This window comes from Halomonas sp. HAL1 (genome assembly GCF_030544485.1).
Taxonomy (GTDB): Bacteria; Pseudomonadota; Gammaproteobacteria; order Pseudomonadales; family Halomonadaceae; genus Vreelandella; species Vreelandella arctica.
Map to the genome: position 1 here is coordinate 1,832,195 of NZ_CP130610.1, position 461,373 is coordinate 2,293,567.

Genomic DNA, 461,373 nt, shown 5'->3' on the forward strand with positions numbered 1-461,373 from the left:
ATCCCGTTGTGCGGTAATCTCCATGCCAAAAATTCCGTGGGCTTTATTTAACCCTTCGCCTCGGGCGTTATTGATCACGGTGGCGCCCGTAGCACCTGCATGGCGTGCGGCTTCAATAATGGCATCGGTTAGTTCGTCTTCCACCATGGCGACAATGAGTTTAAAACGCATCGTGATCTCCTTTTCCTACTAGTTTGCTTTTTAATGGCGTTGAGGTATTGGCTGTGCTTCGTCGTGTGGCCCGCCATTGAGCAATTTGGGCATAACCCATTACGGTAATAATAGGAAATAAACAGGCAAGAGCGATCATGCCAAAGCCGTCCATTACCGGGCTACGTCCAGGAATTTCTGTTGCAAGTCCTAATCCTAACGCGGCAATAATCGGCACCGTTATGGTAGAAGTAGTGACGCCACCTGAGTCGAATGCCAACGGAATAATGGATCGCGGCGAACGCAAAGTTTGAACAATGACCAGCAAGTAAGCGGCGAATACGAACCACTGCAACGGCCAGCCCATTACAATACGCCAAGTACCCAGCGTGATCCCAAAAGCCATACCAAGTGCAACCGCAATGCGCAGCATCAATGGGTCAATCGTGCCGCCTGAAATCTCACCTGCCTTCAACGAAACCGCAATGAGCGATGGTTCGGCAATTGTCGTACTGGCGCCAATAGCAAAGGCGAAAATATATACCCAGTAATAGTCACTCCAATGACGCTGGGCCCCTTCGGCTAAGCTTGGCAAAAATTCATGGTTAGTGAGCTGGGTGGCCATTAACTCACCCATTGGAAACAGTGCTTGCTCTAAGCCGACTAAAAAAAACGACAGCCCCACCCAAACCATAAGAAAACCGACCAAAACCTGCGGCAGGCGCTTTACAGGCTTACGAATGACCAAGAATTGGAAGCCGAAAACGATTGCAGCGATAGGCAGGATATCCAGCAGTGTTCCCCAAAAAGTGACGATAAGCGTCATGGAGCGACTCCTGGTATCAGATGGATGCCGACAATGCCAAATACCAGCACAAAAATAATCGGCATCACTGATGCCAATGCAATCAGGCCAAAACCGTCGAGCATCGGGCTGCGGCCTTTTATCGAAGACGCGAGTCCTACGCCCAGTGCTGTCACCAGCGGCACCGTAATGGTCGAGGTTGTCACACCGCCAGAATCATAAGCGATGCCAATCATCTCGGCGGGGGCAAGCAGGGTTAACAACAGCACCAGCACGTAACCGGCAATAATCATTAAATGCAGCGACCAGCCCTTAAAAATACGTACTACACCTATTACAACCGCTACGCCAACAGAAACAGCCACCACCATCCGCAGCGCAAAGGCAAAGCTGTCTTGAGCGCTAATGCTGTTATTGATTAGACCGCCTTGGGCAACCACTTCAGCCGCTCGGGCGGCGATCGCGATCAAGGCAGGCTCGGCCACGGTAGAGCCAAGCCCCAGTGCAAAAGCAAACATCAGTAGCCATATGACCGAGCCCTTTTTTACAAAGGCATGCGCTAAGTTTTCACCCAATGGAAACAGTCCCAGCTCAAGTCCTTTGATAAAGAGTGTGAGGCCTACGACAACAAACACTAGGCCTAAGGCCAGATCCATCAAAGCGAGGGAGTCGGGCAGTGGCTGACGAATAACCACGAGTTGGAAAAACGCCATCACCAACACCACCGGCGCAAGGTCGCGCAGGCTATCTTTAAACTGTCGGGCAAGTGATGCCACAAGTTCCATTCAATCTTCCGCGTGTCAGGGAGGGTTAGCAGTAGCGCTCAAGCACTATCTCATTGATGCCAGAGTGTAGAATGAAAGAGTATCCAAAAAGTTGATCCTGCGCATGAAGATCAGCTTGAGTAGCGGTAGTAGCCTTTTAACACAGCCGACTGCCAAATAGCAGCAGTGAAGGGTCGAGGTTTTGCCAGCCCCACCAGGCGAATGCCAAGCCACCCAGCAGAGCGGCCGCTAAAAGTAGAGAGCTTACTGTTTTGGCAGGGTTCATGACGTCACCTTGGTTAGCGTGCCACGCTCAAGCGGCTTCTCACTAATAAACCAGTGTAGCGCAGCTGCCAACACAGAGAGCACGATAGCGATTTGCCATACCGTATTGTAGTGACCGGTTAAATCATAAAAATAGCCGCCCAACCAAACGCCCATAAAAGAGCCTAACTGATGAAATAGAAACACGATGCCGCCCAGCATGGAGAGGTGGCGTACACCAAACACGGAAGCCACGATGCCATTAGTCAGTGGCACCGTAGAAAGCCAAAGCAGCCCCATCGCAATACCAAATACATAAGCACTCACAGGGCTTAATGGCAAATAAACAAACGCCGTAATTACCACGCCGCGAATCAAGTAGAGCCAGGTCAGCAGCTTGGGTTTTGACCAAATGCCACCCATCCAGCCAGCGGTATAGGTGCCGACAATATTAAATAAACCCACTAACGCCAGCACCGTAGTTCCTACCTGAACGGCAAGGCCGTTATCAAACAGGTAGCCGGGTAGGTGTACGGCAATAAACACCACCTGAAAACCACAGACAAAAAAGCCTAAGCAGAGTAGCCAAAAGCCCTTTTGGCCCGCTGCCTCATTAAGCGCATCTTTCAGGCTTAAGTCGGTTGCCGTTTTAGCGGAAGGCTTATCGCGCAGCATGGCGCCCAAAGGAATGATGATGGTAGCGATGGCTGCCATCGCCATGAGTGCTGCTGCCCAGCCAAGCCACTCAAGCAGGCCCAGCGTGCCGGGCAGCATGGCGAATTGCCCAAATGAGCCTGCGGCGCTCACAATGCCCATAGCCATGCTGCGTTTTTCAGGCGCCACTGCGCGACCAACGGCACCCAGGATCACCGAGAACGTGGTACCCGAAAGACCAAGGCCAATCAGCAGCCCGGCGCTGACTGTCATGCCTAACACCGAAGTGGAAAGGCTCATAAACAGCAGCCCTAAGGCATACAACAAGCCGCCAACGACGATAATCTTAGCCGCACCGAAACGGTCAGCCAGCGCGCCGGTAAAGGGTTGTGACAAACCCCAAACCAAGTTTTGTAACGCGAGGGCGAAGGCAAACACCCCGCGACCCCAGCCTAGCTCGCTGCTGAGTGGCTCCATAAAGAGCCCAAATCCGTGGCGTAAGCCCATGGCCGTGGAAATAACCAAACTTCCCAGGATAATCAACAGCAGTGAGTGGTGACGAATGAGCGCCATGATGTTCTCTTTATTTGCAGGCTTACCGTTTGTTCACTATCGCATGGGTGGTAGGCGTTTAGAAACTGCCAAATAGTGTACCTAGCGTAATAACGCTGATCAGTGCCGTAATTGGCAGCACAATGGTCACCATGGCGACGTTGGCGTAAGACTGTCGATGTGTCAGTCCACAGATAGCCAGCAGCGTAATAACAGCACCTGAGTGAGGTAGGGTATCCATACCGCCCGCCGCCAGCGTTGCTACCCGGTGCATCAACTCGGGATCAATGCCCGCTTCCTGAGCCATGGCGAGGTATTCACTGCCTAATGTTTCCAGTGCAATCGAGAGCCCACCGGAGGAGGAGCCCGTGATTCCCGCCAGGACGCTCATCGCCATGGCTTCAGAAATTAAAGGATTGCCGGGTGAGGCAGAGAGGACAGCATCGCGGATAATCGCAAAGCCTGCCAAGCTAGCGATGACCGCACCGTAGCCAACTTCGGAGGCGGTATTGAAAATAGGTAGTAGTGAACCCAGACAGCCTTTATTAACACTCTCTTTAAGATCCAGCCAATGCTTCCAGCGGGTAATGATTAACCATGCAGAGGCGCTGAGCAGGGCAATCAAAATGGCCCAAAGACCGCTCTGGCCGGACGGTGAGACATTTTCAAACTCGTCGCTGATAAAGCTTAAATCAATCGCTGGAAACACCCCGTAAGTAAACAGTGCATTTAATCCAATCACCATGATTAATGGGATGAGCGCTAACGCCAGCGGCATGTGAGTGGTTGGCGCCGCTGCTTCATTGGTAGCCGCTTCTCGCTCGGTATGTTGACCGTAGCCCTCGTCTTTGGAGGCTGCATTTTTCACCCGTGATTGTAAATAGTAGGTGCCCAAGCCAAGCATGATCAGCCCAGCAATAATGCCCAGGCCCGGTGCTGCAAAACTGTTGGTTTCAAAGTAAGGAATAGGAATCGCATTCTGAATGGCAGGCGTGCCCGGCAGCGCGGTCATGGTAAAGGTAAAGGAGCCAAGAGCAATCGAAGCGGGAATAAGCCGCTTGGGCACATTCGCACTACGAAACAGTTCACGGCTGATGGGGTAAATGGCAAAGGCGACAACAAACAGCGATACACCGCCATAGGTTAATACCGCACAGGCCATGACCACGGTGAGGACTACGTGATGGGTACCCAGCTTATTAACAATGCCGTTAGCAATTGATTGGGCTGCGCCTGAATCGGCCATTAGCTGTCCAAAGAGTGCGCCTAATAAAAATAGTGGAAAGAATTGAATGACGTAGTTGCCCAACGCACTCATAAAAGTATCGGTATAGATCGGCAGAAGAAACGCAGCATCCCCCGAGAGTAGTACCGCCAAGCAGGCCATTAATGGAGCCAGCAGCAGTACTGAAATGCCTCGGTAAGCTAGGAGCATCAATAAAAGCAGCGAAATGATAATGGCAAGTATGCTCATGGGAGCTCCTAAGCAATTGTTAAAGTAGTGAGCGCTGAAGTTAAGCAAAAGAGAGAATGGTAGGCAGCATGGTGCGACGCAGCAATGGCGTCACGACTAAAGTAGCAACACGTTAACGGTAAACCTTAGTCTTAGGTTTGACGTTGTAATCTGCTAAAATCCGCTCCCTTCGCCATTAATGACCTCTTAATAGCTCTAGGGATTTCCATGAATGCAGTAATTCTTGCGGTGCTGGTGATGGTGGCTCTATCACTGGCGCGTGTTTCGGTGGTGTTTGCGTTAGTGGTAGGTGCCTTGGTGGGTGGTCTGGTGGGCGGGTTGTCACTTGAACAAACCCTGGATGCCTTTAATGAAGGTGTTGGCGGAGGAGCTCAGGTGGCACTGGCTTATGCCACATTAGGGGCGTTTGCGGTCGCTATTTCCCGTTCAGGGCTGCCGGATATGCTGGCGAACCGCTTGATAACCTTATTGGGTAAAGAAACCACTGCCTCGCAACAGGCCCGCGTCAAAATGTTGCTGCTCACGGCGGTACTACTGGTGGCGATCTCTTCGCAAAATGCTATCCCGGTACATATCGCCTTTATACCGGTGTTGATCCCACCGCTGTTAACCGTGATGAACCGCTTGAAGCTTGATCGACGTGCGGTGGCGTGCGCACTCACCTTTGGTTTGACAGCGCCTTATATGCTGCTGCCGGTAGGGTTCGGGGCGATCTTTCTAAACGACATTCTGCTGGCAAACTTAAATAGCGCTGGCGAACCGTTAGGTTTGGAGATCACCCGGGGCATGGTGCCGATGGCCATGGCCATACCGGTCGGGGGAATGGCGCTGGGGCTAATTGTGGCACTGCTATGGAGTTACCGCCGTCCGCGGGAATACCAAGTGCAAGACATCGCTAGCCGCCATGTGACTGAAGGGCATAAGCCTGCTGAACCACATATGTTGGGGCTGGTGATGTCAGGGGTGGCTATTGTTGCCGCGCTCGGCCTGCAGCTGTATAGCGGCTCAATGATCCTAGGTGGCCTGGTGGGTATTGGCCTGCTGTCGATGGGCGGCATCTTTAAGTGGCGCGAGGCAGACGATCTGTTCACCAGCGGTATGCGCATGATGGCGCTGATCGGTTTTATCATGATTTCTGCGGCGGGCTTTGCGGAAGTGATGAAAACCACAGGAGAAATTGATGCGCTTGTATCGGGCGCTTTCGCGCTATTTGGTGATAATCGCGGTTTAGCCGCCCTGGTGATGTTGTTGGTAGGGCTATTTATTACTTTGGGGATTGGCTCTTCGTTTTCTACCATTCCCATTATCGCGGCGATTTTTGTGCCTTTAGCGGTACAGTTTGGTTTTTCGCCCATGGCAACGGTGGTATTGGTAGGTACGGCAGCTGCGTTGGGTGATGCGGGCTCACCAGCGTCGGATTCAACCTTGGGGCCAACGTCTGGCCTGAACGTTGATCGCCAGCATGATCATATGTGGGACAGCGTGGTGCCAACGTTTCTACACTACAACATTCCGTTAGTAGGCTTTGGCTGGCTAGCGGCGATGATGCTCTAAAGATTCTGCTTTAAAACCACTATTTTAGATCCATAAAGGGACAACACTGGTTGTCCCTTTTTTAATTTAGCCCGTTATTGTTTAGGTAGGTGGGATTCAAACGCGCTTAATAGTCCTCGTAACAGTGAAAGCTCTTTGCGGCTGGGTTGGGCTCGGGCGAAGAGGGCTTGAAGCTGCTCTTCAGTGCGGGCGTGGGGCTGCGTTAAAAAGCCGCTCTCCTGCATTAAGCGGCCCAGATGCGCCTGAAAGTGTAAAAACTGTTCGCGGCTCGGCGGTGTTGCCTCCAGCGGGCGCTGGTAACTAAAGCCACTATCCTCTCCTTTACGCCAAGCGCGATGCACTTCATACGCCAGAATCTGCACCGCCTGGGATAAATTCAGAATGCCGTAATCAGGGTTGGCGGGAATGCTCACTTGATGCGTGCAGCAGCGGATCTCATCGTTAGTCAGCCCGGAACGTTCACGTCCAAACACCAGTGCCACCGGCGCCGTTTGTGCGTTCTGAATAACGTCTGCCGCCATATCGTCGGGTTCGTCATAGTGTGGCAAAGGTAGGTTGCGCAAGCGCGCGCTGGCACCGACGACCTGAACGCAGTCGTTAACCGCTTCCTCCAATGTTGTCACTACCCGTGCATTATCCAAAACATCGGTGGCCCCTGCGGAAAGGCGAGTGGCTTCTTCGTCAGGAAACATGCGTGGATTAACCAGCACTAGCTCGGTTAAGCCCATGGTTTTCATGGCCCGCGCCGCAGCACCAATATTGCCTGGGTGGAAGGTCTGAACGAGTACGATACGAATATGCTGCAACATGCGCTGATTTCGCCCTATAGCCTTATAAAAAATCGCGCTGATAGTACCACGTTAGCTCAATGCAATGGGGCGGAGGCGTATTGGGTTGCTACTGATTGTTGGCACCACATGTTGGCGACTCATAAAACGCAACAACCCCGCACAAGGCGGGGTTGTTGGTGACTACTTTAATAGCTAGTAGCCTTGAGCATAGGGCTCAGGGGTGCATTACATCATGCCGCCCATGCCACCCATTCCGCCCATGCCACCCATATCAGGGGCAGAGTCTTTCTCTTCCGGGTCTTCAGCGATCATGCACTCGGTGGTGATCATCAGACCAGCCACAGAACCAGCGGACTGCAGTGCAGTACGGGTTACTTTGGCCGGATCCAGAACGCCCATTTCGAACAGATCGCCGTACTCTCCGGTCTGTGCGTTGTAGCCGAAGTTGCCGGTTTCATCTTTCACACGGTTGATAACAACGGCGGGCTCTTCACCAGCGTTAGCCACGATTTGACGTAGCGGTGCCTGCATAGCGCGTAGCGCCATGTTGATACCGTGGTTCTGGTCTTCGTTGTCGCCAGTCAAGCCTTGTACTTTCGCCATAACGCGAACCAGTGCAGTACCGCCACCAGGTACCACGCCTTCTTCAACGGCTGCACGAGTAGAGTGCAGTGCGTCTTCAACGCGGGCTTTCTTCTCTTTCATTTCCACTTCGGTGGCAGCACCGACACGGATAACGGCAACACCGCCTGCCAGTTTGGCAACGCGCTCTTGCAGCTTCTCTTTGTCGTAGTCAGAAGAGGTGTCTTCGATTTGCGCGCGGATCTGGTTAACGCGTGCTTCGATATCGCCTTCTGCACCAGCGCCATCGATGATGGTGGTATTCTCTTTAGACATGGTCATGCGCTTAGCGGTACCCAGGTGATCCAGGTTCGCTTGCTCAAGCGTCAGGCCGACTTCTTCAGAGATGACCGTGCCGTTGGTCAGGATAGCGATATCCTGCAGCATGGACTTACGACGGTCGCCGAAACCAGGTGCTTTGGCAGCGGCTACTTTAACGATGCCGCGCATGTTGTTAACAACCAGCGTTGCCAGTGCTTCGCCTTCGATATCTTCAGCGATGATGGCTAGCGGCTTGCCTTGCTTAGCAACAGCTTCGAGAACCGGCAGCAGCTCACGGATGTTGGAGATCTTTTTATCCACTAACAGGATGTAAGGATCTTCAAGTTCAACCGTCATGGTGTCCTGGTTGGTAACGAAGTAAGGAGACAGGTAGCCGCGATCAAACTGCATACCTTCCACGACTTCCAGCTCGTCTTCAAAGCCACGGCCTTCATCAACGGTGATGACGCCTTCTTTGCCGACTTTTTCCATCGCTTCGGCGATAATTTCACCGATGCGCTTGTCACCGTTAGCAGAGATGGTGCCAACCTGTGCAATCGACTTGGTGTCGGTGCAAGGGACAGACATCGCCTTGATTTCTTTAACGGCAGCATTAACGGCTTGGTCGATGCCGCGCTTAAGATCCATCGGGTTCATGCCGGCAGTAACGCCTTTCAAACCCTCAGCGATAATGGCCTGGGCCAGAACGGTAGCGGTGGTAGTACCGTCACCAGCGGCGTCAGAAGTCTGTGAAGCGACTTCTTTAACCATCTGCGCGCCCATGTTTTCGAACTTGTCTTTCAGTTCGATCTCTTTGGCGACAGAAACACCGTCTTTAGTAACAGTCGGGGAACCGAAAGATTTTTCCAGTACCACGTTACGGCCTTTAGGACCGAGGGTTACTTTTACCGCGTTGGCAAGAACGTCAACACCGCGCGCCATACGCTTACGGGCATCATCTGAAAACTTAACTTGTTTAGCTGACATATCTGCTACTTCCTAAATTGAATGCAAAAACGTGAAAGTAAATAATCGAGGCGCTCATCAATCAAATGTGAGCCGCAACGACTGTTAGCCTTCAACAACCGCAAGAATATCGGCTTCGCTCATGATCAAGACTTCTTCGCCGTCGACTTTTTGTTTCTCAACGCCGTAGCCATCTTTAAAGATCACGTTATCGCCAACTTTAACGTCGAGAGGGCGGACATCGCCATTTTCCAGAATGCGGCCATTACCGACAGCAAGAATTTCGCCACGCGTCGGCTTTTCTGCTGCATTGCCCGGAAGCACGATGCCGCCAGCGGTTTTCTGCTCTTCTTCAACGCGACGGACGATGACACGATCGTGCAAAGGACGGATATTCATTCACGTTCTCCTGAGTAGGGTTGAAGCCCTGATGAGGGCGGTTAGTCTAAAAGTGTTCTCGAGGGAGTAACCCGCGAGAAGTGAAGACCTGACGGTCTTCCTTGTTAATGGCAGCTACCGTCTAGATCGCTGCCGAATTTGTGTGCTGGGTGAAAAATGGGGGCTGCGGTTGGCCTTTCAAGGGGGCGAGTAAGAAAAAATTGATTTTTTAGCGATTTTCTTCCAATCCGCGCCTTAGTCGCGGCGTGGAGGCTCATCTCGGCTAATAAAGTCACCCTCGATCGGGCCCTCCTGTTGGGAGGTATTGGGGTTGTGGTGCTCATGTGCTCGGGCCGAGGAAGCGTTAGGATCTTGCTGCTGACTAGCAATCTTTTTCAGACCTAGCCAAGTAAGTGCTTTAAACATCAATTGGCGTGCGCTAGGTATCAGGCACGCAAGGCCCAGTGCATCAGATAAAAAGCCTGGCGCCATTAATAAGGCACCACCAAAAATAAGCGCGGCGCCAGTCAATAGCTCACTAGAAGGGATTTCGCCGACCTGCATACGCTGACGCGCACGAGCAAAGGTTGATATGCCTTCTTTACGAATAAGATGTAACCCGGCAAAGCCTGTGCCAAGCACTAGGAGTAGGGTAGTGAATAGCCCTATTTGGCTACCAATCGAAAAAAGCACTACAAAATCAAGTAGGGTAAACAGTGATATAAAAACAAGAATGGGCATGACTAACTCCAGAAAGCGCTAGAAATAGCGACTCGATAACCGTCGTAATTGCGTAATATGGTGACATAAATATAAATAGCAAGCAGCTAACATTGCGCACTCCAGCGGCGATGTAGCTCGATTAATGCCCGTAATTCTTCTATGCTGCAATGCACAATTAAGCTGGTTGTATTTCTCGTAAGGAGTCAATAATGGTACTTGCCGATAAAGTAATCGCCGTCACCGGTGGGGCGCGTGGGTTGGGTTATGCCATGGCATTGCGCCTGGGGAAGCAGGGCGCACGCATGGCGCTGTTGGATATGAGCGCTGAAGCGCTTGATCAAGCGGTATCAGCACTTGCTACAGAAGGTGTCGATGCTCAAGCCTTTGTGGTGAATGTTGCAGAAGAGGCTTCTGTGACTCAAGCATTTGCCGATATTGCTCAGCGTATGGGGCCGATCAGCGGTTGCGTTAATAACGCGGGGATTACTCAGGATGCACTCCTGGTAAAGGCCAAAGAGGGGCAAGTGGAAAAACGCATGTCGTTGGAGGCATGGCAAAATGTCATTAACGTCAATTTAACTGGCGTTTTTCTGTGTGGTCGCGAGGCTGCCACGCAGATGATTGAAGCAGGGCATGAAGGTGTGATTGTTAATATCTCCAGCATTTCCCGTGCAGGAAATATGGGCCAAAGCAACTATGCCGCTGCCAAAGCAGGCGTGCATGCGCTGACGGTTACCTGGAGCAAAGAGTTAGCGCGCTATGGTATTCGGACAGGCACCGTGGCGCCAGGGTTTGTGGCTACCGAAATGACCGCCTCGATGCGTCCCGATATGCTGGAACGTATCTCATCAAGCGTGCCGCTAAAACGCCTGGGTGAGCCGGATAACATTGCTCAAAGCGTTGCGTTTATCCTTGAAAACGACTACTTTACCGGGCGTATGATTGAGTGCGATGGTGGGTTGCGGCTGTAGCATTTACTTGCTGTAACCAGAATGGGCGGCCAAGCATGGCCGCCCATTAGTCGCTCTTAAAAGATCGTGATTAAAAGGTCGTACCTAAAAATAATCGCGACTAATCTCTCGCTGAAAATACATCTCCAAGCGCAGTGTCATGGCCCAGCGTGGGTCATAGCTAACATCGCGTTGAAAATGCAGTTCCGGAATCACATCGGCAAATAAAATCCCTTTATGGATGTCCCGGCGATAGCGTGTTTGCAGGTAGTAGTTAGTCATGCGAGGATTTGAAGCGCTTTCGCCGATGGCAATCGCCGAGTAGCGCAGTGCGCTGCGGCGGTTAATGCGGTGATTGATTTCGGCAATTTCACTGTATTCCAGCTTATCTTCCTCTTCACGCCACTGAACCGTAGAAATAAACCGCAAATGGCGGCGTTCGCTCAATTGGCGGCCGATATCCCAGCGCGTTCGTGCCGAATAGCCTTCATTGTTAAACCAGGAAACACGGTTGTTCGACTCAAGCTGCCAAGGCCCTTCACCAAGCTGCCATAGCCGTTCGCTGGTAAAGCGAACATAAGGATCCAGAGGGAGACGCAGACGAATACCAGCGCCAACGCGGTTGCTCCAATTTTCGCGCTTGTCACGACTTTCTAGCCAATCCAGGCCTAACGTAGAGCTACGACGGTCGCGCTGGTCATTGGCAAGACGCCCTGATCCTTGCTCTTCAAGAGTACCTTGCGACTCTTCAGGATCACTCTCGATCACCAGGCGTAAGCGTTCTTCCGAGGTAGGTAGATCGATACGGTAACGAAGTGAAGTATCGCCGCGCGTACCATCCCCCTCCATCCAATCGATTTCTTGGCCAAAACGAAGATAAGACTCGTTTTTGGTCTGCATATGGTCGTCGGTGCCAAAGAAACCATCAATTCGGCGCGATGTGTTATCTACCCAATTGCCTACGCTTTCACGAAACGGTTCAACGTGCTCTTCCGCCCAGACAGGTAGGTCACTGTCATCCTCTTCGGCATAAGCGCTAGCCGCAACCGTGGTCATTATGCCGAGCCAGCAGAAGGTTAGGATTTTATGCATCGAATGGTCTCAATCAAAAGTGCTCGCTGTTCAATATCAGCTTTGCAAAGGTAAGGGGTTAACGTGCTTTATGAGTCTCGATCTCTTTTGCCCATTCAAGTACGCGCTTACGTTGGCCACGGCTATTGAGTCGGTCTGTATCAACGCTAGCTGGAATAAGCTGACGATTGGGCGATGCGTCTAGATCAAGATTAAAAGACCTCGAGGCGCCAGTGGGCATATCTTCAGAGCCATAAATGGCAATAACACGAATTTCGAGTTGTATATTCTGCTCATGAAGCAGGCTGTCATCAATTTCCCAATATTGCTTAACCTGATTGACAATGTCGCCAAACGACTGAATATTAAGGTAATCCCCCGATGCTAACGGGCCTTGATGGGTGCGATAGCTGGCTTCCTGTTTTTCGCTGCCGTGTTGCTGGTACTCCACCACATCTAGAGAGTAACTCTTTTTTTGCGTATGCAGCACCGCTACAAGGTGTTGAACATAGATTGCTTCGCTGCTCATATTGCTGATTAAGCAAATAGCATCCACACCAATCCCCTTGCCACGGTTAATGATTACACGAGGGCGACGTTGGCGGACATAGCCGTTATAAAGCAATTGGGCATAGAAAACCCAGACGAAGAGGGTGCAAATACTGGCTATTGCCGAGATGGCTTGGGCATTATCGTTGAGCCATTCCATTATTAGAGATCCTTCTCATGGTTATTGGAGGTAGTCATTGGCGATAGTATTGGTGTCAATTACTCGCAGTAAGCCATTTCACATTGAGGCATAAACGAGTATCCGGTTAGTCGTTTTAACAGAGCCTAGCGGAAAAGTGGAGCTAAGTCAGCCTGTTAAAAGTATGTAATTCGGCAAATGCTAAGCACGAAAAAAATGGCATTGAGCCATTAATGATTTAAAGCGAGGGATAAAATGCAAAAAAAGCCTTAATATTACCTAAGCTAGGCAGGTATTAAGACATTTTGAAAGGGGGGTAACGTTAACTGCTTCAAAACTAACAAGTAATTGGTGCGGATGGGGAGACTCGAACTCCCACACCTTACGGCACTAGAACCTAAATCTAGCGTGTCTACCAATTCCACCACATCCGCTAAGACGAGGCGTATATTATCAACTTCGTGATAGAAGTCAACCATGAGTTTAATATTAATATCTCTATTGGGGAGAAGGCATGAATGTAAAACAATGGCTACAGCGTGGCGGCCATTGGCTAAAGCAGGCCATGCCTGGCTATTGCGCCTTTTGTTTGGCACCCGCCTTGGCGGGGCGGGGGTGGTGCACCGCCTGTTTGGTCGGGCTGCCGTGGAACCTGCATGCCTGTCGCCAGTGCGGTGACCCTGTTTACCACGGAGCGCAGCTGTGTGGTCACTGCTTAATTGACCCACCGGCATTCTCGACCACCCAAGCGGGGCTTTTGTATCAGGGGCCGATTAAAGAGCTGGTACATGATTTTAAATTTCACGCCTCTCCGCGGGCGGGCACGTTGTTAGCGGAGTTAATGGTATTAACGCCGCCGCCTACCCAAGCAGACGCACTGTTGTCGGTACCTATGCACCCAGCGCATGCTCGCACGCGAGGATTTAATCAATCGCAGTGGTTAGCCGAGAGGCTCAGCCCCCAGTTTGATGTGCCATTGGTGTCTGCCAAGCGAGTGAAGGATTCCCCCTCCCAGCGCACGTTAAACCGTCGTCAACGGGCTGCTAATTTGGTGGGCGCCTTTGTGTTTGAGACGCCGCCACCAGCGCATGTATTGATCATTGATGATGTTGTAACGACGGGCTCGACGGGGCATGCACTGGCGCGCGCGGCGCTAGAGGCGGGCGCAGAACGTGTGGATATTTGGGCGACCGCGCGGACACCCCTGGGCAAGGATTGATAGAATAGCGCTTTAGCGTATTCAAAAGCCTTTTTGCCAACCCAGGAGTGACCGATGTCACACCCGTTTAGCTCACTTTCGCCCGACCTAGTGATGTCTGCAGTAGAGTCGCTGGATGTTTGGCCCGCCGGTGAGCCCTTTGCGCTGAATAGCTATGAAAACCGTGTGCTGTTGTTTCGCGATGACGACGGCAAAAACTGGATTGTTAAATTTTATCGGCCTGATCGCTGGTCAGACGCGGCGATTCAGGAAGAGCACGATTTTTTACAAGAGCTCGCTAGTCAGCAGGTGCAGGTAGTTGCGCCTTGGCGTGATAGGGCGGGTGTCTCGTTACACTATTTTAAAGCGTATCGATTTGCACTGTTTCCCCACTGCCCAGGCCAGGCACCAGAGTTAGATAATCCATCGCACTTATTTGCCATGGGGCAGGTGTTAGGGCGGTTGCATAAAGAGTCGGCCAAAAAAACGTTTCAGCACCGTCCTCGGCTAGAAATGGCGAGTGGTATTTTAGATGCCCAGCAGCGAGTGCTGGCCAGTAATTGGCTGAACCGTCATCAGCGCCGGGCCTACGATAATGTAATTGAAAAGGTGCATCAGCAGCTTGTAAAACATACGGTGCCCGCCAGCAGCATGATTCGCTGCCATGGAGATTGCCATTTGGGCAATGTGCTGGGGCGTGATGAGGACTTTACGCTGGTCGATTTTGACGACTGCATCATGGCGCCTGCTATGCAGGATATCTGGATGCTACTGCCCACGGATGACCCCCAGGGGTGGCGATCATATCTAAGTGAAATTACCGAAGGGTATGAGGAAACCTGTTCGTTTCCTACTGATCAGTTGGCGTTGATAGAACCACTGAGAAGTTATCGTTTAATTAGGCACTCAGCGTGGCTGGTCTCTCGCTGGGATGATCCTGCTTTTCCCCGTGCTTTTCCCTGGCTGGCGGATAGTGGCTATTGGGATCAGCATATCCGCCAATTAGAGCAGCAGTGCCTGCAGTTAGACAATCCCCGCTGGCTGGCGTAAATAGGGACGATTTAATCTGGTACGGCCTCTTCGCGGGGTACGGGGTTAGCGACGCCTTCGCCGTCAACTTGGCGGCGTTGCTCGTTCAATTCTTCAGAGGGGTTGTCCTGCTCTTTAATCTCTAGGGACTCATTTAGCGTGAGAACGAACGTTTGCCCAGGAGAAAGCGTGCACGGAGTGCCTTCGCATGCGATGCCGTATTGACCATCTTCGGCATACGCGCTGGCGCTGAATTCACCTGTAAAAATATCACTGTCCGCATCGTGTGTTTCAATGCAGGTGGCATCTTTTGTGGTAACACGAATGCGCTCATCGACTAATTGGGCATTGCCCACGATGACACAATATTCAGGCAGCGAGTGCGAAGCTTTCTCAGCTTGAGTGGGGTGAAGCAATATGTCGTTAAGACGAGCTTGGTTTGACTCAAAGGTAAGCTCTTCAACAACCTCAACGCCAACAGTCGCTTCATTGGGCAGTGAAAGTGTCGCTTCTGCGGCGAAAGAAGGTAGCGGCGTGGAGAAATAAAAGGGGGCCGCAATGGCGGCTAACCAAAAGGGCGTTGGCTTAAATGACATGGCGAACTCTCAATGGTGGTGCCTGAAATAAAGGCAATCAATAATAATGATTTATCATAGCACAGGCCCCTAGGTTGCAAAGTGAGCACCGCGGCGCTCTGCCGCAGTTAGAGAAGCCAACAGCAGGCGAGATGCGGTAAAATAATGGAATTAATTAATATTTGTTGTGCGTTTTTTATGAAAAGTATACTTTTTGTACAACTTGGGTAGAGAAAGGCGGTGGTTAACGTCCCTCTAGTGGTAGTTTTACTTTTTCATGCGCAAAGGGTTAGAGACCTAGGTGACCGTTTGGACGCGATTGCGCACGGTTTTGATACAGTTTTTGAAGAGGCTTAATATGTCCGATGATATCGCCGAGCACTATCGCCAGATAATTTCAGCACTTGGCGAAGACCCAAACCGTGAAGGGCTACGAGATACGCCGAAACGTGCAGCCAAAGCTATGCAGTTTTTGAATGCAGGCTACTCTCAGTCGTTGGACGAGATCGTTAATGGTGCGGTGTTTGAATCGCAAACGGATGAAATGGTGTTGGTGAAAGACATTGAACTCTACTCAATGTGTGAACACCACTTGCTGCCATTTATCGGTAAATGCCACATTGCCTATCTGCCAAACGGTAAAGTATTAGGACTGTCTAAGTTTGCCCGTATTGTCGATATGTTTGCGCGCCGTATGCAGATCCAAGAGAATTTAACCCGTGAGATTGCAGATGCCGTTCAGGAAGTGACTCAGGCAACGGGCGTTGCTGTGGTCATTGAGGCGCGTCACCTCTGTATGATGATGCGTGGCGTAGAGAAGCAAAACTCCAGCATGACATCTTCGGTAATGCTGGGTGGTTTTCGTAGCAACCAGGCGACCCGGCAAGAGTTTTTAATGCTGATTAACTGATTCAACTGTTGTTAATTAGCGAGTCAAGCACGCGGTAAACTTGGTCTAAAGGGGTGTTTCGTCTTAGCATGAAGAGGTTAATGAGCCTATAAGGCCATCATTTTGGTCAGGAGTCTGTCATGGAAGCGCTTAAAGAAACACAGCTGTATTGCCCCTTTGCTTATATAGACGGCAGTTGGGTCGCGGCGGATAGCGGCGAACAGATCACCGTATTGAACCCGGCAACCGGCGAAGCGATTGGCGATATTCCCCGCTTGGGAAAAGTTGAGACCGAGCGGGCGATAGACGCGGCGGATGCTGCACTACCGGCATGGCGTGCCCTTACCGCTCAGGAGCGAGCGGATTTGTTGTTGAAATGGCACGATCTGATGATGGAGCATCAGCAGGATCTTGCCATGCTGATGACCTACGAACAGGGTAAGCCGCTCAAAGAAGCGGCGGGTGAAATTGCCTATGCGGCCAGTTTTCTGCGCTGGTTTGCCGAAGAAGCGCGACGCGTTTACGGCGAAACCATTCCTGCCGCTAAAGCTAACCAGCGCATTGTGGTAACTAAGCAGCCCGTCGGTGTTGTGGGGGCCATTACGCCCTGGAATTTCCCTGCGGCGATGATTACTCGCAAGGCAGGGGCTGCACTGGCAGCAGGCTGCACGATCGTGGTTAAACCTGCTAGCCAGACGCCTTTTTCAGCCACTGCGCTCGCGCTATTGGCCGAGCGTGCCGGCATTCCCCGCGGTGTGTTCAATGTGGTGCCCGGCAGTGCCAGCGATATTGCCCAAGCCATGACCCAGTCGCCCAAAGTGCGCAAGATTACCTTCACTGGCTCGACCGAAGTAGGCCGCAAGCTGATGGCGCAAGCGGCGGAACACGTACAGAAAATCTCGCTAGAGTTGGGCGGTAATGCGCCGTTTATCGTGTTTGAAGATGCCGATTTAGACGCCGCCGTAGAAGGCGCCATGGCCGCTAAATTCCGTAACGCCGGGCAAACCTGTGTTTGCACTAATCGCTTCCTGGTTCAGTCCAGCGTGATTAATGCCTTTTGCGAAAAGTTAGCGGTTGCCATGAACAGCGAGCTGCATGTCGGCGATGGCACCAAGCCGAATATTAATATCGGTCCGCTCATTGATAGCAATGCGGTTAAAAAAGTCAGTGAACATGTGCAGGACGCCATCGATAATGGTGCAGAGCTGTTGTTGGGCGGGCATCCGCACCCGTTGGGCGGTAACTTCTTTACGCCGACGCTGATCAGTTTTGCGACCGACAAGATGAAAGTGGCTCATGAAGAGACCTTCGGTCCGCTCGCGGCTGTCTTCCCGTTTGACGATGAAGAGACCGCGATTGAAATGGCCAACGATACCCAGTATGGCTTGGCTTCTTACTTCTATTCGCGTGATCTCTCCCGCGTATGGCGCGTGGCCGAAGCACTTGAGTACGGTATGGTCGGGATTAATACCGGCGCCATTTCTAACGCTGCTGCGCCGTTTGGGGGTGTCAAAGCCTCAGGCTTAGGCCGTGAAGGCGGCCATCAGGGCTTGGAAGAGTACCTTGAAACCAAGTATCTATGTATTGATCTTGGCTGAGCCCTAAGTGTTCTTTTTTAAGTAAGACTGGGTAAAAAAGCCCCCATCAGCGCGCTGCTGATGGGGGCTAGTTTTTTACGGTATCAGTTTGATGCCGATAGTGTGGCTAAGCGTCGTGGCTACTCTTAGTGGCGGAAGTGGCGCATGCCGGTAAACACCATGGCAATGCCTGCTTCGTTGGCGGCGTCGATCACTTCCTGGTCGCGCATGGAACCCCCCGGTTGAATCACGGCGGTAATGCCTGCGGCTGCCGCGGCATCAATGCCATCGCGGAACGGGAAGAAGGCGTCAGACGCCATCACTGATCCGGGCACCGAAAGACCTTCGTCGGCGGCCTTAATGCCGGCAATTTTAGCCGAGTAAACGCGGCTCATTTGGCCCGCGCCAACGCCCACGGTTTGGCCCTCTTTGGCATACACAATGGCGTTGGATTTGACGAACTTGGCCACTCGCCAGGCAAAGGCCAGATCACGCAGCTCCTGTTCGCTAGGGGCGCGCTGGCTGACCACTGTCAGGTTGTCACGGGTGACCATTCCGTCGTCACGTTCCTGCACCAGTAACCCGCCGTTGACACGCTTAAAGTCCAGCGCAGGCTGCTGCTCGCCGGGCCAGTGAGCGCTGACGTCCAGCAAGCGTACGTTTTGCTTATTCGCCACGATGGCAGCGGCTTCATCGCTGACCCCTGGGGCAATAATTACCTCGACAAACTGGCGATCAATGATCGCCTGGGCTGTTTCGGCGTCTAGCGGTGTATTGAAAGCGATAATGCCGCCAAACGCACTGGTAGGATCGGTGGCAAAGGCTTTGTCGTAAGCGGCTAAGGCGGTTGCGCCAATGGCGACGCCGCAGGGGTTGGCGTGTTTAACAATCACGCAGGCTGTCTCGTTAAAGGCTTTTACACACTCAAACGCAGCGTCAGTATCGGCGACATTGTTATATGAAAGCGGCTTGCCTTGGAGCATTTTGGCCGTAGCGACACTGGGCTCGCTCGCCTGGGGGTCAACGTAAAAGGCTGCCTGCTGATGCGGGTTTTCGCCGTAGCGCATGTCCTGCTTTTTATCGAGCTGCAGGTTAAAAGTGCGTGGGAAGGTCTTATCGCTAGCATTCACTTGGCGACCCAGGTAGTCAGCAATCGCGCCGTCGTAGCCAGCGGTGTGTTCAAACGCTTTTACCGCTAAATCAAAACGCGTGACGCGACTCACCTGGCCATCCTGTGCGGCCAGCTCACCAAGTACCCGCGCATAGTCACTGCTATTGACCACGATAGTGGTGTAGGCGTGGTTTTTGGCGCAGGCGCGTACCATGGTTGGGCCGCCGATATCGATATTTTCAATCGCATCTTCCAGCGTGCAATCAGGCTTGGCTACCGTCGCGGCAAATGGGTAGAGGTTGACGACCACCATGTCGATCGGGGTAATGTCGTTCTCAGCCATGACCGCATCATCCTGACCACGGCGCGCCAGGATGCCGCCGTGGATTTTCGGATGCAGCGTTTTTACCCGGCCATCCATAATTTCGGGGAAACCGGTGTGTTCAGACACTTCTTTCACTGCGATAGCATTTTCCTGCAGTAGGCGGAAGGTGCCACCCGTGGAGAGCAGTTCAACACCATGTTGAGTCAGGCCACGGGCAAATTCTACAATGCCGGTTTTATCAGAAACGCTCAAAAGAGCGCGGCGGACGGGGGTGGCGCTACTGTCAGTCAAGGAAGAACTATCAGCCATGAGAGGATTATCAGCCATAAGAATGCTCGTATGCAGAGTCGAGAATAGAAAATAACAACGCCCCAGGGTTATGGGGCGTCACCTTCGATAAGTCCGTATTGCTTGAGTTTTTTACGCAGGGTGCCGCGGTTCAAGCCGAGCACATCCGCGGCACGGGTCTGGTTGCCGTCGGTGTGCTCCAAAACGCAGGCGAGTAATGGTGCCTCTACTTCGGCCATCACCATGGCATAAAGGTCGCTGGCTTGGCTGCCATCTAAATGCTCAAAGTAGCGGCGCATTGCCGTTTCAACAGCCTCTCTAAGCGGCTGTGGCGGTGAGCTAGCAGCCGCCGGATCCGCAAGCGTGCCCGTTAAATGGGAGTAGCCTTCGCTGGCACGGGTGTCGCTAGAAGAGTAGGTGTCGCTAGAGAGAAGATCGCGTTCGGTCATGCAGCATGGCTTCCTTTGGCTAGCAAACGTATGGCAGCACCGGGGGCCATCACGTCGTTGATCCAATCAAATTGCGTTTCAGGTGACGCTAACGCATTGAACTGCTGCTTAAGCGCGCGCTGCTGAGGCTGCGTAAAGCGTGGGTCGTCGCTGAGGTACCAGCCGACATGCTTGCGCGCAATACGCACACCCATAGTCGTGCCATAAAACTCATGCAACGCCTCGACATGCCCGTGTAGCACGTGGCGGCGCTCCACAAGGGTGGGTAGCGCCAACCGTTCCCCATGCTGAAGATAGTGGTTAATCTGTTGAAATATCCACGGGTTGCCCTGAGCACCACGGCCTACCATTACTGCATCAGCGCCGGTATAAGCGAGTACCTCGGCGGCTTTTTCCGGACTTGTTATGTCGCCGTTGGCTATCACCGGTATTGAAAGGTGAGATTTGATTTCAGCAATCGTGTCGTACTCTGCCTGTCCAGTATAGCGCTGCTGGCGGTGACGGCCATGTACGGCGAGTGCTTGAATGCCTGCGGACTCAGCTAAGCGGGCAATTCGCAGGGCGTTGTTTGATTCGGCGCACCAGCCGGTGCGAATTTTCAGCGTTACTGGAATATCGACCGCTGAAACTACTGCGTCAAGAATCTCGGCAACCAGGGCTTCATCGCGAAGGAGCGCCGACCCAGCGGCTTTGTTGCAGACTTTTTTCGCGGGGCAGCCCATGTTGATATCGATGATCTGAGCGCCAAGTTCGGCATTCAACCGCGCCGCCTGGGCGAGCATCTCGGCATCGCCACCGGCGATTTGTACCACGCGCGGGTCGGGCTCTCCGCGATGGTCCATCCGTAGCTGCGATTTACGCGTGTGCCATAAGCTGGGGTCTGACGTCACCATTTCACCCACCACCCAGCCAGCCCCCAGCCGCCGACATAACTGGCGGAAAGGCCGGTCGGTGACGCCGGCCATGGGCGCGAGAATTACCCGGTTGGGTAATGCATACGTCCCAATGGTGACGGGCTCATTGGTGGCTAGTGCATTGGCTACAGTCATGGCGTTAGGCTTTAAGTGTGCTGGGCTAGCGGCGAGTAGGCGATTCAAGGGGGCGTATGATACGCCTACTCGGTGATGGGGTGAAGGCCGTTTGCCGCTTTAACGCGGACGCTGGCCGTTAAGTCGCACCCAGCCTTCGCGAATCACTGGCTCCTCCATGGCGATTCCCTGTGCGGCATAGGCTTCATAAACCTCATTTGCCTGGTTCGCCAAGATGCCGGATAGCGCAATGCGGCCGCTAGGGGTCACGTGCCCGGCAATCATTGGAGCAAGCTCGACTAGCGGGCCCGCTAAAATATTGGCGGTCACAACAGGGTAGTCGCCGCCATCACTTAACTGCTCAGGGTAGTAGAGCGTTAAATCCGGCTCGGCAATCCCGTTACGCTCGGCGTTGTCACGGCTGGCTTGGAGTGCCTGCGGGTCAATATCGGTGGCATCAGCATGGCTAGCGCCGAGTTTGAGTGCGGCGATAGCAAGAATGCCGGAGCCACAGCCCACATCCAGCACGGTCTGCTGGGCTAAGTGCCCAGCCACGGCCAGTTCATCCAACCACTCCAAACACAGCGCTGTGGTCGGGTGCGTGCCCGTTCCAAAGGCCAGGCCGGGGTCGAGAATCAAGTTAACGGCGTCGGCATGGGGAGGTTCGTGCCAGCTTGGTACGATCCACAGCCGCTGGCCCATCTGCAGCGGTGTGAAGTCATCCATCCATTCCCGCTCCCAGTCCCTGTCAGCCAGTAGCTCATATACGATGGTGGGGCAGGGCTCCTCAGGCATCTGTTCGGACCATGCCGCCTCAATACGTTCCAACATGCTTTCGACGCCCTCTAGGTCATCGTAAAGGCCGGTCAGAATGGTGTCTTCCCAGAGCGGTGTGGTGCCACGTTCTGGCTCAAATACCGGATCATCGTGGGCATCCTGAAGGCCAATCGCTGTCGCGCCTTCATCAAGCAGCAGTTCTTCGAGAAACTCTGCTTGTTCAGGGGCGACATGGGCTTTGAGTTGGAGCCAGGGCATGGAGAGTCTCCGCAGGGCGAATTAAAGACAAATACAGTAAAGACAGATTCAGTAAAAACAAAGAAGGTAAAGACAAAGACGTTAAAGACAGAGACGGGGTGGACATGGCCACCCCGCTGGGCATCACTCTTAGCGCTGGAAAGCGTTTGAAGTGCTATTAGCTGCTGAGTTTCTTTTCCAGGTAGTGAATGTTGACACCACCTTGACGGAAGTAGCTATCGCGAACCAAATCTTTTTGTAGATCGATATTGGTTTTAATACCTTCCACCAATAGCTCGTCGAGAGCATTGCGCATGCGCGTCAGCGCTATTTCACGGTCGGCGCCCCAGGTGATCAGTTTGCCGATCAGTGAGTCATAGTGCGGAGGCACGGTGTAGCCGGTGTAGAGGTGGGAGTCCATACGGACACCCAGGCCACCCGGCGCGTGAAACAGCGTTACCTTGCCAGGGGAGGGCATAAAGGTACGTGAATCTTCAGCGTTAATCCGGCACTCGAAGGAATGACCGTTGAGCTTTACATCTTCCTGGCGAATCGACAGCGGCAGACCCGAGGCAATACGCAGCTGCTCTTTAACGATATCGACGCCGGTGACCATCTCGGTAACAGGGTGCTCTACCTGAACGCGGGTATTCATCTCAATGAAGAAATACTCGCCGTCTTCGTACAAGAATTCAAAGGTGCCTGCGCCACGGTAGTTGATCTTAATACACGCTTGGCGACACGCTTCTAGCACTTGGGCGCGGGCTTCCGGATCAAGACCTGGTGCAGGCGCTTCTTCAAGCACTTTCTGGTGACGGCGTTGGAGCGAGCAGTCGCGGTCATAAAGATGAATCGCGTTGCCCTGTCCATCAGCAAGTACCTGAACTTCGACGTGGCGCGGTTTTTCGAGGAATTTCTCCATATAAACCGTGCCGTCACCAAAGGCGGCGTGGGCTTCAGTGCGAGTAACGGTGATTGCCGAAAGCAGGTGGCCTTCGGTGTGTACCACACGCATACCGCGACCACCGCCGCCGGAAGCTGCCTTAATGATCACGGGATAGCCAATGCGACGCGCAGTGGCTAAATTGGTCGCATCATCGTCACCCAAGGGGCCGTCTGAGCCTGGCACCGTGGGAACGCCCGCTTCCTTCATCGACTGGATAGCACTGACTTTATCGCCCATCAGGCGAATCGTCTCTGCGCGGGGGCCAATAAAGGTAAATCCCGAGCGCTCAACCTGTTCGGCAAAGTTGGCGTTTTCAGACAAAAAGCCGTAACCGGGGTGAATAGCGGTCGAGTCAGTGACTTCGGCCGCACTGATCAGGGCCGGAATATTTAAGTAAGACTGCGCTGACGATGCCGGTCCAATACACACGGCTTCATCCGCCAGGCGAACATGCATGAGTTCACGATCAGCTTTGGAGTGTACCGCTACGGTTTTAATGCCTAGTTCTTTACAGGCCCGTAGGATACGGAGGGCAATCTCGCCGCGGTTGGCGATAAGTACCTTGTCCAGCATGGGAGAGTCCACCCGTGTTGAAAATGAAGGATTAAGCGATGACGATCATGGGTTGATCGAATTCGACCGGCTCACCATCTTCTACCAGGATGGCTTCCACCACGCCGTCGCGGTCAGCTTCAATCTGGTTCATCATTTTCATGGCTTCAATAATACAAATGGTATCGCCTTGCTTGACGCTATCACCGACTTCTACAAACGACTTGGCGCCCGGCGCGGGGCTACGATAGAAGGTGCCTACCATCGGGGAGTTAACGGCTTCACCACGGTAGCTTGTGCCTTGAGGCTCAGCTTCAGCAGCCGGTGCTGATGTAGGAGCGGGAGCTGCTGCATAGCCAGGCTGCTGTTGTGCGTATTGCGGCATGGGCTGTGGCTGCCACGAGGCGCCATTAGGGTGGCGGCTGATACGAACGGACTCTTCGCCTTCCTGAATTTCAATCTCGCTAATATTGGACTCTTCGAGCAGCTCGATCAGTTTCTTAACTTTGCGGATATCCATGGCATAGCCCCATCAATGTCATAAAAGAAGATTATGAGAAATAATCACACAGTAACCGTGGCCTATAGGCGAGTTGCTGCGCGGCGCTGCGCGGCTCATCTATAGGCGCAGTAAACCAAATTTAAAAATGAAGAGAACGCTGCATGTTAGCGAACGTTACCCCGTTCTCACCCCTAAAAAAGGAAGTTTTTAGCTAATATGGGAGCGGAGTTTGCCGAAAAAGTGCCAGGATGTCCAGCGACAGCCTAAGCCAGTGCTTAAACTGACGCTGAATGTAGATTTAAACAACTGTTTGACGATATTCGCGTCAAAACGCTGCTTAAGTGCCTTAGTGGGCAAGGCTCGTAGGGCGGTGGCTCAACTATTGGCAAGCCACTGGCTAACGGATTCAAGATGTTCATGCAGTTGGTCGGCGGTGACTTCGCCTTGAATGCGCGCATCACGAATTTCTTCGCCTTGACTGAAAAACAGCAGGCTTGGCGGGCCGAAAAGATTGAACTGTTCCAGCAGCTCACGACTTTGTGGATCGGTCTGCGTCACGTCTGCGGCAATTAATGTGTAACCCTCCAATGCCGCTGAAACACGTGGGTCAGGATAAACATCGCGTTCCAGTAGCTTGCATGAAATGCACCAGTCAGCGGTAAAGTGAACAAACGCCGGCTGATTAGTACTTTTCGCTTGAGCGATGGCCGCCTCAAGCGCGGTAAGGTTATCGACCTCAACAAACTCAAGCTGTTCCACTTGAGACTCGCCGGGCCCAATCGAGGTGGCCGCAAGAGGGCGCAGTGGGTTGCTGCCACCTTGCGCGGCACCAATCACCAGCAGGACGCCCCACGCCAGCAGCAAAACCCCCAGCGTTTGACGTGCCCGTGGCCACCCTTGCGGTTGATTGAAGTTCAGAGCCCCAAGCGCCAGCGCCGTGCCGATCGCGAGTGTTGCCCATAGAAGTAGCGCTATGGGTGCAGCAACTAAACGCTCGATCATCCAAATTGCCACACCCAGTAGCAACAGGCCAAAGGCAATCTTTACGCCATTCATCCAGGCGCCCGAACGGGGAAACAGCGTGGCGCCAAAAGTGCCGACTAAAAGAAGCGGTACGCCCATGCCAAGACCCAGCGCAAAGAGCACCGCACCCCCCATGACTGCATCGCCGGTTGAGGATATAAACACCAGGGCTCCGGCTAATGGCGCGGTAACGCAGGGTGATACCACCAATACTGAGAGCGCACCTGCTAACGCTAATCCCGCTGGGCCACTGCGCTGAGCGCGAGTCTGCCAAGCATCAATACGGGTGGCTAAGCGGGGCGAGAGATTCAGCGTGAATGCCCCGAACATCGCCAGTGCAAAGAGCGTGAAGAGTACGGCGAAAGTGATAAGCACGGGCGCTGACTGTAAGCGCGCCTGAAGGTTTAGGCCGGCGCCAAATAGCCCCATTAAGACCCCGACCAGGGCGTAGGTCAGCGCCATGCCCAGCACGTAGCTTAACGAGAGAGCAAAGGCGCGTGGGCGGGTGGGGTTCTGGCCGACGACGATTGAGGAGAGAATCGGGATCATCGGGAGTACGCAGGGGGTAAAGGTAAGTCCAAGGCCGGCAATAAAAAACAGCCCTAGCGCTAACGGTAAGCTCGCATCGCTGATTAGCGCGCTAAAGCGGCTATCTTCGCTTTGGGGCCCTGCGAAGTCACTCTGTGAAGTAGAGGTAGCGGTAGCGATTTCACTAGCGGCGCTATCTCCTTCTTGCCAGTTCGCAAATTGACTGGGCGGCTCAGTCTCACTCGCTTGTAGGCTCAAGCGTTCCGGTGGATAGCATAGTCCTGCATCCGCGCAGCCTTGAAAGGTTAACTCAACGTTTAGCGGGCCTGCGTAGGGGGCGCTCAGCGGTACTTCAAGCACCACCTGGTCGCGGAAGATGTAAACATCGCCCATGAATTCATCGTTGGTGAACGTGCCTTCGGGGATGTTGGGTTCCCCAAGCGTTATACCCTCGGTCTGACTGGACACAGCAAACTGATGCCGGTAAAGATAGTACTCATCGGTGATATCGGTACCGATAAAAAGCGTTTCTCCATCGTGCCAAGCGGTAGGCTGGAAGGCTTCCATTACCGGTAAAAATTCATCTTGGTTGCTAGACGATGAAAACCATTGGGCGTCTGCGCTCAGCGGTAACCAGCCGAGGAAAAAAAACAGTAAGGGAAATAGGCTCAGGCGTTTAAGAGATAACACGGTGCGTCCTTAATTAATGGCATCGCAAGCTAGGACAAATAGCATACCGCAACCTTGAATCTCTCGCGTATACGCTGCGGTGACGTGACGCGGTCGCTAATGGTGCGTTAATCCTAACAACCTAAAAGGTCGCCCGAAGGCGACCTTTTCACATACACAGAAGCAACTTTACAAAACGATTACGCTTTCTGGTAAGCGATAACGGATTTTTCAATCGCTTTGCGCGCAGCGTCAGCGCCTTCCCAGGACTCAACTTTTACCCATTTGCCTTTTTCGAGATCTTTGTAGTTCTCGAAGAAGTGGGCGATTTGCTGGCGCAGCAGCTCAGGTAGGTCAGTGACTTCCTGAATGTCATCGTAGAGCGAACTAAGCTTGGCGTGGGGCACACAAATCAGCTTGGCATCTTCGCCGGCTTCGTCGGTCATGTTTAAAATGCCTACCGGACGAGCACGAATAATGCTGCCGGGTTGAACCGGGTGCGGGGTCACGACCAGCGCATCCAGGGCGTCGCCGTCATCGGCTAGGGTGTGGGGAATAAAGCCATAGTTGGCAGGGTAGAACATGGGGGTGGCCATAAAGCGGTCAACGAGTAGTGCGCCCATGTCCTTATCAATTTCGTATTTGATTGGATCGTGGTTGGCTGGAATTTCGATCACCACATAAACGTCGTTGGGGAGATCCTTTCCAGCAGGGATATTATCGAAGTTCATCGTTGATTCCTTGGTAGTACTGTGGCTTGAGTCGTGCAGAGGTTAGGTAATCGTTACAGAGTCGTTGATGGCGAAGAATTATACGAACATGACTACGCGATTACCAATGCGACATAGGTGGGCCGCTGTGGTTTAGCCGTTGCCCTATTATGAGGGAAATCAAAAAGCAGCGCATATAAAAGCGCACTAATACGATAGAGACGTTTGTTGGGCATCGTTTCTGCTCCGCTGCGTGTATCATAGGCAGAGTTTATTGACAGTGAAGTCCCTCGATCGAGTCGGCAGCCTAGGAGGATGACTTGTCGCACGCCCAGTTGCTCATCAGTTATGGTCAAGCATTTGTCGCGCCGGACCGGCGCCTGCACCGCAGTTCAATGTCGGTTCGCTTTCCTGAAGCGCCGCTGCTGCGCGCCAAAGGTGGCTGTGCCGTTATTAGTGACTCCATCTCACGCAATACCATGGCCAAGCAGGCCGGTGATTTAAGCGTGCGCGGCTTTCTGGCCGATTACTTCTCCACCCCTGATCATTGGGATGTCAAAACCTCGGCCACCCGCGTGCTGCGTGCCCTTAATAGCTGGTGCTACAGCCAAAGCCAGCATGTGAAAGAGGGCAGCTTTGTTTCCTCCATGTCGGCGATGGTCTTCCGTGGGCGCGAAGCACATCTGTTTCATATGGGCGACACGCTGGTGTTCCGTTTGCGCGGGGCCGAGTTTGAGCAGTTGAGCCGAGACCATGTCACCGACTTAGGAGGGTACCGTTATCCTTCCCGGGCGCTGGGTATGGATGGCAGTGTTGATATCGATTACACCCATATAGCGCTCAAACAGGGCGATCTGTTCTTGTTCACCACCCAGGGTGTGCGCGGTACGCTGCTACCTTCCGACTATGTACGCTTGATCCGCCAAGATGCCAGTGATCTGGATGCCGCCTGCGAACGGCTTGCCGATGAGGCGAAGCAGCGCGCCCAGGATCGTGGCTACGGTGGCGATCAGTTCTGCTTCCAGTTGGTGCGAATCGATGAGTTGCCTGACGAAGTAACGGAGCATCCAGGACAGCTCTACGGCGACTTGCCGATTCCGCCAGAACTGGCGCCGGGTGAGCGTTTAGATGGCCTTGAAGTTCTCGCTGTGCTGTCACGCACAGCGCAGTCGCGGGTTTATCGTGTTCGTGATGTGCATAGCGAGCGTGAAATGGTCATGAAAGCACCCAGCCCGGAGCTTTCGTTGCGCAACGCCTATCTGGAGCACTTCCTGCTTCAGCAGTGGGTGGTCGAGCGCGTCAATTCGCCGTTTGTGGTCAAGGTGATGGAGCCGTCGCGGCCGCGCCGTTATCTCTATTACCTGATGCAGCATATTGAAGGTGAAACGCTGCGACAGTGGGCCGAACGCCATCCTCAAGCCAGCTTAACGCAGCGCTTAGATATTGCTAATCAGCTGGGTAAGGCGGTGCAGGCGCTGCATCACCGGGAAATTATTCATCAGCAGATCAACCCCGATAATATCCTGATCGACCCGCACGGCAAGCTGGTGCTGACTGATTTTAGTGCCTGCCATATGCGCGACGGCGAAGGGCACCGCCACTCGGGTGAGTTGCTCCGCCAAATTGGCTTCAACGAGCACACCGCCCCTGAGTATGCGTTGGCCGACAGCATTGGACGGCGCAGTGATCAGTACTCGCTGGCATCCACGACCTACTGGTTATTGACCGGTGCTTTGCCCTATACCTTGACGCCCAATCGCCTGCGCAGCCATACCGATCTTGAAGAATTAACCTACCGCAGCGCGCGCACAACCAATCCTGAGATATCCCAAGACTTAGACGATGCGCTACGCCGCGCTTTGGATCCGCAGCGGGCTCTGCGCTTTAGGCGTCTATCGGAGTTCTTGCATGCCCTTAGGGTGCCGCTGGGGCGATTGCCGAACCGGGAAGAGAGCCGCCAGGAGCCGCGGCGTTTCTGGCAGGGGGTAGCAGGTATATTGCTATTGCTGCTCGTGCTTTCCTGGCTGTTACGCTAAACCTACACAGCGAGTTGCGAATAAAACGGGGTTATGTCATTGCGTATAGGGACTCCTCCCCGGTTGCAAGCGACGATGATGGAAAAACATAAGCCGATGCGTGCGTATAGTCGGTCTCTTGATGGGGACGCTATCCCCTGACCCTGATGAACGTCGCGCACCTTCTCTCCTCAACGAGGCGTAGGCTTTTTCAGCCATCGCAATGATCAGGTTGCGAGAAGGTCGGTCTGACCTGTTTTTCATCGATCGTTGCCCGGCAACAAGGTAGCCGCCTCTCGGCGCTTAGCCGCTGATGGTGCTACCGCTTAGCTCACCATCAGCGCTGAACCGTCGTTAAACTCTCTACAATAGGACTGTCCGCTGTGCAGAACCGCCCAGGCGGTTCGTACTGTCTTGTTCGCTAACGCGACAGCCGCTTTGTTCTTGCCCACGCGTGCGACCAGCGCGCGTAGCCAACGGCTTTTGGCATCCTGCTTGTCACCCACGGTGTTGATGGCCGAGTGTGCGCCGCGTATCAGGGCGGCTTTCAGCGAGATTTGCCCCGTTCGGCCAATGCCCTTGATCTTCGCGATGCCACCACTGCTGTGTTGTGTCGGCGTCAACCCCAGATAGGCTGACGCTTGGCGACCTTTCTTGAAGGCGTTGCCGTTACCGAGGGCGCTATAGAGCTGGGTGGCGACCACCGGTCCCACTCCCTCAATCGCCAACAGTTGGCGACAAGGCATCACCGCACGGCTCATCTGCTCCACGCGCTTATCCAGTGACTGAATACGCTCGTTGAGTCGATCCAGCTCCGCCATTTGCTCGGCAATCAAGTCACGCATCAGCATCGAAAGCTCGTTATCGGCATCTTCCAGGGCGAGCCAGACACGTTGCTTTAACGCTTTCTGTCCCCGACCGCTGATCACTCCATATTCCTGCAATAACCCATGAACCTGATTGATCAACTGGGTGCGCTGATGGATGTACCTCTCCCGAATGCGGTGCAGGCTCTGAATATCCTGCTGCTCTACGCTTTTGAGTGGTACAAAGCGCATGTCCGGACGACATCCGGCTTCTACAATAGCGAGGGCGTCATTGGCATCTGTCTTGTGCCCTTTGCGAAAAGGCGTCACAAACTGGGGCGAAATGAGGGCAACGGTATGGCCGAGGGCCTGCAGTTGTCGCGCCCAATAATGCGATCCACCGCACGCTTCCATAAATACCCGACAGGCCGGTTGGCGGCGCATAAAATCCAAGACCTGATGCCGTTTAAGCTCTTTGTTGACCTGAACACGCGAGGAGCGGGTGTCGACAACACACACTTGAAAAACACGCTTTGCCAGATCAATACCTATCGTCGTATGCTTGTTCATGGCTCTTCCCCTCCGCATTGATGTGGTTCAACTATCAATGTAGCTCGCTGAAGCTTCGAGAGGGGAGGAGTCCCTTTCATTGAGGAGTGAAGCGACGCGGCAATCTCAACGCCGCGGCGGTACCTAACCCCGAGATTGCTTCACTGCGTTCGCAATGACATTGCTACAGCAAATATTTATAGCGTAAAAGTAGGCAGTTTACGTTCTGCTTTTGCCAGTTTCAGCTTGGCCACTTTCGGCAAGCCATTCTCAAACGGGGGGAAATCCTCGCCCTGGATCAATGGTGAGAGGTAATCCCGGCACGTCTGGGTAATCGCAAAGCCGTTGTCGCTGATAAAGTCGCGGGGCATAAATTTCTCTTTATTGGCCACCTGTGACAGCGGGGCAGAGATGACATCCCACTGGTAAGGTGACTGAGAAATACGACGAATAGCGGGCATCATGGCATTTTTGCCTGCTAGCGCCAGCGTCACCGCTTCGCGACCCACCGCATAGGCCTGTTCAACGTCGGTTTTAGACGCTAGGTGGCGCGCTGCGCGCTGTAGATAATCGGCCACTGCCCAGTGATACTTGTAGCCCAAATCCTGCTTGATCATACCGGCAAGTGTTGGCGCTACGCCGCCCAACTGGCGATGGCCAAAGGCATCGGTATTGCCTGCGTCAGCCAGGAAAGTGCCATCTTCGTAGCGGGCGCCTTCAGAAACCACGATCACGCAGTAGCCATATTGTTTAACGCTTTCTTCAACCCGCGCCATGGCCGCTTTACGGTTAAACGGGATTTCCGGGAAGATAATCATGTGCGGCGGCTCGCCTTCGGCTTCGCCCGCTAAACCACCGGCTGCGGCGATCCAGCCCGCGTGGCGGCCCATGACTTCAAGTACAAATACCTTGGTGGAGGTGGCGCACATGGAAGCAATATCCAGCGACGCTTCCAGCGTAGAGGTCGCAATGTACTTAGCGACACTGCCAAAGCCTGGGCTGTTATCGGTAATCGGCAGGTCGTTATCCACGGTTTTAGGCACGTGAATCGCGGTAAGCGGATAGCCCAGCTTCTCGGAAAGCTGAGAGACCTTTAAGCAGGTATCGGCACTATCACCGCCACCGTTATAGAAGAAGTAGCGAATATCGTGAGCTTTAAAGACTTCGATCAAGCGCTCGTACTGGGCGCGGTGAGTATCAATATCTTTTAGCTTATAGCGGCAAGAGCCGAAAGCACCACCTGGCGTGTGGCGCAGGGCTGCAATCGCTTCGTCACTCTCTTGGGTAACGTCGATTAGGTCTTCTGTTAACGCCCCGATAATGCCGTTATGACCGGCATACACCTTGCCAATCTGATCGGGTGCTTGACGACAGGCTTCGATAACGCCACAGGCACTGGCGTTGATCACGGCGGTGACGCCACCGGATTGGGCGTAAAAGGCATTATGCTGGGCCATGGAAACGTCTCATCTCCTGAAAATGGGGAAAAATTAATCGATATCGTTTTATCACCGCCAAACACGCGCTAACCGGCATTGTCGGTGGTAAATCACATTGCAGTAATGCGGCAAAGTTTAGCGTAAAGCCTGATTTTCTGCATTAGCGGCGCTCTGCATTGCTGCCTCTATGCATCAACGGCTAGGCGGCGGATGCCAAGTTCTAATCTGTGCTATCCATCTCTTGCTCTCGCTGGGCAAGCTGCCAGCCGCCCAAATCTTTATAGCGATTCACCATGGAGCAAAATAGCTCAGCAGTTCGCTCAGTATCGTAACGGGCGGAGTGGGCAGCTTTATTATCAAACTCAATGCCAGCAGCACGGCAGGCGCGGGCAAGCACGGTTTGCCCATATATCAAGCCAGCCAGAGTGGCGGTATCAAAGCTAGAAAACGGGTGAAATGGATTGCGTTTAATGCCGCAGCGATTCACCGCCGCGTTCAAGAAGCCTTGATCGAACGCCGCATTATGACCGACTAAAATAGCGCGAGTGCAATCGTGAGCTTTGATTGACTTCCGTATAGGACGAAAAATTTCATTGAGTGCTTCAGCTTCGCTAAGCGCGACTTGGCTGCGCAACGGGTCATCCAGGTTAATGCCGGTAAAATCGAGTGCCGACTGCTCAACATTCGCCCCTTCAAAGGGGTGAATGTGGTAAGCATAGGTGGCATCAGGCAGCAGGTTGCCTTCCGGATCCATGGTCAGCGTAACGGCAGCAATCTCAAGTACGGCATCACCTTGGGCATTAAATCCCCCGGTTTCTAAATCAACGACCACCGGCAGGTAACTGCGAAAACGTTGGGCCATTAATTCGCGGGCAATTGCCTCGCTCATGCAGCTCTCCTTATGTTCAAGCGAGTAATAGTCTTCAAGCGAGTAATCATTCGACATTAGCGGCAAGCCGCCGCTTTGAATGGAGTGATTCTAGCAGCTTTAGCCCCCAGGCGTCGTTGACGGTATTCGCTGAGCATTGAGAACGCTATACTTAACGTCTGTCTCAAAGATCTATCTCAACGGTCGGTCGCAAAGAGCTCTCGCATCAGCCAAGTGTTAATGGCTAGCGTGGTTTTGTTTTTATCAATTTCTTATGGTCAATGAGGAGCAAAGAATGTCCGATGTCAAAAAGGTTGTGCTGGCATATTCAGGCGGCCTGGACACATCCGTCATCGTTAAGTGGTTGCAAGAAACTTACAACTGCGAGGTAGTGACCTTTACTGCCGACATCGGTCAGGGCGAAGAGGTCGAGCCAGCACGTACCAAGGCGCAAGCCCTTGGTGTAAAAGAAATTTACATCGAAGACCTGCGCGAAGAGTTTGTGCGTGACTACGTTTATCCCATGTTCCGCGCTAACACGGTTTATGAAGGTGAGTACCTGCTGGGTACCTCTATCGCTCGGCCCCTGATCGCCAAGCGCTTGATCGAAATTGCCAATGAAACCGGCGCCGACGCTATTTCTCACGGTGCTACGGGTAAAGGTAACGACCAGGTGCGTTTCGAACTTGGCGGCTACGCCCTTAAGCCCGGCGTGAAAGTCATTGCCCCGTGGCGTGAGTGGGACTTAACCTCCCGCGAAAAGCTAATGGCGTACTGCGAAGAGCACAACATTCCGGTCGATTTTGCCAATAAAAAGAAAAAATCGCCGTACTCAATGGATGCCAACTTACTGCATATCTCTTATGAGGGCGGTATTTTGGAAGATCCTTGGGCCGAAGCCGAAGACGACATGTGGCGTTGGAGCGTGTCTCCTGAAGCCGCACCCGATACCCCTACCTACGTTGAACTGACGTATGAAAAGGGTGACATCGTGGCCATCGACGGCGAGCCGTTAAAAGCCCACGAAGTGCTTGAAAAGCTCAATAAACTAGGAGGCGACAACGGTATCGGCCGCTTGGATATCGTTGAAAACCGCTACGTGGGCATGAAATCACGTGGCTGCTATGAAACACCTGGCGGCACTATTATGCTGCGCGCTCACCGCGCGATTGAGTCGCTAACCCTAGACCGCGAAGAAGCCCACCTGAAAGATCAGCTGATGCCGAAATACGCGGAAGTGATCTACAACGGTTACTGGTGGAGCCCAGAGCGACGCATGCTGCAAGCGGCCATTGACGAGACCCAAAAGAATGTATCGGGTGTCGTACGTATGAAGCTCTATAAAGGCAATGCTACCGTGGTTGGCCGCAAGTCTGATGAATCGCTATTTGATGAGTCAATTGCGACATTTGAAGATGATGCGGGCGCTTACAACCAGAAAGATGCCGAAGGCTTTATTAAGCTGAATGCTCTTCGCCTGCGTATTGCCGCTGGCAAAGGCCGTAAGCAAAGCTAGTAAAACCTAGTTAATTATAAAAGCGTATATCTTGTCAGGGCGGCAGCTAATAGCTGCCGCCCGGCATGTTAAGGAGCCACTATGTTAAAAAAATTATTATCTGGCCTCTTTGGTAGTGATCGTCAGTCTGCGCCAGGCGCTACCACCAAAGCGGCTGATGCCGTGGAGTACAAAGGTTATGAGATCGTATCTCAGCCGGACGATCAAAGCGGCCAATACCGTGTAAGTGGTTGGATTCGTAAGGCCGATGCCAGCGGTGAAACCCTTGAACACCGTTTTGAGCGTTCCGATATGCTGCCTGGACGCGAAGCGTGTGATGCCATGATGGTCACTAAAGCGCAGCGCTATATTGATGAAGTAGGGGAGGCAATGTTCGAGCCTGACCCACGTCGTGCTGGCGACAGCGCCTAATAAAACCGAGATAAAAGTAACGCCGACACAAACGTTCGTAAAGGAGAGGCGTATGCGAGTAGTACACCAAGCCTCGCCCTGGCGCTCCTTATTCAACGAGCATGGACATTTAAACACCATGGCGCTCGACGCGCCGCTCCAGCATCTTTTCTCAAAAACCTCTTCACCTCAGTCTTCCATTGCCGACGCTTATGCTTGGCAACCCTCCTTGGTTGAAACGCTAGCACATTACGATTTACCCGCTTGGCGTATCAGCCAGATCATTAGTGATCATAATGCTTGGCTATACCGGCGCGCTATTGCCCAGTCGCTTGAAGAGATGCAGGCGCAAGGGTGGGGCACGCCACCGGTCGATTACTGCGTGTTGATGCTAGGTTCGGCGGCCCGCTATGAAAGCCTGCTAGGCCCTGATCAAGATAATGCACTGATTATCGATGATTATCCCGATCATCGGCACGTTGAGATTGACGGCTACTTTCAAGCCCTAGGCGAGCGGTTTACTCAACATCTGGATGAAGCCGGCATTCCCCTTTGCCGAGGCCATGTGATGGCCCGCTGGCCAATGTGGCGCAAGCGGATAAGTGAATGGCAAGCACAGCTGGAAATCTGGAGCGCTGACCGCCGGGTGAAGCGTGTTCAGCAGACCAATATCTTGCTCGATTTTTCCCCCATCGCTGGCAATTCAGGACTTGCCGCGCAACTGGGAGATAGCATCGCTGCGATACTCCCTAACGCAGCGCTTTATATGGATGAAATGGCGGCGCTGCTGAATGAGCTGCCGGTAGCTTTGAACCGCTTTGGGCAGCTCGCCTCGAGCCCGCACCTTGAGGCTCCTCATGAGCAAGCCATTAATCTGAAGCTTCAGGGCTTATTGCCTTTGATTAGCGCTGCGCGTTTGTTCTGCCTGCGTTACGGGCTGCGCCACATAGCCACCCGAGAGCGATTGATCGCGCTCAGTCATACGGAAGATGGTCATAAGGTGGATGCGCTAACGTCGGCTGAATCGGCGTTGCTTATAGCCGCTTTTGAGCGTCTACAGCATCGCCTCTTGGATCAGCAGCGTTACAACAGAACTCGTGGCCAAGCCGCAGACGGCTGGGTGGATCTTCGCCGCCTGCGTGAAGACCAGCGCCTGCTGTTAAAATTTGATCTGCAGCAGATTAGATCGTTTGTTCAGCGCGCCAAAAGTGGTTAGCGATAAGTTCTTGGCGGAAAGTTCTTGGCGGAATAGTATCAAGCGTGGGTGCCATTCGGCGCCGCAGGTAGCTCCAGTGTTAAACAGGCACCGCCAAGCGTTTTGGCATCCTCAACCCAGAGTCGTCCACCCAGATGAGCGATAATTCCACGGCTAATGGGAAGTCCCAAGCCACTCCCTCTGGGGCGTCCTCTTGGAGTATCGTCGTCCTGCTGTATCTGATGGAATTTTTCAAACACCCGTTCACGTTCATCCGCGCTAATACCGGTCCCGTTATCTTCCACGCTTAAACGGAAATGGCGGCGATGGCGATAGAGCGACAGGCGTACTTTAGGCTGGTGTCGATCGGCAAACTTACTAGCGTTATCAAGCAGGTTAATAATCACCTGTTCTAAACGATCATGGTCGCCAACCACCATCGCTGGTTCTGCTTCTACATGAACCTCTAGCTGGATACCACGCTCTTGGTGCAAATGCGCAATGGCGTCAATGCTGTGCCGGATAAGAGCGGCAAGATCCAGTGGCACCGGGTTAAGCGTTAAACGGCCACTTTCCAGGCGGGCAAGGTCTAGTATTTCTTCGATTAAGCGTGAGAGCCGTTGACTTTCGAGAACGATGACACCCAGAAAATGCTGGCGTTTTTCATCGGGCAGTTGGCCACTATCGCGCAAAATTTCAGCAAAGGCGCGGATGGAGGTAAGCGGCGTGCGGAGTTCATGACTGACCATGGCGACAAACTCATCTTTTAAACGATCCAGCTCCCGCAGTCGTTCATTAGCGCTGCGTAACTCTTCGCCGATTTGGACGAGCTCTTGGGATTTCTGCTCTAAGCGGCGGTTGTACTCAAGGGTTTGCGAGGTGGTATCCAGAATACTAAGGATCGACTCAATATCCAGCGCCTCGCCGCGAACCACTGAGTTGATCAACACCCGCGCTGAAGAGCTGCCCAGAGCCCCCGCCAATGCCTGCTCTGCACGTGTAATCAACTCAGCGGCAGCGGGCTCGTCTGCTACAAATGCGTCTTTGGTACTGCCATGACTGAACACCCGTCGAGTAGTGTGAGCCCCCAGATAGCGAACCAAAAGCTCTTTAAGCGCCCCTTGGGTGGTTTGCCCGCGCCATAATGACGTCGAGAGCGATGTTGTTTGCAAATTAGGGTGCATGGCTTCGGTGAATAGCGCCGCCTGGGTTTGCTCCAGGGGCGTTGGGCGGGTAAACAGCGAAACACCGATCAGCAACCCGACGTTGACCAGCATGCTCCAGAGCAGCGAGTGAGTGTAAATATCCCAATTTTCGAGTCCAAACAGCGCATAGGGTTTCAACCAGCCGATTCCCCATGGCCCGTTTGTAAGTAGTGCGGTATCCAACCAGCCCGACTGGGCAAAGCCCGGCAACAGTAGCGTATAGCACCACACCAAGAAGCCGGCGATTAAGCCTGCCGTGGCGCCCTGGCGAGTCGCACCACGCCAGTAAAGGCCTATCAATAACGCCGGTGCAAACTGTGCCGCACCTGCAAAAGAGACCAGTCCGATGGTGACCAGACTGTATGAGTCGCCAATGAGCGCATGGTAGAGATAACCCAGCAGTAGAATAAGCACGATAGCGACCCGGCGAATTCCCAGTAGCCAACCGGCAAGCTCGCCTTTGGTACTTAAGTGCAAGCGCCGTGAGCGCAGCAGCAGTGGCATCACCAACTGGTTGCTGACCATTGTGGAGAGGGCGATTGTCTCGACAATCACCATACCGGTTGCTGCTGAAAGCCCCCCGATAAAGACCAGTAGCGGCAGTCCTTCTAGACCTGCTGAAAGCGGGAGCGTCAGAACAAAGCTATCCGGGTCACCTGCGCTCGCACCCAGCAGCAGGCCTGCCAAGGCGATAGGGATCACGAACAGGTTGATCAACAGCATATAGAGGGGAAATAACCAGCTTGCTCTCGCTAAATGCTGTTCATCGACGTTCTCAACTACCAGCACCTGAAACTGGCGGGGAAGCGTTAAAAAGGCCAGGAAGGCGAGCACCAGCATGCCCACCCAACCCGTGACGCCGCCAGGAACGCTGTCTAACCGCATGCTATCGACCAGCGCTGGCGTGGCTGCTACCTGCGCAAACAGCGCCGCGGGGCCTTCAAACATCACAAAGACCACGAACACACCGACGGCCATAAAGGCGATCAGCTTCACCAGGGATTCCAACGCGATGGCGGCCACCATGCCCTCGTGGCGTTCGCTGGCATCCAAGTGGCGGGTGCCAAAGAGAATAATAAACACTGCCAGCACCAGCGCGACCCACAGAGACTTATCCATCCAAAAGTGTTCATCCACCAGCGTCGTGTCGGCCGCTTGTGGGTAGTTAATGAGTACCGCATGGCTAACGGTAATGGCCTTTAACTGCAGGGCAATATAAGGCGTGATACTGATCAGGGCCATTAAGGCCACCAGTGCCCCCAAGCTGGTACTTTTGCCGTAGCGGGCACTGATAAAATCGGCAATTGAAGTAATGCGCTGGCGGGCTGCGATGCGAACCATCTTGCGGACCACGAAAGGTGCCAGCAGCATGGCGAGGGTAGGGCCAAGATAGATGAGTAAAAAGCTGGGGCCATACTCCGCGGCACGTCCCACGCTGCCGTAGAAGGTCCAGGCAGTGCAGTAAACGGCAATGGAGAGGGCATATACCGTTGGTGAGCCGATCAGCGATCGCCCTTGCTCGGCCCGCCGGTCGCCCCAGGCCGCGACCACAAACAGCAGTGCTAAATAGCCAAAGGCAGTGCCCAGGATGACGGCGTCAGTGCGCATCATCAGCGATCCGCACGGTGTTCCATTAGCCAGGCCGTCAAACCGATAACGACTGCCCAAGCGCAAAACAGATAGAGCGGTAACCAGCCGACGTTAAAGGAGGGAAGGCGGTCTACCACGATAATCAGTGGTGGGCAGAACAGCAGTAAGGCGACCGCTACCAGGGCCATTAAGCGTTCGGTTTGTCGCGATTTAGTACCTGTCTTTTTCATGAGGCGAAATTTTTCATAAGACTAAGCTTTTCATAAGGCACTCGCATCCTGTCGGTCAAAAGCATTGGCTTGTAGTGTTAACAACTGTTCCAGGGTATCGACGCCGCGGGCCTCTAAGCGTGGCAGCAGGGCTAGCCAGAGTTCTGCGGTCACTCGAGCATCGCCTAATGCAGTGTGGCGGGTGCCGGGAGGGAATGCCAGATCGTAGCGCTGGGCAAGGCTATCCAGGTCATGCCCGTCCAAGGCTTCGTCCAGCGCCCGTGAAATCAGCAATGTATCGATGACAGGGATATCAAAAGCGACCCCTTTGTGACTGATGGCGAGCAGATCAAATGCGGCGTTATGGGCCAGCAAGACGGCTTCTCCTACAAAGTCACGAAAGCGGGTAAGCACGATATCCAGTGGTGGTGCGCCAATGACATCGGCATCGGTGAGGCCGTGAATGGCCGTGCTGGCAGCAGGAATAGGTCGCTGAGGATCGACTTTTTGATCGAAAGCCTCGCTTGCCAATAGCCGCGCGTTGACCACGCGACAGGCACCAAGACTGATCACCGTATCGCCTCGGCGCAGCTCAAGGCCGGTGGTTTCGGTATCAAACGCCACGACCTCCAAGCTGCGTAAGGAACGACTAGCAAGCGCTTCATCCGGCGGCGGGAGGTCGGCAATGCCAAAATCATGAAACTCGGGGCGCGGTGGTGCCGTTTCACGCGGGGCTCCAACGCGTTCAACGGCAGGGAGTGGAAGGCGCAGGCGGGCATGCACACCATCATCGTCGGCCAGGCACCAGATGTCGCTGGCGTGTTGGCGCAGTACATCGGCAACGCTGGGCGTTAGAGGCAGCGAGTTGAGCGGTTGCTGGCGCCACTCGGCCAATTCATGTTCGGGAATCGATTTTCCGCGCCAAATAAGATCTAAATAGACACGCTTATTACCTAGGCATATCTCGCCTTCAAAGCCGCTCTCGGGAAGGTGGATGTTCAGGTGCTTCACTAATGAGTCGAACAGCGCAATCAGGGCGGGGGCATCGCCTTTAAACCAAGCGGGCATGCCGACTGGGACAATCAAACGATGTTCTGGATCTAGGCGTTCATCCAGGGCTTGCCAGAAATCGTTCGACCACATCGGCGTTAAGCGCTCGCCCTGATGCTGCATGTCGTCGAGCAGTTGGCCGATTTTAGCCACGTTGTCGCCTAACGTGACGCCTTCCTCATGAATGACGCGCTCAAACCGTTGACGCAGCAATGACGTGCTGGCGTCGTTTTGATGGCGCAGTTGTATCAGCGCATCGGCGGCACTGGTCAGGCTGGCGGTATGCTGGCGCAGCGGTGTCAGCATATCGGCCAATTCGGCTCTTACGCCCATTTCACTCGACCACGACGCCGTTGCATCACCAAACGTCAGCAATGTTTCACCATCGCTGCCCGGCACGCGACGCAGAATAACTTTTAGCCACCGGTTATCGCAGGGGGCGAGTAACTCTCGCGGGGAACCGTCGTTAGGCAGTTGGCTGAGTGCTTGCTGTAAGCTAGCAACCGGAAGCAGCGCTTCAAGACGTTTACCTAAGCCTAATCCGGTATTGCCGACAAAAAAGTCTTCTGCGGCTTGGTTAAATAGCATCACACGTCGGTGGTGGTCACATAGCAGCAACGGTGTTTCGAGTACTTGCAGCAGTGTTTCCAGCTCCTGGCGAATGCGTGCCGCGCTGCGGGCGCCGTCGGCGTGGGCGGTAGCGAGGCGGCTGCGATCTTCGCGCCAGCTTTCGCGCACACGGCGTAAATCTGGCCCCAACCCTTTTAGCCAACCCTCGGGTGGGTGTTCGTCTCGGGCGTCGGGATTGGCAACCAGGCGCGCTAACTGCACCTGTAAATGGCGTAGGGGTGTAAACAGCATGCGTTCAAGCACTAAACCCACCAAAAATAGGGTCGTGCCGCCGGAAAAACTGCCTAGCCATAGCGCCATTCGTGTTACGCCCGTGGGTGCGAGCTGAGCATCCAACCAGGCGGCAAAGATAGCCCCACCCAATAGGCTGATGCCGCTTAGCGAGAGCCATAGGCCAATCAGGCGCTGGCGTTTGGGCAGCCCACCACGGGTCATGGCTGCTCCTTAATGAGTAGCGCTTTGACTTTTTCCACCAAGGATTGGGTGGAAAAAGGCTTGGTAATGTAGTCATCAGCGCCCAGCGCCATGCCTTTTTCACGCTCAACATCGCGGCCGTGAGCGGTGAGCATAATAATTGGTAGTTGGGCGGTGGCTTCTTCGTTGCGCAGACGCTCTAAAACGTCAAAACCGCTAATCCCAGGCAGGCTGATATCGAGCAAGAGTAAATCGGGCTGGCTATCGTTAACACGTGCTAACGCCTGTTCACCATCTTCGGCAGTCACTACCTCAAACCCTGCTTGCTCCATCAAGAACTCAAGCGATAGAACAATGTTGGGTTCGTCATCGACGACGAGCACTTTGGCCATGGTGTTCTCCAGCTTTTATTTGTTTTAACGATGCATGCTTGCAGTCTAGATAGATCGAGACAGTCAGCCAAGACGACCTTGGCCGAATGCACCGGCAATCAAACCGCTAGCAGCGAGCAAATGCGCTTGGTTTGGTACACTGTTTAGCTCTGTGCCATGGCTTAACGGGCTATGTCTTAAAGTGTTATGGCTTACTACTGATCTGCTGCTAAGGCTGTCGATGCGCGTACTACTGTTATCCGCCTACGAAGCGGTGAGTCATCGCTATTGGGCGCAAAGTTTAATGGCGCAGCTTGAGGAAGTATCGTGGACGTTGCTGAGCCTGCCGCCACGTCATTTTGCCTGGCGCATTCGCGGCAACCCACTGAGCTGGATGTTGAAAGAGCACGATACTCTTAGCCAGTCGTATGAGGTGGTGCTTGTTACTTCAATGGTGGATCTTGCGACGCTAATAGGCCTGTTTCCGCATCTTGGCCGAGCCAAAAAGATCGTCTATTTTCACGAAAACCAGTTTGCCTATCCCGAGTCTAGCGATCAGATACCCCAAGTAGAGGCCAAAATGGTTAATCTATACACGGCGTTAGCGGCGGATAGCGTGGTATTTAACAGTGCCTATAATCGGGACTCCTTTATTGATGGTGCACGAGCGTTTTTGAAAAAAATGCCGGAAAACCTGCCTGCGGCAAAGCCACTGGAAGCGCTGCGCGAGCGGTCTCAGGTTTTACCAGTACCCATTGCTGAGAGTTCAACACCCCGTCAGCAAACGGCTGTTCAAAAAACAGTGCCACAGCGCATTGTTTGGAACCACCGCTGGGAGTATGACAAAAATCCTGATGACTTCTTTGCCGTGCTGTGCGCGTTAAGCGATGCTGGAGTGGCGTTTGAGCTGGCAGTGCTGGGCCAGCGTTTTCGCCAGGCCCCGGCCATTTTTGACGAGGCCGAGCAGCGATTAGCCAGGCATATTGTGGCTTGGGGCCCTCAGCCCGAGGAGTTGTATCGCGAATTGTTGGATAGCGCGGGCATTGTGGTTTCGACTACCTGGCATGAGTTCCAGGGCTTGGCGATTATGGAAGCGGCTCAGCGCGGGGCGCTGCCCCTGGTGCCGGATCGGCTTTGCTTCCCTGATTTATATCTACCTGACTACCGCTACGACGGCACCCGAGAAGGGCTGTATGAGCGACTCAATGCCTGGCTGACAAATTCAGTCGCGCGTCCCGTACCCCTTGATACTTCGGTTTGGGAGTGGCCTGCTTGGCGCGAGGCCTACCGCCAGCTTCTATCAGTCGAGCCGGTCTAATCGCCGCGTCGGCCAGTGCACCACGGCGGTGTGGCGACGCATCTTTTGCGCAAGCGTCGGGTGCTCACGGCGAATCACCTGCTCGGCAAAATCTGATAGAAAGTGTGATTTAAGCTCCGCGCGGGCGCGGTCGACGCCGCTGTGCTGGTAGGGGGTTGAAGCCAGCAGCATAAAGCCATCATCTGGGATGCGTCCGGCACGCATATTGGTGTCAATGATGGTGGCTGCCGTGCCAATAGGCACCGCTAAGTCCGGCCCGTAAGGGCCAATAATCAGGGCGGTGTTGGGTAGGTGCAGAAAATCGAAGCCCCGGCCGATGCAGATCACCCATTCGCGGTGCTCGATATCGAGCTCCCGCTCGACGCCATGCAATTCGCTAACGTGTGCAAGGTTACCTTCCAGCAGAGGCAACAAATCGCGCTGCATGTCACGTGGCATATTGGGGCAAAGGGCATTCAGTTGACTGCTTAGTCCTTCAGGGGCCCGGCCAATCCACTCGCTGACATCAAGGGCGGTGTCGTCTTGGCCATGAATCACCAGCGCATCGCTGTCGGTTTCAAAGCCGCACACCAACGGGTAAACCTGTTGGTGGTCGTGGCCAAATAGCTTGCCCGCCTGTTCGGCAATGGCATAGGCGTGCGCTTTCGCCGCTTGGGTATCGCAATTAAACCCGGCGCAGCCGCGGGCTTGGTTGCCACGGGAAAAGTGGTAGGTGATCAGCATTAGCGTGCTGCGCCCCGCCTGAGCGGCGTCGACTACCGTCTCGGTCAGCAGTTCCCCCAGGTAGGGCCAGCCGAGATCAAAAATGCCGCCCAGGTTACGAAATGGAGTAATGATCCCTAACGGCGTGCGCGTGGCGTGGGGAATATGAATGCGCCCATCCATGCACTTCATGACGACGATAGATGTCGGGTGCTGTGCCATATAACGTTGCCGCGCCAGCCATGCCCCTGGACTACAGAAATGCTCGGCGTGTTGCCGAGACAGATCCAGTAGCGCATCAATACGCTGCTCGATGGGCTGATCATGCAGAAGCGTGGCGGGGGTAGGCATGGAGGACTCCGTCTAGGCGATTTCGGTTTTGTCTTTATAGTCGCACAGATCCTCAATAATGCAGCTACCACAGCGCGGTTTGCGGGCAATGCAAGTGTAGCGACCGTGCAGAATCAGCCAGTGATGAGCATCTTGCAGAAATGCTTTGGGCACATGGCGCAGCAGTTTTTGCTCCACCTCCACAACATCTTTGCCTTTGGCGATGCCGGTGCGATTAGATACCCTGAAAATATGGGTATCCACTGCCATGGTGGGCTGACCAAACGCCGTATTGAGAATCACATTGGCAGTTTTGCGGCCCACGCCTGGCAGGGCTTCTAACGCTTGGCGAGTGTTAGGCACTTCGCCGCCGTGAAGATTGACCAGCATATGGCAGGTTTTCATCAGGTTTTCGGCTTTGGTGTTGTATAAGCCGATGGTTTTGATGTGCGTTTTAAGATCGTCGATACCCAAATCAATGATCGCTTGGGGAGTATTCGCTACCGGGTAGAGCCGTGCCGTGGCCTTATTGACGCCCACATCGGTGGCTTGAGCGGAGAGCAGCACGGCGGCTAGCAGCTCAAACGGTGAACTCCAGTTAAGCTCGGTAGTCGGGTGCGGGTTCTCTGCCTGAAGGCGAGCAAAAATTTCATGACGCTTTAGGGCATTCATGGCGGGTCTCTTAATCAATACGAACGATGAATACGAACAGCTGTTTACATATCTATCTTGGGGCAACTTGCAAGCTATTTAATTGTACCGGTGACGCGCACACGCCGCTCGGGCCGTGGCGTAGCGGTGACCGGCTTGGTACGTGCCTCGCTGCGCTGATCAATGACATTTTTCAGTGCGATTAACATGCCTGCTACAAAAAAAGCGCCAGGTGGCAGCACAAAAAATAGGAATTGATAATCGTCGGCTATCGTCAGTTGCCAGTTAGCGGCTTGAGGTCCAAACAGCAGCGCCATATCGCTAAATAGCGTGCCTTGGCCGAGTAGCTCGCGCAAGGCGCCCAGCAGCACCAGTACGGCGCCAAATCCTAGCCCCATCATAAAGCCATCGATGGCCGCTGGAATGACCGGCTGGCGGGAGGCAAAGGCATCCGCGCGGCCTAAAATGGCACAGTTGGTGACAATCAGCGGAATAAAAATCCCCAGCACCTGGTAGAGCGGGTAGGCGTAGGCAGCCATCAGCAGCTCAGCGCAGGTCACAAAGGCGGCAATCACCATCACGAACGCGGGCAAGCGCACCGCGCTGGGTACCTGGTGTCGAATCATTGAAATGGCGGTGCTCGCGCTCACCATTACCAGCAGTGTGGCAAGCGCCAAGCCCAGCGCATTCACCACACTGCCACTAACGGCTAGCAGCGGGCAGAGACCCAGCAGTTGAACCAGTGCTGGGTTGTTCGACCACAGCCCATCCCGGGCCAGTTGGCGCCATTGGCTTATTGGATGGAGACTCATGCGCCTGGCTCCTTGAAAGTAATGGGTAGCGGAGTGTCAGCGGCATATTGCAGCGCCTCATGTACGGCATTCACCACGGCGCGAGGCGTTATCGTTGCACCGGTAAAAGCATCAAAGTGACCGCCATCTTTAGCTACCGCCCAGTCCTCCGTTGACAAACTCGCTAACCCTAAGCCATTAAAACGCGTAATCCAGTCGCTGCGGCTCCGCTCAATATCGTCGCCTAGCCCAGGGGTTTCCTGGTGTTGAGTGACGCGCACACCGCTAATGCGCTGCTGTTCGTCAATGCCGATCAGTAGGCGAATTTCGCCGTTATAGCCTTGTCTTGTGACCACCGGCAAAATGACGGCACTGTCTCCGTTACTATGCTCGCTGTCACGTACCCACCAGCCTTGGCTATCGCTTTTCAATCCTAGTGCTTCGGGATTAGGAAGTGTAAAGGTGCCTTCTATCACCTGGGCAACGGGTATATTCCCCAGCGTTTGGGGAAGTACTTCTTGAAGCTGACGGTGCTGGTAAGACAGCTGATGGGTCGCTATTCGCTCGGCGGTAAGTGCACGAGTGAGGGCAACGCTACCTGCGGTCACCAGAGCAAAAGTGCCCAAGGCGAGAGCGCCCCGCTGCATGGCTTGAAAGAGCGTCATGGCTGCTCTCCCTGGGGGCTTTTTGGCTGTCCCGGCGGGCGTGGCATGCTGTACAGGTCTAGCAGCGGTACGCATAGATTCATCAGCAACACCGCAAACGCCACTGCATCCGGGTAACCGCCAAAGGTGCGAATAATGATAACCAAGGTGCCGATACCGGCTCCATAAAGTAGTTTGCCGCGACGGCTTGTGGCGGCGGAGACCGGGTCCGTGGCGATAAAGAATGCCCCAAACAACGTCGCTCCGGTTAGCAGGTGAAAAAGCGGTGAGGCAAAGTGGCTTGGATCGCTGAGATAAAACAGCGTGGCAAGTAGCAATACGCTGCCAAGCATCGCCACCGGGATGTGCCAGCTAATAATTCGCTTTACGAGTAAAAGGATGCCACCCGCTAACCAAGCAAGGGCTACCCATCGCCAGGCATTAAGTGTTCCATCGGGCAGTGGGTTAGTTGCCCAGAATTCGCTGGCAAGCACTGCCTCGCCTTTGTGTTTAAAGGCATCGAGCGGTGTGGCACCACTTAGGCCATCTAGCTGAGCCGTAGGCAGCGTTCCAGTGATTTGTGCCCACAAACCCTCAGGTAGCAGTTCTTGGGGTGGCGCCCAAAGCGTCATGTAGGTAGGAAACGACACCAATAGCAGCGCATAACCGATCATGGCGGGATTAAAAGGATTGTGTCCTAAGCCACCGTATAGCTGCTTGCCCACCACTATGGCGGCGATCATTCCGACGCTGATCAACCACCAGGGACTAGCGGGAGGCAGCGAAACACCGAGTAAAATAGCAGTGAGCAGGGCGCTGGCGTCGTTCAATGTAACGCGAATGGGCCGTTTGCGGAGCCTCAGCACCACGGCTTCAAGCGCAACACCCAACGTCGCCGCTATTAATACATTACTGAGTACGCCCAGACCAAAGAAGTAGCTCATGGTGGCGAGGCCTGGCAGCGTCGCCACGATCACCCAGCGCATTAAGCTTGCTGTGGGCGGCACGAAAGTCGTCACGGGGGCGTCGTTAACGTCTGACGCGTGCATCATGCTCATGATGACTCCTCGCTTGGGGAGGGAGCATTAGCTGCTTGCTGTTCCTTCGCCTGGGCAAGCTGAGATTCGGCTGCTTTCAGGTTCTCCTGAGCAGTGTCAAGCTGCATTTCTAAATCGTCTAACGGGTGTTTGGGATCTTCCTGGGCAACGCGTGCCAGGGTTCTTTCAGCTTTTTTAACCGATGCCTTGGCAGCGGCTTGGGCAATTCTTAAACCCCGTAAATCGACCTTTTCACTGCTGGCAGCTGCGCTGGTTGGCGTGCGCCGCTGTTGCGATTTGCGCGCCTCTTTGCGTGCCTGTTTTTCAGCCTCTTCCCGAGCGAGCCGCGCTTGGCGAAACTCAAAGCGGTGTTTAGCGTACTCCGCTTTTGCTGCCTCAATTCGCTGCAGGCGTATCCGGCTTTTAGCCTCGCGGTAATCCACGACGAGCGGAATATGGCTGGGGCAGACGTAGCTGCAAGCGCCGCACTCTATGCAGTCGAACAGATGATAGTGCGCCATCTTGGCATCGTCTTTGGCGCGGGCGTACCAGTGCAGCTGTTGGGGTAGCAGCGACACCGGGCAAACGCTTTCGCACTCACCGCAGCGTATGCAGGGCGATTCCGCCGGCCCAGGGGGCAGTTCAGCGATAGTCGCGGCGATTAAACAGTTGGTAAGTTTGGTAACCGGCGTCTCGAGTGTCAGCAGTGGCGCTCCCATCATGGGGCCGCCCTGAATCACTTGATTGAGCATGGGCTGATTGAGGCCCGCCTGTTCCAGTAGTTCTTTGATGGAGGTGCCTAGTCGCACCCAGCGATTGCCAGGTTGGCTGATTGCTTCGCCCGTTAGCGTGATAACCCTGGACACGAGCGGCTGACCATCACGCACCGCATGAAGTACTGCCAGCAAGGTGCCGGGATTATGGCACAGCACGCCCACATCGGCGGGTAAGCCGCCGCTGGGGACATCAAGGTCTAGCAGTCGCTTAATGAGCTGACGCTCGCCGCCGCTGGGGTAGCGGGTGGAAATCACCTTTATCTCAACGGTGATCGGCTGACTATTCTGTATCGCCTGCCGCAGCGCTTCAATGGCCTCGGGTTTGTTATCTTCAATGCCAATAATGATATGCTGCGCACCGCATAGTTTGGCGATTATCTGGGCGCCTTCGAGTACGTCGTTAGCGTAGTGGCGTAGCGTGATATCGTCGGCGGTGATATAAGGCTCACATTCGGCGGCGTTGATCACCAAGGTATGAATGTCATGCTGTTCCACTACCCGCGCTTTAATATGGGTAGGGAAACCAGCACCGCCGAGTCCGACGATTCCGCTTTCATTCAAGCGCTCAAGTAGCGCATTGGGTTCGACGCGTTGCCAGTCGAGACGGGGTAGCCGGAGCCACTCATCCTGTCCATCGCTATCAATGATGATTTGGGTAGCGCTTACCTCGCTCACCGTGCCGCTAATACTGGCGTGCAGATTGCTGGAGATCATGCCTTCGCGTTGGGCAATGACGCTACCTACTTTGACTGTATCGCCCGGCGCGACACAGGGCGTGGCGGGCTGGCCGCTGTGCTGTTGCAGCGGCAGCGTCACTCGGCCAGGTAATGGTGCGTCGATCAGAGCGGCCTGATTCGATCGCTGTTTGCGCTCGGGCGGGTGAATCCCACCGGGGAAATCAAAGGCGTTCGACATGAACACCCCCAACGGTAGGCTGGCGGTCACTGGCAATTAACCCTGGGGAGTGCGCTATAACCGGTTGCCACTGGTGGAGCGGTGCCGTGCGCGGCAGCATATCGATACAATCCACGGGGCAGGGGTCAAGGCACAGATCACAGCCGGTACACTCATCTTCAATCACCGTATGCATTAACTTAGCCGCACCAATAATCGCATCGACCGGGCAGGCTTGAATGCACTTGGTACAGCCGATGCACTCCTCTTCACGAATAAACGCCACTTTTGCTTCGCTTTGGGCTTCGCCGTCCAGGGGCTCAGGCTCCCGGCCTAATAGATCAGCGAGGGCGTGGATCGTCGTTTCGCCACCTGGCGGGCATTTATTCAGTGCATCGCCCTGGTTAATCGCCTCGGCATAAGGGCGGCAGCCTGGGTAGCCGCACTGGCCGCACTGAGTTTGCGGCAGCAGGGCATCAATTTGTTCCACTAGCGGGTTATCTTCCCGCTTGAAGCGTTCGCTCACCACGCCCAGCAGGGCACCAAAACCCAGGCCTAAGCCGGTTAATACCGCAACGGCGCTAAGCATGCTGATAGCATCGAATGTGTCACTCATTATGCGCTACCTTCACCCTTGTACTAATCCGGAAAAGCCGAGAAACGCTAGCGACATAAGGCTAGCGGTCACCATGGCAATCGCCGCACCTTGAAATGGTTTAGGAATATCCGCTCCTGCCAAACGCTCACGCATGGCAGCAAATAGTACCAAAATAAGCGAAAAACCCAGCGCCGCGCCCAAACCATAGAGAGTGGTATGAAAAAAACTCAGTTCGCGGTTGAGCGACAGTAGCGCTACGCCCAATACGGCGCAGTTGGTGGTAATTAGCGGTAGAAAAATACCCAGCACCTGATGCAGCAACGGGCTCAACTGACGCACCATGATTTCCGTGAACTGCACGACAGCGGCAATCACCACAATAAAGCTGATGGTGCGCAGATACGTGACATCCAGCGGCACCAGCAGCCCATGATAGACAACGAAACTGGCCGCCGACGCCAGGGTGAGTACAAAGGTGGTGGCCAGGGACATGCCCATGGCAGACTCCAGCTTATTGGAGACGCCCATAAACGGGCATAGACCCAGAAACTGTACCAATACGAAGTTGTTGACCAGCGCTGTGCTGATCAAAATGATAAATAGCTCACTCATAGCGGCGTATTGTGCGAATAAAAGCGGGCGTTGGCTAGCGAGTGTGCATACACCTTGGTGCAATGTCGCCCTGCCGCTTTGGCTGCGTAAAGCGCCTGGTCGGCGGCCGTCATTAATCCGCTGGGCGTCATTACACCTTCTATTTCCAACTGGCTAATACCAATGCTGACGGTGACATATGAAGCCACTGGCGACATCTGGTGAGGATGCTTTAATTGGTCAATAGCATGACTCAGCGCTTGGCTTTTTTCCATGGCTTGGGTGGTGGTAGTCGCAGGCAACATCGCACTGAACTCTTCCCCACCTGTTCGCGCGATAAAAAAGCCATGGGCAGTGGCAATGTCATGCATTGTCTGCGCAACGCGTTGCAAACATATATCGCCTTCGGGGTGTCCGTAATGGTCGTTAAAGAGTTTGAAATGATCAATGTCGATCATCATGACCGACAAGGGCTGGCCTGTGTTCAAGGCAATATTAACGACTTCTCGCAGGCGCTGATCGAATAATCGGCGATTGGGCAGACCGGTCAATGGGTCATGGGTAGAGAGCTCGATGAGTTCAGCATTCAGCTGCTGTTGATGCTTGAACTGGTCTTGAAAGGCCCGCGCTAAGATGCCAATTTCATCGCCGCGTCCTAATAGATGGCTTGATCCCTTTAAATCCACGCTGGCTTGCTGCGTAAACTGGGTCAGAGTTCTGAGTGGCTTCAGAATAATACGCTCCAGTAGCAGCAGAACAAGGCCAATCACTAATAGCATCAAGCAAGCTGTCCATAAAAGTACGTAGCGAAACGTTTCTAGGCTGGCCAAATAACTGGTGCGATCAAGCTGGGTTCCCAATGCTAACTGCTCGTTATGCGGGTAGGTAGTCAAATAGCGCTGCGCCTGGATCGTATTGCCTGAGATGGTGACGGCTGTGTCATTATTGATACCGCCTTCCACCATCGAAAGCGTCGTTGGTAGTCCCGTATAGTCTTCTATGATCGTCAACCATTCATCGTCCATTGGCCTCACTTTGAATAGCCATCCTTGGGGCGGACCGCTCTCATCGGTTCTCACAATGGGGTTGGATGCTACCATTAGCGGCGTTGTTCCCGCATATAGGCTGCTTTTACCCTGTTCTGGATCTTCTTTAATGGAAGCCTGCATCGTGCGAATAAGCCCCGACATCCAGCGGCACTCACGCTCTGCGGTATAGCAAGTGTGGTATTGGCCGGTAGCAGGATTGAGACCTGCCAAAAAATGTACATCGCCCTCCGCGTTGAAAAAGGCCATTAGCTGGTAGCGCATTTCTTCAAACATCTGTTGGCTAAAATTGGTATCTGTATAGCCAGGGTAGTTACCCTGAATAAATTCATAGGTATCGTCCCAGATCGCCCAGTCTCGGGCTTGGGCTAGTAGCTCCTGTTGGCTGATATTGAGGCTGCGTTCAATTTGCGCTAGTTCCTGGATTACTACCGCACGCTCTTCCTTATGAAGTGCGGGAAATATTACCCACTTGCTCAAGGCAGCTAAGGAAATAAGGGCTAGTAATAACACCCCGCCCAAGGCGGCCAGAAAACGAAAGCGCAAAGATCGAGAGAAGCGATGAACCATAGGGGGTGCCTAAGCGAAACGGTGAAGATGTACGACAGCTGCAAAAAATAAAAGGGGCAAAGGCGTTTAGCCTCTGCCCCTTTGACATGGCTTTTTAGTGATTAAGTGACCCGCTGGCCCGGTTCAGCACCGGTGTCTGGGGAGAGCAAATAGATGCCGTCTTCATTTGCTGAGGCTAGCACCATGCCTTCCGATACGCCAAAACGCATTTTGCGCGGCGCCAGGTTGGCGACCATGACCGTCAAGCGACCTTCCAGTGCTTCAGGTGCGTAAGCAGAGCGAATGCCAGAGAACACATTGCGTGTTTCGCCGCCCAGGTCGAGGGTCAATTGCAGCAGCTTGTCGGCGCCTTCCACGTATTGGGCTTTCGCAATGCGCGCAATGCGAAGGTCGACCTTGGCAAAGGCTGCAAAGTCGATTTCATCGGCAATGGGGTCTTCCGCCAGCGGGCCTTTGGGCGCTTCTTTCAGTTTTTGCTCTTCCACAAGATCTTCCTTCGACGCTTCAATCATCGCATCGATTTTATCTCGGTCAACGCGGGTCATTAGGGGCTTGAATTTATTGATCGAGTGATCGGTCAGAACCGTTTGGCGAGTGTGCCAGTCAAGAGACACGACATTCAAGAACTCACGCGCTTCTTCGGCCATCGTGGGAACGACGGGGGCTAGATACACCATCAACTGCCGGAACAGGTTAATACCGACCGAACATATCTCAAGCACTTCAGCGTCGCGGCCATCTTGCTTGGCCAATGCCCAGGGTTCTTTATCTGCAATATAGGTGTTGGCCTCGTCTGCCAATTCCATAATTTTACGCATTGCCCGGCTAAACTCACGAGCTTCAAAGTCTTCGGCAATATCATCACCCGCGGCAATAAAGCGGGCGACCATTTGCGGTTCTGCGCAGTGAGCCGAGAGAGTGCCACCGCCAATTTTTTTAACAAAACCAGCGCAGCGGCTCGCAATGTTGACTACTTTGCCGACTAAATCTGAGTTTACCCGTGCGGCAAAGTCTTCCAGGTTTAAATCCAAATCATCAACTTTGGAGGTAAGCTTTGCGGCAAAATAGTAGCGCAAGTATTCCGGGTTGAGGTGATCGGCGTAGGTGGCGGCTTTAATAAACGTGCCGCGGGATTTCGACATCTTGGCGCCGTCTACCGTGAGGAAACCGTGGCAGTTAACGGCGGTAGGTGTGCGCAGGTCAGCGCCATGCAGCATGGCAGGCCAGAACAACGCGTGAAAATAGACGATATCTTTGCCGATAAAGTGGTACACCTCGGCATCAGAGCCTTTCTTCCAATAGCTGTCGAAGTCGATACCTTCACGGTCACACAGATTTTTGAAGCTGGCTAAATAGCCTATCGGCGCATCCAGCCAGACATAGAAATATTTGCCAGGTGCATCAGGAATTTCAAAGCCGAAATAGGGCGCGTCACGGGAAATATCCCACTCATTAAAGCCGGACTCAAACCACTCCATCAACTTATTACGGATTTGCGGCTGAACGTGGCCGTCGTCAATCCAGCGCTGTAGGAAGTCGGCAAAGTCGGGCAGCTTAAAGAAGTAGTGGGTTGAGGTGCGTACTTCGGGCGTTGCGCCTGAAATTGCTGAGACGGGATTAATCAAGTCAGCGGGAGTGTAGGTAGCACCGCACTTTTCACAGTTGTCGCCGTACTGGTCCTCTGAACCGCATTTAGGGCAGGTACCTTTAATAAAGCGGTCGGCTAAAAACAAGCCTTTCTGGGGATCAAACATCTGCTCAATATCACGCGTGGCAATATGGCCTTTATCGCGCAAGCGCTTATAAATCATTTCGCTGAAGTGGCGATTCTCAGTGGAATGAGTCGAGTGATAATTATCGAACCCAACACCAAAACGGGAAAAATCGGTTTGGTGATCCTGGGAAACCCGCTCAATAAGCGCTTCGGGGGTTATGCCTTCTTGCTCGGCGCGCAGCATAATGGCGGTGCCATGGGCATCATCAGCACATACGTAGTAGCACTGTTGGCCACGGCTTTTCTGGAAACGAACCCAGATATCCGTCTGAATATATTCAAGCAGGTGGCCGAGGTGAATAGCTCCGTTGGCGTAAGGGAGCGCGCTAGTCACCAAAATATTGCGCGTGGCGGTAGTAGACATGGTGAAGGTTAATTCCGAGTGAATAAGGGTGCCGATCAGGCGGTAACTAAAAACACGGCGAAGTCACTGTAGGCTTCGCCGGTGGCTTTCCTTAGCAACGATTAATACGATGCTTTATACAACATTTAATACAGGGCTTGCTCTTCTTGAACCACTTCGCGCAGCAGTTCTAAAAAGAGCTTATCAGCCTCAGAGTGCTCAGCCGGATCTTCCGGAATATGCACGCTGGTAGTATCGGAAATTTCGTTAGCAATGCGTGCCATCGCCGCTGGGCTGTTGCCTTCGGTTAGCTGCTGCCGAGCAATCGCTAGGGATTGTTCAAGGATTTTTGGGTCTTGTAGCAATTTGCGAATAAAATCTCGTAGCTCATTGATGACACGTGTTTTCTGAATTTCTGAACCGGACATGGAAGTCTCCTTAGGATCGCGGTCGACGGCAGCGCCAAGCGGAACCAGTCAATGCTTTGACCATAGCATTTTTTACGCTAATGGGCATGAGTTGCCCGGTTAAAGCATTAGATTAAAGTGTCAATCGACCGGCCTTGTGTTTAACGGGATTTGCGTACTGGGCGAGCCAGTAGGGGCGCAATGCCTCAGGCACTTCAGCAAGCCGTGCATTGAAGCGCTCTCTGTCCTGTCGCGTAATGGCTTTGCGTGCGACTAATTCAGGTGCTTCACCCAGTGCCTCAAGGGCCAAATAGTGGCTGGGGAAAAGGCGATAACCGCCGATCACTTGGCGATCAATTTCAGCGGCCACTTCATCGGGCGTTGCCATATCAGCACCAACTGGCGTGCCAAAATGCAGCCGCACGCGTCCCTTAGAGCCGGTAATGCCCGCCACAATGGAGCGAATATCTTCAAACTCACCTTTGGCGTAACTGCCTTGGGTGTCAATATCGTACAGCTCCTGGGCTTTTTGCACGTCGCAGGGGTCATATTCATAGCTAATCGACACCGGCACCAGTTTTAGCTCAGCGATGGCCTCACCAAACACCATGTCGCGCTCTGAAGCACGTCTCGCCATGATTAGCATTTTGATGATCGCGGGCTCGGTATGGTCGATGCCATTCTTTGCCCGGCCTTCGCGCTGGGCCATCCAGATGGAGTGCTGGTCTTCGGTAATCGTGTGGCGAATATAGGCTGAAAGCTGTTGATACGCTGCCAGCATTGCCCGCTTGCCCCGTGCACTCCGTGGGACAATAAAGCTTTTATTGAGTCGCATTAGGTCGGTGACGTAGGGCTTTTTGAGCAGATTGTCACCGATGGCGATACGCACAGTATCGCGGTTCGCTTGATAGAGCGCATAGTTGACGAACGCTGGGTCAAGCGAAATATCGCGATGGTTGCCTATGAATAGGTAAGCGCCTTTGGGGTCGAGCTTATCAAGCCCCGTGACTTCAAACTCATCGGTGGTGGTACGAATCATGCGCTCCATATAATGAGCAATGCGCATTTGAAATTCGTAGATCGATGTAACACCTTTCACTTCACGCCGGACCGCGCGGCTGGCAAAGCCACGCGCCAGCGACGGCGCCCAGCGCGCCAAGCGGGGAAGCCGAAAGCGGGTGAGGGCATCGAGCAATTCGTTGTCCCGTGAGAGCCTAGCAAGAACATTGGCTACTTCATGATCCATAAAGGGCCGAATGTCGGCCCACGGGTCTGTCGCGGTAGAGACGTTGGTAGCGTTATTGTGATGAGTCATGCGAACCGTTGGATAATAAAAAATAAGTATCGATTAATAGCATCGAGGTCGAAGGTCTATAGAGTCCTTACTGCGCCGCGGGTTCCCGCTGCGTTTCGCCCCCAAGCCACTCTATTAAGCGTGGAATATCTGTAGATAGCGCCTGCGCCATTAAAATAAAGTCTGTTTCCAGGCGGGCGAGCGCATCGTCACCATCGTCCGCGTGGTCGGCCTCTTCAATGAGGGCATCGCCAAAGCGCAACGATTTCAGCGCCAAATCATCGTGCAGCATGAAGCTTAACCGGCCTTCTAAGCTCACAGCGAGTTTGCTGGCCTGGCGGCCGCTTTCGAGTAACTGCTGAATTTCATCACTGTCTAAATCGACTTGGCGCGCGCGAAGTACACCGTCATCGCCTTTCGCTTTGAGCTCGACTTGATCACCCAGCTGCAGATCGGCAGGGCGGCTAGCCACATCGCCCAGCCAAGTGGTCATGGCGCGAATAGGCAGCGTTTGCGAACTCAGCGGGGTGACTTTCAAGCTGCCCAGCGTCTCGCGCAGCAAGTCCAGGATATCCTCGGCACGGGTGCGCGAACTGGCATTGATGCCAATCATTTGGCCTTTTGTGTCCCACCAAAGGTCGATTTTCTGGCTACGTACAAAGGCGCGAGGCAGCAAATTTTCAGTGACCTGCTCTTTAAACGCGGTTTTCTCTTTGCGGGTAACTTTACGGCTTTCGCTGGCTTCGATGTCGGCGACGAGCTCGTCGACCTCTTCTTTTACAACCGAGGCAGGCAGTAGCCTCTCTTGGCGAAGGGCGGAAAGAAGGCGGTGCGATTGAATTTCGTGCACTAACTGCCCGCCGCCCATACGTCCAGCCGGGGCTGTCCAGCCCAGGCGGCGTGCATCAGCGTTACCGAGTGGTTTGGCGGCATGCTCTTGTAAAGCGCTAGCGAGCGCATCGCTGGATAACTCGGGCGCGTCGTGCAGGCGGTATAAATGCAAGTGCTTAAACCACATGAGGCCAATCCTGTTCAAAAGGTGGCACATTATGGCGAAAGAGGGGCATTCCTACCAGCGGCTGCCACCAATCGTCTCTGTTGCACGTGTTTCAAACTTGTGTTTGATTGAGGGTTTGCCAGCTAAATACTATCCGCCAATTAATTGCATTGTTTGACTGAACAGTAGGAGTGGTTATGAGTACATCGCTATCGCGGGTTCAATTGCGTGTTCGTGGCTATCACTTGGATGGCTATGGTCATGTGAATAACGCTCGCTACCTGGAGTTTATGGAAGAGGGACGTTGGGATTACTTCGATCAACACCCAGCGATGATCAAAGAGCTCCATCAGGCTGGCCGGGCGTTTGTGGTGGTTAACTTGAATATTGATTATTTGGCTGCGGCGCGTCATGGCGATGATTTAGAAATTATGACGGGTATCGTCGACGTCGGTGAACGCAGCGGCCTCTGCCATCACCGTATCGTCCGCAAAGACGGCACCGTCATCGCCCAGGCAGATTTGACCTTCGTCCTTTTGGATATGCGGGCTAATAAGGCCGCTGCCATTGAGGGTGAGGTGCGTGACGCGTTGGCCGCATTAACGTTGGCGAAAGAGGCATTTACCCCCTAAACGGCTTTGGTGAGCTCCCTGGCTGCCCTTGCTGCTTTTGCAGTGGTATGATGGCGAAGTATTTGCGCGCCGTTCCACTAAGTTTTTCGGGGCGGTGTTTTTAAGCGCTTTCAACTCTCGCAGTGCCAATGCAGTGCAAAGGATCTGACTTTCATGGGTGACATCGCCAGAGAAATCTTGCCCGTCAATATTGAAGACGAGCTTAAACAGTCGTATCTCGACTATGCGATGAGCGTCATTATCGGCCGCGCGCTTCCAGATGTGCGGGATGGCCTTAAACCGGTTCACCGGCGTGTGCTGTTTGCCATGCATGAACTGGGTAATGACTGGAATAAACCGTACAAGAAGTCGGCGCGTGTCGTCGGCGATGTCATCGGTAAATACCATCCGCACGGCGATAGCGCGGTTTACGACACCATCGTACGTATGGCTCAGCACTTTTCGATGCGTCATGTGCTGGTCGACGGCCAGGGTAACTTCGGTTCTATCGATGGGGATAACGCGGCTGCCATGCGTTATACCGAGGTGCGTATGTCGCGCCTTGCCCACGAACTGCTCGCTGACCTGGAAAAAGATACCGTCGACTGGGTCGATAACTACGACGGTACCGAACGTATTCCCGCGGTATTGCCTACCAAAACGCCCAATTTGCTGATCAACGGCTCCTCGGGCATTGCGGTAGGTATGGCAACCAATATTCCACCGCATAATATGCGTGAAGTGATTGATGGCTGCTTAGCCTTAATCGACGACTACACGCTGACCGTTGATGACCTGATGGAGTATATCCCCGGGCCTGATTTCCCCACCGGGGCGATTATCAATGGTCGCGCGGGCATCTTGTCGGCATACCGTACCGGCCGTGGGCGTATTTATGTTCGCGCCTGCCACACCATTGAGCACCATGACAAAACCGGTCGCGATCACATTATTATTAGTGAGCTGCCGTATCAGGTGAACAAAGCGCGGTTGATCGAGAAGATTGCCGAGCTGGTGAAAGAGAAGAAAATCGAAGGCATCGCTGAGCTGCGCGATGAGTCGGATAAAGATGGTCTGCGCGTGGTCATTGAAGTTAAGCGTGGCGAGTCCGGCGAAGTGGTGGTCAATAACCTGTTTGCTCAGACACAGCTGCAGAATGTGTTCGGGATTAACATGGTGGCGCTGGAGAATGGCCAGCCCCGTACGCTGAATCTTAAAGAGATGCTGGAAGCCTTTATTCGCCACCGGCGCGAAGTGGTGACCCGGCGTACGCTGTACGAACTGAAAAAAGCCCGTGAGCGTGGGCATTTGTTGGAAGGTTTGGCCGTCGCTATTTCGAATATCGACGAAGTGATTGAGCTGATTAAAGCCTCGCCCAATGCGGCAGAAGCGCGTGAAAAGCTGCTTGCCAAGACGTGGCAACCCGGCCAAGTAACCGCCATGTTGGAGCGGGCGGGTGCTACTTCTTGCAAGCCAGAAGAGCTGGAAGAGGGCTTTGGTCTAAACACCGCGGCCACGTCGTATCGGCTATCGCCTGCCCAGGCACAAGCGATTCTTGAGTTACGTCTGCACCGTTTGACGGGCCTTGAGACCGAGAAGCTGCTCGATGAATACCTGACGATTCTTGAGAAAATTGCTGAGCTTACTGAGATTCTGGCATCGCCTGATCGGTTGATGGAAGTGATCCGGGAAGAGCTGCACGCCGTGCGTGATCAGTTTGGCGATGATCGCCGCACTGAAATCCAGGCCAGCCATTTGGATCTGTCGATTGAAGACTTGATCGCTGAAGAAGACATGGTCGTGACCGTGTCGCGCTCTGGTTACGCCAAGACCCAGCCGCTGTCGGATTATCAGGCCCAGCGCCGTGGTGGTCGCGGTAAGTCTGCCACCGCGATGAAAGATGAAGATGTGATTGAGCACCTGCTGGTAGCGTCTACACACGACACCGTGCTGCTGTTCTCCAATCGCGGCAAAGTGTACTGGCTGAAAGTGTATGAAATGCCCAACGCCAGCCGCGGCTCGCGTGGCAAGCCGCTGGTCAATATGCTGCCGCTGGAAGAGGGTGAGGCGGTTAATGCCATCCTGCCTGTACGTGACTACGATCCTGAGCACTATATCTTCTTTGCGACGGCTAAAGGCACCGTCAAGCGCACCAGTCTTGAACAGTTCTCGCGCCCGCGTAGCGTAGGTCTTATCGCCATTGACCTTGAAGAGGGTGATCGTTTAGTGGGTGCTGCCATTACCACCGGTAATGATCATGCCATGCTGTTGTCGTCTAACGGCAAGGCGATTCGCTTCGAAGAGGGTAAAGCCCGCGCCATGGGACGTACTGCTCGCGGCGTGCGTGGTATGCGCTTGGCAGGCGATGCGGAAGTCATCAGCTTGATTATTCCCAAGAGCCAGCAAATCGACGCCGAAGCGGATGCCGAAGAAGAAACTCAGGATGGCGTGCAAGAGAGCGTCGTGGCCGAAACCGCCGATGGTCAGATCTACATTATGACCGCCAGTGAGAACGGTTACGGTAAGCGTACGCGCCTGGAAGAGTTCCCGCTGCGTGGCCGTGGTGGTCAGGGTGTTATCGCCATGCAAACCAGCGAGCGTAACGGTTCGCTAGTCGCGGCGATGCAGGTTTATGACAGCGATGAAATGATGCTGATTACTGACCGTGGCACGCTGGTGCGTACGCGTGTTGAAGAAGTCTCAACCACCTCACGTAATACCCAGGGTGTGATGCTGATTCGTCTGGGTAAAGAAGAAAAATTAGTCAAAACCGTTCGTGTTGATGAGCCTGCCGAAGTCGATCTGACCGCTCTTGAAGAAGGTGCCGAAGAGGGTGCCGAAGCTAGCCTTGATGAGCGACCTGAAGACGTTCAGGCGAGTGAATCATCCGATGACGCACAGGAACCGGGGACTGATGACACGTCATTATAATTTCTGCGCAGGGCCAGCGGCCCTGCCAGTAGCCGTACTGGAACGCGCCCGGGAAGAGTTGCTGGACTACCATGGGCGCGGCCTTTCCGTAATGGAAATGAGCCACCGCAGCGACGAGTTTGTTGCCATTGCTGAGCGTGCAGAAGCTGATTTTCGTGAGCTTCTAGGCGTGCCAGATAACTATAAAGTGCTGTTTTTGCAGGGTGGCGCCAGTATGCAATTTGCCATGCTGCCGATGAACCTGCTGGGTCAGGGCGGTAGCGGCAACTTCATTCAGACCGGTATCTGGGGCAAAAAAGCGCTTAGCGAAGCAAAGCGCCTGGGTTTCGCTTGTCATGTGGCCGCAAGCAGTGAAGCTAATGGCCATATGGCGGTGCCTGCGCTGGATACCATTAGCGTTAGCGATGACGCGGCCTATTTGCACTACACGTCGAATGAGACGATTGGCGGCTTGGAGTTTGACTATACGCCCCATGTGCAGCGTGCCGATGGCGCTAGCGTGCCGTTGGTCTGCGATATGTCATCAAATATCCTGTCTGGGCCGATCGACGTTAGCGATTTCGGCGTGATCTACGCGGGCGCGCAGAAAAATATCGGCCCCGCTGGTTTAACGTTGGCCGTCGTTCGTGACGATTTGCTAGGCAAAGCCCAAGCCAACATTCCTTCGCTGTTTGATTACAAAATGCTGGCCGAAGCGGGTTCGATGGTGAATACGCCGCCGACCTACGCTTGGTATTTGGCGGGCTTAGTCTTTCAGTGGCTAAAAGACGACATTGGTGGGCTAGCAGCGATGGACGCCATTAATCAGCGCAAAGCCGATAAGCTGTATGCGGCGATTGATGACAGCGACTTTTATAGCAACCCGATTGCTAAGCACAATCGCTCGCGGATGAACGTACCGTTTGTCTTGGCCGATGCGGCGCTGGATAAAGCGTTTTTACAACAAGCCGATGCGGCGGGGCTGCTCAATTTAAAAGGCCACCGCAGCGTGGGCGGTATGCGGGCTAGCCTATATAACGCAGTGCCTGAGTCTGCGGTAGATGCGCTAATCGCATTTATGGCCGATTTCGAACAAACAAGGGGCTAAACACCATGTCCGACACGTCGATCAATCTGGATGAGCTGCGCCAGCGAATCGATCAGCTCGATAGCGATATTCTGAATCTTATCAGCGAGCGCGCCAGTTGTGCCCAGCAAGTGGCGCATGTGAAGCTGGCCGAAGATAAAGATGCGGTGTTCTACCGCCCTGAGCGAGAAGCGCAGGTGCTGCGGCGCATCATGGCCTTGAATAAAGGCCCACTTGATTCAGAAGAGATGGCGCGCTTGTTTCGCGAAATCATGTCGGCGTGTTTGGCACTTGAACAGCCGGTTAAGGTGGCCTACTTAGGCCCTGAGGGCACTTTCACTCAGCAGGCGGCGCTCAAGCACTTTGGTGAAAGTGCGGTTAGCCTGCCTATGGCAGCCATTGACGAAGTGTTTCGTGAAGTTGAGGCGGGCGCCGTGCATTACGGCGTGGTGCCGGTGGAAAACTCCACCGAAGGGGTGGTCAACCACACTCTTGACACCTTTATGGACTCTTCCATCAAAATTTGTGGCGAGGTGGTGCTGCGTATTCACCATCATCTGCTGGTCAGTGAAACGACCCGCCGCGATAAAGTCTCGCGTATCTACTCGCACCCGCAGTCGTTTGCCCAGTGCCGTAAATGGCTGGATGCTCACTATCCCCATGCGGAGCGAGTGCCGGTTTCCTCTAATGCGGAAGCGGCTAAGTTAGTCAAAACCGAGTGGCATAGTGCGGCGATTGCAGGTGATATGGCGGCCAAGCTTTATGGGCTTGAGCACATTGCCGAAAAAATTGAAGACAGCCCGGATAACTCCACGCGGTTTTTGATTATTGGCAACCAGGATGTGCCCATGGCAGGAGAGGATAAAACCTCTATTGTGGTTGCCATGCGCAATCAGCCGGGTACTTTGCACGCGTTACTGGAGCCGTTCCATCGCCATCAGATTGATTTAACGCGCCTTGAAACACGTCCTTCGCGCACTGGTGTGTGGAACTACGTCTTTTTTATCGACTTTAAAGGCCATCGTGATGAGCCCAAGGTCGCGGCGGTGCTTGAAGAGGTGCAGCTGCGGGCGGCGGACTTGCGTGTGCTAGGTTCCTACCCGATAGGCGTGCTGTGACGTTAATGGTCGAAGGCAGCGTAACAACATCATCTTGTCATGAGTCGCGCTTACTAATTGTGGGGCTGGGATTGATTGGTGGTTCGCTTGCGGCTGCACTGCGCGCTTCAGGGTTTAAGGGGCAAATCGTTGCCTGTGATCCTGATAAAGATGAAATCGCCCGCGGTATAGAGATGGGGCTGATCGACTCAGGTGGCACCCATCTTGCGGAGCAAGTGAGTGGCGCTACGATGGTGGTGCTGGCTGTGCCGGTGCTGGCAATGGAAAGTGTAATGGCCCATTTGGCGGGTGCCCTGGCATCTGCGTCACCAAGTGTGGTTATTACCGATGTCGGTAGTACCAAAGCCACTATCCGCGCCTGCGCCCAAAGAGTATTTGGTCAAGTGCCTACTAATATGGTGTTAGGGCACCCCATCGCCGGCTCAGAGAAAAGCGGTGTGGCGGCGGCGAATCCACGCCTTTATGTGGATCATAAGGTGATTCTTACCCCCGAAACCAACGTAGATGCCGACGCTTTGATACGCGTGCGTTGCTTATGGGAAGCCTGCGGCGCCGATGTCCTGGAAATGGACGTAGAGCGACATGATCAAGTGTTGGCGCGTACCAGTCATTTGCCGCACCTGCTGGCATTTTCACTGGTGGATACGTTGGCACGCCAGGATGAGCGGCTAGATATTTTCCGTTACGCAGCGGGCGGTTTTCGCGATTTTACCCGTATCGCGGGTAGCGACCCGGTGATGTGGCGGGATATTTTTATCGCTAATAAGCAGGCGGTATTGGCATCGCTGGATGATTTTGAAGCAGGGCTTGAGCGACTGCGTCATGCGGTAGAAACCGGTGACAGTGACGCGCTGATAGCCACCTTTGACCGGGCAAGCCATGCCCGGCACTATTTCGACTCTTTATTGAACAAAACCAGTTACCAGGCGGAATACCATATGCAACCACAAGGTAAGGTTACCTACCGTGTGCAGCCGGGCGGCCAAGCCCAGGGACGTTTGCGCGTACCCGGTGATAAATCCATGTCGCACCGATCCATTATGCTGGGGGCGCTGGCAGAGGGCGTCACTGAAGTTAAAGGCTTTCTGGAAGGCGAAGATAGTCTGGCGACGCTGCAGGCGTTTCGCGAAATGGGTGTGGCGATCGAAGGCCCGCATCAGGGTAAAGTCACCATTCATGGTGTGGGTATGCACGGCTTAAAAGCGCCCGCGGGTCCGCTCTATGTAGGCAACTCGGGCACCGCCATGCGGCTGTTTTCCGGCCTTCTCGCGGGTCAGGCGTTTGATAGCGAGCTGACGGGCGATGAGTCGCTGACCAAGCGCCCCATGGGCCGCGTGGCTGACCCGCTACGCCTAATGGGGGCCACCATTGATACTGCGGAAGGCGGACGCCCACCGCTGAAAATTCACGGCGGCGCTAATCTTAAGGGCATTCATTATGATATGCCCATGGCCAGTGCTCAGGTGAAATCCTGCCTGCTGTTGGCAGGGCTCTACGCTGAAGGCGAAACCCGTGTACGTGAGCCAGCGCCCACACGCGACCACACCGAGCGTATGCTCAATGGTTTTGGCTATACGGTTTCTCGTAAAGGCGATACCTGCTGGCTGCAGGGAGGCGGTAAGCTAACAGCGGGCCCGATTGATGTGCCTTCTGATATCTCTTCTGCAACGTTTTTCTTAGTCGCGGCGGCTATCACTCCGGGTTCTGATATTACCCTTGAGCATGTAGGCATTAATCCCACACGAATTGGTGTCATCAATATTCTGCATTTGATGGGGGCCGATTTAACGCTTGAAAATGAACGTGAGGTAGGCGGCGAGCCGGTGGCCGATATTCGTATTCGCTATGCGCCACTGAAAGGGATCGACATTCCTGTTGATCAAGTCCCATTAGCGATTGATGAATTTCCTGCCCTCTTTATTGCTGCCGCCAACGCAAACGGTGTAACCCGTCTAAGAGGCGCAGAAGAGCTGCGTGTTAAAGAGTCTGATCGCCTCCAGGCAATGGCGGATGGCATGGCCATCTTGGGTGTTAAACACACTCTACTTGATGACGGTATCGATATTGCCGGCAACGGTAATGCCGAAGTGGCCAGTTATGGTGGTGGGCGTATCGATAGCCTGGGTGATCACCGTATTGCCATGGCGTTTGCGGTTGCATCGCTGCGGGCGAGTGCAGAAATTGATATTGAAGACTGCGCTAATGTGGCGACCTCTTTCCCTGATTTCGTTGAATTAGCCACGCGTATTGGTATGGGTGTTAATGTGGAGGGCGCGCATGAATGATCGCGCTTCAGCTGTTCCAGTGCTCACCATTGATGGCCCAGGCGGGGCGGGTAAGGGCACCATTAGTGGTTTAGTCGCGGAACGCCTGGGCTGGCATTTACTGGATAGTGGCGCACTTTATCGGCTGACGGCTCAAGCAGCGGTTAAGCATAACGTAGCCGTTGACGATGAGGCTGGGCTTGCCCGCTTAGCGGAGCAGTTAGATGTGGCCTTTCCGGTTGAAGATGGTCAGCCACGAACGCTACTAGAAGGTGAAGATGTTGGTCAGGTGATTCGTACCGAACAGGCTGGGGAGCGTGCCTCGCAAGTAGCGGCGCTTCCTGCCGTGCGTCAGGCATTGCTGCAGCGGCAGCGCGATTTTTGCCAAGCGCCAGGGTTGGTGGCCGATGGCCGCGATATGGGCACAGTGGTGTTTCCCGACGCCACGCTAAAGATTTTTTTAACGGCAAGTGCCGATGAACGGGCACGTCGGCGTCATCTGCAGTTGCAGGAAGCCGGGGTGAATGCTAGTCTTTCGAGTCTTTTAAAGGAGATTCAGGCACGCGATGCACGCGACACGCAACGCAGCGTGGCCCCTCTCAAGCCGGCAGATGATGCCATTACGCTTGATAGCACGCGTCTGAGCATACCGGAAGTGGTTGATCGACTGACCGAACTGCTCGCCCAAAGAGGGCTGGTAAGCGGCGTATGATTCTCCCTTGCGGCGCTTTTGGATAGGTGTCACGACGTGGCAGGGCACTAAACTCACATCGGTGAGCCCGGTCAGGTCTAACCAGCGTTAACACCCCCAAAGGCTGAGTGACATTAGGCCCGCACTTGCTGGTGGTGCGGAGAAGGCATTTATGCCTCAACAACGTAATTACGTAGGAACACCATGAGCGAAAGCTTTGCTGAGCTGTTTGAACAGTCTCTTAACGACATCAACATGGAGCCAGGCGCTATTGTCGCGGCTCAGGTTGTCGACATTGACGGTGACTGGGTTACTGTCAACGCTGGCCTAAAATCTGAAGGTCAGATTCCAGCGTCACAATTCCGCGATGAACACGGTAACCTGAACATCGCTATCGGTGACGACGTGCACGTTGCACTGGAAGCCGTTGAAGATGGCTTCGGTGAGACGCGTCTGTCTCGTGAAAAAGCCAAGCGTGCAGAAGCTTGGAAGATTCTGGAAGCAGCCTTCGAGAAAGACGAAATCATCAAGGGCGTTATTAACGGTAAGGTTAAAGGCGGCTTCACAGTTGAAGTTGACTCTATCCGTGCCTTCTTGCCTGGCTCGTTGGTTGACGTTCGTCCGGTTCGCGACACTGCGCACCTGGAAAATAAAGAGCTGGACTTCAAAGTCATCAAGCTTGATCCGAAGCGCAACAACGTTGTGGTATCACGTCGTGCGGTTCTGGAAGCAGAGAACAGTGCCGAGCGCGAAGCGCTGCTGGCAACTCTGCAAGAAGGCCAGCAGATCAAGGGTATCGTTAAGAACCTGACAGACTACGGCGCTTTCGTAGACCTAGGTGGTGTTGACGGCCTGCTGCACATTACAGACATGGCGTGGAAGCGTATTAAGCATCCGTCCGAAATCGTTGCCGTTGGCGACGAGATCAACGTCAAGGTTCTGAAGTTTGACCGTGAGCGCAATCGCGTTTCACTGGGTCTGAAGCAGTTGGGCGAAGATCCGTGGGTCAACATTAAAGAGCGTTACCCAGAAGGCATGAAAGTACACGCAGTCGTCACTAACCTGACTGACTACGGTTGCTTTGCCGAGCTGGAAGAGGGTGTTGAAGGTCTGGTTCACGTGTCTGAAATGGACTGGACTAACAAAAACATCCATCCGTCTAAAGTCGTTCAAGTGGGCGATGATGTTGACGTCATGGTGTTGGATATCGACGAAGAGCGTCGTCGTATTTCTCTGGGTATCAAGCAGTGTACTGCTAACCCGTGGGAAACCTTCAACACTGACTACAACAAGGGCGATCGCGTTTCAGGTACTATCAAGTCGATCACTGACTTCGGTATCTTTATCGGCCTAGAAGGCGGTATCGACGGTCTGGTTCACCTGTCTGATATTTCTTGGACTGATACTGGCGAAGAAGCCGTACGCAGCTTTAAGAAAGGTGACGAAGCTGAAGCCGTAATCCTGTCTATTGATCCTGAGCGTGAGCGTATCTCGCTGGGCATCAAGCAGATGGATTCTGACCCCGTTGCTGAGTACTTGTCAGTCAACGATAAGGGCAGCATCGTAACGGGTCGCGTCATTGAAGTTGATGCTAAAGAAGCTCAAGTTGAATTGGCGACTGACGTTATTGCTGTGCTGAAAGCCTCTGAAATTAGTGCTGATCGCGTAGAAGATGCGCGCAATGTACTGAATGAAGGCGACAGCGTAGAAGCCCGTATCGTGAGTGTTGATCGCAAGAGCCGTCAGATTAACCTGTCGGTAAAAGCGAAAGACCAGGATGATACGCGTCAGAACTTGAAGAAGATGCGTGAGCAAGAGCCAGAAACTGCGGGTGGCCCGACTACAATCGGCGACCTGATCAAGCAGCAGATGGGCCAAGACTAATTATCGATTAGTTATTGGTTGATAAAAACGCCGCCCTTATGGGCGGCGTTTTTGTTTGTAAGTGTTGATCGCTTCTAATAGACGACACATAGATTCACATAGCAATGATGAGCTATTAGGGTTATAAAACACTTTAAATAGCAGTTGTGTTTTTAAAAAACGATTAGTAATTGAGTAAAAATCAACTAGACTGTTGTCAGTTACTCTTTTTACAGCAATAATGTCCCAGCATTCTGAACTAGTGGGTGCCAAGGTTGTCAAGTTAGCACCTAAGCCAGTTGAACCCCTTTCAGTTGGACCCCGTTCAGTTGGATACGATACTAAAGGAATCCCGATGTCATTACTTAACGAATATATCCAAAAAGAACAGCAGCTGAAGCAGCTTCAAGAAGACCTACAGCGCTTAGAAGGCGATCAGCGTCTTAAAAGCGAGTTGGAATTCAAGGCCAAACTTGAAGCGCTTATGACTGAGTTCGGCAAGCGTCCTAGTGACGTCATTGCTTTATTAGATCCCGCTTCTGACCAGCGTAGTGTTAAAACGACGGCTAGTGGCAATGCGCGCCGTAAGCGTCGTCTTAAAATTTATAAAAACCCTAAAACTGGGGAAGTCATCGAAACGCGCGGCGGCAATCATAAAGGTCTGCGTAGCTGGAAGGATGAGTACGGTGATGAAGCCGTCGAATCCTGGCTGGTTCGCATGGAAGATTAAGCAAGTTAATAACCGGCATTTCTTTACAGGAGTGCCGGTTTTTTATGATCTCTGCTCAGCGGTGCCTCAAAGACGTTATCCTTCCTGCTGGCCTATAAGCGGGAGCCGAAGCTCTAAATAATGTGCTTTCCATAATACCTGAGGCGGTTGGCCGCTTACGTGAAAGCTATCCTGACTGTAAAGCAAGTGCGTGATGGTATGCGCCAATGCATCATGAAGATCAGCTAAATCACCAAAGCGCGTACTTGAATAGTAATGGGTTGGAATATCGACCCGCCGATAAGGCAACGGTAAGGCAATGTCTTGAGCGTTATCTGTTTGTTCAAGGTAGAGGCCTACGTCTGTGCGGTTAGAATGAAAATAATCATTATTAAGCGCATCCACTTTGGCCGATAGTATATCAGGCAATGAAATGGTGGTTGTCGATAGGCGTAATCGCGCCTGTAAGCAGGCTAGCTGCTTGTTGTGGTAGCTTGCATCCCCTAGCCCTTTAATATGCTCGGGAGCTTGATAGAGGCGCATTAGGATAATTTGGCGGTCACTGGCTTTTTGGATATCTGTCTTGAAGCCTGGATTAGGCATCGAGCGTGACAATGCGCTTTTTAGTGATTGCCGAAAATTGCGTGGCCTGAGCTGATAGCGACGCTGAAATGCACGTGAAAAGGATGAATGGTTATGATACCCACAACGTATCGCAATTTGCGCTATATTGAGAGGCGTAAGGGCTAACAATACAGCCGCCCGTTCTAACCGTCTTTTTTCGCGGTAGGCGCTCGGCCTAATGTGAAAGCTTTGGCGAAATTGGCGCCGTACTTGGGAAGACGAGTAACCAATATGGTTAGCAAGGTCTTCAATGCCGAGTGGCTTGTCAAGTGTGTCCTGCAGCCAGATCTCAGCTCGTGTCATCGCGTTGAACATTATCTGGCCTCTCATGCGTGAATCGTACAGGTCGTGCTTATCTCGCCTGTAGTGCACTCTCCCAGTGCGTTAGTGTTGGTAACCTAGCTGAGCTGAAGAGCAAATGTTCAGCGTTTAGATAAGAGTTGAATCTCTGTTCAGGTTACTTGTTGCTACGTTGATGCTAAGCATCAATTTTTGAGTTATCGCTGACTGTGGCGTATTTGATAAAATGTTTGTCACCATCGATTGCCTAATGATGTTGCCTTTATGCTGGCAACAGGGTGGCAAAGGCAAGTTTGCTCGTTATCTTTACGCGTTTGTGCACAGTTTTTGCAAAAAATGCTACGTTTGTAGCCATGTCGACCATTTCAAGTAAGGTGTAAATGAAACATCGATGAAATATCAAAAGGTTCAAAAGCCGGTAGATGAGCGTGAGAAGCTGCGTAAATTCCGTGAATTAGACGATGCCTTTGCGCAGGCGTTACGTCAGTTAGACGATCCTGAAAGCGATTTTGATATACCGACGGGGCCGCCGGTAAGGTCGCTTGCGGCATTGGAGCAAGATGATGTAGAAGCCAAGCAGAAGGAACAACAACAAGAGCAGGAGCGTGTGTTCAAACAGCGCTTTGAAGCTTTGCTGAATGAGTATGGTATTGACCATGGCGATCTGGCCGAACTGGTCGAAACACTGCTTGGCTATGGGTTATGGCCGCAGGATCAAGTGCCAAGTAGGGATTAGTGCTAGGTAGTTAGCACCTCTACTAAGTGATTCTGCATAAATTATCGCGTATAAAGAACAAAGATCCATCAGAGTAAAATACAGAACCATGTCTCGGCGCTTACGTTTCGTTTCTTTAACACCTGACCAGCAACGTATCTTAAATGAAGCCTACCAGTACGGCGAAAAGAGAGCACTACGTCGTCGGGCCCACGCCATTCTGCTCAACCACAAGGGCCATACGATTAACCAGATTCGCGATATTATTGGGGTTAAGCGCGATACGGTATCGACTTGGTTATCCCAATGGGAAGCAGACGGTATTGAAGGTCTTCAAGACAAGCCTCGCGAAGGACGCCCGCACCTTCTCAGCGAGAGCGATCTTGCTGTGTTAGAACAACTGGTTGAAGAGTATCCCCATCAATTGCCTGTCCTCCATGCCAAGTTTCAGGAGCAGACAGGTAACGTCGTCAGCCAGGACACGTTGCGGCGCGCGTTAAAAAAAGGCTATAGCTGTAAGCGGATACGCCGCTCATTGAGGGCACATCGTGACGAAGCGGATTTCCGCCATACGCAAGAGATAATCAATGTATTGAAGGAGTGGGAAGATGATGGTGAGTGCGATCTCTATTTCTTTGATGAAGCCGGTTTCTCGCAATCATCGTCACTTCCTTATGCATGGAGCCCGATAGCCAAGCCCTGGGAAGTCACGGCCTACCCACACAGCAAACGGCTGAATGTACTGGGCTTTCTCACCAGAAAAGGTGAGTTTTTTCACCATATGACCACCGACTCAGTGACCACTGAAACCGTTATAGAAGCCTTTGATCAGTTTGCGGCACATAAAGACCCTGACGCATTCGCCGTCGTGATACTGGATAATGCCAGGATGCACCGTTCCAAGGCGTTCCAGCGCAAACTTATTGATTGGATGGCACATCGCATTCACCTGGTCTACTTGTCGCCATATTCGCCGGAGCTGAATCTGATCGAAATCCTTTGGCGCGAAATCAAATACCGGTGGCTACCGTTAACAGCCTACAGTTCGTTCGATAAGCTTTGTGAAGCGGTCAAAAAAGTATGTAATGGTTACGGCACTGATTACTCAATAACTTTTGCATAACCACTTATATCCTACGTGTGGTATTGCTAACGGTAGCGGTAAACGCGCAAACTCGGCAGAAATACATCTGGCTCAAGCTTTTCATCGCGCCGCCGTGCCCGTGTGCGGGTGGTGGGGGGCTGTAAAGCGGGCAGGTTTATGTGTGGCAGTCGCTGGTTATTGTCTGGTACGAAGATAGGCATGGCCGCATTCAGCGCCCGCCTTGTATGGCCATCATCGAGTGGTTCGGTAAAAAATAGATTTGCCCGCATAAGGGGAGCCTGGGTTTGCACCTGGGCGAGCACTTCGCCGCTTGGGATGCCGGCTAGTTTGCGAAGCTGAATACGGATATGCGCTGCATCGGTATCAAGCTTTAAAAGCTTTTGCTCAGCCTCTTGAACGGTCAGCCGCTTTATGGAACGACCACTGCTATACCACGCAAAGCGAACCCGTGAAACGGGGGCTTGTGCGATGGGCAGTTGACGCCAACTCTGCTTAAGATGCAGACGAGCAAGCCCATTGCGCCGTAACGCTTCATCAATGTAAGGATGGCGTTGCGGCAGGCGGCTTTTGGCGTCGCTCAAGGTTTGGGGAAAAGCCTGTTTAATATGCTGCAGCAGCTCAGCAAAACTTTTTTTAGCTTGATTAACGGCGTCTACCGCTGCCAGTAATTCATCATTAGCAGCCACAATGGCAATGTAGTTGCGCGTCTCGCGACCATCCTGATCTTGTTCATGCCACATATCGAAAAGCGCTTCGCGTAGCCAGTGGCGAGCGGGTGTTGCTTGATGAAAGACCCACGATGCCGGTTGTTGGCGTTCAAAAAGCGAAACAGCGGTCTCAAGCGTGTCAATTAAAGTGTCAAACTGCTGCTCCAGCTGAAGCAGCAGATGATAGGCCGAAGGCGATGGTTGATAAGGCATTGTGGTAGCCATGTGGATTGCGGGGCTTAAAACGTCGATTGCTCGGGCGCGTTAGGAGAGCGGCGCATCCTTATCAGCTTGTGCCAACAGTGTCTCTATATCAGCTTCATCCATCGCCGATTCGCCCGATATGCGGTGCGACTCATCGGCCCAGGCACCTAGATCTAACAGTTGGCAGCGTTTGCTGCAGAAAGGGCGATAGGTGCTCTCAGGCAGCCAAGGCACACGCTTAGCGCACTGAGGGCAACTAACTTCAAGCGGGGAATCGTTTGCAGGGCGAACCATAAAAACTCCAATTACGTTAACAGGGGCGATATCTCAGTCGTTAAGCAGTTGACGGTAGCGTTGATCCAGCCGCACCACTTGCTCCATCATGCTGAGGTGGTCACCGCTGTTATCTATCACGTCATCTGCCTGTGCTAGCCGCTGTTCGCGGGAAAGCTGGGCGGCGAGAATAGCATGCACTTGGCTTTCGCTCACCCCATCACGTTGCTGGGTTCTCGATAATTGTAGCGCTTGTGGTACATCGACCACGACCGCTCGGTTGACCAGCGCATTTTGGCCCGACTCAAATAGCAGCGGTGATACCAGCAGCACATAAGGCGCGCCTTGTGTTTTAAGCTGCGCTAAGTGCTGCAATAGACTTTCTCTTATTTTGGGGTGTGTGACTGATTCTAACCACCGCCGCTGCTCTGGGTCTTTAAAAATAATAGCGCGTAGGGCCGCGCGATTAAGCGTGCCATCCTGATGGATGACCTGGTCACCGAAGCGGTTTTTAATGGCTAATAGTGCCGGTTCGCCAGGTAGAACGATTTCTCTGGCGACATCGTCAGCATCGACCGAGGCAGCGCCGAGCGTTTCAAAGGCGCGCGCAACCGTCGATTTGCCCGACCCAATGCCACCGGTTAATCCGATAATCATCTGCTGCCTCACTTAGCTCAGTTTTCAATAACCCAAATGCACTAGCTCAGTTTTAATAGCCCAAATTTAATAACCCAGCTTTAATAACCAAAATAACAATCGTTAAACGTTAACTAAGCAGGCTGAGATACAGCGCCATTAGCTCATCGCCAACTAATAACGCTACCCAACCAGCGAGGGCAAGAAAAGGCCCAAAGGGTAATGGTTTGCCACGTAAGCGAGGCGCGCAGGCCTGCGCAGTTAAACCAACCACCGCGCCAAGCCCTGCGGAAAGTATCAAGATAAGTGGTAAAAAGTTCCAGCCTAGCCAGGCGCCCAATGCTGCCAGCAGCTTAAAGTCGCCAAAGCCCATGCCCTCTTTACCGGTGACGAGTTTGAACAGCCAATAAAAACTCCATAGAGAAAGATAGCCCACCATCACGCCGATAACGGCATCGGAGAGCATAAACGGCTGGAAGAGTAGCTGAAAAAGTAAGCCTGCCCATAGCAGCGGGAGCGTAATAACATCCGGCAATAACTGGGTACGAAAATCGATCACGGCGAGTGCTAACAGCATCAAGCAGGCGCCGTAAATAAACAACGACTCTGCAGTGAGGCCATGGAGTGCCACTACCGCCAAGGCCAGTAGGCCACCGGCCATTTCCACCAGCGGATATTGAACGCTGATGCTCGTTTGACACCCTGCACACCGCCCGCGGCGTTTAATCCAGCCAATCAGCGGCAGGTTATCGTGCCAGGCAATCGGGGTTTCACAGCGGGGGCACAGGGAGCCTGGTGTGGCTAAATTGAAGCGTGGCGAGTGTTCCTCATCCAGTTCAAGCGCTGCACGCGCCTCACGCCGCCAATGGCGCATCAGCATGACCGGTAGGCGCGTGATAACAACATTAAGAAAACTGCCTAAGCACAGCCCAACCAATAAAGCCATGAGCCATACAATCAGGGGAGGGTAATGCATGAATGTCCCTATACGAGTGGGTTAGTTTGAATGGGTGGGTTGCCGGTGTAAGGCATTTTAGAAGGCCGCGCCTAAGTTAGAGAGCCGAGCCTAAGCTGAAAATTGGCAAGTATATAGACACAACGACGCCGCCCACCAGTACGCCCAGTACGACGATAATAATCGGCTCCATTAGGGAGGTGAGGGCGTCGACTTTATTGTCGACTTCTTCTTCGTAATAATCAGCGACGCGGTTCAACATCGCATCCAGCGCCCCCGACTCTTCACCGATGCTCACCATTTGAATTGCCAGGGGAGGAAAGCGGTTGGTCATGCGCATGGCAAAGTGTAGCTGCTGCCCGGTCGCAACATCTTTACGGGTTTGTATCACGGCGCGTTCATAAACTTTATTGCCCACGGCCCCAGAGGCGGTCTCTAAACCTTCCATCAAGGGTACGCCGGAAGCAAAGGTCGTGGCTAAGGTGCGCGCAAAACGGGCAAGGGCGGATTTATGCATAATGTCGCCGATCACCGGTAAGCGAAGCACCAAAACGTCCATGCCATAAGCAATTTTGGGTGAGCGTTGAACGCTTATTTTGATGGCCAGCACCGTGGCCACCAGGCTACCCAGGGCCACAAGCCAATAGCGCTGAGCAAGCTCGGATAAGTTAACGGTCATTTGAGTCAGGGCGGGAAGCTCCGCATCAAAATTACTAAACATGCTTTCAAACTGAGGGACGACTTTAATCAGCAGCAGCAGGGTGACTGACATCCCGACGATCATCACGGCACTAGGGTACCAAAGGGCTTTCTTAACGCGCGATTTTAGCGATTCCACTTTCTCTTTGTAACTCGCGACACGGTCTAGCATCTGATCCAGCGCACCAGCTTGTTCGCCAGCATCGATGAGGTTAACAAACAATTGATCAAAATGTTTTGGGTGACGGCGTAACGCATCAGAAAAACTTGAGCCCGATGAAACATCGCTTCTCATCTGCTCTACCAACATCGCCATGGCGGGCTTTTTCAGACTTTCGCCAACGACTTGGAAAGCCTGTAACAAAGGAATGCCGGCGCGAATCATGGTCGCCATTTGGCGCGCAAAAACCATCACGTCGGTAGGCTTAATACGGCCTGCGCCGCTGAGGCTGTTTATTTTGCGAATGCGCTTAACATTGATGCTTTGCCCCGCCAGTTCAGCCGTTACCTCCGCTTTACTACGGCCAAGGGTTTCGCCGCTCAGTGTTCTGTCTTGAGGGCCTTTACCCGCCCATTTCCAACGGTAAAGTTGAAGAGATGGGCGACGCCCACGCCGAGCGTTTGCCATTGCTTACTCCTTACTAACGCGGTTAATTTCTTCAAGGCTGGTAATCCCCCGCATGACTTTTAATAAACCGCTCTGGTGCAAACTGGGGTAGCCTTCGCGGCGCGCCTGCTGATCGATATCCATCGCGTTGGCGTTGCTCATAATTAATTGGCGCATGGCTTCCGTAATGGGAACGACCTCATAAATACCCACGCGACCTTTATAGCCATGCGTGCAGTGCTTACAACCTACCGGCTTGAAAATAGTGGCCTGTTGGATTTCTTCATCGCTAAAGCCCTCTTTGCGCAGTGCCTCGTGGGGGATAACAATCGGCTCCTTGCAGCGTGGGCAGAGTTTGCGCGTTAAGCGTTGGGCAATAATCAGGCTAACGGCGCTGGCGATGTTAAACGAAGTAACCCCCATGTTCGCCAGCCGCGTGAGCGTTTCGGCAGCTGAGTTAGTGTGCACGGTAGAAAGCACCAAGTGGCCTGTCTGGGAGGCTTTAACGGCAATGTCAGCGGTTTCTAAATCACGAATTTCACCCACCATCACCACATCCGGGTCTTGGCGCAGAAATGCCCGTAGCGCACTAGCAAAATCAAGCCCAATTTTAGGCAACACATTGACCTGATTAATACCGGCTACTTTAATCTCAACCGGATCTTCCGCCGTGCAAATATTGCGCTCCACTTTATTGAGAATATTAATGCCGGTATACAGCGAGACGGTTTTGCCACTGCCAGTGGGGCCCGACACCAATATCATCCCCTGGGGCTGGTTGAGGGCACGTTCATAAAAGTGACGTTGGTCATCAGTAAAGCCTAATTGCTCGATGCCGAGTTGGGTCGCGGAAGGGTCGAGAATACGCAATACCAATTTTTCGCCATACACCGTGGGCAAGGAGTTGACCCGAAAATCGAGCGAGCGCGTACGCGATAATTTAAGTTTTATGGCCCCGTCTTGGGGTAAGCGCCGCTCAGAAATATCCAGCCGCGCCATAATTTTCAAGCGGGCGGCAACACGGTTACGCATCCCTAAGGGAGGGCGTGCGACCTCAATTAAGATGCCGTCAATACGAAAACGTATACGATACTGCGTTTCGTAAGGCTCGAAATGAATGTCGGACGCGCCACGGCGAATCGCATCTAATAAAATCTTATTAACAAACTTGACGATGGGGCCATCATCACTGTTTTGAGGTGCTTCTTCCAAAGGCACTTCACTGTCTTCGGCAACACTCAGCGTTGATAACTCATCATCGAGGTCATTAAACTCGTCCAGCATGCCACGTTCGCTTTGCGTTAATGCTAAATAGCTACTCAGCGTGGTGGCTAGCTGGTCCATCGGGGCTAATATCCCTTCAATGCTAAGCCCGGTGGCAAACTGTAACTCATCAAGCTGGGTAAGCGTGGCGGGGTAAGGCACGGCCACGGTTAAACGGTGCCCATGACGTGCCAGAGGCACCACATTTAAGCTTTGCAGAATCCTCACTGGGTAGTCAGTAACAGGAGGCAGCGAGCTAATACGAACGGCTTCTAAATTGATAACCGGCAGCCCGTACTCGTACCCCGCGGCAACCGCCGCGGCAGTGGGGGGCACAAGCCCGCTTTCAACCACGTGCTCTAATAGTGAAATATCATTTTCCACGGCGGCGCTAGCGGCCGCCGCAGCCTGCGTTTCGGTTAGCAAGCCGTGCTTGATTAAACGCTGGGCAATACCGCGCTGCCCGCCCCGTGCAGCGGCGTGGCTTAGGGTTGACTCATAACTTAAGGTTGATTCGGTAGTCGCTTGGCTCATCGGACGCTCGCCTGGGTTCCCACAATGCGGCTCACTTTTACCACAGTTAGTCGCTGAGGACAGTAGTGATAACGTAATGAGACGGTAACCCTAAAGTGGCAGGGCGCTGGTTGATTTTGGGATGAGAGTGGAATGAGAGCGGAATGAGATTGTAATGAAAGGAGAATGAGAGTGGGTTGAGAAGAGGTTGAGAGTAGGTTGAAAACAGGTTGACAAAAGTAGTCATCAATTGATTGAAAACTAGTCAAACGTAAGTTAGTGTGGTATTTGTAACGCCAGAAATTGAAAAAGCTTGAAAAGAGCTGGAAAACCTTCATCCCGATGGTGTTTCACCTAAAAAAACGCATCCTTTCTATACCGGCTATATAGGGAACAAACGACATGCTGAGCACTTTCCAACCGATAACTCGCAACACCAAACAAGGCGGTTTTACGCTGATTGAGCTACTGATCGTTGTGGCGATCATTGGCGTTTTGGCGGCAGTGGCTATCCCGCAGTATGGAAATTACGTTGATCGCTCCAATGCAACAGCAGCATTCCAAGAGGCTTCATCTTTCAAAACTCCTGTTGAGGCAGCTGTCTTGGACGGCGACGTAGATGGCTTTGCTACGCTTGCATCAAGTGCTCCTGATGTTGCAATTGAAGGTGACTTAAGTGCAGATCCCGTCGTTGACATCTCAATTACATCAGAGAAAAATGGTGACTCTGTAGTTATTGAAAGAAATAGTGAAGGAGTGTGGTCTTGTACGAATACTTTTGATCATGATTTAGAAGAATGTGGTGATTGAGTTTGGCATCCGTTATTTTTTATTAAAGACAATCTAGGTAGCTCCCGTTTAGTACTTAGTCTGAAGCTTAAGCGGCCAGCAGAAATGCTGGCCGCTTCTTTTGTCTGCTCACTGGGTTGGTCAGCAGCTTAATAAACGCAAAATACTGGTCCAGTAGTTGCCATTTGAACACTCCTCCCTTCCTAAGCATTTATTCTTTACACTGCAAGCTCTTACCCAAAGCGAGTTGCTTATTATGAACAGTATTAAGCTAATTGCCTTCAGTGCGCTTGGCGCACTGCTATTCAATAGCGCTACCTTTGCCCAACCCGACCATGCCCCGGCCCACGGTGCGCGGGATAAGGGCAATAGTAGTCAACACCAGACTCAGCAGCACGGCTCTCACCATAAGGAAAGCGCTCAATATGGGCGGGTTGATTTACCCCGCATTAATGAGCGTGAACTGCGCCAGCTATTGCGCCAACACGACGCGCCGCGAGCCGAGTCATTGCCGCCGGGTATTCAGCGTAATTTAGAGCGCGGTAAGCCGCTGCCGCCGGGTATCGCCAAGCGCTTTGATGGTCGGCTAGCCTCTCAGTTACCGCAATACCCAGGCTATGAATGGGAGCGGGTGGGGGCGGATGTGGTCTTGATTGAAGCAGCCACCCGCGTTGTGGTCGATGTTCTGGTCGATGTTTTACGCTAATGAGCATGAGGGGAAGTCGGCATGACTCGAAAATTATGGCTCGGCGGCTTATGGTAGAAGCTCTTAGCAGGATCGCTTTCTAAAGGGAGATTCAATGAGCGACGACACATTAGCGGCACGTCTTGAGCGGGCTATTGCCATCGCCGAAGAAGCCGGGCAGATGATCATCCAGGCGCGTGAGCAACAAGGTTTTTCGCAGCGGTTGAAAAAAGATAATGAGCTGGTCACCGATGTGGATGTGGCGGTTGACCAGCTTATTAGCCAGCGGCTGGAAGAGCATTTTCCTGGTGAAGCACGGCTGAGTGAAGAGCTCGCCCCCGAGAGCGCTGTGCATGTGCAGGCGCCGCAACTTTGGGTAGTGGACCCCATTGATGGCACGGTCAACTTTGCGCAGGGGTTGCGCCATGTGGCGGTGTCCATCGGCTGGATGGAAGAGGGCATTGCTAAGGTCGGTGTTGTACACGCACCGTTTTTAGGCGAAACCTTTAGCGCGGCAGAAGGCGGTGGGGCTTTTTGCAACGGCCAGGCCATCCAGCCTAGCCGTGCTGATTCACTGGCTCACACCCTGGTAGGAACGGGATTCCCCTACCGCAAAGAAGGGCGCAAGCACCTTTTAAAGCGGTTAGAGGCGGTACTTGTTGAATGCCAGGATATCCGCCGTAATGGCGCGGCGGCCCTCGATCTGTGCGATGTGGCCTGTGGCCGCTTAGATGCGTATTACGAAAGCGTCTCGCCCTGGGATTTTGTCGCGGGCTGGGTCATTGCACGCGAAGCCGGGGCGCGGGTAGGCCACTTATATGAGCCGCCCAAATCGGTACCCGAAGACCTCTACCCAGAACACTTGCTGGTCGCTGCGCCGGGTGTCTATGACGCCATGGCCTATCTGTTGCTCGACGCTGACCAACACTAACGAGAAAGGCAGGATCGCGTTAAGGTGATGAATGACAAATACTTGAAAAGAAAGCGCTATAAGGGCTTTTCATTTATGCAAGAAACCGCTAGTATACGCACCGTCTTGAGGCAAATATGTAGCAGCCAATAAAGACAGCGGAGCGTGGCGCAGCTTGGTAGCGCGTTGCAATGGGGTTGCAAAGGTCGCAGGTTCGAATCCTGTCGCTCCGACCAAGAACATATAAAACGGTCACTTAGCTAATTGCTATAGTGGCCGTTTTTGTTTGGTTAGATTTTAGGTAGTAAATAGGTGACATTCGTCAGGAACTCTTTTCTGAGGCTTCTTCATTATCGTATTTTAATTTAAATGGTAAATTGCTTGTGACGCTTTCGTTTAGCTACAACTCAGACCTCATTGGTGGTGGATTGATGGTGCGTGAAAGCCGTGCAGTTGCAGCGCTATTGCTGGATGAGGTAGACGAAGCACACTGGCATCAAGCCATCATCGTTGAAAACCGGCTACAGAAGAATCGCCCAGCGACAGCCAAGCGTGCAGCGCAGGCCATCCGTAAACGCTTAGAGAAACTGGAACCCTCTTTTTGGAAAGCCCTGCACGATGGAGACGATCAGCTAGCGTCACAGGTATCGTTTTGTGCTGCCATGGCACGCAACCTGCTGATGGTGGAGTTTCTTGAAAGCGTGGTGGCCGATGCGTTTTTAACGCGGTCTGAAAAGCTTCAGTCCTATCAGTGGGATGAGTTTCTTGCCGAACGTGCTAACCGCGATGCAGCGATTGCTACCTGGGCAGAAAGTTCAAGGCGCAAAATGGGTCAGGTAGTGTTTCGGATGCTGACAGAGGTCGGCATATTGGATTCCAGCCGATCACGTCGGCTTCAGTCTTTCTTGCCCCGCCCAGAGCTGAAGATGCTGCTTGAAACCCACCGCCATACCCGTTTACAAAATTGTCTTCAAAAATTGCGCTAAGCATTTATCTGTTGGAAAAACTCATTATTGAACTAATGAAAACTAAGTAGACCTTGCGGCTATGACTGTAAGCAACGTAATCTTGCCCGCAATATGCCCAAAACATGCCCGACATAGAGACGCTCCGCATGTCACATAATGAGCAGCACCTACCACCTACCAGCGTTATGTTCCATGAGGATGACCAGCTTCGGGCACGATTAAACCAAGTCGCCGAGAAAATCACTCGACCGGATTTTTTAGCAGGCCAAGGGTTAGGTAACGAAATCGGCTTCTGGATTTTTGATTACGCTCCTGAGCACGAGCTTCAGGTACGTGCCTATCTGAACTTCCTTCCCTCGTTAATGGCGCGCCAATACGGCCATTTCAAGGTGGCCCAGGTTAACTTGCTTCACGTGCTCAAAGACTATCTGACTGAGCGCGGCTTTCTTGATAAAGCCATTGCCATGCAGAAAAACAAAGGCGATGCAGCACTGCTTAAGGCACTGCGTGGGCCACTGCACATGGATAAGTTTGCCCCTTACCTCATCCGACACTCTTTGTCGCATGACCCTGATATCGTGCTACTAACCGGTGTCGGTAGTCTATGGCCAATGGTACGAGCGCATAGTTTGCTGAACGCGCTGCATGGCCCGTTAGGGCATAAGCCTTTGGTACTGTTTTACCCAGGCCGCTATGACGGGCAAACGCTTACCCTGTTTAATCAGATTAAGAGCAATAACTACTATCGCGCTTTTGCGCTCGTGCCCTAGCACTTATAAATGAGCGCGTGGAAATGAGCACTTAGAAATGAGCACAAGATAGCAAACCGTGCAGCGTGTTACGTTCACACGTTAATGACTGTTACCACTCGTGGTGTTACCAAGCCGCGGGTCATCGCGGTTTATGTAACAGTCTGTTTTTAAAAAGTTTATAGGATTTAAACATTTATAGGACTGATATGCGCATTCAAGAGCTTTTCCTCAAGCCGCTCAACCGGTCAATCAATGGCGTTGTAAAGGCTGATCAGCGTGACCAGGAAACTATCTACCAAGAGCTAGATGAGTACGTGGTCACCAATGAGTTAGAAAAGCACTTTCGCGCCTTTTTTGAATCCTACACCACCCCGCTAGACGACCCCTCCATCGCCAACCGCGTGGGCGTCTGGGTTAGCGGTTTCTTTGGGTCGGGTAAATCCCACTTTTTGAAAACGCTCTCTTATCTGCTGGAAAATACCGAAGCTTTTGATGCCAACGGCCATGCCAAGCGGGCGGCGGATTTCTTTGACGAGCAGAAGCTGGTGGACAGCTCCATACGGGCTGATATCACCAACGCGGTACGCGAACCCGCCCATGTGGTGCTATTCAACATCGACAGTAAGGCCAGCTCTAACGACGATGGCAACCCCATCCTCAACGTCTTTCTGCGCGTATTTAACGAGTACCAAGGCTTTAGCTCGGATTACCCGCACATTGCCCACATGGAGCGCCACTTAGAAAAGCGGGGCGTGTATGAGCCCTTCAAGCAGGCGTTTAATGACGCCAGCGGCATGGCGTGGGAAGAGGAGCGGGACGGCTATCAGTTCTACCAAGATGACATCGAGCAAGCGATTAGCGTTGCGTTAGAGCTTTCCCCGGAAGCTGCCCATAAATGGTTTGAAGAGTCAGAAGCCAATTTTAGTGTTTCAGTGGAAAACTTCTGCCACTGGGTGAAAGAGTTTTTGGAATCCCAATCATCCACCCGGCGCATGGTGTTTATGGTGGACGAAGTCGGCCAGTTTATTGGCAGCGACACCCGCCTTATGCTCACCCTGCAAACGCTCACCGAAAACCTGGGCACGATTTGCGGTGGTCGCGCTTGGATTGTGGTGACGTCTCAGGCGGATATGGACGCAGTGCTAGGCGAAATGACCGCCTCAAAAGCCAACGATTTCTCTAAGATCGCCGGACGCTTCAAAACCCGCTTATCGCTCTCAAGCTCCAACTCTGACGAAGTCATCCGCAAGCGCCTGCTGGTGAAAACCGACCCGGCACGCGCTGAGCTGGAAGGTGTGTTTGAAGCCAAAGGCTCTATCCTGCGTAACCAGCTGACCTTTGATCGTTCCGGCCCCACGCTGAAAAACATTGAAGGCGTGGATAGCTTTATCGCCAATTATCCCTTCGTGCCGTACCACTTCCAACTGGTACAAAAAGTCTTCGAAGAGATCCGCAAGGTAGGTGCCACCGGCGCGCATCTCGCTTATGGTGAGCGCTCAATGCTCGATGCTTTCCACATGGCCGCCAAAGCCGTGCAAGAAAAATCGATTGGCGCGCTGGTGCCGATGCACTGCTTTTATACGGCGATAGAAGGCTTCCTTGATACGGCCGTAAAACGCACCATCGACCAGGCCAGCGAAAACCCCGTGTTAGAGGCGTTTGATGTCGAAACGCTGCGCACGCTGTTTATGATCCGCTATGTGGATCTTGTCAAAGGCACGGTCGACAACCTCGTTACGCTATCGCTGACTCAAATTGACGACGACCGAATTGCTATTCGTGAGCAATTAGACGCGACCTTAGCGCGACTAGAAAAAGAGAGCCTGATTACGCGTAATGGCGATGAATATCAGTTCCTCACCAATGAAGAGCGCGACATTACCCGCAAGATCAAAGCCACCGAAGTCACCAGTAGCGATGAGAACAAAGAGCTCTCCAGCCTAATTTTTAAAGACCTGTTGCGTGATCGCGCCAAATACCGCTACCCGTTGAACAAAACCGACTACAGCATTGGCCGCTACCTGGATGGTCACACACTAGATGGTCGCTACCAGAGTCAGCTAAGGGTAGAGGTGGTGTCACCCTTAGACGTGGAGTACGTGCAGCTTAGCGACGCGGGCTGTATTCACAAAAGCGGCGACAATGGCGGGCAGGTGCTGATTAAGCTACCCGACGATAAGCGCTTTACCGACGAACTGCGTACGCTGTTAAAAACCGACAAGTTCATCCGCTTGAACCTATCGGCCAACGACCACAGCGTCGAGCGCATTCTGGCCGACCGTGGCCGGGAAAACCAAGAGCGTAAAAAACGCCTACGTGTTCGTCTGGAAGAAATGCTATTAGATGCAGACGCCTATGCGCTTGGCCAAAAGCTGGAACTCAACCGCAGCCAGTTAAGCACCCGCCTGGATGAAGCTTGCCGCTACCTGCTGGAAAACACCTACAACAAGCTGGGCCAGCTGACGGTGCTTAACCCAGAGCCTATGCGTGAACTGCAAGCCGTGTTAACAGCTGATGATATCGGTACGCAAAATCTTAACTTAGACGGGGAGGAGGGCAACGCCCAGGCAGTAAAAGAGGTGGAGCAGTATATCTCGCTGCACAGCGGCGAGCCGGTGCCGCTTAACCCGCTTATCGAACGTTTTAGTAACCGACCTTTCGGCTGGCCGGAAGGCGAAACGTTGCTGATTCTAGGCCGCCTACATACCGCTGGCCGTTTGACCTTCCACACCGCAGGCCCCGCGCTCAGCGGTAAAGAAGCCTTCGAGCTGCTTAATAACGCCCGCCGGCGCAGTGAAGTGCGCATTCAGAAAAAGCGCCAAACTGAAGATGCAGTGCTGAACAAAGCCCGCAACCTCACCAAAGACCTGTTTGGCCAGCTAGGCCCCGCAAGCGAAAAAGAGCTATTCAGCTACTATGTGGATCGCTTATCCCGCTGGCGCCGCGAGCTAGAAGCGTACAAAAGCAAAACCGACGTGGGCAATTTCCCAGGGCGAAAAGCCATTGAAAGCTCGCTGCTGGAAGTAGAGCGGCTATTGCGCTTAGACGACAGTTTCGACTTCTTTAAGGCAGTGGCCAGCCAGCAAGACACGCTGCTCGATTTAGAAGAAGACTACCGCGACCTAAGCGACTTCTTCACCAAGCAGCTCACCACCTGGCAGCAGCTGGAACAGGCGCGCGTAAGGTTTGGGGTTAACCACCTGGAGCTAGAAAAACACCCCGAGGCCCAGCAGGCACTGGCCGAGTGTGAGTGCATTTATAGCGCCGATGCCCCCTACGCCATGTTGAACAAAGTAGATGGCCTGGTGCGAACGTTGGATGACATTAATACCCGCTTGGTCACCGAAAAACGCGAACACGCCATTGCACGTATCGACACGCGCATCGCCAAGGTGAGCGCTGAAATTGCCAAAAGTGGTATTGGCAACGCCGAACTCAGCAACCGCTTGTTGCACCCGCTGCAGCAGCTCAAAGCGTCGGTCAATCAGTCGGTCAGCATCGCCCAGATCTACCAACTGCAAACAGAAACGGCCGTTGAGCAAGAAGAAGAGAGCCTGGATGCGCTTCACAACGCCCAGGCTGAGGTAGCCAAGCGGCAGCCGCCCGCGCCTACGCCTGCTGGAGGCGACTCCACCGCGCCGACGGCCACCCCAGGCAGCCAACCGCCCGCAGGGCACACGGCGGCAAGAGATAAAACTTACGATCCCCACACCGCAACAGCCCCAGCAGCAGTCAATGCCCCCAAACCCGTGGCAAGGGTTCGCGTCAGCGACGTACTCAGCCGCGTGCATAGCGGTGTGTACCTGGAAAGCCAAGCGGAAGTGGATGCGTTTATGGAAGAGCTGAGAAAAGAGCTGGAAGGGTCGCTTTCAGCGGGCAAGCGGGTACAGGTGCGGTAGTGTTCGATGATGTTTGTTGACAGTGGCAACGACTAACGCCAAGCCTAAGCATCCCGGTTGGCAGGGTGTCGACGAGCAGGTTACACTTTAAAAATAACCCGTTCAGCCGCGTCGGGTCTGAGCGATACCGCAGAGGTGAGTCATTATGCATGCCAACGTCAAGCAGCTGCGCTTGCAAACCAAAGCGTTGATTGCCGCTACCCAGCGTGGCGAGACCGTAGAGATCACCTTTCACGGCAAGCCCTGTGCCCGCCTGGTGGGGGTGGCGTCTGCCACGCCTGAAAAGCGCTCGGCCCCCAACCCGGCGTTCGGCCTCTGGGCGGATCAGGGCGAGGCAAGCGCCCAGGAGATCGACACACAAGTCCGCCGTTTGCGCGCGCCGCGCTCGTTCGAGGGCACCGACTGATGCTGGTGGACACGGATGTACTGATCTGGAATCTGCGCGGCAACCCCGCCGCCGCCCAGCGCCTGGATGACGCGCCGGGTTTCTGGCTCTCTGCCGTCACCTATATGGAACTGGTGCAGGGCATGCGCAACAAGCAGGAGCTAAGGCAGCTACGCCAGACACTGATCTACTGGCAATCAAGCATCCGCCATCTGGAAGAGGGGATATCCTCGCGTGCCATGTTTCTGGTCGAAAGCTATGCGCTCAGCCATAACATACAAATGGCCGATGCCCTGATTGCCGCCACCGCGATGGAGGCAGGGGTTCCTTTGCTCACCGCCAATGACCGCCATTACCGCCATATCGATGGCCTGGAAATCGACGTTTTCGCCCTGAATAGTTCGCCCTGAGTAAATCATCACTTGGCGCAGTAATGCCCACAATAAGCTACCGTCGCGTGTTCCAAGACGCGGGACAGTGAGACGGAAAGCAATATAAAAAATCAACAGGCCACTCATGACTGCCACAACCATTGAACAGCGGCTCAGTGAGCCAGAAGGCAAGCAGCTTGAGTTCAAGCGTGATCTGTCATCGCCCAAGCCGCTGATGAAAACCCTGGTCGCTTTTGCCAACACCGCAGGTGGCCAACTTATCATTGGCGTTGACGACGACGGCACCGTGCCAGGTGTGGATGACCCGCTGGATATGGAAGAGCGCCTGACCAGCATGATCGCGGATGCCATTCACCCCCGGCTATTACCCAATATTGAATTGGTTAGCGTGGGTGAGCATACCCTGGTGTGTATTGAGGTGTTTTTGAGTAGCGCTCGCCCACACTTTTTCAAGGCGCTAGGCGAAGAAAAAGGTGTGCTGGTGCGGCTCGGGTCCAGTAATCGGCAGGCGGGGTTGGCACTCATTCAGGAAATGCAGCGCCAAGCGAGCGGCACTACGTTTGATGTTCAGCCCATGCCCGAGCTGAGCCGTGACGACCTTGACCAAAACGCCATACAGCATGCCTTCGGCAGCGAACAGCCGCTTGATGACAACACGTTACGCACGTTACGGCTACTGGTGCCGTATCAAGGCCGCCTAGTACCCAGTGTGGGTGGCATTCTGCTGTTTGGCCGCGAGCGCCAATGGCACTTTGAAGACGCCTGGATTCAGTGCGGGCGTTTTCGCGGCACCGATAAGGTTGAGATTTTCGATCAGGCAGATATCCACGCGCCGCTACCCCAAGCGGTAGATGACATCGAACTGTTTCTTAAAAAACATGCCTTCAAGCAGGCAGAGTTTGGGGCTATGCGCCGCCGCGATGTGTGGAGCATACCGCTGACCATCTTGCGTGAAGCAATTATTAACGCCTTGGTACACAGCGACTACTCCCAACGCGGTAGCCCTATACGCATTGCGTTTTTTGATGACCGTATTGAGATTGAAAGCCCAGGGCTACTGATGCCCGGCATGACCATTGAAGACATGAAACGCGGCGTTTCCATGATCCGCAACCCGGTGATTGCCCGCGTATTTCGTGAGCTTGGGCTAATTGAACAGTGGGGCAGCGGTGTAAAGCGTATTTTCGCGGAAGCCCATACCCAAGGGCTACCAGAGCCGCATATTGAAGAAATTGCCAACCGTGTGCGGTTGAGTATCCGGCTGGCAGCGCCGGTTCCTATAGAAAATCCAACATCAGTGACCCAGTCAGTGACCCAGTCAGTGACCCAGTCTGAGAATATAGAACCACTGCTCCCGCTGCTGCAAATATTAAGCGATGGCCCGCTATCATCAGGCGAGCTACGTCAACACTTGCAGCTCAAGCATCGTGCTCATTTTCGCCAACACTACCTAACGCCTGCGCTTCAGGATGAATTAATCGAAATGACGCTGCCCGAGAAGCCCAACAGCCGCCTTCAGCAGTACCGCCTAACCCCTAAAGGCCAGCGCTTTTTGCAAGACACCCTCAAGGATTCACCATGAACACCGCCAACATCAAAAAATACGCCCCCAAAGCCCGCGCCCGCTTTATCGACACCATGACGCGCCAGGCGGCCCGTGTGGGCATTAGCCCAGATGGCAAAGGCGGTGCTGTCATTGCCCCCTTGGAGCAAAAGGGCGATGTGTTGGTGATGACCACCCAAGATGGCCAAACCCACACCGTGCCCGCCCACCTAAAGCGCGCACGGGAAGCGCTGGCGGCGTGGGTGCAGCGCGATGGTTTTACCCAAGCCATAGAGCAGACTGCCTACAGCTGGTTCAACCGCCTGTGCGCCATTCGCTATATGGAGATTCACGGCTACCTAGACCACGGCCGCCGCGTGCTGAGCGGGGCAGGGGGCGAAGCCGGGCAGTTCCAGATTCTGGATGAGTGTTTAGAAGTAGACCTTCCAGGGCTAGACACCGCCCGCGTGCGAGAACTGAAGCTTGACGGCACCCAGGATGAAACCCTTTACCGCGAGCTGCTGCTGGCCCAGTGCCACGCCCTGCATGAGGCCATGCCGTTTCTGTTCGAACCGCTGGACGACGCCAGCGAGCTGCTGCTGCCCAACAACCTGACCAAAACCGATTCGCTGATCCGCGAGCTGGTCGAGGCCACTCCCGAAGAGGACTGGCAGGATGTAGAAGTGATTGGCTGGCTCTACCAGTTCTACATCAGCGAGAAAAAAGACCAGGTGATCGGTAAGGTGGTGAAAAGCGAAGACATCCCCGCCGCCACCCAGTTGTTCACCCCCAACTGGATCGTTCAATACCTGGTGCAGAATTCGGTAGGCCGCCAGTGGCTGCAAACCTACCCCGCATCAAAGCTCAAGGCCGAGATGCCGTACTACCTCGAGCCCGCCGAGCAGGAGCCAGAAGTGCAGGCCCAACTGGATGCCATCACCCCGGCCAGCCTCGACCCTGAAACCATCAAAGTGCTCGACCCCGCCTGTGGCTCCGGCCATATTCTGGTGGAAGCCTACAACGTGCTGAAGGCGATCTACGAAGAGCGTGGCTACCGCACACGCGACATCCCTAAGCTGATTCTGGAAAACAACCTGTTCGGCCTAGATATCGACGACCGCGCCGCCCAGCTGGCGGGCTTTGCGCTATTGATGAAAGCCCGAGAAGATGACCGCCGGATTCTCACCCGCAACGTGCGCCTAAACGTGCTGGCCATGCAGAGCAGCCAGCACCTAGATGCCAACACCCTTTGGAGGGATTTGAACCTGACCGGCGACTGGCACCAGGGTCAATCCCAAGGCCTGTTTGACAGCGAACAGCAAGATCCTTCCAGCAACGACGCTACTTATAAGCTGATTGACGACTTGATTGAGCGCTTTCAGGATGCCAAGACGTTTGGCTCCCTGATTAATGTGGCCAATGAATGGGAAGCGCCGCTCAAAGCACTGCTGGAAGAGCTGACCGAGCTAAGCAATAGCGGCGATATTATGCAAAAGGCCGCCGCCCAGCGGTTAGTGTCGATGGTGCAGCAAGCCTGGGTACTGGCGCAGCGCTATGGTGCCGTGGTAGCAAATCCGCCATATATGGGCAGTAAGGGTATGAACAAGGCACTTAAGGACTACGCGAAGAAGGCTTATCCCAATAGCAAGTCAGATATGTTTGCTATCTTTATGGAGCACGCTTTCAGCCTGCTGGCACCGCTTGGCTATAACGCCCAGATCAATATGCAGTCGTGGATGTTCCTATCCAGCTATGAAAAGCTGCGGGACTGGCTGCTTGATAACAGTACCATCATCACCATGGCCCACCTCGGCGGCAGGGCATTCGACAGCATCAGCGGTGAAGTCGTCTCTGCCACCGCCTTTGTGATGGAAAAGATCGCCAAGCCAAATTACCAAGGCGTCTACTTGCGGCTGGTGGAGGGGAAGTCTGAAGCCGAAAAGAAGGGCGCGATGCTTGAAGCCATCCAGAACCGCGACTGCAGTTGGTGCTATGACGCCAAACCGGATGATTTCAAGAAGATTCCAGGAAGTCCGGTGGCGTATTGGCTGTCAAAAGAAGCAATACAAGCATTTTCTAAGAGTAAGGAAATTAAAAAAGTAATGCCTGCTGCAGTTGGGTTGCAAACAGGAGATAATTCAAAATTTGTTAGATATTGGTATGAAGTCGATTTTGAAAAAATAGGCTTTGAAGTTGAGAGTTCTAATGAGACGGCCGATTTGGATTTCAAATGGTATCCGTATAATAAAGGCGGAGACTTTAGAAAGTGGTATGGAAATCGAGAGTTTATAGTTGACTGGAAAAATGATGGAGAACAAATAAGGAATTTTAAGGACGATAAAGGAGGATTAAGATCACGACCACAAAATACTAAAAATTATTTCAAGCCGTCCATATCATGGTCGGATGTAACCTCTGGAGATGTGGCTTTTCGCTATTATGATAAAGGATTTGTCTACGATGTGACCGGAATGTCAGCGCAAAGTGAATCTGAAGATTTGATGAAGAAAGTCCTGGCCTTGTGCAATTCTTGTGTTATCAATTGGGTAGTTAAGTCATTGAATCCGACTTTACATTTCCAGGCTGGAAATTATCACTCTTTGCCTTATATAGGTGCTGCTGTAAATGGTTCTTCTATAGATCTTGTGGATCAGTGTATTAATCTTTCTTTGCAAGATGAGACTGCCTATGAAACGTCTTTTTCTTTTAAATCAAGCCCGCTGAAAGAAAAAAAAGGGAAAGGTATTTTTTTAAATTATTTTGAATGGCGTAAAGAGTGTAGTCAGGCAGCTGAAAAGCTAAGAGAGCTTGAGACTATAAATAATAAATATTTTTTGAGTAAGTACTCACTTGAAAAAGAAGTGGAGCCTGAGGTCTCTTTCAATAAAATCAGCTTAAATGGTAATCCCTATTATCGCTATAGCGGAAATCGTTCAGGAGAAGAATTAGAAACTTGGTTTCAGTGCGACACCCTCAAGGAGTTGGTCAGCTATGCCATCGGCTGCATGATGGGTCGCTACTCGTTGGATAAGCTAGGCCTGATTCTCGCCAGCCAGGGTGAAACCGTCCGCGATTACCTCGCTCAGATCCCCGAGCCAAGCTTTGCCCCGGATGATAACGCCATCATCCCGCTCACCGATCAGGAATGGTTCCCCGACGATGCCACCAACCGCTTCCGCGATTTTTCGCGCACTGCTTGGGGCGAAGAGAACCTTCATGAAAACCTAGATTTCGTCGCTGAAAGTCTCTGCCTGCACGCCATCAAACCCAAGAAGGGTGAGGCTGCGCTGGAGACCATCCGCCGCTACCTCAGCACCCAGTTCTTCAAAGATCACCTGCGCACCTATAAAAAACGCCCCATCTACTGGCTGTTTTCTTCCGGCAAACAGAAAGCTTTCGAGTGTTTGGTCTACCTGCACCGCTACAACGAAAGCACCCTCGCCGAGATGCGCACCGATTACGTTATCCCGCTCACCACCAAGCTCACCAGCTACGTTGAAAAGCTAGAGCAAGACAAAGAGGCCAGCACCTCCGCCGCCGAAGCCAAGGGCATCGAAAAAGAGCTAAGCAAGCTCTATAAACAACAAGCTGAACTCAACACCTTCGACGAAAAACTCCGCCACTACGCCGACCAGCGCATCTCGCTGGATCTGGATGACGGCGTAAAGGTGAATTATGGGAAGTTTGGAGATTTGTTGGCGGAAGTGAAGCAAGTGACTGGAAATAAATAATTAAAACTCATCGGCTTTCACGCAGGGATAGAATTATGTTTTGGGTAATACTGATAATAATTGTGCTTTTCATTGGCTTTGTCATTGATAAAGGAACACCATCAAAATATTCAGAAAGGGACAGAAACAGAGAGGGGGATAAAGGAAAACTTCCTTCTGGCCATCAAGTCTCTCTTCCTAAAACCGAAGCAACGACATCTGTCCCCAAAGGTCAATTAGAAAAAAAGGGCTCTGCAGAAGAAAAGTGTGTGCCCGCGCCAAGCGAAGAACCAAAAGCAAGGAACGCCATAAATAGAGATGCAGAAAGAGCGATTGCTGATGATCTTGCAAAATCGCATGGTGGCGAATATCTTCTAGCTGAAAAAATCACAGAATCAGTTGCTAAATATATAAATAGCCAAGAGTCTGCGATAGAGTTTGTTCTTCAAGAGCTAGATGGTGCAAGCAAAGGAAGCGATGAAGCTAGAACATTTGCTAAATCACTTGGATTTTTGGAAGGTGAATACGCGGGAGCTTTACGCAAACAGGCTAATGAAGATGTCGAAAATGCCCAACAGGCTCTTTTAAAGTCTTCGATAAGTCTTTCGGTCTCGCCAGAGCTAACAACAAGGCTTAGGCTCTTTAATGTCAAAAACATTATAGAAAAATGGTGTCTTAATTCACCGGAAATTAAAAAAAACCGTCTGCTAAAGGCTTTGAGAGAGATTGCGCTTGATGATGTTAATTTAGTCCCTTCCCTTGATGCCAGCCTGCCAATCATTAAAACAGCAAGCATAAAGCATATTTCTAATAGAAATAAAAATCTTGATTTCGCAAAGACATTATTGACTGAGCTTCGCCAATCTTTGAATAAAAGTCCCAGGGAGATTATACTTTTAGCCGTTCCTGAAATTTTGGAAGACTATGAGAGTAGACAAACCAATCCAGAGTCTCCCGAGAAAAGTGTTCAAAAAGCGCAGAAACCCGAAGCAACAATTGAGCTGGCATATGAGTCGGATATAAAGTCGTTTGTTGAAGAAAGGGAGATACCTTATCTTGTTCATTTTACTGACTTCAGAAATTTGCCAGGGATCATGTCTGAAGGGCTTGTGCCAAGGTTGGAGCTAGAAACTGCTGGACGAGGCTTTTATTACAACGATGAAATGCGACTTGATAGAGTAAAGGGATCTATCTCAACATCAATAGCATTTCCAAACTATAAAATGTTTTTTAGATATAGGCAGCAAGCCAACGTACGGAGGTGGGCACTCTTAATCATTGATAAGTCTGTTTTCTGGGAAAATGAGTGCTTATTCTGCGCGCACAATGCGGCTGACAGAAGAATAATTCATGCGAATAAAAGCTATCTAGCAAGTCCTGCCGCACTAGAAAAAATGTATGACATTGAGGCCGGAAATCAAAAAAGAGATTTTAGCTTGTTGAAGTCGTATGATCCAACTGACCCTCAGGCTGAAGTTTTAGTGCTTTCTACTATCTCTCCTGATAAAATTCATACTGTAGTGTTTGATTCGCTGAGCTCGAAAGAGCGCTTTTCCCAGTACTATCCGATGAAGAAGGCAGTTGTTGATACTGCCTTCTTTTCTTCAAGAGACTATGTGAGAAGAAGGCAGGTAATTTGACATGGCTAATCGACCTGTTTTTGTGCCATTAAGGAATAATGGTGTGCCAGGTGTAAAAGTTCTGGATGTGGACTTTCAGTGGTTTCCTGGGATGGCTTCTTCGCAAAAAAGAAAGTCAATAAAATCACTTCATCATTCAACTGAAGCGCTCGGTGTATCACCAATACTAGAGGTTTCAAGTAAGTCTGAAGAAGAAGTGGGTGTTTTACTGAGCGCTTTCAATTTAATGATTGAAACTGGGAATAAGAAATATAGATTTTCAGTAGAATCTGCTTTTCAAGCAAGTAAGGTATTTGAGCGCGGTGGTCCTTACGTTGACTTGCTTAATAGGTCATCCATTGAGGCCAAGCGAGATATTAGGATTAAGGAGTCCGGTAATGTAGTGGGTTTTAACTTCTTTGGAAGAGAGTTCCCTATTAAGCCAAGAACATACTTTTATGATTGGATCTATGTAAATGCCTTGAAGCAAAACAAGGAGCTTGCTAGTGCTTCAGTAGGATACTCTGGGTTCTCTGATATTGAGTTTAATCCTAAGAAGTCAATTAATTGCCAGGCATACTCATTAGCCCTTTATGTTTCGCTGATCTCGACTGGAATGTTGGACGAAGCACTATCTACACCGCACAATTTTTTAAAAATTGCATATCAATCAGATAGTAAAGAAAGTCTTGACGCTGTCCAGTCTAATCTTTTATTCTGACTAAATATAGTTTAATAGGCAGGGTAAAGAATAGCTTCTATTTTTTTAATGATAAGGTTATAGACAGCAGAAAAACATTGGCTTATTCATTTTAATGATTCTATAAAGGCTTGATAATGTTAAAATTTTTAAAAAGAATAATTAGTAGCAAAAAGAACTACACTTATGATCGGTTCGGCTTTAAAATCAAGGATGTAAAAACTGGTCATATTTTAGACGTTAGTCTAAACAGTAACGTTTTTAGTGGGTTTGTTTTTATTCCTGAAAAAAAACTGACATTGCCTCTTGCTCCTTGGCCAATAGGTGTTAATCCATTTCAAGATGACTTTTGCTTTGAAGGCAATGGAAGCAGTCCTGCAGGAGCGTGGTCCTTTTGTATAGTGCCTACAAATGCTTTTAGTGAGATCATGGATAAAGTGGTTGCGATAAATAGCTCTTCGGGTAAACAACGTGGTCTTATTAATGATGATCGTGATGAAGAATGGATGAATGTTTTGTTCGAATGGGCTGATAAAATAGGACTTGAAGAACTGCGGTGGGAAATTCAACCAAGAAATCGTGACGGCGGTTTCTGGGTCGGGTTTCCGAGAGATCGTAAAAAACTGATAAACCTTGAGGGTTTAAATATTAATAACAAGGGTGTTTCTGAGATACCTAAAGAAATAGCTAACTTAAAGAAATTAAAAAAGATATGGTTCTGCAATAATAATATTAGTGAAATTCCTAAAGAGATATTTAACCTTTCGCTTCTTGAGGAAATAAGAGCTTCCGAAAATGAAATAACCATATTGCCAGATGAAATTGGTAAGCTTGTTAATATTATCATTATTGATCTGGAAAAAAATAATTTAAAATACGTGTCAGAAAATATAATACAACTAAAGCACCTTGAAAGGCTCGATATAAGAGATCAACCAATAGCATTAGGCAATATCGACACTCCGCTGCCTGATAGTCAAGTTGCAGTACTAGCTTCTATGGATGATGTAGTTAGATGGTAGCTGAAATTAGTAAATTATAATAATATTTATATATCTCTTCCGGTTATTAATGTGTGGACTTCCGGTGATTTAAGGTGCTATTGAAATAAGACTTTGTCACTGAATACAATCATATTGTTTCATGGTAAGTCGTTCTAGTGTCAGATTGTCATTGCCGGGCTTGTTCTTGTTTTTCTTTATTTTTAAAAAATATATCATGCTCTATTCGTAAGAGTGAAAAGACTTCAAAAGTAACTAAAAAATAAGGTTGAACAATGACTAAGAAGATGAGTCTTCAGACCTTGGTAGCCGCTCATATCAATCAAAGGAATTCAGCAGCGATATGGGCGCTTGTATGGCTTCTGACCACTCTATGTATATTTTTAATTGGTCAGTATTCTGAACAGGTGCCTTTTAATATAGGATATGGTGAGTTTACAGCTATACAAATAGCCCTATTTATTACGATTGCGCCAATGTGTTTAGTACTTAAGAAGGCAATGCAACTTATAAATTATATTGAGAAATTAAGAAGCTATAAAAAAACTAAAAATAATATTATATTAGCTATGGGTTGTGAAGATGTAAAGGCGTTCAAATGCTTGTTGGCCGAGGTTGAAAAAGACATAGAAAAAAATGAACTTATTAAGTTGCTTGTTGCCGATCAATCAAGCCAACTAAATATAAAACGGCATCAATTAGAGAAGAAAAGGCTGCAGAGTGAACTTGATGAAGAAGTAGACAAATTTGTAATTAATGTCAACGACCGTATTGTAAGTATTAAAAATGAACTGCCAGTTTTCAAAGCACTTATACATGTTAATGAAAGCTTACAATACTTGATTGGTAGACGTGAAGAGCTAGTTGAAAAATGGGAAGCTGCTTATAAGAGTTTTTCTTGGTGGAACAAGTTGAAGTATATCGACGGTCTAGATTTAAGCGAACTGGATTGTATGATAAGCGATCTAAAATTCAAGAAAGTCAGGTTAGAATCTAAGCACAAAAAAGATTTTTTACGTTTAGAAAATCACCTTGATTTGGTAAAAGCTAGAGCAAGTCAACGTGTTGAGTACGCAAAGGTAAAGTCTGAGGAGTATATTAACGATCATGTTGGCAAAGATGGAATTGATTCCGGGATTTTGCAAAAATCGCTATGGTTTTCTGCGTTAACGATACCTGTATCAATTTGGTCAGACGTAGATCAAACGTCAGATGTATTTGATGCTTTAAGGGAGGTCAATGGACAGTTCGCTGACATGTCTGACACTGAGATTTGGTGGGAAACCATATTTCTTTCATCAGAAAGCCTTGCAGGTCTCGCGGCATTAACTAAAGGGGCGTATTTCGAGCAATTAGTTGCTGCTGATACAGGTGGTATGCTGCATGAATTTTTTAATCATCCAGGTACTGACGTTGTTATTGACGGCATCGAGTTTCAGCTCAAAGCGACTGACAGCGCATCATATGTAAATAGCGTTGCCGATGATATACCTGTGATCGCTACCTCTGAAGTGGCCTTTGAAACCGGTGCCATTGATAGTGGCTATACAAATGAGGAGCTGGATCAAGCCGTCGATTTAGCACTTGGAGGTTCGGTCGTTGATTTTGGTGATACAGCTGTCGATGCGATTTTGGCGGGAGTGGGTGGACTAGGTGTTTTGGCTACCTTGAAGGGTATAAATCACGCCGTATCAAAGCATGAGAATGGTGGCGATGGCGTTGAGGCTATTTTTGAAGGAGCAGGAATTGCTATCGAGGGCACAGCTCGTGCCCTAGTTGGGGTTGCTGAGATGGGATACAACGTAGCCTCTTCCAGGCCTAGCCGGTTTGTCGGAAGGATAGTTTTGAAAGGGTTAGTAAAACTTGATGAGAAAATGATGGGTGATGGTGGCAAACATTAGAATATACGTTGCACTAGCTCAGCAATTGACAGCATCAAAGTGACTACCATTTTTTTTAGTTTTAACAAGGCTTAGTGCATGGATTCAAAGCAACTAACGCAGGGCTTACAACACGCCTTCTTCACCGACCACCATCGGATTGTGTTCTGGTACGACGCCCCCGGCCACTTTGCCGAGTCGCTGAGTGAGCTCGCGCTGGAAGGCGTTCAGGTGATCACGATGGCGGGGGAGTCGACCCTGGGCGTAAAGCTACGTTTGGAGCTGGAAGAGCCTGACACTCCCACGCTGCTCTACTTTCCTTACGCCGAGCCAGCACTGGAAGACGACTGGCTGCTGGATATAAAGCTCTACTCCGGCCGGTTTTATGCGGATCGCGTCTCGATGATCTTTAATGAGCTGGGCCTAACGCGCCATGTGATGCGCGAGCATTTAGCACAGCGGCAGGCGTTTTTAGCCAGCCGGAAGCGTATTGAAGGGTTAAAGCGTTTAGTCACGCCTTCCATGAGTGAAGATGAGCTGGACCTTGCGATGCTGGCCGTGGTGGTGGGGGCAGCTTCAGTAGATGTGGCGACGCTGCTGTTTCATCTAGCAGAAGAGGCGGTGACCCACGAGCTGGGGTTAGAGGCGAATCCGGCAGCTTTAGTTGAGTCCGAAAAGTACGCCCTGGTGCCTGCGTTTGTACGTGTCCTACAAGCCGAAGTCGGTTACCCCGCCAGCCGTGAAGAGCTGAGTGGTGAAACGCCTCTGAATTTCGGTCAGCTAATGTTGCGGTTACTGATTACTGGCTACTGCGAGAGTATTTCTGATATTCCTGACTGGGCACGCCAGGTGGCGATTCCTTCTGTTAATGCCCGTGCATCTTCGCGGGCGTTGCTGACTCGCTGGCGGGATAGCTCGCGGTTTTACCCAGCGTTCGATGTGATCTCAGGTTGGGTAGCTGATGCGCAGCGTATTGATGACAAACTGCATAATGTGCCGCTAGAGCAGCTTAGCAATGTGGCCACCTTTGAGGTGGTTGAAAAACAGATCATTGTGGATCTCTGCCAAGCGATTCCCACCGCTGATGTTCGCGACCTGCGGCTATTCGATAGCATTATTGTTGAGCGATTAGATGGCTATTGGGCGTCTCGGCATAAAAACGATGCCCGCCGCGAGCGTTATCGGCAGCTGTACGCAGCGCTCACCGCCGCTATTGCACTGTTCAGCCTACGCCACCAACATGCCAAAGGGTTTCACTTTGAGAGCGTTGAGGCGCTGTACCACGCTTACCAAACCGATCTATACCGTTTTGATACGGCTTATCGCCACTACGCGGTGGCATCTGACGCGACCAGTGTTGAGCTGCTGAAAAACCTGGATACCGCCGTCGAGCGTTGTTACGACGAGTGGTTTTTAGGCCAGCTGACCCGCAACTGGAGCGAGCGTGTAGAGGCCGAGCAGCGGCTGACGCACTGGAAGCTGCCCAACATTCCTAATCAACAGAACTTCTACCGTGATTGGGTGCAACCTCAGTTAGCCGCTAGCCGCCAAAAACGCGTGGTGGTGGTGATTAGCGATGCCTTCCGTTATGAAGCTGCCGAAGAGCTGCGCGAGCGCATCAATGCCAAGCGTTACAGTGAAGCGACGTTAAAAAGTCAGTTGGGGGTGGTGCCTAGCTATACCACGCTGGGCATGGCCTCGCTGCTACCGCACCGTGAGCTAAGCTATCAACCAGGCAGTGATACGGTGTTGGTGAATGGTCAATCAACCCAGGGCACCGTCAACCGTAGCAAACTCTTAAAGGAGGCGCTGGGTGGTGAGGCTATGGCGGTCACCGCCGACGAGGTGAAAGGTTGGTCTCGGGAAGAGGGGCGCGAAAAAATCAAAGGCGTCCAGCTGATGTACGTTTACCACAATGTGGTGGATGCTCGTGGAGATTCAGCTAACACCGAAAGCGAGACGTTTGCGGCGGTGGAAGATGCCATTGATGAGCTAGATCAGCTGACCCGCAAAATTTTGATGCATTTGAATACCAGCACGGTGCTGGTGACGGCAGACCACGGTTTCTTATTCCAGCGTAGCGCCTTAGACGCCACTGACCGCACGGCGCTTACGGACAAGCCTGGCTCCGCGTTCAAAAGCAAAAAGCGCTATGTGCTGGGTGAATCGCTGCCCGATAATCCCAGCGTTTGGCACGGCCATACCCGCGATACCGCAGGCACCACCTGCGAGACACAGTTCTGGATACCCAAAGGCGCGCACCGTTTCCATTTTGTGGGCGGGGCGCGCTTTGTGCATGGTGGCATCATGCCCCAAGAAATCGTTGTGCCGGTGCTCACGATACAGCAGCTGCGTGGCGAAAAAGCCGAGAAACGCAGCACCCGCAAGGTGGAAGTGATCTCACCGAAGGCATCGCTGAAGATGGTCAATAACATTCAGCGCTTCGACCTGCTGCAAACCGAAGCGGTGAGTGAACGCTTGCGGCCTGTCACCCTTTCAGTCGCGATTTATGAAGGCAGTCACGTGGTCTCCAGTGAAGAGGTAATCACCTTTGATAGCGCCAGCGACAACATGAACGAGCGCATGAAGTCGGTACGCCTTTCGCTCTCGGGCACTTCGTGTGACCGTAAAAATGACTACTTCCTGGTGCTGCGCGATAAAGACTTAGGCACCGAGCGGGAGCGCTACCGGGTGGTGATCGACTTGGCCTTTACGGATGATTTCTTCTAAGCCAGTGATCGTCCGGCAAGTCGCGATGCAGGTAACGACTTGTCATCTGTCAACGCTTTGCCAGTTAGCTTTCTCACACACAAAATTGTGCTCTTTTTCGCCGTTTAGGAGTGACCGTCTACATGGATTTCGAGCCATCTTCCGCTACGCAAATGACTGATTCGCTCCACGACGCAGACTTGGACACGCTGCTCAATAGCCACTTTGCTGGCCGAGTGGTGCGCAAGGATCTAACTCAGCGCGTGAAAGAGGGCGCCAACGTGCCGGTTTACGTGCTGGAGTACCTGCTGGGTATGTACTGCGCATCTGATGATGCAGAGGTGATTGCAAAAGGCCTGGAAAACGTCAAAGCGATTTTGACGAACAACTACGTTCGGCCTGATGAAGCGGAGAAGGTGAAGTCTATTGTTCGGGAACGGGGCAGCTTCAAGGTCATTGATCGTGTCACGGTGCGACTGAACGAGAAGAAAGACCGCTATGAAGCAGCGTTTAGCAACTTAGGCATCAAAGATGCTGAGATCTCCGCAGGCATCGTCAAAGAGAACGAAAAGCTGCTAGTAGGCGGTATTTGGGTCATCGCAACGCTAAGTTACTTCCATGAAGAGGGGCAGACAACATCACCATTCGGCGTCAGCCTGCTCAAGCCGATTCAAATGCCGCACATGAATATGGACGAGCTATTTGAAGGGCGGCGTGGGTTCACCAATTCACAATGGCGTGAAGTACTGATCCGCTCGATTGGCATGGAACCCGCTGAGCTAGACGAGAGCGTGCAGTGGCACTTGCTCGCCAGGATGATCCCGTTTGTTGAAAACAACTATAACGTTTGTGAGCTAGGGCCACGCGGCACCGGCAAAAGCCATATCTATAAGGAGTGCTCCCCCAACAGTATTCTGGTCTCCGGCGGGCAGACCACGGTGGCTAATTTGTTCTACAACATGAGCTCACGGCGCATTGGTTTAGTCGGCATGTGGGACTTGGTGGCGTTCGATGAAGTAGCGGGTATCTCGTTCAAGGATAAGGACGGGGTGCAGATCATGAAAGATTATATGGCGTCCGGTTCATTTGCCCGTGGGCGTGAGCAGATGGAGGCATCGGCCTCGATGGTGTTTATAGGCAACATCAATCAGAGCGTTGAGTCGATGGTGAAAACCAGCCATCTGTTGACGCCATTTCCCGATGCGATGATTGATGCGGCGTTTTTTGATCGCTTCCATGCCTACATTCCTGGCTGGGAAATCCCCAAGATGCGGCCATCGTTCTTTACCCAGCGCTATGGGTTTATCGTCGATTATCTGGCTGAATTTTTCCGTGAAATGCGCAAGCGCAGTTTCGCCGATGCGATTGATCGCTACTTTTCTCTGGGTGACAACCTCAATCAGCGTGATGTGATCGCGGTGCGTAAAACGGTTTCTGGCCTGCTCAAACTGATGTTCCCGCATGGCGGCGGTTCACAAGGACTTGCGAAAGAAGATGTGAGGGAGTGCCTGGAATACGCCATGCAAGTGCGACGCCGGGTGAAAGAGCAGCTGAAAAAAATTGGAGGTATGGAGTTTTACGATGTCCATTTCAGTTACATCGACAAGGAGACCCTGGAAGAGCACTTTGTGTCGGTGAAAGAGCAGGGTGGCGGTGGCTTGATTCCAGAAGGCCAGGGCAAGCCGGGCGTCGTGCATACCATTGGCCTAAGCGATAAAGGTATGCCGGGTGTTTACCGCATCGAAATGCAGGTAACCGCAGGCAGCGGCAAGCTGGCGATGTCGGGGCTATGGAACTCCACCGCAGCCAAAGAGCAGGTCAAAATGGCATTTGATTACTTCAAGGCCAATGCCAGCCGCATCAGTGGTGCCCGTAAGGTCATGGAGCATGATTTCCACCTCCATGTGGTGGACCTTCAAAATAGCGGTGTCCTGCGCGATTTGTCGTTAGCCAGTTTGGTGGCGTTTTCATCAGGCCTTGTCAGCAAGCCGACGCAAAGCCAAATGGTGGTGCTAGGCGATATGAGCCTGGGCGGAAGTTTAAAACCCGTTCAAAACCTTGCAGAGTGCCTGCAGGTCGCCTTCGATGCCGGCGGTAAGCGAGTCACCCTGCCGATGAGCAGCGCCATGGATATTCCCACCATCCCCGGCGAGCTATTTACCAAATTTCAGACCAGCTTCTATGCAGAGCCAATCGACGCAGTCGTGAAGGCGTTGGGAGTGGATTAATAGAAACCCTCGCTATGCCCAAAACTTCAACATCGGGTACAAGCCGCTACGATAAAGCTACCCGCTTTGGCAACGACTACAAAATAGACAATGATACGTGGATTGTTAGATAAATGCGCTTACCGGTCCGGCGAACGACTATCACCACGAGGAAATAATGATGAACACCGCACCAGATATTTTATTCCTCTCCCACGGCGGCGGGCCTCTGCCGCTATTGGGCGACCCGGATCACCAAGGGATGGTCGAGTCGCTAAAAGGGATAGCCAATGTGATCAGCAAGCCGTCAGCTATTTTGGTCATTAGCGCCCACTGGGAAGCGTCTGAGCCCACGATCACTTCCGGGACCGCGCCAGAGCTGATTTATGACTACGCTGGCTTCCCACCCGAAGCTTATCGAATTCAGTATCCTTGTACTGGTGACCCTGGGTTGGCACAACAGGTGGGGCGGGCGCTTGAAAACGCTGGCATTCCAGCCCAGCAAGATGCCCAACGGGGCTTTGATCATGGCTTATTTGTCCCACTCAAAATAATGTACCCGCAGGCTGATATCCCTTGCGTACAGCTCTCGTTGGTTAACAACCTCAGCGCTAATACCCACCTTGCCATTGGCCGCGCGCTCAAATCTCTTGAGCGCCAGAACCTGCTGGTGATCGGATCAGGTTTTTCATTTCACAACATGCGGGAATTCTTTAGCCCTATTACGCAAGAGAGCCAAGCAAAAAATATGGCCTTCGAAGAGTGGTTAATAACTACGTGCTCCAGCCAAGAGATTGATGAAGTAGAGCGCAGCCGTCGCTTGGCTCACTGGGACAGCGCTCCACATGCACGCTTTTGTCATCCGAGGGAAGAGCACCTTTTGCCACTGCATGTGTGTTATGGCCTAGCGGGCAGGCCGAGTGATGAACAGTTATCAGTCACTATATTGAACAAGACATCAGGCATGTTCTATTGGTCACGAAAAAGCGCCTAAACGTGCTACTGGAACCAAGCTTTTTAACGTCTGGATGACTTTCTACAACGACCAGAAAGTAGGGCACGTCAGGGTGGCCACCGACAACGATATCACCTGTACACACATCCCGCTTAACGGGTGGGCTTCGTGGCGAATACGCTGTCGGCCAGCCAAGCATCTAGCTATAAAAAAACGGAACGGTAAGTTATGAGTCTAAAGTCTACTGTTACTAAATCCAGTGTGTCGTGGTTGCTCTAAAAATTAGTATATTTTTATGAATCATTTATATGTTAGCTAACTAAGTAAAAGCTGTTTTGTTATTTTAATTATCTTTTTAATAACTTCAGTAACTAATTCACGCATGTTATTTTCTTGACAGGCTAGGTAAAAGCGACCATAAGTAAAGGTTAGATACATCGGCTGAAAATAGTTAATTAATTATCGCGCCAGCGATGAGGAATATCATGCTGGACAGACAAAGGCAGAAGATTAGCAATTATACCGTTCAGCACGATGCAAGGGGCCATGCACTTGATATGTTAATTGCCTCGGTTGCTGATTTTTTTGTTTTTCCTATTGCGCTAGTAACACTGGTCGGAGATGAGCATTGGCTTATCGCAAAAGCTGGCATTGATGTTGATGCTATTGCAATGGAAAATGCCTTTTGCAAACATGTGGTCAACCAGAAAGGCCTACTGATAGTAGATGATGCAAGTGTTCACCCTGATTTTCAACATAATCCATTAGTAACAGGCGAGCCGGGCATTCGGTTTTATGCGCGGGTTCCTTTAATGGCGGGTGGTAAAGAGGTAGGGGCGGTATGCTTAATTGATAGTAAGCCAAATATCTTGTCTACAAAAGACCTGCGCTTTCTTGAAACACTAAGCTATTTTATTAGTGATTATATTTATTTGATCGATAAACACGTAAACACCCGTGTTGATTGGTTTTATAAGCAGTTAGGGGCTGATGTGGGAGTCGATACATGGGAGTGGATAATTTCTACCGGTGAAATTCAGTTTGGCCCAACTTGGTTTTATTTGTTAGGCATTGAGCCTGTAGATAATAAGATCACACTCAGTTATTGGATGAGTAGAGTGCATGCCGATGATTACGAATGTCTAAAAAAATCGGTTATTGAGCACCTTGAAGGTAGAGCGGTCGCTATTAATAATGAGTTTCGTGCTCGTCATATTAATGGTAGCTGGATATGGTTTGAAATCTATGGAAAAGCGTTTGAATATGATGAAAGCGGGGCTCCATTACGGGTGGCTGGTACAAGTAAAAATATTACTGTTAAGAAAAATGGAGAATTAAGTGAGCGTAAGCAGATTTGTTTGCTTAATTTTATTATTAGGGCCCAAGCTGTTTTTTAAGAGAGAAAGATATTAAGAAATCATGCAGCTTTATTTTTGAAGAGCTGCTGGCGCTTGCTGACAGTGAGGTTGGCTTTATTGGTCAATTAGTTGAGCTGGACGGTAAAGAAATGTTATTTATACATTCGCTTTCTCAAGTGAGTTGGTGCCGGGCTTCTGATGTCTTGTATGATTCTTACGAAAAGGGGGAGTTATATATAGCCAGTGAAAATAATGTTTTTGGTAAAGTGATCTCAGCGGGCAAGTTTGTTTTGATGAATGATTACATTCACCATACTAATCCCCTTGGAATGCCACCTGGACATCCAATATTACGACGCTTTTTGGGATTGCCTATCAAGGTCGGTGACGAGGTCGTGGGTATAATTGGCTTGGCTAATAAAAGCGTCGATTATACAGAGGAGGATGCTGCGTTTTTTCAACCTTTGTTGGATACGCTTGGTACCCTCTTTTACGCCTTGGAAATGGGGAAGTCACGTCAGAGCATTGTGGAAAAATTACGCTATTTAGCAGAAACAGATGCACTTACTAATTTACCCAATCGTCGTGTTTTTGTCGAGAAATTAAGTTCAATTGGTCAGGGCTCGTTCAGCCCATTTACTATTGCGATACTCGACATTGATTTTTTTAAAGCCATTAATGATGAACACGGCCACCAAATAGGTGATGAGGTATTGGCGGAGGTGGCTCACCGTTTAAGTCGGGAAATAAGGCCAAGCGATTTTATTGCACGTATTGGTGGTGAAGAATTTGGACTGTATCTAAGTGGTTATGCAAAAGTTATTGAGTAATCAGTGCCGTAACCATTACATACTTTTTTGACCGCTTCACAAAGCTTATCGAACGAACTGTAGGCTGTTAACGGTAGCCACCGGTATTTGATTTCGCGCCAAAGGATTTCGATCAGATTCAGCTCCGGCGAATATGGCGACAAGTAGACCAGGTGAATGCGATGTGCCATCCAATCAATAAGTTTGCGCTGGAACGCCTTGGAACGGTGCATCCTGGCATTATCCAGTATCACGACGGCGAATGCGTCAGGGTCTTTATGTGCCGCAAACTGATCAAAGGCTTCTATAACGGTTTCAGTGGTCACTGAGTCGGTGGTCATATGGTGAAAAAACTCACCTTTTCTGGTGAGAAAGCCCAGTACATTCAGCCGTTTGCTGTGTGGGTAGGCCGTGACTTCCCAGGGCTTGGCTATCGGGCTCCATGCATAAGGAAGTGACGATGATTGCGAGAAACCGGCTTCATCAAAGAAATAGAGATCGCACTCACCATCATCTTCCCACTCCTTCAATACATTGATTATCTCTTGCGTATGGCGGAAATCCGCTTCGTCACGATGTGCCCTCAATGAGCGGCGTATCCGCTTACAGCTATAGCCTTTTTTTAACGCGCGCCGCAACGTGTCCTGGCTGACGACGTTACCTGTCTGCTCCTGAAACTTGGCATGGAGGACAGGCAATTGATGGGGATACTCTTCAACCAGTTGTTCTAACACAGCAAGATCGCTCTCGCTGAGAAGGTGCGGGCGTCCTTCGCGAGGCTTGTCTTGAAGACCTTCAATACCGTCTGCTTCCCATTGGGATAACCAAGTCGATACCGTATCGCGCTTAACCCCAATAATATCGCGAATCTGGTTAATCGTATGGCCCTTGTGGTTGAGCAGAATGGCGTGGGCCCGACGACGTAGTGCTCTCTTTTCGCCGTACTGGTAGGCTTCATTTAAGATACGTTGCTGGTCAGGTGTTAAAGAAACGAAACGTAAGCGCCGAGACATGGTTCTGTATTTTACTCTGATGGATCTTTGTTCTTTATACGCGATAATTTATGCAGAATCACTTAAATGATGCTATCGATATATTCCCGTTAGATACCCTTTGCACAGCTGTTGCCAGCGTACCTATCTCAACCAGTAATGGTCTTATTAGCGTCTCTGTAAGTATTGGTGCTTATCACGTATGCCACCCCAGTCAATGGGAAGATGATCTGAGGTGTGCTGACCATGCGCTTTACCGAGCAAAGAAAGAAGGACGCAACTGCGTTAGATGGCATATGACCGACTAGTGTGCGTTCTGCACTTCAAGGCCTAGCACGCAGCTTGTTAGCTTGCTGTATGAGGCAGTGATAGTCGACAAAACTCGATTTGAGGAGATTGTAGTGCTGTCATTGTCTTGGTTTCTCCTGTGAAGTTAAACCTCCTGTGAAGTTAAAACAGTATAAATGTCCTTGGCCTAGCTGCCTTACGCGATACACGATGACTTGACGGTCATCATGGTTCGTTTAAATAATTTCAAGTTAAATTTTATGTAGCCATCTCGGTATACTTTATTAGATAGTCGTCTTGATGTTTTTTCGATGCAAGGCGTGAGAACGGCGATTTAGCTGTAATATTTCTTCCTTAACTAACGTTGATGAACGCGCAGCATACCGCGCTGACCTGCCATTGCTAGACGGAGATGTTCAATGTCAATTCGCAATTTAGATGCGTTGTTTTCTCCCACCACGATCGCTTTGATTGGTGCCAGCAATCGCCCAGGCTCAGTAGGTGCTGTGCTGGCGCGTAACTTGTTTGATGCCGGATTCGAAGGGCCAATCCTGACCGTGAACCCAAGAGAGCGGGCTATCCGCTCGTCTCTCAACTACCACACGGTAAGTGAGCTGCCGCTAGCGCCTGACTTGGCCATTATTGCGACGCCACCAGATACGGTCCCCGGGCTTATTCGTGAGCTTGGGGAGCGTGGGTGCCGGGCTGCAGTGGTGATTACCGCGGGCTTCGGTGAAGGTGAGCATGCCGATGGCCAAGTGCTCAAACAGGCGATGCTTGATGCGGCAAAGCCTTACTTGATGCGCATTGTTGGCCCTAATTGCTTGGGGGTCTTGGCACCGCACCGGGGAATCAATGCCAGCTTTGCGCACCTCATGCCCCAAAAGGGGAATGTCGCCTTTGTGACGCAGTCTGGCGCGGTGGCTACTTCTATCCTCGATTGGGCGTCAGCGCGGGGGGTCGGCTTTTCGCATGTGGTGTCCCTCGGTTCGATGAGCGATGTCGATTTCGGCGATATGCTCGACTACTTGGCCCTCGACCCCAAGACGCATTCCATTCTGCTTTATGTTGAGGCCATTACCGAGGCACGCAAATTCTTATCGGCGGCCCGCAAGGCCTCACGTAATAAGCCTGTGGTGGTGGTTAAAGCAGGGCGCAGCGATGCTGGCGCCAAAGCCGCACTGTCACATACCGGGGCGCTGGCGGGTGCTGATGCCGTTTACGATGCAGCGTTTCGGCGCGCAGGTATGCTGCGGGTCAATACACTTGATGAACTGTTTCAAGCCGCAGGCACCCTGGCCACCGGTATTCACGTTAAAGGCGACCGGCTAGCTATTCTCACCAATGGAGGGGGAATCGGTGTGCTGGCAGTGGATGAGCTGGCCGAGATGCAGGGTCGCTTGGCCGCGCTTTCTGAAGCAACGCTAGTGCGTTTGGATAGTGTGCTGCCACCCACGTGGTCGCATGCCAATCCGGTCGATATCCTCGGCGATGCGCCGGGCGAGCGCTACACAAGCGCACTTGAAGCCTTGCTCAATGAGAAAGAGGCGGATGCGATTCTTGTTATGAACTGTCCCACCGCGGTCGCTGATAGCCTGGACGCTGCCCAAGCGGTGGTTGATACCCTGGGGTCGCAACGCCCGGCCGTTCTTACCTGCTGGCTGGGAGAAGGCGCGCCAGCTAAGGCCCGCCATTTATTTGCGGCACAAAAAATTCCAACCTACGAAACGCCTGAGCAGGCCATCCGGGCCTTCTGGCACTTATCCAGCTACTGGCGAAACCAGCAAACGTTGATGGAAACGCCACCGCCCATTTCCACTGACGGCACCATCGATAAAGCCAGCGCAAACGCTATTATTGACCAAGTCCTTAAAGATGAGCGCAACGTGCTGACCGAGCCCGAGGCCTCGGCAATATTGTCGGCTTATGGGATTCCAACCGTCCCTGCCATCGCTGTGCATACACCGGAAGAGGCGAGTGAAGCAGCAAAACAGTTGGGCTTCCCGGTCGTGCTGAAGATCCTCTCGCGTGATATTTCGCATAAGTCTGATAGCGGGGGAGTGCAGTTGAACCTGGCCTCGCCCGGTGCGGTGGCACAGGCGGCCGAGGATATGCTGGCGACGCTGCGCCAAGTGGCGCCTGAGGCGCGGTTAGATGGTTTTAATGTGCAGCCGATGATTCGTCGCCCTGGGGCGCATGAGCTGATTTTAGGTGTCGCGGAAGATAGCGTTTTCGGGCCGATTATTATGTTTGGCCAGGGAGGCACGGCAGTAGAGCTAATCGGTGACCGGGTGGTGGGTCTCCCGCCACTCAACCCGCTGCTAGCACAAGAAATGATCAAGGCGACACGTATCTCACGTTTGCTGCGAGGCTACCGTGACCGTCCTGCGGCCGACTTGGAGGCGATTTCTCTCACGCTCATTAAACTGTCACAGTTGATCAGCGATCTGGATCGCGTGGTTGAACTGGATATCAACCCGCTACTGGCCGATGCCACCGGAGTGATTGCCTTGGATGCGCGGATCGTGGTCAGGGCCGACCGTGAAGAGCGGCCTCCGTTTGCTATACGCCCCTATCCGCAGCAACTTGAGCAAACTATCGAAACACGCAATGGCCAACATTATTCACTGCGCCCTATTCGTCCCGAAGATGAGGGTGCGCTGGTGGATATGCTTCGTTATTCCACGTCCGATGATGTGCGGCTACGCTTCTTTGCTGCCATCCGGCGGTTCGACCATGCCTTCGCCGCCCGGCTGACTCAGATCGATTATGATCGGGAAATGGCGTTTATTGCGATGCCACAAGGTAAACAGGAAATCGTGGGTGTTGTCCGTTTGTCTGCTGATCCCGACAAGGAAAAGGCGGAGTTTGCGATCATGGTGCGTAGTGACATGAAGGGCACCGGGCTTGGCTATCGGCTTATGCAGCAGATGATTGACTATGCGCGTGAAAATGGCCTTCAGCAGGTCTTTGCCGATGTTCTGCGAGAAAACCATGCCATGCGAGAAATGGCGAAAGAGTTTGGTTTCGTGGTCCAGTCAACCAAAGATGAAGCAGATACCGTCATGATTGTGCTTAATCTGTAACGCCGCTATCCGGAAACTACCTGAGTTGGTAACCCAGGGAGCTATCTTGGTCATCTGCTCTGACACCCCGGGTTATGTGTGTTAATTAACGATGGTCTGAATGTTCAAGGTTTCGCATTCTGTAGCGCTTGTTCTTCGATGGCCCTATCGACTGAAGAGACATAGTACTCGTCGTCGAAAGCGCCTTCTGGTTCCTTGAGCCACACTAGGCAGATCACCCAACTGATGAAGGCACCCGTCGCGATGATGTAGAAGAACTGCGAGGGTGTGACAAACGTAAAGATGGTTAGGTAGACCACCGCGCCAACATTACCGTAAGCGCCCGCCATGCCCGAGATTTGCCCAGTGATGCGGCGTTTGATGGAGGGAATGATACCGAAGGTTGCCCCCTCAGCCCCTTGCACGAAAATCGAGGTGCCGATGGTCACCGCAATGGCCAGAATGAGTGGCCAACTCGAATTGAGCATGGCCATCAGCAAGAACCCAACGCTAATGCCAAACATGTAGCACAGCATTACGAAACGCCGGTTACCCATGCGGTCGGAAACCATGCCGCCCATGGGGCGTGCGACCAGATTGACGAAAGCGAACGACGCCGCGATCAGGCCGGCCGTGGCGGCATTCAACCCCCAGGTCTCCTCAAAGAACATGGGCAGCATCGATACCACCGCCAACTCAGCGCCGAAGTTGGCAAAGTAAGTGCTGTTAAGCGCGGCCACGCTGTTGAATGAGTACTTATCATCCTCAGGTACACCCTTGCGCAGAATCGGCAGATTGACCCGTAGGATTTGTACTATCTGATAAATGACGATCGCTACGATGGTGAGGTAAGCGATGACCGCACCAGTGACCGATAAATAGCCCATGTACTGGATGCGCCAGACCAGAATCGCGAGTACGCCGACCAGCGGGATTGTCCAGATAATCAGCTTGATCATATCGCCCCAGGAGCTCACTTCCATAGCGGCGGTTTTGCGTGGCTTGCGGTGGGCTTTAGCGTCCGGGCCATCGGTGATCGCGAACCAGTAGTAAACGCCGTAGGCTGCCATCACAATAGCGCTCTGGGCAATTGCCCAGCGCCAGCCATCGGGGCCGCCGTACATGCTCAAGGCGATGGTCGGCAGCGACATGGCCGCGACGGCGGAGCCGAAGTTACCCCAACCAGCGTAAAAGCCCTCGGCGAAACCGATGTCTTTCGGCTTGAACCACAGCGCGGTCATGTGGATACCGACCACAAAGCTGGCACCAATCGAACTCAGCACCAGGCGCGCCACCAGCAGTTGCGTCATGCTGTTACCGAAAGCGAACGCCAACGCCGGTAGCGCCATAGTGACCATGAGCACCGAGAACACCCGTCGCGGGCCGAATCGATCCAGCGCCATGCCGACGATGATGCGGGCGGGAATGGTCAAGGCCACGTTGCAGATGGCGAACAGCTTGAGATCATCCGTGGTCAGCCAGTCGACGCTCTTGAGCATGCTCGACGCGAGCGGCGCCATGTTGAACCACACGTAAAAGGTAATAAAGAAGGCAATCCAGGTCAGGTGCAAGGCCCGAATCTCAGGGCTGCGAAACTTGAATACAGCGGAAACTTTCATGGTCGTATCGTCCTGTGTCCCAAAGGTGGTTTGTACCAAAAAGAGGGGTGGGGGCTGCTCAAGGGCTGGGTAGGATCAATAAGGGACACTCGGCGCGCCGGGCCAGGAACGAGCTGACGCTGCCGAAAGTCATGTAGTCGAGTTCATCAACAAAATAAGTCAACGACTTGGCGATGATACCGCCGTCCGGCTGATGGCTATGGCGGGCAATGACCAGTAGGTCTGGCGAGAGTTTGCGAGTGGCCTGCAGCAACATCTTGCGCGCATCCCCCTCGGCGAGAAGCTGCTCGGCCTGGAAGCCCTCGCCGATGGCGAATGCCACACCCTCTTGAAGGTGCCGTTTAACCTCATCGCGTTCCTGCTGAAAAAGCGTTTCGTTGCTATCGGTAGCGTCGAGTGGGTTCTCCACCACGCCGACCAGTACCAGCAGAGGTTGGTTGCAGCGGAACATAGTGACGACTTGAGCGAGCGCCAGCTTGGCGTTTCGCGAACCGTCATAGGCGATCATGATTTTCATGGTGTCCTCCCGCAGTGGGGTAGGGAGTGAAGACCCGGAGCTTGGCTCCGGGCGTAAAGAAGCAAGTTGTATTCAAGGGTTTTTGACGTAGGCACCCTTGCGTAGGTAGAACCACCAGTTGATGACCAGGCAGATGGCGTAGAAGACCGCAAAGCCATACATGGCAAGTTCCGGTGTGCCGGCCTGGATTTGCTCGCCCATTACCCGCGGGGCGATAAAGGCGCCATAGGCAGCGACGGCTGAGGTCCAGCCAAGTACCGGGCCTTTCTGCTGCTGGTCGAAAATAACCCCGATGCTGCGGAAGGTAGAGCCGTTGCCGATGCCACTGGCGGCGAATAACACGATGAATAGCAGCAGGAATAGCCAGAAGAATTGATTTGGATCGGCGGCGTTGTAAGCCAGCATCATCACGTAGCCGGTGGCGATAGAGGCGACCACCATGACCGCGGAGATTATTTGGGTAACGATGGAGCCACCCACTTTGTCGGAGATCCATCCGCCCAGCGGACGGATCAGGGCGCCCACGAAGGGGCCTATCCAGGCCCAGGTTAAAGCGCTGGGCGCCTCTGGGTTAGCCACGCGAATCAGCGTGCCATCGGCAGTGGCTTCCATCATGTTGCCGAAGATCACGTTGATGGAGAGCGGCAGGGCTGCAGAGAAGCCGATAAAGGAGCCGAAGGTTAGAATGTAGAGGATGGTCATTGACCAAGTGTGCTTATTGGTAAATATCGCGAACTGCTTCTGAATATTGGGCTTGATGTCGCCTGGAATCAGGCGCAACAACACTAGAGTCAGAACAATGGTTAACGGCAGGGCAATCCACATATTAAGCCAGCCAAGTGCCAACATACCGACGATGGCGGTCACCAAGCCGACGCCGTAAAGCCCTAATATTTTGCCGAAAGCCGCCAGCGGCGAACCAGGGTTGGGCGTAATAGTGCGAAGATTGTTCATGCCGAACCAACCGGCGAACGCCAGCGGAATCAGAAAAACGAGCCAGATAAAGCCAGCATTCTGGATCCAGGTATCAGTTCCCGCTTCGATGCGACCAATCAAGGTGCCGCTGGCGCTTTGCAATTCCATCGGCGAACCGGCTATAGCGCCGAAAATGCCGACGGTCATTACCAGCGGGATGACAACTTGCATGGCGGTGACGCCGAAATTGCCGAGGCCTGCATTCATGCCCAGGGCGTAACCTTGCTGCTTGCTGGGATAAAATGTGGAGATGTTGCTCATCGAGCAAGCGAAGTTGCCACCGCCGATACCGGAAAGTAGCGCCAACGCCTGGAAAACCCAGAACGGCGTGTCTGGGTTCATCAAAGCGATACCAGTTCCTGCGGCGGGGATCATCAATAGCGCGGTGGTCAGAAAGATAGTGTTACGCCCGCCAGCGATGCGGATCATGAACGATGCTGGGATGCGCAGTGTGGCACCGGCTAAACCGGCAAGTGCGGTCAGGGAAAATAGCTGGTTAACCGTGAACGAAAAACCCAGGTTCTGCATCTGGGTGGTAATCATTCCCCACATCATCCAGACAGCGAATCCCATCAGCAGACTGGGAATGGATATCCATAGATTGCGGTTGGCAATGTGCTTGCCTTCCTGTTCCCAGAATTGGGCGTCTTCGACATTCCATTTCTCAATGTCGGCATTTCTCTTGCTCATGGCGGATTCCCCTTGGCTTCAAACCTTTCTGCATTTGGCAGTTAGAAGGCAAGATACGCTTGCAAAGGGGATTGGGAAACTAAGAGAAATAACCTATAAATCAGCGACATACCTCTTGATAGGTAGCCGCTGAAAAGCCCATGTTCATTGTTTTTAAAGACAAAAAATAGAGAGGGGGTAAGCGCGGGTCAGAGCAAAAGTATGCTGTGAGTCTTTGGAGGTAACCACACAGAATCGACTAGTGATCGATACCTTCCTGGACTGCCCAGACGGCGGCTTCGACACGCGAGCGTAAGTTGAGCTTTTTGAGCAGGTGCTTGACGTGAACCTTGACCGTGCCTTCGGTAATATCCAGCTTGCGCGCGATGAGCTTATTGGAGAGGCCGCCAGCAAGCTGTTGCAGAATTTCGCGTTCACGCAGCGTTAAGCTATGAATATCCGGGGTGGTGGGCGCATTGCGCTGATTACGCAGGGCTTCAGCGAGTAGGGCGGTCAGGCTTTCGCTGATGACCATGCGCCCCAAAGCAGCCTGACGCAGCTGGCGAACCATGTCTTCAGGCTCCATATCCTTTAACAGGTAACCGTCGGCACCGTTGCGCAGCGCAGCGACAACATCATCCTCATGGTTGGAAACAGTAAACATCACCACCCGGCCGCTATAGTTAGCTTCCCGTAGGCGGCGCAAGGCTTCTAAGCCATTGACGCCTGGCATGTTCAAATCCAGTAGAACCAGGTCAGGCTCAAGTTTGAGGGCCAGCGCAATGCCTTCTTCTGGGTCGCCCGTCTCACCAACCAATTCAAGGTCGTCTTCTAGTTCAAGCAGCTGTATCACGCCACGCCGTAGTAGCGGGTGGTCGTCGATAATCATCAGGCTGGCGGGTGTATCGTTGGCGGTGGTCAGCGTCATTAAGAAGTCCCTGTACCTAAGTGAGAGTCGGGGGCAGCCGTCACAGGCTGCTGCTGAATTAAGCGAGCGGTCAACGGCGTAAACACAATCTCAACACTGGTGCCGCCCGTGGGGCGATTGGCGATGCTCAGCTTCCCGTTCAGGGTAGTGGCACGGTCGCGAATGATCACCAAACCGTAGTGCATCGGCGGCGAACTATCGTCTTCAAGGCCGATGCCGTCATCCTCAATACGCACTAGCAGGCGAGCATCGGCGAAACGCACGGTGACCCCAGCCCAGTGGGCTTGGGCATGCTTGTGGGTATTGGCCAGCGCCTCGCGAATGATCTGCAGGACGTGAATTTCTTCATTGGGGTTAAGCAGATAAGGCGGCACATCGTAGTCAAGGTCGACCGCTACCCCCATGCGCTTGCTAAACTCCTCGATGGTCTGGCGCAAGGCAAACTGCAGCCCCGGTCCCTCAAGTTTGAGCCGGAACGTAGTGAGTAGCTCACGCAGTTGACGATAGGCGCTGTTCAAGCCGGTACGTAGTTCGTCGAATACCGCAGACTGCGCCTCGCGGGTTGCCTCTTTTTGCTGCATGCGTTCGAGACGGGCGACCTGCATCTTGAGATAAGAGAGTGATTGGGCTAGAGAGTCGTGCAGTTCGCGCGCAATGATGGTTCGCTCGTTGATCAACGTGACGTGCTGCTGCTCCTCGATACGCCGCTGCAGGTACACCGCCGTGGCGAGCTGGTCGGCTAACATGGTGAGCAGCCGACGGGTGCTATCGTTGAGCCGCTCCTGGGGATACCACACTTCTAAGGTGCCTAGTAGCGTATCGCCTACGCTGATAGGTAGCAGTAAGCATTGGGACCGGTTATTGGCCACTATTTCCAAGGGGCGGGGATCGATTAGGCAGGCGTGGCATTCCTGGTCACGGCAATACTCTGGTCGGGTACGCGAGTGGGTTTCTAAAACCGGCATTTCCCGTTGATCAAAAGGATCGTTTAGGGAAAGCCGTATCGGGCCAATATCCAGCAGCTTTTCAAGTTCGCGTAACATGGGCGCTGCGCTAGAGCAGAGATCATTACCGCCCCCATACAGCGAGCGGCTGGCATCGTGCATTACCCGCAGCGCCTGATTGCTGCGTTCAAGCTCCTGCTCCTTGCGCGACACCTTGTCTTCTAATGCGGCATAGCTTGTTGCCAACTCGGCAGACATCTTGTTAAAGGTGTGTCCCAACAATGCCAACTCGTCGCTGCCGCGAAGCTGTGAACGCGGCTTGAAGTTGCGCTGAGCCGCCTCGCGGGCAAGTACCATAAGCTGGCGTAAAGGCACTACCAGATTGAAGCGAACATCGTAGAGGGCTATCGAAACGACAATAGCGATCAGTACCAGGAAAAGCACTTGCATCATGCCTAGCAGTCGCACCTTGGCCTCGGTGCTCTGCTCCAGATAGGTCACTAGAATTTCGATGTCACTGACCATCGCCACGATCATCATTTCTAGCGTATCCAGGTCAAGCGCTGTGGCTGTGGACGGTGCCTCTAGTGCCGGGCGAAGCGTGTGCTGCCAGTAGACCTGAAGTTTCTCCAATTGACGGCGGCGCTCATGACTATCATCAGCAGGGATTGTTTGTTGTAGCGTTGTGCCATGCAAACGCTGATCGAAGCGCGAAATCAGACCGTCGAGCTGCTCTTCGCTTGTCTCCTCTGGGACATACGCCAGGCGCTGCAAGGCCCCCATGATCTGATAGGCATTCATGCGTAGTGAGCCAGCGACATTGATCGCGGCCGCATCGCCACGGCTGCTGTTAGACATTGCCATGGTCAGGGTGATGCTGATGAGTGCCATCCCGCTAATGGCAAGTAAGGACGCAATGATGCGAGCAACCAGGGAGCGCTGAAGTAATTTCATGGCATTTCCGATAGCGCGGAAGAGGTAAGGGAGTGTGGCACTGGCTGCATTTCGATACGAGGGCTATTCCTTTGGGGATAGCCGGCCTACCTCCGATGTTTTTTGACCTACACCCGGTATTTGCCGACAATTCTGGCATGTCTTCCGATGCCTTTATACCTTTGCTGGGAAACGCCATGCCGTCATCTGTGCCGCCTCCCACGTTGAAGGCATCAATACAGCCAGTTGATGGTTATCAAATGCTGGTCGCTATGCTGTTAATGCCACTGGCAAGCGCTTTAGCGGTGGCTAGCTGGACACTTTATGCCCTGCTCGCAAAACAACCAATCTATGTGCTGATACCGCTGTGTAGTGGTGCCCTGCTGGTGTGGCCGGCTTTGTATATCGCCAGGCTAGGTGACACTTGCCGCTTGATGCAGTGGCTATTACTGGGGCTAGCGTTGGTGCTGGGCGGGTTTGGGATGGCAAGCCAGCCGTGGGAATTTCTGCTGGTGGGCGTTGGGCTCGGATTAGGAGGCGCGGTGATTGCTACCGGTATCGCCCACGCCAAAGGCTGGATGCCTGGTCGTTGGGTGCATCTTTGTGTGGGGCTTTGTCTTGCCTTAGCGGCAGGGGTAGGGCTTTCCTTGCGGATGGCGCCCCTGGTCGTCCAAGCCTATGGTTGGCGCGCAGCGCCATTCAGTCTGCTGATCCCACTGTTCATGATAATGCTGCTGCTATGGCTTTTTGTAGAGTCACCCGAGTAACGTCATCTACTAGTCTCACCTACTGATTCTTAACTACTAGCGATAAGGCTCCTTTTATGACTATAGCGACGTTTGCCGATTTACTGCAGGAAGCACGTAAACAACCTAAGCCCCAGCGACTGCTGTTTGTGTTCGTTCGCGCAGAGCTGCCTGATTTCCCTGATGCTGACCAGCGGCGCCGCTTCGAACAGGGTGAAGGGGGTGTGTTGGTGCCTGTGGTATGCGTAGACAAGTCGATGGAGGCGCTGAGCAGCATGGCTGCTTTGGTCGAGGAGTCTCGCCGTACCGAGATTGAATGGGATCTAGTCTTCGCTGCAGCCATGGACGACCCAGAAGATGATACCGAGGTTGAACGGCAGCTCCAGCGTATGATGGAGTCGCTGCAAATGGGTAATATCACCGCCTATCTTGCCTTCGATCATCACGGCAATGCGGTTAACGTCGGCTAGGGACGGTTACCATGGAGCACTATTTCCTCATCAAGCACCTGCACATGACGGCCGCTGCGCTGAGCATCACGCTCTTCGTAGTGCGCGCCTGGTGGTCGGTACAGGAAAGCCCGCGGCTCAACGCCCGTTGGGTCAAGGTATTGCCCCATCTCATCGACACGGCCTTGCTGGGGCTTGGGGTGACCTTGATGGTATTGCTTTCCGTATGGCCCTGGCAGCTTCCTTGGCTTGGCGCCAAGTTACTGGCGCTGCTGGCCTATATCGGTATTGGCACCATTGCGATTAAGTGCGGGGCAACGCCAACGGTGCGAGCCTTGGCAGCATTAGTGGCGTTGGCCATCTTCGCCTATATGGTGGGGGCCGCTGTTCATCACAGCCCGCTTTCCTGGTTGGCATGAGTTAGGGCAATAAACCCTAAGCTCTAACCAGGGGACAAGTGTCAGGCTGCTTCGAGAGGGCGCGAGGGGCCAAAGTGCTCGAAGTGGCGGCGATCCTCATCGACACCCAATTCAGACAAAGCACTATTGATTGCCGTCATGAATCCTTGGGGACCCACAAAATAGCAGCGTGTCTTAAGGTCTGGTAGGTAGTGAGCTAATAAACTGCGGTCGATACGACCAATATGCTCGGCTTCGTTGCCGCGCTCATGAATGCGGACAGCCTGAAGGTGTTCAGGGTACTCGCTCTCTAGCGCTTCTAATTCGCCTTTAAAAGCATCATGCTCGGCATCCAAGGCGGCGTGTAGATAGATGACCTGCCGCCCAAGTGACAAGGCATGGCGAGCCATGGGAAGTAGAGGCGTTTGCCCAACCCCTCCACTGGCAAGCAGCAGAGGTTCGTCACCCTCAACCAAGGTAAGGTCACCAGCTGGTGGTAACAGTTCCAAGATATCGCCTGGTTGTAAAACATCGTGGAAGTGGCGGCTGACTTGGCCCTGTTCTTCGCGTTTGATCGAGATTCGATAGCTTTGGCCATTTGGCGTGTCTGAGAGGCTGTAATGTCGATAAACCAGCTCGCCATTAATGGTTAGACGTATACCGATATACTGACCTGGCTCATGGTCAGCCACACGACCTCCATCCTCGGGTTCAAGGATAAAAGAACGAATTAAGGCACTTTCCTGCTGGGTACTGGCGATCTTGAAACGACGTGTGCCGCGCCAGCCGCCCGGACGCTGCTCAAACTCACGATAGCGCTGATCTTCAAGATCGATCAAAAGAGCGGCGAGCTCGTTATACAGAGCGCCCCAGGCGTCGGCGATTTCTGGTGTCACGGCATCACCGAGTACTTCGCCAATCGCCGCCAGCAAACATTCACCGACGATAGGGTACTGTTCAGGGAGAATGCCTAGCGAGATGTGTTTACTGACCACAACATCCAGCGTGGCCCGCGCCTGAGCTGGGTTGCTGCGTAGTTGGACATAGGCCAAAACAGCGTGGGCCAGGGCACGGGGCTGACCACCGCTTTGCTGATGAACCTCATTAAAGAGCGGTTTGACCTCTGGGTAGCGGGTAAACATTAGCGGATAGAAGCGCTGGGTAATCGCATTTAAGTGTTCGGCTACGACGGGAGCGGTCGCGTTGATCAGTTTTTCCTGCTCATGTGTTAGCACTGTTAATCCCTCGGTATATTAAGAAGTATTTAAAATGAATCTTAATGCCTTGGGCCTATAAACGCCAGCCATAAGATGTATTTTTGATGCATGTCATGGTCTTTGTTAATGGCTAGGCGCACAATCATATTTCCAAGTAATTTAGTCGGGATCATGCCATGCCAACGACCACCTCATCCCAGCCTGTTTCTAAGCTTGAACATCTGCCATTCATGCGCTTGGCTTTTAGGCCTTTCTTTTTGCTGGCTGCGCTGTTTAGTGTGGCGTCTCTACTGGTGTGGTTGGCCTTCTGGCATGGCACTATTTTGCTGCGTCCTTATGGCGGCCTAGTGTTCTGGCATCAGCATGAAATGTTGTTTGGCTTTGCCGCGGCGGTGGTAGCGGGATTTTTGCTGACTGCCGTACGCAACTGGACAGGACTGCCGAGCTTAAGCGGCGCGCCGCTACTGGGTCTGGTGGTGCTATGGCTATTGGGTAGAGTGCTGATGGCTTTTCCCATGGATTTGCCAGGATGGCTGCTGCTGGCGGTTGACCTTGTATTTCTTCCAGTGGTCGCCATTACTATGGCGCGTCTGGTTATTACCGCAAAGCGTTGGCGCAACTTGATCTTTATACCTGTGCTGTTGCTGTTTGCCACGGCTAACCTGGCGATGCACTTAGGGGTGATGCAGGGTGACGCCGAGCTGATCCGCCAAGCCGCCTACTTGGCCGTACTGTTAATCACACTGATGATGACCGTAGTGGGCGGACGTGTGATTGCCATGTTCACTGCCAATCGTTTGGGCCGCACCAAACCTGAACCTATTGCTTTGCTCGAAGGAGTGACGCTGGTGAGTACGGCTGGCGTAGTCGTGCTGCAGCTGGTCATCATGTTGGGGGTTGCCATTCCTGCTTTATTAATGGGGGGAGTGATGCTCTTAGCGGCGTTGGCCAATACTGTTCGCATGGCGCGCTGGGGTGGGCTGCACAGTTGGCGCGAACCTTTACTTTGGGGGCTCCACGGCAGCTACGCCTGTATTCCGCTAGGGCTTATCATGTGGGTCTTGGCACTCATGGGGCTGATGCGCGTTGAACTTGCCGTGCACGCCCTCACCATCGGGGGCATGGGCACCATGATGCTGGCCATGATGGCCAGAGTTTCACTAGGTCATACGGGCCGCCCCATACGCACTTTGCCAGGTATTGGTGTGGCGCTAGGCTTAATGCTAATAGCCGCCTTAGTGCGCTCACCCGTTTTGGCGTTATTTCCCCAGATCACCCACTGGATCTACACGCTGAGCATCATTTTCTGGTGTTTGGCCTACGTAATATTTCTTGTGCACTACACATGGCCTTTGATGCAGGCAAGAGTCGACGGGCAGGATGGCTAGTGAGTGCTAAGCGCTGACAGTAGGAATGCGCATAAGTTGCGCCAGTTGAGATTGTTGACTGCCCAGCAGGTCGGCCAATGTGTAGCGGTCGAGCACGTCTAGAAATGCTGACAGTGCATCATTAAGAATCGGTTGAAGGCGACATGCTGGCGTAATGATGCAGGCATTGTCGCTATGAAAGCACTCCACTAACGCCATGTCATTTTCCATCTCGCGTACCAGCTCACCTAACCCAATGGTTGCGGGGTCACGTGTCAGCAGTAAGCCGCCATTCTTGCCACGAATAGCGGTAACGTAGTTCTTCTGACTAAGCTCCTGAACGATTTTCATCAAATGATTGCGTGAGATATTAAACGTCTCGGCAATTTCATTAATCGTAGAACGCTCCTCCCCCTTGGCCGCAAGAAAGATCAATACGCGTATCGAATAATCGGTGAATCGGGTGAGATGCATGGAGTGCGTTTTGCTCCGATGTTCAGCTAGTTATTAAACAAGTATGTTGTATGAATGTTCAGTAAGTTGCAATGAGAAAAGCCAACACTAACGCACGGCGTAATTTCAACAACTCCCAGCGTCTATTCCTTTACGTTCGCCGCTCTATCACCTTGGGGGTAGACAGGGTGTATATGGAGGTAATCACGCAGTAATTCGCTTGTCGATCACGCAGAATCCACTCCATGGAACCCGCACTGACGGGTATGCAAATTTCCGAGGAGCCTGGAGATCGACCATGAGTCACTTCATAGATCGGCTGAATTTCTTCCGCAAGTCCCGCGAGCCTTTTGCCAACGAACACGGTGAACTACGCAGCGAATCCCGTGAATGGGAAAATAGCTACCGTGCCCGCTGGCAGCACGACAAAGTGGTGCGCAGCACTCACGGGGTGAACTGCACCGGCTCTTGCAGCTGGAAAATCTACGTCAAAAACGGCCTGGTTACCTGGGAGACCCAACAGACCGACTATCCGCGTACCCGTCCCGACCTACCCAACCATGAGCCGCGTGGCTGCCCGCGCGGCGCCAGCTACTCCTGGTATCTGTACAGTGCCAATCGCCTCAAGTATCCATTAGTGCGCAAGCCGCTGCTGGCGCTATGGCGCGAAGCGCTCAAGGCTAACCCAGACCCGGTAGATGCCTGGGCGTCTATCGTCGAAGACCCCGCCAAAACCAAACAGTACAAGCGTGCTCGCGGCATGGGCGGCTTCGTTCGCGGTAACTGGGACGAGCTCAACGAGCTGGTCGCGGCCTCGAACGTTTACACCGCCAAGCAGTACGGCCCCGACCGGATCATTGGCTTCTCGCCGATTCCTGCCATGTCGATGGTCAGCTACGCCGCGGGTAGCCGCTACCTCTCGCTGATTGGCGGCGTCTGCATGAGCTTCTACGACTGGTATTGCGACTTGCCGCCAGCCTCACCGATGACCTGGGGCGAGCAGACCGACGTACCTGAGTCCGCTGACTGGTACAACTCCGGCTACATTATTGCCTGGGGCTCCAACGTACCCCAGACGCGTACCCCGGACGCCCACTTCTTTACCGAAGTACGTTACAAGGGCACCAAGACGGTCTCGATCACTCCGGATTATGCCGAAGTCTCCAAACTGACCGACGAATGGCTGTCCGCCAAGCAGGGCACCGATGCCGCCCTGGCGATGGCCATGGGCCATGTCATCCTCAAGGAATTCCACCTTGAGAACCCCAGTGCCTATTTCACCGACTATGTGCGCCGCTATACCGACATGCCGTTCCTGGTGGAACTGGAAGCGCGGGAAGATGGCAGCTTCGCACCGGGTCGCCAATTGCGTGCCAGTGATTTTGATGCTGCCCTAGGCCAGGAAAACAATCCCGAGTGGAAAACCGTCGCCTGGGACGAAACCCGTGACCAGCTGGTGGTACCACGCGGTTCCATCGGTTTCCGCTGGGGCGAAACTGGCGACGAAGTGGGCAAGTGGAACCTAGAATCGCTGGACGCCGCAGGCACTGAAATAAAGCCACTATTAAGTTTGGTCAACCACCATGATAGCGTTGCGCGCGTGGCGTTCCCTTACTTCGGTGGCATAGAGCACGAGCACTTTGAGCACGTAAAAGGCGCCGGTGTTGGCGCCGCCGATGACTTACTGTTCCACAATTTGCCCGCCAAACGCTTGAAGAGAGCCGATGGCAGCGAAATGCTGGCGGTCACCGTTTTTGATCTGATGTGTGCCAACTACGGTATCGACCGTGGCTTTGTCGGCGACGGCGAGGATGATGGCGCGACCTCGTATGATCAGATTCGCCCCTATACCCCCGCGTGGCAGGAGAAAATTACCGGTGTCTCGGCAGAGCAGTGCACCCGTATTGCCCGTGAGTTTGCCGACAACGCCCATAAAACCAACGGCCGTAGCATGATCATCGTCGGTGCCGGTATGAACCACTGGTACCACATGGACATGAACTACCGCGGCCTAATTAACATGCTGGTCATGTGTGGCTGTATCGGCCAGAGCGGTGGTGGCTGGGCGCACTATGTGGGCCAGGAAAAATTGCGCCCGCAGACTGGCTGGACGCCGCTAGCCTTTGGTCTTGATTGGCAGCGTCCGCCGCGTCATATGAACTCCACCTCGTTTTTTTACAGTCACTCCTCACAGTGGCGCTACGAGAAGCTGGAGATCAAGGAAATCCTCTCGCCATTGGTCAAGGTTGAGGACTATCCGGGCAGTTTGATTGATTTTAACGTGCGCGCTGAGCGCATGGGCTGGCTGCCGTCAGCCCCTCAACTAGACACTAACCCGCTACGCCTGGCCAAAAAAGCAGAAGCCGCGGGTATGTCGACAGCTGACTATGCCGTTCAGCAGCTCAAGAGCGGTGAACTGCGCTTTGCCGCGGAAGACCCGGATGCACCGGAGAACTTCCCGCGCAATATGTTCATCTGGCGCTCCAACCTGCTGGGCAGCTCCGGTAAGGGCCATGAGTACATGCTCAAGTACTTGCTGGGTACTCGCCACGGTATTCAGGGTAAAGACCTGGGCGACTTCGGCGGCCAGAAGCCTGAAGAAGTCGTATGGCGTGACGAGGCGCCGGAAGGCAAGCTCGACCTGCTGGTGACGCTGGATTTCCGCATGTCCACCACCTGCCTTTACTCGGATATCGTGCTGCCTACGGCAACCTGGTATGAGAAGGACGACCTCAATACCTCTGACATGCACCCCTTTATTCATCCATTGACTGCCGCCACCGACCCGGCTTGGGAATCGCGCAGTGACTGGGATATTTACAAGGGTATTGCCAAGGCGTTCTCCAAAGTGTGTGTAGGCCACCTGGGCGAGGAGACCGACCTGGTCACGCTGCCGATGCAGCACGACTCGCCTGGAGAGTTGGCCCAGCCGGCGGTGATGGATTGGAAGAAGGGCGAATGCGCGCCGATTCCCGGCAAGACCATGCCATCGCTTATTGAAGTCAAGCGCAACTACCCCGAAACCTATGAGCGCTTCACCTCCATAGGGCCGCTGCTGGAAAGTATCGGTAACGGCGGCAAGGGCATCGCTTGGAATACCGATGCTGAAGTCGAGCTGCTGGGCAAGCTCAACCATCGCAAATTGGATGGCCCGCATAAAGGGCGCCCGTTGATCGACAGCGCTATCGATGCTGCCGAAATGATTCTGACCCTGGCTCCAGAAACCAACGGCGCCGTGGCAGTGAAAGCGTGGGAAGCGCTCTCCAAAATTACCGGGCGTGACCATACCCACCTGGCAAGGCCCAAACATGACGAAAAAATCCGTTTTCGCGATGTTGTTGCCCAGCCTCGCAAGATTATCTCCAGCCCGACCTGGTCCGGCCTGGAAGATGAGCACGTCTCCTATAACGCCGGTTACACCAACGTTCACGAGCTGATTCCCTGGCGCACCGTGAGTGGCCGTCAGCAGTTCTATCAGGATCACGCCTGGATGCGTGCTTTCGGCGAAAGCCTGCTGGTCTATCGTCCACCCATCGATACCAAGGCGGCCAAAGGTTTCCGGCTTCCCGCCGACAACGGCTTCAAGAGCAAGGCGCTGAACTTCCTCACGCCGCACCAGAAGTGGGGCATTCACTCCACTTACTCCGACAACCTGATGATGTTGACGCTCAACCGCGGCGGCCCGGTGGTGTGGCTCTCCGAGGCGGACGCGGCGGAAATCGAGATCGAGGACAACGACTGGATCGAGGTCTACAACGCCAACGGCTCGATTGCGGCACGGGCAGTGGTCAGCCAGCGGGTCAAGGCGGGCATGGTGATGATGTACCACGCCCAGGAGCGCAACGTGAACGTCCCTGGCTCTGAGGTCACCGGCACGCGGGGCGGTATTCACAACTCGGTCACCCGTGTCTGCCCCAAGCCAACCCATATGATCGGCGGCTACGCGCAGCTCTCTTACAGTTTTAATTATTACGGCACCGTCGGCTCAAATCGCGATGAGTTCGTGTTAGTGCGCAAGATGAAACACGTTGACTGGCTGGATGGTGAAGGCAATGACAGTGTTCAGAAGAACAGTGCTCAGGAGGCCGTGAAATGAAAATTCGTTCCCAGGTAGGCATGGTTCTCAACCTTGATAAGTGTATCGGTTGCCACACCTGTTCGGTGACCTGCAAAAATGTCTGGACCAGTCGCGAAGGCATGGAGTACGCCTGGTTCAACAATGTCGAGACCAAGCCCGGTATCGGCTACCCCAAAGAGTGGGAGAACCAGGCCAAGTGGAAGGGCGGCTGGATGCGCCGTAACGACGGCCGGATTGAACCGCGTATTGGTGGCAAATGGCGGGTGCTGGCGAATATCTTCGCCAACCCCGACCTGCCTGAAATGGATGACTACTATGAGCCGTTCACTTTCGACTATCAACACCTGCATACCGCCAAGATCGGCGAGCACCAGCCGGTGGCACGTCCGCGCTCGCTGATTTCCGGTCAGCGTATGAGAAAGATCGAATGGGGCCCAAACTGGGAAGAGATTCTCGGCACCGAGTTCGCCAAGCGGCGCAAAGACGCCAACTTCGACAAGGTGCAGGCAGATATCTACGGCCAGTTTGAAAACACCTTCATGATGTACCTGCCGCGCCTGTGCGAGCACTGCTTGAACCCCACCTGCGTAGCCAGCTGCCCAAGCGGTGCCATCTACAAGCGCGAAGAGGACGGCATCGTTCTAATTGACCAGGACAAGTGCCGTGGCTGGCGGATGTGTATCTCCGGCTGCCCCTACAAAAAGATCTACTACAACTGGAAAAGTGGTAAGTCCGAAAAATGCATCTTCTGCTACCCGCGTATCGAGGCCGGTCAGCCGACTATTTGCTCCGAGACCTGTGTGGGCCGCATTCGCTATCTCGGCGTGCTGCTATATGACGCCGACCGCATTGAAGAGGTGGCAAGTTCTCCCGACGAGCGTGACCTCTACCATCGCCAGCGCGAGATCTTCCTTGATCCCAACGATCCGGAAGTGATTGCCCAGGCCAAGCGGGATGGCATTCAAGACAACGTCATCAAAGCCGCCCAGGCCTCACCGGTTTACAAGATGGCGATCGACTGGGGATTGGCGCTGCCGCTGCACCCAGAATACCGCACGCTGCCGATGGTGTGGTACGTACCGCCGCTGTCGCCGATTCAATCTGCCGCTGAAGCAGGGCATGTGGAATTCGACGGCATCCTGCCCAAAATTGAATCGCTGCGTATTCCAGTGAAGTACCTAGCCAACCTGCTAACTGCTGGCGAAGAGGAGCCCGTGGTGCTGGCACTCAAGCGCTTAATGGCGATGCGTGTCTATATGCGCAGTAAGCATGTGGATGGCGTTCCTAATGCCGAGGTACTCGACGCCGTCGGGCTGAGCGTGGCCCAAGTAGAGGAGATGTACCGCTACCTGGCCATTGCCAACTACGAGGATCGTTTCGTGATCCCCACCAGCCATCGAGAAATGGCCACCGAAGCCTTCCCTGAACGGGGAGGATGCGGCTTTACCTTTGGTGATGGTTGCCACGGTGAGAGCCAGCCCAACCTGTTCAATGGCCGAAAGCAGACCAGCGTGTTGGTGAAGCCGGTAGAGGTCTTCGACCCGCAGCCACAACTTGAGGAGTCTCGTCATGACTGAAGCCGCTACCCAATCGCCGACCCCGGTAGAGCCGTCGTTCGAACCGCTACAGGGTATGCGTAGCCTACGCGTACTGGCCCGCCTGCTCGATTACCCGACCCAGGAACTGCAGGATGCCTGTGGCGAGCTTATCGAAATCCTCAATGCCGAGCGCCGCCTGGGGGCGGCTCTCAAGTCGTCATTAATGGAGTGGTGTCAGCGACTTAACGATGGCGACTTGCTTGAGCTGCAGGCCGAGTATGTCGCCATGTTCGATAAGGGGCGCGCTACGTCGCTGCTGCTATTTGAACACGTGCACGGCGAGTCCCGTGACCGTGGTCAGGCCATGGTGGATCTTATGGCTGAGTACAGCGCGGCCGGGTTCGAGTTGGATGCCCGTGAACTGCCCGATCATCTACCGGTGTTTCTTGAATACCTGTCGCTGTGCGACGAAGCCGAGATAGGCCGCTGGCTGGGCGAAATACGCCATATCCTGGCACTACTGACCGCACGACTGGAGGAGCGGGGAGCGGATTACGCCCTGGTACCGATGTCACTGTTGGCGTTAATTGGGGCAGAGGGTGATGTCGAAGAGCATCGGCCCCAGGTCAAAAAAGAAGCGCCTGATAACACCCCCGAAGCATTGGACGCCGTATGGGAAGAAGAAGCGGTGCGCTTCTCGGCCACTTCTGACGAAGACTGCGCGCTGCAGTCCGCCGAAGGCCGCCGTCTTGCCGAGCGCAAGAATACCGTTAAGAGCGAGGCCGTTCGCATTATGAGCGCCACCTCACCAACCTCTTCTGCCAATCGTTAATAGGAGAACCGCTATGTACGACGCGATTGAGCACTATTTCACCCATCTGATCTACGGTTACTACCCCTACCTGGCCGGTACGGTGTTCTTGGTCGGTAGTCTCATGCGTTACGACCAAGGTCAGTTCACCTGGAAGACTGGCTCCAGCCAAATGCTGTCCTCAAAAAACATGCGCCTGGCCAGCAACCTGTTCCATATCGGGATTATCGTTATCTTCTTCGGTCATTTGGTGGGCATGCTCACGCCGCACTGGGTCTACGCGCCTTTCCTACATGCTGGCACTAAGCAGTTGATTGCCATTGTGGTCGGCGGTATCGCCGGTGCCATGTGCGTGGTGGGCGGCGCCATGTTGCTCTATCGGCGTGTGGTCAATCCACGCGTAAAGGCGTCGTCGAGCATGATGGATACCTTGATCCTGGGTTTAATCGTTTTACAGGCGTGCCTGGGTATGGTGACCATCATCTTCTCGCTAGGCCATATGGACGGTGAAATGATGCTGACGCTCTCCAGCTGGGCACAGTCGATAGTCTTCTTTAGCGGCGGTGCGGCGGATTACATGCAGGAAGTGTCGTGGATCTACAAACTGCATATCTTTATCGGCCTAACCATCATCCTGCTGTTCCCCTTCTCGCGCTTGGTGCATGTGTGGAGCGTACCGTTTGGCTATGTGACCCGGCGGTATCAGCTTGTCCGCCGTCGCGCCTAAACACTTACTGTGCTTGCCTAGGCCTAGAGGAGAAATAACATGCAGATGATTGATATCGAACAACTACCAGGAGGTGTCGCTCCGCCTCCGGTACGTGTCGGCGACGCCAGTATCGATGAAGCAACGATTGCGTTAGAGATGCAGTACCACCCCGCCGAAACGGCGGGGGAGGCCCAGCTTCAGGCGGCTCGTGCGCTGGTGGTTAGAGAGCTGCTGCGCCAGCGAGCTAACGTCCTGGGTCTACTATCGACACAGGAAGCCAGCGAAGCGCAGGAGGATGCGGCGATTGCTGCCTTGCTTGAGCAGGAACTTGAGGTGCCCGAACCGGGAGAAGCCGATTGCCAACGCTTTTTTGATACCCACCGTGAGCGCTTCAGCGAGCCGACCCAGCTACGTGTAAGGCATATTCTGCTAGCAGCGGCACCGGATGACTCCCAGGGCCGCGACGACGCGTACCAGCTTGGCGAAAAACTGCTTAAAGAACTTAATTCCATACCCGAGCGGTTTGCCGAATTTGCGCAACACCACTCCGCGTGCCCTTCAAAAGAGATGGATGGCGATTTGGGCTGGCTAGTGTCAGGCCAGACCGTCCCTGAGCTGGATCGCGCTTTGCAGCACCTGCCCGAAGGCCTTCATGAGCGCCCCTTGGCGTCTCGCTATGGCTGGCATGTAGTAATCATTGACGAACGGCGTGAAGGGCGGTCGTTACCTTTCGATCAGGTGGCCGACCGAGTGCGTCACAGCCTGCGCGAGCAGGCGACGCGACGTGCATTGCGCCACTATTTGCTGGCGCTGGAAAGCGAAATAGGCGTCGAAGGAATTATTCTGGATGACGATGCTGGCGGCAGCTTGATGCAATAGCTTGAAGCAATAGCAAAGCTAATAGGAGAGGCTTGATGTCCCATGTTCCTGTCAATGCACTTTTCACTCCGCTTGGCATCGCGGTGCTAACGGTTTCCGATACCCGTGGTTTCGATGAAGATGGCAGCGGTGACCTACTGGTTGAACATCTGAGCGAAAGCGGCCATACCCTGGTGGAGAGACGCATCGTTCCTGATGATATCTATCAGGTTCGTGCCGTGGTCTCGGAGTGGATTGCGCGAACAGATATCCACGCGATTCTGGTTAATGGCGGCACTGGCTTTACCGCCCGGGATACCACTCCCGAGGCGTTGATACCGCTGTTCGACAAAGCGATCGAAGGGTATGGAGAGCTGTTCCGCCACTACTCCCTGAAGACAGTCGGCACAGCGACGATCCAGTCTCGCGCCGTCGCGGGGGTGGCCAACCGAACGATGATGTTTGCCATGCCCGGCTCACCCAAAGCGTGTGCCTTGGCGTGGGACAACATTATCGCTTTGCAGCTGGACTCCCGCACTCGGCCCTGCAACTTCGCCGCCATGGTGCTGCCTTCAGCAACCCCGTGTAGTGGACGAGCGACCTCTTCCAATGAGGTGGAGCACTTATGAACTGTCACTGCGCAGAAATAGTCACGCCCGGCTTGTTAGAGCTGTTTGATGCACGCCAACGGCTTATCGACGCCGCCACGCCCATTAATGCAGTAGAAAACATCACTCTTGAACAATCGGCGGGGCGAGTGCTGGCAGAAACGCTTGTCGCACCTCTCGATATGCCGGGTGTGGACAATAGCGCTATGGATGGTTACGCGCTGTGTCTGGCTGATTACCAAGCGGTACCTCCCGGCGCAGGCTTACCCATTCTTCAACGCGTACCGGCTGGCGCAGGCGTCATGCTGCTACCGGAAGGAGGCTGCGCGCGTATTTTTACCGGCGCGCCGGTGCCCATGGGGGCAGATATTGTGGTGCCTCAAGAGCGGGTGACTCTTGATCAGCGCGGGCATATACACCTCGAGGGTAGCCTGGTGGTAGGCGCTAATATTCGCCGTCAAGGCGAGGAGACTCGCATGGGAACCCCACTACTCGCCGCGGGTAAGTTGCTTGATGCCGCGTCGATTGCGCTGCTGGCGAGCTATGGGGTAAATGCTGTGACCGTCAAACGGCGCCTGCGTGTGGCACTCCTCTCAACGGGCGATGAGCTGATTGCCCCAGGTACGGCGCGATCACCGGGGCAGGTATACGACAGCAATCGCGCCATGCTTAACGTTCTGCTAGCACAGGCGCAGTGCGACGTGCTGGATTTAGGTGTCATCGCAGATTCGCCGGCGTCATTGCATCAGGCCTTTGAGCACGCACAAACCGCTGCAGATTTAGTGGTGTGCACTGGGGGCGTTTCGGTCGGCGAAGAGGATCATGTTCGTCCGGTGATTGAGCAGCGCGGCGGGCTGCATTTTCATGGTGTCGCGATGAAGCCAGGGAAGCCCTTTGCTTTCGGTAATCTAGGCGCGGAGCCATTTTCTTCCACACCGTTAATGGCGCTGCCGGGTAACCCCGTGGCCTCCCTGGTGGGCTGGCAACTGCTGGCGCTGCCGTTTATTCATGCCATGCAAGGTAGAGCTGAAGCGGCTCTACAGCGTTACCCGGTAAAAGCCGGTTTCTCTCAGAGCGGGCCCCAAGGGCGCTGCGAGCTATTACGGGTGGAGTTGGATTGGTCACAGGGGACTCCCGTGGCGCAGTTAGCGGGCGGACAGGGCTCGCATATGCTCAGCGCGGCTAGCCAGGCCCATGGCTATTTGATGATTAATCCAGGCACCGACGTGACAGAAGGGGGCGCATATCCCTATTACCCGATCAGTCAGTTCAACGCTTGAGTCGCTTTTTTTGGCGTGACCACTGACGTCGTTTGCTTTTATAGGAGAGGGTATGCCTTCACATCATAAACCGCGCACACTGATTTATGCCTGCTCCGGCTGTTCTGACGTGGCGCAACTGGCCAATAGTGTTGCTCTGCGTCTTGATCATGCAGGAGAGGCAGAAATGTCCTGCATTGCCGGTGTCGGCGGTGGCGTGCCCGGCTTGGTAAGCATCGCCCGCTCCGGGCGGCCTATCGTAGCCATTGATGGGTGTCAGATGCATTGCGCCAGCCACTGTCTTTCCAAAGCGGGCGTTATGCCCACTGAGCACGTCAAGCTGTATGAGAACGGCCTGCGCAAGCGGCGGGGCCAGTTTTATGATGAGGAAACCATTGAAGAGGTCACCGCCGAAGTGAAAGGGCTCATAGCTCGGCTACCCGTTAACGCCAGTGCCCAAGCAGAGGAGCCCTCAGAATGAGTGCGCTAGTCGATGGGTTTGGCCGTACGGTGCGCTACCTACGCATATCGGTGACTGATCGTTGTGACTTCCGCTGTGTTTATTGCATGGCTGAGGAGATGACCTTCCTGCCTCGGGCCCAACTGCTTACCCTTGAAGAGATAGCCACGCTGTCGCAGGCCTTCGTCGAGCTGGGGGTGGAAAAAATCCGCCTAACTGGCGGGGAGCCGCTGGTACGCCAGGGCGTATTAACGTTAGTGCAAAAACTCGGTGAATTGGAAGGCCTGCGCGAGCTGGCTATGACTACCAACGGCTCTGGTTTAGTCAAGCATGCCAATGCTTTGCGGCAAGGCGGGCTACATCGACTCAATATCAGCCTCGACTCGCTTAAGCCCGAACGCTTTAAAGCATTAACCCGGACGGGGGATCTTGGCCAAGTGATTGCGGGTATCCGCGCAGCTCGCCGCGCTGGCTTTCAGTCGATTAAGCTCAACGCCGTATTGCTCAAGGGGCGCAATGACGACGAAATTATCGACTTGGTAAACTTTGCCCGGGATGAACAAGTCGATATAAGCTTTATTGAGGAGATGCCGCTGGGCGCTATCAGCGAGCATAACCGTGGCGAGACCTTTCTTTCTACCGATACGGTGCGGGAGACCATAGAAAACCACTATCATCTCTTACCCACCACCGAGACCACCCTAGGGCCATCCCGCTATTACCGTATGGCAGACAGCCAGTCGCGGATTGGCTTTATTTCTCCCCATAGCCACAATTTCTGCGCTGCCTGTAATCGTGTTCGAGTGACGGCTGAAGGGCGGCTACTGCTTTGTCTGGGCAATGAGCATTCGGTAGATTTACGCGCTGTCATGCGGCGTTATCCGGGGGACACCCAGCGGCTTAAATCGAGCATTGTGGCGGCAATGAAGAAAAAACCTGAGCGTCATCATTTTACTACCGATGGTGAGGTTCAGGTTGTGAGGTTCATGAATGCAACAGGTGGTTAATTTAGTTTTGAGTTTGGCCGCTATTAGCCGTGTCAGTGGTTAGCAATTGCAAGCGCCCTGTCGGGAAAGTAGTCAAAAGCCCACTTAACAAGTTCTTCTGCGGAAGTTTCAGGTTTCCCATCTATGCAAACCAAGTTGCCTAGCGTTTAAGGACGATTATCGATATTGCCAGGGCGCTGTGCTGTTGTATCGCGAGGGGTAGCCTGCGGCTGTTGAGGCGTCCGCTTTGCATCATTGCGACTACGAACATCTTTCCAAGCGTCCTTGGCTTTCTGTCTGTTTGCTGGCTTACGCAGCCAATTGACGACTGCCATTACGATCCATTTCCTCATGCGAACCTCCTGGTACCTAACTGCTTAGGAGCATATTCGTTATAGCATTGGTGTTAAGTCCCAGCCATTCAAGATGGACTAGGGTTTGTAACAATATCCGATGCGCCGTATTCCTCTGAGTTCCTGATTTTCTACTTCAACCTACCTCAGGCTAAGTTTTCAGCCCTCCATATGCTATTTCACTATTCTCTATGCGGTCATGCCCTTAATCTTCCTTTTTCGCTCCTTAAGCGTAGCAGAGAACCCATTTTACACCTGTGTGGCTAACCAGCTTCCTCGCTCTGTTTTATAGCTATCGACATGCGCTTCGGGAGAAAGTAAACTGACTTTGATTGAATATTGCACACAATGATCATTAAATCGACGATAGTATAATATGCCCAGTACAACAATTCTAAACGCGCTGGTGAAAGGGCTGATGGCGGGTACTGAGTGATTTGCAAATGTCTAAGAGGCTAGGGAGAAAATAATGGAGCTTATCAATAGTGTACCTGCTGTCATTAGGTTGAATCTTCATGACAACGTTGGCGTGGCGAGTAGGGCTGTTCCGAAGGGGTATCCCATTGACGATGAACAGCACACTGCCCATGAGAATATTGATGCTGGTCATAAGGTTGCATTAACGGTCATTGAACCAGAACAGCCCATCTTCAAATATGGTCAGATTATTGGGTTGGCAACGCGGCGTATCGAGGCCGGTGAGCATGTTCATACGCACAATATTGTTATGTTGGAACGTGACACATCACTGGAGCATTTCAAGCCAGCGCCAAGGACACCGGTGACTGACAGTCAGCGCACCTTTAATGGCTACCATCGTGCCAATGGACAAGTAGGTACCCGCAACTACATCGGCATTCTTTCCACCGTGAACTGTTCAGCCACGGTCTCAAAAGTGGTTGCAGAGCGTCTCAATGCCAGCGGTGAGTTTGAAGCATTAGGCTTTGATGGCGTTGTGCCGGTCACCCATGGCTCAGGCTGCGCAATGAATACGGAGTCTGAGGGGTTTGCATTCCTTGAAAGGGTATTGAATGGCTATGCGATCAATCCGAATTTTGCTTTTGTGCTTATTATTGGTTTAGGTTGCGAAGCTAATCAGGTTAAGCAACTGGTTGAAAAGTATGGACTGACCGATACATCAAGAATATTTTATTTTAATATTCAGAGCGCTGGCGGTACCCGAGCGAGCATTGAAAAGGCGTCGGAAAAAATTCGTCAAATGTCGAATGACTACCGTCATGCCGAGAGGCGCCCAGCTCCGTTGAGCCACCTTACCGTGGCACTGCAGTGTGGTGGGTCAGACGGTTATTCTGGTATTACTGCCAACCCTGCCCTGGGACATGCGGCTGATCTTATCGTCCAACATGGCGGTAGCGTTATATTGAGTGAAACGCCTGAAATCTATGGTGCCGAGCATTTGCTGCTAGATAGAGCTATCAATGAAGACGTTGCGCGTAAGCTGCTGGAAAGGATCGAGTGGTGGAAGCACTACACGCAGATCAATGGGGCTGAATTAAACAATAATCCTTCACCTGGAAATAAAGCAGGGGGGTTATCCACCATTCTTGAAAAATCGCTGGGCGCCGTGGCTAAGAGTGGTTCTTCGAGCCTTAATGACGTGCTTGAGTATGCCCAGCCGTTAAAAGAGCCAGGTTTTAATTTTATGGATAGCCCCGGCTATGATCCGGTGTCCGTCACGGGTCAGATTGCTTCAGGCGCAACCGTCGTGTGTTTTACCACGGGGCGCGGCTCTGTCTCCGGGTTTAAGCCCGCGCCGTGTATTAAGCTGGCAACCAATACGCAGATGTATGAAAGCATTCTCGAAGATATGGATATTAACTGTGGCACCATTGTGGATGGTACCGCCACAGTAGAAGAAGTGGGCGAGCATATTTTTGAGAAGATCATTGCGATTGCCTCGGGCGAACAGAGTGCCAGTGAAGCGTTGGGTTATGGTAACAATGAATTTGTGCCGTGGATGGTGGGTGCCGTTACTTAACAGCCCTATATAGCCCTTAACTAACACCTATGTAATGAGTGGCTTGAATGTCGCAGTCGTTGAAAGACCAGCTTTACGAGGCGCTTAAGCGAAGTATCAACAGTGGCCACCTTGAGTCAGGCTTAGTGCTACTCGAAGGCAATATTGCAGAAATATTCGGAATGAGCCGCTCTCCTGTTCGTCAGACATTAGGGCGTTTGCATGATGAACAGTTAATTTGCCGTTTCGATGGCCGTGGTTACTTGGTGGGGGCAACGGCCGTTGAGCCTATCAGGCGGAATCTTACCACGGCCGATTTCAGTGCGTTGGGCGAGGATGCCAAGATTGAGCGCACGGACAGTTGGCGCGCCATAGCCGATGTTGTGGAACATGATGTTGTCTTGAGCTCGATGAAAGGCAGGTTCGAACTCAACGAGCTCCAACTGGCAAGAAAATACAGTGTCAGCCGTACGATTACACATCGAATTCTGCTCTACCTGCAGTCCATTGGGGTGGTTGAAAAAGTGAAGTACACCAGTTGGTCCATTGTGCCGCTGGACAATGATCGACTGCATAACCTTTATGAAGCGCGTAGGCAGTTGGAGCCCTTTATGATTGCCAGGGCGACGCAGAGTATGCCCGAGCAACAAATCTCCCATTTCATTGAGAAGTTAGAGCAGACGGCGGCTAAATATCCTAACGTCGCAGGCGCGACACTGGATGAACTTGAAAGCGATCTGCACTACAGAACAGTGAGCATGGGGGGCAATCAAGAAATTTTTGACATGCTAAGGCGCACCCATCCTGTTCTGCTTATGAGCAAGCATCTGCTGGGCTCTAGCATGGCACTGCCAGACAAAGATCCGTTCTTTCATGACCATCTGAAAATCTTCGACAGAATGCGTCATAAAGAGGGTGAGCAAGCAAGCCAAGCGCTCTCTGCTCACTTGGCAGGCTCCGAAGCCAAGGTTCAAGAACGTCTTAGCGATTTTCGTGACCACGGCGTTCTCGACATCCCCGATTACTTGCGCTAACGATAACGATAAAGCTAGTTCGCGTCGTTAATTGAGGGGCATTTCATTTCTACGTCTGAGTTCTCGAATCAAGGCACTATGGTCGAGCTCTCCATCGCCATGGGCAACAAGGTCCGTGAACAGGCTATTCACCAGCGATGTGACGGGCAGGTCAAGTGACAGCTCTTTGGCGAGTGCAATGGCCGTTTGGGTATCTTTTAGTTGCCATTTGGCAGGGCCGCCCGGAGCGAAGTCATTGGCAATCATACGGGGTGCATGAGCGCGTAGTATGGTCGAATCCGCAAAACCACCTAACAGTGCCTCGCGAACTTTAGCGGGATCAGCGCCACCGCGTTCTGCAAGAAGCACCGCCTCTGAGACAGTGGCGATCGTATTGGCGACGATTAATTGATTGGCTAACTTCGCCAGTTGCCCGGTACCTGCAGGGCCGACATGAACCGGGTTGCCCATTACCTGAAGTAGGGTACTTATGCGCTCGAATGTGGCCACTTCACCACCGACCATAATCGCCAAATTTCCCTCTTGAGCGCCTTTTTCACCTCCTGATACGGGGGCGTCCAGATAACCAATCCCGCGCTCAGCCGCGGCCTTGGCTTGCTGCTGTGCAGTTTCAACCGGGATTGAACTCATCACCATCAGCGTGCTGTGCGGCTTCATGGCTGCCAATAGACCGTTGGGTCCCAGAATCACCTCATTGCAGACAGGGCCTGAACTGAGCATGACCACCACAACGTCTGCTTGCTCAGCCGCCTGCTGGAAAGTCTCGCTTACCTCGATGCCCAGTGAGGTAAGAGCGTGCGCTTTATCCGGGGTGCGATTCCAGACGCGTACCTGATGGCCCGCCTTGGCAAGATTGGCGGCCATCGGCCCACCCATAATGCCTGTGCCAATAAAGGCTATTGTTGTTGGTTCGCTCATGATAGATGCCTCACTGCTCTGGTCCCACGATGATCAATTTTTTGCCGCAGCTATCTTTAATAACGACCCTTCAGTGATGAGTCATCAATAGCCTTTTGTAGCTCAGTCACCACATCGTCCGGCAGCGGAATACCTTGTTCCAAGTACTTATCTCGACGACTAAGTCCGGCTTGTCCAGGCATTCGCACCGGATACTGTGGGTTTACCGGCGTGGAACTCAGGCATGCTTCGATTAAATGATCTGTTTCATCAAGGAAAGCACTCTGTCCCGAGAAAAGGGTGGGGTCGATTACCATGACTGTCACCGAGGCCCCCCAACCAGTGGGCGCATCTTTGCGACCAAACCCGCCTAATGCGGAGGTCAGTGCTTCCACCATCAACCCCATCGCAAAACCTTTATGACCGAACTCCTGGCCGCCGAGCGGCAGGATGCTACCTTGTGGGTCGCTGAAAAAATCCGCTGGATCGTCGCTGGCAAGCCCCGTATTGGTAAGGATGACGGGATGCGCCATTTTGGTTTTCTCAGCGTGTGCTTTACCCACGCTGCCGTTAGTGACGGTCGACATGCTGACGTCCATCATGACCGGTTGGACGCGACTAGGGATGCCCATTGCAATTGGGTTCGGTGTGTAAACTGGCGAAACGCCTCCATAAGGGGCGACCGATTTCACCGCTGGATCCGAGGTCATAATGATCGGCATCAACCCTCGCTCAACAAAAGGCTGTAAATACGAGGCCAAACAGGCGATATGGTGCGAACGTTTTATGGTCACAATACCAATGCCAGACTCTCGTGCTGCATCAGCACTTCGCTCAAGCGCTTTTTGCACTAAGTAGGGGCCAAGAATATAGTGGCCATCAACAAGGGCAGCGACTGAGCTGATCTCTTTTGAGGTCATCGCGTTGTGATCACCGCACGCATGCCCCGATTTCAAATCTCTTAAGTAACCGTTCGCCAGTTTGACGCCATGGGTATGGTGCCCCAATAAATCGCCTTCAATAAGAATACTGCTGGTTGTCTCACTCACTTCACGAGAAGCACCGGCCTCCATGAATAGGGTAGCCAGTACCTCTTCCAACCAATTTTTTGTATAGCGTTTCATGAAATCCTCGGCGCTTTGTGCTGACTGTTATGTTTGAATTTTTTGTAGGCCATGGTGATTAGCGGAGATAGCCATAGCAAAATAACGAGGGCACCTAGACCTGCACTAATAGGGCGGGAAAAGAAGCTGAGTAGATCGCCATTGCTTTTGAGCATTGAGCTCATAAAACTGTTTTCCAATGTCGTTCCTAACACCAAGCCAAGGATCGCAGGCGCCATGGGAAAGTCACATCGGGCGAGAATTGAGGCGATAAAGCCGATCAGCAACATAATCCATACATCAGTAATCGAATTATTGATGGAGAAGGCGCCTACAATGCAGAAGCATAAGATGATCGGCATTAGGATTTTGCGGGGCGTTAAGATGAATACCTTGGCGGATTTTATCGCCGCATAGCCAATCGGTAGCATGATTAAATTGGCAAGAAAGAACACGATGAAAAGGGCATAGATCAAGCCGGTGCCATCCATAAAAATGGTGGGGCCAGGGTTCATGCCTTTCATATAGAGTACGCCGATTACAATGGCGGTTATCGAGTCACCCGGAATCCCGAATACCAGGGCCGGCACCCAAGCGCCGCTAATCCCCGAGTTATTGGCAGAGCTGGCATCGACAATGCCTTCAATATGACCGGTACCATAGTTCTGTTTCTGTTTAGAGCGGCCTTTGCCAACGGCATAAGAGATCCACGCTGCAATGTCAGCCCCCGCGCCGGGAAGTGCGCCAATCAGTGTTCCAATCGAGCTTCCTCTTATCATGTTCGGCCAATAAGCTTTTAAATGCTTTGGTGCCTGCTTGAAAACGCTGTCTTTGGATAACGACGGCAGCTCTCTGCCCTCATTGCGCGAACCATAAAACAGCATTAGTTCGTTGAGTGCGAACATGCCGATCATTACCGGAATAAAGTTAATACCTCCCATTAAGTCTGGAATGCCGAAAGTGAAGCGGGGGGCGCCGCTCATCATATCCAGACCAACCGTCGAAAGCAGTAAACCGATCATCAAAGAGAGAAATGCTTTAACCCTGGAGCCAATAGAGATAAAAATCGAGCAACTTAGCCCCAGTAGTGCCAGCCAAAAATATTCAAAAGAGCTGAATTGGAGTGCCACTTCAGCTAATGAAGGTGAAACAAAGACCAGTACTAGCGTCCCGAATAGACCGCCAAATACCGAACAGATCAAGTTCATGCCCAGTGTTTCTCTGGCTCGGCCCTTGTGTGCCAATAGATGTGAATCGGCGACATAGGCAGCCGAAGAGGGCGTACCGGGAATGTTCAAATAGGTGGCGGGAATATCCCCGGCAAAGATAGCCATGGCCGATGTGGTAACAATGGCGGCAATAGCGGGGGTCGGATCCATGTAGAAGGTAATCGGTACCAAGAGTGCAACCGCCATCGTGGCGGTTAACCCTGGCACCGCTCCCACGAACACACCAAATATGGCGGCCGCAAAGATAACCAGCATTGTTTCTACATTGAAAACGAGCTGCAGCCCTAACAGAAAAGCTTCCATAATCTAACCCCAAAAATTCATTAGCCCTTCAGGAAGGGGGATCAGCAGGTATCGCGAGAATAGGAAATAAATCGTTAACGACGCGACGAAGGAGACCAGCAGTGCTAAAGGTAGGGAAGTTTTTCTCACCAGCATAAGTACGAACATAATGATGGCTAGGCAAAGGGCCGCGCCAAGAAACTCGCTCGCGAATATATAAAAAATAATGAGTGCTATAGGGAGGAGCGAGACAAGCACGGAACGCAAGTCGAAGAAATTTCCCACATTCGCATCGGTGCCTGACAGTTGACGTTTTAGCGTAGGTAGCTGCGTTGCCGAAAGTACTAGGCCCCCTATGAGAAACCCTCCCCCAATGAGGGAGGGAAACAGAGATGGACCATATTGAAGACTCGCCATTGTTGGGTACTGACTAGCGACAGTTAACACGACGGCGCCAAGCAGCATGAAGGCTAGCCCCAAGAGGAGATCTCTCATGTTGATTATCCCCTTATTGGCTCAGACCAACGCTCTCAACAATGTCGCCATACACGGCATCCATTTCGACCATTAGCTCACCAAACTCTTCAGCATTACGCCATTCGGTGCCAAAGCCTTGTTTAGCCATGAAGTCTTGATAGGTATCGCTGTTGTAGGCGGCCTCTAGCGCTTCCTCGAGGGTCGCTACGATCTCCTCATCCATACCTTTGGGGCCAGTAATGCCTCGCCATTCACCGACGAGATAATCACTGCCGATGGCTTCATTAATGGTGGGTACATCGGGGAAGCTGTTAATACGCTCTGGTGACATTACGCCAAGGCTTTTGGCTCGACCGGCTTCGATCATTGAGCGACCTTCAGGAACAGAGCTCGGCACAATATCGATACCACCGGCAGCGAGTTCCGTCATTGCTGGCGCCGCGCCCTGGCTAGGGATCCAGGTCACACGGTTGGCCTCAAGCCCCTGATCCATTAGGAAGCCCGCAAAGGCAAGGTGCCATACGCCACCTTGACCTGTACCTGAGGCTTTAAAGGTGCCCATGGGTTGCTCAGCAATAGCATCAACGAGTTCTTGGACTGAATCGTAAGGCGCATCGGCGGCTACTTGAATGCCGGCGTAATCAAAGTTGATCTGGCCAATCGGAGTGAAATCTTCATACGTCAGGTCGGTCAGGCCCTGCCAGTGCATCATGTTGAGCTCACCGGTAGCCAAGCCCAAGGTATAACCATCCGGTTTGGCACTCGCCATGGCACTGTGGCCCACCACACCGCTACCACCGGTACGGTTAACCACATTCACCGTTTGGCCTAATTGTTCTTCCAACGCGGCAGCAATAGTGCGCGCGGTTGCATCGGTGCCGCCACCTGCGGCCCATGGAACGATGATAGTGATAGGTTTTTCAGGGTAGGCCGCCAGCACCGAGCTGGATGCCGTGAGTAGTAGTAGAGCAGTAATGCGCTTGAGCGATTTAGTTTTGGTGATTGTTTTCATGTGAGCCTCGGGTTTTTGTGTATTTGTAGGTTGGCAAAACAAATCTAGCATTAACGACCATTGTGTTCAATAATCATATTTTGTAGATTTTAGTTCAATTTTGACGCGACTTCTCTAGCTTGATTGAGCTGGAATTGGTCGAAATTACGCTCCGCGATATCTGCTTGTGGCGTTGCATCAACAGGCTTGTTCGCAGGGCGAGAGTAAGTTATTACTTAAAAACACTAACAATTCCAAAGGTAATGAAATGGCACTAATCAACTATGTCACTCAAATTCAATTTGATTTCGGGGCCGCCTCGTTGCTGCAGCAGGAGTGCGACCGGCTGGGCATTCGACATCCTATGGTGGTGACCGATGCGGGAGTGCGGGCCGCAGGTATTGTCGACCAGGTACTGAAGCATCTTCGCGATCCTAATCCGGCCATTTATGATCAAACGCCTCCCAACCCCAATGAGGCGGCCGTTCGTGAAGCCGTTGCGCAATACCGTGAAGGTGGTTTCGATGGCCTCATTGCGATTGGTGGCGGCTCCTCAATCGATCTTGCTAAAGGCGTGGCCATTTGCGGTACCCATGAAGGCTCTTTGAAGTCCTTCGCTGTGGTTGAGGGAGGCTCAGAGCGAATTACCGCCGCAACGGCACCGGTCATCGCAATTCCGACAACGGCAGGCACCGGGAGTGAAGTCGGCCGCGGAGCGATTCTGATTCTGGAAGATGGGCGTAAAGTCGGCCTGTTATCACCCCATCTGGTACCTAAATCTGCTATTTGTGACCCTGAATTAACGTTGAGCCTGCCCGCTCAAATGACGGCAGCCACGGGAATGGACGCCTTATCCCATTGCCTTGAAACGTTCATGTCTGCGGCCTTTAATCCGCCTGCTGACGGCATTGCGTTGGATGGACTGCGCCGCGGCTGGCTGAATATTGAGCGGGCGACGCGCCACCCGGGTGATCGAGAAGCACGCATGAATATGATGAGTGCCTCGATGCAGGGGGCAATGGCCTTTCAGAAAGGATTAGGCTGCGTACACAGTTTGAGTCATTCGTTAGGCGGTATTAATCCGCGCCTTCATCACGGCACGCTCAACGCCATTTTCCTGCCCGCAGTTATTGAGTTCAATTCCAGCTGCGAGTCCGTAAAGCATGAGCAAAAGCTTGAACGCATCGCTCAGACGATGCAGCTCAATAGCCCCGCTGATATTGGACCGGCTATTAAAGACATGAGTAAGCGTCTCGATTTACCCATGGGGTTAGCGGAATTGGACGTGTCCGAAGCGCTTTTCCCCCGAATTATTAAAGGCGCCTTGGCTGATCACACTCATAAAACGAATCCGCGCGTTGCGAGTGAGCAGGATTATCAGTGGATGCTTGAACAATCCCTATAAATCGATCACTGGCGAAACAGGAGCAGAAAGATGGAACTGGGAATTGAAGGTCGTTGGGCACTGGTGTGTGCCGCGAGTAAAGGTCTCGGAAAGGGGTGTGCAGAGGCGTTGGTCACGGAGGGTGTGAATGTCGTCATCAATGCACGCTCCTCCCAATTGTTGGAAGAAACAGCAACACATTTGCGGCACCTGAATCCAAACGTGACAGTTCTCACCGTGGCAGGTGATATTTCACAAGAAACGACACGCCAAGCGGCGCTAGCCGCTTGCCCGCAAATAGATATATTGATTAACAATGCAGGCGGTCCACCCCCAGGGGACTTTCGAGATTGGTCACGTCAGGACTGGTTAGACGCTGTCGATGTCAATATGGTCACACCGATTGAGCTCATCAAGGCAACGGTTGATGCAATGGCGGAACGGGGCTTTGGTCGGGTGGTTAATATCACCTCAGCAGCCGTTAAAGCACCCATCGATATTTTGGGGCTATCCAATGGGGCTCGCAGTGGATTGACGGGCTTTATCGCGGGGTTGGCTCGTCAGCCGCAGCTTGCTGGGCGCAACGTGACCATTAATAACTTGTTGCCTGGCTCTTTTGATACTGATCGTTTAAAAAACACTCATCAAGGGGTCGCAAAATCGTCTGGCCAGGACTACGACAATGTGCGCGAATCCTTTCGTCAAAAAGTCCCTTCCCAGCGCTTTGGCACCGCTGAAGAGTTTGGCGCCTTCTGTGCGTTTCTTTGCAGTGTTCAAGCTGGATATATGACCGGTCAAAATATACTGCTGGATGGTGGCAGTTACCCGGGAACGTATTGAGCAACATTCGTTTCAACAACATCGGCGTGGCGAGTTTCATTAAAGTGCAATCGTCACGCCGATGTTGCTTCTGCTTTTAATCAGCAGACATTCAATCTCGGCTCGCTGAATGGGGCTGCTTACTGATTTTGTTCATTACGCCGCATGCTTGCGTCGTAAAGCCGGGGCACATATTGATCGTTGCCCAACGCCTGTTCAGCTTGCTTTAACACCTCGCGCAAGGCGGGCAGCATCATACTATCAAAACCAGAGGCTGCTATCGTTTCGCTTAAATAACCCATGTCCTTACCGGCGTTACCCAGGCTAAAGCGCAAGCGTGTTTCATCTGCTTCCAGAACCCACGGCATCACGGCGTTGAACATGGCACTATTGGCGCCCCCTTGTGAACACACTTCATATAGCTTGTGTTGATCAACATCCAAGTTAGCCGCCATGGCCGCGGCTTCTGCCGCCAGGGCAGCAGCGCCAAGCGATAGATAGTTGTTGATCAGTTTGAGTTTGTGGGCGGAACCTAGCTCACCAACATGAAATATATTTTCAGCGAATGATTCTATGGCTGGCCGGGCCTGGTCGACTACTTTTTTGCTCCCACCCACCATGACATTGAGCCGTCCTTCGCGGGCCTCCTTTGGTGTTCTTGCTAATGGGGCGTCCAACAGGTGGCATCCTGCGGCTTCGATACTCGCGGATAATCGTTGTGTCGATTGAGGTAGCGATGTCGAGCAATCGACGATAATCAAACCAGGCTTCGCGCCAGCAAGAAGACCCTCAGTGCCCAGAGTAATGTTTTCCATTTGCTCACTGGTACTGACACAGATAAAAACTAAATCACTGCGTGATGCAACTTCAGCAGGTGTTCCTACCTCGTTTGCTCCCAACTGACATAGTGCTTCGATTGGTGCACGATTTCGATGCGCCATGATAGTCAAAGGAAAATTATGCTTAATAAGGTTGGTGGCCATACCCTGGCCCATCAAGCCAAGTCCTATAAAGCCAATTTTTAGCATTTTCTTACTCCCTTTTATAAGGTTGTTAGGGTGGCAATAAGAGTAAAAAGAGAAGGCGGTTGTGCATCGCTATGAATTCAGGTTACACCCTCTTAGGCAAGCCAGCATCTCACTTTGATTTTGTTTGTTCTGCAACGTAACTACTAGTAAAGAGAATACGATGACGGCGTGCCACTATGGTGATGGCAAATTCATCCTGCTAGCACCAAAGGGTAGTGATAAATAGTACTTTCCGTTAAGCTCCTCAGCAATTTTTACCATTGTCTGCGTTGAGGTGAGTGTATGTGTAGCCTTCTAAGGCTGTCTGCAATAGCACTATCAGTACTCATGATAGCGGGTTGTTCAGACCCTAAAATTGACACAAGCTCCATGCCAGCGTCAGTCGTCTCGGTCGAAAAAGTGCGCAACTCGCTGCCTACTTATAAGCGCGACGATTTTGATCAAGGGCTCATCATTATTTCGACGGCATCGACATTTAACAGCATTGACATTCTTAATCCTAACCGTATGAACGCGGCGGAGATCGCTGAGTCAGCCAATATGCAAATGCATGGATTGACTGGCGATCAGGTTATTCAGCGCGCCGATCAAATACTTCGCGAGCGCCGGTCACGAGAGCGTGAGCAAGCTATGCGCACGCTAACACGATTGGAAGAGAAACAAGCTAAGGCGAACAGCGACCAGCAGCAGTTAGCGCGTTTCAGTATTGATAATGCTCGCTATTATATGAGTGAGAGCCCTTATGGTGCTCCTGAGCCGGTGATTGATCTTGAAGTAACGAATGCCACTGATAAGGTCATTACCGAGCTGTCTTTAAGAGGTATCGTTACCAGTCCTGACCGCTCACAGCCTTGGATCGATGAGCAATTCTACTACGTTGTGCCAGGGGGAATTGAGCCGGGAGAGACGCTGGCCTGGAGTCTTGCGCCTAATCGTTTTGGCCCCTGGGGAGAACCTCAGATACCTAGTAATGCAGAACTGACAGTTAGCTTGGAAGGCCTGCGAGGAGCTGAAAAGCAGCCATTATGGGACTCCCCAGCGCTGAGCGAAAGCGAAGTTACCAAGCTAGAGCGTCTTCGGGAGGAGTATGGCGGTGTGGCGTTATCGAACGTGGAATAAGCATCGTATGGAATACATAAGGGAGGCTGTACTATAAAACGCCCTAACGTTTGAATGTTAGGGCGCATATATTTTAGCGGTTACCCGCTATTTGAAGTTATTTACTCTTTGGCTTCATGATCTGCCAGCGCAGCCACTATGGCTTCTTCCCACTGTCCTTCCGTTAGCCCCCAATGTTCCATTTCTGCTTGGTCGGGGCTGCCTTCGGCGGCATCGCGTAATTTATCAACGCTACTGCTTTCATAGCAGTGTTTGGCAAAATCCTTTGTTTTTACGTCTTGTAACTGATTAATCATCGACATGGTGAGTTCCTTTCAATGGTTCGTCGTGAGGCAAGGCCTCTAAGTGTAGCTATTCTGGCTCTTTTTTTCTGCAATGGTTCCCGATATTGCTTAATTAGGGCGAAAAGGGCGCGGCGATTCCTTAGCTGGCCAACCAGGCATCGATAAAAATTTTGCAAGCGATACCCGCCAGTAGCAGCATAATCAGATTATCAAACCAGCGATGGGGTAGTCGCTTGCCCAAATGCGCGCCAAGCGGCATGGCGACCACAATAATGATCAAAGCAACAACGCTGTAAAGAGAACGCTCTAGGGTTAAAATGCCCGCGCTTAAAAGCGCTGGAATTTGCACGCTGGTAATGGCAACAAAAAAGACTGAAATGGAGCCGATAAAGACACGACGTTCCAGTTGCATGGCATTTAGAAATGTCACTGAGGCGGGGGCCGACATTCCTGCGGCGCCTTGCAATACTCCCGCCAGTAACCCAGCGGGGATCACCATTCGCTCAGCGACATTAAACGGCAGAGCCATACGGCGTCTTGCCACCTTAATAGCCAAATAGAGCACAATCGCGCTCGCCACCCCCAGGGATAGTAGCTCTGCTGAAAGTACCACCAGCCCCCACGTTCCAAGCACAATGCCCAGACCACCTGCTAGTGAAAAGAGTGCCAAAAACCGTAATGGCAGTAAGTGTCGACGGTATTGCCACACCTGTAAGGCATTACTTATCAGGTTGGGTGCAACCAGTACCGCAATCGCGAGCTGCACATTGTAGAGCATAGTGAGCACGGGCACGACGATGACCGGTACACCAGATCCAATAGCGCCTTTGACGATACCAGCGGCTAATAGCGTCATTAACGCAATCAACATAGCGGCATCCCGGTTTCTTTCAATTGATGACTGCTATTTAAGAACGTAGCAGGGCGTATACGGCTGGCCATCTAGCTTCATGCGACCCTGTGCCACAAATGAGGTCAACAGCTCATCCAAGCGCTGCATTAGTTCAGGTTCAGCTGTCAGCACAAAGGGGCCATGGGCTTCAATGGCGCGAATACCGTCTTCTTTAACATTGCCCGCTACAATCCCGGAGAACGCCCGGCGGAGGTTGGCGGCTAGCTCATGAGTCGGTTGTAAGCGGTGAAGCGCTAGCGCTCGCATCGCTTCATGGGTCGGTTTAAACGTAGCCTGAAAATCGCGCGCAATGGTTAACCGCCAGTTGTAGTAAAACGCATCCTGGTGCGTACGCCGGAATTCAGCAATTTCGTCGATGCCATGGCGCATGGTGCGCGCCACCGCCACCGGGTCGCCGGTGATAATTGTGTAGTAGCGACGGATTTCTTCACCGAGCGTATAGACCAGGAATTCATCGATTTTCTGAAAGTAGGCGGCAGAATCGGCAGGGCCAGTGAAAATTAATGGGAAGGGGATATCTTTGTTACTTGGGTGCAGCAAAATACCCAATAAATAGAGAATCTCTTCCGCTGTGCCAACACCGCCTGGGAAGACGATAATGCCGTGGCCGAGGCGCACAAATGCTTCCAGGCGTTTCTCAATGTCCGGCATTACCACTAGTTCGTTAACGATGGGATTGGGCGCTTCGGCGGCGATAATGCCTGGTTCTGAAATGCCTAAATAGCGGCCCTCTTTACGACGTTGTTTTGCATGGGCGACGTTTGCGCCTTTCATGGGGCCTTTCATAGCCCCTGGCCCACAGCCAGTACAAATATCTAAATCACGCAGACCTAAGTGGTAGCCGACGTCTTTGGTGTACTCGTACTCTTCACGAGAAATTGAGTGGCCGCCCCAGCAGACCACCAGGCTAGGGTCGCGGCCAGGTTTCAACGTGCCCGCTTTGCGCAGAATATGGAAGACCGCATTGGTAGTGCCTTCGCCAGTGCTAAGGTCAAAGCGGTTGTGATGTTGAATTTCGTTATAGACGTAAACGATATCGCGAATGATCGAGGAGAGATGTTCGCGGATGCCGCGGATCATACGGCCATCCACGAACGCTTCCGCTGGCGCGTTAGTCAGCTTTAAGCGAATGCCGCGATCTTGTTGCAATACTTCAATATCAAAATCTTTATAGGCTTCTAAAATCGCCAGACTGTCGTCACTTGGGTTACCACAATTTAAAACCGCCAGTGCGCAACGCCGAAGTAAATCATGAAGGCCACTTTGAGAGGTTTTATGTAGGCGATTAACTTCATGCTGAGAAAGTACTTCCAGGCTTCCTTCTGGGGAAATGATGCTGGAGAGGGTGGCGCGGGGTTGAGCAGTTGCGGTCATTAGTGGGGCTGTCCCTAGTCGTTTGAGTGCTATTGGCAGTTTACCATGCCCAGGCAGCCGGTACAGCGGCGCAACGGCTACCCAGGCCGCTGTGCTACTATGAACCCTGTTTAAAAGGATGGCTGCTAAAGACAATGGTTCTTTACTATGTTTAATGCCCAATATTTTCGTACGTTTATTACGTTAGTGGAAACAGGCAGTTTTACCCGTACCGCTCATCGCTTGGAAATGACGCAGCCCGGCGTAAGCCAGCATGTTCGCAAGCTAGAAAGCTACTTAAATAAAGAGCTGCTTGAGCGCAAGGGGCGTAGTTTTACGCTAACGGAAACGGGGCGGCGAGCTTATGATTATGCGTTGAAGCTGTTTGCTGAGCATGAACAGTTTCGTCATGGCTTAGATGACGACTCACTAGATAGTGGCGATTGCCGTATTGCGTCACCTGGAAGCGTGGGTCTGATGTTTTATCCGTATATTTTGGGCCAGCAGCAAATGCACCCCAATTTAACGGTCAACTATAGTTTCGCTTTTAACCATGAAATTGTGAATGATCTGTTAGATGGTCGCTATGATATTGGCATCGTCACGGAGGCGATGAACCATCCTGAGCTTCATTGCTCTATTTGGCATCAGGAGCCTCTCTGTTTAGTGGTGCCCGCTGATTTTGCTGGCAGTACACTGTCAGATCTAATGGGCATCGGCTTTCTCAATTATTACGACGGCATCAACCACGCTAACGCGCTATTGCGGGCTAATTACCCGGATGAGTTTCGGTCAATGACGCATTTCCGCCATCAGGGCTTTACCAATGAAGTCAGCATGGTGCTGGATGCGGTCGCCAGGGGGCTTGGCTTTACCGTGGTATCGAGATTGGTGCTGGAAACGTCTCCTTGGCAGCGCCAAGTCAAAGCACTCAATCTGCCCAATGCGGTCAGTGAAGTGCTTTACCTACTTCGTCGTCGCGACTCGGTATTGCCGAAACGCTACGAAAAGCTGTTAAACGGTTTTCACGCCCAGCGTGTGCAAGAAAAAACGCCCCTGATGCCGCCATCGAACAGTTAAGGCAGCAGGGGCGTTTGAGTGGCGTTTAGTCGCGATACTCGTCAATGCTGGGGCAAGAGCAGATCAACTGACGGTCGCCAAACACGTTATCAACGCGGTTAACGGCGGGCCAGTATTTAGCGGCTTGCACAGCAGCGGTTGGGAAGGCTGCCAGCTGACGGTTATAAGGCCGTTCCCAGTCACTATCCATCAGATCCGCCTGAGTGTGCGGCGCATTGACCAGAGGATTGTTATCCAGCGGCCATTCACCGTTCTCCACCCGGGCGATCTCGTCACGAATGGCGATCATCGCATCGCAGAAGCGATCAATTTCATACAGTGACTCCGACTCGGTCGGCTCGATCATTAGCGTCCCTGGCACCGGGAATGACATGGTCGGTGCGTGGAAGCCGTAATCCATTAAGCGCTTGGCAATATCCTCTTCGCTAATCCCGGAGGCCGCTTTGAGCGGACGAATATCGATGATGCATTCGTGGGCGACGGTGCCGTTCTGGCCACGATAGAGAATAGGGAATGACGCTTCCAGTCGCTTGGCAATGTAATTGGCGTTTAGGATGGCAAGCTCGGTGGCTTCACGCAGGCCCCGCGCGCCCATCATTTTAATATAGGCCCAAGAGATCGGTAAGATCGAGGCGCTGCCAAACGCGGCTGCAGATACCGCACCGCTATCGCTATTGACGCCGTTGATCGGCGTTACCACGTGATTGGACACATAGGGCGCTAGGTGCGCTTTAACGCCGATAGGGCCCATGCCTGGGCCGCCGCCGCCGTGGGGAATACAGAATGTTTTATGCAGATTGAGGTGGGACACATCGCCGCCGAAATCGCCGGGACGCGTCAAGCCCACCTGAGCGTTCATATTGGCACCATCAATATAGACCTGGCCGCCATTGTCATGCACTACTTTGCACGCTTCGCGCACGCTGGTTTCAAACACGCCGTGGGTCGACGGGTAGGTGAGCATAATGGCAGACAGCTGATTGCGATGCTGCTCGGCTTTCGCGCGTAAATCTGCCATATCAATATTGCCATTTTGATCGCATTCAACCACGACCACTTTCATCTGCACCATCGCTGCGGAGGCAGGATTGGTGCCGTGAGCGGAGCTAGGAATCAAGCAGACATCACGATGACCTTCGCCCTGGGCCGCTTGGTAACGGCGAATCGCCACTAAGCCTGCATATTCTCCCTGTGCGCCGGAATTAGGCTGCATGGAGAGATGATCATAACCGGTGACTTCGACCAAAAATGCCGAGAGCTCATCGATCATCTGATGGTAACCCGCCACCTGGTCGCGAGGTGCGAACGGGTGAAGATGCGCAAACGAGGGCCAGGAAACAGGGATCATTTCGCTGGTGGCGTTTAGCTTCATGGTGCAGGAGCCGAGCGGGATCATCGCGTGAGCAAGCGACAGATCCTTATTCTCCAGTCGCTTCAAGTAGCGCAGCATTTCAGTTTCGCTGCGGTAACGGCTAAAGGTCGGGTGGCTTAAAAAGTCGCTTTCGCGCTGGCAGGTAGCGGGAATACCTGTGGCGCCGTTCGCCACCACCTGCTCGTCCAATACTGTAACGGCAAGGCCGTGCTCATCGCCCAACAGCACATCAAACAAGGCGGCTACGTCGTGAGCGGTGGTGGTTTCATCCAGGCTGATGCCCACATTGCCATTGGCGAAATAGTGCAGGTTAATATCATGGGTCATGGCGCGGCCATGAATCTTGCCTGCATCTACGCCCGTCAAACATAGCGTATCAAACCAGCTGTCATGAGCGAGCGTGACGCCTGCCTGCTTAAGGCCTTCAGCCAGTAGGGTAGTCAAACGGTGAACACGGCCCGCAATTTTGCGCAGCCCCTCAGCGCCGTGATAGGTCGCATAAAAACCGGCAATATTGGCCAGCAACGCCTGGGCGGTACAGATATTCGAGGTCGCTTTCTCACGGCGAATATGCTGCTCGCGAGTTTGCATCGCCATGCGCAGGGCGGTATTGCCGCGGCTATCTTTGGAGACGCCGATAATCCGCCCTGGGATTGAGCGCTTGAGCTTATCTGACGTGGCAAAGAACGCTGCATGAGGCCCACCAAAACCCATGGGTACGCCAAAACGCTGGGAGTTGCCCACCACAATGTCGGCGCCAAACTTGCCGGGCTCTTTCAGCAGCACCAAACTCAAAAGGTCGGTCGCCACGCAGGTCATGATGTTGCGATCGGCGGCCGCGCTCAACAGCGGTGCCAGGTCACGAACTTCACCGCTGGCAGACGGGTACTGTACCAGGGCCCCAAACACATCGTGGGCTGCCAGTTCTTCAGCTGGGCCAATAATCAATTCGAAACCAAAGAACTCTGCGCGGGTTTTCACCACGTCCAGCGTTTGTGGGAATACATCGTCGGCGACGAAGAATGCGTTGGATTTGCTTTTCTTGTTGCCGCGCTTACACAGCGCCATGGCTTCGGCGGCAGCGGTGGCTTCGTCAAGCAGTGAAGCATTCGCAAGCTCCATGCCGGTTAAATCCATTACTACTTGTTGGAAGTTCAGTAGGCCTTCCAGGCGGCCTTGAGAGATTTCCGGTTGGTAAGGCGTATAAGCCGTGTACCAACCGGGATTTTCCAGCACATTGCGCTGAATGACCGCTGGCATGTGCGTGCCGTAATAGCCCTGGCCAATATAGCTTTTAGCCACGCGATTTTGCCGCGCCAGCTGAGCTAAGTACTCTAACGCTTCGGATTCACTGCGCGGATCGTCTAGCGACAGTTCGCGCCCAAGGCGGATATCGCTCGGCACGGTCTGCTTGATCAGATCTTCCATGTGCTGCATATTGAGCGCTTTTAACATCGTGGTAACGTCATCACTACTTGGACCATTATGACGTTTGATAAAAGCATCGTGGTCGGCCAGCTCGGCCAGGCGGCGTGTTTCAAGAGACATGAAGAAGATTCCGAACGTTAAGAGAGAGCCCTGCAGGATAATAAGCGAAGCGCCTGCCAGAAAAGGCAAGCGCCTGAGTATGCTTTATTCGTCAGCGCTGAGCGTTGCCTGGTAGGCATCGGCGTCTAACAGGCCATCAATGGCATCGCTGTCTAAGCGAACTTTCATAATCCAGCCGCCTTCATAAGGCGCGTCATTGACTGTTTCTGGAGCGTCTTCAAGGGCTTCATTCACTTCAATCACTTCGCCCGCAACGGGGGAGTAAAGATCAGAAGCGGCTTTAACCGATTCAATCACACCAAACTCTTGGCCTTTTGTCAGCGCCGCGCCCACTTCCGGCAGTTCCACAAAGACGACATCACCCAGTGCTTGTTGGGCGTGATCGGTAATACCGACGGTAACGGTGCCATCTTTGTGGTCAAGTACCCACTCGTGGCTTTCAGCGTAACGAAGATTGGCAGGAAGGTTGCTCATGATGTTTTCCTATATGAAACAGTTTTCTGGACCCGGGCATACTAGCGGTTGTCGCTCGCCTTGGCGACTGTCGGCTAGCGGAAAGCGAGCGAATAAAGATGCATGTTAACGTGTTTCCAATCGGAAACAAATTTCTTATCTACTCCCTTCTAAACGTAGTAGAGCGAGGTATTTTGATTCCGTTATTCCTTTGTGTTTGGTTATGAAAAAAGCGGCATCCTCTATGCGCAAGCGACATCACCATAGAAGACCACTAGCTACATAGTGTAAAACATGAAGATTCTGGGTTAACAAATGCAAAAAACTAACAGGGTGAGGAGAAGCAAATGGAAACATTAACTAGCCTCTTGGGGGCAATCAACGGCGTGGTGTGGGGACCCATCATGTTGATCTTGCTCCTGGGTGTAGGTATCTACCTGCAGATTGGTTTGAAACTGATGCCGATTAGAAAGCTCGGTATGGGTTTCAAGCTAATGTGGGCAGGACGTGAGCCAAAACCAAGCGCTGATAAAGCGGTGAGTAAAGAGGGTGATGAGGGGGAAATATCTCCCTTTGATGCGTTGATGACAGCGCTGTCGGCGACCATCGGTACCGGTAACATTGCCGGTGTCGCCACAGCGATTGCGCTAGGTGGCCCTGGCGCGGTTTTTTGGATGTGGATTACCGCGCTAGTAGGGATGGCGACGAAATTTGCCGAAGCGGTATTGGCTGTCCGTTACCGTGAAACCGATAGCACTGGCTTCCACGTCGGTGGGCCGATGTTTTATATCAAAAACGGCTTGGGCAAAAAATGGCTCTGGTTGGGCGGTGTCTTTGCTTTCTTTGGCGCCGTGGCTGCTTTCGGTATTGGTAATACCGTACAGTCGAACTCGGTAGCCGATGCCATGGATGCCACTTTTGGCGTGCCGCACTGGATCACGGGTGTGATCATTATGGTGCTGGCAGGAGCGGTAATTCTAGGTGGTATCAAGCGTATCGCTAAGGTGGCGGGTAAACTGGTCCCCATCATGGGCATTGCCTATGTGGTGGCAGGTCTGCTGGTATTGATCATTAACGCCGGACAGATTGGCGAAGCTTTTGGCTTAATCTTTTACTACGCCTTTAACCCGATGGCGGCGGCCGGTGGTTTTGCCGGTGCAGCGGTTATGGCGGCGATTCGCTTTGGTGTGGCGCGCGGCATTTTCTCTAACGAAGCGGGTTTAGGTAGTGCGCCGATTGCCCACGCAGCGGCAAAAACCAAAAATCCGGTTCGCCAGGGCTTAATCGCGATGCTGGGTACCTTTATCGATACCATTATTGTCTGCACGATTACCGCGCTGGTGATTTTGACTTCTACCGTATGGATCGACGGAGAAGCCGGCGCATCGCTGACCGCGCTCTCTTTTGACGCCGCACTGCCAGGATTCGGCAATCAAATTGTCGCGGTCGCCTTGGCAATCTTTGCCTTTACCACCATTCTTGGCTGGTCATTTTATGGTGAGAAGTGCTGCCAGTTCCTGTTTGGCACGCGTTCTATCATGATCTATCGCGTGCTGTTCGTGCTGGCGATCCCGCTAGGCGCCATCGCTCAGTTGGGCTTTATCTGGTTAATGGCGGATACCTTCAATGCCATGATGGCCATTCCCAACCTAATTGCCTTGGCACTGCTTTCGCCGGTAGTCTTTAAGCTAACCAAGGACTATTTCGATGGCAAAGATGTGCTGCCGGGTGAAGAGCTGGAGCACGATCAATAAAACCTTCAGCTTGTTAGGTGAGCTGCAAGTATATGTTTGATGTATAGCTAAATGGAGTCGGGAAGGCACACAGGTGGCTTCCCGTTCTCTTTTGAGAGTGAAGAATTTCTAAGTGAGGAATCCCCCATGTCTGAATTAAAGCAAACGCCGCTGCACGCGCTGCACCTCAAGTTGGGTGCCAAAATGGTGCCTTTTGCTGGCTACGAAATGCCTGTGCAGTACCCGCTGGGGGTCAAAAAGGAGCATGAACACACTCGCCAGAAGTGCGGCCTGTTTGACGTCTCACACATGGGCCAGATTAGTGTCTCCGGCAATAATGCTGCTGAAGCGCTGGAAACCTTGATACCCGCTGATTTAGTGGGGCTTGCAAAAGGCGCTCAACGGTATGGGCTATTCACCAGCACTGAAGGCGGTATTATTGATGACCTGATGGTGGTCAACGCAGGCGATCATTTTTATCTCGTAGTGAACGCTGCATGCAAAGATCAGGATTTAGCGCATTTGCGTTTAAATTTAGCTTCCACCCATGAGATTGAAACATTAGACCGTGGCTTGCTGGCGCTCCAAGGGCCCCAGGCGCGAGATGTGATGCAGCGGTTGTGCCCTGAAGCGTGCGAGCTAGTGTTTATGCAGCATGGCCGCTTCACTATTGCGGGGCAGGAAGTGTGGGTGAGCCGCAGTGGCTATACCGGTGAAGATGGCTTTGAAATTTCAGTCGCGGCTGATGCCTGCGAAGCCTTCGCCGAGCGGTTGCTGGCAGAGCCTGAAGTAGAGGCTATTGGCTTGGGCGCACGGGATTCATTGCGTCTGGAAGCAGGGTTATGCCTCTACGGGCACGATATGGATATGCAAACGACGCCTGTTGAAGCCGGGCTTATTTGGGCGATTGGTAAACCGCGTCGCCATGGCGGCGAACGTGCAGGCGGTTTTCCAGGCGCTGACGTTATCCTGCATCAAGTTGACGCCAAAGATCATACCCGCAAGCGCGTTGGACTGTTAGCCGACGGTCGTGCGCCTGTAAGAGAGGGGGCGACACTGGTAGACGAAGCGGGCAATGAGATTGGGGTGGTGACATCGGGCAGCTTTGGACCGAGCATCGGTAAACCGGTGGCGATGGGCTATGTGACCCGTGAGCTGGAGGCACCGCAAAGCACTGTGTACGCGGTAGTGCGTGGTAAGCAGTTACCCATGGTGGTTACCCCTATGCCGTTTGTAAAACCTGGCTACTATCGCGGCTAACAAAACGGCAGACACTAGACTAAACCCCACGGCCCCTGTTTAAGCAGGGGCCGCTTGGTTTTTAACCAGTGCTTTACGAAGAGCTTTAGCGCAGCACCTGCCTAGGATCGATGGGTTTACCACCCTGGCGCAGATCAAAGAGGAGATCGTAGCGCTGGGTTGCATCACTTTGGCCTACTTCGCAAAGCGCATCACCCGCGCTCACCTGCTTACCCACCTCGACCAATATGCGGTCACAAAGGGCGTATACGGTTTGAAGATTGTCGGCATGGTGCACAATCACTACTTCGCCGAGCTGGCGCATACCATCAGCAAAACGTACTTCACCGGCGGCGACGGATTTTGCCTGGGCGCCCGCTTGTGTTGCCAGCAGCATTGGCTGGAGAGTGCCACGACTATCTGGGCCAAAGCGGCGAACCACACGATAATCATCCAATGGCCAGGGCCAGCGTCTAGCTGAAGCGGGCAGCGCCTGATTGGGTGCACTACTGGGCGCGGCAGCGGGTCGGTTAGGGCTAGATGAGCCACTACTGCTAGCAGCGGTTCGAGGCGCAGAGCCGCCAAGCGGAACGCTAACGACTTGGCCTACTCGTAAGTTAGTGGGCGTGGCGCTAGGGTTGGCGCTCTGAATACGGCCGCTGGTGGTACCAAAATGGCGGGCGACACTCGTAAACGTATCGCCGGGGCGAATTTGGTAACGATAAGGACCCCCGGAGGGCGCGCGTTCTTGCTGAGTGGGGATCAATAACCGTTGGCCTACCTCTAGCCGTCGTGCATTCACGCCTGGGTTAAATCGTTGTAATCGTTCTAGCGGCACATTAGCGCGGGCCGCCATTTGCCCGAGTGTGTCACCGCGCTGTACCTGCACCCAATTGCCACTAATCTGAGTAGCATTAGGGGCCGCCGCACGCTGAGATGACGATTGAGGCGCATTGGCACAGCCAACAAGCATTCCGGCTAATAGGCAGGTGCTTAACCAGCCAATCAGTCGTGATCGGTTTTGCCGTCCAACAGGCCATCTTTTTCCCGCCAGAGTGAATTGATCCATGTGTGGAAACGTTCCTTATGCTGCTTTTCGTCGTGGTTATTAGGTGCGTACATCCACTGAGGAATATCTAGTTGCCGTGCGTGCAGCGTAATGGGCGCTTCATTACCGCACAAAAAACCCCAAAAAGTGGGGGACGGGTTGGTATAGCTAATCGTTACGTCCAGAATACCATCTAATTGACTGCCTAGCAGGCTAAGTACCTGGGCAACGCCACCTGCTTTGGGGCGCAACAAGTGACGATAAGGGCTTTGCTGGGCATCGCGCTTGGCGACGCTAAAACGCGTGCCTTCGACAAAATTAAAAATCGCAATCGGGGCATTACGTGCCTGTTGGCACATACGCTCGGTAGATGTACGGTCAATGGTGGCAAGTTTGGGGTTTTTAGCTATTTGTTCACGGCTAAAGCGGCGCATGAAGGGAAATTCGAGTGCCCAAAAAGCCAAGCCCACGATGGGTATCCAGATTAATTGACGTTTGAGGAAAAACCGCGGCATCGGTATCCGGCGGTGTAACGCCATGAATAGCATAAAGATATCCGTCCAACTGCGGTGATTGGATATCACCAGCCACCATTGATGGGGGCTCAACTGCTCGGGAACCGTGATCGATACGTCAGGCTTAAGCCAGCGCCGCATCCACCACAGATTAAAGCCAATCCAGTTGAGTGCCACGGCATTTAAACCCAGCAGCACCTTCTGTTTCAGTCGCTGCCCGGGAACAATGAGTTTGAGTAGCGTCAACAGAATCAGAGGTACGCCCCAGAATAGCGTGTTGAGGGTTAGCAGCAGAGCGCTGACAAGCCCTTTTAAAATAGGCATACCACGTTTCCTTACCGTCAGACGAATAGCGTAATACTGAATGCTAAATGATCCTAGCCACGCTGCCCAGCAGAAACCCAGTTCGTCTCATCAACTGTCTCAACAACATAGTAGGGGGTTAGTCACCAGAGAGAGACGGTGCTTGGACCGTCTCAAGCAGTACAGTGCGAAGCGCATGGGCGGCAACGGAAAGCTCTTGATGCGTCAAAATACCCACTCGGCAAGAGATGGCTGGCGCTGTTAGCGGTATGCACCGGGCGCCCAGTTCATGCATTTGTCGAATACACATAGAAGGCACCGCGCTCACCCCTAATCCGTCAGCAACCATTCTTCCGACGGTGGAGAGCTGGTGGCTTTCAAACGCCACCGGCAGTTCCATGTGTTGTTTCCGAAGCTCCTGTTCCAGTAAGCGGCGCACCATAGAAGGGCGCTGCAGCGTGATAAAGTCGTGATTGAGAAGGGTCGACCAAGCGAGCTGTGAGGCTTGATTTAGCGAGGAAGTCGGCGGTACCACAGCGACAAAATGATCTTCAAACAGGGGTGTAAACAGTAGGCTGCCCGCGCCTTCCGGTGAAAAAGCGATACCCATTTCCACCTGTCGAGAACGCACCATTTCAGTGACTTCTTCATTGATCACGTCGTGGACTGTGATATTGATTTTGGGATATTGCTGGCGAAACTTAACTAACGCTGCGGGTAATAAATTACAGGCGAAAGCAGGCATGGCGGCGACGCTTAACCTACCCAGCTGAAGCGTGAAGCGCTGGCGCAACCGCTCTTCGGTATTATCCCATTGGGCCAGCAAGTGTTTGGCCAGCGGTAGCAGCGACTCGCCTTCTGGAGTTAGCCTAACGCTCCGGGTGCTCCGGATTAACAATTTGCCCCCCAACGACTCTTCTAACCCCTTGATCGCCAAGCTGAGCGCTGGCTGGGATAAATGCAACCGCTCACAGGCTTGGGTAAAGCTGAGCGTTTGGGCGACCGCGAGAAAGGCGCGCAGCTGTTTGACAGTCATAAAGTGCCTTTTATAAGTTTTACCAATAAATTGATAAGAAAAACAAACTTAACAAATATATCATCTGGCACAACACTGGCACTATCGTAAGGGGCGGTCTATGTATTATTGACAGCTCTTATCAATGACCACTCATATTTAATGACAACAACGTGAGGCACAACAATGGCAGGATTCGATAAGCGAGTATCTTCCTACGAAGAAGCGATGGAAGGCATCGAGAGCGGTATGACCGTCATTGCTGGCGGCTTTGGCCTATGTGGCATTCCCGAAAACCTGATCGCTGAAATCAAGCGGCGCGGCGTTAAAGACCTCACCGTGGTTTCAAATAACTGTGGTGTGGATGGTTTTGGCTTGGGGATACTGCTTGAAGATCGTCAAATCAGTAAAATTCTGGCCTCTTACGTCGGTGAAAACGCGTTATTTGAGAAGCAAATGCTGAACGATGAAATTGAGGTGGTGTTGACGCCTCAAGGCACGTTGGCGGAAAAAATGCGCGCAGGTGGCGCGGGTATCCCTGCTTTTTACACTGCCACCGGCTACGGCACGCCAATTGGCGAAGGCAAGGAAGTACGTGTCTTCAATGACCGGCACTATATTTTAGAAGAAGCCATTATTGGTGACTTTGCTATTGTGAAAGGCTGGAAAGCGGATCGCTATGGCAATGTAATGTATCGCCATACAGCACAAAATTTTAACCCCATGGCCGCCACCGCGGGGAAAATCACCGTGGTAGAAGTTGAAGAAATTGTGGAGCCGGGTGAGCTTGAGCCTAGCCAGATCCATACGCCAGGCATTTATGTGGATCGGATTATTCAAGGCACGTTTGAAAAGCGCATTGAAAAACGCACGGTGCGTAGTTAAGTCACCGCTTTTTCAAAGACTTAAATTTCAAGTGTCTCACTCGCTTCCCATTTAATGATTCAACAAGAGGTAGTCACCATGGCTTTAACACGAGAACAGATGGCACAGCGTGTCGCTCGCGAACTTCAAGATGGCTTTTACGTCAATTTGGGCATTGGTATTCCCACCCTGGTTGCGAATTACATTCCAGACGGCATTGATGTCATGCTGCAATCCGAAAACGGACTGCTGGGGATGGGCCGTTACCCCACCGAAGAAGAGCTTGATGCGGATATGATCAATGCGGGTAAAGAGACCGTGACGGCGCGCCCGGGAGCGGCGATTTTCTCTTCAGCTGAGTCCTTTGCCATGATTCGTGGTGGGCATGTGGATTTGACCGTACTGGGCGCCTTTGAGGTTGATCAACAAGGCAATATCGCCTCGTGGATGATCCCCGGCAAGCTTATCAAAGGCATGGGCGGCGCCATGGACCTGGTGGCTGGCGCTGACAATATTATTTGCACCATGACGCATGCCTCCAAGCATGGGGAATCCAAACTGCTGGAAAAATGCGAGCTGCCGCTGACGGGGGCTGGTTGTATTAACCGCGTTTTGACCGATCTCGCTTATCTGGAAATCAAAGACGGTGCATTTATCCTCAAAGAGCGTGCGCCCGGCGTTAGCGTTGAAGAAATTGTTGAAAAAACAGCGGGCAAGCTAATCGTGCCAGACCACGTGCCTGAAATGACCTTTGACGCTTAATAAGGCACCACGTCAACCTTAAGCCGAATAGCATTAGAGAGAGTGGAATAGTGAGACTCTAACTGAAAAGAGTTAGCGTCTCACGCCATTTCACAGCGTGTGTGATGGGGCAGAAGTACGTCGGCTAGGCGCTCATGACTATGCTCTACATGTTTTTGGACAAGCGCCAGCCCTCCTAAGCAGAGGCGATGCTCATCGCCATCGGCGAATACTGCTTTCTGCGGTGTCGTTGGGTAAAAACGATGGTCGAGCAGTGATGATACCGTAAAAACACCGTTCTGCTGCTCTTGAAGGCTCAGCATACCTACCTCTTTGATACGTTGATCCAAAACGGCTAACGGTTCGCCAAGCTGACCACAATCAAAGCCCGCGTGGTGCAAGCGGGGTCCCATCACTGCAAGCCATGCGGCAAGTGGGTGGGCCTGCTGCAACTGCTGATAAAGCGCCCAAGAGGGCATTGGCCAGGGTCTACCGCGACAGAGTAAATTATGCCCTTTGCAATCCTGGGGATGCGATTGACGCACCAGTCCTTCAATCGCTTCTCGCGGCGCTTTAGAAAGGGTGCCTATTTGCAATTCGGCAAGCACCAGCCAGCTACAGCCATCGCTGGGGGCTAGTAAGTGCACGAGTAGGCCTTTGTCCGCCATGGCGTAGTGACTAATAGCGCGGTAGCCCATATGGGCTAAATTGCTGCTAAGCGCGGTAGCCGAAAAAGGACCGTAGTTGAGTGTGACTAACGTTAAATATTCGGCTGCGGCCGAGAGTGGCCACAGCCTTAATGCCCCAATATCGGGGTGCGTATGTACGTAGTCTAGCCACAGCTGCTGAACAAACTCCTGACGCTGCATGGTGAACTCCTTGCCCAAAAGTGGCACACCTCGCGTGGGCCATGAGTAACTGCACAGTATAGGCAAGCAAGGCAGGTAAGGGTTCAACGGGTATTAACGAGCGTTTTAACGGCAGCGCAGTGCCAATCGCCAATTACTATTAAACGGCGAGGAGCTGTTTGTCGCGGACAAACTGATCAAACTCGGTAAAGCCACCGACATGGGTTTGATCAACAAATACTTGCGGTACGGTGTGAATGGGTTTGCCAGCGGTCTTGGCGATATCTTCCTTAGTAACGCCTTCAGAAGGCATATCGACATAGCGGTACCCTTCAATTTTCCCAGCTTTTTCCAAGTGTTCCGCAAGGTGTTTAGCACGTACACAGAAGGGGCAGGACATCCGACCAAAAATAACCACAAACATAGGTGGCGCTCCTTTACGATAAGCAGAATAAGTTACAAAGTGGAACGTAACCGAGTGAAAAGTCTTTGCGGCACGATAAATCTGCGCCCATTGTGGCTTAGCAGCGCTTATTTCGCCAATAGCAGCTCGCTACATTGCCCATTAATGCCTGTTATCACCTGGAAAAAATTCACACGTTTATGTATATGCTAACTGCTGACGAATACGCCCTTCTTGCTAAACTGGCGAAGGCCTATCGAGATGTGCATTTACCTTCCATGAAACAACAGGAGGGATGGAACCCGCGTTTAGGGTTTGATGCGCTATGCTTTCAGCATCATGGTGCAGGAAATATGGTGGGCGCGTTGATTACACCCTGTGAACTTTGGCTGGTTGTGGTGCCTGATCAATCCCGTCTCACGAAAGCCTTGGCAAATACGCTGAAGCTTACCTTACCTTCAGGTGCCTATCAGCTGTCTCTTGAGCGGCTACCAGGTTCATATGGGCTCTATAAGCGCGCAATCTTGCGCAATCTAGAAGAGCTCGAGAATATGCAGGAGGCTGCTAGGTTGGCGCAGCAAATGATGGCGCGTTTAATGCAACCTGCCGATTAGCCTGACGCTTAACCACGTACCGCTATACTGAAGACACCTTCTGACCACTTATGCCAAGGAAATGCCTATGACTTCTTCATCCGTTTCAACGCCGCGTGTAGCGCTGGTCACCGGTACTAGCAGTGGTATCGGTGCTGCGGTTGTTAAGCACTTTTGCGAGCTAGGCCATCAAGTGCTTGCTGTCGACTTTAACCCGGCGGGAAAAGCGATTGCTGAACAGGCTGGCGCTGCCTTTTTTGAAGCTGACCTGACCGACCCAGATGCCTGCCGTGCGGCGGTAGCCGATGCGGTTAAGCGTTTTGGCGGGGTTGATATATTGGTCAATAACGCCGGTATCCAGCATGTTGCGTCGATCGAGACATTTCCCGAGGAAAAATGGCGGCAGATTATGGATCTGATGCTGACCGCTCCCTTTCTGCTCACGCAAGCGGCCTGGCCGCACATGCGCGAAAAAGGCTGGGGGCGCATCGTTAACGTGGCTTCAATACATGCCCAAGTGGCCTCGCCAGGTAAAGCAGCTTACATCAGCGCCAAGCACGGAATGATTGGCCTGACCAAAACTGCAGCGTTGGAAGGAGGGGAGCAAGGGATTACTGCTAACGCTGTTTGCCCCGCCTATGTGAAAACACCACTGGTGGATAATCAGATCGCCGACCAAGCTAAATTGCACGGGATGGATGAGCAGGAAGTAATTGAGAAAGTCATGCTCAAACAGGCGGCGATCAAACGCCTGATCGAGCCTGAGGAAGTGGCGCAATTAGTCGCCTACCTGGCGTCCGATGCCGCCGGTGCGGTGACCGGATCAAGCTTTAATATAGACCTTGGCTGGACGGCGCATTAAACGTTCAGGCCCCCGCCATAAACGTTTTAGTAGGGTGGGGGCTTGGACAGCGAGCAACTAATCAACAATCTAACGCCGCACTGGGCGTTTTTGTAATTTGCGCTGCAGGGTGCGGCGATGCATGCCCAGTGCTCGGGCGGTGGCCGATATATTGCCGTCGTGTTCCTGGAGTACCTTCTGAATATGCTCCCAGGTAATGCGGTTAATTGAAGGTGGATTATCAGCCAGCTCAATATCAGGGTCGCCACTTTGGCGCTCAAAGGCCGTTAGCACGTCGTCCGCATCTACCGGCTTGCAGAGATAATTAACAGCACCAAGCTTAATGGCCTCAACGGCAGTTGCAATGCTGGAGTAGCCTGTCAGCACCACAATGCGACACTGGGGCGAAATGGCAAGTAGCTCGGGAAGCAGCTTTAAGCCTGAACTATTTTCCAGTTTTAGATCAAGGGTCGCCATCGTGGGTAAGTACTGGGCGGCCATTGCCAGGGCCTGATCGGCATCTTGGGCAACAATGACTTCGTAACCACGCCGCGTTAAAGCGCGATTTAGCACATGACAAAACATTTCATCGTCATCAACAATCAGCAGGCGTTGGTCTCGCGTTTGCATGTTGTCCTCAATTTATTAAAGGCAATGCTTGGGGCAGCCGGGTTTAATGCGGTGCCGCGCAGCGGGGCAGGGTAACTTCCGTTAGTGTCCCCCCTTCTGGGTGATTATACAGGCTTACCCCACCTCCAAAGCGATTGATGGTGGCATGGGTTAAAAACAACCCAATACCCATGCCTTTGCTTTTTGTGGAGATAAACGTTTCCCCTAGCTGGTCGGCAATCGACATGGCCACCCCTGGGCCATGGTCGCGTATATCAATGACCACACTTTCATCCTGCCAATCTAAACGAATCGCAATGTGTTCTGGGTTGGCGTCGGCGGCGTTGTTCAACAGATTCGTTAACGCCTGGTCAAGCGTGGCATCAACCGCAAGCCATGGCCTGCTACGCTTCTCAGCCACCTCGAACTGATGGCTCACATCAGGCCTTAGCACTAGCCAGCGCTGCACAACGCCTGCTAGCCAAACTTCTGCATCAAGCACTTCAGGCTCTGCCATTCGGCGCCTATCCGCATTAGAGACTAAGTTTTGCAACCGTGATTTGCAGACGTCCACCTGCTGACGCAGTAGGGTAATGTCCTCATGCAGTTCAGACTCAGGTAGCGCGTCGGCCTGCATTTCTTTGAGTAGCACCGCCATGGTAGAGAGCGGCGTTCCCAATTCATGCGCTGTGCCGGCGGCTTGAGTGGCTACTGCCAATACCTGTTCATTACGCAACGCGGCTTCTCGGGTGCGGGAAAGTGCCTGATCCCGGCTACGCAATGCGTGGGCCATTTTGTAGATAAAAAAGGTCACCAGCCCTGCTGAAAGGCCAAAGTTAAGCCACATGCCCAAAATGTGCAGGCTCAAGGGGCTGTCGCTATTAATATGACCCAATTGCGGGATTGGGTAGTAAGAGAACATTAAAGAGGTATACCCCGCCATAGCGCAGGCGGCAATGATCCAGGCGTGGCGCCAGGGCAGGGTGGCCGCGGCAATCGTGACGGGCACCAAGTAGTAAGTAATAAAAGGATTTGTCGAGCCGCCCGAAAAGTAAAACAGTAGCGTGAGCCCGGCGATGTCGGCCAATAGATGCAGTAAATATTCGAAGTGTGTAACAGCGCGTGGTCGCCCCAGTCGCCACCATGTGGCGATATTGAGTATGCCCATCGCGATCACCACACTCACCACAGCCGTCACCGGTAAATCGAAGGCGAGCAATTCGACACCCACAATAATTGCCAGTAAAAAACCGGTCCAGGTGATGCCGCGCACGATAGTGAGCCGCACTAAATTACGGTTGGGTGTAGAGAGCGGAAGTGGTAGAGCCGTTGGCATGATGAACTTACTTAGTCCTGGTTTTTAGGCCATGAATAACAAATTTAATAAACAACGTCATGACGTAGGTGGCCCAGCCAGCAGAGGCCAGGATATTAAATAGCAGCATTTTCGGCGGCAACCAGGCGCTGCCTAAAAGGGCTTCCAGCATGATGTGGAAGAACATCGCCAGCAGCAGTGGCAGGGCTAAAATATGTATCCACATATCGGTACGGCGTTTGCGAATATGGTAACGACCCAGTAAATAACGCAGCGGGCGATGCGCCCAACAGAACACCACGAGAGCACCAATCACTAACAAACTGGCGAGGGTAGGTTCCGTGCTGCCCATATGGACAGACAGCGAAATTGACCAAGCCAGGCTTAGCCATAACACGCCCTCCAGGCTGGCAATGACATCCGCATAACGCCGCACATTCTGCATAAACAATCGGGCCCTTAACGTTAACCGCGAGCTATCAACCCTAGTCGTTAAGACGGGTTCATTAAGAAAAGTGCCATCATGATACGACACTTGGGCAAATGTGTGGTGCTCGAAGAGTGGATTTATCCAATCGCGCAATTGCGTATACTGTCGCTATCATTTTTCCGACATCACTCCAGTACAGGACTCGCCGTGGACACTGTAACACTGACCCGCCCCGATGATTGGCATCTTCATTTACGCGATGGTGAAGCGCTAAAGGCGGTGGTAGGCCATACCGCCGCACAGATGGGGCGGGCCATCATTATGCCTAATCTAACCCCGCCGATCACCACAACCTCTCAGGCGATTGATTACCGTCAGCGTATCCTAGACGCCTTACCTGCGGGCAGTGCTTTTGAGCCCTTAATGGTGCTTTACCTTACCGATACCACGCCCCCCGAAGAGATTGAACGCGCTGCGCAGAGCGGCATCGTCAAAGCGGTCAAGCTTTACCCAGCGGGCGCCACTACAAATTCTGAGTCAGGTGTGACCGACTTGGCCCATTGTGATGCCACCATTGCCAAGATGGTTGAAGTAGGCATGCCCCTGTTAGTGCATGGCGAGGTCACTACCGCTGAGATTGATATTTTTGATCGCGAAGCGGTATTTATTGAAAACGTAATGAAGCCGTTACTGGAGCGCCACCCAACGCTGAAAGTGGTGTTTGAACATATCACTACTCAGCAGGCCGCAGAGTTTGTCGCACAAGCGCCGGACAGCGTGGCCGCTACCATTACCGCCCATCACTTACTGTTCAATCGCAATAAAATGTTGGTCGGTGGTATTCGCCCTCACTACTACTGCTTGCCGATTCTCAAGCGTGAGCAGCATCGTCAGGCGCTTTTGAAAGCAGCCACCAGCGGTAGCCACAAGTTCTTTTTGGGTACCGATAGCGCGCCTCACTCTCAGGGTGCTAAAGAGTCAAGCTGCGGCTGTGCGGGTGCTTATACCGCCCCCGCCGCCATTGAGCTTTACGCTACTGCTTTCGATGAAATGAATGCCTTGGACAAACTGGAAGCCTTTGCCAGCCTTAACGGGCCGCGCTTTTATGGCCTGACGCCTAACGCTGACACCATGACGTTAGAACGACGCGAATGGCGACTGCCGGAGAGCTACTCCTATGCCCAGGGCGAGGCGATTATTCCGCTATTGGCGGGCGAATCGCTTGGATGGGCCATTAAGGCATAGCCGTGAGATGCCCAGCTAGCCTTGGCTAAGCTGCTTCAGCATTTGATCGACCATGCGCGATGAGTGGTCGGCAGCTACTTCCAAAAACTCATCAAAAGAGAGGTGGTTGTCGCCGCTGCCGGGAATGTCAGAGAGCGCGCGGATCACGACGAAAGGGCACTCATAGAGATAGCATGTCTGAGCAATCGCAGCGCCTTCCATCTCGACGGCCAGCATGGTGGGAAACTGGGCGCGGGTTGCTTCTACGCGCGCGGGATCGGCCATAAAGGCGTCTCCCGTGGCGATCAGGCCTTCGCGGACGTGGACCTCGCCTAATGATGCAATGGCGTTACGGGCAATGTCTCGTAGCGCCGTGTCGGCCTGATAGGCGGCGGGCATCCCAGGCACTTGGCCAATCTCATAGCCAAATACGACGGCGTCAACATCATGATGGCGTACTTCATCAGAGATGATCACGTCACCAATCTTTAAATCGGTGGCAAATCCACCCGCCGAACCGGTATTGATAATGGCGTCGGGTTGGTGGCGCTCCAATAAAATAGCGGTGCCCACTGCCGCGTTGACTTTGCCAATCCCTGACTGCAAAACAATGACCTCAAGGCCGTAACGCGTGCCAGTATGAAAAACAAAGCCCGCATGCTCATAGCATTCTGCATTATCTAACTGAGCTACCAAGGTGCTTACTTCCTGCGCCATTGCGCCAATAATACCAATACGTTGCACTGCGCCATGCTCCTGCATAAAAGGGGGAAAATGTATAAATCAGGCGTGATCCTGGGGCGTCAAATCGTGCCGTTCAGCGGCTTCAAGCGTATTTTCGAGCAGCGTTGCGACGGTCATGGGCCCCACGCCGCCCGGAACCGGGGTGATAAAGCTGGCGCGTTCAGCGGCGGCGGCGAAATCAAGGTCGCCTTTTAGCGTGCCATCGTCCTGGCGATTAATACCTACATCAATCACGACAGCCCCTGGCTTAATCCATTCCCCTTTAACGATGCCTGGCTTGCCAACGGCTACCACCACAATATCAGCGCGGCTAACGTGGTCTTTAAGGTTCTGGGTAAAACGGTGGCATACGGTAGTGGTACAGCCCGCCAGCATCAGTTCAAGCGCCATAGGGCGGCCGACAATGTTAGAAGCGCCGACCACGGTGGCATCCAAGCCGCGTAGCGCGATATCGCTTTGCGCCAATAAGGTCATGATGCCTTTAGGGGTGCAAGGGCGTAGCGCAGGCATACGCTGTGCTAGGCGACCAATGTTGTAAGGGTGAAAGCCATCAACATCTTTATCAGGACGAATGCGCTCTAAAATAGGGCCGGCATCTAAGTGCTTGGGTAGTGGCAGTTGAACCAGTATGCCATCTACGGCCGGGTCGCTATTGAGCTGATCAACCAGCGTTTCTAAGTCATGCTGAGAGGTCGCAGTGGGCAGAGTATGCTGGAAGGAAAGAATGCCTGCCTGTTCGCAGGCGCGGTGCTTATTACTGACGTAAACGTGAGAGGCGGGATCATCTCCTACCACAACTACGGCTAGGCCCGGTGCTCGTGCGCCTGCATCTTTACGTGCGGCAACCTTCTCGGCAACCTGTTGGCGAACAGTAGCAGCGATGGCTTTGCCATCGATTAGTTGGGCAGTCATGTAGAGAAATCCCTGTGGACGTGGAAAAGGGCTAGGCGGTGTCTCGAAGCCTTTTGACGTAATGGCTTTTAAGGCAGTACCTAGTGCTGCTAGCGCAGTTGGCTACGCTTTCTAAGGCGGCAATTTTCGCACGCTAGGGCACCCAGGCAAAGCGCCTTCACGAACAATCACTTTAATGGTTGACTTTAAAATTAAAAATAGTAATATATGCCTCGCTTGAGACGGACCAAGCGGTAGCGTCTAGGGTGATGAAAAATCGGGATGTAGCGCAGTCTGGTAGCGCGCCTGCTTTGGGAGCAGGATGTCGGGGGTTCGAATCCCTCCATCCCGACCACACCTAAACGTGAAAGGTAGTAGCTTGCTTTTTCAAGCTTTGGTTGTGGTCTAGTGCTCATCAGTATTCGTTGTTTCTGAATGCTTTTTGTGCGCCCATAGCTCAACCGGATAGAGCAACGGCCTTCTAAGCCGTAGGTTGCGGGTTCGATTCCTGCTGGGCGTGCCACCTAATTTCAGTGGTAACAACCCGTCAGAGAATCATATCTTCAAGCATTTAATACTTGTTTCTACGTAAGATTGTCTATGGTGGGTGTAGCTCAGGGGTAGAGCCCCGGATTGTGACTCCGGTGGTCGTGGGTTCAAATCCCATCATCCACCCCAGTGACAATATTTGCGTTTCCAGTTTTAGGTTGTGGTGGGTGTAGCTCAGTGGTAGAGCCCCGGATTGTGACTCCGGTGGTCGTGGGTTCAAGTCCCATCATCCACCCCATTACCCCGCATATTCCCTTCTTGTTATCTCCTCTTTTTTAGCTTTTATCTTTCAGCGATTAGGCCCTTTTTAGGGATTTTCTCGTTTCTGGTTTTATATCCCTACGTTCTTATTAACATGTTCTTGCTAGCCGAAGCGTCTAACAGTCTGCCGAATAACCTCGTGCCTACAACGCCGCCAGACGAATCACCAAACATGATGCCGAATCCGATGAGCCAAAAAACACTGACGGCAATCGCAAAGTCCGCTACGTTTTTCATAGCGACATTAATCGCGTTCTTGGTACGCGTTGTGCCAGCCTCTAAGCATAGAAAACCAGCTTGCATCACAAATACCAGAGCGGCTGCCCAGAGTACCCAGAGCGTATCGATCAGCGAGCTATCCAGATTTAGCGTGGCAGGCATGGTGTTTTCCTTTGTCACTAGTACGAGGGCATCTTTTGGTGCGAGCGCTTCTTTTGGTGCTTTATGTGTTTTTCGCAGAGGAGGAGTGGCCGTTACGACGTCGTCAATTGCCTACCGTTCAGGTTGCCTAATAGAAACTAAGCAATTGTTATGCCGCTAATAGTGTTGTCATCCTTTTTAGCTCGCTATGGAGCATTAATTACTTATTTTTGGCTCTAAAACAGCGTTTTCTACTATATTAATGCAGTTGGTTTGGTGATATTTTTCAAATAGTTATTACTTACCAATCATGGTGCTGAATCGACAGCGGGGAGTGCATCAACATGGCGCGTCAAACGGTGGTTTTAGGAGCAGGGATGGTAGGTGTCAGCATTGCCTGGCATCTGCGTCAGCGCGGTCATGAGGTTACCGTGGTAGACCGTCTTCAGCCTGGTCGAGAAACCTCGTTTGGCAATGCAGGCATTATTCAGCGAGAAGCTGTTAGGCCTTACCCCTTTCCACGGGATGTCAAAACGCTCCTGAGCGTGTTGCCTAACCGCCGGGTTGATATTCGCTATCGTCCTGCGGGCATGGTGAATGCTGCTTCTCCACTGTTGCGCTACTGGATGAATTCAGCGCCGAAGGCTTACCAGAAAATCGTGCCGGAATATGCATCTTTGATTCAGCAGTCACTGAAGACTCACGGCCCGATGATTGAGGCTGCCGGAGCGGAACACTTAGTGCGCAGACAGGGATGGCTTGAGCTTTACCGTACCCCTGAAAAGTTGGCCGCACGGTTAAAAGATGCCGAAGAGGCGCGCCGTCTTTATGGTGTTCAATTTGAGCAACTGGATCGGGCTGCGCTGATGGAGAAAGAGCCTTCCCTTAGCGAACATATTATTGGCGCGATTCACTGGCTCGACCCTTGGACCGTGGCCGACCCCGGTGCGCTGGTCGCGGCTTATGCTCAAGCATTCAGCAATGATGGCGGGCGCATTCTGCAGGCGGATATCACCTCGGTTCAGCAGGTGGGTGGCCGGTGGCAGGTAAGTACTGCCGCTGAAACGTTAGAAGCAGACGACGTCGTGGTGGCGCTAGGGCCTTGGGCGGGTAGCTGGCTGAAGGAGCTTGGCTACCATTTCCCCACCTTTGTGAAGCGTGGCTATCACATGCACTACGCCCCACAAGCAGAGGCCAAGCTAAATTACTGGGTCATGGATGCTGAAATTGGCTACCTGCTGGCGCCGATGAATGCGGGTATCCGCTTGACCACCGGGGCAGAGTTAGACCGCCTTGATGCCCCCGCCGACGTTAACCAGCTGGGCGCGGCAGAGAAAGTGGCGCGCAGCGTGTTTCCGTTAGGGGAACGCCGCGATGAAGCCCCTTGGAAAGGTGCGCGGCCGTGCCTGCCCGATATGAAGCCGGTGATTGGTCCAGCGCCACGTCATCCAGGGCTATGGCTTGCTTTTGGTCACGGTCATCAAGGCTTTACGTTAGGGCCCGCTACCGGCCACTTGTTGGCGGATATGATGGAAGGGCAGCCAACGGCTATCGATATGGCGCCATTTCGCGCTGACAGGTTTTAAATAGACCTACCACTATTAACGCTTAGGCAGACTAAGCCGATAGTAATTAGTGATAGCATTCGCAATAGTGATGTTTTTTGCGCGTCACTCAATGCTTTGCTAGTTTGTAGGTACGTTTGCACACCATGAGGTGGAAATATGGATGTAGGTATCAGTAGTGCAGTAAGCGCATCGTTGTACATGAACCAAGCGCAAACCGCTGAGCAGGCTCAAATGCAGGTGTTTAAAGAAGCCTTGGATACGCAAGCTAATCAGGTGACTGAAATAATGGCCTCTGCGAACACTGGCGCGCAGCCTGACTTGGCTAAAGAGGGAAGTGTAGGCACCCAGGTGAATACCTACGCTTGATGTTTTTTTATGGCCCCATTGAAGGCTGCTAGGTTATAAAAACGCTGACTTGTTCAGCGTTTTTTTTGGTCTTTTTCAAGGGCGTCACGTTTGACACCACCCGCGACAACAGCCGCCTCCAAGCGTTACAATTGCCGTAATGGACATAGCTCAACGCGCGTTGGCCAGTTAGCGAGAGCTTCTGATCGAGTGCTGCGGATGAGACCCTATATTTGAAGAGGCACAATGAAAGAGACTCAATTAGCCCGTGAAGCTGAGCTTCGCAGGACATTCGCTATTATTTCCCACCCCGACGCCGGTAAAACAACGATCACCGAAAAGATGCTGCTGTTTGGCAACGCCATCCAGCTAGCGGGCTCGGTTAAAAGCAAGCGCAATGATCGCCACGCAACGTCGGACTGGATGAAAATGGAGCAGGAGCGGGGCATCTCCGTCACTACCTCGGTGATGCAGTTCCCCTATGGTGGGCGTATTGTCAATCTGCTGGATACACCTGGCCACGAAGATTTCTCTGAAGACACCTACCGCACGCTCACGGCGGTTGACTCTGCCTTGATGGTGATCGATGGCGCCAAGGGCGTTGAGGATCGTACGATTAAGTTGATGGAAGTGTGTCGTCTGCGGACAACGCCGATCCTTACCTTTATCAATAAAATGGACCGCGATATTCGTGACCCCATTGAGGTGATGGATGAGGTCGAAACGGTACTCAATATTCAGTGTGCGCCAATGACCTGGCCAATTGGCATGGGGCGCCACTTTAAGGGCGTTTATCACCTGTATAACGATGTGGTTCACCTCTACACCCAGGGGCAAGGCAGCCGTATCCCCGATGATAAGCGGATCGAAGGCCTAAATAACCCTGAAGTAGATGCCGTGTTGGGTGAAGACCAGGCCGAAGAGCTGCGCATGGAAGTGGAGCTGGTGCGCGGCGCATCCCATGAGTTTGATCTGGACGCCTATCGCCGTGGAGAGCTATCGCCGGTCTATTTCGGTACGGCGATGGGTAACTTCGGGGTGCGTGAAATGCTAGATGGCTTTGTTGAATACGCGCCGCCGCCCCAGGCCCACGAAACCGACACCAGGGAAGTCACTTCTGATGATGATCGCTTCACTGGTTTCGTGTTTAAAATTCAGGCCAATATGGATCCCAATCACCGCGATCGCATTGCTTTCTTGCGGGTCTGTTCAGGCAAGTACGAAAAGAACATGAAGATGCGCCATGTGCGTATTGGTAAGGATGTCAAAATTGCCGACGCGTTGACCTTTATGGCCTCTGACCGCTCGCAGGTCGAAGAAGCGTGGCCCGGTGACATTATCGGCCTGCATAACCACGGTACGATTCAGATCGGCGACACCTTTACCGTCGGTGAAGATATGCGCTTTACCGGTATACCGCACTTTGCGCCAGAGCTCTTTAAGCGTGTGCGGTTAAAAGACCCGCTCAAGATGAAGGCGCTGCAAAAAGGCTTGCAGCAGCTTTCCGAAGAGGGCGCTACCCAGGTCTTTATGCCGATGGACAATAACGACCTGATTCTGGGTGCCGTGGGTACCCTGCAGTTCGATGTGGTCGCTCATCGCCTGAAAGAGGAGTACAAGGTCGACTGCTTGTACGAAGGCGTCAATGTGCAGACTGCCCGCTGGGTCTACTGTGAGGATGCTAAAAAACTCGAAGAGTTTAAGCGTAAAGCCAGCACTAACCTGGCGATTGATGGCGGCGGCTATCTCACTTATATCGCGCCGACTCGGGTTAACCTGCAGATGACCCAGGAGCGCTGGCCGGACATTCGCTTCCAACCCACCCGAGAACACTAAGTATTGGTATGTTAATCGACGCGCACTGCCATCTCGACTTTTCTGAGTTCGATCATGATCGAACTGAGGTGGTTGAGGCTGCTAAAGCGGTGGGTGTGGCGCGCTTTGTGGTGCCGGGTACAACCCGGGCCCGCTGGCAACAGGTGCTGGCGCTGAGCGAGCGGGATGACACCTCGGTTTGTCTGGGGCTTCATCCGTACTTTATGCAACAGCATCAAGAGGCCGACATCGAGGCGCTCGACCAATCGCTGGGCGAGCACCCTGAGGCCGTTGCGTTGGGCGAGTGTGGCATTGATGGCCGCTTTAGCGACACACTGGACGCGCAGTGGCATTACTTTGATGCTCAATTGAGGCTCGCTAAGCACCACTCACTGCCGGTAGTGGTGCACTGCGTTCATGCAAACGATAAGGTCGCCAAGCGACTTCGCCAGCTTGCGCTACCTCAAGCTGGGTTAATTCACGCTTTCTCAGGCTCTATTGAGCAGGCGAAAAAATTTCTCGATTTAGGTTTCAAGCTGGGATTGGGCGGCGCGGTAACTTATGAGCGTGCCAAACGGTTGCAGCGAACCGTTAAGGCACTGCCCGATGACGCTTTTGTGCTTGAAACCGACAGCCCTGATATGCCGCTAAGCGGCTACCAGGGCAAGCGTAATGAACCGTGCCGGGTAGCGGAAGTATGTAGTGTGGTGGCTGCCCTGCGCGGGCAAACGGCGGAACAGGTCGCGACCATAAGCAGCCATAACGCCACGACGCTGTTTGGCTTACCTCACGCTTAGAAAGCGGAAGGCTAGTTATTAAAGCCAACCGCCAGCTGTTCGGGGTCAACGCGCTCAATCGTATAGGGCAATGGTAGTAAGGTGGCTGGCGCTCCTGCGAGAAATATGGGCGTTGTTTCTTCCACGACCTTGGTACTCATCACTGCAAGCAGCTCGACGCCGCCTTGTTCGTTAAAGGCGCTGACCACGACTTCGCCCACCGCTTTATCATCACCGTTCGTCAGGCTGGTGCCTACCTCGGGTAGCGCTTCTGATAGTGCTTGCGCCTCTACGCTAATATGCATCAGACGCTTTTTAACCTGCCCGCGAAAGTGGGCGCGGGCGACGACTTCCTGGCCGGTATAGCAGCCTTTCTTGAAGCTAATCCCGCCTAACGCTTCCCAGTTAAGCATTTGCGGTAAAAAGTGATCCTGCTGCGCATCGGTCAACCACGCCAAGCCACTGCGAATATCCTCAAGCTGCCATGCGTTACGGCCTTCGTCGTCGTCCTGGATCGATATTTCGTCGCCATGGATATCGTGCTCGAAACACAATAGCCAACGCGGTGTCTTACCTGGGTAGCGCAGCGCACAGAGCTGATCATTGTTGGTGTGGGTGCCAACCTGCTCTGGGAATTGCAGGCCAAGTTGGTCAGCGAGTGACTGGGCGCCCTCATCGGTGCCGATGAACGTAAGGTTAGGCAGTGCCGTCAGTTCGGCCTTATAGAAGGCGGCGAACTTTTTAAGATGGTTGGCTAAACTCTCTAACAGGGTACTGCTGAGTAGCAGCCGAAAATGGTTTTCCCCCATGCGCAGCAACTGAGCATTGGCTAACATGCGGCCCTTAGGTGTGCAAAAACAGGTCAGCGGCGCAAAGTATCCATCGGCTAGGCTGACTTGGGCGCTAGTCTGGCCTTGAAGGAACTTTTCTGCATCGGCGCCTTTCACATCCAGCGCGGCTAAGTGAGTTAGGCGGACGCTGCCAAGGGCGGTATTGCGTGAGGTAACGGTCGCCATAAAAACTCCTGATCAAAGTGGTGATTTGTCAGCCATTCTACGCTTGCGGACAAATGAGTGTGCACGTATTGCCCTTAAGTGCGGGCAGTCGGCATTAATTGCAAGGCACTATTAGCGTGCTAGACTCTTTCCCTCGTAGGAGTCTTGCATAGGCCAATAGGCAGGGAAACGGTATGGCGCAGCAATCATTAACATTCCAGGGTGTTAAATCGGTCGAGCAGGTTAACAAAATTACCACAGCATTGATGATGCTGGACGGTGTTGACAGCGCCGAGGTGGGCCGCCACGGGGCTGATGTCGATGGACGTGCAAAGCGCGAAACGCTGATTAACGCCATTGAAAAACTCAAGCTAGGCATCAAGGTATCCTAATGCACATACCTATTACCGTCATTAGTGAGCGCAACCATGCCTTTAGGCAGCGTGTTGAAGTCGATGGACTAGAAGATTTGTATGCCGATGTACCGCCAGTGGTTGGTGGCGAGGGCAGTGCCCCTGATCCGCACGACTATTTCGATATCGCCTTGGGCACGTGTAAAGCAGTTACCGTGCAAATGTACGCCAAGCGAAAGGGATGGCTGCTTGAGGGAGTGACCGTCACGGTACAGCGCGATGATAGTCAGGAAAGAAAAGGTATTTATAAACTGAGTGTCGCCTTAACACTGCACGGTATTAATGACCCTGTGCAGCGCGCCAGGCTGGAAGAAATCAGCCATCGTTGTCCCATCCAGCGTTTGATGACCGAGTCCACGGTTGAGATAGAGACACGTCTTGTTTAGTTACCCTTAAAATAGTTTTCCTTTTTGGAGCATCGATGAGCAAAGCCTTTCGATTACAGTCAAAATTTCAGCCTGCCGGTGACCAGCCAGCCGCCATTAAAGAGCTGATTAGTGGCCTGGAGTCGGGGCTTGCCCATCAAACCCTGCTAGGCGTTACCGGCTCGGGCAAAACCTTCACCATGGCCAACATCGTCGAACAGCAGCAGCGCCCGACCATTGTGATGGCCCCTAACAAGACCCTTGCTGCGCAGCTTTACGGTGAGTTCAAGGCGTTTTTCCCCGATAACGCGGTAGAGTATTTCGTTTCCTACTACGACTACTATCAGCCGGAAGCCTATGTGCCTTCGTCTGATACGTTTATTGAGAAAGATGCCTCTATCAATGACCACATTGAGCAGATGCGCCTTTCGGCCACTAAAGCGCTGCTGGAGCGCCGGGATGCGCTGATTGTGGTATCGGTGTCAGCCATTTACGGTCTGGGTGACCCGGACCAGTATCTAAAGATGCGCCTCCACTTTACCCGTGGTGAACTGATCGACCAGCGCGCCTTCCTGCGTCGCCTGGCCGAGCTGCAATACACCCGTAATGATATGGACTTTCGGCGCGGGACCTACCGGGTACGTGGTGACGTGATCGATATCTTCCCCGCTGACTCTGATGAAGAAGCGGTGCGTGTGGAGCTATTCGATAGCGAAATCGATACGATTCGCTTGTTCGACCCGTTGACCGGTGCCGTCAAGGGCGAAGTGCCGCGTATGACCATTTACCCTAAATCGCACTATGTTACGCCGCGGGAAACCATTCTAGGCGCCATTGATGCCATTAAAGAAGAGCTCAAACAGCGTCTTGAGTGGATGCGCAAGCATGAGCGCCTAGTCGAAGCGCAACGCCTGGAGCAACGTACGCTTTATGACATCGAGATGATGCTGGAGTTGGGCTACTGCAACGGCATTGAAAACTATTCCCGCTATCTATCAGGGCGTGCGCCCGGCGAGCCACCGCCGACATTTTTTGATTACCTGCCCGATGATGCACTGCTGTTTATTGATGAGTCGCATGTCAGCGTGCCCCAAGTGGGCGGCATGTATAAAGGTGACCGTTCGCGCAAAGAGACATTGGTGGAGTACGGTTTTCGGCTGCCTTCAGCGCTGGATAACCGACCCATGAAGTTTGAGGAGTGGGAGGCGATTTCCCCGCAGACTATCTTTGTCTCCGCCACCCCCGGGCGCTATGAGGGCGAACACGCCAGTCAAATCGTTGAGCAAGTGGTACGGCCTACCGGTCTGTTGGACCCTGAAATCGAGGTGCGCCCGGCCAGTACCCAGGTGGATGATTTGCTTTCTGAAATTGGTCTGCGTACCGCCGTAGGTGAACGGGTGCTGGTCACTACGTTAACCAAACGTATGGCGGAGGACCTGACCGAATACTTTGACGAGCACGGTATTCGGGTTCGCTATCTGCACTCGGATATCGATACCGTCGAGCGTGTTGAGATCATTCGCGATCTCCGTTTAGGCAAGTTTGATGTACTGGTGGGTATCAACCTGTTGCGTGAAGGGTTGGATATTCCCGAAGTGTCGTTGGTGGCCATTTTGGATGCCGATAAAGAAGGCTTTCTACGCTCCGAGCGCTCGTTGATACAAACGATTGGCCGTGCTGCTCGTAACGCTCACGGCAAGGCGATTCTCTACGGCGACCGGATTACTGACTCGATGCGCAAAGCCATCGATGAAACCGAGCGTCGGCGAGCGAAGCAGACTGAGCACAATCTAGAGCATGGCATTACGCCGACGACGATAACGCGTTCGGTGTCCGATATTCTGGAAGCCGCCCAAGCGCCGGGCAAAAAGAACAGCCGTCGGCGCGGCAGTGAACGCAAAGTGGCGGAAAGCGCCGCTGAGTACGATGTGTCCACCATGAATAAGCATGATCTGCTGGGTGCGATTAGCAAGCTTGAGGATGCCATGTTCGAAGCAGCGCAAAACCTGGAGTTTGAAGAGGCGGCGCAGCTGCGCGATCAGCTCCATCAAATGAAAGAAAAACAGCTGGCGCTGGGCTAGCGGCATGCCAGAAGGGCCAGAAATTCGTCGGGCGGCCGATCGTGTTCAACAGCAGATAGGCGGTCGGGTAATTGATGAAGCTTGGTTCGCCTTTCCCGAGCTTGCCAGCCAAGCAGACTCTTTCACTGGTGTTCAGGTGTCACGGGTAGATACGCGTGGCAAAGCAATGCTGATCCGGTTTGCTGATGAGCGGGTGCTTTACTCACATAATCAACTCTATGGGGTTTGGAAGCTGCATAGTGAGGATAAACCTCCCGCCACAAAGCGCACGTTACGCGTTCGTTTGACGGCAGAAGGGCGCTGCGCAAGTCTTTACAGCGCTTCCGATATCTCGCTTTGGCATCGCGACAATCTCACCGAGCACCCATTTTTGGCCCGTTTAGGTCCTGATTTATTGAGCCAGGATGTAACCCCCGCGGATGTTCTGCAGCGATTAAATCTCAAGCAGTTTCACCGGCGAAGCCTGGGTGCGCTGTTGCTCGATCAAGGATTAGTGGCGGGGCTCGGCAATTATCTGCGCTCTGAAATCTTATTCTTTACCCAGTTGCCAGCTAGCGCTCGGCCGATAGGTCTCACCACCAATCAACAACAATCGCTTGCGCGCTCTATTATCGAAACAACTCGGCAAGCGTACCAAACCGCAGGTGTGACCAATCGAGAGGCCTGGATTGAACAGGCTAAAGCAGCGGGTGAGTCACGTAAGCAGTGGCGTTTTGCGGCATTTGATCGCGCAGGTCTTGAGTGCCACCGCTGTGGTTCGGTGATCGAGCGCCGAATGGTGGGATCGCGAAGGCTCTACTATTGCCCGCATTGCCAAGGCAGTTAATAGCTTCGATGATTTTATACCGTTATCTTGATTGTTGTTAGCAATAACTAAAACGCTAATTTCTGTAGCCAGAACACTACCGAGGAGTGCTGCCGACAGCAGGGCAATACGGTATACTGGCCACACGCTAAGACGGCACCTGCGCCGATGCGCAAGAATGCCGCTGACTAGACGATAACCTAGGAGCTGTTAGTCCATGACCGTGATTCGCCAGGACGACGTTATTCAAAGCGTTGCCGATGCTCTGCAGTACATCTCTTACTATCATCCCAAAGATTTTATTGACGCCATGGCAGCCGCCTACGAGCGTGAAGAGAACCCCGCTGCTAAAGACGCTATTGCGCAAATTCTGATTAATTCGCGTATGTGCGCCACAGGGCATCGCCCGATTTGCCAGGACACCGGCATCGTCACCGTGTTTGTTCACGTGGGCATGAACGTTACCTGGGAAGCGGACATGAGCCTTGACGACATGGTCAACGAAGGTGTTCGTCGCGCTTATTTACTGCCTGATAATGTCCTACGTGCCTCGGTGCTAGCGGATCCTGACGGCAAGCGGGCCAACACCAAAGACAATACACCGGCCATTATTCACCACCAAATTGTGCCTGGAGACACTGTCGATATTCACGTGGCTGCGAAGGGCGGTGGTAGTGAAGCCAAGTCTAAATTTGCCATGCTTAATCCTTCCGACAGCGTCGTGGATTGGGTAATGGAACAGCTGCCGAAGATGGGCGCAGGCTGGTGTCCGCCCGGTATGCTGGGCATTGGCATCGGCGGCACCGCTGAAAAAGCGATGATGATTGCCAAAGAGGCGCTACTGGATCCCATCGATATTCAGGATCTACAGGCCCGCGGGCCCAGTAATCGCGCTGAAGAGATACGCTTAGAATTGTTTGATAAGGTCAACAAAAGCGGCATCGGTGCCCAAGGGTTAGGCGGCTTAACCACCGTGCTGGATATTAAAGTAAAAGACTATCCTACCCATGCCGCCAATAAGCCTGTAGCGATTATTCCCAATTGCGCAGCAACCCGTCACGCCCACTTCACCCTGGATGGCACAGGCCCAGCGGCGCTAAAAGCCCCGAAGCTTGAGGACTGGCCGGAAATCACTCGCGAAGCAGGCGATAACGTCAAGCGTGTCAATCTTGATACCGTTACGCCCGCTGAGGTCAAAACTTGGCAGCCAGGCGATACGTTGCTGTTGAACGGTAAACTGTTAACCGGCCGCGACGCTGCCCATAAGCGTATGGTGGATATGTTAGCCAAAGGTGAGCCGCTACCTGTCGATATGAAAGGGCGCTTCATTTATTACGTAGGCCCGGTTGATCCCATCGGTGATGAAGTAGTGGGGCCCGCTGGCCCAACGACCGCCACGCGAATGGATAAATTTACCCGCACCATGCTAGAAGAAACTGGCCTGTTAGGTATGGTAGGAAAAGCAGAGCGTGGACAAACCGCCATTGATGCTATTCGTGACAATGAGGCGGTGTACTTAATGGCGGTAGGGGGTGCAGCTTATCTGGTTGCTCAAGCGATTAAAAAATCCCGAGTCGTCGGCTTTGAAGATTTAGGCATGGAAGCGATCTACGAATTTGAGGTCGAAGATATGCCGGTGACGGTTGCTGTTGATAGCCTGGGCACATCGGTGCATCAAACCGGGCCTGCGAAGTGGAAAGAGATTATCGCTCAGTCGGCGTAACAAGAATGATAAGACTGATTAGGCTTTGAACGCCTAGGTTTTTAAGCGCATAAGGGCCTCGCTGACGGCGAGGCCTTGTTCTTTGTGAGGGCTTTATAAGGACGTGGCTATGACCTCCTGGTTGCTAGGGACCAGCATCTTATTGATACACTTATTGGGTATCGTTTCGGCCATTATGGCGTTAATGTCCAGTCGCACCTCTCAAGGGGCAGTGGCATGGATCATATCGTTGCTTACGTTTCCCTATGTCGCGCTTCCTGCTTACTGGTTTTTTGGACGGCCTCGATTTTATGGCTATGTGTCTGCGCGGGGGCAGCGTGACACTGTTCTACGCCGCGTGCTGGTACGTTACCGAGCTAATGTAGAGCCTTTTGTGGCGCCCTCTAGTAATGCAGATATTCAGGCGGTTGAGCAGCTTGCCATGATGCCCTTAACCTATGGTAATCACGCCACGTTATTAATCGACGGATCAGCGACCTTTGAAAGCCTTTTTGACGGCATTGATCGTGCCGAACAGTATGTATTGATACAGTTTTTTATTGTCCGCAGCGATGCTCTCGGGCAGCGCTTGAAACAGCATTTACAACGCGCTGCTCAGCGTGGCGTGCGCGTCTATTTTCTCTACGATGAGGTGGGGAGTCGTCAATTAAACGATGGTTACCTAAATGATTTAATCAGCGATGGGGTAGCCGTCAGTGCTTTTCGTTCATCAAGGGGCTTTAAACACCGTTTTCAGCTTAACTTCCGGAATCACCGCAAAGTAACGGTCATCGATGGCAAAGAGGGCTGGATAGGAGGCTTCAATATTGGGGTCGAATATTTAGGCGAAGATCCTCGGCATGGCCCTTGGCGTGACACCCACTTAAAGCTTGAAGGCCCCAGTGTATTAGGCTTACAAGAAGCGTTTTGGGAAGATTGGCACTGGGCTACCGATGAAGTGATTAGTCTGAACTGGATGGCTGAGACGTCTTCTTCAACTGATCATCATGTTGTTATTGTGCCCTCTGGGCCTGCAGATCGTCAGGATACTGCCAGCCTGCTGGTACAACAGGTTATTCATAGCGCAAAACAGCGCCTATGGGTGACCAGTCCTTACTTTGTTCCTGACCAAGGGGTGCAGGATGCACTGCGACTTGCGGCCATGCGCGGGGTAGATGTACGCGTCATGATTCCCGAACGACCAGATCACTTATTGGTTTTCCTATCAGCTTTCTCGTTTCTACCTGATATGTTAAGAGCAGGTGTGAAAATATACCGTTATCTTCCTGGTTTTTTACATCAAAAAGTAATGCTTGTAGATAACAGTGCAGCCACGGTTGGTACCGTAAATCTGGATAACCGTTCATTTCGGTTAAATTTTGAAATAACTGCCTTTATTCCTAACCAAGACTTTGCTGCCAGCGTGGAAGTTATGCTGGAAAATGACTTTTCACAATGCCGCCGGGTCAGCATTGATGAAATCAACCAGCGCTCAATGTGGATGAAAGTCGTATCACGTGCTGCCTATTTAATGGCGCCCGTCCAATAGACCGCAAAATAGGAAAACAATATGCGTGCACAAAGGGTGAGACAAGGAGTCCCGGGGTGAATCTCGAAACAAAATGGCTAGAAGATTTCGTTGCACTCGCCAGCACACGCAGCTTCTCTGCATCAGCACGACAGCGCCACGTAACGCAGCCTGCATTTAGTCGGCGCATTCGTGCACTGGAGCAGGCCGTTGATGTCACTCTTGTCGATCGTTCCACTACCCCAGTTGGGCTAACACCGGAAGGCCAGCTGTTTTTGGTTACCGCCCGTAATTTGGTCGAACAGTTAAACGAATCGCTTAGCCATTTGCGTGGGCTTTCGATTGCCAATGAAGCGCTGGATATTGTCGCCGCTCACTCCTTGGCATTAAGCTTTTATCCGCCTTGGATCTCCCGTTTACAACAGGGCTTAGGTGAATTGCCGACACGCCTAGTGGCAATGAACGTAGGTGAGGCGATACATGTGCTACGTGAAGGCAATTGCGATTTAATGCTGGCTTATTACGATCCCTTTGCCACCATGCAGCTCGATGCCGAAGTGTTTCCCTCCTTCTCGATCGGTAAGGTCAATATGCTGCCCGTCTCGCTACCCGATGCACAGGGAAAAGCTAAATTTTCCCTTCAGCATGACACTTCCATCCCTTACCTTTCCTATACGCAGGGTGCATTTTTGGGGCGCAGTGTACGTATGCTGCTGAAGAATGATCCGCTACGTATGAAGCTGCGTACCGTGTATGAAACGGCCATGGCCGAAGGTCTGAAAGGGATGGTATTGCAAGGGGTAGGCGTTGCCTGGATACCGGATTTCTGTATTCGTGAGGAATTAAAAAGCGGCCGCTTGGTCAGGGCGGGCGACCCGAGCTGGGACATTCCCTTAGAAATTCGCTTATACCGCTGCTCAATGGTGCATAAGCCCGGCGTGGAGCGTTTATGGCGGCAAATGATGAAATTACCCAGGGATTTCCTGCAAGCATGAACGTCCCAAGCGATTGCCGCCCTAATTCCTGAAATTTCTAGTTGCTTCCAAAATCGGCAGGCAGGCCTAGAAAATTCTGAATAATAAAAAAGTGGTCTTCAAACAGGCTCTCAGGTTCAAGGTCAGCAAGTGCCACCCAGCGCGCATGATCTCCCCCTTTAACAGGCTTTAAGCGAGGCAACTGTTGGTCTGGGCGTAACGCAAAGTAGAAAGCTTCTGCCAAAGTGCGCCCGCGCCAACTGCGGTGGGGTTCATCAAACAGACGCTGGCCACGCAGTGACCCCTTAAGCACAGGCTCGGGGACTTTTAACCGCAACCGTTCGCGCAGTTCGCGCAAACAGGCATCAAGTAAACGCTCATGAGGATTAATAAATCCGCCTGGCAGGGCGTAAAGCCCTTTACCCGGCGCCGCCGTACGCCGTACCAGCAATACATGGCCCGACTGCACCACGACCGCATTTACGGTGACAAAAATAGGCGGGTAGGGCGCATGGGCCCACGCCTGACGGTATTGATCCAACAACTGCTGCTCTTCCAGTAGCCGCTTATAAGCGCTGACGTGGCAAAACTTCTTTACACTTTCGACAACGCCGGGGGGTAGGTCGTGGTAAGCCCCCGTACTTAAGTAGTCATCGGTGGAGCTGGGCGAACGGAACAGGCGCTCTCGAATTTGACTCGCTGAAATCCCTTCTACCGACGGTACACTGACCGACTCCCATTGAGGGAATAGCGACAGGTAGTAGCTAGACTGCCCGCGGCTGGCTCCAATCAAACCAATGCGCGGTAGGCGGACATTGGCAGGGGCGGCTAAATCACGCACTTTGCGCTGAACATCGCGTACCCAGACATCATCATTGTAGAGTGCGTCCAGTAGCGGGGTAATCTCTAAGCGTTGATTGTCAGCCTCATCAAACCCTGAACGGAGCATGGCTTGACGTTCGTCAAATCGCCATGGGTTACGCAGCGAGCGTGCTTGCCACGCAGAGCCCACCAATACAATTACTTGCCGTGCGCGTTTTAGTGCTTCCCGAATAATCGCCAAGTGGCCAAGGTGAGGCGGTTGAAAGCGACCAATAAACACCAAACAGTCGAAATCGCATGCGGTTGTAGAGCGCGCAATATCGGTGGCCATCCAAGCTTCCTTTTGGTTTGGTGATGTTAGGGGGTCAACGTATCAGAAAACTGCGCTAAACGCTGTGGTTAGGTATGCTAGAAAAAAATAGGTTATTGATTACGTTTAAAATTGGCCTTAATACCAACGACACAGGGAGGGAATATGATAAAACGTGCGGCTAATTTTTGGTGGAAAGTCACCCAAGACGCCACCTCATTATGGCTGGAACGCAATGCGTTTAGCTATGCGGCTTCGCTCGCGTTTTATACGCTTTTCTCACTGGCACCCACGATTATTATTGCCGTCACGGTCATCGGTGTTGTGATGGGAGAAGAGGCCGCTCAGGGACAAATAGTCGCTCAACTACAGGGCACTTTAGGCACGGATGCCGCCGTCGCCATTCAAGACGCCGTTGCTCAATCCAGAATCGAAGAGTCTGGCCTTTTGCCCACGCTATTAGGTGTCGGCGCGCTTGTGGTAGGCGCCACCACTGTTTTTGCACAAATGCAGTTTTCACTCAATACAATTTGGGGCGTGACAGCCAAGCCAACCTCTAACAGTGCGTTAAGGTTTATCAAAAGCCGCTTGCTCTCGCTAACCGTAGTGCTGTCTATCGGATTTATACTGCTAGTGTCATTAGTGCTAGGGGTTGTGTTACGTGGCATGCTGTTTGCGGCGGACAATCTATTCCCATTCGCTAGCCTGTTTACCACCACACTTGAGTCGCTCATCTCTGTCGCCATGGTGACCCTCCTATTTGCGACTATTTTTAAGGTGCTTCCCGACGTGGTGCTGCGCTGGCAAGATGTGTTGATTGGTGCCGTTGTTACCGCCGTGCTATTTACCCTGGGCCGAAGCGTGATCGCGATCTACCTGGCTTATACGGCGACAGCGTCTACCTATGGTGCTGCCGGTTCAGTGGTAATGATCTTGCTGTGGGTCTACTACAGTTCGCTGATACTGTTGTTCGGCGCGGCATTTACACGCTCCTTACTGCTACGTCGTGGCCGTCCACTGGTACCGCGTAACAGCGCCGTGCTGATCAAGCATGAGTTTATGTAACATATAGTACGAGGAGGAAAGGATGACTGACTGCTGTGTACGTGCCTTGGTCACTGGTAAAGTGCAAGGTGTCTCATATCGCCGTGCTACTCAAGAGAAAGCGCTTCAGCAGAGCCTTACCGGTTACGCTAAAAACCTGCCTGATGGACGTGTCGAAGTGCTGATGTGTGGCCACTCCGATTCGGTCAAAGTCCTGAGCGAATGGCTATGGCAAGGACCGGAGGGGGCGCAAGTCACCCACGTCGAACTTGAGGTCTTGGATAATTGCCACGCCCCTAGCCATTTTGCAACTCACTAGGGCCTGCTTAGACCCTAGTGCTATCACATAATGCGCTAATACTTCTATTTAAGCACTTTTCCATTCGCGGATATTATTCGCCGTCAGGCTGACAATATTCTGGCGCGCTTCCGGTGTAATCCAGGCGTTGTGAGGCGTTACGATTAAGTTGAGCGGCTCGTGAAGTGCATCGAGCAGTGGATGGCCGTCTCTGGGCGGTTCTGCAGGCAGTACATCAACGCCCAAGCCGCCCAGCTTGCCACTGCGCAGCGCCTCTAGTGCAGCGACTTCGTCGATAACTCCGCCGCGGGCGCAGTTGATCAGCAGTAGTGATGGCTTTGCACTGGTCAGACGCTGTCGATTAATCAAATGCTTAGTAGCGTCACTAAGCGGGCAATGTAGGCTGATCACATCTGCTTCTGGGAGCAGGTCATCCAGCGCAGGACGCTTATCATTGGCTTCATTGCCCGGCCTGGCGGCGAAGGTCACGCGCATGCCAAACGCCTCCGCTAGGCGTGCCACTTCTGTGCCTAGCTCACCTTGCCCCACCATGACTAAATGTTTATCTGACAACTGCAGTGTTGGGTAGTCTTGCAAACAGAAAAAGGCGCTACGCTGCCATTCGCCTGCCGCGACATCACGCTGATAAAGCGGAAGCCGATTGGCTAATGTCAGCATCAGCATCAAGGTATGCTGAGAAACACTGGCGGTGCCGTAAGCCGCGACGTTTTTAACCTCGATATTCTGCTCTTTTGCCGTTTCAAGATCGATATTATTAAGCCCCGTAGCGAGCACACATATCAGCCTGAGTTTAGGCAACTGCTGTAACGTTTCAGCGTCAAGTACCACCTTGTTAACAATGGCGATGTCGGCATCCGCTAGGCGTTCAAGTGCTTGCTGGGTGGTACTTTGCTCAAACACCTCAAGGTGTGTGACTGACTCTCTAATAGCGCTTAAGTTGATCCCTGGGCCGAGGCTTTGCGCGTCCAGTATTACTGCATTAGACATTTTATTCTCTCCATTAACTGCCGAAGGCTGCATAACCTTGCTCGGCAGGGGTCACAAAAGGGTATAATGGCGGCGCTTATCAACCGCAGCCTTGGAATTTATCCCGACTGGCCACATATTGGCAGCTTGGCAGCGTTTGTGTTCGCCACTGTTCTTTTCTTTCAGCACTTGGTCTTACCGGACTAGGTCTGTCAGTACTGAATCTGTCAGGGTTGAGCTTTTTAGGAGCCAATAACATGCCCATCTATGAATATGAGTGCAAGGCCTGTGGCCATCGCCTGGAAAAATTGCAAAAAATTAGTGCCGATCCGTTGAAGGATTGCCCTACATGCCAAAGCGATGGCTTGGAACGGCTGGTCTCGGCCGCGGGTTTCCGCTTGGCCGGCGGCGGTTGGTACGAAACCGATTTCAAAACGGGTAGCAAAAAGAATCTGGTTGCTGATGGTAAAACTGCCTCCACAGAGACCGCTAAATCAAGTGATTCCAGTGCTACTCCCAAAAGCGTTACTCCCAGTGACAAAGGCGCCGCAGCATAACTGCGGCAGTCAGGGTCGGGGACGCCCGCGACACATTAATTGCCACGTAACAGAACAGGATTTGACATGCGCAGCCATTATTGCGGCCAGCTAAACGAAACTTTGGTGGATCAAACGGTTACGGTATGCGGATGGGTTCATCGCCGCCGCGACCACGGTGGGGTCATTTTCCTCGACATGCGCGATCGCGATGGCATCGCTCAGTTCGTGGTCGACCCTGATACCGCCGAGGCGTTCGCCACTGCCGACCGTGCCCGCAGTGAGTATGTCCTGCGTATCACTGGACGTGTTCGGCTGCGCCCTGAAGGTACTCAAAACGCCACCATGCCCACAGGCATGATTGAAATATTGGCGAAAGAGGTCGAAGTACTCAACACTGCGATTACACCGCCTTTCCAACTGGATGAGCATGGCAAGGTAGGCGAAGAGGTGCGCTTAAAGCACCGTTATATCGACCTTCGCCGTCCGGACATGATTGAGAAGCTACGCCTGCGTTCGAGCATTTCTCACAACGTACGTGCTTATCTCGAAAGCCAGGGCTTCCTGGATATCGAAACACCGGTACTCACGCGTGCCACGCCTGAAGGTGCCCGCGATTACCTGGTGCCAAGCCGTACCCACGCGGGAAGTTTCTTTGCACTGCCCCAGTCACCACAGCTCTTTAAGCAGCTGTTGATGGTGGCCGGTTTTGACCGCTATTACCAAATCGCCAAGTGCTTCCGCGATGAAGATCTGCGCGCCGACCGTCAGCCTGAGTTCACTCAGATTGATATTGAAGCGTCGTTTGTGGAAGAGAGCGACATCATGGGCATTACTGAATCCATGATTCGTCAGCTATTCCAGGACGTGTTAAAAGCCGAACTACCTGAATTTCCGCGCATGACTTGGCAGGAAGCAATGGATCGCTTTGGCTCTGATAAGCCGGATCTGCGCATCCCGCTTGAATTGACTGATGTCGACGATCTGATGCAGCAAGTCGATTTCAAAGTTTTCTCTGGCCCGGCCAGCGCGGATGATGGTCGTGTAGCGGCGCTGAAAGTACCCGGTGGCGCTAAGCTGTCGCGTAAAGAGATCGACGAATACACCAAGTTTGTCGGCATCTACGGTGCCAAGGGCTTGGCGTGGATCAAGGTCAACGAGCGCGCTAAAGGACTTGAGGGTCTGCAGTCGCCGATCGTTAAGTTCATGGAAAATATTGTTGAAGAGTTGCTCGATCGGGTAGGCGCTGAAGATGGCGATATCATCTTCTTTGGTGCAGATAAAACCCGTATCGTCAACGAAGCCATTGGCGCGCTGCGCGTCAAACTGGGCGCTGACCTTGAGCTCTACACTCAGGAATGGGCACCGCTGTGGGTAGTCGACTTCCCGATGTTTGAAGCTGACGACAATGGCCGCCTCAGCCCGCTTCACCACCCCTTTACCGCGCCTTCTTGCAGCCCGGAAGAGCTAAAGGCCGACCCAGCGAGCGCACTTTCGCGCGCTTACGATATGGTGCTCAACGGTACCGAATTGGGCGGCGGCTCTATTCGTATCCACGACCAAACCATGCAGAGCACCGTTTTCGAGATCCTCGGTATTGGTGAAGAAGAAGCTCAAGAAAAATTCGGCTTCTTGCTGGATGCGCTTCAGTACGGCGCGCCGCCCCATGGTGGCTTAGCCTTTGGTTTGGACCGCCTCGTCATGCTGATGGTGGGTGCTAAGACTATTCGTGAAGTCATCGCCTTCCCGAAAACCCAAAGCGCTGCTTGCTTAATGACGAATGCCCCAGGCGAAGTCAGTCCTGAACAGTTAAAAGATTTAAACATCCGTCTACGCCAGAAGGCCAAGCCGGAAACAGCCACCGAATAACGTGGTTGGTTAAGTGCCTAACACCGACGCTCCGGCGTCGGTGTTTTTGTATAAAGCCCCAACGAGTTTCGACGACATGGATGAGAAAAAGTCTGCTAATCCTGTCCGTATCCTGGGTATTGACCCAGGGTCACGCGTGACAGGGTATGGGGTAATCGACGTGGTCGGTGTGAAGCCCTGCTACGTGGCAAGTGGTTGTATTCGCACGGCGGAAGGGGCGCTAGAACAACGACTGGCACAGATTTATTCCGGTCTTAGCGAAGTCGTCGGTTTGCATCGGCCCAACCAAGTGGCTATTGAGCGTGTCTTTATGGCCAAAAACCCTGATTCGGCGCTCAAGCTGGGCCAAGCGCGGGGGGCGGCGCTTGTCTGCATGGCCAATCATGGATTGAGCCTTGCCGAGTACGCCGCGCGGCAGATTAAACAGGCGGTGACAGGCCAGGGCGGCGCGGACAAAGAGCAAGTCCAGCATATGGTGACCGCTATTCTGCAGCTTTCTGCTACTCCCCAGGCTGATGCCGCAGATGCATTAGCGATTGCGTTAACGCATGCCTTTAGTGGCTACGGCCTACCCGCCGCGCCAACGCGGGCCCGTCGTCGCTCCACAGGCCGCTGGCGGCTGTAACGGTTACTCTGCGTGTGGCTGAACTACTGGTCACCTGTACAGAGTCGCTTTATAGTAAACGTCTGTTTTCACCCTCTTGTTTTATTATTTCAACACCTGTGCGAGCGACTTTATGATTGGACGTCTAAGTGGCCAGTTACTGGCAAAGCAACCTCCCTGGATTGTGATCGACGTTCATGGTGTAGGCTATGAGCTGGAAACCTCGATGAATACGCTGGTAGCACTGCCTGCCGTCGGTGAAAGCGTTTCATTATTTACTCATCTAACAATTCGTGACGATGCTCATTTGCTATATGGGTTTGGTAGAGAGCATGAACGAGCGCTTTTCCGCGCGCTGATCAAAGTCAATGGGGTGGGGCCCAAGCTGGCGTTAGCGATTTTATCAGGTATGGATGAAGACGCCTTTATGCGCTGTGTGCGTGATGATGACAGCAAGGCGTTGACAACACTGCCGGGGGTGGGCAAGAAAACCGCCGAGCGGCTGATTATCGAAATGCGTGACCGCTTCCCCGAGTGGGAAGATGGCAGTAACGCACTACTGCCTCTAGAGGCCGCTAATGGCCGAGCATCCGCCCGTGATAGCCTTGCCGATGCAGAAGCCGCCTTAGTCAGCTTGGGGTACAAGCTGACTGAGGCATCGAAAATGCTCGCCGACATTGACCCTAATCAGTCCACCGAAGCACTGATTAAAGCCGCGCTCACCCAACGCATGAGCGGCTAAGCGAGCTCGCATTAGCAAACGTCAATTCGACGCTGTCATTTTGTAATCGTTATTAAGAAGAGCACTTATGCTAGAACACGATCGGCTGATCGCCGCTGAGCCCGAACAGGGGGAGGGGCGCATTGATTACGCAATTCGCCCTAAGCGGCTGGATGACTATATTGGCCAGCCGCGTGTCCGCGAGCAGTTGGAAATCTTTATTGGCGCCGCACGGCTGCGTGAAGAGAGCCTGGACCACACGTTGGTATTTGGCCCGCCTGGGTTAGGTAAAACGACACTTGCGCATATTATTGCCACCGAGATGGGGGTCGGAATGAAGTCGACCTCTGGCCCGGTGTTGGAGCGGGCGGGGGATCTCGCTGCCATGCTGACCAATCTTGAGCCTGGCGATGTGCTTTTTATCGATGAAATTCATCGTCTTTCGCCGGTGGTCGAAGAAGTGCTATACCCGGCCATGGAAGATTTTCAGCTGGATATCATGATTGGCGAGGGTCCGGCTGCGCGCTCTATCAAGCTGGATTTGCCCCGCTTTACCCTGGTGGGGGCGACGACGCGGGCAGGTTTATTGACCTCTCCACTGCGCGACCGGTTTGGCATCGTTCAGCGGCTTGAGTTTTATAATCTTGAAGAGCTAACTGAAATTGTTTCGCGCTCGGCGCGCCTGTTGGGGGTTGAAACTAGCCACGACGGCGCGATTGAAATCGCCCGCCGCTCCCGCGGTACGCCACGAATCGCTAATCGGCTATTACGCCGTGTGCGTGATTACGCTGAAATGAAAGGCAACGGTGTGGTCGATGTCGCCATAGCCGATGCTGCCCTCAATATGCTCAATGTGGACCACCACGGCCTGGATCATATGGATCGACGGTTACTGCTGGCCATGATCGACAAATTTGACGGCGGGCCAGTGGGCATTGACTCGCTCGCCGCTGCTATCAGTGAAGAGCGTGACACCATTGAAGATGTGATTGAGCCCTATCTGATTCAACAGGGCCTAATGATGCGTACACCACGCGGGCGTGTCGTGACCCGCCAAGCGTGGCTGCACTTTGAACGTGTGCCCCACGAGCAGGCGACCGACATGGAAGGGGAGCGCCGTCCGTGAGTGATTTGGCTAACGATAGTTATCGCCTGCCGCTGCGTGTTTATATGGAAGATACTGACGCAGGCGGCATTGTCTACTACGTTAACTACTTGAAGTTTATGGAACGGGCGCGTAGCGAATGGCTACGCCAATTGAACCTAAATCAGCAAACGCTGCTAGACGAAGGCACGCAGCTAGTGGTATACCGCTTGGCCTGTCACTATGCGAAACCGGCTTGCCTCGATGACATGCTGGAGATTAGTACTCATGTCACCGACATTGGTCGCTGTCGAATGACATTTGAACAGCAAGTTTGGCGTAATGAGGAACTCCTCTGCTCAGCGACAGTCGAGATAGCCTGCTTGAGCGTCGAGCGTATGCGACCTAAAGCATGGCCAGAATCGCTTAATAGTTTGATCCGGGCCTCTTAACCAAGAGGTCATTCACTGCGTCGGCAATACCGACCCTAATAGATTGATGAGGGCACCTGTGAACGATAACACCATGTCCATTCCCCACTTAATAATGAATGCCAGCACCGTGGTGCAGCTGGTTATGTTGCTACTGTTGGTGGGGTCGATCCTCTCTTGGGTGGTGATTTTCCAGCGTAGTATTGCAATGCGTCGTGCCAAGCAAGAGTACAACCAGTTTGAGGAGTCTTTTTGGTCGGGTGTCGACTTAAATGAACTCTACCGTGAAATCCCCGCTGATGATCCACGCCATGGTGCCGAGCATATTTTTCAAGCAGGGTTTCGCGAGTTTAACCGCTTAATGCCTAAAACCCGGGATGCAGATACCGTATTGGAAGGCGTGCAACGCAGCATGCGCGTTGCCTGGTCACGTGAAGAAGATCGTCTAACCCAACATCTGGTGTTTCTGGCGACGGTTGCGTCTGCCAGCCCCTATATCGGTCTTTTCGGTACCGTATGGGGCATCATGGGGTCATTCCAAGCGCTGTCACTGACCCAACAAGCGACGCTCGCAACGGTTGCTCCCTGGATTGCTGAAGCATTGATCGCGACGGCCATGGGTCTGTTTGCGGCTATCCCAGCGGTCATTTTTTATAACCGCTTGTCCAATACATCTTCTCGCTTACTCGGTAAATATGAAGATTTTGCCGAGGAGTTCCACGCTATCCTGCACCGTAATTTGCAAGGTCGTGATGGCAAGCCAAGCGCGAGTTAAGGGAGACAGCCATGCAAGGACCTTTCAATCGCAGCGGTAAAGGCAAACCAATGGCGGAGATCAATGTGGTCCCTTTCATTGACGTCATGCTGGTGCTGCTCGTTGTGTTTATGATTACGGCGCCCATGTTAACCCAGGGCGTACAAGTTGAATTGCCGCAAGTCACCTCTCAGCCTATAGAGACGCAGGAAGATAATGACCCCATTGTCATTTCGGTTGATAGCGAGGGTGGGTATTTCATCACATTGGGGGAAGACTCCAACTCAGTCTCGCTGGATGAGATGGCCGCGCGGGTAACCACGATTTTAGAGCGACGTCCCGGCACGCCAGTAATGGTGCGTGGTGACCGCAATGTGGCCTATGGACAAATTGTTGTCTTGATGAGCACATTACAAGGTGCTGGTGTGGCTAACGTGGGGCTGCTTTCTGAGCCGCCGCAAGATGGGTAAGGGCAACGCGCACATGGCAGTAAATACTCCGCGTGATCCTCAAGATGTCGGCTATAAGTGGCCGACTGTGCTGGCGATAACTGTGCACGTTGCGATTGTCGTGTTTAGCTTAATCAGTTTGCCGACCCGCAACGCAGAGCCCGATAGCTCTTCGATTGTTCAAGCAACGCTGGTGAGTACAGAGACCTTTACCGACCAGGCTCAGCAGGCAACGGAACAACAAGCGGCGATGAATGCACCGGCTGAAGCGCCTACTGAGCCCGATGCACCAGCAGAGCCGTCGGCCAGTGAGCAGCAAGCCGCCGCCGAACAGCAAGCGGCCGAAGAAGCTGCCCAGCAGGCAGCCGAAGAGGAAGCGCAAGCATTAGAAGCCGCGCGAGAGGCAGCTGAAGCAGAGGCAGAGCGCCGGGCTCAAGAAGCGACAGAGCAGGCTGAGCAACAAGCCGCTGAGGCTGCTGAACGCGAGGCCGAGGCGGAAGCCGCTGCTGAGCGTCAACGTGAAGTCGAAGAGGCGCGCCGCCAGCAAGAGGCTGCCGAGCAGCAACGCCAGGAGGAGGCAGAAGCCGAACGTGCGCGTGAAGCGGCAGAGCAGCAGCGCCAGGAAGAGGAAGCAGCCGAACGTGAACGTGAAGCGGCAGAGCAGCAGCGCCAGGAAGAAGCAGAAGCCGAGCGTCAACGTGAAGCCGAAGAAGAGCGGCTTCGTGAAGAGGAGGCGGCCCAGCGAGAGCGAGAGGCGGAAGCTCAGCGTCAACGTGAGGCAGAAGAGCAGCAGCGCCGAGAAGCCGAAGCAGAGCGCCAACGCCAGGCTGCAGAAGCCGCAGAGGAGGCTATGCAACGACAGCTGGCGGGTGAGGCAGAAGCCGCGGCCAATGCTCAGCAGGCTGAGCAGGCAGCCAATAGCTTTATCAATATTGTCCGTCGCGCTGTTGAGCAGGCGTGGTTGATTCCTGCCGGTGCAAGTGATTCGATGAGTGCTACCCTACAAGTGAGGCTAGGACCGTCTGGAGAAGTATTGGCAACATCGATCGTGACATCCAGCGGCGATAGTGCTTTTGACCGGTCTGTGATGCAGGCCGTGGAACATGCTGCACCGTTTGGTGAATTGAGAGATTTACCAGCCGATCAGCAGCGTAATTTACGTCAGTTTAATCTGCGATTTACCCCGGGGGATGTTCGCTGATGCAAAGCTTGAGCAAAGTGTGGTTGTTCTGTGTGCTGCTGCTAGTCAGCAGTGTAGCGAGTGCCAATTTAACCATTGAAATCACGCGTGGCAGCGATCAAGCGCTGCCTATCGGCGTAGTACCGTTCGCAGGTTCAGACGGAATGCCCGAAGATGTTGCGCAGATTGTCCAAGATGACCTTGAGCGTAGTGGCTATTTTGATCCGCTAGAGCGTAGCGCGATGTTTGAACAGCCCAATCAATCTGACGATGTTCAATTCGATACTTGGCGTTCATTAGACGTACGCTACTTAGTCGTAGGTAGGGCAGAACAGACCAACGGCGGTTTTGAAATACAGTTTGAGCTGATGGATATTAGCGGTCAGCGCCGGATGATTGGTGAAACCGTGACGGTGAGAGGCAATGACTTGCGCGGTGCCGCTCACTATATCAGTGACCAAATCTTTGAAGCGATTACTGATATTCGTGGTGCGTTTTCAACTAAAATTGCCTATGTCACCGCACAGGGTATTGGTGACAACATGCAGTTCGGCCTGTACGTTGCCGATGCCGATGGACGTCGTAGTGAGCAAGTATTGACCTCTGACGAACCCATTATGTCGCCCGCATGGTCACCGGATGGCACAAAGCTTGCTTATGTTTCGTTTGAAACTGAGCGCCCAGCTATCTATATTCAAGATGTAGCAACAGGCCAGCGGATAAAAGCAACGTCATTTGATGGTATCAATGGCGCGCCAGCGTGGTCGCCTGATGGTCGTCGTATCGCGATGTCTCTCTCCAAAGACGGCCAGCCAGAAATCTATATTATGGATGTGGCTAACCGCTCAGTAGAGCGTATTACCAATAACAACAGCATTGATACTGAGCCTGCTTGGGCACCCGATGGTCGTAGCTTGCTGTTTACCTCTGATCGTAGTGGTGGCCCTCAGCTTTACCAGTATGCAATGGGGGGAGGAGAAGCCGAACGCTTGACGTTTACGGGTAATTACAATGCGCGCGGTCGCTACTCACCAGATGGCGAACAGATATTCTTGATCCACCGTTCAAGCAATGGCTATCAAGTGGCAAAGCAAGATCTAAGCGGTAACCGCTTGGTCGTACTTAGTGAATCAACAAGAGATGAATCTCCTAGTGTTGCGCCGAACGGGACCATGGTAATCTTCGCTACCCAACAGGGTAATAGTGGGGTGCTAAGTGCTGTTTCTGCCGATGGCCGCTCATCCTTTAGACTGCCATCAGCACAGGGCGATGTACGTGACCCAGCTTGGTCACCCTTCTTAAATTGATCGACACATCTGATTTACATCGAAATTTTTAGTTTTCAGGCAAGGAGTCTGATTATGCAACTTAAACCGTTGGCTCGCTCATTAGCAGCAGCGCTATCTATCGTGGTAATCGCTGGCTGTTCCAGCACCGGCGGAACCCAGGACGGTGACTCGTACGGTAGCCAGGATGGCAGTACTACCGGTTCCAGCACCTCTGGTACAGGTACGGGAAGTCAATATGGTTCTTCCTCAGGCTCTGGTTCTAGCTCAGGCCAGCAGGCTGATTCGCGTATTCCAGAAGTACGCACTATCTATTTCGATTACGACCGAGATACGATCAAGAGCGAATATGAGTCTGTCGTAATGTCGCATGCACGTTACTTGCGTGCCAACCCGAGCGCTCAGGTAGTTCTGCATGGGCATACGGATGAGCGCGGCACTCGTGAATACAACATGGCGTTGGGTGAGCGTCGTGCTAATGCTGTAGAGCGCTTCCTGAATATTCAGGGTGTGTCTCCTTCACAAATGAGCGTTGTCAGCTATGGTGAAGAGCGCCCGGCCGTTAATGGTCAAGACGAGAGCGCCTACTCGCAGAACCGTCGTGTTGTATTTAACTACTGAGCATTTAACGATTGAATGCTTAACCACTGATGAATTCGGCGTGCGGCTTATCGCACGCCGTTTACGTCTACGGAGTCATTATGAATCACAGTCTCAAGCGTTACGTTGAGAGGCTGTGCGGTGCGGGAGCCTTAGCGCTCCCGCTGTCCGTATTGCCTTTAATGGCCGTCGCTCAACAGCCGCTCGTCCAAGATCTTTCTAACTCTGACGCTTCCAGCAGCAGCTTCTATCAGCAGACGCAGCGTCAGGAAGCCTCCAGCGGTAATTTGGTGTTATTTAACCAGGTGCAGGAGCATCAGCAGGAAATCCAGCAACTGCGCGGTCAGATTGAAGAGTTGCGTCACCAGTTAGAGCAGCTACGTCGTCAATCACAGCAGCAGTATCTCGATATTGAAGACAGGCTAATGAGCAGTGGGCCAACGCAGATTGAGCAATCAACCCCAGCGGTTGAGCCTGAAGCTGCCGAGGAAGTGGTTAACGCCCCCTCTACTCGCAATGTCAGTGAGGATGCGCAAGCCGATTACCAGGCGGCCTTTGCACATGTTCAAGCACGCCGTTTTGAGGAAGCTATCGCGGCGTTTGAAACCTTTGTCAATGATCATCCTGATACCAGTTTAACGGCCAATGGCCACTATTGGCTGGGTGAGTTGTATTCAGCTGAAGGTGAATTGGACGCTGCTGACCAGGCGTTTAGCCGCGTCATTGACGAGTATAGCGGTAGCAGCAAAGTACCTGATGCGATCTATAAGTTAGGTTTAGTAAAAGCGCGTCAAGGCGAAGCGGAACGTAGCCGTGAGCTACTTGAGCGAGTGCGTGACGACTACCCGCAAAGCAGTGCCGCGGGCCTTGCCAGTGACTTTTTACGCCAGTCAGCAAGTTAAATTTTGCTCTTAATCGCTTCTAAGAATAGTTTCAAGGAATCAGCATGAGCTGCAAGATCGACTATCAACCAGCGCCCAACCTATTGGAAAATCGCATCGTGTTGGTAACCGGCGCAGGAGACGGGATTGGCCGTGCGGCAGCATTAAGCTATGCCCAGCATGGGGCCACCGTGATTCTATTGGGGCGCACCATTGCCAAATTAGAGCGTGTTTACGACGAAATAGAAGCGGCAGGCGGGCCTCAGCCTGCGATTTTCCCACTCAATTTTGAAGGCGCTACGCTCAAAGATTTTCATGATATGGCCGAAACGCTGGATCAGGAGTTTGGCCGCTTAGATGGCCTGTTACATAACGCTGGGCTATTAGGTCGCATTACGCCATTTGAGCAATATAACCCTGAGCTATGGCAGCAGGTGATGCAGGTCAATATCAATGGGCCTATCTGGATGACCCAAGCGTTATTGCCACTACTACAACAGTCTGAAGATGCCTCGGTAATCTTCACTTCCTCTAGCGTTGGTCGTAAAGGGCGAGCCTACTGGGGGGCTTATTCCGTCTCTAAATTTGCCACTGAAGGCTTTGTCGACGTATTGGCTGATGAGCTGAATAATCAGGCACATATTCGGGTGAATTCACTTAACCCAGGCGCCACACGCACCCAAATGCGGCGTACGGCGTTTCCCGGTGAAGACCCCTTCACACTACGTACGCCGGAAGAGATTATGCCGACCTACCTGTGGCTAATGGGGCCAGACAGCGCAGGCACCAGCGGGCAAAAGCTAGATGCCCAACCTCCCCGCACATAACCGTTTGTTTTGAAAAACGCGTCGATGCCCCCCGCCATCATGCTTGTCTAGAGCTTGAACTCGCCTAGGGCATCGACCAGCGCTGCACACTCTTCAAACCAAATGTCAGCTGGCCACTGTTGGTAGTCATCCTCTTCGCTGATATAGCCATAGCCAACCGCGACGGCGGTCATGCCGGCGGCGACGGCGGCCTCCATATCACGCACATGGTCACCGATGTACCAGCAATGTTTAGGGTCAACGCCAAGCCGGCGGGCAGCTTCCCAAAGCGGTTCAGGCGCTGGCTTTTTAACGCTGAGATCATCCGCACATAGCAATGCGCCAGGCTGCAGCAGCAGAGCTTCTAGTAGCGGCAAGGTATAGCGGCGCGGTTTATTGGTGACAATCCCCCACGGCCGCTGATCGCCATGCCACTCTTGTAGCCACACATCCAGCGGCGAGAAAACCCGGCTGTGTACCGCTACGGCTTGCTCATAAGCATCAAGCAGAAACTGGCGTGCTTGAGTGTGTCCATCAGCAGAGGCCTCTAAGCCCAGCGCTAGTGTAACCAGCGCACTGCCGCCATTAGATACTTGGCGGCGAATTACCTCAAAGGGTAGCGGCGCTAACCCATGGTGAGCACGCAGCGCATTGGTCGCTTCTGCCAAATCGGGGGCCGTATCTACCAACGTTCCGTCCAGGTCGAACAGTATTGCTTGAGGCGCTTGCATCGACATTTAATCGCTTACCTTGCGGCAGTACATCATGTAATTGACCGAAACATCATGGCTGACCAAGCGGTAGTGGCGGGTAAGCGGGTTGTAGGTCAGTCCCGTCTGTTCACGCACTTCTAAACCGCTGTGACGAGACCAAGCCGCCATTTCTGAAGGGCGAATAAATTTTGCATAATTATGCGTGCCTCGTGGCAGCAGTTTAAGCACATATTCGGCGCCTAAAATAGCGAACGCGTATGACTTAGCAGTCCGGTTCAACGTAGAGAAAAACACATAACCACCCGGGCGTACGAGGGCGCTGCAAGCACGAATGACGGAGGCAGGGTCCGGTACGTGCTCCAGCATTTCCATGCAAGTCACCACATCATAAAAACCAGGCTTCTGAACGGCCATGGCCTCCACGCTGATATGTTGGTAATCAACTTTTACGCCACGCTCTTCTGCGTGCAATCGGGCCACTGCTAACGGCGCTTCACCGAGATCAATGCCCGTCACCGTAGCACCACGGTGGGCCATTGATTCGCTTAAAATACCGCCGCCGCACCCTACATCGAGCACTTTTTTACCCGCCAACCCCGCACGCGCATCAATAAAGTCAAGACGTAAGGGATTAATATCATGAAGGGGTTTGAATTCACCCTGCGGATCCCACCAGCGGCTAGCAAGAGCCTCAAATTTGGCGACTTCTGCTGCATCGACATTGTCTTGATAGTGATGAGCAATGCTATCCTGTGGTGTCGCTTGCATAGTGTGACTCCCATAACTTTTGAACATTTAGCAAAATATTGACGTGTAGCCACTTGTTCGCCGTTGCGAGGTGGTATCCATCCACGCCTTCAGTATTATGGACATTCTAACCACTCCTGTGTCGGAACGCATGAAAAGGACCTCTTCTATGATTCGTAAAGCCGTACTTCCTGTTGCTGGGTTTGGTACTCGCTGCTTGCCAGCGTCGAAGGCTATTCCCAAGGAGATGATTACGATTGTCGATAGGCCGGTGATCCAGTATGTCGTTGAAGAGGCAATTGCCGCTGGTATCCGGGAGATTGTGCTGGTCACCAGTAGCAATAAAAGCGCTATCGAAAACCACTTCGATACCCATGCTGAGCTGGAAGCTAGCTTGGAAAAAAAGGGAAAGCATGAGCTTCTGACAATGTTGCGCAATTTAGTGCCTGACGACGTCAGCATTATTAGCATTCGTCAGGGCGTGCCGTTAGGGCTAGGCCATGCAGTGCTCTGTGCCCGCCCCATCCTTGGCGACGATGAACCTTTTGCGGTGCTATTGCCCGATGTGTTGGTCGATAATAGTGCCAACTCAGCAACGGACTTGGCCGGTATGTTAGCGGCCTATGATCAGCAGCAAACGGCGCAATTGATGGTGGAAGAGGTCGCCTGGGAGCAGGTGGAAAAATATGGCATCGTGGCGCCAGCAGGGGATGTGCCCGCTGCAAACGAGTCAGCCGATTTAGCCGGCATGGTGGAAAAACCCAAGCGTGATGCTGCACCCTCGAATTTAGCGGTCATAGGCCGTTATGCGCTACCAGGCCATATTTTCTCCATATTAGAAAAAACACCGCCCGGTGCCGGTGGTGAAATTCAGTTGACCGATGCGCTGGAAACACTACGAGAACAGTCCGGCGTCCAGGCATATCGTATGCAAGGGGTTACCTACGACTGTGGGCAGCCCTTAGGTTACCTTGAAGCCACACTCGCCTACGCACGCCGTCATCCTGAGTTTGGAGAAGCTTTCCAAACCCTGCTGTCACGATACCACCAGGGAGAGTAACGCATGCGGGTGTTACTTTACGGCAGCGAATTAAGCGCAGCGACGGCAGCCGCTGCGCTGGCTTGGGTGGGGCATCAGGTTCAGTGGTTACCCCACGCTGATGCGCCTTGGTCAGTGCTTTCTGAGGTGGACTGGTTACGCAGTGAACCTCATTTAATGACCCATCTTGAACAGGGCTTAGCAGAGGGTACCCTGCAGCTCATTGGGCAAATAGATGATGCCGCCATCCCAGAGGTGATTTGGATGGCGTTATCACCCTCACAGCGCAGTTCGGCCAGCGCACTACTTGAAAACCCGTTATTAGCGGATCAGCACGATATTGTGCTGGTTAATAACTCGACGTTTCCGGTAGGCGAGACCGAACGCCTGCATACATTAATGGGTGCCCAGCACTCCAGTGTGGCACTGCCCGATACGTTAGAAGAAGGCCGTGCATGGGACTCTTTCACACGCCCAACCCGGCGCTTGCTAGGCTGCGATGATGCGACGGGTGAGCAAGTCACCAGAGAGCTGTTACGCGCCTTTAATCGGCGTAGCGAAGTGTTTCAATGTATGCCTCGCCGCGCTGCGGAGTTAACCAAGCTGGCCATTAACGGCATGTTGGCCACACGTATCAGTTATATGAATGAAATCGCCGGTTTGGCTGATACTCTAGGCGTGGATGTCGAACATGTCCGCCAGGGGATGGGAGCCGATTCGCGTATCGGGTTTGAGTACCTGTACCCTGGGTGCGGTTTTGGAGGCCCTAACTTCTCCCGCGATTTGATTCGCTTGGCCGATGTGCAACTGCAGAGTGGCCGATATTCAGCGCTGCTTGAGCAGGTAATGGATATTAACGAACAGAAAAAAGAAACGCTGTTCCGCAAGCTGTGGTCCCATTTTTCCGGCGAAATGGCCGGAAAAACCGTGGCGATTTGGGGAGCTGCGTTCAAGCCCGGCACTGCACGCATTGACCACGCGCCCGTATTAACACTGCTTGAAGCACTTTGGGCGCAGGGAGTTAAGGTTCAGCTACACGACCCTGCCGCCGTACCAGCTCTCCATGCCCTGGTAGGCGAACGCGAAGATTTACGCACCTTTACTCATGACCCCTACCAAGCCTGTGAGGGCGCCGATGTACTGATGTTGGTAACAGAATGGAAAACCTATTGGAACCCAGACTGGCATCGGCTGGGCTCGTTATTAAACGCTAAGCTCGTATTAGATGGACGCAATATTTACGATCCTGAATTTGTTGCCAGCTGTGGATTAATGTATCGCGGGATAGGCCGTCGTGCTGACCCGAAGACTCTCTGAGGAACTGTTATGCCAGACGCCACTGCATCCTCTCGTATCGTACCCGATGTGGATCAAAGCTTGACGGCGCAGCATTTGCGCCACCGAAAGGGGCCTACTTTATGGCCGCTATGGCTATGCTTGTTATTAATCATTGCCCTATTGGGTGCGGCGGCGGCTGGACTTTGGTACGAACGTGAACGACTGTTAAATGAGTTACATCGGGTAAGCGGCGAAGTATCCAATGTTCATGCTCGCTTGGATTCGGATGACACCGATGTACAAGATACGATAACCTTTGTACAAGCTCAGATGTCGACGCTTTTTCAAGAGCAAGAGCAGCTGTCCATTGCGCTGAGCGATACTCGCGAAGAGTTGTACAGTCTGCTAACCATGAATGAGGACATGGCCTCTAGTGATTCGATCAATTCGTTGCTGCAGCAGTTGAACCAGCTTAATGAGCAAGCTGAGTTGCGTGATAGCCAGCTGTTGGCGATGCGGGAATCATTGAATGCCTTGGAACAGGCTGGGACCTCAGGACGGCGAAATTTGATTGAGGAAGTGTCCCACCTTGAGCAACTGACCGAACAACGCCTGTCCGAACTGGATAGTCAGGTCAGTAACATTAGCAGTGATTGGGAAGAGCAGTTATCAGCGCAAAGAAGCGCCATTGAGTCGCGCTTTGATGAGCTGGAGGCTTCTGTTGCTGAGATTGAAGCGTCACCGGATCAAGAGGCTCTGGCGGCATTAGAGCAGGAATGGTCGCAACGCTTGAATTCGCTAGAGAGTGATGTTCGACAAGTCCGTCAGGCACAGCTTGCCTTTAGTGCCCAGTTAGAAATGCTACGTTAAAAAGTAGCCAAGATAGTTGGGTAGTCAGGATAGTTGTATCGCATTGATGCGTTCTAGTGCGAAGAACATTCTATAAGTCGTTGAAGTAAATAGATAATGAAGCCGCTGATTTAGGTTAGGATAAAAATGTATGGGAAGACAACGGCGATGGACTTCAGCCACCGGTCGCACTGTGTTGGTAGTGCTACCACTATTATACGCATCACATGGGGCATGGGCGTTAGAGGCGAGCATCACGGGTGTTTCCGATGAGGTCGAAAGTAATATTCGAGCCTATCTACAGAACGTAGAGGCTGAGCAATACACCGAAGCACGTTTAGAAGGTGAGGTTCGTCAACGTACTGAAGAAGCCATGCGTGTGTATGGTTATTATGAGCCTGATATAACCTTTGAGCATACTGACGATGAGCTTGTATCGCTTGAGATTGAACCAGGGCCTCAAATTGAAATTGAAATTTTATCAATTAATGTCGAAGGCGACGCCAGTAACGACCCACCATTTCAACAAGCAGTAGAAGACTTCCCGCTGGAAGAGGGTGACGCACTGCGGCATGCCCCATGGGAGCGGCTGCGTGGTCAGTTTTCTGGTTTGGCTATCGAGCGGGGTTACTTTGACTGGGGCTTTACGGATCGACGTATGGAAGTCCGCCCGTATTTACAAAGTGCGCGCCTCTATATGGATTTTGACAGCGGCCCCCGCTATCAGTTTGGAGAGACTTCAATAACAGGTAGCCACATAGAGATCGACCGATTACTCCGTATACAGCCGTTTGAAAGAGGCGATCCCTATCTAGCGCAAACGCTAGCTGACTATAACCAATCGCTTGCAGAAACCGGCTGGTTTAGCTCAGTGTCAGTGCGGCCGCGACTTGAAACAGCGCAAGAGCTGGCGATTTCTCCGCCTGGTGGCGGAGACGCCTGGTGGAGCGAGGCGACTGCTTCCCAACCAGAGCGCCCACGAGTCACCGGCGCGGCTTTAACCAGTGCGCTAAGCATCAATAAGCCCAGTGATACGCAGTTACCTATTGATGTGAGTGTGGAGCCTGCTGATCGCCACCAGTTTGAAGTCGGCATTGGCTACGCTACCGATGTGGGGCCCCGTCTGCGTTTTGGTTGGGAACAACCATGGATCAATCGTTATGGTCATAGTCTTGACCACGACCTCTATTTATCCTCCCCGGAGCAGCGGTTTACCGGGGTATATAACGTTCCGCTAGAAGACCCGCTGCGTGATAGCTACCGGCTGCAATACGGTATCCGTAATATTGATGATAGTGATACCCAATCATTAGAAGGCACCGTTGAAGTGGCTCGGCGCTGGGAGTTTGATAACGATTGGGTTCAAACTCTGTACTTCCGTACCACTTATGAAGACTTCGAGCAGGGGGGCGAAGCCGATCAAGTATGGCTGTTTTATCCTGGTATTCAGTGGTCGCGAACCCGGACACGCCCTCAGCGCTTTCCATTATGGGGCGACCGTCAGCAGCTCTCTTTAGAGTACTCGGATAAGGTTTGGGGGTCGGATGCACAGTTCACACGCGTTACGGCCGATACGGAATGGATTCGCACTATCGGCAATGATAACCGCTTCCTGGCGCGAGTTAGCTTAGGCGCCATCGAAACCGATGACTTTGCCAAAATCCCACCTTCTTTACGCTTTTTTGCCGGTGGCGACCGCAGTGTGCGCGGCTACTCCTATGAAAGCCTTTCGCCACGCAATGAAGAAGGACGGCTACGGGGCGGCCAACAATTGCTGACCTCAACCCTTGAGTACCAACGGCGTGTCACGGGGGATTGGTGGGCAGCCACCTTCGTGGACAATGGCGATGCGTTTGATAACTGGGGACCTAACGATTTGAAAACAGGCGCCGGCGCCGGGGTGCGCTGGGTTTCACCGGTCGGGCCAATTCGCTTTGATATCGCACATCCTTTTGACCATGAAGACGATTGGCGTTTGCACTTTTCCATCGGACCGGAATTCTAGGAGAGAGATTTGCCTCAGGTTGAAACAGCGACATCTGATAAGCGCCAGCGACTATCACCCAAATACCGTACCTGGCTTCTGTTGTGGAGCCTTTGGCGCCTGATTATCGTATTGCCAATTTGGCTGTTTGGGATTGCGGCGCTGCTTGTTGGGGTAGCATTATCGCCTTGGGGCACTGGTGTATTGCTCTCTCAGGGGGAGCAGCGGGACTTATTCACCTATGCACACCATGAAGGTGGGCTGCTTGATCATTTTCTGGTCGAAGATTTCCAATTGCAGTTGGGTGAAACCCGTATCACCGTGGATGAATTTGAGCTTGCGTGGGCGGATGACTGCGTCCTGGCGGGCCGGTTATGCATCGACACGCTTCGCGTGGTAGGCGCTGATGTTCGTTTAGGTGCATCGGGCGAACAGGAGCCGCCGCCAGAAGAAGAGGGGGCGCCACTCGCTATTCGTTTTCCCTTCCCGATCGAGCTACGTTCGCTACAGCTTGACGATGTCAGCCTACGCCTTGCCGACGGCACCGAGATCAAATGGCGCTCGTTAAGCTCAGCGGCTGTTGCCGAAGGCAACCAAGTGCGTCTTGAACCGACCCACTTGGAGCAACCGCGCCTTTATTTGCCACCATCGGCAGGCGTGTTACTGACGCAAGCCACTGAAACACCACTTTCTGCTGAGGCTATCGATGCCGCTATATTGCTCCGCGAACCGCAAGACGAGGCCGTACTGGCAGTAGAGTCTCCAGAAGAGCAGTTAGAAACACGAGAACGGCTGGAATTACCTGACATTACCTTGCCGGTGGATATTCAAATACCCGAATTTACGCTTAACGATTTTCGCCTGGAAGGCGCCACTGAGTATCACGTGGAACGCCTTCAGCTTGGACTGATGACCGAGGGCGACCGCGTTGAGTTAACCGAACTTGCTGTCGTTACCCCAGACGCTGAGGCTGAATTAACCGCAAAGGCGACTTTAAGCAACAGTTACCCACTTGAAGCTCGTTTGAACGTAGAGCTTTTTTTAGCTGAGAGGTTTCCTGAGCTCGATGGCGAGATCTTGACATTAACGCTGTCTGGCCCACTCGATGCCCTTGAAGCACAGTTGGAAGCATCCGGCGCGGTAAACGCGTCGTTAAACGGCCAAGTAGACGCCCTAGCCCCTACACTGCCATTTCAAGTGCAGTTACAAAGTGACCAGGTCCAGTGGCCGCTCTCCGTTGACGAAACGGCGCAAGCTAACGGCGACGGGGCCACCGACCCTTATGTGGTCGATGAGCTGGATATACAGGTGACCGGAAGCCTGAGTGAGTATAGCGCTCAGCTCGCGATGGCCGTTGAGGGCCCCAGCGTACCGCGTACCCAGATTAACGTCAGCGGTGAGGGTGACCTTGAACACTTTAGCTGGCAGCCGCTTACTCTGGCCGTAGGCGAAAGCTCCCTGCGCAGTGAAGGCACCGTTAGCTGGTTAGCTCCCTTGCAGGTTAAGGCGAGTATCCGTTTGGATCAGTTCGACCCCTCTCACTTCGTGGATCAGTTAGACGGCAGTCTGAATGGCGATATTGAATTTTCCTTGTTCCAGCAAGAGAGCCCGCAAGGTGCCGTGTGGGCTGTCAGCGTACCCAACTTGGCGATTGATGGTGTCCTGCGCGACTACCCCCTGACACTGCAGGCAGCTCTGGACGCCAACAGCAATATGGAGCTGGATATTAAACAGCTGCTGTTTACCCAGGGGGATAACCGGTTGGAAGCGGCAGGCCAAATCAGCGAACAGGCAATGTCGTTAAATGCCGACATTGCGCTACGCCAACTGCAAACCCTCTCACCAGATCTAGCGGGTAACATTGTGGGAACGCTGGAGGCTAGCGGTAGTTTTGATCAGCCGCAATTGCTGGCTGACTTACAAGGTGATGGCGTGCGTTTCGGCGAAAATCGCATTGAACGGCTCACGCTAAATGCCGATGTGCAGGGAATCGATGATCCTACCCTTGATGTGCAACTGGCCCTACAAAACGTCAATGCCGTTGGCCAGGCGCTGTCTGCCATGAACGTTAATTTAGCCGGGCGTCTCTCAGAGCACCGTCTTGAGCTTAATGCCCAGGGTACGGACAACAACGTATTAAGTCGCGCGCAACTCGCCCTTGATGGGCGTTTTGATCAGCCGAATCAATTGTATCAGGCTCGGGTAACGCCACTGGAAATCGATTCCGAAGCTGGCGATATTCGCCTTGAAGCACCCTTGGATCTCCGTTACAACTTGGCCGGCGGTCAGGCGAACCTTTCATCCTTCTGCCTACGTCGTGAGCAGGGCGGCTTGGTCTGTTCTGAAGAGGAAATAAATGCTTCGGCGCAACAGGGCAACGCCGTCCTTTCATTACGTGAAGTGCCTATGGAAATGCTGGAGCCTTTTTTACCCGAAGAGTGGCAGTTAGAAGGCGACACAACGGCGGATATTAACGTTAATTGGCGCCAGGGCGGTGCACAGTGGCAGGCAAATCTACAGGTGCTAAGTGAACTCGCAGTAACGGCCATCAATGATTATGGTCAGCCCGTGCAACTGCCAGAAATCAATTTAGACGCCCAGATTGAGGCTAACCAAGCACAAGCGGATGCCAATGTAACGCTTTCCCTTGCCGAGGCAGGCGATCTAAACCTGGATTTATCGATCAATGATCCACTAGGGGCAGGCGAGCTAGATGGGGAGCTGCGTGCAAACGATGTTTCGCTGCAACCTTATCGCCCTATGCTCGTCGGGATGGATCAATTGGAAGGAGATCTGACAGGTAGAGTGCAAATTTCGGGCACTACCGATCAGCCCGGCTTGCAGGGCCAGCTTGGGTTGCGTGAAATTCGTGTAAACGGTCCTGATATTCCCGTTGACGTACAAGATGGAGAGTTGCTGGTTTCCTTTGATGGTGAGCAGGGCGATATTGACGGTTATCTGGCGGCCGAGCGCGGGCGTTTGGAAATCACCGGTGATGCTTACTGGCCAAGCGGTGACGACTGGCGCATTGGCGTCGATCTAAATGCTGTTCAAGAGCCTATTCTGATCGTATTACCACAGTTTGGTCGTCTAGAAGCGGCGCCTGATGTTCGTGTTCGTGTGACCCCAGAAAGGCTGCAAGTAAGGGGAGATATCAACTTACCCTGGGCAAGACTGGAAATTGGCGATATGCCGTCTTCGGCAGTTACGCCTAGCGGTGATGAAGTGATTATCACCGAGCGCGACGATCGGCAGGCAGAAATTGAGGCACAGCGTGCTGCCGCCAATGGTGATGAGCCTAGCGCTGCAGATGAACTATCCGCTACCGGCATGGCCCTTGATGTGCTGGTCACGCTAACGCTGGGCAGTGATATGCAGCTATCGGCCTACGGCTTAGAATCCGGATTGGGAGGTTCATTAGAAATTCGCCAAAGTGGCGGTGCATTACAGCTATTTGGCGATGTCAATTTAGTTGATGGGCGCTTCCAGGCGTTCGGTCAAGACTTGGTCATTCGCCGCGGTGAACTACTGTTTAGCGGGCCCCCTGGGCTACCTACCCTCGACTTTGAGGCCATCCGTCATCCCGACGTCACCGAAGATGACGTTATTGCTGGCCTGCGTGTCACCGGTAATGCCGAAGCCCCCAATGTACTGATCTTCTCCGAACCAGCAATGGATGAAACGCGCGCACTTTCATACCTACTACGGGGACGCGCCCCGGATGCCTCCGGTGGTGGGGTGGATAGCGCACTGACCACGGCGTTGATTGGTATGTCATTAGGACGCACCGGTGGCGCAGTGGGCTCAATTGGCGAGGCTTTCGGCATTGATGACTTAACCCTGGATACCACCGGCGCAGGCGATGACAGCCAAGTCGCCGTCAGTGGTCAATTGACCGACGACCTTAGGATTAGTTACGGCGTGGGAATTTTCTCGCCGATTGCAGAACTAACACTACGCTATACGCTGTGGCGTAATCTTTATCTTCAGGCCGTATCGGGTGCCAATCAGGCGGTGGACTTGATCTACACCTTTACCCGTTCCGGTGACCCAAAAATCTTACAGCAGCAATGAGTGAGGGCGATATGTCGCTATTTTCTTCTTCAAGTACCAGTCGTGTATTGCCTGGCCGTGATACCCCTATAGAGACCAGCGATGTTCACACCATCAGCGGGCATTCGTTGCATCCATCGTTTTCAGAGGGCCATGAAGAGATTGTGCTGGGAATGGGCTGCTTCTGGGGTGTTGAACGGCTGTTTTGGCAATTGCCCGGCGTCTATGTGACCGCGGCAGGTTATGCCGGTGGTGAAACGCCCAACCCCACCTATGATGAGACCTGCACGGGGCGTACCGGCCACACCGAGGTGGTGAGGGTGGTCTACGATCCTAAGCAGGTCGACCTGGAATCGCTGCTACAGGTGTTCTGGGAACAGCACGATCCTACCCAGGGAAATCGCCAGGGCAACGATATTGGATCGCAGTATCGTTCAGCTATTTTCACCACCAGCGAGGCTCAGCAAGCAGCCGCTGAACAGAGCGCGTCCGCCTTTCAGCAGGCGCTCAACAAGGCAGGCAAAGGGCAAATCACTACCGAAATAAAACCGCTTGAAGCGTTTTATTATGCAGAGGCTTACCATCAGCAGTATCTCGATAAAAACCCCAATGGCTACTGCGGCCTAAAAGGCACCGGTGTGACGTGTCCGATAGGCTAAAAGCGAGTTTTAACCAAGCTAACCAGCGCATTATAAAGGAAGCCATTATGCAGCAGCGTTATCACCGAAAGCGGGCTTTCCAGCGTAGCGCGATAGGCAGCACTTTGGTACTGCTACTGTGTGCGCCGTTATCCTGGGCGAGCGAGGAGGCCACTAGCGAGCTTTCGATGCCTCAAACCGTTGGCGACACTCAGTTCGCCAGCGAGCGTGAAGCAGTGATGTGGCGCCAGCAAGAGCTCAAAGATATTGAAAGCCTGGTTCGTCAGCTGCGTTTTGACTTAATTAACAATCAAGATGTAGAGGCTGCCGCCCCGCGCTTAACGGAACTCCAAGAGCGTACGACTGCCCAGCAGTTACTACCTGCCTTTATTGAGGGTACGCATGGCGGTGGTTCTGAGGCGCGCGCCTCTATTTGGGAAGAGTGGAATGAGTTTGCCGCTGGCTTTACTGACCTTGAGGATAAAATCACTCAGTTGGTTGAGGTCGCCGAACAGGGGGATACCCGTAACACGGCGCGAGCACTTTCAGAGGTAGGCGCTAGCTGCAAGAGTTGCCATCGCGCCTACCGTTATGACTAGCGTCTCAGTAGGCGCTAAAAGAGAGACTTAATCGCCTGATTGTATGCGGTCAATGCGGTAAAGCGTTTCCACTTGCTCTAAGCCACTGATGGTGCAATTCAGGTCTTTAACACGACCATCACTTAAACCGTAAACCCAGCCATGTACCGAGATTTGCTGCCCGCGCTGCCAGGCGCGCTGCAAAATCTTGGTACGGCACAAGCTATTCACCTGCGCTTTAACGTTGAGCTCGCACATACGGTCAATTTGGTCTTCCAGAGGAAGATGATCTAGCGAATCACGGTGACGGTTGTACTGTTCGCGAACCGAATGTAGCCAATAATCAACTACGCCGCATTCGCCTCCCATCATGGCGGCCTTAATGCCTCCACAACCATAGTGTCCGACAATCATAATATGGCTGACTTTAAGCACATCCACCGCGTACTGAACCACCGACAGGGCGTTCATATCCGTATGGTGGAGCAGGTTCGCTACATTGCGATGAACGAAGACTTCCCCAGGCGGCAGCGCAATAATTTGATTGGCGGGCACACGGCTATCCGAACAGCCAATCCATAAATAGTCAGGGTTTTGCTGACTCGAAAGCCGTTTAAAGTAGTCGGGGTCCTCTTCGCACATGCGCTCAGCCCAGGCACGATTGTTATCGAGAAGCGTCGAGATAGAGTCAGACATAGAGTCTCCAGCAAGATTAAATAGAGTTAAGTCGCTGATCGAAAAGCGGAATAATAAATCTTAGTCAGTATAAGGGATTGGACAGTATAAAATAGCAGCAAATGGTTTTAACCTCCCCCGACAGTCAGGTCAATATCCTTGTTTGGCCGTCAGGGGTAGGAATATTTAACTTCACAGGAGTAAACGATGGCAGACGTTTCCGAATACGAATATGACCTCCTGGTGATTGGTGCAGGCTCCGGTGGCGTGCGTGCTGCGCGTATGGCAGCCGCCGCCGGTGCCAGAGTAGCGATTGCCGAAGACCGATACCTGGGGGGGACCTGTGTCAACGTTGGCTGTGTGCCCAAAAAACTTTACTCATACGCCGCCCATTTTCACGACAGCTTTGATGACTCGGCCGGTTTTGGCTGGCAGTTGCCTGGCCCGGCCAGCTTTGACTGGGCGACGCTGCGTGATAATAAAATAAGCGAAATCAAACGGCTAAACGGTATTTATCAGCGCATGCTGGAAGGCGCCGGGGTAACACTTTTTAATGCCCGAGCTCGGCTGGCTGATGCGAATACAGTGACGTTGAGCGGAGAGCATGGTGATATTTCGATAAGCGCAGAAAAAATCCTGGTGGCCACGGGTGGGTGGCCATGGGTGCCCGATTTTCCGGGTAGTGAATATGCGCTGGACTCCAACCAAATCTTTGATCTTGATACGTTTCCCAAGCGCTTTTTAGTTTTGGGTGGCGGTTACATCGCGGTCGAGTTCTCCAGTATTTTCAACGGGCTTGGCAGCGAGACACACCTCATCTACCGTGGCGAACTGTTCCTGAAAGGATTTGATCAACAGGTTCGTGAATTCACTTGTGCCGAAATGGAAAGAAAAGGGGTCAACCTCCACTTCAACACCAATATTGAGCGTATTGAAGCCACCCAGAATGCCTACAACGTTCATCTAACCGATGGGCAGGTAATGGAAGTCGATGTGGTGCTGGCGGCAACTGGGCGCAAAGCTAATATAAAAGACCTGGGTCTGGAGGCGCTGGGTATTAACCTGAATGAGCAGGGCAAGATCCCTGTCAACGATCGTTTTGAAACGGCGCAACCGTCGATTCTTGCGCTAGGCGACTTAATCGCCGGCCCTGAACTGACGCCTGTGGCTTTGGCAGAAGCGATGCAGCTGGTGGATGTCCACTTTGCCGACACCGTCCCCCAGCCGCTCGATTACACCACGATTCCAACCGCTGTTTTTTGCCACCCTAACATCGGTACGGTAGGGCTCTCCGAAGAGGCGGCACGTGAAAAATTCACCAATATCCGCGTTTATAGCACCAATTTTCGGGCCATGAAGCACACCTTGTCGGGTAGCCAAGAGCGCACCTTAATGAAATTGGTGGTAGACGATGCCACTGATGTGGTGGTCGGGGCCCATATGGTGGGCGACGACGCAGGTGAAATCATTCAGGGTATCGCTATCGCGGTAAGGGCAGGCCTTACCAAGCATGACTTTGACCGCACTGTGGGTATCCACCCAACGGGAGCAGAGGAGTTCGTCACCATGCGTACGCTAACGCGTACTTGATTCGTTGCTTATGTTGCTGAGCTGGATGCCCTTTAAGACATCACATGTGAAAACAGATTTAGGTGTGCCCGTTGGCACGCCTTTTTTTGTCGGCGAGTTGGGCTATTCTAAATCAGTAAAGACGGATTTGAGCGCGAGCAGATAGCTAACAAGCCGTCTCTCATAACAAAAAATTATGGAAAGTAGGGTGGTGAATAATATGGTTTTTGAATTGCTCATAATCAGCTGTTATAATAATCATCAAATTCGCTACAGCGAAGCATAACTATGAGTACGCCCATACAACCGTTTACCCCCTCTGCTGACTTGGCCAGGCCTACAGTGGCTGACGCTGTCGTTGGTCATGCAGAGACACCGCTGTTTATTCGCAAACCTAATGCGGATGATGGCTGGGGAGTGTACGAGCTTATCAAAGCCTGCCCGCCGCTGGATGTGAATTCTGCCTACGCCTATTTGTTACTCGCTACACAGTTTCGTGATACCTGTGCAGTCGCTACCAATGAAGAGGGTGAAATCGTTGGCTTTGTATCGGGCTATGTGAAGGATAATGCCCCGGATACTTATTTCTTATGGCAAGTGGCCGTCGGCGAAAAAGCACGCGGTACGGGGCTCGCGCGCCGCTTGGTCGAAGCGATTATGTCGCGCCCCGAGCTTGACGATGTGCATCATCTTGAAACCACGATCACGCCAGACAATCTAGCCTCTTGGGGCTTATTTCGTCGCTTGGCGGCGCGCTGGCATGCGCCGCTCAATAGCCGCGAATATTTCTCTACCGAACAGCTCGGAGGGGAGCATGACCCGGAAAACCTGGTTCGTATCGGTCCGTTCCAAACAGACCGAATCTAATACGTGCGTTTAATCGTCAATAGCACGTAGTGAACATACTGTTTTTCCCGCTCATGTTGCTCCGGGCTAGCAACGCCTAATGGCAAAATGATTGACCAAGGAGGTCGCAATGCAGACCCAGACGCTTGAACGCATGGAATCCAATGTACGTACTTATTCTCGTTCATTCCCGGTGGTGTTTACCAAAGCGCAAAATGCGCGCCTAACCGATGAGAACGGCCGTGAGTACATTGATTTCCTCGCCGGCGCGGGCACGCTTAACTACGGCCACAATAATCCGCACATGAAGCAGGCAATGATTGATTACCTGTCAACGGACGGTGTTGTGCACGGTCTGGATATGTGGACCAATGCCAAGCGCGATTATTTAGAAACGCTTGAAGAAGTAATCTTCAAGCCACGCGGTCTCGACTACAAAGTACATCTGCCGGGGCCGACTGGCACCAACGCTGTCGAAGCCGCTATTCGCCTGGCCCGTGTTGCTAAAGGCCGTCACAACATCGTGACGTTCACCAATGGCTTCCACGGTGTAACGATGGGCGCTTTGGCTACCACCGGTAACCGTAAGTTCCGTGAAGCCACGGGGGGTATCCCGACGCAGGGTGCCAGCTTCCTGCCCTATGATGGCTACATGGGCGAGCATACCGACACGCTGGATTACTTTGAAAAACTGCTGGGCGACAAATCCGGCGGCCTGGACGTTCCCGCTGGTGTTATTATTGAGACCGTGCAAGGCGAGGGCGGTATCAACGTGGCAGGCCTGGAGTGGCTGAAGCGTTTGGAAAATATTTGCCGCGCCCATGATATTTTACTGATTATCGATGATATCCAGGCAGGTTGTGGTCGTACCGGTAAGTTCTTCAGCTTTGAGCATGCAGGCATTACGCCAGACATTATTACCAACTCGAAGTCACTCTCTGGCTTTGGTCTGCCATTTGCGCATGTGTTGATGCGTCCAGAACTGGATAAGTGGAAACCGGGCCAATATAACGGCACCTTCCGTGGCTTCAGCTTAGCGATGGTGACAGCCACCGCCGCGTTAAAAAAATATTGGACCAACGATACCTTTGAGCGTGATGTTCAGCGCAAAGGGCGTATTGTAGAAGAGCGTTTCCAGAAGCTTGCGGCACTGCTGACTGAGAGCGGCATGCCTGCCACTGAACGTGGGCGTGGTTTGATGCGTGGCATTGACGTGGTATCGGGAGATATCGCTGATAAAATTACCAGCAAAGCGTTTGAGCACGGCTTGATAATTGAAACCAGTGGTCAGGACGGTGAAGTCGTTAAGTGTCTGTGCCCACTGACCATCAGCGATGAAGACCTGCTGAAAGGCCTGGATATTCTGGAAATGTGCGTGAAAGCTGTTGCTAGCGAGTAATTTGGCGTTAGGATAAAGCGTAAAATCACACCCGTTTCGTTAGGGAAACTGCGGCTGGTAATCGCTAGCCGCTAAGCTACGGAGTACTTCTATGATCGTTCGTAATCTCGAAGAAGCGCGCAAAACAGAACGCCTAGTCACCGCTGAAAATGGTAATTGGGACAGCACACGTCTTGTTTTGGCCAATGATAACGCTGGTTTCTCGTTCCATATTACCCGCATTTTCCCCGGTACTGAGACCCACATTCATTACAAAAACCACTACGAAGCGGTGTTTTGCTATGAAGGTGAAGGCGAGGTGGAAACCCTGGCCGACGGTAAAATCTGGCCGATCAAAGCAGGCGATATTTATCTGTTAGATCAGCACGATGAGCACCTGTTGCGCGGTAAAGAAAAAGGAATGACGGTTGCTTGTGTCTTTACACCGCCGATTACCGGCAACGAAGTCCACCAGGAAGACGGTTCATACGCAGCAGAATAGAAAACGCTATTTAGAAAGTAGTTATGAAATCGTCAGCTTGAAATGAAAAAAGCAGCCTGCTGAATAGCGGGCTGCTTTTTTAGCTAGGTGCCGAGTTTTGTGACTATTGACCTGTTTTCTCAAAAACTAGGGTGATTTCACCCAGCGTTAAGCCGAATTTTCGCATAGCCGTTCGATTGATCAAGCGGCCATCCGGTTGCAGGTACATCCAGTCATCCATGGTAAACGTAATCATCCGCCCGTCGATAGCAATCTCTAACGGGTAACGCATATGGAAAGCATGACCATATTGACGAGCTTCAACGTGACCCTCCACGTCGCTGGCGGTGCCAACCCAGTGATGCGCGTCGATACGTTCAAACGTCCATACCCGTCGGTCGGTTTCACCATCTGAAAACATGAAGGACTCATCCAGCGTTAGTGTGTCGGCCTCGTAGGTGCCCTGGATTTCCACCGTGAAGCGGCGCTGTACCTCACCAGAATAATCCTGCACCATGCCCCAGGCTCGCGTAGTCCCTGTAAAGTACTCGGCAATATCCAAGCGGGGCTCTGAATCAGCGTAATCTTCGATATCAACACCCACACAGCCAGCCAGCAGGAAGAGCAGTGTGAAAAAGCTTATGCGCAGCGAATGGATCATGGCATCATTTCCTATATTAAAATGGACTCAGGTACAGCTATGGTAAAATATTTTAACAGCATAGAGCAGCTAAGCTGTTGTAGCTACTACGTCTTCTTTGGGTTCGCTTAATATATATTATGTTAAATAAGGTAAATTGTGTTTCTGAATAATCGTGATGACGTTGGACACTAGTCGCCCATCTCCTTATTATTCCCCCCACCTATTTGTCCAAGGATATCTCTCGTTATGCGCCCAGGTGTTTTGTGGCTAATAGCTAGCTTGTCGCTTTCAATCGCAGGCTGTGCAGCAACCCAGCCAGAAACGAATGAACCGCCTCCCTTAAGCGAAGCGTCTTTCAATACTCGTATCCTTGAATTAGAGAGCCAATTGGCGCAGCAATGCGCCACCCGTTCTGAGCTTCAGACACGCCAACTTGATCAGCAGCAGGTACTCACTGCCGACGTGCGTGAAGTCGGTAGTTTGTTACGTTCGCTACGTCAAGATGTTCAGCAGTTAGAAGCCCGTGGTGAAGAACCTGTCATCATCCGCGAAGAGTGTGAAGTTGATGAGACGCTAAGCACGAAAACGTTACTGGGTCGTAGTGAATGGGTTGGTTTTCCAAGCCTGGGCACTTACCTCAAGGCACGTGTCGATTCAGGAGCTAACACCTCATCGCTGTCAGCCGACGAAATCACCCGCTTTGAGCGTGACGGTGAAGACTGGGTGCGTTTCAAACTAGCACTAAACGACGACGATGTGGCCGTTGAGTCACAGCGTGATGAATGGGTCGAGGCGCCTATTGTGCGTCGGGTTCGTATTCTTCAAGCTTCTGGTGAAGAATCCCGCCCAGTTATTTCATTATTAATGACGTTGGGACCTATCCGCGAAAACGTCGAGTTCACGCTGAATGACCGCTCACATTTAGAGTATCCGGTGCTACTGGGCCGGCGCTTCTTAATGGATATCGCGGTAATAGACGTCGCCGATACCTACTTACATGACCGTCCCGAGTTTCCTGGTGGCGAGCCAGCCGATCAAGCTGCTGAAGATGAAGCAGTTGATGACGACGATACAGAAGAGTAACTGCTCTCCCCTGGCGCTTTACGTAGAAAGGAATCTCCATGTCACGGTTAATGTTTTATATCATTGTCGGCTTGCTGTTGGTCGCGGGTATTGCCACCAGCATACATCGCCATGTGCAGTTTGAAATCCCCTGGCTCCCCGGTGAACAACGCCAAGTCTGGGAGATTGAAGCGGGCATAAACTTCAATGCTCAAGATGGCCCTGTGCAAGTCGACTTGGCGCTGCCTTCTCATCAGGCTGGTTATCGGGTATTAACCGAAAATACAGCATCATCAGGGTATGGCTTGGCCTACCAGGCAGATGAGCTAGGCCGTACCGCGCAGTGGACGATTCGCGAAGCGGCTGGCAGCCAAACGCTGTACTACTCCGTTCAAATGCTGGTATCGCAAGATGCCCGAGCACCGGTGCAAACGCCGCCTGAAATGGCTCCTATAACGCCATGGGAAAGCCCCTATGACACGGCGGCTAGCCAGCTGATCGAACAAGCCTGGGCTCGCAGCGCCAATAACGCGACGTTTGCCCGGGAATTGATCCGAGATGTGAATGGTGAGCGTCAGGGCGAAAACGCGCGTCTTCTGTTATCTCAGGAAAACCCAGCAGCGCTGGTGGTCCGCTTGCTCAACCAAGCGGGCGTATTAGCGCGCGAAGTAAGCGGACTGCTATTGGAAGATGGACGTCGCCGCCAAACACTTAGTAGTTGGATTCAAGTGTTTGACGAGTCTGGTGAACAGTGGGCCATTTTTCATCCGCTGACAGGCGAGCAAGGCAAACCCGAAAACCTACTGTTGTGGGAAACAGGCGGTCGAGCCGTCTTAGAAGTACAAGGTGGCACCAACTCTCGGGTTACCTTCTCAATGATGACCCACGATCAGCCGGCTTCAGCCGCGGTGCGCAATCACTATTCCGAAGACACGCTGCTGAATTTCTCCATTCATAGCCTGCCGTTGGAAGAACAGGCGCTATTCCAGACTATTCTGCTGATTCCGATTGGCGCGTTAATGGTGGTGTTTTTACGTGTCTTGGTAGGCATAAAGACATCCGGTACCTTCATGCCGGTTTTGATCGCCCTCGCCTTCATTCAGACCACCCTGCCCACTGGCCTTATCGGTTTCCTGCTTATCGTTGCGGTCGGGCTGATTATCCGTAACTACCTCTCTTACTTGAACTTGCTGCTGGTGGCCAGGGTCTCCGCGGTCATCATCACGGTGATCGCGATCATTTCTATCTTTACTGTACTGGCCTATCGCATGGGGCTGAGTGCTGGCTTAACGATTACCTTCTTCCCGATGATCATCCTTGCCTGGACTATCGAGCGGATGTCGATTCTATGGGAAGAGGAAGGTCCTAAGCAGGTATTGATCCAGGGTGGCGGCAGCTTGATCACCGCCGTCCTTGCCTATCTGGCGATGAACAATCCCTGGGTACGCCATATCACGTTCAACTTCTTAGGCGTGCAGTTGATACTCATGGCGTTGATCTTGCTGCTGGGTAATTACACTGGCTACCGACTGTTGGAGTTACGCCGCTTTAAGCCAATTATTGATGATGAGAAACCATCATGAGTTGGTTCAACAACTGGACGTGGCCCACGCGCTTGCGTGATAAAGGCATCATTGGCATGAATCGGCGTAATATCCGCTACATTGGCCGTTATAACAGCCGCCGACTCTATCCCTTGGTGGACGATAAACTTAAGACCAAACTGCTCGCCCAGCAATATGGGATAACGTCGCCAGAATTGATCGGCACTGTGACCACCCAGTTCGGGGTTAAGCACATCGGCGACATGCTCACGGGCCATGCAGGCTTTGTTATCAAGCCTGCTAAAGGTAGCGGCGGCAAAGGAATTTTGGTGATTGAAAAGGTCGAAGATAATGCCTTTATCAAGCCAAGTGGTGCCAAGCTAACCCTCACCGATGTTGAGCGGCACGTCTCTAATATTCTTTCCGGTCTCTACTCATTGGGCGGCTCGCCCGATGTGGCGGTGATTGAGACGCTGATCAATTTCGATGAAAGCCTGATGGATTACACCTACGAGGGGGTGCCCGATATCCGGGTGATCGTCTTTAAGGGCTATCCCGTTATGGCCATGATGCGGCTTTCCACCGCCGCCTCTGATGGCAAGGCAAACTTGCACCAGGGTGCCGTGGGAGTGGGGCTAAACATTGCAACGGGGGCTGCACTACGCGCCGTTCAGTTTGACCGGCCCTGCTTTAGTCATCCCGATACGGGTCACGACTTGGCAAGCTTAGTGGTGCCTCAGTGGGAAACGCTGCTGAACCTGGCCGCGGGCTGTTATGAAATGACTGGCCTGGGGTATCTCGGTACGGATATGGTGTTGGATCGCAAGCATGGGCCGATGCTGCTTGAACTGAATGCACGCCCCGGCCTAGCCATTCAAATGACCAATGGGGAAGGTTTGCGCCGTCGCCTGGATCTAATTGAGCGGCAGCCGGATGGCGTGCCTGCCAAACAGCGTGTCGCCTTTTCCCAACACCATTTCGCGCGGCAAAGTGAGCTGGTAGAAAGCCCTGACACCACCTCTTCCAGCGCGTAGACTGGCGATAAGAGCCTATTGACGAGAGCCTAGGCTAACCACGTTCAACGAGTTGTCCATGACCCAAGCGAATACACTACTGCAGCAGGCAGAGTCTCAGTGCCACATCCGCGGCGTTCGTTTCACGCCCATACGCAGGCGCGTGCTAGAGCTGATTGCCGAAAATGGTGGTGGGCTGAAGGCGTATGATCTGCTGGATAAGCTGTCTACCGAACATGCGGCGGCTAGGCCGCCGACGGTTTATCGGGCGCTTGAGTTTCTGATTGACCAGGGCTTGGTGCATCGGATTGAGTCGCAAAACTCCTATGTGGCCTGCGCGTGCCCTGAGCATGTGCATGGTTTTCAGTTGCTCATTTGCAGACACTGCGGGTACGTAGAAGAGCTGCATTTAGATGAGATCAGTGATCAACTGGCGGCTCTGGCAAACAGCCAAGGGTTTAACGTTGAGCGCCAAACCATTGAGCTACAAGGGCTCTGTCAGGATTGTCGAACAAGCTGATGTGTTCAATAGCTAGCGAGTAGAATGTATGTCCCGTTTTGACCAAGTAGCTCCAGACGCCCTTTTTAAGCAGCTTGAGCGTGCTATCCCTGATGATAGCCTGCCCGCTATTGCAACCCTGCTAACGGCTGTGCGCTTTAATGCCGATGGTTTAATCCCTGCGATTGCCCAGCAGCACGACTCCAAAGAAGTGCTAATGATGGCGTGGATGAATCGTCAGGCGCTAGAAGAGACCCTAGCCACTCAGCGGGTCTGTTACTACTCGCGCTCACGGGAAAAATTGTGGCGCAAAGGGGAGTCATCGGGCCAGCAGCAACAGCTTGTGTCCGCTGCCCTTGATTGCGATGGTGACACCCTGCTTCTGCAAGTTGAGCAAACAGGACCCGCTTGCCATACCGGACGTCGTAGCTGCTTCTATATTGGCGTGGCCCAAGAGCAGGCATCGATTACCAGCACGCCGCTAATCGATCCCGATGAGCTCTACGGCAGCAAAGCCTCTTCCTAGCCATGAAGCGCCTAGCCATGAGCCGCTGTCTAACATCACTGCGATCAGCCCTGCGCTGGGCATTAACTAGCGTGATGATTGGCTGCGTTAAAACCTATCAATATACGCTTAGTCCTCTTTTGGGCCCGCGCTGTCGCTTCTGGCCCAGTTGTTCGTCCTACACCATTGAAGCAATTCAGGTGCATGGGCCGATAAAAGGTGGCTGGATGGCCGTGAAGCGTATCGTCAAGTGCCACCCAGGCAGCCCTGGCGGCATGGACCCAGTACCCGGCGGCCGAAGCGAGCAGCTTTGCCGCGAGGACGAAGATGCATCCTCTTCCTGTTGCAGCGACCACCATTCCCGCTAGCGCTGGTGTGCCACCTGATAGATCTTTTCAAGCATCGCATGTAAGCCGTTGCTACGGGTTGGCGAGAGATGCTTATCCAATCCCAAATCAGCTAAAAAGTGCGGTTCGGTAGCACGAATCTCTGCTGCTGAGCGGTCACTATAAATGCGCAGTAATAAGGCAATCAGGCCCGACACAATAGCGGCATCGGACGTCGCCTTAAAAATCAGCTTATCGCCCTCCTCTTCATGCCGCATCCATACATTAGACTGGCAGCCCTGGATTTTAAACTCCTCGACTTTCCAATCGTCGGGGAAGTCAGGCAGCTGTTTGCCCATATCAATAATGTACTGATAACGATCCATCCAGTTATCGAATATCTCGAAATCTTCAATCAGCTCTTGCTGGGCCAGTTCGGCGCCGGAAGTGCTCATGGTATTTCCTTCTAAATGGATAATGGCTACTGGTATAGCTATTAAGGAAGCTATGAATCTGCCCCATTATAACGAGTCAATGGCGAATTGCTTAACCGATGAAGCTGCTGCTCGTTATGCCACTCAATGTCTTCGGTATGCAGGTAGCGAGATGTGGTATCGAGACGCGCATGACGCGCGCTTTCAGCCAAATGGCGCAGGCTAATGCCCGACTGAGCCTGATGGGTAATCGATGTATGCCGTAACCAGTGTGGCGTTGCCTGGCGCAGCGCGTTGACATGCTGTGAAGCGCCGCCCTCCTTTTCAAGCGCTAGGGCTGCCTGCTGAAACGTTGCCCGAATCAGCCTATAGAGCTGGTTGTGCCCCAAGCCGCGCTGCCCATCCAGGGCGCGTAGAGCCGGCGCATTATGCTCCAGCTCGGTAAGCTGGTCAGGCAAGCCTAGCGCTTGGCGCCACTGTCGCAGGCAAGCCAGCATGTCGTCGGGTAGCGGTATCCGCGCCACCTTGCTGCCCTTACCTACCACACTCCACCACCAGCGCCCTTCGCTGCGCTGGAAATCGCCCATGCGGGCATCTGCCATTTCGCTAATTCGCGGAGCGAGTAGATAGGCAAAACCAAAGATAAAGCGTCGACGCGCCTGCTCAAAAAACCTTCGACTACCCTCTTCCACCGCTAACGGCTCATTGAGCCACTGCCAGAACCACGCCCATACATCGCTCTCCAGGTAACGCTCAATGCGCGGCGCCTGATTGTTCAAGCGCCTTGATTTATCACGCATCAGGCGAAACGGGTTATGGCTAACCCACCCGGCTTCTACCAGCCAGGCAAACATGCCCTGCAGAATCACTAAGCTCTGGCGCCGACTGGCGGGCGATAAAGGCCCACGAAACGGCCGCCACGCTGGGTGTGCGCGGGGCTTGGAGGGCCCTACCCACTGATCACTGGGCTGAGGGTCGGCAAGGAACAGCTCAAACCGGCGCAGCGCATCTCTATGGATATCTGCCAGCGTGAGTCCTTGGCTATTCAGCCAGAGTAAAAGCCGCTCGGATTCCCGGCGGTACGCTTTCCAGGTTTGTGGGCTGTCAACGTACTCTTCAAGCCAAGCCATCACCGCCTGAGCATCATTTTGTGCCGTAATTCTGACGTTAAGCTGCCCGCTTACAGGTCCATGCTCCAGCAGCAGCGGCCCTACTCCACCGGGTGTTAACGCATTTGGCATGTATTACTCCCTGAACCGCCGATGTTCTCTATGTGCCAGAGTGTGCCTTTGCAGCAGTATAAATTCAAGATAATAAGGGTAATCTTGAATTTATATCTTATTTGATAAATAAAATTACGTATTATGTAATACGTAATAATTGCTTTTTAACCCTTAAGTACCGACAATGGCGGCTATAAAATTCCCAGCAAGGATGTCATATGGCCCGCAACGGCATTCAGTACGGCGATGTTCAACACGCCATTGATGAATTGCTCGCCCGTGGTGACACACCCAGCGTGCAGCGTATCCGCGATGTACTGGGCACTGGCAGTTTTACAACGATTAGCGATCACTTCCGCCTTTGGCGCAGCGAGCGCGAACAAAACCGTGATGTGCCGCCACCCAAAGGTGTGCCAGAAGTTGTTGTCACCATGGCCAGTGAGCTGTGGCGTGAGGCCCAAAATGTGGCCAATCAAACGCTGCTCCACTATCGCGAAGATGCCAATCGACAGGTGGAGGACGCGCAGCGGCTAGCGGAAGAGGCTAAACAGCAGGCGGCAAACGCCGAGCAGCGTGAAAGCGCCCTGGCCGAGCACTTACGCCACATTGAGCAACGAATGGAGGCACTTAATCGGGAACTAGCCGCCAGTCAGACCAATGAACGCCACTGGCAGCAGTTGGCCGAAGCGTCGCAAGGAGAGGCCAAGCAACTCAAGCAAGTTCAGCAACAACTAGAGAGTCAGGCAGAAGCGCAGCGCGAAGCCCATCACCTTGCTCTCAACGAACAGCAAGCGGCCTGGGAACAGCGATTGTTACAAGAAGAGCAGCGTCACGAAGCGGCTGAAGGAAGATTGATGGCGATGCTGGATAGCGCCCAACAGGCGCGGGCGCAAGAAGAAAAGACCTTCCAGAAACGGCTCCAGCAGTCAGACCAGCGGATCGAAGGACTAAGCCAAGAGCTAAAATCAAAGCAGCAGGCATTGCATCAGCTACAGCTGGAAGCCAGCGAGCGGGATCAGCAGCTTAGTGAGGCTCAGCAGCAAAACAGCGTGTTGGAAAAGCAGCACCAAACACTTGCAGAGCAGTTGGAGGAAGCGCAGTCGGCGTTAAAACACCAAGCGCAACGGCATGCCGATCAGGAAACGGCGCTACAGCACGCCTGGCAAGAGAAACTCTGGGCACGAATGGAAGCACTCCAGCAACAGCTAACTGATTTACCCTCCTCGCTGGAAGATAAGGAGCCATCGCCAAAGCGTTAATGTAGCTAGTAACAGTTAGCCAAAAAAAAGCCACCTCGCTTGAGGTGGCCGATTAGCGGAATCTATCTCGCTCGTTTAAGGCGTATTCGACTTAACATTATTACTGCTCAAGCCGTCACTGCTAGCACTAGCATCGCCGTTATCATCCGGTAGCTCCCAAGTACCCTCTTTTGTCCACGGGTCATTTTCGGGAAACTCTTCAATATTGATTTCCGGGTCGTTGTAGTCAGGCTGGAAGCGCAGATCATATTTCGCCGCTCGCACCATAGAGATCATCAGCAGCAGCGCAATAACCAGCAGGGGCACGCCGCTAACAATACTGGCCGTTTGCAGTGTTTGAAGCCCACCTAAGAAAAGCAATGACATAGGCAATAACGAGAGCGTAAATGCCCAGAAAAGACGGTGCCAGCGGGCTGGCTCTTGATTAACATTTTTCTCTGCCGCGGAGGAAAGGATATAAGCAATGGAATCGAACGTGGTGGCAGTAAAGATGGAAAGCAGCACAACCACCGCTAACGTCACCAGCCATGAGAGCGGCAGTTCGCCTAACACAGCATAAAACGCTGCATTCGCCGACTGGTCGTTCATGATCTGGATAACATCCAGCGCACCCGAAAGCTGTAGATAGAGGCCATAGTTGCCCAAAATCACGAAGAACAGCGCGCAGCCAAGTGAGCCAAAAAAGATCGATCCAGCCACCATGGTCTTGATCCGGCGCCCTTTGGAGATCCGTGCGATAAATAGCCCTACGGTAGGGGCAAACACTAGCCACCAAGCCCAGTAGAAAATCGTCCAGTTTTGCGGAAAGCCACTGTCTTCAAAGCCATTTAAATTGCCAAACGGCTCAGTCCAGGTGTCCATCTGAACGAGATTGCTTAACATCAGGCCGAGTGAGTTAAGGCCGGTATCCAGAATAAATACCGTTGGCCCCATCGTCAGTACAAACAGCAGTACCGCCAACCCTATCCACATATTAATATCAGAAAGTATTTCGATACCGCCTTTCAGACCACGCCAGGCGCTGACGGCAAACAGTGCGGTAGTGCCTACAAGTACCCCGATCTGACTCAGAGCATTCGGCGTAAAACCAAATAGCCCGCCCAGGCCTTCATCAATCAGTGGCACTAAAATACCCAGTGACGTTGCGCCGCCGCCAAGCATGCCGAAAATAAATAGGATATCAATTACGTTACCTAGCCAACTACGGGCGAGCTTCTCACCCAGCACTGGGCGGATCGCCTCACTGATGCGCAGCACCTTGTGCTTGCGCACGTGTAGGAAATACGCCATTGGCAGCGCAGGAACCAAATAGATTGACCACGCGATAGGTCCCCAATGGAACATGCCGTAAGTGGCAGCCCAGGCGGTCGCTTCTTCAGAAAATGGCTCAAGATGAAACGGAGGGTTCTGCAAGTAATACATCCACTCGACCATTCCCCAGAAAACCACCGCACCACCGATACCGGCAGCGAACAACATGGCACCCCAAGAAAACAGCGAGAATTCGGGTTCGGCGTCCACATCGCCTAATTTAATTTGGCCGATATCGCTAAACACGATGTAAAACATGAAGCCTAACGATGCTAGCCCCATCGTTTGATACAAGACACCAAAATTCTGAGTCACAAACCCTTGTGCGGCCATTACCCATACTCGCCCCATCTCGGGGAAAAGTATCAATGGAAGCGTCACTGCTAACAAAAGCCCTAATGAGCCGAAAAAAATCGGCTTATGGATATTGGCAAATGTGCTGCGAATGTTAATGTTCCTAACTCCCTATTCTCTTGTCTATCTAGCTAGCCAAATGAGCCCAGCGCCATACTAGTGCCAAGCGTGCGGCTTTATCGCTTGTGTTTATTACACGACTCTTGCGTTGAGCACAGTTGGAATGTTCAACGTAATTTGCCGCAAAGCTATAGGCGCGCACAAAAAAGCCCAGCACGTGGCTGGACTTTTCTGATGTGGTATTACGTTTAGATTTAGCGGTAGTAGGCGTTGGTGGTGTCGGTATGGTCGGTCACATCGCGAATGCCCGCAAGCTCCGGGATGCGCTCCATCAATGTTTTCTCGACGCCATCTTTCAGGGTTAAATCAACCGCTGCGCAGCCCTGGCAACCGCCGCCAAAAGCTAAGACAGCGTATTGTTGTTCAGTCAGCTCAACCAGCTTGATCTCGCCGCCGTGGGCCGCCAGCCCAGGATTGATCTCGCTGTAAAGCACGTAATTGATACGGTCTTCAAGCGGACTATCCGCATTCACCTTAGGCATCTTGGCGTTGGGCGCCTTGATGGTTAGCTGGCCGCCCATGCGGTCGGCATTGAAATCCACCACAGCCTCTTCCATAAAGGCCAGGCTGTTTTTGTCGAGATACACATTGATCTTCTCGAGTTCTAGCAGCACATCCGTCGGCTCTTCTTCACCCGGACGACAGTAAGCCAAGCAGGTCTCTGCGTAAGGCGTGCCCGGCTGGGTAATGAAAATGCGTACAGCGATACCTTCAACGTTCTGCTTTTCAAGCAGTTCTGCCAAGTATTCTTGCGCGCTATCGGTAATATCAATACTTTGAGTATCGATATTGGTATCTATTTCGCTAGTCGTGGTCATGAGGGCTGTCTTCCTCCCGTGGTAGTGGCGGCGCCACTTCACATGTCATTTGTCACTATGGTAAGCAAAACGGCGCGCTGACACAATCCCGACTGTTTTAGTAGGCTATTTAAATGCTGTTTCTCAAATGCGTGTAGTGATTGTCTTTGCTTATGCACCGTATAGCGCTCCCTGGGGGCGCCTTTTGCTATGCCTTTTGTTATCATTATGCGCCTTATTACGACAGATACTGCTTTTCCGACGATAACAACATCCCCTTTGACGACTGTGACGCTGGAGAACTCCCCCTGCCATGGCTGATAGTGCTTTGACCGCAACCCTCACCCAACGCCTTGCCGAACGTATCCTAATTCTGGACGGCGGCATGGGCACCATGCTGCAGAATGCCCAGCTGAGCGAGGAGGATTTTCGTGGCGAACGGTTCAGTGACTGGCCCTCGGATCTCAAAGGCAATAACGACCTGCTCGCGCTCACCTGCCCTGATGTCGTCACGCGGATTCACCGTGACTATTTAGAGGCCGGTGCGGACATCATCGAGACCAACACTTTCAATAGCACCCAGTTGTCGCAGTCCGATTACGGTATGGAAGCGCTGGTGGTGGAACTCAACCGCGAGTCAGCGCGTCTTGCCCGCGAGGTGTGTGATGCCGTTGCCGCCGAAACCGGCGTGCCCCGCTATGTCGCTGGGGTGTTAGGCCCCACTTCGCGCACCGCGTCGCTATCGCCGGATGTTAATGACCCGGCCAAGCGCAATGTCACCTTTGATGAGCTTCGCGAGAACTACTACGAAGCGGCGGAAGCCCTGATTGCGGGCGGTGCCGATTTGATCATGATCGAAACCATCTTCGATACGCTCAACGCCAAAGCGGCTATTTATGCCCTGGAAGAGCTCTTTGACGATCGCGGCGAACGCTTGCCGGTAATGATCTCAGGCACGATTACCGATGCATCAGGCCGTACCCTATCCGGCCAAACCACCGAGGCTTTCTGGAACTCGGTGCGCCACGCTCAGCCATTATCTGTTGGCTTGAACTGTGCCTTAGGCGCCGAAGAACTTCGTCCTTATTTGGAAGAACTCTCTACAAAGGCCGATACTTTTGTCTCCGCGCACCCCAACGCGGGCCTGCCCAACGAGTTTGGTGAGTACGACCAAACGCCGGAAGAGATGTCCGAGATCGTTAGTGAGTTCGCCTCCAGCGGGCTGGTCAACATTATCGGCGGCTGCTGTGGCTCCACACCTGAACACATTCGCGCGATTGCGGATTCCGTTCGGGATATGGCGCCGCGCTCTATTCCCGAGCGCAGCCGTGCCTGCCGTTTATCCGGTCTTGAGCCGTTCAATATTGAGTCTGACGCGCTGTTCGTCAATGTTGGCGAGCGCACCAACGTCACCGGCTCGGCGCGCTTTAAGCGCCTGATCGTAGAAGAGGACTTCACCACCGCGTTAGAAGTTGCCCTTGAGCAGGTAGAAAGCGGTGCTCAGGTCATCGATATCAATATGGACGAAGGCATGCTCGAGTCCAAGGAAGCCATGGAGCGTTTCCTTAACTTGATCGCCGGTGAGCCCGATATTGCCCGCGTGCCCATTATGATCGACTCCTCCAAGTGGGAGATCATCGAAGCGGGCCTGAAGTGCGTTCAAGGCAAGGCGGTGGTGAACTCCATCTCGCTCAAAGAAGGCGAAGATGCCTTCCGCGAACAGGCAACCAAATGCCGACGCTATGGTGCTGCCATTGTGGTGATGGCGTTCGATGAAGAGGGCCAGGCAGACACCTTTGCGCGTAAAACCGAAATTTGTCAGCGCGCCTACCGTCTATTGGTCGATGAAATTGGCTTCCCCGCCGAAGATATCATTTTCGACCCGAACATATTCGCCATCGGCACTGGGATCGAAGAGCACAATAACTACGCAGTCGATTTTATCGAAGCGACCCAGTGGATTCGCGACAACCTGCCCCACGCCATGGTGTCTGGCGGCGTTTCGAACGTCTCGTTCTCGTTTCGTGGCAACAATCCGGTGCGCGAAGCGATTCACTCGGCGTTTCTTTATCATGCCATTCGTGCTGGCCTCACCATGGGTATCGTTAACGCGGGCCAGCTCGCTGTTTATGACGACCTCCCCGCCGAGCTGCGCGATGCCGTTGAGGATGTGGTGCTCAACCGCCGCAGCGACGGCACCGAGCGCCTGCTGGATATTGCCGACAAGTACAAAGGCGACGGCAGCGGCGCTCCCAAAAAAGAAGACCTTGAATGGCGCAGTTGGCCGGTTAACAAGCGTATTCAGCATGCGCTGGTTAAAGGGATTACGGTGTATATCGAAGATGACACCGAAGAGGCCCGTGCCCAGGCTGAGCGCCCTATCGAGGTCATCGAAGGCCCGCTGATGGACGGCATGAACGTGGTCGGCGATTTATTTGGCGACGGCAAAATGTTCCTGCCTCAGGTGGTCAAATCGGCACGAGTCATGAAACAGGCTGTGGCCTACTTGATTCCTTATATCGAGGCTGAGAAAAGCGAAGAGACCAAAGCCAAAGGCAAGATCGTCATGGCCACGGTCAAAGGCGATGTGCACGATATCGGTAAGAACATCGTTGGCGTGGTACTGCAGTGTAATAACTACGAAGTGATCGATCTGGGCGTCATGGTTGCCGCCGATAAGATTCTGCAGGCGGCCAAAGATCACAACGCGGACATTATTGGTCTTTCCGGGCTGATTACTCCGTCGCTGGATGAAATGGTTCACGTGGCCAAGGAGATGCAGCGACGCGGAATGGATCTACCGCTGCTGATTGGTGGTGCCACCACCTCCAAAGCCCATACCGCCGTTAAGATCGAGCCACAGTATGAGCACCCGGTCATTTATGTCACCGATGCCTCGCGCGCCGTGGGTGTTGCAGGCCGTTTGCTGGCGCCCAATCAAAAAGCCGCTTATGTAGCTGAAATTCGTGAAGAGTACGAAAAGGTCCGCGAGCGTAATGCCAAGCGCCGCCCCAAAGCAGCGGACCTGGATTACACCCAGGCGCGCAAGCGGCGCTTCCGCACCGATTGGAACGCCCACACCCCAGCTGAGCCTAATATGCTGGGGCTAAAAACGTTTGACGACTACGATCTTGAAGAATTGATTGAGCGCATCGATTGGACGCCCTTCTTCATGAGCTGGCAGCTGGCGGGCAAGTATCCCAAAATCCTCGACGATAAGGTCGTCGGTGAAGCTGCCCGCAACCTGTTTGACGACGCCAAGGTCATGCTACGCAAGCTGGTTGAAGAGAAGCGCGTGCAGGCACGCGGCGTCATCGGCTTATGGCCCGCCAATAGCGTGGATGATGACGTGATTGAAGTGTACGCCGATGAGTCGCGCAGCGAAGTGATTGAGCGCCTCTTTCATATTCGTCAGCAAACGACGAAAGGACGCGACGGTATTTGCTACAGTCTGGCTGATTTCATTGCCCCAAAAGAGAGCGGCAAAGCCGACTGGATTGGTGGTTTTGCGGTTACCACCGGCCATGGCGTCCATGAACTTTCCAAAGCCTATGAGGCGGCAGGCGATGACTACAACGCCATTATGGTGCAGGCGTTGACAGACCGGTTGGCAGAAGCCTTTGCCGAGCGTATGCACGAACGCGTGCGTAAAGAGTTCTGGGGCTACGTGCCCGACGAAACGCTGGACAACGACGCATTGATTGCTGAGAAATATCAGGGTATACGCCCTGCCCCCGGCTATCCTGCCTGCCCGGATCATACAGAAAAAGCGTCGCTATTCAGGCTGTTAGATGCGACTGAAAATACCGGACTGGCGCTAACCGAAAACTTTGCCATGTGGCCAGCCGCAGCGGTTTCCGGCTGGTACTTTGCCCATCCCCAGTCGAAGTACTTTTCGACCGGCAAAATTACCCGCGATCAGGTCGAGGCGATTGCTGCACGTAAGCAGATGCCGCTTGTGGAGATGGAGCGTTGGCTCTCACCGGTGCTCTCCTACGACCCGAGCTGATTAGTGCTGTTGGCAAACCGTCATGGCAAGGTGATCCGCCTTGCCTTCCCGATCATGTTGGGCATGCTGTCGCAAAGCATACTCAACTTGATCGATGCTGCCCTGGTAGGCCATTTGGGTGAAGTGGCGCTTGCCGGTGTGGGGGTGGGCGGTTACGTCATGTTTATGCTGAGTGCGGTGGTGTTTGGCCTCTCTTCAAGTGTCCAATCACAAACCGCGCAGCGAGTGGGCGCGACCCAACCAGAGCTCTTCCACCCACTGCAGTCGGGCCTGATGATCGGGCTTGTGGTTGCCCTGCCGCTTTCACTCTGGGCATGGTGGCAAGCGCCGCTACTGATTGGCTTGATTACTCAGGCCGAGGATGTGCAAAACGTTGCTATCAGCTATTTCCGCTGGCGGGTCGTATCACTGACAGCCATCGCGCTGACGCTCTGTTTTCGTGGCTACTGGAACGGACGCCAACAAACACACCTCTACTTGTTTATCATTGTGGCGGTTCACCTGCTCAATGTGGCGGTCAGTGCGGGGTTGATCTACGGCTTGGCGGGTTTGCCTAGCATGGGCCCGAGTGGCGCAGGCGCAGGTACCACAGTGTCGCTGTTCGTGGGCTTGATAGTGTGGTGCAGGGTAAGTATAAAACGCGCTTCTACTCAGCCATTTTTGACACATTTGCCATGCTTGGCCACCCTGCGTACTACTTTGACGCTTGCCGTACCCCACTCAACGCAGCAGGTTTTGTTTGCAGCGGGCTACGCGGTACTATTTTGGCTATTAAGCCAACTGGGCACGGCCAGTATCGCGGTTGGCCATGTACTGATTAATTTATCGCTGCTGTTGATTTTACCAGGAGTGGGAATAGGCGTTGCCGCCATGAGCTTGGTCGGCGAAGCGCTAGGCCGAGACGCCCAGCATGAAGCTCACCGCTGGGGGTTGGATGCACTGCGTGTTGCTTGGCTGCTGTTGCTGGCGTTGGCACTTCCCATGCTCATCATGCCCGCGCAGGTATTGAGCCTTTTTTTCAATAGTGACGAACTAGTTGCCTTGGGTACACTGCCGCTACAGTTAACGGGTGTAATGATTGTGCTTGATGCCGCTGCCTTAGTGCTTGCCCAGGCTTTGATGGGCGCAGGGGCTCAGCGCACCGTCATGCTGCTGACGCTGGGAATGCAGTGGCTGTTTTTTCTTCCTCTGGCTTGGTGGGTCGGGGTTGGCCTGGGGTATGGCATATTGGGTATCTGGCTGATACAGCTCCTTTACCGCTTGATAAACTCATTAGGGTTTTTATGGGTGTGGCAGCGTCGCCGCTGGCTGGTGCTGGCTGTTTAATCCTGTTGTTTAAGACGGTTGCTTAAAGCTATTGCTTAAAAACCGCTGCTTCAAACCTGGCTTTTTATCGGATCGCCTTTGCTTTACCATTTTCTAAATAGCTTTTAGTGATAAAAAGATAATTATATATTCTTTTGTAGAATATGACGCCCGCGTTAAGGTGACGCTACATTAACGTCCGTCTCAACGTGACCATTTCGCTTTTTAGCAGGATCGTGCCACATGTACCGTTATGATATTCACGACCAAACACTGGTTGATGAGCGTGTCGCTCAGTTCCGCGACCAAATGGAACGCTACCGCGCTGGGCGTTTGGGTGAAGAAGAGTTCCGCCCATTAAGGTTGCAGAACGGCCTCTATATTCAACGCCATGCGCCCATGCTGCGTATTGCGATACCTTACGGCATGCTGGCGGGTAATCAGCTACGTGCCCTTGCTGAGATTACTCGTCGTTATGACCGTGGTTACGGCCACTTCACCACACGACAGAATCTACAGCTGAACTGGCCCGCCCTTGAGGATGTCCCGGATATTCTGGCAGATCTGGCCAAAGTACAAATGCATGCGATCCAGACCAGCGGCAACTGTATCCGTAACACGACCAGCGACCAGTTTGCTGGTATCGCCAATGATGAAGTGGAAGACCCGCGCCCCTGGTGCGAGCTGATTCGTCAGTGGTCTACCCTGCACCCTGAGTTTGCCTATTTGCCGCGTAAATTCAAAATCGCCGTCAGCGGTGCCGCGCAAGACCGCGCCGCGATTCAGGTTCACGATATTGGCCTGCGTCTGTGGCACAACGCAGACGGTGAGCTGCGCATTAAAGTTTTGGCCGGTGGTGGGCTTGGCCGCACGCCAATGATCGCCGATGTGGTACGCGAAGATCTGCCTTGGCAGCACCTTCTGACCTATCTGGAAGCCTGCGTGCGGGTTTACAACCAGTTCGGTCGTCGTGACAACAAGTTCAAGGCGCGGATCAAGATCCTCGTCAAAGCACTGGGCATCGAAGAGTTCCGCCGCCGGGTTGATGAAGAGTGGGCACACCTGAAAGATGGCCCGCAAACACTCAACCAGGCAGCGGTCGATGCGGCCAAGGGCCACTTCCCCGAGCCTGACCGCCGTCCAGTGGCGGAGAACGCCAATGAGGCGTTTGACCAGCTGCGTACTGAAAACCGCAGTTTTGCACGCTTTGTGACCAATAACGTCTCGGATCACAAGGTGCCCGGCTATAAAGCAGTAACGCTTTCCCTGAAGCGTCGTGAGCATGCGCCTGGCGATGTGACTGCTGATCAGATGGAAGCCGTCGCCGATTTGGCTGATCGCTACAGCTTTGGTGAAGTACGCGTTACTCACGAGCAGAACCTAGTGCTTTCTGATGTGCCGGTCGATGAGCTGGAAGCACTGTGGAAAGAGCTTGATGCGCTGGGCATGGCTAATCCTACGGTCGGTACCCTCAACGATATTATCTGCTGCCCTGGCGGTGACTACTGCAGCCTAGCCAATGCGGTGTCTATCCCCATCGCTCAAGCGCTGCAGGAGCGTTTTGAAGATCTGGATTTCCTTTACGACCTTGGCCCGCTGGATCTGAATATTTCCGGCTGCATGAATGCCTGTGGCCACCACCACGTGGGGCATATCGGCATCTTAGGCGTCGATAAAAAAGGCGAAGAGTTCTACCAGATCTCCATTGGCGGTAACTCCACCGATGATGCGTCACTGGGTAAAATTCTAGGCCCATCATTTTTCCGCTCTGACGTGCCGGATGTCGTCGAAAAAGTATTAGAAGTCTATGTGGCGCAGCGCCATGAAGACGAGCGCTTCCTAGATACTTATCGCCGTATTGGCTTAAAACCCTTTAAGGAGCGTGTCTATGCCTAATAGCCCTGAGCCTAATAAAACAGATGCGACGCAAACTGAAGCAGTTGAGCAGACGCCAGTACATGTTGATCATTTGATAGCTAACGGCGAGCTAGCGGCAGAGAACGCTTGGTGTGTCTCCTACGATGTGGAAACGCTTCCTGAACAGCGCCCGGCGTTTGTACCGCTGGCGCTGTGGCAAGCCAATCAGGAGGATGCCGAGCTGGCGCCACTGCTCACCAGCGACACCGAACTGACAGCCGAGTTGGCGCAGCAGCTTGGCAACGCCCAGGCTATTGCGATTGACTTTCCTGCCTTCACCGATGGGCGTGGCTACAGCCTGGCGCGCCTGCTGCGCGAGCGCTACGGTTATGAGGGCGAAGTTCGTGCAGTGGGCGATGTGCTGGTAGATCAGCTGGACTACATGCGACGCTGCGGGTTTTCGAGCATGGCATTGCGCGATGATCAGCACCCAGAGGATGCACTGCGTGCACTCAGCTTTATCAGCGTTCGCTACCAGCCTGATGTGGAAGAGCGTCAGGCGCTGTTTGAACGCCGCTTAACCGCTAGCGAGTAGTTTTAAAATGACATAAAAGGGCAGCTTCGGCTGCCCTTTTTGATGGTTAGGTCAACAGATTAGCCTCGTCGCTTCTGCTGGCGCTCGCGGTTATTGGCTTTGGCACGGTCACTCTTGCGCAGCATGACCCAGGTCGCGCCTAGCCCCCCTTCTGAAGACTGGGCGGACACATACGCCTGGACTTCCTCAAACTGGCTGAGCCACTTGGCAAGATAAGAACGCAGCACGTTGGCAGGACTGTCGATTTCGCGCCCCCGGCCATGAACAATCATGACTGAGCGCAAGTCATGGGCATAGGCTTCCTGAATGAACGGGAACAGCATTCGGCGGCACTCACTCAAGGGTCGCCGCAGCAGATGCAGCTGTGATTGAACGCTATAACCGCCATGCTTTAATTTATCGACCACGCCTTGCTGAATACCCTCACGCCGATACTCCATCGGGTCGAACGGAGGAAGCAAGTCGACAAAGTCATCGGATAGAAAGTTGCGCGCCCCCATCTCCTCTTCCGCCCATTCACGGCGAGCCAGCTGCGCCTCAGAAGGCCTTTTGCGATTAGCGCCAGGGTCTGCACGATTGCTTGGTGGTAGTGGCTTAACGTCGCCGATTAGATCACGAAAATCCATATCATCACGAAGTGGCTGGTTCATTGCAGGCTCCTCCGGCAGGATCAAAAGACCATCTATGTTACAGAGATAGCCTAGCAAATCTGACCACTTTGCTTAAGCAGATAAAATAAGTCGATTACTCAGGATGTGAAGCATAGCGCTCAAAACATGGGGCTTAAATTATTGAGCTTGTTTTCACTACGTTGGCACGCCAAGCTATGCAGCCACTTTTTCATCATCAATCCGAGGCGCTTTGGTTTGGCTAAAATGGTGTGGCTTAAACGCCTTTTTGTTATCGCTGGCGTGGGTTTGCTCAGTCTAGCGGGATGGTTATGGTTAACCATGCTGAGCCCGTGGTTTTACGACCGCCCAGAGGACCTGGCCGACATCGAACAGCGCCCTCATCAGGTCTTCGTTTACGGCACGCTGCGCTACGCGCCCATTCGCTTGGTGGTTATGGGCAGTTTCGGCGTCCCTGAAAAGGCCACTCTGGAAGACTATCAGCGCGATGGGTTGGACCTTTCCCCCCAGCCTGGGAGTGATGTAGAAGGCCTGCTGCTCCATGTGGATGCTGATGAACTGGCCCGCCTTGACCGCTATGAACGGCTGGGTATTCGCTATGAGCGAATGGAAATCACCCTCAGCGATGGCACCCGCGCCTGGGTTTATCTGCGTTTACCGGTGCTAGAAAATACGTTTGTACCGGACGCGGACTTACCAATAGCTCTGGTACCATAGGCAACCATGTTATGTGCTATTTGCGTGACAGCTTCCATGATCCTAGCCAGGAATAATGATGAGTGAAATGACTCCGTACGTTTTGGTGCTCTACTACTCCCGCTCTGGGGCAACGGCCACTATGGCGCAGCAAATTGCCGCAGGTGTAGAAAGTGTGCCCGGTATTCAGGCGCGCTTGCGAACAGTGGCACCGGTTTCAACCACCTGTGAAGCCGTCGATCCCGCGATTCCTGAACAGGGTGCGGTCTACGCTGACTTAGACGATTTACGTAACTGCAGTGCACTGGCGCTCGGTAGCCCAACACGGTTTGGCAACATGGCCGCGCCGCTGAAATATTTTATCGACTCTACCAGTAGCCTCTGGATGAACGGTGCGCTGATTGATAAACCCGCCTGCGCTTTCACCTCGACATCGAGCCTGCACGGTGGCCAAGAAAGCACACTGCTGACCATGCTGGTACCACTCCTACATCATGGCATGGTCTATGCGGGCGTGCCGTACAGTGAAACCACGCTGCTGGAAACCCGCACTGGCGGCACGCCCTATGGTGCCAGCCACTTGGCCGGCACGCGCAGCGATCGCTCGGTGGACGAGCACGAGCGTGCGCTATGCGTGGCCCAGGGCAAACGCATAGCGCGGCTCGCCCTCGCCCTGCACGCTATGCGTCAGGAGGCATTATGAGACAGTGGTTAGAAGACGTAGAAGCCCGTCATGGGATTGATAAGCTCACACAGCGAAGCCGCCAACTGGTGTTGGCCAGCTTTGCTATTTTATTGGTGCTGGTTATTTACCGAGGCTTTCTAGTACAAGGCGACGAGTTTAACTGGCGCCCGGTATTAGCCTTTGTCCTGCCCCTGGTACTGTTCCTGCCCTCTATCATTGGCCAGCGAGCCCGTGGTCATGCGTGGCTGGCATTTGTCAGCCTGCTCTATTTTACCCAGGGGATAATGCTGGCAACGTTGCCCGGGCAAAGTATGCGCGGGCTGTTAGAAGCGGCCGTTTCGCTGGCTCTATTTGCGGGGTGCATGGGCTATGCGCGTTTCCGTAGTCGTCAGCTACGCCAATAAATAGCCGTTAAAACCAAAGCCATACGACGACGCCAGCAGCTATTAGCAGAGCACCCAGCGCTCGTAAACGCAGCATGGAGGCAGTTAACGGCTCATTGTGAGCATCGATCGGCTGCTGGTGAAAGCGCTTGGTACCTCCCAGCATCGCCGCTAACAGCGGCTCTCCAAGCAGTCGATGGACTACCAACCCGACCAAGTGCAGCCCAATTAAGATGATCAAGAGATCGCTATTCCACTGATGCAAGGTTCGCAACTGGCTGCTAGCACCTTCCCCAAACAAGCCATAGAGTGGCGCCTGAAAAAAGATGTCGTCGCTCAAAAACAGACCGCTGACTGCTTGAAAAGTGAGTGAGAGCAGCATGATCACCACCATCCAGCCGCCTAACGGGTTATGGCTGGCATAAGCACTCGGCTTTCGCTGGATGAGTGCCTTTGAATAGGCCATTGTTTTAGCCGGTGGATACAAAAATGTCTTGAATCGCGCATAGACACTACCCAGCACGCCCCATAGCCAGCGAAAGACAAGTAACCCGAGTATCAGGTAACCTGCCTGGGCGTGTACCTCAATGGGAAAGAGAAAAGGCGCACCGCTGGTCTTGGTGGTATAAAATGAGATCAACACTGCCAGCACCAATCCCCAGTGAAACAGGCGCATCCAACTATCCCATACTTCAATTGCTACCTTGCCACGCATAGCCCTTTCCTCTATCAGCAGTGATGAGCTAACCGGTGGTGAGCCCGTATGGGTGAGACAGCTTCGCATTAATTCTAACTTTCTCATAGAATGCGGGACAGTTAGTCGCAACCAAGTTTGTCTCTACGGGAGAAGTGACCGTCGTGAATAGTTGCGTTAAACATTCATTGATGGCGATTACTTGAGCTTTAAAGGCAGACCAGCGAACATGGATTAAATTCAAGGGAGAAGCATTCGATGACACGTAATATAGCCGATATCAGGCGTGATTATGAAGGCGGCAGGCTTGATGAATCCCAGGCACCTGACGATCCATTCGTGTTATTCGATGAGTGGTTCACTCTTGCGCTGGAAAAAGAGGGCAAGGATGGTAACGCCATGACGCTTGCCACCGTTGACAGCCAAGGCAGGCCCCATGCCCGGGTAGTACTACTAAAAGGGTTTGATGAACGTGGCATGGTCTTTTTTACCAATTACCATAGCCATAAAGGCAGCGAGTTGAGCAATGTCCCCTTCGCTGCCATGACATTCTGGTGGCCTTCGCTCTCTCGCCAGGTGCGTATCGAAGGCCCCGTTGAGCCGGTGTCAGCCGAAGAGTCCGACGAGTACTTTGCCAGCCGCCCACGCGGCAGCCAGCTAGGTGCGTGGATTGCGACTCAGAGCGTTGTGATTCCCGATCGCAATTGGATCGAAGAGCGCCAAAACCGTTTTGAACAAGCCTACGATGGTCAGGATATCCCTCGCCCTATCCATTGGGGAGGCTATCGCGTCGAACCGGAAATGATCGAGTTTTGGCAGGGCCAACCTAGCCGCTTGCACGACCGGCTGCGCTTTGAACGCCGCGATGGTGGCGAATGGGGCCGCTTCCGGCTGGCGCCATAAATCATCACGATACGCCTAGGCCTGACGCTTAAAACGCAGGCCTTTTGAGTTGTGCACCCTCGTCCGGCAATTAACCCGGTATTTAGTCTGACGCTTAGTCCGGCAAACTTTCCAGGCGGTGCCGCTGCCACTCGCTTTCGGGTTCGTTGAGACGCAGCACGGCATCTATGACCTGCTCTTCCATGTTGTAACGGCTCTTGAAACCCAGATGTTTCATCAAGGCCCGCATCGGGTGGTTGTCGACCATGATTTTGCCGATCATTTCCAGCGTGCCGATATTGGTGCAGTAAGCAATCATCTTATTCATCAGCAGGCTGCCAATGCCCAGCCCCTGTAGATCATCACGAATGATGACCGAAAACTCGGTGCGGATATTGTCCGGGTCGTTCCAAACCCGCACTACCCCTAGCATTTCCTTGCTGCCATCTTCGCTCAAGTGTTCGGCGATAAACGCCATCTGGCGGTCATAATTGATATGCGACAGGATCGACAGATCGCGCTGAGTAAGATTGGACTTATTGTGGAAGTAGCGGAAGCGAATACTCTCTTCGGACAACTGGCGGTGGAAGGTGGTAATCAGGTGGGCATCTTCAGCGCGAATGGGTCGTACTTCCACCTTCCAGCCATTTTTGAGGGTCACCCATTCACGCAGCTCTTCTGGATACGGCATGATCGCAAAACGCGACGGCGTACCAAGATCCATGGCGAAATCCACAGCGACCATGCCATCGCGATTGAGCAGCAATGGGTTCACCTCCAGCCCACGCAAATCGCCCAAATCCGATGCCATCTGCGATAGTTTCACCAGCATTTGGCACAGGTGCTGTATATCGCGATCAGGATCAGCGGAGTGTTCACGGATTAGCGAAGCGGCATGGGTTCGGCCCACCACATCGGCGGCCAGGCTCATATTAAGCGGTGGCAGCGCTACTTGGCGGTCAGCCAGCACGTTAACCTTGTAGCCGCCGATACCAAAGACGATCAGGGGCCCGAACACAGGGTCGCGAGTGATACCGGCGCAAATTTGCATTGAGTGTTTGCCACGCTGCATAGGCTGCAAACAGTATTCGCGTATCGCATACTCGGGGAATTTCTCGGCGACCTTCTCGCCCAGCCGCCGCACGCCCTCAGCAACCTGTTCGGGTGTTTCCAAATCCTGCAACAGGCCTGCCGAAATTTTATGCGGATGTTTACGGTAGCGATAAGGGCGGCAGTTGCCTTCATGAACCACCTTAAGCGCTTTGGTGCCGGGGATTTCGGTCGCTCGGGCAAGCGCTTCGTCCGGGTTGGCCAGATAGACGCTTGGCGCGGTTGGAATGCCATACGCCTCAAGCACCTGCGCGGTTTCCGAGTGGGTCAGCGTCTGCCTGCCCTGCTCTTTTGCCCCTTTAATCAACGTGCGGCACTGGGCACGAATTTCCGGGCTGGTTGAAAACGGCAAGCTGGGCGGGATTTCCTGCAGCAGTGCCTGAACGCGCTGGTAAATCACCATATGCATAAACGCCTTGACGGCTTTTTCAGGCGAAATATAGGTCGGAATTCCGGCCAGGTTACAGGCGTGTCTGGCGTTGAGTGCCTCTTTTAGGCCCATCCAACTAGTCAGCAGGTTGCGGCGAAACTTCTTGCGGTTATCGATTAGGGCTTGGGCCGTCACCAGCGATGGGGCCATGCGTGTGGGGGCATGAACCACTAACACGGCGTCTACGTTGGCATCGGACGCGACAATCTCCAGTGCCTGGACAAACCGCTCAGGTGAGGCGTTACCGCCCAAATCCACCGGGTTCTCGCCCGGTTTACTCATATCGACTTCGCTACGGTGTAGCGCAGCCTGAGTTTCGGCGCTAAATACAGCCAATTTTCCGCCGGCACTAATTAACTTGTCGATGGCCAGCATGGCAGGACCCAAACCATTCGAGACAATCGCCAGGCGGTCGCCCTTCAGCGGCTTCATTCGCGAGAGGGTTTCCAGCGCGTCGAGCAGTTCATCGGAGTCATCAACCCGCACGACCCCCGCACGGGCAAAAGCGGCATCAAACACCACGTCGCGGTTGGCGATACCAGGTGTCGGTGCCATGCCGGAAATATCCGACTCAGGCGTACGGCCGCTCTTGATAGCCAGTACCAGACGGTTGCGCGAGGCGTCACGCACAGCGGTCATGAAGTGCTGCGCGTCACTGATCCGCTCCAGGTGCAACAATATGGCCTGCGCGGGAGAAAACTGATTAACGTAATCGATTAGATCCGGCAGCAGCACATCAACGCTGTCGCCAACCGTAATCAGATGTGAAAAGCCGACATCCCGCCCTGCGGCCCAATCGATCATCGCATTGGCGAGCATGCCAGACTGGCCAAGGTAGGCGACCTTACCTGCCTTCACCGGCTGACTGGCATACGAGGCGTTGAGTTTTTTACCCGGCACAATCAACCCCATGCACTCCGGGCCCAGCACACGAATACCGGAGACGCGTGCCGCACTCAGCATGCGTTCACGAATCGAGCCCTTGTTGCCCTTGTCGCGATCCAGATAGGCGCCTCCGGAGAGCACCAGGGCAGCCTTGACGCCGTGCTGACCAAGCTTTTTGATCAGGTCAGGTACGCCCTCGATAGGCGTGCAGACCACGGCCAGATCAGGCACCTCAGGCAGTTCACTCACCCGGCTCACGCAGGGGGCGCCAAATACCTGCGGGTACCCCTTGAGATTGACCGCCCAGAGCGCCCCCTTGAAGCCGCCCTCTTGAATATTTCTCAGCACTAAACCGCCCAGCGATGCGGGCTTTTCAGAGGCGCCAAACACCGCTAGTGTATGAGGTTCAAAGAAATGGTGTAAAAAGCGCGTGCTCACGAATGAGTCTCCCCTGACTAAATAGCGGCTGTACGACTTATTGACACTGTCGCGTAGGGCATGGAGGCGATTAAGGTGGCATCAATAATAATGGAGCGTTTGAATGATTACCGCCTACCTTACCCACCCAGACTGCTCATTGCACCATATGGGGCCGGAGCATCCCGAAAGCCCTCAGCGTCTGGAGGCTATTCGCGCTCGCCTATCGCTTGCAGGTCTATTACAGCAGACCATGCAGGCAGATGCCAAAGAAGCCTGCGAAGAAGCCCTGGCTAGGGTACATCCCTTGCGTCATCTGCGCGCTCTGGAAAAGTGCTTGCCCAGCGAGGGCATTGTTACGCTAGATAGCGACACCATGATGAACCCTAACAGCCTGAAAGCCGCGCGCGTGGCTGCGGGGGCGGTCATTCGTGGTGTTGACCAGGTATTTAAACGTCAGGCGGATAACGTATTTTGTGCCGTAAGGCCGCCCGGCCACCATGCCGAAGCCAGCGATGCCATGGGGTTCTGTTTTTACAACAATATTGCCGTGGGCGCGGCTCATGCCAGAGCCAAGTATGGCGCCAAACGCATCGCGATCCTCGATTTTGATGTGCATCAGTGCAACGGTACCATCGATATCTTCAAAAATGACCCAGAGGTGCTGATCTGCACCAGTTTCCAATACCCATTTTACCCCTGGCGCTATTTGCGCAGTGAGTGGCAAAACGTCGTCAATACCCCACTGGAAGTGGGTAGCGACGGACGCGAGTTCCGTCGCGTAGTGGAAAACCATTGGCTGCCTGCCCTGCACGCCTTCAAGCCTGATCTCGTCATGATTTCCGCCGGGTTCGATGCCCACCGGGATGACCCGATGGGCGATCTCTGCCTAGAGGACGAAGATTTCTATTGGGTAACGCATCTGGCAATGGAGATCGCGACACTCTATGCCGACAACCGAATTGTCTCGGTACTTGAGGGCGGCTATAACCCTAAGTCGCTGGCCAGTGGTGTCGAGGCGCATCTCAAAGCGCTGCTGGGACTGCCCTTTGCAGAGGTTCCCTAGTGCTGGCATCTGATTGGCAACCACTCTTGGCGGCCTGACGGCTGTGATATCATGGGCGTTTTACAGCTACTTCCAGCCCAAGCCAACGCAGCCAATTTGACAATTTATGACCGCTACTTCTGAACAGCATGCCGCGCTGCGTATCGCATCGGGAAGCAAACCGTTTGTTGAGCCGCTGCGCCTGGGCGAACGGCTCAAGCAAATCCGTCTTGCCAATCAATGGACTCTGGAAGATGTCAGCCAGCGCACGGGGCTTGCCCGCTCGACGCTCTCTAAAATCGAGAATGATCAAGTCTCTCCTACGTTCAGCGTGGTACAGAAGCTGACCACCGGTCTCAACATCGACCTACCCCAACTGCTGACGCCACCTAAACGGGAGCGTTACACCATGGGGCGGCGCGATTTGACCCGGAAAGGAAAAGGCCAGCTGCACCCTACGCCGACTTACGAGCACGAGCTGTTGGGGCATCAACTAGCCCAGAAACGTATGATTCCGTTCAAAACCATTGTGCGGGCACGCAGCTTCGACGAGTATCACCAGTGGGTGCGCCATGATGGCGAAGAGTTCTTGATGGTGCTGCATGGCGACATCATGCTCTACACCGAATTCTACGCCCCATTGGTACTGGCAGAGGGTGACAGCATCTACTTTGATAGCGACATGGGGCATGCGCTCGTTTCCACCAGCCAAGACGACGCGGTGGTGCTTTCCGTGTGTACCCGTGGCGATGTGGCGTAGCGAACGCAAATAGTACGTTATAGGCAATTGGTAGGTTTGGGTAGCCCGGCCAGACGGGCAATCCTTTTTGCCGGACTGCCAGGAAAGAGCTGCATAAGATAAATCGAGCGTCCCTTCTCTTCTCCCAACGCATTTTTCGTTGCCTTGACGAGTGGCCGCATGGCCGGCGCCATTTCGTAGCGTTGGTAAAATGCCCGAACAACCTTGATGATTTCCCAATGAGCAGGCGTAAGCGGCAAGCCTTCTTCTTCTGCCATCAGGTTAGCGACAGCATCGTTCCACTTTGACTGATCAACTAGATAACCTTCCGGATCTAGCCCCCATTTTCTTTCTGAATCAAGATAACGGTATATTTTTGGATCTGACATGAGTTAATACCAAGTAACTGTCTTTGTGTATTGCTCCGTAAGGGCTACAAAACCGTCCATCTCCAGGGTAGGCAGTTGGTGCTCGGCCGCAATACTGGCAAGGCCACGTGACCTCAAGTCCTCCAATAACAGGAAGATTCGCGAAGGGCACTGCTCCCAAGCCTCCCAGGCAGGGGCAAGCGCAGCAGTGACCGCCTCTTCAATCAACAGCACGCTATCCTGCGCCCCTACCGCCTGCTGCATTTGAGCAGCTGCACTGCTATCAGGCGCTTTGGTGAGGATGTGTAGAATCATAGTAGACCCACTAAAAATTAAGAATGTTGCTGTGCTGCTGCAATAACCCAGGCACTTGCTGTTCCGCTAGGAGGGTCACTCCTTCTACGAGGGCATCCGTGGTTAAGTGCATGCTTTTCAGCGCCTCTTCCATTACCCATAGCTTCTCAATATCGTACATTTCCAACATGTCGATAGTGGGCAGCGTCGCTTTTTGCCCGGCAGCCCCACTGCCCTGCTCTTTCAGCAAAGCCAGTATCCCCTGTCCCATGAACAGTAGATGCACGGGCTGGCCAAACGCCGCAGCTACCAAGGCAGCATCTAACCCTTCACGCAACCAGCTTGAGTTGTGAGGAGCGTGTCGAATAATCACTAACAGCGCGTTGGGCGTCACCATGGGGTCTCCTTTTAAGCAAAAGTAATGAGGCGATCGGCGCGTTGCTGCAACTCAAGCAGCTGGCCAAGACCGGTCAACTCAAAGGGAGGTGAGAGATTATACGCCTGCTTTCCATGACGCTGCGCTTCCGACTCATTCATCAACCCGCGCCGCAGGGCAGCGGCGATACAGACGTCCAGGGGGACCGCATGTTGCTGGTGCAGCTCAGCCCAGGCGTCGTGCATATTGAGTTCGTCCTGCGGTGGCGCCATCAGAGAAGAGGCATTATGAACGCCGTCGTGATAGAAAAAAACACCTGCGAGTTGATGCCCACGCGCCAGCACGGCATGGGCAAAACGCAATGCAGAGTGAGGGGCCGGGCTGCTGTACGGTGCGCCCATTACCAATAAGCCGTACTGCATCATTTCAATACCTAGTTGTTAATACCTAGTGACGGTGACCCTAAAAAAAAAGACAGACCCTAAAAATAGGGCCTGTCATATCATCTAGTAGCGCTACCAGAGATCAATCGTTGCTCATGATACCCAGAATTGAAAGAAGGCTCACAAACAAGTTGTAGATCGAAACGTAGAGCGTCACGGTGGCGAGAATATAGTTGGTTTCGCCAGCACGGTGAATGATCTCGCTGGTTTGATACAGGATGGCAGCTGAAGCAAACAGCACAAAACCAGCCGATACCATCAGTGAAAGCGCAGGAATGTTAAAGAAGAACCCAGCAATCATGGCAAGAATCAACACGATGGCGCCTGCCATCAAGAAGTTGCTCAAGAAGCTAAAGTCTTTTTTGGTGGTTAGTGCTACCGCTGATAGACCCACAAACGTCAAACCGGTCATGGCCAGCGCGTTCATGATCAGCGCACCGCCATTAGGCAGGGTCAAGTAGGCAGAAAGGATCGGCCCTAGCGTAAAGCCCATGAAGCCGGTGAAGGCAAACGTTGCCAGCAGGCCCGCTGCAGAGTTAGCGGTTTTGTGGACAAGGAACATCAGGCCGTAGGCACCAATGAAGAACACAAAGATGTTCATCTGTTGAATACCAAGTGCAACTGCGGCACCTGCGGTTACTGCCGAAAACAGCAGTGTCATTGCCAGTAGCGCGTAGGTGTTTCGCAACACCTTGTTAGTACTAACACTATTAGCAACGCCGCCCGACTGGGGACGTGCCATACGTGAATCGTTGTAAGCCATGTGTTCATGCTCCCTAATGGTATTTCCAACAACTGACAAGCATGCCGTTACCGAGTTCCAGACGCAAGCCTTTGTCTATTTCACACTATCTTCTTCGCCAATGGTTATTCAACGTTGAATCAGCTTAGCAAGCATTGTCTATGCTTCCTGAACTCTCAATTGGACACGCTACTATGAAAAAAATTCTACTCTCTGGCCAAATGTTGGTCGGCCGCGCCCTGTTCTCTTGATTGTTCCAAACCAGCCAGCGTTAGGGTACGCATACGCTCTCGATCTTGGTAGAGGCGATTAATAGCAGCTCGTTTATCGTCGACCGCCTGGTGGCGGTTGCCTTCACTATAAAGATCAACAGCAAACGCGTCTTAGCAACGCTCATAGGCTGCCTTGAATGCCTGGCTGGACCAGAGGCTTTGAGCACTCCCCTGGCGACACCCTTCGTCGCTAGGGGATACATGCTCCCTTTCAGCTTTGCACTTCTTCTTCGTCATCGGTTTCGTTTTTATGCGGCGTCACTGAGGTAATTGCCGTTTGACGAACATCCTGCGACGAGTTGTAGAGACGAGCATCAATCACATACAGCACCGCCAATTGCGCAAATAGCACCGCAAAACAGACGAACAGACCTTTTAACATGGCGGTTTTTCCAGAGAGGTAACGTTAATCGCATAGTAGCCGATTGCTGACTAAACACAATCGCTTTAAGCGACAGATGTCGCTCTCCCCCGCCCCATCCTTCACAAAGATGGTCTACAGTGAAGGTGACTCAAAAACCAAGGAGAGGATTATGGCGACGTTTATCGTCTACAGAGCTGTCAAGGAAGGTGCCGAGATTGATTCACAGCCCGAATGGTGGGTGGTTGATACGCGTGAGACAAGTGATAGAGATGGCGAGCTCGTTAGGCACCGCTGTGCAACGAAGCCTGAGGCTGATCGAGAAGTGCGCCAGCTCAATGAGCAATATGACGCGACTTGAGCTTCGCTGGATAAATGCCTAATAATAACGGAGGAGGCCGCGCTGGCCTCCATTCCGCTTATTGGATTGAACTGATTATCCGTACCCGTTAGTCCTTAACCGAGACGGTACGCAGGTCATCAACGGCCACGCCTTCTGGCAAATCCGAGACATCTGCAGGCAGCCACACCGGAGAAAAGTCACTGTCTTCTCTGCCATCGTCAAAATGATGGCCAGGAATTCGATAAACGACTCGGTTGTGGTGATGGTCCCACGCAAATACACGATCCATATGCTTATCCTGGTAAATGAACACAACGGTTATGACCTCTAGTTTCAGCGTGACGTTCCATGGGCGATGATCGATAACCGTGACCCGATGTTGTCGGGTCGTTTTTGCTTGATGAACTTTGCTAAATAAGTAATGGGTGATCGCTTGAAAGAACCTCATGATGGTAAAGACCCGCAAGAGGCTCTACGCGCTAGGCTCAACAAAAGCTTACAGGAACGCAGGGCATCTGCAGTACGCAGGAGAATAGGCGCCAGAGCAACCCGGCAGCAGTTCCTGGAAGCGACACGCAATGTGGGCGTGATCGTAGTGGCCACTTGCTTCACCGCGGGCTGGGTAGTCACTAATCCCAGCTTAAATACCGATAATGTTTGGATGGGCGTGGGACTGGGTATACTCTTGATCTTTGTCGGGTCGTTCGGCTATGGTTATGTGGAGCGGGACAAAACCTCAGATGAGGAAAGTAAGCCATGAATGAACTTATTCTTGCCAGCATGTTGATGAGCCTTGCGGTAGTATCAGGCGGTATGGTCTGGAGTCAGCACCGCGAGCACCACGGTAAAAAATCACTTACCGAGAGCGCATTTTCCTGGATTGCCAAGCGCTTCGCTTAAGCTACAGCTTAGAAATAACAAAGGGTCGCTACTAGCGGCCCTTTTTGTTTATTCCATAGACGCTTAAACACTCCATTCTCGACTTCCGCGCCAAACAAAGAACATGCGCACTTATTACTCTAAGAGACCTAAATGCCTGTAATCCAGCGACTGCTTCGCGTCCTCAAAGCATCAACTCTTCAAATCTCATGGACATTTCTTCTGCTAGTAGTCCTCGCACACATGGGCACTACCTGGGCGTTTTTTTCCATGGTCGGCGAAACAATGGCCGGCTCCATTACCGATTGGGTTTATTTTTATGTGGTGGTTGCCAGCACCGTCGGTTTCGGTGATTTCAGCCCCGAAACAATGGCCGGCAAATGGATCACCACGCTCTATCTCATTCCAGGCGGCATTTCGCTGTTTGCAGCGTTGATTGGTAAAGCCACTGTCACACTTTCAGTTTTTTGGAGACTGCAAATGCAAGGAAAAGGCGATTTTAGCCACCTAACCGGCCATACCCTCGTTATCGGCTGGCACGGCGAAACCACAGAACGCATCTTGGATATTCTTAAAGCCGACAAAAGTTTACCTGACGAAATAGTGCTTTGCGTTACCAAAGAGATGAGCAATCCACGCCCAGCCGATCTGAAGTTTATTAAAGGCGAGAGTTTTTCCAATGCTGATCTTCTCAAGCGGGCAGGGGTTGAGAACGCCAGCCGTATTATTATTTATGACACAAGCGATGATCGGGTGGCCACTGTCGCACTGAGTGCCTACAGTCTAAAAGGAAAAGGTGCCCATATTGTCGCCCACTGCGCAAATCCTGACACCGCAGCGATGCTACGTCGCACCTTACCCGGTATCGAATGCACCCAAGCGCTGGCACTTGAAATGCTGGTACGCTCCGCTTCAGATGCCGGTATTTCACGAGTGGTTAATGAGCTACTTGCCGTCGATCGCGGTGCTACGCAGTATCAAACGAAGATAAGTAACCCGCCTACTGGTGTCACTTTTGGCGACCTTTTTATACAAGCGAAAAAGATCTGCAACGCAACCGTTTTAGGGCTCGCTAGCGGCCAGGACGATAGCGAAGGCAACATGCTCAACCCTGCAACAGACCGTCCACTACAAGATGGCGATATCGTCTACTACATGGCCAATACACGGCTTTCGGAGCAACAAATGGGGGAGTTACTCGGTGAGCCCCGCTAGCAAGCCCCCCTCGCCCCGCCTAACGCGTCTAGCTGTCAGCTATCTTGATTTGGGTATGGGGCTTGCTTCAGTAGCGTTGCGAGATGAACACAGTTACGAGCAAGTCCCGCCGTTGCGGTTTGAACGACCTCTGGCGTCTGCTTCAAATCTTTGAAATCGGTTGACTGCATTGCTTCGCCTACCCAGTAGGTAGAAGCATTCGCTGGAATTGTGAAACCGACATCGTTCAAGCCCTGGAACAGCTCGGCGATAATATGATGCGCGCCATCTTCATTGCCCACCACCACGACGCCCGCAACACAACCGTATGAGACAAGCCGCCCCTGGTCGTCTGTCTCATCCAGGAAAGCATCAAGCCGCTCTAGAACGCGCTGGCAAACACTGGAGTGATGCCCCAACCAAACCGGGCTACCCAAGATGAATATATCGGCGTCTAGGATTCGCTGACGAAGTTGAGGCCAATCATCTCCCTCACCTTCATCAGAAGTTACACCAGGCTTGATGTTAAAATCGACTGCGCGGATTTGCTCGCCGGTGACACCGTGTCGCTCAAGCTCTGTTAGCGTCTCCGCTATAAGCCGCTCGCAAGAGGACTCGGCGGGTGAAGGTGTCAGGGTGCAGTTAATTGCGAATGCCGTGAGTGTCATGTGTTACCTCCATGTGGATGATATTTCCATAACTAACTCTATTGGACGCGCTTGCCATGCGACGGCCTACATGTAATCAGAGTCCGCGGCTCCTTTGAGCCAAGCGGCGGTTACTTTTTCTTGCGCATGAAAGGAAAAACCTTTGCCATCGTATCAGCCAATACTTGATCAAGCGGTTTGTGATCCAAGCTAATAGCCGCCCTTGCAGCTGTGTAAGTCCCCTTATATTCCTGGGCAATCTCACTATCCGTCATACTATCCGGTAGCTGCTCTTTGGCTCGGATAGCATCGATGACCTCCTTATCCATATGGCCTCTCCTTTAAACCAAGCGTGCTATCTAGCCTAGTACAGAACAGCGCTAGGTGATGGCGTGAAAAGGTTAACAAATTTTAGAGTTTAACATTGCCCCCTAACTGCCCACTCTAACGGGGATTAATGACAGGGCTTAAAGACAGGATTATTAGAGAGCGGCTCAAACGTCTTAAATCAACAGCAAAAGCGAAGAATAGAGAGCCGCGCCTAAAACGAAAGGCCATAGCCGACTCTGCCTTTCTTCAGGAAGTTCTTCTTTGAGTACATTAAGTACCACTCCACCCGCCAAGAAGGCGAATAGCATGCTTGTCGCCGCCTCCTCCACTTCGACCCACAGCCCAACACCCCAGCCAGCGAGTACCGCTAGGGCCAAAACCCAACGGCCCTTATGTAGGTAAACCTCACGATGACGAACCACTAATCCATAATCGTTGACGAGGAAGTGGAAGGCCATGGCCAGGGAGTATAAGACCAGCTCATGTAACGACGATTCTCGGTAGACTAATAAGTAGCCGATCAGAGCGTTATAAAGTGCAAATATTCCAATATGAAGCCAAAACATGTACCTGCCAGACCGGGGGTGGGGTCCTCTATCTGGGGAACCAGCGCACGCCTTATTCTGTGAAACCCAGTGCTCAAGTCCATAGAATAGAACCAAACCCACTAGGGCTAACAAATAAGCGTGGTGCTCCAGAAAAGCCACGGCACCGTGCCCACTAATGGCTTGCTGTGCTTCTTCAAGTTCGGGAAAGACATGTACGAACACATACGAAACGGATATACCACCGGCAAAGGAGAGCCAGGCACTACGAGGCCACGCTTGAAGAAAGCGAATTTTTCCTGCAGCGAGATGGACAATAACCAGCCCCACGACGGAAAGTACCTGGAACCACATTAGTAATCCTTATATAACAAGAGTAATACTCTCCTTTAACCAGGGCTCTCCATATTCCTATTCTGAAGCACCCGCATCATGTTCAGCGGCGTCTTCTTCACCTTCTTCAACCATTTCCTGTGCTTCTTCCTCTTCCTCCTCTGACGCTTCGGGCTTTTCCTGGTCTTTGCGCCCAACGGCAAGTGTCGTAACGATGCCGAAGTGGTCGGAGCCAATCACTTTGACACGTTCAAGATCAACCAGATGAAGCCCATCAGAGACGAACAGATGGTCGATTGGGTAGCGCCAAAACGGGTACGCCGAATGGTAAGTACTCAGCAATCGTCGGCCACGACGTGGGTCTTTTAGATCGCTCAAATCGGCAAATAGCCGCGTGGTATGCGACCAGCCCACATCGTTAAAATCACCGGTTACGATCCAGCGATTATCCGGGTCTTCTTGCACATGCTCGGCTATCAGCATAAGTTCCGCATCGCGTTCACGGCTGTCCCGTCTTGCCTCGGCATCCTCGCTCTCGATATCTTCTTCAAGGCCGGGAGGTACAGGATGAGCGCCAACAAACCGCACGGGCCCTATGCCTGGTACATCAAGGGTGGCGAAAACCGAAGGCCTGCGCTCTGAGACCAAGTGTTCAACCTGCTCTTCCAGAAGCGGATAACGCGACCAAAGCACTAGCCCCTGACCTTCGTCACGCACCTCTCCCACCCGATAATCGTAATAGTCGTCCAGCGGTGCCAACCCTTCTTCCCACGCGCTATCAACTTCAATCAACAGCAAGAGATCTGGATCCTCAAGCCGCACCATATCTATCAATTCGGCATAGTGATCGTTTTTGAAGGTAATATTCGCGGTCAGCACTTTTAATGTTGTCCGATCATCATTGGACCGCATCTCCGCCGACGGAACCTCGGTGGGCCAAACGGGGGTAAAGGGCAAGATGTGGTAAAGGTGCCACCCAGCAATGACCAGGATAACGGCTACCCAGACGGCATGCTCTTTTTGTGGACGCTTGAGCCACGCATGGATAGCTAACAGAAGAAGCGGAAACACCAACGCGGCGGTTAACTGCAAACGAGGGAAATCCCACAGCCTGACCCACCACTCACCACTGGGTAACAAAGGTAGAAGGCATACCACCACCATCAAAAGAACCAGCACTCGGCTGGCCCACAAAAGAAGCTTTAAAAGCATGAAACCTCTCAAACGCAGCAACGGCGACCGAAGGGGTCTCGGTCGTACTTAGCCAGGTTGCCGCAAATATTTTACGATTTATGCATTCCACTTTAGTGAATGCTCCATACACTTATGATGGGGCTTGCTTAATGATAGGCCGCTAACCTCGCATAAATGTAGTCTAATGCGTAGTAATTAATAAGAAAAAATCGTGAATTCCACAACCTGAGTGATGATCACTGACCTGCATAGATTTGGTAAGCTAATCGCCTTAGCAAATCGCTTCAATGCCGATTTTACAAGCAGGCAGCTATCGACCGCGGTGAGACAGGCCAACCCGCGTCTGAAGTATCGTTTCTCTCAACACTGTTGGCCATAGCCGTGCACATAGGAAGGCTGCCTTTCGGCCTAAGCGATAAGTGAGCACGCTCGCCAGTAGCTCCGCATTGCGGACTGGTCGCGTTAGATCGGTGTAGGCCAAGCGTTGATACATATTGGAATCGCCACCTGAGGCGTGAACGCGGGCTGCAAGGGAGGCCGTGTGCAGAGCAATCGCAATGCCATCACCAGCAAACGACGGGATAACCGCTGCTTGATCCCCCAGCGGGAACAGGCCTGGCTGCGAGTCACCGGGGGAGCGGAGATAACCATAAGGAACACCGGAAACTGCCAAGGGCTCACGCCAGCAAGGCGTTAAACTGGCAAGGCGCTGCTTCATATGGGATGACGTATTACTCAACCAATCAAGCAAACCAGGCCAATGGCTGCCACACGTCTTGTAGATATCCTGCCTAACTAAAAAACTAAGATTAACACCACCCTTCTCTATCGGCTCCAAGCCGGCGTAACCCCCTTCAAATAAATGAACCTCAACCGTTTCCTGCCATTGGTCCTGCTGCATTGCGCTGAGGCTAAAGTGCATTTTAAAACCAATGAAATCATGGTGGCGAGTGGCGCTGACCCGGCGCTTCCAATCACGCAGTTCATGCTTGCCAGTGGCCAGAAACACCGCTTTTGCTGAAATCGCTGAGCGGGTGCTATGTCGGTTTCTGGTAAGCAGCCTCCACCCATCGCCAGTGTGCGTTAAATGCCTGACTGTCGTGCCACGTTCAACGGCTGCTCCCGCAGTTTTAGCCTGCTCAAGCAGAGCGTTATCCAATCGGTATCGGGATAAACTCCACGCGGTAAAAGGCAATTCGAAGCTAAGCTCACTCTCGCCATTGTAAAACCGAGCGTAGCGAATGGGTTCGGCCCCTAATGCCGCTAAATCTATTCCTAGGTCTTCAAGGTAGTGAGCGGCTTCAAAGCTAATGAACTCGCCGCACACTTTGTGGTGCGGGGCCGGTTTACGTTCCAGTACACGTGCCGGAATACCGTGCCTAGATAGCTCAATTGCCACCGCCGACCCCGCTGGGCCGCCGCCTATAATGACTGCTTCTTCATTCATCAACAGCGAGCTTCTTTTTGGCAAGAAACACAGATACGAAACGGAAAAAACCACTTTACACGCACATGCTTATCAAGCCCCGCTTGGCTGATCAGGCGTTGCCAGTCAGCCACGGTTAAGGCACGTGCTACCGAGACGGCGGCGTCATGACGAATCAATCGGTTACGGCTAAACAGGGCAGTCGCTGATTTAATAAAATAATAGGGAACAGGGTGCCGATGTAGATCATTGATAAACCAGCCTTTCCGCGCGCGATGGTTCATCCAGCGCATAAATTCGACAATCTGCTTATCGGTAAGATGGTGCGTAAATAACGACGATATAATCAGATCAATGGATTGGTCTGGCTCGAACTCAAACACATCCGAGGTTTGATAACAGATTGCTGAGGAAGACGGCCATGATTCAGCAGATTTTTTAGCCCAGGGGTTTAGATCAACACCGACCATACGGTAACCGCTTGCAGCCGCTGTTCGTTCAGGCCACTCCTTGGCGATCTGTCGCAACATATCACCACCTCCGCTGGCTACATCCAATACAAAGAGCCGTTCACTGTTTTCGACCCAAGGACGAAGCCATTGCAAGGTAGGACGATACGCTAACGTTAGATGATTGATACGCTCAAGACCGATGAGGCAATCGTGGAATTCTTCGAAGGAGATATCTTCTTCATCCATAAGCTCCTTCTCATCGCTGCGCTGACTGAAATCCGGCATGACTGCCTTATCCCTTAAGGTCAAAAAGCATGCTTTCGACCGTTAGCCCAGGCCCAAAGGCCATGGCGAGGCCTGGGCCCGGCTTCTTGGGGTTGTTCATCATTGCCTGAAGCACAAACATGATAGTGGCCGACGACATATTGCCAAACTTTCTAAGCACCTCCCGCGATGCCATCAGTTGATTCTCCTCAAGCTCTGCCCCTGCTTTTACAGCATCTAATACCGTGCGCCCACCGGGGTGAATAGCCCAGTGCGCGATATCACTGCGTTGATAACCATCCAGCAGCTTAGTCATCATCAGCGGTAAGTGGCTGGCGATAACGCCAGGTACCTTCCCTGATAACTGCATATCGAAGCCTTGGTTGCCAATACGCCAGGTGATTAATGCTTCCGTTTCCGGTAGCACATCAGTGTTGAAACCCTGTATTTCAAGACCAGCCGGCTCTGCCGTCACGATGCTTGCGGCACAACCATCGGAAAAAATGGCGAACGACAAAATCTCTTCGAGCGTTCCCGTGGGTTTAAGATGCAAGGTGCAGAGCTCAAGATTGAGTACCAGCACTTTAGCGTCTGGCTCCGAGCGAACAATGTGTCGAGCTAACTTAAGCGCATTAATCGCAGCGTAACAGCCCATGAAGCCGACATTGGTGCGTTCGACACTCCCTGGCAGCCCATAATGGTGAATCAATTGATGATCCAGTCCCGGCGCATAAAACCCAGTGCAGGTAGTCGTCACCAAGTGGGTGGTGCTAGAGAGGTCAAGTTGACCCAGTGCGCGCTTCGCCAAGGTGAAAGCGAAGCGTTCGTAAAACTGCATGCGCGCCTGAGTGTCAGGAAAAGCTTCATTTTTATAGAAGCCTCCTAGGTCCAATTTATCTTCATCTAAATGGGGTTCCAGGAACGAGTATCGGTGCTCTATCTGCGCCCTTTCCGCCATGCGCTGAAACACTTTTACCGAACGTTTATCCGGCAGCAGGCGCGGACAGTATTCGATAAATTTGCTATGTATATCAAAGTCCGGAACAGCAGTGGCAATGCGATTGATAAATACTGAAGTCATTTCACCGCTCCTTGATTACCTCAGGCTTATCCGCTGTGTCAGTGATTCAGAATGACCTGCTCGGTAAGATCCAGTCCATTTTGCATTTTGCACATCAACCCAAGTCTTGCTGGGGAATTAGGGATGCTACTGACCAAGGCAGCCCTAACAACATCGCCCTATCAAGATAGTTCTATCAACGTAGCCCTGGGACATTTAAAAGGAAGTTACACTCTCACTATTTAGCATATTGATAATATATAGGAAAAAAAGTTAAATGAATCTTATGCAGTTTCTGCCACTAAATGCAGATAAAGCGGATCGAACTCCCCCGCTTCCTTGAGTTTTTGCCAATCAGGTACGGTTATCTGGTTTTTATTATTACTAATTAACCCATCAGTACGAAGCGCCTGGAGTACTCTATTCATGTGAATATGCGTCATACCTGTCGCATCTGCTAACTCGGTCTGGGTAATGGGCATATCAAAGGTTGATTCCGTAGCCAACCCTACCGCTTCAAGTCGAACCAACAGCTCACAGATAAGATGGGCAATTCGGTTATAGGCAGGCCGTTGCCCGTTATTCAAAAGCCACTCGCGTGTGATAGAAGCGCTCATCAATGTCTCACGCCAAAGAGCGACAGAAAGACGCGGGTAGAGCTCACAGAGGCTATGTAAATCATCGTGCTCAATAAAGCCAAGTATGCAGGGCGTGATTGAGGCAACATTTATATCCAGAAAAGGTAAATGTAAGCTTTGTAGATCAGGAATGTCGCCGGGTATATAAAGGGATATTATTTGGCGCTTGCCTTCAGAGGTCAGCTTATAAGCGCATGTAAATCCTTCAATAACTAGACAGCATTGCGTAGGATGATCGCCAACTTTCAATACATTTTGATCTGAATGAAGGGTAATTGTCTTTATTGATAAATTCTGTATTGCTTGCTTCTCTTCATCATTAAGAAGCAAAACGTTTTCCAACTTACGGATAATAAGAAGGTTAGGCGTGAGGAGTCGGGTTTCCATAGAGGTCTCCATAATTTGCAGATATGAAGCCGGATGCAACATTTTGACTGCTCGTCAATAGACAATGAAAAATAGCTTTTATCATGCGCTCCGTGAGTACAAATTGATAGCGACAATAATTAATTGGCTTGCCTAAGTACGCCGTTCCAACATGAGCATTGAGTTAAGCCAGCCCTGAGACTGGCAATCCTGGTTCGCTTACAGCTTCGGCTGAGAAAAGCCTAGCTCCAAAGGCAGATGACGCTGCTTTACTCTTCTCGGAAGGCCCTGCTGAACTGATCGGTAATAGGCTTAACAAAATACGTCAGTGCGGTGCGCTCTTCGGTCGTGATAAAGACTTCGACCGGCATACCAGGCAGCAGCGTGGTAACGCCTAGCTTCTCAAGCTCTTCTTCAGAAACGTCAACATCGCCCAGGTAGTAGATCTCGCCAGTCACATCATCGCGTGACGTCGCAGGGGAAACATAGACGATCTCGCCTTTAAGCTCCGGCGTCGTTCTCTGGTTGAAGGCAGTGAAACGGAGTCTGACCGGCTGGCCGACCCAGACTTGGTCGATGGTTATCGGCGCAAGTTTCACCTCGACCTTCAGTTTGGCGTCCTCCGGAACGATGGTGACAAGCTCTTCGGCCGGCGTGATCACGCCTCCTACCGTGTGGATGTTCAGCTCATTAACGGTTCCAGAAATCGGAGCGCGAATATCCGTTCGCGCCAGCCGATCCTCGATGGCGATGCGCCGGTCACGCAGCTCCGAAAACTCCGCTTCCACGGCACTTAATTCGCGCTGCGCCTCGGTACGGGCGTTCTCGTCGATCGCAATAATCTGGAGGCGAATTTCGCTCATGCGGGTTCTCGCTCTGGCGATGGATGCGTGGATCTCACCGCGTTCACCCGAAATGCGTGCTCTGTCACGGGCCATCGGCACGAGGAGGGTTCGTGCAATCAGCCCTCTGTCAGCGAGACCTTTATTTCCTGAGTATTCGGTCTCGACGAGACGGAATTCCTCGTCTTTCGATTGCCGCTGCGCTTCCAGCCCCTTTATCTCCTCTTCGATTTGCTCGATGCTGAGTTCGAGCTGCTGCTGCTTACTTTGGCGACTTGTGCGATTGCCGTCGAAGAGGCGTGTTTCGCCGAGGAAAACATCCGGAGAGTCGTTTGCATCCAAATCGGTCGGGAACTCGATTGCCGCAAGCCCATCCCGCTCTGCCAAAAGCCGCGCTCTCCTGATGGCCAATTCCACGAGTTTAGAACGCACGATTGAAAGCTCCGCCTTTGTCTGTGTGTCTTCGAGCCGCAGCAGCACATCTCCCGCTCGAACAAAGTCCCCTTCCCTAATGGCAATCTCGCCGACGATGCCGCCGTCACGATGCTGTATCGACTTAAGATTCTGATCCACCGTCACGGATCCTTGCGCGATGACGGCCCCACTGAGTTGAGCGCTCGCGGCCCAGCCGCCGGCTCCCAACAGCAGAAACAGGGCGAGAGCCGTGCCCACGAACACTCGCGGGCCGAGCCGAAAAGCGTTTTCTGGATTCGGTAAGCGCTTGGCTTTTTCCTCTAAAAGAGGCGTGCCGGAAGGATCATATGTGCTCATTGTGTGCTCCTAAGATAGCCATTCGAGACCATCGTCACGCTCTGTTGACCACGAAAGCTTGTGTCTTCCGTGCAGCGTGACGGTTGTCGCCCACATCTCATCGTCCTCAAAGTCGGTCTCGATCACGGTCCACTCGTTTCCATCGTCCCGATCGTGCCGATAGCGTATTGGCGAATCGTCATCGTCGTTATCGCGGTAGATGTGTTCGAAACGGTCTTCCGGCTCGTCATCGGCCTTCCAGAAAATCTCGTATTCAGAGATCCGGATACGGTCTCCAACCCCAAAGTCCATGATCACGTGCGAAACGGCGTTAGGTTGAACCCCACCGGCGCTGGCGAACGCAAAGACGTCATCACCCGTGCCGCCCGTGAGCGCGACCGATTCACTGCCGAGAATGAAGTGATCGGCTTCTCGGCCTCCAAGCACTTTCTCGAAACCGGTGATAGCGTCATGGCCGATTTCTACGCCGCTGGCGACACCGTTCATAAGATCCACCACGAGACGTTCCGTCGCGTGGCTGTAGTCGAGGGTGTCCGTGCCCGCGCCGCCGTCGTACACGTCATCGTCCGCGTCGAGCGATGCCACAATCCGATCGTTTCCCATGCCGCCGAACACCTTGTCGCTTCCTGCTCCATCGCTAATCACGTCGTTACCCTCGCCCCCGAGCAGCAAATCGTCGCCGTCTCCACCGCTCAGGTGATCCCCACCGGTGTTCCCGAAGATCACGTCATCGCCGTCACCGCCGAATAGCCTGTCGTCGCCTGCACCACCGAAAAGATGGTCGTTTCCCGCGCCGCCGAAAATAATGTCATTGCCATCGCCGCCGAACACCACGTCATCACCGTCTCCCGCAACAATGTGGTCGTCGCCTGCTCCTCCATTAATAACGTCGTTGCCGGCCCGTCCATCAATGTTGTCATCGCCGCCTGCGCCGTCGATCTCATCGGCACACAGGCTGCCCAGAAACATGTCGTCTACCACGCTTCCTACGATAACGGGCTGTTCGACAACGGAAAAGTGGGCGACGGCTTCGATCGTAAGGTCGCCGTCAGTGATCTCATAGCGGAGGGTCACCGGCCCCGGTTGCCCGCTGCCGCTCTGGAACACCCAACCGCCGTCCACTTCTGTAAGCTCGCCGGAGGACACAGCCAGGTTTTGAACCGAGAGGACGTCGCCATCGGGGTCCTCTGCCTTGCTCAGCAGATCGCCCAGGGCGATGGCGAGCGCCGCACAGGGTGCCACGTCCAGCAGATAAACGGGGCCTGACACGCGAGGAGCACGGTTGCCCGTCGGTGAGACCTCGTCATCGTCGTCCTCATTTACGGGGTCGAGTGGGTCGCCATCCTTGGAACTATCGGTATCAGTCGGTCTCTCGCTATCCGTAGAACTATCGTTATCCGTGGCATCCTCGCTAACCGCAGAACCATCGCCGTCCGTGGGATCATTGCCTTCAACGAGCGGATTGTCGTTCGGTGGTGAAGGGAAACGATGACCGGCGGGGTTAGCAATGTCGATAGGCGATATGCTGGGGCTGATGCCCATTCGATCCACCCTCTCAGCGACTGCATTGCCGCTTGCAGGTCTGACTACTGCGGGTGCGCCTTCGCTTTCGCCCTGATAGCGTAGGGGCGATGACCCGGGAGCATCGGCGACCGGCGGCCTTGTAGAGCCGGGAGGTTCGGGATCGGGCATATCAGGGACTGTTTGCGGGGAGGCGATGTCGTCAACCATGCCCTCTTGGCTTTCGCCCTCCGCCGCACCGGCGGCTGGCTCTTCCGGCTGCGATTGGGGTTCACTCTCCCGGCCCCAGGAGAAGATCGAGCCCAGGTAAGCAGCGATCCCCATGAGTAAGCCGACGATCAAGCGAGGCGTCCCAGAGACCTCGTCCCCGCTTTTCAGAACGTAGCGCTGAGAGGTATCAGTTTCGGGTAAGGCGTTCTTGGTGCCTTTGACGTTAATCATGATCCGACGGACGCCTCCTTAATCGGCGGCTTGGCAGAATGCACCGCTCGCACGTTGGACTTGCCAATGACTTCGTCCTTCGGTCCGAAGGCGGCCAACCGGCCGTTCTGAATCACCGCCACAAGATCAACGGCAGCCAGAGCGCTTGGCCGGTGAGCCGCCACAACGGCGATGCCGCCACGCTGCTTAACGCCTTGAATGGCCGCTGTCAGCGCTGCTTCGCCTTCGGCGTCGAGGTTGGAATTGGGCTCGTCCAGCACCACGATGAAGGGGTTGCCGAACAGTGCGCGGGCGAGTCCAATCCGCTGCCGCTGGCCGCCTGATAGAGAGGTACCCAGCGAGCCGAGCTGCGTTCGATAGCCGTTGGGCAAGCGCACGATCATCTCATGGACGCTTGCGGCCATCGCCGCCTCCACCACCGCACGGGAATCCGGTGTTTCCTGAAACCGCGAAATGTTCTCTTCGATCGTGCCATTAAGCAGCGCGACCTCTTGAGGCAGATAGCCGATGAATTGACCGAGAGCTTCGTCGTGCCATTGCGAGAGCTCTGCTTCGTCAAGCCGCACGCTTCCTCGCAGCACGGGCCAGATGCCTGTCAACGCGCGCAGCAACGTGGTCTTGCCGCCACCGCTAGGACCGATGATCCCAATCGCCTGACCGGCCTTGAGTTCGAAGCTCAGCTCGCTGAGCAGAACTTGTCCGGAATCGGGGGCTGCGACGGTAATGTTCTCGACCTTAAGGGATGAACTCGGGCTGGGCAGCTCCATCGGCTCGTCCGTCTCCGCCAGCGCCATGACGGTTTCCTTCAGCCGTGCAAACGCGGTTCGCGCACCGACGACGTTCTTCCAGTTGCCGATCGCAAGATCGATGGGGGCGAGTGCCCGCGCGGAGGCAATGGATGCGGCGATGATCGCGCCAGCGCTGAGCTCTCCCTGAATAGTGAGCAGCGCTCCAAGGCCAAGAACCGCCGACTGCAGGACCATCCGCAGGACCCGAGAGATCGCGCCGAAGGTGCCGCTGACATCGTTGGTTCGTGTCTGCAACTCCAGATGATCATCGTTCGCCCGATTGAAGCGCGCCACCGCACGCCCGGCAAAACCCATCGCCTTGAGGATCTCCGCATTGCGAGCATTGGAATCAGCGATGGTGTTGCGGGTGACGGCAGCCTGCTGCATGGCACTGCTCAGCTTGGATGTCTTCAACTCCGTGATAATCGCGAGCATAGCCAGGATGAATCCGCCGAGGAAAACCAGCGCGCCAAGGTAGGGGTGCAGGATGTAGACAAACAAGAGAAAAAGCGGCATCCAGGGAAGGTCCAGCAGCGCCACAGGGCCCTGGCTTCCCAGAAAGCCGCGCACCGTATCCACGTCGCGACCACGCTCCAGTGATTCAGCGGTCGAAAACCCGAAGCGCGGCATGTCGATAGCGACCCGATGGGCCAACGGCGCGACTCTTCTGTCGAGGAGCGCGCCGATACGAACAAGAATTTGAGAGCGGATGGTGTCGAACATCCCCTGAAAGCAATACAGGCCGAGCGCCAGCACGGAAATGGCGACCAGCGTCGAAATACTCCCGCTGGTCAGCGCCCGGTCGTAAATTTGTAGCATGTAGAAGGCACCGGTCAGGGCGAGGATATTGATGATCCCCGACATGCCGAACAGGAAGAAAAAGATACCTCGGAAACCTTTGGTCAGCTGTTCTGCGCTCTTGCGCTTCGCCGACGTACTGGCGTCTTTTTTGCGCATGTGAACTCCCCTTGCACCCTACGTGAACGGGCGTTCCCTGCAGACGGGTACGCCCGCAGGGTTCGTTATTGTTATCGTTGTCGTTCGTTATAGGTTGAAGTCGCTCACTCCCAGCTCATGCCGACCCTTGATGCTGATGGAGAAATCGGCATCGTCATCTCCGGTCGTGTTGCCCTGAACGACGGTGTAGTCTTCGCCGTCGTGCGTTTGATGGCTGAACATAAGCTGGCCCGCGCCGGTGAAAGCCTCCGTCACTAATGTGAAGCTCTGGTTTCCCGTTGCACAGCCATTCGCGTCCACACCGCTGAGATCGATACGGTCGCCCGGCTGAAATCCCATGATGGTATCGCCGTCCGCATCCGCTGCAGATAGGAAGCGGAACGTGTCATTGCCCGCCCCGCCGTCCATCACGTTGGCCGCGCGGCTCGCCGTGATCGTGTCGTCTCCCGAGCCCGTGACGATGTTCTCGACACTCCACAGCACATCATGGCCAGTCTCAGCGCTCGAGACGCTGCCGCGCCCCATGAAGCCGGTGCCAAGATCTGCCGTGATCGCTGCTGTGATCGCTGACATGTCCAGCGTGTCACTGCCGCCGCCGCCCACCATGTCGTCGCCGTAGTAGGTGTCGTCGCCGTCATCGGCTTCGGCCACGAACAGATCATCACCGTCGCCGCCAAAGACCGTGTCATCGCCAGCCCCGGCATTGATGAAGTCGTTCCCGTCTTCGCCAAGAATGCGGTCGTCGCCGTCATCGCCGTAGAGCATGTCCGCGCCGTCGCCGCCGAGGATGTCGTCGTCGCCGTCATGGCCGAAGACGACGTCTCGACCGCCCAAGCCCATGATGGTCTCGCCGTCTGCCGTTCCGACCAGCGCATCAGCGCCTTCGCTGCCAGCCATCGCTGCTACCGGGATAGGGGCGACGATATCCTCCTCATCATCCTCGAGCTCTGACTCGTCGTCGGATTCGTCATCCTCCTCGGTATCGTCGTCACCGCCGCTATCGCTTTCTCCGGGCTGCTGCGACTCAGTGGGGATCTCGAAGCTGACGGAGTTCTCGCCGTCGCCCACCTGGGCCTCGCCTGCTTCGTTGGCCTCGACTGGTTGGTCGGCAAGCATCGTGCCGTCGGCAAGTTCGACGACATCCTGCTCCCTGAGTGCACCCACGACCGTATCGTGGCCGCCCATGGTTTTGAACACCACCCGATGTGCGGAACTCAGTGCCGAGATATCCAAGACATCGTCGTCTTCCGAGCCCATCACGTGGATGGTGCTCATCGCCAGGCTGGTTCCAGTGAAGTCGCCGGCAATCGTAAACGTATCGCCGCCTCCCTGGCCATCGATGACGATTTCCTCGATGTTGGCGAGTTCCGCCATCACCACACCGTTCCGAACGATGACGATCTCCGTTCCCGCGTCGAGGTCGGTAAAGCCCTGCGCCACCGCATTGGTCCGGTCGAGGATCGCGAAAGATTCGGCTTCACCGGCGCTGCCGCGGATTTCTGCGGTATCGACTTGGTTGCCGCCATCAAGGATGTCGCGCCCGCCATCGGCCTCGGTGATCAGCAGGTCATCACCGGCGCTACCGAACAGGACGTCATCGCCCTCGCCGCCGTTCAGAACGTCGTTGCCACCACCGCCGTTGAGGTCGTCATTACCGGCGCCACCTTCGAGCGTGTCGTTGCCAGCTTGACCGAAGAGAATATCGTTCCCCTCTCTGCCGTCGAGAAAGTCGTCTCCGGCACCACCGCGAAGGTCGTCCGCTCCGGCGCCGCCCAGTAGCGTATCGTCGCCATTCCCGCCGTTGAGGAAATCATCCCCTTCGCCGCCATCGAGAGTGTCGTTACCGTCGGCCCCGATTAGGCGATCATCGCCAGCACCGCCAAAGGCAAGGTCGTCGCCACCAGCCGCGAGCAGGTTGTCGTTACCGGCGAGGCCGATCAGGATGTCGTCCCCTTCGGTGCCCTCGAGGCGCGTCGCGCCAACGTCGTTTCCGCTGGTGCCGGTAATAACCCGCAGGTCGCTATCCCCAAAGGAAAGCACTTCGATGTTGCTGACGAGGTCGGTGCCGTCCGAGAGACGGTTCTTCCCGCTTACTGGATCCACCGCTGCATCATCCACATCGACATGCGCCACCGTGAGCCGGCCGGTGTCTTCGTCCACCGCGATCTCGTAGGCGTCGCGATCGCCCCAATAGACGGCTGTATCGATACCGGACTCGTCCTCGAGGATCTCGCGGACGATCTGCAATTGCCCGGGGTTGATCCGGCCTTCGACCATCCAGGCCGACAGCGGACGGGTGACCGCCGTGCCGTTGATGGTGAGTGTCACCGGCCCGTCCATGCTGTCGACCGTAGCGATCTCATCGCCAGTTCCATCGCGGTTCGTCATGATAGCGATGCGCACGTTGAGCCATGCGTCGCCGTCGATGACATCGTCGCCGCCACGTCCCTCGATCGTATCGCTGCCACCACCGCCCAGCAGGATGTTGCCGCCGGTAAACACCGACTTCTCAGCACCGGAGCCATCAGCCCAGTATTCCGCGTTGCGCATCATATCGGGGGTAATTAGCTGGTCGAGGCCGTCGATGCGGTCGATGCCTGCCTGATCGAGCTCGTTGTGCATGAAGTTACCTTCAGGCGTCGGGTCAGCGATGAGCGGTGTGACTGCATCCTCTTCGTCACTCCTATCGTCGCCGCGCAGGATGTCGTCATACACCCAACCCGACATCGCCTCTACCTGGCTGAAACGGTCTCGCAGCACTTCCAGCGGCAGGGTGGTGAAGACCTCCACGTTCATGTCGGCGTCAGCCGCCACGCTTTGACCTTTGTGGATGACCCAGTCGTGACCCCACATGCCGATGAATTTCTGGATGCCTTCTCCCGCCACCATGATGTCGTCGCCCGAGTCGGCATCGTAGTCCGTGTCGCCATTCCCGCCGTTGAGGACATCGTGGCCGATCACCGTGGAGTTGAAGAAGAGTTCACCGTTGTCGCCAGCGATGTACTCGAAGCGACTCTTACCCTCGATCCAGTCGTGGCCCTCGTTGCCGAAGAGTATGTCGGGACCGTCGCCGCCGAGGAGGAAGTCGTCCCCCATACCAGCGCGGATCTCGGATCCGTCCGGGCCGGTGATCAGGAAGTCCTTGCCACGGCCACCGAAGATCAGCGCCGCGCCGCTGCCGCCATGAATGACGTCGTTGCCCTCGTCTCCCTTGAGCATGTCGACTTCGCCGATATCGGTCCCGGCGTTGGTGATAATATCGTCACCCTCTCCACCGTTGATCTTGTCGACGCCGTACCCGGCTTCAATCCGGTCGTCACCCGCGCCGCCCCAGACGGTGTCGTCGCCACCGCCAGCGACGATTCGGTCGGCGCCGTCCGTACCTTGGATGACAATGTGGTCGTCGCCGTTATAGCGCAGGTAGGCGCCGTCACCTTGCGCATCGGGCGCCCCGCGCTCGACCAGCTGAGAGGCGGATTGGAGGAAAGGATCCACATGTTGAGGATCGTCCACCTCGGTCATCTGCATCTGCTTGGCGTAATCGACATAGAGAATGTGATCCGGTGTCGAGAAGATATCGCCCGGGATCGCAAAGCCGGTTTCCCCGAGGTCGGTATTTGCCAAAGCCATCTTGGCCAGGGAGTTGTTTTCCAGCTCCGTCAGCAGGTTCAGCCCCTGGGTCCGTGACAGGTAGTAGAACCGGTCGGCGTCCTGCAGGTTCTCGAGCTGCATTTCAAAGACGAAGGCGAAGGTAGAGCCGAGCATGCCGCCAAAGGGCATTTTCTTCTCAGCGAGGCCGCCCATCCACAGGTCGATGTCGTTCACGCCCGTCTGCTCGGCCGGCGCATTTAGCCAATCGAGGCGCGCCTCCCGCTCAGCCGCACTTTCGTTCGGGGCACCGAGAACGAGATCGGTGGCCGCCGCACGCTTGCCAGCGATGGTATCTTCTGAAGTGACCGACGCGTGCGTGCCGTAGGCCGCTATAAAGTTGATGACCGAGGCGGGGTTCTTCATGTTCTCGGCGAAATCGGCCCAGCTGGTGTATGGCTTGAGCTGCGAGTCGCCATCCGCCATCTCCATAAACTGCGCCCGGGCCTCGTTGAGGGTAGGCATGCCGGTGTCCCGACCGCGCGCAATGTTGATCGCGGGAAGGTCAAGCGGAATACCGAGGAGCTGGTTGCGCAGCGTGTTGGTGACGAACTCGTCGATCTCGTTGCCGGTCTGTGCTGACATACCGCGCAGAATCGCGCCCGCCGCTTGGTCATGGCTCACGGTGTCCGAACCGAAGGCCAATGGATTCAGGAAGGCGTCGAACAGGCTCATGTCATCACGACTGCCATCCGCATTGATGCGGTCGACCGTCTCGTTGAGCATTGAGTGTCCAAACCGGTAGACCACGTGCGCAAACTCGGAAAAAATGACCGGGTTCAGTTCGGCGTCGGGCTGGACTATGAAGACGTCAATATCCGGCTGGATCTTGCGCGCGAACTCCTCGAAGACCAGGTGCTGGTACTCCATTTCGGTCGTGAAGCGCGCTGCCTGGAAAATTCTCTCGCCGTCCCACGATAGCGCCTCAATCTCAGCCGCGCTGGGCCAGGAGGCGAGGTCGGGGCCGGTCAGCCACTGGTTCAGGAAGTCGAGATCCCCGCTCTCAAGCACCACCTCCTTCACCTGCTCCGCAATGCGATTGTGCTCGGAGTGGAAGATGTGGTGGATCGAGGTCAGACCAATGTTCTCGTTCCCGCGGCCGTCGCCGTTGATATAGTGCGCGTCTAGCAGCTCGTTGTCATAGGCGGTCTGAGTGCCGCGGGGGCCGAAGTCGCCGCTGTAACCAGTCTCGGAATCATCGTCCGCTTGCAGTTCGCCGCCCGCAAGCACAGGGACGGCGGCATGGGCGATGTCGTCTAGGAATGCTGTGCCGGTGCGTGCCGCACCGACCACTGACGGGTCGATTGGTGCCGCCAAATTCCCCTCGGTCAGGATAGGGTTACCCGCGCCGTCGAAGCCGGTGATCAGTTTGGGGAGCCCATTCTCGCCGCGGATAAACTCGCCGTAGGGATCGACCGCCACCAGCGGAACGGCGCCCACATCCTTGTCGGTAAGCTCAATACCCAGAAGCGTGCGCGCCTGGGCCTTGATGTCAGCCCAGGTCGGCAGGCCGCGGGCGCCGTCGAGCAGGTTACCTGTCGCCACGGGCTGGCCATCAACCATCGCGTATTCGCGCAAAAAGACCTGGTGCGACGGATGCGAGGTGTAGGTCTGGTTCTGGTCCACCCACGGCGTGGTGACATTGCCCGCTGAATCGTCAGTGGCAGCGCGCGTCATCACCATAAAGTTGGTGGGGCTATTAGGGTTGTACAGCGGATCGTCCGGCGACAGCGGCATGTAGACCGTACCGTTGCCCCCTTTTGCCACCAGGTCGAGCCCGTGGTCGAAGAACTGGCCGAACAACGTGAAGACAGAATTGTAGGAGGCCGAGAGTCCCTCGTCCGGGGCCACGTTCGGCAGCATGACCGTTACGCCATCCATCTCGATTCCGTAAGAGGCTAGCAGCGTATCGAGCTCCTCCTTCTGCGCCGCGTAGATGGGCGTTTCTTCGAGACCGGCATCGTTGAGCGCCCGCACGAGGTCGTGCTGGGCGCGGATCTCGCCCATCGCGTCGAGCATCGGCTGGCCGTTCATTCCGGCATGCTGGAGTGCCGTCGCGATCACCGCCGGATTGTCCAGGGTTTGATCGACGATCAGGTTAGAGATCAGGCGCGGCTCGGCATCGACCACGTCACCCACTACGCCGTAATCGTTGTTGGTGGGATAGCCGAAGCCTTCTGGAAAGGCACCACTCCCCTGCCCCAACGATCCCTCAGCAATGGGGCCGAAGAGTTCGCCCGCAGAACCCCACTGCTCGCGGCCGATCCCGAAGTTGTTGTAGCTGCCATCAACAGTGCGCAGGCCCGTGGGCAGAAGCGGACTATCGACAAGCTCCTCAAGCGGCGTTCCCGCGGAATGCGCCTCTGCAATTTTGATCTGATCCAGAATGAACTGAAGATCATGTTGGTTCAGTTTGACAGCCATGTTCCCTCCCAGGCCCCATCGGGCACTGCTACTTATTTTTTTAAACTGTCGTCACACCTCGACCGACACCTCAGCTAAGGTAACTTTCCTCATACCTCTCGCTTACACAAGATTACATTCAGAAATATATTTTCACCTCCTCAAAATCTTCATTAGTTAGCTTTGGAAAGTTAATTAATAAGGATTAAGTTACTCATCCAAAAAGAGGTAGATTTAGCGGTGAGAGAAAGCATTAAAGTCATCAGAAATTGAGGCTTTAGCTTGGCCAGAAAACTCTAATTTGATAATGAAGCCTATGCCGTAGCAGATGGGCAGCCCATTACAACGACGGTTAGGTGTTGAACGGTATCTGCTTGAACCTTTGCTTTGACGATAAGTGGCGGGATCTTGCAGAGTGTTAATTCCTTGGCGGGGGCGGCCTAAAACCGCTTAGGTAATGGCGAGATGACGGCACGAGGGATAGTTTGCTACCGGTCGAGTATGAACGGCGTTATTTTAAGAACCTAACATGCGTTTAGAGTAGCAGGGAGATTAATTTGCCTGGGCGCTCTGATATACCCACTCCATGGATGAACTATTAAACTTCACTTATTAGCATTGACGAATATTGCTCATTACGGTCGAGGCTGTGTTAAAACCTAAAAATCAGTTGGCGATTACAGCGTTCAGCCGTATTGGCACGACTATCGGCTAGCAATACGCTTCAGAGTGCCTTCCTTTATTATTTCCACATCTGAAGTTGTTCGAGATAAAGCCTAAAAAATACCTTCTATAGAGCGTCACCGACTTCTACTAAGTCCGGTAGAGCCAGGATCAGCTGCCCTATGCTCGCATTGCCTGGATTAAACTCTTGGAACCGAGGATATTCATGACGCGTTTTATGTTGCAGGCAAGCACATGAAAGCTCATTTCCATACTGCCGTTCTTAACTTAAGCCCTTTGATTAAAAAGTGCGTCGCTCCTATCCACACTTTTAACGTGCCAAAGGGATGCTCGACCGTCTGACAACGGAGGCGCATTATACCCTTCGCCTGATCCAATCGAGCTTTTACCGCCTCCAGAACCTTTTCGTGTTCCCAGCGCTTGATACGCCGATAGATACCTGCAGTACATTACGGCTTCATTGAGCAATCCGGACAGGCCGAACTCCAATAGCAATTGGCATCGGAGCTTAAAGTACGTTTCCGTCACGCTCGCCGATAAGGCCAGCCGTTCTGTGTTAGGGTAGCTGTTCTGAATGACTGACGCATAAAAGAGTGGCAACGCGCTGCTTTTCCAATCTATTCGAGCTCTCGCCTTTGTTGGTGGCGCTTCGACACCTTGTATTACCGCCAGAACGTACACTTTTCGTTCTGAAGCGCATTACCTGAATTTCTTGGCAACCAGAACTCTCTGGCTTTTAAGCCGGCATTTTTTTCTGCATTGGGCGCGCGCCCGCGTGACTCTCTATCAGTGATTATCGGGTACTGCTTTTAGCGAGCGGTATCCAGCCACGACTATTTTTATTTTTTCGTTGAACCAGCCAAGCGCTCGTTCGTTAAGACGATCAACCGAGACACATTATGAGCTTTAGAATTGCCATTCTGGGGGCTGGCCCTAGCGGCCTTGCCCAACTCCGTGCTTTTGAAGCAGCACGCCTCGCCGGCGCCGACATTCCCGAGATCGTCTGTTATGAAAAGCAGAGTGATCTAGGCGGCTTATGGAATTACACCTGGCGCACTGGTCTTGATGCCTACGGTGAGCCCGTTCACGGCAGCATGTATCGCTATCTCTGGTCAAATGGCCCCAAAGAATGCCTGGAGTTTGCAGACTACAGCTTTGAAGAGCATTTCGGCCGCCCCATTCCTTCCTATCCTCCCCGGGCGGTGCTTCGTGATTACATCATGGGGCGAGTCGAGAAGAGTGGCGCGCGTCAGTACATCCGTTTCAACACGGCTGTCCACTGGGTCGACTATGCGGAAGAAACCGGTAATTTTGCGGTCACTGTAAGAGACCTCAAGCAAGATGAATTACGGACTGAGGAGTTTGATTACGTGGTGGTGGCCACTGGTCATTTTTCCACGCCTAATGCTCCTTATTTTGAAGGGCTCAACCAGTTTCCGGGTCGCGTTCTGCATGCCCATGACTTTCGTGACGCTTGTGAATTCGCTGGGAAGGACCTGCTACTCATTGGTAGCAGCTACTCCGCCGAAGACATCGGCACCCAGTGCCACAAATATGGCGCTAAGTCAGTGACCTTCAGCTACCGCAGCCAGCCTATGGGATTCGAGTGGCCCGACTCTTTCAAGGAAGTGCCGCTCCTTACTGAGGTGGTCGGCAAGACGGCATACTTTAAGGATGGCAGTAGTCAGGACGTGGATGCGATTATTCTCTGTACGGGGTACCAGCACCACTTTCCGTTTCTGCCTGACGAACTGACCCTGAACACTCATAATCGACTCTATCCAGAAGGCCTATACAAGGGCATCTTTCTGGAGCAAAACCCCAAGCTGATCTTCCTCGGCATGCAGGACCAGTACTTCACCTTCAATATGTTTGATGCCCAGGCCTGGTACGCGCGAGATGTCATGCTGGAACGAATCACGTTTCCCAGTGAAGCAGCCATGGCCGCCGACAGCGCAGATTGGGTCAGCCGGGAACAAGAGGTCGAAAATCCGTTCCAGGCAATCGACTTTCAGGCCGCCTACATCCGTGATCTATTGCAGCCCACTGATTACCCCTCGTTTGATGTCGAGGCCGTCACAGATATCTTCAAACAATGGGAGCACCATAAAGAGGCGGATATTTTAGGCTATCGCGATAAAAGTTATCGCTCAACGCTCACGGGCACCCTGGCACCGGCCCATCACACGCCGTGGATGCAGGCAATGGACGATTCTCTTGAGACCTTCCTTAGCAAAAAGCCAGAAAGCGAGGAGCAGGTTCTAAGCTCAGTGCACTAGAGAGGTTGTTCGCTATCGCAACGGTGCTGCCTCTAACGAGTAAGCCGTTCCGTATTATTAAAAGGAAACGTCAATGACGAATACAAGCCTGATTCAGGCTCGTTCACGCTTCACCGCAAGCAGCATTAGATGGGGTTTTATGTGGGCCCTTTGGTGCGCCGTGCTCTGGGGTGCCTGGTATATCCCAGGATCCGCTGTCTGGTTTGAAGCGCCTTACGTCAACCTAAACTATGACACCAACGCAGAGTTTCTACTGGCGGCAGCGGTGCTTACGACTTTCAATGCGATTGCAGTACTGTTCTTCCTTTTTGTATGGAATGGAGTACTGGGCAAATGGGGCGAATACGCACGCACCATTCGACAGATGCGCAACATCTCCAAGTGGTTCTTTATCGGTGCCATTTTTGGTGGTCCGATGGCCATATTCGGATCCTACCTAGCCATCGGGTACATTGGCGGGGCCTTCGCTGCTATCGCAGCACTAATGTATCCGATTATCGGTGCCACTTTGGCACGCCTCTGGTATCAGGAAAAAATTACCAAGCGAGCGGCCATTGGTATATTCATTATTCTCACGGGGGGCATAACGGTTTATGCACCAGGCATCATAGGTGAGCTGACAGGCACTGGAGAGAGCGGCTGGCTCGGCTACGTGGGCGGCGCCATGGCAGCCTTGGGTTGGGGCGTTGAGGGGGCCATTGCTGGACGAGGATTGGATGTTGCCGATCCTGATGTGGGCATCACCGTGCGTTTTTCCGCCGAAGTACTTTATTGGGTAGCACTAATTCTGCCAGCTATTTACCTGTTCACCGACCAGCCTGTTATCGAGTTGGTCGTAGCAACATTTAACTGGGCCGCTATTGGCTGGCTTATGCTGGCTGGGGTCACCTTCGCCTTCTGTTATGTTTCTTGGTACAAGTCATTTCCGCTCATTGGCGTGGGCCGAGGACAGGCAATTGCTTCACTTTATGGCCTTTCAGCGGTGATCTTCCTGGCTGTCTTTACTTTGGAGCTTCCAGAGTGGAATTTCCTGGCTGGGCTGGCGCTGTTTGTGACTGGTGGCTTCGTGATGTATACCGAGAACGACGAGGTTCTTGAAGTCGTGCGAGCGGTCTCGAAAAATACCGATGCCGAGGGTAACCGCACATCTGCTCACTTATGAACTGGAGCACCAGTACGTGAAAAAATTACATATGAAAGGCCGAATACTTCAGCTAATCAACGCCAAGCGCGATGAGGGCATCTGGGACTGGGAACTCACTGATACCATAATGGGTGAGTACGGTCTTTCCGGCCCTTATTGGAAAGGCAATACACGGGTGACGCTAACAGATCTATTTTCCACTGGCATTATCGAGAGTGTGGAAGAGAAACTAGACGATAAGGGCTATTTTGGTGTCGGCCGAGTACTGTTCAAGTTCCGGCTTAATGCCTTCGGTAGACAGCGCATGCTGGACACCGAACTGGCATGACGATTGGGCTTTACCCAATCATTCAACTAGAGAGGAGTGAATTATATGTCTGAGTTCTGGGGTTTTCCGGGTGCCGATATCTTGGCTGTAGCGGTAATCATTATTTTGAGTAGTTTAGCTTTATACCAGGCCCGTACTTTCGTCACGAAGATCTGAAGCTTAGCCACAGATACCGATTTTTAACGCACGATGCATAGCGCGCGTCCGTCTTCACAGCGCCCGCTTATCGCCCTGCTCAACCACTGTTGAGCATTATCTTCCTCGCCTACCGAGCCGCCCTCGATGGACTCGCCATGCCCGGGGCAATCACCGAAAGGGGTAGTTGATGCCCTTTTTAACCTGAGCAATACTCATCACAAACAAAGACAAGCATGTCGGCATTATCTATTTAGCAAATGATTAGCTTGAGTTGAGCCATACTTTGTTCTTAACCTGGGGAGGATCATGACCTGAACGTTTCGACTGCGTTGGATGGCAGCGCCCTCCTGGACCGCCGATTGACGACCGTGGAATCTGGATTGGGGGACATAAGACCTCCGATGAGTGGTTGGCCACTATGAGGGAGGCAAGGGGCTTCGCTTGGCATCCTTTGGCTGTACCCTTGAGATACAGCCAAAGTGATCTCCGGTTATGGCCACGCTGACACCAAAACCAATCGGCATCATTCGATCCCGGGCGGATGCGTCAGACCTTTATTCCGAACAGCTTTTCTGCATTTCGGAACGCAATTTTTTCCTTGGCTTCACGGGGCAGATCCACTGCCCGAAACCAGTCGGTTCCTTGTTTCATGTCTGCAAACGGGTAATCCGTTCCAAACATCACTCGATCCACACTGATGTACCTCAGCAAAAGATGAAGCAGTTCATCCTGGAAGAATGCGCTGGTTGTGTACCAGAAATTGTCACTGAAGTATTGCCCGATAGGCTTGTTCAGCGAGTCTTCAGTCGACTCGCTCATATCTCCCACGATACGCTCGTAGAAGAACGGAAGGCCCTCTCCCATATGGCCGATAATCATCTGCAGATTGGGGAAGCGGTCGAACACCCCAGTGATGATCAGTCGAAGACATTGAGTAATGACTTCCTGGTGCCATCCATATCCTGAACCGCTAAAAATGTAGTTCTGGAACAATTGGTCATACCCTGGCCGCATGGTGTTGTAATAAATATTGAACACGTCTTCCGGTGGGAAACCTGGATGCAGGTAGATCGGCACATCAAGTGCCTCGGCGCGCGCCAGAAGGGGCTCAAAATCGGGATGATCGAGAAATTTGTTGCCAATGAATCCATTGGTCATGGCTCCCACAAAGCCATCATCCCGAACGGCGCGTTCCAGTTCGGCCGCTGATGCTTCCGGGTTCTGCAGAGGCAAGGTTGCATAGGCCTGGTACCGCCCCGGATAGGTGGCCATCGGGCCATCGGCAATCATCTTGTTGAGACGATAGGCAAAATCGATGCCTTCCTGACCGGGGACATTCTGCACACCCGGCGTATGTGCGGAGAGAATTTGAACATTGACCCCCGCCTTATCCATTGCGCCGATGCGGCCAGAGCCGAGTTCGGCAAGACCCGTTTCCCTGAGGTACTCTACGTGTTGATCGTTAATCGCGTTCAGCGCGATCAGTTCTTCGGTGGTATAGGTCTCTTCCGTGGCGATAAATGGCAGATCCTGGTCTCGCAACGCGATGACCGAAGTCTCTGTCGCGGCAGCACTGGAGATAATGGCAGGCATGGACAATCCGGCACCAACACCAAGTGCAGCCGCGCCAGTTAGAAAACTACGGCGTCCCATTGTCAGGCTCTCTAGGTTTTTTTCGATCTGTTTCATGACAATTTCTACTCCGATGTTTGCGTTGCGTGGTTTGGGGGCAGCTTGAACCGCCCCAGAATATTGCCGATGTCATCCACGTAGCTGTACACCACCGGGATAACCAGCAGGCTCAGAAGCGTTGAAGTGAGCAGTCCGCCAATGACCACGAAGGCCATGGGGGCCCGGAAGCTGGGATCGCCAGCCCATCCTAGGGCGATCGGCATCATGCCCGCCCCCATGGCAATGGTGGTCATCACGATGGGCCGGACACGTTTTTTGCAGGCATCAAGAATGGCGTCCACGCGTTCCAACCCATGCACGCGACGGGCGATGATGATGTAGTCCACCAGCAGGATCGAGTTCTTGGTGGCGATGCCCATCAGCATGATCAATCCGATCATGGCGGGCAGCGACACGGGCGTCTGCGTGAGGAACAGCGCCAGGAAAGCCCCAGGTACGGAGAGCACCAGAGCCACCAGAATAGTGACCGGCTGCATGAAATCCTTGAGCAGCAGCACCAGCACCATATAGATACACAGCACACCGGTCAGCATGGCAATCCCGAAGCTTGAGACAAGCTCCGCCATTTCCTCTGCATCGCCTTCTGCTGTCTGAAACACGCCGCGCGGCAACTGACGTAAACTGGGTAGTGCCTGCACGGCCTGTTCGATTTCCCCCAAAGGCTGCCCTTGTAGGCTCACCTCGAAATTGACGTTGCGCAGACGGTCATGCCGGGTGATTTCCGAAGGACCGCTGCTCCACTCGAAGGAGGCAACACTCTCGAGTGGCACCCTCCTCCCATTAACACCAGGCACAGGCAGCCGTTTAAGGGTCGCCATATCCTCCCGAGCGGCATCCGCCAGTCGGACCATCACCGGCACCTGACGCGAGCTGAAATTCAACTTAGGAAGATCCTCGGCGTTATCGCCCACGGTCGCGATGCGCAGCGTATCGGCGATGGCCTGAGCCGAGACTCCAAGGTCGGCGGCGCGGGCAAAATCAGGGCGTACAATGAGTTCAGGCCTGACCAGGCTGGCCGTCGAACTCACCGCGCCGATGCCGGGAATGGCGCGCATCTCCCGCTCGACTTGACGGGCATGCAGTTCAAGCACCCGGCTATCCTCACCGGCAAGCACCAACTCATAGCCATCCCCCTCATCACCTACGCGAGTTCGCACGCCGGGAAGCGTGGCGAGTGCAATACGTAACTGCTGCTCTATGTCTTGCTGCGTAACGCCCGCGCGGGTTGCGCGATCCGCCAAACCAACGGTCAGTTCCACCGAGGTCACATCGCTGTCACTGCTGCCGGAGTCCTCACCGACGGCCGCGAAGACGCTGACTACATGCTGTTGCGTCTCCAGTCGTGAGCGTGCCTGCTCGGCAAGCGCCTCCGCTTCAGACAAGGTGCTACCGGGCGGCAAGGTGAGCGTCGCCTGCGTCTGGGAATTATCATCGGGGGGTATGAAGGTCCCCGGCAGGGTCGAGGCCAGCCAGATACCTCCTGCAAAGCAGGCCGCCGCCGCGAGGAGCGTCGTCTTACGGTGGCGCAGGCACCCTTTAGCAACGATCAAGTAGTAGTTAATCCACGTTGGATCGCGCGAGGGATGTTGGGGTTTGCGCAGCAGATACGCAGCCAGCATGGGCGTGAGAAGGCGCGCCACCAGCAGCGAAAACAGCACCGCTACCGAGGCCGTCCAACCGAACTGAACGAAGAATTGCCCGACGGTGCCGCTCATAAAGGCCGTGGGCAGAAAAACGGCAATCAATGTAAAGGTAGTGGCGACAACGGCCAGGCCAATTTCCGCCGCCGCGTCCATGGCGGCCCGGCGCGGGGGCTTGCCCATTAGCAGGTGCCGTTCGATATTCTCAATCTCGACAATGGCATCGTCCACCAGCACCCCGATCACCAGCGAGAGCGCCAGCAACGTCACCACATTGAGCGAGAAGCCCACCAGGTGCATGAAAGCGAAGGTGGGGATGATCGACAGCGGAAGCGTGACCGCCGCTATCAGTGTGGCTCGCCAATTGCGTAGAAAGCAGAACACCACCAGCACCGCCAGCGCCATGCCCTCGAATAGCATGTGCATGGAGCCCTGGTAGTTCTCCAGCACTGGCCCAACAAAATTGAAGGCTTCTTCGACCTCGACATGGGGATATTGCGCCTGCAAGTCGGCAACAGCAGCCTGCACCCCCTCGGCCACATCCACCTCGCCGTACCCCTCGGCACGGGTCATCTCGACGCCGACGACGGGCACGCCATTCAAGAGTGCCATTGAGCGCCGCTCGGCCACGGTATCGGTCACCGTCGCCACCTCATCAAGACGAATACGGCGGCCATCGCTGAGTGCCAGCTCCATCGTCGCAAGCTCAGCTGCGGATTCAGCGTTGGCGATGATGCGCACGGCCTGTTCGGCGCCGCCGACATCCACGCGCCCACCGGGCGCCTCCAACTGCACCTGGCGCAGCTGGTGTGAGATATCCAACGCTGTCGTGTTCATCGCCAGCAGACGATCCGGATCCAATGCCACGCGTATTTCGCGATCGACCCCGCCGATACGCCGAACCGAGCCAACGCCTGGCACCGACAAGACGGTCTTGGTCATTTTGTCATCGACGAACCAGGAGAGTGCCTCATCGTCTAGATCGGAGGAGCTCACCGCGTAGCGTACAATCGGCTCACTGAAAAACTCCCCCTTCCGAATCACTGGATCACGCAGGTCGGCGGGTAGCTCCGAGCGGATGCGAGCAACAGCGTCGCGCACATCCTCAAGAGCCTCTTGCAAGGACTTTTCCAGTCTGAATTCAATAGCAATGTCGGCATTGCCATCCGTCAGCGTTGTAGAGATGTTTTTGACGCCGGAGACGGTAGCGATGGCGTCCTCGATCTTGCGGGCGACCTCGTTCTCCATTAAGGCGGGGGCCGCCCCCGGCAACGAGGCGGAGACCTCCACGAGGGGCAGTTGCACATCCGGCAAATCCTGAATAAACAAGCCTCGGAAGGAGATGAGCCCCCAGAAGGTCAATAGGATGAAGAGCAGAACAACCGGAATAGGATTGCGAATCGCCCAGGATGAGGTATTAAGCGTCATACCCCCTCCTCGGCGTCGGTATCGTTCGTTTGGGGTGAATGAAACGGCTCTCCCTCCATCACCCGCACCTGGTCACCGTTGCCGAGAAAAGCACCGCCCGAGGCGACCACTCGGGCATCGGGTTCAATCCCGGCGCGAATTTCGATTCGATCTTCCGTGTGCTGGCCCAGGGCCACTTTCTGCTCCGTTATTTGGCCTTCATCGCTGACGCGATGGACGTAGCCAAAACCGTCGCGTAGTTGCACTGCGGCGCGCGATGCGCTACATGACAGGCTAGAAGGCCTCGAAGCCGGTGCCGACGACTACCTGCCCAAGCCGTTTGCCATGGATGAGATGGTGGCACGTGTCCGTGCCTTGCTACGCCGCCCTGCGGAATTCCATTCAATCGACCCCATTCATGGCGACCTGAGACTGCATACGGAAAGCGGCGTTCTGTTCAGCGGGAACGAGAGCATTACCCTTGCCCCGGCGGAGCTGCACATTATGCAGTTGCTGTTATACAAGCACGATGAGGTCGTACGCCGCAGCGCGCTGGAAGCGGCGGCCTGGGGCCTTAGCGAAGCGGTAACACCGAACGCACTGGATGTCGCCTTGCACCGTTTACGCCGCAAGCTGCTGGCCATCGGCTCACGCCAGCGGATAGCCAACGTCAGAGGGATGGGGTATGCGCTTCGTCAAGCGGATAACACTAAATAGCCTAAGGCTGAAAGTGCTGTTGGCCTATGTGGCGGGCATGGTGCTGAGTATCACACTGCTGGTAATTGCCGCAGCAGTGGTGCTTCAGAGCGATCTACTGGCTCGTATGGATCTGGCCGACGCGGCCGAGGGGCTAGTAGACAATATCGAGTTCGACAATCGCGGCCGGCCCGTCGGCTTCGACTCGAGTCTGGAGGACCGTGCCTGGCTGTACGAGGGTCCGCAGCGCGAAGCGGCTTACCGGATTCTGGATGAAGCCGGAAACGTGGCCGTCTTTTCGAGTTCTGGTGAGGAGTTCTGGCCGGCCGACGGCGGTCTTGTTCCGCTGGCACGCGGCAACTTCACCTTCGAGCATGAGGGAAAGACCTTCTATGGCGCCACGCAACCCCTCAATCATGAGGGGCGAAGGTGGTATCTGCAATTCGCAGTCAGTGCGAGGTTCCTGGATGTCGTCTATACCGTGTCATTTCCGCAGGTGGTCGCTGCCGTGGCGGTGTTCGGACTCGTGCTGTTCGTCGCCTTCGGGCTATGCGCCTATATTACCCTGCGCTACACCCTCAAGCCGTTGCGAGACGTATCGGAGTCCGCCGCGGCCATCTCGCCGCGCTCTATAGACGCTCGGCTCGATACGGACTCAGTGCCTGTGGAAATTGCCCCGCTGGTAGATAGTTTCAATCACGCCCTGGAACGTCTCGCGCAGGGTTATCGCCTGCAGCAGGAGTTTCTCGGCCACGCGGCCCACGAGTTAAAAACGCCACTGGCGCTGATCCGCGGGCAGGTTGAGTTGCTTGAGGAGGGGCGAAATGACCGCAAGGAGCTATTGAGCGATGTCGAGTATATGACGCGGCAGGTGCAACAACTGCTACTTCTGGCCGAAGCGAGCGAGGCGCATAACTACCAGTTTAGCGTTGTACGAATGCACGACATTGCCCACGAAGCTTCCACCTACTTGCAACGCATGGCGGAGTCCGCCGACGTGCATTTAACGGTACTCGCCACCGACGATAAGGTGACATGGGAGGCTGATCGCGGGGCATGCTTCACTCTGCTCAAGAACTTGCTAGAGAACGCCATCCAGCATGCCCCCGCGCAGACCGTCGTCAGCATGGAGATCCAAAGCAATACCATAACCGTGCGTGACCGCGGGCCTGGCGTCGATGCAACACAACTCCCGCTATTGTTCGCACGATTCTGGCGAGGTGCCCATCGGCGCGACCATGGCGCCGGTTTAGGATTGGCCATCTGCCAGGAGATTGCTATGGCACACGCCTGGACGCTGACCGCCCACAACGCCCACCCTGGATTGATCATGACGCTATGTAGCGAAAACGATGCCAGTGAAAACGATTCCTGGGAAAATTCTACTAGCGAACGAGTGCACCACCGTCAAGATTAATGCCCACTCAAGGTCATTTGAAAGGCAGTGGCATGGGTGATCCCCGCCTCGGAGCTCGTCATGCCACCCCAGCAATGGCCAACCAGGACAAAGTCTCCAAGCTGGTTATCAATGGCGTGAGTAATCAAGAGACCGCCCGCACACTGGGTATCAGTCTCAGTACCGCCGGCCCCAATGTCGAGAACATTTCCCGAAAACTCAACTGTTCCACTCATGCTGCGGCCACACTCAAGGCGCTCACGGCAGGCCTGCTTTAAGTGGGATGCTTGCGCACTCTTCGTTAGAGACCGTTTTGATGCAAACGTACTTTCAGTAAGAAACGAGAAAGTAAAGTAGGCCGATATTGTCAGCTAGCGATAATTGCTAACCCAACAGAGAATCACGCACGATTGACCGATCAATAATTCTTGCAAGCGAACCCATGAGCTGAGGAAGGAGGTTGTAATGCAAATTTTAAGACGCAAACCCTTAAATCCGTCCAACCTGCCCGATACCTTGATCGGAGGTCATAGCCAAGCCGTATTAGTTCAGGGAGGCTCTCGTGTATTGATGTCTGGTCAGGTTGGGGTGGATAAGACAGGAGAGCTGGCGGGCCCAGAACTTCCCGAGCAGACAGAGGCGGCACTGGATAATATCGAACGGTTGCTATCGAGCCTCAGTGGCGATCTCTTACGGGTCGTGATGCTGAGAATCTACTTAGCCGAAGCCGCTCGCTACGACCAGCATGTGGTAATAGAAGCGTTGAAGCATCGCTTCCCCATCTCACCGCCAGCTGCTACTTGGTTGATTGTGTACGGCCTTGCCGAACCGGAATGGCTGATCGCTATCGAGGCTGAGGCAGTACTGCCGAGTTTTGCATTAAACAGCTAAATGACCGTAACACACAAAATAATAACGCTGCTCGTTAAACACCGCACAGCCCGGTTGCACGATCATTCTAAATAAGGGGAGCACATTGTAGCTCTCTGTTAGAGGCAAGCACCTACAGAGAGGGTTTCATGATTAGCCGCCTGAACGTTCTACTCTTCGCACTTTTAATTGCTGGCTTCCTGCGCCGTGCCACCGGATTCGCCGGGGTTTCAACCCTCAGAAAACCTGCCTCGCTATGATCAGGAGAGTTTCGATCAATATGCGCGCGAAACACGTGCATGGATTGCCGATAACCGCGCCTTTATCAGTGAAGGCCGCGACCTTGAAAAAGAGCCCAATACTCCGTTTGAGCTCCGTCCTGATAGGCCGGCGAAACGCGGTATCCTGTTAGTGCATGGACTGGGCGCAAGCCCGTGGTATTTCATTGTTATTGCTACCGATATGGCGAATGATGGCTGGCTGGTTCGCTCCATCCTGCTGCCTGGCCACGGCACTCGCCCCGCGGATCTGATGCTGCCAGATAATGATGATTGCGACGTCACTCCCAGATTGAGTAGCGTTACACTTTAGAGTCCGACCCTATGGGTAAGGAGATTGGACATGAAGAAGCGTTTCAGCGAAGAACAGATCATTGGTTTCCTGGGCGAAGCCGAAGCGGGACTGCCCATCAAAGAGCTATGCCGTCTACACGGTTTCTCAGAAGCCAGTTACTATCTATGGCGCAGCAAGTTCGTCGGCATGAGCGTACCCGATGCTAAGCTACTCATGAAGCCGTGGCTATCGTGCCTGACCGAGCCATTGGCGGACTGGCTTTAACAAGGATACTGGATCATCTGACTTTACTGCGTGGGCTACCTAGTGCCATTCGTACGGATAATGGCAAGGAATTCTGTGGGCGCGCCATACTGTCATGGGCGCATCTACACGGTGTTGCCCTGTTTTTAATCGAACCTGGCAAACCCAATCAAAACTCCTATATCGAATCGTTCAACGGGCGCTTTTGAGATGAATGTCTGAATGAGCACTGGTTCACCAGTCTGCATCACGCGAGAGTAATCATCGAGGCGTGGCGACGGGAATACAACGAGGAAAGACCGAAGAAGGGACTGGGAGGGTTAACGCCTTCCGCCTATGCCGAGCAACTGGTGGTAAAACACGATAAAGTTACTTCTGACTCTAAACCCGGGCTACTGAAGATGGGGTGACGTCGGAGCATACTTTCTAGCGATTTCAACGCGACAATATCTTGATTCGCACCATTGCCGAACGCGTTGAGGCATTCCATGAAGAGATGGAGCGCAGAATGACTCAAGTGATGGCTGCGTGACACGACCTTCCCATAGATACACCAATCGATCATTTACTATATAGACGCCAGGGCTACCACCCTGGTGTCTTATTTTTTTGGATGCAACCATGACCCACGGCAAACTCAAAGCGGGTTAAGTAGCTGATATCTAATGTCGTAACACTGGTTACTAAAACCAACAAAATGACCATAGTAAAAATCGCCAACGTCCAAATAAACGTTCAGGTGCTTTCCCTCACCTTGAGTTCATAGCCAATATCCAACCTCGGGGCTGGTGGTTGCCTGCCTTCAAGTCTTGAAAGCATCATCTTGGCTGCCTCGACGCCCATTTCGTATCGCGGCACGGTAATGGTCGAAAGCCGTGGGGAAAGATGCTCACCTAGCGATAGCCCGAGGTAACCACCAATCGCGATTTCTTCAGGCACACATATGCCTTGCCGATTAGCTTCCATTAGCGCCCCGGCGGCAAGATTATCGTTAGCAAAATGTAACGCGTCTAAATCCGGCCGCGTTTCCAGTGCCTCTAGGAACAAGAGGCGCCCTGCTTCATAGGATGACGGCTCCTCGCGACGAAATAGCAGATCGAATTCAACTCCCGATGTCTTCAGCACCTCCCGATGACCCTCGAAACGTTGCATAGCCCGATAATCTCGGCTCATACCAGTACCGAGATAAGCGATACTTTTGTAGCCTCTGTCTAGTAAATGTTGTGCCATACAGGCTCCGGCTGCATGGTTATCAACGCCGACATTCATGTCTATACACTCGTCACCTAGCTCCATGATTTCGACCACGGGGCGTCCCCAGTTTTTGAGACGTTTTGCAGTACGGACGTGATGACGAAGCCCTGTTAGGATGACGCCAGAAGGCGAGTAACCAAGCAATGAGTCAATGAGGCTGGCCTCGCGATCCAAATCGAAGTCGGTTGATCCCAGTAGCACTTGATACCCAGCCTGCTCAAGGGTCTGCTGAATACCATGGATCACCTCAATAAAGGTCAAAATAGACAACGATGGCACCACAACCGGAATCATACGCATCCCTGCCGAAGCCAGACCACCAGCAACAAGATTGGGCATATAGCCGAGCTTAGCTACAGCCTGATCTATACGTTCTCGCAGCTTGGCAGACACACTCTCAGGCGTATTGAGTGCACGAGAAACGGTAATCGGAGCAACACCTGCCTCCAACGCTACATCTTGTATTGTTACGCTATCTGTTCCTCGGTGACGCCGACGTGATCGCGTTATAGGGGTCTGTTTCAACATCATCTCCTTAAATAAAAGCCATTCTATATTCTCATTCTAAAGGATAAGAAGCGAAATGGTAGCGCTACCAAATAACACGTGCTAGCTTTTAAAAAGTGGCCTCGCATCACGCAGATTCGATCTTAATGGCATCGCTAATACCATTGCAGGCTCAATATCAGAATCAATGCTAACGCCACTCATACTGAACTTCCGGAGGTGTATGCAAAATGACTACAACAACAGCACGCGGAATCATCCTCGCTAGCCTAGCCAGCTTAGGAATCGCAGCCCAAGCCAGTGCCAACGAACTCTCTATCGCTATCCACGTCGAACCATCCGACACTATGTTCAAGGTCGGGGAACGTCTTAAGGAGACTATCGAGACAGAAACAGATGGTAGGTATACCGTATCGCTTCTAGGCACAGAGGTCGGTGGTGAGCGTGACCATTTAGAAGGTGCCAGTTTCGGTGAGTATTCCATCGCCTTGGGTGGCTCTATGCCCATGACGCTTTACGCCGAAGAATTCGCTTCTGCTGACCTTCCCTTCGTCTATCGCTCAAGCGAGGAGGCCCGAGAAGTCTATGAAGGTGAAACCGGGGAATTGCTCAACGAGCGCCTAATCGCCAACGGTAACATGCGTCTGGTTGGGCTCTCTCAGCGTAACCCGCGTAACCTGACCTCGAATTTCCCCGTCAACACACCAGAAGATGTTGAGGGTGTCCGCTTGCGGGTACCAGAAATAGCGCCCTGGATTCAAATATGGGAAGAGGTTGGCGCCCTACCAAGTCCTATCGCATGGCCAGAAGTCTATACCTCGCTCCAGACCGGTGTGATTGAGATGCAGGAAAACCCTGTCGACTTGATTTACTCAGGAAGGCTCTACGATGTGCAGGATCATCTAAACAGAACTGAACATGTCTTTTCCTTTTTTCATTGGTTAATGAATGAAGATTTCTATCAAAGCCTTTCTGACGAAGATCGCGACATCATAATGACCGCAATTAAAGACGCTACCGAGTGGGGCGACGAAACAATTATCAGCGGTCAGCAAGATCTCCTCGAAGAACTAGCGTCACTTGGCATGACCATTGTTGATAGCGATGTGGACGCCTTCCGCGAGGCAGCCGAACCCGCAGTCAGGGAAATCATTGAAAACTACCATCCCAATGTTCGCGAATACGTAAACTCACTGCTCGAGTAAGTCGCCAAGGGCGACCCGGCAATATTAGGTCGCCTTCTCTAGTCAACCAAGTCATTCGACCGGAGGCGCCTATGACAGCCGCGAATCATATAAACCGTGCTATTGCTCTTTTCTGGGGACTCCTAACCGCTGTCGTCACGACAGCCTTCGCGCTGATGTTGACAATCATGGCTATCCAAGTGATTTCACGATATGCGCTAGGCATACCCGTATCATGGACCGATGAAGCCGCTCGCTACCTTTTCCTGGCCCAGATTTTCCTGGGCTCGGTACTAGCCCTGCGTTATCAGGAACACATTCGTATCACCGTGGTGACCGATTTGATGGGGCCGCGCGTGCGCAGCATTGTGGCAAGCCTTGCCGATATCATTTGCATCGTAGTGCTGCTCATGTTGGCCATTGGCGGATGGAACATGATGGAGAGAACCTCAGGCATTTTGGCTAGTACTTTCCGTTTGAGTTTCTCTTATATCTACCTGATTCAGCTCATATCGGCGTGGATGATGATTGGACTGCTGATAGGTGATCTATATCGACGCATCTTTATCAAGCTGCCCGCCATTCAAAATGACTGGAGTGAATGACTATGGAAGTCTTCGTCATCCTGTTCGTCGGATTGATCGTCCTATTAATGCTAGGAGTGCCCGTCGCTTTTGCCATGATAGGTTCTTCAGCAATGGTGCTGGGATACACGCGTGGTTTCGATGCCATTCCGATGGAAATGATCGCCCAACGCACTCTCTATGGTGTCAACAGCTTTACCTTGCTTGCTATCCCGGCATTTCTTCTTATTGGTCGGCTAATGAACAGCGCAGGTATATCTGACCGCGTTTTCGACATCGCAAGAACGATGGTGGGCCACCTGAAGGGAGGGCTGGGCCATGTCAATGTTGTCGCTAGCATGCTGTTCGCTGGCATGTCGGGCTCTGCAGTTGCGGATGCTGGCGGACTAGGTGCTTTGGAAATTAAGGCCATGGAAGACGATGGTTATCCTACCGGCTTTAGTGCTGCTGTCACGGCGAGCTCGGCCACTATCGGTCCAATTATTCCGCCTAGTATTCCCGCCGTCATCTATGGTGCTCTGGCCAATGCCTCAATCGCTGGCATCTTCCTAGCATCTATTATCCCCGGCCTCTTCATGGGATTAGGCCTTATGGTGATGGTCGCCATTATCTCGCATCGACGTGGTTTTCCTACCCGAGCTCGCGCTCGTTTCCAAGACTTCACGGCGGCGCTAATACGCGGCGTACTGCCGATGCTAACACCGCTCATCATCATCGTGGGCATCCTAAGCGGTGTTTTCACCCCTACAGAGGCCTCAGTGGTTGCCTTGGTCTACTGCTTGTTCATTGCCTTTGTGGTTTATCGCTCCATCAGCTTTCGAGAGTTCATCAGCATTCTGCGCGATACTGCCATCGACTCGGCGGCTCTGATGTTCATTATTGCAGGTAGTGCCCTCTACAGCTGGGTGCTGGGGCGTTACCAGGTCACCTCGCTAGTTGCCGAATTTCTGCTCGCAACAGTGACCGACCCACTAGGTTTACTGCTGCTGCTGGCTTTGTTCATCCTACTAATCGGCCTATTCATCGATTCGGTTCCGGCACTGTTCCTGTTAACTCCACTGCTGGTGCCGGTGATAGTGCAATACGGCATCGACCCGATACATTTCGGGGTGGTGATGATTTTCACTCTGATGATCGGCCTGATAACGCCTCCCGTCGGTACTGTGTTGTTCACCGTTCAGAAGATCACTAACCTGCCGTTCGGCGTGTTGGTGAGAGAAACGATGCCATTCTATATCCCCCTCTTCATCGTACTGCTCATCATCATCTGCTTCCCTTCCATCGTCATGTTCCTTCCGAACATTATCTTGAATTAAGGAGACCTAATATGTCAGTTCTCATCACCGGTGGCCTTGGCCACGTGGGTTCCTGGGTCGCCTACTTACTGGCAAAACAGGGGAAGCAGGTAGTTATCTGTGACACCGCTGCCAATCGCTTCGATAGCCTGGGCTTGGATTATCTTGAGGAAGTGCGGGACCTGCTTACACTCGAGTCAGTCGACGTCCTCGACTACCACAGCATCTTCAAGATTTTCCTACGCCACCGCGACGAACTCGAAGGTGTCATCCATGGGGTCTCGGTGATCGCCGGGCCATACTTCCAGGAGCATCCCTACAAGCATGTATCGATTAATGCCATGGGAACACTCAACGTATACGAGACGTGTCGTATTCTGGGCATCAACAAGGTCGTCAACATGAGCTCCGGGGCAGTCTATGGCGATGCGCCGGGGCCTCAGCACGAAGACACTCCTTATAAGGCAACCGATCTCTATGGCGCCTCGAAAATTTCAGGCGAGCTTTATGGCCTGCAATACAGCGACACGTTCGGCATGGATATCCGCAATGCTAGGCTCTTCTTTGTCTACGGCCCCGGTAAGCGACCTTCACACATGCACAAAGTCTATCAAGGGCTATTCGGCCCTCTTGAAGGGCTCGATAACATTCAGGCTTCCAATGGCTCACAACAATCATTGGATTGGACGCATGTACTGGATACTGCTACCGGCATCGTGAAGCTATTTGAAAAGCCCCAGGTGACAAAGCGCAACTTCAATATTTCCAGCGGAGTGCCCGTCGACCACCTCAAAATCATTGATGAGGTAGCTGATATCACTGGCAAAACCTCCAATGTACAACTGGGGCCAGGTCCGTTCGTTGTACGGGGCTCACCCTTAGACATCTCACGCGCGCGTGAGGAGCTTGGCTTTGAACCCCGGTTTACCAATATCCGCGAGGGTCTTATGGATTATTGGCAATGGTTGCAGAAGACAAACCACCTCTAAATGTCTTTCACTTAATCAACTATTGAGACTGTCGCTACATCACTTGAGAGAGGTCGATCATGAGTGAGCGTATTCTGGCTACATACCTGATTGAAACGCCTTATCCGCTTAAGCATGCTGCCGAAGTAATGGCCGGTGAACAGTCATGCGGTACCTTTACTCGACTGGAAAACGAAACAGATGCGCTGCGCGAGGCGCACGGCGCTCGCGTTGAGCATATCGAGCCTTTGGGAACGAACTATACCCCATCTCTACCAATACCAGCTCTTCAGACAGGTAGTGTCCATCCTGTCTACCGACAAGCACGCGTCACCCTGTCCTGGCCATTGGCTAACCTCGGCACCTCGCTACCTGCATTGTTCGCGACAGTGGCAGGCAACCTTTTTGAGCTTAAGGAATTTTCAGCGCTTAAATTGCTCGATCTGTCTCTACCGGATCCATTCGCTGAGGCGTACCCTGGGCCGCAATTTGGTATAGCCGGTACCCGCGAACTTACAGGAATCCAAGGTCGCCCACTGATTGGAACGATTATCAAGCCAAGCGTTGGGCTTTCACCTAGTGCCACCGCAGAGGTGGTAAGTCAGCTATTAGCGGGAGGGATCGACTTCATCAAGGATGATGAGTTGCAGGCCAATGCCCCCCACAACCCTTTTAAAGAACGAGTCGATGCAGTGATGCCGCTTATCCGGGATCACGCCGAACGCACTGGAAGAAAGGTAATGTACGCCTTCAACATCACGGGTGAAGCCGATGAAATGCGCGATCATCACGACTATGTGGTGGCAGCTGGTGGTAGCTGCGTAATGGTCGCCCTTAACGCCGTTGGCCTCACTGGGGTGAGCCAACTGAGGCGTCACTGCCAAGTGGCTCTGCATGGCCACAGAGCGGGGTGGGGAATGTTAAGCCGCTCACCACATCTGGGCATGAGTTTCGTGGCTTACCAGAAACTATGGCGCCTGGTGGGAGTCGATCATATTCACGTTAATGGTTTGCGCAATAAGTTCAGCGAGGAGGATGCAAGTGTCATTGCCAGCGCCCGTGCCTGCTTGACACCCATGTTCGATCCTCCGAATCCCGGTTGCGAAGTGATGCCAGTGTTCTCTTCCGGCCAGACTGCCGACCAGGCAGCTGACACCTACTCTGCCATCACTAGCACCGATCTAATCTTCTGCGCTGGCGGTGGCATCATGGCGCACCCCGATGGAATCGGCGCTGGTGTCAGGAGTCTTCGTCAGGCTTGGGAGGCCGCAGTGGAGGGCATCGACGTAAACGACTACGCTCGTGAGCACACTGAACTAGCAAGGGCCTTGGAGACCTTTCGTCGATGCCCCTGAGTTATTCTGCCCCACTGATTTCTTACTACGGTGACGACCTGACGGGATCCACCGATGCGATGGAGGCTCTCGCAAGTCAAGGCGTGGATACTGTGCTATTCACAACGATACCTGACGAGGATCAACTGCAAAAATTCCGCCACTGCCGAGCTATCGGCCTAGCAGGAACAAGCCGAAGTGAGTCGCCTGATTGGATGGATCAGCACCTGACACCATCGCTGATTTGGCTGCGCGATCAAGGCGCAGCTCTATGCCATTACAAAACATGCTCTACTTTCGACAGTGCGCCTCATGTAGGCAGCATCGGCCGTGCCCTTGAGATCGGACATGGTATTTTTGGTCACGATGGCGTTCCCATTGTCGTTGGTGCCCCACAACTGCGCCGTTACACATTCTTCGGCCAACTCTTTGCCGCGGCTCAGGGAGAGATCTACCGTATCGACCGCCATCCGATCATGTCTAGGCATCCAGTAACACCGATGCATGAGGCTGATTTGCGACGACATCTGGCAACACAGACTGCACTCGACATTGGACTCATTGATCTTGTAACTCTAGCCGATCCCCAGATTGATGCTCGTGTAGATAGCATTCGTTCCGGTTATGCGGCGCTTCTTTACGATGTACTTGATTCATCAAGCCAGGCAACAGTAGGACGCCAGCTATGGCGCACCCGGCCCAAAAATGGTGGGTTTGTAATCGGCTCTTCCGGGGTTGAGTACGCGCTACTAACAGAATGGCAACGACTAGGACTAGTCGAAAGACCACCGACCTTCTCTAATCCCGAACCCGTGGAACGTATTGCTGTAGTTTCAGGAAGTTGTTCCGAGACCACGGCTCGTCAGATTCGCTACGCCGAGAAACATGGCTTTACCGCCTTGCGGGCAGACGCTTCGCGCTTAGCCAATGACACCCTGGCGAGCACCGAGCTCGATGCAGTTCGCTCGCAGGCTCTGGCGGCACTCGCTAAAGGACGTAGCGTGGTGATCTATACAGCGCTTGGCCCAGATTCCAGCCTGGCATCATTACAGGATAACAGCACTGCACATGCCATAGGCCGACGACTGGGTGGTCTACTCCGTGACCTAGTTCGCGCCGAGCAGCTAACCCGCGTTTTGGTTGCCGGTGGTGATACATCAAGCCATGCGATTCAGGAACTTGGTATCCATGCCTTAACTACGCTCATGCCGTTACCGCAGACGCCTGGGTCCCCGCTATGCACCGCACACAGTAGTGATCCTGATTTCGATGGCCTTCAGGTGGCATTCAAAGGTGGCCAAGTCGGGGACGATGCTTTTATTGTGCGGATCCGAGATGCCAATATGGGCTGATCAACTACCGACATATCTCTGGTTTTCTCTCTCCATATCCTATTAAAGGCTAGGCTGCTTGGTACTAAAAGCCGCCCTTGCCTACAATGCCGCAGCGGCCATCCTGGTACACAATCACCCCAATGGAGACCCCGAACCCAGCGAGGCAGCTCTAGTAATCAGGCAAGCTTTATTTTTTGGTTAAGGCGGCAAACGGCCAAAAGCTGCCTTTTAGTCGTCTCTGATATAACACGAAGCTTTGCGGCAGGTTCTGAGCCGCAAAGCGGAGAAAAAATTGTTCGGCAACAGCGACCGGTTAGGTTCGATCTCATTACTTCAGTTGATATCTAAAGCGAAAGTGGGCTCTTTCTGTATATTTTCATTTTGACCAGACTTACTAACACGGGGGTTCACTCCCCACTGAGTTGTGTGAACCAGCAAGTTGCGCTCTTCTGATATGGACATAAACGCAAAACGCGCGATTGTTCCAATCACTTTACGATCCCGTCTCTCATATACCTTTTGCCAAACTGGAGAAAAGCGTTCAATTAGGTCGTTCATTAAGCGGTCGACTGATTGGAGCAAATGTGCGTCGCTTTCACGGACGAAGATGCGATCCCCCGGGTTATAGATTTTCGATACATCAAGGGGACCCTCTGTCAGCCTTGTTGTCCGTTTAGTGATATCGCCTAAATCTAATCCAGAGGGAGCGGCATGGAGTCCTCTCTCAGTATTCACATAGGTGGGCCGACTTGCATTGCAAACCACCGACGTTAGGCAACAATCGTAGGTGACCCTGAGTGAAATAAACGCACGACGCTCTCTGCGCGATCCGATAGCAGCTCAGCACAGCGTAATAGAGCTTCGTCCAGTGCTAACGGCCCATCGGACAAAGCTAATACAGCGGTTACGCCTTCATCATAAGCCAACTGCCATCCCTCACCGAGGCTACCCGCTAACACAACTACTGGAACACCCATTTCCCGTGCGCAGCGGGCAATGCCAATTGGGGTCTTCCCTGCCATACTTTGACCTTCTAGCCTTCCCTCGCCGGTAATGACCAAATCGGTAAGTTCAAGTCGTTGTCGAAACCCACCTGGGTCATCACCAATTCAATACCTGGACGCAGCTCTGCCCCGAGAAAGGTGCGTGCCGCGAACCCCATCCCTCCAGCAGCCCCTGAACCGGGTAATTCACGGAAGTCATTTCCCAGAGTCTCAGTTACCTTGCTGGCGAAATGTGCTAGTGCAGCATCCAATATGACGACATCTTCTTCGCTAGCGCCTTTTTGAGGGCCGAATACAACACTGGCACCGCGCTCACCGACCAGCGGATTATCTACATCCACGGCGGTCTCAACGATCACCTCAGACAGACGCGAATCAAGTCCATCAAGCTCCACTTGAGCAAGATTGATCAGAGCCGCCCCACCGGGCGACAGAGGTCGTCCTTGTTCATCAAGCAATCTTGCCCCTAAAGCCTGCAGCATGCCTGCACCCGCGTCGTTGGTCGCACTCCCCCCTAGCATGAGTATTATGCGCTTAGCACCTGCGTTCAGAGCGGCGATAATCAGCTCACCTACCCCATGAGTGGAGCTATGCAGTGCCGTGCGCTCCAGAAGAGTCAGGTGCTGCAGACCACACGCTTCAGCCAGTTCAATATATGCTGTGAAATTAATGGGATGCCAGCCCCACGCTGCCTGACGAAGTTCTCCCAAAGGCCCCTGCACCATCTGGTAATGCCGCTCGGCTCCTGTAGCGTCAATCAAAGCATCCAAAGTACCTTCCCCACCATCGCCCATCGGGCAAGCATCACACTGTGCAGATGGTAAAGCTCTACGAATACCGGCAGTGATCGCGCTGACGGCCTTGCTAGCCGAGAGAGCATCTTTAAAGCTATCTGGCGCTAGGATGATGTGCATCGCTCACCTCTTCTAGGTTCTCCTTAGGATGGCGTGCCGAGCGGCGGGTGCTGTTTCGCAGCATTGGCGTTACCGGGAGCATGATGTGCTCCGTATTAATGTCGATCTGATTGATTTGCGCCATCAGTAGCTCAGTAGCCTTCAAGACCATTAATTCCACCGGCTGTTTCAGGGTTGTCAGGGAATGACTCGGCCAATCCGCCATCGGTATATCGTCGAAACCAATGACCGAGACGTCATCAGGCACTGCAAGCCCGAATTCATGCCGCAAGGTATCAATAGCAGCGATTGCCATCAGATCGTTAGCACAAAACAGCGCATCCGGTGGTGTTGAATTAGCAAACAGGCGCCTCGTTGCATGGCAGGCATCTGCGTACCGGTAGTTACCGACCTCCATCGCATAGCAATCCACACCCACATCGGCAAGTCCTTTCAGAAAGCCGGCTTGCCGCTGGAGGTCGGTGGAAGAGTCTGGCAACCCTGCCAGATAGGCAATACGGCGATGACCAAGGGAGGAAAGGTAGTGACCTGCCCAATACCCCCCGCTGTAGTTATCACTGCCGACTTGGCTTATACCATCAAAATTGACAGTACGATTGATGACAACGAAAGGAATACCAAAATTCGCCACCTCCTCTGCCTGGGCGCTATCCATGGTTATCGCCAGCATCAGCACCCCCTCGACTTGGCTTCTAATTATGTCGTCAATTACCGTAGCGAAACCGTTATCTGACGGAGCAAAAAAAAGCTGAAGATGGTAGCCCTGTTGCTGAAAGTAGCGTGACGCCTTTTCCAGCATGACACTGTAGAAAGGATTTTCGAGGCTGTAAGCCACTACAGCAATGGTACGACTCGATCTGGTAATCAGCGAGCGCGCAATGGAGTTGGGGCGATATCCTAGTTCCCGGGCTGCCTCCAACACCCTTTTGCGCGTTTTCTCCGCCACCTTGGCATCAGCTGAAAAGCTGCGACTCACTGCTGACTGAGACACACCAGCTAACTTCGCCACATCGCGGGAGGTTACGGATTTTCTTTTCATGCATCACGCTCCCAGAGGGCCGTTTAGATCATATACAGCCCGATTCATCAGAACCAAAGGCAGTGACTTACCGTACTCACTCTTAAAGCTTTTCAAGAGACCGATACTGGTCGATCTTTTTCACGTAAACTTTGCTGTTATCTAATGCTCCTTGCACTTCATCATCGGTTAGCTCTCTGACCACCTTAGCGGGCACACCTACGATTAAAGAGCGTGGAGGGAATCGTTTGCCCGAGGTGACCAAAGCGCTGGCACCTATGATGCAATGATCACCAATTTCCGCACCATTGAGTACCGTTGCGTTCATGCCCACTAGTACGCCATCGCCGATTTTACAACCATGTAACATGGCTAGGTGCCCTACGGTCACCTGACAGCCGATGTCGACCGGGTAACCAGGGTCGGTATGTATCACACAGCCATCTTGCAGATTGCTGCCTTCCCCGACGGTGATAGGTTCATTATCCCCTCGTAGCACTGCGCCAGGCCAGACAGAGACTTCGTGAGCAAGATGAATACGCCCGATTAGCGTAGCTTCTTCCATCACCATGGCACCTGTCGCTATCTCGGGAACGTTACCTTCTAGTCGATATACTGGCATTAAGTACTCTCCCTAGAAGCCGACTTGGTCGCCACCTTTAAGTTGAAGTATCTCGCGTGCTTCGTCGGGCGTTGCTATTTCAAAGGAAAGGCCTTCGAGAATTTCGCGTACTTTGGCTACTTGTGCCGCGTTGCTTTCGGCTAACTTGCCCGGAGAAAGCCATAGTGAGTCTTCAAGGCCGACGCGAACATGGCCTCCAATGGCTGCCGCCTGAGCAGCAATCCGCATCTGGTTGCCTCCGGCACCCAGCACTGACCACTCGTAGTCATCACCGAATAAGCGGTTGGCGGTTCGGCGCATATGCATAACATCCTCGGGGTGGGGGCCGATACCGCCCAGGATGCCGAACACACTCTGCACGAAGACTTTTCCACTAATAATGCCGCGATCCATCAAATTGCGTAAATTGTAAAGATGGCCAATATCGTAGCATTCACATTCAAAGCGAGTGCCGTTCTCTGCACCAAGTGTCATGGCCTTTTCGATATCGGCGAAAGTGTTCTTGAACACTAGGTCGCGACTATTCTCAAGATGGGCACGCTCCCAATCGTGCTTGAGATCCTCATATCGGTTAAGCATGGGAAAAAGCCCAAAGTTCATCGACCCCATGTTCATAGAGGCAAGCTCAGGCTTAAACTCCATGGCTGGCCGCATACGTTCCTCAACGGTCATGTGAGGGCTGCCACCAGTGGTAAGGTTGATGACCGCGTCGGTAGCTTTCTTGATACGCGGTAGAAACCGCTCGAAGACAGCTGGATCTTGTGTGGGCTTACCGTTATCGGGATCGCGGGCATGAAGGTGAAGTATGGAAGCGCCTGCCTCAGCGGCAGCGATACCAGCCTCAGCAATCTCTTCAGGTGTTACCGGTAGGTGTGGCGACATGGAGGGCGTATGGATGGCACCGGTTACGGCACAGGTGATTATGACTTTACGTTTATTAGCCATCAGAAGTTTCTCCTAGTTAAAGTGAAAAAGTTATTAGGTATCGATATGGCGCTGATGAGCCATCAGCGCCATTAGGCGTCGGTCGCGCCAAGCTTGTCGCTCAGCTAGACCTTCGGAAGGTAGCTGTGACCGGCGTTCTTGGCCCAAGGCAGCCAGGGTTGCGGTATCCCAGGGGTCATCATCGCTGCGCTGACGGTCGACATCGCGGTAAAGTGGCCCATAGCGCTGGCCGTAATCGACGACTCCATTAGGCGCATTGAGGTCGATGGTCTCGAAAGGCCCCATAAACGACCAACGCAGGCCAAGTCCGTGTTTAACTGTCTTATCCAGATCCTCAGCGGAAACATAGCCATCGCGAAACAGGCGTAGCGCTTCGTTCAACAATGCGCCTTGCAAACGATTGAGAATGAAGCCTTGGACTTCCTTCCGAACCAGTATCGGGGTTTGCTGAGCCTGTTCCATCAGTTGCATGGTGCGGTTCACCGCTGCTTCCGAAGTGTCAGGTGATGGGGCTACTTCGACGAGTGGAATCAAGTAAGGCGGATTGACGGGGTGTGCTACTAAGCAGCGCTCAGGGTGTTTCAGATGGTTTGTGAACCGAGACGCAGCGATGCCGGAGGTAGAGCTAGCCAACACGGTATCTATGGCCACCACCGACTCAAGTTCTGAATAGATACGTCGTTTGGCATCAATGTCTTCTGGCCCACATTCCTGAACGTACTCAACACCCCTCATAGCATGCGCCAGATTGTTTTCTGTCTGGATAAGAGATAGCGGAGCCTCAATATCTTCAATTAGGCCAGCTTGAAGTAAGTCTTGAAGAGATTGCCGAATGCCGTCTCGGACTTGGCCGAGAGCGTTAGCATCAACATCATAGAGACATACAGACATTCCGCTTCGTGCAAAGACAATGGCCCAAGCCCGACCAATCAAGCCTGCGCCGATAATTCCTATACGTGCTGTCATGAGGCTGCTCCTATATCAGTCACAAAGACTCAACGTTGGCGCAGACACTCAGCGCCTGCCCTGAAATATTGGTACCACCAGGTGCCGCCAGGAACAGGGCCATAGACGCAATATCAGAGGGTTCAACCATGCGGCGCATAGATATCTTAGAAAGATTTTCCTGCTCCATTTCGGCATAGCTAAGCCCACGCTTGGCCGCTCGGTCTTCAATGACCTTTTCGATACGCGGTCCACGCACGATGCCAGGTAGAATTGCGTTGACTCTCACCCCTTCTGGGCCGAGCTCAATTGCCAAGCTCTTAGTCAGTCCGACGACAGCCCATTTGCTGGCGGCATAAGGAGTGCGGTATGCAAAGCCCAGGCGACCTGCGACTGATGCCAAGTTGATCAACAGCCCCTGGCTTTCCTTCAGTAACGGCGTCGCGCGGTGAGCAACCCGGTACTGACCATTGAGATTGATGTCGATAGTACGGGTCCAGGCGTCATTATCGATCTCATCGATCCCCGCAGTGGGCCCTGCGATGCCAGCATTATTAACGACGACATCAAGCCCACCCAGAGAGGCGACATCTTGGAACAGCCGGTCGACGTCTTCCTCTTTGCTGACATCCGCCACAGTGTGTGAGATGCCCTCCGGCAGCGAGGCCAAGGCCTGGGTGTCGATATCACAAACGTGCACTCGTGCGCCCGCCTCCTGGAAGGCCTTAGCGATTGCTAAACCGATACCATTGGCACCAGCGGTAATCAGCACTCTGAGGCCATGGCGTGGCGTTAAACTTTCTACAACGGTCATAAAGTTTCTCTCCTTGGGGGGGGTTACAGCGAAGGCAGCCAAGTAGACAGGAAAGGCAGCAGGCTGATAATCAGAAGATTGATGAGTACGATTCCTACAAAGGGCAGTACGGACCAGGTGAGTCGAGCGATACTAATATTAGCTATCTGTGATGCCACGAAGAGGTTGAGGCCGACCGGTGGGGTGAACATTCCCATGGCCAGGTTGACCACCATTATGATCCCGAAGTGGACAGGGTCGAATCCGAAGCTGATCGCAATGGGCAACAGGATAGGCACGAAGATCAGGATCGCCGCTGCTGCCTCAATAAACATTCCTGCAAACAACAGCAGGAGATTGGCCAGGATAATGAACAGTAGTGGGCTGTCGATGGCCGATATTGCGAATTGGGACACCATATCAGGCACCCTTAGCCGCTGAAGCATACGACCATAGAGTCCTGCAGCGCCGATGATGCTTAGCACAATAGCGCTGGTAACAGCCGATTGTTTGAGGATATCAACCAGGCTGCTCAGTTTGATTTCCTTATAGATGACAAACCCGATCAGGAAAGAGTAAGCCACCGCGATGACTGCGGCTTCAGTCGGCGTGAATATGCCACTGTAGATACCGCCCAAGATGATGACTGGCATAAGGATTGCCAGGATCGCCTTGCGCCCCGCTCGCAGGACGTCCATCCAAGAACTCTTTTCGATACTCCCAGCCAAACCATTCGCCTTGGCGAAGAAGTAGGCAAAGATCAGCAGAGTCAGCGTTACTAGGATGCCGGGCAGAATGCCTGCGATGAACATATCCCCCACGGACACATTGGCAGCTATCCCGTAAAGAATCAGCGGGATGCTGGGCGGGATAATGACGCCAAGGGCGCCGGAGGCAGCTTGGTTGGCGGCGGTATAGCCTCCAGGGTAACCCTTGGCCAGCATGGCCGGTATCAAGATGGAGCCGATGGCAGCGGTTGTGGCTGCGCCAGATCCTGAGATGGCCGCGAAGAAAAGTGAAGTGACGATGGCCACCATCGCCAAGCCGCCCGTCATACTGCCGACCAGGGTGTTGGAGAAGTCGACCAGACGCCGGGATATTCCACCACTCTGCATCAAGGAACCCGCGAGGATGAAGAAGGGTATCGCCATCAACGGGAAGGAGTTCACCGAAGCGATGAGTTGTTGGGGAACGATCAACATGGGTGATAAATCCCCATGCCAAATAGTTATCGCAGAAGCTAGCCCGAGAGAGAGAGCAATGGGTACGCCGATGATGAACAACGAAATCAGCAGTAGGAACAAGAGCAGTGCCATGGTCAGTTCACCTCCTGCTTGGGCTGATTGTGAATATTGAGTGCCTCATCAAGCAACAGCCCCAGGCTATTGATCATGATAACCACGCCTCCAGCGGGAATGGCCATGTAAGGCCACATCATGGAAATTCGAGTACTGGGTGCTGTCTGGCTGGCGACCCGATCCATCAGGTCGTAACCGTGTTTAATCAAGATAAAGGCGAAGAGAGCGGAACACAGGATGATGGCAATTCGCAGCAGGCGCGCCAGTGTTCTCCCGGCGTGTTCCAGTAAGATGTCCACGGAGATTAGTGTGCCCTTACGATAGGCATATCCAGCTCCGAGAAAGGTCAACCAGAGCATGGAGAAGCGGGCTATTTCATCTGAGAAGAACAGCGGGCTGCCTACGACAAAACGGGCAAATACCTGCCAGAAGATGAGTACCGTCATCACTAACAACAACCCGGCCAATATCCAGCCGATCAGACGGTTAAACTCATCAATGGCTCTGTGGGCCAGTAGTAGATAAGACTTCATGGCTGCCTCATGCGTCGGAAAAGCGCCCGCAGGACGTCGTGTTGCCTGCGGACGTTGTGGGCTCAGTATTCGTAATTGACGGCAGCGTCGACCAGATCCTCACCGATGGTGGGGGCCCACTCTTCAAGGACAGGTTTGACCGCTTCGCGGAACGGGGCAAGGTCGGGATGGGTTACGGTCATGCCCAATTCTTCGAGTTGCCCGAGGTAACGCTGTTCTAACTCCTGGCTGGCCTCACGCTGTACCGGCAAGGCACCTCCATGATGATCGCCTGGTCTTCTTCGCTGAAAGAATTGAACAGATCCAGGCCCATCATCAGTGGCGCTGGCGAATAGACGTGTTGTGTCATGTTCAGGTAGTCCTGAACTTCGTAAAAGTTAACGTCATAGATGGTGGCCAAGGGGTTTTCCTGGCTATCCATAACACCTTGCTGGAGGGCGGTGTAAACCTCGGTCCATGCCATGGGCGTCGCGTTAGCACCCAGTGCTTCCCAGGTATCGACCTGGACGCGACTTTCCTGTGTGCGGTGGTTAATGCCTTCCAGATCGCTGGGTTTCTCGATTGGACGTACCGAGTTGGTGTTGTGGCGGAAGCCGTTCTCCATCCACGCCAGGAACTTCACGTTCATGCCTTCCTCGGCCAGCCGTGCGAGCTCCTCGCCATGTTCGCTGTCTAGAAAGGCATAGGCATGCTCGTGGTTCTCGAAGACGTAGGGTAAGTCAAAGAGCATGAATTCATCGACGAAGCCTCCCATCGGACCGGTGGAGGAAATGCCCGCATCGATGATGCCAAAGCCCATGCCTTCAACGACTTCGCGTTCAGCACCCAATGCGTTGTCGTAGTGGGGCTCAATGGTCAGTCGGCCTTCTGAGAGGCGCTCAAGCTCGTCACCAAACTTAAGAACCCCAATACCCTGCTGTGAGTCAGGGCCGAGCGGTAGACTCACATTGATAACACGTTCTGTTTGTGCAACAGCTTGGGTTGAAGCGGCCAAAGCGATGGCAGCGGCCAAAGATGTGAGAGGAAGGAAAAGCTTCATACAGCACTCCTAGTTGTAATCCAGCAATAACGCTGTGCGTATTGTCGTTGTAGTCGGTCAGTTGCTTCATACGGGCCTCAGCCATGATTCTGCAATGCTGCTCAAGCCCAATTGAAGTTATAGAAGAGAATGCATACGTATGCAACAATGTTGGATATATGCCTTTAAAATCTAGTTGTATCTAACTGATTAAAAAGAAATATACTTTAGTATTATCCGTGAATACGTAGTCATATATGTTTAGCAAATACGTGGTCCATTATTAATATAAGCTGAGTGAAGTAAGACGAAAGCTTCCCTAGATTACTTTTAAAGGTAATCAAGAGCTTACAAACAAAACGTTGAATGAAGGCAGAGACTCTGCCCTCAATACAATGCACCCCACTGATCGAGACAAAATCTGCCAGGTCTGCCTAAAGAACAGCAACTCATTTCACTGGGATGCATAGTGCGGTGCTCTAAGATTTCTCTGAGTTGTTGCGCCAGCAGTTTATGGGGTTTCGGTAACACCGAGTTAGAATGTCAGCTTAGAACGGTAGCACCAATACAGGAATTTCCTGTTTCGGCCGAGGCTGTGTGAAAACACCCGAACGTTACAGAATATAGTTGCCGTACGCGAAAACTAGAGAAGTTTTATAATGGAGAAGCCTCAGGATGAGCGAGAGAGCACCATTTTTGATCACTTTTTGGCTGGCTCGGGACTCATCTAACGTTTTCACACAGCCTCGGCCAGGAGCGGTCTTTTAGGAACCATTGATATAGCGCTTTAACGCCGCGCTCTGCGGCAATTTTGGAGCGGCGCGGAAAAATTGTTCGGCAGCAGCGCCTGGTTATACGAAGATGGCCGCATAAAACCCAGCCAGCAGAGCACCAAAAATCGTAAACCCTGACCCAAGATGGATAATATACCTAGATATTCGGAACTTAAAAATCGCTGACCAAATATCAAAAAGACATTCATAAGCCATGTACTCATCTGACGGAGAAAGACCTGTTTCTTCGCTTTTTTCATCATTTTTCTTTCTCCCCAAGACGGTGTGCGCAGAACTTCGAAACCTTAATAGCGGCCAGAAATTAGCCAGCAATGGCAGGTCAAAATAGTCTTCCATTACCGTGGGGAGATGAATACGAATAACGTGTGTCCCGACATCTAACGTCACTTCTGGGTTGCTTAAAGTCACCTGATGCAGATCTCCATTAAGGAGACGCCTTTTAGCGGATCGAGGAAGAAAAGGCCACCTTCTCCACGGACTCTCCTGTTCCAAGATATCTCTATAGAGAATATCAACGTTTTGGCGGACTCGTTCATGCAAATCAGTCTGCTAAATTAGCCCGATTGCTCCTATGGCAGAGCCAAAGGTTGCAAGTATTGCTCCTGAAGAGAGCAGCGCAACTAGGCTGGATTGGCTTTCAGGCCTAGATAGAATGGCATATGCGATAAAAGCACCCATGCCATAGATGAAAGTGATAACGAGATAGTGAATCCTCAAGTGATGGTGAGTATTGTTTTTCGTAGGCTGTTTCTTATCGTTCGCGTTCTCTTCATTCACGCTTCACCATCTACCTTTTTTCGTATAACGCTAGGGCTCAGGGGCGACGGCGCGTTAACTCTGGTGTCCGGAACCCTTTGTTAGCCGCTCTTGCAGCATTGGTTCAAGGATGTCAGCTCGAGTGGCTGCACTTTCAAGAGTAATCTGACCGCTTGCATACAACTCCCACAGCTCCCGCATTTCGGGCTGTAAATCCTCTATCCGCATGATTGCGGTATTTCCGTTGGTGAGGGTGTCCCAAACATACTTAGCAGCCCGAGATACTGTGTCGACGCCAGAATTAAACCATTCATCGGATTGAACCGTTGTATCAAGGCCCCCAGACCAATGAAGGTATTTCGATACTTTCCCGCTGTGTTCAATCAGGCGGGAATTGTCCCACTTCGATATTGGTATACCCTGTGGCGCCAAGGCGACCGTGAAATCTACCAACTTCTCGTATTGTGGAATCAGCCGTTTCAAAATCTGATCAAGAAGCTTTGCGTTCCCCTTGCATCTTTTATATTCCTTTTGCTCTAGTTCTGAACCAACCCCGACCACCAGTTGCTCAAAAAGAAGTTGCTCGACTCCCAACCGAGTTTCCAGCGCAGCATATTCGAGTGCACTAATATTGTTAGTCCGTTTGGCGTAATCAAGCCATGACAGCGCTTTGTAAATTCGTCCTGACGATTCGAAATAGTTACTGTCGGTAATGATCTGTTCTGGTTCGCGATTTTCAAAACTTGGAATCATCGTCTTCTCGGCTAACGCCCGCAATAAACGGCGCGAGGAGCGAGCGTCCAGCGACCGTAGGGAGCGAGTTTAATTGCTTTGTTACGTAACATCACTTCGGGCCGGGAAATGGGTGATTCTGAACCAAACCCCATTTTCCATCTGCTTTTTCAGACCCTCTAGCTCCGGCTAAGAAGAGCAACCGTTTCGTCTCTTCATCAGGAGTACCTACAACGGCGCTCAAGACGGATAGATGTCGCCACTTTTCAGGAAACCTATCGTCATCCAGCATTTCTTTGAGCATAGCCACTCGGCTTTTATCTAACTCATTCTTTGGCTTCTCTCTGAGCCAATGAAGGACTATATTTCCGAAGATCGTCAAAAGGGAGCCAATAACTACGCCTATCAACCCTATGACTGCAATCCAGAACTGAGTTTCCGAAATAACTTTGCTCGCAATTTCCGAAGCCAACAGTGACTCATCCATAGCTCGACCTCGTTACGTAACGCCGTGATATGCGGCGAGCCGCGCTCAGCGTGAGCCGTCCGGTGGATCCCCAAAGGGGCGGAACAAATATAATCACTTTGTTATACAATTCTCACAAAATGTTGGTTTGGGCTTCAATTTTTGTACGCGACCTTGTAAAGTCCAAGATGCCATTTTCGCTTGCTCTCGATTAAATTTATCAACGCTATTTTGATATGAATTGACATGAGCTTTATCTGGAGACTCGATGAGATCCTCAATAATAAGAGCCATTAAAAAAAATGATTTTTTGTATCTTGTAAGAACAACTATGTCTAGATCTCTAATTTTCTCTGTGACTGCTTCATTTTCTTGAGTGTTGTATGAATTTAATGCGACTACCCACTGTCCGTGCGCCATCCGGTTTCTAACTTCGTTAGGCTTTTTTATATAAGTATTTAATAAGTTTTTGACCTCGTAAATAACTTGATCTTTGTGCGCTTGATCTTTCGCGGTTATCTTGTTGACAACAAGCTTAAGGCATTCAACCCATCCTAAATAAGAGTTTTGCTTGAACTTGCCTTTTAACAAGTCAATTTCTTGTTGATTTAGAGCACTTGGAGTATGAATAAGCTTAGAGAAAATTGCTTCAGTATAAGCAGAAAAAAGCAAAGCCATTAACTTAGTTTGGATAGATATAGATGCTTGATCACTAGATCTAAGGGATTCATTTACAAGGCGATTGCCTTGCTCCCAAGCTTTTTCAAGCTCTCTAACGTTCTCTGTCTGAATTGAGAAAATACTTCGAGGTATGGAAGATGTATTACTGTTGTCAGTAGGCACGAAATTCTCCGAATATACTAGGCAAAATACACTTTAACTATTAAATGCACTTTGCCTAGCTGGACTCGAACCAGCGACCTCACATTAGTACAAGCCTAATGTGCGCTCTCACCCTTCTGAGCTATAGACGCAATGCAATACTACCATTCTTTCGAACGAGCGCAACTATAATGCATAACAGCGTTTTAGACGGCGCCTTCTATGATTGAATGAACGTGCTGGCATTTTTTTCCGGCAAATGCAGCCTACCAAATTCACCCAAGCCTATGATTATTTGGAATGTTCATTCCCATTAGGCCGTATAGCCAAAATTCGCGCTCCTGCTGCATTTCCAAGAATGGCTGCTCTGGGTCGATATTTGCCATTACGTTAATTCACCTTAGCACAAGGCGTGTGTAAATAGAGCTAAACCGGATCACCTATTCGATGGAGTTTGTTCCATGTACTTTCCCCCCCCATCTCATTACACCTAGGATTTAGGAAAGTTGTTTTGAGAATAAGAATCGCATCAGCCTAGAGATATCAGGACCAAACCCTTGTACTTCAACCAACGATTGAATCGCTCTGGGGATGGAGGCATAACACTCTGCTGGCGTATGCTGTTGTTGCATTAACAGTGACGACTAACAGTCTTGGGGAACGTGCATGCCTTCATCCGTGGAAAAAGTCTCGCCGACGGCGCCCTCCAACGAGAGGCCGGATGGTAAGGGCCAGAAGCTTAGCGATCGGGTTTACGGTGATATCGTCGACCGAATTATTCAGCGTGAATTCGGTGAAGGTGAACGATTGCCATCAGAGGAGCAATTGGCATCTCATTACGGCGTGTCTCGTCCTATCGTGCGCGAAGCATTGGCTAGACTGCGCGATGATGCACTGATTCGCTCGCAACGTGGCGCAGGAAGTTTCGTACAGCGGCGCCCCGATCGTGCCATGCTGGAGTTCGCTCCGCTGGAAAGCCTAGCCGATATCCAACGCTGCTTTGAGTTTCGCATCGCCGTGGAAACCGAGGCCGCACGACTCGCGGCCATCAAGGCAACAGAAGAGGAGCGCGTGGCACTGACCCAAGCACTGGCATTGCTTGAACAGCGTATCCGCGACAATGCGCTGGGGGTAGATGCCGATTTCAACTTCCATCTATCCATCGCTCACGCCACGCACAACCGGTTTTTCTCCGATACCCTGTTGTCCCTTAAGTCAGCCATCACATATGGCCAGAACATGGCGCGCGGTCTTGGCTTGCGACGCCCTGAGCGCCATGTCCCCGAAGTACAAGTCGAACACCGTGATATCCATGATGCCATCCTCGCTGAAGATGCCGAACGTGCCGCTTTTTGTATGCAGCATCACTTGAGTAGTTCGCGTCGACGCGTCTTTGAGGGATAGGAATTTGACAACTTTTACAACTCGACTAGCTTGAACAGTAAGGTTGTTCACGCTGGAAAATAGTGGTGTGTAACGATCTGGTAGGACGCAAGCCGAGTACGATAAAAACAATAACCACGGCTATCATTGGCGCAACTACCGATAACGACGAAGAAACGTACATAAAACAATACAACTAAGTCGGAGCATTCCATGACGTTTACCTACAAGACACTTGCGTTGTCCGTAACGGCTATCAGTGCCCTCAGTGTTGCTGGCTTGGCCCAGGCCGAGTACCCGGAAGACGACATCACCTACATCATTCCCTTCGATCCAGGCGGTGAATCCGATGTAACAGCACGTTTTCAGGAACCCGTACTTGAAGACGTCCTTGGCGTTTCGGTCAATGTGACGCATCGACCAGGCGGCGGCGGTGCCGTGGCGTGGAGCGAGTTCCAGAATAACGCCGAGCCCGATGGCTACGAGATCATCGGCGTGAACATTCCCCATATCATCGGCCAGCCAATACAGCGTAATGATGCTGGTTACACGACTGACGACTGGCGAATCGTGACGTTTTTCCACTCAACGCCCAATGCGTTGATCGTTTCTGACGATAGCCCCTATGACACCTTGGACGACCTGATTGAGGACGCTAAGGAAAACCCCGAAGCCATCACACTGGGGGGCAGTGGCACCTATAGTGCCAACCATCTGGACATGCTGCGCTTCGAACAAGAAGCCGATATAAACCTAACCTACATCCCCTTCTCAGGTACTGGGCCGCTTAAAGGTGCGCTTGAAGGCGGTCATGTCGCCGGGATCTTTAATTACACCATGCTCGGTACTGAAATGGCCGATAGCGTTAAGGTGTTGGCCGTAGCCGCCGAGGAACGTGTTAAGGCACTGCCTGATGCGCCCACCTTCAAGGAACAGGGCTACGATATCGTCGGAGGTGCCTACCGCGGTGTCGCGGTGCCGAAGGACACACCCGATGACGTGGTGGCTACCCTAGAAGAAGCCTTCGCTGAAGCCAATCGTCAAATCACTGAAAGGCAGGAGCCGTTGGGCTTCGTGATGGAGTACATCACCGGTGACGAAGTTGATGAAGTAATGGCCATGCTACGCGAGGCCTACGGTCCGATCCTCGAAGAAGCCGAGTAACACTCCTCCCTCCGCGGGGGCCTTGATGGGCCCCCTATTTTCTTTTCACCATGCTGGCAACGTTCGCGTTGCCACCAGGAGGGTGACCCATGGATATGTTACTGGAGGCGCTGACCTCCCTTCTGACTTTTGAGAGCATGTTGACCGTCCTGATCGGAGTGTCGGCGGGACTTTTCATCGGTGCCATGCCCGGGCTCACGGCGACGATGGCACTTGCCATGTTGCTGCCCTTCACGTTCTCGATGGAGGCCTTGCAGGGGTTGATCGCTTTAGGTGCAGTCTACATGGGCTCTATCTATGGCGGGGCGTTCACCGCCATTCTGATCAATACCCCCGGTACCCCCTCGTCCATTGCCACGACTTTCGATGGCTACCCCATGGCACGTCAGGGCCGTGCCTATGAGGCTCTGGCAGCGGCCACCATCGCCTCGGTGGTGGGCGGTATTGTCGGGGTCATATTCCTATTGATCCTCGCGCCGCCGCTTGCGCGGCTGGCAGTCGCCTTCGGACCATCGGAGATGTTCTGGGTGGCGATGTTGGGGCTAACACTAGTCGCCAGCCTGTCAAGCGACTCCCTACTTAAAGGCCTGCTGGGAGGTTGTATCGGCATCCTGCTGAGCACGATCGGGGTATCGCCAGTCGGCGGTGAGAGTCGCTTCACTTTTGGCTACCCGCCATTACAAGGCGGCATCGAGCTGATTGTAGCGCTGATCGGGCTTTTCGTGATCCCCGAGTTGCTGACCATGTCGGCGGAGGGACGCGGCGCCCTGCCCGACGGAGGCGAACTGCGTAAGAAAGAGGTCTCCATCGGCAAGATTGCGAAGCATATCTTCCGCAAACCGGCCAATCTTATCCGCTCGTGTTTGATCGGCCAGGTCATCGCTATCATCCCCGGCGCCGGGGGCAATGTCACCAGCCTAGTGGCCTATAACGAAGCGCGGCGTTTCTCTAAGGACCCTAAAAGTTTTGGCAAGGGCAACGTCGATGGCGTGGTGGCGTCGGAATCGAGTAATAACGTGATGGTCGCCGGCAGCATGGTACCACTACTGACGTTGGGCATTCCCGGCGCGCCGCCTGATGCCATCATCCTCGGGGTATTGCTGATGCATGGCCTGCGTCCAGGACTCGATCTCTTCACTCAGTCGGGTGTGCTGACCAATGGCTTCATACTCTCGATGGGGCTGGCCGCGTTAATGCTATTACCTGTCGGGCTATTGGGGGGACGTGTAATTCACCGCGTGGTGATTCGCACACCTTACTACTTCCTGGTACCGAGCATCGCCATGGTGACCATTCTCGGTACCTTTGCTCTGCGTAATAGCATGCTCGATGTCGGGATTATGCTGATCCTTGGCACGGCCGGGTATTTCCTGCGGTTGATCGGCATCCAGGCCGCGCCCATCGTGCTTGGTTTGATACTCGGCGGGATAGCCGAGCAAGGCTATGTCCAAACGCTGATGGCGGCAGTCGTCGATCCGATTCCTTGGCTAAGGTTGGTGAGCAACCCACTCTCTATGGTACTTGCGGGTCTAGTCGTGCTAGGCGCGGCGACTGCGCTGGTGCCCATGTGGCTGGCACGCAAGGGGCTATTGGATAAGGTTGATGCTAATGACAGTGGAGGCTCGTCATGATTCTGCGTCTGAATACCGATATCGCCTCAGGTGCTCTCGGTCTGGTGTTTGGCGCCGTATTGTGGTTCCCGCGGGGTGATATTGGGCGGCTGAGTATCATCTTTCCACGCGCCATTCTGTTGGTCCTCGCGTTGATCTCGATCGCCTTGATCGTCAAAGGGTTTATCAAGCCGAGTGGCCGCCAGATCGAGATTACCGGCAGTCCGCGGCGACTGATCACCGTCATGATTGGCTTTTTTGTGTGGTGGGGCGTGGTCGAGATCCTGGGTTTCCTGCTAACGACGGTGATCGCCTTCTTTACGCTCACCTGGTATCTGGCCAGTGTGGAGACAGCGGTTACCTGGCAACGCATGTTGAAGTGGACCCCGGTGATCCTAGTACTGGTCGGTGTCTTTTACCTGACCTTTACGGAGGTGCTCAATGTGCGCCTGCCGACGGGACTGTTCTTATAATAGGAGTGATACATGAAAATCACTGATATTCGAGAGGCGCGAGTGTCGATCGCTTCGGACATTGCCAACGCCTACATCTCCTTCGCCAAGATGGATGTGTCGGTGCTAGCGATCTATACCGATGTCTGGGTCGATGGCCGTCAGGTGGTGGGTTACGGCTTTAATTCCAATGGCCGCTATGCGCAAAGCGGGCTACTACGCGAGCGCTTCCTTCCCCGCCTTCGTGAAGCCGACCCACAAGCTCTGCTCGATGATAGCGGCACTAACCTAGACCCTTTCCGTGTATGGGACGTGTTGATGGCCAACGAGAAGCCGGGTGGGCACGGTGAGCGCTCGGTGGCGGTGGGCATCATCGACATGGCTGTGTGGGACATCGTCGCCAAGGCGGAGAACAAGTCCCTGGCGCAACTTCTGGCCGAGCGTCATGGGGATGGGACGGCCGATGCGAAAGTAGCGGTTTATGCAGCAGGCGGTTACTACTATCCAGGTAAGCAGGTCAGTGCCCTCAAGGACGAGATGCGTGATTATCTCGACCTTGGCTACACCTGCACCAAGATGAAGATCGGCGGTATCCCCTTAGCCGAGGACCTTGAACGGGTCGAGGCGGCGATCGAGGTCGTCGGTGACGCTTCGCGCCTTGCCGTCGATGCCAATGGCCGCTTCGATCTCAAGACCGCGCTGGCCTTCGCCGAGGGCCTGGCCCCCTATGGGGTTCGTTGGTATGAGGAGGCGGGTGACCCACTCGATTACGCCTTGCAGCAGCAGTTGGGTGAGCACTATGCGCCCCCCATGGCCACCGGCGAGAACTTATTTTCTCATCAGGATGCTCGCAACCTGCTGCGTTATGGCGGCATGCGCGCCGATCGCGACATTCTGCAGATGGACCCGGTTCTTAGCTACGGCCTAGTGGAATACCTGCGCATGCTCAAGGTGTTGAAGCAACACGGCTGGTCACCGAGACAATGTATTCCGCACGGTGGCCATCAGTTCGCTCTCAACATTGCTTCCGGCCTCAAGCTGGGAGGAAACGAGTCCTACCCGAGGGTCTTCGCGCCATTCGGCGGCTTCGCCGACTCGACCCCCATCGAGAGAGGATATGTTGCCATCCCGGCAATGCCCGGCATTGGTTTTGAGGACAAACGTGAACTTATGAAAGTCTTCGATAAGCATCTTCGTTGAGCGGTGCGGTTAACTCCCTCTCCGCTCAGCCACAACAATTTACAACAAAGTAATCCATAAAAGCAGGAGTTTAAGATATGCGCAATCATCGTGTCGCCGTTATCCCAGGTGATGGAATAGGCCTTGAAGTTATTGAGGCGGGTAAGCAGGTATTGGAAACGTTGTCGCAAAAAAGTGACGATTTTCAGTTTGAATTCGAAGATTTTGATTGGAGTTCTCAGCGCTACCTTGAGACAGGTGAATACATCCCCGAGGGTGGACTGGAAAAGCTCTCAACATTTGATGCTATCTACTTCGGTGCGGTGGGCAGCCAAGAGGTTCCCGACCATATATCGCTGTGGGAGCTTAGGCTCGCTATCTGTCAGGGATTTGATCAATACGCCAATGTACGCCCTGCCCGTGTGCTCCCTGGTGTTAATAGCCGCTTAAAAGGGGCTGAGAAAATTGATTGGGTGATCGTTAGAGAAAATAGTGAAGGTGAATATGCGGGCAACGGTGGCCGTGCTCATCGTGGGCACCCCGAGGAGGTCGGCACGGAGGTGGCGATATTTACCCGAAAAGGGATAGAACGCATTCACCGTTTCGCCTTTAAGCTCGCCCAAGGTCGCCCCCGGAAAAAGCTAACCTTGGTCACCAAGTCCAACGCCCAGCGATACGGCATGGTGCTGTGGGATGAAGTGTTCTACGAGGTTGCAAAAGACTTTCCTGACGTAACGTTTGATAAAGAACTTGTTGATGCCGCAACCACTCGCATGGTGCTTAAGCCGGAGACAATGGATGTCATTGTTGCGACTAATCTGCATGCCGATATTTTGTCTGACTTGGCCGCCGCTCTTTCAGGCAGTTTAGGCATTGCGCCCACCGCCAACCTAAATCCAGAAAGAGCTTTTCCCTCCATGTTTGAGCCGATTCATGGTTCGGCGTTTGATATCGCCGGACAAGGCATTGCCAACCCCGTGGGCGCCTTCTGGACGGCTGCCATGATGCTGGAACACTTAGGGGAAACGACGGCAGCTGAGCGACTTATGGCAGCCATAGAGCGATTGACCGCCTCCGGCCTACAAACAAAGGATCTGGGTGGCACTGCGACCACGCAGGATGCGACCCGAGCCATCTGTTCCGACATCGAACAACAGTAAGTACCTTGCAACTGCTTCAAGGATGGCACCCTTGAAGCAGCTTAAAGAAAACTTTCATAAGCATTGCTTAATGGATCATTTTTATTCGAATGAATACAGCATTTTAGATCGCATGACGAGGTAAAAAAGCCTAAAGCGACCTCCCTCTGCTTTACCGATCAAGGTGAAACAGAAGGATGTTTTCATAACGAAAAAATGATCTTTACACTGCTTAGTAGTGAATGGCTACATCAGTCAGTAATATTTCTAAGGGAGGCAAGAATCGGCCAAGATCGGTCCTTTAGTCGAATCTGCTATAACGCTTTGCTCATCGGCAAATTGCGAGCGTACCGAGTAATTTATCCGCGTGCAGCAACTTGTTAAATGCACTTTTCAAATTTTGTTTGAAATTGCCCCCATTTTTCCCACAAATATGGCCATCTGTCTTTTAAAGATTCTGTAAATGCCTTTTGTTCAAAATAATTGACAAGGAATTCTAACTGAACAAAGCTTTCTTTTGATTCACGTTTAATAATATCAAGTAATGATATCTTGACCTCCTCAATAGATGGTCTATCGGCGGCTTCAACTGAGAGCATGTCATGAATAAGTAATTGGACCTCAGGCTCTATTGGAGGAATACCCTCAAAAGTTATACTTGCAGTCGTAGCCCATTTTTTCCAAGCATCAGCCTTAGTCCACTTTTTACTATTACCCTCAACAGGTCGAGGCCAATAATCATTTAGCTTTATGCCAACCGGATGGAAGCCACCACTCATAAGCTCATAGAGAATGACCCCCAGCGCAAATATATCCGTTTTATGTGAAAGCTCAGATTCACTCCACTGTTCTGGAGCCATATAAGGCCGTGAACCACCAAAGACGGAAGAGTCTCGAAAAGCATTTGCTAGACCGAAATCAGCGATTAGCGCCAAGTTATAGATATCCAGATCAGGTAAACCACGAAATTCGTTTTTTACGTCCCTCAGAAAAATATTGGCAGGCTTCAAATCTTGATGTGCTATTAGACCGCTCTCATAGCAGTGGCTCAAGCCACTGCTAACATAAACCATTATTGAAAGCTTTTCGGTCACGCTAGAAATTTCAGACTTTCGTATCGCCTTCTCAAGGTCTCCTCCCCAATAACGAAATAGTGCCACAGGGTTTCCAAGAACCTCAGTGAAATCAAACGCCCAATGAACAAACATCTGGTGGTTATATGAAAGCTGATTCTTTAGTTCATTAACAAACCTTTTATTCGTTTCCTGAATGGAAGCGTTTGTAAGAGGTATCGGTATTTTTGCACATACATATCGAGGTGATACATTTTCACCTTGATCAAAAACATAAATCTCTCCGCACATACCTCCAGAAACTGAAACACACGTCCCTTTGTTACCCAAAGCAACCTCTAACATAAATTTCTTCTGAGCATCATCGAGGGCATGAAAATCTATTTGTTCCATGGAGCTGAGATTCCTTTGCATTTAACAACGTGCTCTGGGGCAAACCGAAGCGTATCGTAGGTTTGTACCTAGCAGCACTTTATTAGGGCCTGCCTGATGCAATTGTATAAAAGCGTGCAGCAATGTTTTCCGCCTTATCTTCGACCATAACATCATGCACAAATTTTCGTTTAGAAACTAACCTGATACACTTAAGACCAGATTCATCATATGTATCCAACTTCACAAGATATTCGTCACCAAAATCAATATATACTGGATTTTTTGCATCTAACCAAGTCTTTCTTGGCCTGACCCAATCGTATTGGTGGTAGCCGTTGTAGGAGTTTTTTACTTCTTCCTCAATGTTATATATTCCATGAATCCAGCCGCCGCGTAATGTAGCTTTTGTAACAGTAGGGTCTTCTTCAAGTGCTTCAGATAGCCGAAAAAATAGCCCTGCATTAGCGCCATTCATATGTCTTTTAGCTTTACTCCAAACCAAGTCCTGGGCTAATTCTGAGTTTGGATCTGGCAACATATGATAGATGTCAAAATTATCTTGAAATACTGTTCCATCAATTATCCAGACTAAGTTTTGGTAAAATTCTTCGCGGGATATCCTCTCTGCATCCGTCATAGCGGAATGTTGAATTTCGATCACTATACCTGTTGGGGTTTTAACATCAGCTCTGTGTATCTCTCCATCTTCTGCCACATGTGAAACCTCTCGACATTCTAATGGAAACTTGTTTTTCCATTCCCGGTGCCATGCAGTTTCATTTTCCCACCAGGGATCACAATTTCTGAGTCTGTGGTGAGCCCAGTGATGCATTATTCGTGGCCCACATTTGGCGATAGTCTCAGCACCACAAATGGGGCAATTTCCTCTGCCGCCTGAAAATGCCTCTACTTTTTCATCATTTACTAATGCCGATTGCATATTTACATACTCAAATCTTCGACTGCCCTAACACCCGCGTAATAGGCGCGAGCTTGCGAGCGTCCTAATTGACGCATTTGTTATAACCATGATGGATTTCGCTTCGCGTTCAATGTCGAAAACCGGGAAGATAAAGATCTTTGAAGTTCGGCAAGACCTTCGGAATTGTTCAAATATTTGATGTATCGATGGTGTTGTAGATCAAATGGTATGTCTTGCTCTGATTGCGTAATGGGGATTACATGCTTACCAAGTGTATGAGCAATGCCAGCCTCATAGAATACGTTTGGATTTTTCCCTGTAAAATCGCAAACAACAATAAACGAGCGAAATATCAGTGAAAATATATCCTGAATTATCGTTGAATGATCCCATATATCGTCCGCTTTCATGCACATCAATCCCTGTAGTTGAGCCGCTGATTGAATCGAGTCATACACAGGTCTCAAAGAAGGTGAAAACGGCATCATTACAGAAACCAGATTCGGGTCTACGCCCTCAGCTGGGAGATTGAAGATATTTGGAGAGAATACTACCTTTCTTTCGGCACTCGCCTCACTTGAAATATCCTCACCTGATATAGTGCATTTCTTTGAGATATAGTCTTGGACGATACCAAGATTTTCATCGTTTGGGCCAATCATCTTCCTTAGAAACGTTAAGTCAAGGCCATCATAGTCTTCATCGCCCCAGCTAAGGCTCCTTAACAATCTAGAATGGCTTTCAACTTGATCTAATGTATTTGTGAGCGCACCTAGCTCCCTCCAATTAGAGGCATCGAAATCCTCAACTACCGAGTTTTTCAGGTTTACCAATTGAGTGCCAGATAATTTTGAATTCATATATGCTCTAAGTTTTGGTGAAAGTTATAACAGTTTTATTCATGCGAATGCGCGTTTTTCTGGGAAGCCTCACCTTGCCAAAAGGTCCCTAATCTACTGATAGAAAAAAGTGCATACTTTTTTGCTCGTAAGGGCTCGCTAGAAAAATGCTCATGCGCGTTAACTTTATGACCATTTTTTCAGGATGGCGCATAAGCATACAACGCCTTTTTATAAACCATTGTTTTACTAACGACTCACAGCATACTTTTCCAGAAATATGCGCACTTATATTACAACCGTCACCAGAAAAACGAGCAGTGTTAGCTAAAACTCCAGCAAATTACGGTTTCAGAGAACGTCCGCTGAGGGTCGATATCGGACAATCGAGATTTCTCATAATTCTTAAGAAGACAGTATCTTAATGAAAAGAGAGTGGCGGTCTCAATGACCAAGTGCAACACCTAACCTATCAGGTAGGGTATTGCCATGACTCACTGTTATCGCCATCTTTCTGCCGAAGACCGAGCCGCCATCATGCTGATGCGGGCTAACCACTCGATTCGCGCTATCGCCCGTCAGTTAGGGCGTTCGCCCAGTACTATTTCACGAGAACTGGTGCGTCATACTGTTAGCCCTAACAGAGCGTATGACGCCAGCCTCGCTGGACATCGCGCCCGACTGACCCGCTGTCGGCCTCGCCGTAGCTTGAAGCTTCCTCTCGACGGTGAGCTGTTCGAACTGGTGGTCTACCTGCTGCGCAAGTACTGGTCACCAGAGCAAATAGCCCGCACACTAAAGCGTATGTTTCCTGATAATACTGACCGCCACGTCTCGCACGAAGCCATCTACAATGCGCTCTATCTCATGCCGCGCGGCTCGCTCAAGAAAGAGCTGATTGCCTGTTTGCGCCAGGGTAAAGGTAAACGACGCCCTCGCAGCCGTGGCAAGGATAGGCGACAACAGATTCCAGACTTGGTGAGCATCCATCTGCGGCCGCCTGAAATCGAAGATCGCCTGATGCCCGGCCACTGGGAAGGGGATCTCATCATGGGCGCTAACAATCGCTCTGCCGTTGGTACATTGGTGGAGCGCACGACGCGTTTAGTGATTCTGGCGAAAGTGGATGGCACCACGGCCACAGCGGCGGCTGTCGGCTTCAGCGACAAGCTCAATGAGGTGCCGCGCTCCCTGCGCCTGTCCATGACCTATGACCAGGGCAAAGAGATGGTGAAACATGCCGAGATCACTCAGAAGACGGGGACAGCGATCTACTTTGCCGACCCGCATAGCCCATGGCAGCGGGGTTCCAATGAGAACACCAACGGGCTGTTGAGACAGTACTTGCCAAAGGGCACGGATCTGTCGGTCTACAGCCAGGAAGAACTCGACGAGATCGCCGACTCACTCAATACACGGCCGCGCAAGACACTGGATTGGCGCTCGCCACTGGAAGTCTACGCCGAGGTGCTCAAGAAATCCGTCGCCGGCCCGAGCACTCTTCAATAGTGTTGCACTTGGAACTTGAGGCCGCCAGTGTCACCTCTCACGAGCGTGCACGCATACAGCTTTTAATGAATTATGGTTCGAGGGTAAGTAACAAAGAATCAGCAGTAAGGGAGTCAGCGTCCAAAACAGTTCAGTTTTGCCCAATGAGAGCCAAAACCAAAGTATGGGCTGGGGTATGGGCCGGTTAAATTACAGACACAAAAAAGCCGCTGAAATCAGCGGCTTATTCGTAATACTTGGCGGAGGGACAGGGATTCGAACCCTGGGTAGGTTATTAGCCTACGCCGGTTTTCAAGACCGGTGCATTCAACCGCTCTGCCATCCCTCCGGCTTATGGGTGCGTATAATAACAGCTTTTCCTTGGAAGTCAACGCCTTTAGTACAAACGTAACCCGACACGGGTAATTTTTCCGCCTTCCATATCGCTGACTACCCAATGAATACCGTGCCAGTCTACGTCATCCCCGACTACCGGGTGCCCACCCACGCGTAGGGCAATAAACTCAGCCAGGGTCATGTTTTGCTCACCGGGGCTTAGCGTTAAGCCATAGGCCTGGGCGATATCCTGCATTTGTGCGCTGCCATCCAGGGTAAACGTGCCGAAGAAGGCACGCTCCTGCTTGAGCTTGGCATCGCCATTAAACAGCCGGTTAAGGGAGTACAGGTCTTCTGAGCGGCCGATAACGCAAATCACGTCCCCAAGTTTTAAGCGCGTGCTGCCCTTGGGGTGAAGCATGGTGTGGTTGCGAAACAGCGCGGAAATCAGCGCCCCGGATGGGAAGCGGAGAAGCCGGATAGGCACGTCTTCCAAATCCTGGTTCTCTACGCCGTAAACAAATAGCTCAAAATCGTTTTCTGGCAAAATGCCCAGCGGGCCGCGTCGGTTAGGCACGGTGCCTACCGGCACTTCTACCTTCAACCACTTGGCCATCAGCGTTAGCGAGCCGCCTTGAATCAGTAGCGACATCAATACCACGGCAAACGCGACGTTAAAGTAAAGTGAAGCGTTTTCAACCCCACCAATCACCGGAAAGATAGCCAGCACGATGGGCACCGCCCCTCTTAAACCGACCCAGGCAATAAAGAAGGTTTCCCGCCAGCGGAACTTAAAGAACGGCTTGATAGTGATCAGCACGGCCAAGGGGCGCGCAATAAAGATAAGCGCCAGCGCCACTAACCCAGCGGGCAGTGCCACATCCCACAGCTCACTCGGCGTCACCAGCAGGCCAAGCACCAGGAACAGACCAATCTGGCTAAGCCATGCGAGGCCATCGTGAACAGGGAGGATAAAGTTGAGGTGGCGCCCCGGCTGATTACCAATCATCAAACCGGCCAAGTAGATGGCCAGGAAGCCGCTCCCTCCCAGTACACTGGTTAGGCCAAATACACTGAAGCCAAGCGCTAATGCCAACATCGCATATAGACCGGGTGCCAAGTCTAGCCAGCGCAGCAGTTTAGCGCTCAGCCAGCCGCCACCCAGGCCGACAATTAAACCAATGCCGAACTGGGCAATAAAAAACAGCAGCGTTTCGGTGGGGCCACCAATATCGCCAACTAACAGTTCTACCAGCATCAAGGTTAGGAAAATCGCCATCGGGTCGTTGGTACCCGATTCAATTTCAAGCGTGGCCCCTACCCGCTCGTTAAGATTGACCCCGCGACCACTGAGCATTGAGAACACCGCGGCGGCATCGGTAGACCCGACAATGGCACCGACCAACAGGCCCTGCACGATGGTGAGATCAAAAATCCACATCGCGATCACGCCAACAATGGCGCTGGTGATAAAGACCCCAAAGGTCGCGAGAGAAAGTGCGGGCTTAAAACCTACCCGGAAGGTTTTGAGGCGAGTACGTAAGCCACCGTCTAACAAGATCATGGCGAGCGCGAGATGGCCGATTGCAAAAGCCATGGAGTAGTCATCAAACACAACACCCAGCACGCCTTCTTCACCCGCTAGCATGCCTAGCCCAAGGAAGATCAGCAGTAGTGGCACACCCATCATTGACGATAAGCGGCTGGCCAAGATACTGAGCGCCATCAGCGAGCCGCCTACCAAAAAGAACATATAAATTGCGTCCATGACTCTCCGTCTCTACATCAATACAGCGCTATTATTACATGTAACCGTTGAATTTACTGTGTCTTCTCCGCGCGCCCTTGTGGTTAAAGGGCTAGTCAGAAGCTTTCCTGGGCGGCTACACTTCGCCGTTACAACATTTGGAGTTACTGACTATGTTGCGCTGCCTGTCACGCTATTGGCACCCTGTTCTGTTGAGCCTCATCTTTACGTTATTATTTTTTAATTCAGCTAGTTACGCAAATGAAGAGAGTGGAGAAAGCAGTCAAGAAACCGCCCCCCTAACGTTGGATGCCGACGTTGAGGTGCCGGATGGCCTATGGCGACCCGTTGAAAGTGATACCGAAGCAGCGCCCACTATGGCACTTGCCCCGGCCCCGCCTCTTGAGCCACCGCCGGTTAAACACCTGACGCTGATGCTGGATTGGTACCTAAGCCCACAGCACGCTGCCTTGGTGATTGCGAAAGAACGAGGCCTGTATATTAATCAAGGGCTTGAGGTAGAGATTCAGTCACCGGCCGACCCTTCCATCGCCATCAAGCTGCTAACCGCAGGCGAGGTTGATCTAGCGTTAACGCGCCAGCCGCTGCTTCATCTACAAGCCCATAACGGCGCACCGATTATCCGGATTGCGACACTGATTGAAACGTCGCTTACGGCGGTCATTGTGACGGGGGAAGAACAAGCGGAAACTGAAAATACCTTGGCAGGGTTACATTACGGTTATACCACTGGCGAAGGCCGCGACCTGAGTATTCCTCGGTTACTACCCCGCTCAGTTCAGCAAACCGATGATTTCGCAGCACCGGTCAACCTACACTTCGACCCAATTCGAGCAATGCGAGAAGGCCAAATCGACGCGGTCTCGGATGGTTTTTATCACTACCTTCCTCAGCAGCTAGCAACGGAAGGGATTAACACCCACATCATTCGTTTCGATGAGCTGGATATTCCCCGTAGTGACGGCTTAGTAGTGCTGGCCAATAGCGATACCCTTGCCCGCCGCGCCGATACGTGGTCTCGCTTTGTGCTTGCCCTTGAGCAGGCGAGTCACTGGATCGTCGACAATCCTGATGCTGCCTGGGAGCTGCTCATTAGTACCCACCCGGTGCTCGATAATGACATTAATGCTGGAGCCTGGGAGGACATCCTGCGACGCATGGCGCTTAACCCAGCAGCACTAGATAGCCGACGGTATGCCGCCTTTGAAACTTTCTTGCAGCAAACGGGCATTACCAGCGAGGTATTGCCAGTATCGCGTTTAGCGGTAGATCCGCACACGTTATAATCACATACCGCTTATCATCACATACCGAAAGCTCTCTCACTACGTTGGCGACGCATGAGCGAAACAGCATTAATCTTTGTCGATGTTGAGACCACCGGCACCCGGGCAACCCGCGACCGAATTACCGAAATCGCCGCCCTGAAAGTCGTTAACGGTGAGCTGGTCGATCGCTGGTCGAGCTTGGTATACCCAGAATGCAAACTGTCCGCGCAAATCACTCAGCTCACAGGGATTCGTGACGATATGCTGAGGGAGGCGCCACGGTTTACCCACATCGCCGAATCACTGCGTGAGTGGCTGGGCGACGGGCAACTGGTTGCTCACAATGCGCGCTTTGACTACAGCTTTTTGCGCAATGAGTTTAAGCGCGCGGGGCAGGATTTTCGCGCCTCGTTGATATGCACGCTGCGTTTATCGCGGCGTATAGCGCCTCAGGAGCAGCAGCACAATCTGAAAGCGCTACTTAACCGCTACGGCATTTCACCTATCCGCCACCACCGGGCTGGTGATGATGTGGATGCCCTGTGGTCACTCTGGCAAACGTGGCAAGTTGAGCACAGTGAAGAAGCATGGCAGAACCTTCTGGGTGATGAGCGCCGCCACCGAACACTGCCCGCCCATTTAGACAGCGCTCAGCTTGAAGGGCTGCCCACCTGCCCTGGTGTGTACCTGTTTTACGGTCACAATCGGCTGCCGTTGTATGTGGGCAAAAGCGTCAATCTACGCAGCCGCGTACTAGGCCACTTTCAGCGTGATCACCAGGACGATAAAGAGATGCGCCTAGCTCAGCAGGTGCAACATATCGAATGGGAAGAAACCGCTGGCGACTTAGGCGCCCAGTTGCGTGAGGCGCAACTGGTGAAAACGTTAATGCCGATTATGAACCGGCAGCTACGCAAGCAGCGCAAGCTAACCACCTGGCTTTGGAAGGCAGAAGCCGACTACCCTGAACTCCTTAGCGGAAGCGCCATGAGCCTGCCAATCAGTGGCGCACTGTACGGTTTGTTCCGCAATGCACGAGAGGCTAAGAACACATTAAGAGCTGTTGCCGAAGAACAAAAGCTCTGCCCGCGAGTACTGGGGCTTGAAAAAGGTAAGGGCCGCTGTTTTGCCAATCAGGTGGGGAAGTGCCTCGGCGCTTGTAATGGCCAGGAGTCGATTGCACAGCACACTCAGCGAGCCAAGGCGGCGCTCATGCAGCTACAGGTTAATGTGTGGCCTTGGCCAGGCAGTATTGCCATTGAAGAGCAAACAGCGAATAGCACAGCGCCTGCTTGGCACGTGATTCGCCAATGGTGCTACCTGGGCAGCGCGGCAAGCCTTAAAAAGGCCAAAACCCTGGCCGATGCCTCCGCAAGCTTTGATGTAGATAGCTACCGTATATTGAACCGTTTTTTGCGCTCCCCGGAACAATATGGCCTAACGGTCATCCCGCTCGGTTAAGACTGCCCTATTGAGCGTCAATGAACGCCATGACGGCTTGCTGGAACGCTTCTGGCTGGTCAGCATGTAGCCAGTGGCCGGCGTTTTTGAGCGTTACCACGCGGGCACGGGGCAACACGTCGCGCAACGCAGGTAGCATATCGTCTGCCACGTAGTGGGAATCGCCACCCCGCAACACCAGCGTTGGGCCTTCGTAGGGCTGCTCGCCATCCGGCACGCCAATAATGTCACTATACCCCTGCTTGATATGATCCAGCCCAACGCGTAGCGCCATCACGTTGTCTTCATTGCGTATCAGGTTAGTGGCTAAAAACAAGCGTGTTGGTCGGGAATCGACATGTTCGCCCAGCAGGTTATCGGCTTCACGACGGTTTTTGGGCTGCCCTTGGCGCACGTTATCCAGCGCGGCAAACACATCATCGTGACCGTGCTCGTAAGCCACGGGAGCGATATCGGCCACCATTAATGATGCCACTCGCTCAGGCGCCAAGCGCGCCAAACTGATCGCCACCTTGCCGCCCATGGAGTGGCCAAGCACATGCGCGCGCTCAATCGAGAGCTTATCCATTAGCGCAAGCACATCATCCACCATAGTGGCGTAACGCATTCCCTCGGCATGGGGGGAGCGACCATGGTTGCGTAGGTCAAGCGCAATCACTCGGCGGCTACGCTGCCATACTTTTAAATGCGAACGCCAGTTATCAGCACTCCCCAGCAAGCCATGTATCACGACTAGCGGCGCGGCATCCGTCGCGGCATCGTCGGCGGGCATATCGATAAAGTGCAAATCAACAGTGGCAACGTTCATCTGCTTGCTCCTAAGCCTTGGCGATTATGGTGGACTTTATACGATTAGGCCGTATGGGGTGCAGTATCCACTTGACCTGTCCAGACCACTAAACGGCGCGTCAGCCAGGCTAGCAACAAACCATACAGCGGCAGGAAGAACAGCAGACTAATGGCGAGTTTGATCGCATAGTCCACGGCGGCAATTTCCATCCAATTGGCGGCCATAAACGGGTCTGGGCTGTTATAGAACGCCGCCGAGAAGAATGCAAAGGTATCCGCCAGATTACCCAGCACCGTCGAACAAACAGGCGCCACCCACCAGGCCCACTGGCGCAAGCGGTCAAACACCTGAACATCCAGTAATTGACCAATCACATACGCCAAGAAGCTGGCGAGCGCAATGCGGGCGACAAACAGGTTCCACTCCGAAAGCGCTTCAACCCCGGCAAAACTGCCGCGGGGAAACACTACCGACACCACATAGGAGACCAGCAGCGCAGGTAGCATAACGCGCAGAATAATCGATCGAGCCGGCCCTTTACCAAACAGGCGAACCGTTAGGTCGGTGGCTAAAAAGATAAACGGGAAGCTAAACGCGCCCCAGGTGGTATGAAAGCCAAACAGCGTAAACGGCAGCTGAACAAGATAGTTACTGGCGGCAATAATGCCAATATGAAAAGCCACCATTACCAGTAGGCAACGGCGGTGCTGAGTCTCACTCAATGCAAACATGCGGATCGACCTTTTTTTAACAGATAAGAGGGGTTAGGGAACCCTCGAGGTAGTAAGCACATCGCTAAATCAGTTTTAACTAGCGAACGCTATTCTGGGGAGCGCATTATACGGCTTCTGCAGGGTATTAAAAGTCAGGCTATTAAAAGTTAGAGCATAAAAAAGCCGAAAGATGAAAGCCGCCCTCACTATCGGGCGACTTGTGCTTTCGATTCGTTAATCCAGCGGCGTGGCTTTGTCTGCAGCGCCTATTGAGCGTTCGCGCATGGCGGCATGAACATCCGCTAGGCTAGTGGGGTCATCAATAGTGGAAGGAATACTAAACTCTTTACCATCGGCAATCGTGCGCAACAGCTTGCGTAAAATCTTGCCCGAGCGGGTTTTGGGCAAGCGGTCGACCACTAACACCTGCTTGAAGCAGGCAATCGGACCAATATGCTCGCGAACCCGCGCAATCAGTTCAGCCTCCAGCGTCGCTTCATCGCCATCAAAACCATCTTTAGGAATCACTAGGCCGATCGGCAGCTGCCCTTTCAGGTCATCATGAATCCCAATGACCGCGCATTCGGCAACGGCAGGATGCGCACCGACTACTTCTTCCATTTCACCGGTCGAGAGTCTATGCCCTGCCACGTTAATGACATCATCGGTGCGGCCCATAATGAAGAGATAGCCCTGCTCATCAAAATAACCGCCATCCCCGGTTAAATAGTAGCCGGGGAACGCCGCCATATAAGCGCAATGGAAGCGCTTCTCGTCGCGCCACACGCCGGTCAGGCAACCGGGCGGCATGGGCTGCTTGATGACCACACTGCCCTGCTCCATGGGTTTAGCCTGCTCACCATCACGGTTGAGCACCTGAACATTGAAGCCTGGAACGGGGAACGTCGCCGATCCCGCTTTGGTCGGCATCGGTTCGATACCTGGCAAGTTAGCCGCGATGGGCCAGCCGGTTTCGGTCTGCCACCAGTGGTCGATCACCGGCACGTCAAGAAGATCATCCAACCAATGAAATGTAGGTGGGTCGAGCCGCTCACCGGCCACATACAGATGTTTAAGGCTGCTAATGTCGTAGTTCTGCAGTAGTTTGGCATCAGGATCCTCTTTCTTAATCGCGCGAAACGCCGTGGGCGCGGTAAAGAAACTCTTCACCCGATACTCCTCTATCAAGCGCCAGAAGCTGCCCGCATCGGGTGTTTTGACCGGTTTGCCTTCGTATACCACGCTGGTGCAGCCCAGCAACAAGGGGGCGTAAACAATATAAGAGTGCCCGACTACCCAACCCACATCAGACGCGGTGAAGAACACCTCGCCTGGTTCCATGGCGTAGATCGCTTGCATTGAGTAAGCCAATGCCACCGCATAACCACCCGTGTCGCGCATAACACCTTTGGGCTTACCGGTGGTGCCAGAGGTGTAGAGAATATACAGCGGGTCGGTGCCCTTCACGGGCACGCAGTCGGCAAACGGCGCCTTAGCGACCAGTGTTTCCCAATCATGATCGTTTGCCCCCAGCGCTGCATGGTGCGCTTCACGCTGATAAACCACACAGGCATCCGGTTTATGGGCGCTTAACGCAATGGCTTGATCCACCATCGGTTTATACGGCAGCACTTTGCCTAGTTCGATGCCACAAGACGCAGCCACCACCACTTTGGGCTCGGCGTCTTCAATGCGTGCTGCCAGTTCGTGAGGCGCAAAACCACCAAACACCACCGAGTGGATGGCCCCTAGCCGGGCACAGGCGTACATAGCCACCAGCGCTTCGGGGATCATTGGCATGTAAATCACCACACGATCACCCTTCTCCACCCCTAACTGCGTCAACGCCCCCGCAAAGTAAGCCACTTTGTCGCGCATATCCCGGTAGCTAATGGTGAGCTTGGCCTGGGCGGCGGGCGAATCCCAGAAAATCGCAGCCTGATCACCGCGGCCATTTTCAACGTGGTAATCAAGTGCAGCGTAGCAAAGGTTCATTTCACCATCGCTAAACCATCGCGCATGCTGCTGCTCATCGTAGCTGAGGATGGTTTGAGGTGGCGTATACCAAGGAATTCGTTTGGCTTGCTCGGCCCAGAACGTTTCTGGATGTTCTATCGACTGCTGAAAGGTATGTTGGTAGTGGCTCATGGTGTCTCTGTCTTTATTGTAATGACGATACAAGATAATTGTTGACACTGTACAAAGTAAATCGCCGTCTCACCCTGATACTATGGGCTAAAAAGCGACTAAAGTAGCAACCCGACCAATAGCATTGTCGACAAGAAAGTAGCTTCCTGCCTACCATTGATTAATCGTTAAACAACGGCTTGGACAAAACTCACTAAATTAATGATCATTGAACAACTTGATCCTCGCGACGCGATGATGCCAATACAACGTATAACAATGCTCATAAAAACGCTGAAGTAACAGTGTAGGCAAGGAGATCATTATGTCTGCTTCTACAAGCGCCGCTACACGTCTGCTTGAACATAACTGTCGCGCTATTGAGGCAGGGACTAACCTGCTAAAAGCGCTGGCCAATGAAAAACGCCTGCAAATACTCTGCCTACTTGCCGAAAAAGAGTTGTCAGTGACGCAGATTAACCAACAACTTGCATTAAGCCAGTCGGCGCTTTCACAACACTTAGCCATTTTGAGACGTGATGAACTCGTCGATACCCGGCGGGAGTCACAAACTATCTATTACTCGCTGAGCAGTGAGAGCGCCAAGGCAGTGATTGCTACCTTGGCACACCACTACGCAGCATAAGGCGCTTTATACTTTTCAACATCGCTAATAGTGATACAAGAACCATAGCTATTAACCACAGCTATTAACCACAGCTCAGAACGATGCTCAGCGCCGTTGCCAACCAGCGGCGTCGATCAAGCCAAGCGCTTTGAGGGCTGCTTTTTCAACGCCTTCCGAAACTGCCAAACCAAGTTTACGAGTCACTGTTTTAGGGGGCTTGACTGTAAAGACACGCGCCTCGGCCATACGCTCAACCAGATAAGCTTCGCTGGTACCCACACTGTCAACAAGCAGCTGGGGCAAGGCCTCGCTGCCGTACCAAATCTCACCTGTCGCAATCGTTTCAATGTCCATGGCGGGACGCCGCTCAGCCACATAGCTTTTGAATAAGTGGTGAGTATTCTCTAAATCTTCGAGGAACTTTGCTTTTCCCTCTTCGGTATTTTCACCCAACACGGTCAAGGTTCGTTTGTATTTACCGGCGGTCAGGAGCTCCACGTCAATATCGTGGCGTTTTAGCAAGCGATGAATATTAGGCACTTGCGCTACCACGCCAATAGAGCCGATCACAGCGAAGGGGGCTGCCTTAATATGCTGGGCGGTACAGGCCATCAGGTAGCCACCGCTCGCTGCCACCTTATCAATACATACGGTGGTAGTGAGCCCTGCCGTACGCAAGCGGTCTAACTGTGCGGCTGCCAACCCATAAGCGTGTACCAGGCCACCGGCAGATTCGAGGCGAATCACCACCTCGTCATTTTCGGCGGCGACATCAATAATAGCGGATACTTCCTGACCAAAGCGCTCAGTTTGCGATGCCTTCAGGTCACCGTGGAAATCGAGCACCCAAACCCGTGGTTCATGGGTAGTATCATGGTTAGCTTTTTGCGCTTTATGGCGTTTTTTATCTTCGTTGCGGAACGCCTTTAGCAGCTTTTTGCGGGCACCTGGTAACGTGGACGTCAACCGCAGACGACGACCGCGCCGGCGACGCTGCTCATTCAGGGGCTCAATGTGAAGTTTTAAGTCGCTCTCTTTGTCTTGTTTCGTTCGCGCCATCAAAAGCAAACCAATGCCTATCAGCAACATAACGATGGTGGTTTGCACGACAAACGTACCTATTTCCGCTATCCATTCATTCATTGACGTTCTCCATTGGTAAGCTTGAGTCTTTTAGGGTGGGCGCTCTGCGCCGATAAGATGTTGCGGGGTTTGACCACGACGCTTGATTGAAACGCGTGTATGAAATAATCTCGCTCGCCATCACGATTGTTTCTTTGGGCTATTATCGCTAGCCTGAGTCTGATTTACCTAATTGAGAGAAATGTTATGTCTAACAACACCCTTGAGAAGTTGAAAGCGCGCTTTAATCCTGAAGCGGCAAAGGGCATGAACGAAGTGTTCCAGTTCCACTTCTCTGACGCGGGTAGCTACTACTTAAATATCCAAGATGGCACGCTGGATGTGCAAGAGGGTGAACACAATGATCCTTCCGTTAGCTTAAGCCTAACGACTGACACGCTAAAAGGCATCATGAGTGGCGATATCAATGGCATGACGGCATTTATGACCGGCAAGCTAAAAGCAACCGGCAATGTCATGCTGGCCACCAAGCTGACCAGCCTATTCCCTAGCGAGTAATGACATATCGGCACGCGGCGCCGTCTAGCGCCAGCGTGCCAAATGAGTTTCGATTAGTTCGCGTGAAATTGAGTAAGGTGGCGGTAGCGATGGTAGCTGGCGAGGTGAAAACCATGCAGCATCGCTGATCTCTACCCCGTCAATGCGAATACGCCGGGTTGTCGCTTCAGCGAAGTAGCCAAACATCAGCGAATGGGGAAACGGCCAAGCCTGGCTCTGGTGGTAACGCAGTTGGTCAATATGCACGCCCACTTCCTCAAACACCTCCCGGTGAACGGCCTCTTCGGCGGACTCGCCCGGCTCAATAAATCCGGCCAAGGTTGAATAACGGCCTGGCGGAAAACGCGGGCTACGCGCCAGCAGCATCGCCTCACCGCTAGTCACCAGCGTAATAATGCAGGGCGAAATACGCGGATAATTGCGGTGCCCGCAGGCATCGCAATGCATTGCAAATTCGGCGGTAAGCTTGGTAGCGGGAGCGCCACAGCGCCCACAGAAACGGTGATTCTCCAACCAGGCACCCACCTGCAACGCCGTTGAAAGCAGGCTGAACCAGGCGGTAGAAAGCTCGCTCATCCACTGCCGACCATCGATCCAGCCACTTTCCGCCCGGGACTCAACCAACAGTGCGACCGGCTCATCATCCCAATAACACAGCGGCTGCATCTGTTCTGTCCAGGGCTGAAAGGGTTGTAGCGGAGTCAGCTCCTCGCTACCACTTAGCGGTGCAGGCGCCAGCATGCTGCGCGACAAACGAATAACCCGCCCGGCCTGTTCATGATGGGGAATTTCTCGCCTAAGCATCGCTTGCCATACCTTCAAACCAATTCAACTGATGCGCTTCACACTTGGCTTTATGGGCCACCTGCTCCTCGTCGGTTGGGCGCACGACGCGCAACTGACCTGGAGTAAGCGTCATACGTTGAATCGACAGACCTTCACTGGAGGTATCCGCCTGCTCCTGTTCTGCTGCAGAGGCCGCGTCTAACGTCAGTGCGGTTTGCCCGCCGGTCATCGCCAAATAAACTTCAGCGAGAATTTCAGAGTCTAATAGCGCGCCGTGCAGTACGCGGTGGCCATTATCGATATCATAACGTTTGCATAATGCATCAAGACTATTGCGCTGGCCGGGGTGCATGGCCCGAGCCATCGTCAGGGTATCTAATACCGCGCAGTGATCGCGCACCGGCCCCAATGCGGGAGCTTTACGCTGCTGATTAAGCATACCCAGTTCGTGGTCGATAAAGCCCACATCGAAGGGGGCGTTATGAATCACCAGCTCGGCGCCTTCAATAAAGGCCCAAAATTCGTCGGCTATTTTCGCGAACACCGGCTCATTGGCGACTCTAGCGTCATCAATCCCGTGGACGGCAACGACTTCTGCATCGATATGGCGTTCAGGGTTGATGTACTGATGGTAGGTGCGGCCAGTAAAACGGCGGTTGACCATCTCAATCGCGCCAATTTCTACTAAGCGATGACCATCTTTTGGGTCGATACCCGTGGTTTCAGTATCTAGGATCACCTGGCGCATCATGCTCTCCTCTTGTGATGCTCATCAATGGCTTCATTGGCTAACGCGTCAGCGCGCTCATTCCCGGGATGGCCGCTGTGCCCTTTCACCCAGTGCCATTCTATGGTGTGTCGCTGGGTCTCTTCGTGCAGGGTTTTCCACAACTCAGCATTTTTGACGGGTTGCTTGGCGGCGGTTTTCCAGCCGCGCTTTAACCAGTTATGAATCCACTGGGTTATGCCCTGTCGGACATATTGTGAATCGGTCCATAGCGCGACTTCACAGGGCGTGTTTAGCGTTCGCAGGGCCATGATCGCAGCCATCAACTCCATACGGTTATTAGTGGTATCTGATTCATAGCCTTTCAAGGTTTTCTCATGCTGGCCGCTCGCCAGCACCACACCCCATCCGCCGGGGCCTGGGTTGCCCCGACAAGCCCCATCGGTATACACCGTTACCCGAGGCAGTTGCCCGGCAGCCTCTTTAGTCAATTTCTTGATCCTTTGGTTGATGCGTCTGAGCTTGTATTGGGAGCTCTTGATAGGATTGATAGTGAGCCGATGAACCTGAGCGGGTAACGCCTAATGAAGCGGGAGACGTAGGCGCTTTTAAACCAAACTTCAGGCGTTGCACTGGCGCTTGGCGTTGACGCCTTCGGGCTTGAATCATATAGCTCTCGCCTAGCGGTAGGTTATGCCTACGCCCCAGCGACTCCCAATATTCACCGCATTTAGCACTCGTCCGTCCACGAAAACAGCAATAGTCTACGCGCTCCACCTCGAAGTCGACAAACGCCAACCAGTCGCGCAGGCGGCTAACAGAGCGCCAAGTGCCATCCCAGGGGAACTGCTGTTGGCGTTTTCGCCATTGGCGGGCAAGGCCTCCGACACCGATCGGATTAAAACCAAACAGTACCAATATCCCATTGTCGGCGGTGACCCGCGCGGCTTCCTGAAGCGCGAAATGGGCGTCGGTTAAATACTCCAGCCAGTGATGAATAACCATGACATCTAAGCAGCGATCCGGCAGCGCTAACTGATCCGGCGGGCATATCAAGGTGCTCTCGTTCTCAGCCATTGGCCTTGTGGGTGACCAGCGAATGGAATGAGGGATCGCCGACATGGTCATTAAAGCTGGCCCCATGCTCAATTCCAAACTGTGGCCGCCCACGCGCGATTCCACCACGGGACCTAAACAGGCACGTTGTGTTTCCCATAGCGAGCGCCCGGCCTCTGATTGCCAATACGGTTGGCAACTTATTAAGCGCTTGGCGAGTGTCGTGGCCGTTGTCGAATTTGACATGAACAGCGCTTCCCTCCACAGTAACGGCTTTTCAACGCCTTGGTTACACCGATTTAGCGCCACTTTTTAATTAAGTTAAGAAGCGCAATGTTTTGCGTGTTTACGCATGTTGGTTACTGAATTCTGTATTTTCGCAATTTAAAGGATCTCGCCGATGATGAGCGTGACACCGATCCCAGCTCTAAGCGACAACTATATTTGGCTATTAAGACAAGATACCAGCCAAAGCGTTTGCGTGGTGGATCCAGGTGAAGCGGCCCCTGTGATCGAGTTTCTTGAGCGTGAGTCGTTAACGCTAAAATCCATCCTTATTACGCATCACCACCATGATCATACGGGTGGTTTAGCTGAATTAATTAAACGCTACTCCCCTCACGTTATCGGCCCAGCCAACCCCAACATTGAAGGGATTGACGAGACCGTTGGCGACGGCGATGAAGTCCGCATTATGGGCCGTTTATTCGACGTAATAGCGACACCGGGCCATACACTGGATCATATCAGCTACTTCACAGCGGGTATCCCTGCCCTTCTGTTTTGCGGTGACACTCTTTTTTGCGCTGGTTGTGGCCGTTTATTTGAAGGCACCCCAGAGCAAATGTTTGCCGCGTTGAACAAATTTGCGGAACTACCTGAAGATACACTGGTCTTTGCAGCCCATGAGTATACGCAAGCGAACCTGACGTTTGCTCGTGCTGCGGACCCTGAAAACGAAGACGTTAAACACGCCTTGCAGGAGTGTGAAAAGGCGCGGGCATTGGATCGCCCCACCTTACCCAGCACGATAGGACGCGAGCTGAAAATTAATCCCTACTTGCGCGTGGGCACAGATAGCGTGCGCCAAGCAGCAGGTACTCAGGGTGTTAATGATACTGATCTCGCTACGTTTACCACTCTGCGCGAGTGGAAGAACCGTTTTTAAGAACGCTATCGAAACCAAACGAATGCAACTATGACCTATCGAACGATTCGCCAGCGCTTGATGCTGAGCGCTGGCAGTACCGTAATTATGGGCCTAATGTTAGCCGCTGCGGCAAGCTCACAAGCCTCTGCTCCAGCCTATGAAACCACCGCAAGTGCGACAACAGCCTTACCTAACGGTGTTACCAGTACGTCGCCAACCGATACAAAGCCCTATCCTACGCCTTTCCAAACCCATTTTTGGGAGGCGCTAGAGCTTGAACCCCAGAATGCCTGGACGACTCTGCGTAAAAGCTTCCAGTGGCAAGAGAAAACATTGCCAGTAGAAGCTCAAGCTCGAGTGGATGAATGGATTGAGCACTACCGTTCCAGCCCTGAAAACATTGCCACGATCACCGAACGCGCCACCCCCTGGCTTGCCTGGATTACTCAGCAAGTCAGTGAGCGCGGCCTACCTGGTGAAATCGCGTTAATTCCGTTTGTCGAAAGCTCTTTCGACCCAGGTGCACGAAGTCACCGCGGGGCGGCAGGTCTTTGGCAATTTATGCCTGGGACCGGCGACGCATTGGGGTTAGTGCGTAATGGTAATTACGATGGTCGTCTGGATGTTCTAGCCTCTACCGAGGCCGCGCTGGACTATCTGGAAATGCAGGCCGACCAGTGGTACGAGGGCGACCTCATGCTTTCTCTGGCCGCTTATAATGCAGGCGCTGGCACCGTCAATCGCGCCCAGCGTCAGATACAGAGTCAAGGGTTAAGTGGAGACTATTGGGACCTGTCCCTGCCCTACGAAACCATGCAGTACGTTCCCAAGTTGAAGGCAATCGCTACGATCATTAACGATCCTGAAAAATACGGTGTGAGCTTGCCTGAGATTCACATCGACCCCGCCTTCGCAAAAGTTCAGTTGGCCCACGCAGTGAGTCTGTCTGAAGCCTCGCAAATGCTGGATGTCAGCAAAATGGCACTGGCTGAGTTGAATCCGGGTTTACTGAATGGCAGCATCGATCCACGCAGCGCACAGACACTGCTGGTACCCGAAGAAGTGGATAAACAAGTGCTGGCTCAATTATCACAGGGCAATAGTCAGGCACAGGGCAATAGCCAAGCGCTTGCGCAAAATAACAGCGCAGATACGCACCGCGTTGAAAGGGGCGATAGCCTCTCAGCGATTGCGGCCCGCTATAATATTGATCAACAAGACCTGATACGCTGGAATTCGATTGACCGCCCCAGCGCTTTACAACCGGGGCAGTTACTGACACTTTCAGGGCGTTGAATCCGGGTTTACTAGTTGGCTTTGTTCACATGGGATGTCACCAATGCCGCGAGGTCTGTTTTTTGCGAAAGCATTTCTACTTATCAGTGGCTTGCTAATAAATGTATCGATACTGGCGTCAGAAGCAACGCCCCCTATCGATTCTTCCCAACGACCTGCCGGCAACAACGTGGTGGGCGATTTAAATACGGATGCCAACAACGTAGTGCCGGTTAAAACAGTTCACGGGTTATCACTTTACGATAGCCCCGAGCTACCGGCAGACTTCCCCTACTTCCCCCATGTAAACCCAAAAGCCCCCAAAGGCGGCACCATTACCTATACCGCCGTGGGGGGCAGCTTCGATTCAACGAATCCGTTTATTATTCGTGGCACACCGGCCACCGGCGTTTCGCAAATTTATGACACCTTGATGGCCAGCAATCCCAATGAGCCCTTTAGCCTGTATGGTTTATTGGCTGAAGGCGTGCGCCTGGACCCCGACCGGGAATGGATTGAGTTTGACCTTCGCCCTGAAGCACGCTTTCAGGACGGCGAACCCGTCACCGCCTACGATGTGGTGTTCTCACTTAACCTCCTCCGGGAAGAGGGCAATCCGTTTTATGCCAGCTATTATGCGGGTGTGAGCGAAGTGATCGCCCTCAACGAACATCAAGTGCGCTTTACCTTCAGCGATACCGATTCCCGAGAACTGCCGCTAATCGTTGCTCAACTGCCTATTCTCCCACGCCACTACTGGGAGCCACGCGAGTTCACATCGCCTACCCTGGCGGCTCACCCCGGCTCCGGCCCCTACCTCATCAGTGAGGTTGACCCAGGCAGGCGAATTGTTTACCAGCGGGATGAGGATTATTGGGGAAAAAACTTGCCGGTGAATGTTGGCCGCTACAACATTGACCGCATCGTTTACGACTACTATCGTGACCGCGATATCGCCTGGGAAGCCTTCAAAGCGGGCCTGACAGATTTTCGTACGGATGCCCGCGCGGCCACCTGGGCGATTGGCTACGACTTTCCTGCCTATGAAGAGGGCTTGGTGAAGCGGCTGACGGTACCTGACGTCAACCCATCCATGATGCAGGCCTTTGTACTCAACCTCCGCAAAGAGAAGTTTCAAGACCCACGGGTACGCGAAGCGTTAAGCCTTACCTTCGATTTTCCTTGGCTCAACACCAATATTTTCTACGATACCTACCGGCGTACCGAAAGCTTTTTCCAGAACTCGGAGATGGAGGCCACCGGACTACCTTCGGAAGAAGAGCTGGCGCTACTCGAACCGTTTAGGGAAGTGTTAATCGCTTCCCATGGGTCTGACCGCCTGTTCACCGAACCGCTGCCCATTGACCAACCCCTCAACCTGCGTGAGCGTCTACGCAAGGCACTGGCGCTTTTGCGCGACGCGGGCTATCGCGTTGAAGAGGGAGTACTGGTCAACCAAGCCACCGGTCAGCCACTCAGCCTTGAAGTGCTGCTCTACGATTCGGGTCTTGAGCGAGTGGTTCAACCCATGCTGCGTAACATGGCCCGCCTAGGGGTGCAGACCTCGCTGCGCATCGTTGATATCAATCAATATTTAAACCGGCAGCGCAATTACGACTATGACATAGTAATTAGCCATTTCCCCCAGTCGAACAACCCGGGTAATGAGCAGCGCGACTTCTGGACCAGCGACGCCGCCGAGGCGCCGCAAAGCCGCAACCGGATGGCGCTCGCCCACCCAGCGGTCGATGCGCTGGTGGAAGCGATCATTAGTGCCGATGGTCGTGAGGAACTGGATACCGCCACGCGGGCGCTGGATCGGGTGCTGCGCTGGGGGTTTTACGTCATTCCTCACTACCACTCCGGCGAAACCCGCATTGCGATCTGGGACAAGTTTGGCTATCCCGAGCCCTTTCCGGAGTATGCGATGGATCTGGATGCATGGTGGGTGGATACCGAGCGTGAAGCAGAACTGCAGCGCCAGCGCCGCTGAGACTGGCTTTATTACAGCGACTTATTCGCAACGGCTTATCCTCAACGGTTTCATCGTTATAAACCTCGGAGTGCTCTGTGGCCCGCTACACCCTACGCCGACTGCTGCTAATGATTCCGACCCTTTTTGGGATCATGCTACTCAATTTTATTATTGTTCAGGCGGCGCCGGGCGGGCCGATTGATCAGATGCTGGCACGTTTTGAGGGCGCCGACGCCATGGCCAGCACTCGTTTGGATATGGGCGGTGCCGATGTGCAGGTAAGTGACGATTCTCGTGGCGCTCGGGGCATCGACCCACGCTTTATCGAACAGCTAGAACAGCAGTTTGGTTTTGATAAACCCGCCCACGAGCGCTTTATCGGCATGATGGCGGATTACCTCACGCTCGATTTCGGCACCAGTTTTTTCCGCGACCGGCCGGTGACTGAGCTGATGATTGAGCGGTTGCCGGTGTCCATTTCGCTGGGGCTATGGACCACGCTGCTGGTCTACCTGATCTCGATCCCCTTAGGTATCAAAAAAGCGCTACGCCACGGCTCCCGATTCGATGTCTGGTCTTCCGGGTTAGTGATTGTCGGCTACGCCATTCCGGGCTTTTTGTTTGCGATATTGCTGATCGTGCTATTTGCTGGCGGCACCTACTGGGACGTGTTTCCCCTCCGCGGCCTGACCTCGCCCAACTTCGACCAGCTTTCGGCCTGGGGCAAGGTCAAAGATTACTTCTGGCATATCACCCTGCCGGTTATCGCCGCGGCAATTGGCAGCTTTGCCACACTCACCATGCTGACCAAAAACAGCTTCCTGGATGAAATTCACAAACAGTATGTGATTACCGCACGCGCCAAGGGCGCCGATGAACGGCGGGTGCTCTATGGTCATGTTTTCCGGAACGCCATGTTGATTATTATCGCCGGTCTACCTGCCGCCATGATCGGAATTTTCTTTACCGGTGCGCTATTGATAGAAGTGATCTTCTCCCTGGATGGCCTCGGCCTGCTCGGCTTTGAGGCGGTGATGCAGCGGGATTACCCGGTTATTTTCGGTACGCTGTTTTTGTATACCGTGATCGGTCTGATCCTTAAGCTGATTTCCGATTTGACCTACGTGTGGGTAGACCCACGTATCGACTTTTCGACCCGGGAGTCATGATCATGGCCTCTCTTTCTTCTTATTTTTCGCCCATTACCCGCCGACGGCTGGCGGCCTTTAAAGCCAACCGGCGTGCCCGCGTATCGCTTTGGCTATTTACGGCGCTGTTTGTGTTTAGCCTGTTTGCCGAGCTGATCGCCAACGACAAGCCCATCATTATGCAGTACGACGGCCAGTGGTACGTGCCGCTGCTGGTGGATTACCCCGAAACCGAGTTTGACGGGTTTCTTCCCACGCGTACCGATTATCTGGATCCGTTTATTCAGCAACAGATTAAAGAGCACGGCTGGGCGCTGTGGCCAGCCATCCCGTATTCCTACCAAACCCTGGACATGAACATGACCCGCCCTTCCCCGGCACCGCCGGATAGCCGCCACTGGCTGGGTACCGATGATCAGGGCCGTGATGTATTGGCGCGGGTCATTTATGGCTTTCGCCTCTCGGTTGCTTTTGCACTAGTGCTCACTGCGGGCTCGTTGGTCATCGGCGTTGTGGTTGGTGGTGTGCAGGGCTACTTTGGTGGCAAGATTGATTTGATCGGTCAGCGAGTGACTGAAATATGGTCGGGCCTTCCGGTGCTGTTCCTGCTCATCATTTTAGCCAGCTTTGTTCAGCCGGGGTTCTGGTGGTTGCTGGGGATCATGCTGCTCTTTTCATGGCTTGGCCTGGTCGATATCGTGCGTGCCGAGTTTCTGCGTGCGCGTAACCTGGAGTACGTGCGTGCCGCCAAGTCGATGGGATTGCCCTCGCGCCTGATCATGTGGCGCCACGTGCTGCCCAATGCCATGGTCGCGACGCTAACCTTTATTCCGTTTCTGTTTACCGGTGCCATCGGCACCCTGACCGCACTGGATTTTCTCGGTTTCGGCCTGCCCCCCGGCGCGCCCTCGCTGGGCGAACTGGCAGCGCAGGGCAAGAACAACTTACATGCCCCCTGGCTGGGCATCACGGCGTTCATGACCCTGGCAATCATGCTTTCGCTACTAGTGTTCATTGGCGAAGGCTTGCGCGACGCCTTCGACCCCCGTCACGTACAACAGCGCCAGGCTGGCCCTGCCCAGGAGACACAAAATGCCTAACCCGCTCCTGCGCATCGAGAATCTCAACATTGCCTTCGATGATACGCCCGTGGTGCATGCGCTATCGCTCACCCTCAATGCGGGTGAAACCCTGGCGATTGTCGGGGAGTCCGGGTCGGGCAAATCAGTCTCTGCGCTCGGGATGATTAACCTCTTGCCCAGCAATGCGACTATCAAGGGCGAGCGTTGGCTGGGTGATACCGATCTGTCGACATTGACCCAGGACCAGTGGAACGACGTGCGCGGTAATCGTGTCGGTTTTATTTTCCAGGAGCCGATGACGTCGCTTAACCCGCTCCATCGAGTTGGCAAGCAGATTGGCGAAGCATTGCGTCTGCATCAGGGCTTGCGCGGCCAGGCGGCCCGCCAACGCTGCAAAGCGCTACTCGAACAAGTGAAACTGCCGCGCCCGGAAGAGCTGCTGGATGCTTGGCCTCATCAGCTTTCAGGCGGACAGCGCCAGCGGGTGATGATTGCCATGGCGATTGCCAATAATCCCTCACTGCTGATTGCCGATGAGCCCACCACCGCCCTGGACGTGACGGTGCAGCAGGAGATACTTGCCCTGCTGCGTGAACTGCGCGACCACCACGCCATGGGCATGCTGTTTATCAGTCATGACTTGAACCTGGTGCGCCGTCACGCGGATCGCATCTGCGTCATGCATCAGGGGCGGATACAGGAAATCGGGCCGGTTGAGCAGGTCTTTCAACATCCGCAAAGTGATTACACCAAAGCGCTGCTCGCCGCCGAGCCGGAAGGCAGACCCCAGGCCATTAAGCAAGCGCCACCGCTGTTAACGGCTCGTCAGTTGAGCGTAAGCTTCAAGCGCCCCAAGACCGGCCTGTTCAAACGCCAGCCGCCTGCGTTTGTGGCAGTTCAGCCCACCGATTTTCAGATCACGCCGGGCGAGACCCTGGGCATTGTAGGGGAGTCAGGGTCGGGCAAAACCACGCTGGCGTCGGCAGTCATGCGGCTGGTCACTAGCCAAGGCGATGTTACCCTTGGCAACGATAAACTAAGCTCCCTGTCCGGTGATGATTTGCGACGCCAGCGCCACCGTTTTCAGATGGTGTTTCAGGACCCATATGGTGCCCTTTCGCCACGCATGCCGGTTTTCGATATTGTCAGTGAGGGGCTGCGCTTTCATTACCCGCACTTGACTGACAAAGAAGTCACACAGCGGGTTAACCAAACCCTTCATGAAGTGGGTTTGCCCGAGAGCTGCGCTGCGCGCTACCCCCATGAGTTTTCTGGTGGTCAACGCCAGCGCATTGCCGTGGCCCGAGCGATCATTCTGGAGCCAGAACTGTTAGTGCTTGATGAACCCACTTCTGCGTTAGACCGTACAGTACAGAAGCAGCTTGTTACCCTGCTGCGCGACCTTCAGGCCCGCAGGCAGTTAAGTTATCTGTTCATTAGTCACGATCTCGCCGTTATTCGCGCCATGGCCCATCGCATTATGGTGCTCAAAGATGGCGAAGTGGTCGAACAAGGCCCCTGCCTGGACGTGCTTTCTGCGCCCAAACACGCCTATACTCAAGCGCTGATTGCCGCTGCTCACCTAGCCCCTTAAATTTAAGCTCCTTAATACTTATCATCTTAGTGCTTAGCAACGGCTAACCGCTATTGGCGGTGGTCGTTCTAGCTTGCGACCTCTCTTTCTGATTGGCACAAGAATTTGGGATTTACTGAAGCTGAATTTACAAGATAACGGTATAAATATTCAATTAAAATAAAGCCGCTCACCCTTTCAGGCAGCGGCTAAAGAATACTTACTAAGTATTCAGAACAGCGCAATTTCGTCGTCAGTCAACTCACGCCACTCGCCGGGCGCAAGGTTAGCATCCAAGGCTAAATCACCGATGGAGCTGCGGTGCAGAGAGTTCACATGATTTCCTAAGGCGGCAAACATACGCTTTACCTGGTGATAGCGCCCTTCGGTAATCGTCAGCTCCGCCTGGGTGGGCGATAGCAGCCGCAGCGTCGCGGGCTGAGTCAGCGTCTCTTCGCCATCTAGCATCAGGCCATCCGCCACCTGGCCAATCGCCCACTCTGCCGCCGCACCCTCCATGGGTTCAGCAAGCTCTGCGATATAGACCTTGGCGCAGCGATGGCGCGGCGAGGTCACACGGTGCGACCACTGGCCGTCATCGGTTAGCAGCAGCAGTCCTGTGGTATCCACATCCAAGCGCCCCACCGGCTGTAAGCGTTCGGCTTTGGGCAGATCAATCAGGTCGATCGCGCGCTGGTAGAGGCCACGGCGGGCATTACACTCAACGTCAACGGGCTTGTGCAGCATAATGTAGCGCACCCCTACCAGCGCCAGCCGCTCGCCATTAAGGACAACCACATCGTTATCAGTATCGATTTGGGTAGCCGACTGTTTGATCGGCTCACCATTGAGGGTGACTTCGCCGTTCTTCAGTGCTCGCTTGGCGAGGCTACGGGTTAACGGTGAGGTTTCACTTAAAAAGCGATCAAGGCGCATCATTAACCCACTCCTGGCAGCAGCTTAAAATGGTCGGCATCTTGCCAGGCAGGAAATTTTTCACGAAAAGCATCAAGGGCAGTTTTATCCAGCGTGCCCGTCTCTATAAACGGGGTATGGGCAGGTTTATCAATTAACGGTTCGCCTTTGAAGTCGACCAGTAAGGAGTCGCCGCTATAGGCCAGCCCTTTGGCATCCTCTCCAACGCGATTAACGCCAATCACATAGCTTAGGTTCTCTACCGCACGGGCCTGTAGCAGCGTACGCCAGGGGTGACGACGCGGTGCTGGCCAATTGGCGATACACAGCAGCGCATCATACTCGAAATGCTCACCTTCTGCTGGCTGCTGGCGCATCCACACCGGAAAACGCAGGTCATAGCAAACGCTCAACAGCAGCTTAAAGCCATTGAGCTCCACCACTTTGCGTTCACTACCCATGCCGTAGCGCTCATGCTCGCCGGCCATACGGAATAAGTGACGCTTGTCGTAGTGGGTTAAGTCGCCCTCAGGCGTTGCCCATATCAAGCGGTTATAAAATTCGCCGTCCTCTTCGATCGCCACGCTGCCGGTCATCACGCAGTTACGGGCCTGCGCCTGAGTCTGCAGCCAAGTCACACTTTGGCTTTCGGCCATCGGCTGAGCCATTTCACGGGAATTCATGGTAAAGCCGGTGGCAAACATTTCAGGTAAAACAATAAGGTCGGTATCACGGCTATCCAGCTCACCGAGTAACTCCTCAAGATGAGCGTGGTTGGCTTGTGGGTCTTCCCAGCGCAGATCGCACTGCACCAAGCTGGATCTAAGTTTAGTCATTAAACACCTCCGTTCCGCCAGTGTTATTGCAATGTTTATGCTAGATTAGCATCTTTAAATAATGAGGCTGCTATGCTTCCTACTCCAACACGCGATCCCGACGCAGTCAAAGGCGTTATGTTTGGGCTAACGGCCTATACGATGTGGGGCTGCTTTCCGCTCTTTTTTGCCCTGTTTGACGGTGTTCCTGCCTTTGAAATATTGATTCACCGCATTATCTGGGCCTGCCTTTTTTTGGTGGGCCTGATTACCCTGTTACGCCGCTGGCCTCCCGTTGTTGCAGCCTTGGGCGAACCAAAAAAGCTTGGACGTGTACTGGCCTGTGCGTTATTGATCGCGTTCAACTGGGGTATCTATATCTATGCGGTGGAATCCAAGCAGGTCTTGCAGGCAAGTTTGGGCTATTTCCTGACGCCGTTGGTGAACGTCGCGCTCGGCATGCTGGTGTTGCGAGAAGTGATGGCAAAGCTGCAACTGGTGGCGCTGGGGCTAGCAAGTATTGCGATTGCCACCCAGTTTGTAATGCTTGGTGAACTGCCCTGGATCAGCTTGCTGCTGGCGTTAAGCTTCGGTAGTTACGGCCTGTTTCGTAAGCAGGTGCCGCTAGACGGCCTATCAGGACTGTTTGTGGAAACCCTTTTGCTATTCCCCCTCGCCCTGATCGCCTTGACCTGGTTAAGCTGGAACGACACCTCACATTTTTTACAGAACACTTCAACGACCAGTTTACTGGTCGCCAGTGGGGCTTTAACCGCGCTGCCGCTAATGGCCTTTGCTGGCGCGGCCCGCCGGTTGCGTTTGGCGACCCTGGGCTTTTTGATGTATATCAACCCGAGTATTCAATTCCTGATCGCGTTAACCGTTTTCGGTGAGCCCCTTGGGCTTATCCAGTTGGCGACCTTTGTGCTTATCTGGATCGGGCTTGCGCTCTACTCCTGGTCAGCGTGGCAGTCACGCCCGCGCTACGCGGCGGCTAGTTAGAGCAAGTGGTGGTGAGTTGGCGTCTGCGGCGCCTTTCAGCATAGGCGCCGATGCCGTGACCCGTTCCGGCTGATAACCCACCCGGAAGCCACCCCAATGCTTGCCCTGCACATACACTGGCACTGAAAGGTCGTGCATGATTTCTCCGGTATCCCGCTTGTAGGTCTGCAGCAACAGCGGCTTTTCATGGGCGCCACAGCGGCTACCAGTCGGGTCATCGAAGATCCGCTTACTACGGCAGTATTTGAGATCGTGAGCGTAGTCACCCGTAGGCTCGCAGCTTACAGCTGCATTGTGGGCAGGTGCTTGCACTGACCTGCATAATAGCCGCATTAATGGCCGTCATGCTAGTGGAAGCCTCTCGGACCATGGTCTCTTGCTGGGTCAGGCGCTGGTCCATTAGGTCGGCGTAGTGGGACACTTCCGCCGAAGCAATCGCGGTACTGCTGGCGCGATTCATCAATCGGTAGGCCATGGCGCGCAGCGAACGGTAATCACGCAGAGATTTGAAGCCACGCTGGTACTGCTCAAGGCGCCGCTGATCGGCGCGATATACACGCTCAAAAGCCGTTAACAGCATTGCACCGCCCCCCAATGCGGCACATAACAGAGCGACATGAATCCAAACGCCGCCTAGAGCGGCAAGACCAACCGACAACGCCATCATCAGCACTGGAACCAGCAATAGCAGTACACTCATGAGCAGTACTCTTTTATTGATGTTGTTGAGTATCAAACAGCATTAGTAAGGAGGTTTAACTCTCCTTTGTGCTTAATCTTAACGGGTTATGCTAATGAAAGAAGTAGCACTTTGGGGGAAGACGGAAAGCGCATAAGCCCTTGGCCATCATTGGATTAGCGCCGTGCAAATGAATATAAGCACTGCAATGAATGAGAATATCCCTTACTCTCTTTATCCTGACACTCCTACACCCTATGGAATCCATGCTAAAGCGCTATTTACCCATTTTGATGTGGCTCCCCCACTATCATAAACGACTGTTAGGGGCCGACCTCTTGGCAGGACTGATCGTCACGGTGATGGTCATCCCTCAGTCGCTTGCCTATGCGCTGTTGGCAGGGCTACCTGCGGTAGTTGGGCTGTACGCCAGCATTCTGCCGCAAGTGGTTTACACCCTGTTTGGGACGAGTAAAACACTGGCGGTGGGGCCAGTGGCAATAATCGCGCTTATGACTGGAGCTGCTCTCTCGTCGGTGGCACCGGCGGGTACCGACACCTATATACAGGCTGCACTAATACTGTCGCTACTCTCCGGGGGCATGCTGGTGGTAATGGGCCTGCTTAAAATGGGTTTTTTCAGTAACTTCCTAAGTCACCCGGTTATCTCCGGCTTCTTAACGGCATCGGGCATTTTGATCGCGGCTAGTCAACTTGGCAGCTTGCTGGGGATTGAAAGCAGTGGTTTCACTCTTGTGGAGCGCCTGATCACACTCGTGCCCAATTTATCTACCTACCACTTACCCACTTTACTGATTGGCGGCGGCACTCTCCTATTTTTGATTGTGCTACGACGCCACGGTAAAACCGCTCTGCACAAAGTAGGCTTTCCCCTTACTTTAGCGGACTTGGTTGCCAAAGCAGGGCCGGTATTCGCTGTCGTTATCACCACATTAATAACGTGGCACTGGCAATTAGCGGAATCCGGCGTTGCCGTAGTGGGCAATATCCCAAGTGGTTTGCCCGCGCTGAGTTTTCCCTGGGGAGACTATTCGCTCTGGCGGGCTTTATTGATTCCTGCGCTGCTGATTAGCCTGGTCGGCTTTGTGGAGTCGGTTTCCATGGGCCAAATGCTCGCCGCCAAACGGCGCCAGCGCATTTCACCGAACCAGGAGTTAGTGGGTCTGGGGGCCAGCAACCTTGCCGCTGGTTTATCAAGTGGCATGCCGGTAACCGGCGGCCTTTCTCGCACGGTGATTAACTACGACGCAGGTGCCCAAACCCCTGCCGCTGGCGCCTTTGCGGCTTTGGGTATTGCTCTGGTTACTATGTCATTTACCGGCTGGCTCTATTACCTACCCATTGCGACGCTAGCCGCGACGATCACCGTTTCCATCTTAACGCTCGTGGATATCCCCATGCTGCGTCAGACCTGGCGCTACTCCCGGAGCGATTTTGCTGCGATGGCGGTGACTATCGTGCTCACCCTGTGCGAAGGCGTCGAAGCGGGTATTATCAGCGGTGTTACTCTCTCAATTGCGCTATTTCTTTACCGTACCAGCCGCCCCCACAGCGCCTTGGTAGGCCGCGTCCCCGGCACTGAACACTTTAGAAACACGACCCGCCATGATGTGGAAACCGTCAATAACGTGGCGCTGCTACGAATAGATGAAAGCCTCTATTTTGCTAATGCCCGCTACTTGGAAGATACCGTATATAACCTCGTCGCCAGCCATCCAGAGCTCGAACACGTGGTGCTAATCTGCTCAGCGGTCAATCTGATCGATGCCTCTGCACTCGAGAGCCTGGATGCGATCAACGCACGTTTGAAAGACTCCGATGTGAAGCTGCATTTATCCGAAGTTAAAGGCCCGGTGATGGATCAGCTCAAAAAGAGTGACTTCCTGGATGCGCTAACTGGACGGGTATTTCTGAGTACTTACGCTGCTTGGCGAGAGTTTTCCTAGCGCGTTCATCAAACTATCACTTTAAAAGCCAGGCTATCGCCTGGCTTTTTTGTATCTATTCACTAACAACGTGAGTCGCTTCAGATAACGGCATTGACAGCTACCCAGCGGCTTCTCTACTATCAGCCGACCACTTTGCAAAACACAATACCGCATAGCAAAACAAAAAGTAACGGAACGTAACTACCAACGTCATCACAACCACAATAAAGGAGCATCATAATGCGTCCATTAGCTCACCACCTACTCGTTGTCGCCCTACCTCTCTCATTACTCGGGGCTTCAATTAGCCATGCAAGTGAGGTGGAACTACCCAGCACCATGGCCTGGACCGCCTACGGCACCAACTCTAGTGGCTACGCTCAAGCTGTCGCCATTGGCAACATGCTGCAAAATAAATACGACTCGTCGGTACGTATCCTGCCGGGTGATAACGACGTGTCACGTATGACACCGCTCAAGCAGGGGCGAGTTGATCTTTGCGCTTGCGGCATTGCCAGCTACTACGGCGCGGAAGGCGTGATGATGTTTGCTGACCGCGACTGGGGCCCTCAGCCGTTACGCGTTATCACTACATCGACAGCCTCATTTGGCCTATCACTTGCGGTCGCAGGTGACTTAGAAGTTGAAACGCCGGCTGATCTGGCAGGCAAACGTATCGCCTATATCCGCGGTGATGATGCCCTTAATAAAGGCACCGAGGCGTATCTCGCTTTTGGCGGTTTGACCTGGGACGACGTAGAGCGGGTTGATTATCCCGGCTACGGGCGCTCGTTCGACGGCATTATCGCCGGGGATGTAGACGCCTCGTTCACCACCACCGTGACACCACCCGCCCAGCAGCTTGCCAGCAGTCCGCGCGGCATTAGCTGGCCAGTGCTGGACCCGGAAGATGAAGCAGGCTGGGAGCGTATGGCGGCCGTTGCACCCTATTTCCGACCTCATGAAGTTACCGCAGGCGCAGGCGGTATTAGCGCTGAAAATCCAGTGCCCAGCGCCAGCTACCCTTACCCCATCGTAGTGGCCAATCAGGATCTGGAAGACAACGTCGCGTATGGTCTGATCAAAGCGATGCAGGAAAATTTTGACGACTATAAAGACAATGCTCCAGGCGCACTTGGCTATGCCCTAGAGCAACAAGATCTGCAGTGGGTAGTCCCGTTTCACGATGCAGTCGTGGAGTACTACAAAGAGGTCGATGTGTGGACTGATGAAATGCAGGCGCATCAAGACAATCTCGTTGAGCGTCAGAACGTGCTGTTAAGTGCTTGGGAAGACTTTATGCAAGATGCGCCCAGTGATGATGAAGCATTTACTGCCGACTGGATGGAAGCCCGTGCCACCGCATTAAACGATGCCGGCTTCGAACCGATCTTCGAGTAAGACTCCACGGGGCGGCGTTCGCCGCCCCTTGCTGATTGACGGATGTCCCAATGACCACAGAAACCGCACCTGCTAATACTCAGCAGGTTAAAGAAAAAATCAGCCAAATTCGTCAGCTACCCACCGCTCTGCGCTGGATTCCGGCCGCAGTCACCGTGGTCTTGATGCTGATGACCCTGGATTACCTGTTTAATATTGGCTGGCTTACTTTCGTGACTGGCCTGGAAACACAGTTCTACTATGCGGTCGTCGCTCTCTTACTACCGCTTGTTTTCCTGCTCTGGCCCATGCGTAACAGCCAGCAAGAGCAGCCTATTCCCTGGTACGACTATCTACTCAGTGCCGCTACGCTTATCGTCGGTGGCTACTTTGTTTATAACGCCGTGCCGATTCTTGAGCGCGGCTGGGCATTTGCTGCCCCGGATCTGGCAATTTACGCCAGTTACGCTTTCTGGCTATTGATCATTGAGGCGTCTCGCCGGGCAGGTGGTTTGCCGATTGCCATTATTGCCGGTGTGTTCTCACTCTATCCGCTGGTGGCCGATATAGTCCCCGGCCCTATTCAAGCGTTTCCTTCGACTCTTGAAGAAACGGCTATGTATCACACCATGAGCACCGAAAGCATCATGGGTGTGCCGCTACAGGCCTTTGCAGGTCTGGTAATAGGCTTTTTAGTCTTTGGTGTGGTGCTGCAAAAAAGTGGCGGCGGCAAATTTTTTATCAATCTAGCCTTTGCCCTTTTGGGTCATGTGCGCGGTGGTCCTGCTAAAGTCTCGATCTTCTCAAGCGGCCTAATGGGCTCGATGAGCGGCAGCGTGATCAGCAACGTGCTGACTACTGGTGTGCTATCAATCCCCGCCATGCGCCGTATCGGTATGAGCCGCTCCTTTGCAGGTGGTGTTGAAGCCTGCGCCTCAACCGGCGGTGTGTTAATGCCACCGGTGATGGGCGCCACCGCCTTTGTGATGGCAATGTTTTTGGATGTGCCCTACTCCACCATTGCACTCGCCGCAGTGATTCCTTCCATTCTCTATTTCTTGGGTCTGTTTATACAGATTGACGCTTACGCGGCACGCAATGACATAAAGGGCTTACCTGTCCATGAGCTCCCTTCAATCAAGCAGACACTGAAAGAGGGCTGGTACTTTATTTTCGTCTTCGCGCTACTGGTATGGATGCTATTGATTATGCAGCGCGAAGCCGTAGCTCCCTTTTACGCCACTGCACTGTTACTGGTACTCAATCAGCTCTCCAAGCACAACCGCTGGGGCTGGAAAGATGTAGCCGATACGCTTTCCTCAGCGGCCAAACTCTTCGCCGAGCTTATCGCGATTTTGGCTGGCGTGGGCATGCTGGTCGGTGCGCTCTCTATGACCGGGCTTTCCGGCACCATCGCCAACGACTTTATCAACATTGCTGGCGGTAGTGTGCCGCTATTGCTGCTGATGGGCGCCGTGACCAGTTTCGTACTGGGTATTGGCATGACCGTGACCGCCGCCTATATTTTCCTAGCGGTGGCGCTGGCACCTGCCTTGATCCAGGGCGGCGGACTGGACCCCATGGCCGTACATATGTTCATCCTTTACTGGGGCATGCTGAGCTTTATTACCCCACCAGTAGCACTGGGCGCCTTTGCGGCCGCTACCGTGGCTGGAGCTCGCCCAATGGCCACCGGTCTGCAGGCGATGCGGCTAGGCAGCGTTATCTACTTTATTCCCTTCCTGTTCGTGCTCAACCCTGCGCTGATTATGCAAGGTGAGCCGCTCGTCATTGTGGCTGTGTTTATCCAAGCAGTGATCGGCATCATCCTGTTCGCCTCCGCCATGCAGGGCTACCTGATGGGCGTTGGGCGCCTTGGCTACGGCGCACTGCAGGAGATCATTATTCGCGCCCTGGTACTAATCGCAGGCCTGCTACTGGCGCTACCCGGCGGCGGAATGGTACCGCTTAGCCAGTGGGAATTGATTGGTTTGGCGGCTGCAGCGCTGCTACCCGCGGTTGTCTTGGCTCGGTTGAGCCAGCGATATCATCAGCGTTCACTGGCCACCAGCGCCTAATTGTTAACCAACATAAGCAAAGAGGAGCCTTATGCGTATAAAAACAACATTCCCGCTCGCAATAAGCAGCTTGGCTGCAGGCGTAATGCTCGCTGGTCATGTAAATGCTATGCCAAACACGCTGAACTGGACCGCCTATGGGACGGGTACTAGCGGGCATGCGCAAATCATGGCAATTAGCCAACTGCTCCAGCAAGAGCACGGCACCCAGTCTCGCGTTATCCCTGGTGAAAACGACACCATGCGGATGACGCCGTTAAAAACCGGCCGTGTAGATCTATGCGCCTGCGGTATCGCCAGCTACTACGGTTCAGAGGGCGTAATGATGTTTGCCGGGCCCGACTGGGGCCCGCAGCCTATCCGCGTGATATCAACCTCCATGGCCACCTTTGGATTGGGCATGGCTGTCGCGGGTGACGTTGAGATTGATTCAATCGCTGATCTGGAAGGCAAGCGGCTGGCTTACCTGCGGGGCGACGATGCACTAAACAAAGCCGCCGAGGCATATCTAGCATTTGCCGGACTAACGTGGGATGACGTTGAGCGGGTGGACTTCCCCGGCTACAACGCCGCCTTTGATGGCATTATCAGCGGCCGAGCCGATGCCGCAATCACCACAACTGTTACACCAGCAGCACAACGCCTTTCGGCCAGCCCTCGAGGCCTTCAATGGCCTGAACTACCTTCGGAAGACGAAGCGGGCTGGCAACAAATGCTTGAGGTTGCACCCTACTTTCAGCCTCATAGCGTAACCTCAGGGGCAGGCATTGATGCCGAACAACCACTCGCCAGCGCCAGCTACCCGTACCCCGTTATGGTCAGCAATGCCGACCTTGCTCCTGAAACCGTTCAAGGCCTGATCACCACATTGGTCGAATCATTTGACGACTATAAAGACAACGCGCCAGGCGCCAGAGGCTATGCGCTGGAAAACCAGAATATGACCTGGGTAGTGCCTTTCCACGACGCAGTGGTGGAGTACTATCGGGATACCGGCGTCTGGACGGACGAAATGGACGAGCATCAAAACGCGCTGGTTGAGCGTCAAACCTTACTAATGGATACCTGGGAACGCTACAAGGAAGATGCACCTGAAGATGAAGAGGCGTTTATATCCGGCTGGATGTCTGAACGCCGTTCAGCTTTGGAAGCAGCCAATATGAACCCTATTTTTTAAAAGCATCCACTGAGCGTTGACGCAATTTCTTTCAACAATTGCTCTCAACGATGTAACTAAATGTGGCACTAACACAGTTCTGCAATGCGGAATATAGTTTTACTATATTGACTCATTGCAAGACTTTCGCCATGATCGTCCCATTCAAATATTTCATTTTACAATCATTAATTTCACCATGCGAAACACGGGAGCAGGCTATGTCCGTCCATTATCAGCGACACGGTGATATAGGCGTAATTCAGATCGCTAACCCACCGGTTAATGCCTTGGGTCACGCCGTGCGTAGCGGCTTAGTCAACGCACTTGAAGAAGGTATCGCCGATACGCAAGCGGAAGCGCTGGTGGTGTTAGCCGATGGCCGCACCTTTATTGCCGGGGCGGATATTCGTGAGTTTGGTAAACCTCCCCAAGCGCCTCTGCTCCCGGATGTGATTACACAACTGGAAGCCTGCCCGAAACCACTAATTGCCGCCCTTCATGGCACGGCCCTGGGCGGCGGTTTGGAAGTAGCGCTAGGCTGCCACTACCGAGTGGCATTGCCTGGCACCCGCGTTGGGCTTCCAGAAGTGAAGCTTGGTTTACTGCCAGGCGCAGGCGGCACACAGCGATTGCCTCGCTTGGTGGGGGTCGAGCGTGCCTTAGAGATGATAACCACCGGGCGCTTTGTCGACGCCGAAGAAGCGCTTGAGGCGGGTATTATTGACATCATTAGCGATGCCACGACGCCGCTTGAAGCGGGTTTAGCTGCAGCCCAAGAAGTACTTTCAAACAATAAAATGGCGCGTATTACCGGCCAGCTTCCAGCTCCGGCGGCCAATCCTCAAGCGATCACTGCTATGTTGGAACGGCTGAATCAAGACTCTCCCGAGCTTTTCTCGCCGTTTCGCATTGTCGAAGCGATTGAGGCCTGCGTGAATACTGATTCTTTTCAGGCCGGATTGCGCCGTGAGCGGGAACTGTTTTTAGCCTGTATGGACTCTCCTCAGCGCGCAGGACTTATTCATCTCTTTTTTGCCGCGCGCAGCCCCCATGTAGTGCCTAACATTGAGAACGCCGCTGCCTTTACCGACGTGGCGCTAATCGGTGAGCATCCGCTATTTGAACGCCTGCAAAAAGCCGCGCAACGGGCAGGAATTAACATAACCACCGCGCCAAACGCTACCACTGAACTTTGCCTACTGGTGCCGGATACACCCATGGATTTCCATGTGGATTGCCCTGTTGTTGCACTGGAAGAGATTGGCACCCGCAGCACCAGCGATACCGCGCTAAGCCTTATCACTGCTGAAAACAGCAGCATAGTAGAACTGGTTAATAAAAACGGCGAAGCGATGACGCAACAGCGAGCGGCGCTCACTCTTAAAGCGCTGCGGTTAAACGTCGTCGTCAGCCAACAGCAAAGCTTGCTGAACACTATGCATACTGCCATCCAACAAGCGCCAGCCAGTGAAAGACAGTCTGCGCTTGAACAGGCGAGTGTCAGCATTGCGGAACAGGGCTTCTGCTACCGCGAGAGTGATATTGATTTGCTCGCGGTGGAAGCGCTCGGCTACCCGCGCCATTTGGGTGGACCACACCGCCAAGCCAGTCTCTTAACTGCTAAGGATGTATAACCATGAACCTCACCTTTAGCTCCGAAGAGCAGACTTTTCGCGCAGAGGCTAGACGTTTTCTGGCCGAGGCGTTGCCAAGTGATATCAGCGAACGCGTTCGCTTGGGGCGCCACCTGCGTGCCGATGATCACCTGCGCTGGCAGAACATTCTCAGCGAACAGGGCTGGCTGGCCTCTAACTGGCCAAAGGAGCATGGCGGCCCAGGCTGGGGCCCAGTGCAACGTCATATATTTGATGAAGAGTGCGCCGCGGCCCACGCGCCAACAGTTGTGCCTTTCGGCGTCAACATGGTCGCCCCCGTCATTATGAAATTCGGCAACACCGAGCAAAAGCAGCGCTACCTGCCGCGCATTTTGAATAACCAGGATTGGTGGTGCCAAGGCTACTCAGAGCCGGGTGCTGGATCTGATTTGGCGGGTCTGAATACCCGCGCCGTGCGCGAAGGTGACCACTATATCGTCAATGGCCAGAAGACATGGACCACGTTGGGCCAGCACGCCAACATGCTGTTCTGTCTGGTGCGTACCGACCCGGACGCCAAAAAGCAGGCGGGGATTAGTTTTCTGCTGATCGATATGCAGACCCCAGGCATTACCGTGCGGCCAATTATTACGCTCGATGGTGCCCACGAAGTTAACGAAATATTTTTAGACAACGTTCGCGTACCCGTTGAGAACCGTGTCGGTGAAGAGGGCCAAGGCTGGACCTGCGCTAAGTTTCTGCTCACCCACGAACGCACGGGCATTGCAGGGCTTGGACACGCCAAGCAAGCCTTGCGTCATTTGAAGTCCCTGGCTAGCCGGATTCAACATCGCGGCAAACCGCTGCTAGAGCTGCCCAGCTTCCGCCAGCGGATAGTAAAAGCGGAACTTGAGCTAATGGCGCTGGAAGTGACCAACCTTCGCGTGATTGCCGCAGCCCGTGATGGCGGCGTGCCCGGGGCAGAGAGCTCGCTTCTTAAAGTGCGCGGTTCAGAGCTTCGCCAAGAGCTAAGCGAAATCACCCGCCGCGCTCTTGGCCCCGCCGCGCTACCGTTCTTTCCTGAGTTCCTGCATGGCGATGACAGCCTGGACGAAGAACGCGCCCAAAGCGCTGCTGCTAGCGCCCAGTACTTCAATCGCCGCAAGCTGTCGATTTATGGTGGCGCGAATGAAATACAAAAAAGCATCGTCGCTAAAACCATTTTAGGTATGTAAGGGGGTCACCATGGATTTTGCTTTAACTGACGAGCAGCGCATGCTCGAAGAGACGCTCACCCGCTTGGTGGCTGATCAGGTTTCCCCCGAGCAGCGCCGCGCTATGCTGGCCGCTACTCCAAACGGTGATTCTGCACTATGGCGCACCTTTGCCGAGCTGGGCTTGTTGCATATGCCCTTCAGCGAAGATGTAGGTGGTCTAGGCGGCGACGGTACCGACCTGATGATCATTATGCAGGCTCTAGGACACGGTCTGGTGCCAGAGGCCTACCTTGCAGGCCTGGTGCTACCCGGCCAACTGCTGGCACTCACCGCCAACGGCGTACAGCAAACGCGCTGGCTAACCCCCCTGCTTGAAGGCGAACATCAGTTAGCATTTGCCTGGCAGGAGCACAGCGCCCGTTACGATGCCTTTGCCATCTCTACTCAGGCCACCCAGCGAGACGGCCAGTGGCAGTTAAATGGCAGAAAAGATGTGGTACTGAACCTACAAGCCGCCGCTGCAACGCTGGTCACAGCTCGGTTAGATAACGGCAAACTAGGGCTATTCATTGTGCCCACAAATGCTCCTGGCATATCTACGCACCTCTATCGGACTATCGATGATCAGCCTGCCGGTGACCTCACCCTGGAAAACGTTACGCTAACGGTAGAAAACTGTCTGAGCGACGATGTCAGTGACGCACTGGCCGAGGTGCTGGCACTAGGCCGCGCTGCACTGTGTGCCCAAGCCCTCGGCGCAATGGAAGAGGCCTGCGACCAAACCCTCGCCTACCTAAAAGAGCGCAAGCAGTTTGGGCTGCCGCTCGCCACCTTCCAGGCACTCCAGCACCGTATGGTGGATATGCACCTGCACCTTGAGCAGTCCCGCTCGATGGCAATTCTTGCCGCCACCAGTCTTACACTGCCTGCCAGCGAGAGAGATTATAAAATCGCGGCGGCCAAGGCGTACTGCGGCGAGTCGGCGCGTTTTATTGCCGAGCAGGCAATTCAGCTTCATGGGGCGATGGGGATGACTGAAGAGTGCTATGTCGCTAATTACGCTAAGCATCTGGTCATGTTTGATCACTACCTGGGCGACAGCGACTACCATCTTGAAACGGTCAGCGATTTGTTACGCGTCGCCTAAAGAGGACTCAATGCCAGACCACTCCCGCGAATTAATACATGTCAGCGCAATTGATAATGGCATTGTAGAGGTAAGCATTACGCGCCCAGAGGTGCGTAATGCGCTAAATGAAGCTACCGCTCTGGCGCTCAATAAAGCGTTACAGGAAGTGGCCGCCAATAAACAGATACGCTGTGTCATTCTGCGCGGTGAAGGTAGTGCGTTTTGTGCTGGCGCTGACTTGGCGGAGTTTGAAAAGGCGACTTCCCAACCTGCCAGCGAGCGTTTAGAGACGCTTTTTCTACCCGCCCTGCGCAGTTTAATGACGATGAATAAGCCGGTGATTGCGGCGGTCAGCGGTGCTGCTGCCGGTATTGGTGTTTCCTACGTTCTCGCCAGTGATATGGTGATAATGGGCCACTCCGCCTATCTGAAACTTGCCTTTATTAACATAGGGCTCATCCCCGACGGCGGCGCCTGTTGGCATCTTGTGCGTAAGCTTGGACACGCACAGGCGTTTGAGATGGCGGCGCTAGCGACACCAATCACTTCCGAACGATGCGTGGCACTCAGTTTGGCTAACCGAGTCGTCGATGATAACCGGGTACTAGATGACGCTCGTTCGTTGGCGCAAACGCTAGTAACGCAATCCCCCCAGGCCATAAGCGCCACCAAACACGCTTTGCGTGAAGCGGCGCAACGCTCGCTAAATGACACGATGCAATTAGAGGGAAAGCTTCAAGATCAGTGCAAAGCGTCTGAAGACTTTCAAGCGCGGGTTGCGGCGTTTCGTCAAAGCCGACGCAAATGACCCAGTGCTTTCTGGTAATCTGCGTGTAGCGTGGTCACTTCTTCGGCCACGCTATTAAGCGAGGCAATACCCCCCACGCCCTGCCCTGCACCCCATATATCCCGCCAGGCTTTTGCCCTACTGCTACCACCTGAGCCATAGCGCATAGAGGCTTTATCGCCTTCAGGCAGCGCATCAGGGTCTAACCCCGCCTGCTCAATACTTTGCCGCAGATAGTTGCCGTGTACCCCGGTAAACAGATTGGTATAGACAATGTCCCCCGCCTTCGCGTCCAGCACCATCTGCTTATAAGCCGATTGGGCGTTTGCCTCTTTGGTGGCAATAAAGCGCGTGCCCATATATACCAGATCCACTCCTAACGCCTGGGCGGCAACGATTTGTTCACCTTTGGTGATCGCCCCCGCCAGCACCAGCGGGCCGTCGTAAAATCGGCGCACTTCAGCCACAAACGCAAAGGGGTTTAGCCGCCCGGCATGGCCACCTGCGCCATGGCACACCAATATCAAGCCATCCACTCCCGCATCGATCGCTTTCTTGGCATGTCGCAGCGTGGTGACATCATGGAAAACCAGCCCACCGTAGGCATGCACCTGCTCAACCACTCGATTAGGCGCATGCAGACTGGTAATCACCAGCGGCACCTTGAACTCGGCACATAGCGCGACATCGTGCTCCAGTCGATCGTTGGTGGGGTGAACAATTTGATTAACCGCAAAGGGCGCTGAGGGTTTATCCGGGTGCTGCTCGTCATAGTCGGCCAAGGTTTGGGTAATACGCTGTAGCCAATCACGGAGCGCTTCGGCGGGTCGAGCGTTTAATGCTGGAAACGCACCGATAATGCCTGCTTGGCACTGGGCAATCACCAGCTCAGGCCCGGAGACGATAAACATGGGGGAGCCGATCACCGGCAGGGTTAACGAGGCGGTTAGGCGCGTTAGCATGGGGCAACTCGCTGGTTGTTATTGTGATGAAATACCGCAAAAAGCCCCTTTCGGGGCCTTTTGTGAACTGCTTATCAATGTTTTTACAGTTTGCTCTCAAGCTCCGGCAGGATCTCGAACAGATCGCCTACCAAGCCATAATCGGCCACCTGAAAGATCGGCGCTTCGTCGTCTTTGTTGATCGCGACGATCACCTTGGAGTCTTTCATGCCCGCCAGGTGCTGGATGGCACCCGAGATACCCACGGCGATATACAGGTCCGGGGCGACGATCTTGCCGGTCTGGCCGACCTGCATGTCGTTGGGAACAAAACCTGCGTCGACGGCGGCGCGGGAGGCACCAATGGCGGCGCCCAGCTTGTCAGCAATGCCATCCAGCAGCTTAAAGTTCTCGCCGTTGCCCATGCCGCGGCCGCCGGAGATCACCACCTTGGCGCCGCCCAGTTCGGGGCGGTCAGACTTCGCCAGCTCTTCTTTGACAAAACTGGACTGGCTGTTGTCGGCGACAAAATCCACCGCTTCAATCGTGGCGCTGCCGCTTTCACCGACGGCATCAAAGCCGGTGGTACGAATGGTGATCACTTTCAGCGCATCATCACTTTTCACCGTTGCAATGGCGTTACCGGCGTAAATCGGGCGCAGGAAGGTATCGGCACTTTCGACACCCAACACGTCCGATAGCTGGCTGACGTCTTTTAGCGCGGCCAGGCGCGGTAGGACGTTTTTGCCGGTGGTGGAGGCGCTGGCGAGTACGTGGGTGTAGCCATCAGCCAGTTCGACCAGCAGCGCGCCCATGGGCTCGGCGAGTTGATGGGCGTAGACAGCGTTATCCGCGACGCGCACTTTGCTCACGCCGTCGAGTTTGGCGGCGGCGTCGGCCGCAGCTTGAACACTTTCACCGGCGACGAGAACGTCAATATCACCACCACTATATTTTTGAATCAGTTTCGCGGCCGCCACAACGTGGGCCGTGGCGCCGGCCAGGTGGCCTTCGTGTAAATCGGCAAGTACCAGAATGCTCATGGAATCAGCTCCTTTCAAAGCGCTTGTAGCAAAGTACTTGTCTTAAAGAACTTTGGCTTCGTTTTTGAGTTTATCGATCAGCTCATCGACCGAGGCGACTTTAATACCGCCCTTGCGCTCAGCGGGGGATTCCACTTTGAGCAGGCTGACCTTGGAGGCGACGTCGATGCCATAATCGGCGGGGGTTTTCACCTCCAGCGGTTTTTTCTTGGCCTTCATGATGTCGGGGAGCTTGGCGTAGCGGGGCTCATTCAAGCGCAGGTCGGTGGTCACAATCGCGGGCAGCGTCAGGGCGATGGTTTGCAGACCGCCGTCGATTTCCCGGGTAACGTTGAGCTTTTTATCACTTCCGTCGCCACTAATTGTGACTTCTGAGGCAAAGGTGCCTTGGGGCAGGCCAGTCAGCGCGGCGAGCATTTGGCCGGTCTGGTTGTTGTCGGTGTCGATGGCCTGCTTGCCCAGGATGACCAGGCCGGGCTGCTCTTCCTCGACCACTTTGGCCAGCAACTTGGCGACGGCCAGTGATTCGGCGCGTTCATCGGTTTCAATATGGAGGGCACGGTCGGCCCCCAGCGCCAGCGCAGTGCGCAACTGCTCCTGGGCGGCTTTGGGCCCCACGGTGACGACCACGACTTCCGTCGCCACGCCCTTCTCTTTCAGGCGCACCGCCTCTTCCACGGCAATTTCGCAGAAGGGGTTCATGGCCATTTTGACGTTGGTCAGATCGACGTCAGAATGATCCGCCTTAACGCGGATTTTGACGTTGTAGTCGATGACGCGTTTCACCGCGACGAGGATTTTCATAAGGCGTACTCCAATTGCGTAACTAGACAACTATCGATTCTATTGGATATATCGCTATTTATTCCGCATAGCAAAACATTATTTCACTTTATAAAAACACAATAGAAAAATGCTCGCTAAAGGTCAAGCGCTTACTCTCTCGCGGGGTCTTAAACAGGCGTCCACATAAACCACGCAGCCAATAGCGGAATCGAAGCTAACAAGAACCGGCCGTTCCAGCGGTAGCCAATGTGCGTCGCGGGTATACCGGTAAATCGGGATAAAATCAGCATTGATGCCGTCATGGGTGATGACATCAGCGCTAGCGCCCAGCCGACCATAAGCGACGAGCCAATGAGGGGTGGCGTTAGTCCCTCAATGGCTAACTGCGGCAACAGGCCGACTAGCAGCGTTACCGTCACGATAGGGTTAACGCCTACTTGGGCCAGCCCCACCACCATCAGCATGGCCAGCACGGCATTAAAGGCGCCCCACTGGTTTAACACAGTGAGTAGCGGTGCCAACTGCTGGGTATCGACTAACCCGACGCATAAATGTCCCAAGTAGCCCGCCGCCCCTAACACCACAATCTCATTGGCACTAGGCGACAGCAGCCACGGCAACTGACGATGTATCGCGTTAACCGCTGCGGGTAAACCCGCATATCCAAGCCTGCGCCGTTGCCAGGCCAGCCAAATCACCGCTCCCGTAGGTGCACCGAACAGCGCGGCAATAGGTAAGCGCAGTTCCAATAGCCAAGCAATACTAAACACCAGCGCCACAATTCCCATTAGCAGAACGCTAAACTGGGCCAATGGTCGTAACGAGGGTGTCATTGCCTGGGTTTTATTGGCTGGGGGGTGTGGCCCGGTGAGAAAATCAATGGCCCAACCCGCTAGAAAAATAAGTGCCGCTGCGCCCAAAATATACGGCGCAAGCTGTAGCCAGGAGACCTGAGGAAGGCTCGAAAGCACCACCGCCACCCCAATGCCCATGGGGGAAATCAGCGGTGCCAGAGAAAACCCGCGCAGCAGCGCCAGCATCATGCGCCTTTGGCGAGCCTCACGCACCCAAACGCGCCCTTGAGCTGCACCTAAGGTATTGCTTTTCTCAATCATGGCGGCAAACAGATTTAGCACGCCAATGTTGAGAATGATACCAAACAGCGCCGAGCCTAACGATAAAATAGGATAACGACGGCTGGGCGGCTGAAGCAGCATGCTTTTTCCGCAGCGGCGCACTAAACGTGAGCGATAGGCAGGTAAGCGCAGCATGCTCAGCGCGACCACGAAGGTAGCAAAAAACGCAAAACGGCCGCTGGCGTCAAACAGTAACTGGCCAGGGTTAGGCGAACGCCAAAGCGCGAGCAGCGATAGTATAAGGGCTACTAGCAGTAACCCTTTAGCCATCCGCGTTAGCTGGCCCGCCAACATTGATAAATAGAGCAGCAGCGCCGTAATGCCGACTGCCTGCCATAACAGACTACCGATCACCAGATGAAACAGCGTTGCCAGGGTGACCAGTAGTAACAAAGAGACCCGCAGGCGGGCTGGGTTCACTCAGCGGGCTCCCTTGGTTTGTTTTCCGGAAAGCCCTCAGCCGACTCACTACCACTGCGACGGCGAAAGGATCCCTCACCCATCGCGACTAAGTTGCCCTTGTCATCGACAATCTCACCGCTGGTCATATAGGTTTTCTGACCGCCACCGCGCAGCGTACCCGTTGCCCGCAGCACACCTTGCCTGGCAGGCCCAACAAAGGTAGTGGTTAGTGAGAGCGTCATCCCCCGGCGAATATTGCCCGGTACATCACAGTGCAGGCCTGCCAAGCTCAAGGCACTATCCAACATCGACGCCAATACGCCGCCGTGAACATTGCCGCTGCGGTTAAGGTGTTTTGACTCTATGGTGAGTTCAACCACGGCACGGTCTTGCTGCCACTCAACTACGTGCATACCCAGCAGCTCGTGATAGCCCATAAGCGCTTGTTGAGACGACTCCGATTGGCTCATGAAGCGCTCTCCTGCTGCGCCAAATCCCGCAGCCGCCCTTTTAGTATTTTGCCGCTGGCGGTGGATGGTAATGTGTCCATTAATACGATTTGGGTGGGCCGTTTGTAGGGCGCAAGCCGCTCAGCGATAAACGCTTTGAGCTCCGCCATATCAACCTCAACGCCAGGCTCGCACTGCACAAACGCCACTACTTCTTCATTTCCAGCGATTTGACGACCCACAACGGCGGTTAGCGTGACGGCAGGATGTTCATTAATCACCGCTTCCACATCAGGCGGATAGATATTGAATCCTGAGCGGATAATTAGCTCTTTACTGCGTCCGACGATATAAAGCTGATCATCGTGATCGAGCTTGGCGATATCGCCAGTATTAAGCCAGCCGTCTTCAGTTAGGGTGGCACGGGTCGCTTCCGGCTGGCGGAAGTAACCCTTCATAATATTAGGCCCCCGCACCCACAGCTCACCCACCTCGTCACCGGGCTGCACGGAAGTGCCGCTGTCACTAAGGGGCTCTAAGCGATACTCCAGCAGAGGCAACACGCGACCCACGGTACTGTTGGTGTGGCGGTCATCAATACGCGTTTGGCTGATGGTAGGGCTAGCCTCGGTTAAGCCGTAGCCGTTATGCAGCGTCAGGCCAAAGGCTGTCTCCACCCGAACCTTGGTATCGCTATCTAGCGGTGAACCACCTGCGGAGATATAAATCAGCTCAGGCGCTTCTAACGGCAGCTGTTCGCGCTTTAAAAACTCCAGCGCGCGGGCATACATCGCGGGCACGCCCTGGAGAACGGTAATTCGCTCTTGCTTGAGTGTTGCCAGCAGTTGGGCGGCATCAAAACGCGGCACGGTATATAGGCAGGCACCGTTGTATAGCGATCCCATACAGACAGATGAAAGACCAAACACATGGGACATTGGCAGCACGCCATACACCCGCTGCCCTTCACTCAAGTGGCGCATGCCACCTGAAATCGAAGCGATATAAAGAATCCCACGGTGGGTCAGCATTACCCCTTTAGGCGTGCCGGTAGTGCCTGAGGTGTAGATCATTGCCGCGACCTGTTCGGTACCGTTTGCGAACACTGGCTCGGGCTCACTCTCAAACAGCGGTGAAAGCGCCAGCCCACCCAACTGAGGATGCTGGTATCGGTCAGCGGCGTTACGCTCGGCGTGCTGACACGCCTCTGGTGAGGCATCGCAGGTATAGAACACGCGGCGAGGCAGGCAATTACCCTGAATCAGATCAACTTCCTGTGCTGAGAGGCGAGAATTGACAATCGCTACCCATACATCCAATTCGCTGGCAGCAAGCAGCAGGACAACCAGGGCACGGCAGTTTTCACTCACTGTCATAATGCGATCGCCTGGGCGAATACCCATTGCGCCTAACCACTCACAGGCGGCGGCTATTTCCTGGCCAAGCTCCGCATAGCTCCAGCGTACATTGCCATCCACAATGGCGGGCTGCTCAGCCAAACGTTTAGCATTTTCAAGCACACGGGTACTGAGCCGGTCAGGAAGTTCAGCCACCAGCTCACTGGCAAGGCGGCCAAAAATATTTTCGTCCGGTGCTTGGTAGGGAACCGACAAAGCCATTAGGACGCCTCCCGCACCATATTCCGGGCAATAACGATTTGCTGAATCTGGGTGGTGCCTTCGTAAATGCGGAATAGCCGCACATCACGATAAAACCGCTCAACCGCGTACTCGGACATGTATCCCGCACCGCCATGCACCTGTACCGCGCGGTCAGCCACACGGCCAACCATTTCAGCGCAGAACAGCTTGCAGCAAGAAGCCAGTGTTGAGACATTTTCACCGTCATCTTTGCGTCGTGCAGCATCCATCACCATGGTTTTGCCTGCATAGGCTTCAGTTTTACTATCCGCCAGCATGGCTTGAATCAATTGGTGCTCGGCAAGCGCGGCGCCAAACTGCTTACGCTCCATGGTGTAGCGCAGTGACTCTTCCACCAAGCGCTCGGCCACACCAACGCAGACCGCTGAAATATGTAGTCGCCCGCGATCTAGTACTTTCATTGCCGTTTTAAAGCCTTGGCCCTCTTTACCACCAATAATATTTTCAGCGGGCACTCGGCAGTTGTCGAAAATAATGTCACAGGTATGGGCGCCCTTCTGCCCCATCTTGTTATCCGCTGGCCCACGGATTAACCCAGGAGTATCGCCTTCCACAATAAAGGCTGAGATGCCGCCCGCGCCTTTATTAGCGGGGTCAGTGCGCGCCATTACGGTGAACAGGTCGGCTTCTGGGCCATTGGTGATGTAGCGTTTGGTACCATTCAAAATATAGTGATCGCCATCACGCACCGCCGTCGTACGCAGACTGGCAGCGTCGGAGCCTGAATCTGGCTCGGTGAGGCAAAACGAGCTAAGAATCTCACCTGTGGCCAAACGCGGCACATACTTGGCTTTCTGCTCGCAAGTACCATCAATCAAAATACCCTGGGCACCAATGCCGTTGTTGGTGCCAAACACTGAGCGAAAGGCGGGAGATGTTTTGCCAATCTCCATCGCCACCAGCGCTTCTTCTTCCATGGTCAGGCCTAGGCCGCCGTACTCCTCTGGAATCGATAGCCCGAAAAGTCCCATCTCTTTCATTTCCGCAAGAATTTCCGGGGGCACCGCATCCTCTTCGGCTAACCGTGCCTCATTGGGAATTAGGCGCTCACGGACAAAACGGGCGATGGTGTCGACAAGCTGGTTAATTAATTCGGGATCGCGAATCATGAAGGCTCCTGGTGGCAACAGTTTTTATCATTAGCGTTTTATCATTAGAAGTAGCGCTAAGCGTGGACAGTGCGCATATTTTGCATAGCAAAACTATTGTCCACTATTCTTGTCAGGCACTTTTGCATAGCCTAGGATGGCAGTCAATAATTGAAACACCATTTTGCAATGCAGAATTACAATGCATAAAGCCCCCCATTTGCAGAGAGGATTTAGCGTATGGCTAATGAACCAACACCTTCGCCTTTCACCACGCTTGGTATTGTCGGCACTGGCGCCATGGGTCGCGGTATCGCGCAGTTGGCCGCCCAAGCAGGCCTCGACGTCATGCTGTTCGATGTGAAGGAGGGTGCTGTACAAGAAGCCAAAACGTTTATAAATGGCCTATGGCAGCGAAGCGCTGAAAAGCAGCGCATCACTAACGAACAAGCACAGCACTATGGCCAGCGGTTGATTGAAGCAGGTGAGCTTAACTCCCTCGCCCCCTGCGATATTGTCGTCGAAGCGATTGTTGAGAAACTGGAGGCAAAGCAGGGGCTATTTAGCGATTTAGAAGCCATCGTCAGCCAGCAGACCGTATTGGCGACCAATACCTCTTCCCTCTCAGTCACGGCCATTGCCGCTACCTGCCAGCATCCGGAGCGGGTGATCGGCTTTCACTTTTTCAACCCCGTGCCGCTGATGAAAATTGCCGAGGTTATTCCTGGCCTGCGCACGGCAGAGGACGTTACCCAACGGGTTAATGCCTTAGGCGGAGCCATGGGCCACTTTACTGCCCAGACCACCGACACACCTGGGTTTCTGGTTAACCATGCCGGGCGTGCCTTCGGTACCGAAGCGCTGCGCATTTTAGGGGAAAGCGTTACCGACCCAGCCACCATTGACCGAATCATGGTCGATCAAGGCGGGTTCCGAATGGGACCCTTTACGCTGCTCGATCTGACCGGGTTGGATGTTTCCCACGCGGTAATGGAGTCGGTTTATCACCAGTATTATGAGGAGGCGCGCTTTCGCCCTTCACCGTTAACGCGGCAACGCCTGGCCGCAGGCTTGCTCGGTCGCAAAACCGGCGAAGGCTTTTACCGCTATATAGAAGGCAAGCAACAGATACCGGATGAACCTGCCATCGCTTCTGCTTCACCTTGCCCAATATGGATCAGCCAGGACGCCCCTGAAAGCGCCAACGCGTTAGCCGCGCTAGTGAACGCGGCTGGCTGGCCGTTAGAGATCGACGCGCAGCCTACTGAACAAGCCCTCTGCCTGCTTACTCCCTTTGGAGAAGATGCTACTAGCTGCGCACTCCGCCAGGGGCTAGACGCCAAGCAGTGCGTGGCGGTGGATATGCTGGCTGGGCTTGATAAACGTCGCAGCCTAATGGCCACACCGGTGACTCAATCAACTTTCATTCAGGCAGCGCAAAGCCTGCTCAATCACGATGGTACGCCGGTGAGCACGCTTCAAGACAGTAACGGCTTCGTTCTGCAGCGCGTTATTGCCTGCATCGTTAACGTCGGTGCCGACATTGCCCAGCAGGGTGTCGCCGCTCCCGCCACTATTGACCGGGCGGTTGAGCTTGGCTTGGGCTACCCTTTCGGTCCTCTGCGCATGGGCGACCATTACGGCGCCACACGCATTATGACAATACTGACCAACCTACTTGATGCCACAGGCGACCCACGCTATCGGCCAAGCCCCTGGTTGCGCCGCCGTGCCGCACTGCAAATGCCGCTAACCGCTGCTTAACGCCCACCAATAACAAGGAGCACCACCATGCAAGACGCCTATATTTACGACGGTTTACGCACCCCGTTTGGTCGCCACGGCGGCAGTTTAGCGGCTATTCGACCTGATGAACTACTTGGCTTAACGCTTAAAGCACTGGTAGCCCGTAATCCCTTTGCGCCAGAAAGCTATGAAGAGGTGTTGGCGGGGTGTACTAACCAGGCAGGTGAAGATTCCCGTAACGTGGCTCGCCATGGTGCGCTTTTGGCTGGCCTCCCTATCGAAGTAGCGGGACAAACCGTGAACAGACTTTGCGGTAGTGGCTTAGCAGCGATGATGGATGCCGCTCGGGCAACGCGGCTGGGCGAAGGCGAGCTATTTCTCGCGGGTGGTGTGGAGTCCATGTCCCGTGCGCCCTATGTATTGGGCAAAGCGGACTCCCCTTACGCTCGCAATCAGCCGATGTACGATACAGTGATTGGCTCACGCTTTCCCAACCCCTGGATTGCCAAAGAGTACGGCAGCCACAGCATGCCGGAAACCGCCGACAACATAGCCCACGACCTCAACATTGACCGTGAGGCCAGCGATGCTTTTGCCGCCCGCTCCCAAGCCCGCTATGCCCAAGCGCTGGCCGCCGGTTTTTACGGCGATGAGATGTTTGGCGTTGAGGTTCCCCAAGGACGCAAGCAGCCGCCACTATTGGTAGATAAAGATGAACACCCACGCCCCCAAAGCACCCAAGACAAGCTGGCCCAACTGGGTGCCCTGTTTGAAGGCGGTGTCGTCACCGCCGGTAATGCCTCAGGCCTGAATGACGGCGCCGCGGCGCTGATTGTTGGCACCCAGGCTGCTGGCGAGCGTGTGGGCTTAACGCCCCGCGCGCGCATTGTCGCCAGCGCCGTTGCCGGAGTTGCGCCACGCGTGATGGGCTTGGGACCGGTTCCTGCTTCGCAAAAAGCACTTGCACGTGCGGGCCTTACCCTTGAGCAAATGGACGTTATCGAAATTAATGAAGCCTTTGCTGTTCAGGTGCTTGGCTGCGTGCAGCAGTTGGGGCTTTCTGTCGATGACCCACGCCTGAACGCCAATGGTGGTGCAATCGCCATCGGCCATCCGCTGGGTGCTTCAGGGGCACGCCTGGCCCTAACGGCACTGCGTCAGCTTGAAGCCACCGGCGGCCGCTACGCATTAGTCACTATGTGCATTGGTGTGGGTCAGGGTATCGCCACCATTATTGAGCGCCTGGACGGCTGAGTTAATTTCAAACCGCCACCTTTTCGTTGATGGGCATAACAGCTGCGCCTAAGTAGATATGCGATACTGGGCGCGATAAGCCACCAATTGTTGGGACACTGAATGCACCCCACTGACACTGATGCTGACGACCCACAGCTGCCAGGAAAAGATCGTAACTTTGTGACCGCGCTCGCGCGCGGTTTAGAGTTGCTGCGCGCCTTTGGCGCTGGTGAAGAGTATCTAGGCAATGCCGAACTCTCCAACCGAACGAATATCCCCCGCCCCACGGTTTCAAGGTTAACCTATACCCTTACCCAGCTCGGCTATTTGCAGCACAACACCCATCTGGAAAAATACCGCCTTGGACCAGGTGTCTTAGCCTTGGGGTATCGTTTTCTCGCCAACATGGGCATTCGTGAAATTGCCCGCCCGCATCTGCAGAAATTCGCCGATGCCACCGACTGCAACGTTAGCCTGGGCGGCGCCGACCGCAGCGATATGGTGTATTTGGAAACCTGCCACGGCCATGGCCCTCTGATCATTCGTTTAGATGCTGGCTCACGCTTGCCCATTGCCACCTCAGCAATTGGACGTGCTTGGCTTTGCGGCTTATCTGACGAACGCCGCCAACAGGTACTCAATGAACTGGCTGGCGTATATGGAAAGGAGTGGCCGCAATATGAAAAAGGTATCAAACAAAGCTTGCTCGACTATGCGCAATACGGCTTTTGTCTTTCAGAGCAAGACTGGCAGCGCGATATCAGCGCCGTAGCGATGCCACTGATACTGGAGGACGGTGCGGAAGTGATGGCGATAAATTGCGGTGGATCGAGCCTTCGTTTGGATCACGACCGGTTGGTGAATAACCTCGGCCCGCGTCTCAAAGAAGTTGCCAATCAGATAAAGCAGGAATTGGCGCCCAGATATCGATCTACAAGGTAGGCACCACCTTAGGAAAGCTTTAACTAACGCTCGTTTGAATGCATCATACTCCTCTAAACCAGCGCATTAATATTATTAGCGCCAAGGAGTGGGGATGCCAAGCGAGTGGATTGCGCGCCATGATCAAACGTTAGCGCTAAAAGGCGAGTGGACGCTTGCCAATTATCGCGATATTAAAGCCCAAACCGAGGCTCAACGTGAGTCTGATAAGGCGGCGCATGAAACGGTCTCCTTAGCCGCGATTACGCGCCTTGATACCGCCGGTGCCGTGCTTATTATTGAGCTTATCGGCGTTGCAAAAGCGCAAAAAGTGGCTGAATGGGCGAGTGAGCTGCCAACAGAGCAACAGGCTCTGCTTGTGCGTATTGCCGAGGCAATGGAAGCGCCGCTTGAAGTTGAAACGCCCTCTTATTCACGCATCAGCCAAGCGGTTGCCACCGTAGGCAAACAAATGGTGGGGCTTTGGTCCCAGCAGTGCCAGCTACTGGCCTTTATTGGTCTGGTCATTGCTACCCTATTCCAACTGATTTTACGGCCAAGCCGTTGGCGAGTGACCGCCACGGTGGCCCATGTTCAACAGAGCGGTCTTAATGCGGTACCCATCGTCGCCCTGCTGACGTTTATGGTGGGTGCCGTGGTGGCTTTTTTAGGCGCTACCGTGTTGCAGGACTTTGGAGCCACGGTGTATACCATCGACCTTGTGGCGTTCTCTTTTCTACGTGAATTCGGCGTTCTTCTTGCCGCCATACTGTTAGCTGGCCGAACCGCCAGCGCCTTTACAGCCCAGATTGGTGCCATGAAATCCAACGAAGAGATCGATGCTCTTCAAGCGCAAGGGCTAGACCCTATCGAGCTTTTGGTGCTGCCTCGGGTAATGGCGATGTTAATTAGCCTCCCCATGCTGGCATTTGTAGGAATGCTCAGCGGTTTGGCAGGCGGTGCCATGGTCGCCACCTTATCGTTAGATATTTCCATTGCCCAGTTTATGAACACGCTGCAAAAAGACGTATCGGTGACACACTTTTTAGTAGGCCTTAGCAAAGCCCCGGTGTTTGCATTTGTGATTGCCGTTATTGGCTGCCTGGAAGGCTTTAAGGTTAGCGGCAGCGCCCAATCCGTGGGCGCTCATACAACCTCTAGCGTCGTACAGTCGATTTTTATGGTGATTCTGATTGATGCTCTCGCCGCACTATTCTTCATGGAGATGGGCTGGTGATGCATTCAGATAAATCCATAGAGTCAAACAACCAACCCGTTATTAAGGTACGGGGATTGGTCAACAGCTTCGGCACCCATGTCGTTCACGAAGACTTGGATCTGACCCTTGAGCGCGGCGAAATTCTGGGCGTCGTGGGCGGTTCAGGTACCGGTAAATCGGTGCTTTTGCGCAGTATTGTCGGCTTAAAACGCCCCAATGGCGGCACGGTAGAAGTCCTTGGCACCACGCTTAACGAGCTCAGCGAAAAAGAGCGTAGTCATATTGAGCGCCGCTTTGGTGTGTTATTCCAACGGGGTGCGCTATTTAGCTCATTGAGCTTACAAGAGAATATTGCTCTTCCGCTAATTGAGCACGCCAAGCTACCCCGTGAAGACGCCGAGCATCTTGCCAGGGTGAAACTTTCACTGGTCGGCCTCCCTCCTCAAGCAGCACTGCAATTTCCCGAGTCACTGTCTGGGGGCATGGTCAAACGAGCAGCCTTGGCTCGCGCCTTAGCGCTTGATCCTGACATTCTTTTTCTCGATGAGCCTACCGCTGGGCTTGACCCTATCGGCGCTGCGGCCTTCGATCAATTACTGGTAACCCTGCGCAATGCACTGGGGTTCAGCGTTTTCCTGGTGACCCATGACCTGGATACGCTCTACGCCGCCTGTGATCGGGTTGCCGTGCTCTCGCAGAAACGCGTATTAGTCGTAGATACCATTGATAAAGTGGCGGACACCGACGACGAGTGGGTTCAAGACTACTTTCACGGGCCGCGCGGTCGAGCCGCTCAGCGTGCTCATACCGCCTCTTCAACGAATGCTTACACTCAGGAGTGAGGGTCGATGGAAACCCGCGCGCATCACGTTTTGATAGGTCTGTTCACACTGGGAACCGCCGTCGCGGCGCTACTGTTTGCACTATGGATGAGCTACGCAGCCGGTGAACGTAGCTACCAGCCTTACCGTATTCTTTTTGAGCGCAGCGTCAGCGGCTTATCGGTCGGCAGCCGAGTGCAATATAACGGTATTGAGGTGGGGGACGTTACCGAGCTGAACCTCAATCCTGATGACCCACGGCAGGTGATTGCCCATATCCGGGTGTATGACGACGCGCCAGTCAAAACGGATACACGTGCAAAACTCGCCTTCGCAAGCATCACCGGCAGCATGTCGGTTCAGTTACACGGGGGAACCCCGGAAAGCCCACGATTGGTCGATCAAACCCGTGACGAGGCCCCTTTTATCCAAGCAGACCCTTCACCCATCGCAACGCTGTTTGACGAAGGTGAGGATATGATTGAGAACATCAACTCGATTTTACAGAGCGTTAACAAGCTGTTTGATGATAACAATCGCGAGCAGGCTGGGAGTATTTTAACTAACATCGCCCAAATTACTGAGATGATTGCCACTCAGCAGCAAGCACTGGATGAGAACATGGCGCTCTTTGGCAACGCTTCCCGTCAGGCAACCACCACCCTTGCCAGCATTGATGCACTCAGCCAAGAAGCAACCCTACTGCTACGCGAGGACGGGAGGATAGTGATGCAGAGTGCCGCCGATGCAAGTCGCGATGTGGCGCGTGCGGCCCAGCGAATTGAACAGTTAGTGGAAACTAACGCTGGTGCTATTGAGGGCAGCTTGCAGGGTGCACAAAATATTGCGCCAGCGCTCTCTTCACTGCGCTCTACGCTGAGTACGCTAGACCGTATTACCCGCCAGTTAGAGGAGAGCCCGACGGATTTCTTCCTGGGCCGTGACCAGGTCGAGGAGTTCCGCCCATGAAATTACGTATCACCGCCATAGTTCTCATCAGTGCTGCGCTAGTATTCAATGCGGGCTGCTCCATTCTGCCTGAAAGCGAACCTGCGACGCTTTACCGTTTGCCTGCGAGTGATTTGTCGTCTACAGCTGTTTCATCCAATACGGCTAGCCTACGTCTTGGTATTGCCGATCCAGAAGCGGGCCATTTAATCAGCAGCAACCGAATTGTGGTCTACCCAGAGAGGAATGTGGTCAATGTGTATGAGGGTGCCCGCTGGCATGAAGATGCAACTGACTTACTCCAGGCGAGGTTGATTATGGGCTTACAGCAGAGCCAACTATTTGCCGGTGTAGGTAGTGACCGCTTACCGCATGACCTGCTGCTACTCAGTGAATTGCGCCACTTTCAAAGCAATTATGTGACCACCCCTCCCACGGTAGAGATACAACTCGATGTACAGCTGGTAGGCACTCAGAACCAAACACCTCTTGCCGCCAAGAATTTCAGCACTCGCGCGCAAGCGAGCAGCGTCGATATTGCCGATGTGGTTGATGCCTTTGGTCTTGCCAGCGATGAACTGACTGAACAACTGGCAGTCTGGTTAGCGCAGCAGGCTGATATGGCTCACAGACCAAATCGCTAATCAACCGAGTCCTGACTGGTTTGATATTTTCTCACATACTCTCGCGGGTCGCGGGGGTAGTAGCGCTCAGGCTGCTTTTCCATGTGGGGGAAGTAGCGCGTATCCTTGTAGGGCATCTTCATGAAGCCGGACACCCCTAACCCTTCAATTTGATTAACCGACGCAAGAATACTCGCCAGCAGCGTGCGAAACTCATGCTCCTTGGCAGGATCCAGCAATCGGTAGTAGCTATGGATTTTGAGGTGCTGTGGTAACGCTTCAAAAATAATCATGCCGGTGTGGTGAATATCGTTAAGTTGTTGAAGCACATGCATTATCGATTCAGGAAGCACAAGTAGCTCTTCTGGATCGGGGCCATCTTCAAAATAACTGTGCTGACGGGTGCGATCCTCAAGCTCTGGCACTGAGCTTAGTTCATAGCTAATCGCCATACTTGGCTCGCTGATAAAAGCATGGTCGGCTGATACGCGCTCTAAGTGTAGCGTCTGGCGAGCGTTAAATAGGCAGCTTTTAAATACTCCTTGGCGATGAATGGCCCTCGCCAAGTGCACCATGTTATTTACTGCTTCTATAAAGGCAGGCTTGAGTGCGGGGTCGTGTAGATTTAGCGAAGAGTCGATATATACCCCTTCCCGCTCCCAGCGCACCGCCAAACCGCCCACCACGGGATATTTACCTAAACGGCTTACCGAGGCCAAAAATGCCTTTTCGGTCTCGCCCATGCCTTGCATAAACTGCTTGTAATAACGATCCAGCTGCACATCGTTAACGTCATTAAGGGTTTCCTGCACATTCGCTTCGCGAAGAAACGCTTTGCGTGAGCTATACACAACGGTGTCAATTTCCTGCTGAGCCGGGCGGCCCCATACAGGTACCAGCGGTACATCAAGAGATGCGGGGAGGTCAATCATCACGACTCTGGCCATTCGTGCCATATGGTGTAAAAAATAGTCGCCCGCTTTGCGCCGAACGTAAGCGTCTGGGTCGAGCATACCGTCCAATGTGCGCGCAAACTCCATCGGCAAGCCCAGCGAGCTGGCAGGAATAGCCCGGTGCCCAAATCGGCAGGACTGGGCAGAAGCAAGAGCATACAGAGTGCCCGCAACGCCCTGCTCATCAAACCTTGGCGAAGAGAGCGCGCCGTTCAACTGCTCCTCTCCGATAAAGTAAACATCCCCTAAGCGGGCATTGGTTTGCTGCAGATTATCCGACATCAGCTCCATCACGTTGGCGCCCACAAATTGTAGCTGAGCATCTAGCTGAGCAAATACCGATGAGCCCCAGTCGATTAGCGCGATAGACTCCTGCTCGGCGTCATACACCAAGTTGGATGGTTTGATATCGCCATGCACTACTGGCCGTGCTTGTGGCCCCGTCTCCCGGCGCAAGGCAATCAGGATATCGGCCAACTGCGCGGCAATGCGCACGATCAGACGGGGAGAGAGGCGCCCCTGCTTAAGCGACACCTGCTCTAGATTCCAGCCGGGGGCACGCTCCATCACCAATATTGATTGGCCCCGGGAGCGCTGATAGGTGATCAAACCGGGGATACGTGGATGTGAAACTTGATCGAGCATAAACGCCTCTTCTTCGAGGCGCTCTTGCAGATGGGTGGGTAGAGTGATGCGCGAGAACTTAAATACGTAGTTTGGGTTTGCTCCCGCGCCAACATTGGGCAAGCTGCCAGCAAATACAAAGCCGTAAGCCCCCTTACCGATTAACTCGATGCCTTGATAGCCCAACTGGGTGAGCTGCGCCTGGCACAGCGCCACCCAATCTTTAAGTTTGCGGGCATCGTGATGGCTCAGCAGATATACCGACTGCTCTTCGGGTATATAAAACTGCTGAAGCGGCGCCTGGGGCATGGTGTGGCCTATTAGCCCAAGTGAAGAAGCATCGTTTCCGGGGCTTCCAGAAAGCCTTTCCAGGCATTACAGAAGCGCGCAATGGTACCGCCATCAATAAAGCGATGATCACCCGCCCAGGTAATCGTCACGATCGCGCGGCGCTGCACTTCGCCCTGCTCATCAAACCGAGGCAACCACTGGGTTTTACCAATCGCCACGATCGCAGCTTCCGGCGCGTTAATGATAGGTGCCGCGTAGGTACCGCCGAGCGCTCCGATATTAGAAATGCTAATCGTGCCGCCCTTTAGATCGGTCTGATCAACCCGTCCCTCCCGCGCGGCCGTTGTTAAGCGGCCCACTTCACGAGCAATCTCCAATAGCGTCAATCTTTCAACGTTCTTAATATTGGGTACCATTAGCCCCGCTTTGCTATCCACCGCCATACCGATATTGCACTGGGAGAAGTAGTGCAGCTCATTCCCCGCCGCGTTTAACTGAGCATTAACGATGGGCTCTTCGGCTACCGCCAGTGCCATGGCTTTCATAAAGAATGGCATTAGGGTCAAACGCTCGCCCTTAGCCTCTGCCAATGGCTTTAAGCGTTCTCGTAGGGATAGCAGTGAAGTCACATCGACCTCTTCACCATAGTGAAAATGCGGAATCGTGCTGGCCGCTTCGACCATGCGCTTGGCCATCACCGCTCGAACGCCACGCAGTGGTTCCACCCTGGGCGCTTCCTCTACACCACTAGATGAAACGGCCTGAGACGATGCCATGGCTGCTCCAGCTGGCTGTTCAAGATGCGCCAATACGTCTTCCTTGAGTACCCGGCCATCTTTACCACTACCTGCGATATCCGTCAGGTTGAGGTGATGTTCCCGCACCAACCTTCGGACCGCTGGGCTGGCGGGGACTTTTCCGTGCGCTCCTATCATCGACACGTTTGACGACGCAATTGGCTCCATTGGGCGGTCGGCGCTGGGTGATGGCGTGGGTTGGGAAGTGTCCGAGTCATCCTCTACCGTGCTGGCTTCGCTGGGTGCTTCACCTTCGGCCTGGTAGGCGTATAAGGGGGCATGCACCTTGGCAATCTGCCCCTGGGCCACATAAAGCTTGGTCACGACACCGGCTTCTGGGGCGGTAATTTCCACCAGCGCCTTATCGGTCATGACTTCAACGATGGGCTGGTCTTCTTCAATTTGGTCACCTTCAGCGACGCGCCATTCGACCACTTCGCACTCGACAATGCCTTCGCCAATATCCGGCAGTAAAAAATCGCTCATTATTGTTCTCCCCATGCGTACTTAGGCATTAATAGCCGCTAAAAGTTGACGCTTTCGCGAATCGCTTCAAAAATCTTCAGGTGGTCGGGCAGATACTCTTTTTCCAGTACCAGCGGAAAAGGCGTATCCAGCCCTGTGACCCGGGCAATGGGCGATTCAAGGTAGAGAAAACAACGCTCTTGGATGGTGGCGGCAATTTCACCGGCAAAACCACCGGTTAGGGGTGCTTCATGGCTTACCACGAGCCGACCGGTTTTTAGCACCGATTCCGCCACCGTATCCGCATCCCAGGGCAGCAGTGAGCGCAGGTCGATCACTTCACAGGCGATACCCTGCTCCTCGGCTAGTTCAACCGCCTTGCTGATGACTTCCATCTGCGCGCCCCAACCAACCACGGTAATATCGGTGCCCTCCTTGGTGATCTCGGCCTCACCAATTGGCAGTTGATAATCCTCTTCGGGCACTTCGCCTACCGATGCGCGGTAAAGCCGCTTGGGCTCCAGAAACAATACCGGGTCCGGATCCCGAATGGCGGCAAGCAGCAGTCCCTTGGCTTGATAGGGGTTACGCGGCACGACCACTTTCAAACCGGGGGTATGGGTGAAATAGGCTTCCGGGGATTGAGAGTGGTAGAGCCCGCCGGCGATGCCGCCGCCGTATGGGGTACGTATGGTCAGCCCACCCACATTAAACAGATCCCCCGAGCGATAGCGGAACTTGGCCGTTTCGTTAACGATCTGGTCGAACGCAGGAAAGATATAGTCAGCAAACTGGATTTCCGCGACTGGTACCGAGCCTTGGGCCGCCAAACCATTGGCAAAGCCGATGATGCCCTGTTCGACCAGCGGTGTGTTGAAGCAGCGAGCCTTGCCGTACTTCTCCTGCAAATGGCTTGTTGCTCGGAAGACGCCGCCGAAAATCCCCACGTCTTCACCAAAGCAAATGACTTTTTCATCCTCTGCCATGGCGATATCCAGGGCGTTATTGATCGCCTGGAGCATATTCATAGTGGCCATGTTACGCCTCTCCCTGCGGATCAGTGTCTGTGCCAACGTCTAAGTCCAACGATTGCGCACCTCGTGGGTAAGCTTCTGGATACCGGCGGATATGGCGCTTCAACTGGTCAAACTGACGCTGTAGCGCAGGTGTGATGTCGGCATAGACATCGCTGATCAAGCTCTCAAGCGGGGGCGATGCGCGCTTCTCGGCACGTTTTAATGTCTCGAGCACTTCCCGGCGCAGGGCTTCTTGCTGGCTACTCTCCTCTTCCTCACTCCACCACTGCTTTTTCAACAGCCATTTTTTTAGCCGCAGCACGGGGTCTTTGGCGCGCCATATCTCTTCTTCATCCTTTGAACGATAGCCTGATGGGTCATCCGAGGAGGAATGGGCAGCCAGACGATAGCTCATGGCCTCAATCAAGACAGGCTGGTTGCGCTCAACGGCAATCTTGCGCGCCTGACGAGTGGCCTCATAGACCGCCAACACGTCATTGCCGTCCACGCGTATCACGTGCATATGGTAACCAAATGCTCGTGGGGCAATACCATCAGCGGCGAACTGCTCTACGGCAGGCGTGGAAATGGCATAGCCGTTGTTACGGCAGAAGAAAATCACTGGCACCTGATGTACCGAGGCCATATTGAGTGCGGCGTGGAAATCGCCTTCGGAAGCAGCACCTTCGCCAAAGAAGGTCAGCGTACAGTGGCCATCACCAGCAAGTTTTTGCCCATAGGCGTAGCCCGTGGCCTGTGGAATTTGCGTAGCCAGGGGGGAGGAGATGGTCATGTAGTGCAGCTTGCGGGATCCATAGTGGATCGGCATTTGACGGCCTTTGCCGTAGTCCAACTCGTTGCCAAACAGCTGGTTCATAAATTCATCGATTGAGAAGCCGCGATACATCAGAGCGCCCTGCTCGCGGTACTGGGCCATGATCATGTCGGCATCATCAAGCGCGGCAGTTGCGCCCACTACGGCGGCCTCTTCCCCCGTACACTGCATATAGAAACTAAGCCGCCCCTGACGCTGGGCTGCCATCATTCGTTCGTCGAGAATACGCGTGGCCAGCATTGCCTGGTAAATGCGCCGGGCATGATCACGCTCAAGCGCCGGTTCAATGGCGCCGTCATGTAGCTCGCCTTCCGGACAGAGCAGGCTAAAGGTGGGAATCGAAAATTCGTCGCCGGTCATGAAGTCCGGCTGGTGCACGTACTCAGTCATCATTATTGTCCTTGTTTTACCCCTTTTGAGGGCAGTGTTGTTGGTATTGACCATTTTTGCCAGTGGATTTATCTGGCATGAGTCAAATACAACTACTGCGACAGTAACGCAGCACAAGAACTTTAGGGATACAACTTAAGCCGCAGAGAGCCGAGAACGCAGTGGTTGTTGCAGCACTTCAAATAGGCTGTCGACCGTCAATGCCAATAGCGCAATGGTCAACGCCCCCTGAACTACATAGGCCATATTGCCGTTAACGATGCCGGAGATAATCGGGTCGCCAAGGTTACTGGCCCCAACAGTCGCCCCCAGAGCAGCCGTGGCGATATTAATGGTGACAGAGGTACGAATGCCCGCCAGGATGACCGGGGCCGCCAGCGGCAGCTCGACATACCGCAATGTCTGAGTCGGCGTCATGCCCATGGCGTGTGCGGCGGTCTTTATGTCGATATCAACCTCTTGCAGTCCGGCAAGCGTATTACGCACGATGGGCAGCATGCCATACAGCATCAAGGCGACAATGATGGGCAAAGTACCAAATCCGAGCACAGGTACCGCCAGCGCCAGCACGGCCACCGGCGGAAAGGTTTGTCCCAGCGAGGCCAACTGGCCGACCAGCGGCAAAAAATCGCTGCCACGCTCGCGAGTCACCACAATGCCAGCTGAAACGCCTACAACAACGGTCACAAGCGCCGCTATGCCCACCACAAGGAGGTGGCGGCCCAGCAGTACATAGAAATCAGCACGGTCATAAATCACCTGCCTGGCATCAGGTTCTATCCAGCGAAAAAGTGGCTCGGCAGCAGACATGGCCACAACGCTGAGCAGCAGCAGTGTTCCCCACATCAGTGGCCAAAGCCACAGCGGGGCTCTTTTACGTGGCTGCGCGATACTCAGCGAATTACTCACGCGCACTTCCTTTATCCAGTTGTGCTTCCTTGATGATCCTGCGCAGCGATAGCTCGCCAATGGGGACATCGTGCTGATCGACAACTGTAAGCCTATCGCTATGGTCGCGTAGCATCATGGAAAGCGCCTGACGTAGTGAGAAATCTGCAGGAATCCGTGATTGGGCGGGCAGAGTCGGCCCCATGGAGGTCATGTGGTCTTTAACGCGGGTTAAAGCAGCCTGTTTGAGCCCCCGTTCAAGCCCCCCTAGCAATGACTCGACAAACGAGTCGGCTGGCTGTTGCAACAGCGCCAGCGGAGAACCCTGCTGCACTATTCGCCCTTCGCGCATCACCACCAAATGATCTGCTAGCTTGAGGGCTTCATCCATGTCATGGGTCACGAAGACCACCGTTTTGTGCAGCCGCGCCTGTAGTTTGGCCAGCTCATCCTGAAGCTTTTCACGGGTAATCGGATCAAGGGCGCCGAAAGGTTCGTCCATCAGCAAAATATCGGGGTCGGCGGCCAATGCCCTTGCCACCCCGACTCGTTGCGCCTGCCCACCTGAAAGCTGGTGAGGATATTTATGCGCAAACTCCCCGACAGGCAAGCCTAGCAAGTCCATCAACTCTTCAACCCGCCCTTGGACATCGGCGGCTGACCACTTCAATAACCGTGGTACCAGACCAATATTGCGCGCCACGTTCCAGTGAGGGAACAAACCGGTGTGCTGAATGACATAACCAATCCGGCGGCGTAGCTTGACCGGGTCATACACCTCAATGGCCTGGCCATCCAGAGTAATGTCACCCTCGCTATGCTCGATTAAACGATTGATCATGCGCAGCGTGGTCGATTTACCACAGCCGGAGGTACCTACCAACGCACAAAATTTGCCCTTAGGCACCCGCAGCGAAATATCATCCACCGCGGTTTCTTCACCAAATCGCTTTGAGACATGGGAAAGCTCAATCATCGTGTTCCTCCGGGGCGCAGTGCTTCTGCCAGGGCGCCCAAGCCCGCATCCACGACCAGAGCCAGCATTAAAATGGGCAGTGCGCCGAGCAGAACCATGTCCATGGCTGCTTGACCCAAACCCTGAAAAATAAAGGTGCCGAGCCCACCCGCCCCGATCAAAGCGGCAACGGCGGTGAGACCAATGGCCTGAACCGTGGTAATACGCACCCCCTCAAGTAGCACCGGCAGCGCCAGCGGTAGCCGCACCTGCCAAAAACGCTGGCCAGCACGCATTCCCATCCCCTTGGCGGCTTCCAGGGTATCGGGGCTTACTTCTTCAAGAGCGATATAGGTGTTACGCACCATGGGGAGCAGGCTATAGGCAATCAGTGCGATCAAGGCAGGCGTCGTACCGATCCCGCTGACGCCAAGCCGGCCTAGCAATGGTACGTTGGCAGCAAGCCAAGCAAGCGGCGCCAGTAGCAGGCCAAACAAGGCAAGACTGGGAATGGTTTGTAGAAAATTGAGTACTGCGAAAGCGCCTTTCTGCAGCCGTGCATAGCGGCGCATCAGCATCGCTAGTACTAAGCCAACCACCACGCTAATACTGACGGCAGCCCCAACCAGCGTCACGTGCTGACCAATAGCTCTCAGAAACTGCCGATCACGCGTCTTAAACTCCTGCACCAGGGCAAGGCTATCCAGCCACAAAGTTGCACACAGCCACCACACCAACGCCACGCCACATAACAGCAGCGTGGGCCAGAGACGAGTGAGCTTTAAGCGTAAGCGTATTTCAATTAAGCACAGTAGTAATACAAACAGCACTACCCAATACGCTGCCCCCAGGCCCAAACGCGCCTGGGGCAGTTCAGGATTAATCAGTAAATAGCTGCTGGCAATTAACCCCACGGGCATGAGTGCCATCAAGGTCATTACTGCCGCTAACAGAGCGCGATAGTGCCGGTAACTCGGTTGCCACGCTAATATGCCAATGAAACTGAGCAGTAATGTGGCTAATAGCGCGCCGGGCCAGCCTAAGGCCTCAAGCGCGCCGTAGCTCGTTCCCTGAACAATCCGATTGGGGGCCATGCTAACCACGTCCAAACCCCAGAATGCGGCCAGCATGATAAGACTGAGGCTAACAAGCACAGTGTTAGGGTGCCGCCCATCCCAGCGAAGCCGAGGGGTGGGCAATGCATCCAATAACGACATTAATTAGTTATCCCAGGCATAAACACATTAATCAGCTAGCGCATCCAGATAGTCGCTGGCCACTTGGGTCGGTGACAGCCCGTTAACAGCAACATCTGCATTTAGCGTTTGCAGAGTGACCAGGTCAAGGGTGGCAAAGACCTCGTTGAGCAGCGCTTCCATTTCGGGGTACGTTTCCAGCACGCTTTCACGCACCACGGGGGCAGGCTGGTATACGGGCTGCACGCCTTTAGTATCTTCCAGTACGACCAGACCCAGTGCACTTAAGCCACCGTCGGTGCCATAAGTCATGGCGGCGTTAACGCCACTGGTTTGCTGGGCGGCGGCACGCATGGTGGCAGCAGTATTGCCACCCGACAGCACCAGCAGTTGCTCATCGCTCAATTCAAAACCGTAGGCTTCCTGAAACGCAGGTAACGCCTGTGCGGATTCCACAAATTCCGCGCTGGCGGCGAATTTGAACTCCCCCCCTTCCGCCAGATAGGCCGCGAGGTCTTCTAAACTGACCAATTCATTTTCAGTGGCTACGTCTTCGCGGACACTCATTGCCCAGGTGTTGTTAGCGCTAGCTGGCTGCAGCCAGACCAAGTCTTGTTCCGCGTCACGCTCTTTAACGGTTTCAAACGCTTGATCCGCATCGTTCCACACTGGACTGTCGGCCATATCAAAAAAGAAGGCACCATTGCCCGTGTACTCAGGGTACACATCAATTTCGCCAGCTTCTAATGCCGACCGCACAACACTAGTACCACCAAGCTGTAAGCGGTTTTCGGTAGCAATATCGTTGCGTTCCAAGGTCTGAATGATCAGCTCACCCAACACCGACCCTTCCGTATCGATCTTGGAGGACACCACTACCGGCTCATTGGCGCTGGCCTGGGAAAGGGAAATAACGGATACGGCGCAAGCAACGATTAAGGGCTTAGCAATGATAGGATTAGCTGAAAAGCGCATCTTGGAATTCCTTTTGAAGTGGGCTTTTTTTACTGAGGCTCTTATGAAGTATAAGAGCCATCAGCGTTTAAGTCAGAGCCTAAGATAAAGCCATCGGCGTTTAAGGTGCTTCTAACACCCAAGAAGTACCTTCGCGTGAGTCTTTAAGAATAATCCCTAGGGCTGAGAGCTCATCGCGAATCGCATCCGCCTGAGCGAAGTCCTTATTCGCTTTCGCCTCAATACGTTGAGCAATTTTCGCTTCAATCTCGCTTTCGCTAAGCGGCATACCTTGTTGCTGCGTGCCTTTCAGGAAAATTTGCGGCGCCTGCTGAAGCAGCCCCAAAATAGCCCCTAGCTGCTTGAGCTCGCCCCCAAGCCTAGCGGCCTCGTCGGGCTGCTCCTGCTTGGCGCGATTGACTTCACGCGCCAGCTCAAACATGACTGCCAACGCTTCAGGCGTGTTGAAGTCATCGTCCATGACCTGAGTAAAACGCTCTCGGTAAGGGGATGCTTCACTGCTGGCAATAGCGTCAGTGTCGACGCCTTCTAGCGCTGTGTATAAACGTGTCAGCGATTTGCGTGCTTCGGTCAGTGAGTCCACCGAATAGTTGATCGGGCTACGGTAGTGACTGGCCACCAGCAGAAAGCGCACCACTTCAGGGTCGTGTTCGGCCAGTACATCGCGAATGGTGAAGAAGTTGCCCAGAGATTTGGACATCTTCTCCTTGTTCACCCGCACTGCCCCAGCGTGCATCCAGGTGTTGACGTAGGTCTTGCCGGTGGCCGCTTCGCTTTGCGCAATCTCATTTTCATGATGCGGAAAGGTTAGATCCGGCCCGCCACCGTGAATATCGAAGGTATCACCCAAGCAGCAGGTCGACATCGCCGAGCACTCGATGTGCCAGCCGGGACGCCCATTACCCCACGGCGACGACCAGTGGGCCTCACCCGGTTTTGCAGCCTTCCAAAGTACAAAGTCGAGTGGATCTTCTTTATGAACATCAACATCCACCCGAGCACCAGAGCGCATATCGTCTAGCTGGCGATTATTGAGCTTGCCGTAATTGGCAAACTTGCGTACACGGTAGTAAACATCGCCGTTATCGGCCGCATAGGCAAAGCCTTTTGCAATCAGCGTTTCAATCATTGCCACGATATCGTCGATATGACCGGTGGCGCGGGGCTCATGAGTCGGTGGCAAAACAAACAGACGCGCTTCATCTTCGTGCATGGCGGCAATCATGCGCTCGGTTAGCGCGGTGATGCTTTCACCATTTTCGTCAGCACGCTTCAGTATCTTGTCATCAATATCGGTAATGTTGCGCACATAGTTAACATCGTAGCCACGCTCACGCAGGTAGCGGGTGATGACGTCAAAGGCGACCATGACGCGGGCATGACCAAGATGGCAATAGTCATACACCGTCATGCCGCAGACATACATGCTCACTTTTCCCGCTACAAGCGGGGTGAAAGGTTCTTTGCGACGCGTCAGCGTATTGTAAATATGCATATGGCTATCCATGTTTTTCCTGGCCTTTAGCCCTTCTGCTTGATTTTTGCCCAGCTATCTTTTAATCCCACGGTGCGGTTAAACACTAAATGCTCTGGCGTGGAATCATGACGATCTGCACAGAAGTAACCAACGCGCTCGAACTGGAAGCGTGACTCGGGCGTGGCCTCCGCAAGGCTCGGCTCGCCAATTGCCTGACAAACGACCAGCGATTCCGGATTTAAGTGCTCTAGGAAGTCGACCTCTTTGTCACGATCTGGCTGCTCAACGGTGAACAGGTTGTCATACAGGCGCACTTCCACTGGCAAACCGTGGTCAGCACTTACCCAATGAATAACCCCTTTCACCTTGCGGCCTTCCGGGTTTTTGCCCAGCGTATCGAAATCCACTGAACAATGCAGCTCGTTGATGTCACCGGCCGAGTCCTTAATTACCTCGTCACAGCGAATCACATAGCTATTGCGTAGACGTACTTCTTTACCTGGCGCGAGGCGGAAGAACTTCTTAGGAGCATCTTCCATAAAGTCGTCTTGATCGATGTAAAGCTCCCGAGTAAAGGGCACCTTGCGCATCGTCATATCTTCACGTGCAGGGTGCCCTGGCACTTCATACATCTCTTCGTGATCTTCCGGCACATTGGTGAGCACGACTTTCAGCGGCTTCAACACACACATGGCGCGCGGCGCATTGTCTTCAAGATCTGAGCGAATCGCGTGGGTCAACATGGCGATATCGACTAAGCCACCGTCGGCACGGGTGACGCCGATCATCTCGCAGAACTTGCGGATAGAGGTCGGCGTATAACCGCGGCGACGCATGCCGGAAATCGTCGGCATCCGCGGGTCATCCCAGCCATCGACAATCTTTTCGTCTACCAACAGCTTCAACTTGCGCTTGGAGGTTAGCGTGTAATCAAGATTGAGCCGGGCAAATTCGATTTGGCGCGGCTTGGCGGGCACAGGAAGGTTATTTAAAAACCACTCATACAGCGGGCGGTGATCTTCAAACTCCAGGGTGCAGATCGAGTGCGTAACACCTTCAATGGCATCTGATTGACCATGGGTGAAATCATAAGAGGGGTAGATTTTCCACTTATCGCCCGTTTGGTGATGGCTGGCGTGTCGGATGCGGTAAAGGATGGGGTCGCGTAGGTTGATATTAGGCGACGCCATGTCAATTTTAGCGCGCACGACCTTTTCACTTTCGCCAAACTCGCCTTCGCGCATTCGCGCCAGCAGATCAAGATTCTCTTCGGCGCTGCGCTCACGGTAAGGACTAGGGGTACCCGGCGCCGTCAGTGTGCCGCGGTACTCGCGAATTTCATCCGGCGAAAGGTCGTCCACGTAGGCTTTTCCTTCACGCATCAAGTGCTGCGCCCAGGCATAGAGCTGGTCGAAGTAGTCGGAAGCAAAACGCACAGGGCCTGCCCATTCAAAGCCTAGCCAAGTGACATCCTCTTTGATCGCATCGATGTACGCCTGTTCTTCTTTCGCCGGGTTGGTATCATCAAAACGCAGATGACATTCGCCACCCATTTGCTCCGCCAGCCCGAAATTGAGACAGATCGACTTTGCATGGCCGATGTGCAAAAAGCCGTTGGGCTCGGGGGGGAAGCGTGTCACGATTTTAGTGACCTGGCCGCCCTCGATTTCGTCGCGTACTTGGTTGCGAATGAAGTTCGGCGCTGGGGTGGTCTCGTTGGTCATGGTGGTGTTGATAACCTCGTGGTGGATGGCGTACTGAGCCGTGAGAACATAGGATACTCCTATGGCCCTTCGCGGTGCAGGGCAAAACCGCTATTATAACGTGACGCCGATGCACAGCGCCAAGGCGAACGCCTTTATTGAACAGGAATTTATCAATGATCGTATTACAGACGAACCACGGTGACATCACCATCGCGCTTAACCATGAAAAAGCGCCGATTAGCGCGGCGAACTTTGAGCAGTACGTTCGCGACGGATTTTATGACGGCACCCTGTTTCACCGGGTGATTGACGGATTCATGGTCCAAGGCGGCGGTTTTGATAAAGACTTCGAGCAGAAGCCGACCGGTGACCCGATCGAGAACGAAGCCGACAACGGCTTAAAAAACACTATCGGTACGCTAGCCATGGCTCGCACCCAGGACCCGCATTCTGCCACTGCGCAGTTTTTTATTAATGTGGGCGACAATAGCTTTCTTGATCACAGCGGTAAAAGTCTTCAAGGCTGGGGCTATGCGGTATTTGGCGAAGTCGTTGACGGTATGGAGGTGGTCAACGAGATTAAAAACGTGGCCACTACACGCCGTGGCATGCATGCCGATGTACCCGCTGAAGACGTGATCATCGAACGCGCTTACGTGAAGGAAGCGGAATGACACTGGGAGCTTTATGCGCACATTGCTTGTTGCCGACCTGCATCTAAGTAGCGACACCCCTGAGATTAATCAGGGGTTTTACAGCTACCTAGAACATACTGCCCCAGGAGCCGATGCTCTTTATATTCTGGGCGACCTTTTTGATGCCTGGATGGGTGATGACCTTCTGGATGCCACTGACCATCCGCTCAGCATTGTGGCTCAAGAGGTTATCAAGCGGCTGCACAAGCTTAGCAGTGACGGCACCACTGTTTATTTGATGCATGGCAACCGTGATTTTTTACTCGGCGAGCGCTTTGTTAACGCTTGTCAGGCGATGCTGCTATCTGACATTGAGGAAGTCGAGATTCAGGGGGTGCCCGTGGTACTTCTGCATGGCGATAGCTTATGCACCCAAGATGAAGCCTACATGGCTTTCCGTCAGCAGTCGCGCAACCCAGAGTGGCAAACTCAGATATTGGCTCTACCGCTGGAACAACGTCTAGAGCTGGCCAAAAGCCTACGTATGCAGTCGGGCGAGGCTAACGCCAATAAAGCTGAGGCGATCATGGATGTGACACAGCAGGAAGTCATTTTGCTGATGGAGCGGTTTGGTGTTGCCACTATGATTCATGGTCACACTCACCGCCCCCACGTACATGACCTGACGGTTGAAGAAGTACCCGCCAAACGTTATGTGTTAGGTGATTGGGATAGCCAACGTGGCTGGGATATCGTGGTTGAGCGCTCAGATCAAACGGCACCAAGGTTGCGTCAGTTCTCTTTCACCGAATTACCTGACGCCTGACCTGAGACCGCTATTTACGGATATAAAAAAGCCGATCGCGAGATCGGCTTTTTTGAACCTGCTTAAGCGATTCTATTGCTCTATGTCTGCATCGCTGCGCAAGTCATCAACCAAACCTTGGAGTACCGATTGAGCACGCAGTTGTTCCGCCATTTGTGAGACAAACGTTTCCATCTGCTCATCAATTTCACCGTCAGTAACACTATCCAACGCTACAACGGCAACGCCTTGGGGAAGTTCAACGGCACGATAAACGCTTTCACCCTCATCAGGCCGTGGCATGCGGAAAGCTTCCTGAACAATCGTTTGAGGTACGGTGATATCGGCTTGGCGACTAACGTTGTTAGCTTCGAGCCAATTGATATCCAACTCCTCACCTGCTTGCAGTTCTGAAAGCAGTGATTGCGCCTCTTCACGCAATGCTTGCTGTTGCTGCTCAGCCGCTACGGATATTTCGACCTCCTCGCGGACCTCATCCAGAGGCAGTAACGTCGCATCGCGCTGTTCAGCAATACGCAGCACCATCCGACGATCTTGGTCTAACTCGATAACTTCACTGTTATAACCCTCTTCCAGCACGTCGTTGCTGAACGCCGCTGACATCACACCAGGCTCGGATAAAACGCCTTCAACTTCATCATCACGGGCAAGCCAATCGCTCTCATTAAGGGTAAGACCAATGCTTTCAGCAACGCTTTGCAAATCATCAGCAGCGAAGCTTTCATCAATTAGCTGCTGAACTCGCTGATTAAATTCATCATCAACATCGCTCAGCGCCACTTCCCGCGCCAACTCATCGCGCTGCTCTTCAAATGTTGGGCCTTGAATATCCGCCACCTGAATAATGTGAAAAGCATTATCCAGTTCAACCGGCTGGGATACATCACCCTCTTCTAAAGAGAATGCTGCTTCATCAAAGCTATCCCCAAAGAAGCCACGGCTGATTACCCCAAGATCCCCACCCTCTTCGGCACTGGCCGTATCATCAGAGTAGCGCAGAGCGGTATCGGCAAACGATTCACCGCTATCCAATGCTTGCCTGGCTGTTTCAGCCATTTCCTGAGCTTCATCACGAGTACGTTCGTCACCAAAGGTGATCATGATATGCGAGACTTGGCGATCAGCGTCACGGTTCTGTTCGCGCCATGCATCACGTAGCGCCTCTTCATCAATATCGCGGCCTTCTGCCATTGCCTGACGATCAACTAACACATACTCAAGACGCACCTGTTCTGGACGTTCATAGCGCTCTTGGTGGGCATCATAATAGGCTTGCAGGTCGTCTTCACTGATATTGATATCAGCCTCGACGTCGTCACCATCTAGCAGCACATAGCGTAAGCTCCGCTCCTGGCGCTGCAACTCTGCCAGGCGCTCTTGCTCGTTGGGTAAGCTAAAATCGCTGAAGGCGAGGCCCTGCTGTAAATGCTGTCGCTGGATATCGACGCGCAATTCTTCACGAAAAGATAATGGCGTATAGCCCGCGCCCGCTAAGCGATTACGAAAAACTTCAGCAGAAAAACGACCATCCTGATCATGAAACTCAGGCAGACTGACAATCAGTTGATCAAGTTGCTCTTCTGAAACAGCAAAACCACCCTCTTTGGCGTACTGGGATAACAATTCCTGGGTGATGAGCTGGTCAAGCATGTCGCTGCGTAGGGCTCGCTCTTGTTCAGGCGGCACCTGTCCTGAGCGTAAAGCGCGCTGCACCCCGAGCTCAACCTGCTGACGCATGATTGGCTGCCCGTTGACACTGGCTACTTCGTCTGGATCGCTGCCAAAAAGCCCAAACAGTGATTCAATCCCGAAAAGCGCCATGGCCGCGACCATAACACCGATAATAATTTTGGCACCCCAGCTCCTGGAGCCATCTCGAATACTTTGCAGCATGCTAGCCTCAGATAGTCACAGCCAAACAGACCCGCTAAATCCTAACAAATAGGGGCCAGAAAATAACATGGGCGCATCGCCAATGCGATGCGCCCATTAGGTTACAGCAAACGCGGTCAAATTAGTTGACGGCGTCTTTCAGCGCTTTACCTGCTTTGAAGCTGGGTACTTTGGCAGCACTGATCTGGATTGGCTGTCCCGTTTGCGGGTTGCGGCCAGTGCGTGCAGCACGTTCTTTGATCGCGAAGGTACCAAAGCCTACTAGTGATACGCTTTCGCCCTTCTTAAGGCTATCGGTGACAGACTCCACCATGGCATCCAATGCGCGGGTTGCCGCTGCTTTCGGGATATCTGCAGACGCGGCAATGGCTTCAATCAGCTCGGACTTATTCACTCTTCACCCCTTGACTGTTTCAAAAAATGGCTCTGAACGGCATGGTCACCGATAGGTACAACGATCAAAGCATAGCTGCGTTTTATAGCAACGCCTTGAAACACCTGTCAAGCAACCATGCTGTGAGATACCCGCCACACAAAGTAGCGGGCACAAATATTAAGTAAAATTAAAGACCAAAGAGGACTTTAACAGCTTAATGGGTACTAGCAACTACGGTATTACTATACGATGCGTCGGTGCTTTTCAACGGTGCACCTTCTTCTACCTTATCAGCTAGCGCTACGGCTAAGACATCATCTATCCAACGTACCGGACGAATATCAAGTGCACCTTTGATATTGTCAGGTACTTCCTTGAGATCACGACGGTTTTCCTCAGGAATTAGCACTGTCTTTATACCACCGCGGCGAGCTGCCAGCAATTTCTCCTTCAGACCACCGATGGGCAACACTTCACCGCGCAGATTGACCTCACCGGTCATTGCCACATCACAACGTACCGCCCGCTGGGTGTAAGCAGAAACGATAGCGGTCACCATGGCAATACCCGCGCTGGGGCCATCCTTAGGTGTAGCTCCTTCGGGTACGTGGATATGCAGATCCTCTTTTTCGAACCGCTCAGGATCAATACCATACGCTTGTGCTCTAGCTCTGACCACGGTGTGTGCCGCGCTTACCGACTCTTTCATGACATCGCCGAGCGAGCCAGTTTTGTTAATTCGCCCCTTACCCGGCGTAACCACTGACTCAATATTAAGCAATTCGCCACCGACCGATGTCCAGGCAAGCCCAGTGACTCGGCCAATTTGATCTTCTTGCTCAGCCAGACCGTAACTATAGCGACGCACCCCTGCATAGTGCTCAATCTGTTCGGCCGTTAAGCTCTGACCATCTTGATCAGATGTAGGGTCACGCTCATTTTCAAGGCGTTCACGTAGCACTTTACGCGACACTTTGGCGATCTGACGCTCAAGCTCACGCACACCTGCTTCACGAGTGTAATAGCGAATAAGCTCTAAAAGCGCGCTATCTTCCAGCGTTAACTCATCACCCTTCAAACCGTTTGCTGCTAACTGCTTAGGCAATAAGTAGCGCTTAGCGATGGCCAGTTTTTCATCTTCGGTGTAACCCGGCAGACGAATAATCTCCATACGATCTAGAAGCGCACTAGGAATATTCATCGAATTAGCCGTACAGATGAATAGTGTTTCTGAAAGATCGTAATCGAGCTCCAGATAGTGATCGCTAAAGCTGTTATTTTGTTCAGGATCAAGCACTTCAAGCAATGCAGAGGCAGGATCGCCGCGATGATCCATGCCAAGCTTGTCGACCTCATCCAGCAAGAACAGGGGATTTTTAACCCCAGCACGGCTCATCCGCTGCATCAATTTACCCGGCAGCGACCCGATATAGGTGCGGCGATGGCCGCGAATTTCTGACTCATCGCGAACGCCACCCAGCGCCAAACGCACATACTTACGATTGGTGGCACGGGCGATAGATTGGCCGAGAGAGGTTTTACCCACTCCAGGCGGGCCCACCAAACACAATACAGGCCCTTTCATCTTGCGCACCCGCTTCTGCACGGCAAGATACTCTAGGATGCGCGCTTTTACCTCTTCAAGGCCGTAATGGTCTTCATCCAGCACTTGCTGAGCTTTGACGAGATCGTGCTTCACACGTGTGCGCTTCTTCCAAGGCACCGCGACTAGCCAATCCAGGTAAGAGCGCACAACGGTCGCTTCAGCGGAATTTGAAGCCATCATTTTGAGCTTGTTAAGCTCTTGCGTCGCTTTCTCCGATGCCTCCTTGGGCATGCCGGACTCTTTAATCGCGAGCTCGTACTTTTCAGCCTCATTGGGCACATTATCCAGCTCACCCATCTCTTTCTGGATGGCTTTCATCTGCTCATTGAGATAGTACTCGCGCTGCGTCTTCTCCATCTGCTCTTTAACCCGCGAGCGGATGCGCTTCTCCACTTGCAGCAGATCGATTTCAGACTCAATCAGCGCCATCAGGTGCTCAATACGATCGCGCACGCGATCCATCTCAAGCAATTCCTGCTTATCACCAATTTTCAGCGACAGATGAGCACAAATGGTGTCCACCAAGCGGCTTGGGTCTTCAATCCCTGATAACGAGTTAAGTACCTCGTTAGGGACTTTCTTAGACAGCTTGACGTACTGCTCAAACTGGTTGAGTAATACACGCACAAGCGCTTCTTGCTCACGAGTAGTAAGCGGCTCACTCTCTCGTGGTGTTAAGTGCGCCTGCGTGTAGCCGGCTTCATTCTCTTCAACGCTTAGTACATCCGCTCGAAAATTACCCTCAATGAGTACTTTAACCGTGCCATCAGGAAGCTTGAGCAGCTGCATAATGTCAGCCACGGTACCCATAGAATAAAGATCAGCGTTATCCGGCTCATCCTGAGACGCTTCACGTTGAGCCACCAGCAATACACGCTTATCAGCCTCCATCGCTGCTTCAAGCGCCTGGATAGACTTTTCACGACCAACAAAAAGGGGTATTACCATTTGCGGATAAACGACCACATCGCGCAACGGTAAAAGGGGTAGACATTGTGTCTGTTCGGCGTTCTGCTGCATCGCAGACGTTCCTCGGCAAATCGGATGAGTACTTAAAAAAGAGTACTTGGAAAAGTACTGCGCAGTCGTCAGTAAGCGATGTTCAACCACATTAGCATTGAGCGGACTAGGCAGTAACACTTCACGACAAAGCTTTTCAACGGCAAAGCTCTTCAGCGGCAGGGCTCTTCAACAACAAGGGGTCGCCTAAGCGACCCCTTGATTTTAGCGCAAGCGGTTAAAGCTGGGCCGACTGGTCAACTAGCCACTAACCATCAGTGCCGTCGACTAGGGCTTCTTCTTGCTGAGAATAGATCAAAAGAGGCTCGCTCTCACCGGCAATCACTGAACCGTCAATGACAACTTTACTGACACCTTCAAGTGATGGAATTTCGTACATGGTGTCAAGCAGCACTGACTCTAGAATAGAGCGCAGGCCACGCGCGCCAGTCTTACGCTCCATCGCTTTCTCAGCCACAGCACGTAACGCTTCATCTCTGAACTCAAGCGTCACATCTTCCATTTCAAACAGCTTAGCGTACTGCTTAACCAGCGAATTCTTGGGCTCGGTCAGAATCTGCACCAGTGCATCTTCGGTGAGCTCCGTTAGTGTCGCGATGATCGGCAAACGCCCTACAAACTCTGGAATCAAGCCAAATTTCACTAGATCATCAGGCTCTACGTCAGCCAGCAGTTCACCCACCCCACGGGAGGACTCCTTGCTTTTCACCGCTGCATTGAAGCCGATACCGCCCTTCTCAGCACGGTCACGAATAACTTTCTCCAGCCCCGCAAACGCACCGCCTACGATAAACAGAATATTGCCCGTATTAACTTGGACAAATTCCTGCTGGGGATGTTTGCGCCCACCTTGAGGTGGCACAGAAGCCGTTGTACCTTCAATAAGCTTCAGCAATGCTTGCTGGACGCCTTCACCCGAGACATCACGCGTAATTGAAGGGTTATCCGATTTGCGTGAAATCTTGTCGATTTCATCAATATAAACAATCCCGCGCTCGGCTTTCTCAACGTCGTAATCGCACTTCTGCAACAACTTCTGGATGATGTTTTCGACATCTTCACCGACATAGCCGGCTTCCGTCAGCGTGGTTGCATCCGCAATGGTAAAAGGTACATTCAGTAACCGTGCCATCGTCTCCGCTAACAGCGTTTTACCGCTACCAGTGGGACCAATCAGCAGAATGTTTGATTTACCTAATTCTACATCGCCGTCGCGCACATCTGTTTTCAGACGCTTGTAGTGGTTATACACCGCTACAGAAAGCACCATTTTGGCGCGATCTTGTCCGATGACGTAGTCATCAAGCGTATGACGTATTTCGCGAGGCGTAGGTAAACGCTCCTCATCGCTCTCGGCATCGGCTTCGAGAACTTCCTCGCGAATAATGTCATTACATAAGTCGACACACTCATCGCAGATATAAACGGACGGGCCCGCAATCAGCTTACGTACTTCGTTTTGATTCTTTCCACAAAACGAGCAGTAGAGCAGTTTGCCACCTTCGTCCTTGCCTTTGCCGTCGGCCATTCGCATACCTCTATCACTGCGGCGGCTTACGCCGCCGGAAAAGCTCGTTAGAAAAGCAGAATCCTATTACGCTATCAGGATGTAGGCCGCTTATCCAGCACTGCGTCAATCAAGCCATACTCTGTGGCTTTATTGGCGCTCATGAAATTATCCCGATCTGTATCACGCGAGACGGTTTCGATATCTTGGCCCGTATGGTGGGCAAGGATTTGATTCAGCTTTTCGCGAATACCCAGAATTTCACGGGTATGAATTTCAATGTCAGAAGCCTGGCCTTGGTAACCACCCAGCGGCTGATGAATCATCACCCGTGAATTGGGCAGGCAGTAACGTTTACCAGCAGCACCTGCTGTCAATAACAGCGCACCCATGCTGGCCGCTTGGCCAATACATACCGTAGACACGTCCGGCTTCACAAACTGCATAGTGTCGTAAATCGACATCCCCGCGGTGACCGAACCACCTGGCGAGTTAATATACAGGTGAATATCTTTATCTGGATTTTCTGACTCCAGAAACAGTAACTGAGCGACAACCAGATTAGCCATGTAGTCTTCTACAGGGCCTACCAAAAAGATCACACGCTCTTTCAAAAGGCGTGAGTAGATGTCGTAGGCTCTTTCCCCTTTGGCGCTCTGCTCAACCACCATGGGCACTAAACCGCCGGCGTTTTGAATATCAAACTCACTCATTCAGGTGATTCCTTGCGTCCGGGAAGGGAAAGGCGCACCGACATAAAGGTGCGCCACGTTCCAGGGTGTTAGGCGCTAGCTTGCTCGCCTTCTTCAGCACCCTCATCTTGCTCAGCCTGCTGTTGCGCAGCGGCAAGGGCTTGCTGATAAGACATTTCAACGTCTTTAATGTTCGTTTGCTCAAGCAACTTAGCCACCGCCTTCTCTTCGAGAATGGCAGATTTCACCTGGGTTTTCAGCTGTTCGTTACCCATGTAGTAGCTAACCACTTCATCAGGATCTTGATACTGCTCAGCCAGCTCGGCTACTTTTGCCTTGATAGCATCATCGTCGGCATCAAGTTCGTTTGCTTTGATGACTTCTGCCAGCAACAAACCAACCTGAACTCGGCCTTTAGCCTGCTCTTCGAAAAGTTCATTGGGCAGCTGGCTAACATCAAAATCTTCGCCTAAACCAAACTGTTGAGCCGCCTGACGCTTCATGCCATCTGTTTCTTGCTGAACCAGTGCGCTCGGCACAGGAATTTCATTCACCTTTTTAAGCGCATCAAGTACTTGCTGCTTAACCCGGTTATCAACGGCTTGTGATGCTTCACGGGTCATGTTCTTCTTGATTTCGGCGCGGAATTTTTCCTGATCGCCGCCTTCAACGCCAAAACGCTCGATAAACTCAGCGTCAACTTCGGGCAGCTTCTGGCTGCTGACTTTGTGAACCGTTACCTTGAAAGTGGCTTCTTTGCCAGCCAAGTGCTCAGCCTGGTAGTCATCAGGGAACGTGACGTTAAGGGTCTTCTCTTCGCCCGCTTTAGCACCAATTAACTGCTCTTCAAAACCTGGAATAAAGCTATTGGAGCCAATGACCAGTGTGTGACCTTCGGCACTACCGCCTTCGAACGGCTCATCACCAATATAGCCCTGGAAGTCGATAGTGACTTGGTCACCATCAGCGGCAGCAGCATCAACTTCTTCCCATGCGGCATTTTGCTTACGCAGTGTATCGATCATCTCATCGACATCTGCATCGCTAACGGACACCACCGGGCGCTCTATATCAGCACCTTCAATTGAAGCCAGCTCTACCTGCGGGTAGATTTCCATTACTGCCACGAATTCAAGGTCTTTGCCTGATTCGTTAACGGAAGGTTCAATTTGCGGGAAGCCCGCCGGATTGAGGCCTTCATCAGTAATAGCGCGTACGTAACGCTCACGCATTACTTCGCTAACTACCTCGTTACGTACGTCTTGGCCGTAGCGCTGCTGAACTACTGCCATTGGCACCCGGCCCTGGCGAAAACCATTCAAGCGAACATTCTTCGCGGTGTCTTTCAAGCGAGCACTAACGGCCTCGTCAATTTCGGCAGCCGGCACTTGAATAGTAATGCGGCGTTCGATCTGGGAGGTCGTCTCGACAGAAACTTGCATGAATTGTCCTCTAACGGCTGGGCGTTGTGTTGATTGCATGTAATAAGTTCAAGGGGGTAATTTTAAGAACCCCAACGCATAGTGGCAAGCGCCATGCTCGCAACATGGGGGCAGTGATGTTAAAAACAAGGGAATAAGCGAGCAATTAACCGCTTTAAGGCGTGTTTAGCTTCATTATTAGCCCCATGCTGCGTAATTTATACCATTCTACTGCTTTGTACGTCTTGCAGCGACTTTTTCAATCGCTGTACCAAAAACACTAGTGAGCTTGGTGCTCACCAGCCCACCATAGACCTACTGCGTGCATCAGTACGCCAAGCGTCGCACCATGGGAAATGAACACCTGCCAACTAATCCACTCCGTAAACAGCGCGTGCCAGCCACCCATTACGACCATTCCTAGCAGTAACATAACGGCTAACCGTTTGCATAGTTGCGGCAAGCGGCGACGCGCCTCCACAGCCAATAAGCGCCACTGAATAATAGCCGCAAAAGCCACCAGTGCTAAGGCGAAGAAAATCAGCGTCTGGCGGGTTTCATGCCCGCCCGCCATGTAGCGAGGCAGGGTTGCCAGCATAACGACACATAAACCCAGCGCAACGCTGATGCGCTCAGGCGAGGTGGGCGTTCGCTGCATCGCTCAAGCCAACTTTAACTGCTGGTCAACGATCCACTCTTCCACCCAGGGCACGGCAGCATCGTCGGCCATAAAGGTCTCCATGGCGTCGATTTCTAGGCGCTCCCCTAAGCGAGTCGCGCCATAATCCGCCAGCAACTCATCTAGCGCGCGGCCTGCGCCGCAAAAAGTATCGCCATACGAGCTATCACCGAGGGCAATGAGCCCGTAGCGAAGCGTGATAAGCGTGGGACTTTGATCACGCAACTGCCGGACAAAGGGCACAAAACTGCCGGGAAAATCTCCACTGCCCGTGGTCGAGACACAAAACAGCGCCAAATCGGCGTCACCACTGACAATATCATCGACAGATGGTTGCTCAACAATCTCCACAGCGTAACCGGCCTGTTCAAATAGGGGCTTCACTTGTTCTGCCACATCAAGGGCACCGCCGTACATGGTGCCCACCAAAATATTTAGCTTCGGCATCGTCACTCCCCTGTCAAAGTGTCACAGTGCCAACCTTCAAGTCGACAAATACCCGATGAATTTGCTCAAATATTAACATGGCTGGTTAGAATGAAACACATTACCCGTAATGCTTGGCCCATACATAACCCCTAGGAGTAACTATGCAGCAAACCTTTGAGACGTGGATCACTCCGATAATGATCGGGGGTTTAATTATATTTATGTGCTTTATTATCTGGGACCTGGCTAAAAAATCCAACGCTGGCAAATTTGGCACCATCATGCTGTTTGTCGTGTTGGGAGCAGGTATGCTGGGTTACGTTATCAAGGTGGTGATTACGTGGTTAATAGAAGGTGGCGGCATGTAAGTGGTTATGCAAAAGTTATTGAGTAATCAGTGCCGTAACCATTACATACTTTTTTGACCGCTTCACAAAGCTTATCGAACGAACTGTAGGCTGTTAACGGTAGCCACCGGTATTTGATTTCGCGCCAAAGGATTTCGATCAGATTCAGCTCCGGCGAATATGGCGACAAGTAGACCAGGTGAATGCGATGTGCCATCCAATCAATAAGTTTGCGCTGGAACGCCTTGGAACGGTGCATCCTGGCATTATCCAGTATCACGACGGCGAATGCGTCAGGGTCTTTATGTGCCGCAAACTGATCAAAGGCTTCTATAACGGTTTCAGTGGTCACTGAGTCGGTGGTCATATGGTGAAAAAACTCACCTTTTCTGGTGAGAAAGCCCAGTACATTCAGCCGTTTGCTGTGTGGGTAGGCCGTGACTTCCCAGGGCTTGGCTATCGGGCTCCATGCATAAGGAAGTGACGATGATTGCGAGAAACCGGCTTCATCAAAGAAATAGAGATCGCACTCACCATCATCTTCCCACTCCTTCAATACATTGATTATCTCTTGCGTATGGCGGAAATCCGCTTCGTCACGATGTGCCCTCAATGAGCGGCGTATCCGCTTACAGCTATAGCCTTTTTTTAACGCGCGCCGCAACGTGTCCTGGCTGACGACGTTACCTGTCTGCTCCTGAAACTTGGCATGGAGGACAGGCAATTGATGGGGATACTCTTCAACCAGTTGTTCTAACACAGCAAGATCGCTCTCGCTGAGAAGGTGCGGGCGTCCTTCGCGAGGCTTGTCTTGAAGACCTTCAATACCGTCTGCTTCCCATTGGGATAACCAAGTCGATACCGTATCGCGCTTAACCCCAATAATATCGCGAATCTGGTTAATCGTATGGCCCTTGTGGTTGAGCAGAATGGCGTGGGCCCGACGACGTAGTGCTCTCTTTTCGCCGTACTGGTAGGCTTCATTTAAGATACGTTGCTGGTCAGGTGTTAAAGAAACGAAACGTAAGCGCCGAGACATGGTTCTGTATTTTACTCTGATGGATCTTTGTTCTTTATACGCGATAATTTATGCAGAATCACTTAGTTGCAAGAAAACCCTCATGACTTGAGACCCGGCGCTATAACAAGAAAAGGAGCGCCCATAGGCACTCCTTTGTAAAGGACATGAGATTATCTAGTGTTATGAACCTTAAGCTTATGAATCAGATGCTCATGCGCCTATAGTCCAAAATGCTACTCATCGCCCACGTAATGCTCTACCTGCTGCTTAAGCTTCTGCCCTGGGCGAAACGTGACCACCCGCCTGGCAGAAATCGGAATTTCTTCACCGGTTTTCGGGTTTCGTCCTGGCCGCTCGCGCTTATCACGCAGGTCAAAGTTACCAAACCCCGATAACTTCACCTGTTCGTTCTCACGAAGACAGGCTCGAATCTCTTCAAAAAAAGCTTCGACCATGGCCTTCGCTTCTCGCTTGGACAGGGCTAGCTCAGCATGCAAATGCTCAGCCAGTTCTGCTTTGGTCAACGCACCCATAAGGCTTCTCCTTATCCTTGAAGCAGATACAGCAACAATCACACTGTATCAACCGTACAGTAGCAAAACGCATTGCCAAGAACGTGATAAGCATCGTGGCGAGGCCTAATTAATCTCTTCGATTTTTATTAGCCGCGCAGCTCCGCATCCAGCTTGACACGCACTTGTGTCACAATTGAATCGACCAACTGGTTGATTTCTTCGTCGTTTAGCGTGCGCGATGGATGCTGCCAGGTCAAGCCCAACGCAATACTCTTATGCCCTTCGGCTACACCTTTACCTGAATAGACATCGAATAGCTTGATATCCTGCAGATACTCCCCCGCTTGCTGCTTGGCGCAATCGAGCAATGCCTGCACAGGTGTCGACTCATTGAGTATAAACGCCAAATCACGGCGCACCTCAGGAAAGCGTGACAGCGGCTCAAACGCAGGAACTCGGCCTTGGCTAAGTGCATCTAAGCGCACCTCAAACAACACGGCATCCATTTTTAAGCCCAGCGTTGCTCGTACTTGTGGGTGCAGAGTACCAATCCAGCCTGCAGGCTCACCGTTATGCAATAGCTGGGCACTTTGACCAGGATGGAGCGCTGGGTGCTCAGCGGGCTCAAACCGCCAAGCATCGGCTTCGCCACCCAAGGCGATGACGCTTTCTAGATCACCTTTAAGATCATAAAAATCGACGCGATCCTTAGCACCACTCCACCCTTCCGCTTCACGCGGGCCACACACTAACGCACCCAGCATCGGCACCTGTGACAAAGCATCCAGCTCACCGTTAAATACTAGCCCGGTTTCAAATAAACGCACGCGGGCTTGCTGACGATTGAGGTTGTACTCCATGGCACGAACCAGGCCAGGAAACAAGCTGGCCCGCATCACCGACAAATCAGCCGAGATAGGGTTAGCAAGCACAGGCGTTATGGCGTCTGGTAACAGCGTCGCTTGCAGCTCAGGTGCTACAAAGCTGTAGGTGATCGCCTCTTGAAAGCCACGTGCGACCATCTGACGACGCAACTGCGACTGAGTCAGCGTCGCCTCGTCCGAAGAGCGAAGCGCCAAGCGTGCTGCAGGACGACGTATCGGCAAATTATTATAGCCATGGATACGTGCCACCTCTTCGATCAGATCCTCTTCAATGGCCAAATCAAAGCGCCAAGTAGGCGCGGTGACGGCCCAATCGGCACCCTGGATGCTGACATCAAGCCCCAGACGCTGAAGAATATCGGTCACATCATCGCTATCTAGCGTCTTGGATAGCGCCTGCTCTAAACGGGCACTGCGCAATAAGATTGAGCGCTCTTCGGGCATATGCTTAACGCTTAGCGCTTCAACAACAGGCCCGGCTTGGCCACCGCAAATTTCAATGAGTAACTGTGTAGCCCGCTCGACTGCAATGGGCGTTAACTGTGGATCAACTCCACGCTCAAAACGGTGCGATGCATCAGTATGCAGACCGTAAGAGCGCGCTTGGCCAGCAATAGCAAGCGGCGTAAAGAACGCAGATTCAAGGAAAATAGTCTGAGTGTTTTCGTTAACGCCTGAGTTTTCACCACCCATGACGCCTGCCATCGCTAGCGGGCCAGAATGGTCGGCAATGACCAGCGTTTCAGGGCGTAGCGACACCTCATGACCATCAAGCAGCGTTAAACGCTCACCCGGCGTGGCCATGCGAATAACCATGCCACCCTGAAGATTATCGCGGTCAAAAGCATGTAGCGGCTGGCCCAACTCAAGCATCACGTAGTTAGTGACATCTACGACAGGATCAATAGAGCGTACGCCGCTACGACGCAGCCGCTCAACCATCCACAGGGGCGTCTCAGCCTTAACATTGAGACCTGTAATAATGCGGCCCATATAGCGAGGGCATTGCTCTGGCGCCTCGACACTAATCGCAAAGCTATCGTCAACCTCAGTGGACACCGACGCTATTACAGGGCCGATCACCGCCAGCCGATTAAGCACTCCCACTTCACGCGACAACCCTTTAATGCTTAAGCAATCACCACGATTGGGCGTCAGGTCGACCTCAATGGTCATGTCATTAAGGTGCATGAATTCTCTAAAATCAGCACCCACTGGAGCATTTGCTGACAACACCAGAATGCCTGATGACGTCTCTTCTGCAAGCCCCAATTCAGATGCCGAACAAATCATACCCCGTGACTCAACGCCACGCAGTTTGGCTTTTTTGATTTTAAAATCGCCCGGCAAGACACCCCCCACCTGGGCAAAGGGCACTTTCTGGCCAACATCGACATTAGGCGCCCCGCAGACAACCTGGACAGGCTCACCACTGCCATCATCAACGGTACACACATTGAGCTTATCTGCGTCAGGGTGCTTCTCTTTACTCAGCACCTCTGCCACCACCACTCCACTGAATTCGGCAGCAACTGCCTCAACAGCGTCAACTTCCAAGCCCGCCATGGTGATTTGGTCGGCCATGGCCTGTGTATCAAGCTGCGGCGAAACCCATTCACGCAACCACTGTTCTGAAAATTTCATCGTTGATCCTGTATTCGGCGGCGGTCTTAAGCGAATTGACGTAAAAAACGCAGATCGTTTTCAAAGAACAGGCGTAAATCGTTCACGCCGTAGCGCAGCATTGCCAAACGCTCAGCCCCCATTCCGAAGGCAAACCCGGTATAGCGCTCGGTATCAATACCCGAGTGGCGGAAGACTTCAGGATGTACCATGCCGCAACCCATCACTTCCAACCAGCCACTATGGGAACATACACGACACCCCGCACCACTACACATCACACACTGAATATCGACTTCGGCTGATGGCTCTGTGAATGGAAAGTAGGAAGGACGGAAACGGACGGATAGGTCGTCACGTTCAAAAAATGCCTGCAAAAAGTCTTCGATCGTCCCTTTTAGATCAGCAAAGCTAATGCCCTCATCAACCAACAGCCCTTCCACTTGATGGAACATTGGCGTGTGGGTTAAATCCGAGTCGCTGCGATAAACACGCCCTGGACAAACAATACGGATGGGTGGCTCACTGCTTTTCATGGTGCGCACCTGCACGGGTGAGGTGTGAGTCCTCAACAGGCGTGTGGCATCAAAATAGAAGGTATCCGCCATGCCACGGGCAGGGTGGTGGGCAGGAATATTGAGCGCTTCAAAATTGTGATAATCGTCTTCAATTTCAGGCCCTACTGCCACATCATAACCAATACGCGTGAACAGCCCCTCTATACGCTCAAGCGTACGCGTCACCGGATGTAGACCACCCTCGGCCTGACCACGCCCTGGCAACGTGACATCGATACTTTCAGCGGCCAAACGGGCATTGAGCGCAACACTTTCAAGTTGCGCTCGCTTAGTATCAATTTCGTCGGCCAGCGTTTGCTTGGCCTGATTAATACGTTCACCCGCCGCAGGGCGCTCTTCTGCTGACAGCCTCCCCAGGCCTTTCAGCAAGGCAGTTACCTCACCTTTCTTACCTAAGTAGCGTACTCGTAATTCGTCTAGTGCAGCGACACTCTGCGCAGCCTGAATGGCGTCGCGAGCCTCAGATACCAGAGTAGGAAGGTGATCCATCCGTTTCACTCCGAATTAAGCGGTGTCCACCCCTAAGGATGGCGTGGCACGTTGAAGGTGGCAAAAAAACAGGGGAAGAGCGGCTGCTCTTCCCCTGGATGGGTCACTCTGAAATGACCTCAGGCACATTGCATGGGCAATCACCCAATGCAAACTACCTTATTGGGCAGCCTTGGCTTTTTCCACGATGGCAGCAAATGCGGCCTTCTCGTGTACTGCCAAATCGGCCAATACTTTACGGTCGATTTCGATACCGGCTTTCTTGAGGCCACCAACAAAACGGCTGTAAGACATGCCGTTGACGCGTGCACCAGCGTTGATACGCTGGATCCATAGCGCACGGAACTGACGCTTACGGTTGCGACGGTCACGGTAAGCATACTGACCAGCTTTGATAACGGCTTGCTTGGCAACGCGGAAAACGCGTGAACGGGCACCGTAGTAACCTTTAGCAAGCTTCAATACTTTTTTATGGCGACGACGCGCTACTACGCCACGTTTAACTCGAGTCATAACACACTCCTGACTTTAAGGCTGAGGCGAAAAAATTTTGCACTCAGAAAAACGAAAACCCGACTTATAGATTCGGCAGCATACGCTGGATAAGCGCTTTATCAGACGCATGGATTTGCTTCATTCCACGCAGTTGACGCTTACGCTTGGTCGTTTTCTTGGTCAAGATGTGGCTACGGTGAGACTGCTTGTGCTTAAAGCCATTAGCAGTCTTTTTGAAGCGCTTGGCAGCGCCGCTGTTGCTTTTGATTTTCGGCATGAGGAAAACTCCGCTCGATATTTTTTAGAAAACCCAGGGCCGACCACCTGTTTAACGGTGGCCCGTTGACATCGCCGTTGGATCACTTCTTTTTCGGGGCAATAATCATGATCATCTGGCGCCCTTCCATTTTCGGGAAAGACTCTACCGCTCCGATCTCTTCCAGGTCTGCCGCAATCCTTTCCATCAGCTTACGACCGATGTCCTGGTGCGCCATTTCACGACCACGGAAGCGCAGTGTGACTTTGCCCTTGTCACCACCTTCCAAAAAGCGCGTCAGGTTTTTAAGCTTGACCTGATAATCGCCTTCGTCGGTGCCAGGACGGAATTTAACTTCCTTAACCTGGATTTGCTTCTGCTTCTTCTTTTGAGCCGCTTTCTGCTTCTTGGTCTCAAAAACGAACTTGCCGTAATCCATAATCTTACAGACGATGGGATCGGCATTCGAAATTTGCACGAGATCTAAGCTTTCAGATTCTGCACGCTCTAGCGCTTCGGTGGTGGGCACAACACCCAACTGCTCACCGTCGCTACCAATAAGACGTACTTCTTCTTCGACAATTCGCTCGTTCATTGGTGGGCGTTTATCTGCTGGACGCCCTCGCTGGTTGCTTCTCTTGATCGTTCCGTCTCCTTAGGCAATTGACGATGTCGCCAGGGCTGCTCTCTCGGCAGTATGGCGTTCAATAAATTCATCGACCGTCATTGTACCGAGGTTTTCGCCGCTGCGTGTTCGCACGGCCACTGAGTCAGCTTCGACTTCCTTATCTCCTACCACAAGGAGATAGGGAACTTTCTGTAACGTATGCTCACGGATTTTAAAGCCGATCTTCTCGTTCCTCAAGTCCGCTTTAACACGTAAGCCACTTTTTTGCAGACGGCTCTCCAAATCAAACGCATATTCACGCTGTGAATCGGTGATAGTCATGACGACTGCCTGCTGTGGCGCAAGCCATAATGGCATAGCGCCTGCATAATGTTCAATCAAGATGCCAATGAAACGCTCCATAGAGCCAACGATAGCACGATGCAACATTACTGGCGGCTTCCGATGCCCCTCTTCTGTCACATATTGAGCACCAAGTCGCTCTGGCATCATAAAGTCTACCTGCATAGTACCCACTTGCCACTCGCGTCCCAGGCAATCTTTCATATGGTATTCAATCTTGGGGCCATAGAACGCGCCTTCGCCAGGAAGTTCCTGCCATTCTACATCGCAAGTTTTTAAAGCACTACGCAGTGCATCTTCTGCCCGATCCCAAACCTCATCACTACCAATGCGTTTTTCGGGGCGAAGAGCAATTTTAATAGCAATATCTTCAAAGCCGAAGTCGCTATACACCTTCAACGCTTGACGATGAAAGTCAGTTACTTCTGGCTCAACTTGAGCTTCGGTACAAAAAACATGACCATCGTCTTGAGTAAATGCACGAACGCGCATGATACCGTGTAAAGCGCCTGAAGGCTCGTTCCGGTGGCAACCGCCAAACTCACCAAAACGAACGGGGAGCTCGCGATAGCTACGTAAGCCAGAATTAAATACCTGAACATGACCAGGGCAATTCATAGGCTTGAGGGCATACTCACGCTTTTCTGACTCGGTAAAGAACATGCCGTCTGCGTAGTTGTCCCAGTGCCCTGACTTTTTCCAAAGCGATACATCCATTATCTGGGGGCAGCGAATTTCTTGGTAGCCACCCTCTTTATAAACGCCTCGCATATATTGTTCGATCTGCTGCCATAGCGCCCAGCCGTTAGGGTGCCAAAATATCATTCCCGGCGCTTCTTCCTGCATGTGAAAAAGGTCCAGTCGGCGCGCCAATTTACGGTGATCGCGCTTCTCTGCCTCTTCAAGCCGTTTTACGTAAGCCTTAAGCTGTTTTTTATCGCCCCATGCGGTGCCGTAGATACGCGTCAGCATGGTGTTTGCAGCATCGCCACGCCAATAGGCCCCTGCCAACTTAGTGAGCTTGAAAGCTTTTAAGTGGCGGGTGTTAGGCACGTGCGGGCCGCGGCACATGTCGGTGTACTCTTCGTGATGATAAAGCCTGATGGTCGCATCATCAGGGATATCGCGAACAATTTCCTGCTTGTAAGGTTCATCACGATGCAAAAAGGTCAACATTGCCTTGTCGCGATCAACGTATTCGCGAACCACATCGTACTCGCGCTCAATCAATGATTGCATGCGCGTCTCTATCGCCTCCAGGTCTTCCGGCGTGACCGACTGACCGAATTCAATATCGTAATAAAAGCCATCTTCAATGACTGGCCCAATCGCCATCTTGGCATCGGGATACATTTGCTTAACCGCATGACCAATTAGGTGAGCGCAGGAGTGACGAATTATTTCCAACCCCTCAGCGTCACGCGCTGTGATAATAGCGACGCTCGCATCTTGCTCGATTAAATCAGCGGCATCTACCAGCAAACCATCAATCTTCCCAGCGATACAGGCCTTAGCCAAACCAGGGCCAATGGATTCTGCGAGCTGCATAATGGTCAGCGGTGCTTCAAACGTTTTTTGACTGCCGTCAGGCAGAGTAACAATAGGCATTCATGTTCCTTGAGCGCAGTGGTGATCCATACCAAGGATCACATTTCGCTATCAATGGTCTTGGAGGGTGCAAAAGCCCCACTAAAAACAGCGACAAGATTAGCAGAGTTACCTACCGCTTAAAATAAAAACGGGAGGCATATGCCTCCCGTTTCTGTACCTGTGGATTGCAGCTAACCGTTTATAAGTCGTCTACAAACCTCAGAAGATAAGTGAACTTAGTTCCACTCATCCAATTCAACGCGACGGTTCTGGAAGCGACCTTCTTCAGTCTCGTTAGACGCGATCGGCTGCTCTTCACCGTAACCTACTGCACGCATACGGTTAGCTTCTACGCCACGGCTTGCCAAGTAGTTAGCAACTGATTGAGCACGCTCTTGTGACAAGTTTTTGTTGTACTCGTCAGAACCGCGTGAATCAGTGTGGCCTTCGATGCTTACGCGAACATCAGGGTTACTGACCAAACGCTCAGCAACACCGTTAAGTACATTCTGAGCGTTGGAAGTTAACTGAGCAGAATCAAACTCGAAGTTAACATCTTGCAGAACGACGCTATCCGGGCAACCCAGTGCGTTAACTTCTACGCCTGCAGGGGTATTCGGGCACTGATCACGGTAATCCGGAACACCGTCGTTGTCGGAGTCAAGCGGGCAACCGTTAGCGTTAACTTCAACACCAGCAGGAGTACCTGGGCACTGATCACGGTAATCAGGCACGCCGTCACCGTCAGAATCTAGCGGGCAGCCTTCGGCGTCAACAGCAACACCAGCAGGCACTTCACCATAGCTCGGGCACTGCGGTGCAACCGGCTCAGGGGTACGATCCGCGCATAACAAACCGCCAATTGCAGCACCGGCAGCAGCACCAGTGGCAGCACCGCTCTCTTCATCAGAACTGCCGCTGGTGGCATAACCAATGCTACCGCCAACCAAGCCGCCTGCCAAGCCACATACTGCCGGGTGCTGGTACCAGCTACGATCACTGCTAGCACTTGCTTGGCCGGACGACTGTGAGGCCGAGCTGGCGCAGCCAGAAAGACCGACTACCAGTGCGGAACCGATTAGCAATCCAGTCGTTGATTTTTTCATGCAAGACTCCTTCTTGATCCAATGCTGAAATGGTCATAAGTGACCAAATCTATCCAATGCTTCTTATTGCGAGAGCATCCATTTTTCGCCTGCTCTGTATTAAGCCGGTAACCAAGCCCTCAGTATTTATGAAGACATACCAATAACTCAGCACCCAGCCACTACAGAACATTGTGCCTATCATTAACGCTTGAGCGCTGGAAGGCAACAATGCCAAGATATCAACTTCTTGCCAATACCGACATCATTCAGCATAGCAAAATTGCCACGATGGGCACTAAAAATTAGCTTGCTATGCATTTTGGCGGTTAAAACCGCTCAAAATTAATAGTTAATGCAATGCACTTTTGCCTTGGTCACGCCATTTTAATACTGCTTGAGCAGCTTCCAATACGGCTTCGCGCATGTCATTTTCTGCCATCAACCGCTCTTTGTCTTCCTGCATACGCTCTCGAGCAGTCAACTGTTGCCGGGCGGAATGCGTATTTAGATGTTGAGTGCGGCTATAGTGTTCAGCAAAAGCCTTAAATTCAATTCGTTCCGTTAAGCTAGGATCAATGATTTCAAGTAGAACCTTACATCGCCAAGCCCCCTCAGTGATATCGACCTGCTCCTGAACCAAAGCACTCGCGACATAATCAAGGTTTTCTAGACTGTTTTGTTGGGCGCGAGCGTCCTCATCGCGCCGATAAGCTTCTCGACGACTTACCTCTTTGCGCAACGACCATGCGTAGAAACACAGCCCTACAATGACTGCAATCGCTACGGCGAGTAATACCAGCGCTACCGTTGAGCTCATGAAGCTCCTCATTAAGCGGATAAATTGCTTGACGAAAATTGTACACCTTTATACCACTATTTTGCCAATAGCACCTAGGCTTGCTTCTCCTCTTACTGCATACCTGCCCATCTCGTCTTCGGATCACCAAGCAAGCGCCGCAGCGTAGTGATCAAGTAATAGCGCACTGAAAACGCCTAATAAGTAGCGAATTGAGAACCAGAAAGCGCCGATAGGTGCAGTAGCATCGTGACCGCGCCAAACCTGCCAGTTCCAAAACATAAAGCGCGCATTCAGGCTTATCACAATGACTAAATAAAGCACCCCACTCATCCCGATCATTACCGGTAGTAGAGTGGTTAATACCGTTAGCCAGCCATACAACCAAATTTGTAGCCGTGTAAACGGAAGACCATGGGTAACAGGCAACATTGGGATGCCTGCTCGTGCATAATCATCACATTTATGAATCGCCAGTGCCCAAAAGTGCGGCGGCGTCCAAGCAAAAATAATCAGCATTAGCAACAGCGGCTCAGAAGATACTTGACCAGTAATGGCAACCCAACCTAGCAATGGTGGTGCCGCGCCAGCCACGCCACCAATAACAATATTTTGGGGCGTAGCCCGCTTTAAAAAAGCAGTATAAATCAATGCATAACCGATCAAAGAAGCAGAGGTTAGCACAGCCGTTAAGACGTTAATCTGCCAAGCTAATAGCGTAACACCGGCAACAGAAAGCAAGCACGCCCAAGCCAACGCGATTGTCACGGGTAGCCGTTTACTCGCCACTGGACGACGAGAAGTTCGCGTCATTACCGCATCCAAATGGCGGTCAATGACATGATTAAAAGCAGCTGCACCACAAGAGGCTAAGCCGATACCAGCCAAACCAAGGATTACTTTCGTTAGTGGTGGCAAGCCTGGGGTCGCTAATGCCATCCCCACAGCGGCACATACCAACATAACAACCACTACTTTAATTTTGCAGAGCCCAAGTAACTCCCTCCACCCCCACACCATTGAAGGCAAGGCCGAAGGTAGTGTCATTGTTATATTTCGCATGCGCCCCCCTTCTTTAGTCAGCAATAACGTTGCGATAAAACGGATTAGAATTCTTTGAACAAGCCCCAGCTTCATTGTAACGCCAGCACCACCAAGCCCACACTAGACCAACAGATAGTGCAATGGCCCCTGCCGTATGTAACAACGCAAGCCATAAAGGCAGCCATAACAATATGTTAGCGACACCTAAAATAGCTTGCAGCATGTATAGAGAAACCACAATCGCTAGAGGTTTAGCGACATTCTGCCAATGCCGATATCGTAACCAAAGCGCAACCAACCCGGCTCCTAACATGAGTGCGCCTAAGCGATGAACAACATGGATAGCAGTGCGTGCATCAGCATGTAGCTGCCCATGTAAATAATTAGGGCCAACAGTTTGGGTAAAATGAAAACCCTCGCTTACATCCAACTCAGGCCACCACTGACCATTACAGGTAGGGAATCCTTGGCAAGCGATGCCTGCATAGTTGCTAGTCACCCACCCACCCAACGCTAACTGCACCACCAGCAAACATGCCGCAATACCCCACCAGGCATTGGCTAGGCGCGGCTCAGTGATGGATTTTTTACGAGCACGACGTAAGCGTAGGTGTAACCAAAAGAACAGTAGTAATACACTCAGCCCACCCAACAGGTGGAGAGTGACGACTTGCGGCCAGAGCTGTAGCGTAACCGTGAAAGCACCGAAGGCACCCTGCAATATAATAACTACTAAGAGCGTCAAACTTAGCCGCCATGGGTAACCTGACCGTTGTCGCAATGGCCAACCCATCGCGACAACACTTATTACCACCAGCCCTAGCAAGCTAGCGATGTAGCGATGGGCCATTTCCACCCACGCTTTAAACGGTTCTAATGGCACATCGGGATGGCGCAGGGTGGCATGATCGCTATCGGGGACCAGTAGCTTTCCATAGCAACCTGGCCAATCAGGGCAGCCTAAACCAGCATCGACTAACCGTGTCCATGCACCAACCAGCATTACCACTGCGGTAAACAGGGTGCCTATTAACGTTAATCGCACTAACCAACGCAAGCGGCGCTCATAGGAATCGGTCATGATGCTTCCTTAACAACAGGGATTAGTGCGCTTCATAGGGGGTTTACTTTAAAAAGATGCTGTATATCGTCAAGCACGTATTTGGTCGCGACGTTTTCATCGAATGCTAGCGCCGGACGCCCTGAAGGATCGAGCAACCACACTGAGTTTTCTTTCCGCCATGAGGGAAAGCGCTGCCATTCACTGGTCACTTCGCCCGGTAATGGTTCAAGCTCTCCGCCGATGCGCAAACGCGTTAATCTCGGCGCTTCGCGTCCTAAAGCACGATGTAGGCGCCACAATTCATCTTGGCGTGCTTCACACTGCAGGGTGCAGTCAAATGCCAGAATCCACTTGTCCTCTTCACTCACGGCAGGCGTTGTTAATGGCCATTCATGAAGAGCGGGTAACGCCAGGTCCACATCACCATGTGCCGTATGGCGATCAGGAATACCAATACGAAACTCGACCATACCCCAGGCGGCAAGCATGGGAGACGCGAATATCACAAAGATCAGCATTAATTTTAGCCGCTGGCGGCGAGTGTGTTTAGCATCCTGCATATTATTCACCCTGCTTATTTTTATTCAGTAACGACTCTTCTTGAGTTGCATCAAAACGCAATTTTCGCCCCCCAAAAAACATTACCACCAGGGCCGCCAGGGCCAGCCCCCACCACTGAAACGCATACCCTATATGTCGGCTGGGGGGCATAACACTGGCCTCCCACCAAGGAATCAGAACGCCATCACCCTCACTAGCATGCAACCAGCCCGCATAGCTAAACGAACCTAGCGAAGCTCGCCAAGGTTCAAGACTTAACTGCTGCAACCTGACACCTTCTCTATTTTCTCCATATAGTGGTCCGCCCGCTTGTACTTCCTGCCATTCGCCGGTCAACTCAACACTGCCACTTGGAGTAGTGGCCTGGGGCGGCTCACGATGAGGCCCCGTTGCTAAAAAGCCTCGCTGCACTAACCAAAGCTGACCGAAGCTATCACGCAGAGGCGTTAGTACTGCTACCCCTAACCTTCCCTCTACAATCCGATTATCTAAATAGAGGGTATGCTCTGCCAAATACTCACCCTGTAGGGTTACCTCTGCTCCTTGGGCTGGCTGCACGGTAGGCTGCACCAATGCAGTTGCCGTTTCGCGAATGGCCAATGCTAATCGCTTGTCATTTGCCCGTTCCCACTGCCATAGTCCTAAGTAGGCGCCTAAGGCCACCACCAAACTCCAGAAAAAACACCAGCTGTAAAAACGCCATTGTCGAGAGGTTTTCATCATGTGGTTACAACTACTCATTGCCGCTGTATTCGTTGCGATGGTTATCAGCCTAGCCATGGGAGCTGGCTTTTTGCTGCGTGATGACTCCTCGTCTCGCCGCTTGCTTGTGTCTCTTAAATGGCGTATCGGACTAGCTTGTTTATTAATGATCCTCATCATATTTGGCTTTTGGTCCGGCCAGCTAGGCTAGGAAATTTATAAAACGTAAACGAAAATAAAGAGACCAACCCATACCACATCGACGAAATGCCAATACCAACATGAGGCTTCAAAACCAAAATGATTTTCATCGGCAAAATGGCCTTTCACTATTCGTACTAACATGGTGGCAAGAATGATCGTGCCGATAATCACGTGCAACCCATGAAAGCCGGTCAAGATAAAGAACGTTGCGCCAAAAATACCGGCTTCCAATGTAATACCGTAATGCGCATAAGCCTCATAATATTCAATGCCTTGAATTATTATAAAGCAGCATCCTAATAGCACGGTACCGGTTAGCCAGTTACGACATGTCCGCCGGTAACTGACTTTTAAAGCCTCATGGGCAACTGTTAGCGTGATACTTGAGGTGATCAAAATTAGCGTATTAACGAGAGGAAGTTGCCAAGGGCTAAAAACTTGTTGAGGGCCAGCAATGGAAGCATCGGGTGGGTTCAATAGGGGCCATGTAGCAACAAAATCTGGCCACAGTAACGCTGAAACCCCTTTAGCGCCCTCACCACCCAGCCAAGGAAGGGTGAACATCCTTACGTAAAACAACGCCCCAAAAAAAGCGGCAAAAAACATGACTTCTGAAAAAATAAACCAGCCCATGCCCCAGCGAAACGAACGATCCATTTGAGCATCGTACAGCCCACCACGAGACTCACTGATCACATCCCGAAACCATAGCCCCATCACAGACACTATGCCCACCACGCCTATTAAAACCAGCGGCAGCCCAGTGTCGTAAACGAGCTTAATGCCGATTCCGACCATCATTGCACCGAGTGCCACCGATCCGAGAACAGGCCACCGACTACTCGCTGGAACGTAATAGCTACCACTGCTCATATCGCTTCTCCCGCCGCGTTATTGTTCTTAGCTTCGTTTTTGGGATCGTTCTTAACACCGTGATTAATCATGTTATTCAGTGAGACGGTCTGTATCGCTCGTTCAATGGGATACAGGGTATACACCAGCGTGATGGTATTAATATCTGCTGGAAGATCTCGCGCCAACTGAAACACTAACGGGATCGTCAAGCGCTCATTACCCTGCAACTGTTGCTCTTCAAAACAGAAACAGCTTACTTTGCGTAAATGGCGCGTTGCATTTGAAGGGGAAACGCTAGGTACTGCCTGCCCCCAGCTTTCGTTTTGACTATTATTAGTAAACGTAAAGTCGACTTCTGCCGTTTGCCCCGGATGCACGCTCATTTGATGCATTTCGACGCTCATCTGCCACGGCAAGCCTGGGCTGCCCCGCGTTATAAATTGCACATTAATGTAACGGGACTCATCTACCTCTTCATGCACGATACTTTGTGCCGTAGCATCAACCTTGCCATTGATGCCGGTAATTTGACAAAACACGTCATACAACGGCACCAACGCAAAAGCAAAGGCGAACATACCCACTAGCACAGCCAATGTTCTAATAACCGTTTGACGCACGCCTGCCTGGTTTTGCTCTCGACTGTCCATAACACCTCTTGGGCCTACTGGCCTGTGTGGTTTATGCCATTTTTAATGGGAAGTACGATGAAAAACCGGCGGCGTTTCAAAGGTGTGCAAGGGTGCAGGACAGGGAACTGTCCACTCTAAATCTTCCGCGCCCTCCCAAGCTTTTGCTGGCGCTTTTTTACCTCCGCGAACGCACAGGATGATGCCTAAAACAAATAGCAACTGTGAGGCGCCAAAGAAGAAAGCACCAATACTTGAAAGTAAGTTAAAGTCGGCAAACTGAAGAGCATAATCGGGAATACGGCGCGGCATACCGGCTAACCCAGCGAAATGCATGGGGAAGAAGGTTAGGTTGACACCGATAATCGAAAACCAGAAATGCCACTGGGCAAGCCGTTCATTAGGGTAATGCCCCGTCCATTTCGGCAACCAATAATAAACCCCTGCCATGATGGCAAAGATCGCCCCAGGGACTAACACATAGTGAAAGTGGGCAACGACGAAGTAAGTATCATGATATTGAAAATCTGCTGGCGCGATCGCTAACATTAGCCCTGAAAAACCACCAATAGTGAACAGCACGACAAAGGCAAGGGCAAACAGCATCGGCGATTCAAAACTGATTGAGCCACGAAAAAGCGTAGTGACCCAATTAAACACTTTCACCCCAGTAGGCACGGCGATCAGCATCGTTGTATACATAAAAAACAACTCCGCCACTAAAGGCATCCCTACCACAAACATATGATGAGCCCAGACCAAAAACGACAGAAACGCAATCGCCGCTGTGGCATAAACCATTGATGCATAACCAAACAGCGGTTTTCTTGCAAACGTAGGTATGATCGCGGAGACAATACCAAAGGCGGGCAAAATCATTATGTACACTTCAGGATGACCAAACGTCCAGAAAAGATGCTGAAACAGAACCGGGTCGCCCCCACCCGCCGCATTAAAGAAACTTGTGCCAAAGTTAATATCCATAAGCATCATGGTGATAACTGCCGCTAAAACCGGCATTACCGCGATCAGCAGAAAGGCCGTAATTAACCAGGTCCAGACAAAGAGTGGCATATCCATTAAACGCATGCCCGGTGCACGCATATTCAAAATAGTCGCGATAATGTTGATCGCACCCAGAATGGAGCTAATACCAGCCATATGTAATGCAAGAATAAAAAAAGAAGTGGAAGGAGGGGCATAATTAGTCGACAACGGCGCATAAAAAGTCCAACCGAAATTTGGCCCGCCGCCGGGCATAAACAAAGTTGAAAGCAATAGCGTAAAGGCAACAGGCAGCAGCCAAAAACTGAAGTTATTCAATCGTGGTAACGCCATATCTGGCGCGCCAATTTGTAGCGGTATCATCCAGTTAGCTAACCCTGTGAAGGCCGGCATTACCGCGGCAAACACCATGATCAAACCATGCATAGTGGTCATCTGGTTGAAAAACTCAGGTTGAACCAGTTGAAGACCCGGCTGAAAAAGTTCAGCCCTCACCACTAATGCAAAGATGCCGCCAACGAAAAACATAGTCAGCGAAAAAATCAGATAAAGAGAACCTATCTCTTTATGATTTGTAGTCAATAACCAGCGTAAAATACCTTTCGGCGGCGCAGCATGACTCTGGCTTTGCCCGTCGGCGACGGCCGTACTGCTATGCTGCAAATGAGGTTGAGGGGGTAGTTTGGGCGACATAATACTCTCCGAAATATTGTTGTTGTCTAAATAAGTGGCGCATCAGCATTATTGGGCTATTAGCTCAGCTACTTCTGAAGGCTGCACCACATCTCCCGTATCGTTACCCCAAGCATTTCGCGTATAAGTTACTACAGCAGCAATTTCCACTGGATTTAAGGTGCTACGAAAAGCTGGCATTGCAGCACCCGAAACACCGTTGATTACTTTATTGAGATGCCAATCCACATCACTAATGAGCTGTTCGTTATTTGCCAGTGCAGGAAAAGCAGGTGGCGAGCCCTGACCCTCAGCTTGATGGCAAGAAGAGCAGATTGATTGATAAATTTCCTGACCTCGTGCTACTAGCTCTTCCATAGCCCATTCACGATCAACGCCCATGGCCTCTTCGGCAGCTGCTTCTTTGCGCTCGGCAAGCCAACTATCAAACTCATCTTCTTCCATCGCATGAACCACGACGGGCATAAACCCGTGATTGACACCACATAGCTCAGTGCACTGCCCACGGTAGATACCTGGCTCATTGATCGTTACCCAATTTTCATTGATAAAGCCGGGAATCGTGTCTTGTTTGACTGCTAAGTCGGGCACCCACCATGAGTGAATAACATCATCAGAGGTCATCAAAAAGCGCACTTTGCGATTGATGGGTAAAACAAGCGGCTCATCCACTTCTAATAAGTAATGCTCTCCCCGCGTTTCAGCCCCGCTGATCTGTGTCCGTGGAGTGCTCATATTAGAAGTAAACGCGACGTCCTCGCCTAGATACTCATAGCGCCAGCGCCACTGCTGTCCTGTAATCATAACGTCTAACTCTGCATCTGAAGAGTCGTACATATTTTTTAGCGTTGCGGTAGCAGGGACAGCCATGCCAACCAGAATCAAGACAGGAATAGCCGTCCAAAGCACTTCTACACTGGTGTGCTCATGAAAGTTGGCGGCTTTGGCGCCTTTGGAGTGGCGGTAGCGAAACAGGGAGTAAAACATAGCACCAAACACCACGAGGCCGATGACGACACATATCCAAAAAATCGTCATGTGAAGACCAAAGATATCGGCGCTAACATCGGTTACACCAACAGGCATATTCCAATCATTGGCATTAGCCTGCGACCCGCTCGCAGAAAGGGTAATGACTAACAGCCACCGCCACGCTGATCGCATAGAAACCTCCAGACTTATTGTTGTTATCTCCTGCCTTTAGATGAGGGCAGAACTAAATGAGATATTAGCAGTATAGAAAATATGTGCCATTCGTCACGCTTTGCTTACTTAACGCTATCAACGCTTTTCAGCGGGCAGCAAACGTTGCCAAAACGATAAGCACCAAAACGAACAGCAATGTAATGACTATCCCAGTAACGATGTACGCTGCAGGCTTGCCACTACTAAAGTCTTCCTGTCGCTTTTGGTTACTCTGGACCCCAAGCAAGGCCGCTAATACTGACTTCACCACTGACCACATAAAACCTCCGATTAGGGCTGGTGTGACAACGCACATTGAGGATTCATGGTTAACATTCATTATCATAGACAGACAAAGGTATTACGTTTGGATAAACGGAAAAAATCTAAGCATTTACAGGCAGGTAAATGGCAATCTATAGTTCCGATTATGCGATACTAATTTCCCCCAGGATCAAGCGCCACCCAATGGAGTGACTCATGTTCAAGCACCTTCCAAGCCTACCAGCTAAAAGCCTATTGGCTATTTTCCCATTACTGCTGCTAACAGGTTGTACGACGTATACCTGGCCCGACGGCTCACAGGAAACCGTAATCGGTGTGGTGCCAGAAGAAGAAAATAAACGCTACGAAGAAGAACAGGTAGAAGGGGTACGCTATCGTATTCCGAACGAGATCCCAGAAAAGCGCAGCGAATAAGCATGACGGAAAAAGACGGTCAGACTATTTGTCCATCTTCCGTTTGGTATGCGCAGTCGCCGTTGCGGTCAAAGGGTCTTCTGGCCAAGGATGCCGAGGGTAGCGACCGCGCATTTCTTTACGTACCTCTGGGTAGCCATTTTGCCAGAAACTCATTAAATCTTGGGTGACTTGTAGCGGCCTACGCGCGGGTGAAAGCAGATGAATCATTACGGCAACGCCGCCATTAACGACGGTAGGGGTTACCTGCCAACCAAAGGCCTCTTGCAGCTTCATAGCTAAAACTGGAGGGCATTGGGAAAGGCAAGGCACATAATCCAACATAATCACTTTTCCACTGGGTACTTTAAGCGCTTGAGGTGCCAATTGATCAAACTGGCTTTTCTGTTCCCAGGAGAGTGAATCAAGCAAGTAACACTCTACGGGCAATGCTTCAATTTCGCTCAGTCGATTTATACCGATCAAGTAGGGAGCTAACCAGCTCTCTAATGTGGCTAACAGTGCCTGCTCCGACCAATCGGGCCATTGCTCCCCCAGGTTGGCGCGTAACAGCGTCATGCGCCCGAGCAACTGTTGATGCTTCTTGCCGAACAACCGCCTGGGCTGCTGACGTAAAGCATCCAATAGCGCCTCTTTTACGGTTTCTCCCGGCAAATGCGCCAATGCCCGTTTGGCAATAATAAGGCTAGCGTGCGCCTGCACCTCTTCACCGATTAAACGGCCCTGCTCTTGCGACCATGTTACGCGTGGCTGCCAGAGGCTAATCCCAGGATATAGAGAAAGCAGTGAGGCAAGGGGTAGTTGCTCGCCAGCAATAATGCGCACTTGGTCCCCTGCTGCGCTGTTTAACACGGCGGCCACTAAAAAAGATTGATGTGCCAATGGCTCATTTAACGGCAGCATAGCGGTTTTGCCATTTGCTAGTCGAAACTTACCTGGCTCTATTAACTGGCCGATGCGCTCTGGGTATGCCAGTGCCAAGAGCGGCCCAAGCGGTTGCATCATAGCTTCATCAAGCACGGCCCCTGCTTTCCTAGCAAGCCTAAGGGCTTCGCGCTGCCATTGAGGAAAACGTTTAGGCTGACTGAGCCGGAGTGCTAACGCATCATGCAGCGAGCGCTCTGAGCTGTCCCGCTCCTCCAGTAGAGCTGCTAGCCCACAGGCCAGGGAAACAGCATTGAATTCTGCAGCACGCTCCAGCATCACGGCTATTCGCGGTTCGACTGGCCATTGGGCACAGCGACTGCCCAAGGGGGTTAGCCTGTGTTGCTCGTCTAATATACCAAGCTGCACTAAAAGCGCTTGACCACTGCGCCAAGCACTTTCTGGCGGCGGCGTCACCCAACTCAGCTCATGGGGCGACGCAACCCCCCAACACGCCAGTTCAAGCACCAGCGATGAGAGTTCCGCTTGCTGAATTTCTGGCTCACCGTAAGCGGTTAACGGCTGCTCTTGAGCCCAGAGCCGAAAACAGACGCCCTCCCTTTGCCGACCTGCGCGACCCCGCCGCTGGTCGGCGCTAGCACGGTTGATTCGTCGTGTGGTTAACCACGTTAAGCCCGTGCGCGGCTGAAAAAGCGGCACTCGCTCTAAGCCACCGTCAATCACTACATTGACGCCATCCACCGTAATGCTAGATTCGGTAATCGCAGTGGAGACAATAATACGCTGTTGTGAAGTGTTTACTGCTAATGCCGCTTGTTGCTGCGCGATACTCATCCTACCGTGCAGCGGTCGTATCGCGAGGTCTGGTAGCGCCCTTTCCAACGCTTGTACTAGCCGATTTATCTCGGCCACGCCCGGCAAGATCACTAAGACATCCTGCGTATCAGGCATTAAAAGCGCTTCATTGACTACGCGCAGAGCATGGCTAACACTCTCTTCGCTATTTAAAGAAGGACGATAAAGCGTTGTCACCGGATACTGACGACCATGACACTCAATGGTGGGCACCTGCTCCCCTAACACTCGCCTGAGCGCCTTGATATCCAGCGTTGCCGACATTACCAGCAGGCGTAAATCGTCACGAATACTGCTTTGCACATCCAGCGTAAGCGCCAACCCTACATCGGCGTCTAAACTTCGCTCATGGAATTCATCAAAGATGATCCCGGCCACGCCTTCCAGCAGCGGGTCATCCTGCAGCATGCGAGTAAGCACCCCTTGAGTAACGACCTCTAAGCGAGTTTGCGCGCTAACACAGCTATCGCCGCGCATGCGATAGCCCACTGTCTGACCGACCTTTTCGCCTAACTGCTGAGCCATATAGTTAGCCGCCAATCGCGCGGCGACTCGCCGTGGCTCTAGCAAAAGCAGCTTCTGCCCTTTTACCCAATCGGCCCTAAGCAGAGCAAGCGGGACACGGGTAGTTTTGCCAGCGCCTGGCTGGGCAATCAGCATCAGACGGTTGCTGGTAACCAGGACGTTTTTAACGTGATCAAGATGCTGATCAATCGGCAAATCGCTCATTTAGCACTCACTTTTCCACCAAGTGAGCGTTAGTACTTGCCTGAGTGATTCCGCACCCTTTTAGGATAACGTGCTCAAGAAAGGCTGAAATTGATTCAACATCCTCTTCAGTTAATGCATCTCGGCCTAGAATACCGCTTACCTGAGCGCTATATTCAGTGTAGTGCTGGGTAGCAGACCAAATTAAGAAGATTAGCCACTTGGGATCGACGGTGTCCATTTTACCTTGCGCAGACCACTGGCGAATGATCGCGGCACGAGAAGCCACCCATTCACGCAGTTCACCGGCCAGATAGTCACTCAAGAAGGGAGCGCCGGCTAAAATTTCCGCTGCAAACAGTTTTGAGCCTTCGGGGTAGCGCTGACCAAGCACCATTTTGGCGCGGATAAAATCACTCAGCACAGTCGCTGGATCACTCTCCGGGGTAATATCTTCAAGCACCTTGTTCCAGCGATGCATCATACGGTTAAGCAGTCGCACATAAAGCGCCTGCTTACTTCCCATGTAGTACAAAATATTAGCCTTAGGGAGACCGGCCCGATCAGCGATCACTTGCAAGCTCGCTCCACGGTAACCGTACTGAGAAAACACTTCTTCAGCGGCCATCAGAATATTTGTCTCAACTTTTTCACGGCTGGGGCTTTCATGAGTGACGGATACAGCGGTCATTTACAATGTCCCTTAATAAGCGTCGGCGGGTAGGCTTGTTGCCCCAAATAGAGGCATTTCGCATAAGCTTGCCCCACTCCCGTGCAGCGATCAAATACTTGCAAGGCTGACCATTTTGTCTCAAGCTCAACTTATATTGACCGATCGGTCAGCACAATCCCGGTCTATACAACAACAGTGGAGTTTGGCATGGCAACGATTGCGTTCCTGCTCAATGGTGTCCCCCACCAGTGTGAGGTTTCACCGAACACGAGCATTTTAACCTTATTACGCGAGCATTTGGCGTTAACAGGCACCAAAGAGGGCTGCGCATCGGGTGACTGCGGTGCTTGTACCGTAGCAATTGGCGAGCAAAACGCTGACACCCACACGTTTACCAGTGCCAACGCCTGTATCACACCAGCCCATCAACTTCAGGGTAGGCATTTAGTCACCGTTGAAGGGCTAGCTAAAGAGGGACGTCTGCACCCAGCCCAAGAAGCGATGATCGAATGCCATGGTAGCCAGTGTGGTTTTTGCACGCCGGGTATTGTCATGTCACTTTTCACACTGCATAACGACCTTACCCAGCGGCCTGCTCCGCTAACCTCAGAACGCATTGAAGCAGCCCTGGGTGGCAACTTGTGCCGTTGCACGGGCTATCGCCCTATCCGGGATGCTGCGCTGCGCATGAATGATATTCCCTATGAGCGCCCCCAATGGCAAGACGCGGCGCTGTCAACGTCAGAAAATGATGCTGAAATAACAGTCCCTACAGCGAAAACACCTTTTTTTTCCCAGCCCCTCTCCTTGGCAGCCCTAACACGGCTGCGCCAAGAAGCCCCTCAAGCACGCTTGGTGGCAGGAGGCACAGACCTTTGGTTGGAAAGCACTCAGCGCTTGGCTTCGCTTGATCAGTTGATTGATGTTTCTCGCGTTGCCGAGCTGTTAACAGTAGAAGCGACAACGTTTGAAGGACAACCTGGCTGGTGGATTGGCGCCGGGGTCACCTATACTCAGCTTGAACCACTGTTTGAAGAGCACTTCCCCGCCTTTGCTCATCTGCTGCACCGATTAGGCTCTCAGCAGATCCGTAACCGGGGAACGCTAGGTGGCAATATTGCCAATGCTTCTCCTATTGGCGATACGCCACCCGTGCTACTTGCCTTAGGGGCCCAGGTAGAACTTGCCAGCGTAAAAGGTAGCCGTTGCTTAGCGCTGGAAAACTTCTTTTTGGATTATAAACAGACCGCTATGGCGGCTGATGAGGTCGTTTCACGAATTTTTATTCCCCGAGCAATTGAACGCAGCCAGCTGCGCGTCTGGAAGCTTTCCAAGCGCCGGGAAGACGATATTTCTGCAGTGCTCGGCGCTTTTAGCTACCGCATTGAGCAAGGTGTCTTGCATGATGTACGGATCGCTTTTGGCGGCATGGCGGCCATTCCCAAGCGCGCGCAAGCAGCGGAAACGACACTGGAAGGTAGCGCCATTACTGCAGACGCTTTTCGCGCCGCCCAGCAGGCACTCGATGAAGACTTTCAACCCATGAGTGATGTGCGTGGCAGTCAACATTATCGCCAACAAGCCGCCAAAAACCTGTTTGAACGCCTCTATCTTTCTCTTTCAGCGCCCGACCGCGAGGTGATGCTCCATGCGTACGCTCACTAAACTGGACGGCGACAGCAGCCGTGCCCGTCTTGAATTACATGATCATATCCAGGGGTCTGGCCCCTTGGCACGCCATACAGTCGATAGCACTGGTCGGCGCCAAGCAGGTAGTTCAAGCTTTCACGAGAGCGCCCAAAAACACGTTACTGGCAAAGCTGCTTATATTGATGATTTGGTACTGCCTGCCGACGCCCTGCATGTTGCGCTAGGCCTATCGCCCATTGCCCACGGCACCTTAACGCAGCTTGATCTCAGCAGAGTGAAAGAGGCGCCAGGCGTGGTCGATGTGATTACTTTTCATGAGGTACCGGGGCACACCGATATCGGCCCTGTCTTTCCTGGCGATCCCATTTTTGTCGATAAAGAGATCAGCTACGCAGGCCAATGCCTCTTTGCCGTTGCAGCAACTTCACTGCAAGCTGCACGCCGCGCTATTAAGCTGGCCGCTGTCAGTATTGACGCGCAGCCCGCCAGTTTAGACCCGGTGGCAGCGGCCGAGCGCGAAGAATTTGTGCGCCCTACACATGTACAGACACGTGGTAATTGGCAACAGGCGCTTGATCAAGCGGAACAGTTAATAGAGGGCGAGCTATTCGTCGGTGGTCAAGAGCACTTCTATTTGGAAGGCCAAGCGTGCGTGGTTCATCCCACCGAAGATGAAGGCGTTATTGTCCATACTTCCAACCAACATCCCAGCGAAACCCAGAAGCTGGTGGCAGAGGTGCTTGATATTCCTTTTCATGCGGTGACGGTAGAAGTACGCCGAATGGGCGGTGGCTTTGGAGGCAAAGAGACGCAGGCTTCTCCCTGGGCATGCATCGCTGCCATTATTGCCCGCCGCACGGGTAAAACGGTTCGACTCCGTTTACCTCGCAGCGAAGATATGCGCGCAACAGGCAAACGTCATCCTTTTCATAACCGCTATCGGTTAGCGATTGACTCTCAGGGTGTGCTTCAAGGTGGCGAGATCACCGTGATCGGTGATTGTGGGTACTCGCCTGACCTTTCCGACGCCATCGTTGATCGCGCTATGTTTCATGCCGACAATGCCTACTCGTTAGGCGAAGTGCAGGTCACGGGTCATCGTGCAAAAACGCATACCGCGTCCAATACAGCTTTTCGGGGCTTCGGTGGCCCTCAGGGAATGATGATTATCGAAGCGGCCATGGACGATATTGCCCGCAAGATTGGTGAAGACCCGCTGACTATTCGTAAGCGCAATTTCTACCGCGATGGTCGCGAGGTTACCCATTATGGCCAGCAAGTCGATCAGCGGCAACTACTGCATACACTTGTTGAAACACTTGAAAACGATAGTGAGTACTGGGCACGCCGCAAAGCAGTGAGCGACTTCAACGCCACTAGCCCTGTTATTAAGAAAGGGCTGGCACTTACTCCGGTTAAATTTGGCATTTCGTTTACCGCCCAGCATCTTAATCAGGCGGGCGCCCTTCTGCATGTTTACACCGACGGCAGCGTGATGATCAATCACGGCGGTACCGAGATGGGCCAAGGGCTACATACTAAAATTTGTCAGGTTGTGGCTCGCGAGCTGGGTCTGGATCTGGATAAAGTACGCATTACCGCTACGCGAACCGATAAAGTGCCCAATACCTCACCTACTGCGGCTTCTAGCGGTGCCGACTTGAATGGTATGGCGGCGCGGGATGCAGCGGGAAAGCTGCGTGAGCGCCTCTTCGACTTTGCTGCTAAGCATTTCGCTGAGGGGTTGGACCGTGAGGGTATGCGCCTGGAAGATGGCACTCTGGTAGCAGGGTTCGGCGAAAGCGAGCGACGCATCCTTTGGGGTGAGTTGGTGCAAACGGCCTATCTCAATCGCATATCGCTGTCAGAAAAAGGCTTCTACGCCACCCCACTCATTCACTATGATCGCTCAATCGGTCAAGGACGCCCCTTTTATTACTACGCTTTTGGCGCAGCGGTGGCTGAAGTGAGCGTGGACACCCTAAGCGGCGAGTATTTAGTAGACCGCGTCGACATTTTGCACGATGTGGGTGACTCACTAAATCCAGCCATTGATATTGGCCAAGTAGAAGGTGGTTTCATTCAGGGTATGGGTTGGTTAACCAGTGAAGAGCTTAAATGGAACGATAAAGGCGCCCTGATCAGTGATGGTCCAGCGACCTATAAAATACCCACCTATAGTGATTTGCCACCTACTTTCAACGTAGCGCTACTGGAGGGTCACCCCAACTCCATGGCGAGCCTCTATCGCTCCAAAGCGGTCGGCGAACCTCCGTTTATGTTAGGTATTAGCGTGTGGTCGGCGCTACGGGATGCGCTATCAAGTCTAACCAACTATACAGTCTCCCCCCACTTAGATACGCCTGCTACCCCTGAGCGGGTCATGCTGGCGGCCAACGCCATCAGGGAGAAAGCGCTTTGAGTCCTACTCAAACCTCCAAAACCTGGCACGCGGTGCTGCACCGCTTGCAGCGCGATGGGATACCTCATGTATTAGCCACCCAGGTGACCAGCGCAGGCTCAACACCCCGCGAGCCTGGCGCACGTATGGTCATCACCGCCGACGCTATCTTCGATACACTGGGGGGCGGTACATTTGAGTGGCAAACCATTGCCGCAGCACGGGCACGCTTAGATGAACAGCGCTATGGACTCAGCTTAGAAGCTTTCTCTTTGGGTGGTCGAAGCGGACAGTGCTGCGGTGGCTTTGTGAATATATTGCTGGAGGCTTTCCCTGGCGCGGAAGCGCACCTGGCGATATTTGGTGCAGGCCATGTGGGCCAGGAAATTGTAAAGCTAAGCGCCCCGCTCCCTTGGCAGTTGCATTGGTACGACAGCCGCAGCGATGCGTTTTCTGGACAATATCAGCAACAGCCGAGACTGAGGTGCTACCCCCTTCAAGATGCACAGCAAAGTGTCGCCGCCTTGCCTGCAGATACCCATGCGTTGGTATTAACGCATAACCATGACGAAGACTATGCCCTAATCGCCGCGCTGATCGAGCGCGATGACGTAGCGTCGATTGGTCTGATTGGCTCTGACAGCAAATGGACAAGCTTTAAAGGACGCCTTAAGCGCGATGGTTACTCTTCCGAACAAATTTTGCGCGTACGAAGCCCTATCGGACGCATTCACACCACTAAGCTGAGTAATAAAACACCTTACGCCATAGCGCTAACGGTGGTGACTGAACTGCTTTGGCTAACCGACACGCCCTCTTCTCAAGAAAACCGTGGCCTGGACTCCCAGGCATTGCGAACGCTACTGACCGACTCCCCGACAATCACGAGTTAATATGAATTCTTCTACCAATACGTTTATTCGTGCCGAATTGATTAGTTTTGCCCGCAACCCTGGCGATGGCGATACGCCCGAACCGGGCAGTTTAGAGCATTACGGCGACGGATTGCTTTGGTTGAAAGGCCAGCATATTCATGCCGTCGGCCATTTCGCCGAACTCGCACCTTTACTACCCAAAGGTACTGATGTTCTCGATTATCGCGACAAACTGATTATGCCCGGGTTTATCGATACCCATGTGCACTATGTCCAATTGGATATCATGGCATCTTATGGGCGCCAACTGCTGGACTGGCTAAACGACTACACTTTTCCTGAAGAGTGTCGCTTTGCTAACCACGCCCATGCAGAAGCGCTCTCTAACGCTTTTTTGGATGAAATGCTACGCGCAGGGACTACAACGGCTCAGGTATTTGGCTCTAGCCACCCTGGCTCCGTGGATGCCTTTTTCACTGCCTGTCAAAAGCGTCAGTTGCGTATGCTGGTGGGCAAGGTATTGATGGATCGTAACGCACCCGAGGCGCTAATGGACGGTGCTTCGGGCATTGCCGATAGCGAGCGACTGATTGAAGATTGGCACGGCAAGCAGCGGCTCGGCTACAGCGTCACCCCGCGCTTTGCCCCTACGTCGACCAAAATACAGATGGATGCAGCAGGCGCCCTTCTACGTAATGACCCAAGTCTCTGGTTACAGACCCATTTGGCTGAAAACAGCGGTGAACTAGACTGGGTAGCCGAACTCTTTCCCGGTAGTCGCGACTATTTGGCCGTTTATGAGGAAGCGGGCTTAGTTGGCCCCCGCAGCACCTTTGCCCACGGTATTCACCTAGATAACGGCATGCGTAAGCGTTTGGCGGATCGAGGCGCCAATATCGCTTTTTGTCCTAGTTCAAACCTTTTCCTTGGCAGCGGTCTTTTTGACCGAGAAGCCGCTAAAGAGACTGGGATGGCATTTACCTATGCTAGCGATATCGGCGCAGGCACCGATCTGTCGGGCTTTGGCACGTTAAAGGCGGCCTATCAAGTGGGTCAATTGGGTGGCCAACCGCTGACCGCTTGGCAAGGCTTTTATGGCTTAACCATGGGCAATGCCAAAGCCCTCTCGCTAGATAGCCATATCGGTCAGTTGGCTCCCACGCTGGAAGCTGATTTTGTTGTGATCGATACTCAAGCGACGTCGTTACTTTCTCGTCGCATCAGCCACTGCACCACGTTAGGTGAACGGCTATTTGCGTTAATGATGCTGGCTGACGACCGCGCGATTTATGAAACCTGGGCGGGTGGAATTTGCCAACACCGCCGGGATGTGTGGTGAATAGTGAGAATGTGGTTTTTCTACTCACGATTCACCACTTACGCTTCACTAAATTTCACGCAAAAAAATCCCCCAAGGCGCAAGCCCTGGGGGATTTTGGTATAGGTGCCTGACGATGACCTACTCTCGCATGGGGAGACCCCACACTACCATCGGCGCTAAGCGGTTTCACTGCTGAGTTCGGCAAGGGATCAGGTGGTTCACGCGTGCTATGGTCGTCAGGCGTAACGGGTAATGTACATCATGCTGACTATTGCTAAATTGTGATCGTCTCATCGCCTGCCGCCCGGGCTGTTGCCTGGGCCACACGCTGCGTATCCGGTTTTTTTAATGTTACGTCATCATCGCGACCAGACCCCTTGGGTGTTATAGGGTCAAGCCTCACGGGCCATTAGTACACGTTAGCTCAACGCCTTGCAGCGCTTCCACACCGTGCCTATCAACCAGCTGGTCTCGCTGGGCCCTTCAGGAGGCTCTAGGCCTCAGGGATGTCTCATCTTGAAGGGGGCTTCCCGCTTAGATGCTTTCAGCGGTTATCCCGTCCGACCATAGCTACCCGGCAATGCCACTGGCGTGACAACCGGAACACCAGAGGGTCGTCCACTCCGGTCCTCTCGTACTAGGAGCAGCCCTTCTCAAACATCCAACGCCCACGGCAGATAGGGACCGAACTGTCTCACGACGTTCTAAACCCAGCTCGCGTACCACTTTAAATGGCGAACAGCCATACCCTTGGGACCGACTTCAGCCCCAGGATGTGATGAGCCGACATCGAGGTGCCAAACACCGCCGTCGATGTGAACTCTTGGGCGGTATCAGCCTGTTATCCCCGGAGTACCTTTTATCCGTTGAGCGATGGCCCTTCCATACAGAACCACCGGATCACTAGAACCTGCTTTCGCACCTGCTCGACGTGTCTGTCTCGCAGTCAAGCACCCTTATGCTCTTGCACTCAATGCACGATGTCCGACCGTGCTGAGGGTACCTTCGTGCTCCTCCGTTACTCTTTAGGAGGAGACCGCCCCAGTCAAACTACCCACCACACACTGTCCTCGATCCGGATAACGGACCTGAGTGAGAACGCCAATGATGCCAGGCTGGTATTTCAAGGTTGGCTCCCTTCGAACTGGCGTCCAAAGTTCAAAGCCTCCCAGCTATCCTACACAGGCAACATCAGCGTCCAGTGTGAAGCTATAGTAAAGGTTCACGGGGTCTTTCCGTCTAGCCGCGGGTACACCGCATCTTCACGGCGATTTCAATTTCACTGAGTCTCGGGTGGAGACAGCGTGGCCATCATTACGCCATTCGTGCAGGTCGGAACTTACCCGACAAGGAATTTCGCTACCTTAGGACCGTTATAGTTACGGCCGCCGTTTACCGGGGCTTCAATCAAGAGCTTCGCCTTGCGGCTAACACCATCATTTAACCTTCCGGCACCGGGCAGGCGTCACACCCTATACGTCCGCTTGCGCGTTAGCAGAGTGCTGTGTTTTTAATAAACAGTTGCAGCCACCTGGTATCTTCGACCGGTTCGGGCTTAGAGAGCAAGTCTCATCACCCTACGCCGGCGTGCCTTCTCCCGAAGTTACGGCACCATTTTGCCTAGTTCCTTCACCCGAGTTCTCTCAAGCGCCTTGGGATTCTCTCCCTGACCACCTGTGTCGGTTTGGGGTACGGTCGCACATGATCTGAAGCTTAGAGGCTTTTCCTGGAAGCGTGGCATCAGTGACTTCCTGACCGTGGTCAGTTCGTTTCGTGTCTCGGCCTGAAAAGGGTCCGGATTTACCTAAACCCTCAGCCTACTCACTTTCACCAGGACAACCAACGCCTGGCTCACCTAGCCTTCTTCGTCCCCCCATCGCAACCATGTCCGGTACGGGAATATTGACCCGTTTCCCATCGACTACGCCTTTCGGCCTCGCCTTAGGGGCCGACTCACTCTGCTCCGATTAGCGTCGAACAGAAACCCTTGGTCTTCCGGCGAGGGAGTTTTTCACTCCCTTTATCGTTACTCATGTCAGCATTCGCACTCGTGATACCTCCAGCAGACTTCTCAATCCACCTTCATTGGCGTACACGACGCTCCTCTACCGCTCATCCAAAGGATGAACCCGTAGCTTCGGTACCTGGTTTAGCCCCGTTACATCTTCCGCGCAGGCCGACTCGACTAGTGAGCTATTACGCTTTCTTTAAAGGATGGCTGCTTCTAAGCCAACCTCCTAGCTGTCTGAGCCTTCCCACATCGTTTCCCACTTAACCAGGATTTCGGGACCTTAGCTGACGGTCTGGGTTGTTTCCCTTTTCACGACGGACGTTAGCACCCGCCGTGTGTCTCCCACGCGTTACTCACCGGTATTCGGAGTTTGCCTCGGGTTGGTAAGTCGGGATGACCCCCTAGCCGAAACAGTGCTCTACCCCCGGCGGTACTACGTGAGGCGCTACCTAAATAGCTTTCGAGGAGAACCAGCTATCTCCGAGCTTGATTAGCCTTTCACTCCGATCCACAAGTCATCCAAATCTTTTTCAACAGATCCTGGTTCGGGCCTCCAGTTGATGTTACTCAACCTTCACCCTGCTCATGGATAGATCGCTCGGTTTCGGGTCTATATCCAGCGACTGTGTCGCCCAGTTAAGACTCGGTTTCCCTACGGCTCCCCTATACGGTTAACCTCGCCACTGAATATAAGTCGCTGACCCATTATACAAAAGGTACGCAGTCACAGAACAAGTCTGCTCCTACTGCTTGTACGCACACGGTTTCAGGATCTATTTCACTCCCCTCTCCGGGGTTCTTTTCGCCTTTCCCTCACGGTACTGGTTCACTATCGGTCAGCCAGGAGTATTTAGCCTTGGAGGATGGTCCCCCCGTCTTCAGTCAAGGTTTCTCGTGCCCCGACCTACTCGATTTCACATGATCAGATTTTCGACTACGGGGCTATCACCCGCTACGGCCGCGCTTCCCAACGCATTCGCCTAATCAGTCACATGCTTAAGGGCTGGTCCCCGTTCGCTCGCCGCTACTAGGGGAATCTCGGTTGATTTCTTTTCCTCAGGGTACTTAGATGTTTCAGTTCCCCTGGTTCGCCTCGTACACCTATGTATTCAGTGCACGATACCGATCTTATGATCGGTGGGTTTCCCCATTCAGAAATGCCCGGGTCACAGGTTGTTGCCACCTCACCGAGCCTTATCGCAGGCTACCACGTCTTTCATCGCCTCTGGCTGCCTAGGCATCCACCGTGTGCGCTTCATTGCTTGACCCTATAACCCGAAGGAGTCTGGTATCTCGCAATGATCACGTTTCATTTTGCCGGATACGCTGACGCGTATCACAATTTAAGACCACTTCTTGCGAAGTGTTCTTGTCAGCATGATATACATTGTTAAAGAGCAGCTGTTCAATGAACAGTGATAAAGCGGCGGGCGATAACTAAAACAACCGTTACAGCACAGCGACTTATCAGTGGTCACGAAACATTCACAAACGGTACTTAAGGTAAAACAGCGTAGCAACGTAATGGTGGAGCCAAGCGGGATCGAACCGCTGACCTCCTGCGTGCAAGGCAGGCGCTCTCCCAGCTGAGCTATGGCCCCAATACAACATTCACGCAAATTTCTGTAAAACAAGGCAAAATGCGACGACGTATAGCTTGCTATACGAGGAGCGTTTTAACGCAGTATTACAGGAATTTGGTGGGTCTGGGCAGACTTGAACTGCCGACCTCACCCTTATCAGGGGTGCGCTCTAACCAACTGAGCTACAGACCCGGCTATTTAACCATTACGCTTAAAAAGCACGTAACAGCTAAACTAACTACCGTTTGCTCTATCTTTGATCAGGTAATTCATTGTGGACGCTTACTAACTGTGACGCATCGTTTAAGGAGGTGATCCAGCCGCAGGTTCCCCTACGGCTACCTTGTTACGACTTCACCCCAGTCATGAACCACACCGTGGTGATCGCCCTCTTGCGTTAGGCTAACCACTTCTGGTGCAGTCCACTCCCATGGTGTGACGGGCGGTGTGTACAAGGCCCGGGAACGTATTCACCGTGACATTCTGATTCACGATTACTAGCGATTCCGACTTCACGGAGTCGAGTTGCAGACTCCGATCCGGACTGAGACCGGCTTTAAGGGATTCGCTGACTCTCGCGAGCTCGCAGCCCTTTGTACCGGCCATTGTAGCACGTGTGTAGCCCTACCCGTAAGGGCCATGATGACTTGACGTCGTCCCCACCTTCCTCCGGTTTGTCACCGGCAGTCTCCTTAGAGTTCCCGACATTACTCGCTGGCAAATAAGGACAAGGGTTGCGCTCGTTACGGGACTTAACCCAACATTTCACAACACGAGCTGACGACAGCCATGCAGCACCTGTCTTACAGTTCCCGAAGGCACACCAGAATCTCTTCCGGCTTCTGTAGATGTCAAGGGTAGGTAAGGTTCTTCGCGTTGCATCGAATTAAACCACATGCTCCACCGCTTGTGCGGGCCCCCGTCAATTCATTTGAGTTTTAACCTTGCGGCCGTACTCCCCAGGCGGTCGACTTATCGCGTTAACTTCGCCACAAAGTGCTCTAGGCACCCAACGGCTGGTCGACATCGTTTACGGCGTGGACTACCAGGGTATCTAATCCTGTTTGCTACCCACGCTTTCGCACCTCAGTGTCAGTGTCAGTCCAGAAGGCCGCCTTCGCCACTGGTATTCCTCCCGATCTCTACGCATTTCACCGCTACACCGGGAATTCTACCTTCCTCTCCTGCACTCTAGCCTGACAGTTCCGGATGCCGTTCCCAGGTTGAGCCCGGGGCTTTCACAACCGGCTTATCAAGCCACCTACGCGCGCTTTACGCCCAGTAATTCCGATTAACGCTTGCACCCTCCGTATTACCGCGGCTGCTGGCACGGAGTTAGCCGGTGCTTCTTCTGCGAGTGATGTCTTTCCTGCCGGGTATTAACCGACAGGCGTTCTTCCTCGCTGAAAGTGCTTTACAACCCGAGGGCCTTCTTCACACACGCGGCATGGCTGGATCAGGGTTGCCCCCATTGTCCAATATTCCCCACTGCTGCCTCCCGTAGGAGTTCGGGCCGTGTCTCAGTCCCGATGTGGCTGATCATCCTCTCAGACCAGCTACGGATCGTCGCCTTGGTGAGCCTTTACCTCACCAACTAGCTAATCCGACATAGGCTCATCCAATAGCGGGAGCCGAAGCCCCCTTTCTCCCGTAGGACGTATGCGGTATTAGCCTGGGTTTCCCCAGGTTATCCCCCACTATCGGGCAGATTCCTATGCATTACTCACCCGTCCGCCGCTCGTCAGCATCTAGCAAGCTAGATCTGTTACCGCTCGACTTGCATGTGTTAGGCCTGCCGCCAGCGTTCAATCTGAGCCATGATCAAACTCTTCAGTTTACAATCATTGTGATCCTTACTCGCTTACCTCAGGACTAGCCGAAGGCAGCAAAAGCGGATCAAACTTGGCTCAAGGTTCAAACGAATTCATTCAAACTTACGTTTTCATGACCGCTTGCCTTGATATTTGGTGATTTGTCACCAACGTCAGCAAGCGCCCACATGAATTACCTGATCAAATTGTTAAAGAGCTGGTCATCAAGGCCGTGCCCCGTTGACGTGTGGCGTATACTACCCGAATCTCCGGCAAGGTCAACAGTGAAGTCCATATTTATTAGTAAAATATCACTACCAATCAACGCCCACCCACCAAAAGCTGCCCAGACGCAAACATTGACCCAAGACAAAACAACATTTCCTCCCTTACGTAAGCTTAAGAATAAGCGGACTCAAACCGCCGTTCGTAAAAGCAAGGGAGAAATAATGATGACTATAAAAGCTATCGTCATACCTGTTCTGATAGCGGGTGCTGTTCTTACAACCAATATGGCAAGCGCAGAGGACGGACTGGAAAACTATCGTAACCGCTTCGAAGCGCTGCCTCACTTACCGCCTATTCCTGCAGATAACTCACTTACAGAAGAGAAGATTGAGCTGGGTAATATGCTATTTTTTGAACCGCGTATATCTTCTAGCGGCGTTATCAGCTGCGCCACTTGCCATAATCCGGCGCTTGGCTGGGCTGACCGCATACCACGAGCGGTGGGTCATGACGGGCAAATCGGGGAGCGCAACACCCCTACCGTGCTCAACAGTGGCTTTTTGGGATCCCAGTTCTGGGATGGCCGAGCTGCTGATTTAGAAGCCCAAGCGTTAGGGCCAATTGAAGCACCAGTAGAAATGGCCATGGATTTAGAAATGGCGCTAGATCGGTTAGTAGGGTTTGAGCTTTATCAGGAAAAATTCGGCGAAGCGTATCCTAACCAAGAAGACCCCATTACCGATGACAACCTAGCGCATGCACTGGCCGCGTTCCAACGCACACTCAACACACCCAACTCACCTTTTGATCGTTACCTACACGGCGATCAAGAAGCAATTAGCGAACAAGCTAAAGATGGCATGGTGGCCTTTGTTGATAATGGCTGTATCGCTTGTCATCGTGGTTCAAACTTTACCGACAGCCAATTCCATGCGATTCAAGTGCCGGGGTCAACCGACCTAGGTCGTTATGTTGTCACAGAAGAAGAGAGCGATAAGTACCGTTTCAGAACTCCCACGCTCCGCAATGTGGCGGTGACCTATCCTTATATGAATAACGGCGCCACCGAAACACTAGAAGAAGCCGTTGCCATAATGGGACAAGAGATGCTGGGGCGGGAGTTTGATAATGACACTATTGGTGACATAACAGCTTTTTTGAACACATTAACCGGCGAAATGCCCGAATTTGAAGTGCCCGCACTACCTTAATTAACTTACTGACTTAAACAAAGCAGCCGCCTGGTCAGTATCACCAGGCGGCAATGTGCTATACCTCAGCCAAACGGGCCAGCAGCTCTGCCCGACGCTCCTGAGTAGTAAAGGCTTCTTCGATAGCATTACGCGTTAACTGACGAAATACTGTCTCGCCCCAGCCAAATGCTTCAGCGCAAGCGATGTGATTAGTCAGCATGCCGCCACCAAAGTAAGCGGGATCATCTGAGCTAATCGTGACCTTGAGCCCTTCAGCCAACAGCTTAGGAAGCGGGTGATCACGCAGATCTTCCACCACCTTTAAACTCACGTTAGAAAGTGGGCAGACCGTTAATACAGTTTGCTCGCTGCGCAAACGTTCAACTACCTCATCACTTTCCAAACAGCGCACGCCATGATCAATACGTTGAACATCAAGTAGATCCAGGGCTTCTTGAATATATTCTGCAGGGCCTTCCTCTCCTGCATGGGCCACTCGAACAAGACCAAGCTGCTTGGCACGCTCGAACACTTCGACAAACTCAGCAGGCGGATTATTTTGCTCAGCGCTATCTAAACCGACGGCATCCAGCATTTTCCAATAGGGAGCGGCCTGCTCAAGCACATGCAATGCCTCATCTGCAGGACGATCACGTAGAAAAGCCATAATCATGCCGATAGAGAGATCGAGTGTCTCCTCGGCTTCCTGCTTGGCTTTTAATAATCCAGCCATGACTACTTCGAGAGGAACGCCACGCTGCAGATGTGCTTGGGGGTCAAAATGCATGTCGATATGCACTACGCCCTCTCCCCGCGCACGCTTGAAATAGTCCATCGCCAAGTCGTAAAAATCCTCTTCATTACGAAGCACATTCATGCCTTGGAAATAGAGATTCAGGAAACCTTGCAGGTCGCTGAAATGGTAAGCATCTTTGGCTTCTTGCACCGAGGCATAGGGTAAATCAATGTCATTACGCTTCGCCAAGGCAAACATTAATTCTGGTTCCAGAGAGCCTTCGATATGCAAATGCAGCTCTACTTTAGGAAGGTTGCGTAAGAAATCGTGCATGGAGGGCTCCGTGCTGTCGTATTAACTAATTATTCACTCAAGCATTGGCTAAGTTTACCGGCATCTAGATGCCAGTGGTACTCGACGCCAGGCAATAGGTTCAGCGAACTAATTTGATGGACAAAGAAAATAGCCGTGCGATTAACAAGCCATTTATCAAGTGAAGCAGCGACATGCTGTGCCGTTTTGGCATCAACGCCCGCAAATGGCTCATCAAGAATCACTAGTTGCGGGTTGCATAGCATCAGGCGGGCCAATGCCAAACGCCTACCCTGACCACCCGAAAGCTGCTGGCCTTTCTCGCCCACCGCCGTAGCTAAGCCTTTCGGCAGCTGTTCAACCCAGCTATCCAAGGCAACGTCACTCAATACGTCCCAAAGCATGTTATCGCTAGCGGCGGGGCTGGCAATACGCAAGTTCTCGGCTAAAGAAGCATCAAACAGATCCACTTGCTGAGTGAGTATGGCGAAGTGTTTGGCACGGCTCTCCTCCGAGAGTTGCCACGCTGGCACGCCGCCTACCATCACCTCACCCTGCGTGGCTCTTAAACGTCCCACCAACACACTGGCTAAAGACGATTTACCGGCCCCGGAGTTACCGGTAATCACCGCTCGCTTTCCAGCGGGCAGCTGAAAATCAATACGACTTAACGCGGGCTCTAATGTTTGCGCATAATGAAGAGAGAACTGATTCGCCTGAATGCTTAAACCAACATCATTAGGTAGCGTAACCGCGGAGACAGCCGACGGTGGCTCACCGGTGAACTCATTTAACCGGCGCACCGCCGCGTAGCTCGCGCCCAGCTTCACAAAACTAGCGGGCAGCGTCAGGTAGGCTTCGTTCACCCCCAATGCAATCAATACCGCCATGACTACAATAGGCCCCGTCACCAGCTGCTGGCTAAATATCAAGCTGGCCAGCCACAGTACTGCCAACACCATCAAACCACTAACGGCACTCACCAAGCAGTTTAACAACGCTGTCTTGCGACCTAAACGGCGCTGATTACTGAACGCCTGCTTTTCTTGGCTAGCGATAAGCGTCCGGTGCCACTGGGTAGTTTGATAACTCATCAGCTCAGCCGAGGCCTGCACTTGATCAACCACTAGGCGGCGCAAGGACTGCTGATCCACTACCTGCTGATAGCTTTGCGAAAATCCCCAGGTAGCAGCAAAGAGAGTCACCAGCAACCAGAGCAAGCCCAATGTCACCGCCATCAGCAAGGCAACGCTGGGCAACCAAATAGCCACAAAAAGCGACACAGCCACCATGCCAAGCAGCGTCACTAACGGTGGCACTAAAAGGCGCAGGTATAAATTATCCAGGGTATCGATATCCGCCGTTAACCGGCTAAGCCAGTCACTGGCACGCTTACCATGCAAACGAGCATCGTCTAGCCGCGTTAAATAGCCAAACACGCGATAACGCAAGTCAGCAAGCAGCGTTAACACCGTATTATGGTTATAGAGCCGCTCAATATAACGCGCAATAGTACGTGCCAAGGCGAAGAAACGAATGCCGCCACCGGGAACATAAACATCGAGTCGCGCAGGAATACCCAGCGCTAAGGCGATACCGGCCAGGGCACTGGCCGTAATAAACCAGCCCGACAAACCCAGCAGGGCAAGCCCAGCGATAAGAGTGACCCAAACCAGCAAAGCACCCACCAAAAAGCGCTGACGCCGTCGCACTAACAGCTGCAGCCAGGGAAGGAAGTCTCGAAAAATGGAACTCATAGGATTGCCTCTACCAACTCGCCCTTATTAAAAGCAAAGTGGCGCTGGGCAACGGCAATCACCTCTGGATGGTGAGTCGCTATCACCAGAGTGCGTCCCTGCTGGGCAAGCTCAAGCAAAGCCGACATAACGAACTGCTCAGTCTCCTGATCTAAGCTCGCTGTAGGCTCATCCAACAGCACTAGCGGAGCATTGCTGAGATATACGCGCGCAAGAGCAAGGCGCTGGGCCTGCCCACCTGACAACCCGACTCCGCGTTCACCAATTAGCGTATCCAGGCCATCAGGCAGCTGGGTTAAAAGAGACCCAAAACCTGCTCGCTGAAGCGCAGCCACCATTTCTTCACGGGAAGCGCGAGGTGACGCTAAACAAAGATTATCAATCAAGCTGCCATGCAAGAGGCAAGGCTGCTGATCTAACCAAGCGTATTGGCTATTGTCTTGACGGCGATACTCACCTGAACTTGGGGCAATAAAGCCTGCAAGCAACGCCAGCAGGGTCGATTTCCCACTGCCCGAGGCTCCGCTAATCGCCACCACCTCTCCCTGTTTAATCGTAAGATTAATAGGGCCAATGACGTGCCCACGTACGGGATAAGCAACGCTAACGGTCGTTAACTCAATTACCGATGACGCCGATAACGGCGGTATAGAGTCACGCTCACTCACAAAGGAGGGTTGATTGAGTATACTCACCACGCTTTCAGCAGCCCCCAGCGCCGCCGCACGGTCATGGTAATGCTGAGACAGCGTGCGCAAAGGCTGGAAAAACTCAGGAGCCAGCAATAGCACTGCTAAGCCTGAAAAAAGCGTGAGTGACGATGAAGGCCCATACTCGATATAACCCAGCAGTCCGAAGCCCACATACATGGCCACAACGGCAATCGCTACCGAGGAAAAAAACTCAAGTACCGCGGAGGAAAGGAAGGCCAGGCGCAAAGTACGCATACTAAGACGCCGATAACTATCAGTGGCATGCCAGACATCCTGCTGGGCAGCTGACGTCCGCCCAAACAGTTGCAGCGTGGTCATACCGCGCACACGGTCAATAAAGTGGGCTGAAAGACGTGAGACGGCAACGAATTGATCACGATTAAGACGTTCAGCGCCCATACCCACCAGCGCCATAAAAAGGGGTATAAGCGGGGCAGAAAGCAGCAAAAACAGTGCTACCAAATAGTCCAGCCACCCCACCACCGCCACTATTAATAGCGGTAAATAAAGCGTAATTCTCAGTTGCGGATAAAAGCGTGCAAAATAGCCTTCCAACGTATCAATGTGCTCAACCACCTGACTGGCTAGAGAGCCGCTATGTTGGCTGGTCAGCCAAATCGGCCCTAGCGCGGACAATTTATCCAACAGCTGAGCCCTGGCGCGCTGACGGATTCGCAAGCTTGCCTCCAGGCTCAAGGTCTCATGGCCCCACTGAAAGGCTGCACGTAACAGCACGCTACCCACCAGCAGGGCAAATACCGGCAACAGATCAATGGGTAAACGATCATGCACAATCAGTTGATCAATCAGCCACGCCAAGCCAACGACTACCACAACCGTTTGACTGCCGGCCAGCACACCGCAAAGAGCAGAGCCCAGCAGACGTTTGCGCTCTCCCCTCGCCAGCGTTTTCAGCCAGCTGCGCGGCGTAAGGGAGAACGCCTCATCAGTTACCATCCGCTTAGTGGTATCCCTCGCCTACACGCACCTTGCCGCGGAACACCCAATACGTCCAAGAAGTGTACGCAAGGATGATGGGGATAACGAAGAGCATGCCAATCAATAAGAAAAGCTGCGATTCTGGGGCTGAAGCTGCATCCCACAACGTATAGTTCGGGGGCACAATGACCGGCCATTTACTGACAATCAAACCTAAATAGGTAAATAAATAAATACCGATGGTGGCGATAAAAGGAATACCTTCGTCCCGACGCTTAACCGAACGATAAACCATAAACGCCGATAGCAATGCCAGCGCAGGGAATATCCAGATCAATTGCAGATTGCCAAACCAGCGCTCCCACACCATTGGGTTAACGAACGGCGTCCAAATACTGATAATCGCGAAAACCCCTAGCACAAGCGCCAATAGCATAGGGGTAATTTTATAGGCCCAGTCTTGAATATGGCCTTCTGATTTAAGTATCAGCCAAGTTGCTCCAAGTAGCGCGTAGCCTGCCATTAAGCCAAGGCCAGTTAATACAGAAAAAGGCGTCAGCCAATCAAATGCCCCGCCCACATAGGCGAAATTCTCAACCGGGAAACCTTGAATATAAGCACCTACCACGGCACCTTGCGCAAAGGCAGCGATCGCCGACCCCCAGCAAAACGCGCGGTTCCACCAGTGCCGATTACGCCTGGACTTAAAGCGAAGCTCGAAAGCAACACCTCGGAAGATCAACCCAGCCAACATCAAGAAAACACCAATGTATAAAGCTGGCAAAAACACCGAATAAACCAGCGGAAATGCGCCTAACAACCCTGCACCACTTAGCACCAGCCATGTTTCGTTGCCATCCCATATTGGCGCCACCGAATTCATCATCACATCCCGAGCATCTTCATCAGGTGCAAAGGGATAAAGAATCCCCAGACCCAAATCAAATCCATCCATGAGCACGTACATCATAATGCCGAAGCCGATGATAAAGGCCCAGATCAACGTTAAATCAAACATTTCCATGTTTAGCTCCTCACCGGTTCAACGTCGTCATCATAGGGGGTATGGGCAGCCGACATAGGCCGCATCGGTCGCTTGAAGTGATTATCAGTCGTAGAGTCCTGCTCCTCAGGTAACATGCCGTTGCGCACGACCCGAGTGAGGTAATACACACCCGTATAAAACACTACGCCGTAGACTAAGACATAACCAATCAAAGTGAATAACGCCATTGGACCCGTCAATGAAGGCGTCAGCCCTTCTTCATGGGTCATCATGCCGTAAACCAACCACGGAGACCGACCTGATTCAGTGACAATCCAACCCGCCAATACAGCGACAAAAGGCATCGCAATCATGCCAGTGAGTGTCTTTAAAAACAGTGGCTGTTCATAAACACGCCCCTTGCGGCGCAGGATCAGTCCTGCGAACGCTACCGCTATCATCAACAGACCAATCCCCACCATTACACGGAATGCCCAGAACACAATGATGACAGGCGGTTGCTCTTCCGGTGGCGCTTCACTGATGCCAGGAATCTCCCCGTCAGGTGAGTGAGTAAGAATGAGGCTTGCTAGATTAGGAATACCAAACGCAAAGTGATTGGTCTGGGCCTCCTGGTCAGGAATGGCAAAAAGAAGCAATGGCACATTGGTAGAGGTCTCCCAATGACCTTCCATCGCAGCAACCTTGGTCGGCTGGTGCTCCAGAGTATTCAGCCCATGAAAATCGCCAATCACCGCTTGAGTCGGTGCTAAAAAAAGCAGTAGCCAAAGACACATCGAAAGTGCTCGGCGGTTTGCCTCCGGATCGCGATCACGTAACAAGAACCATGCGCTAACCCCCGCCACCACAAAGCCGCCTGTTAAGAAAGAGGCAACGGCCATGTGCAAGAAGCGATATGGAAATGACGGGTTAAAGATCGCCTCGCGCCAAGAGGTAACATGGAAGCGAAAGTCGATTAGCTCCACGCCTGCTGGTGTATGCAGCCAACTGTTGGCAGATAAAATCCAAAAAGCGGAAATGAACGTCCCAATCGCCACCATAATAGAGGCAAACAGATGCACCCCTTGAGGCACCTTACCTCGACCAAACAAGAGCACGCCTAAGAAAGCGGCTTCCAGGAAGAAAGCTGTCACCACCTCATAGCTCAACATGGGACCGAGGAAGTTAGAAGAAGCTAGGGAAAAATTGCTCCAGTTAGTCCCAAACTGAAACGACATCACAATACCTGACACGACCCCCATTCCAAAGACAACGGCAAACACCTTTGTCCAGAAAAGCGAGAGACGATCCCAAGCTGGATTGTTGGTCTTGAAGAATAGGCCATGAAGCAGCGCAATGTAGGACGCCAGACCAATAGTAAACACGGGGAAGATCGCGTGAAACGACACAACGAATGCAAATTGCAATCGCGATAATACGAGCGGATCAAGTTCCATTTCACTCTCCTAAGGCCTGAATCGATATTCCATCAACGAGTTAACACAAGCTTAGTTGAGCCGTAATGGCAGCGCACTTTTAGTTATAAGCACTAAGCTTATTTCTTAACTATGTTAATTTTTAAACATGCTGTTCATTTAAGTCAGCATCATACATTGACAGCCTAACACCCAAGATGGGTCGCATTGACGCACCAAGCACCATAGCGGTGCGCTATTAGGAACATACGCCTAGCGAGACATAATAACGACGCTTACCATATAGCCGGTGTACGCGACAAAAAGCGCCAGCAGTATCCCACCTTCCAAACGATTAATACGCCGTGGGCGGCCACGCCAAGAAAACGCAAATAGAATCATCAGTAGTGTCATACCGGTCATCACGCTCCAGTCGCGCACCAATACTTCCCGACCCGCTTCAATGGGTGCAATGACCCCTGCTAGGCCAACGACTGCCAAGCTATTAAAGAGGTTAGAACCAACCACGTTGCCCAACACCAAATCGTGTTCTTTCCGACGCAGAGCGCTAACAGAAGAGGCGAGTTCCGGCAGCGAGGTCCCAATAGCGACGACGGTTAGACCAATAATCAAATCACTGACACCGAAGCGAACCGCAATTTCAACCGCCCCCCACACCAATAGACGTGAACTAGCGATCAAAAACAGCAGCCCTACCAGGGTCCACATAATGGATTTACCCCGGGACATCGGTTTGCTATCCAGGGTCTCAGCTACTTCAGATACGATTGCGTCGTCAGGCTGACTACGTGAGCGAATAATACTAACAACGATAAAAGCCACTAATGCCAGTAAAAGACAGACGGCTTCCCAGCGTGCTACAAAACCGTCCAGCAGCATCAAGCCAGTCGCCAGCATGACTAGCATAAGTATTGGCATTTCTTTACGGATAACGCTGGAATGAACGGCTAATGGCGAAATAAGCGCTATTAGTCCCAGTATTAAGCCGATATTAGCAATATTAGAACCGTATGCATTACCTACCGCCAGCCCTGGGTTACCATCTATTGCCGCCAGCACCGATACCATCATTTCTGGGGCCGAGGTACCAAAACCGATGACAAGCATCCCAATTAACAGCGGCGAAAGCCCAAGCCAACGCGATGTGGCTGCAGCGCCGTCAATAAACTTTTCGGCACTCCAAACCAATAAGATCAAACCAAACACAACCGCTAATGTGGGAAGCAGCATTTCATGTCCTTCATGGCATAATGAACGGCACTAATTTCAACGTTTTGTTTCTTAGTGCCCTTCATAGCGAGGGCACTAAGATGATTTTACTAGCAACGCTAACTATCACGTTGCGACCTCTTGCTGAGGAGCTATCCTGGCAGAGAAGCAACCGGCAGTGCTGTTCATCCGTCGCCACTCGCCATTGCGCCGCAGCATCGTTGTCTAAACTGATGCCATGGTCAAGCGGCTTGCCTATGTTTTTGAACATTATTTCAGCCACATAGGCTTGCTATAATGTTCAATTAACAGCTTAATTCGCCATATCCTAGTAGCTTAGCTAGGGATTCGCACTGAGAGTTTTGGTTTTTGCCCCCACAAAGATTAACCAAGCGCCGCACATTACCGGTCAACACACCGCTCGTTGACCGCTCGCCACCTGAGGTAAGAACTCAGCGACGGCGTTTGCGTGCCTGTCATGAATGTGACTGGGTCTCGGCGCTACCACCACTCAGCTCCGGTGAAAAAGCCAGCTGCCCGCGCTGCTCTCATGTTTTAGTCACTCGCCACCGCTACCCAGCACAGCGGAGTATGGCACTGGCCATCGCATCACTGATCGCGCTGATAGTAGCGGTATCATTTCCCTTTATTAGCTTTACGGTTAGCGGTGTTAGTAACCGTATTGAGCTGACTCAGACGGCCACCTCGTTGATTGGATTTCATCAGCCTATCGTCGCCATCGCCATCATAATGACGATTGTGGTACTGCCAGCCGTCTACTTATTCGGTGTACTTTGGCTTCAGTTTGGCCTTCTGCGCAATCATCCCCTGCCCTTTAGCCGGGATATTGCCCGAACATTAGCGCACTTAACGCCCTGGATGATGGCCGATGTATTTATTATTGGCGCCCTGGTAAGCCTGATCAAAATAGCGGGCCTAGCCGATGTTGAGCTAGGGATATCCTTTTGGGGATTTTGCGTGTTTGCGCTGCTACTACTGATGACCACTCAATCTATCGACGCAGATTGGATGTGGTTCTCGCTAGAGGGAGAACCCCTGGCCCCCGACGGCACTCAAACTGGAATTCCTGCCGCTGGCCAAGGGTTAACTGGCTGCCCCACCTGCGGGCTTATTAATCGCCTATCATCACAGGGCCGAGGACATTGTATTCGCTGCCATGAAAAGCTTCACCAGCGGTTACCGCATAGCTTACAGCGCACATGGGCACTGCTGGGCGCCTCCGCGATTATGTACATTCCTGCTAATATTTACCCTATTATGACCACCACAAGCTTGGGCAACTCTTCACCATCAACCATCATAGGCGGTGTCGTTCAACTGATACAGATGGGCTCCTGGCCAATTGCAGCCGTTATTTTCATAGCCAGCGTTATCGTACCAGTCGGCAAATTAGTTGCCTTAACCTGGCTTTGCCTAGTCGTTAGACGCAGCACCGTCTTGAATGCCCAAAGCCGTACTCGGCTTTATCGCTTAACGGAATTTATCGGCCGCTGGTCGATGGTCGATGTTTTTGTGGTCGCTATTTTGGTGGCGCTGATCCGCGCAGGATCATTAATGTCGATTACACCAGGTCCAGCTGCACTCGCCTTCGGCTCTGTGGTTGTGTTGACCATGTTGGCGGCGATGACATTTGATCCACGCTTAATATGGGATACATCACCTCCCCATAGAAACTCTCTTCGCCACTTTCTTCTTCGCCGTAAAGCGGCCACCAAGGAACCTGTTGATGGCTAATGAAACAACTCCGCCTACTTCCAACCAGGCTAATGCTGACTCCGCCAGCGAACAGGATTTAAATAAGGCCAAGACATCGCGTCAAACGCGCCTTTCGCCTATTTGGGTAGTGCCTATCGTCGCCATTGCGATTGGCTTATGGCTGGTATATGACAACTACTCCAGTCGCGGCACCCAGGTCACGCTTACCATGGATAATGCAGAGGGCATCGAAGCGGGCAATACACTGATCCGCAGTCGCAATGTTGAAATTGGTCGTGTACAGAGTGTGCGTCTATCCGATGATCTCTCTCATGCAGTATTAACCGCACGCATCCAGCCGGAAGTCGAGGATATGCTGCGCGAAGATAGTCGCTTCTGGGTGGTTAAACCGCGCATTGGGCGTGAAGGAATTAGCGGCCTGGGTACCGTACTATCCGGCGCTTACATTCAGCTTGAGCCCGGCACTGAAGAAGCACCTAGACGCGAGTTTCCTGTCAGCGACATCCCTCCCGTCGCCCCGGCCGGGCAGGCAGGCCTGCGACTAAGCCTAACCAGCCAGCTGGGAAACTCCCTTCGCGTCGGCGACCCGGTTTCCTATCAGGGCTACACCGTGGGGCGCATTGAAGAAAATAGCTTTGAACCTGATTCGCGCACTATGCAGCATCAGGTATTCATTGAAGAGCCGTATACCGACTTAGTGACCGACAGCACGCGTTTTTGGACCTCTAGTGGTATCGATTTTCGTTTAGGTGCTGATGGTGTACGCGTTAACGTCGAATCCATTGAAGCCTTACTCGGCGGCGGCGTTACGTTTGGCGTACCTGAAGACCTACCCATGGGGCAGCCAGTCGAAGCCAATACGCGCTTCACCCTTTATGCTGATGAAGATGCGGCGCGAGAAGGAACCTTTAATCGTTACTTAGAGTATGTACTGCTGGTAGATGAAACGGTTCGCGGTCTTTCAAAAGGAGCCCCTGTAGAGTTTCGTGGGGTGCGAATGGGTACCGTTGCCGCCGTGCCCTGGAACTTTACCGCTCCTCAGCCTGACTCGCGCGCGCGCTTTGCAATTCCTGTGTTGATCAGGATTGAGCCACAGCGTCTGGGTATTGAAAATAGCGATATTAATCTAGAAGAGTGGCAAGCTCGTTTCGAACGCATGTTTGGCCTGGGGCTTCGCGCATCACTCAAAAGTGGCAACCTGCTGACAGGCGCACTGTTTGTCGACTTAAACTTCCAACGCGACCTTGCCGGCGAGTATGTCGCCGAACGATTCTCAGAGCGCGACGTATTCCCTACCGTGGCGGGCGGGTTTGCGCAGATTCAAGCACAAGTGACCGATTTGCTTGAGAAATTGAATAGCCTCGAGGTTGAGCCGTTACTTGCTGGCTTGGACCGTAATTTGCAGGCCTCCGAGGGTGTGCTTAATGAAGTACGTGAAGTAAGCGCTTCTCTCAATCAGCTGCTGAATGATCCTGAGACCCAGGCGATTGGTGGCAACCTAAACGGGACTCTTGAGGAACTGCGTAGCACGCTGGAAGGGCTGTCTCCGTCATCGCCCGCTTACCAAGAGCTCACCACTGCCATCGAACGACTGGATCGCTTAATGCGGGATTTGCAGCCACTTACCCGCACGCTTAACGACAATCCCAGGGCTCTGCTGTTTGATAACCTGGATGCCCAAGACCCCATTCCGCGCGCGCCACGTGATTAAGGAACCCTCCATGCTTATAGGGACTAGAATGACGAACTGGATCAAGTGTTTACTGCTACTAATGATCTGCGCACTGGTAACCGCTTGCGCCAGCAGTGTTACTCCCCCTGCGCGCTATATGCTGCCGAGCGACACTGTGAGCAGTACCACTAACCAGCCAGAGGGTACACTCGTACTGAGTAGCCCTCGACTTGCGCATTATCTTGACGTTGACGGGATAGTGATGCAGTTAGACGATATTACGCTGAACGCGGCACGTGAGCATCAGTGGGCGGAAGGGTTGGATAGGCAGTTAGAACGCCGCATGCGCGCCAATTTATCGCAAGCGATGCCCACGCTCAGGGTGATGCGCGCAGAGGGCGAACCCGCTAACGCATTGACCCTGCGCCTTACTGTTGATCAATTCCAAGGCCGTTTTGATGGTGTCGCCGTCGCGAGTGGCCAATGGCAATTAGTCAACACTGCTGGCGAACTGTTGGTAATGGAGAATTTCTACTCGGAGACACCGCTTGAAACAGATGGCTACCCAGCGCTCGTGCGCGCTCTGAGCGAAAGCTGGGATCAAGCCGCCGAGCTTATCGCCAATGAAATACGCCAAGGCAATTATTTTAATTAATTCAAGGCTTACTAACCGTGGTTTGCTGAACTACGCTAAACATCAGCCTTCTCAGGGATGTTCTCATGATAGATGAAACGAACAACACTGCTGAATTGCCCGCTGCACAACTGCGCGAGGCGATCAATGCGTTAATGCAGACAGTGACATCCCTGCTGGAGGGAGAGGCGTCACTCGCAACCCTTGAAACAGCCCTGCATAGTCACGACGCTCTACTCGATCAGTTAGCCATTCACTCGCTCGACGCGTCAACGCTAGCCGCGCTTGAGCGTATTGAGCAATTTATAACTCTGCACGCGGGAAATTACTATCAAACCGCCTACGCCGAGTTCGATAACAAACAAAAAAATCGTTTTATTTCTCTTTTTGCACGACGACTACTCGCCCTTGATGGGTTGGGACCGGCGACGGCACAACAGCTATTTCAGCTAGGCGTATACACACCCGAGCAATTTTTTGCGTTAACACCTGGCGAGCTTGCCCAGCTGCAATTACCGCCCGCGACATTAGCTCGGTTGATCCCTCTTCATACCCAGCATTCACTACTGACACAAGAGAGCTAAACAGGCTTGCATCTTATATTCGTGTTACACTGCTCGGCTAATTACTGATACGTAAGTTTTCTGATGTGCCCGTGCACATCAGTCTCAGCATTTCTTAGCGCTGTAATCTTCACGTCTCCTTTCACGGTCATCCACGGCTAACTAACGACCATCGCGGCATGCTGAGATATCTGGCACACTTCGCTGCCGCGAAGGGCAATCAACCTCGCTTTTTGAACATTACATCTAGTGACTATAACCACTTACCGGTATTAACTCACTAGGTGATTGCGGAGAACGCATGAGCTTTTCTGAACTTGGCCTGCACGCCGATTTATTACGCGCTGTCACAGCGCAAGGTTACACCGTCCCTACCCCGATACAGCGAGAAGCTATCCCTGTCGTGCTAGAAGGTCGCGACATGCTAGCCAGCGCCCAAACCGGCACTGGCAAAACTGCCGGTTTCACGCTACCCATGTTGCAACGCTTAAACACAGGCAAGCAGCCAGGCAAACGACAGGTTCGCGCATTGGTGTTAACCCCTACACGTGAGCTTGCCGCCCAAGTAGGCGAAAGCGTGTCTACCTATGGTCAACACTTAGCATTGCGCTCGCACATTATCTTTGGCGGTGTTGGTCAACAGCCTCAAATCGATGCGCTTAAAGCTGGGTTAGATGTACTTGTCGCCACACCAGGGCGCCTTCTTGATCTTCACCAGCAGGGCCATGTAGATCTCTCGTCCGTTGAGATATTAGTCCTGGATGAAGCTGACCGTATGCTTGATATGGGCTTCATCCACGACATTAAACGACTCCTGCGCCTAGTCCCTAAAAAGCGTCAAAACCTGTTGTTCTCGGCAACATTCTCGAATGAGATTCAAACCCTCGCTCAACAGTTGCTGGATAATCCAGCCATGATTGAAGTAGCGCCCCGCAACACTACCGCGGAGAAAATTGAACAGGCCATTTACCGCGTAGACCGCGAGAAAAAACGTGAACTACTGGCCCACTTAATTCAGCAGAATGGCTGGTTCCAAGTGTTGGTGTTCACACGAACCAAACATGGCGCAAACCGCTTGGCTGAGCAGCTCTCTAAGCAAGATATTCCTTCGATGGCGATCCACGGCAATAAAAGCCAAGGGGCCCGTACTCGCGCGCTAACAGCGTTTAAAAGTGGCGACCTGCAAGTATTGGTGGCTACCGATATCGCCGCCCGAGGCCTGGATATCAATGAGCTGCCCCATGTGGTCAACTTTGATCTACCCAACGTGGCGGAAGATTACGTACACCGCATTGGGCGTACCGGACGCGCAGGCAGCAATGGCGAAGCCGTCTCGCTGGTGTGTGTCGATGAAGACGGGCTGCTGGGTAATATTGAACGGCTGATTAAACAGACGCTGCCGAAGCATATAGAACCTGGTTTTGAACCTGATCCCACCATCAAACCTGAGCCCATCGAGAATGGTCGGCGCAATCAACGCCAGCCTCGCGCCAAACGCAAACCCGAAGGCCAGAGCGCAAATACAAATACTAGTGGCGAACGCAAACGTCGCGCCCGCCGCTAGCTTGGTAGGCAGGAATATGCGAAGGTGTCGCCTTTGCATATTCCCCCCTTCTATATTGAGCAACTATCTTTAAGCCGTTAGGCATGAACCATTTATTCATGGAGTGATTATGGCGTCTTCTCAACTTATGGCCGATTACCGCCAATGGCTGACATTTCAACGTCAAGAGCAGCTCAGCCGTGAGCATCAAGGAATTGTGCAGCGTTTAGAGGACGCTCGAGCCTCAGCGAACCAAGTATCCCAGGCTTACCGCAGCATGGCTGAAAAGGCGTCTGTTGAAGGCGCTTGTTACCGCACAATTTTCTTACGCCAACGCGATGATAACCATGCACTGCCCTGCGAAGGGTGGCTGTTTGTGCGTCGCGTGCTTAGTGAAGGCAATAGCACCCGTGTGCGCGTCACCTTGCTGGAAACGTTTACCCTTGAAGACGGCATTATGGCCCCAGGCGATAAACCTGCACGCAAGCTCACGTTAGAAATATTTGACCAGCTGCTAATGGACAAAGGCATGCGCACTAACGTCAGAGTAGATAGTCTGGACTCCTCGCAGGATTATCATTTCATCACGCTACTCGATGCTGTTCGCGGAGACTTGCGCCCTCACCTTAAATAAACGTTGGCGTGAAACAAGCATCGATATGGCATCCCGTCGCTCAATTACCTTTATTCTGCTGATGGTCGTGGTAGGGCTAAATTTACGCCCTGCCATGTCCTCAGTTGCCCCTTTGCTGACGCGTTTACAAGAGAGTGCGGGTCTCTCAGCCACCGCCGCTGGGCTGCTGACCACGCTTCCCGTGCTCTTTTTAGGCCTCTCCGCCCCGCTAGCCCCGACACTTGCCAGACGCATAGGCAGTGAACGCGCGCTGAGTGCGGCGCTGATACTTCTCGCAGCAGGCCTTATTTTGCGTGGTCTACCGCTTCCCGGCGTGTTATTCGTCGGTTCTGCAATGGCAGGCTGCGCAATAGGCATCGGCGGCACCCTACTACCCGCTTTGGTGAAACGTGAACTGCCCGCAAGTGCCGACCTGCTAACCGGCTTATATACCATGGCACTCTGCTTGGGCGGCGCCTTAGGAGCCGGATTTAGCGTGCCGTTAACACAGCTGCTCGGCAGTTGGCAGGCAAGCTTAATGAGCTGGGCACTACTGGCCATGTTTGCACTTGTCTTATGGCACTTTCAAATGCCACGCTCCCGACTATCGAATACGCCCAATCCGCCTAAAAGTGGCCTTTTACGGCTGCTTAAGCAGCCGCTTACCTGGCATGTCATGCTGTTTATGGGGATTCAGTCTTCCATGGCTTATATCGTCTTTGGCTGGCTACCCACCTTATTAGTTGCTCGCGGCTATAACGAGGCCGATGCAGGCTGGACCATGGCGGTTTCGATTATGTGTCAACTAGCCTCCGCGCTAGGCGCACCTTGGCTAGCACGCCTGGGCCGAGACCAACGTCCCGCTTTATTACTGGTGCTATTCAGCACGGCCGCGGGTTTGTGGATGCTGCTTATCGCGCCATTAATATGGAAATGGCCCGGCGCGGCCTTACTTGGCATCGGCCAAGGTGGCAGCTTTAGCTTAGCGCTCAGTTTGTTAGTGTTACGTACAGCCAACTCACGTCTTGCAGGGCAGCTTTCTGGCCTGGTTCAAGGCGGTGGTTATACATTAGCGGCGCTAGGGCCTTTCGGTGTCGGGGTGATGCTTCAATCAGGTGCCAACACCTCACATATCGCCTGGCTATTAATCGCTCTGCTTACCGTATGCTGTGGTTTTGCATTGCTGGCTGGGCGAAATCAGCGTCTAGATGACCAGAGTGGCGGACTTTTGGTAGAGCGCATTACTCGCTCTTATTGATTCCCATGTATTGTAAGAGGCCCAGGAGATGGCTATGCCCCCCTACTCCCCACTAGCTAGCAGCATCGCTTCCCAAGAGCGCATCTTGGTCATTTACACTGGGGGCACGATTGGCATGCAGCATCATGCCAACGGGCTTGCTCCCGGCGGCGACTTTGCCACTCGAATGACCACGGCCCTTGCCCAGCTGCCGCTTGCCCACCAGCAGTCCCTTCCCGCCTATGACGTCGTAAGCTATTCAACCTTAATTGATTCGAGCGCCGCTACGCCGCTTACTTGGCAACAGCTTGCACGCGATGTTAGCAGCCAATTAACGGCCTACGCAGGCTTTGTAATCATTCACGGTACCGACACCCTCAGCTGGACGGCTGCTAGCCTTGCCTATCAGTTACAGGGATTAGATCGCCCGGTGATTGTGACGGGCGCCATGCGCCCGCTGGAAGCTCCCGGCAGCGACGCACTAGACAATCTACACGGCGCGCTGCAGTTCGCCAGCAAGCCCGGGCTACAAGAAGTAGCTATTTACTTTGCCGGTCAGTTGCTTCGCGGTGTCCGCGCCATCAAACAGCACAGCGAAGCGCTCAATGCCTTTGCAAGCCCCAACTACCCCTTGCTCGGCGAACGGGTGGGCGACGATTTCGTTTATTACCCCAGTCGTGGACTGGCCCTGCAACAACGAGGAGCACCACGCTTTGAACTCCCCGACTACTGTTTGATTAACAAAGGGGAAGTGGTCCGTATCGTGCTCTGGCCTGGGATCACAGCCTGGCAGCTTGAGACATGGCTAGGTGATTCGCGCGTTAAAGGAGCGTTACTCCAGTTCTGGGGCGCCGGAAACCTACCCGGCGACCCACACTTACTGGACGTGCTGGCCAGGGCCAGTGGAGAGGGCAAGCTACTGGCCGCCATTAGCCAGTGCCCGCAAGGGAGCATCCAACTGGGCGCTTACGCCGCTGGCCACGGCCTGAGCGATGCGGGCATTCTGGCAGGCGACGACATGACACCGGAAGCAGCATTCACCAAACTGGCTCACTTACTGGCCCAGCCGCTCTCATTAGAAGATCAACGCCAGCGCTTTTTAACACCATTGATCGGTGAACGGTGACGTAGCGGAATTTGCGCAGCGCTGGCATACCTTGAGATTCGGTCTATGGTGTAGAAGGATAATCTAACAGTTTGAAGGAACAATAAATTATGGAAAAGCCAGTGCATCATTTCAGTGAACTGTTTGAGCAGTTGGGCCTTGCGTCTGATGCTGATTCCATCGAGCGCTTTATTAAGCGCAATGCTCCGCTCCCCGAGTCAATGCCATTGGCAGATGCCCCCTGCTGGAACGAAGGCCAGGCGGCGTTTCTAAAAGAAGCCGTGGATGAAGATGCCGATTGGGCCGAAGTTGTTGATCATCTCGACGCCTCAATGCATAAGCCTCACTAATACGGCAGCCAGATTAGAGTGCGCCGTTAAAAACGGCGCATCAACCATTCAAACGCGCCTCAACGCGCTCAAGAATTTGTCGGCTGACTTTTCCCACTAGCGGCTTGGCCGCCTTGTTTACGGCCTTTTCCATTAAACGGTTTCGAATTTCATAACTTAGCGTCAGCGCCACTTCCGTCCCTTCCGGCACTTCGCGAAGACGGTATCGCCCCTGGTTTTTAACCCCATCCAACGACTCCCAGGCAAGCACATGGGGCGGTTGAATTTCGGTGACCATGACGTCAAACGCCCAATCCATACCGACAGCGCGCACGTGCCATCGATAACGGTTCTCTCCCAGCGTGTCGATGGAGCGGATGAGATCTGAGTAATCAGCAAAATCCTCGACGCGACGCAGTAGCTCAAACACCTTTTCGGGGGGAGCGTTAACAATTTCACTGTGTTCAATGGTAGCCATTGGTTGCCCTCTAACAACGTGGATGATTAGCGTAGCATGTTGATATTAATGCTGCCCGCCCATGCCGCAATTACCCCAATGTGCGCTAGAACTGGTCAGATTAACCGCTATTGCGTAAACTGCCGCCCTTCCGGACCGGATCCCGGAACGCCGCGCCAGCAAATTGCTGCTCGCGATCAATAAATTCTCCGACAACGAGTGTTTTCTCATGTCATCAATACCCCCTGTGGCCGCTGATAGCGCCACGACTGTCGTTATCTATTCCGGTGGAATGGACTCTTTTACTGTGCTTCACCGTGCGCTGCGCGAAGGGCTTACCGTCCACGCGCTCTCGTTTGACTATGGCCAGCGGCATGCTCGTGAACTCGACACTGCTCGTCAGGTCTGCACCACGCTTGGCGTGCCCCACCAGGTGGTCGATATTCGCGCCATCCACGGTCTGATTGACAATTCAGCGCTGACCAACCCAGACCAAGCGATGCCCCACGGCGACTACGCCGCGGACAATTTACGCGCTACGGTGGTGCCTAATCGCAATATGATTTTACTCTCTTTGGCGATTGCCAAAGCGGTCAATATTGGCGCAGAGCGAGTCGATTACGGTGCCCATGGCGGCGATCACATATTGTACCCGGACTGCCGTCCCGAGTTCGTTGAGGCAATGAACCATGTCGCAAGCATTGCCAACTTCGAGCCCGTCACGCTCCACGCGCCATACCTCTCCTCAAGCAAGGCCGAGATTTTGCGTGAGGGCTTGGCCATGGGCTTGGACTACCGCCACACCTGGACGTGCTACGAAGGGCGAGAACTAGCCTGCGGCGTTTGCGGTAGCTGCCGCGAACGACTAGCCGCCTTTGCCGCTAACGGGGTGACAGACCCATTGGCATATACCCCAGACACCGCAGGACAACGCTGATGTACCAAGTTAAAGAAGCGTTTTATACCCTGCAGGGGGAAGGCGCCCAGGCCGGCAGAGCAAGTGTTTTTTGTCGTTTTAGCGGCTGCAACCTGTGGTCGGGCCGCGAAGTGGATCGTGCAACGGCTAAATGCACATTTTGCGATACCGATTTTATTGGCACGAACGGTATCAACGGCGGAAAATTTTACACTGCCGAAGCCCTTGCCGAACACATTGCAGCCCTTTGGCCTACCCAAAGCGGTGCTGAAAAGCCCAAGGCAACACCCTATGTCGTGTTTACCGGTGGTGAGCCTTTGCTGCAGCTTGACGCGGCGTTGATTGCCACGCTACACCGCCATGGGTTTGAGGTGGCCGTCGAAACCAACGGCACGCTGGCGCCACCCCCTGGCATTGATTGGCTGTGCGTAAGCCCCAAGGGCAACAATCCCTTGGTCGTTACCCATGGCGACGAATTAAAGCTCGTTTACCCCCAGCCTGATGCGCCACCAGAGCAGTTTTCAAGCTTGGATTTTCAGCACTTTTTTTTACAGCCGATGGACCTTGCTCCCCTACACCAGGACAAGACAACCGTTGCTGAGACGACCGCCTACTGTATGGCTAATCCACAGTGGCGTCTTTCGCTGCAAATGCACAAATTAGCAGGTTTTGATTAATGGCTTTATTCGTTCAACAACTGACCCATATCGACGTCTCGCTTTGGTGCGCCAAGCGCGGCTTGGTCGGCTGTAGCTGGCAGGTAGACGCGGTGTTGGAAGGCGAGCTGGGTGAAGACGGCATGCTTTTCGATTTTGGTGAAGTGAAGCCGTGGATCAAGCGTACCCTGGACAGCGGGCTGGACCATACCTTGCTGGTCCCCACCGAGGCGTCAGGCATCAGTGTCTCCGAGTGCCCTGAAGGATTATGCGTTCGTACCACGATGCCCTACCCAATGGAAGTATGCGGGCCGGAAGAGGCATTCACCCTGCTTCCCTGGCAAGCTATTACGCTTGAAATGGTCGCTGAACATTTAAGCCACCAACTGACCGAGCAGCGTCCTGAAAATGTTGATCGGGTTTCCCTAACACTTAGCGATGAACCCAACGACGGCGCCGCGTACGGCTATAGCCACGGCCTGAAGCGGCACGCAGGAAATTGCCAACGCATTGCCCATGGCCACCGTTCACGACTGTATATCTGGCAGCAGGAAGCGCGCCAAACCCTGCTTGAACAACAGTGGGCGGCCTGGCTGGATAATCGCTATCTTCTTGAGAAGGCAGATATCGCGGCTCGCAATAATGAAACGCTTACCTGCCGCTACCGAGCCGCCCAGGGGGATTTTTCCATTACCTTGCCACAGTCGTTGTGTACCGTGCTGCCCGGGCCCACCACGGTAGAAAATATTGCGGCCTGGCTGGCACGGGAAGTCGCCACACAGAGCGGTCAAGTCACACGCATTCAGGCGTTCGAGGGAATCAACAAGGGCGCGATTGCTATGTTTTCACCAAGTGCTGCGCTATGAGCGAAGGATGTCGTGCGGGGTGTGGCGCCTGCTGCATCGCACCTTCGATTAGCTCTGCTATCCCCGGCATGCCAGAAGGCAAGCCGGCAGGGGTACGCTGTGTTCAGCTAGATGAACACAACCTGTGTCGTCTATTTGGTGACCCGAGCCGCCCCAAGGTTTGCAAACGTTTTAACTTTGATGCCAGCGTGTGTGGCGAGCACCGAGAAGAGGCGCTCGCCACACTGACCTGGCTAGAAGAAGATACACGTTAGAAAGCGCACTTTCTCCACCTCCGCCAAAGCCAACTCCCTTGGGCTAACTCCCTTGTGACTAGCTTTCAATACTCACGGGGTGCGGCAAACGGCGGTCCAGCAGGCTGATCCAGCGTGTCAGCACCGGGGCATCACTGTGACTGACTTCGCTCAACAAGCGCCTGAAACTCTCTTTGGCCTGCTGGTCATTAGGCTCAATGCGCGTCAACCATAGTTCAAGGGCCGCCAGTTCCTGGTGGCGGTTGCCATGCTCGCGAGCTTGGTTAATCGCCATCTCAGCTAATGCTTTCACTTCATTGGCGGGATGCCCAAGCAGATCACGCACCTTGGCAAGCTGGGTGGCTAATTCCGGCAGGAATAGCGTTGTCCTTTCACGGGCGATCACTAAGCACTGATCCAGGTAATCCTCTGCAGCGTTTAGCTCGCCCAGCTCAATACACGCGTCCGAATACCAGAGTACTGGCCGCTGATAGCGGTTACGCCCTTTCAGCTCGGCCATCTGGTCTAGACTGTCACGCAGTTGGGTAAGCCCCGCCGTATCCCCTGCCAACGCCCGCTGCCAGCCGAGAATAATTTGTGCGGAAATTTGCCATAACTGCAAATCTGGTGTGCCGGTCATAGCGGCCGCCCGTTCGGCGTGCCGGGCAGCCAGATGAACGTGTCCCAATTGACGATAAAGCGCCGCGGCAAATAATAGCGCCATCGCCAAAGTACCAGGATGTGCAATCTTCTCCGCTAGGCGAATCGCCGACGAGACTTGACGTTCAGCGCGCTGATAATCGCCACGCAAACAAAGCGCCCACCCTTGAAAGCAGGCAGCAGAGACTTGCGGGTGATCAGAGAATGGCAGCCACTCAATCATCATCTGCGCATTCAGCGGATCAATTTCATCCAAGTGATCGTGCGCCTGCTGAATGCGTCCAGCCCAATACTCGCAATTAGCCCGGGCATAATCGGCTAAACGGCGATAACGCGGGTCTTCGAGACGGGACGCGATATCGGCCAGAGTTGAAGCCAAAGCAAACGCATCCGCATGGGCATAGCGCTGGCTACGACCGACCCAGAGCCCCCATTTGACCAGGAATATCTGTTCAAGATCTTCCGGGTCTTCAAGGCTATCGCTGCCCGATTCACGCAGCAGCTCTCGTGCACGCACAAAGCTTTCGTGGGCGGTCGGTGAACCGTGCCCCTCTAACGAAAAGGCCGCCTGACCGCGAACGGTGAGCAGGCTCACTTCACGCTCGATCTCGTGCTCAACATGGCGAAGGCTCGCTAAGCCGAAATCCGCCATGCGCAGTGCGGTTCGGTTGGCACTGACCTTGAGCGCTTCCCGAGCGGCCAGCTCAAAGTAACGGGCGCCACGGGCATAGTGTCCACTACGACGTAGGTGGGTCGCGAAATCACCGGGGTGACGACTGATCCATACCGGAAAACGCTCTTCTATTAAAGTCACCACCTGCTGGTGCAGCTTGACCCGCACATCTCTCGGGCAAGAGAGATAAGCGGCTTCCTGCAGCAACTGGTGACTAAACTGGAATTCATGGTCGCCACTCTCTTTATCAACCGGCTCAACAATTTCCAGTACCCGCATATGCTCAAGCGCTTGGTTAAGCCGACCTTTTTCCCAACCACTGCACTCAAGTAGAAAATCCAACCGAAAGCGCTTACCCAGTACCGCTGCAACGTGGGCAATTTCACGGTCGCCCTCAAGTTGATCAATACGGCTTGCTAAAAGCCCTAATAACCCCTTGGGCAGTTCCTCAAATTGGACACTGCGCCCTTCTCGGCGATCCATATCCAAACGACGGCAAATCTCCTGCATATACAGAGGCACACCATCGCAGCGCTCAATAATTTGGTTACGCAACCGCGGACTCAGGTGGATACGGTAACGGCGGGAAAGCTGCGACAACAGCCGCGAGGACTGCAACGCATCCAGATTGCCTAAGCTAATTTGCTGATCCCAGTGCAATTTCACCGGCAAAGTTTCACGCCCATGATGACTAGCGACCAACATAAAAGCGGTATTGATGGGTAGTCTTGCCTGCAGCCCTGCCAACACTTTAAATGAGGGTTCATCCAGCCACTGTAAATCGTCGATCATTAGCACGAGCGTCTGGGTGGTCGCCTGGCGCTCTATTAAGCGGTGAAGCAGCATTACCACCAGCTCAACGGCCTCACCGCTTTGAGCTAGCTGGGTAATTTCCTGTACTTCATGCACTCCAAGCGCTTGCTCCAACAGATGCTGCCGGTCAGCCGTCAGCTGATCAAACCCTAGCGTTGCCTGTAGTTCGTGAATGGCTTCAACGGTAAGCGCTTGCTTGAGATACCAGCCAACCAGCGTGCGGGCCACCCCATAAGGGTCTAGCACCGAAAGACGCGTAGTGGGCTGCCAGCATATCGCCGCATCACGACTAAGCTCTAATTGGCGAAAGCCGACCATTAACGCCGATTTCCCCATCCCCGAGGCGCCACGCACCAAGACACTTTGGCGCAAGCCAATACCCGCCCGCGCCAGCGCATCGCGCAGGGTACGCAGCGACGTTTCACGGCCCACCAAGCTGGGGGGAAGTGCATCGCGGCCGCCTTCGTTCTGGCCCAGCACCAGCGCACGCAGGCGCACACGACCATCGCTGGCGATCAAACGTGACACCAGGCGTGGCTGAAGATCAAGCGCGGGCGGCATGTGCTGACTGGCTTCTTGGGAAATAACCAGTTCACTACCTTCTGCAGCGCTCATCAGCTCCAAAGACGTTTGCGTGACTTGGCCTAACGGGTCCGCCAACTGACGCTCGGGTAGGTACACCACACGACCGCTGTGCAAGCCAGCGGCCAACTCAAAGTGCGGTATATCACCCTCACCAGTCCAGTGGCGCGCGCTCTCTTGGGGAAGGGCCTGACGACAATGCTCATAAAGCGCCACTAGCTCCGCCAACTGATGCGCGGGGCCATGAGTGCCGAAACAGGCCAAGCCTAAGCCGCCCGTAGCACCTGGAAGCCAAAAGCCGCCTAAGTGATGGCACTGCTGCTCTAACCAGCGTAGTAATTCCAACTGCAGCGTAAGGCAGTGGCGTGTCGCCGCGCGATCTTGCCACTCCCCTTTTAGATGCAAGCGTATAGCCATCACGGAGAGCTGACGCAGTTCGATTTCATCTTCACGTAGCGGCTTACTATCCGCTGCCAGCGCGCGCGAAAAGGCGCCTTGAGGGCTCATCATTCGCGGGTCGTGGTGGCCATCTGACCAATAGCTGGCTAACTGCAGAAAGCTTGGCTCAGGCTGCTGGCCCGACAGCGCTAAAAGCTGTAAATAGCTGTTGTACTGCTCATGGGCAGCAGCCATTTGGTTTTGTTCGGCGAGTTGACGAACCAAACGCTCATGAAAGGGACCGTAGCCTGAAAAGCGGCTGACCAACGCTTCCAAAATTGAATCAGGTACATCGGCGTGACCTTCGAGCACCTGCTCAGCAAAACGAATGACACGCTGACGCCACTCATTACGAACTTGGACTAACCAGCGCTGAAATTCGCTACAGTTGGCCAGTTGCAGCTCTTCAATCAAGTCGCCTTGGTAACAAGACATCAGCGCTTCAAGGGTATTTAAATCGCGGGGTCCTTCTAAGAGCTGCTGCAGCGTATGGAGGTCAACCTGCCAGTTATTAGGAAGTTGAAAAGCAATCGTTTGCCGGGAGACACTTAATACTTGGTCGGCGCTCTCACCTAACGATTGGCGCAAACAGTGCAGCGCATGGCGCAGGTTGGTTCTGCCTGATGACAAACCTTGGTCGGGCCACAACAGCTCTGCCAGAGCAGCCCGATTGACCGGCTGGCGGTGCAGCAAAAGATAAACAAGCAGCGCTTTCACTTTGTCGTAACTAAAGTGGGTCAATACATCTTCGCCCTGGGTAAGCGAAAAGTGGCCGAATAAGGTTAACTGGTCTGTCTCACGAGCATCGCGCATGATAAACATCCTGCCGGGCTAAGCGGCTTAAGCTGGCACACCGCTATGAAAACGAAAAGCCGTATCGGGCGAAGTAATCAGCTCCGCTTCACGCGCCACAAAAAAAGCAATCCGCTCGTCAATAGAGCTTGCTGTTTGCTGGCGAGCCAGCAACAAATAGTCTTCAAAATGACGGCCTTCTGACTTCACAAGAGTGCGATAAAACTTGGCAAGCTCTTCGTCTAAATAAGGAATCAAACAAGCAAACCGTTCACAGCTACGTGCTTCAATAAGTGCACCGATGATTAACACATCAATTAGCCGTTCGGGATCATTACTACGCAAGTGTCGCCTAAGCCCTTCAGCGTAACGTGATGCCGTTAAATGTTGGTAGGCAACGCCTCGTGCTTCCATAAGCGCGACTACCTGCTCGAAATGGAGCAGCTCTTCACGGGCTAATTGCGACATTTTGCTGAGCAACAGCGGCTGATCAACATAGCGATAGAGCAGACTCATTGCCGTAGAAGCGGCTTTTTTTTCACATTGCGCGTGGTCAATTAATAGCGTTTCAGGATTTTCGAGCGCCCACTGCAGCCATGCGTCAGGGGTTGCACAGGCCAGAAACTGGCGCAGGCTTTCAGGCAACAGATCATCCGCTTTTAACGCATGGTCAGCCCTTTGCAAGGCATTCGTTTGTAATTTATCAGTTTGGAAAGTACTGGTTTGTAAAGTACTGGGTTGTATCGACATAACACCATTACCAATCTTGTGTTTCACTATTGTACAACATATAAGCGCTCAAAACGCTCAGTCCCTGTTAGGTACAAATCTTTATACCTTGCATCGCCTATTACTAATGTAGTCATTCGCTCAAAAATGCTCCACACACTTTATAAGCACACTATTAGTAGGATGCCTCTAAGGTTATAAATTGAGGTCTATGGTAACCCGCTGTAACCTCAATCACACCCGCACAAGCCTATGTTAACTTAGAAAATGGTAAAAACTTTCCTGAATTTGAGCCAAACGACTAATAAAAAGGTGCTTTTTGATTCATTTAGATCGTGACATCAACATAAAGTACAACAGAGGTCACGCCATGCCAGCTTAACATTGTCGACAGTTTGCCGTAGAATCTCGGCCATCCAACCATATGCTGTTTGTCAAGCGTATGTCCTATGTGATTGGTCCACTTTCCAACACTGCGCAGCCACTACGGTGCTACGTGTAGGCCGTCACCATAAAGTAAATCAGAACGTAGATGAGAGGGCCCCAACGTGCTTGAAGCTTACCGCCAACATGTCGAGGAACGTGCTGCTGAGGGCATCCCGCCCAAACCCCTAACCGCCGAACAAGTAGCGTCAGTAGTTGAGCTGCTTAAAACGCCACCGGCCGGTGAAGAGGAGTTTATTCTCGATTTAATCACCAATCGCGTACCGCCCGGTGTTGATGAAGCCGCGTATGTAAAAGCGGGTTTTCTAACTGCAGTCGCGAAAGGTGAAGCAAGCTCGCCGCTGATCGACAAGGTGCATGCTGTTAAACTGCTTGGCACCATGCAGGGCGGCTACAACATTGTTTCAATGGTTGAACTTCTCGATAACGAGGAGCTTGCCCGTGAAGCTGGTGAGCAGCTCAAGCACACACTGTTAATGTTCGATGCCTTCCATGATGTCGAAACACGCGCCAAGAACGGCAATAGCGTTGCTAAAGAAGTCATTCAATCTTGGGCAGATGCTGAGTGGTTCCTCTCTAAACCGGCCCTGGCTGAAAAAATTACACTCAGCGTGTTTAAAGTACCTGGCGAAACCAACACGGATGACTTGTCTCCGGCGCCAGATGCTTGGTCACGCCCTGATATACCGCTGCACGCCAATGCGATGCTTAAAAACGAGCGTGATGGCATTGAGCCTGTGGTGCAAGGCACCACCGGACCGCTCAAGCAGATTGAAGACGTTAAAGCAAAAGGCTTTCCAGTTGTTTACGTTGGTGACGTTGTGGGCACTGGCTCATCACGTAAATCAGCGACTAACTCCGTACTCTGGTTCTTTGGCGACGACATTCCTTACGCCCCGAACAAGCGCGCTGGCGGTTTCTGCTTTGGTAGCAAAATCGCGCCTATCTTCTTCAACACCATGGAAGACTCAGGCGCCCTGCCGGTAGAGATGGACGTCACCAACCTGAACATGGGCGACGTCATCGACGTTTATCCTTATGAAGGCAAAGTCTGCAAGCATGGCACCGATGATGTCATCACTACCTTTGAACTTAAAACGCAGCTGATCCTGGATGAAGTACGTGCTGGCGGCCGTATCCCGCTTATCATTGGTCGCGGACTAACCGGCAAGGCGCGTGAGTCGCTGGGACTACCCGCCTCTGACGTTTTCCGCTTACCCGATCAGCCCAAAGATACTGGCAAAGGCTTTACCTTAGCCCAGAAGATGGTTGGCAAAGCGTGTGGTTTGGACGGCGTTCGTCCGGGCATGTACTGCGAGCCTAAAATGACCACCGTTGGGTCTCAAGACACCACCGGCCCGATGACACGCGATGAGCTGAAAGACCTTGCTTGCCTAGGCTTCCAGGCCGATCTGGTCATGCAGTCTTTCTGCCATACGGCCGCTTATCCTAAGCCGGTCGACGTGGATACCCACCACACTCTGCCAGACTTCATCATGAACCGCGGCGGTGTTTCACTACGCCCCGGCGATGGCATCATTCACAGCTGGCTGAACCGCATGCTATTGCCTGACACAGTTGGCACCGGCGGCGACTCGCACACCCGCTTCCCGCTGGGCATTTCGTTCCCAGCCGGTTCAGGCCTGGTAGCGTTTGCTGCTGCCACCGGCGTCATGCCGCTGGATATGCCGGAATCGGTACTGGTTCGCTTTAAAGGCCAGCGTCAGCCGGGCGTTACGCTACGCGATCTGGTTCACGCCATTCCGCTTTACGCCATCAAGCAGGGCTTGTTGACTGTCGACAAATCCAACAAGAAAAACGCCTTTTCAGGCCGCGTGTTGGAAATTGAAGGTTTGGAAGACCTAACCGTCGAGCAAGCCTTTGAGCTTTCCGATGCCTCTGCCGAGCGTTCTGCTGCTGGCTGTACGATTACGCTGTCAGAAGAGAGCGTGACCGAATACTTGAAATCCAACATCACCCTATTAAAGTGGATGATGGGCAACAGTTACGGCGACGAACGTACCATTAGCCGCCGTATTGAAGGTATGGAAGCATGGTTGGCTAACCCGAGTTTGATGCGTGCCGACCAAGATGCCGAGTACACTGAAGTTATCGAAATTGACCTAGCTGAAATTAAAGAGCCGGTTCTGTGTGCCCCGAACGACCCGGACGATGCTCGCCTGCTATCAGAAGTAGCTGGCCAGAAAATCGACGAGGTCTTTATCGGTTCATGCATGACTAACATCGGCCACTTCCGGGCTGCGGGCAAGTTGCTTGAAAAGCAGCCTGCCGGTAGTTTAAAAACCCGGCTGTGGCTGGCACCACCGACGAAAATGGATCAGCACCAGCTGACGCAAGAAGGCTACTACGGTATTTACGGTCGTGCCGGTGCACGCATGGAAATGCCGGGATGTTCACTGTGTATGGGTAACCAGGCGCGCGTTGCTGCCAAGAGCACCGTCGTGTCTACGTCTACACGAAACTTCCCGAACCGCCTGGGCGATGGTGCCAACGTGTACCTTGCCTCTGCGGAACTGGCGGCTGTTGCCGCGGTAGAAGGACGCCTACCCAGCGTTGAAGAGTATCAACGTTACATGGGTGAGTTTGACGCCATGGCTGGCGAGATTTATCGTTATATGAATTTTCACGAAATTGAGGAGTATCAGAAGATCGCCTCTAACGTGATTCCGATCGCTCAAGAAGCTTAGTTTAACGCTTGAGTCTGATCACCCCATCGCCGATGCTCGCACCATCGCAGAGAATGTGACAGAGTGCATTTTCTGAGTCGATGACCGAACGCCCCGCCACTGTACTTCAGGGCGGGGCGTTTTTTTTGCCCTGCCTTTGGACACCGGTTTAATATCAACAGCCTCTACCATTAGGAGCGTGTGATGACGAACTCAACGCAAATTGTGACACCCGATCTTTGTGATGCGCACCCAGAAGTCGCCGTGCTAGACCCGCTGTTTGTTAACTTTGGCGGTCTTGAGGCCTTTTATGGTCCTATTAGCACCATTAAATGCTTTGAAGATAACTCCATGGTTAAGCAGGCGGTCGCCGAGCCAGGTAATGGCGCGGTACTGGTGGTCGATGCAGGCGGTTCGCATCGCTGCGCCATGCTGGGTGATATGCTGGCAGAGCAGGCCGTCGCCAACGGCTGGGCAGGTGTTGTTATGTACGGCTGTGTGCGCGATGTGGATATACTCGCCACCCTGCCGATTGGCGTTCAGGCATTGGGAAGCCATCCGCGCAAGAGTGAAAAGCGTGGTGAAGGTCAGCGTGATATTGACGTGACCTTTGCAGGCGTCACCCTTCAGCCCGGCCAATGGTTATATGCAGATAACAACGGCATTATTGTTGCTGCGCAAGAGCTGCCACTCTCCTAGCTATTTCTTTTACCACCCAAAGGGTTGGTAACAGTCCACTTGCCAGGCGTGGTGCTTACTGCCACCCTGGTGAATCATTCTTACCGTTTAGTGACGATGCAGCCTTTGACCTACCTTGGCTCTGCCTTACTGCGCACGCTGCGCGATCATCTTCGCCCTCTGATCGCCTACCACCTGTTTTTTACCCTGCTCGCCTCAGCATTACTGCTGCCAGCGATCACCTGGGTGACGCGTGGGCTGCTGGCCCAACTCAACCGCACCGTCGTCACCAACGATGAATTGATCGCACTGCTCTTTAGCCCGCTGGGATTGATAGGCATGCTGATAGGGCTTGGGTTCGCTTTTCTGATTATTTACTGGCAGCAGGCAGGCATGCTGCAGGTAGCCGTCAGACCGCGCGATAACCATTACCGGCTCGCCCTTGAAGCACTCTGGCTGAGCACTCGTCGGCTGCACGCCCTGGCGGGTCTTGTCATACTTCAAGTAGGCACACACTTATTATTGCTCGCGCCCTTTATGGTCGGCCTCACATGGCTTTACGACTTCTGGCTGAGCGGCATAGACCCTTACTATCTTCAGCGTGTGCGCCCTCCTGCACTGTGGTACTTCATTGGCTGCGCCCTCCCCCTGATCATTGCCTGGATATGGGCGGCCTCATGGCTCTATCTGCGCTGGCTGCTCGCACTACCCTTAGTAGCCCTGGAAAGATGCACCCCCTGGCGGGCACTGAAGCGTAGCGTTAGCCTAACGCGCGGCTGGCGCCGCTCGATTGGTGCAGCGGTTCTGCTCTTGCTACTTATCATCATCAGCCTGCCGCTGCTGATCACTCTGCTATTCGACCGGCTATTTACACCCTTGCTGTGGTGGCTGCCTGAGCATAACGCCGTACTCATACCGGCGATGCTGGCGTACCTGTTGGGCTATGTGCTGATTACGCTAACCATTACCTTTTTGGGTATTGCCACTAACGCCCTCCTTTCTGCCTGCTTGTACATGCAGCTGGCGCATCAAGAACCACGCCCGGCGGCCCCACCGGAAGATACGAACGCAGGGCGCCTTGCCTGGGCGGTTGAGCTCAGCGTGCTTGTTTTTGCCGGCCTTCAAGCGTGGTGGATTCTGAATAGCTTCGAAATTCGTGACAACGTCGCAGTGATAGCCCACCGTGGGAGCTCCATGGTGGCTCCTGAAAACACCCTCTCTGCATTAGAGCAGTCACTGATTGATGGTGCTGACTATATCGAAATTGACGTACGCTTGAGCAGTGACCAGCAGGTAATGCTCTATCATGACCGCAGCATGGCGAGGCTAACTGGCGACAGCCGTGAGTTTAGCGAGCTTACCAGACACCAACTTAGCCAGTTCGATGTGGGCAGTTGGTTTGGGGATGCGTTTCAAGGCGAGAACATTCCTGGCTTGGACGAAGCGCTCGAAAGAGTTCGCGGAAAAGCGGGGTTGATGATTGATATCAAGCCTCTGCCGGGTCAAGAGCAAGCGTTAGCCGATGCCGTTATTGATACCTTAAATGCCGAGAGCGACATTCGTTACCGCTGCTGGGCAACCCAACAAAGCGCCTTTGATGGTTATACCGCCTGCGGCTTCCCCAATGCGCTGTTGGATATGCGGATGGCGACCATGTCGCCCTCACTACTTGAGCATATTAATGCCCGGGCGCCAGAACTGCGCGTTACTTTGTTGGCGCAGCTCATTCTGCCCGGGACGCTCAATCGTCGTGGTTTTGATGCATTAGGCCTACGCCATAACCGCATCACGGAAGGAGAAGTTCGCCTGTCACGGCTGTACGGCTACGAAATACACGCCTGGACGGTTAACGACCGCGCTAGGATGTCGACGCTGATTGACCTGGGCGTCGATGCCATCATCACCGACTACCCAGATCGTTTAACAGAGCTTATTCAGATTCGCCGCGAATTAAGCGACGGGGCGCTAATGCTGGTGAAACTGCGCAACTGGCTTCGTCAGTAGCGCTCCTAATCGCCCATCACCACGCCTTCACGCCGTGGGTCAGCGCCGCCATACAGCGTGCCATCGTTAAGCCGACGAATGGCCTGTAGCCCGCTGGTCAACTCCCGTTCGCTGACCGTGTGGCCGCGCTCGCGGAGTGACTCAATAGTTTCCTCAGGAAAACGCCCCTCTTCGACGTAAACATCGCCGCCCAACGTAATGGCGTGGGGTAGATTGAGCGCTTCCTGAGCACTCAGCCCCCAGTCACGCAGCGCGACTAGGGTGCGGGCCGTATAATGAATGATCGCCGCACCACCCGGTGAACCCAAGCTGGCCACTAACTCACCGCTTTCTTGATCGAATACCAGCGTAGGGCTCATGCTGGAACGCGGGCGCTTGCCTGGCTCGACTCGGTTCGCCACAGGATCGCCGTCTACTTCAGGGGCAAATGAAAAGTCGGTGAGCTCATTATTGAGCAGGAAACCACCCGCTAGGCCTGTTCCGCCATCCGAGAGAATGCGCGAACCGAACGCCTGTTCAATGGTAGTCGTCATGGCCACCGCGTTGCCCTCCTCATCTACAATACTGATATGGCTAGTGCCATACTCGGGCTGATCGGGCTGGCTGGCCCAACTAACGGCAAGCTCGCCGGGATTGCCCGGTTCAGCGCTGTCGCCCATGCTCATCTCTTCAATGAGCTCACTGCGTTGCTCAAGGTAGTCAGGGGCCAACATCAATGTCCAATCGCCCCCCGGTGCTTCGACAAAGTCCGGGTCGGCGATATAACGACCGCGGTCGGCAAAAGCGAGCCGCGAGGCTTCCAGAAACTGGTGCAACCACCCGCTGCTTGGAGCGCCGTCATCGAACGGGGCTTCAAGCAGCGGCTGTTGGTCGAGCATGCCCAAGATCTGCATCACGGTGAGATGGCCCGACGAGGGAGGCGGAAAACCGCATACTTCCCACTGCTGCCAAGGGGTGCATAAAGGTTCGCGGTCAAGCGCCTCGTAGCCACGCATATCGTCAACCGTCAAACTACCAGGACGCTCAGGGTGATTCTGAACCCGCTCAACGATATCTTCCGCTACAGAACCTTCGTGCAAGGCAGCGCTGCCTTGGGTTGCTACGCGACGTAGTACCTCTGCCAAGGCCGGATTTTTGAGTGTTTCACCAACCGCGATAGCCTCACCTTCGCTATCGTAATAAAACTGGCTGGCTAACGGATCTTGGCGCAGAAACTCGTCACTCGTCAGGCTGGTATGCAACCGATTGCTCACAGCAAAGCCTTCTTCGGCCAGGGTAATAGCCGGTGTAAACAATTCTTCCCAGGCTAGCTCGCCATGCTCTGCATGGGCTTTTTCAAGCATACGCAGCGTACCCGGCACACCGACAGAAAGGCCGCTAACCACCGCGTCGTTAAACGCAAGCGGCTCGCCATTCTGCAAAAACAGCTCGCCATTTACTCCCTGCGGTGCGGTTTCACGGCCATCATAGGCGCGCACTTCGCTGCCATCGTAATGCATTAGAAAAGCACCGCCACCGATACCGCTGGATTGAGGCTCTACCAAATTCAGTACCATTTGCACTGCAATGGCCGCATCAATAGCGTTACCACCGGCTTTCAATACTTGATAACCAGCATCGGTTGCGAGCGGGTTGGCTGCCGCCACCGCAAACGACTCAGCCTCCCAGCCTGGCTTCTCTTCATAGCCAGACTCACTTTCAGGAGAAATGGAGGGTGTCTCGTAGCTAAACCCCCAACTATAAAACGGCGTTACCAGCAGCACAGGTAGCGCAAACTTAGCTGATTTTGTGAACATTTCAGCGCTCTCCGCGACAAGTTAAATAAAAAAACACACATAAAAGAGTAGTCTATAAAAACAGCAACGCCCGGCTCAATGTCCGGGCGTAAACTGAATGTTTTAGCAAACAAACTTATTCAATTTTTTGGCCTGCGAGCATAAACCAAGTTTCCAGAACCGCATCAGGATTGAGTGATACGGAGTCGATGCCCTGTTCCATCAACCACTTCGCCAAATCGGGATGATCTGACGGCCCCTGGCCACAAATGCCGACGTATTTCCCCTTCGCTTTACACGCCTGAATCGCCATCGCAAGTAGCTTTTTAACCGCCCCATTACGCTCATCAAACAGATGTGCAACGATGCCCGAATCACGATCTAACCCCAATGTTAACTGCGTTAAATCGTTAGAGCCGATAGAGAACCCATCAAAGTACTCAAGGAACTCATCGGCTAGCAGGGCGTTAGCTGGCAGTTCGCACATCATAATCACTTTCAAGCCTGTCGGACCGCCTCGCTCCAAACCGTTGGCGGCCAACAGCTCTACCACCTCTCGCGCTTCGTCGGTGGTACGCACGAAGGGCACCATGATCTCCACATTCTCGAACCCCATCTCTTCACGCACCCGCTTCAGGGCACGGCATTCAAGTTCAAAGCAGGGCCGGAACGCTTCAGAAATGTAGCGCGACGCCCCCCGAAAACCTAGCATCGGGTTCTCTTCCCCCGGCTCATAGAGCTTACCGCCAATCAGGTTTTCGTATTCGTTAGACTTGAAGTCTGACAGCCGCACGATCACACGCTGCGGGTGGAACGCTGCTGCCAGCGTCGAGATCCCCTCAACCAGTTTATCGACGTAAAAACTGACGGGGTCGGCATAACCGGCCGTCCGTAAATCGATCACCTGCTGTAGATCCACTGGCAGCGTGTCGTACTCCAATAGCGCTTTAGGGTGAACGCCGATCATGCGGTTAATAATAAATTCGAGACGCGCCAAGCCTACACCCGCGTGTGGGAGGCTGGCGAAGCCGAAGGCGCGATCGGGATTGCCCACATTCATCATGATCTTGAAGGGGATTTCCGGCATGGCGTCAACACTGGAGACTTTGCAGTCAAACTCCAGCAGCCCTTCGTAGACATTGCCGGTGTCGCCTTCCGCACACGAAACCGTAACGTCGATGCCCTCTTTGAGCTGAGTCGTCGCGTCGCCGCACCCCACTACCGCGGGAATACCCAATTCACGGGCAATAATGGCAGCATGGCAAGTGCGCCCGCCACGATTGGTGACGATGGCGGAAGCGCGTTTCATAATTGGCTCCCAATCCGGGTCAGTCATATCGGTGACCAGAATATCGCCATCATGGATCTTGTCCATATCGTCAGGGCTGAGCACCACTTTGACGGTACCGCGGCCAATACGCTGTCCAATCGCCCTGCCGGTGATTAATGTGCGGCCTTTTTCGCGCAGCTGAAAACGTTCAAGCTTGCCGCCTTCCTGCTGGGAAACGACCGTTTCAGGACGCGCCTGAACGATATACAGCTCACCATCATCACCATCTAGTGCCCACTCAATATCCATAGGGCGCTGGTAGTGCTGCTCGATCGTCATGGCCTGACGAGCCAGCTCCATCACCTGTTGATCATTAATACAGAAGCGACCGCGATCCTGATGGGGCACATCGACGGTTTCAACGGATTTACCGGCGCTGGCATCCTGGCCGTAAATCATCTTGATCAACTTGGAGCCCAAGTTACGGCGCAGCACTGCCGGGCGGCCCGCCGCCAGGGTCGGTTTATGCACGTAGAACTCATCGGGATTGACTGCGCCCTGCACGACAGTTTCGCCTAAGCCCCAGGAGCCAGTAACGAAAACCGCATCGCGGAAGCCAGACTCGGTATCCAAGGTAAACATAACGCCCGACGCACCGATCTCAGAGCGCACCATTTTCTGCACACCGGCCGACAAAGCAACATTTTCATGGGCGTAGCCACGGTGGACGCGGTAGGAGATAGCGCGGTCGTTAAACAGCGAGGCAAATACTTCGTGCACGGCACGCTTAATATTGTCGAAACCTTCAATATTGAGAAAAGTTTCCTGCTGACCCGCGAAGGAAGCATCGGGTAAATCTTCAGCGGTAGCAGAGCTGCGTACAGCCACTTTTAACTGAGGATGCTGTTGCTGGAGCTGTCCGTAAGCGTCGCGAAGGGCTGTCTCAAAGCTAGGCGGCAACGGCGTATCAATAATCCATTGGCGAATAGTGCGGCCCGCCTCGGCGAGCGCTTTAACATCGTCCACATCCAAGCGCGCAAGCGTGGCATTAATGCGCTCGTTAAGGCCTTCGTGGGAGAGAAACTCGCGGTAGGCATGAGCGGTAGTGGCAAACCCGCCAGGCACCGTTACGCCAACACCGGACAGATTGGAAATCATTTCACCTAGTGAGGCGTTTTTACCACCCACGCGTTCGACGTCTGACATGCCCAGTTGATCGAACCACAGAATGTACTCTTCCACGTAACCCCCTCGCTCATAGACATCGACACGATCACTAATATTGCCGTTTAGACGTAGGATCATGGATTATTGATTGAGACACCCTAGCACCGCGCTACTATATTCGCCATTGGTCTAATAGCGAAGGGAATGGAGGATTTTTACAACATGAAGGGTTTTTAGGTCATTTGTGTAGTCAGTCACTTCACCTACCTCCTCAGTTCGCATCGCGAGTTGCTCTAGCAAACGGCTCAGCACACAATAGCGCAGTTACTTACCAGTGGATGTCACTATGAAACGTACGGCTTTTTTTATCTCTGATGGCACCGGGATCACAGCAGAAAGCTTAGGGCGCAGCCTGCTGGCCCAGTTCAGCGATGTTGAGATCGATATGCAAACCAAGCCTTATATCGATACGCTGGAAAAAGCTCAGGCGCTAGCAGCCATTATCGAAGCGACAGCCAGCCGCGACGGGCATCGCCCGATCATCATTGACACCATCGTTGATCAACAAATTCGCAACGTCATTCGGCAAGCATCCGGCTTCAAGGTCGATATTTTTTCAACCTTCCTAGAGCCATTGGAACAGGAACTCAATACTCACTCTTCCTATAGCGTTGGGCGCACGCACTCAATTGGTAGCGATGACGTCTATATGGACCGGATTCACTCAGTGCACTTTGCGCTGGATAATGATGACGGAGCACGCACTCATCAATACGATAAAGCCGATATTATCCTGGTCGGCGTCTCACGATGCGGCAAAACCCCTACCTCTCTCTATCTAGCACTCCAGTTTGGTATTCGAGCGGCCAACTATCCGCTGACGGAGGATGATTTAGACGAAGATGGCATGTTAAAACTGCCCAAGGCGCTCGCGCCCCATCGTCAAAAACTGTTTGGGTTAACCATTGATGCGCGGCGTTTATCAGCGATCCGTAATGAGCGGCGGCCGAATAGCCGTTACAGCTCTATTGACCAGTGTCTTCAAGAAGTAGAACAAGCGGAGTCGCTTTATCGCACCATGCACATTCCCTTTATTGATGCGACGCGCTTCTCGGTAGAAGAGATATCAACGCGGATGATTGCGGAAACGGGCTTAGCGAGGCGCTTTTCGCCCCGCTAACGATCCATCATCCTGCGGCTAACTTACATTCCTTTTGGGGCAAAAATTCCCGGCGCGTTTCGCCAGTAGCCTTTGTAATCCATCCCAAAACCAAACACATAACGGTCGGCGACTTCCAAGCTGCAGTAGTCGGCCTTTAAACCGGGCACCGCTTTGCGGTTGTGCTGTTTATCCACCAGTACAGCCGTCGTTACACTGGCTGCCTGAGCTTCTTCGCAGTAAGCCAAAATGGCGGCTAGCGTGGCGCCTTCGTCCAAGATGTCGTCAACAATCACCACATGGCGCCCCGCCATCGGCACCTCAGGAGACACACGCCAAAACAGCTCACCGCCGCGCAGCTCATTGCGGTATCGAGTGGCATGTAAGTAATCCACTTCAAGCGGAAAGCCCAGCCGGGTTAGCAAATGCCCTGTAGTGATTAAGCCGCCATTCATAACGCAGTAAAAGACCGGCAGCTTGTCGCCTAAATCTCGCGTGATCGCTTCCGCCATACGATCAAGTGCCCGCTCTACCTCTTGCTGAGAAATAAGGCAGTCGGCGTTATCCATCAATTCACGCATTGAGTCCAATGACTCTAAGGCTTCTTTATCCAACTTTGACATCTAAACTCCAGGCGGGTTAAAAGCTTCAATTACATGAGTCGTGTGAATTTACACAGCATTGGGTTTCGGTTTATCAGCCAATGCTTCCAACTTAGCGTGGGTACGACGCCATCGGCCCAACGCACTTAGGGCATCAATATCAGGCCGTGCACGGCTGTAGCGCAGTTTGGCGGGACGCTTGGTTTCAATACCCCGGCAGGCTTCAATCACCTCAAGTGCCGCGGTGCGATCATTGCACACCAGCAACATATCGCAACCCGCCGCTAGCGCTGCCTGGGCTCGCTGTTTGGGCCCACCCGCCTCGTGGGCGCCCGCCATACTTAAATCATCAGAAAAGATGCAGCCTTTGAAGCCCAACGATTCACGCAGCATGCCCAACCAATGAGGGGAGAACCCGGCAGGACGCGGATCGAAAGCACTGTAAATCACATGCGCTGGCATCACGCCGTCTAACGGCGCGGCTAAATGGGCAAAGGGCACCAGGTCGCGTTGTTTAATCACCTCTAGCGGGCGGTCATCCACCGGCAGCGCAACGTGAGAGTCTGCCGCGACGCCGCCGTGACCGGGGAAGTGTTTCCCGACAGCGGCCATACCAGCATCATGGAGCCCTTGAATAAAGGCGCTGCCAAGCTGAGCCACATGCTGCGGATCGCGGCTAAAACTTCGGTCACCAATAACACTTGAGACGCCGCTTTCGACATCCAGTACCGGAGCAAAGCTAAGATCCAAACCGCAGGCAGCCATTTCCATGCCCAATAGCCAGCCAGCATCTTTTGCGAGCGCAAGACCGTCATCGGGATTGGCGCTATAACACTCCCCAATGCGAGCCATGGCGGGAAGGCGCGTCATCCCCTCTTTAATGCGCTGAACGCGGCCACCCTCTTGATCAACAGCAAGCAATAAGTCCGCACGCACACGTCGAATATCGCTGCAGAGTTGGCGTACTTGATAGCCGTTCTCGACATTGCGGGCAAACAGAATAACCCCCCCTACCGACGGTTCTAGCAGCAAGCGCTTTTCTGCGGCCGTTAATTTCGGGCCTTCAAGGTCGAGCATGACCGGGCCTAACGGTTGAGTCATCGTGATAGGTCCATTAAAAAAGAGGCGGTGATTCTAGACGATCGTCTAGCGGTGTCAAAACGGATTAGTCAAACGACTGACGACCGCCGTGCAACCAAACGGGGGTACCTGGTAACGCTAACGAAAAGATATAGAGCAAATCACTATTGCGTAAACGAATACATCCGTGGGATGCAGCAACGCCCATGGGCTGATCAGGTGGCGTACCATGAAGATAAATATAGCGACGCTGTGAATCGACCTGTCCACCACGGTTCACGCCTTTTTCTAATCCGCATAGCCACAGGATGCGGGTCAAAATCCAATCCCGCTTCGGATATGCTTCAGCTAGCGCAGGAGAAAATTCCTCACCCGTCCAGCGACGACCACGGAATACCGCATTATCAGGCATCCCGCTGCCAATCGCGGCTCTTATATAGTGCCAACCATGGGGTGTTTTGCCACTACCATTGTGCTCACCAATGCCCGCGAGGCCAGACGATATCTCACACTCATGCAACACCTTCGGCCCTCGCCAACAGCGTAGCTGCTGCTGGGTGGTATCGATTTCCAACCAGATGTCCTCTACAGGGGGAAGCTCAGCGAGCTTGGGCGTTCGCATATTTTCCTTCTTCAAGTGCTGGGGGCAACGGTGCATTCATGGCAGCCACCACTACCGGGCGCAACCGCCTAACCAAATCCCGCACGGTGACCTGCTCGTGATAATCCTTTTCAGCGATATCGCGCAGTGCATCAAGGCCTGAAAGCGTAAAAATCACCGTACCAAGCATAAAGTGTAGCCGCCAAAAGCGTTCCGCGTCAGGCAAGTCGGGCGTTGCTTGACGCACTAGCTCGGTGAAGCGGGTAAACACATCACCATACTCTTGCTGAATATGACGCCTAAGGTGCCCCTGCGCTTGGCTATAGGCCAGGCCCAGCAAGCGCATAAACACCTTTAAACTGTTGCGCTCGGCAGGCACTGCCAGCACGGTAGTCGCCATTGTTTCGAGTAGCGTTTCCAACGGAATAACGCGCCCTGCATGCTGGGCTTCAAGCTCATCAAGCGCGGTATGAAAACGCTGGGTAAACGGGTCCAGATAGCGTGAAAACACGGCCTGAATTAAGGCTTTTTTGGAACCAAAATGGTAATTCACCGCCGCTAAATTGACGCGCGCTTTGCTAGTGATGTTGCGCAGCGATGTTTCAGCAAAACCTCGCTCAGCAAACAGCACTTCCGCGGTGTCGAGTATTCGAGTTACCGTATCAGATTGAGCCATGCCGCTCTCCGGGGAAACGAGTGTTTAAAACATAGCAAAATACTATGCCATAACGTTGGTGGGCTCAACGCTTGATTTTCTGATGAAATATGGCTGCCTATATCAGTAGAAGCTTAGTTTAAAACGATTAGGAAAAATTCGGGGCCTTTCTAGATAGGGGTTGACAAGACATATACTGGACAGAGGAACATACTGTATACTTAACCACTTATCGATTAAGTCGACATTTATTTTGTTACTGTCTATTCACTATTATTGGAGTCTGGTATGTCGCGTCCGCTAACCGCTCGCCAACAGCACGTATTTGATTTTATTGTTAAGACCATGGGCGAATTTGGCTACCCTCCGACCCGTGCTGAAATTGCGAAAGCGCTGGGTTTCCGTTCACCTAACGCAGCGGAAGAGCACCTGCGCGCGCTAGAGCGTAAAGGCGCTATTCGCATTATTCGCAATACGTCACGCGGTATTCGCCTACCTAATCAAGAGCCCCAAGAGGTAGTAGAAAGCACCGTAAGCGCGTTGCCCGCTGCCAATATTGAAGCCTCGCCTGCTGGCCTACCGGTGATTGGCGAAGTAGCCGCCGGGAGCCCTATCCTAGCTGCTGAGCATATTGACCGTTACTGCCCTCTGCCAGCCGAGTACTTCACTCCTAAAGCCGATTATTTGCTGCGTGTGCGAGGCCTTTCGATGAAGGATATTGGTATTTTAGAAGGTGATTTATTGGCAGTTCACCGTACCGAGCGGGTGCGCGATGGCCAGATTGTAGTCGCGCGCCTAGATGATGAGGTAACCGTCAAGCGCTTCAAACGCCAGGGCCACCAAGTAACGCTATTTGCGGAAAATGCAGACTTTGCGCCCATTGAAATCGACCTGCGTTCACAGTCACTCGATATCGAAGGTGTCGGCGTTGGCGTTATTCGTGGCGGTAATGGTCAAGCACTGGGCTAACCACCGTCGCTACTGCATGTCGATATAGCGGTGGTCATTAAAGGTGGCCACCCAATTAGGATGATAGACCAGCAAAATACTCAGCAGCATCCCGGTAATAAACGCCTCTGAAGGCATTAGTAGAGGTAAGAAGCGTGCATACTCCTGAGCAAGATAGATAGCGTTAGGGTCTGTGCCTGCCACGATAATCAGCAGCACGGCAGCCAGCCCTGCCCCTAATGTTGCCAACGCCGCCCCAAAAAATCCGCAGGCAAATAGAAAAACCATCAGGTTATCCGGCAGGCGGCGATCTACCAGCCGCCACACTGTGCCAATAATGGCAGCCGGAACAATGCCCGTTACCAGTACATTCGCGCCCAGCAGCGTCCACTCATTGCGGCCGATAACCACCATTGCCACATTGATGAGTACATTGCTGAGCAGCGCTAGTGGCGCTTTAAACACGAGTGTCATCAATACCGTAAAGACGAGATGCAGCGTTAGCCAGTCGACCGCCTGAGCGCGTAGCTGCCACATCAGCACCACTGCCAGCGTTGCGCCTAACCAACGGTGCTGAAGGGCATTGTCTTCCAGTAGCGCTTTCCAGGGCCGCCGCCAAAGAGCCCACACCACTACGCCTAACGAGAGTAGCGAGGTGAATATCAGCGCCCAGGGCGCCAGTACAGTTTGTGCGAACGACATAGCGGCTTCTCACTTTACGAGCGTTAGCTAAATACCACGGTCTTGTTGCCATGCACTAAAACACGATCCTCAAGATGCCAGCGTAAACCGCGTGCGAGAACGGCTTTTTCAACATCACGCCCAAAGCGGACTAAATCGGTTGGGGTATGGCAGTGGCTAACGCGATGAATATCCTGTTCGATAATCGGGCCCGCGTCGAGTTCCTCGGTGACGTAGTGGCAGGTGGCGCCAATCAGCTTCACACCCCGCTGATATGCCTGGTGGTAGGGCTTCGCCCCAGCGAAAGAGGGTAAAAAACTGTGATGTATATTAATTACCCGCCCTGCATAGCGTGCGCACAGGTCAGGCGGCAGAATTTGCATATAACGCGCCAACACAACGCAATCAGCACGCGCACTATCGATTTCTGCTTGCACCTTGGCAAACGACACTTGCTTGTTATCGGGGTCTACTGGCACATAGTGATAAGGAATGCCGTACCACTCGGTCAATGAACGCATATCGTCATGGTTGGAAATGACGCCGACAATATCGCAATCCAACTCACCCGCCTGCCAGCGATAAAGCAAATCTACCAAGCAGTGTGACTCTCTAGAGACCATCAACACCACCCGGCGGCGCTGCTGTGTATCCACCAATGACCACTGCATATCAAATTCGATCGCCACCGGCTCGAACGCTGCACGTAGCGCCTCCACCGACATCCCCACTGAATCCGCCAAGATTTCGTAACGCATAAAAAAACAGCCCGTTTCTAAATCGGAGTGCTGGCTTGCTTCAGTGATAGACCCCCCTTGCTTAGCAATAAAGCTCGATACTCGGGCCACAATACCTACCCGATCAGGGCAGGACACAACTAAACGATAATAATGGGACATGTGAGCGACTCTTGACCTATTTCTAAGGTAATTATGACAAACCAACGGCTTAGGTTGCATAGTGTATCGGAAGGCCAAGGATGATTGTTAGCCGCCCCTGCCTTCCCGTATAGTTGAGTCACTACTTTTTAGGCTTTTCATAACTGATGCACTCTTCACGCGTTCAAATTCGTCCCCGTCGTCGTCCTCCGCTGCGCATGTTGCCGCTGGGGGGATGCGGTGAGATTGGTATGAATCTAACGCTCTACGGCTACGACGATCACTGGATTGTCGTCGACTGCGGCATGATGATTCGCCAGGATCTCCCCAACTCACCGCTACAAGTGCCTAATCTTGATACACCAAAAGCATTAGGGATAGTCCCGAAAGCACTATTTATTACCCACGGCCATGAAGACCATATAGGTGCCGTCGCTTGGCTCTGGCCGATGTGGAATTGTCCTATTTATGCCACGCCATTAGCCGCGGGGCTGTTACGTCTTAAATTTGCTGAACATCAACTTAGCAGCGCTGCTATTCATGTCATCGAACCAGGTGAGGCACTTGAAAGCGGGCCGTTTACGCTACGCTACTTGCCGTTGACGCATTCAATACCTGAAAGCTGTGCCATCATGATAATGGCTGGTGGCTATCGTGTTTTACATACCGGTGACTGGAAACTTGATCCTGAGCCGCTT

The 461,373-nt window shown here is 53.1% G+C and carries 411 protein-coding genes, 10 tRNA genes, 3 rRNA genes and 6 pseudogenes (2 of these 430 only partly in view); 210 read left to right on the forward strand and 220 right to left on the reverse strand.

Annotated features, from left to right (window positions below):
- The 6 genes from Q3Y66_RS08595 to Q3Y66_RS08620 all read right to left on the reverse strand — a co-directional run.
- Window positions 1-171 carry the 5' portion of a P-II family nitrogen regulator gene (locus Q3Y66_RS08595; protein WP_008956450.1) on the reverse strand. It extends 183 nt beyond the left edge of the window, so the window shows 171 of its 354 coding nt (coding positions 1-171); the start codon lies at window positions 169-171; the stop codon falls past the left edge of the window.
- Window positions 161-976: a Na,Li,K/H(+) antiporter subunit UmpB gene (gene umpB / locus Q3Y66_RS08600; RefSeq protein WP_008956449.1), complete on the reverse strand. Its 816-nt coding sequence runs from the start codon at window positions 974-976 to the stop codon at window positions 161-163. Before umpB ends, Q3Y66_RS08595 begins: the two co-directional genes overlap by 11 nt.
- On the reverse strand, window positions 973-1,740 hold the full coding sequence (locus Q3Y66_RS08605) for a DUF1538 domain-containing protein (RefSeq protein WP_008956448.1): 768 nt from the start codon (window positions 1,738-1,740) through the stop codon (window positions 973-975). The genes umpB and Q3Y66_RS08605 overlap by 4 nt, the downstream gene beginning before the upstream one ends.
- A 136-nt stretch (window positions 1,741-1,876) precedes the next feature.
- Window positions 1,877-2,005: a hypothetical protein gene (locus tag Q3Y66_RS08610; protein ID WP_008956447.1), complete on the reverse strand. Its 129-nt coding sequence runs from the start codon at window positions 2,003-2,005 to the stop codon at window positions 1,877-1,879.
- Window positions 2,002-3,210 carry an MFS transporter gene (locus Q3Y66_RS08615; protein ID WP_008956446.1) on the reverse strand — a complete coding sequence of 403 codons (1,209 nt, stop codon included), beginning with the start codon at window positions 3,208-3,210 and terminating at the stop codon, window positions 2,002-2,004. Before Q3Y66_RS08615 ends, Q3Y66_RS08610 begins: the two co-directional genes overlap by 4 nt.
- A 58-nt stretch (window positions 3,211-3,268) precedes the next feature.
- On the reverse strand, window positions 3,269-4,663 hold the full coding sequence (locus tag Q3Y66_RS08620; protein ID WP_008956445.1) for a GntP family permease: 1,395 nt from the start codon (window positions 4,661-4,663) through the stop codon (window positions 3,269-3,271).
- 207 nt (window positions 4,664-4,870) lie between these two features.
- Between Q3Y66_RS08620 and Q3Y66_RS08625 the strand changes: the two genes are divergently transcribed.
- A complete protein-coding gene (locus Q3Y66_RS08625; RefSeq protein WP_008956444.1) occupies window positions 4,871-6,217 on the forward strand; it encodes a Na+/H+ antiporter family protein in 1,347 nt (448 codons plus the stop codon).
- A gap of 74 nt (window positions 6,218-6,291) precedes the next feature.
- On the opposite strand, the gene Q3Y66_RS08630 is transcribed toward Q3Y66_RS08625, so the two are convergent.
- The 4 genes from Q3Y66_RS08630 to Q3Y66_RS08645 form a co-directional block, all read right to left on the reverse strand.
- The gene (locus tag Q3Y66_RS08630; RefSeq protein ID WP_008956443.1) at window positions 6,292-7,026 is read right to left on the reverse strand and encodes an RNA methyltransferase; all 735 of its coding nucleotides are present in this window, start codon (window positions 7,024-7,026) and stop codon (window positions 6,292-6,294) included.
- A 207-nt stretch (window positions 7,027-7,233) separates the two neighbouring features.
- Window positions 7,234-8,877, reverse strand: coding sequence for a chaperonin GroEL (groL, locus tag Q3Y66_RS08635; RefSeq protein ID WP_008956442.1), 1,644 nt, complete (start codon window positions 8,875-8,877; stop codon window positions 7,234-7,236).
- A gap of 84 nt (window positions 8,878-8,961) precedes the next feature.
- Window positions 8,962-9,255 carry a co-chaperone GroES gene (locus tag Q3Y66_RS08640; RefSeq protein ID WP_008956441.1) on the reverse strand — a complete coding sequence of 98 codons (294 nt, stop codon included), beginning with the start codon at window positions 9,253-9,255 and terminating at the stop codon, window positions 8,962-8,964.
- 234 nt (window positions 9,256-9,489) lie between these two features.
- A complete protein-coding gene (locus Q3Y66_RS08645; protein ID WP_008956440.1) occupies window positions 9,490-9,975 on the reverse strand; it encodes an FxsA family protein in 486 nt (161 codons plus the stop codon).
- Window positions 9,976-10,166: 191 nt separating this feature from the next.
- Between Q3Y66_RS08645 and Q3Y66_RS08650 the strand changes: the two genes are divergently transcribed.
- On the forward strand, window positions 10,167-10,928 hold the full coding sequence (locus tag Q3Y66_RS08650) for an SDR family oxidoreductase (protein WP_008956439.1): 762 nt from the start codon (window positions 10,167-10,169) through the stop codon (window positions 10,926-10,928).
- 84 nt (window positions 10,929-11,012) lie between these two features.
- Here Q3Y66_RS08650 and Q3Y66_RS08655 read toward each other — a convergent pair whose 3' ends face one another.
- The 3 genes from Q3Y66_RS08655 to Q3Y66_RS08665 all read right to left on the reverse strand — a co-directional run bounded on the left by Q3Y66_RS08655 (window position 11,013) and on the right by Q3Y66_RS08665 (window position 13,100).
- A complete protein-coding gene (locus tag Q3Y66_RS08655) occupies window positions 11,013-11,999 on the reverse strand; it encodes a hypothetical protein (protein WP_008956438.1) in 987 nt (328 codons plus the stop codon).
- Window positions 12,000-12,057: 58 nt separating this feature from the next.
- Window positions 12,058-12,687 carry a hypothetical protein gene (locus Q3Y66_RS08660; protein ID WP_008956437.1) on the reverse strand — a complete coding sequence of 210 codons (630 nt, stop codon included), beginning with the start codon at window positions 12,685-12,687 and terminating at the stop codon, window positions 12,058-12,060.
- A 328-nt stretch (window positions 12,688-13,015) separates the two neighbouring features.
- Window positions 13,016-13,100 (reverse strand) — tRNA-Leu (locus tag Q3Y66_RS08665).
- An 80-nt stretch (window positions 13,101-13,180) separates the two neighbouring features.
- Between Q3Y66_RS08665 and Q3Y66_RS08670 the strand changes: the two genes are divergently transcribed.
- Together Q3Y66_RS08670 and Q3Y66_RS08675 are read left to right on the forward strand one after the other, a co-directional pair.
- Window positions 13,181-13,885, forward strand: coding sequence for a ComF family protein (locus Q3Y66_RS08670; RefSeq protein WP_008956436.1), 705 nt, complete (start codon window positions 13,181-13,183; stop codon window positions 13,883-13,885).
- Window positions 13,886-13,939: 54 nt separating this feature from the next.
- Window positions 13,940-14,914 (forward strand): serine/threonine protein kinase, encoded by a 975-nt coding sequence (locus Q3Y66_RS08675; RefSeq protein WP_008956435.1) that lies wholly within the window; start codon window positions 13,940-13,942, stop codon window positions 14,912-14,914.
- 11 nt (window positions 14,915-14,925) lie between these two features.
- Here Q3Y66_RS08675 and Q3Y66_RS08680 read toward each other — a convergent pair whose 3' ends face one another.
- Window positions 14,926-15,489 (reverse strand): hypothetical protein, encoded by a 564-nt coding sequence (locus tag Q3Y66_RS08680; RefSeq protein ID WP_008956434.1) that lies wholly within the window; start codon window positions 15,487-15,489, stop codon window positions 14,926-14,928.
- Window positions 15,490-15,826: 337 nt separating this feature from the next.
- On the opposite strand from Q3Y66_RS08680, the gene folE reads away from it, so the two are divergent.
- Both folE and Q3Y66_RS08690 read left to right on the forward strand, forming a co-directional pair.
- On the forward strand, window positions 15,827-16,378 hold the full coding sequence (gene folE, locus Q3Y66_RS08685) for a GTP cyclohydrolase I FolE (RefSeq protein ID WP_008956433.1): 552 nt from the start codon (window positions 15,827-15,829) through the stop codon (window positions 16,376-16,378).
- Window positions 16,379-16,497: 119 nt separating this feature from the next.
- Complete coding sequence (locus Q3Y66_RS08690; protein WP_008956432.1) at window positions 16,498-17,955, forward strand: NAD-dependent succinate-semialdehyde dehydrogenase; 1,458 nt, start codon at window positions 16,498-16,500, stop codon at window positions 17,953-17,955.
- A gap of 125 nt (window positions 17,956-18,080) precedes the next feature.
- Here the strand turns inward: Q3Y66_RS08690 and purH are convergent, their stop codons facing one another.
- The 8 genes from purH to ppa form a co-directional block, all read right to left on the reverse strand.
- The gene (gene purH, locus Q3Y66_RS08695; RefSeq protein WP_008956431.1) at window positions 18,081-19,697 is read right to left on the reverse strand and encodes a bifunctional phosphoribosylaminoimidazolecarboxamide formyltransferase/IMP cyclohydrolase; all 1,617 of its coding nucleotides are present in this window, start codon (window positions 19,695-19,697) and stop codon (window positions 18,081-18,083) included.
- 50 nt (window positions 19,698-19,747) lie between these two features.
- Entirely contained in the window at window positions 19,748-20,107 is a 360-nt protein-coding gene (gene fis, locus Q3Y66_RS08700) for a DNA-binding transcriptional regulator Fis (RefSeq protein ID WP_008956430.1), read from the reverse strand.
- Window positions 20,104-21,156: a tRNA dihydrouridine synthase DusB gene (dusB, locus tag Q3Y66_RS08705; protein WP_008956429.1), complete on the reverse strand. Its 1,053-nt coding sequence runs from the start codon at window positions 21,154-21,156 to the stop codon at window positions 20,104-20,106. Before dusB ends, fis begins: the two co-directional genes overlap by 4 nt.
- 99 nt (window positions 21,157-21,255) lie before the next feature.
- Complete coding sequence (gene prmA, locus Q3Y66_RS08710; RefSeq protein ID WP_008956428.1) at window positions 21,256-22,170, reverse strand: 50S ribosomal protein L11 methyltransferase; 915 nt, start codon at window positions 22,168-22,170, stop codon at window positions 21,256-21,258.
- A 157-nt stretch (window positions 22,171-22,327) separates the two neighbouring features.
- Entirely contained in the window at window positions 22,328-23,668 is a 1,341-nt protein-coding gene (accC, locus tag Q3Y66_RS08715; RefSeq protein ID WP_008956427.1) for an acetyl-CoA carboxylase biotin carboxylase subunit, read from the reverse strand.
- Between the two features lie 31 nt (window positions 23,669-23,699).
- Entirely contained in the window at window positions 23,700-24,167 is a 468-nt protein-coding gene (accB, locus tag Q3Y66_RS08720) for an acetyl-CoA carboxylase biotin carboxyl carrier protein (RefSeq protein WP_008956426.1), read from the reverse strand.
- A 357-nt stretch (window positions 24,168-24,524) separates the two neighbouring features.
- Complete coding sequence (dsbD, locus tag Q3Y66_RS08725; RefSeq protein ID WP_008956425.1) at window positions 24,525-26,390, reverse strand: protein-disulfide reductase DsbD; 1,866 nt, start codon at window positions 26,388-26,390, stop codon at window positions 24,525-24,527.
- Between the two features lie 179 nt (window positions 26,391-26,569).
- Entirely contained in the window at window positions 26,570-27,100 is a 531-nt protein-coding gene (ppa, locus tag Q3Y66_RS08730; protein WP_008956424.1) for an inorganic diphosphatase, read from the reverse strand.
- Between the two features lie 299 nt (window positions 27,101-27,399).
- Here ppa and Q3Y66_RS08735 point away from each other — a divergent pair, with 299 nt between their 5' ends.
- Complete coding sequence (locus Q3Y66_RS08735; protein WP_008956423.1) at window positions 27,400-29,115, forward strand: bifunctional protein-serine/threonine kinase/phosphatase; 1,716 nt, start codon at window positions 27,400-27,402, stop codon at window positions 29,113-29,115.
- A gap of 305 nt (window positions 29,116-29,420) precedes the next feature.
- On the opposite strand, the gene Q3Y66_RS08740 is transcribed toward Q3Y66_RS08735, so the two are convergent.
- The 3 genes from Q3Y66_RS08740 to rnt form a co-directional block, all read right to left on the reverse strand.
- Window positions 29,421-30,470: an IS110 family transposase gene (locus Q3Y66_RS08740; RefSeq protein WP_303319501.1), complete on the reverse strand. Its 1,050-nt coding sequence runs from the start codon at window positions 30,468-30,470 to the stop codon at window positions 29,421-29,423.
- A gap of 176 nt (window positions 30,471-30,646) precedes the next feature.
- Window positions 30,647-31,906 carry a 6-phosphofructokinase gene (locus tag Q3Y66_RS08745; protein WP_008957299.1) on the reverse strand — a complete coding sequence of 420 codons (1,260 nt, stop codon included), beginning with the start codon at window positions 31,904-31,906 and terminating at the stop codon, window positions 30,647-30,649.
- Between the two features lie 202 nt (window positions 31,907-32,108).
- A complete protein-coding gene (gene rnt, locus Q3Y66_RS08750; protein WP_008957300.1) occupies window positions 32,109-32,777 on the reverse strand; it encodes a ribonuclease T in 669 nt (222 codons plus the stop codon).
- A 274-nt stretch (window positions 32,778-33,051) separates the two neighbouring features.
- Between rnt and Q3Y66_RS08755 the strand changes: the two genes are divergently transcribed.
- From Q3Y66_RS08755 to Q3Y66_RS08765, 3 genes are all read left to right on the forward strand, one after another.
- Window positions 33,052-34,272: an argininosuccinate synthase gene (locus Q3Y66_RS08755; protein ID WP_008957301.1), complete on the forward strand. Its 1,221-nt coding sequence runs from the start codon at window positions 33,052-33,054 to the stop codon at window positions 34,270-34,272.
- Between the two features lie 81 nt (window positions 34,273-34,353).
- On the forward strand, window positions 34,354-34,683 hold the full coding sequence (locus Q3Y66_RS08760; RefSeq protein ID WP_008957302.1) for an HlyU family transcriptional regulator: 330 nt from the start codon (window positions 34,354-34,356) through the stop codon (window positions 34,681-34,683).
- A 52-nt stretch (window positions 34,684-34,735) separates the two neighbouring features.
- Window positions 34,736-35,878 carry a DUF294 nucleotidyltransferase-like domain-containing protein gene (locus Q3Y66_RS08765; RefSeq protein ID WP_008957303.1) on the forward strand — a complete coding sequence of 381 codons (1,143 nt, stop codon included), beginning with the start codon at window positions 34,736-34,738 and terminating at the stop codon, window positions 35,876-35,878.
- Window positions 35,879-35,916: 38 nt separating this feature from the next.
- Here the strand turns inward: Q3Y66_RS08765 and Q3Y66_RS08770 are convergent, their stop codons facing one another.
- From Q3Y66_RS08770 to Q3Y66_RS08785, 4 genes are read right to left on the reverse strand one after another with little or no spacing between them, the layout of a single operon-like run.
- A complete protein-coding gene (locus Q3Y66_RS08770) occupies window positions 35,917-38,670 on the reverse strand; it encodes a sensor histidine kinase (protein ID WP_035586602.1) in 2,754 nt (917 codons plus the stop codon).
- 2 nt (window positions 38,671-38,672) lie between these two features.
- On the reverse strand, window positions 38,673-38,882 hold the full coding sequence (locus Q3Y66_RS08775; RefSeq protein ID WP_008957305.1) for a hypothetical protein: 210 nt from the start codon (window positions 38,880-38,882) through the stop codon (window positions 38,673-38,675).
- 30 nt (window positions 38,883-38,912) lie between these two features.
- On the reverse strand, window positions 38,913-40,976 hold the full coding sequence (locus Q3Y66_RS08780; protein WP_008957306.1) for a 3'-5' exonuclease: 2,064 nt from the start codon (window positions 40,974-40,976) through the stop codon (window positions 38,913-38,915).
- Window positions 40,973-41,347 carry a response regulator transcription factor gene (locus tag Q3Y66_RS08785; RefSeq protein WP_008957307.1) on the reverse strand — a complete coding sequence of 125 codons (375 nt, stop codon included), beginning with the start codon at window positions 41,345-41,347 and terminating at the stop codon, window positions 40,973-40,975. Before Q3Y66_RS08785 ends, Q3Y66_RS08780 begins: the two co-directional genes overlap by 4 nt.
- A 220-nt stretch (window positions 41,348-41,567) precedes the next feature.
- On the opposite strand from Q3Y66_RS08785, the gene Q3Y66_RS08790 reads away from it, so the two are divergent.
- Window positions 41,568-42,644, forward strand: a complete 1,077-nt coding sequence (locus Q3Y66_RS08790) for a DUF3524 domain-containing protein (RefSeq protein WP_008957308.1) — start codon at window positions 41,568-41,570, stop codon at window positions 42,642-42,644.
- Here Q3Y66_RS08790 and Q3Y66_RS08795 read toward each other — a convergent pair.
- From Q3Y66_RS08795 to Q3Y66_RS08855, 13 genes are all read right to left on the reverse strand, one after another.
- Window positions 42,627-43,697: a carboxysome shell carbonic anhydrase domain-containg protein gene (locus Q3Y66_RS08795; RefSeq protein ID WP_008957309.1), complete on the reverse strand. Its 1,071-nt coding sequence runs from the start codon at window positions 43,695-43,697 to the stop codon at window positions 42,627-42,629. The two genes, Q3Y66_RS08790 and Q3Y66_RS08795, sit on opposite strands and share 18 nt — an antisense overlap.
- A gap of 12 nt (window positions 43,698-43,709) precedes the next feature.
- The gene (gene nth, locus Q3Y66_RS08800; RefSeq protein WP_008957310.1) at window positions 43,710-44,348 is read right to left on the reverse strand and encodes an endonuclease III; all 639 of its coding nucleotides are present in this window, start codon (window positions 44,346-44,348) and stop codon (window positions 43,710-43,712) included.
- A 74-nt stretch (window positions 44,349-44,422) separates the two neighbouring features.
- The gene (locus Q3Y66_RS08805) at window positions 44,423-45,124 is read right to left on the reverse strand and encodes an electron transport complex subunit E (RefSeq protein WP_035586605.1); all 702 of its coding nucleotides are present in this window, start codon (window positions 45,122-45,124) and stop codon (window positions 44,423-44,425) included.
- An 11-nt stretch (window positions 45,125-45,135) separates the two neighbouring features.
- Window positions 45,136-45,783, reverse strand: coding sequence for an electron transport complex subunit RsxG (gene rsxG / locus Q3Y66_RS08810; RefSeq protein ID WP_008957312.1), 648 nt, complete (start codon window positions 45,781-45,783; stop codon window positions 45,136-45,138).
- Entirely contained in the window at window positions 45,780-46,820 is a 1,041-nt protein-coding gene (locus Q3Y66_RS08815; protein WP_008957313.1) for an RnfABCDGE type electron transport complex subunit D, read from the reverse strand. The genes rsxG and Q3Y66_RS08815 overlap by 4 nt, the downstream gene beginning before the upstream one ends.
- Window positions 46,817-48,490 (reverse strand): electron transport complex subunit RsxC, encoded by a 1,674-nt coding sequence (gene rsxC / locus Q3Y66_RS08820; protein ID WP_008957314.1) that lies wholly within the window; start codon window positions 48,488-48,490, stop codon window positions 46,817-46,819. Before rsxC ends, Q3Y66_RS08815 begins: the two co-directional genes overlap by 4 nt.
- Window positions 48,474-49,085 carry an electron transport complex subunit RsxB gene (gene rsxB, locus Q3Y66_RS08825; RefSeq protein ID WP_008957315.1) on the reverse strand — a complete coding sequence of 204 codons (612 nt, stop codon included), beginning with the start codon at window positions 49,083-49,085 and terminating at the stop codon, window positions 48,474-48,476. Before rsxB ends, rsxC begins: the two co-directional genes overlap by 17 nt.
- 12 nt (window positions 49,086-49,097) lie before the next feature.
- Window positions 49,098-49,679 (reverse strand): electron transport complex subunit RsxA, encoded by a 582-nt coding sequence (gene rsxA, locus Q3Y66_RS08830; RefSeq protein ID WP_007114112.1) that lies wholly within the window; start codon window positions 49,677-49,679, stop codon window positions 49,098-49,100.
- On the reverse strand, window positions 49,676-51,274 hold the full coding sequence (locus Q3Y66_RS08835; RefSeq protein ID WP_008957316.1) for a diguanylate cyclase: 1,599 nt from the start codon (window positions 51,272-51,274) through the stop codon (window positions 49,676-49,678). Before Q3Y66_RS08835 ends, rsxA begins: the two co-directional genes overlap by 4 nt.
- A 101-nt stretch (window positions 51,275-51,375) precedes the next feature.
- The gene (gene metG, locus Q3Y66_RS08840) at window positions 51,376-53,412 is read right to left on the reverse strand and encodes a methionine--tRNA ligase (protein WP_008957317.1); all 2,037 of its coding nucleotides are present in this window, start codon (window positions 53,410-53,412) and stop codon (window positions 51,376-51,378) included.
- Window positions 53,413-53,537: 125 nt separating this feature from the next.
- On the reverse strand, window positions 53,538-53,819 hold the full coding sequence (locus tag Q3Y66_RS08845) for a hypothetical protein (protein ID WP_008957318.1): 282 nt from the start codon (window positions 53,817-53,819) through the stop codon (window positions 53,538-53,540).
- Between the two features lie 112 nt (window positions 53,820-53,931).
- Window positions 53,932-55,113 (reverse strand): 1-acyl-sn-glycerol-3-phosphate acyltransferase, encoded by a 1,182-nt coding sequence (locus tag Q3Y66_RS08850; RefSeq protein WP_008957319.1) that lies wholly within the window; start codon window positions 55,111-55,113, stop codon window positions 53,932-53,934.
- Window positions 55,114-55,180: 67 nt separating this feature from the next.
- Window positions 55,181-56,110 carry a recombination-associated protein RdgC gene (locus Q3Y66_RS08855; RefSeq protein WP_008957320.1) on the reverse strand — a complete coding sequence of 310 codons (930 nt, stop codon included), beginning with the start codon at window positions 56,108-56,110 and terminating at the stop codon, window positions 55,181-55,183.
- A 176-nt stretch (window positions 56,111-56,286) separates the two neighbouring features.
- On the opposite strand from Q3Y66_RS08855, the gene Q3Y66_RS08860 reads away from it, so the two are divergent.
- The 8 genes from Q3Y66_RS08860 (at window position 56,287) to Q3Y66_RS08895 (ending at window position 67,363) form a co-directional block, all read left to right on the forward strand.
- Window positions 56,287-56,721 carry a thioesterase family protein gene (locus Q3Y66_RS08860; protein WP_008957321.1) on the forward strand — a complete coding sequence of 145 codons (435 nt, stop codon included), beginning with the start codon at window positions 56,287-56,289 and terminating at the stop codon, window positions 56,719-56,721.
- Window positions 56,722-56,874: 153 nt separating this feature from the next.
- Window positions 56,875-59,631, forward strand: coding sequence for a DNA gyrase subunit A (gene gyrA, locus Q3Y66_RS08865; RefSeq protein WP_008957322.1), 2,757 nt, complete (start codon window positions 56,875-56,877; stop codon window positions 59,629-59,631).
- The gene (gene serC, locus Q3Y66_RS08870) at window positions 59,615-60,718 is read left to right on the forward strand and encodes a 3-phosphoserine/phosphohydroxythreonine transaminase (protein WP_008957323.1); all 1,104 of its coding nucleotides are present in this window, start codon (window positions 59,615-59,617) and stop codon (window positions 60,716-60,718) included. Before gyrA ends, serC begins: the two co-directional genes overlap by 17 nt.
- Window positions 60,719-60,723: 5 nt before the next feature.
- The gene (gene pheA, locus Q3Y66_RS08875; RefSeq protein WP_008957324.1) at window positions 60,724-61,815 is read left to right on the forward strand and encodes a prephenate dehydratase; all 1,092 of its coding nucleotides are present in this window, start codon (window positions 60,724-60,726) and stop codon (window positions 61,813-61,815) included.
- A 5-nt stretch (window positions 61,816-61,820) separates the two neighbouring features.
- Window positions 61,821-64,100 (forward strand): bifunctional prephenate dehydrogenase/3-phosphoshikimate 1-carboxyvinyltransferase, encoded by a 2,280-nt coding sequence (locus Q3Y66_RS08880; protein WP_008957325.1) that lies wholly within the window; start codon window positions 61,821-61,823, stop codon window positions 64,098-64,100.
- Window positions 64,093-64,791 carry a (d)CMP kinase gene (cmk, locus tag Q3Y66_RS08885; protein WP_008957326.1) on the forward strand — a complete coding sequence of 233 codons (699 nt, stop codon included), beginning with the start codon at window positions 64,093-64,095 and terminating at the stop codon, window positions 64,789-64,791. The genes Q3Y66_RS08880 and cmk overlap by 8 nt, the downstream gene beginning before the upstream one ends.
- 183 nt (window positions 64,792-64,974) lie before the next feature.
- Window positions 64,975-66,654 (forward strand): 30S ribosomal protein S1, encoded by a 1,680-nt coding sequence (gene rpsA, locus Q3Y66_RS08890; protein WP_008957327.1) that lies wholly within the window; start codon window positions 64,975-64,977, stop codon window positions 66,652-66,654.
- A gap of 334 nt (window positions 66,655-66,988) precedes the next feature.
- Entirely contained in the window at window positions 66,989-67,363 is a 375-nt protein-coding gene (locus Q3Y66_RS08895) for a histone-like nucleoid-structuring protein, MvaT/MvaU family (protein WP_008957328.1), read from the forward strand.
- Between the two features lie 75 nt (window positions 67,364-67,438).
- Here the strand turns inward: Q3Y66_RS08895 and Q3Y66_RS08900 are convergent, their stop codons facing one another.
- Both Q3Y66_RS08900 and Q3Y66_RS08905 read right to left on the reverse strand, forming a co-directional pair.
- The gene (locus Q3Y66_RS08900; protein ID WP_238528482.1) at window positions 67,439-67,945 is read right to left on the reverse strand and encodes a hypothetical protein; all 507 of its coding nucleotides are present in this window, start codon (window positions 67,943-67,945) and stop codon (window positions 67,439-67,441) included.
- 39 nt (window positions 67,946-67,984) lie between these two features.
- Window positions 67,985-68,296, reverse strand: a pseudogene (locus tag Q3Y66_RS08905) (helix-turn-helix transcriptional regulator); the annotation flags it as partial.
- A 361-nt stretch (window positions 68,297-68,657) separates the two neighbouring features.
- On the opposite strand from Q3Y66_RS08905, the gene Q3Y66_RS08910 reads away from it, so the two are divergent.
- Both Q3Y66_RS08910 and Q3Y66_RS08915 read left to right on the forward strand, forming a co-directional pair.
- Window positions 68,658-69,002, forward strand: a complete 345-nt coding sequence (locus Q3Y66_RS08910; RefSeq protein ID WP_008957330.1) for a hypothetical protein — start codon at window positions 68,658-68,660, stop codon at window positions 69,000-69,002.
- A gap of 88 nt (window positions 69,003-69,090) precedes the next feature.
- Window positions 69,091-70,104 (forward strand): IS630 family transposase, encoded by a 1,014-nt coding sequence (locus Q3Y66_RS08915; protein WP_303319479.1) that lies wholly within the window; start codon window positions 69,091-69,093, stop codon window positions 70,102-70,104.
- Window positions 70,105-70,130: 26 nt separating this feature from the next.
- Here Q3Y66_RS08915 and Q3Y66_RS08920 read toward each other — a convergent pair whose 3' ends face one another.
- The 6 genes from Q3Y66_RS08920 to pilB form a co-directional block, all read right to left on the reverse strand.
- The gene (locus tag Q3Y66_RS08920) at window positions 70,131-71,018 is read right to left on the reverse strand and encodes a DNA replication terminus site-binding protein (RefSeq protein ID WP_035586313.1); all 888 of its coding nucleotides are present in this window, start codon (window positions 71,016-71,018) and stop codon (window positions 70,131-70,133) included.
- Window positions 71,019-71,057: 39 nt separating this feature from the next.
- Entirely contained in the window at window positions 71,058-71,291 is a 234-nt protein-coding gene (gene yacG / locus Q3Y66_RS08925; protein ID WP_008956862.1) for a DNA gyrase inhibitor YacG, read from the reverse strand.
- A 33-nt stretch (window positions 71,292-71,324) separates the two neighbouring features.
- Window positions 71,325-71,927, reverse strand: coding sequence for a dephospho-CoA kinase (gene coaE / locus Q3Y66_RS08930; protein WP_008956861.1), 603 nt, complete (start codon window positions 71,925-71,927; stop codon window positions 71,325-71,327).
- Between the two features lie 109 nt (window positions 71,928-72,036).
- Window positions 72,037-72,882, reverse strand: a complete 846-nt coding sequence (locus tag Q3Y66_RS08935) for an A24 family peptidase (protein WP_008956860.1) — start codon at window positions 72,880-72,882, stop codon at window positions 72,037-72,039.
- 76 nt (window positions 72,883-72,958) lie between these two features.
- Window positions 72,959-74,188 (reverse strand): type II secretion system F family protein, encoded by a 1,230-nt coding sequence (locus Q3Y66_RS08940; protein WP_008956859.1) that lies wholly within the window; start codon window positions 74,186-74,188, stop codon window positions 72,959-72,961.
- A 3-nt stretch (window positions 74,189-74,191) separates the two neighbouring features.
- On the reverse strand, window positions 74,192-75,964 hold the full coding sequence (pilB, locus tag Q3Y66_RS08945; protein ID WP_008956858.1) for a type IV-A pilus assembly ATPase PilB: 1,773 nt from the start codon (window positions 75,962-75,964) through the stop codon (window positions 74,192-74,194).
- Between the two features lie 381 nt (window positions 75,965-76,345).
- Between pilB and Q3Y66_RS08950 the strand changes: the two genes are divergently transcribed.
- The 20 genes from Q3Y66_RS08950 (at window position 76,346) to Q3Y66_RS09045 (ending at window position 103,235) form a co-directional block, all read left to right on the forward strand.
- Complete coding sequence (locus tag Q3Y66_RS08950; RefSeq protein ID WP_008956857.1) at window positions 76,346-76,753, forward strand: prepilin-type N-terminal cleavage/methylation domain-containing protein; 408 nt, start codon at window positions 76,346-76,348, stop codon at window positions 76,751-76,753.
- Between the two features lie 235 nt (window positions 76,754-76,988).
- Complete coding sequence (locus Q3Y66_RS08955) at window positions 76,989-77,438, forward strand: anti-virulence regulator CigR family protein (RefSeq protein WP_008956855.1); 450 nt, start codon at window positions 76,989-76,991, stop codon at window positions 77,436-77,438.
- Window positions 77,439-77,532: 94 nt separating this feature from the next.
- The gene (locus tag Q3Y66_RS08960) at window positions 77,533-78,348 is read left to right on the forward strand and encodes an inositol monophosphatase family protein (RefSeq protein WP_008956854.1); all 816 of its coding nucleotides are present in this window, start codon (window positions 77,533-77,535) and stop codon (window positions 78,346-78,348) included.
- Between the two features lie 138 nt (window positions 78,349-78,486).
- Window positions 78,487-78,563, forward strand: a tRNA-Pro gene (locus Q3Y66_RS08965).
- 147 nt (window positions 78,564-78,710) lie between these two features.
- Complete coding sequence (locus Q3Y66_RS08970; RefSeq protein ID WP_035586310.1) at window positions 78,711-79,313, forward strand: DUF1819 family protein; 603 nt, start codon at window positions 78,711-78,713, stop codon at window positions 79,311-79,313.
- Between the two features lie 128 nt (window positions 79,314-79,441).
- Window positions 79,442-80,065: a DUF1788 domain-containing protein gene (locus tag Q3Y66_RS08975; RefSeq protein ID WP_008956852.1), complete on the forward strand. Its 624-nt coding sequence runs from the start codon at window positions 79,442-79,444 to the stop codon at window positions 80,063-80,065.
- A gap of 188 nt (window positions 80,066-80,253) precedes the next feature.
- A complete protein-coding gene (brxC, locus tag Q3Y66_RS08980) occupies window positions 80,254-83,946 on the forward strand; it encodes a BREX system P-loop protein BrxC (RefSeq protein ID WP_008956851.1) in 3,693 nt (1,230 codons plus the stop codon).
- A 145-nt stretch (window positions 83,947-84,091) separates the two neighbouring features.
- On the forward strand, window positions 84,092-84,352 hold the full coding sequence (locus Q3Y66_RS08985; RefSeq protein WP_008956850.1) for a type II toxin-antitoxin system Phd/YefM family antitoxin: 261 nt from the start codon (window positions 84,092-84,094) through the stop codon (window positions 84,350-84,352).
- A complete protein-coding gene (locus Q3Y66_RS08990; protein WP_008956849.1) occupies window positions 84,352-84,741 on the forward strand; it encodes a type II toxin-antitoxin system VapC family toxin in 390 nt (129 codons plus the stop codon). Before Q3Y66_RS08985 ends, Q3Y66_RS08990 begins: the two co-directional genes overlap by 1 nt.
- 106 nt (window positions 84,742-84,847) lie before the next feature.
- Window positions 84,848-86,305, forward strand: a complete 1,458-nt coding sequence (locus Q3Y66_RS08995; protein ID WP_008956848.1) for a helix-turn-helix domain-containing protein — start codon at window positions 84,848-84,850, stop codon at window positions 86,303-86,305.
- Window positions 86,302-89,997 carry a BREX-1 system adenine-specific DNA-methyltransferase PglX gene (gene pglX, locus Q3Y66_RS09000; protein WP_303319545.1) on the forward strand — a complete coding sequence of 1,232 codons (3,696 nt, stop codon included), beginning with the start codon at window positions 86,302-86,304 and terminating at the stop codon, window positions 89,995-89,997. Before Q3Y66_RS08995 ends, pglX begins: the two co-directional genes overlap by 4 nt.
- 35 nt (window positions 89,998-90,032) lie before the next feature.
- Window positions 90,033-91,616, forward strand: coding sequence for a DarT ssDNA thymidine ADP-ribosyltransferase family protein (locus tag Q3Y66_RS09005; protein WP_008956847.1), 1,584 nt, complete (start codon window positions 90,033-90,035; stop codon window positions 91,614-91,616).
- Window position 91,617: 1 nt separating this feature from the next.
- Window positions 91,618-92,316: a hypothetical protein gene (locus Q3Y66_RS09010; protein ID WP_035586308.1), complete on the forward strand. Its 699-nt coding sequence runs from the start codon at window positions 91,618-91,620 to the stop codon at window positions 92,314-92,316.
- Window positions 92,317-92,432: 116 nt separating this feature from the next.
- The gene (locus tag Q3Y66_RS09015) at window positions 92,433-93,317 is read left to right on the forward strand and encodes a leucine-rich repeat domain-containing protein (RefSeq protein WP_008956845.1); all 885 of its coding nucleotides are present in this window, start codon (window positions 92,433-92,435) and stop codon (window positions 93,315-93,317) included.
- A gap of 254 nt (window positions 93,318-93,571) precedes the next feature.
- Window positions 93,572-95,197, forward strand: coding sequence for a hypothetical protein (locus Q3Y66_RS09020; protein WP_008956844.1), 1,626 nt, complete (start codon window positions 93,572-93,574; stop codon window positions 95,195-95,197).
- A 78-nt stretch (window positions 95,198-95,275) separates the two neighbouring features.
- Window positions 95,276-97,906, forward strand: a complete 2,631-nt coding sequence (pglZ, locus tag Q3Y66_RS09025) for a BREX-1 system phosphatase PglZ type A (RefSeq protein WP_008956843.1) — start codon at window positions 95,276-95,278, stop codon at window positions 97,904-97,906.
- A 122-nt stretch (window positions 97,907-98,028) separates the two neighbouring features.
- Window positions 98,029-100,113, forward strand: a complete 2,085-nt coding sequence (gene brxL / locus Q3Y66_RS09030) for a protease Lon-related BREX system protein BrxL (protein ID WP_008956842.1) — start codon at window positions 98,029-98,031, stop codon at window positions 100,111-100,113.
- A 157-nt stretch (window positions 100,114-100,270) separates the two neighbouring features.
- Window positions 100,271-101,086 (forward strand): class III extradiol ring-cleavage dioxygenase, encoded by an 816-nt coding sequence (locus Q3Y66_RS09035; RefSeq protein ID WP_303319546.1) that lies wholly within the window; start codon window positions 100,271-100,273, stop codon window positions 101,084-101,086.
- Window positions 101,087-101,532: 446 nt separating this feature from the next.
- Window positions 101,533-102,444 (forward strand): PAS domain-containing protein, encoded by a 912-nt coding sequence (locus tag Q3Y66_RS09040; protein WP_008956840.1) that lies wholly within the window; start codon window positions 101,533-101,535, stop codon window positions 102,442-102,444.
- A 32-nt stretch (window positions 102,445-102,476) separates the two neighbouring features.
- Window positions 102,477-103,235: a diguanylate cyclase gene (locus Q3Y66_RS09045; RefSeq protein ID WP_303319551.1), complete on the forward strand. Its 759-nt coding sequence runs from the start codon at window positions 102,477-102,479 to the stop codon at window positions 103,233-103,235.
- Here Q3Y66_RS09045 and Q3Y66_RS09050 read toward each other — a convergent pair.
- Complete coding sequence (locus Q3Y66_RS09050) at window positions 103,214-104,227, reverse strand: IS630 family transposase (RefSeq protein ID WP_303319479.1); 1,014 nt, start codon at window positions 104,225-104,227, stop codon at window positions 103,214-103,216. The genes Q3Y66_RS09045 and Q3Y66_RS09050 overlap by 22 nt on opposite strands.
- A 50-nt stretch (window positions 104,228-104,277) precedes the next feature.
- Here Q3Y66_RS09050 and Q3Y66_RS20950 point away from each other — a divergent pair, with 50 nt between their 5' ends.
- Window positions 104,278-104,514, forward strand: a complete 237-nt coding sequence (locus Q3Y66_RS20950; RefSeq protein ID WP_368411723.1) for a GGDEF domain-containing protein — start codon at window positions 104,278-104,280, stop codon at window positions 104,512-104,514.
- Window positions 104,515-104,913: 399 nt separating this feature from the next.
- Entirely contained in the window at window positions 104,914-107,580 is a 2,667-nt protein-coding gene (locus tag Q3Y66_RS09055) for a bifunctional acetate--CoA ligase family protein/GNAT family N-acetyltransferase (protein WP_008958061.1), read from the forward strand.
- A gap of 104 nt (window positions 107,581-107,684) precedes the next feature.
- Here Q3Y66_RS09055 and Q3Y66_RS09060 read toward each other — a convergent pair whose 3' ends face one another.
- The 5 genes from Q3Y66_RS09060 to Q3Y66_RS09080 all read right to left on the reverse strand — a co-directional run bounded on the left by Q3Y66_RS09060 (window position 107,685) and on the right by Q3Y66_RS09080 (window position 114,165).
- Window positions 107,685-109,178 carry an MFS transporter gene (locus Q3Y66_RS09060; protein WP_008958060.1) on the reverse strand — a complete coding sequence of 498 codons (1,494 nt, stop codon included), beginning with the start codon at window positions 109,176-109,178 and terminating at the stop codon, window positions 107,685-107,687.
- A gap of 58 nt (window positions 109,179-109,236) precedes the next feature.
- Window positions 109,237-109,695, reverse strand: a complete 459-nt coding sequence (locus Q3Y66_RS09065; RefSeq protein ID WP_008958059.1) for a universal stress protein — start codon at window positions 109,693-109,695, stop codon at window positions 109,237-109,239.
- 72 nt (window positions 109,696-109,767) lie between these two features.
- Window positions 109,768-111,360, reverse strand: a complete 1,593-nt coding sequence (locus Q3Y66_RS09070; protein WP_008958058.1) for an antiporter — start codon at window positions 111,358-111,360, stop codon at window positions 109,768-109,770.
- Between the two features lie 238 nt (window positions 111,361-111,598).
- The gene (narL, locus tag Q3Y66_RS09075; RefSeq protein ID WP_008958057.1) at window positions 111,599-112,267 is read right to left on the reverse strand and encodes a two-component system response regulator NarL; all 669 of its coding nucleotides are present in this window, start codon (window positions 112,265-112,267) and stop codon (window positions 111,599-111,601) included.
- Window positions 112,267-114,165: a type IV pili methyl-accepting chemotaxis transducer N-terminal domain-containing protein gene (locus tag Q3Y66_RS09080; RefSeq protein WP_008958056.1), complete on the reverse strand. Its 1,899-nt coding sequence runs from the start codon at window positions 114,163-114,165 to the stop codon at window positions 112,267-112,269. Before Q3Y66_RS09080 ends, narL begins: the two co-directional genes overlap by 1 nt.
- 176 nt (window positions 114,166-114,341) lie before the next feature.
- Here Q3Y66_RS09080 and Q3Y66_RS09085 point away from each other — a divergent pair, with 176 nt between their 5' ends.
- From Q3Y66_RS09085 to Q3Y66_RS09095, 3 genes are read left to right on the forward strand one after another with little or no spacing between them, the layout of a single operon-like run.
- Window positions 114,342-114,911: a hypothetical protein gene (locus Q3Y66_RS09085; protein ID WP_238528523.1), complete on the forward strand. Its 570-nt coding sequence runs from the start codon at window positions 114,342-114,344 to the stop codon at window positions 114,909-114,911.
- 56 nt (window positions 114,912-114,967) lie between these two features.
- Window positions 114,968-115,360, forward strand: a complete 393-nt coding sequence (locus Q3Y66_RS09090; protein WP_008958054.1) for a hypothetical protein — start codon at window positions 114,968-114,970, stop codon at window positions 115,358-115,360.
- An 11-nt stretch (window positions 115,361-115,371) separates the two neighbouring features.
- A complete protein-coding gene (locus tag Q3Y66_RS09095; protein WP_008958053.1) occupies window positions 115,372-115,758 on the forward strand; it encodes a SirB2 family protein in 387 nt (128 codons plus the stop codon).
- 41 nt (window positions 115,759-115,799) lie between these two features.
- On the opposite strand, the gene hmpA is transcribed toward Q3Y66_RS09095, so the two are convergent.
- Entirely contained in the window at window positions 115,800-116,972 is a 1,173-nt protein-coding gene (gene hmpA, locus Q3Y66_RS09100) for an NO-inducible flavohemoprotein (protein ID WP_008958052.1), read from the reverse strand.
- A gap of 158 nt (window positions 116,973-117,130) precedes the next feature.
- On the opposite strand from hmpA, the gene Q3Y66_RS09105 reads away from it, so the two are divergent.
- Complete coding sequence (locus Q3Y66_RS09105; protein WP_008958051.1) at window positions 117,131-118,342, forward strand: NnrS family protein; 1,212 nt, start codon at window positions 117,131-117,133, stop codon at window positions 118,340-118,342.
- A gap of 6 nt (window positions 118,343-118,348) precedes the next feature.
- Here Q3Y66_RS09105 and Q3Y66_RS09110 read toward each other — a convergent pair whose 3' ends face one another.
- Window positions 118,349-118,795, reverse strand: a complete 447-nt coding sequence (locus tag Q3Y66_RS09110; protein WP_008958050.1) for an Rrf2 family transcriptional regulator — start codon at window positions 118,793-118,795, stop codon at window positions 118,349-118,351.
- A 277-nt stretch (window positions 118,796-119,072) separates the two neighbouring features.
- On the opposite strand from Q3Y66_RS09110, the gene Q3Y66_RS09115 reads away from it, so the two are divergent.
- The 9 genes from Q3Y66_RS09115 to moaA are packed head-to-tail and all read left to right on the forward strand — an operon-like array spanning window position 119,073 to window position 130,102.
- On the forward strand, window positions 119,073-122,870 hold the full coding sequence (locus Q3Y66_RS09115; RefSeq protein ID WP_008958049.1) for a nitrate reductase subunit alpha: 3,798 nt from the start codon (window positions 119,073-119,075) through the stop codon (window positions 122,868-122,870).
- Complete coding sequence (gene narH, locus Q3Y66_RS09120) at window positions 122,867-124,429, forward strand: nitrate reductase subunit beta (protein WP_008958048.1); 1,563 nt, start codon at window positions 122,867-122,869, stop codon at window positions 124,427-124,429. Before Q3Y66_RS09115 ends, narH begins: the two co-directional genes overlap by 4 nt.
- Window positions 124,422-125,222: a nitrate reductase molybdenum cofactor assembly chaperone gene (gene narJ / locus Q3Y66_RS09125; protein ID WP_008958047.1), complete on the forward strand. Its 801-nt coding sequence runs from the start codon at window positions 124,422-124,424 to the stop codon at window positions 125,220-125,222. Before narH ends, narJ begins: the two co-directional genes overlap by 8 nt.
- A 13-nt stretch (window positions 125,223-125,235) precedes the next feature.
- Window positions 125,236-125,928 (forward strand): respiratory nitrate reductase subunit gamma, encoded by a 693-nt coding sequence (gene narI, locus Q3Y66_RS09130; RefSeq protein ID WP_008958046.1) that lies wholly within the window; start codon window positions 125,236-125,238, stop codon window positions 125,926-125,928.
- Window positions 125,929-125,967: 39 nt separating this feature from the next.
- On the forward strand, window positions 125,968-126,789 hold the full coding sequence (locus Q3Y66_RS09135; RefSeq protein WP_008958045.1) for a peptidylprolyl isomerase: 822 nt from the start codon (window positions 125,968-125,970) through the stop codon (window positions 126,787-126,789).
- Between the two features lie 35 nt (window positions 126,790-126,824).
- A complete protein-coding gene (gene moaB, locus Q3Y66_RS09140) occupies window positions 126,825-127,397 on the forward strand; it encodes a molybdenum cofactor biosynthesis protein B (RefSeq protein ID WP_008958044.1) in 573 nt (190 codons plus the stop codon).
- Window positions 127,394-128,656: a gephyrin-like molybdotransferase Glp gene (gene glp / locus Q3Y66_RS09145; RefSeq protein ID WP_008958043.1), complete on the forward strand. Its 1,263-nt coding sequence runs from the start codon at window positions 127,394-127,396 to the stop codon at window positions 128,654-128,656. The genes moaB and glp overlap by 4 nt, the downstream gene beginning before the upstream one ends.
- Window positions 128,657-128,708: 52 nt before the next feature.
- Entirely contained in the window at window positions 128,709-129,116 is a 408-nt protein-coding gene (locus Q3Y66_RS09150) for a putative zinc-binding protein (RefSeq protein ID WP_008958042.1), read from the forward strand.
- A complete protein-coding gene (gene moaA / locus Q3Y66_RS09155; RefSeq protein WP_008958041.1) occupies window positions 129,113-130,102 on the forward strand; it encodes a GTP 3',8-cyclase MoaA in 990 nt (329 codons plus the stop codon). The genes Q3Y66_RS09150 and moaA overlap by 4 nt, the downstream gene beginning before the upstream one ends.
- Before the next feature lie 146 nt (window positions 130,103-130,248).
- On the opposite strand, the gene Q3Y66_RS09160 is transcribed toward moaA, so the two are convergent.
- Window positions 130,249-130,434: a hypothetical protein gene (locus Q3Y66_RS09160; protein WP_008958040.1), complete on the reverse strand. Its 186-nt coding sequence runs from the start codon at window positions 130,432-130,434 to the stop codon at window positions 130,249-130,251.
- Window positions 130,435-130,903: 469 nt separating this feature from the next.
- Between Q3Y66_RS09160 and Q3Y66_RS09165 the strand changes: the two genes are divergently transcribed.
- Window positions 130,904-132,433 (forward strand): UxaA family hydrolase, encoded by a 1,530-nt coding sequence (locus tag Q3Y66_RS09165; RefSeq protein WP_008958039.1) that lies wholly within the window; start codon window positions 130,904-130,906, stop codon window positions 132,431-132,433.
- 47 nt (window positions 132,434-132,480) lie between these two features.
- Complete coding sequence (locus Q3Y66_RS09170) at window positions 132,481-133,446, forward strand: GntR family transcriptional regulator (protein WP_008958038.1); 966 nt, start codon at window positions 132,481-132,483, stop codon at window positions 133,444-133,446.
- Between the two features lie 27 nt (window positions 133,447-133,473).
- Here Q3Y66_RS09170 and Q3Y66_RS09175 read toward each other — a convergent pair whose 3' ends face one another.
- From Q3Y66_RS09175 to Q3Y66_RS09200, 6 genes and pseudogenes are all read right to left on the reverse strand, one after another.
- Window positions 133,474-133,896, reverse strand: coding sequence for an NAD(P)-dependent oxidoreductase (locus Q3Y66_RS09175; protein WP_303319552.1), 423 nt, complete (start codon window positions 133,894-133,896; stop codon window positions 133,474-133,476).
- Window positions 133,891-134,373 (reverse strand): annotated as a pseudogene (locus Q3Y66_RS09180) (NAD(P)-dependent oxidoreductase); the annotation flags it as partial. The pseudogene Q3Y66_RS09180 and the gene Q3Y66_RS09175, both read right to left, overlap by 6 nt.
- A gap of 47 nt (window positions 134,374-134,420) precedes the next feature.
- Window positions 134,421-135,467, reverse strand: a complete 1,047-nt coding sequence (locus Q3Y66_RS09185; protein WP_008958036.1) for an Ldh family oxidoreductase — start codon at window positions 135,465-135,467, stop codon at window positions 134,421-134,423.
- Window positions 135,464-136,978, reverse strand: a complete 1,515-nt coding sequence (locus tag Q3Y66_RS09190) for a tripartite tricarboxylate transporter permease (RefSeq protein WP_008958035.1) — start codon at window positions 136,976-136,978, stop codon at window positions 135,464-135,466. Before Q3Y66_RS09190 ends, Q3Y66_RS09185 begins: the two co-directional genes overlap by 4 nt.
- Window positions 136,979-136,981: 3 nt before the next feature.
- Entirely contained in the window at window positions 136,982-137,452 is a 471-nt protein-coding gene (locus Q3Y66_RS09195; RefSeq protein ID WP_008958034.1) for a tripartite tricarboxylate transporter TctB family protein, read from the reverse strand.
- A gap of 13 nt (window positions 137,453-137,465) precedes the next feature.
- Window positions 137,466-138,446 carry a tripartite tricarboxylate transporter substrate binding protein gene (locus Q3Y66_RS09200; RefSeq protein ID WP_008958033.1) on the reverse strand — a complete coding sequence of 327 codons (981 nt, stop codon included), beginning with the start codon at window positions 138,444-138,446 and terminating at the stop codon, window positions 137,466-137,468.
- 247 nt (window positions 138,447-138,693) lie between these two features.
- Between Q3Y66_RS09200 and Q3Y66_RS09205 the strand changes: the two genes are divergently transcribed.
- Both Q3Y66_RS09205 and Q3Y66_RS09210 read left to right on the forward strand, forming a co-directional pair.
- A complete protein-coding gene (locus Q3Y66_RS09205) occupies window positions 138,694-139,830 on the forward strand; it encodes an iron-containing alcohol dehydrogenase (protein WP_008958032.1) in 1,137 nt (378 codons plus the stop codon).
- Window positions 139,831-139,860: 30 nt separating this feature from the next.
- On the forward strand, window positions 139,861-140,649 hold the full coding sequence (locus Q3Y66_RS09210; protein ID WP_008958031.1) for an SDR family oxidoreductase: 789 nt from the start codon (window positions 139,861-139,863) through the stop codon (window positions 140,647-140,649).
- 119 nt (window positions 140,650-140,768) lie between these two features.
- Here Q3Y66_RS09210 and Q3Y66_RS09215 read toward each other — a convergent pair whose 3' ends face one another.
- Window positions 140,769-141,656: an NAD(P)-dependent oxidoreductase gene (locus Q3Y66_RS09215; protein ID WP_008958030.1), complete on the reverse strand. Its 888-nt coding sequence runs from the start codon at window positions 141,654-141,656 to the stop codon at window positions 140,769-140,771.
- A gap of 282 nt (window positions 141,657-141,938) precedes the next feature.
- Between Q3Y66_RS09215 and Q3Y66_RS09220 the strand changes: the two genes are divergently transcribed.
- Window positions 141,939-142,775: a DUF6694 family lipoprotein gene (locus Q3Y66_RS09220; protein WP_337998522.1), complete on the forward strand. Its 837-nt coding sequence runs from the start codon at window positions 141,939-141,941 to the stop codon at window positions 142,773-142,775.
- A 101-nt stretch (window positions 142,776-142,876) separates the two neighbouring features.
- Here Q3Y66_RS09220 and Q3Y66_RS09225 read toward each other — a convergent pair whose 3' ends face one another.
- The 3 genes from Q3Y66_RS09225 to ppnN form a co-directional block, all read right to left on the reverse strand.
- A complete protein-coding gene (locus tag Q3Y66_RS09225) occupies window positions 142,877-143,077 on the reverse strand; it encodes a hypothetical protein (protein WP_008958028.1) in 201 nt (66 codons plus the stop codon).
- 121 nt (window positions 143,078-143,198) lie between these two features.
- On the reverse strand, window positions 143,199-143,930 hold the full coding sequence (locus Q3Y66_RS09230; protein ID WP_008958027.1) for a sulfite exporter TauE/SafE family protein: 732 nt from the start codon (window positions 143,928-143,930) through the stop codon (window positions 143,199-143,201).
- Window positions 143,931-143,963: 33 nt separating this feature from the next.
- Window positions 143,964-145,346, reverse strand: a complete 1,383-nt coding sequence (gene ppnN, locus Q3Y66_RS09235) for a nucleotide 5'-monophosphate nucleosidase PpnN (RefSeq protein WP_008958026.1) — start codon at window positions 145,344-145,346, stop codon at window positions 143,964-143,966.
- Between the two features lie 147 nt (window positions 145,347-145,493).
- Between ppnN and Q3Y66_RS09240 the strand changes: the two genes are divergently transcribed.
- Window positions 145,494-146,405 carry a LysR family transcriptional regulator gene (locus Q3Y66_RS09240; protein ID WP_008958025.1) on the forward strand — a complete coding sequence of 304 codons (912 nt, stop codon included), beginning with the start codon at window positions 145,494-145,496 and terminating at the stop codon, window positions 146,403-146,405.
- 25 nt (window positions 146,406-146,430) lie between these two features.
- Here Q3Y66_RS09240 and gcvP read toward each other — a convergent pair whose 3' ends face one another.
- Window positions 146,431-149,325, reverse strand: coding sequence for an aminomethyl-transferring glycine dehydrogenase (gene gcvP / locus Q3Y66_RS09245; protein WP_008958024.1), 2,895 nt, complete (start codon window positions 149,323-149,325; stop codon window positions 146,431-146,433).
- An 84-nt stretch (window positions 149,326-149,409) separates the two neighbouring features.
- On the reverse strand, window positions 149,410-149,799 hold the full coding sequence (gene gcvH / locus Q3Y66_RS09250) for a glycine cleavage system protein GcvH (protein WP_008958023.1): 390 nt from the start codon (window positions 149,797-149,799) through the stop codon (window positions 149,410-149,412).
- A 326-nt stretch (window positions 149,800-150,125) separates the two neighbouring features.
- Between gcvH and Q3Y66_RS09255 the strand changes: the two genes are divergently transcribed.
- Together Q3Y66_RS09255 and gcvT are read left to right on the forward strand one after the other, a co-directional pair.
- Window positions 150,126-151,532: a sodium:alanine symporter family protein gene (locus tag Q3Y66_RS09255; RefSeq protein ID WP_008958022.1), complete on the forward strand. Its 1,407-nt coding sequence runs from the start codon at window positions 150,126-150,128 to the stop codon at window positions 151,530-151,532.
- A gap of 126 nt (window positions 151,533-151,658) precedes the next feature.
- Window positions 151,659-152,771, forward strand: coding sequence for a glycine cleavage system aminomethyltransferase GcvT (gene gcvT / locus Q3Y66_RS09260; protein WP_008958021.1), 1,113 nt, complete (start codon window positions 151,659-151,661; stop codon window positions 152,769-152,771).
- A gap of 85 nt (window positions 152,772-152,856) precedes the next feature.
- On the opposite strand, the gene Q3Y66_RS09265 is transcribed toward gcvT, so the two are convergent.
- The 3 genes from Q3Y66_RS09265 to Q3Y66_RS09275 form a co-directional block, all read right to left on the reverse strand.
- Window positions 152,857-153,639, reverse strand: coding sequence for a murein hydrolase activator EnvC (locus Q3Y66_RS09265; protein WP_035586845.1), 783 nt, complete (start codon window positions 153,637-153,639; stop codon window positions 152,857-152,859).
- Window positions 153,640-153,755: 116 nt separating this feature from the next.
- The gene (locus Q3Y66_RS09270) at window positions 153,756-154,637 is read right to left on the reverse strand and encodes an acyltransferase (protein ID WP_008958019.1); all 882 of its coding nucleotides are present in this window, start codon (window positions 154,635-154,637) and stop codon (window positions 153,756-153,758) included.
- A gap of 118 nt (window positions 154,638-154,755) precedes the next feature.
- Entirely contained in the window at window positions 154,756-155,652 is an 897-nt protein-coding gene (locus tag Q3Y66_RS09275; protein ID WP_008958018.1) for a LysR family transcriptional regulator, read from the reverse strand.
- 165 nt (window positions 155,653-155,817) lie between these two features.
- Here Q3Y66_RS09275 and Q3Y66_RS09280 point away from each other — a divergent pair, with 165 nt between their 5' ends.
- Together Q3Y66_RS09280 and Q3Y66_RS09285 are read left to right on the forward strand one after the other, a co-directional pair.
- Window positions 155,818-156,516 (forward strand): CoA transferase subunit A, encoded by a 699-nt coding sequence (locus Q3Y66_RS09280; RefSeq protein ID WP_008958017.1) that lies wholly within the window; start codon window positions 155,818-155,820, stop codon window positions 156,514-156,516.
- Window positions 156,517-156,594: 78 nt separating this feature from the next.
- Window positions 156,595-157,257, forward strand: coding sequence for a CoA transferase subunit B (locus Q3Y66_RS09285; protein ID WP_008958016.1), 663 nt, complete (start codon window positions 156,595-156,597; stop codon window positions 157,255-157,257).
- Between the two features lie 80 nt (window positions 157,258-157,337).
- Here the strand turns inward: Q3Y66_RS09285 and Q3Y66_RS09290 are convergent, their stop codons facing one another.
- Window positions 157,338-158,105, reverse strand: coding sequence for a hypothetical protein (locus tag Q3Y66_RS09290; protein WP_008958015.1), 768 nt, complete (start codon window positions 158,103-158,105; stop codon window positions 157,338-157,340).
- A 139-nt stretch (window positions 158,106-158,244) separates the two neighbouring features.
- On the reverse strand, window positions 158,245-158,508 hold the full coding sequence (locus Q3Y66_RS09295; protein WP_008958014.1) for a GrxA family glutaredoxin: 264 nt from the start codon (window positions 158,506-158,508) through the stop codon (window positions 158,245-158,247).
- A 134-nt stretch (window positions 158,509-158,642) separates the two neighbouring features.
- On the opposite strand from Q3Y66_RS09295, the gene hybE reads away from it, so the two are divergent.
- Both hybE and Q3Y66_RS09305 read left to right on the forward strand, forming a co-directional pair.
- Window positions 158,643-159,101, forward strand: coding sequence for a [NiFe]-hydrogenase assembly chaperone HybE (gene hybE, locus Q3Y66_RS09300; protein ID WP_008958013.1), 459 nt, complete (start codon window positions 158,643-158,645; stop codon window positions 159,099-159,101).
- A 67-nt stretch (window positions 159,102-159,168) separates the two neighbouring features.
- Window positions 159,169-159,942, forward strand: a complete 774-nt coding sequence (locus Q3Y66_RS09305; RefSeq protein WP_008958012.1) for a 3-hydroxybutyrate dehydrogenase — start codon at window positions 159,169-159,171, stop codon at window positions 159,940-159,942.
- 69 nt (window positions 159,943-160,011) lie between these two features.
- Here Q3Y66_RS09305 and Q3Y66_RS09310 read toward each other — a convergent pair whose 3' ends face one another.
- From Q3Y66_RS09310 to Q3Y66_RS09320, 3 genes are read right to left on the reverse strand one after another with little or no spacing between them, the layout of a single operon-like run.
- Window positions 160,012-160,551 carry a response regulator transcription factor gene (locus Q3Y66_RS09310; RefSeq protein WP_008958011.1) on the reverse strand — a complete coding sequence of 180 codons (540 nt, stop codon included), beginning with the start codon at window positions 160,549-160,551 and terminating at the stop codon, window positions 160,012-160,014.
- A 43-nt stretch (window positions 160,552-160,594) separates the two neighbouring features.
- Complete coding sequence (locus tag Q3Y66_RS09315; RefSeq protein WP_008958010.1) at window positions 160,595-161,866, reverse strand: ATP-binding protein; 1,272 nt, start codon at window positions 161,864-161,866, stop codon at window positions 160,595-160,597.
- Window positions 161,867-161,873: 7 nt separating this feature from the next.
- Window positions 161,874-162,290, reverse strand: coding sequence for a hypothetical protein (locus tag Q3Y66_RS09320; protein WP_008958009.1), 417 nt, complete (start codon window positions 162,288-162,290; stop codon window positions 161,874-161,876).
- A 192-nt stretch (window positions 162,291-162,482) separates the two neighbouring features.
- Between Q3Y66_RS09320 and pyrC the strand changes: the two genes are divergently transcribed.
- Window positions 162,483-163,520: a dihydroorotase gene (gene pyrC, locus Q3Y66_RS09325; RefSeq protein WP_008958008.1), complete on the forward strand. Its 1,038-nt coding sequence runs from the start codon at window positions 162,483-162,485 to the stop codon at window positions 163,518-163,520.
- 15 nt (window positions 163,521-163,535) lie between these two features.
- Here the strand turns inward: pyrC and mtnN are convergent, their stop codons facing one another.
- Window positions 163,536-164,243: a 5'-methylthioadenosine/S-adenosylhomocysteine nucleosidase gene (gene mtnN, locus Q3Y66_RS09330; protein WP_008958007.1), complete on the reverse strand. Its 708-nt coding sequence runs from the start codon at window positions 164,241-164,243 to the stop codon at window positions 163,536-163,538.
- A gap of 39 nt (window positions 164,244-164,282) precedes the next feature.
- Window positions 164,283-165,155: a bifunctional methylenetetrahydrofolate dehydrogenase/methenyltetrahydrofolate cyclohydrolase FolD gene (gene folD / locus Q3Y66_RS09335; protein ID WP_008958006.1), complete on the reverse strand. Its 873-nt coding sequence runs from the start codon at window positions 165,153-165,155 to the stop codon at window positions 164,283-164,285.
- A 257-nt stretch (window positions 165,156-165,412) separates the two neighbouring features.
- On the opposite strand from folD, the gene Q3Y66_RS09340 reads away from it, so the two are divergent.
- From Q3Y66_RS09340 to Q3Y66_RS09355, 4 genes are all read left to right on the forward strand, one after another.
- A tRNA-Pro gene (locus Q3Y66_RS09340) sits at window positions 165,413-165,489 on the forward strand.
- 91 nt (window positions 165,490-165,580) lie between these two features.
- Window positions 165,581-165,657: transfer RNA gene (locus Q3Y66_RS09345), tRNA-Arg, on the forward strand.
- A gap of 80 nt (window positions 165,658-165,737) precedes the next feature.
- A tRNA-His gene (locus tag Q3Y66_RS09350) sits at window positions 165,738-165,812 on the forward strand.
- 34 nt (window positions 165,813-165,846) lie between these two features.
- A tRNA-His gene (locus Q3Y66_RS09355) sits at window positions 165,847-165,921 on the forward strand.
- Between the two features lie 101 nt (window positions 165,922-166,022).
- On the opposite strand, the gene Q3Y66_RS09360 is transcribed toward Q3Y66_RS09355, so the two are convergent.
- On the reverse strand, window positions 166,023-166,325 hold the full coding sequence (locus tag Q3Y66_RS09360) for an ammonium transporter (protein ID WP_008958005.1): 303 nt from the start codon (window positions 166,323-166,325) through the stop codon (window positions 166,023-166,025).
- Window positions 166,326-166,648: 323 nt separating this feature from the next.
- Here Q3Y66_RS09360 and Q3Y66_RS09365 point away from each other — a divergent pair, with 323 nt between their 5' ends.
- The 4 genes from Q3Y66_RS09365 (at window position 166,649) to Q3Y66_RS09380 (ending at window position 170,829) form a co-directional block, all read left to right on the forward strand.
- A complete protein-coding gene (locus Q3Y66_RS09365; RefSeq protein ID WP_008958004.1) occupies window positions 166,649-167,890 on the forward strand; it encodes an FAD-binding oxidoreductase in 1,242 nt (413 codons plus the stop codon).
- A 138-nt stretch (window positions 167,891-168,028) separates the two neighbouring features.
- Window positions 168,029-168,238 carry a putative motility protein gene (locus tag Q3Y66_RS09370; RefSeq protein WP_008958003.1) on the forward strand — a complete coding sequence of 70 codons (210 nt, stop codon included), beginning with the start codon at window positions 168,029-168,031 and terminating at the stop codon, window positions 168,236-168,238.
- Between the two features lie 225 nt (window positions 168,239-168,463).
- Window positions 168,464-170,053, forward strand: coding sequence for a peptide chain release factor 3 (locus Q3Y66_RS09375; RefSeq protein ID WP_008958002.1), 1,590 nt, complete (start codon window positions 168,464-168,466; stop codon window positions 170,051-170,053).
- An 8-nt stretch (window positions 170,054-170,061) separates the two neighbouring features.
- The gene (locus Q3Y66_RS09380) at window positions 170,062-170,829 is read left to right on the forward strand and encodes a TatD family hydrolase (protein ID WP_008958001.1); all 768 of its coding nucleotides are present in this window, start codon (window positions 170,062-170,064) and stop codon (window positions 170,827-170,829) included.
- Between the two features lie 11 nt (window positions 170,830-170,840).
- Here Q3Y66_RS09380 and Q3Y66_RS09385 read toward each other — a convergent pair whose 3' ends face one another.
- A complete protein-coding gene (locus tag Q3Y66_RS09385) occupies window positions 170,841-171,824 on the reverse strand; it encodes a folate-binding protein YgfZ (protein ID WP_008958000.1) in 984 nt (327 codons plus the stop codon).
- Window positions 171,825-171,997: 173 nt separating this feature from the next.
- On the opposite strand from Q3Y66_RS09385, the gene Q3Y66_RS09390 reads away from it, so the two are divergent.
- From Q3Y66_RS09390 to Q3Y66_RS09420, 7 genes are all read left to right on the forward strand, one after another.
- The gene (locus Q3Y66_RS09390; RefSeq protein ID WP_008957999.1) at window positions 171,998-172,195 is read left to right on the forward strand and encodes a hypothetical protein; all 198 of its coding nucleotides are present in this window, start codon (window positions 171,998-172,000) and stop codon (window positions 172,193-172,195) included.
- Window positions 172,195-172,602 carry an OsmC family protein gene (locus tag Q3Y66_RS09395; RefSeq protein ID WP_008957998.1) on the forward strand — a complete coding sequence of 136 codons (408 nt, stop codon included), beginning with the start codon at window positions 172,195-172,197 and terminating at the stop codon, window positions 172,600-172,602. The genes Q3Y66_RS09390 and Q3Y66_RS09395 overlap by 1 nt, the downstream gene beginning before the upstream one ends.
- A 35-nt stretch (window positions 172,603-172,637) precedes the next feature.
- The gene (gene uvrB, locus Q3Y66_RS09400; protein WP_008957997.1) at window positions 172,638-174,662 is read left to right on the forward strand and encodes an excinuclease ABC subunit UvrB; all 2,025 of its coding nucleotides are present in this window, start codon (window positions 172,638-172,640) and stop codon (window positions 174,660-174,662) included.
- A gap of 4 nt (window positions 174,663-174,666) precedes the next feature.
- On the forward strand, window positions 174,667-175,488 hold the full coding sequence (nei, locus tag Q3Y66_RS09405) for an endonuclease VIII (protein WP_008957996.1): 822 nt from the start codon (window positions 174,667-174,669) through the stop codon (window positions 175,486-175,488).
- A 196-nt stretch (window positions 175,489-175,684) separates the two neighbouring features.
- Window positions 175,685-177,190 carry a fumarate hydratase gene (locus tag Q3Y66_RS09410; protein ID WP_008957995.1) on the forward strand — a complete coding sequence of 502 codons (1,506 nt, stop codon included), beginning with the start codon at window positions 175,685-175,687 and terminating at the stop codon, window positions 177,188-177,190.
- A 109-nt stretch (window positions 177,191-177,299) separates the two neighbouring features.
- Entirely contained in the window at window positions 177,300-178,718 is a 1,419-nt protein-coding gene (gene cls / locus Q3Y66_RS09415) for a cardiolipin synthase (RefSeq protein ID WP_008957994.1), read from the forward strand.
- 56 nt (window positions 178,719-178,774) lie between these two features.
- Window positions 178,775-179,692, forward strand: a complete 918-nt coding sequence (locus Q3Y66_RS09420; protein ID WP_008957993.1) for a LysR substrate-binding domain-containing protein — start codon at window positions 178,775-178,777, stop codon at window positions 179,690-179,692.
- A 37-nt stretch (window positions 179,693-179,729) separates the two neighbouring features.
- Here Q3Y66_RS09420 and Q3Y66_RS09425 read toward each other — a convergent pair whose 3' ends face one another.
- Window positions 179,730-180,824 carry a bifunctional nicotinamide-nucleotide adenylyltransferase/Nudix hydroxylase gene (locus tag Q3Y66_RS09425; RefSeq protein WP_008957992.1) on the reverse strand — a complete coding sequence of 365 codons (1,095 nt, stop codon included), beginning with the start codon at window positions 180,822-180,824 and terminating at the stop codon, window positions 179,730-179,732.
- A 144-nt stretch (window positions 180,825-180,968) separates the two neighbouring features.
- Here Q3Y66_RS09425 and Q3Y66_RS09430 point away from each other — a divergent pair, with 144 nt between their 5' ends.
- Both Q3Y66_RS09430 and Q3Y66_RS09435 read left to right on the forward strand, forming a co-directional pair.
- Window positions 180,969-181,868 carry a YihY/virulence factor BrkB family protein gene (locus Q3Y66_RS09430; RefSeq protein WP_008957991.1) on the forward strand — a complete coding sequence of 300 codons (900 nt, stop codon included), beginning with the start codon at window positions 180,969-180,971 and terminating at the stop codon, window positions 181,866-181,868.
- A 22-nt stretch (window positions 181,869-181,890) separates the two neighbouring features.
- Window positions 181,891-182,166: an acylphosphatase gene (locus Q3Y66_RS09435; protein ID WP_008957990.1), complete on the forward strand. Its 276-nt coding sequence runs from the start codon at window positions 181,891-181,893 to the stop codon at window positions 182,164-182,166.
- 48 nt (window positions 182,167-182,214) lie between these two features.
- Here the strand turns inward: Q3Y66_RS09435 and Q3Y66_RS09440 are convergent, their stop codons facing one another.
- Entirely contained in the window at window positions 182,215-183,153 is a 939-nt protein-coding gene (locus Q3Y66_RS09440) for a D-2-hydroxyacid dehydrogenase (RefSeq protein WP_008957989.1), read from the reverse strand.
- A 236-nt stretch (window positions 183,154-183,389) separates the two neighbouring features.
- Here Q3Y66_RS09440 and Q3Y66_RS09445 point away from each other — a divergent pair, with 236 nt between their 5' ends.
- The 13 genes from Q3Y66_RS09445 (at window position 183,390) to Q3Y66_RS09505 (ending at window position 194,354) form a co-directional block, all read left to right on the forward strand.
- Complete coding sequence (locus tag Q3Y66_RS09445) at window positions 183,390-183,689, forward strand: FmdB family zinc ribbon protein (protein ID WP_008957987.1); 300 nt, start codon at window positions 183,390-183,392, stop codon at window positions 183,687-183,689.
- Window positions 183,690-183,755: 66 nt separating this feature from the next.
- Window positions 183,756-185,537, forward strand: a complete 1,782-nt coding sequence (gene aspS / locus Q3Y66_RS09450) for an aspartate--tRNA ligase (protein ID WP_008957986.1) — start codon at window positions 183,756-183,758, stop codon at window positions 185,535-185,537.
- A gap of 76 nt (window positions 185,538-185,613) precedes the next feature.
- Window positions 185,614-186,162, forward strand: coding sequence for a crossover junction endodeoxyribonuclease RuvC (ruvC, locus tag Q3Y66_RS09455; protein WP_008957985.1), 549 nt, complete (start codon window positions 185,614-185,616; stop codon window positions 186,160-186,162).
- Window positions 186,163-186,274: 112 nt separating this feature from the next.
- Complete coding sequence (gene ruvA, locus Q3Y66_RS09460; RefSeq protein ID WP_008957984.1) at window positions 186,275-186,883, forward strand: Holliday junction branch migration protein RuvA; 609 nt, start codon at window positions 186,275-186,277, stop codon at window positions 186,881-186,883.
- A gap of 67 nt (window positions 186,884-186,950) precedes the next feature.
- Window positions 186,951-187,988 carry a Holliday junction branch migration DNA helicase RuvB gene (gene ruvB / locus Q3Y66_RS09465; protein WP_008957983.1) on the forward strand — a complete coding sequence of 346 codons (1,038 nt, stop codon included), beginning with the start codon at window positions 186,951-186,953 and terminating at the stop codon, window positions 187,986-187,988.
- Complete coding sequence (ybgC, locus tag Q3Y66_RS09470) at window positions 187,985-188,398, forward strand: tol-pal system-associated acyl-CoA thioesterase (RefSeq protein ID WP_008957982.1); 414 nt, start codon at window positions 187,985-187,987, stop codon at window positions 188,396-188,398. The genes ruvB and ybgC overlap by 4 nt, the downstream gene beginning before the upstream one ends.
- Before the next feature lie 58 nt (window positions 188,399-188,456).
- Complete coding sequence (gene tolQ, locus Q3Y66_RS09475) at window positions 188,457-189,152, forward strand: protein TolQ (protein WP_008957981.1); 696 nt, start codon at window positions 188,457-188,459, stop codon at window positions 189,150-189,152.
- A gap of 11 nt (window positions 189,153-189,163) precedes the next feature.
- Window positions 189,164-189,601: a protein TolR gene (tolR, locus tag Q3Y66_RS09480; protein ID WP_008957980.1), complete on the forward strand. Its 438-nt coding sequence runs from the start codon at window positions 189,164-189,166 to the stop codon at window positions 189,599-189,601.
- A gap of 13 nt (window positions 189,602-189,614) precedes the next feature.
- Window positions 189,615-190,781, forward strand: coding sequence for a cell envelope integrity protein TolA (gene tolA / locus Q3Y66_RS09485; RefSeq protein ID WP_139041551.1), 1,167 nt, complete (start codon window positions 189,615-189,617; stop codon window positions 190,779-190,781).
- Complete coding sequence (tolB, locus tag Q3Y66_RS09490; RefSeq protein ID WP_008957978.1) at window positions 190,781-192,067, forward strand: Tol-Pal system beta propeller repeat protein TolB; 1,287 nt, start codon at window positions 190,781-190,783, stop codon at window positions 192,065-192,067. Before tolA ends, tolB begins: the two co-directional genes overlap by 1 nt.
- A gap of 54 nt (window positions 192,068-192,121) precedes the next feature.
- Window positions 192,122-192,667, forward strand: a complete 546-nt coding sequence (gene pal, locus Q3Y66_RS09495) for a peptidoglycan-associated lipoprotein Pal (protein ID WP_008957977.1) — start codon at window positions 192,122-192,124, stop codon at window positions 192,665-192,667.
- Window positions 192,668-192,747: 80 nt separating this feature from the next.
- Window positions 192,748-193,548: a tol-pal system protein YbgF gene (gene ybgF / locus Q3Y66_RS09500; RefSeq protein ID WP_008957976.1), complete on the forward strand. Its 801-nt coding sequence runs from the start codon at window positions 192,748-192,750 to the stop codon at window positions 193,546-193,548.
- A 44-nt stretch (window positions 193,549-193,592) separates the two neighbouring features.
- Window positions 193,593-194,354, forward strand: coding sequence for a YciK family oxidoreductase (locus tag Q3Y66_RS09505; protein ID WP_008957975.1), 762 nt, complete (start codon window positions 193,593-193,595; stop codon window positions 194,352-194,354).
- 47 nt (window positions 194,355-194,401) lie between these two features.
- On the opposite strand, the gene Q3Y66_RS09510 is transcribed toward Q3Y66_RS09505, so the two are convergent.
- Together Q3Y66_RS09510 and ubiG are read right to left on the reverse strand one after the other, a co-directional pair.
- Window positions 194,402-195,070: an HAD-IA family hydrolase gene (locus Q3Y66_RS09510; protein ID WP_008957974.1), complete on the reverse strand. Its 669-nt coding sequence runs from the start codon at window positions 195,068-195,070 to the stop codon at window positions 194,402-194,404.
- Window positions 195,071-195,814, reverse strand: coding sequence for a bifunctional 2-polyprenyl-6-hydroxyphenol methylase/3-demethylubiquinol 3-O-methyltransferase UbiG (gene ubiG / locus Q3Y66_RS09515; RefSeq protein WP_008957973.1), 744 nt, complete (start codon window positions 195,812-195,814; stop codon window positions 195,071-195,073).
- Window positions 195,815-195,962: 148 nt separating this feature from the next.
- Between ubiG and galU the strand changes: the two genes are divergently transcribed.
- The 7 genes from galU (at window position 195,963) to Q3Y66_RS09550 (ending at window position 206,233) form a co-directional block, all read left to right on the forward strand.
- Window positions 195,963-196,853 carry a UTP--glucose-1-phosphate uridylyltransferase GalU gene (gene galU, locus Q3Y66_RS09520; protein WP_008957972.1) on the forward strand — a complete coding sequence of 297 codons (891 nt, stop codon included), beginning with the start codon at window positions 195,963-195,965 and terminating at the stop codon, window positions 196,851-196,853.
- A gap of 3 nt (window positions 196,854-196,856) precedes the next feature.
- A complete protein-coding gene (locus Q3Y66_RS09525) occupies window positions 196,857-198,149 on the forward strand; it encodes a nucleotide sugar dehydrogenase (RefSeq protein WP_008957971.1) in 1,293 nt (430 codons plus the stop codon).
- A 9-nt stretch (window positions 198,150-198,158) separates the two neighbouring features.
- Window positions 198,159-198,980 carry a hypothetical protein gene (locus tag Q3Y66_RS09530; RefSeq protein ID WP_008957970.1) on the forward strand — a complete coding sequence of 274 codons (822 nt, stop codon included), beginning with the start codon at window positions 198,159-198,161 and terminating at the stop codon, window positions 198,978-198,980.
- Window positions 198,981-199,110: 130 nt separating this feature from the next.
- Window positions 199,111-200,964 carry an autotransporter assembly complex family protein gene (locus tag Q3Y66_RS09535; protein WP_008957969.1) on the forward strand — a complete coding sequence of 618 codons (1,854 nt, stop codon included), beginning with the start codon at window positions 199,111-199,113 and terminating at the stop codon, window positions 200,962-200,964.
- A 9-nt stretch (window positions 200,965-200,973) separates the two neighbouring features.
- Window positions 200,974-205,017 carry a translocation/assembly module TamB domain-containing protein gene (locus Q3Y66_RS09540; protein ID WP_008957968.1) on the forward strand — a complete coding sequence of 1,348 codons (4,044 nt, stop codon included), beginning with the start codon at window positions 200,974-200,976 and terminating at the stop codon, window positions 205,015-205,017.
- Window positions 205,018-205,028: 11 nt separating this feature from the next.
- Window positions 205,029-205,655, forward strand: coding sequence for a peptide-methionine (S)-S-oxide reductase MsrA (gene msrA, locus Q3Y66_RS09545; RefSeq protein WP_008957967.1), 627 nt, complete (start codon window positions 205,029-205,031; stop codon window positions 205,653-205,655).
- A gap of 47 nt (window positions 205,656-205,702) precedes the next feature.
- On the forward strand, window positions 205,703-206,233 hold the full coding sequence (locus Q3Y66_RS09550) for a cytochrome c (protein WP_008957966.1): 531 nt from the start codon (window positions 205,703-205,705) through the stop codon (window positions 206,231-206,233).
- 27 nt (window positions 206,234-206,260) lie between these two features.
- Here Q3Y66_RS09550 and can read toward each other — a convergent pair whose 3' ends face one another.
- Complete coding sequence (gene can, locus Q3Y66_RS09555; RefSeq protein WP_008957965.1) at window positions 206,261-206,908, reverse strand: carbonate dehydratase; 648 nt, start codon at window positions 206,906-206,908, stop codon at window positions 206,261-206,263.
- Window positions 206,909-207,094: 186 nt separating this feature from the next.
- Here can and gorA point away from each other — a divergent pair, with 186 nt between their 5' ends.
- The 4 genes from gorA (at window position 207,095) to Q3Y66_RS09575 (ending at window position 211,182) form a co-directional block, all read left to right on the forward strand.
- Entirely contained in the window at window positions 207,095-208,477 is a 1,383-nt protein-coding gene (gene gorA / locus Q3Y66_RS09560) for a glutathione-disulfide reductase (protein ID WP_008957964.1), read from the forward strand.
- A gap of 267 nt (window positions 208,478-208,744) precedes the next feature.
- Complete coding sequence (ectA, locus tag Q3Y66_RS09565) at window positions 208,745-209,323, forward strand: diaminobutyrate acetyltransferase (RefSeq protein ID WP_008957963.1); 579 nt, start codon at window positions 208,745-208,747, stop codon at window positions 209,321-209,323.
- Between the two features lie 109 nt (window positions 209,324-209,432).
- Window positions 209,433-210,701 (forward strand): diaminobutyrate--2-oxoglutarate transaminase, encoded by a 1,269-nt coding sequence (ectB, locus tag Q3Y66_RS09570; protein WP_008957962.1) that lies wholly within the window; start codon window positions 209,433-209,435, stop codon window positions 210,699-210,701.
- 91 nt (window positions 210,702-210,792) lie between these two features.
- A complete protein-coding gene (locus tag Q3Y66_RS09575) occupies window positions 210,793-211,182 on the forward strand; it encodes an ectoine synthase (protein ID WP_008957961.1) in 390 nt (129 codons plus the stop codon).
- 103 nt (window positions 211,183-211,285) lie between these two features.
- On the opposite strand, the gene Q3Y66_RS09580 is transcribed toward Q3Y66_RS09575, so the two are convergent.
- Entirely contained in the window at window positions 211,286-211,822 is a 537-nt protein-coding gene (locus Q3Y66_RS09580; protein WP_008957960.1) for a DUF3833 domain-containing protein, read from the reverse strand.
- 228 nt (window positions 211,823-212,050) lie between these two features.
- Between Q3Y66_RS09580 and Q3Y66_RS09585 the strand changes: the two genes are divergently transcribed.
- From Q3Y66_RS09585 to yidD, 6 genes are read left to right on the forward strand one after another with little or no spacing between them, the layout of a single operon-like run.
- Window positions 212,051-212,887 (forward strand): ATP-dependent zinc protease, encoded by an 837-nt coding sequence (locus Q3Y66_RS09585; RefSeq protein WP_008957959.1) that lies wholly within the window; start codon window positions 212,051-212,053, stop codon window positions 212,885-212,887.
- 38 nt (window positions 212,888-212,925) lie between these two features.
- Window positions 212,926-214,449, forward strand: coding sequence for an inactive transglutaminase family protein (locus Q3Y66_RS09590; protein ID WP_008957958.1), 1,524 nt, complete (start codon window positions 212,926-212,928; stop codon window positions 214,447-214,449).
- Window positions 214,446-215,444 carry an alpha-L-glutamate ligase-like protein gene (locus Q3Y66_RS09595; protein WP_008957957.1) on the forward strand — a complete coding sequence of 333 codons (999 nt, stop codon included), beginning with the start codon at window positions 214,446-214,448 and terminating at the stop codon, window positions 215,442-215,444. Before Q3Y66_RS09590 ends, Q3Y66_RS09595 begins: the two co-directional genes overlap by 4 nt.
- Before the next feature lie 58 nt (window positions 215,445-215,502).
- Window positions 215,503-215,943 carry a transcriptional repressor gene (locus Q3Y66_RS09600; protein ID WP_008957956.1) on the forward strand — a complete coding sequence of 147 codons (441 nt, stop codon included), beginning with the start codon at window positions 215,503-215,505 and terminating at the stop codon, window positions 215,941-215,943.
- A gap of 28 nt (window positions 215,944-215,971) precedes the next feature.
- Window positions 215,972-216,448 (forward strand): phosphoribosyl-AMP cyclohydrolase, encoded by a 477-nt coding sequence (gene hisI / locus Q3Y66_RS09605; protein WP_008957955.1) that lies wholly within the window; start codon window positions 215,972-215,974, stop codon window positions 216,446-216,448.
- A 17-nt stretch (window positions 216,449-216,465) separates the two neighbouring features.
- Entirely contained in the window at window positions 216,466-216,795 is a 330-nt protein-coding gene (yidD, locus tag Q3Y66_RS09610) for a membrane protein insertion efficiency factor YidD (RefSeq protein WP_008957954.1), read from the forward strand.
- Here yidD and Q3Y66_RS09615 read toward each other — a convergent pair.
- The gene (locus tag Q3Y66_RS09615) at window positions 216,792-217,208 is read right to left on the reverse strand and encodes a SufE family protein (protein WP_008957953.1); all 417 of its coding nucleotides are present in this window, start codon (window positions 217,206-217,208) and stop codon (window positions 216,792-216,794) included. The genes yidD and Q3Y66_RS09615 overlap by 4 nt on opposite strands.
- 50 nt (window positions 217,209-217,258) lie before the next feature.
- On the reverse strand, window positions 217,259-218,428 hold the full coding sequence (locus Q3Y66_RS09620) for a site-specific integrase (RefSeq protein ID WP_008957952.1): 1,170 nt from the start codon (window positions 218,426-218,428) through the stop codon (window positions 217,259-217,261).
- A 200-nt stretch (window positions 218,429-218,628) separates the two neighbouring features.
- Between Q3Y66_RS09620 and Q3Y66_RS09625 the strand changes: the two genes are divergently transcribed.
- The gene (locus tag Q3Y66_RS09625; RefSeq protein WP_008957951.1) at window positions 218,629-219,669 is read left to right on the forward strand and encodes a DNA-binding protein; all 1,041 of its coding nucleotides are present in this window, start codon (window positions 218,629-218,631) and stop codon (window positions 219,667-219,669) included.
- Window positions 219,670-219,744: 75 nt separating this feature from the next.
- Here the strand turns inward: Q3Y66_RS09625 and Q3Y66_RS09630 are convergent, their stop codons facing one another.
- Together Q3Y66_RS09630 and nfuA are read right to left on the reverse strand one after the other, a co-directional pair.
- The gene (locus Q3Y66_RS09630) at window positions 219,745-221,433 is read right to left on the reverse strand and encodes a BCCT family transporter (protein WP_368411726.1); all 1,689 of its coding nucleotides are present in this window, start codon (window positions 221,431-221,433) and stop codon (window positions 219,745-219,747) included.
- A 215-nt stretch (window positions 221,434-221,648) separates the two neighbouring features.
- Window positions 221,649-222,272 (reverse strand): Fe-S biogenesis protein NfuA, encoded by a 624-nt coding sequence (gene nfuA / locus Q3Y66_RS09635; RefSeq protein ID WP_008957949.1) that lies wholly within the window; start codon window positions 222,270-222,272, stop codon window positions 221,649-221,651.
- Window positions 222,273-222,564: 292 nt separating this feature from the next.
- Here nfuA and metH point away from each other — a divergent pair, with 292 nt between their 5' ends.
- From metH to Q3Y66_RS09655, 4 genes are all read left to right on the forward strand, one after another.
- Entirely contained in the window at window positions 222,565-226,260 is a 3,696-nt protein-coding gene (metH, locus tag Q3Y66_RS09640; RefSeq protein ID WP_008957948.1) for a methionine synthase, read from the forward strand.
- 54 nt (window positions 226,261-226,314) lie between these two features.
- Entirely contained in the window at window positions 226,315-227,586 is a 1,272-nt protein-coding gene (locus Q3Y66_RS09645; RefSeq protein ID WP_008957947.1) for an MATE family efflux transporter, read from the forward strand.
- Window positions 227,587-227,808: 222 nt separating this feature from the next.
- The gene (locus tag Q3Y66_RS09650) at window positions 227,809-229,461 is read left to right on the forward strand and encodes a nitrite/sulfite reductase (protein ID WP_008957946.1); all 1,653 of its coding nucleotides are present in this window, start codon (window positions 227,809-227,811) and stop codon (window positions 229,459-229,461) included.
- Window positions 229,454-230,017 (forward strand): DUF934 domain-containing protein, encoded by a 564-nt coding sequence (locus tag Q3Y66_RS09655; protein ID WP_008957945.1) that lies wholly within the window; start codon window positions 229,454-229,456, stop codon window positions 230,015-230,017. The genes Q3Y66_RS09650 and Q3Y66_RS09655 overlap by 8 nt, the downstream gene beginning before the upstream one ends.
- 59 nt (window positions 230,018-230,076) lie before the next feature.
- Here the strand turns inward: Q3Y66_RS09655 and smrA are convergent, their stop codons facing one another.
- Window positions 230,077-230,667, reverse strand: a complete 591-nt coding sequence (gene smrA, locus Q3Y66_RS09660) for a DNA endonuclease SmrA (RefSeq protein ID WP_008957944.1) — start codon at window positions 230,665-230,667, stop codon at window positions 230,077-230,079.
- A 225-nt stretch (window positions 230,668-230,892) separates the two neighbouring features.
- Between smrA and Q3Y66_RS09665 the strand changes: the two genes are divergently transcribed.
- Genes Q3Y66_RS09665 through Q3Y66_RS09675 form a run of 3 tightly spaced genes read left to right on the forward strand, consistent with a single transcriptional unit; the run spans window position 230,893 to window position 232,431 of the window.
- Window positions 230,893-231,363 carry a gamma-glutamylcyclotransferase family protein gene (locus Q3Y66_RS09665; RefSeq protein WP_035586837.1) on the forward strand — a complete coding sequence of 157 codons (471 nt, stop codon included), beginning with the start codon at window positions 230,893-230,895 and terminating at the stop codon, window positions 231,361-231,363.
- Between the two features lie 58 nt (window positions 231,364-231,421).
- Window positions 231,422-232,045 carry an NAD(P)H:quinone oxidoreductase gene (gene wrbA / locus Q3Y66_RS09670; protein ID WP_008957942.1) on the forward strand — a complete coding sequence of 208 codons (624 nt, stop codon included), beginning with the start codon at window positions 231,422-231,424 and terminating at the stop codon, window positions 232,043-232,045.
- Window positions 232,042-232,431, forward strand: coding sequence for a DUF2069 domain-containing protein (locus Q3Y66_RS09675; protein WP_008957941.1), 390 nt, complete (start codon window positions 232,042-232,044; stop codon window positions 232,429-232,431). Before wrbA ends, Q3Y66_RS09675 begins: the two co-directional genes overlap by 4 nt.
- A 7-nt stretch (window positions 232,432-232,438) precedes the next feature.
- Here Q3Y66_RS09675 and Q3Y66_RS09680 read toward each other — a convergent pair whose 3' ends face one another.
- On the reverse strand, window positions 232,439-233,125 hold the full coding sequence (locus Q3Y66_RS09680) for a cytochrome b/b6 domain-containing protein (protein ID WP_008957940.1): 687 nt from the start codon (window positions 233,123-233,125) through the stop codon (window positions 232,439-232,441).
- A gap of 237 nt (window positions 233,126-233,362) precedes the next feature.
- Here Q3Y66_RS09680 and pdxH point away from each other — a divergent pair, with 237 nt between their 5' ends.
- On the forward strand, window positions 233,363-234,007 hold the full coding sequence (gene pdxH, locus Q3Y66_RS09685) for a pyridoxamine 5'-phosphate oxidase (protein WP_008957939.1): 645 nt from the start codon (window positions 233,363-233,365) through the stop codon (window positions 234,005-234,007).
- A 94-nt stretch (window positions 234,008-234,101) separates the two neighbouring features.
- On the opposite strand, the gene Q3Y66_RS09690 is transcribed toward pdxH, so the two are convergent.
- Window positions 234,102-236,849 carry a bifunctional acetate--CoA ligase family protein/GNAT family N-acetyltransferase gene (locus tag Q3Y66_RS09690; RefSeq protein WP_008957938.1) on the reverse strand — a complete coding sequence of 916 codons (2,748 nt, stop codon included), beginning with the start codon at window positions 236,847-236,849 and terminating at the stop codon, window positions 234,102-234,104.
- A gap of 103 nt (window positions 236,850-236,952) precedes the next feature.
- Between Q3Y66_RS09690 and Q3Y66_RS09695 the strand changes: the two genes are divergently transcribed.
- Complete coding sequence (locus Q3Y66_RS09695) at window positions 236,953-237,894, forward strand: histone deacetylase family protein (RefSeq protein WP_008957937.1); 942 nt, start codon at window positions 236,953-236,955, stop codon at window positions 237,892-237,894.
- Between the two features lie 106 nt (window positions 237,895-238,000).
- Window positions 238,001-238,633, forward strand: coding sequence for a helix-turn-helix domain-containing protein (locus Q3Y66_RS09700; RefSeq protein ID WP_008957936.1), 633 nt, complete (start codon window positions 238,001-238,003; stop codon window positions 238,631-238,633).
- A 17-nt stretch (window positions 238,634-238,650) separates the two neighbouring features.
- Here the strand turns inward: Q3Y66_RS09700 and Q3Y66_RS09705 are convergent, their stop codons facing one another.
- The 6 genes from Q3Y66_RS09705 to Q3Y66_RS09730 form a co-directional block, all read right to left on the reverse strand.
- Window positions 238,651-239,001: a TusE/DsrC/DsvC family sulfur relay protein gene (locus tag Q3Y66_RS09705; RefSeq protein ID WP_008957935.1), complete on the reverse strand. Its 351-nt coding sequence runs from the start codon at window positions 238,999-239,001 to the stop codon at window positions 238,651-238,653.
- Between the two features lie 3 nt (window positions 239,002-239,004).
- A complete protein-coding gene (tusB, locus tag Q3Y66_RS09710; RefSeq protein WP_008957934.1) occupies window positions 239,005-239,295 on the reverse strand; it encodes a sulfurtransferase complex subunit TusB in 291 nt (96 codons plus the stop codon).
- A 10-nt stretch (window positions 239,296-239,305) separates the two neighbouring features.
- The gene (tusC, locus tag Q3Y66_RS09715) at window positions 239,306-239,671 is read right to left on the reverse strand and encodes a sulfurtransferase complex subunit TusC (RefSeq protein WP_008957933.1); all 366 of its coding nucleotides are present in this window, start codon (window positions 239,669-239,671) and stop codon (window positions 239,306-239,308) included.
- 11 nt (window positions 239,672-239,682) lie between these two features.
- Window positions 239,683-240,072, reverse strand: coding sequence for a sulfurtransferase complex subunit TusD (gene tusD / locus Q3Y66_RS09720; protein WP_008957932.1), 390 nt, complete (start codon window positions 240,070-240,072; stop codon window positions 239,683-239,685).
- Window positions 240,073-240,175: 103 nt separating this feature from the next.
- On the reverse strand, window positions 240,176-240,856 hold the full coding sequence (locus Q3Y66_RS09725) for a Bax inhibitor-1/YccA family protein (RefSeq protein ID WP_008957931.1): 681 nt from the start codon (window positions 240,854-240,856) through the stop codon (window positions 240,176-240,178).
- A gap of 462 nt (window positions 240,857-241,318) precedes the next feature.
- Window positions 241,319-241,489, reverse strand: coding sequence for a hypothetical protein (locus Q3Y66_RS09730; RefSeq protein ID WP_008957929.1), 171 nt, complete (start codon window positions 241,487-241,489; stop codon window positions 241,319-241,321).
- 151 nt (window positions 241,490-241,640) lie between these two features.
- Here Q3Y66_RS09730 and Q3Y66_RS09735 point away from each other — a divergent pair, with 151 nt between their 5' ends.
- Complete coding sequence (locus tag Q3Y66_RS09735) at window positions 241,641-241,829, forward strand: hypothetical protein (protein WP_008957928.1); 189 nt, start codon at window positions 241,641-241,643, stop codon at window positions 241,827-241,829.
- An 88-nt stretch (window positions 241,830-241,917) separates the two neighbouring features.
- Here the strand turns inward: Q3Y66_RS09735 and Q3Y66_RS09740 are convergent, their stop codons facing one another.
- On the reverse strand, window positions 241,918-242,100 hold the full coding sequence (locus tag Q3Y66_RS09740) for a hypothetical protein (RefSeq protein WP_008957927.1): 183 nt from the start codon (window positions 242,098-242,100) through the stop codon (window positions 241,918-241,920).
- Between the two features lie 144 nt (window positions 242,101-242,244).
- On the opposite strand from Q3Y66_RS09740, the gene Q3Y66_RS09745 reads away from it, so the two are divergent.
- The 3 genes from Q3Y66_RS09745 (at window position 242,245) to Q3Y66_RS09755 (ending at window position 243,905) form a co-directional block, all read left to right on the forward strand.
- On the forward strand, window positions 242,245-242,571 hold the full coding sequence (locus tag Q3Y66_RS09745; protein WP_139041550.1) for a hypothetical protein: 327 nt from the start codon (window positions 242,245-242,247) through the stop codon (window positions 242,569-242,571).
- Window positions 242,568-242,711, forward strand: a complete 144-nt coding sequence (locus tag Q3Y66_RS09750; RefSeq protein WP_008957925.1) for a hypothetical protein — start codon at window positions 242,568-242,570, stop codon at window positions 242,709-242,711. The genes Q3Y66_RS09745 and Q3Y66_RS09750 overlap by 4 nt, the downstream gene beginning before the upstream one ends.
- A gap of 222 nt (window positions 242,712-242,933) precedes the next feature.
- Complete coding sequence (locus tag Q3Y66_RS09755; RefSeq protein WP_008957924.1) at window positions 242,934-243,905, forward strand: potassium channel family protein; 972 nt, start codon at window positions 242,934-242,936, stop codon at window positions 243,903-243,905.
- A gap of 35 nt (window positions 243,906-243,940) precedes the next feature.
- Here the strand turns inward: Q3Y66_RS09755 and Q3Y66_RS09760 are convergent, their stop codons facing one another.
- The 13 genes and pseudogenes from Q3Y66_RS09760 to Q3Y66_RS09820 all read right to left on the reverse strand — a co-directional run.
- Window positions 243,941-244,552, reverse strand: a complete 612-nt coding sequence (locus tag Q3Y66_RS09760) for a flavodoxin family protein (protein WP_008957923.1) — start codon at window positions 244,550-244,552, stop codon at window positions 243,941-243,943.
- A gap of 110 nt (window positions 244,553-244,662) precedes the next feature.
- Complete coding sequence (locus Q3Y66_RS09765; protein ID WP_008957922.1) at window positions 244,663-244,860, reverse strand: hypothetical protein; 198 nt, start codon at window positions 244,858-244,860, stop codon at window positions 244,663-244,665.
- A gap of 174 nt (window positions 244,861-245,034) precedes the next feature.
- Window positions 245,035-245,760: a hypothetical protein gene (locus tag Q3Y66_RS09770; protein ID WP_008957921.1), complete on the reverse strand. Its 726-nt coding sequence runs from the start codon at window positions 245,758-245,760 to the stop codon at window positions 245,035-245,037.
- Between the two features lie 57 nt (window positions 245,761-245,817).
- A complete protein-coding gene (locus Q3Y66_RS09775) occupies window positions 245,818-246,951 on the reverse strand; it encodes an endonuclease/exonuclease/phosphatase family protein (RefSeq protein WP_008957920.1) in 1,134 nt (377 codons plus the stop codon).
- Window positions 246,952-247,243: 292 nt separating this feature from the next.
- Window positions 247,244-248,380, reverse strand: a complete 1,137-nt coding sequence (locus Q3Y66_RS09780) for an NAD(P)/FAD-dependent oxidoreductase (protein ID WP_008957919.1) — start codon at window positions 248,378-248,380, stop codon at window positions 247,244-247,246.
- Window positions 248,380-249,096 (reverse strand): methyltransferase domain-containing protein, encoded by a 717-nt coding sequence (locus tag Q3Y66_RS09785; protein WP_008957918.1) that lies wholly within the window; start codon window positions 249,094-249,096, stop codon window positions 248,380-248,382. Before Q3Y66_RS09785 ends, Q3Y66_RS09780 begins: the two co-directional genes overlap by 1 nt.
- Window positions 249,097-249,103: 7 nt before the next feature.
- Window positions 249,104-250,156 (reverse strand): type III polyketide synthase, encoded by a 1,053-nt coding sequence (locus Q3Y66_RS09790; RefSeq protein WP_008957917.1) that lies wholly within the window; start codon window positions 250,154-250,156, stop codon window positions 249,104-249,106.
- Window positions 250,157-250,419: 263 nt separating this feature from the next.
- Window positions 250,420-251,160 carry a Crp/Fnr family transcriptional regulator gene (locus tag Q3Y66_RS09795; RefSeq protein ID WP_008957916.1) on the reverse strand — a complete coding sequence of 247 codons (741 nt, stop codon included), beginning with the start codon at window positions 251,158-251,160 and terminating at the stop codon, window positions 250,420-250,422.
- Between the two features lie 248 nt (window positions 251,161-251,408).
- The gene (locus Q3Y66_RS09800; RefSeq protein ID WP_008957915.1) at window positions 251,409-252,752 is read right to left on the reverse strand and encodes an HlyD family type I secretion periplasmic adaptor subunit; all 1,344 of its coding nucleotides are present in this window, start codon (window positions 252,750-252,752) and stop codon (window positions 251,409-251,411) included.
- Window positions 252,753-252,761: 9 nt separating this feature from the next.
- Entirely contained in the window at window positions 252,762-254,714 is a 1,953-nt protein-coding gene (locus Q3Y66_RS09805) for a calcium-binding protein (protein ID WP_008957914.1), read from the reverse strand.
- Window positions 254,711-256,459, reverse strand: coding sequence for a type I secretion system permease/ATPase (locus Q3Y66_RS09810; protein ID WP_008957913.1), 1,749 nt, complete (start codon window positions 256,457-256,459; stop codon window positions 254,711-254,713). The genes Q3Y66_RS09805 and Q3Y66_RS09810 overlap by 4 nt, the downstream gene beginning before the upstream one ends.
- Before the next feature lie 87 nt (window positions 256,460-256,546).
- Entirely contained in the window at window positions 256,547-262,531 is a 5,985-nt protein-coding gene (locus tag Q3Y66_RS09815) for a peroxidase family protein (RefSeq protein WP_008957912.1), read from the reverse strand.
- An 822-nt stretch (window positions 262,532-263,353) separates the two neighbouring features.
- Window positions 263,354-263,691 (reverse strand): annotated as a pseudogene (locus Q3Y66_RS09820) (transposase); the annotation flags it as partial.
- Window positions 263,692-264,093: 402 nt separating this feature from the next.
- Between Q3Y66_RS09820 and Q3Y66_RS09825 the strand changes: the two are divergent.
- From Q3Y66_RS09825 to Q3Y66_RS09835, 3 genes are all read left to right on the forward strand, one after another.
- On the forward strand, window positions 264,094-265,473 hold the full coding sequence (locus tag Q3Y66_RS09825) for an NAD(P)/FAD-dependent oxidoreductase (protein ID WP_008957911.1): 1,380 nt from the start codon (window positions 264,094-264,096) through the stop codon (window positions 265,471-265,473).
- A gap of 73 nt (window positions 265,474-265,546) precedes the next feature.
- Complete coding sequence (locus Q3Y66_RS09830) at window positions 265,547-266,635, forward strand: DMT family transporter (protein ID WP_008957910.1); 1,089 nt, start codon at window positions 265,547-265,549, stop codon at window positions 266,633-266,635.
- Window positions 266,636-266,651: 16 nt separating this feature from the next.
- On the forward strand, window positions 266,652-266,945 hold the full coding sequence (locus Q3Y66_RS09835) for a hypothetical protein (protein WP_035586807.1): 294 nt from the start codon (window positions 266,652-266,654) through the stop codon (window positions 266,943-266,945).
- Between the two features lie 684 nt (window positions 266,946-267,629).
- Here Q3Y66_RS09835 and Q3Y66_RS09840 read toward each other — a convergent pair.
- The 3 genes from Q3Y66_RS09840 to Q3Y66_RS09850 are packed head-to-tail and all read right to left on the reverse strand — an operon-like array spanning window position 267,630 to window position 272,088.
- A complete protein-coding gene (locus tag Q3Y66_RS09840; RefSeq protein ID WP_008957907.1) occupies window positions 267,630-268,772 on the reverse strand; it encodes an amidohydrolase family protein in 1,143 nt (380 codons plus the stop codon).
- A gap of 8 nt (window positions 268,773-268,780) precedes the next feature.
- Window positions 268,781-271,843 (reverse strand): efflux RND transporter permease subunit, encoded by a 3,063-nt coding sequence (locus Q3Y66_RS09845; RefSeq protein ID WP_008957906.1) that lies wholly within the window; start codon window positions 271,841-271,843, stop codon window positions 268,781-268,783.
- On the reverse strand, window positions 271,840-272,088 hold the full coding sequence (locus tag Q3Y66_RS09850; protein ID WP_008957905.1) for a hypothetical protein: 249 nt from the start codon (window positions 272,086-272,088) through the stop codon (window positions 271,840-271,842). Before Q3Y66_RS09850 ends, Q3Y66_RS09845 begins: the two co-directional genes overlap by 4 nt.
- 79 nt (window positions 272,089-272,167) lie before the next feature.
- Here Q3Y66_RS09850 and Q3Y66_RS09855 point away from each other — a divergent pair, with 79 nt between their 5' ends.
- The 6 genes and pseudogenes from Q3Y66_RS09855 (at window position 272,168) to Q3Y66_RS09880 (ending at window position 276,010) form a co-directional block, all read left to right on the forward strand.
- A complete protein-coding gene (locus tag Q3Y66_RS09855; protein ID WP_008957904.1) occupies window positions 272,168-272,539 on the forward strand; it encodes a winged helix-turn-helix domain-containing protein in 372 nt (123 codons plus the stop codon).
- Window positions 272,508-273,935: an ATP-binding protein gene (locus Q3Y66_RS09860; RefSeq protein ID WP_008957903.1), complete on the forward strand. Its 1,428-nt coding sequence runs from the start codon at window positions 272,508-272,510 to the stop codon at window positions 273,933-273,935. Before Q3Y66_RS09855 ends, Q3Y66_RS09860 begins: the two co-directional genes overlap by 32 nt.
- Complete coding sequence (locus Q3Y66_RS09865) at window positions 273,935-274,192, forward strand: hypothetical protein (protein WP_008957902.1); 258 nt, start codon at window positions 273,935-273,937, stop codon at window positions 274,190-274,192. The genes Q3Y66_RS09860 and Q3Y66_RS09865 overlap by 1 nt, the downstream gene beginning before the upstream one ends.
- Window positions 274,193-274,379: 187 nt before the next feature.
- Window positions 274,380-274,805 (forward strand): Rid family hydrolase, encoded by a 426-nt coding sequence (locus tag Q3Y66_RS09870; protein ID WP_008957901.1) that lies wholly within the window; start codon window positions 274,380-274,382, stop codon window positions 274,803-274,805.
- 186 nt (window positions 274,806-274,991) lie between these two features.
- Window positions 274,992-275,375, forward strand: a complete 384-nt coding sequence (locus tag Q3Y66_RS09875) for an alpha/beta hydrolase (protein WP_008957900.1) — start codon at window positions 274,992-274,994, stop codon at window positions 275,373-275,375.
- A 30-nt stretch (window positions 275,376-275,405) separates the two neighbouring features.
- Window positions 275,406-276,010, forward strand: a pseudogene (locus Q3Y66_RS09880) (integrase core domain-containing protein).
- Between the two features lie 325 nt (window positions 276,011-276,335).
- Here Q3Y66_RS09880 and Q3Y66_RS09885 read toward each other — a convergent pair.
- A complete protein-coding gene (locus Q3Y66_RS09885) occupies window positions 276,336-277,385 on the reverse strand; it encodes a LacI family DNA-binding transcriptional regulator (RefSeq protein ID WP_303319547.1) in 1,050 nt (349 codons plus the stop codon).
- 206 nt (window positions 277,386-277,591) lie between these two features.
- Between Q3Y66_RS09885 and Q3Y66_RS09890 the strand changes: the two genes are divergently transcribed.
- The 7 genes and pseudogenes from Q3Y66_RS09890 to Q3Y66_RS09920 form a co-directional block, all read left to right on the forward strand.
- Window positions 277,592-278,566, forward strand: a complete 975-nt coding sequence (locus tag Q3Y66_RS09890) for a TRAP transporter substrate-binding protein (RefSeq protein WP_008957897.1) — start codon at window positions 277,592-277,594, stop codon at window positions 278,564-278,566.
- 71 nt (window positions 278,567-278,637) lie between these two features.
- A complete protein-coding gene (locus Q3Y66_RS09895) occupies window positions 278,638-279,150 on the forward strand; it encodes a TRAP transporter small permease (RefSeq protein ID WP_008957896.1) in 513 nt (170 codons plus the stop codon).
- Window positions 279,151-279,152: 2 nt separating this feature from the next.
- Complete coding sequence (locus Q3Y66_RS09900) at window positions 279,153-280,445, forward strand: TRAP transporter large permease (RefSeq protein ID WP_008957895.1); 1,293 nt, start codon at window positions 279,153-279,155, stop codon at window positions 280,443-280,445.
- A gap of 11 nt (window positions 280,446-280,456) precedes the next feature.
- Window positions 280,457-281,413 carry an NAD(P)-dependent oxidoreductase gene (locus tag Q3Y66_RS09905; protein WP_008957894.1) on the forward strand — a complete coding sequence of 319 codons (957 nt, stop codon included), beginning with the start codon at window positions 280,457-280,459 and terminating at the stop codon, window positions 281,411-281,413.
- A 59-nt stretch (window positions 281,414-281,472) separates the two neighbouring features.
- Window positions 281,473-282,747: a ribulose-bisphosphate carboxylase large subunit family protein gene (locus tag Q3Y66_RS09910; protein WP_008957893.1), complete on the forward strand. Its 1,275-nt coding sequence runs from the start codon at window positions 281,473-281,475 to the stop codon at window positions 282,745-282,747.
- Complete coding sequence (locus tag Q3Y66_RS09915; RefSeq protein ID WP_008957892.1) at window positions 282,738-284,078, forward strand: four-carbon acid sugar kinase family protein; 1,341 nt, start codon at window positions 282,738-282,740, stop codon at window positions 284,076-284,078. Before Q3Y66_RS09910 ends, Q3Y66_RS09915 begins: the two co-directional genes overlap by 10 nt.
- Window positions 284,079-284,139: 61 nt before the next feature.
- Window positions 284,140-284,250, forward strand: a pseudogene (locus tag Q3Y66_RS09920) (JAB domain-containing protein); the annotation flags it as partial.
- Window positions 284,251-284,830: 580 nt separating this feature from the next.
- Here Q3Y66_RS09920 and Q3Y66_RS09925 read toward each other — a convergent pair.
- The 15 genes and pseudogenes from Q3Y66_RS09925 to Q3Y66_RS09995 all read right to left on the reverse strand — a co-directional run bounded on the left by Q3Y66_RS09925 (window position 284,831) and on the right by Q3Y66_RS09995 (window position 296,872).
- Window positions 284,831-285,978: pseudogene (locus Q3Y66_RS09925) on the reverse strand (glycerate kinase).
- On the reverse strand, window positions 285,953-287,017 hold the full coding sequence (locus Q3Y66_RS09930) for a LacI family DNA-binding transcriptional regulator (protein WP_008957891.1): 1,065 nt from the start codon (window positions 287,015-287,017) through the stop codon (window positions 285,953-285,955). Before Q3Y66_RS09930 ends, Q3Y66_RS09925 begins: the two are co-directional and overlap by 26 nt.
- An 82-nt stretch (window positions 287,018-287,099) precedes the next feature.
- Window positions 287,100-287,618, reverse strand: coding sequence for a gamma carbonic anhydrase family protein (locus Q3Y66_RS09935; RefSeq protein WP_008957890.1), 519 nt, complete (start codon window positions 287,616-287,618; stop codon window positions 287,100-287,102).
- Window positions 287,619-287,630: 12 nt separating this feature from the next.
- Window positions 287,631-288,563 carry a 3-keto-5-aminohexanoate cleavage protein gene (locus Q3Y66_RS09940; RefSeq protein WP_008957889.1) on the reverse strand — a complete coding sequence of 311 codons (933 nt, stop codon included), beginning with the start codon at window positions 288,561-288,563 and terminating at the stop codon, window positions 287,631-287,633.
- A gap of 33 nt (window positions 288,564-288,596) precedes the next feature.
- The gene (locus Q3Y66_RS09945) at window positions 288,597-289,529 is read right to left on the reverse strand and encodes a 3-hydroxyacyl-CoA dehydrogenase (protein WP_008957888.1); all 933 of its coding nucleotides are present in this window, start codon (window positions 289,527-289,529) and stop codon (window positions 288,597-288,599) included.
- Between the two features lie 19 nt (window positions 289,530-289,548).
- Entirely contained in the window at window positions 289,549-290,322 is a 774-nt protein-coding gene (locus Q3Y66_RS09950; RefSeq protein ID WP_008957887.1) for an SDR family oxidoreductase, read from the reverse strand.
- Window positions 290,323-290,345: 23 nt separating this feature from the next.
- A complete protein-coding gene (locus tag Q3Y66_RS09955; protein WP_008957886.1) occupies window positions 290,346-291,617 on the reverse strand; it encodes a TRAP transporter large permease in 1,272 nt (423 codons plus the stop codon).
- Window positions 291,618-291,619: 2 nt separating this feature from the next.
- The gene (locus Q3Y66_RS09960; RefSeq protein ID WP_008957885.1) at window positions 291,620-292,132 is read right to left on the reverse strand and encodes a TRAP transporter small permease; all 513 of its coding nucleotides are present in this window, start codon (window positions 292,130-292,132) and stop codon (window positions 291,620-291,622) included.
- A gap of 62 nt (window positions 292,133-292,194) precedes the next feature.
- Complete coding sequence (locus tag Q3Y66_RS09965; protein ID WP_274377711.1) at window positions 292,195-292,383, reverse strand: hypothetical protein; 189 nt, start codon at window positions 292,381-292,383, stop codon at window positions 292,195-292,197.
- On the reverse strand, window positions 292,350-293,171 hold the full coding sequence (locus Q3Y66_RS09970) for a DctP family TRAP transporter solute-binding subunit (protein ID WP_008957883.1): 822 nt from the start codon (window positions 293,169-293,171) through the stop codon (window positions 292,350-292,352). The genes Q3Y66_RS09965 and Q3Y66_RS09970 overlap by 34 nt, the downstream gene beginning before the upstream one ends.
- An 830-nt stretch (window positions 293,172-294,001) precedes the next feature.
- A complete protein-coding gene (locus Q3Y66_RS09975) occupies window positions 294,002-294,352 on the reverse strand; it encodes a hypothetical protein (protein WP_008957882.1) in 351 nt (116 codons plus the stop codon).
- 423 nt (window positions 294,353-294,775) lie between these two features.
- A complete protein-coding gene (locus Q3Y66_RS09980) occupies window positions 294,776-295,453 on the reverse strand; it encodes a hypothetical protein (protein WP_008957881.1) in 678 nt (225 codons plus the stop codon).
- 91 nt (window positions 295,454-295,544) lie between these two features.
- A complete protein-coding gene (locus tag Q3Y66_RS09985) occupies window positions 295,545-295,919 on the reverse strand; it encodes a hypothetical protein (RefSeq protein ID WP_008957880.1) in 375 nt (124 codons plus the stop codon).
- A gap of 93 nt (window positions 295,920-296,012) precedes the next feature.
- Window positions 296,013-296,741, reverse strand: coding sequence for a hypothetical protein (locus Q3Y66_RS09990; protein ID WP_008957879.1), 729 nt, complete (start codon window positions 296,739-296,741; stop codon window positions 296,013-296,015).
- A gap of 52 nt (window positions 296,742-296,793) precedes the next feature.
- A tRNA-OTHER gene (locus Q3Y66_RS09995) sits at window positions 296,794-296,872 on the reverse strand.
- A gap of 514 nt (window positions 296,873-297,386) precedes the next feature.
- On the opposite strand from Q3Y66_RS09995, the gene Q3Y66_RS10000 reads away from it, so the two are divergent.
- The 6 genes from Q3Y66_RS10000 (at window position 297,387) to Q3Y66_RS10025 (ending at window position 303,668) form a co-directional block, all read left to right on the forward strand.
- Window positions 297,387-298,124: a FadR/GntR family transcriptional regulator gene (locus Q3Y66_RS10000; protein WP_008957877.1), complete on the forward strand. Its 738-nt coding sequence runs from the start codon at window positions 297,387-297,389 to the stop codon at window positions 298,122-298,124.
- 192 nt (window positions 298,125-298,316) lie between these two features.
- Window positions 298,317-299,267: a tripartite tricarboxylate transporter substrate binding protein gene (locus tag Q3Y66_RS10005; RefSeq protein ID WP_008957876.1), complete on the forward strand. Its 951-nt coding sequence runs from the start codon at window positions 298,317-298,319 to the stop codon at window positions 299,265-299,267.
- Window positions 299,268-299,356: 89 nt separating this feature from the next.
- Window positions 299,357-300,898, forward strand: a complete 1,542-nt coding sequence (locus tag Q3Y66_RS10010) for a tripartite tricarboxylate transporter permease (RefSeq protein WP_008957875.1) — start codon at window positions 299,357-299,359, stop codon at window positions 300,896-300,898.
- Window positions 300,895-301,350: a tripartite tricarboxylate transporter TctB family protein gene (locus Q3Y66_RS10015; RefSeq protein WP_008957874.1), complete on the forward strand. Its 456-nt coding sequence runs from the start codon at window positions 300,895-300,897 to the stop codon at window positions 301,348-301,350. The genes Q3Y66_RS10010 and Q3Y66_RS10015 overlap by 4 nt, the downstream gene beginning before the upstream one ends.
- A 12-nt stretch (window positions 301,351-301,362) precedes the next feature.
- Complete coding sequence (locus Q3Y66_RS10020) at window positions 301,363-302,529, forward strand: mandelate racemase/muconate lactonizing enzyme family protein (protein WP_008957873.1); 1,167 nt, start codon at window positions 301,363-301,365, stop codon at window positions 302,527-302,529.
- A 77-nt stretch (window positions 302,530-302,606) separates the two neighbouring features.
- Window positions 302,607-303,668: a tartrate dehydrogenase gene (locus Q3Y66_RS10025; RefSeq protein ID WP_008957872.1), complete on the forward strand. Its 1,062-nt coding sequence runs from the start codon at window positions 302,607-302,609 to the stop codon at window positions 303,666-303,668.
- Between the two features lie 359 nt (window positions 303,669-304,027).
- Here the strand turns inward: Q3Y66_RS10025 and Q3Y66_RS10030 are convergent, their stop codons facing one another.
- The 3 genes from Q3Y66_RS10030 to Q3Y66_RS10040 form a co-directional block, all read right to left on the reverse strand.
- The gene (locus Q3Y66_RS10030) at window positions 304,028-305,113 is read right to left on the reverse strand and encodes a protein kinase (protein ID WP_008957871.1); all 1,086 of its coding nucleotides are present in this window, start codon (window positions 305,111-305,113) and stop codon (window positions 304,028-304,030) included.
- An 82-nt stretch (window positions 305,114-305,195) separates the two neighbouring features.
- The gene (locus Q3Y66_RS10035) at window positions 305,196-306,035 is read right to left on the reverse strand and encodes a competence protein CoiA (RefSeq protein ID WP_035586804.1); all 840 of its coding nucleotides are present in this window, start codon (window positions 306,033-306,035) and stop codon (window positions 305,196-305,198) included.
- 80 nt (window positions 306,036-306,115) lie between these two features.
- On the reverse strand, window positions 306,116-306,877 hold the full coding sequence (locus tag Q3Y66_RS10040; RefSeq protein ID WP_008957869.1) for a hypothetical protein: 762 nt from the start codon (window positions 306,875-306,877) through the stop codon (window positions 306,116-306,118).
- 516 nt (window positions 306,878-307,393) lie between these two features.
- Here Q3Y66_RS10040 and Q3Y66_RS10045 point away from each other — a divergent pair.
- Window positions 307,394-308,365 (forward strand): IS30 family transposase, encoded by a 972-nt coding sequence (locus tag Q3Y66_RS10045; protein ID WP_303319548.1) that lies wholly within the window; start codon window positions 307,394-307,396, stop codon window positions 308,363-308,365.
- 237 nt (window positions 308,366-308,602) lie between these two features.
- Here Q3Y66_RS10045 and Q3Y66_RS10050 read toward each other — a convergent pair.
- Together Q3Y66_RS10050 and Q3Y66_RS10055 are read right to left on the reverse strand one after the other, a co-directional pair.
- Window positions 308,603-308,693 (reverse strand) — tRNA-Ser (locus tag Q3Y66_RS10050).
- Window positions 308,694-308,741: 48 nt separating this feature from the next.
- Window positions 308,742-310,448: a potassium/proton antiporter gene (locus tag Q3Y66_RS10055; protein ID WP_008958703.1), complete on the reverse strand. Its 1,707-nt coding sequence runs from the start codon at window positions 310,446-310,448 to the stop codon at window positions 308,742-308,744.
- Window positions 310,449-310,600: 152 nt separating this feature from the next.
- Between Q3Y66_RS10055 and Q3Y66_RS10060 the strand changes: the two genes are divergently transcribed.
- Window positions 310,601-311,734, forward strand: a complete 1,134-nt coding sequence (locus tag Q3Y66_RS10060) for an ABC transporter substrate-binding protein (RefSeq protein ID WP_008958702.1) — start codon at window positions 310,601-310,603, stop codon at window positions 311,732-311,734.
- A 54-nt stretch (window positions 311,735-311,788) separates the two neighbouring features.
- A complete protein-coding gene (locus tag Q3Y66_RS10065; RefSeq protein ID WP_008958701.1) occupies window positions 311,789-313,177 on the forward strand; it encodes a 3'-5' exonuclease family protein in 1,389 nt (462 codons plus the stop codon).
- Window positions 313,178-313,184: 7 nt separating this feature from the next.
- Here Q3Y66_RS10065 and Q3Y66_RS10070 read toward each other — a convergent pair whose 3' ends face one another.
- The 3 genes from Q3Y66_RS10070 to Q3Y66_RS10080 form a co-directional block, all read right to left on the reverse strand.
- Complete coding sequence (locus Q3Y66_RS10070; RefSeq protein WP_303319477.1) at window positions 313,185-313,985, reverse strand: alpha/beta fold hydrolase; 801 nt, start codon at window positions 313,983-313,985, stop codon at window positions 313,185-313,187.
- A gap of 44 nt (window positions 313,986-314,029) precedes the next feature.
- Window positions 314,030-314,698 carry a 7-cyano-7-deazaguanine/7-aminomethyl-7-deazaguanine transporter gene (locus Q3Y66_RS10075; RefSeq protein ID WP_008956927.1) on the reverse strand — a complete coding sequence of 223 codons (669 nt, stop codon included), beginning with the start codon at window positions 314,696-314,698 and terminating at the stop codon, window positions 314,030-314,032.
- A gap of 216 nt (window positions 314,699-314,914) precedes the next feature.
- Window positions 314,915-316,828, reverse strand: a complete 1,914-nt coding sequence (locus Q3Y66_RS10080) for a propionyl-CoA synthetase (RefSeq protein ID WP_008956926.1) — start codon at window positions 316,826-316,828, stop codon at window positions 314,915-314,917.
- A 304-nt stretch (window positions 316,829-317,132) separates the two neighbouring features.
- Here Q3Y66_RS10080 and Q3Y66_RS10085 point away from each other — a divergent pair, with 304 nt between their 5' ends.
- Entirely contained in the window at window positions 317,133-317,453 is a 321-nt protein-coding gene (locus Q3Y66_RS10085; RefSeq protein ID WP_008956925.1) for a metalloregulator ArsR/SmtB family transcription factor, read from the forward strand.
- Between the two features lie 87 nt (window positions 317,454-317,540).
- On the opposite strand, the gene sohB is transcribed toward Q3Y66_RS10085, so the two are convergent.
- Complete coding sequence (gene sohB, locus Q3Y66_RS10090; RefSeq protein ID WP_303319478.1) at window positions 317,541-318,578, reverse strand: protease SohB; 1,038 nt, start codon at window positions 318,576-318,578, stop codon at window positions 317,541-317,543.
- Between the two features lie 186 nt (window positions 318,579-318,764).
- On the opposite strand from sohB, the gene Q3Y66_RS10095 reads away from it, so the two are divergent.
- Window positions 318,765-319,076 carry an SCP2 sterol-binding domain-containing protein gene (locus Q3Y66_RS10095; RefSeq protein ID WP_008956923.1) on the forward strand — a complete coding sequence of 104 codons (312 nt, stop codon included), beginning with the start codon at window positions 318,765-318,767 and terminating at the stop codon, window positions 319,074-319,076.
- 24 nt (window positions 319,077-319,100) lie between these two features.
- Here the strand turns inward: Q3Y66_RS10095 and nudC are convergent, their stop codons facing one another.
- Genes nudC through Q3Y66_RS10115 form a run of 4 tightly spaced genes read right to left on the reverse strand, consistent with a single transcriptional unit; the run spans window position 319,101 to window position 321,891 of the window.
- Window positions 319,101-319,880 (reverse strand): NAD(+) diphosphatase, encoded by a 780-nt coding sequence (gene nudC, locus Q3Y66_RS10100; RefSeq protein ID WP_008956922.1) that lies wholly within the window; start codon window positions 319,878-319,880, stop codon window positions 319,101-319,103.
- Window positions 319,873-320,610, reverse strand: a complete 738-nt coding sequence (gene dnaQ, locus Q3Y66_RS10105; RefSeq protein ID WP_008956921.1) for a DNA polymerase III subunit epsilon — start codon at window positions 320,608-320,610, stop codon at window positions 319,873-319,875. Before dnaQ ends, nudC begins: the two co-directional genes overlap by 8 nt.
- Window positions 320,610-321,080 carry a ribonuclease HI gene (rnhA, locus tag Q3Y66_RS10110; protein WP_008956920.1) on the reverse strand — a complete coding sequence of 157 codons (471 nt, stop codon included), beginning with the start codon at window positions 321,078-321,080 and terminating at the stop codon, window positions 320,610-320,612. Before rnhA ends, dnaQ begins: the two co-directional genes overlap by 1 nt.
- Window positions 321,073-321,891, reverse strand: coding sequence for a class I SAM-dependent methyltransferase (locus Q3Y66_RS10115; RefSeq protein ID WP_035586338.1), 819 nt, complete (start codon window positions 321,889-321,891; stop codon window positions 321,073-321,075). The genes rnhA and Q3Y66_RS10115 overlap by 8 nt, the downstream gene beginning before the upstream one ends.
- A 154-nt stretch (window positions 321,892-322,045) precedes the next feature.
- Between Q3Y66_RS10115 and gloB the strand changes: the two genes are divergently transcribed.
- The 6 genes from gloB (at window position 322,046) to Q3Y66_RS10145 (ending at window position 329,869) form a co-directional block, all read left to right on the forward strand.
- Window positions 322,046-322,813 carry a hydroxyacylglutathione hydrolase gene (gene gloB, locus Q3Y66_RS10120; RefSeq protein WP_008956917.1) on the forward strand — a complete coding sequence of 256 codons (768 nt, stop codon included), beginning with the start codon at window positions 322,046-322,048 and terminating at the stop codon, window positions 322,811-322,813.
- Window positions 322,814-322,843: 30 nt separating this feature from the next.
- Entirely contained in the window at window positions 322,844-324,091 is a 1,248-nt protein-coding gene (locus Q3Y66_RS10125) for a transglycosylase SLT domain-containing protein (RefSeq protein WP_008956916.1), read from the forward strand.
- 43 nt (window positions 324,092-324,134) lie between these two features.
- A complete protein-coding gene (locus Q3Y66_RS10130; protein ID WP_008956915.1) occupies window positions 324,135-326,063 on the forward strand; it encodes an extracellular solute-binding protein in 1,929 nt (642 codons plus the stop codon).
- 77 nt (window positions 326,064-326,140) lie between these two features.
- Window positions 326,141-327,214, forward strand: a complete 1,074-nt coding sequence (locus Q3Y66_RS10135) for a microcin C ABC transporter permease YejB (RefSeq protein ID WP_008956914.1) — start codon at window positions 326,141-326,143, stop codon at window positions 327,212-327,214.
- 2 nt (window positions 327,215-327,216) lie between these two features.
- On the forward strand, window positions 327,217-328,293 hold the full coding sequence (locus Q3Y66_RS10140) for an ABC transporter permease (protein ID WP_008956913.1): 1,077 nt from the start codon (window positions 327,217-327,219) through the stop codon (window positions 328,291-328,293).
- On the forward strand, window positions 328,286-329,869 hold the full coding sequence (locus Q3Y66_RS10145; RefSeq protein WP_008956912.1) for an ABC transporter ATP-binding protein: 1,584 nt from the start codon (window positions 328,286-328,288) through the stop codon (window positions 329,867-329,869). The genes Q3Y66_RS10140 and Q3Y66_RS10145 overlap by 8 nt, the downstream gene beginning before the upstream one ends.
- Before the next feature lie 210 nt (window positions 329,870-330,079).
- Here Q3Y66_RS10145 and Q3Y66_RS10150 read toward each other — a convergent pair whose 3' ends face one another.
- Window positions 330,080-330,784 (reverse strand): pseudouridine synthase, encoded by a 705-nt coding sequence (locus tag Q3Y66_RS10150; RefSeq protein WP_035586347.1) that lies wholly within the window; start codon window positions 330,782-330,784, stop codon window positions 330,080-330,082.
- Between the two features lie 2 nt (window positions 330,785-330,786).
- On the reverse strand, window positions 330,787-331,599 hold the full coding sequence (locus Q3Y66_RS10155; RefSeq protein ID WP_008956910.1) for an amidohydrolase: 813 nt from the start codon (window positions 331,597-331,599) through the stop codon (window positions 330,787-330,789).
- A 72-nt stretch (window positions 331,600-331,671) separates the two neighbouring features.
- Here Q3Y66_RS10155 and rarD point away from each other — a divergent pair, with 72 nt between their 5' ends.
- Window positions 331,672-332,580 (forward strand): EamA family transporter RarD, encoded by a 909-nt coding sequence (gene rarD / locus Q3Y66_RS10160; protein WP_008956909.1) that lies wholly within the window; start codon window positions 331,672-331,674, stop codon window positions 332,578-332,580.
- Here the strand turns inward: rarD and Q3Y66_RS20955 are convergent.
- Both Q3Y66_RS20955 and Q3Y66_RS20960 read right to left on the reverse strand, forming a co-directional pair.
- Window positions 332,551-332,718 (reverse strand): hypothetical protein, encoded by a 168-nt coding sequence (locus Q3Y66_RS20955; protein WP_337998520.1) that lies wholly within the window; start codon window positions 332,716-332,718, stop codon window positions 332,551-332,553. The genes rarD and Q3Y66_RS20955 overlap by 30 nt on opposite strands.
- Window positions 332,719-332,842: 124 nt before the next feature.
- Window positions 332,843-333,280, reverse strand: coding sequence for a hypothetical protein (locus Q3Y66_RS20960; RefSeq protein ID WP_008956907.1), 438 nt, complete (start codon window positions 333,278-333,280; stop codon window positions 332,843-332,845).
- Window positions 333,281-333,525: 245 nt separating this feature from the next.
- Between Q3Y66_RS20960 and Q3Y66_RS10170 the strand changes: the two genes are divergently transcribed.
- The 8 genes from Q3Y66_RS10170 to Q3Y66_RS10205 all read left to right on the forward strand — a co-directional run bounded on the left by Q3Y66_RS10170 (window position 333,526) and on the right by Q3Y66_RS10205 (window position 344,574).
- Window positions 333,526-335,226: a SulP family inorganic anion transporter gene (locus Q3Y66_RS10170; protein WP_008956906.1), complete on the forward strand. Its 1,701-nt coding sequence runs from the start codon at window positions 333,526-333,528 to the stop codon at window positions 335,224-335,226.
- Between the two features lie 222 nt (window positions 335,227-335,448).
- The gene (locus tag Q3Y66_RS10175) at window positions 335,449-336,609 is read left to right on the forward strand and encodes a TAXI family TRAP transporter solute-binding subunit (protein WP_008956905.1); all 1,161 of its coding nucleotides are present in this window, start codon (window positions 335,449-335,451) and stop codon (window positions 336,607-336,609) included.
- A gap of 50 nt (window positions 336,610-336,659) precedes the next feature.
- The gene (locus Q3Y66_RS10180) at window positions 336,660-338,666 is read left to right on the forward strand and encodes a TRAP transporter fused permease subunit (RefSeq protein WP_008956904.1); all 2,007 of its coding nucleotides are present in this window, start codon (window positions 336,660-336,662) and stop codon (window positions 338,664-338,666) included.
- Between the two features lie 31 nt (window positions 338,667-338,697).
- The gene (locus Q3Y66_RS10185; RefSeq protein ID WP_008956903.1) at window positions 338,698-339,843 is read left to right on the forward strand and encodes a TAXI family TRAP transporter solute-binding subunit; all 1,146 of its coding nucleotides are present in this window, start codon (window positions 338,698-338,700) and stop codon (window positions 339,841-339,843) included.
- 200 nt (window positions 339,844-340,043) lie between these two features.
- Window positions 340,044-341,459, forward strand: a complete 1,416-nt coding sequence (locus Q3Y66_RS10190; RefSeq protein WP_008956902.1) for an enoyl-CoA hydratase/isomerase family protein — start codon at window positions 340,044-340,046, stop codon at window positions 341,457-341,459.
- Between the two features lie 2 nt (window positions 341,460-341,461).
- Window positions 341,462-342,655, forward strand: a complete 1,194-nt coding sequence (locus Q3Y66_RS10195) for an acyl-CoA dehydrogenase family protein (RefSeq protein ID WP_008956901.1) — start codon at window positions 341,462-341,464, stop codon at window positions 342,653-342,655.
- 10 nt (window positions 342,656-342,665) lie between these two features.
- Window positions 342,666-343,784: an acyl-CoA dehydrogenase family protein gene (locus Q3Y66_RS10200; RefSeq protein WP_008956900.1), complete on the forward strand. Its 1,119-nt coding sequence runs from the start codon at window positions 342,666-342,668 to the stop codon at window positions 343,782-343,784.
- Window positions 343,785-343,794: 10 nt separating this feature from the next.
- Window positions 343,795-344,574 (forward strand): enoyl-CoA hydratase/isomerase family protein, encoded by a 780-nt coding sequence (locus Q3Y66_RS10205; protein ID WP_008956899.1) that lies wholly within the window; start codon window positions 343,795-343,797, stop codon window positions 344,572-344,574.
- Here Q3Y66_RS10205 and Q3Y66_RS10210 read toward each other — a convergent pair.
- The 7 genes from Q3Y66_RS10210 to Q3Y66_RS10240 all read right to left on the reverse strand — a co-directional run bounded on the left by Q3Y66_RS10210 (window position 344,556) and on the right by Q3Y66_RS10240 (window position 352,080).
- Window positions 344,556-345,515 (reverse strand): nitronate monooxygenase family protein, encoded by a 960-nt coding sequence (locus Q3Y66_RS10210; protein WP_008956898.1) that lies wholly within the window; start codon window positions 345,513-345,515, stop codon window positions 344,556-344,558. The two genes, Q3Y66_RS10205 and Q3Y66_RS10210, sit on opposite strands and share 19 nt — an antisense overlap.
- Before the next feature lie 83 nt (window positions 345,516-345,598).
- Entirely contained in the window at window positions 345,599-346,537 is a 939-nt protein-coding gene (locus Q3Y66_RS10215; RefSeq protein ID WP_008956897.1) for an electron transfer flavoprotein subunit alpha/FixB family protein, read from the reverse strand.
- Between the two features lie 42 nt (window positions 346,538-346,579).
- Window positions 346,580-347,341, reverse strand: coding sequence for an electron transfer flavoprotein subunit beta/FixA family protein (locus Q3Y66_RS10220; protein WP_008956896.1), 762 nt, complete (start codon window positions 347,339-347,341; stop codon window positions 346,580-346,582).
- 149 nt (window positions 347,342-347,490) lie between these two features.
- A complete protein-coding gene (locus tag Q3Y66_RS10225) occupies window positions 347,491-348,879 on the reverse strand; it encodes a hypothetical protein (RefSeq protein ID WP_008956895.1) in 1,389 nt (462 codons plus the stop codon).
- On the reverse strand, window positions 348,876-349,331 hold the full coding sequence (locus Q3Y66_RS10230; protein WP_008956894.1) for a PaaI family thioesterase: 456 nt from the start codon (window positions 349,329-349,331) through the stop codon (window positions 348,876-348,878). The genes Q3Y66_RS10225 and Q3Y66_RS10230 overlap by 4 nt, the downstream gene beginning before the upstream one ends.
- On the reverse strand, window positions 349,328-350,929 hold the full coding sequence (locus Q3Y66_RS10235; protein WP_008956893.1) for a class I adenylate-forming enzyme family protein: 1,602 nt from the start codon (window positions 350,927-350,929) through the stop codon (window positions 349,328-349,330). The genes Q3Y66_RS10230 and Q3Y66_RS10235 overlap by 4 nt, the downstream gene beginning before the upstream one ends.
- Complete coding sequence (locus Q3Y66_RS10240) at window positions 350,929-352,080, reverse strand: acyl-CoA dehydrogenase family protein (protein ID WP_008956892.1); 1,152 nt, start codon at window positions 352,078-352,080, stop codon at window positions 350,929-350,931. The genes Q3Y66_RS10235 and Q3Y66_RS10240 overlap by 1 nt, the downstream gene beginning before the upstream one ends.
- Before the next feature lie 219 nt (window positions 352,081-352,299).
- Between Q3Y66_RS10240 and Q3Y66_RS10245 the strand changes: the two genes are divergently transcribed.
- The 7 genes from Q3Y66_RS10245 (at window position 352,300) to Q3Y66_RS10275 (ending at window position 359,594) form a co-directional block, all read left to right on the forward strand.
- Window positions 352,300-353,823: a 3-hydroxyacyl-CoA dehydrogenase gene (locus tag Q3Y66_RS10245; RefSeq protein ID WP_008956891.1), complete on the forward strand. Its 1,524-nt coding sequence runs from the start codon at window positions 352,300-352,302 to the stop codon at window positions 353,821-353,823.
- 27 nt (window positions 353,824-353,850) lie between these two features.
- Window positions 353,851-355,059: a 3-oxoadipyl-CoA thiolase gene (locus Q3Y66_RS10250; protein WP_008956890.1), complete on the forward strand. Its 1,209-nt coding sequence runs from the start codon at window positions 353,851-353,853 to the stop codon at window positions 355,057-355,059.
- Between the two features lie 102 nt (window positions 355,060-355,161).
- Window positions 355,162-355,983 carry an IclR family transcriptional regulator gene (locus tag Q3Y66_RS10255; protein ID WP_008956889.1) on the forward strand — a complete coding sequence of 274 codons (822 nt, stop codon included), beginning with the start codon at window positions 355,162-355,164 and terminating at the stop codon, window positions 355,981-355,983.
- A 94-nt stretch (window positions 355,984-356,077) separates the two neighbouring features.
- Window positions 356,078-357,199 (forward strand): ABC transporter permease, encoded by a 1,122-nt coding sequence (locus tag Q3Y66_RS10260; RefSeq protein WP_008956888.1) that lies wholly within the window; start codon window positions 356,078-356,080, stop codon window positions 357,197-357,199.
- Window positions 357,199-358,023, forward strand: a complete 825-nt coding sequence (locus Q3Y66_RS10265) for an ABC transporter ATP-binding protein (RefSeq protein WP_008956887.1) — start codon at window positions 357,199-357,201, stop codon at window positions 358,021-358,023. Before Q3Y66_RS10260 ends, Q3Y66_RS10265 begins: the two co-directional genes overlap by 1 nt.
- A 6-nt stretch (window positions 358,024-358,029) precedes the next feature.
- Window positions 358,030-358,971 carry an MlaD family protein gene (locus tag Q3Y66_RS10270; RefSeq protein ID WP_008956886.1) on the forward strand — a complete coding sequence of 314 codons (942 nt, stop codon included), beginning with the start codon at window positions 358,030-358,032 and terminating at the stop codon, window positions 358,969-358,971.
- Window positions 358,968-359,594, forward strand: coding sequence for an ABC-type transport auxiliary lipoprotein family protein (locus Q3Y66_RS10275; protein WP_008956885.1), 627 nt, complete (start codon window positions 358,968-358,970; stop codon window positions 359,592-359,594). Before Q3Y66_RS10270 ends, Q3Y66_RS10275 begins: the two co-directional genes overlap by 4 nt.
- Here Q3Y66_RS10275 and Q3Y66_RS10280 read toward each other — a convergent pair.
- The 10 genes from Q3Y66_RS10280 to Q3Y66_RS10325 all read right to left on the reverse strand — a co-directional run bounded on the left by Q3Y66_RS10280 (window position 359,591) and on the right by Q3Y66_RS10325 (window position 372,159).
- Window positions 359,591-361,459 (reverse strand): phosphotransferase, encoded by a 1,869-nt coding sequence (locus Q3Y66_RS10280; protein ID WP_008956884.1) that lies wholly within the window; start codon window positions 361,457-361,459, stop codon window positions 359,591-359,593. The genes Q3Y66_RS10275 and Q3Y66_RS10280 overlap by 4 nt on opposite strands.
- Window positions 361,460-361,470: 11 nt before the next feature.
- A complete protein-coding gene (locus tag Q3Y66_RS10285; protein ID WP_008956883.1) occupies window positions 361,471-362,724 on the reverse strand; it encodes a 2-oxo acid dehydrogenase subunit E2 in 1,254 nt (417 codons plus the stop codon).
- 38 nt (window positions 362,725-362,762) lie between these two features.
- Entirely contained in the window at window positions 362,763-363,740 is a 978-nt protein-coding gene (locus tag Q3Y66_RS10290; RefSeq protein WP_008956882.1) for an alpha-ketoacid dehydrogenase subunit beta, read from the reverse strand.
- 1 nt (window position 363,741) lies between these two features.
- On the reverse strand, window positions 363,742-364,944 hold the full coding sequence (locus Q3Y66_RS10295; protein WP_008956881.1) for a thiamine pyrophosphate-dependent dehydrogenase E1 component subunit alpha: 1,203 nt from the start codon (window positions 364,942-364,944) through the stop codon (window positions 363,742-363,744).
- 135 nt (window positions 364,945-365,079) lie between these two features.
- Window positions 365,080-365,790, reverse strand: coding sequence for an ABC transporter permease (locus Q3Y66_RS10300; protein ID WP_238528467.1), 711 nt, complete (start codon window positions 365,788-365,790; stop codon window positions 365,080-365,082).
- Between the two features lie 55 nt (window positions 365,791-365,845).
- Window positions 365,846-366,808, reverse strand: coding sequence for an ABC transporter ATP-binding protein (locus Q3Y66_RS10305; protein WP_008956879.1), 963 nt, complete (start codon window positions 366,806-366,808; stop codon window positions 365,846-365,848).
- Window positions 366,805-368,004, reverse strand: a complete 1,200-nt coding sequence (locus Q3Y66_RS10310) for an ABC transporter permease (protein ID WP_008956878.1) — start codon at window positions 368,002-368,004, stop codon at window positions 366,805-366,807. The genes Q3Y66_RS10305 and Q3Y66_RS10310 overlap by 4 nt, the downstream gene beginning before the upstream one ends.
- Before the next feature lie 27 nt (window positions 368,005-368,031).
- A complete protein-coding gene (locus Q3Y66_RS10315; RefSeq protein WP_008956877.1) occupies window positions 368,032-368,958 on the reverse strand; it encodes an ABC transporter substrate-binding protein in 927 nt (308 codons plus the stop codon).
- A 100-nt stretch (window positions 368,959-369,058) separates the two neighbouring features.
- On the reverse strand, window positions 369,059-370,453 hold the full coding sequence (gene cysS, locus Q3Y66_RS10320) for a cysteine--tRNA ligase (RefSeq protein ID WP_193365451.1): 1,395 nt from the start codon (window positions 370,451-370,453) through the stop codon (window positions 369,059-369,061).
- A 26-nt stretch (window positions 370,454-370,479) separates the two neighbouring features.
- On the reverse strand, window positions 370,480-372,159 hold the full coding sequence (locus Q3Y66_RS10325; RefSeq protein WP_008956875.1) for a glutamine--tRNA ligase/YqeY domain fusion protein: 1,680 nt from the start codon (window positions 372,157-372,159) through the stop codon (window positions 370,480-370,482).
- Between the two features lie 61 nt (window positions 372,160-372,220).
- Here Q3Y66_RS10325 and Q3Y66_RS10330 point away from each other — a divergent pair, with 61 nt between their 5' ends.
- Genes Q3Y66_RS10330 through Q3Y66_RS10340 form a run of 3 tightly spaced genes read left to right on the forward strand, consistent with a single transcriptional unit; the run spans window position 372,221 to window position 373,602 of the window.
- Window positions 372,221-372,343, forward strand: coding sequence for a hypothetical protein (locus Q3Y66_RS10330; RefSeq protein ID WP_008956874.1), 123 nt, complete (start codon window positions 372,221-372,223; stop codon window positions 372,341-372,343).
- Complete coding sequence (locus tag Q3Y66_RS10335) at window positions 372,315-372,815, forward strand: peptidylprolyl isomerase (RefSeq protein WP_008956873.1); 501 nt, start codon at window positions 372,315-372,317, stop codon at window positions 372,813-372,815. The genes Q3Y66_RS10330 and Q3Y66_RS10335 overlap by 29 nt, the downstream gene beginning before the upstream one ends.
- Before the next feature lie 13 nt (window positions 372,816-372,828).
- Window positions 372,829-373,602 (forward strand): UDP-2,3-diacylglucosamine diphosphatase, encoded by a 774-nt coding sequence (locus Q3Y66_RS10340; RefSeq protein WP_008956872.1) that lies wholly within the window; start codon window positions 372,829-372,831, stop codon window positions 373,600-373,602.
- Window positions 373,603-373,674: 72 nt separating this feature from the next.
- Here the strand turns inward: Q3Y66_RS10340 and Q3Y66_RS10345 are convergent, their stop codons facing one another.
- From Q3Y66_RS10345 to Q3Y66_RS10380, 8 genes are all read right to left on the reverse strand, one after another.
- Complete coding sequence (locus Q3Y66_RS10345; protein ID WP_008956871.1) at window positions 373,675-375,495, reverse strand: SurA N-terminal domain-containing protein; 1,821 nt, start codon at window positions 375,493-375,495, stop codon at window positions 373,675-373,677.
- Between the two features lie 121 nt (window positions 375,496-375,616).
- A complete protein-coding gene (locus Q3Y66_RS10350; RefSeq protein WP_007114333.1) occupies window positions 375,617-375,889 on the reverse strand; it encodes an HU family DNA-binding protein in 273 nt (90 codons plus the stop codon).
- A gap of 196 nt (window positions 375,890-376,085) precedes the next feature.
- Window positions 376,086-378,497, reverse strand: coding sequence for an endopeptidase La (gene lon / locus Q3Y66_RS10355; RefSeq protein ID WP_008956870.1), 2,412 nt, complete (start codon window positions 378,495-378,497; stop codon window positions 376,086-376,088).
- 247 nt (window positions 378,498-378,744) lie between these two features.
- Window positions 378,745-380,025 (reverse strand): ATP-dependent Clp protease ATP-binding subunit ClpX, encoded by a 1,281-nt coding sequence (clpX, locus tag Q3Y66_RS10360; RefSeq protein WP_008956869.1) that lies wholly within the window; start codon window positions 380,023-380,025, stop codon window positions 378,745-378,747.
- Window positions 380,026-380,099: 74 nt separating this feature from the next.
- Window positions 380,100-380,717 carry an ATP-dependent Clp endopeptidase proteolytic subunit ClpP gene (clpP, locus tag Q3Y66_RS10365; RefSeq protein WP_008956868.1) on the reverse strand — a complete coding sequence of 206 codons (618 nt, stop codon included), beginning with the start codon at window positions 380,715-380,717 and terminating at the stop codon, window positions 380,100-380,102.
- Between the two features lie 68 nt (window positions 380,718-380,785).
- On the reverse strand, window positions 380,786-382,138 hold the full coding sequence (tig, locus tag Q3Y66_RS10370; protein ID WP_008956867.1) for a trigger factor: 1,353 nt from the start codon (window positions 382,136-382,138) through the stop codon (window positions 380,786-380,788).
- A gap of 259 nt (window positions 382,139-382,397) precedes the next feature.
- Window positions 382,398-382,775: a hypothetical protein gene (locus Q3Y66_RS10375; RefSeq protein WP_008956866.1), complete on the reverse strand. Its 378-nt coding sequence runs from the start codon at window positions 382,773-382,775 to the stop codon at window positions 382,398-382,400.
- A 3-nt stretch (window positions 382,776-382,778) separates the two neighbouring features.
- Complete coding sequence (locus tag Q3Y66_RS10380; RefSeq protein ID WP_008956865.1) at window positions 382,779-383,243, reverse strand: flavodoxin; 465 nt, start codon at window positions 383,241-383,243, stop codon at window positions 382,779-382,781.
- 143 nt (window positions 383,244-383,386) lie between these two features.
- Here Q3Y66_RS10380 and Q3Y66_RS10385 point away from each other — a divergent pair, with 143 nt between their 5' ends.
- Window positions 383,387-383,593, forward strand: coding sequence for a DUF2788 domain-containing protein (locus Q3Y66_RS10385; RefSeq protein WP_008956864.1), 207 nt, complete (start codon window positions 383,387-383,389; stop codon window positions 383,591-383,593).
- Between the two features lie 4 nt (window positions 383,594-383,597).
- On the opposite strand, the gene Q3Y66_RS10390 is transcribed toward Q3Y66_RS10385, so the two are convergent.
- From Q3Y66_RS10390 to Q3Y66_RS10455, 14 genes are all read right to left on the reverse strand, one after another.
- Window positions 383,598-384,611 (reverse strand): IS630 family transposase, encoded by a 1,014-nt coding sequence (locus Q3Y66_RS10390; RefSeq protein ID WP_303319479.1) that lies wholly within the window; start codon window positions 384,609-384,611, stop codon window positions 383,598-383,600.
- Between the two features lie 215 nt (window positions 384,612-384,826).
- Window positions 384,827-385,126: an integration host factor subunit alpha gene (locus Q3Y66_RS10395; RefSeq protein ID WP_007114341.1), complete on the reverse strand. Its 300-nt coding sequence runs from the start codon at window positions 385,124-385,126 to the stop codon at window positions 384,827-384,829.
- A gap of 128 nt (window positions 385,127-385,254) precedes the next feature.
- Entirely contained in the window at window positions 385,255-387,636 is a 2,382-nt protein-coding gene (gene pheT, locus Q3Y66_RS10400; RefSeq protein WP_008957468.1) for a phenylalanine--tRNA ligase subunit beta, read from the reverse strand.
- Between the two features lie 26 nt (window positions 387,637-387,662).
- Entirely contained in the window at window positions 387,663-388,682 is a 1,020-nt protein-coding gene (gene pheS / locus Q3Y66_RS10405; RefSeq protein ID WP_008957469.1) for a phenylalanine--tRNA ligase subunit alpha, read from the reverse strand.
- Window positions 388,683-388,841: 159 nt separating this feature from the next.
- Window positions 388,842-389,195 (reverse strand): 50S ribosomal protein L20, encoded by a 354-nt coding sequence (gene rplT, locus Q3Y66_RS10410; protein WP_007114344.1) that lies wholly within the window; start codon window positions 389,193-389,195, stop codon window positions 388,842-388,844.
- A 64-nt stretch (window positions 389,196-389,259) separates the two neighbouring features.
- Window positions 389,260-389,454, reverse strand: coding sequence for a 50S ribosomal protein L35 (gene rpmI, locus Q3Y66_RS10415; protein ID WP_007114345.1), 195 nt, complete (start codon window positions 389,452-389,454; stop codon window positions 389,260-389,262).
- An 82-nt stretch (window positions 389,455-389,536) separates the two neighbouring features.
- Window positions 389,537-390,028: a translation initiation factor IF-3 gene (gene infC, locus Q3Y66_RS10420; protein ID WP_008957470.1), complete on the reverse strand. Its 492-nt coding sequence runs from the start codon at window positions 390,026-390,028 to the stop codon at window positions 389,537-389,539.
- Between the two features lie 60 nt (window positions 390,029-390,088).
- Window positions 390,089-392,011, reverse strand: coding sequence for a threonine--tRNA ligase (gene thrS / locus Q3Y66_RS10425; RefSeq protein ID WP_008957471.1), 1,923 nt, complete (start codon window positions 392,009-392,011; stop codon window positions 390,089-390,091).
- A gap of 218 nt (window positions 392,012-392,229) precedes the next feature.
- Entirely contained in the window at window positions 392,230-393,099 is an 870-nt protein-coding gene (locus Q3Y66_RS10430) for an OmpA family protein (RefSeq protein ID WP_008957472.1), read from the reverse strand.
- A 331-nt stretch (window positions 393,100-393,430) separates the two neighbouring features.
- Window positions 393,431-393,898 (reverse strand): DUF2489 domain-containing protein, encoded by a 468-nt coding sequence (locus Q3Y66_RS10435; RefSeq protein ID WP_008957473.1) that lies wholly within the window; start codon window positions 393,896-393,898, stop codon window positions 393,431-393,433.
- Window positions 393,899-394,021: 123 nt separating this feature from the next.
- Window positions 394,022-394,939, reverse strand: coding sequence for a heme o synthase (gene cyoE, locus Q3Y66_RS10440; protein WP_035586677.1), 918 nt, complete (start codon window positions 394,937-394,939; stop codon window positions 394,022-394,024).
- A 13-nt stretch (window positions 394,940-394,952) separates the two neighbouring features.
- Window positions 394,953-396,002: a heme A synthase gene (locus Q3Y66_RS10445; RefSeq protein ID WP_008957475.1), complete on the reverse strand. Its 1,050-nt coding sequence runs from the start codon at window positions 396,000-396,002 to the stop codon at window positions 394,953-394,955.
- Between the two features lie 32 nt (window positions 396,003-396,034).
- The gene (locus Q3Y66_RS10450; RefSeq protein ID WP_008957476.1) at window positions 396,035-396,544 is read right to left on the reverse strand and encodes a hypothetical protein; all 510 of its coding nucleotides are present in this window, start codon (window positions 396,542-396,544) and stop codon (window positions 396,035-396,037) included.
- Between the two features lies 1 nt (window position 396,545).
- Window positions 396,546-397,268, reverse strand: a complete 723-nt coding sequence (locus Q3Y66_RS10455) for an SURF1 family protein (protein WP_008957477.1) — start codon at window positions 397,266-397,268, stop codon at window positions 396,546-396,548.
- On the opposite strand from Q3Y66_RS10455, the gene Q3Y66_RS10460 reads away from it, so the two are divergent.
- Window positions 397,267-397,458: a DUF2909 domain-containing protein gene (locus tag Q3Y66_RS10460; protein WP_008957478.1), complete on the forward strand. Its 192-nt coding sequence runs from the start codon at window positions 397,267-397,269 to the stop codon at window positions 397,456-397,458. The genes Q3Y66_RS10455 and Q3Y66_RS10460 overlap by 2 nt on opposite strands.
- A gap of 5 nt (window positions 397,459-397,463) precedes the next feature.
- Here the strand turns inward: Q3Y66_RS10460 and Q3Y66_RS10465 are convergent, their stop codons facing one another.
- The 5 genes from Q3Y66_RS10465 to Q3Y66_RS10485 form a co-directional block, all read right to left on the reverse strand.
- Entirely contained in the window at window positions 397,464-398,324 is an 861-nt protein-coding gene (locus Q3Y66_RS10465) for a cytochrome c oxidase subunit 3 (RefSeq protein ID WP_008957479.1), read from the reverse strand.
- Window positions 398,321-398,956, reverse strand: coding sequence for a cytochrome c oxidase assembly protein (locus tag Q3Y66_RS10470; RefSeq protein ID WP_008957480.1), 636 nt, complete (start codon window positions 398,954-398,956; stop codon window positions 398,321-398,323). Before Q3Y66_RS10470 ends, Q3Y66_RS10465 begins: the two co-directional genes overlap by 4 nt.
- Before the next feature lie 42 nt (window positions 398,957-398,998).
- Window positions 398,999-400,633: a cytochrome c oxidase subunit I gene (gene ctaD / locus Q3Y66_RS10475; protein WP_008957481.1), complete on the reverse strand. Its 1,635-nt coding sequence runs from the start codon at window positions 400,631-400,633 to the stop codon at window positions 398,999-399,001.
- 48 nt (window positions 400,634-400,681) lie between these two features.
- Window positions 400,682-401,797: a cytochrome c oxidase subunit II gene (gene coxB / locus Q3Y66_RS10480; protein ID WP_008957482.1), complete on the reverse strand. Its 1,116-nt coding sequence runs from the start codon at window positions 401,795-401,797 to the stop codon at window positions 400,682-400,684.
- Between the two features lie 127 nt (window positions 401,798-401,924).
- On the reverse strand, window positions 401,925-402,164 hold the full coding sequence (locus Q3Y66_RS10485) for a DUF2970 domain-containing protein (RefSeq protein ID WP_332870658.1): 240 nt from the start codon (window positions 402,162-402,164) through the stop codon (window positions 401,925-401,927).
- 134 nt (window positions 402,165-402,298) lie between these two features.
- On the opposite strand from Q3Y66_RS10485, the gene Q3Y66_RS10490 reads away from it, so the two are divergent.
- The gene (locus Q3Y66_RS10490) at window positions 402,299-402,517 is read left to right on the forward strand and encodes a hypothetical protein (RefSeq protein WP_008957484.1); all 219 of its coding nucleotides are present in this window, start codon (window positions 402,299-402,301) and stop codon (window positions 402,515-402,517) included.
- Between the two features lie 24 nt (window positions 402,518-402,541).
- On the opposite strand, the gene hrpB is transcribed toward Q3Y66_RS10490, so the two are convergent.
- Together hrpB and Q3Y66_RS10500 are read right to left on the reverse strand one after the other, a co-directional pair.
- Window positions 402,542-404,986: an ATP-dependent helicase HrpB gene (hrpB, locus tag Q3Y66_RS10495; RefSeq protein ID WP_008957485.1), complete on the reverse strand. Its 2,445-nt coding sequence runs from the start codon at window positions 404,984-404,986 to the stop codon at window positions 402,542-402,544.
- A 7-nt stretch (window positions 404,987-404,993) separates the two neighbouring features.
- A complete protein-coding gene (locus Q3Y66_RS10500) occupies window positions 404,994-405,656 on the reverse strand; it encodes a TetR family transcriptional regulator C-terminal domain-containing protein (RefSeq protein WP_008957486.1) in 663 nt (220 codons plus the stop codon).
- A 189-nt stretch (window positions 405,657-405,845) separates the two neighbouring features.
- Here Q3Y66_RS10500 and xdhA point away from each other — a divergent pair, with 189 nt between their 5' ends.
- The 4 genes from xdhA to guaD are packed head-to-tail and all read left to right on the forward strand — an operon-like array spanning window position 405,846 to window position 411,903.
- The gene (xdhA, locus tag Q3Y66_RS10505; RefSeq protein ID WP_008957487.1) at window positions 405,846-407,303 is read left to right on the forward strand and encodes a xanthine dehydrogenase small subunit; all 1,458 of its coding nucleotides are present in this window, start codon (window positions 405,846-405,848) and stop codon (window positions 407,301-407,303) included.
- On the forward strand, window positions 407,287-409,710 hold the full coding sequence (xdhB, locus tag Q3Y66_RS10510) for a xanthine dehydrogenase molybdopterin binding subunit (RefSeq protein ID WP_008957488.1): 2,424 nt from the start codon (window positions 407,287-407,289) through the stop codon (window positions 409,708-409,710). The genes xdhA and xdhB overlap by 17 nt, the downstream gene beginning before the upstream one ends.
- Window positions 409,707-410,582: a xanthine dehydrogenase accessory protein XdhC gene (gene xdhC, locus Q3Y66_RS10515; RefSeq protein WP_008957489.1), complete on the forward strand. Its 876-nt coding sequence runs from the start codon at window positions 409,707-409,709 to the stop codon at window positions 410,580-410,582. Before xdhB ends, xdhC begins: the two co-directional genes overlap by 4 nt.
- 1 nt (window position 410,583) lies before the next feature.
- A complete protein-coding gene (guaD, locus tag Q3Y66_RS10520) occupies window positions 410,584-411,903 on the forward strand; it encodes a guanine deaminase (protein ID WP_008957490.1) in 1,320 nt (439 codons plus the stop codon).
- A 107-nt stretch (window positions 411,904-412,010) separates the two neighbouring features.
- Here guaD and rrf read toward each other — a convergent pair.
- From rrf to Q3Y66_RS10545, 5 genes are all read right to left on the reverse strand, one after another.
- Window positions 412,011-412,126 (reverse strand): 5S ribosomal RNA (rrf, locus tag Q3Y66_RS10525).
- A 147-nt stretch (window positions 412,127-412,273) separates the two neighbouring features.
- Window positions 412,274-415,164 (reverse strand): 23S ribosomal RNA (locus Q3Y66_RS10530).
- Between the two features lie 257 nt (window positions 415,165-415,421).
- A tRNA-Ala gene (locus Q3Y66_RS10535) sits at window positions 415,422-415,497 on the reverse strand.
- 97 nt (window positions 415,498-415,594) lie between these two features.
- Window positions 415,595-415,671, reverse strand: a tRNA-Ile gene (locus Q3Y66_RS10540).
- A gap of 112 nt (window positions 415,672-415,783) precedes the next feature.
- Window positions 415,784-417,316, reverse strand: a 16S ribosomal RNA gene (locus Q3Y66_RS10545).
- The 16S, 23S and 5S rRNA genes sit together here with 2 tRNA genes alongside, the layout of an rRNA operon.
- A 162-nt stretch (window positions 417,317-417,478) precedes the next feature.
- On the opposite strand from Q3Y66_RS10545, the gene Q3Y66_RS10550 reads away from it, so the two are divergent.
- Entirely contained in the window at window positions 417,479-418,729 is a 1,251-nt protein-coding gene (locus tag Q3Y66_RS10550; protein WP_238528427.1) for a cytochrome-c peroxidase, read from the forward strand.
- A gap of 58 nt (window positions 418,730-418,787) precedes the next feature.
- Here Q3Y66_RS10550 and Q3Y66_RS10555 read toward each other — a convergent pair whose 3' ends face one another.
- The 6 genes from Q3Y66_RS10555 to Q3Y66_RS10580 form a co-directional block, all read right to left on the reverse strand.
- Window positions 418,788-419,780, reverse strand: a complete 993-nt coding sequence (locus tag Q3Y66_RS10555) for an adenosine deaminase (RefSeq protein ID WP_008956270.1) — start codon at window positions 419,778-419,780, stop codon at window positions 418,788-418,790.
- 29 nt (window positions 419,781-419,809) lie between these two features.
- A complete protein-coding gene (cydC, locus tag Q3Y66_RS10560; protein WP_008956269.1) occupies window positions 419,810-421,516 on the reverse strand; it encodes a thiol reductant ABC exporter subunit CydC in 1,707 nt (568 codons plus the stop codon).
- Window positions 421,513-423,186: a thiol reductant ABC exporter subunit CydD gene (cydD, locus tag Q3Y66_RS10565; protein WP_008956268.1), complete on the reverse strand. Its 1,674-nt coding sequence runs from the start codon at window positions 423,184-423,186 to the stop codon at window positions 421,513-421,515. The genes cydC and cydD overlap by 4 nt, the downstream gene beginning before the upstream one ends.
- Window positions 423,187-423,190: 4 nt before the next feature.
- Window positions 423,191-424,192 (reverse strand): cytochrome d ubiquinol oxidase subunit II, encoded by a 1,002-nt coding sequence (cydB, locus tag Q3Y66_RS10570; RefSeq protein WP_008956267.1) that lies wholly within the window; start codon window positions 424,190-424,192, stop codon window positions 423,191-423,193.
- A 2-nt stretch (window positions 424,193-424,194) separates the two neighbouring features.
- Window positions 424,195-425,610, reverse strand: a complete 1,416-nt coding sequence (locus Q3Y66_RS10575; RefSeq protein ID WP_008956266.1) for a cytochrome ubiquinol oxidase subunit I — start codon at window positions 425,608-425,610, stop codon at window positions 424,195-424,197.
- Between the two features lie 231 nt (window positions 425,611-425,841).
- Window positions 425,842-426,819 carry a calcium/sodium antiporter gene (locus Q3Y66_RS10580; protein ID WP_008956265.1) on the reverse strand — a complete coding sequence of 326 codons (978 nt, stop codon included), beginning with the start codon at window positions 426,817-426,819 and terminating at the stop codon, window positions 425,842-425,844.
- Between the two features lie 348 nt (window positions 426,820-427,167).
- Between Q3Y66_RS10580 and Q3Y66_RS10585 the strand changes: the two genes are divergently transcribed.
- The 9 genes from Q3Y66_RS10585 to Q3Y66_RS10625 all read left to right on the forward strand — a co-directional run bounded on the left by Q3Y66_RS10585 (window position 427,168) and on the right by Q3Y66_RS10625 (window position 436,252).
- A complete protein-coding gene (locus Q3Y66_RS10585; protein WP_035586099.1) occupies window positions 427,168-428,553 on the forward strand; it encodes a paraquat-inducible protein A in 1,386 nt (461 codons plus the stop codon).
- The gene (gene pqiB, locus Q3Y66_RS10590; protein ID WP_008956263.1) at window positions 428,546-430,246 is read left to right on the forward strand and encodes an intermembrane transport protein PqiB; all 1,701 of its coding nucleotides are present in this window, start codon (window positions 428,546-428,548) and stop codon (window positions 430,244-430,246) included. Before Q3Y66_RS10585 ends, pqiB begins: the two co-directional genes overlap by 8 nt.
- Window positions 430,247-430,274: 28 nt before the next feature.
- Window positions 430,275-430,862, forward strand: a complete 588-nt coding sequence (locus Q3Y66_RS10595; protein WP_008956262.1) for a membrane integrity-associated transporter subunit PqiC — start codon at window positions 430,275-430,277, stop codon at window positions 430,860-430,862.
- A 65-nt stretch (window positions 430,863-430,927) separates the two neighbouring features.
- Entirely contained in the window at window positions 430,928-431,425 is a 498-nt protein-coding gene (locus Q3Y66_RS10600) for a hypothetical protein (RefSeq protein WP_008956261.1), read from the forward strand.
- A gap of 280 nt (window positions 431,426-431,705) precedes the next feature.
- Entirely contained in the window at window positions 431,706-432,968 is a 1,263-nt protein-coding gene (locus tag Q3Y66_RS10605) for a DEAD/DEAH box helicase (RefSeq protein WP_008956260.1), read from the forward strand.
- A 109-nt stretch (window positions 432,969-433,077) separates the two neighbouring features.
- Window positions 433,078-433,581, forward strand: a complete 504-nt coding sequence (locus Q3Y66_RS10610) for a hypothetical protein (RefSeq protein WP_008956259.1) — start codon at window positions 433,078-433,080, stop codon at window positions 433,579-433,581.
- Window positions 433,582-433,606: 25 nt separating this feature from the next.
- On the forward strand, window positions 433,607-434,818 hold the full coding sequence (locus Q3Y66_RS10615) for an MFS transporter (RefSeq protein WP_008956258.1): 1,212 nt from the start codon (window positions 433,607-433,609) through the stop codon (window positions 434,816-434,818).
- A 28-nt stretch (window positions 434,819-434,846) separates the two neighbouring features.
- Window positions 434,847-435,923, forward strand: a complete 1,077-nt coding sequence (locus tag Q3Y66_RS10620; protein WP_035586096.1) for an asparaginase — start codon at window positions 434,847-434,849, stop codon at window positions 435,921-435,923.
- Window positions 435,924-436,012: 89 nt separating this feature from the next.
- Window positions 436,013-436,252 (forward strand): DUF2789 domain-containing protein, encoded by a 240-nt coding sequence (locus Q3Y66_RS10625; RefSeq protein ID WP_008956256.1) that lies wholly within the window; start codon window positions 436,013-436,015, stop codon window positions 436,250-436,252.
- 40 nt (window positions 436,253-436,292) lie between these two features.
- On the opposite strand, the gene Q3Y66_RS10630 is transcribed toward Q3Y66_RS10625, so the two are convergent.
- A complete protein-coding gene (locus Q3Y66_RS10630; protein WP_008956255.1) occupies window positions 436,293-436,709 on the reverse strand; it encodes an SRPBCC family protein in 417 nt (138 codons plus the stop codon).
- 208 nt (window positions 436,710-436,917) lie between these two features.
- Here Q3Y66_RS10630 and queC point away from each other — a divergent pair, with 208 nt between their 5' ends.
- From queC to Q3Y66_RS10650, 4 genes are read left to right on the forward strand one after another with little or no spacing between them, the layout of a single operon-like run.
- The gene (queC, locus tag Q3Y66_RS10635; protein ID WP_008956254.1) at window positions 436,918-437,625 is read left to right on the forward strand and encodes a 7-cyano-7-deazaguanine synthase QueC; all 708 of its coding nucleotides are present in this window, start codon (window positions 436,918-436,920) and stop codon (window positions 437,623-437,625) included.
- Window positions 437,625-438,281: a 7-carboxy-7-deazaguanine synthase gene (gene queE / locus Q3Y66_RS10640; protein ID WP_008956253.1), complete on the forward strand. Its 657-nt coding sequence runs from the start codon at window positions 437,625-437,627 to the stop codon at window positions 438,279-438,281. The genes queC and queE overlap by 1 nt, the downstream gene beginning before the upstream one ends.
- Window positions 438,281-439,126, forward strand: coding sequence for a 6-carboxytetrahydropterin synthase (locus Q3Y66_RS10645; protein WP_008956252.1), 846 nt, complete (start codon window positions 438,281-438,283; stop codon window positions 439,124-439,126). Before queE ends, Q3Y66_RS10645 begins: the two co-directional genes overlap by 1 nt.
- Window positions 439,123-439,380 (forward strand): YkgJ family cysteine cluster protein, encoded by a 258-nt coding sequence (locus tag Q3Y66_RS10650; protein ID WP_008956251.1) that lies wholly within the window; start codon window positions 439,123-439,125, stop codon window positions 439,378-439,380. Before Q3Y66_RS10645 ends, Q3Y66_RS10650 begins: the two co-directional genes overlap by 4 nt.
- Before the next feature lie 58 nt (window positions 439,381-439,438).
- On the opposite strand, the gene Q3Y66_RS10655 is transcribed toward Q3Y66_RS10650, so the two are convergent.
- Window positions 439,439-443,338, reverse strand: coding sequence for an AAA family ATPase (locus Q3Y66_RS10655; RefSeq protein WP_008956250.1), 3,900 nt, complete (start codon window positions 443,336-443,338; stop codon window positions 439,439-439,441).
- A 27-nt stretch (window positions 443,339-443,365) separates the two neighbouring features.
- Complete coding sequence (locus Q3Y66_RS10660) at window positions 443,366-444,067, reverse strand: tRNA-(ms[2]io[6]A)-hydroxylase (protein WP_008956249.1); 702 nt, start codon at window positions 444,065-444,067, stop codon at window positions 443,366-443,368.
- Between the two features lie 527 nt (window positions 444,068-444,594).
- Between Q3Y66_RS10660 and acnB the strand changes: the two genes are divergently transcribed.
- The 3 genes from acnB to Q3Y66_RS10675 all read left to right on the forward strand — a co-directional run bounded on the left by acnB (window position 444,595) and on the right by Q3Y66_RS10675 (window position 449,859).
- Window positions 444,595-447,198, forward strand: a complete 2,604-nt coding sequence (gene acnB / locus Q3Y66_RS10665; protein ID WP_008956248.1) for a bifunctional aconitate hydratase 2/2-methylisocitrate dehydratase — start codon at window positions 444,595-444,597, stop codon at window positions 447,196-447,198.
- Between the two features lie 183 nt (window positions 447,199-447,381).
- Window positions 447,382-447,876, forward strand: a complete 495-nt coding sequence (gene rraA / locus Q3Y66_RS10670; protein ID WP_008956247.1) for a ribonuclease E activity regulator RraA — start codon at window positions 447,382-447,384, stop codon at window positions 447,874-447,876.
- 39 nt (window positions 447,877-447,915) lie between these two features.
- On the forward strand, window positions 447,916-449,859 hold the full coding sequence (locus Q3Y66_RS10675) for a glycerophosphodiester phosphodiesterase family protein (protein WP_008956246.1): 1,944 nt from the start codon (window positions 447,916-447,918) through the stop codon (window positions 449,857-449,859).
- A 5-nt stretch (window positions 449,860-449,864) separates the two neighbouring features.
- Here Q3Y66_RS10675 and ggt read toward each other — a convergent pair whose 3' ends face one another.
- Entirely contained in the window at window positions 449,865-451,655 is a 1,791-nt protein-coding gene (ggt, locus tag Q3Y66_RS10680; protein WP_008956245.1) for a gamma-glutamyltransferase, read from the reverse strand.
- 115 nt (window positions 451,656-451,770) lie between these two features.
- Window positions 451,771-454,146 carry a phosphoenolpyruvate synthase gene (ppsA, locus tag Q3Y66_RS10685; RefSeq protein ID WP_008956244.1) on the reverse strand — a complete coding sequence of 792 codons (2,376 nt, stop codon included), beginning with the start codon at window positions 454,144-454,146 and terminating at the stop codon, window positions 451,771-451,773.
- A gap of 271 nt (window positions 454,147-454,417) precedes the next feature.
- On the opposite strand from ppsA, the gene Q3Y66_RS10690 reads away from it, so the two are divergent.
- On the forward strand, window positions 454,418-455,251 hold the full coding sequence (locus Q3Y66_RS10690; protein WP_008956243.1) for a pyruvate, water dikinase regulatory protein: 834 nt from the start codon (window positions 454,418-454,420) through the stop codon (window positions 455,249-455,251).
- 23 nt (window positions 455,252-455,274) lie between these two features.
- On the opposite strand, the gene Q3Y66_RS10695 is transcribed toward Q3Y66_RS10690, so the two are convergent.
- From Q3Y66_RS10695 to Q3Y66_RS10710, 4 genes are all read right to left on the reverse strand, one after another.
- Window positions 455,275-455,853 carry a hypoxanthine-guanine phosphoribosyltransferase gene (locus Q3Y66_RS10695; protein ID WP_007114399.1) on the reverse strand — a complete coding sequence of 193 codons (579 nt, stop codon included), beginning with the start codon at window positions 455,851-455,853 and terminating at the stop codon, window positions 455,275-455,277.
- 48 nt (window positions 455,854-455,901) lie between these two features.
- Complete coding sequence (gene nagZ / locus Q3Y66_RS10700) at window positions 455,902-456,933, reverse strand: beta-N-acetylhexosaminidase (RefSeq protein ID WP_008956242.1); 1,032 nt, start codon at window positions 456,931-456,933, stop codon at window positions 455,902-455,904.
- Window positions 456,934-456,997: 64 nt separating this feature from the next.
- Window positions 456,998-457,534 carry a L,D-transpeptidase gene (locus Q3Y66_RS10705; protein WP_008956241.1) on the reverse strand — a complete coding sequence of 179 codons (537 nt, stop codon included), beginning with the start codon at window positions 457,532-457,534 and terminating at the stop codon, window positions 456,998-457,000.
- Complete coding sequence (locus Q3Y66_RS10710; RefSeq protein ID WP_008956240.1) at window positions 457,512-458,189, reverse strand: TetR/AcrR family transcriptional regulator; 678 nt, start codon at window positions 458,187-458,189, stop codon at window positions 457,512-457,514. The genes Q3Y66_RS10705 and Q3Y66_RS10710 overlap by 23 nt, the downstream gene beginning before the upstream one ends.
- Before the next feature lie 267 nt (window positions 458,190-458,456).
- On the opposite strand from Q3Y66_RS10710, the gene lexA reads away from it, so the two are divergent.
- A complete protein-coding gene (gene lexA / locus Q3Y66_RS10715) occupies window positions 458,457-459,137 on the forward strand; it encodes a transcriptional repressor LexA (protein WP_008956239.1) in 681 nt (226 codons plus the stop codon).
- Between the two features lie 9 nt (window positions 459,138-459,146).
- Here lexA and Q3Y66_RS10720 read toward each other — a convergent pair whose 3' ends face one another.
- Together Q3Y66_RS10720 and purU are read right to left on the reverse strand one after the other, a co-directional pair.
- Complete coding sequence (locus Q3Y66_RS10720) at window positions 459,147-459,818, reverse strand: energy-coupling factor ABC transporter permease (RefSeq protein ID WP_008956238.1); 672 nt, start codon at window positions 459,816-459,818, stop codon at window positions 459,147-459,149.
- A 23-nt stretch (window positions 459,819-459,841) separates the two neighbouring features.
- Complete coding sequence (gene purU / locus Q3Y66_RS10725; protein ID WP_008956237.1) at window positions 459,842-460,696, reverse strand: formyltetrahydrofolate deformylase; 855 nt, start codon at window positions 460,694-460,696, stop codon at window positions 459,842-459,844.
- 230 nt (window positions 460,697-460,926) lie between these two features.
- Between purU and Q3Y66_RS10730 the strand changes: the two genes are divergently transcribed.
- A protein-coding gene (locus Q3Y66_RS10730; protein WP_008956236.1) for a ribonuclease J crosses the window boundary here: on the forward strand, window positions 460,927-461,373 show its beginning. Its footprint extends 1,164 nt past the window's final position; only the first 447 of its 1,611 coding nucleotides appear in the window; it begins with the start codon at window positions 460,927-460,929; its stop codon lies beyond the right edge, outside the window.

Excerpts from the sequence above, each read along its gene's own strand:
- umpB (WP_008956449.1), bottom strand. The coding sequence starts at position 976 with ATGACGCTTATCGTCACTTTTTGGGGAACACTGCTGGATATCCTGCCT.
- Q3Y66_RS08605 (WP_008956448.1), bottom strand. The coding sequence starts at position 1,740 with ATGGAACTTGTGGCATCACTTGCCCGACAGTTTAAAGATAGCCTGCGC.
- Q3Y66_RS08610 (WP_008956447.1), bottom strand. The coding sequence starts at position 2,005 with ATGAACCCTGCCAAAACAGTAAGCTCTCTACTTTTAGCGGCCGCTCTG.
- Q3Y66_RS08615 (WP_008956446.1), bottom strand. The coding sequence starts at position 3,210 with ATGGCGCTCATTCGTCACCACTCACTGCTGTTGATTATCCTGGGAAGT.
- Q3Y66_RS08620 (WP_008956445.1), bottom strand. The coding sequence starts at position 4,663 with ATGAGCATACTTGCCATTATCATTTCGCTGCTTTTATTGATGCTCCTA.
- Q3Y66_RS08625 (WP_008956444.1), top strand. The coding sequence starts at position 4,871 with ATGAATGCAGTAATTCTTGCGGTGCTGGTGATGGTGGCTCTATCACTG.
- Q3Y66_RS08630 (WP_008956443.1), bottom strand. The coding sequence starts at position 7,026 with ATGTTGCAGCATATTCGTATCGTACTCGTTCAGACCTTCCACCCAGGC.
- groL (WP_008956442.1), bottom strand. The coding sequence starts at position 8,877 with ATGTCAGCTAAACAAGTTAAGTTTTCAGATGATGCCCGTAAGCGTATG.
- Q3Y66_RS08640 (WP_008956441.1), bottom strand. The coding sequence starts at position 9,255 with ATGAATATCCGTCCTTTGCACGATCGTGTCATCGTCCGTCGCGTTGAA.
- Q3Y66_RS08645 (WP_008956440.1), bottom strand. The coding sequence starts at position 9,975 with ATGCCCATTCTTGTTTTTATATCACTGTTTACCCTACTTGATTTTGTA.
- Q3Y66_RS08650 (WP_008956439.1), top strand. The coding sequence starts at position 10,167 with ATGGTACTTGCCGATAAAGTAATCGCCGTCACCGGTGGGGCGCGTGGG.
- Q3Y66_RS08655 (WP_008956438.1), bottom strand. The coding sequence starts at position 11,999 with ATGCATAAAATCCTAACCTTCTGCTGGCTCGGCATAATGACCACGGTT.
- Q3Y66_RS08660 (WP_008956437.1), bottom strand. The coding sequence starts at position 12,687 with ATGGAATGGCTCAACGATAATGCCCAAGCCATCTCGGCAATAGCCAGT.
- Q3Y66_RS08670 (WP_008956436.1), top strand. The coding sequence starts at position 13,181 with ATGAATGTAAAACAATGGCTACAGCGTGGCGGCCATTGGCTAAAGCAG.
- Q3Y66_RS08675 (WP_008956435.1), top strand. The coding sequence starts at position 13,940 with ATGTCACACCCGTTTAGCTCACTTTCGCCCGACCTAGTGATGTCTGCA.
- Q3Y66_RS08680 (WP_008956434.1), bottom strand. The coding sequence starts at position 15,489 with ATGTCATTTAAGCCAACGCCCTTTTGGTTAGCCGCCATTGCGGCCCCC.
- folE (WP_008956433.1), top strand. The coding sequence starts at position 15,827 with ATGTCCGATGATATCGCCGAGCACTATCGCCAGATAATTTCAGCACTT.
- Q3Y66_RS08690 (WP_008956432.1), top strand. The coding sequence starts at position 16,498 with ATGGAAGCGCTTAAAGAAACACAGCTGTATTGCCCCTTTGCTTATATA.
- purH (WP_008956431.1), bottom strand. The coding sequence starts at position 19,697 with ATGGCTGATAATCCTCTCATGGCTGATAGTTCTTCCTTGACTGACAGT.
- fis (WP_008956430.1), bottom strand. The coding sequence starts at position 20,107 with ATGACCGAACGCGATCTTCTCTCTAGCGACACCTACTCTTCTAGCGAC.
- dusB (WP_008956429.1), bottom strand. The coding sequence starts at position 21,156 with ATGACTGTAGCCAATGCACTAGCCACCAATGAGCCCGTCACCATTGGG.
- prmA (WP_008956428.1), bottom strand. The coding sequence starts at position 22,170 with ATGCCCTGGCTCCAACTCAAAGCCCATGTCGCCCCTGAACAAGCAGAG.
- accC (WP_008956427.1), bottom strand. The coding sequence starts at position 23,668 with ATGCTGGACAAGGTACTTATCGCCAACCGCGGCGAGATTGCCCTCCGT.
- accB (WP_008956426.1), bottom strand. The coding sequence starts at position 24,167 with ATGGATATCCGCAAAGTTAAGAAACTGATCGAGCTGCTCGAAGAGTCC.
- ppa (WP_008956424.1), bottom strand. The coding sequence starts at position 27,100 with ATGAACTTCGATAATATCCCTGCTGGAAAGGATCTCCCCAACGACGTT.
- Q3Y66_RS08740 (WP_303319501.1), bottom strand. The coding sequence starts at position 30,470 with ATGAACAAGCATACGACGATAGGTATTGATCTGGCAAAGCGTGTTTTT.
- Q3Y66_RS08745 (WP_008957299.1), bottom strand. The coding sequence starts at position 31,906 with ATGGCCCAGCATAATGCCTTTTACGCCCAATCCGGTGGCGTCACCGCC.
- rnt (WP_008957300.1), bottom strand. The coding sequence starts at position 32,777 with ATGAGCGAGGCAATTGCCCGCGAATTAATGGCCCAACGTTTTCGCAGT.
- Q3Y66_RS08755 (WP_008957301.1), top strand. The coding sequence starts at position 33,052 with ATGTCCGATGTCAAAAAGGTTGTGCTGGCATATTCAGGCGGCCTGGAC.
- Q3Y66_RS08760 (WP_008957302.1), top strand. The coding sequence starts at position 34,354 with ATGTTAAAAAAATTATTATCTGGCCTCTTTGGTAGTGATCGTCAGTCT.
- Q3Y66_RS08765 (WP_008957303.1), top strand. The coding sequence starts at position 34,736 with ATGCGAGTAGTACACCAAGCCTCGCCCTGGCGCTCCTTATTCAACGAG.
- Q3Y66_RS08770 (WP_035586602.1), bottom strand. The coding sequence starts at position 38,670 with ATGCGCACTGACGCCGTCATCCTGGGCACTGCCTTTGGCTATTTAGCA.
- Q3Y66_RS08775 (WP_008957305.1), bottom strand. The coding sequence starts at position 38,882 with ATGAAAAAGACAGGTACTAAATCGCGACAAACCGAACGCTTAATGGCC.
- Q3Y66_RS08780 (WP_008957306.1), bottom strand. The coding sequence starts at position 40,976 with ATGACCCGTGGTGGGCTGCCCAAACGCCAGCGCCTGATTGGCCTATGG.
- Q3Y66_RS08785 (WP_008957307.1), bottom strand. The coding sequence starts at position 41,347 with ATGGCCAAAGTGCTCGTCGTCGATGACGAACCCAACATTGTTCTATCG.
- Q3Y66_RS08790 (WP_008957308.1), top strand. The coding sequence starts at position 41,568 with ATGCGCGTACTACTGTTATCCGCCTACGAAGCGGTGAGTCATCGCTAT.
- Q3Y66_RS08795 (WP_008957309.1), bottom strand. The coding sequence starts at position 43,697 with ATGCCTACCCCCGCCACGCTTCTGCATGATCAGCCCATCGAGCAGCGT.
- nth (WP_008957310.1), bottom strand. The coding sequence starts at position 44,348 with ATGAATGCCCTAAAGCGTCATGAAATTTTTGCTCGCCTTCAGGCAGAG.
- rsxG (WP_008957312.1), bottom strand. The coding sequence starts at position 45,783 with ATGACGCTCTTTCAAGCCATGCAGCGGGGCGCTCTCGCCTTGGGCACT.
- Q3Y66_RS08815 (WP_008957313.1), bottom strand. The coding sequence starts at position 46,820 with ATGAGCATGATGCACGCGTCAGACGTTAACGACGCCCCCGTGACGACT.
- rsxC (WP_008957314.1), bottom strand. The coding sequence starts at position 48,490 with ATGTCGAACGCCTTTGATTTCCCCGGTGGGATTCACCCGCCCGAGCGC.
- rsxB (WP_008957315.1), bottom strand. The coding sequence starts at position 49,085 with ATGAGTGACACATTCGATGCTATCAGCATGCTTAGCGCCGTTGCGGTA.
- rsxA (WP_007114112.1), bottom strand. The coding sequence starts at position 49,679 with ATGAGTGAGCTATTTATCATTTTGATCAGCACAGCGCTGGTCAACAAC.
- Q3Y66_RS08835 (WP_008957316.1), bottom strand. The coding sequence starts at position 51,274 with ATGGTTCATCGCTTCTCTCGATCTTTGCGCTTTCGTTTTCTGGCCGCC.
- metG (WP_008957317.1), bottom strand. The coding sequence starts at position 53,412 with ATGTCTACTACCGCCACGCGCAATATTTTGGTGACTAGCGCGCTCCCT.
- Q3Y66_RS08845 (WP_008957318.1), bottom strand. The coding sequence starts at position 53,819 with ATGTCCGGTTCAGAAATTCAGAAAACACGTGTCATCAATGAGCTACGA.
- Q3Y66_RS08850 (WP_008957319.1), bottom strand. The coding sequence starts at position 55,113 with ATGACTCATCACAATAACGCTACCAACGTCTCTACCGCGACAGACCCG.
- Q3Y66_RS08855 (WP_008957320.1), bottom strand. The coding sequence starts at position 56,110 with ATGTGGTTTAAGCACTTGCATTTATACCGCCTGCACGACGCGCCCGAG.
- Q3Y66_RS08860 (WP_008957321.1), top strand. The coding sequence starts at position 56,287 with ATGAGTACATCGCTATCGCGGGTTCAATTGCGTGTTCGTGGCTATCAC.
- gyrA (WP_008957322.1), top strand. The coding sequence starts at position 56,875 with ATGGGTGACATCGCCAGAGAAATCTTGCCCGTCAATATTGAAGACGAG.
- serC (WP_008957323.1), top strand. The coding sequence starts at position 59,615 with ATGACACGTCATTATAATTTCTGCGCAGGGCCAGCGGCCCTGCCAGTA.
- pheA (WP_008957324.1), top strand. The coding sequence starts at position 60,724 with ATGTCCGACACGTCGATCAATCTGGATGAGCTGCGCCAGCGAATCGAT.
- Q3Y66_RS08880 (WP_008957325.1), top strand. The coding sequence starts at position 61,821 with ATGGTCGAAGGCAGCGTAACAACATCATCTTGTCATGAGTCGCGCTTA.
- cmk (WP_008957326.1), top strand. The coding sequence starts at position 64,093 with ATGAATGATCGCGCTTCAGCTGTTCCAGTGCTCACCATTGATGGCCCA.
- rpsA (WP_008957327.1), top strand. The coding sequence starts at position 64,975 with ATGAGCGAAAGCTTTGCTGAGCTGTTTGAACAGTCTCTTAACGACATC.
- Q3Y66_RS08895 (WP_008957328.1), top strand. The coding sequence starts at position 66,989 with ATGTCATTACTTAACGAATATATCCAAAAAGAACAGCAGCTGAAGCAG.
- Q3Y66_RS08900 (WP_238528482.1), bottom strand. The coding sequence starts at position 67,945 with ATGCCTAATCCAGGCTTCAAGACAGATATCCAAAAAGCCAGTGACCGC.
- Q3Y66_RS08910 (WP_008957330.1), top strand. The coding sequence starts at position 68,658 with ATGAAATATCAAAAGGTTCAAAAGCCGGTAGATGAGCGTGAGAAGCTG.
- Q3Y66_RS08915 (WP_303319479.1), top strand. The coding sequence starts at position 69,091 with ATGTCTCGGCGCTTACGTTTCGTTTCTTTAACACCTGACCAGCAACGT.
- Q3Y66_RS08920 (WP_035586313.1), bottom strand. The coding sequence starts at position 71,018 with ATGGCTACCACAATGCCTTATCAACCATCGCCTTCGGCCTATCATCTG.
- yacG (WP_008956862.1), bottom strand. The coding sequence starts at position 71,291 with ATGGTTCGCCCTGCAAACGATTCCCCGCTTGAAGTTAGTTGCCCTCAG.
- coaE (WP_008956861.1), bottom strand. The coding sequence starts at position 71,927 with ATGATTATCGGATTAACCGGTGGCATTGGGTCGGGCAAATCGACGGTT.
- Q3Y66_RS08935 (WP_008956860.1), bottom strand. The coding sequence starts at position 72,882 with ATGCATTACCCTCCCCTGATTGTATGGCTCATGGCTTTATTGGTTGGG.
- Q3Y66_RS08940 (WP_008956859.1), bottom strand. The coding sequence starts at position 74,188 with ATGGCAAACGCTCGGCGTGGGCGTCGCCCATCTCTTCAACTTTACCGT.
- pilB (WP_008956858.1), bottom strand. The coding sequence starts at position 75,964 with ATGAGCCAAGCGACTACCGAATCAACCTTAAGTTATGAGTCAACCCTA.
- Q3Y66_RS08950 (WP_008956857.1), top strand. The coding sequence starts at position 76,346 with ATGCTGAGCACTTTCCAACCGATAACTCGCAACACCAAACAAGGCGGT.
- Q3Y66_RS08955 (WP_008956855.1), top strand. The coding sequence starts at position 76,989 with ATGAACAGTATTAAGCTAATTGCCTTCAGTGCGCTTGGCGCACTGCTA.
- Q3Y66_RS08960 (WP_008956854.1), top strand. The coding sequence starts at position 77,533 with ATGAGCGACGACACATTAGCGGCACGTCTTGAGCGGGCTATTGCCATC.
- Q3Y66_RS08975 (WP_008956852.1), top strand. The coding sequence starts at position 79,442 with ATGTCACATAATGAGCAGCACCTACCACCTACCAGCGTTATGTTCCAT.
- brxC (WP_008956851.1), top strand. The coding sequence starts at position 80,254 with ATGCGCATTCAAGAGCTTTTCCTCAAGCCGCTCAACCGGTCAATCAAT.
- Q3Y66_RS08985 (WP_008956850.1), top strand. The coding sequence starts at position 84,092 with ATGCATGCCAACGTCAAGCAGCTGCGCTTGCAAACCAAAGCGTTGATT.
- Q3Y66_RS08990 (WP_008956849.1), top strand. The coding sequence starts at position 84,352 with ATGCTGGTGGACACGGATGTACTGATCTGGAATCTGCGCGGCAACCCC.
- Q3Y66_RS08995 (WP_008956848.1), top strand. The coding sequence starts at position 84,848 with ATGACTGCCACAACCATTGAACAGCGGCTCAGTGAGCCAGAAGGCAAG.
- pglX (WP_303319545.1), top strand. The coding sequence starts at position 86,302 with ATGAACACCGCCAACATCAAAAAATACGCCCCCAAAGCCCGCGCCCGC.
- Q3Y66_RS09005 (WP_008956847.1), top strand. The coding sequence starts at position 90,033 with ATGTTTTGGGTAATACTGATAATAATTGTGCTTTTCATTGGCTTTGTC.
- Q3Y66_RS09010 (WP_035586308.1), top strand. The coding sequence starts at position 91,618 with ATGGCTAATCGACCTGTTTTTGTGCCATTAAGGAATAATGGTGTGCCA.
- Q3Y66_RS09015 (WP_008956845.1), top strand. The coding sequence starts at position 92,433 with ATGTTAAAATTTTTAAAAAGAATAATTAGTAGCAAAAAGAACTACACT.
- Q3Y66_RS09020 (WP_008956844.1), top strand. The coding sequence starts at position 93,572 with ATGACTAAGAAGATGAGTCTTCAGACCTTGGTAGCCGCTCATATCAAT.
- pglZ (WP_008956843.1), top strand. The coding sequence starts at position 95,276 with ATGGATTCAAAGCAACTAACGCAGGGCTTACAACACGCCTTCTTCACC.
- brxL (WP_008956842.1), top strand. The coding sequence starts at position 98,029 with ATGGATTTCGAGCCATCTTCCGCTACGCAAATGACTGATTCGCTCCAC.
- Q3Y66_RS09035 (WP_303319546.1), top strand. The coding sequence starts at position 100,271 with ATGATGAACACCGCACCAGATATTTTATTCCTCTCCCACGGCGGCGGG.
- Q3Y66_RS09040 (WP_008956840.1), top strand. The coding sequence starts at position 101,533 with ATGCTGGACAGACAAAGGCAGAAGATTAGCAATTATACCGTTCAGCAC.
- Q3Y66_RS09050 (WP_303319479.1), bottom strand. The coding sequence starts at position 104,227 with ATGTCTCGGCGCTTACGTTTCGTTTCTTTAACACCTGACCAGCAACGT.
- Q3Y66_RS20950 (WP_368411723.1), top strand. The coding sequence starts at position 104,278 with ATGCAGAATCACTTAAATGATGCTATCGATATATTCCCGTTAGATACC.
- Q3Y66_RS09055 (WP_008958061.1), top strand. The coding sequence starts at position 104,914 with ATGTCAATTCGCAATTTAGATGCGTTGTTTTCTCCCACCACGATCGCT.
- Q3Y66_RS09060 (WP_008958060.1), bottom strand. The coding sequence starts at position 109,178 with ATGAAAGTTTCCGCTGTATTCAAGTTTCGCAGCCCTGAGATTCGGGCC.
- Q3Y66_RS09065 (WP_008958059.1), bottom strand. The coding sequence starts at position 109,695 with ATGAAAATCATGATCGCCTATGACGGTTCGCGAAACGCCAAGCTGGCG.
- Q3Y66_RS09070 (WP_008958058.1), bottom strand. The coding sequence starts at position 111,360 with ATGAGCAAGAGAAATGCCGACATTGAGAAATGGAATGTCGAAGACGCC.
- narL (WP_008958057.1), bottom strand. The coding sequence starts at position 112,267 with ATGACGCTGACCACCGCCAACGATACACCCGCCAGCCTGATGATTATC.
- Q3Y66_RS09080 (WP_008958056.1), bottom strand. The coding sequence starts at position 114,165 with ATGAAATTACTTCAGCGCTCCCTGGTTGCTCGCATCATTGCGTCCTTA.
- Q3Y66_RS09085 (WP_238528523.1), top strand. The coding sequence starts at position 114,342 with ATGCCGTCATCTGTGCCGCCTCCCACGTTGAAGGCATCAATACAGCCA.
- Q3Y66_RS09090 (WP_008958054.1), top strand. The coding sequence starts at position 114,968 with ATGACTATAGCGACGTTTGCCGATTTACTGCAGGAAGCACGTAAACAA.
- Q3Y66_RS09095 (WP_008958053.1), top strand. The coding sequence starts at position 115,372 with ATGGAGCACTATTTCCTCATCAAGCACCTGCACATGACGGCCGCTGCG.
- Q3Y66_RS09105 (WP_008958051.1), top strand. The coding sequence starts at position 117,131 with ATGCCAACGACCACCTCATCCCAGCCTGTTTCTAAGCTTGAACATCTG.
- Q3Y66_RS09110 (WP_008958050.1), bottom strand. The coding sequence starts at position 118,795 with ATGCATCTCACCCGATTCACCGATTATTCGATACGCGTATTGATCTTT.
- Q3Y66_RS09115 (WP_008958049.1), top strand. The coding sequence starts at position 119,073 with ATGAGTCACTTCATAGATCGGCTGAATTTCTTCCGCAAGTCCCGCGAG.
- narH (WP_008958048.1), top strand. The coding sequence starts at position 122,867 with ATGAAAATTCGTTCCCAGGTAGGCATGGTTCTCAACCTTGATAAGTGT.
- narJ (WP_008958047.1), top strand. The coding sequence starts at position 124,422 with ATGACTGAAGCCGCTACCCAATCGCCGACCCCGGTAGAGCCGTCGTTC.
- narI (WP_008958046.1), top strand. The coding sequence starts at position 125,236 with ATGTACGACGCGATTGAGCACTATTTCACCCATCTGATCTACGGTTAC.
- Q3Y66_RS09135 (WP_008958045.1), top strand. The coding sequence starts at position 125,968 with ATGCAGATGATTGATATCGAACAACTACCAGGAGGTGTCGCTCCGCCT.
- moaB (WP_008958044.1), top strand. The coding sequence starts at position 126,825 with ATGTCCCATGTTCCTGTCAATGCACTTTTCACTCCGCTTGGCATCGCG.
- glp (WP_008958043.1), top strand. The coding sequence starts at position 127,394 with ATGAACTGTCACTGCGCAGAAATAGTCACGCCCGGCTTGTTAGAGCTG.
- Q3Y66_RS09150 (WP_008958042.1), top strand. The coding sequence starts at position 128,709 with ATGCCTTCACATCATAAACCGCGCACACTGATTTATGCCTGCTCCGGC.
- moaA (WP_008958041.1), top strand. The coding sequence starts at position 129,113 with ATGAGTGCGCTAGTCGATGGGTTTGGCCGTACGGTGCGCTACCTACGC.
- Q3Y66_RS09160 (WP_008958040.1), bottom strand. The coding sequence starts at position 130,434 with ATGAGGAAATGGATCGTAATGGCAGTCGTCAATTGGCTGCGTAAGCCA.
- Q3Y66_RS09165 (WP_008958039.1), top strand. The coding sequence starts at position 130,904 with ATGGAGCTTATCAATAGTGTACCTGCTGTCATTAGGTTGAATCTTCAT.
- Q3Y66_RS09170 (WP_008958038.1), top strand. The coding sequence starts at position 132,481 with ATGTCGCAGTCGTTGAAAGACCAGCTTTACGAGGCGCTTAAGCGAAGT.
- Q3Y66_RS09175 (WP_303319552.1), bottom strand. The coding sequence starts at position 133,896 with ATGGGCAACCCGGTTCATGTCGGCCCTGCAGGTACCGGGCAACTGGCG.
- Q3Y66_RS09185 (WP_008958036.1), bottom strand. The coding sequence starts at position 135,467 with ATGAAACGCTATACAAAAAATTGGTTGGAAGAGGTACTGGCTACCCTA.
- Q3Y66_RS09190 (WP_008958035.1), bottom strand. The coding sequence starts at position 136,978 with ATGGAAGCTTTTCTGTTAGGGCTGCAGCTCGTTTTCAATGTAGAAACA.
- Q3Y66_RS09195 (WP_008958034.1), bottom strand. The coding sequence starts at position 137,452 with ATGAGAGATCTCCTCTTGGGGCTAGCCTTCATGCTGCTTGGCGCCGTC.
- Q3Y66_RS09200 (WP_008958033.1), bottom strand. The coding sequence starts at position 138,446 with ATGAAAACAATCACCAAAACTAAATCGCTCAAGCGCATTACTGCTCTA.
- Q3Y66_RS09205 (WP_008958032.1), top strand. The coding sequence starts at position 138,694 with ATGGCACTAATCAACTATGTCACTCAAATTCAATTTGATTTCGGGGCC.
- Q3Y66_RS09210 (WP_008958031.1), top strand. The coding sequence starts at position 139,861 with ATGGAACTGGGAATTGAAGGTCGTTGGGCACTGGTGTGTGCCGCGAGT.
- Q3Y66_RS09215 (WP_008958030.1), bottom strand. The coding sequence starts at position 141,656 with ATGCTAAAAATTGGCTTTATAGGACTTGGCTTGATGGGCCAGGGTATG.
- Q3Y66_RS09220 (WP_337998522.1), top strand. The coding sequence starts at position 141,939 with ATGTGTAGCCTTCTAAGGCTGTCTGCAATAGCACTATCAGTACTCATG.
- Q3Y66_RS09225 (WP_008958028.1), bottom strand. The coding sequence starts at position 143,077 with ATGTCGATGATTAATCAGTTACAAGACGTAAAAACAAAGGATTTTGCC.
- Q3Y66_RS09230 (WP_008958027.1), bottom strand. The coding sequence starts at position 143,930 with ATGTTGATTGCGTTAATGACGCTATTAGCCGCTGGTATCGTCAAAGGC.
- ppnN (WP_008958026.1), bottom strand. The coding sequence starts at position 145,346 with ATGACCGCAACTGCTCAACCCCGCGCCACCCTCTCCAGCATCATTTCC.
- Q3Y66_RS09240 (WP_008958025.1), top strand. The coding sequence starts at position 145,494 with ATGTTTAATGCCCAATATTTTCGTACGTTTATTACGTTAGTGGAAACA.
- gcvP (WP_008958024.1), bottom strand. The coding sequence starts at position 149,325 with ATGTCTCTTGAAACACGCCGCCTGGCCGAGCTGGCCGACCACGATGCT.
- gcvH (WP_008958023.1), bottom strand. The coding sequence starts at position 149,799 with ATGAGCAACCTTCCTGCCAATCTTCGTTACGCTGAAAGCCACGAGTGG.
- Q3Y66_RS09255 (WP_008958022.1), top strand. The coding sequence starts at position 150,126 with ATGGAAACATTAACTAGCCTCTTGGGGGCAATCAACGGCGTGGTGTGG.
- gcvT (WP_008958021.1), top strand. The coding sequence starts at position 151,659 with ATGTCTGAATTAAAGCAAACGCCGCTGCACGCGCTGCACCTCAAGTTG.
- Q3Y66_RS09270 (WP_008958019.1), bottom strand. The coding sequence starts at position 154,637 with ATGCCTATTTTAAAAGGGCTTGTCAGCGCTCTGCTGCTAACCCTCAAC.
- Q3Y66_RS09275 (WP_008958018.1), bottom strand. The coding sequence starts at position 155,652 with ATGACTGTCAAACAGCTGCGCGCCTTTCTCGCGGTCGCCCAAACGCTC.
- Q3Y66_RS09280 (WP_008958017.1), top strand. The coding sequence starts at position 155,818 with ATGGCAGGATTCGATAAGCGAGTATCTTCCTACGAAGAAGCGATGGAA.
- Q3Y66_RS09285 (WP_008958016.1), top strand. The coding sequence starts at position 156,595 with ATGGCTTTAACACGAGAACAGATGGCACAGCGTGTCGCTCGCGAACTT.
- Q3Y66_RS09290 (WP_008958015.1), bottom strand. The coding sequence starts at position 158,105 with ATGCAGCGTCAGGAGTTTGTTCAGCAGCTGTGGCTAGACTACGTACAT.
- Q3Y66_RS09295 (WP_008958014.1), bottom strand. The coding sequence starts at position 158,508 with ATGTTTGTGGTTATTTTTGGTCGGATGTCCTGCCCCTTCTGTGTACGT.
- Q3Y66_RS09305 (WP_008958012.1), top strand. The coding sequence starts at position 159,169 with ATGACTTCTTCATCCGTTTCAACGCCGCGTGTAGCGCTGGTCACCGGT.
- Q3Y66_RS09310 (WP_008958011.1), bottom strand. The coding sequence starts at position 160,551 with ATGCAAACGCGAGACCAACGCCTGCTGATTGTTGATGACGATGAAATG.
- Q3Y66_RS09315 (WP_008958010.1), bottom strand. The coding sequence starts at position 161,866 with ATGCCAACGGCTCTACCACTTCCGCTCTCTACACCCAACCGTAATTTA.
- Q3Y66_RS09320 (WP_008958009.1), bottom strand. The coding sequence starts at position 162,290 with ATGCAGAATGTGCGGCGTTATGCGGATGTCATTGCCAGCCTGGAGGGC.
- folD (WP_008958006.1), bottom strand. The coding sequence starts at position 165,155 with ATGACTGCCCAACTAATCGATGGCAAAGCCATCGCTGCTACTGTTCGC.
- Q3Y66_RS09360 (WP_008958005.1), bottom strand. The coding sequence starts at position 166,325 with ATGCCTGCCACGCTAAATCTGGATAGCTCGCTGATCGATACGCTCTGG.
- Q3Y66_RS09365 (WP_008958004.1), top strand. The coding sequence starts at position 166,649 with ATGGCGCGTCAAACGGTGGTTTTAGGAGCAGGGATGGTAGGTGTCAGC.
- Q3Y66_RS09370 (WP_008958003.1), top strand. The coding sequence starts at position 168,029 with ATGGATGTAGGTATCAGTAGTGCAGTAAGCGCATCGTTGTACATGAAC.
- Q3Y66_RS09375 (WP_008958002.1), top strand. The coding sequence starts at position 168,464 with ATGAAAGAGACTCAATTAGCCCGTGAAGCTGAGCTTCGCAGGACATTC.
- Q3Y66_RS09380 (WP_008958001.1), top strand. The coding sequence starts at position 170,062 with ATGTTAATCGACGCGCACTGCCATCTCGACTTTTCTGAGTTCGATCAT.
- Q3Y66_RS09385 (WP_008958000.1), bottom strand. The coding sequence starts at position 171,824 with ATGGCGACCGTTACCTCACGCAATACCGCCCTTGGCAGCGTCCGCCTA.
- Q3Y66_RS09390 (WP_008957999.1), top strand. The coding sequence starts at position 171,998 with ATGGCGCAGCAATCATTAACATTCCAGGGTGTTAAATCGGTCGAGCAG.
- Q3Y66_RS09395 (WP_008957998.1), top strand. The coding sequence starts at position 172,195 with ATGCACATACCTATTACCGTCATTAGTGAGCGCAACCATGCCTTTAGG.
- uvrB (WP_008957997.1), top strand. The coding sequence starts at position 172,638 with ATGAGCAAAGCCTTTCGATTACAGTCAAAATTTCAGCCTGCCGGTGAC.
- nei (WP_008957996.1), top strand. The coding sequence starts at position 174,667 with ATGCCAGAAGGGCCAGAAATTCGTCGGGCGGCCGATCGTGTTCAACAG.
- Q3Y66_RS09410 (WP_008957995.1), top strand. The coding sequence starts at position 175,685 with ATGACCGTGATTCGCCAGGACGACGTTATTCAAAGCGTTGCCGATGCT.
- cls (WP_008957994.1), top strand. The coding sequence starts at position 177,300 with ATGACCTCCTGGTTGCTAGGGACCAGCATCTTATTGATACACTTATTG.
- Q3Y66_RS09425 (WP_008957992.1), bottom strand. The coding sequence starts at position 180,824 with ATGGCCACCGATATTGCGCGCTCTACAACCGCATGCGATTTCGACTGT.
- Q3Y66_RS09430 (WP_008957991.1), top strand. The coding sequence starts at position 180,969 with ATGATAAAACGTGCGGCTAATTTTTGGTGGAAAGTCACCCAAGACGCC.
- Q3Y66_RS09435 (WP_008957990.1), top strand. The coding sequence starts at position 181,891 with ATGACTGACTGCTGTGTACGTGCCTTGGTCACTGGTAAAGTGCAAGGT.
- Q3Y66_RS09440 (WP_008957989.1), bottom strand. The coding sequence starts at position 183,153 with ATGTCTAATGCAGTAATACTGGACGCGCAAAGCCTCGGCCCAGGGATC.
- Q3Y66_RS09445 (WP_008957987.1), top strand. The coding sequence starts at position 183,390 with ATGCCCATCTATGAATATGAGTGCAAGGCCTGTGGCCATCGCCTGGAA.
- aspS (WP_008957986.1), top strand. The coding sequence starts at position 183,756 with ATGCGCAGCCATTATTGCGGCCAGCTAAACGAAACTTTGGTGGATCAA.
- ruvC (WP_008957985.1), top strand. The coding sequence starts at position 185,614 with ATGGATGAGAAAAAGTCTGCTAATCCTGTCCGTATCCTGGGTATTGAC.
- ruvA (WP_008957984.1), top strand. The coding sequence starts at position 186,275 with ATGATTGGACGTCTAAGTGGCCAGTTACTGGCAAAGCAACCTCCCTGG.
- ruvB (WP_008957983.1), top strand. The coding sequence starts at position 186,951 with ATGCTAGAACACGATCGGCTGATCGCCGCTGAGCCCGAACAGGGGGAG.
- tolR (WP_008957980.1), top strand. The coding sequence starts at position 189,164 with ATGCAAGGACCTTTCAATCGCAGCGGTAAAGGCAAACCAATGGCGGAG.
- tolA (WP_139041551.1), top strand. The coding sequence starts at position 189,615 with ATGGCAGTAAATACTCCGCGTGATCCTCAAGATGTCGGCTATAAGTGG.
- tolB (WP_008957978.1), top strand. The coding sequence starts at position 190,781 with ATGCAAAGCTTGAGCAAAGTGTGGTTGTTCTGTGTGCTGCTGCTAGTC.
- pal (WP_008957977.1), top strand. The coding sequence starts at position 192,122 with ATGCAACTTAAACCGTTGGCTCGCTCATTAGCAGCAGCGCTATCTATC.
- ybgF (WP_008957976.1), top strand. The coding sequence starts at position 192,748 with ATGAATCACAGTCTCAAGCGTTACGTTGAGAGGCTGTGCGGTGCGGGA.
- Q3Y66_RS09505 (WP_008957975.1), top strand. The coding sequence starts at position 193,593 with ATGAGCTGCAAGATCGACTATCAACCAGCGCCCAACCTATTGGAAAAT.
- Q3Y66_RS09510 (WP_008957974.1), bottom strand. The coding sequence starts at position 195,070 with ATGTCGATGCAAGCGCCTCAAGCAATACTGTTCGACCTGGACGGAACG.
- ubiG (WP_008957973.1), bottom strand. The coding sequence starts at position 195,814 with ATGCAAGCGACACCACAGGATAGCATTGCTCATCACTATCAAGACAAT.
- galU (WP_008957972.1), top strand. The coding sequence starts at position 195,963 with ATGATTCGTAAAGCCGTACTTCCTGTTGCTGGGTTTGGTACTCGCTGC.
- Q3Y66_RS09525 (WP_008957971.1), top strand. The coding sequence starts at position 196,857 with ATGCGGGTGTTACTTTACGGCAGCGAATTAAGCGCAGCGACGGCAGCC.
- Q3Y66_RS09530 (WP_008957970.1), top strand. The coding sequence starts at position 198,159 with ATGCCAGACGCCACTGCATCCTCTCGTATCGTACCCGATGTGGATCAA.
- Q3Y66_RS09535 (WP_008957969.1), top strand. The coding sequence starts at position 199,111 with ATGGGAAGACAACGGCGATGGACTTCAGCCACCGGTCGCACTGTGTTG.
- msrA (WP_008957967.1), top strand. The coding sequence starts at position 205,029 with ATGTCGCTATTTTCTTCTTCAAGTACCAGTCGTGTATTGCCTGGCCGT.
- Q3Y66_RS09550 (WP_008957966.1), top strand. The coding sequence starts at position 205,703 with ATGCAGCAGCGTTATCACCGAAAGCGGGCTTTCCAGCGTAGCGCGATA.
- can (WP_008957965.1), bottom strand. The coding sequence starts at position 206,908 with ATGTCTGACTCTATCTCGACGCTTCTCGATAACAATCGTGCCTGGGCT.
- gorA (WP_008957964.1), top strand. The coding sequence starts at position 207,095 with ATGGCAGACGTTTCCGAATACGAATATGACCTCCTGGTGATTGGTGCA.
- ectA (WP_008957963.1), top strand. The coding sequence starts at position 208,745 with ATGAGTACGCCCATACAACCGTTTACCCCCTCTGCTGACTTGGCCAGG.
- ectB (WP_008957962.1), top strand. The coding sequence starts at position 209,433 with ATGCAGACCCAGACGCTTGAACGCATGGAATCCAATGTACGTACTTAT.
- Q3Y66_RS09575 (WP_008957961.1), top strand. The coding sequence starts at position 210,793 with ATGATCGTTCGTAATCTCGAAGAAGCGCGCAAAACAGAACGCCTAGTC.
- Q3Y66_RS09580 (WP_008957960.1), bottom strand. The coding sequence starts at position 211,822 with ATGATCCATTCGCTGCGCATAAGCTTTTTCACACTGCTCTTCCTGCTG.
- Q3Y66_RS09585 (WP_008957959.1), top strand. The coding sequence starts at position 212,051 with ATGCGCCCAGGTGTTTTGTGGCTAATAGCTAGCTTGTCGCTTTCAATC.
- Q3Y66_RS09590 (WP_008957958.1), top strand. The coding sequence starts at position 212,926 with ATGTCACGGTTAATGTTTTATATCATTGTCGGCTTGCTGTTGGTCGCG.
- Q3Y66_RS09595 (WP_008957957.1), top strand. The coding sequence starts at position 214,446 with ATGAGTTGGTTCAACAACTGGACGTGGCCCACGCGCTTGCGTGATAAA.
- Q3Y66_RS09600 (WP_008957956.1), top strand. The coding sequence starts at position 215,503 with ATGACCCAAGCGAATACACTACTGCAGCAGGCAGAGTCTCAGTGCCAC.
- hisI (WP_008957955.1), top strand. The coding sequence starts at position 215,972 with ATGTCCCGTTTTGACCAAGTAGCTCCAGACGCCCTTTTTAAGCAGCTT.
- yidD (WP_008957954.1), top strand. The coding sequence starts at position 216,466 with ATGAGCCGCTGTCTAACATCACTGCGATCAGCCCTGCGCTGGGCATTA.
- Q3Y66_RS09615 (WP_008957953.1), bottom strand. The coding sequence starts at position 217,208 with ATGAGCACTTCCGGCGCCGAACTGGCCCAGCAAGAGCTGATTGAAGAT.
- Q3Y66_RS09620 (WP_008957952.1), bottom strand. The coding sequence starts at position 218,428 with ATGCCAAATGCGTTAACACCCGGTGGAGTAGGGCCGCTGCTGCTGGAG.
- Q3Y66_RS09625 (WP_008957951.1), top strand. The coding sequence starts at position 218,629 with ATGGCCCGCAACGGCATTCAGTACGGCGATGTTCAACACGCCATTGAT.
- nfuA (WP_008957949.1), bottom strand. The coding sequence starts at position 222,272 with ATGACCACGACTAGCGAAATAGATACCAATATCGATACTCAAAGTATT.
- metH (WP_008957948.1), top strand. The coding sequence starts at position 222,565 with ATGGCTGATAGTGCTTTGACCGCAACCCTCACCCAACGCCTTGCCGAA.
- Q3Y66_RS09645 (WP_008957947.1), top strand. The coding sequence starts at position 226,315 with ATGTTGGGCATGCTGTCGCAAAGCATACTCAACTTGATCGATGCTGCC.
- Q3Y66_RS09650 (WP_008957946.1), top strand. The coding sequence starts at position 227,809 with ATGTACCGTTATGATATTCACGACCAAACACTGGTTGATGAGCGTGTC.
- Q3Y66_RS09655 (WP_008957945.1), top strand. The coding sequence starts at position 229,454 with ATGCCTAATAGCCCTGAGCCTAATAAAACAGATGCGACGCAAACTGAA.
- smrA (WP_008957944.1), bottom strand. The coding sequence starts at position 230,667 with ATGAACCAGCCACTTCGTGATGATATGGATTTTCGTGATCTAATCGGC.
- Q3Y66_RS09665 (WP_035586837.1), top strand. The coding sequence starts at position 230,893 with ATGGTGTGGCTTAAACGCCTTTTTGTTATCGCTGGCGTGGGTTTGCTC.
- wrbA (WP_008957942.1), top strand. The coding sequence starts at position 231,422 with ATGAGTGAAATGACTCCGTACGTTTTGGTGCTCTACTACTCCCGCTCT.
- Q3Y66_RS09675 (WP_008957941.1), top strand. The coding sequence starts at position 232,042 with ATGAGACAGTGGTTAGAAGACGTAGAAGCCCGTCATGGGATTGATAAG.
- Q3Y66_RS09680 (WP_008957940.1), bottom strand. The coding sequence starts at position 233,125 with ATGCGTGGCAAGGTAGCAATTGAAGTATGGGATAGTTGGATGCGCCTG.
- pdxH (WP_008957939.1), top strand. The coding sequence starts at position 233,363 with ATGACACGTAATATAGCCGATATCAGGCGTGATTATGAAGGCGGCAGG.
- Q3Y66_RS09695 (WP_008957937.1), top strand. The coding sequence starts at position 236,953 with ATGATTACCGCCTACCTTACCCACCCAGACTGCTCATTGCACCATATG.
- Q3Y66_RS09700 (WP_008957936.1), top strand. The coding sequence starts at position 238,001 with ATGACCGCTACTTCTGAACAGCATGCCGCGCTGCGTATCGCATCGGGA.
- Q3Y66_RS09705 (WP_008957935.1), bottom strand. The coding sequence starts at position 239,001 with ATGTCAGATCCAAAAATATACCGTTATCTTGATTCAGAAAGAAAATGG.
- tusB (WP_008957934.1), bottom strand. The coding sequence starts at position 239,295 with ATGATTCTACACATCCTCACCAAAGCGCCTGATAGCAGTGCAGCTGCT.
- tusC (WP_008957933.1), bottom strand. The coding sequence starts at position 239,671 with ATGGTGACGCCCAACGCGCTGTTAGTGATTATTCGACACGCTCCTCAC.
- tusD (WP_008957932.1), bottom strand. The coding sequence starts at position 240,072 with ATGCAGTACGGCTTATTGGTAATGGGCGCACCGTACAGCAGCCCGGCC.
- Q3Y66_RS09725 (WP_008957931.1), bottom strand. The coding sequence starts at position 240,856 with ATGGCTTACAACGATTCACGTATGGCACGTCCCCAGTCGGGCGGCGTT.
- Q3Y66_RS09730 (WP_008957929.1), bottom strand. The coding sequence starts at position 241,489 with ATGTTAAAAGGTCTGTTCGTCTGTTTTGCGGTGCTATTTGCGCAATTG.
- Q3Y66_RS09735 (WP_008957928.1), top strand. The coding sequence starts at position 241,641 with ATGGCGACGTTTATCGTCTACAGAGCTGTCAAGGAAGGTGCCGAGATT.
- Q3Y66_RS09740 (WP_008957927.1), bottom strand. The coding sequence starts at position 242,100 with ATGGATCGTGTATTTGCGTGGGACCATCACCACAACCGAGTCGTTTAT.
- Q3Y66_RS09750 (WP_008957925.1), top strand. The coding sequence starts at position 242,568 with ATGAATGAACTTATTCTTGCCAGCATGTTGATGAGCCTTGCGGTAGTA.
- Q3Y66_RS09755 (WP_008957924.1), top strand. The coding sequence starts at position 242,934 with ATGGGCACTACCTGGGCGTTTTTTTCCATGGTCGGCGAAACAATGGCC.
- Q3Y66_RS09760 (WP_008957923.1), bottom strand. The coding sequence starts at position 244,552 with ATGACACTCACGGCATTCGCAATTAACTGCACCCTGACACCTTCACCC.
- Q3Y66_RS09765 (WP_008957922.1), bottom strand. The coding sequence starts at position 244,860 with ATGGATAAGGAGGTCATCGATGCTATCCGAGCCAAAGAGCAGCTACCG.
- Q3Y66_RS09770 (WP_008957921.1), bottom strand. The coding sequence starts at position 245,760 with ATGTGGTTCCAGGTACTTTCCGTCGTGGGGCTGGTTATTGTCCATCTC.
- Q3Y66_RS09775 (WP_008957920.1), bottom strand. The coding sequence starts at position 246,951 with ATGCTTTTAAAGCTTCTTTTGTGGGCCAGCCGAGTGCTGGTTCTTTTG.
- Q3Y66_RS09780 (WP_008957919.1), bottom strand. The coding sequence starts at position 248,380 with ATGAATGAAGAAGCAGTCATTATAGGCGGCGGCCCAGCGGGGTCGGCG.
- Q3Y66_RS09785 (WP_008957918.1), bottom strand. The coding sequence starts at position 249,096 with ATGCCGGATTTCAGTCAGCGCAGCGATGAGAAGGAGCTTATGGATGAA.
- Q3Y66_RS09790 (WP_008957917.1), bottom strand. The coding sequence starts at position 250,156 with ATGACTTCAGTATTTATCAATCGCATTGCCACTGCTGTTCCGGACTTT.
- Q3Y66_RS09795 (WP_008957916.1), bottom strand. The coding sequence starts at position 251,160 with ATGGAAACCCGACTCCTCACGCCTAACCTTCTTATTATCCGTAAGTTG.
- Q3Y66_RS09800 (WP_008957915.1), bottom strand. The coding sequence starts at position 252,752 with ATGAGCACATATGATCCTTCCGGCACGCCTCTTTTAGAGGAAAAAGCC.
- Q3Y66_RS09805 (WP_008957914.1), bottom strand. The coding sequence starts at position 254,714 with ATGATTAACGTCAAAGGCACCAAGAACGCCTTACCCGAAACTGATACC.
- Q3Y66_RS09810 (WP_008957913.1), bottom strand. The coding sequence starts at position 256,459 with ATGCGCAAAAAAGACGCCAGTACGTCGGCGAAGCGCAAGAGCGCAGAA.
- Q3Y66_RS09815 (WP_008957912.1), bottom strand. The coding sequence starts at position 262,531 with ATGGCTGTCAAACTGAACCAACATGATCTTCAGTTCATTCTGGATCAG.
- Q3Y66_RS09825 (WP_008957911.1), top strand. The coding sequence starts at position 264,094 with ATGAGCTTTAGAATTGCCATTCTGGGGGCTGGCCCTAGCGGCCTTGCC.
- Q3Y66_RS09830 (WP_008957910.1), top strand. The coding sequence starts at position 265,547 with ATGACGAATACAAGCCTGATTCAGGCTCGTTCACGCTTCACCGCAAGC.
- Q3Y66_RS09840 (WP_008957907.1), bottom strand. The coding sequence starts at position 268,772 with ATGAAACAGATCGAAAAAAACCTAGAGAGCCTGACAATGGGACGCCGT.
- Q3Y66_RS09845 (WP_008957906.1), bottom strand. The coding sequence starts at position 271,843 with ATGACGCTTAATACCTCATCCTGGGCGATTCGCAATCCTATTCCGGTT.
- Q3Y66_RS09855 (WP_008957904.1), top strand. The coding sequence starts at position 272,168 with ATGGATGAGATGGTGGCACGTGTCCGTGCCTTGCTACGCCGCCCTGCG.
- Q3Y66_RS09860 (WP_008957903.1), top strand. The coding sequence starts at position 272,508 with ATGCGCTTCGTCAAGCGGATAACACTAAATAGCCTAAGGCTGAAAGTG.
- Q3Y66_RS09865 (WP_008957902.1), top strand. The coding sequence starts at position 273,935 with ATGCCCACTCAAGGTCATTTGAAAGGCAGTGGCATGGGTGATCCCCGC.
- Q3Y66_RS09870 (WP_008957901.1), top strand. The coding sequence starts at position 274,380 with ATGCAAATTTTAAGACGCAAACCCTTAAATCCGTCCAACCTGCCCGAT.
- Q3Y66_RS09885 (WP_303319547.1), bottom strand. The coding sequence starts at position 277,385 with ATGATGTTGAAACAGACCCCTATAACGCGATCACGTCGGCGTCACCGA.
- Q3Y66_RS09890 (WP_008957897.1), top strand. The coding sequence starts at position 277,592 with ATGACTACAACAACAGCACGCGGAATCATCCTCGCTAGCCTAGCCAGC.
- Q3Y66_RS09895 (WP_008957896.1), top strand. The coding sequence starts at position 278,638 with ATGACAGCCGCGAATCATATAAACCGTGCTATTGCTCTTTTCTGGGGA.
- Q3Y66_RS09900 (WP_008957895.1), top strand. The coding sequence starts at position 279,153 with ATGGAAGTCTTCGTCATCCTGTTCGTCGGATTGATCGTCCTATTAATG.
- Q3Y66_RS09905 (WP_008957894.1), top strand. The coding sequence starts at position 280,457 with ATGTCAGTTCTCATCACCGGTGGCCTTGGCCACGTGGGTTCCTGGGTC.
- Q3Y66_RS09910 (WP_008957893.1), top strand. The coding sequence starts at position 281,473 with ATGAGTGAGCGTATTCTGGCTACATACCTGATTGAAACGCCTTATCCG.
- Q3Y66_RS09915 (WP_008957892.1), top strand. The coding sequence starts at position 282,738 with ATGCCCCTGAGTTATTCTGCCCCACTGATTTCTTACTACGGTGACGAC.
- Q3Y66_RS09930 (WP_008957891.1), bottom strand. The coding sequence starts at position 287,017 with ATGAAAAGAAAATCCGTAACCTCCCGCGATGTGGCGAAGTTAGCTGGT.
- Q3Y66_RS09935 (WP_008957890.1), bottom strand. The coding sequence starts at position 287,618 with ATGCCAGTATATCGACTAGAAGGTAACGTTCCCGAGATAGCGACAGGT.
- Q3Y66_RS09940 (WP_008957889.1), bottom strand. The coding sequence starts at position 288,563 with ATGGCTAATAAACGTAAAGTCATAATCACCTGTGCCGTAACCGGTGCC.
- Q3Y66_RS09945 (WP_008957888.1), bottom strand. The coding sequence starts at position 289,529 with ATGACAGCACGTATAGGAATTATCGGCGCAGGCTTGATTGGTCGGGCT.
- Q3Y66_RS09950 (WP_008957887.1), bottom strand. The coding sequence starts at position 290,322 with ATGACCGTTGTAGAAAGTTTAACGCCACGCCATGGCCTCAGAGTGCTG.
- Q3Y66_RS09955 (WP_008957886.1), bottom strand. The coding sequence starts at position 291,617 with ATGGCACTGCTCTTGTTCCTACTGCTGATTTCGTTGTTCATCATCGGC.
- Q3Y66_RS09960 (WP_008957885.1), bottom strand. The coding sequence starts at position 292,132 with ATGAAGTCTTATCTACTACTGGCCCACAGAGCCATTGATGAGTTTAAC.
- Q3Y66_RS09970 (WP_008957883.1), bottom strand. The coding sequence starts at position 293,171 with ATGAAGCTTTTCCTTCCTCTCACATCTTTGGCCGCTGCCATCGCTTTG.
- Q3Y66_RS09980 (WP_008957881.1), bottom strand. The coding sequence starts at position 295,453 with ATGATTCCAAGTTTTGAAAATCGCGAACCAGAACAGATCATTACCGAC.
- Q3Y66_RS09985 (WP_008957880.1), bottom strand. The coding sequence starts at position 295,919 with ATGGATGAGTCACTGTTGGCTTCGGAAATTGCGAGCAAAGTTATTTCG.
- Q3Y66_RS10000 (WP_008957877.1), top strand. The coding sequence starts at position 297,387 with ATGCCTTCATCCGTGGAAAAAGTCTCGCCGACGGCGCCCTCCAACGAG.
- Q3Y66_RS10005 (WP_008957876.1), top strand. The coding sequence starts at position 298,317 with ATGACGTTTACCTACAAGACACTTGCGTTGTCCGTAACGGCTATCAGT.
- Q3Y66_RS10010 (WP_008957875.1), top strand. The coding sequence starts at position 299,357 with ATGGATATGTTACTGGAGGCGCTGACCTCCCTTCTGACTTTTGAGAGC.
- Q3Y66_RS10015 (WP_008957874.1), top strand. The coding sequence starts at position 300,895 with ATGATTCTGCGTCTGAATACCGATATCGCCTCAGGTGCTCTCGGTCTG.
- Q3Y66_RS10020 (WP_008957873.1), top strand. The coding sequence starts at position 301,363 with ATGAAAATCACTGATATTCGAGAGGCGCGAGTGTCGATCGCTTCGGAC.
- Q3Y66_RS10025 (WP_008957872.1), top strand. The coding sequence starts at position 302,607 with ATGCGCAATCATCGTGTCGCCGTTATCCCAGGTGATGGAATAGGCCTT.
- Q3Y66_RS10030 (WP_008957871.1), bottom strand. The coding sequence starts at position 305,113 with ATGGAACAAATAGATTTTCATGCCCTCGATGATGCTCAGAAGAAATTT.
- Q3Y66_RS10035 (WP_035586804.1), bottom strand. The coding sequence starts at position 306,035 with ATGCAATCGGCATTAGTAAATGATGAAAAAGTAGAGGCATTTTCAGGC.
- Q3Y66_RS10040 (WP_008957869.1), bottom strand. The coding sequence starts at position 306,877 with ATGAATTCAAAATTATCTGGCACTCAATTGGTAAACCTGAAAAACTCG.
- Q3Y66_RS10045 (WP_303319548.1), top strand. The coding sequence starts at position 307,394 with ATGCTGATGCGGGCTAACCACTCGATTCGCGCTATCGCCCGTCAGTTA.
- Q3Y66_RS10055 (WP_008958703.1), bottom strand. The coding sequence starts at position 310,448 with ATGGACGCAATTTATATGTTCTTTTTGGTAGGCGGCTCGCTGATGGCG.
- Q3Y66_RS10060 (WP_008958702.1), top strand. The coding sequence starts at position 310,601 with ATGTTGCGCTGCCTGTCACGCTATTGGCACCCTGTTCTGTTGAGCCTC.
- Q3Y66_RS10065 (WP_008958701.1), top strand. The coding sequence starts at position 311,789 with ATGAGCGAAACAGCATTAATCTTTGTCGATGTTGAGACCACCGGCACC.
- Q3Y66_RS10070 (WP_303319477.1), bottom strand. The coding sequence starts at position 313,985 with ATGAACGTTGCCACTGTTGATTTGCACTTTATCGATATGCCCGCCGAC.
- Q3Y66_RS10075 (WP_008956927.1), bottom strand. The coding sequence starts at position 314,698 with ATGTTTGCATTGAGTGAGACTCAGCACCGCCGTTGCCTACTGGTAATG.
- Q3Y66_RS10080 (WP_008956926.1), bottom strand. The coding sequence starts at position 316,828 with ATGAGCCACTACCAACATACCTTTCAGCAGTCGATAGAACATCCAGAA.
- Q3Y66_RS10085 (WP_008956925.1), top strand. The coding sequence starts at position 317,133 with ATGTCTGCTTCTACAAGCGCCGCTACACGTCTGCTTGAACATAACTGT.
- sohB (WP_303319478.1), bottom strand. The coding sequence starts at position 318,578 with ATGAATGAATGGATAGCGGAAATAGGTACGTTTGTCGTGCAAACCACC.
- Q3Y66_RS10095 (WP_008956923.1), top strand. The coding sequence starts at position 318,765 with ATGTCTAACAACACCCTTGAGAAGTTGAAAGCGCGCTTTAATCCTGAA.
- nudC (WP_008956922.1), bottom strand. The coding sequence starts at position 319,880 with ATGCTTAGGCGAGAAATTCCCCATCATGAACAGGCCGGGCGGGTTATT.
- dnaQ (WP_008956921.1), bottom strand. The coding sequence starts at position 320,610 with ATGCGCCAGGTGATCCTAGATACTGAAACCACGGGTATCGACCCAAAA.
- Q3Y66_RS10115 (WP_035586338.1), bottom strand. The coding sequence starts at position 321,891 with ATGTCAAATTCGACAACGGCCACGACACTCGCCAAGCGCTTAATAAGT.
- gloB (WP_008956917.1), top strand. The coding sequence starts at position 322,046 with ATGATGAGCGTGACACCGATCCCAGCTCTAAGCGACAACTATATTTGG.
- Q3Y66_RS10125 (WP_008956916.1), top strand. The coding sequence starts at position 322,844 with ATGACCTATCGAACGATTCGCCAGCGCTTGATGCTGAGCGCTGGCAGT.
- Q3Y66_RS10130 (WP_008956915.1), top strand. The coding sequence starts at position 324,135 with ATGCCGCGAGGTCTGTTTTTTGCGAAAGCATTTCTACTTATCAGTGGC.
- Q3Y66_RS10140 (WP_008956913.1), top strand. The coding sequence starts at position 327,217 with ATGGCCTCTCTTTCTTCTTATTTTTCGCCCATTACCCGCCGACGGCTG.
- Q3Y66_RS10145 (WP_008956912.1), top strand. The coding sequence starts at position 328,286 with ATGCCTAACCCGCTCCTGCGCATCGAGAATCTCAACATTGCCTTCGAT.
- Q3Y66_RS10150 (WP_035586347.1), bottom strand. The coding sequence starts at position 330,784 with ATGCGCCTTGATCGCTTTTTAAGTGAAACCTCACCGTTAACCCGTAGC.
- Q3Y66_RS10155 (WP_008956910.1), bottom strand. The coding sequence starts at position 331,599 with ATGACTAAACTTAGATCCAGCTTGGTGCAGTGCGATCTGCGCTGGGAA.
- rarD (WP_008956909.1), top strand. The coding sequence starts at position 331,672 with ATGCTTCCTACTCCAACACGCGATCCCGACGCAGTCAAAGGCGTTATG.
- Q3Y66_RS20955 (WP_337998520.1), bottom strand. The coding sequence starts at position 332,718 with ATGCACGACCTTTCAGTGCCAGTGTATGTGCAGGGCAAGCATTGGGGT.
- Q3Y66_RS20960 (WP_008956907.1), bottom strand. The coding sequence starts at position 333,280 with ATGAGTGTACTGCTATTGCTGGTTCCAGTGCTGATGATGGCGTTGTCG.
- Q3Y66_RS10170 (WP_008956906.1), top strand. The coding sequence starts at position 333,526 with ATGCTAAAGCGCTATTTACCCATTTTGATGTGGCTCCCCCACTATCAT.
- Q3Y66_RS10175 (WP_008956905.1), top strand. The coding sequence starts at position 335,449 with ATGCGTCCATTAGCTCACCACCTACTCGTTGTCGCCCTACCTCTCTCA.
- Q3Y66_RS10180 (WP_008956904.1), top strand. The coding sequence starts at position 336,660 with ATGACCACAGAAACCGCACCTGCTAATACTCAGCAGGTTAAAGAAAAA.
- Q3Y66_RS10185 (WP_008956903.1), top strand. The coding sequence starts at position 338,698 with ATGCGTATAAAAACAACATTCCCGCTCGCAATAAGCAGCTTGGCTGCA.
- Q3Y66_RS10190 (WP_008956902.1), top strand. The coding sequence starts at position 340,044 with ATGTCCGTCCATTATCAGCGACACGGTGATATAGGCGTAATTCAGATC.
- Q3Y66_RS10195 (WP_008956901.1), top strand. The coding sequence starts at position 341,462 with ATGAACCTCACCTTTAGCTCCGAAGAGCAGACTTTTCGCGCAGAGGCT.
- Q3Y66_RS10200 (WP_008956900.1), top strand. The coding sequence starts at position 342,666 with ATGGATTTTGCTTTAACTGACGAGCAGCGCATGCTCGAAGAGACGCTC.
- Q3Y66_RS10205 (WP_008956899.1), top strand. The coding sequence starts at position 343,795 with ATGCCAGACCACTCCCGCGAATTAATACATGTCAGCGCAATTGATAAT.
- Q3Y66_RS10210 (WP_008956898.1), bottom strand. The coding sequence starts at position 345,515 with ATGCTAACGCGCCTAACCGCCTCGTTAACCCTGCCGGTGATCGGCTCC.
- Q3Y66_RS10215 (WP_008956897.1), bottom strand. The coding sequence starts at position 346,537 with ATGAGCATTCTGGTACTTGCCGATTTACACGAAGGCCACCTGGCCGGC.
- Q3Y66_RS10220 (WP_008956896.1), bottom strand. The coding sequence starts at position 347,341 with ATGAAAATCCTCGTCGCGGTGAAACGCGTCATCGACTACAACGTCAAA.
- Q3Y66_RS10230 (WP_008956894.1), bottom strand. The coding sequence starts at position 349,331 with ATGAGCCAATCGGAGTCGTCTCAACAAGCGCTTATGGGCTATCACGAG.
- Q3Y66_RS10235 (WP_008956893.1), bottom strand. The coding sequence starts at position 350,929 with ATGGCTTTGTCGGTTCCCTACCAAGCACCGGACGAAAATATTTTTGGC.
- Q3Y66_RS10240 (WP_008956892.1), bottom strand. The coding sequence starts at position 352,080 with ATGATTCGCGATCCCGAATTAATTAACCAGCTTGTCGACACCATCGCC.
- Q3Y66_RS10245 (WP_008956891.1), top strand. The coding sequence starts at position 352,300 with ATGGCTAATGAACCAACACCTTCGCCTTTCACCACGCTTGGTATTGTC.
- Q3Y66_RS10250 (WP_008956890.1), top strand. The coding sequence starts at position 353,851 with ATGCAAGACGCCTATATTTACGACGGTTTACGCACCCCGTTTGGTCGC.
- Q3Y66_RS10255 (WP_008956889.1), top strand. The coding sequence starts at position 355,162 with ATGCACCCCACTGACACTGATGCTGACGACCCACAGCTGCCAGGAAAA.
- Q3Y66_RS10260 (WP_008956888.1), top strand. The coding sequence starts at position 356,078 with ATGCCAAGCGAGTGGATTGCGCGCCATGATCAAACGTTAGCGCTAAAA.
- Q3Y66_RS10265 (WP_008956887.1), top strand. The coding sequence starts at position 357,199 with ATGCATTCAGATAAATCCATAGAGTCAAACAACCAACCCGTTATTAAG.
- Q3Y66_RS10270 (WP_008956886.1), top strand. The coding sequence starts at position 358,030 with ATGGAAACCCGCGCGCATCACGTTTTGATAGGTCTGTTCACACTGGGA.
- Q3Y66_RS10275 (WP_008956885.1), top strand. The coding sequence starts at position 358,968 with ATGAAATTACGTATCACCGCCATAGTTCTCATCAGTGCTGCGCTAGTA.
- Q3Y66_RS10280 (WP_008956884.1), bottom strand. The coding sequence starts at position 361,459 with ATGCCCCAGGCGCCGCTTCAGCAGTTTTATATACCCGAAGAGCAGTCG.
- Q3Y66_RS10285 (WP_008956883.1), bottom strand. The coding sequence starts at position 362,724 with ATGAGCGATTTTTTACTGCCGGATATTGGCGAAGGCATTGTCGAGTGC.
- Q3Y66_RS10290 (WP_008956882.1), bottom strand. The coding sequence starts at position 363,740 with ATGGCCACTATGAATATGCTCCAGGCGATCAATAACGCCCTGGATATC.
- Q3Y66_RS10295 (WP_008956881.1), bottom strand. The coding sequence starts at position 364,944 with ATGACTGAGTACGTGCACCAGCCGGACTTCATGACCGGCGACGAATTT.
- Q3Y66_RS10300 (WP_238528467.1), bottom strand. The coding sequence starts at position 365,790 with ATGTGGGGAACACTGCTGCTGCTCAGCGTTGTGGCCATGTCTGCTGCC.
- Q3Y66_RS10305 (WP_008956879.1), bottom strand. The coding sequence starts at position 366,808 with ATGATTGAGCTTTCCCATGTCTCAAAGCGATTTGGTGAAGAAACCGCG.
- Q3Y66_RS10310 (WP_008956878.1), bottom strand. The coding sequence starts at position 368,004 with ATGTCGTTATTGGATGCATTGCCCACCCCTCGGCTTCGCTGGGATGGG.
- Q3Y66_RS10315 (WP_008956877.1), bottom strand. The coding sequence starts at position 368,958 with ATGCGCTTTTCAGCTAATCCTATCATTGCTAAGCCCTTAATCGTTGCT.
- cysS (WP_193365451.1), bottom strand. The coding sequence starts at position 370,453 with ATGCATATTTACAATACGCTGACGCGTCGCAAAGAACCTTTCACCCCG.
- Q3Y66_RS10325 (WP_008956875.1), bottom strand. The coding sequence starts at position 372,159 with ATGACCAACGAGACCACCCCAGCGCCGAACTTCATTCGCAACCAAGTA.
- Q3Y66_RS10330 (WP_008956874.1), top strand. The coding sequence starts at position 372,221 with ATGGCCCTTCGCGGTGCAGGGCAAAACCGCTATTATAACGTGACGCCG.
- Q3Y66_RS10335 (WP_008956873.1), top strand. The coding sequence starts at position 372,315 with ATGATCGTATTACAGACGAACCACGGTGACATCACCATCGCGCTTAAC.
- Q3Y66_RS10340 (WP_008956872.1), top strand. The coding sequence starts at position 372,829 with ATGCGCACATTGCTTGTTGCCGACCTGCATCTAAGTAGCGACACCCCT.
- Q3Y66_RS10345 (WP_008956871.1), bottom strand. The coding sequence starts at position 375,495 with ATGCTGCAAAGTATTCGAGATGGCTCCAGGAGCTGGGGTGCCAAAATT.
- lon (WP_008956870.1), bottom strand. The coding sequence starts at position 378,497 with ATGCAGCAGAACGCCGAACAGACACAATGTCTACCCCTTTTACCGTTG.
- clpX (WP_008956869.1), bottom strand. The coding sequence starts at position 380,025 with ATGGCCGACGGCAAAGGCAAGGACGAAGGTGGCAAACTGCTCTACTGC.
- clpP (WP_008956868.1), bottom strand. The coding sequence starts at position 380,717 with ATGAGTGAGTTTGATATTCAAAACGCCGGCGGTTTAGTGCCCATGGTG.
- tig (WP_008956867.1), bottom strand. The coding sequence starts at position 382,138 with ATGCAAGTTTCTGTCGAGACGACCTCCCAGATCGAACGCCGCATTACT.
- Q3Y66_RS10375 (WP_008956866.1), bottom strand. The coding sequence starts at position 382,775 with ATGCAGCGAACGCCCACCTCGCCTGAGCGCATCAGCGTTGCGCTGGGT.
- Q3Y66_RS10380 (WP_008956865.1), bottom strand. The coding sequence starts at position 383,243 with ATGCCGAAGCTAAATATTTTGGTGGGCACCATGTACGGCGGTGCCCTT.
- Q3Y66_RS10385 (WP_008956864.1), top strand. The coding sequence starts at position 383,387 with ATGCAGCAAACCTTTGAGACGTGGATCACTCCGATAATGATCGGGGGT.
- Q3Y66_RS10390 (WP_303319479.1), bottom strand. The coding sequence starts at position 384,611 with ATGTCTCGGCGCTTACGTTTCGTTTCTTTAACACCTGACCAGCAACGT.
- Q3Y66_RS10395 (WP_007114341.1), bottom strand. The coding sequence starts at position 385,126 with ATGGGTGCGTTGACCAAAGCAGAACTGGCTGAGCATTTGCATGCTGAG.
- pheT (WP_008957468.1), bottom strand. The coding sequence starts at position 387,636 with ATGAAATTTTCAGAACAGTGGTTGCGTGAATGGGTTTCGCCGCAGCTT.
- pheS (WP_008957469.1), bottom strand. The coding sequence starts at position 388,682 with ATGGATCACCTTCCTACTCTGGTATCTGAGGCTCGCGACGCCATTCAG.
- rplT (WP_007114344.1), bottom strand. The coding sequence starts at position 389,195 with ATGACTCGAGTTAAACGTGGCGTAGTAGCGCGTCGTCGCCATAAAAAA.
- rpmI (WP_007114345.1), bottom strand. The coding sequence starts at position 389,454 with ATGCCGAAAATCAAAAGCAACAGCGGCGCTGCCAAGCGCTTCAAAAAG.
- infC (WP_008957470.1), bottom strand. The coding sequence starts at position 390,028 with ATGAACGAGCGAATTGTCGAAGAAGAAGTACGTCTTATTGGTAGCGAC.
- thrS (WP_008957471.1), bottom strand. The coding sequence starts at position 392,011 with ATGCCTATTGTTACTCTGCCTGACGGCAGTCAAAAAACGTTTGAAGCA.
- Q3Y66_RS10430 (WP_008957472.1), bottom strand. The coding sequence starts at position 393,099 with ATGAAAAAATCAACGACTGGATTGCTAATCGGTTCCGCACTGGTAGTC.
- Q3Y66_RS10435 (WP_008957473.1), bottom strand. The coding sequence starts at position 393,898 with ATGAGCTCAACGGTAGCGCTGGTATTACTCGCCGTAGCGATTGCAGTC.
- cyoE (WP_035586677.1), bottom strand. The coding sequence starts at position 394,939 with ATGCGAAATATAACAATGACACTACCTTCGGCCTTGCCTTCAATGGTG.
- Q3Y66_RS10445 (WP_008957475.1), bottom strand. The coding sequence starts at position 396,002 with ATGACCGATTCCTATGAGCGCCGCTTGCGTTGGTTAGTGCGATTAACG.
- Q3Y66_RS10450 (WP_008957476.1), bottom strand. The coding sequence starts at position 396,544 with ATGCAGGATGCTAAACACACTCGCCGCCAGCGGCTAAAATTAATGCTG.
- Q3Y66_RS10460 (WP_008957478.1), top strand. The coding sequence starts at position 397,267 with ATGTGGTTACAACTACTCATTGCCGCTGTATTCGTTGCGATGGTTATC.
- Q3Y66_RS10455 (WP_008957477.1), bottom strand. The coding sequence starts at position 397,268 with ATGATGAAAACCTCTCGACAATGGCGTTTTTACAGCTGGTGTTTTTTC.
- Q3Y66_RS10465 (WP_008957479.1), bottom strand. The coding sequence starts at position 398,324 with ATGAGCAGTGGTAGCTATTACGTTCCAGCGAGTAGTCGGTGGCCTGTT.
- Q3Y66_RS10470 (WP_008957480.1), bottom strand. The coding sequence starts at position 398,956 with ATGGACAGTCGAGAGCAAAACCAGGCAGGCGTGCGTCAAACGGTTATT.
- ctaD (WP_008957481.1), bottom strand. The coding sequence starts at position 400,633 with ATGTCGCCCAAACTACCCCCTCAACCTCATTTGCAGCATAGCAGTACG.
- coxB (WP_008957482.1), bottom strand. The coding sequence starts at position 401,797 with ATGCGATCAGCGTGGCGGTGGCTGTTAGTCATTACCCTTTCTGCGAGC.
- Q3Y66_RS10485 (WP_332870658.1), bottom strand. The coding sequence starts at position 402,164 with ATGATAATGAATGTTAACCATGAATCCTCAATGTGCGTTGTCACACCA.
- Q3Y66_RS10490 (WP_008957484.1), top strand. The coding sequence starts at position 402,299 with ATGTTCAAGCACCTTCCAAGCCTACCAGCTAAAAGCCTATTGGCTATT.
- hrpB (WP_008957485.1), bottom strand. The coding sequence starts at position 404,986 with ATGAGCGATTTGCCGATTGATCAGCATCTTGATCACGTTAAAAACGTC.
- Q3Y66_RS10500 (WP_008957486.1), bottom strand. The coding sequence starts at position 405,656 with ATGACCGCTGTATCCGTCACTCATGAAAGCCCCAGCCGTGAAAAAGTT.
- xdhA (WP_008957487.1), top strand. The coding sequence starts at position 405,846 with ATGGCAACGATTGCGTTCCTGCTCAATGGTGTCCCCCACCAGTGTGAG.
- xdhB (WP_008957488.1), top strand. The coding sequence starts at position 407,287 with ATGCGTACGCTCACTAAACTGGACGGCGACAGCAGCCGTGCCCGTCTT.
- guaD (WP_008957490.1), top strand. The coding sequence starts at position 410,584 with ATGAATTCTTCTACCAATACGTTTATTCGTGCCGAATTGATTAGTTTT.
- Q3Y66_RS10550 (WP_238528427.1), top strand. The coding sequence starts at position 417,479 with ATGAATTACCTGATCAAATTGTTAAAGAGCTGGTCATCAAGGCCGTGC.
- Q3Y66_RS10555 (WP_008956270.1), bottom strand. The coding sequence starts at position 419,780 with ATGCACGATTTCTTACGCAACCTTCCTAAAGTAGAGCTGCATTTGCAT.
- cydC (WP_008956269.1), bottom strand. The coding sequence starts at position 421,516 with ATGAGTTCCATTTTTCGAGACTTCCTTCCCTGGCTGCAGCTGTTAGTG.
- cydD (WP_008956268.1), bottom strand. The coding sequence starts at position 423,186 with ATGGTAACTGATGAGGCGTTCTCCCTTACGCCGCGCAGCTGGCTGAAA.
- cydB (WP_008956267.1), bottom strand. The coding sequence starts at position 424,192 with ATGGAAATGTTTGATTTAACGTTGATCTGGGCCTTTATCATCGGCTTC.
- Q3Y66_RS10575 (WP_008956266.1), bottom strand. The coding sequence starts at position 425,610 with ATGGAACTTGATCCGCTCGTATTATCGCGATTGCAATTTGCATTCGTT.
- Q3Y66_RS10580 (WP_008956265.1), bottom strand. The coding sequence starts at position 426,819 with ATGCTGCTTCCCACATTAGCGGTTGTGTTTGGTTTGATCTTATTGGTT.
- pqiB (WP_008956263.1), top strand. The coding sequence starts at position 428,546 with ATGGCTAATGAAACAACTCCGCCTACTTCCAACCAGGCTAATGCTGAC.
- Q3Y66_RS10595 (WP_008956262.1), top strand. The coding sequence starts at position 430,275 with ATGACGAACTGGATCAAGTGTTTACTGCTACTAATGATCTGCGCACTG.
- Q3Y66_RS10600 (WP_008956261.1), top strand. The coding sequence starts at position 430,928 with ATGATAGATGAAACGAACAACACTGCTGAATTGCCCGCTGCACAACTG.
- Q3Y66_RS10605 (WP_008956260.1), top strand. The coding sequence starts at position 431,706 with ATGAGCTTTTCTGAACTTGGCCTGCACGCCGATTTATTACGCGCTGTC.
- Q3Y66_RS10610 (WP_008956259.1), top strand. The coding sequence starts at position 433,078 with ATGGCGTCTTCTCAACTTATGGCCGATTACCGCCAATGGCTGACATTT.
- Q3Y66_RS10615 (WP_008956258.1), top strand. The coding sequence starts at position 433,607 with ATGGCATCCCGTCGCTCAATTACCTTTATTCTGCTGATGGTCGTGGTA.
- Q3Y66_RS10620 (WP_035586096.1), top strand. The coding sequence starts at position 434,847 with ATGGCTATGCCCCCCTACTCCCCACTAGCTAGCAGCATCGCTTCCCAA.
- Q3Y66_RS10625 (WP_008956256.1), top strand. The coding sequence starts at position 436,013 with ATGGAAAAGCCAGTGCATCATTTCAGTGAACTGTTTGAGCAGTTGGGC.
- Q3Y66_RS10630 (WP_008956255.1), bottom strand. The coding sequence starts at position 436,709 with ATGGCTACCATTGAACACAGTGAAATTGTTAACGCTCCCCCCGAAAAG.
- queC (WP_008956254.1), top strand. The coding sequence starts at position 436,918 with ATGTCATCAATACCCCCTGTGGCCGCTGATAGCGCCACGACTGTCGTT.
- queE (WP_008956253.1), top strand. The coding sequence starts at position 437,625 with ATGTACCAAGTTAAAGAAGCGTTTTATACCCTGCAGGGGGAAGGCGCC.
- Q3Y66_RS10645 (WP_008956252.1), top strand. The coding sequence starts at position 438,281 with ATGGCTTTATTCGTTCAACAACTGACCCATATCGACGTCTCGCTTTGG.
- Q3Y66_RS10650 (WP_008956251.1), top strand. The coding sequence starts at position 439,123 with ATGAGCGAAGGATGTCGTGCGGGGTGTGGCGCCTGCTGCATCGCACCT.
- Q3Y66_RS10655 (WP_008956250.1), bottom strand. The coding sequence starts at position 443,338 with ATGCGCGATGCTCGTGAGACAGACCAGTTAACCTTATTCGGCCACTTT.
- Q3Y66_RS10660 (WP_008956249.1), bottom strand. The coding sequence starts at position 444,067 with ATGTCGATACAACCCAGTACTTTACAAACCAGTACTTTCCAAACTGAT.
- rraA (WP_008956247.1), top strand. The coding sequence starts at position 447,382 with ATGACGAACTCAACGCAAATTGTGACACCCGATCTTTGTGATGCGCAC.
- ggt (WP_008956245.1), bottom strand. The coding sequence starts at position 451,655 with ATGTTCACAAAATCAGCTAAGTTTGCGCTACCTGTGCTGCTGGTAACG.
- Q3Y66_RS10690 (WP_008956243.1), top strand. The coding sequence starts at position 454,418 with ATGAAACGTACGGCTTTTTTTATCTCTGATGGCACCGGGATCACAGCA.
- Q3Y66_RS10695 (WP_007114399.1), bottom strand. The coding sequence starts at position 455,853 with ATGTCAAAGTTGGATAAAGAAGCCTTAGAGTCATTGGACTCAATGCGT.
- nagZ (WP_008956242.1), bottom strand. The coding sequence starts at position 456,933 with ATGACTCAACCGTTAGGCCCGGTCATGCTCGACCTTGAAGGCCCGAAA.
- Q3Y66_RS10705 (WP_008956241.1), bottom strand. The coding sequence starts at position 457,534 with ATGCGAACGCCCAAGCTCGCTGAGCTTCCCCCTGTAGAGGACATCTGG.
- Q3Y66_RS10710 (WP_008956240.1), bottom strand. The coding sequence starts at position 458,189 with ATGGCTCAATCTGATACGGTAACTCGAATACTCGACACCGCGGAAGTG.
- lexA (WP_008956239.1), top strand. The coding sequence starts at position 458,457 with ATGTCGCGTCCGCTAACCGCTCGCCAACAGCACGTATTTGATTTTATT.
- Q3Y66_RS10720 (WP_008956238.1), bottom strand. The coding sequence starts at position 459,818 with ATGTCGTTCGCACAAACTGTACTGGCGCCCTGGGCGCTGATATTCACC.
- purU (WP_008956237.1), bottom strand. The coding sequence starts at position 460,696 with ATGTCCCATTATTATCGTTTAGTTGTGTCCTGCCCTGATCGGGTAGGT.